Source organism: Promicromonospora kroppenstedtii (assembly GCF_044389675.1).
Classification (GTDB): Bacteria; Actinomycetota; Actinomycetes; order Actinomycetales; family Cellulomonadaceae; genus Promicromonospora; species Promicromonospora kroppenstedtii.
Genome location: NZ_JBIRYI010000002.1, coordinates 1 through 421,895, shown reverse-complemented (window position 1 = coordinate 421,895; position 421,895 = coordinate 1). Strand labels below are relative to the sequence as shown.

The 421,895-nt window shown below is 72.6% G+C and carries 395 protein-coding genes, 1 tRNA gene and 5 pseudogenes; 195 read left to right on the top strand and 206 right to left on the bottom strand.

Annotated features, from left to right (window positions below; translation table 11 throughout):
- Nucleotides 1-470 (bottom strand): annotated as a pseudogene (locus tag ACH47X_RS05735) (hypothetical protein); the annotation flags it as partial.
- Between the two features lie 406 nt (nt 471-876).
- On the bottom strand, nt 877-2,469 hold the full coding sequence (locus ACH47X_RS05730) for a zf-HC2 domain-containing protein (protein ID WP_397402246.1): 1,593 nt from the start codon (nt 2,467-2,469) through the stop codon (nt 877-879).
- Between the two features lie 155 nt (nt 2,470-2,624).
- Between ACH47X_RS05730 and ACH47X_RS05725 the strand changes: the two genes are divergently transcribed.
- Together ACH47X_RS05725 and ACH47X_RS05720 are read left to right on the top strand one after the other, a co-directional pair.
- Nucleotides 2,625-2,984, top strand: a complete 360-nt coding sequence (locus ACH47X_RS05725; RefSeq protein ID WP_397402244.1) for a nuclear transport factor 2 family protein — start codon at nt 2,625-2,627, stop codon at nt 2,982-2,984.
- A 5-nt stretch (nt 2,985-2,989) separates the two neighbouring features.
- On the top strand, nt 2,990-3,502 hold the full coding sequence (locus tag ACH47X_RS05720) for a MarR family winged helix-turn-helix transcriptional regulator (protein WP_397402242.1): 513 nt from the start codon (nt 2,990-2,992) through the stop codon (nt 3,500-3,502).
- A gap of 6 nt (nt 3,503-3,508) precedes the next feature.
- Here the strand turns inward: ACH47X_RS05720 and ACH47X_RS05715 are convergent, their stop codons facing one another.
- The 4 genes from ACH47X_RS05715 to ACH47X_RS05700 all read right to left on the bottom strand — a co-directional run bounded on the left by ACH47X_RS05715 (nt 3,509) and on the right by ACH47X_RS05700 (nt 7,371).
- On the bottom strand, nt 3,509-4,351 hold the full coding sequence (locus ACH47X_RS05715; protein WP_397402240.1) for a DUF4184 family protein: 843 nt from the start codon (nt 4,349-4,351) through the stop codon (nt 3,509-3,511).
- A 29-nt stretch (nt 4,352-4,380) separates the two neighbouring features.
- A complete protein-coding gene (locus ACH47X_RS05710; RefSeq protein ID WP_397402238.1) occupies nt 4,381-4,893 on the bottom strand; it encodes a mycothiol transferase in 513 nt (170 codons plus the stop codon).
- A gap of 67 nt (nt 4,894-4,960) precedes the next feature.
- Nucleotides 4,961-5,986, bottom strand: coding sequence for an L-idonate 5-dehydrogenase (locus ACH47X_RS05705; protein ID WP_397402236.1), 1,026 nt, complete (start codon nt 5,984-5,986; stop codon nt 4,961-4,963).
- The gene (locus ACH47X_RS05700; protein ID WP_397402234.1) at nt 5,983-7,371 is read right to left on the bottom strand and encodes an MFS transporter; all 1,389 of its coding nucleotides are present in this window, start codon (nt 7,369-7,371) and stop codon (nt 5,983-5,985) included. Before ACH47X_RS05700 ends, ACH47X_RS05705 begins: the two co-directional genes overlap by 4 nt.
- 152 nt (nt 7,372-7,523) lie before the next feature.
- Between ACH47X_RS05700 and ACH47X_RS05695 the strand changes: the two genes are divergently transcribed.
- From ACH47X_RS05695 to ACH47X_RS05670, 6 genes are all read left to right on the top strand, one after another.
- The gene (locus tag ACH47X_RS05695; protein WP_036969013.1) at nt 7,524-8,234 is read left to right on the top strand and encodes a GntR family transcriptional regulator; all 711 of its coding nucleotides are present in this window, start codon (nt 7,524-7,526) and stop codon (nt 8,232-8,234) included.
- Nucleotides 8,235-8,370: 136 nt separating this feature from the next.
- On the top strand, nt 8,371-9,063 hold the full coding sequence (locus tag ACH47X_RS05690; RefSeq protein ID WP_397402231.1) for an ABC transporter ATP-binding protein: 693 nt from the start codon (nt 8,371-8,373) through the stop codon (nt 9,061-9,063).
- Nucleotides 9,060-10,343 carry an ABC transporter permease gene (locus ACH47X_RS05685; RefSeq protein ID WP_397402229.1) on the top strand — a complete coding sequence of 428 codons (1,284 nt, stop codon included), beginning with the start codon at nt 9,060-9,062 and terminating at the stop codon, nt 10,341-10,343. The genes ACH47X_RS05690 and ACH47X_RS05685 overlap by 4 nt, the downstream gene beginning before the upstream one ends.
- A gap of 112 nt (nt 10,344-10,455) precedes the next feature.
- The gene (locus tag ACH47X_RS05680; RefSeq protein WP_397402227.1) at nt 10,456-11,955 is read left to right on the top strand and encodes an arylsulfatase; all 1,500 of its coding nucleotides are present in this window, start codon (nt 10,456-10,458) and stop codon (nt 11,953-11,955) included.
- Entirely contained in the window at nt 11,952-12,950 is a 999-nt protein-coding gene (locus ACH47X_RS05675) for a formylglycine-generating enzyme family protein (protein ID WP_397402225.1), read from the top strand. The genes ACH47X_RS05680 and ACH47X_RS05675 overlap by 4 nt, the downstream gene beginning before the upstream one ends.
- A complete protein-coding gene (locus tag ACH47X_RS05670; protein ID WP_397402223.1) occupies nt 12,947-13,852 on the top strand; it encodes a haloacid dehalogenase-like hydrolase in 906 nt (301 codons plus the stop codon). Before ACH47X_RS05675 ends, ACH47X_RS05670 begins: the two co-directional genes overlap by 4 nt.
- A 7-nt stretch (nt 13,853-13,859) precedes the next feature.
- On the opposite strand, the gene ACH47X_RS05665 is transcribed toward ACH47X_RS05670, so the two are convergent.
- The 5 genes from ACH47X_RS05665 to ACH47X_RS05645 all read right to left on the bottom strand — a co-directional run bounded on the left by ACH47X_RS05665 (nt 13,860) and on the right by ACH47X_RS05645 (nt 18,474).
- The gene (locus tag ACH47X_RS05665) at nt 13,860-16,562 is read right to left on the bottom strand and encodes a helix-turn-helix transcriptional regulator (RefSeq protein WP_397402220.1); all 2,703 of its coding nucleotides are present in this window, start codon (nt 16,560-16,562) and stop codon (nt 13,860-13,862) included.
- Between the two features lie 130 nt (nt 16,563-16,692).
- Nucleotides 16,693-16,824, bottom strand: a complete 132-nt coding sequence (locus ACH47X_RS05660) for a hypothetical protein (RefSeq protein WP_397402218.1) — start codon at nt 16,822-16,824, stop codon at nt 16,693-16,695.
- Nucleotides 16,825-16,840: 16 nt separating this feature from the next.
- Nucleotides 16,841-17,296: a DUF7144 family membrane protein gene (locus ACH47X_RS05655; RefSeq protein WP_084800670.1), complete on the bottom strand. Its 456-nt coding sequence runs from the start codon at nt 17,294-17,296 to the stop codon at nt 16,841-16,843.
- Nucleotides 17,293-17,814 carry a DUF1269 domain-containing protein gene (locus tag ACH47X_RS05650; RefSeq protein WP_397402216.1) on the bottom strand — a complete coding sequence of 174 codons (522 nt, stop codon included), beginning with the start codon at nt 17,812-17,814 and terminating at the stop codon, nt 17,293-17,295. Before ACH47X_RS05650 ends, ACH47X_RS05655 begins: the two co-directional genes overlap by 4 nt.
- Before the next feature lie 93 nt (nt 17,815-17,907).
- Nucleotides 17,908-18,474 carry a DUF4203 domain-containing protein gene (locus tag ACH47X_RS05645; RefSeq protein ID WP_397402214.1) on the bottom strand — a complete coding sequence of 189 codons (567 nt, stop codon included), beginning with the start codon at nt 18,472-18,474 and terminating at the stop codon, nt 17,908-17,910.
- A gap of 460 nt (nt 18,475-18,934) precedes the next feature.
- Between ACH47X_RS05645 and ACH47X_RS05640 the strand changes: the two genes are divergently transcribed.
- Nucleotides 18,935-20,377, top strand: coding sequence for a BadF/BadG/BcrA/BcrD ATPase family protein (locus ACH47X_RS05640; RefSeq protein ID WP_397402212.1), 1,443 nt, complete (start codon nt 18,935-18,937; stop codon nt 20,375-20,377).
- Nucleotides 20,378-20,442: 65 nt separating this feature from the next.
- Nucleotides 20,443-21,477, top strand: a complete 1,035-nt coding sequence (locus ACH47X_RS05635; protein WP_397402210.1) for a DUF4037 domain-containing protein — start codon at nt 20,443-20,445, stop codon at nt 21,475-21,477.
- 24 nt (nt 21,478-21,501) lie between these two features.
- Here the strand turns inward: ACH47X_RS05635 and ACH47X_RS05630 are convergent, their stop codons facing one another.
- A complete protein-coding gene (locus tag ACH47X_RS05630; protein WP_397402208.1) occupies nt 21,502-22,167 on the bottom strand; it encodes a M15 family metallopeptidase in 666 nt (221 codons plus the stop codon).
- An 89-nt stretch (nt 22,168-22,256) separates the two neighbouring features.
- Between ACH47X_RS05630 and ACH47X_RS05625 the strand changes: the two genes are divergently transcribed.
- Both ACH47X_RS05625 and ACH47X_RS05620 read left to right on the top strand, forming a co-directional pair.
- Nucleotides 22,257-22,919, top strand: coding sequence for a response regulator transcription factor (locus ACH47X_RS05625; protein WP_036964208.1), 663 nt, complete (start codon nt 22,257-22,259; stop codon nt 22,917-22,919).
- The gene (locus ACH47X_RS05620) at nt 22,916-24,043 is read left to right on the top strand and encodes a sensor histidine kinase (protein ID WP_397402206.1); all 1,128 of its coding nucleotides are present in this window, start codon (nt 22,916-22,918) and stop codon (nt 24,041-24,043) included. The genes ACH47X_RS05625 and ACH47X_RS05620 overlap by 4 nt, the downstream gene beginning before the upstream one ends.
- A gap of 22 nt (nt 24,044-24,065) precedes the next feature.
- On the opposite strand, the gene ACH47X_RS05615 is transcribed toward ACH47X_RS05620, so the two are convergent.
- Nucleotides 24,066-24,770, bottom strand: a complete 705-nt coding sequence (locus ACH47X_RS05615; RefSeq protein WP_397402204.1) for an SDR family oxidoreductase — start codon at nt 24,768-24,770, stop codon at nt 24,066-24,068.
- Nucleotides 24,770-26,017: an MFS transporter gene (locus tag ACH47X_RS05610; RefSeq protein ID WP_397402202.1), complete on the bottom strand. Its 1,248-nt coding sequence runs from the start codon at nt 26,015-26,017 to the stop codon at nt 24,770-24,772. Before ACH47X_RS05610 ends, ACH47X_RS05615 begins: the two co-directional genes overlap by 1 nt.
- 76 nt (nt 26,018-26,093) lie before the next feature.
- On the opposite strand from ACH47X_RS05610, the gene ACH47X_RS05605 reads away from it, so the two are divergent.
- The gene (locus ACH47X_RS05605; protein ID WP_397402200.1) at nt 26,094-26,567 is read left to right on the top strand and encodes a winged helix-turn-helix transcriptional regulator; all 474 of its coding nucleotides are present in this window, start codon (nt 26,094-26,096) and stop codon (nt 26,565-26,567) included.
- A 101-nt stretch (nt 26,568-26,668) separates the two neighbouring features.
- Here ACH47X_RS05605 and ACH47X_RS05600 read toward each other — a convergent pair whose 3' ends face one another.
- From ACH47X_RS05600 to ACH47X_RS05565, 8 genes are all read right to left on the bottom strand, one after another.
- Nucleotides 26,669-28,438, bottom strand: coding sequence for an ABC transporter ATP-binding protein (locus tag ACH47X_RS05600; RefSeq protein WP_397402198.1), 1,770 nt, complete (start codon nt 28,436-28,438; stop codon nt 26,669-26,671).
- 70 nt (nt 28,439-28,508) lie between these two features.
- Nucleotides 28,509-30,830: a PQQ-dependent sugar dehydrogenase gene (locus ACH47X_RS05595; protein WP_397402196.1), complete on the bottom strand. Its 2,322-nt coding sequence runs from the start codon at nt 30,828-30,830 to the stop codon at nt 28,509-28,511.
- A gap of 63 nt (nt 30,831-30,893) precedes the next feature.
- Nucleotides 30,894-31,874 carry a ThuA domain-containing protein gene (locus ACH47X_RS05590; RefSeq protein WP_397402194.1) on the bottom strand — a complete coding sequence of 327 codons (981 nt, stop codon included), beginning with the start codon at nt 31,872-31,874 and terminating at the stop codon, nt 30,894-30,896.
- Between the two features lie 111 nt (nt 31,875-31,985).
- The gene (locus ACH47X_RS05585; protein ID WP_397402192.1) at nt 31,986-32,732 is read right to left on the bottom strand and encodes an ABC transporter ATP-binding protein; all 747 of its coding nucleotides are present in this window, start codon (nt 32,730-32,732) and stop codon (nt 31,986-31,988) included.
- A complete protein-coding gene (locus ACH47X_RS05580) occupies nt 32,722-33,459 on the bottom strand; it encodes an ABC transporter ATP-binding protein (RefSeq protein WP_397402190.1) in 738 nt (245 codons plus the stop codon). The genes ACH47X_RS05585 and ACH47X_RS05580 overlap by 11 nt, the downstream gene beginning before the upstream one ends.
- Nucleotides 33,456-34,529 (bottom strand): branched-chain amino acid ABC transporter permease, encoded by a 1,074-nt coding sequence (locus ACH47X_RS05575; RefSeq protein WP_397402188.1) that lies wholly within the window; start codon nt 34,527-34,529, stop codon nt 33,456-33,458. Before ACH47X_RS05575 ends, ACH47X_RS05580 begins: the two co-directional genes overlap by 4 nt.
- Entirely contained in the window at nt 34,513-35,397 is an 885-nt protein-coding gene (locus tag ACH47X_RS05570) for a branched-chain amino acid ABC transporter permease (protein WP_397402186.1), read from the bottom strand. Before ACH47X_RS05570 ends, ACH47X_RS05575 begins: the two co-directional genes overlap by 17 nt.
- A gap of 4 nt (nt 35,398-35,401) precedes the next feature.
- A complete protein-coding gene (locus ACH47X_RS05565; RefSeq protein WP_397402184.1) occupies nt 35,402-36,634 on the bottom strand; it encodes an amino acid ABC transporter substrate-binding protein in 1,233 nt (410 codons plus the stop codon).
- A gap of 140 nt (nt 36,635-36,774) precedes the next feature.
- Between ACH47X_RS05565 and ACH47X_RS05560 the strand changes: the two genes are divergently transcribed.
- The 5 genes from ACH47X_RS05560 to ACH47X_RS05540 all read left to right on the top strand — a co-directional run bounded on the left by ACH47X_RS05560 (nt 36,775) and on the right by ACH47X_RS05540 (nt 41,803).
- The gene (locus tag ACH47X_RS05560; RefSeq protein ID WP_397402182.1) at nt 36,775-37,809 is read left to right on the top strand and encodes a LacI family DNA-binding transcriptional regulator; all 1,035 of its coding nucleotides are present in this window, start codon (nt 36,775-36,777) and stop codon (nt 37,807-37,809) included.
- Between the two features lie 68 nt (nt 37,810-37,877).
- Complete coding sequence (locus tag ACH47X_RS05555) at nt 37,878-38,240, top strand: ArsR/SmtB family transcription factor (protein ID WP_036968978.1); 363 nt, start codon at nt 37,878-37,880, stop codon at nt 38,238-38,240.
- Nucleotide 38,241: 1 nt separating this feature from the next.
- Nucleotides 38,242-38,742 (top strand): SRPBCC family protein, encoded by a 501-nt coding sequence (locus ACH47X_RS05550; RefSeq protein ID WP_377240552.1) that lies wholly within the window; start codon nt 38,242-38,244, stop codon nt 38,740-38,742.
- Nucleotides 38,743-38,947: 205 nt separating this feature from the next.
- A complete protein-coding gene (locus ACH47X_RS05545) occupies nt 38,948-40,357 on the top strand; it encodes an MFS transporter (protein ID WP_397402179.1) in 1,410 nt (469 codons plus the stop codon).
- 159 nt (nt 40,358-40,516) lie between these two features.
- Nucleotides 40,517-41,803, top strand: coding sequence for an ATP-grasp domain-containing protein (locus tag ACH47X_RS05540; protein WP_397402177.1), 1,287 nt, complete (start codon nt 40,517-40,519; stop codon nt 41,801-41,803).
- Nucleotides 41,804-41,866: 63 nt separating this feature from the next.
- On the opposite strand, the gene rpmF is transcribed toward ACH47X_RS05540, so the two are convergent.
- Genes rpmF through rpmB form a run of 6 tightly spaced genes read right to left on the bottom strand, consistent with a single transcriptional unit; the run spans nt 41,867 to nt 43,241 of the window.
- Nucleotides 41,867-42,034 carry a 50S ribosomal protein L32 gene (rpmF, locus tag ACH47X_RS05535; protein ID WP_020013144.1) on the bottom strand — a complete coding sequence of 56 codons (168 nt, stop codon included), beginning with the start codon at nt 42,032-42,034 and terminating at the stop codon, nt 41,867-41,869.
- A 3-nt stretch (nt 42,035-42,037) separates the two neighbouring features.
- Nucleotides 42,038-42,205 carry a 50S ribosomal protein L33 gene (rpmG, locus tag ACH47X_RS05530; RefSeq protein ID WP_020013143.1) on the bottom strand — a complete coding sequence of 56 codons (168 nt, stop codon included), beginning with the start codon at nt 42,203-42,205 and terminating at the stop codon, nt 42,038-42,040.
- Nucleotides 42,205-42,507: a type B 50S ribosomal protein L31 gene (locus tag ACH47X_RS05525; protein ID WP_036968982.1), complete on the bottom strand. Its 303-nt coding sequence runs from the start codon at nt 42,505-42,507 to the stop codon at nt 42,205-42,207. Before ACH47X_RS05525 ends, rpmG begins: the two co-directional genes overlap by 1 nt.
- A gap of 14 nt (nt 42,508-42,521) precedes the next feature.
- On the bottom strand, nt 42,522-42,644 hold the full coding sequence (ykgO, locus tag ACH47X_RS05520; RefSeq protein ID WP_020013141.1) for a type B 50S ribosomal protein L36: 123 nt from the start codon (nt 42,642-42,644) through the stop codon (nt 42,522-42,524).
- 55 nt (nt 42,645-42,699) lie between these two features.
- Nucleotides 42,700-43,005: a 30S ribosomal protein S14 gene (gene rpsN / locus ACH47X_RS05515; RefSeq protein WP_397402173.1), complete on the bottom strand. Its 306-nt coding sequence runs from the start codon at nt 43,003-43,005 to the stop codon at nt 42,700-42,702.
- A complete protein-coding gene (rpmB, locus tag ACH47X_RS05510; RefSeq protein ID WP_036968968.1) occupies nt 43,005-43,241 on the bottom strand; it encodes a 50S ribosomal protein L28 in 237 nt (78 codons plus the stop codon). The genes rpsN and rpmB overlap by 1 nt, the downstream gene beginning before the upstream one ends.
- A 125-nt stretch (nt 43,242-43,366) precedes the next feature.
- Here rpmB and ACH47X_RS05505 point away from each other — a divergent pair, with 125 nt between their 5' ends.
- The gene (locus ACH47X_RS05505; protein WP_397402171.1) at nt 43,367-44,551 is read left to right on the top strand and encodes a GTP-binding protein; all 1,185 of its coding nucleotides are present in this window, start codon (nt 43,367-43,369) and stop codon (nt 44,549-44,551) included.
- A gap of 4 nt (nt 44,552-44,555) precedes the next feature.
- Here ACH47X_RS05505 and ACH47X_RS05500 read toward each other — a convergent pair whose 3' ends face one another.
- The 3 genes from ACH47X_RS05500 to ACH47X_RS05490 all read right to left on the bottom strand — a co-directional run bounded on the left by ACH47X_RS05500 (nt 44,556) and on the right by ACH47X_RS05490 (nt 46,436).
- Complete coding sequence (locus ACH47X_RS05500; RefSeq protein WP_397402169.1) at nt 44,556-45,071, bottom strand: GNAT family N-acetyltransferase; 516 nt, start codon at nt 45,069-45,071, stop codon at nt 44,556-44,558.
- A gap of 63 nt (nt 45,072-45,134) precedes the next feature.
- Nucleotides 45,135-45,590 carry an NUDIX hydrolase gene (locus ACH47X_RS05495; RefSeq protein ID WP_397402167.1) on the bottom strand — a complete coding sequence of 152 codons (456 nt, stop codon included), beginning with the start codon at nt 45,588-45,590 and terminating at the stop codon, nt 45,135-45,137.
- Nucleotides 45,591-45,788: 198 nt separating this feature from the next.
- Entirely contained in the window at nt 45,789-46,436 is a 648-nt protein-coding gene (locus ACH47X_RS05490) for a hypothetical protein (RefSeq protein ID WP_397402165.1), read from the bottom strand.
- Between the two features lie 475 nt (nt 46,437-46,911).
- Between ACH47X_RS05490 and ACH47X_RS05485 the strand changes: the two genes are divergently transcribed.
- Entirely contained in the window at nt 46,912-47,655 is a 744-nt protein-coding gene (locus tag ACH47X_RS05485) for an ASCH domain-containing protein (RefSeq protein WP_397402163.1), read from the top strand.
- Nucleotides 47,656-47,679: 24 nt separating this feature from the next.
- Here the strand turns inward: ACH47X_RS05485 and ACH47X_RS05480 are convergent, their stop codons facing one another.
- The 3 genes from ACH47X_RS05480 to argS all read right to left on the bottom strand — a co-directional run bounded on the left by ACH47X_RS05480 (nt 47,680) and on the right by argS (nt 50,805).
- Nucleotides 47,680-48,279, bottom strand: coding sequence for a TetR family transcriptional regulator (locus ACH47X_RS05480; RefSeq protein WP_397402161.1), 600 nt, complete (start codon nt 48,277-48,279; stop codon nt 47,680-47,682).
- A gap of 130 nt (nt 48,280-48,409) precedes the next feature.
- On the bottom strand, nt 48,410-48,985 hold the full coding sequence (locus tag ACH47X_RS05475; RefSeq protein ID WP_397402159.1) for a dihydrofolate reductase family protein: 576 nt from the start codon (nt 48,983-48,985) through the stop codon (nt 48,410-48,412).
- 71 nt (nt 48,986-49,056) lie between these two features.
- Entirely contained in the window at nt 49,057-50,805 is a 1,749-nt protein-coding gene (argS, locus tag ACH47X_RS05470; protein ID WP_397402157.1) for an arginine--tRNA ligase, read from the bottom strand.
- 211 nt (nt 50,806-51,016) lie between these two features.
- Between argS and ACH47X_RS05465 the strand changes: the two genes are divergently transcribed.
- Nucleotides 51,017-52,135 carry a serine hydrolase domain-containing protein gene (locus ACH47X_RS05465; protein WP_397402155.1) on the top strand — a complete coding sequence of 373 codons (1,119 nt, stop codon included), beginning with the start codon at nt 51,017-51,019 and terminating at the stop codon, nt 52,133-52,135.
- 29 nt (nt 52,136-52,164) lie between these two features.
- On the opposite strand, the gene ACH47X_RS05460 is transcribed toward ACH47X_RS05465, so the two are convergent.
- Both ACH47X_RS05460 and ACH47X_RS05455 read right to left on the bottom strand, forming a co-directional pair.
- Complete coding sequence (locus tag ACH47X_RS05460; protein ID WP_397402153.1) at nt 52,165-52,803, bottom strand: response regulator transcription factor; 639 nt, start codon at nt 52,801-52,803, stop codon at nt 52,165-52,167.
- The gene (locus tag ACH47X_RS05455) at nt 52,794-53,969 is read right to left on the bottom strand and encodes a sensor histidine kinase (protein WP_397402151.1); all 1,176 of its coding nucleotides are present in this window, start codon (nt 53,967-53,969) and stop codon (nt 52,794-52,796) included. The genes ACH47X_RS05460 and ACH47X_RS05455 overlap by 10 nt, the downstream gene beginning before the upstream one ends.
- Before the next feature lie 130 nt (nt 53,970-54,099).
- Here ACH47X_RS05455 and ACH47X_RS05450 point away from each other — a divergent pair, with 130 nt between their 5' ends.
- Together ACH47X_RS05450 and ACH47X_RS05445 are read left to right on the top strand one after the other, a co-directional pair.
- Nucleotides 54,100-54,744 carry a DedA family protein gene (locus tag ACH47X_RS05450; RefSeq protein ID WP_397402149.1) on the top strand — a complete coding sequence of 215 codons (645 nt, stop codon included), beginning with the start codon at nt 54,100-54,102 and terminating at the stop codon, nt 54,742-54,744.
- A gap of 79 nt (nt 54,745-54,823) precedes the next feature.
- Nucleotides 54,824-56,242 (top strand): serine hydrolase domain-containing protein, encoded by a 1,419-nt coding sequence (locus ACH47X_RS05445; RefSeq protein ID WP_397402147.1) that lies wholly within the window; start codon nt 54,824-54,826, stop codon nt 56,240-56,242.
- A 147-nt stretch (nt 56,243-56,389) separates the two neighbouring features.
- Here the strand turns inward: ACH47X_RS05445 and ACH47X_RS05440 are convergent, their stop codons facing one another.
- Nucleotides 56,390-57,394, bottom strand: a complete 1,005-nt coding sequence (locus ACH47X_RS05440; protein WP_397402145.1) for an MBL fold metallo-hydrolase — start codon at nt 57,392-57,394, stop codon at nt 56,390-56,392.
- A gap of 107 nt (nt 57,395-57,501) precedes the next feature.
- Between ACH47X_RS05440 and ypfJ the strand changes: the two genes are divergently transcribed.
- Together ypfJ and thrS are read left to right on the top strand one after the other, a co-directional pair.
- Complete coding sequence (gene ypfJ, locus ACH47X_RS05435) at nt 57,502-58,389, top strand: KPN_02809 family neutral zinc metallopeptidase (RefSeq protein ID WP_397402143.1); 888 nt, start codon at nt 57,502-57,504, stop codon at nt 58,387-58,389.
- A gap of 172 nt (nt 58,390-58,561) precedes the next feature.
- On the top strand, nt 58,562-59,875 hold the full coding sequence (thrS, locus tag ACH47X_RS05430; RefSeq protein WP_397402141.1) for a threonine--tRNA ligase: 1,314 nt from the start codon (nt 58,562-58,564) through the stop codon (nt 59,873-59,875).
- A 2-nt stretch (nt 59,876-59,877) separates the two neighbouring features.
- Here the strand turns inward: thrS and ACH47X_RS05425 are convergent, their stop codons facing one another.
- Entirely contained in the window at nt 59,878-60,534 is a 657-nt protein-coding gene (locus ACH47X_RS05425) for a hypothetical protein (RefSeq protein WP_397402139.1), read from the bottom strand.
- Nucleotides 60,535-60,588: 54 nt separating this feature from the next.
- The gene (locus tag ACH47X_RS05420) at nt 60,589-61,833 is read right to left on the bottom strand and encodes an MFS transporter (protein ID WP_397402137.1); all 1,245 of its coding nucleotides are present in this window, start codon (nt 61,831-61,833) and stop codon (nt 60,589-60,591) included.
- A gap of 127 nt (nt 61,834-61,960) precedes the next feature.
- Between ACH47X_RS05420 and ACH47X_RS05415 the strand changes: the two genes are divergently transcribed.
- Nucleotides 61,961-63,559, top strand: coding sequence for an ABC-F family ATP-binding cassette domain-containing protein (locus tag ACH47X_RS05415; RefSeq protein ID WP_020013113.1), 1,599 nt, complete (start codon nt 61,961-61,963; stop codon nt 63,557-63,559).
- Between the two features lie 27 nt (nt 63,560-63,586).
- Here ACH47X_RS05415 and ACH47X_RS05410 read toward each other — a convergent pair whose 3' ends face one another.
- Genes ACH47X_RS05410 through ACH47X_RS05400 form a run of 3 tightly spaced genes read right to left on the bottom strand, consistent with a single transcriptional unit; the run spans nt 63,587 to nt 65,195 of the window.
- Entirely contained in the window at nt 63,587-64,534 is a 948-nt protein-coding gene (locus ACH47X_RS05410; RefSeq protein WP_397402135.1) for an SURF1 family cytochrome oxidase biogenesis protein, read from the bottom strand.
- Nucleotides 64,531-64,782, bottom strand: a complete 252-nt coding sequence (locus tag ACH47X_RS05405; protein WP_020013111.1) for a hypothetical protein — start codon at nt 64,780-64,782, stop codon at nt 64,531-64,533. The genes ACH47X_RS05410 and ACH47X_RS05405 overlap by 4 nt, the downstream gene beginning before the upstream one ends.
- Nucleotides 64,782-65,195: a DUF3099 domain-containing protein gene (locus ACH47X_RS05400; protein WP_397402133.1), complete on the bottom strand. Its 414-nt coding sequence runs from the start codon at nt 65,193-65,195 to the stop codon at nt 64,782-64,784. Before ACH47X_RS05400 ends, ACH47X_RS05405 begins: the two co-directional genes overlap by 1 nt.
- 262 nt (nt 65,196-65,457) lie before the next feature.
- On the opposite strand from ACH47X_RS05400, the gene fabG (ACH47X_RS05395) reads away from it, so the two are divergent.
- The 3 genes from fabG (ACH47X_RS05395) (at nt 65,458) to ACH47X_RS05385 (ending at nt 67,683) form a co-directional block, all read left to right on the top strand.
- Nucleotides 65,458-66,195: a 3-oxoacyl-ACP reductase FabG gene (gene fabG, locus ACH47X_RS05395; protein ID WP_036969150.1), complete on the top strand. Its 738-nt coding sequence runs from the start codon at nt 65,458-65,460 to the stop codon at nt 66,193-66,195.
- A gap of 160 nt (nt 66,196-66,355) precedes the next feature.
- On the top strand, nt 66,356-67,126 hold the full coding sequence (gene fabI / locus ACH47X_RS05390; protein WP_397402131.1) for an enoyl-ACP reductase FabI: 771 nt from the start codon (nt 66,356-66,358) through the stop codon (nt 67,124-67,126).
- 17 nt (nt 67,127-67,143) lie between these two features.
- Nucleotides 67,144-67,683, top strand: coding sequence for a SixA phosphatase family protein (locus ACH47X_RS05385; RefSeq protein ID WP_397402129.1), 540 nt, complete (start codon nt 67,144-67,146; stop codon nt 67,681-67,683).
- 99 nt (nt 67,684-67,782) lie between these two features.
- On the opposite strand, the gene serB is transcribed toward ACH47X_RS05385, so the two are convergent.
- Together serB and glgC are read right to left on the bottom strand one after the other, a co-directional pair.
- A complete protein-coding gene (gene serB, locus ACH47X_RS05380) occupies nt 67,783-68,403 on the bottom strand; it encodes a phosphoserine phosphatase SerB (protein ID WP_397402127.1) in 621 nt (206 codons plus the stop codon).
- Nucleotides 68,404-68,477: 74 nt separating this feature from the next.
- Nucleotides 68,478-69,719, bottom strand: a complete 1,242-nt coding sequence (gene glgC, locus ACH47X_RS05375) for a glucose-1-phosphate adenylyltransferase (RefSeq protein WP_121381810.1) — start codon at nt 69,717-69,719, stop codon at nt 68,478-68,480.
- A gap of 128 nt (nt 69,720-69,847) precedes the next feature.
- Here glgC and glgA point away from each other — a divergent pair, with 128 nt between their 5' ends.
- Nucleotides 69,848-71,095 carry a glycogen synthase gene (glgA, locus tag ACH47X_RS05370; RefSeq protein ID WP_397402260.1) on the top strand — a complete coding sequence of 416 codons (1,248 nt, stop codon included), beginning with the start codon at nt 69,848-69,850 and terminating at the stop codon, nt 71,093-71,095.
- A gap of 3 nt (nt 71,096-71,098) precedes the next feature.
- On the opposite strand, the gene ACH47X_RS05365 is transcribed toward glgA, so the two are convergent.
- On the bottom strand, nt 71,099-71,860 hold the full coding sequence (locus tag ACH47X_RS05365) for a hypothetical protein (RefSeq protein ID WP_397402125.1): 762 nt from the start codon (nt 71,858-71,860) through the stop codon (nt 71,099-71,101).
- A gap of 43 nt (nt 71,861-71,903) precedes the next feature.
- Here ACH47X_RS05365 and ACH47X_RS05360 point away from each other — a divergent pair, with 43 nt between their 5' ends.
- The 7 genes from ACH47X_RS05360 to ACH47X_RS05330 all read left to right on the top strand — a co-directional run bounded on the left by ACH47X_RS05360 (nt 71,904) and on the right by ACH47X_RS05330 (nt 80,807).
- Nucleotides 71,904-72,689, top strand: coding sequence for an ABC transporter ATP-binding protein (locus ACH47X_RS05360; RefSeq protein WP_036968929.1), 786 nt, complete (start codon nt 71,904-71,906; stop codon nt 72,687-72,689).
- Between the two features lie 212 nt (nt 72,690-72,901).
- Nucleotides 72,902-73,330, top strand: coding sequence for an NfeD family protein (locus ACH47X_RS05355; protein WP_036968928.1), 429 nt, complete (start codon nt 72,902-72,904; stop codon nt 73,328-73,330).
- A 120-nt stretch (nt 73,331-73,450) separates the two neighbouring features.
- Nucleotides 73,451-74,599 (top strand): SPFH domain-containing protein, encoded by a 1,149-nt coding sequence (locus tag ACH47X_RS05350; protein WP_121381814.1) that lies wholly within the window; start codon nt 73,451-73,453, stop codon nt 74,597-74,599.
- A gap of 139 nt (nt 74,600-74,738) precedes the next feature.
- Complete coding sequence (locus ACH47X_RS05345; protein ID WP_397402122.1) at nt 74,739-75,572, top strand: TetR/AcrR family transcriptional regulator; 834 nt, start codon at nt 74,739-74,741, stop codon at nt 75,570-75,572.
- On the top strand, nt 75,572-77,350 hold the full coding sequence (locus ACH47X_RS05340) for an ABC transporter ATP-binding protein (RefSeq protein WP_397402120.1): 1,779 nt from the start codon (nt 75,572-75,574) through the stop codon (nt 77,348-77,350). Before ACH47X_RS05345 ends, ACH47X_RS05340 begins: the two co-directional genes overlap by 1 nt.
- 86 nt (nt 77,351-77,436) lie before the next feature.
- On the top strand, nt 77,437-79,365 hold the full coding sequence (locus ACH47X_RS05335; protein WP_397402258.1) for an ABC transporter ATP-binding protein: 1,929 nt from the start codon (nt 77,437-77,439) through the stop codon (nt 79,363-79,365).
- Between the two features lie 164 nt (nt 79,366-79,529).
- Nucleotides 79,530-80,807, top strand: a complete 1,278-nt coding sequence (locus ACH47X_RS05330) for an endo-1,4-beta-xylanase (protein ID WP_397402118.1) — start codon at nt 79,530-79,532, stop codon at nt 80,805-80,807.
- Between the two features lie 21 nt (nt 80,808-80,828).
- On the opposite strand, the gene ACH47X_RS05325 is transcribed toward ACH47X_RS05330, so the two are convergent.
- Nucleotides 80,829-81,599 (bottom strand): SDR family oxidoreductase, encoded by a 771-nt coding sequence (locus ACH47X_RS05325; protein WP_397402116.1) that lies wholly within the window; start codon nt 81,597-81,599, stop codon nt 80,829-80,831.
- A 101-nt stretch (nt 81,600-81,700) separates the two neighbouring features.
- On the opposite strand from ACH47X_RS05325, the gene ACH47X_RS05320 reads away from it, so the two are divergent.
- Nucleotides 81,701-82,534: a helix-turn-helix transcriptional regulator gene (locus ACH47X_RS05320; RefSeq protein ID WP_397402114.1), complete on the top strand. Its 834-nt coding sequence runs from the start codon at nt 81,701-81,703 to the stop codon at nt 82,532-82,534.
- Nucleotides 82,535-82,550: 16 nt separating this feature from the next.
- Nucleotides 82,551-82,952, top strand: coding sequence for a YchJ family protein (locus ACH47X_RS05315; protein WP_397402112.1), 402 nt, complete (start codon nt 82,551-82,553; stop codon nt 82,950-82,952).
- A gap of 29 nt (nt 82,953-82,981) precedes the next feature.
- On the opposite strand, the gene ACH47X_RS05310 is transcribed toward ACH47X_RS05315, so the two are convergent.
- The 3 genes from ACH47X_RS05310 to ACH47X_RS05300 all read right to left on the bottom strand — a co-directional run bounded on the left by ACH47X_RS05310 (nt 82,982) and on the right by ACH47X_RS05300 (nt 87,168).
- Nucleotides 82,982-84,769 (bottom strand): HNH endonuclease, encoded by a 1,788-nt coding sequence (locus ACH47X_RS05310; RefSeq protein ID WP_397402256.1) that lies wholly within the window; start codon nt 84,767-84,769, stop codon nt 82,982-82,984.
- 588 nt (nt 84,770-85,357) lie between these two features.
- Nucleotides 85,358-85,969, bottom strand: a complete 612-nt coding sequence (locus ACH47X_RS05305; RefSeq protein ID WP_142034378.1) for a response regulator transcription factor — start codon at nt 85,967-85,969, stop codon at nt 85,358-85,360.
- The gene (locus tag ACH47X_RS05300; protein WP_397402109.1) at nt 85,966-87,168 is read right to left on the bottom strand and encodes a sensor histidine kinase; all 1,203 of its coding nucleotides are present in this window, start codon (nt 87,166-87,168) and stop codon (nt 85,966-85,968) included. The genes ACH47X_RS05305 and ACH47X_RS05300 overlap by 4 nt, the downstream gene beginning before the upstream one ends.
- A 183-nt stretch (nt 87,169-87,351) precedes the next feature.
- Between ACH47X_RS05300 and ACH47X_RS05295 the strand changes: the two genes are divergently transcribed.
- Both ACH47X_RS05295 and ACH47X_RS05290 read left to right on the top strand, forming a co-directional pair.
- Complete coding sequence (locus ACH47X_RS05295; RefSeq protein ID WP_397402107.1) at nt 87,352-88,275, top strand: hypothetical protein; 924 nt, start codon at nt 87,352-87,354, stop codon at nt 88,273-88,275.
- A gap of 111 nt (nt 88,276-88,386) precedes the next feature.
- Nucleotides 88,387-91,290: a hypothetical protein gene (locus ACH47X_RS05290; protein WP_397402105.1), complete on the top strand. Its 2,904-nt coding sequence runs from the start codon at nt 88,387-88,389 to the stop codon at nt 91,288-91,290.
- On the opposite strand, the gene ACH47X_RS05285 is transcribed toward ACH47X_RS05290, so the two are convergent.
- Nucleotides 91,265-91,984: a sigma-70 family RNA polymerase sigma factor gene (locus ACH47X_RS05285; protein WP_084800666.1), complete on the bottom strand. Its 720-nt coding sequence runs from the start codon at nt 91,982-91,984 to the stop codon at nt 91,265-91,267. The two genes, ACH47X_RS05290 and ACH47X_RS05285, sit on opposite strands and share 26 nt — an antisense overlap.
- Before the next feature lie 191 nt (nt 91,985-92,175).
- Here ACH47X_RS05285 and ACH47X_RS05280 point away from each other — a divergent pair, with 191 nt between their 5' ends.
- Nucleotides 92,176-93,255: a DNA polymerase IV gene (locus tag ACH47X_RS05280; RefSeq protein WP_397402103.1), complete on the top strand. Its 1,080-nt coding sequence runs from the start codon at nt 92,176-92,178 to the stop codon at nt 93,253-93,255.
- 25 nt (nt 93,256-93,280) lie between these two features.
- On the top strand, nt 93,281-94,108 hold the full coding sequence (locus ACH47X_RS05275) for a TrmH family RNA methyltransferase (protein ID WP_397402101.1): 828 nt from the start codon (nt 93,281-93,283) through the stop codon (nt 94,106-94,108).
- Nucleotides 94,109-94,142: 34 nt separating this feature from the next.
- Here ACH47X_RS05275 and ACH47X_RS05270 read toward each other — a convergent pair whose 3' ends face one another.
- Complete coding sequence (locus tag ACH47X_RS05270; RefSeq protein ID WP_397402099.1) at nt 94,143-94,958, bottom strand: MHYT domain-containing protein; 816 nt, start codon at nt 94,956-94,958, stop codon at nt 94,143-94,145.
- A gap of 294 nt (nt 94,959-95,252) precedes the next feature.
- On the opposite strand from ACH47X_RS05270, the gene ACH47X_RS05265 reads away from it, so the two are divergent.
- Complete coding sequence (locus ACH47X_RS05265; protein ID WP_397402097.1) at nt 95,253-96,230, top strand: siderophore-interacting protein; 978 nt, start codon at nt 95,253-95,255, stop codon at nt 96,228-96,230.
- Nucleotides 96,231-96,291: 61 nt separating this feature from the next.
- Here ACH47X_RS05265 and ACH47X_RS05260 read toward each other — a convergent pair whose 3' ends face one another.
- From ACH47X_RS05260 to ACH47X_RS05250, 3 genes are read right to left on the bottom strand one after another with little or no spacing between them, the layout of a single operon-like run.
- Entirely contained in the window at nt 96,292-96,870 is a 579-nt protein-coding gene (locus ACH47X_RS05260; RefSeq protein WP_397402095.1) for a YbaK/EbsC family protein, read from the bottom strand.
- On the bottom strand, nt 96,867-97,403 hold the full coding sequence (locus tag ACH47X_RS05255) for a YbhB/YbcL family Raf kinase inhibitor-like protein (protein WP_142034392.1): 537 nt from the start codon (nt 97,401-97,403) through the stop codon (nt 96,867-96,869). The genes ACH47X_RS05260 and ACH47X_RS05255 overlap by 4 nt, the downstream gene beginning before the upstream one ends.
- 13 nt (nt 97,404-97,416) lie before the next feature.
- Nucleotides 97,417-98,046, bottom strand: a complete 630-nt coding sequence (locus tag ACH47X_RS05250) for a QsdR family transcriptional regulator (RefSeq protein WP_397402092.1) — start codon at nt 98,044-98,046, stop codon at nt 97,417-97,419.
- Between the two features lie 160 nt (nt 98,047-98,206).
- On the opposite strand from ACH47X_RS05250, the gene ACH47X_RS05245 reads away from it, so the two are divergent.
- The 12 genes and pseudogenes from ACH47X_RS05245 to ACH47X_RS05190 all read left to right on the top strand — a co-directional run bounded on the left by ACH47X_RS05245 (nt 98,207) and on the right by ACH47X_RS05190 (nt 110,304).
- Nucleotides 98,207-98,986: an SDR family oxidoreductase gene (locus ACH47X_RS05245; RefSeq protein ID WP_397402090.1), complete on the top strand. Its 780-nt coding sequence runs from the start codon at nt 98,207-98,209 to the stop codon at nt 98,984-98,986.
- 41 nt (nt 98,987-99,027) lie between these two features.
- Nucleotides 99,028-99,654, top strand: coding sequence for a TetR/AcrR family transcriptional regulator (locus tag ACH47X_RS05240; protein ID WP_397402088.1), 627 nt, complete (start codon nt 99,028-99,030; stop codon nt 99,652-99,654).
- Nucleotides 99,651-100,691: an NADPH:quinone oxidoreductase family protein gene (locus ACH47X_RS05235; protein WP_397402086.1), complete on the top strand. Its 1,041-nt coding sequence runs from the start codon at nt 99,651-99,653 to the stop codon at nt 100,689-100,691. Before ACH47X_RS05240 ends, ACH47X_RS05235 begins: the two co-directional genes overlap by 4 nt.
- Entirely contained in the window at nt 100,688-101,446 is a 759-nt protein-coding gene (locus tag ACH47X_RS05230; RefSeq protein ID WP_397402084.1) for a glucose 1-dehydrogenase, read from the top strand. The genes ACH47X_RS05235 and ACH47X_RS05230 overlap by 4 nt, the downstream gene beginning before the upstream one ends.
- 96 nt (nt 101,447-101,542) lie before the next feature.
- Entirely contained in the window at nt 101,543-102,289 is a 747-nt protein-coding gene (locus tag ACH47X_RS05225; protein WP_397402082.1) for an ABC transporter ATP-binding protein, read from the top strand.
- Nucleotides 102,286-102,795: pseudogene (locus tag ACH47X_RS05220) on the top strand (ABC transporter ATP-binding protein); the annotation flags it as partial. The gene ACH47X_RS05225 and the pseudogene ACH47X_RS05220, both read left to right, overlap by 4 nt.
- Before the next feature lie 234 nt (nt 102,796-103,029).
- On the top strand, nt 103,030-103,908 hold the full coding sequence (locus ACH47X_RS05215) for a branched-chain amino acid ABC transporter permease (protein ID WP_397402078.1): 879 nt from the start codon (nt 103,030-103,032) through the stop codon (nt 103,906-103,908).
- Entirely contained in the window at nt 103,905-104,939 is a 1,035-nt protein-coding gene (locus tag ACH47X_RS05210; protein WP_397402076.1) for a branched-chain amino acid ABC transporter permease, read from the top strand. The genes ACH47X_RS05215 and ACH47X_RS05210 overlap by 4 nt, the downstream gene beginning before the upstream one ends.
- An 11-nt stretch (nt 104,940-104,950) precedes the next feature.
- Complete coding sequence (locus ACH47X_RS05205) at nt 104,951-106,228, top strand: ABC transporter substrate-binding protein (RefSeq protein WP_397402073.1); 1,278 nt, start codon at nt 104,951-104,953, stop codon at nt 106,226-106,228.
- A gap of 37 nt (nt 106,229-106,265) precedes the next feature.
- Nucleotides 106,266-107,357 carry a phosphotransferase family protein gene (locus ACH47X_RS05200; protein ID WP_397402071.1) on the top strand — a complete coding sequence of 364 codons (1,092 nt, stop codon included), beginning with the start codon at nt 106,266-106,268 and terminating at the stop codon, nt 107,355-107,357.
- The gene (locus ACH47X_RS05195; RefSeq protein ID WP_397402069.1) at nt 107,357-108,649 is read left to right on the top strand and encodes an acyl-CoA dehydrogenase family protein; all 1,293 of its coding nucleotides are present in this window, start codon (nt 107,357-107,359) and stop codon (nt 108,647-108,649) included. The genes ACH47X_RS05200 and ACH47X_RS05195 overlap by 1 nt, the downstream gene beginning before the upstream one ends.
- Nucleotides 108,646-110,304 carry an AMP-binding protein gene (locus tag ACH47X_RS05190; RefSeq protein ID WP_397402067.1) on the top strand — a complete coding sequence of 553 codons (1,659 nt, stop codon included), beginning with the start codon at nt 108,646-108,648 and terminating at the stop codon, nt 110,302-110,304. The genes ACH47X_RS05195 and ACH47X_RS05190 overlap by 4 nt, the downstream gene beginning before the upstream one ends.
- Here the strand turns inward: ACH47X_RS05190 and ACH47X_RS05185 are convergent.
- Nucleotides 110,273-110,710, bottom strand: coding sequence for an acyl-CoA thioesterase (locus ACH47X_RS05185; RefSeq protein ID WP_397402065.1), 438 nt, complete (start codon nt 110,708-110,710; stop codon nt 110,273-110,275). The genes ACH47X_RS05190 and ACH47X_RS05185 overlap by 32 nt on opposite strands.
- Nucleotides 110,711-110,805: 95 nt before the next feature.
- Here ACH47X_RS05185 and ACH47X_RS05180 point away from each other — a divergent pair, with 95 nt between their 5' ends.
- From ACH47X_RS05180 to ACH47X_RS05145, 8 genes are all read left to right on the top strand, one after another.
- Nucleotides 110,806-112,017 (top strand): acyl-CoA dehydrogenase family protein, encoded by a 1,212-nt coding sequence (locus ACH47X_RS05180; protein WP_397402063.1) that lies wholly within the window; start codon nt 110,806-110,808, stop codon nt 112,015-112,017.
- Nucleotides 112,018-112,058: 41 nt separating this feature from the next.
- A complete protein-coding gene (locus tag ACH47X_RS05175) occupies nt 112,059-113,282 on the top strand; it encodes an acetyl-CoA C-acetyltransferase (protein ID WP_397402061.1) in 1,224 nt (407 codons plus the stop codon).
- Nucleotides 113,282-114,379: an alcohol dehydrogenase catalytic domain-containing protein gene (locus tag ACH47X_RS05170; RefSeq protein ID WP_397402059.1), complete on the top strand. Its 1,098-nt coding sequence runs from the start codon at nt 113,282-113,284 to the stop codon at nt 114,377-114,379. Before ACH47X_RS05175 ends, ACH47X_RS05170 begins: the two co-directional genes overlap by 1 nt.
- Before the next feature lie 69 nt (nt 114,380-114,448).
- Complete coding sequence (gene fabG, locus ACH47X_RS05165) at nt 114,449-115,198, top strand: 3-oxoacyl-ACP reductase FabG (RefSeq protein WP_397402057.1); 750 nt, start codon at nt 114,449-114,451, stop codon at nt 115,196-115,198.
- A complete protein-coding gene (locus ACH47X_RS05160) occupies nt 115,195-115,671 on the top strand; it encodes a MaoC family dehydratase (protein ID WP_397402055.1) in 477 nt (158 codons plus the stop codon). Before fabG (ACH47X_RS05165) ends, ACH47X_RS05160 begins: the two co-directional genes overlap by 4 nt.
- A 241-nt stretch (nt 115,672-115,912) precedes the next feature.
- Nucleotides 115,913-116,779 (top strand): hypothetical protein, encoded by an 867-nt coding sequence (locus ACH47X_RS05155; RefSeq protein ID WP_397402053.1) that lies wholly within the window; start codon nt 115,913-115,915, stop codon nt 116,777-116,779.
- Nucleotides 116,776-118,434 carry a Y-family DNA polymerase gene (locus tag ACH47X_RS05150; RefSeq protein WP_397402051.1) on the top strand — a complete coding sequence of 553 codons (1,659 nt, stop codon included), beginning with the start codon at nt 116,776-116,778 and terminating at the stop codon, nt 118,432-118,434. Before ACH47X_RS05155 ends, ACH47X_RS05150 begins: the two co-directional genes overlap by 4 nt.
- Nucleotides 118,435-118,560: 126 nt before the next feature.
- Nucleotides 118,561-122,121, top strand: a complete 3,561-nt coding sequence (locus tag ACH47X_RS05145) for an error-prone DNA polymerase (RefSeq protein WP_397402049.1) — start codon at nt 118,561-118,563, stop codon at nt 122,119-122,121.
- Here ACH47X_RS05145 and ACH47X_RS05140 read toward each other — a convergent pair.
- On the bottom strand, nt 122,104-122,739 hold the full coding sequence (locus tag ACH47X_RS05140) for a TetR/AcrR family transcriptional regulator (RefSeq protein ID WP_397402047.1): 636 nt from the start codon (nt 122,737-122,739) through the stop codon (nt 122,104-122,106). The two genes, ACH47X_RS05145 and ACH47X_RS05140, sit on opposite strands and share 18 nt — an antisense overlap.
- Before the next feature lie 119 nt (nt 122,740-122,858).
- Here ACH47X_RS05140 and ACH47X_RS05135 point away from each other — a divergent pair, with 119 nt between their 5' ends.
- From ACH47X_RS05135 to ACH47X_RS05120, 4 genes are read left to right on the top strand one after another with little or no spacing between them, the layout of a single operon-like run.
- Nucleotides 122,859-123,959 carry an LLM class flavin-dependent oxidoreductase gene (locus ACH47X_RS05135; protein ID WP_397402045.1) on the top strand — a complete coding sequence of 367 codons (1,101 nt, stop codon included), beginning with the start codon at nt 122,859-122,861 and terminating at the stop codon, nt 123,957-123,959.
- Nucleotides 123,960-123,976: 17 nt separating this feature from the next.
- Entirely contained in the window at nt 123,977-125,848 is a 1,872-nt protein-coding gene (locus tag ACH47X_RS05130) for an FAD-binding protein (RefSeq protein WP_397402043.1), read from the top strand.
- A complete protein-coding gene (locus ACH47X_RS05125; protein ID WP_397402041.1) occupies nt 125,845-126,759 on the top strand; it encodes an LLM class flavin-dependent oxidoreductase in 915 nt (304 codons plus the stop codon). The genes ACH47X_RS05130 and ACH47X_RS05125 overlap by 4 nt, the downstream gene beginning before the upstream one ends.
- On the top strand, nt 126,759-127,430 hold the full coding sequence (locus ACH47X_RS05120) for an NADPH-dependent F420 reductase (protein WP_397402039.1): 672 nt from the start codon (nt 126,759-126,761) through the stop codon (nt 127,428-127,430). Before ACH47X_RS05125 ends, ACH47X_RS05120 begins: the two co-directional genes overlap by 1 nt.
- Here ACH47X_RS05120 and ACH47X_RS05115 read toward each other — a convergent pair.
- Nucleotides 127,402-128,001: a TetR/AcrR family transcriptional regulator gene (locus ACH47X_RS05115; protein ID WP_397402037.1), complete on the bottom strand. Its 600-nt coding sequence runs from the start codon at nt 127,999-128,001 to the stop codon at nt 127,402-127,404. The genes ACH47X_RS05120 and ACH47X_RS05115 overlap by 29 nt on opposite strands.
- 69 nt (nt 128,002-128,070) lie before the next feature.
- Between ACH47X_RS05115 and ACH47X_RS05110 the strand changes: the two genes are divergently transcribed.
- Together ACH47X_RS05110 and ACH47X_RS05105 are read left to right on the top strand one after the other, a co-directional pair.
- Nucleotides 128,071-129,195, top strand: a complete 1,125-nt coding sequence (locus ACH47X_RS05110; protein WP_397402035.1) for an FAD-dependent monooxygenase — start codon at nt 128,071-128,073, stop codon at nt 129,193-129,195.
- A 97-nt stretch (nt 129,196-129,292) separates the two neighbouring features.
- Entirely contained in the window at nt 129,293-130,690 is a 1,398-nt protein-coding gene (locus ACH47X_RS05105; protein WP_397402033.1) for a threonine/serine exporter ThrE family protein, read from the top strand.
- 17 nt (nt 130,691-130,707) lie between these two features.
- Here the strand turns inward: ACH47X_RS05105 and ACH47X_RS05100 are convergent, their stop codons facing one another.
- Together ACH47X_RS05100 and ACH47X_RS05095 are read right to left on the bottom strand one after the other, a co-directional pair.
- Entirely contained in the window at nt 130,708-133,224 is a 2,517-nt protein-coding gene (locus tag ACH47X_RS05100) for a serine/threonine-protein kinase (RefSeq protein WP_397402031.1), read from the bottom strand.
- Nucleotides 133,225-133,358: 134 nt separating this feature from the next.
- Entirely contained in the window at nt 133,359-133,718 is a 360-nt protein-coding gene (locus ACH47X_RS05095; RefSeq protein WP_036968760.1) for a MerR family transcriptional regulator, read from the bottom strand.
- Nucleotides 133,719-133,770: 52 nt separating this feature from the next.
- On the opposite strand from ACH47X_RS05095, the gene ACH47X_RS05090 reads away from it, so the two are divergent.
- Entirely contained in the window at nt 133,771-134,739 is a 969-nt protein-coding gene (locus ACH47X_RS05090; protein WP_397402028.1) for an aldo/keto reductase, read from the top strand.
- 19 nt (nt 134,740-134,758) lie between these two features.
- Here the strand turns inward: ACH47X_RS05090 and ACH47X_RS05085 are convergent, their stop codons facing one another.
- Nucleotides 134,759-135,223 (bottom strand): HtaA domain-containing protein, encoded by a 465-nt coding sequence (locus ACH47X_RS05085; RefSeq protein WP_397402026.1) that lies wholly within the window; start codon nt 135,221-135,223, stop codon nt 134,759-134,761.
- A 29-nt stretch (nt 135,224-135,252) separates the two neighbouring features.
- Complete coding sequence (locus tag ACH47X_RS05080) at nt 135,253-136,056, bottom strand: alpha/beta fold hydrolase (protein WP_397402024.1); 804 nt, start codon at nt 136,054-136,056, stop codon at nt 135,253-135,255.
- Nucleotides 136,057-136,175: 119 nt separating this feature from the next.
- Between ACH47X_RS05080 and ACH47X_RS05075 the strand changes: the two genes are divergently transcribed.
- Nucleotides 136,176-137,312 carry a glycerophosphodiester phosphodiesterase family protein gene (locus tag ACH47X_RS05075; RefSeq protein ID WP_397402022.1) on the top strand — a complete coding sequence of 379 codons (1,137 nt, stop codon included), beginning with the start codon at nt 136,176-136,178 and terminating at the stop codon, nt 137,310-137,312.
- Between the two features lie 113 nt (nt 137,313-137,425).
- On the opposite strand, the gene ACH47X_RS05070 is transcribed toward ACH47X_RS05075, so the two are convergent.
- Together ACH47X_RS05070 and ACH47X_RS05065 are read right to left on the bottom strand one after the other, a co-directional pair.
- Nucleotides 137,426-137,941, bottom strand: a complete 516-nt coding sequence (locus tag ACH47X_RS05070) for an ArsR/SmtB family transcription factor (RefSeq protein WP_397402020.1) — start codon at nt 137,939-137,941, stop codon at nt 137,426-137,428.
- Nucleotides 137,942-138,592: an SRPBCC family protein gene (locus ACH47X_RS05065; protein ID WP_397402018.1), complete on the bottom strand. Its 651-nt coding sequence runs from the start codon at nt 138,590-138,592 to the stop codon at nt 137,942-137,944.
- Between the two features lie 154 nt (nt 138,593-138,746).
- On the opposite strand from ACH47X_RS05065, the gene ACH47X_RS05060 reads away from it, so the two are divergent.
- Nucleotides 138,747-139,355: a GNAT family N-acetyltransferase gene (locus tag ACH47X_RS05060; protein WP_397402016.1), complete on the top strand. Its 609-nt coding sequence runs from the start codon at nt 138,747-138,749 to the stop codon at nt 139,353-139,355.
- Between the two features lie 13 nt (nt 139,356-139,368).
- Here the strand turns inward: ACH47X_RS05060 and ACH47X_RS05055 are convergent, their stop codons facing one another.
- Together ACH47X_RS05055 and ACH47X_RS05050 are read right to left on the bottom strand one after the other, a co-directional pair.
- A complete protein-coding gene (locus ACH47X_RS05055; RefSeq protein WP_397402014.1) occupies nt 139,369-139,764 on the bottom strand; it encodes a hypothetical protein in 396 nt (131 codons plus the stop codon).
- Nucleotides 139,765-139,827: 63 nt separating this feature from the next.
- Nucleotides 139,828-140,955 (bottom strand): trans-sulfuration enzyme family protein, encoded by a 1,128-nt coding sequence (locus ACH47X_RS05050; protein ID WP_397402012.1) that lies wholly within the window; start codon nt 140,953-140,955, stop codon nt 139,828-139,830.
- A 59-nt stretch (nt 140,956-141,014) separates the two neighbouring features.
- Between ACH47X_RS05050 and ACH47X_RS05045 the strand changes: the two genes are divergently transcribed.
- Nucleotides 141,015-141,482 carry an Lrp/AsnC family transcriptional regulator gene (locus tag ACH47X_RS05045; protein ID WP_397402010.1) on the top strand — a complete coding sequence of 156 codons (468 nt, stop codon included), beginning with the start codon at nt 141,015-141,017 and terminating at the stop codon, nt 141,480-141,482.
- 52 nt (nt 141,483-141,534) lie between these two features.
- Here ACH47X_RS05045 and ACH47X_RS05040 read toward each other — a convergent pair whose 3' ends face one another.
- The 4 genes from ACH47X_RS05040 to ACH47X_RS05025 all read right to left on the bottom strand — a co-directional run bounded on the left by ACH47X_RS05040 (nt 141,535) and on the right by ACH47X_RS05025 (nt 148,534).
- Nucleotides 141,535-142,548: a serine protein kinase RIO gene (locus ACH47X_RS05040; RefSeq protein WP_397402008.1), complete on the bottom strand. Its 1,014-nt coding sequence runs from the start codon at nt 142,546-142,548 to the stop codon at nt 141,535-141,537.
- Between the two features lie 533 nt (nt 142,549-143,081).
- Nucleotides 143,082-144,062 carry a hypothetical protein gene (locus tag ACH47X_RS05035; protein ID WP_397402006.1) on the bottom strand — a complete coding sequence of 327 codons (981 nt, stop codon included), beginning with the start codon at nt 144,060-144,062 and terminating at the stop codon, nt 143,082-143,084.
- Nucleotides 144,063-144,663: 601 nt separating this feature from the next.
- Nucleotides 144,664-147,042 (bottom strand): serine/threonine-protein kinase, encoded by a 2,379-nt coding sequence (locus ACH47X_RS05030; protein ID WP_397402004.1) that lies wholly within the window; start codon nt 147,040-147,042, stop codon nt 144,664-144,666.
- 163 nt (nt 147,043-147,205) lie between these two features.
- Nucleotides 147,206-148,534, bottom strand: coding sequence for a hypothetical protein (locus tag ACH47X_RS05025; RefSeq protein ID WP_397402002.1), 1,329 nt, complete (start codon nt 148,532-148,534; stop codon nt 147,206-147,208).
- 166 nt (nt 148,535-148,700) lie between these two features.
- On the opposite strand from ACH47X_RS05025, the gene ACH47X_RS05020 reads away from it, so the two are divergent.
- The gene (locus ACH47X_RS05020) at nt 148,701-150,443 is read left to right on the top strand and encodes an ATPase (protein WP_397402000.1); all 1,743 of its coding nucleotides are present in this window, start codon (nt 148,701-148,703) and stop codon (nt 150,441-150,443) included.
- A gap of 73 nt (nt 150,444-150,516) precedes the next feature.
- On the opposite strand, the gene ACH47X_RS05015 is transcribed toward ACH47X_RS05020, so the two are convergent.
- Both ACH47X_RS05015 and ACH47X_RS05010 read right to left on the bottom strand, forming a co-directional pair.
- The gene (locus ACH47X_RS05015) at nt 150,517-151,338 is read right to left on the bottom strand and encodes a metal-dependent hydrolase (protein WP_397401998.1); all 822 of its coding nucleotides are present in this window, start codon (nt 151,336-151,338) and stop codon (nt 150,517-150,519) included.
- Between the two features lie 146 nt (nt 151,339-151,484).
- Nucleotides 151,485-151,964 carry a GNAT family N-acetyltransferase gene (locus ACH47X_RS05010; RefSeq protein WP_397401996.1) on the bottom strand — a complete coding sequence of 160 codons (480 nt, stop codon included), beginning with the start codon at nt 151,962-151,964 and terminating at the stop codon, nt 151,485-151,487.
- 126 nt (nt 151,965-152,090) lie between these two features.
- Here ACH47X_RS05010 and ACH47X_RS05005 point away from each other — a divergent pair, with 126 nt between their 5' ends.
- The 4 genes from ACH47X_RS05005 to ACH47X_RS04990 all read left to right on the top strand — a co-directional run bounded on the left by ACH47X_RS05005 (nt 152,091) and on the right by ACH47X_RS04990 (nt 155,801).
- Nucleotides 152,091-153,152, top strand: a complete 1,062-nt coding sequence (locus tag ACH47X_RS05005) for an LLM class flavin-dependent oxidoreductase (RefSeq protein ID WP_397401994.1) — start codon at nt 152,091-152,093, stop codon at nt 153,150-153,152.
- Between the two features lie 168 nt (nt 153,153-153,320).
- Complete coding sequence (locus ACH47X_RS05000; RefSeq protein WP_397401992.1) at nt 153,321-154,229, top strand: oxidoreductase; 909 nt, start codon at nt 153,321-153,323, stop codon at nt 154,227-154,229.
- Nucleotides 154,226-155,194 (top strand): SDR family oxidoreductase, encoded by a 969-nt coding sequence (locus ACH47X_RS04995; protein ID WP_397401990.1) that lies wholly within the window; start codon nt 154,226-154,228, stop codon nt 155,192-155,194. The genes ACH47X_RS05000 and ACH47X_RS04995 overlap by 4 nt, the downstream gene beginning before the upstream one ends.
- A gap of 10 nt (nt 155,195-155,204) precedes the next feature.
- Complete coding sequence (locus tag ACH47X_RS04990) at nt 155,205-155,801, top strand: TetR family transcriptional regulator (protein ID WP_397401988.1); 597 nt, start codon at nt 155,205-155,207, stop codon at nt 155,799-155,801.
- Between the two features lie 29 nt (nt 155,802-155,830).
- Here ACH47X_RS04990 and ACH47X_RS04985 read toward each other — a convergent pair whose 3' ends face one another.
- From ACH47X_RS04985 to ACH47X_RS04945, 9 genes are all read right to left on the bottom strand, one after another.
- Nucleotides 155,831-157,423, bottom strand: a complete 1,593-nt coding sequence (locus ACH47X_RS04985) for an ATPase (protein ID WP_397401986.1) — start codon at nt 157,421-157,423, stop codon at nt 155,831-155,833.
- 186 nt (nt 157,424-157,609) lie between these two features.
- The gene (locus tag ACH47X_RS04980; RefSeq protein ID WP_397401984.1) at nt 157,610-159,100 is read right to left on the bottom strand and encodes an FAD-dependent monooxygenase; all 1,491 of its coding nucleotides are present in this window, start codon (nt 159,098-159,100) and stop codon (nt 157,610-157,612) included.
- Between the two features lie 256 nt (nt 159,101-159,356).
- Nucleotides 159,357-159,827, bottom strand: coding sequence for an HNH endonuclease (locus ACH47X_RS04975; RefSeq protein WP_020018328.1), 471 nt, complete (start codon nt 159,825-159,827; stop codon nt 159,357-159,359).
- A 567-nt stretch (nt 159,828-160,394) separates the two neighbouring features.
- Entirely contained in the window at nt 160,395-161,234 is an 840-nt protein-coding gene (locus ACH47X_RS04970; RefSeq protein WP_397401982.1) for an ion transporter, read from the bottom strand.
- A gap of 76 nt (nt 161,235-161,310) precedes the next feature.
- Nucleotides 161,311-162,588 (bottom strand): arginine deiminase, encoded by a 1,278-nt coding sequence (locus tag ACH47X_RS04965; RefSeq protein WP_397401980.1) that lies wholly within the window; start codon nt 162,586-162,588, stop codon nt 161,311-161,313.
- Nucleotides 162,589-162,604: 16 nt separating this feature from the next.
- Nucleotides 162,605-163,363 (bottom strand): VIT family protein, encoded by a 759-nt coding sequence (locus tag ACH47X_RS04960; protein ID WP_397401978.1) that lies wholly within the window; start codon nt 163,361-163,363, stop codon nt 162,605-162,607.
- Nucleotides 163,364-163,558: 195 nt separating this feature from the next.
- On the bottom strand, nt 163,559-164,278 hold the full coding sequence (locus tag ACH47X_RS04955; RefSeq protein ID WP_397401976.1) for a DUF1684 domain-containing protein: 720 nt from the start codon (nt 164,276-164,278) through the stop codon (nt 163,559-163,561).
- Nucleotides 164,279-164,398: 120 nt separating this feature from the next.
- Nucleotides 164,399-164,854, bottom strand: a complete 456-nt coding sequence (locus tag ACH47X_RS04950; RefSeq protein ID WP_397401974.1) for a nitroreductase/quinone reductase family protein — start codon at nt 164,852-164,854, stop codon at nt 164,399-164,401.
- A 53-nt stretch (nt 164,855-164,907) separates the two neighbouring features.
- Nucleotides 164,908-165,363 carry a nitroreductase/quinone reductase family protein gene (locus tag ACH47X_RS04945; RefSeq protein ID WP_397401972.1) on the bottom strand — a complete coding sequence of 152 codons (456 nt, stop codon included), beginning with the start codon at nt 165,361-165,363 and terminating at the stop codon, nt 164,908-164,910.
- Nucleotides 165,364-165,455: 92 nt separating this feature from the next.
- Between ACH47X_RS04945 and ACH47X_RS04940 the strand changes: the two genes are divergently transcribed.
- Nucleotides 165,456-165,923 (top strand): MarR family winged helix-turn-helix transcriptional regulator, encoded by a 468-nt coding sequence (locus tag ACH47X_RS04940; RefSeq protein WP_397401970.1) that lies wholly within the window; start codon nt 165,456-165,458, stop codon nt 165,921-165,923.
- Nucleotides 165,924-165,932: 9 nt separating this feature from the next.
- On the top strand, nt 165,933-166,316 hold the full coding sequence (locus tag ACH47X_RS04935) for a VOC family protein (RefSeq protein WP_397401968.1): 384 nt from the start codon (nt 165,933-165,935) through the stop codon (nt 166,314-166,316).
- 61 nt (nt 166,317-166,377) lie between these two features.
- On the opposite strand, the gene ACH47X_RS04930 is transcribed toward ACH47X_RS04935, so the two are convergent.
- Both ACH47X_RS04930 and ACH47X_RS04925 read right to left on the bottom strand, forming a co-directional pair.
- The gene (locus tag ACH47X_RS04930) at nt 166,378-167,301 is read right to left on the bottom strand and encodes a M23 family metallopeptidase (protein ID WP_397401966.1); all 924 of its coding nucleotides are present in this window, start codon (nt 167,299-167,301) and stop codon (nt 166,378-166,380) included.
- A gap of 127 nt (nt 167,302-167,428) precedes the next feature.
- A complete protein-coding gene (locus ACH47X_RS04925) occupies nt 167,429-167,761 on the bottom strand; it encodes a PEP-utilizing enzyme (RefSeq protein ID WP_036965515.1) in 333 nt (110 codons plus the stop codon).
- Between the two features lie 63 nt (nt 167,762-167,824).
- Here ACH47X_RS04925 and ACH47X_RS04920 point away from each other — a divergent pair, with 63 nt between their 5' ends.
- Together ACH47X_RS04920 and ACH47X_RS04915 are read left to right on the top strand one after the other, a co-directional pair.
- Complete coding sequence (locus ACH47X_RS04920) at nt 167,825-168,484, top strand: transcriptional regulator (protein WP_397401964.1); 660 nt, start codon at nt 167,825-167,827, stop codon at nt 168,482-168,484.
- A 44-nt stretch (nt 168,485-168,528) separates the two neighbouring features.
- Complete coding sequence (locus tag ACH47X_RS04915; protein WP_397401962.1) at nt 168,529-169,122, top strand: histidine phosphatase family protein; 594 nt, start codon at nt 168,529-168,531, stop codon at nt 169,120-169,122.
- 43 nt (nt 169,123-169,165) lie between these two features.
- Here ACH47X_RS04915 and ACH47X_RS04910 read toward each other — a convergent pair whose 3' ends face one another.
- The 3 genes from ACH47X_RS04910 to ACH47X_RS04900 form a co-directional block, all read right to left on the bottom strand.
- Nucleotides 169,166-169,591, bottom strand: coding sequence for an NUDIX hydrolase (locus ACH47X_RS04910; protein ID WP_397402254.1), 426 nt, complete (start codon nt 169,589-169,591; stop codon nt 169,166-169,168).
- Between the two features lie 106 nt (nt 169,592-169,697).
- Entirely contained in the window at nt 169,698-170,561 is an 864-nt protein-coding gene (locus ACH47X_RS04905; protein WP_397401960.1) for a patatin-like phospholipase family protein, read from the bottom strand.
- A gap of 38 nt (nt 170,562-170,599) precedes the next feature.
- Nucleotides 170,600-171,301, bottom strand: a complete 702-nt coding sequence (locus ACH47X_RS04900) for a TetR/AcrR family transcriptional regulator (protein ID WP_397401958.1) — start codon at nt 171,299-171,301, stop codon at nt 170,600-170,602.
- Nucleotides 171,302-171,414: 113 nt separating this feature from the next.
- Between ACH47X_RS04900 and ACH47X_RS04895 the strand changes: the two genes are divergently transcribed.
- On the top strand, nt 171,415-172,629 hold the full coding sequence (locus ACH47X_RS04895; protein ID WP_397401956.1) for an FAD-dependent monooxygenase: 1,215 nt from the start codon (nt 171,415-171,417) through the stop codon (nt 172,627-172,629).
- A 174-nt stretch (nt 172,630-172,803) separates the two neighbouring features.
- On the opposite strand, the gene ACH47X_RS04890 is transcribed toward ACH47X_RS04895, so the two are convergent.
- Both ACH47X_RS04890 and ACH47X_RS04885 read right to left on the bottom strand, forming a co-directional pair.
- Nucleotides 172,804-173,622, bottom strand: coding sequence for an ABC transporter permease (locus ACH47X_RS04890; RefSeq protein ID WP_397401954.1), 819 nt, complete (start codon nt 173,620-173,622; stop codon nt 172,804-172,806).
- On the bottom strand, nt 173,619-174,668 hold the full coding sequence (locus ACH47X_RS04885; protein ID WP_397401952.1) for an ATP-binding cassette domain-containing protein: 1,050 nt from the start codon (nt 174,666-174,668) through the stop codon (nt 173,619-173,621). Before ACH47X_RS04885 ends, ACH47X_RS04890 begins: the two co-directional genes overlap by 4 nt.
- A gap of 102 nt (nt 174,669-174,770) precedes the next feature.
- On the opposite strand from ACH47X_RS04885, the gene ACH47X_RS04880 reads away from it, so the two are divergent.
- Nucleotides 174,771-175,784: a helix-turn-helix transcriptional regulator gene (locus ACH47X_RS04880; RefSeq protein ID WP_397401950.1), complete on the top strand. Its 1,014-nt coding sequence runs from the start codon at nt 174,771-174,773 to the stop codon at nt 175,782-175,784.
- A gap of 98 nt (nt 175,785-175,882) precedes the next feature.
- Entirely contained in the window at nt 175,883-176,443 is a 561-nt protein-coding gene (locus tag ACH47X_RS04875) for a hypothetical protein (protein WP_397401948.1), read from the top strand.
- A gap of 129 nt (nt 176,444-176,572) precedes the next feature.
- On the opposite strand, the gene ACH47X_RS04870 is transcribed toward ACH47X_RS04875, so the two are convergent.
- Together ACH47X_RS04870 and ACH47X_RS04865 are read right to left on the bottom strand one after the other, a co-directional pair.
- Nucleotides 176,573-177,274, bottom strand: coding sequence for a response regulator (locus ACH47X_RS04870; RefSeq protein WP_397401946.1), 702 nt, complete (start codon nt 177,272-177,274; stop codon nt 176,573-176,575).
- Complete coding sequence (locus ACH47X_RS04865) at nt 177,271-178,974, bottom strand: sensor histidine kinase (RefSeq protein WP_397401944.1); 1,704 nt, start codon at nt 178,972-178,974, stop codon at nt 177,271-177,273. Before ACH47X_RS04865 ends, ACH47X_RS04870 begins: the two co-directional genes overlap by 4 nt.
- A gap of 131 nt (nt 178,975-179,105) precedes the next feature.
- Here ACH47X_RS04865 and ACH47X_RS04860 point away from each other — a divergent pair, with 131 nt between their 5' ends.
- From ACH47X_RS04860 to ACH47X_RS04845, 4 genes are all read left to right on the top strand, one after another.
- Nucleotides 179,106-180,500: a cation:dicarboxylate symporter family transporter gene (locus tag ACH47X_RS04860; protein WP_397401942.1), complete on the top strand. Its 1,395-nt coding sequence runs from the start codon at nt 179,106-179,108 to the stop codon at nt 180,498-180,500.
- Nucleotides 180,501-180,656: 156 nt separating this feature from the next.
- Entirely contained in the window at nt 180,657-181,403 is a 747-nt protein-coding gene (locus ACH47X_RS04855; protein WP_397401940.1) for an SDR family oxidoreductase, read from the top strand.
- Nucleotides 181,400-182,338, top strand: coding sequence for an SDR family oxidoreductase (locus ACH47X_RS04850; protein WP_397401938.1), 939 nt, complete (start codon nt 181,400-181,402; stop codon nt 182,336-182,338). Before ACH47X_RS04855 ends, ACH47X_RS04850 begins: the two co-directional genes overlap by 4 nt.
- A gap of 109 nt (nt 182,339-182,447) precedes the next feature.
- Entirely contained in the window at nt 182,448-183,074 is a 627-nt protein-coding gene (locus tag ACH47X_RS04845) for a TetR/AcrR family transcriptional regulator (RefSeq protein WP_397401936.1), read from the top strand.
- A gap of 8 nt (nt 183,075-183,082) precedes the next feature.
- Here ACH47X_RS04845 and ACH47X_RS04840 read toward each other — a convergent pair whose 3' ends face one another.
- The 5 genes from ACH47X_RS04840 to ACH47X_RS04820 all read right to left on the bottom strand — a co-directional run bounded on the left by ACH47X_RS04840 (nt 183,083) and on the right by ACH47X_RS04820 (nt 189,058).
- Nucleotides 183,083-184,063 carry an AEC family transporter gene (locus ACH47X_RS04840; RefSeq protein WP_397401934.1) on the bottom strand — a complete coding sequence of 327 codons (981 nt, stop codon included), beginning with the start codon at nt 184,061-184,063 and terminating at the stop codon, nt 183,083-183,085.
- A gap of 22 nt (nt 184,064-184,085) precedes the next feature.
- Complete coding sequence (locus tag ACH47X_RS04835) at nt 184,086-185,414, bottom strand: enolase C-terminal domain-like protein (protein WP_397401932.1); 1,329 nt, start codon at nt 185,412-185,414, stop codon at nt 184,086-184,088.
- The gene (locus ACH47X_RS04830) at nt 185,411-187,021 is read right to left on the bottom strand and encodes an aldehyde dehydrogenase (NADP(+)) (protein WP_397401930.1); all 1,611 of its coding nucleotides are present in this window, start codon (nt 187,019-187,021) and stop codon (nt 185,411-185,413) included. The genes ACH47X_RS04835 and ACH47X_RS04830 overlap by 4 nt, the downstream gene beginning before the upstream one ends.
- 42 nt (nt 187,022-187,063) lie before the next feature.
- A complete protein-coding gene (gene kdgD, locus ACH47X_RS04825) occupies nt 187,064-188,041 on the bottom strand; it encodes a 5-dehydro-4-deoxyglucarate dehydratase (RefSeq protein ID WP_397401928.1) in 978 nt (325 codons plus the stop codon).
- 138 nt (nt 188,042-188,179) lie between these two features.
- On the bottom strand, nt 188,180-189,058 hold the full coding sequence (locus ACH47X_RS04820; protein WP_397401926.1) for a LysR family transcriptional regulator: 879 nt from the start codon (nt 189,056-189,058) through the stop codon (nt 188,180-188,182).
- A gap of 137 nt (nt 189,059-189,195) precedes the next feature.
- Here ACH47X_RS04820 and ACH47X_RS04815 point away from each other — a divergent pair, with 137 nt between their 5' ends.
- Genes ACH47X_RS04815 through ACH47X_RS04800 form a run of 4 tightly spaced genes read left to right on the top strand, consistent with a single transcriptional unit; the run spans nt 189,196 to nt 192,793 of the window.
- On the top strand, nt 189,196-190,215 hold the full coding sequence (locus tag ACH47X_RS04815) for a tripartite tricarboxylate transporter substrate binding protein (RefSeq protein WP_397401924.1): 1,020 nt from the start codon (nt 189,196-189,198) through the stop codon (nt 190,213-190,215).
- Between the two features lie 33 nt (nt 190,216-190,248).
- Entirely contained in the window at nt 190,249-190,800 is a 552-nt protein-coding gene (locus ACH47X_RS04810; protein ID WP_397401922.1) for a tripartite tricarboxylate transporter TctB family protein, read from the top strand.
- A 35-nt stretch (nt 190,801-190,835) separates the two neighbouring features.
- The gene (locus ACH47X_RS04805) at nt 190,836-192,401 is read left to right on the top strand and encodes a tripartite tricarboxylate transporter permease (protein ID WP_397401920.1); all 1,566 of its coding nucleotides are present in this window, start codon (nt 190,836-190,838) and stop codon (nt 192,399-192,401) included.
- Nucleotides 192,398-192,793 carry a universal stress protein gene (locus tag ACH47X_RS04800; RefSeq protein ID WP_142034532.1) on the top strand — a complete coding sequence of 132 codons (396 nt, stop codon included), beginning with the start codon at nt 192,398-192,400 and terminating at the stop codon, nt 192,791-192,793. The genes ACH47X_RS04805 and ACH47X_RS04800 overlap by 4 nt, the downstream gene beginning before the upstream one ends.
- 15 nt (nt 192,794-192,808) lie before the next feature.
- Here ACH47X_RS04800 and ACH47X_RS04795 read toward each other — a convergent pair whose 3' ends face one another.
- Together ACH47X_RS04795 and ACH47X_RS04790 are read right to left on the bottom strand one after the other, a co-directional pair.
- Entirely contained in the window at nt 192,809-193,525 is a 717-nt protein-coding gene (locus tag ACH47X_RS04795; RefSeq protein ID WP_397401917.1) for a FadR/GntR family transcriptional regulator, read from the bottom strand.
- 63 nt (nt 193,526-193,588) lie between these two features.
- On the bottom strand, nt 193,589-194,722 hold the full coding sequence (locus ACH47X_RS04790; protein ID WP_397401915.1) for an L-talarate/galactarate dehydratase: 1,134 nt from the start codon (nt 194,720-194,722) through the stop codon (nt 193,589-193,591).
- Between the two features lie 94 nt (nt 194,723-194,816).
- Here ACH47X_RS04790 and ACH47X_RS04785 point away from each other — a divergent pair, with 94 nt between their 5' ends.
- The 3 genes from ACH47X_RS04785 (at nt 194,817) to ACH47X_RS04775 (ending at nt 197,306) form a co-directional block, all read left to right on the top strand.
- Nucleotides 194,817-195,758 (top strand): NAD-dependent epimerase/dehydratase family protein, encoded by a 942-nt coding sequence (locus ACH47X_RS04785; protein ID WP_397401913.1) that lies wholly within the window; start codon nt 194,817-194,819, stop codon nt 195,756-195,758.
- 166 nt (nt 195,759-195,924) lie between these two features.
- Complete coding sequence (locus tag ACH47X_RS04780; protein WP_397401911.1) at nt 195,925-196,371, top strand: ArsR/SmtB family transcription factor; 447 nt, start codon at nt 195,925-195,927, stop codon at nt 196,369-196,371.
- Nucleotides 196,368-197,306, top strand: a complete 939-nt coding sequence (locus ACH47X_RS04775; RefSeq protein ID WP_397401909.1) for a cation diffusion facilitator family transporter — start codon at nt 196,368-196,370, stop codon at nt 197,304-197,306. The genes ACH47X_RS04780 and ACH47X_RS04775 overlap by 4 nt, the downstream gene beginning before the upstream one ends.
- 54 nt (nt 197,307-197,360) lie before the next feature.
- Here the strand turns inward: ACH47X_RS04775 and ACH47X_RS04770 are convergent, their stop codons facing one another.
- A complete protein-coding gene (locus tag ACH47X_RS04770; protein ID WP_036963368.1) occupies nt 197,361-197,972 on the bottom strand; it encodes a TetR/AcrR family transcriptional regulator in 612 nt (203 codons plus the stop codon).
- Between the two features lie 84 nt (nt 197,973-198,056).
- Between ACH47X_RS04770 and ACH47X_RS04765 the strand changes: the two genes are divergently transcribed.
- Nucleotides 198,057-198,488, top strand: coding sequence for a nitroreductase/quinone reductase family protein (locus ACH47X_RS04765; RefSeq protein ID WP_397401906.1), 432 nt, complete (start codon nt 198,057-198,059; stop codon nt 198,486-198,488).
- Between the two features lie 5 nt (nt 198,489-198,493).
- On the opposite strand, the gene ACH47X_RS04760 is transcribed toward ACH47X_RS04765, so the two are convergent.
- The 10 genes from ACH47X_RS04760 to ACH47X_RS04715 all read right to left on the bottom strand — a co-directional run bounded on the left by ACH47X_RS04760 (nt 198,494) and on the right by ACH47X_RS04715 (nt 211,869).
- On the bottom strand, nt 198,494-199,612 hold the full coding sequence (locus tag ACH47X_RS04760; protein WP_397401904.1) for an epoxide hydrolase family protein: 1,119 nt from the start codon (nt 199,610-199,612) through the stop codon (nt 198,494-198,496).
- Nucleotides 199,613-199,710: 98 nt separating this feature from the next.
- A complete protein-coding gene (locus tag ACH47X_RS04755) occupies nt 199,711-200,922 on the bottom strand; it encodes a M6 family metalloprotease domain-containing protein (RefSeq protein ID WP_397401902.1) in 1,212 nt (403 codons plus the stop codon).
- A 91-nt stretch (nt 200,923-201,013) separates the two neighbouring features.
- Nucleotides 201,014-203,737 (bottom strand): glycoside hydrolase family 127 protein, encoded by a 2,724-nt coding sequence (locus tag ACH47X_RS04750; RefSeq protein ID WP_397401900.1) that lies wholly within the window; start codon nt 203,735-203,737, stop codon nt 201,014-201,016.
- Nucleotides 203,730-205,172, bottom strand: a complete 1,443-nt coding sequence (locus ACH47X_RS04745; protein WP_397401898.1) for an aminopeptidase P family protein — start codon at nt 205,170-205,172, stop codon at nt 203,730-203,732. The genes ACH47X_RS04750 and ACH47X_RS04745 overlap by 8 nt, the downstream gene beginning before the upstream one ends.
- A complete protein-coding gene (locus ACH47X_RS04740) occupies nt 205,169-206,461 on the bottom strand; it encodes an alpha/beta fold hydrolase (RefSeq protein WP_397401896.1) in 1,293 nt (430 codons plus the stop codon). Before ACH47X_RS04740 ends, ACH47X_RS04745 begins: the two co-directional genes overlap by 4 nt.
- On the bottom strand, nt 206,458-207,309 hold the full coding sequence (locus ACH47X_RS04735) for an ATP-binding cassette domain-containing protein (protein WP_397401894.1): 852 nt from the start codon (nt 207,307-207,309) through the stop codon (nt 206,458-206,460). Before ACH47X_RS04735 ends, ACH47X_RS04740 begins: the two co-directional genes overlap by 4 nt.
- Complete coding sequence (locus ACH47X_RS04730) at nt 207,306-208,175, bottom strand: ABC transporter ATP-binding protein (RefSeq protein ID WP_397401892.1); 870 nt, start codon at nt 208,173-208,175, stop codon at nt 207,306-207,308. Before ACH47X_RS04730 ends, ACH47X_RS04735 begins: the two co-directional genes overlap by 4 nt.
- The gene (locus ACH47X_RS04725) at nt 208,172-209,164 is read right to left on the bottom strand and encodes an ABC transporter permease (protein WP_397401890.1); all 993 of its coding nucleotides are present in this window, start codon (nt 209,162-209,164) and stop codon (nt 208,172-208,174) included. The genes ACH47X_RS04730 and ACH47X_RS04725 overlap by 4 nt, the downstream gene beginning before the upstream one ends.
- Nucleotides 209,164-210,153 carry an ABC transporter permease gene (locus ACH47X_RS04720; RefSeq protein ID WP_397401888.1) on the bottom strand — a complete coding sequence of 330 codons (990 nt, stop codon included), beginning with the start codon at nt 210,151-210,153 and terminating at the stop codon, nt 209,164-209,166. Before ACH47X_RS04720 ends, ACH47X_RS04725 begins: the two co-directional genes overlap by 1 nt.
- A gap of 3 nt (nt 210,154-210,156) precedes the next feature.
- The gene (locus ACH47X_RS04715; protein WP_397401886.1) at nt 210,157-211,869 is read right to left on the bottom strand and encodes an ABC transporter substrate-binding protein; all 1,713 of its coding nucleotides are present in this window, start codon (nt 211,867-211,869) and stop codon (nt 210,157-210,159) included.
- A gap of 300 nt (nt 211,870-212,169) precedes the next feature.
- On the opposite strand from ACH47X_RS04715, the gene ACH47X_RS04710 reads away from it, so the two are divergent.
- The 7 genes from ACH47X_RS04710 to ACH47X_RS04680 all read left to right on the top strand — a co-directional run bounded on the left by ACH47X_RS04710 (nt 212,170) and on the right by ACH47X_RS04680 (nt 219,488).
- Nucleotides 212,170-212,850, top strand: a complete 681-nt coding sequence (locus tag ACH47X_RS04710; protein WP_026366195.1) for a GntR family transcriptional regulator — start codon at nt 212,170-212,172, stop codon at nt 212,848-212,850.
- A gap of 73 nt (nt 212,851-212,923) precedes the next feature.
- Entirely contained in the window at nt 212,924-214,183 is a 1,260-nt protein-coding gene (locus ACH47X_RS04705; protein ID WP_397401884.1) for an NAD(P)/FAD-dependent oxidoreductase, read from the top strand.
- Entirely contained in the window at nt 214,180-214,539 is a 360-nt protein-coding gene (locus ACH47X_RS04700; protein WP_397401882.1) for a (2Fe-2S)-binding protein, read from the top strand. The genes ACH47X_RS04705 and ACH47X_RS04700 overlap by 4 nt, the downstream gene beginning before the upstream one ends.
- Nucleotides 214,536-215,996 (top strand): NAD(P)/FAD-dependent oxidoreductase, encoded by a 1,461-nt coding sequence (locus ACH47X_RS04695; protein WP_397401880.1) that lies wholly within the window; start codon nt 214,536-214,538, stop codon nt 215,994-215,996. The genes ACH47X_RS04700 and ACH47X_RS04695 overlap by 4 nt, the downstream gene beginning before the upstream one ends.
- A 1-nt stretch (nt 215,997) precedes the next feature.
- The gene (locus ACH47X_RS04690) at nt 215,998-216,915 is read left to right on the top strand and encodes a dihydrodipicolinate synthase family protein (RefSeq protein ID WP_397401878.1); all 918 of its coding nucleotides are present in this window, start codon (nt 215,998-216,000) and stop codon (nt 216,913-216,915) included.
- A 36-nt stretch (nt 216,916-216,951) separates the two neighbouring features.
- Nucleotides 216,952-217,953, top strand: a complete 1,002-nt coding sequence (locus ACH47X_RS04685) for a proline racemase family protein (protein WP_036963387.1) — start codon at nt 216,952-216,954, stop codon at nt 217,951-217,953.
- A 41-nt stretch (nt 217,954-217,994) separates the two neighbouring features.
- On the top strand, nt 217,995-219,488 hold the full coding sequence (locus tag ACH47X_RS04680; RefSeq protein ID WP_397401875.1) for an aldehyde dehydrogenase family protein: 1,494 nt from the start codon (nt 217,995-217,997) through the stop codon (nt 219,486-219,488).
- 108 nt (nt 219,489-219,596) lie between these two features.
- Here the strand turns inward: ACH47X_RS04680 and ACH47X_RS04675 are convergent, their stop codons facing one another.
- Nucleotides 219,597-220,046 (bottom strand): MarR family winged helix-turn-helix transcriptional regulator, encoded by a 450-nt coding sequence (locus ACH47X_RS04675; protein WP_036965530.1) that lies wholly within the window; start codon nt 220,044-220,046, stop codon nt 219,597-219,599.
- A gap of 159 nt (nt 220,047-220,205) precedes the next feature.
- Here ACH47X_RS04675 and ACH47X_RS04670 point away from each other — a divergent pair, with 159 nt between their 5' ends.
- Complete coding sequence (locus ACH47X_RS04670) at nt 220,206-223,451, top strand: efflux RND transporter permease subunit (RefSeq protein ID WP_397401873.1); 3,246 nt, start codon at nt 220,206-220,208, stop codon at nt 223,449-223,451.
- A 72-nt stretch (nt 223,452-223,523) separates the two neighbouring features.
- Here the strand turns inward: ACH47X_RS04670 and ACH47X_RS04665 are convergent, their stop codons facing one another.
- The 4 genes from ACH47X_RS04665 to ACH47X_RS04650 all read right to left on the bottom strand — a co-directional run bounded on the left by ACH47X_RS04665 (nt 223,524) and on the right by ACH47X_RS04650 (nt 231,470).
- Complete coding sequence (locus tag ACH47X_RS04665; protein WP_397401871.1) at nt 223,524-223,970, bottom strand: hypothetical protein; 447 nt, start codon at nt 223,968-223,970, stop codon at nt 223,524-223,526.
- A gap of 213 nt (nt 223,971-224,183) precedes the next feature.
- Nucleotides 224,184-230,189: an Ig-like domain-containing protein gene (locus tag ACH47X_RS04660; RefSeq protein WP_397401869.1), complete on the bottom strand. Its 6,006-nt coding sequence runs from the start codon at nt 230,187-230,189 to the stop codon at nt 224,184-224,186.
- Between the two features lie 213 nt (nt 230,190-230,402).
- On the bottom strand, nt 230,403-230,714 hold the full coding sequence (locus ACH47X_RS04655; protein ID WP_397401867.1) for a hypothetical protein: 312 nt from the start codon (nt 230,712-230,714) through the stop codon (nt 230,403-230,405).
- Nucleotides 230,715-230,723: 9 nt separating this feature from the next.
- Nucleotides 230,724-231,470, bottom strand: coding sequence for a class I SAM-dependent methyltransferase (locus ACH47X_RS04650; protein ID WP_397401865.1), 747 nt, complete (start codon nt 231,468-231,470; stop codon nt 230,724-230,726).
- Between the two features lie 205 nt (nt 231,471-231,675).
- Here ACH47X_RS04650 and ACH47X_RS04645 point away from each other — a divergent pair, with 205 nt between their 5' ends.
- Genes ACH47X_RS04645 through ACH47X_RS04635 form a run of 3 tightly spaced genes read left to right on the top strand, consistent with a single transcriptional unit; the run spans nt 231,676 to nt 235,042 of the window.
- The gene (locus ACH47X_RS04645) at nt 231,676-231,888 is read left to right on the top strand and encodes a heavy-metal-associated domain-containing protein (RefSeq protein WP_036965534.1); all 213 of its coding nucleotides are present in this window, start codon (nt 231,676-231,678) and stop codon (nt 231,886-231,888) included.
- Nucleotides 231,885-232,790, top strand: coding sequence for a heavy-metal-associated domain-containing protein (locus ACH47X_RS04640; protein ID WP_397401862.1), 906 nt, complete (start codon nt 231,885-231,887; stop codon nt 232,788-232,790). The genes ACH47X_RS04645 and ACH47X_RS04640 overlap by 4 nt, the downstream gene beginning before the upstream one ends.
- Nucleotides 232,790-235,042: a heavy metal translocating P-type ATPase gene (locus ACH47X_RS04635; RefSeq protein ID WP_397401860.1), complete on the top strand. Its 2,253-nt coding sequence runs from the start codon at nt 232,790-232,792 to the stop codon at nt 235,040-235,042. The genes ACH47X_RS04640 and ACH47X_RS04635 overlap by 1 nt, the downstream gene beginning before the upstream one ends.
- 87 nt (nt 235,043-235,129) lie before the next feature.
- Here ACH47X_RS04635 and ACH47X_RS04630 read toward each other — a convergent pair whose 3' ends face one another.
- Nucleotides 235,130-235,687, bottom strand: a complete 558-nt coding sequence (locus ACH47X_RS04630) for an NADPH-dependent FMN reductase (protein WP_397401858.1) — start codon at nt 235,685-235,687, stop codon at nt 235,130-235,132.
- A 170-nt stretch (nt 235,688-235,857) separates the two neighbouring features.
- Here ACH47X_RS04630 and ACH47X_RS04625 point away from each other — a divergent pair, with 170 nt between their 5' ends.
- Nucleotides 235,858-236,286 carry a winged helix-turn-helix transcriptional regulator gene (locus tag ACH47X_RS04625; RefSeq protein WP_397401856.1) on the top strand — a complete coding sequence of 143 codons (429 nt, stop codon included), beginning with the start codon at nt 235,858-235,860 and terminating at the stop codon, nt 236,284-236,286.
- A gap of 24 nt (nt 236,287-236,310) precedes the next feature.
- Here the strand turns inward: ACH47X_RS04625 and ACH47X_RS04620 are convergent, their stop codons facing one another.
- Entirely contained in the window at nt 236,311-236,871 is a 561-nt protein-coding gene (locus tag ACH47X_RS04620) for a TetR/AcrR family transcriptional regulator (protein WP_397401854.1), read from the bottom strand.
- 100 nt (nt 236,872-236,971) lie between these two features.
- On the opposite strand from ACH47X_RS04620, the gene ACH47X_RS04615 reads away from it, so the two are divergent.
- From ACH47X_RS04615 to ACH47X_RS04595, 5 genes are all read left to right on the top strand, one after another.
- Nucleotides 236,972-238,486, top strand: a complete 1,515-nt coding sequence (locus tag ACH47X_RS04615; RefSeq protein ID WP_397401852.1) for an MFS transporter — start codon at nt 236,972-236,974, stop codon at nt 238,484-238,486.
- Nucleotides 238,487-238,929: 443 nt separating this feature from the next.
- Nucleotides 238,930-241,125, top strand: a complete 2,196-nt coding sequence (locus ACH47X_RS04610) for a heavy metal translocating P-type ATPase (protein ID WP_397401850.1) — start codon at nt 238,930-238,932, stop codon at nt 241,123-241,125.
- A gap of 81 nt (nt 241,126-241,206) precedes the next feature.
- Complete coding sequence (locus ACH47X_RS04605; protein WP_397401848.1) at nt 241,207-243,921, top strand: glycoside hydrolase family 97 catalytic domain-containing protein; 2,715 nt, start codon at nt 241,207-241,209, stop codon at nt 243,919-243,921.
- 110 nt (nt 243,922-244,031) lie between these two features.
- Entirely contained in the window at nt 244,032-245,501 is a 1,470-nt protein-coding gene (locus tag ACH47X_RS04600; RefSeq protein WP_397401846.1) for a glycerophosphodiester phosphodiesterase family protein, read from the top strand.
- Between the two features lie 96 nt (nt 245,502-245,597).
- On the top strand, nt 245,598-246,545 hold the full coding sequence (locus tag ACH47X_RS04595; RefSeq protein WP_397401844.1) for a DUF808 domain-containing protein: 948 nt from the start codon (nt 245,598-245,600) through the stop codon (nt 246,543-246,545).
- A gap of 72 nt (nt 246,546-246,617) precedes the next feature.
- Here the strand turns inward: ACH47X_RS04595 and ACH47X_RS04590 are convergent, their stop codons facing one another.
- Together ACH47X_RS04590 and ACH47X_RS04585 are read right to left on the bottom strand one after the other, a co-directional pair.
- Complete coding sequence (locus ACH47X_RS04590; RefSeq protein ID WP_397401842.1) at nt 246,618-247,358, bottom strand: GNAT family N-acetyltransferase; 741 nt, start codon at nt 247,356-247,358, stop codon at nt 246,618-246,620.
- A 185-nt stretch (nt 247,359-247,543) separates the two neighbouring features.
- Nucleotides 247,544-248,590 (bottom strand): LacI family DNA-binding transcriptional regulator, encoded by a 1,047-nt coding sequence (locus ACH47X_RS04585; protein WP_397401840.1) that lies wholly within the window; start codon nt 248,588-248,590, stop codon nt 247,544-247,546.
- 142 nt (nt 248,591-248,732) lie between these two features.
- On the opposite strand from ACH47X_RS04585, the gene ACH47X_RS04580 reads away from it, so the two are divergent.
- From ACH47X_RS04580 to ACH47X_RS04565, 4 genes are read left to right on the top strand one after another with little or no spacing between them, the layout of a single operon-like run.
- Entirely contained in the window at nt 248,733-250,046 is a 1,314-nt protein-coding gene (locus tag ACH47X_RS04580) for an extracellular solute-binding protein (RefSeq protein ID WP_397401838.1), read from the top strand.
- Between the two features lie 19 nt (nt 250,047-250,065).
- Nucleotides 250,066-250,977 (top strand): carbohydrate ABC transporter permease, encoded by a 912-nt coding sequence (locus tag ACH47X_RS04575; protein WP_397402252.1) that lies wholly within the window; start codon nt 250,066-250,068, stop codon nt 250,975-250,977.
- Nucleotides 250,974-251,801, top strand: coding sequence for a carbohydrate ABC transporter permease (locus ACH47X_RS04570; RefSeq protein WP_397401836.1), 828 nt, complete (start codon nt 250,974-250,976; stop codon nt 251,799-251,801). Before ACH47X_RS04575 ends, ACH47X_RS04570 begins: the two co-directional genes overlap by 4 nt.
- A 13-nt stretch (nt 251,802-251,814) precedes the next feature.
- Complete coding sequence (locus tag ACH47X_RS04565) at nt 251,815-254,643, top strand: alpha-L-rhamnosidase (protein ID WP_397401834.1); 2,829 nt, start codon at nt 251,815-251,817, stop codon at nt 254,641-254,643.
- Between the two features lie 133 nt (nt 254,644-254,776).
- Here ACH47X_RS04565 and ACH47X_RS04560 read toward each other — a convergent pair whose 3' ends face one another.
- The 3 genes from ACH47X_RS04560 to ACH47X_RS04550 all read right to left on the bottom strand — a co-directional run bounded on the left by ACH47X_RS04560 (nt 254,777) and on the right by ACH47X_RS04550 (nt 257,563).
- Nucleotides 254,777-255,214 (bottom strand): VOC family protein, encoded by a 438-nt coding sequence (locus ACH47X_RS04560; protein WP_397401832.1) that lies wholly within the window; start codon nt 255,212-255,214, stop codon nt 254,777-254,779.
- 32 nt (nt 255,215-255,246) lie between these two features.
- The gene (locus ACH47X_RS04555) at nt 255,247-256,008 is read right to left on the bottom strand and encodes an SDR family NAD(P)-dependent oxidoreductase (protein WP_397401830.1); all 762 of its coding nucleotides are present in this window, start codon (nt 256,006-256,008) and stop codon (nt 255,247-255,249) included.
- Nucleotides 256,009-256,087: 79 nt separating this feature from the next.
- Nucleotides 256,088-257,563 carry an aldehyde dehydrogenase family protein gene (locus tag ACH47X_RS04550; protein WP_397401828.1) on the bottom strand — a complete coding sequence of 492 codons (1,476 nt, stop codon included), beginning with the start codon at nt 257,561-257,563 and terminating at the stop codon, nt 256,088-256,090.
- 206 nt (nt 257,564-257,769) lie between these two features.
- Here ACH47X_RS04550 and ACH47X_RS04545 point away from each other — a divergent pair, with 206 nt between their 5' ends.
- From ACH47X_RS04545 to ACH47X_RS04520, 6 genes are all read left to right on the top strand, one after another.
- Nucleotides 257,770-259,125, top strand: coding sequence for a glycoside hydrolase family 125 protein (locus ACH47X_RS04545; protein ID WP_397401826.1), 1,356 nt, complete (start codon nt 257,770-257,772; stop codon nt 259,123-259,125).
- Nucleotides 259,122-260,009, top strand: coding sequence for a carbohydrate ABC transporter permease (locus tag ACH47X_RS04540; RefSeq protein WP_142034618.1), 888 nt, complete (start codon nt 259,122-259,124; stop codon nt 260,007-260,009). Before ACH47X_RS04545 ends, ACH47X_RS04540 begins: the two co-directional genes overlap by 4 nt.
- Nucleotides 260,006-260,953 carry a carbohydrate ABC transporter permease gene (locus ACH47X_RS04535; RefSeq protein ID WP_397401824.1) on the top strand — a complete coding sequence of 316 codons (948 nt, stop codon included), beginning with the start codon at nt 260,006-260,008 and terminating at the stop codon, nt 260,951-260,953. The genes ACH47X_RS04540 and ACH47X_RS04535 overlap by 4 nt, the downstream gene beginning before the upstream one ends.
- A gap of 23 nt (nt 260,954-260,976) precedes the next feature.
- The gene (locus tag ACH47X_RS04530) at nt 260,977-262,230 is read left to right on the top strand and encodes an ABC transporter substrate-binding protein (protein WP_397401822.1); all 1,254 of its coding nucleotides are present in this window, start codon (nt 260,977-260,979) and stop codon (nt 262,228-262,230) included.
- 85 nt (nt 262,231-262,315) lie between these two features.
- Nucleotides 262,316-263,362, top strand: coding sequence for a glycoside hydrolase family 76 protein (locus tag ACH47X_RS04525; protein WP_397401820.1), 1,047 nt, complete (start codon nt 262,316-262,318; stop codon nt 263,360-263,362).
- Nucleotides 263,363-263,412: 50 nt separating this feature from the next.
- Nucleotides 263,413-264,507 carry a GntR family transcriptional regulator gene (locus ACH47X_RS04520; protein ID WP_397401818.1) on the top strand — a complete coding sequence of 365 codons (1,095 nt, stop codon included), beginning with the start codon at nt 263,413-263,415 and terminating at the stop codon, nt 264,505-264,507.
- Between the two features lie 55 nt (nt 264,508-264,562).
- On the opposite strand, the gene ACH47X_RS04515 is transcribed toward ACH47X_RS04520, so the two are convergent.
- Together ACH47X_RS04515 and ACH47X_RS04510 are read right to left on the bottom strand one after the other, a co-directional pair.
- Nucleotides 264,563-265,501: a VOC family protein gene (locus ACH47X_RS04515; RefSeq protein ID WP_397401816.1), complete on the bottom strand. Its 939-nt coding sequence runs from the start codon at nt 265,499-265,501 to the stop codon at nt 264,563-264,565.
- 74 nt (nt 265,502-265,575) lie between these two features.
- Nucleotides 265,576-266,154: an NADPH-dependent F420 reductase gene (locus ACH47X_RS04510; RefSeq protein ID WP_142034628.1), complete on the bottom strand. Its 579-nt coding sequence runs from the start codon at nt 266,152-266,154 to the stop codon at nt 265,576-265,578.
- Between the two features lie 111 nt (nt 266,155-266,265).
- On the opposite strand from ACH47X_RS04510, the gene ACH47X_RS04505 reads away from it, so the two are divergent.
- From ACH47X_RS04505 to ACH47X_RS04495, 3 genes are all read left to right on the top strand, one after another.
- Nucleotides 266,266-266,952, top strand: coding sequence for a MarR family winged helix-turn-helix transcriptional regulator (locus ACH47X_RS04505; RefSeq protein WP_397401813.1), 687 nt, complete (start codon nt 266,266-266,268; stop codon nt 266,950-266,952).
- 291 nt (nt 266,953-267,243) lie between these two features.
- On the top strand, nt 267,244-269,169 hold the full coding sequence (locus ACH47X_RS04500; protein ID WP_397401811.1) for a glycoside hydrolase family 76 protein: 1,926 nt from the start codon (nt 267,244-267,246) through the stop codon (nt 269,167-269,169).
- Between the two features lie 259 nt (nt 269,170-269,428).
- Complete coding sequence (locus ACH47X_RS04495; protein ID WP_397401809.1) at nt 269,429-269,917, top strand: heme-degrading domain-containing protein; 489 nt, start codon at nt 269,429-269,431, stop codon at nt 269,915-269,917.
- A gap of 294 nt (nt 269,918-270,211) precedes the next feature.
- Here ACH47X_RS04495 and ACH47X_RS04490 read toward each other — a convergent pair whose 3' ends face one another.
- Nucleotides 270,212-270,856 (bottom strand): RICIN domain-containing protein, encoded by a 645-nt coding sequence (locus ACH47X_RS04490; protein ID WP_397401807.1) that lies wholly within the window; start codon nt 270,854-270,856, stop codon nt 270,212-270,214.
- 168 nt (nt 270,857-271,024) lie between these two features.
- Here ACH47X_RS04490 and ACH47X_RS04485 point away from each other — a divergent pair, with 168 nt between their 5' ends.
- A complete protein-coding gene (locus ACH47X_RS04485) occupies nt 271,025-271,831 on the top strand; it encodes an SDR family NAD(P)-dependent oxidoreductase (protein ID WP_397401805.1) in 807 nt (268 codons plus the stop codon).
- A gap of 18 nt (nt 271,832-271,849) precedes the next feature.
- On the opposite strand, the gene ACH47X_RS04480 is transcribed toward ACH47X_RS04485, so the two are convergent.
- Both ACH47X_RS04480 and ACH47X_RS04475 read right to left on the bottom strand, forming a co-directional pair.
- Nucleotides 271,850-275,470, bottom strand: a complete 3,621-nt coding sequence (locus ACH47X_RS04480; protein ID WP_397401803.1) for a glycoside hydrolase family 97 catalytic domain-containing protein — start codon at nt 275,468-275,470, stop codon at nt 271,850-271,852.
- A 185-nt stretch (nt 275,471-275,655) separates the two neighbouring features.
- Complete coding sequence (locus tag ACH47X_RS04475; RefSeq protein WP_397401801.1) at nt 275,656-276,297, bottom strand: hypothetical protein; 642 nt, start codon at nt 276,295-276,297, stop codon at nt 275,656-275,658.
- Nucleotides 276,298-276,448: 151 nt separating this feature from the next.
- Between ACH47X_RS04475 and ACH47X_RS04470 the strand changes: the two genes are divergently transcribed.
- Nucleotides 276,449-277,144, top strand: a complete 696-nt coding sequence (locus tag ACH47X_RS04470) for a hypothetical protein (RefSeq protein WP_397401799.1) — start codon at nt 276,449-276,451, stop codon at nt 277,142-277,144.
- 21 nt (nt 277,145-277,165) lie between these two features.
- On the opposite strand, the gene ACH47X_RS04465 is transcribed toward ACH47X_RS04470, so the two are convergent.
- The 7 genes from ACH47X_RS04465 to ACH47X_RS04435 form a co-directional block, all read right to left on the bottom strand.
- Nucleotides 277,166-277,468, bottom strand: coding sequence for a hypothetical protein (locus ACH47X_RS04465; protein ID WP_142034643.1), 303 nt, complete (start codon nt 277,466-277,468; stop codon nt 277,166-277,168).
- Between the two features lie 125 nt (nt 277,469-277,593).
- Nucleotides 277,594-279,030: a hypothetical protein gene (locus tag ACH47X_RS04460; protein ID WP_397401797.1), complete on the bottom strand. Its 1,437-nt coding sequence runs from the start codon at nt 279,028-279,030 to the stop codon at nt 277,594-277,596.
- A 524-nt stretch (nt 279,031-279,554) separates the two neighbouring features.
- On the bottom strand, nt 279,555-281,075 hold the full coding sequence (locus tag ACH47X_RS04455) for an aldehyde dehydrogenase family protein (RefSeq protein ID WP_397401795.1): 1,521 nt from the start codon (nt 281,073-281,075) through the stop codon (nt 279,555-279,557).
- Complete coding sequence (locus tag ACH47X_RS04450; protein ID WP_397401793.1) at nt 281,066-282,214, bottom strand: mandelate racemase/muconate lactonizing enzyme family protein; 1,149 nt, start codon at nt 282,212-282,214, stop codon at nt 281,066-281,068. The genes ACH47X_RS04455 and ACH47X_RS04450 overlap by 10 nt, the downstream gene beginning before the upstream one ends.
- The gene (locus ACH47X_RS04445) at nt 282,211-283,119 is read right to left on the bottom strand and encodes a dihydrodipicolinate synthase family protein (RefSeq protein WP_397401791.1); all 909 of its coding nucleotides are present in this window, start codon (nt 283,117-283,119) and stop codon (nt 282,211-282,213) included. The genes ACH47X_RS04450 and ACH47X_RS04445 overlap by 4 nt, the downstream gene beginning before the upstream one ends.
- Nucleotides 283,116-284,507 (bottom strand): MFS transporter, encoded by a 1,392-nt coding sequence (locus ACH47X_RS04440; protein WP_397401789.1) that lies wholly within the window; start codon nt 284,505-284,507, stop codon nt 283,116-283,118. The genes ACH47X_RS04445 and ACH47X_RS04440 overlap by 4 nt, the downstream gene beginning before the upstream one ends.
- Before the next feature lie 145 nt (nt 284,508-284,652).
- Nucleotides 284,653-285,315 (bottom strand): GntR family transcriptional regulator, encoded by a 663-nt coding sequence (locus tag ACH47X_RS04435; protein ID WP_397402250.1) that lies wholly within the window; start codon nt 285,313-285,315, stop codon nt 284,653-284,655.
- Nucleotides 285,316-285,420: 105 nt separating this feature from the next.
- Between ACH47X_RS04435 and ACH47X_RS04430 the strand changes: the two genes are divergently transcribed.
- Together ACH47X_RS04430 and dinB are read left to right on the top strand one after the other, a co-directional pair.
- Nucleotides 285,421-287,958, top strand: a complete 2,538-nt coding sequence (locus ACH47X_RS04430) for a DUF1963 domain-containing protein (RefSeq protein ID WP_397401787.1) — start codon at nt 285,421-285,423, stop codon at nt 287,956-287,958.
- Between the two features lie 41 nt (nt 287,959-287,999).
- Nucleotides 288,000-289,250 carry a DNA polymerase IV gene (dinB, locus tag ACH47X_RS04425; protein ID WP_397401785.1) on the top strand — a complete coding sequence of 417 codons (1,251 nt, stop codon included), beginning with the start codon at nt 288,000-288,002 and terminating at the stop codon, nt 289,248-289,250.
- Nucleotides 289,251-289,272: 22 nt separating this feature from the next.
- Here the strand turns inward: dinB and recQ are convergent, their stop codons facing one another.
- From recQ to ACH47X_RS04405, 4 genes are all read right to left on the bottom strand, one after another.
- Nucleotides 289,273-291,156 (bottom strand): DNA helicase RecQ, encoded by a 1,884-nt coding sequence (gene recQ, locus ACH47X_RS04420; RefSeq protein WP_397401783.1) that lies wholly within the window; start codon nt 291,154-291,156, stop codon nt 289,273-289,275.
- 64 nt (nt 291,157-291,220) lie between these two features.
- On the bottom strand, nt 291,221-292,384 hold the full coding sequence (locus ACH47X_RS04415; RefSeq protein ID WP_397401781.1) for an aminotransferase class I/II-fold pyridoxal phosphate-dependent enzyme: 1,164 nt from the start codon (nt 292,382-292,384) through the stop codon (nt 291,221-291,223).
- A gap of 89 nt (nt 292,385-292,473) precedes the next feature.
- The gene (locus tag ACH47X_RS04410) at nt 292,474-292,920 is read right to left on the bottom strand and encodes a hypothetical protein (RefSeq protein ID WP_397401779.1); all 447 of its coding nucleotides are present in this window, start codon (nt 292,918-292,920) and stop codon (nt 292,474-292,476) included.
- A 40-nt stretch (nt 292,921-292,960) separates the two neighbouring features.
- Complete coding sequence (locus ACH47X_RS04405; RefSeq protein WP_397401777.1) at nt 292,961-293,425, bottom strand: hypothetical protein; 465 nt, start codon at nt 293,423-293,425, stop codon at nt 292,961-292,963.
- 101 nt (nt 293,426-293,526) lie between these two features.
- On the opposite strand from ACH47X_RS04405, the gene ACH47X_RS04400 reads away from it, so the two are divergent.
- Nucleotides 293,527-294,339, top strand: coding sequence for a DUF427 domain-containing protein (locus tag ACH47X_RS04400; protein ID WP_397401775.1), 813 nt, complete (start codon nt 293,527-293,529; stop codon nt 294,337-294,339).
- Here ACH47X_RS04400 and ACH47X_RS04395 read toward each other — a convergent pair.
- Nucleotides 294,297-295,190 carry a helix-turn-helix transcriptional regulator gene (locus ACH47X_RS04395; protein ID WP_397401773.1) on the bottom strand — a complete coding sequence of 298 codons (894 nt, stop codon included), beginning with the start codon at nt 295,188-295,190 and terminating at the stop codon, nt 294,297-294,299. The two genes, ACH47X_RS04400 and ACH47X_RS04395, sit on opposite strands and share 43 nt — an antisense overlap.
- Nucleotides 295,191-295,293: 103 nt before the next feature.
- Here ACH47X_RS04395 and ACH47X_RS04390 point away from each other — a divergent pair, with 103 nt between their 5' ends.
- A complete protein-coding gene (locus ACH47X_RS04390; protein ID WP_397401771.1) occupies nt 295,294-296,220 on the top strand; it encodes an SDR family NAD(P)-dependent oxidoreductase in 927 nt (308 codons plus the stop codon).
- Nucleotides 296,221-296,408: 188 nt separating this feature from the next.
- A tRNA-Leu gene (locus tag ACH47X_RS04385) sits at nt 296,409-296,493 on the top strand.
- On the opposite strand, the gene ACH47X_RS04380 is transcribed toward ACH47X_RS04385, so the two are convergent.
- Nucleotides 296,475-296,981 carry a hypothetical protein gene (locus ACH47X_RS04380; protein ID WP_397401769.1) on the bottom strand — a complete coding sequence of 169 codons (507 nt, stop codon included), beginning with the start codon at nt 296,979-296,981 and terminating at the stop codon, nt 296,475-296,477. The two genes, ACH47X_RS04385 and ACH47X_RS04380, sit on opposite strands and share 19 nt — an antisense overlap.
- 204 nt (nt 296,982-297,185) lie before the next feature.
- Nucleotides 297,186-297,860 (bottom strand): hypothetical protein, encoded by a 675-nt coding sequence (locus ACH47X_RS04375; RefSeq protein WP_397401767.1) that lies wholly within the window; start codon nt 297,858-297,860, stop codon nt 297,186-297,188.
- 162 nt (nt 297,861-298,022) lie between these two features.
- Between ACH47X_RS04375 and ACH47X_RS04370 the strand changes: the two are divergent.
- The 3 genes and pseudogenes from ACH47X_RS04370 (at nt 298,023) to ACH47X_RS04360 (ending at nt 302,266) form a co-directional block, all read left to right on the top strand.
- Nucleotides 298,023-298,817: pseudogene (locus tag ACH47X_RS04370) on the top strand (AfsR/SARP family transcriptional regulator).
- Nucleotides 298,818-299,048: 231 nt separating this feature from the next.
- The gene (locus ACH47X_RS04365; RefSeq protein ID WP_397401765.1) at nt 299,049-300,035 is read left to right on the top strand and encodes a hypothetical protein; all 987 of its coding nucleotides are present in this window, start codon (nt 299,049-299,051) and stop codon (nt 300,033-300,035) included.
- Between the two features lie 1,229 nt (nt 300,036-301,264).
- Nucleotides 301,265-302,266, top strand: a complete 1,002-nt coding sequence (locus ACH47X_RS04360; protein ID WP_397401763.1) for a hypothetical protein — start codon at nt 301,265-301,267, stop codon at nt 302,264-302,266.
- A gap of 242 nt (nt 302,267-302,508) precedes the next feature.
- On the opposite strand, the gene ACH47X_RS04355 is transcribed toward ACH47X_RS04360, so the two are convergent.
- Nucleotides 302,509-303,669 (bottom strand): hypothetical protein, encoded by a 1,161-nt coding sequence (locus ACH47X_RS04355; RefSeq protein WP_397401761.1) that lies wholly within the window; start codon nt 303,667-303,669, stop codon nt 302,509-302,511.
- Nucleotides 303,670-303,870: 201 nt separating this feature from the next.
- On the opposite strand from ACH47X_RS04355, the gene ACH47X_RS04350 reads away from it, so the two are divergent.
- Both ACH47X_RS04350 and ACH47X_RS04345 read left to right on the top strand, forming a co-directional pair.
- Nucleotides 303,871-308,553, top strand: a complete 4,683-nt coding sequence (locus tag ACH47X_RS04350) for a VWD domain-containing protein (protein WP_397401759.1) — start codon at nt 303,871-303,873, stop codon at nt 308,551-308,553.
- 108 nt (nt 308,554-308,661) lie between these two features.
- A complete protein-coding gene (locus ACH47X_RS04345) occupies nt 308,662-308,943 on the top strand; it encodes a recombinase family protein (protein ID WP_397401757.1) in 282 nt (93 codons plus the stop codon).
- A gap of 376 nt (nt 308,944-309,319) precedes the next feature.
- On the opposite strand, the gene ACH47X_RS04340 is transcribed toward ACH47X_RS04345, so the two are convergent.
- A complete protein-coding gene (locus ACH47X_RS04340) occupies nt 309,320-309,595 on the bottom strand; it encodes an AAA family ATPase (RefSeq protein ID WP_397401755.1) in 276 nt (91 codons plus the stop codon).
- Between the two features lie 744 nt (nt 309,596-310,339).
- Between ACH47X_RS04340 and ACH47X_RS04335 the strand changes: the two genes are divergently transcribed.
- Together ACH47X_RS04335 and ACH47X_RS04330 are read left to right on the top strand one after the other, a co-directional pair.
- Complete coding sequence (locus ACH47X_RS04335) at nt 310,340-310,786, top strand: MarR family transcriptional regulator (protein WP_397401753.1); 447 nt, start codon at nt 310,340-310,342, stop codon at nt 310,784-310,786.
- Nucleotides 310,783-311,997 carry a glycosyltransferase gene (locus ACH47X_RS04330; RefSeq protein ID WP_397401750.1) on the top strand — a complete coding sequence of 405 codons (1,215 nt, stop codon included), beginning with the start codon at nt 310,783-310,785 and terminating at the stop codon, nt 311,995-311,997. The genes ACH47X_RS04335 and ACH47X_RS04330 overlap by 4 nt, the downstream gene beginning before the upstream one ends.
- 70 nt (nt 311,998-312,067) lie before the next feature.
- Here the strand turns inward: ACH47X_RS04330 and ACH47X_RS04325 are convergent, their stop codons facing one another.
- Nucleotides 312,068-313,360, bottom strand: coding sequence for a glycosyltransferase (locus ACH47X_RS04325; RefSeq protein WP_397401748.1), 1,293 nt, complete (start codon nt 313,358-313,360; stop codon nt 312,068-312,070).
- Nucleotides 313,361-313,501: 141 nt separating this feature from the next.
- Between ACH47X_RS04325 and ACH47X_RS04320 the strand changes: the two genes are divergently transcribed.
- Together ACH47X_RS04320 and ACH47X_RS04315 are read left to right on the top strand one after the other, a co-directional pair.
- Nucleotides 313,502-314,137 (top strand): TetR/AcrR family transcriptional regulator, encoded by a 636-nt coding sequence (locus ACH47X_RS04320; RefSeq protein ID WP_397401746.1) that lies wholly within the window; start codon nt 313,502-313,504, stop codon nt 314,135-314,137.
- Nucleotides 314,134-315,315, top strand: a complete 1,182-nt coding sequence (locus tag ACH47X_RS04315) for an FAD-dependent oxidoreductase (protein WP_397401744.1) — start codon at nt 314,134-314,136, stop codon at nt 315,313-315,315. The genes ACH47X_RS04320 and ACH47X_RS04315 overlap by 4 nt, the downstream gene beginning before the upstream one ends.
- Here the strand turns inward: ACH47X_RS04315 and ACH47X_RS04310 are convergent.
- Both ACH47X_RS04310 and ACH47X_RS04305 read right to left on the bottom strand, forming a co-directional pair.
- Nucleotides 315,305-316,456 (bottom strand): FAD-dependent monooxygenase, encoded by a 1,152-nt coding sequence (locus ACH47X_RS04310; RefSeq protein ID WP_397401742.1) that lies wholly within the window; start codon nt 316,454-316,456, stop codon nt 315,305-315,307. The two genes, ACH47X_RS04315 and ACH47X_RS04310, sit on opposite strands and share 11 nt — an antisense overlap.
- A complete protein-coding gene (locus tag ACH47X_RS04305; protein WP_397401740.1) occupies nt 316,453-316,941 on the bottom strand; it encodes a GbsR/MarR family transcriptional regulator in 489 nt (162 codons plus the stop codon). The genes ACH47X_RS04310 and ACH47X_RS04305 overlap by 4 nt, the downstream gene beginning before the upstream one ends.
- 201 nt (nt 316,942-317,142) lie before the next feature.
- Here ACH47X_RS04305 and ACH47X_RS04300 point away from each other — a divergent pair, with 201 nt between their 5' ends.
- The 3 genes from ACH47X_RS04300 to ACH47X_RS04290 all read left to right on the top strand — a co-directional run bounded on the left by ACH47X_RS04300 (nt 317,143) and on the right by ACH47X_RS04290 (nt 320,185).
- Nucleotides 317,143-318,510 carry a TrkH family potassium uptake protein gene (locus tag ACH47X_RS04300; protein ID WP_397401738.1) on the top strand — a complete coding sequence of 456 codons (1,368 nt, stop codon included), beginning with the start codon at nt 317,143-317,145 and terminating at the stop codon, nt 318,508-318,510.
- Nucleotides 318,511-318,714: 204 nt separating this feature from the next.
- Nucleotides 318,715-319,401 (top strand): PAS and ANTAR domain-containing protein, encoded by a 687-nt coding sequence (locus ACH47X_RS04295; protein ID WP_397401736.1) that lies wholly within the window; start codon nt 318,715-318,717, stop codon nt 319,399-319,401.
- 121 nt (nt 319,402-319,522) lie between these two features.
- Nucleotides 319,523-320,185: a hypothetical protein gene (locus ACH47X_RS04290; protein ID WP_397401734.1), complete on the top strand. Its 663-nt coding sequence runs from the start codon at nt 319,523-319,525 to the stop codon at nt 320,183-320,185.
- A 39-nt stretch (nt 320,186-320,224) separates the two neighbouring features.
- Here ACH47X_RS04290 and ACH47X_RS04285 read toward each other — a convergent pair whose 3' ends face one another.
- The 5 genes from ACH47X_RS04285 to ACH47X_RS04265 form a co-directional block, all read right to left on the bottom strand.
- Complete coding sequence (locus ACH47X_RS04285) at nt 320,225-320,410, bottom strand: hypothetical protein (RefSeq protein WP_397401732.1); 186 nt, start codon at nt 320,408-320,410, stop codon at nt 320,225-320,227.
- A gap of 163 nt (nt 320,411-320,573) precedes the next feature.
- On the bottom strand, nt 320,574-321,173 hold the full coding sequence (locus ACH47X_RS04280; protein WP_397401730.1) for a dihydrofolate reductase family protein: 600 nt from the start codon (nt 321,171-321,173) through the stop codon (nt 320,574-320,576).
- A 145-nt stretch (nt 321,174-321,318) separates the two neighbouring features.
- The gene (locus ACH47X_RS04275) at nt 321,319-321,966 is read right to left on the bottom strand and encodes a TetR/AcrR family transcriptional regulator (protein WP_397401728.1); all 648 of its coding nucleotides are present in this window, start codon (nt 321,964-321,966) and stop codon (nt 321,319-321,321) included.
- Nucleotides 321,963-323,471 (bottom strand): FAD-dependent monooxygenase, encoded by a 1,509-nt coding sequence (locus ACH47X_RS04270; protein WP_397401726.1) that lies wholly within the window; start codon nt 323,469-323,471, stop codon nt 321,963-321,965. Before ACH47X_RS04270 ends, ACH47X_RS04275 begins: the two co-directional genes overlap by 4 nt.
- 195 nt (nt 323,472-323,666) lie before the next feature.
- Nucleotides 323,667-326,369, bottom strand: coding sequence for an Ig-like domain-containing protein (locus ACH47X_RS04265; RefSeq protein WP_397401724.1), 2,703 nt, complete (start codon nt 326,367-326,369; stop codon nt 323,667-323,669).
- A gap of 107 nt (nt 326,370-326,476) precedes the next feature.
- On the opposite strand from ACH47X_RS04265, the gene ACH47X_RS04260 reads away from it, so the two are divergent.
- Nucleotides 326,477-327,043, top strand: coding sequence for a hypothetical protein (locus ACH47X_RS04260; RefSeq protein WP_397401722.1), 567 nt, complete (start codon nt 326,477-326,479; stop codon nt 327,041-327,043).
- A gap of 45 nt (nt 327,044-327,088) precedes the next feature.
- Nucleotides 327,089-327,211, top strand: a complete 123-nt coding sequence (locus ACH47X_RS04255; RefSeq protein WP_397401720.1) for a hypothetical protein — start codon at nt 327,089-327,091, stop codon at nt 327,209-327,211.
- 88 nt (nt 327,212-327,299) lie between these two features.
- On the opposite strand, the gene ACH47X_RS04250 is transcribed toward ACH47X_RS04255, so the two are convergent.
- From ACH47X_RS04250 to ACH47X_RS04230, 5 genes are all read right to left on the bottom strand, one after another.
- A complete protein-coding gene (locus ACH47X_RS04250) occupies nt 327,300-327,806 on the bottom strand; it encodes a hypothetical protein (RefSeq protein WP_397401718.1) in 507 nt (168 codons plus the stop codon).
- Nucleotides 327,803-328,324, bottom strand: a complete 522-nt coding sequence (locus tag ACH47X_RS04245; protein ID WP_397401716.1) for a hypothetical protein — start codon at nt 328,322-328,324, stop codon at nt 327,803-327,805. Before ACH47X_RS04245 ends, ACH47X_RS04250 begins: the two co-directional genes overlap by 4 nt.
- Nucleotides 328,325-328,352: 28 nt before the next feature.
- Nucleotides 328,353-328,811 carry a hypothetical protein gene (locus ACH47X_RS04240; RefSeq protein ID WP_397401714.1) on the bottom strand — a complete coding sequence of 153 codons (459 nt, stop codon included), beginning with the start codon at nt 328,809-328,811 and terminating at the stop codon, nt 328,353-328,355.
- 215 nt (nt 328,812-329,026) lie between these two features.
- Nucleotides 329,027-330,361, bottom strand: a complete 1,335-nt coding sequence (locus ACH47X_RS04235; RefSeq protein ID WP_397401712.1) for an FAD-binding oxidoreductase — start codon at nt 330,359-330,361, stop codon at nt 329,027-329,029.
- The gene (locus ACH47X_RS04230) at nt 330,358-331,302 is read right to left on the bottom strand and encodes an LLM class flavin-dependent oxidoreductase (RefSeq protein ID WP_397401710.1); all 945 of its coding nucleotides are present in this window, start codon (nt 331,300-331,302) and stop codon (nt 330,358-330,360) included. Before ACH47X_RS04230 ends, ACH47X_RS04235 begins: the two co-directional genes overlap by 4 nt.
- Before the next feature lie 67 nt (nt 331,303-331,369).
- On the opposite strand from ACH47X_RS04230, the gene ACH47X_RS04225 reads away from it, so the two are divergent.
- Entirely contained in the window at nt 331,370-331,750 is a 381-nt protein-coding gene (locus ACH47X_RS04225; RefSeq protein WP_397401708.1) for a winged helix-turn-helix transcriptional regulator, read from the top strand.
- Here the strand turns inward: ACH47X_RS04225 and ACH47X_RS04220 are convergent.
- The 3 genes from ACH47X_RS04220 to ACH47X_RS04210 form a co-directional block, all read right to left on the bottom strand.
- The gene (locus tag ACH47X_RS04220; protein WP_397401706.1) at nt 331,739-331,861 is read right to left on the bottom strand and encodes a hypothetical protein; all 123 of its coding nucleotides are present in this window, start codon (nt 331,859-331,861) and stop codon (nt 331,739-331,741) included. The two genes, ACH47X_RS04225 and ACH47X_RS04220, sit on opposite strands and share 12 nt — an antisense overlap.
- A 94-nt stretch (nt 331,862-331,955) precedes the next feature.
- Complete coding sequence (locus tag ACH47X_RS04215) at nt 331,956-333,839, bottom strand: glycoside hydrolase family 15 protein (protein ID WP_397401704.1); 1,884 nt, start codon at nt 333,837-333,839, stop codon at nt 331,956-331,958.
- On the bottom strand, nt 333,836-334,636 hold the full coding sequence (locus ACH47X_RS04210) for an S-methyl-5'-thioadenosine phosphorylase (RefSeq protein WP_397401702.1): 801 nt from the start codon (nt 334,634-334,636) through the stop codon (nt 333,836-333,838). Before ACH47X_RS04210 ends, ACH47X_RS04215 begins: the two co-directional genes overlap by 4 nt.
- A gap of 142 nt (nt 334,637-334,778) precedes the next feature.
- On the opposite strand from ACH47X_RS04210, the gene ACH47X_RS04205 reads away from it, so the two are divergent.
- Nucleotides 334,779-335,789: an NAD-dependent epimerase/dehydratase family protein gene (locus ACH47X_RS04205; protein WP_397401700.1), complete on the top strand. Its 1,011-nt coding sequence runs from the start codon at nt 334,779-334,781 to the stop codon at nt 335,787-335,789.
- Nucleotides 335,790-335,811: 22 nt separating this feature from the next.
- Here the strand turns inward: ACH47X_RS04205 and ACH47X_RS04200 are convergent, their stop codons facing one another.
- Together ACH47X_RS04200 and ACH47X_RS04195 are read right to left on the bottom strand one after the other, a co-directional pair.
- On the bottom strand, nt 335,812-336,936 hold the full coding sequence (locus ACH47X_RS04200) for a sensor histidine kinase (protein ID WP_397401697.1): 1,125 nt from the start codon (nt 336,934-336,936) through the stop codon (nt 335,812-335,814).
- The gene (locus tag ACH47X_RS04195; RefSeq protein ID WP_397401695.1) at nt 336,933-337,658 is read right to left on the bottom strand and encodes a response regulator transcription factor; all 726 of its coding nucleotides are present in this window, start codon (nt 337,656-337,658) and stop codon (nt 336,933-336,935) included. The genes ACH47X_RS04200 and ACH47X_RS04195 overlap by 4 nt, the downstream gene beginning before the upstream one ends.
- 134 nt (nt 337,659-337,792) lie before the next feature.
- On the opposite strand from ACH47X_RS04195, the gene ACH47X_RS04190 reads away from it, so the two are divergent.
- The 3 genes from ACH47X_RS04190 (at nt 337,793) to ACH47X_RS04180 (ending at nt 339,785) form a co-directional block, all read left to right on the top strand.
- Nucleotides 337,793-338,446, top strand: a complete 654-nt coding sequence (locus ACH47X_RS04190) for a glycosyltransferase family 2 protein (protein ID WP_397401693.1) — start codon at nt 337,793-337,795, stop codon at nt 338,444-338,446.
- Entirely contained in the window at nt 338,443-339,120 is a 678-nt protein-coding gene (locus ACH47X_RS04185) for a TIGR04282 family arsenosugar biosynthesis glycosyltransferase (protein ID WP_397401691.1), read from the top strand. Before ACH47X_RS04190 ends, ACH47X_RS04185 begins: the two co-directional genes overlap by 4 nt.
- A 68-nt stretch (nt 339,121-339,188) precedes the next feature.
- Nucleotides 339,189-339,785: a class I SAM-dependent methyltransferase gene (locus tag ACH47X_RS04180; protein ID WP_397401689.1), complete on the top strand. Its 597-nt coding sequence runs from the start codon at nt 339,189-339,191 to the stop codon at nt 339,783-339,785.
- Nucleotides 339,786-339,832: 47 nt separating this feature from the next.
- Here ACH47X_RS04180 and ACH47X_RS04175 read toward each other — a convergent pair whose 3' ends face one another.
- The 4 genes from ACH47X_RS04175 to ACH47X_RS04160 all read right to left on the bottom strand — a co-directional run bounded on the left by ACH47X_RS04175 (nt 339,833) and on the right by ACH47X_RS04160 (nt 343,615).
- Nucleotides 339,833-340,186 carry a hypothetical protein gene (locus ACH47X_RS04175; RefSeq protein WP_397401687.1) on the bottom strand — a complete coding sequence of 118 codons (354 nt, stop codon included), beginning with the start codon at nt 340,184-340,186 and terminating at the stop codon, nt 339,833-339,835.
- Nucleotides 340,183-341,409: a molybdopterin-dependent oxidoreductase gene (locus tag ACH47X_RS04170; protein WP_397401685.1), complete on the bottom strand. Its 1,227-nt coding sequence runs from the start codon at nt 341,407-341,409 to the stop codon at nt 340,183-340,185. The genes ACH47X_RS04175 and ACH47X_RS04170 overlap by 4 nt, the downstream gene beginning before the upstream one ends.
- Entirely contained in the window at nt 341,403-342,872 is a 1,470-nt protein-coding gene (locus ACH47X_RS04165) for a hypothetical protein (protein WP_397401683.1), read from the bottom strand. The genes ACH47X_RS04170 and ACH47X_RS04165 overlap by 7 nt, the downstream gene beginning before the upstream one ends.
- Nucleotides 342,873-342,976: 104 nt before the next feature.
- On the bottom strand, nt 342,977-343,615 hold the full coding sequence (locus ACH47X_RS04160) for a TetR/AcrR family transcriptional regulator (RefSeq protein ID WP_397401681.1): 639 nt from the start codon (nt 343,613-343,615) through the stop codon (nt 342,977-342,979).
- 52 nt (nt 343,616-343,667) lie between these two features.
- Between ACH47X_RS04160 and ACH47X_RS04155 the strand changes: the two genes are divergently transcribed.
- Complete coding sequence (locus tag ACH47X_RS04155) at nt 343,668-344,588, top strand: zinc-binding dehydrogenase (protein ID WP_397401679.1); 921 nt, start codon at nt 343,668-343,670, stop codon at nt 344,586-344,588.
- Between the two features lie 126 nt (nt 344,589-344,714).
- Here ACH47X_RS04155 and ACH47X_RS04150 read toward each other — a convergent pair whose 3' ends face one another.
- Nucleotides 344,715-345,113, bottom strand: coding sequence for a winged helix-turn-helix transcriptional regulator (locus ACH47X_RS04150; RefSeq protein ID WP_397401677.1), 399 nt, complete (start codon nt 345,111-345,113; stop codon nt 344,715-344,717).
- Between the two features lie 136 nt (nt 345,114-345,249).
- Here ACH47X_RS04150 and ACH47X_RS04145 point away from each other — a divergent pair, with 136 nt between their 5' ends.
- Entirely contained in the window at nt 345,250-346,092 is an 843-nt protein-coding gene (locus tag ACH47X_RS04145; protein WP_397401675.1) for a Rid family hydrolase, read from the top strand.
- A 25-nt stretch (nt 346,093-346,117) separates the two neighbouring features.
- On the opposite strand, the gene ACH47X_RS04140 is transcribed toward ACH47X_RS04145, so the two are convergent.
- Both ACH47X_RS04140 and ACH47X_RS04135 read right to left on the bottom strand, forming a co-directional pair.
- Nucleotides 346,118-346,810: an ABC transporter ATP-binding protein gene (locus ACH47X_RS04140; RefSeq protein WP_397401673.1), complete on the bottom strand. Its 693-nt coding sequence runs from the start codon at nt 346,808-346,810 to the stop codon at nt 346,118-346,120.
- Entirely contained in the window at nt 346,807-347,877 is a 1,071-nt protein-coding gene (locus ACH47X_RS04135) for an ABC transporter permease (protein WP_397401671.1), read from the bottom strand. Before ACH47X_RS04135 ends, ACH47X_RS04140 begins: the two co-directional genes overlap by 4 nt.
- Before the next feature lie 162 nt (nt 347,878-348,039).
- Here ACH47X_RS04135 and ACH47X_RS04130 point away from each other — a divergent pair, with 162 nt between their 5' ends.
- A complete protein-coding gene (locus tag ACH47X_RS04130; RefSeq protein ID WP_397401669.1) occupies nt 348,040-349,227 on the top strand; it encodes a sensor histidine kinase in 1,188 nt (395 codons plus the stop codon).
- Nucleotides 349,224-349,853 (top strand): response regulator transcription factor, encoded by a 630-nt coding sequence (locus tag ACH47X_RS04125; protein WP_397401667.1) that lies wholly within the window; start codon nt 349,224-349,226, stop codon nt 349,851-349,853. The genes ACH47X_RS04130 and ACH47X_RS04125 overlap by 4 nt, the downstream gene beginning before the upstream one ends.
- Nucleotides 349,854-349,884: 31 nt before the next feature.
- On the opposite strand, the gene ACH47X_RS04120 is transcribed toward ACH47X_RS04125, so the two are convergent.
- From ACH47X_RS04120 to ACH47X_RS04105, 4 genes are all read right to left on the bottom strand, one after another.
- Nucleotides 349,885-351,051: an AI-2E family transporter gene (locus tag ACH47X_RS04120; RefSeq protein ID WP_397401665.1), complete on the bottom strand. Its 1,167-nt coding sequence runs from the start codon at nt 351,049-351,051 to the stop codon at nt 349,885-349,887.
- A complete protein-coding gene (locus ACH47X_RS04115; RefSeq protein WP_397401663.1) occupies nt 351,048-352,736 on the bottom strand; it encodes a SulP family inorganic anion transporter in 1,689 nt (562 codons plus the stop codon). The genes ACH47X_RS04120 and ACH47X_RS04115 overlap by 4 nt, the downstream gene beginning before the upstream one ends.
- Nucleotides 352,737-352,821: 85 nt before the next feature.
- Nucleotides 352,822-355,143 carry an arylsulfatase gene (locus ACH47X_RS04110; protein WP_397401661.1) on the bottom strand — a complete coding sequence of 774 codons (2,322 nt, stop codon included), beginning with the start codon at nt 355,141-355,143 and terminating at the stop codon, nt 352,822-352,824.
- A gap of 237 nt (nt 355,144-355,380) precedes the next feature.
- Nucleotides 355,381-357,615, bottom strand: a complete 2,235-nt coding sequence (locus ACH47X_RS04105) for an alpha/beta hydrolase (RefSeq protein WP_397401659.1) — start codon at nt 357,613-357,615, stop codon at nt 355,381-355,383.
- Between the two features lie 520 nt (nt 357,616-358,135).
- Here ACH47X_RS04105 and ACH47X_RS04100 point away from each other — a divergent pair.
- Nucleotides 358,136-359,602, top strand: a complete 1,467-nt coding sequence (locus tag ACH47X_RS04100; protein ID WP_397401657.1) for a non-reducing end alpha-L-arabinofuranosidase family hydrolase — start codon at nt 358,136-358,138, stop codon at nt 359,600-359,602.
- Nucleotides 359,603-359,695: 93 nt separating this feature from the next.
- Here the strand turns inward: ACH47X_RS04100 and arfA are convergent, their stop codons facing one another.
- The 4 genes from arfA to ACH47X_RS04080 all read right to left on the bottom strand — a co-directional run bounded on the left by arfA (nt 359,696) and on the right by ACH47X_RS04080 (nt 364,485).
- Nucleotides 359,696-361,207, bottom strand: coding sequence for an arabinosylfuranosidase ArfA (gene arfA, locus ACH47X_RS04095; RefSeq protein WP_397401655.1), 1,512 nt, complete (start codon nt 361,205-361,207; stop codon nt 359,696-359,698).
- 113 nt (nt 361,208-361,320) lie between these two features.
- Nucleotides 361,321-362,649 (bottom strand): ABC transporter substrate-binding protein, encoded by a 1,329-nt coding sequence (locus ACH47X_RS04090; protein WP_397401653.1) that lies wholly within the window; start codon nt 362,647-362,649, stop codon nt 361,321-361,323.
- A gap of 46 nt (nt 362,650-362,695) precedes the next feature.
- Nucleotides 362,696-363,589 (bottom strand): carbohydrate ABC transporter permease, encoded by an 894-nt coding sequence (locus ACH47X_RS04085; protein ID WP_036963529.1) that lies wholly within the window; start codon nt 363,587-363,589, stop codon nt 362,696-362,698.
- Complete coding sequence (locus ACH47X_RS04080; protein WP_397401650.1) at nt 363,589-364,485, bottom strand: carbohydrate ABC transporter permease; 897 nt, start codon at nt 364,483-364,485, stop codon at nt 363,589-363,591. Before ACH47X_RS04080 ends, ACH47X_RS04085 begins: the two co-directional genes overlap by 1 nt.
- Nucleotides 364,486-364,563: 78 nt before the next feature.
- Here ACH47X_RS04080 and ACH47X_RS04075 point away from each other — a divergent pair, with 78 nt between their 5' ends.
- On the top strand, nt 364,564-365,610 hold the full coding sequence (locus tag ACH47X_RS04075) for a LacI family DNA-binding transcriptional regulator (RefSeq protein WP_397401648.1): 1,047 nt from the start codon (nt 364,564-364,566) through the stop codon (nt 365,608-365,610).
- Nucleotides 365,611-365,750: 140 nt separating this feature from the next.
- Here ACH47X_RS04075 and ACH47X_RS04070 read toward each other — a convergent pair whose 3' ends face one another.
- Nucleotides 365,751-366,794 carry a LacI family DNA-binding transcriptional regulator gene (locus ACH47X_RS04070; protein WP_397401646.1) on the bottom strand — a complete coding sequence of 348 codons (1,044 nt, stop codon included), beginning with the start codon at nt 366,792-366,794 and terminating at the stop codon, nt 365,751-365,753.
- A 176-nt stretch (nt 366,795-366,970) separates the two neighbouring features.
- Between ACH47X_RS04070 and ACH47X_RS04065 the strand changes: the two genes are divergently transcribed.
- The 9 genes from ACH47X_RS04065 (at nt 366,971) to ACH47X_RS04025 (ending at nt 377,489) form a co-directional block, all read left to right on the top strand.
- Nucleotides 366,971-368,290 carry an ABC transporter substrate-binding protein gene (locus ACH47X_RS04065; RefSeq protein WP_397401644.1) on the top strand — a complete coding sequence of 440 codons (1,320 nt, stop codon included), beginning with the start codon at nt 366,971-366,973 and terminating at the stop codon, nt 368,288-368,290.
- An 81-nt stretch (nt 368,291-368,371) separates the two neighbouring features.
- The gene (locus tag ACH47X_RS04060) at nt 368,372-369,319 is read left to right on the top strand and encodes a carbohydrate ABC transporter permease (RefSeq protein WP_397401642.1); all 948 of its coding nucleotides are present in this window, start codon (nt 368,372-368,374) and stop codon (nt 369,317-369,319) included.
- Nucleotides 369,320-369,335: 16 nt separating this feature from the next.
- Complete coding sequence (locus tag ACH47X_RS04055) at nt 369,336-370,232, top strand: carbohydrate ABC transporter permease (protein ID WP_397401640.1); 897 nt, start codon at nt 369,336-369,338, stop codon at nt 370,230-370,232.
- 54 nt (nt 370,233-370,286) lie between these two features.
- A complete protein-coding gene (locus ACH47X_RS04050) occupies nt 370,287-371,921 on the top strand; it encodes a GH39 family glycosyl hydrolase (RefSeq protein ID WP_397401638.1) in 1,635 nt (544 codons plus the stop codon).
- Nucleotides 371,922-372,106: 185 nt separating this feature from the next.
- Complete coding sequence (locus ACH47X_RS04045) at nt 372,107-373,162, top strand: LacI family DNA-binding transcriptional regulator (RefSeq protein WP_397401636.1); 1,056 nt, start codon at nt 372,107-372,109, stop codon at nt 373,160-373,162.
- 103 nt (nt 373,163-373,265) lie between these two features.
- Nucleotides 373,266-374,195 carry a sugar phosphate isomerase/epimerase family protein gene (locus ACH47X_RS04040; protein WP_397401634.1) on the top strand — a complete coding sequence of 310 codons (930 nt, stop codon included), beginning with the start codon at nt 373,266-373,268 and terminating at the stop codon, nt 374,193-374,195.
- 44 nt (nt 374,196-374,239) lie between these two features.
- Nucleotides 374,240-375,982 carry a dihydroxyacetone kinase family protein gene (locus ACH47X_RS04035; protein ID WP_397401632.1) on the top strand — a complete coding sequence of 581 codons (1,743 nt, stop codon included), beginning with the start codon at nt 374,240-374,242 and terminating at the stop codon, nt 375,980-375,982.
- Nucleotides 375,982-376,485, top strand: a complete 504-nt coding sequence (locus ACH47X_RS04030; RefSeq protein ID WP_397401630.1) for a ribose-5-phosphate isomerase — start codon at nt 375,982-375,984, stop codon at nt 376,483-376,485. The genes ACH47X_RS04035 and ACH47X_RS04030 overlap by 1 nt, the downstream gene beginning before the upstream one ends.
- Nucleotides 376,486-376,529: 44 nt before the next feature.
- Nucleotides 376,530-377,489 carry a 3-hydroxyacyl-CoA dehydrogenase family protein gene (locus tag ACH47X_RS04025; RefSeq protein ID WP_397401628.1) on the top strand — a complete coding sequence of 320 codons (960 nt, stop codon included), beginning with the start codon at nt 376,530-376,532 and terminating at the stop codon, nt 377,487-377,489.
- A gap of 101 nt (nt 377,490-377,590) precedes the next feature.
- Here the strand turns inward: ACH47X_RS04025 and ACH47X_RS04020 are convergent, their stop codons facing one another.
- The 6 genes from ACH47X_RS04020 to ACH47X_RS03995 form a co-directional block, all read right to left on the bottom strand.
- Entirely contained in the window at nt 377,591-378,214 is a 624-nt protein-coding gene (locus ACH47X_RS04020) for a PAS and ANTAR domain-containing protein (RefSeq protein WP_397401626.1), read from the bottom strand.
- Nucleotides 378,215-378,469: 255 nt separating this feature from the next.
- Complete coding sequence (locus ACH47X_RS04015) at nt 378,470-379,552, bottom strand: aromatic acid exporter family protein (protein ID WP_397401624.1); 1,083 nt, start codon at nt 379,550-379,552, stop codon at nt 378,470-378,472.
- 76 nt (nt 379,553-379,628) lie between these two features.
- Nucleotides 379,629-381,038, bottom strand: coding sequence for an FAD-dependent oxidoreductase (locus tag ACH47X_RS04010; protein WP_397401622.1), 1,410 nt, complete (start codon nt 381,036-381,038; stop codon nt 379,629-379,631).
- Between the two features lie 82 nt (nt 381,039-381,120).
- Complete coding sequence (locus ACH47X_RS04005; RefSeq protein ID WP_397401620.1) at nt 381,121-382,002, bottom strand: alpha/beta fold hydrolase; 882 nt, start codon at nt 382,000-382,002, stop codon at nt 381,121-381,123.
- 115 nt (nt 382,003-382,117) lie between these two features.
- The gene (locus ACH47X_RS04000) at nt 382,118-382,594 is read right to left on the bottom strand and encodes a hypothetical protein (protein ID WP_397401618.1); all 477 of its coding nucleotides are present in this window, start codon (nt 382,592-382,594) and stop codon (nt 382,118-382,120) included.
- A complete protein-coding gene (locus tag ACH47X_RS03995; RefSeq protein WP_397401616.1) occupies nt 382,591-385,047 on the bottom strand; it encodes a molybdopterin oxidoreductase family protein in 2,457 nt (818 codons plus the stop codon). The genes ACH47X_RS04000 and ACH47X_RS03995 overlap by 4 nt, the downstream gene beginning before the upstream one ends.
- Nucleotides 385,048-385,192: 145 nt before the next feature.
- On the opposite strand from ACH47X_RS03995, the gene ACH47X_RS03990 reads away from it, so the two are divergent.
- Nucleotides 385,193-386,134 (top strand): TIGR03557 family F420-dependent LLM class oxidoreductase, encoded by a 942-nt coding sequence (locus ACH47X_RS03990; RefSeq protein ID WP_449582149.1) that lies wholly within the window; start codon nt 385,193-385,195, stop codon nt 386,132-386,134.
- A gap of 27 nt (nt 386,135-386,161) precedes the next feature.
- Here ACH47X_RS03990 and ACH47X_RS03985 read toward each other — a convergent pair whose 3' ends face one another.
- Entirely contained in the window at nt 386,162-386,467 is a 306-nt protein-coding gene (locus tag ACH47X_RS03985) for a hypothetical protein (protein ID WP_397401612.1), read from the bottom strand.
- Nucleotides 386,468-386,661: 194 nt separating this feature from the next.
- Here ACH47X_RS03985 and ACH47X_RS03980 point away from each other — a divergent pair, with 194 nt between their 5' ends.
- From ACH47X_RS03980 to ACH47X_RS03955, 6 genes are all read left to right on the top strand, one after another.
- Nucleotides 386,662-387,081, top strand: coding sequence for a CBS domain-containing protein (locus tag ACH47X_RS03980; RefSeq protein ID WP_397401610.1), 420 nt, complete (start codon nt 386,662-386,664; stop codon nt 387,079-387,081).
- A 90-nt stretch (nt 387,082-387,171) separates the two neighbouring features.
- Nucleotides 387,172-387,672 (top strand): hypothetical protein, encoded by a 501-nt coding sequence (locus ACH47X_RS03975; protein WP_397401608.1) that lies wholly within the window; start codon nt 387,172-387,174, stop codon nt 387,670-387,672.
- Nucleotides 387,669-388,898, top strand: coding sequence for an NRAMP family divalent metal transporter (locus tag ACH47X_RS03970; RefSeq protein ID WP_397401606.1), 1,230 nt, complete (start codon nt 387,669-387,671; stop codon nt 388,896-388,898). Before ACH47X_RS03975 ends, ACH47X_RS03970 begins: the two co-directional genes overlap by 4 nt.
- Entirely contained in the window at nt 388,895-389,272 is a 378-nt protein-coding gene (locus tag ACH47X_RS03965; RefSeq protein ID WP_397401604.1) for a hypothetical protein, read from the top strand. Before ACH47X_RS03970 ends, ACH47X_RS03965 begins: the two co-directional genes overlap by 4 nt.
- Complete coding sequence (locus ACH47X_RS03960) at nt 389,269-389,679, top strand: PRC-barrel domain containing protein (protein WP_397401602.1); 411 nt, start codon at nt 389,269-389,271, stop codon at nt 389,677-389,679. Before ACH47X_RS03965 ends, ACH47X_RS03960 begins: the two co-directional genes overlap by 4 nt.
- Before the next feature lie 33 nt (nt 389,680-389,712).
- Complete coding sequence (locus tag ACH47X_RS03955) at nt 389,713-390,528, top strand: hydrolase (RefSeq protein ID WP_397401600.1); 816 nt, start codon at nt 389,713-389,715, stop codon at nt 390,526-390,528.
- Between the two features lie 21 nt (nt 390,529-390,549).
- Here ACH47X_RS03955 and ACH47X_RS03950 read toward each other — a convergent pair whose 3' ends face one another.
- Nucleotides 390,550-391,155, bottom strand: coding sequence for a flavodoxin family protein (locus tag ACH47X_RS03950; protein WP_397401598.1), 606 nt, complete (start codon nt 391,153-391,155; stop codon nt 390,550-390,552).
- 205 nt (nt 391,156-391,360) lie between these two features.
- Between ACH47X_RS03950 and ACH47X_RS03945 the strand changes: the two genes are divergently transcribed.
- From ACH47X_RS03945 to ACH47X_RS03925, 5 genes are all read left to right on the top strand, one after another.
- Nucleotides 391,361-391,981: a superoxide dismutase gene (locus ACH47X_RS03945; protein ID WP_397401596.1), complete on the top strand. Its 621-nt coding sequence runs from the start codon at nt 391,361-391,363 to the stop codon at nt 391,979-391,981.
- Between the two features lie 68 nt (nt 391,982-392,049).
- The gene (locus ACH47X_RS03940) at nt 392,050-392,442 is read left to right on the top strand and encodes a CBS domain-containing protein (RefSeq protein WP_397401594.1); all 393 of its coding nucleotides are present in this window, start codon (nt 392,050-392,052) and stop codon (nt 392,440-392,442) included.
- A 60-nt stretch (nt 392,443-392,502) separates the two neighbouring features.
- Nucleotides 392,503-393,693, top strand: a complete 1,191-nt coding sequence (locus ACH47X_RS03935) for a zinc-dependent alcohol dehydrogenase (protein WP_397401592.1) — start codon at nt 392,503-392,505, stop codon at nt 393,691-393,693.
- A 7-nt stretch (nt 393,694-393,700) separates the two neighbouring features.
- On the top strand, nt 393,701-395,053 hold the full coding sequence (locus ACH47X_RS03930; protein WP_397401590.1) for a cytochrome P450: 1,353 nt from the start codon (nt 393,701-393,703) through the stop codon (nt 395,051-395,053).
- Entirely contained in the window at nt 395,050-395,499 is a 450-nt protein-coding gene (locus ACH47X_RS03925) for an SRPBCC family protein (protein WP_397401587.1), read from the top strand. The genes ACH47X_RS03930 and ACH47X_RS03925 overlap by 4 nt, the downstream gene beginning before the upstream one ends.
- A 23-nt stretch (nt 395,500-395,522) precedes the next feature.
- On the opposite strand, the gene ACH47X_RS03920 is transcribed toward ACH47X_RS03925, so the two are convergent.
- The 10 genes from ACH47X_RS03920 to ACH47X_RS03875 all read right to left on the bottom strand — a co-directional run bounded on the left by ACH47X_RS03920 (nt 395,523) and on the right by ACH47X_RS03875 (nt 401,262).
- The gene (locus ACH47X_RS03920; protein WP_397401585.1) at nt 395,523-396,311 is read right to left on the bottom strand and encodes a GvpL/GvpF family gas vesicle protein; all 789 of its coding nucleotides are present in this window, start codon (nt 396,309-396,311) and stop codon (nt 395,523-395,525) included.
- Entirely contained in the window at nt 396,308-396,625 is a 318-nt protein-coding gene (locus tag ACH47X_RS03915) for a gas vesicle protein K (protein ID WP_036961669.1), read from the bottom strand. Before ACH47X_RS03915 ends, ACH47X_RS03920 begins: the two co-directional genes overlap by 4 nt.
- On the bottom strand, nt 396,612-397,268 hold the full coding sequence (locus ACH47X_RS03910) for a gas vesicle protein (protein WP_397401583.1): 657 nt from the start codon (nt 397,266-397,268) through the stop codon (nt 396,612-396,614). Before ACH47X_RS03910 ends, ACH47X_RS03915 begins: the two co-directional genes overlap by 14 nt.
- Nucleotides 397,265-397,633, bottom strand: a complete 369-nt coding sequence (locus tag ACH47X_RS03905; protein WP_397401581.1) for a gas vesicle protein — start codon at nt 397,631-397,633, stop codon at nt 397,265-397,267. The genes ACH47X_RS03910 and ACH47X_RS03905 overlap by 4 nt, the downstream gene beginning before the upstream one ends.
- 127 nt (nt 397,634-397,760) lie before the next feature.
- Nucleotides 397,761-398,063, bottom strand: coding sequence for a gas vesicle protein GvpO (gene gvpO, locus ACH47X_RS03900; RefSeq protein ID WP_397401579.1), 303 nt, complete (start codon nt 398,061-398,063; stop codon nt 397,761-397,763).
- Nucleotides 398,056-398,307: a gas vesicle protein GvpG gene (locus ACH47X_RS03895; protein ID WP_397401577.1), complete on the bottom strand. Its 252-nt coding sequence runs from the start codon at nt 398,305-398,307 to the stop codon at nt 398,056-398,058. The genes gvpO and ACH47X_RS03895 overlap by 8 nt, the downstream gene beginning before the upstream one ends.
- Before the next feature lie 3 nt (nt 398,308-398,310).
- Nucleotides 398,311-399,045, bottom strand: a complete 735-nt coding sequence (locus ACH47X_RS03890; RefSeq protein ID WP_397401575.1) for a GvpL/GvpF family gas vesicle protein — start codon at nt 399,043-399,045, stop codon at nt 398,311-398,313.
- A gap of 26 nt (nt 399,046-399,071) precedes the next feature.
- Complete coding sequence (gene gvpJ / locus ACH47X_RS03885; RefSeq protein ID WP_397401573.1) at nt 399,072-399,551, bottom strand: gas vesicle protein GvpJ; 480 nt, start codon at nt 399,549-399,551, stop codon at nt 399,072-399,074.
- 7 nt (nt 399,552-399,558) lie between these two features.
- On the bottom strand, nt 399,559-400,512 hold the full coding sequence (locus ACH47X_RS03880) for an SRPBCC family protein (RefSeq protein ID WP_397401571.1): 954 nt from the start codon (nt 400,510-400,512) through the stop codon (nt 399,559-399,561).
- A gap of 54 nt (nt 400,513-400,566) precedes the next feature.
- Nucleotides 400,567-401,262 (bottom strand): hypothetical protein, encoded by a 696-nt coding sequence (locus ACH47X_RS03875; protein ID WP_397401569.1) that lies wholly within the window; start codon nt 401,260-401,262, stop codon nt 400,567-400,569.
- Nucleotides 401,263-401,484: 222 nt separating this feature from the next.
- On the opposite strand from ACH47X_RS03875, the gene ACH47X_RS03870 reads away from it, so the two are divergent.
- Together ACH47X_RS03870 and ACH47X_RS03865 are read left to right on the top strand one after the other, a co-directional pair.
- A complete protein-coding gene (locus tag ACH47X_RS03870; RefSeq protein ID WP_036961686.1) occupies nt 401,485-401,904 on the top strand; it encodes a CBS domain-containing protein in 420 nt (139 codons plus the stop codon).
- A gap of 102 nt (nt 401,905-402,006) precedes the next feature.
- Nucleotides 402,007-402,189, top strand: coding sequence for a hypothetical protein (locus tag ACH47X_RS03865; protein ID WP_397401567.1), 183 nt, complete (start codon nt 402,007-402,009; stop codon nt 402,187-402,189).
- A gap of 22 nt (nt 402,190-402,211) precedes the next feature.
- On the opposite strand, the gene ACH47X_RS03860 is transcribed toward ACH47X_RS03865, so the two are convergent.
- Nucleotides 402,212-403,354, bottom strand: a complete 1,143-nt coding sequence (locus ACH47X_RS03860) for an iron-containing redox enzyme family protein (RefSeq protein WP_397401565.1) — start codon at nt 403,352-403,354, stop codon at nt 402,212-402,214.
- A 170-nt stretch (nt 403,355-403,524) separates the two neighbouring features.
- On the opposite strand from ACH47X_RS03860, the gene ACH47X_RS03855 reads away from it, so the two are divergent.
- Nucleotides 403,525-403,746 carry a CDGSH iron-sulfur domain-containing protein gene (locus tag ACH47X_RS03855; RefSeq protein WP_397401563.1) on the top strand — a complete coding sequence of 74 codons (222 nt, stop codon included), beginning with the start codon at nt 403,525-403,527 and terminating at the stop codon, nt 403,744-403,746.
- 49 nt (nt 403,747-403,795) lie between these two features.
- Nucleotides 403,796-404,194 carry a CBS domain-containing protein gene (locus ACH47X_RS03850; RefSeq protein WP_397401561.1) on the top strand — a complete coding sequence of 133 codons (399 nt, stop codon included), beginning with the start codon at nt 403,796-403,798 and terminating at the stop codon, nt 404,192-404,194.
- Between the two features lie 65 nt (nt 404,195-404,259).
- Here ACH47X_RS03850 and ACH47X_RS03845 read toward each other — a convergent pair whose 3' ends face one another.
- The 8 genes from ACH47X_RS03845 to ACH47X_RS03810 form a co-directional block, all read right to left on the bottom strand.
- Entirely contained in the window at nt 404,260-404,832 is a 573-nt protein-coding gene (locus ACH47X_RS03845; RefSeq protein WP_397401559.1) for a hypothetical protein, read from the bottom strand.
- Nucleotides 404,833-404,921: 89 nt separating this feature from the next.
- Nucleotides 404,922-405,263, bottom strand: a complete 342-nt coding sequence (locus ACH47X_RS03840) for a rhodanese-like domain-containing protein (protein WP_397401557.1) — start codon at nt 405,261-405,263, stop codon at nt 404,922-404,924.
- Complete coding sequence (locus ACH47X_RS03835) at nt 405,260-405,523, bottom strand: hypothetical protein (RefSeq protein WP_397401555.1); 264 nt, start codon at nt 405,521-405,523, stop codon at nt 405,260-405,262. Before ACH47X_RS03835 ends, ACH47X_RS03840 begins: the two co-directional genes overlap by 4 nt.
- Nucleotides 405,520-405,993, bottom strand: a complete 474-nt coding sequence (locus ACH47X_RS03830; RefSeq protein WP_397401553.1) for a hypothetical protein — start codon at nt 405,991-405,993, stop codon at nt 405,520-405,522. The genes ACH47X_RS03835 and ACH47X_RS03830 overlap by 4 nt, the downstream gene beginning before the upstream one ends.
- 109 nt (nt 405,994-406,102) lie before the next feature.
- A complete protein-coding gene (locus ACH47X_RS03825; RefSeq protein WP_397401551.1) occupies nt 406,103-406,522 on the bottom strand; it encodes a MarR family winged helix-turn-helix transcriptional regulator in 420 nt (139 codons plus the stop codon).
- A 103-nt stretch (nt 406,523-406,625) separates the two neighbouring features.
- Complete coding sequence (locus tag ACH47X_RS03820) at nt 406,626-408,014, bottom strand: FAD-binding oxidoreductase (RefSeq protein ID WP_397401549.1); 1,389 nt, start codon at nt 408,012-408,014, stop codon at nt 406,626-406,628.
- Between the two features lie 69 nt (nt 408,015-408,083).
- Nucleotides 408,084-408,947: an alpha/beta fold hydrolase gene (locus ACH47X_RS03815; RefSeq protein WP_397401547.1), complete on the bottom strand. Its 864-nt coding sequence runs from the start codon at nt 408,945-408,947 to the stop codon at nt 408,084-408,086.
- 65 nt (nt 408,948-409,012) lie between these two features.
- Nucleotides 409,013-409,528, bottom strand: a complete 516-nt coding sequence (locus tag ACH47X_RS03810; protein ID WP_397401545.1) for a DUF1992 domain-containing protein — start codon at nt 409,526-409,528, stop codon at nt 409,013-409,015.
- A 72-nt stretch (nt 409,529-409,600) separates the two neighbouring features.
- Here ACH47X_RS03810 and ACH47X_RS03805 point away from each other — a divergent pair, with 72 nt between their 5' ends.
- On the top strand, nt 409,601-410,209 hold the full coding sequence (locus tag ACH47X_RS03805) for a TetR/AcrR family transcriptional regulator (protein WP_397401543.1): 609 nt from the start codon (nt 409,601-409,603) through the stop codon (nt 410,207-410,209).
- Nucleotides 410,210-410,242: 33 nt separating this feature from the next.
- Here ACH47X_RS03805 and ACH47X_RS03800 read toward each other — a convergent pair whose 3' ends face one another.
- Entirely contained in the window at nt 410,243-410,701 is a 459-nt protein-coding gene (locus ACH47X_RS03800; RefSeq protein ID WP_142034818.1) for a methylglyoxal synthase, read from the bottom strand.
- 392 nt (nt 410,702-411,093) lie between these two features.
- Between ACH47X_RS03800 and ACH47X_RS03795 the strand changes: the two genes are divergently transcribed.
- From ACH47X_RS03795 to ACH47X_RS03770, 6 genes are all read left to right on the top strand, one after another.
- On the top strand, nt 411,094-411,600 hold the full coding sequence (locus tag ACH47X_RS03795) for a GNAT family N-acetyltransferase (RefSeq protein WP_397401540.1): 507 nt from the start codon (nt 411,094-411,096) through the stop codon (nt 411,598-411,600).
- Nucleotides 411,601-411,648: 48 nt separating this feature from the next.
- Nucleotides 411,649-411,852, top strand: a complete 204-nt coding sequence (locus ACH47X_RS03790; protein WP_397401538.1) for an Imm21 family immunity protein — start codon at nt 411,649-411,651, stop codon at nt 411,850-411,852.
- A complete protein-coding gene (locus ACH47X_RS03785) occupies nt 411,849-412,031 on the top strand; it encodes a hypothetical protein (protein ID WP_397401536.1) in 183 nt (60 codons plus the stop codon). Before ACH47X_RS03790 ends, ACH47X_RS03785 begins: the two co-directional genes overlap by 4 nt.
- A gap of 297 nt (nt 412,032-412,328) precedes the next feature.
- Nucleotides 412,329-413,510, top strand: coding sequence for a glycoside hydrolase family 76 protein (locus tag ACH47X_RS03780; RefSeq protein WP_397401534.1), 1,182 nt, complete (start codon nt 412,329-412,331; stop codon nt 413,508-413,510).
- 170 nt (nt 413,511-413,680) lie between these two features.
- Nucleotides 413,681-415,207, top strand: a complete 1,527-nt coding sequence (locus ACH47X_RS03775; protein ID WP_397401532.1) for an alpha-N-arabinofuranosidase — start codon at nt 413,681-413,683, stop codon at nt 415,205-415,207.
- 114 nt (nt 415,208-415,321) lie between these two features.
- The gene (locus tag ACH47X_RS03770) at nt 415,322-417,619 is read left to right on the top strand and encodes a rhamnogalacturonan lyase (RefSeq protein WP_397402248.1); all 2,298 of its coding nucleotides are present in this window, start codon (nt 415,322-415,324) and stop codon (nt 417,617-417,619) included.
- Here the strand turns inward: ACH47X_RS03770 and ACH47X_RS03765 are convergent.
- From ACH47X_RS03765 to ACH47X_RS03750, 4 genes are all read right to left on the bottom strand, one after another.
- A complete protein-coding gene (locus tag ACH47X_RS03765) occupies nt 417,584-417,811 on the bottom strand; it encodes a hypothetical protein (protein ID WP_397401530.1) in 228 nt (75 codons plus the stop codon). The two genes, ACH47X_RS03770 and ACH47X_RS03765, sit on opposite strands and share 36 nt — an antisense overlap.
- A 101-nt stretch (nt 417,812-417,912) precedes the next feature.
- A complete protein-coding gene (locus ACH47X_RS03760) occupies nt 417,913-418,101 on the bottom strand; it encodes a hypothetical protein (RefSeq protein WP_397401528.1) in 189 nt (62 codons plus the stop codon).
- Nucleotides 418,102-418,144: 43 nt separating this feature from the next.
- The gene (locus ACH47X_RS03755) at nt 418,145-418,495 is read right to left on the bottom strand and encodes a TraR/DksA family transcriptional regulator (protein WP_397401526.1); all 351 of its coding nucleotides are present in this window, start codon (nt 418,493-418,495) and stop codon (nt 418,145-418,147) included.
- 14 nt (nt 418,496-418,509) lie between these two features.
- The gene (locus ACH47X_RS03750; protein WP_397401524.1) at nt 418,510-419,019 is read right to left on the bottom strand and encodes a MarR family winged helix-turn-helix transcriptional regulator; all 510 of its coding nucleotides are present in this window, start codon (nt 419,017-419,019) and stop codon (nt 418,510-418,512) included.
- A 196-nt stretch (nt 419,020-419,215) separates the two neighbouring features.
- On the opposite strand from ACH47X_RS03750, the pseudogene ACH47X_RS03745 reads away from it, so the two are divergent.
- The 3 genes and pseudogenes from ACH47X_RS03745 to ACH47X_RS03735 all read left to right on the top strand — a co-directional run.
- A pseudogene (locus ACH47X_RS03745) lies at nt 419,216-420,012 on the top strand (aldo/keto reductase); the annotation flags it as partial.
- 193 nt (nt 420,013-420,205) lie between these two features.
- Nucleotides 420,206-421,297, top strand: coding sequence for a Gfo/Idh/MocA family protein (locus ACH47X_RS03740; protein ID WP_397401522.1), 1,092 nt, complete (start codon nt 420,206-420,208; stop codon nt 421,295-421,297).
- 356 nt (nt 421,298-421,653) lie between these two features.
- Nucleotides 421,654-421,895 (top strand): annotated as a pseudogene (locus ACH47X_RS03735) (HNH endonuclease); the annotation flags it as partial.

Sequence of the window (421,895 nt, the reverse complement as noted above, 5' to 3'; positions counted from 1 at the left end):
ATCCGGGCGATCAGTCGTCGGGTGCTCATCGTCGCGAGTTCGGTCAGGTGGGTGGGGCCGCAGATCTCCTCGTCGATCAGGGCCCGGTGCTCCAGGGACAGGTGGGACGTCTCCCGCACCAACAGCGTGGCCCGCCACTGGGACAGCACCCCAGACTGCAACGCGGTGAACGTGTGCGGCATCTGGGTGACCCAGACGCGGGACGTGCTGACGAACCCGGCCCCGGCGTGCGGGCTGACCCGTAGCGCCGCACCGACCTGGTTCGGCACACCGCGCCCTTGCCGCTCGGCCCGGATGCTCTGCCGCGCCTCGTCGGCACGGGTGGCCTCGTCCAACGCGAGCGTCAGCCGCGCCTGGGCCGCGGTGACCGCGTTCTTCACGGCCTCCAGCTCACCGAGCAGGTCCACCCACTCGGCCTGCACCACTCCGGGCACGCCGGTGGGAGTGTCAGTGGCACCAGGCAGGATCATCTCTGCCAGGGCCCGCCGCACCGCCCGCACACCTGCGACATCGACGACACCACCGGTCTCGGACGCACCGGTGGCTCCCGGTGACACGGCAGCACTGGTCAGCACCGCCCCGCCAAGTGGCCTCGGCTCGTTCCCGGGCAGCACCGACAGAGCAGGCTCCCCGCCTGCTCGATCTGGCACCTCACCCGTTCGCGTCATGCCACCAACATATCGCACACCTGTACGTACCGCTCGTCGAATTGGCCCGCTCTGCCGATAGCAGAACCCGGCCGCTCGTCCTGTGGACAACGTGCCGGGAGTACGGCGCGTCTGAGCTACGGGGCGTTCAGGCATTGCCGCACAAGCGCCTCGTCCGGCGCGGCAGCCTCACTCCCTCAAACTCTGACGCCTTGCAGTCATCCGTCGTTCAGTCGTCAGCGCGGGACCAGCGGTCCCAGAGCCAGAGCAGGAACACCAGCAGCAGGAACGCGGGGATGCCCGCGACGCCGAGCCGCGTGAACCAGTCCGTCAGTTCCGCGCCGACGCCGGGGTTGATACCGTCCGCGCCGGCGGGACCGTCGGAGTCAGGGTCGCGGTCCGTGCTGCCGTCGGCGTCGCTGCTGTTGTCGCTCCCGCCGTTGCTGCTATTGCCGCTGTCCCCGGTGCTGCCCGTGGCGCCGTCGTCTCCGGTCCCGGCATCGGCGCGGGAGTTGTCCGACGTGCCGCCGCCTGCCTCGGTGTCGGAGCCGTCGCCGGACAAGTCGCCCGGCGTGCCGAGACTGTCGAGCCACGTCGACACGCTGTCGGCGATGTCGCGGGCCGAGTCCTCGACCGCGTTCGAGCCGTCGTCGCCCGAGCTCGCCCCGCGCGTGCCGTCGGTTCCGGCCCGTGCGCCATCGCTGCCGGCGCTGTCACCACTGCCGGCACCGTCACCGCCGTCGGCACCATCACCGCTGCCGGCACCGTCAGCACCACCGCCTGCGGCGCCGGTGTCTGTCGACCCGTTCGCGTCGCCGGACCCGCTCCCGGCGCCACCGCCCGCGCCACCACCGCCCGCGCCGGCACCACCCGCGTCCCCACCCCCGGCGCCAGGATCGACGACCGACTCCGCGGCCGGCGGGTCGGCCGGCTGGTTGGCCACGAGCGCCGCCGCCCCGCCGCCGATCGCGAGCGCGGCCAGCACCCCCGCCACGATCGCCGCCTCCTTCTTGCCGAACGACGGCTTCGGCGCACCGGCGGCACCAGCAGCTCCAGCACCAGCCGCTCCAGCACCAGCCCCGGCGCCCGCCACGGCCGCGCCCAGGGCACCGGTCGCCACGGCGCCCGCCACGAGGTGCTGGCCCAGGTCGCGGAGCATCCAGGAGACCTCGCGCACGTCGACGAACGCGCGGGTGCATTCGCCGCAGCCGTCCATGTGCGCCTCGACGCGGCCGCGGCGGCGGGGGAGGAGCCGGTCCTTGAGGTAGTCGTGCATGGCGGCGCGCGTCGCGCGGCACTCCGGCTCGTTGACCTCCTGGGCGTGGGCGGCGGCGAACGCTCCGGCCAGGCGTTCCTCGGCGCGGCGTAGTCGCATGGTCACGGCGTGGGGGCGCACACCGAGGTGCCCCGCGATGTCCGCGACGGCCATGTCCCGGACGTGCCGGTCCAGCAGGATCTCGCGGTCGTCGTCGGCCAGGTCGGACAGTGCGGCGCGGAGCATGGACACGTCGGCCTGTCGTTCGGCGTCCAGCTCGGCCCCCGCCACCGGAGGCGTCAGGGCGGCGAGCGTGTCGTCCTCGACGGGGCGGCTGCGACCGGTCTCGCGGGTCATGGAGATGGCTTCGTTGACCGCGGCGCGTCGCCAGTAGGGGGCGGGGTCGTCGATGGTGCCGCCGGTGGAGACGATGCGGACCATCTTCTCCAGGGCGCGGCTGGTGGCTTCCTCGGCGTCGATGCCGGGCACGCGTGCCGCGACGGAACGCACGACGTTCGGGCGGTGCACCACCCAGTCGTCGATCTCCAGCGCGCGTGCGGCGGTCATACCGGCTCATCCCCTCCCGTTCGGGGACCATTCCACCGACGCCGGGCACAACCCGCGCGACGAACCGCGGAATGTGCGTCAACGCACGACCGGCTTGACGGGCGGAGTGCGGGCACCTACTTTAAGTGAAACTTCACGTAAATCTGGAGGCTGTCATGTCGGACCCGGGGCTCGAGAAGCTGATGCGCGCCAACCTGCTGGAGGTCTTCGGCGAGCGCGACCCCGGCCGCCGGGCCGAGGCGATCCGCCGTACGTACACGGCGGACGTCGTCTTCGCCGACGCGGAGGGCCAGGTGGAGGGCCACGAGGCGCTCGACGCCAAGGTGCGCGAGATCCTGGACGGCGCACCGGAGTTCGTGTTCCGGCCGGACGGGGACTTCTACCGGGTGCAGGACATGGGCTACCTTGCGTGGGCGCTCGGACCCGACGGCGAGCCGCCGGTGGTCCGTGGCGTGGACATGGGCTTCGTCCGCGAGGGGCTCCTCGCGAAGGTCTACACCGTCCTGTTCCGCTGACCGGCATGGGCCGGTACGAGGTCCCTCCCGAGTCGCCCTTCGCGTTCCTCGACGACGACCAGGTGCGTGCCTGGTACGCATACATGAAGGTGCACCTGCGCCTGCGGTACGAGATGAACCACCAGCTCCAGGCCGGCGCCGGCGTCTCCCTGGCGGACTACGACGTCCTGGTGGCGCTGACCAGCGCGGACGACGGGAGGATGACGGTCTCCGACCTCGCCACGCGCATCGGCGCCGAACGCAGCCGGGTGTCCCACCAGGTGCTCCGGATGGCCCGGCGGGATCTCGTCGAGGTCACCCCGAGCGCACGCGACCGGAGGGCCAAGGACGTCACCCTCACCGCCCAGGGGCGCGCCCTGCTGGCCGAGGCCTCGCCCGGCCACGTCGCGTTCGTGCGCTCGGTGTTCCTCGATGCGCTCTCCGAGGCGCAGACCCGACAGCTGGCGAGCGCGTTCGAGAACGTCTACGACCGTCTGATCGAGCACGGGACGCTGCCACGCCCCGCGGATCATCCCTGAGCCGGGTCAGTCCGAGCGGGGTGCGTCCCGTGTGACACCCCGCGCGGCCCACCAGCCCGCGACGTAGAGCACCAGCGCGACGATCAGGGCCGCCCCGGCCCCGGTGGCGACGTCGGACAGCACGCCCTCGACCACGTCCCGGGCGGTCAGCCCCATCCCGTCGGACGACGTGCCGGCCGACCACCAGCGGAGCGTGCCCAGCACGGCACCGGCCGCCGCGACCCCGCCGATCGCCCACAGTCCCCGGCGGGTGGTCCGCCGGGTGGCGGTGTCGAGCCCGCTCCACCCGGGCAGCCGGTCGCGGCGGCGCCACAGGTAGACCCCGAGGACGACGAGTCCCACGACCGTGCTCACGTGCTGCAGCAGCCGGGCCCACGTGAGGTCGCCGACCGCCGTGGCGCTCAGCAGCGGCACGTGCGTCACCACGAACCCGTCGCCGTGCGTGAAGGAGTCCCACACCAGGTGCGTCGCGATGCCGAGCACCAGCGACACCAGCACCCACCCGGCCCGCACGAGCGTCCCGCCGGCTCCCCGAGCCCTGGGGCCAACAGCGCCACCCGCCCCGACGGCACCAGGCAGCAACCCTGCGACCGGCTGCCGCGCCGCCCGGAGGAACCCGTACAGCGCCAGCGCGTACGGCAGGCTCACGGTCAGCGCCCCGGCCAGGGTGTGCGACGTCGTCGCGTTCATGAACGGCTCGTACCAGGACTGCGCGCTCACGGGCACGGGCGTGCTGCGCGCGAAGTACGGCAGGTCGGGCGCGACGGCCCCGGCCACGAGCGCGGCGGCGCTGAACGGACGCCGGACGAAGGGCAGCACCGCGGCAGGGTGCGAGAGCGTGAACGGCATCCGGGTCCTTCAGGTGCGGGGCGACGGGTTCAGCGCCGACGCAGCACCAGGCCGCGCACGTACGACGCCTGACCCGCGTGCTGCAGGTCGTCGCTGACGATACTGACCAGCCGCACGCCGAGCGTCACCGGCGGGTCCCACCGCGTGTCGACCACGCGGTCCAGGTCGTCGGCGGACAACCGGTCCAGGTAGCGCACCGTCCGGTCGTGCACGGCGTCGTGATACCCCGTGAGCAGGTCGCCGGACGAGACGCGGACGGCGGCCACCTGGTCGGCGTCGTGCCGGTAGCCGGTCTCCTCGGCCGGGAACGGCAGGCCGAACCGGCGGTCCCAGCCGTCGTCGGACCAGATCTGGCTGGTGCCCGCGGCGTCGGCGACGTGGTCGTCCTGGACCCGGGTCAGGTGCCAGACGAGCCAGGCGACCGAGTTGGACCCGTCGTCGGGCCGGTAGGCGAGCTCGTCGGGATCCAGGCCGCGGACCGCGCCGCGCACCGTCTCCCGGATCCGGCCGAACGCGTCGACCAGCAGATCGGTACCCCGCATCGTTCCCCCTCGAACCTCGATGTCGCGTGCGGTGCCACGATGCCACAGCACCGCACGCGACGACCGGTCAGGCCGTGGCGAGGCGGATCAGCACCTTGCTGCTCTCCGGCCCGGCGGCGGCCGCCAGCGCGGAGCCGGCGTCCTCGATGCCGAACCGGTGCGTGACCACGCCGGACACGTCCAGCCCGTCGCGCAGCGCGGCGAGCGCGTCGCTGATCTCCTCGACGAACCGGTAGGCCCCGACCCAGGTGATCTCGCGGGTCACGAGGTCGCCGAGCGCAAACGGTGCGGCTGCCCCGGGCAGGTTGCCCACCTGGACGAGCGTGCCCCCGCGGGCCGTGGCCCGCAGCACGCCGCCGAGCGCGGAGGGTGCCCCGGAGGCCTCGAAGACGAGCTCGCTGTCCTGCGGCAGGGCGTCGCCGCCGGCCACGTTCAGCACGTGGTCCGCGCCGAGCTCCTTGGCCACGGCCAGGGACGTGTCGGAGACGTCGGCCGCCGTGACGGACGCCGCCCCGGCGTGCTTGGCGGCGGCCACCACCAGGCACCCGATGGGCCCGGCCCCGTTGACCAGGATGTCCCGGCCGCGGACGGCGCCCGCCCGCCGCACCGCGTGCATCGCGACGGCCAGCGGCTCGGCCAGCGCGCCCTGCTCGGTGCTCACACCCTCGGGCAGCGCGCGCAGCTGCTCGGCCCGCACGGCCCGCAGCTCGCTGAACCCGCCGTCGGTGTGCGGATGGAAGGCCGCCGAGCCGAAGTAGCGCACCTCCGAGTGGAGGTTGGTGCGGCCGGCCAGCCGCTCGGGCAGCACGGACCCGGCAGTGGCCTGCGCCGGGTGCACCGTGACCGCCGTGCCCGGCGCCCAGCCGGTGACGCCCGGCCCGCTGCCGATCACGCGGCCGGCCACCTCGTGGCCCAGCACCAGCGGGTCGCGCAGCACGGCGGTCCCGGAGGACCCGTTGCGCCAGTAGGCGACGTCGGACCCGCAGACGCCGCCCCACTCCATGGCGACCACCACCTCGCCGGGCCCGGCCACGGGGTCGGGGCGCTCCTCGACCCGCAGGTCACCGGCGCCGTGGACGACGACGGCCCTCATGCGGCGTCCTCGAGCTGGACCAGGTCGCGGCCGCGGGTCTCGGGGGCCATGCGCGCGGCCACCAGGGTGATGGTCGAGTACACGATGAGCATCGCGGCGATGGGCCACCAGCTCCCCGTCGCCGCGGTGAGCGACGCCGCGATGACCGGGCCGATCGCGGTCGCCAGGATGCCGCCGATCTCCTTGGACAGGGCGAGCTGCGTGAACCGGGTGCGGGCGCCGAACAGCTCGGCCATCGTCACGCTCTCCAGGGCGAACAGGCCCAGCACGCCGAGGTTCAGGCCGGCGATCATCCCGAGCAGCAGGGCGGCGGTGCTGCCGCTGGTGATCAGCAGCATCATCGGGAACGCGAACGCGATGGTCGCCAGGGAGAGCACCGTGTACATGGCGCGGCGGCCGAACCGGTCGCCCAGCATGCCCACCAGCGGCACGGTCGCGAAGCCCGCGATGGAGCCCCACATGATGGCCTCGGTGGGCAGCGCCCGGTCCATGGCCAGGCTCGTGGCGATGTAGCCGACCAGGAAGGTCTGCACCAGGCCGGAGTTGCCCGCCTGCCCGAACCGCAGGGCGAGCGCGAGGAAGAACGCCTTGCCCTTGCGCTGGGCCAGGGCGGCCTCCAGCACGGGCGCGGCCTCGGCCTCCTTGACCTCGGCGCGCGTCATGGCCACGCCGTCGACGACGTCGGGGCGGGCCTCGAAGACCGGGCTCTCCTTGACGTTGCGGCGGATCCAGACGGCGAAGATCATCAGCACGAAGCTGAGCAGGAACGGCACCCGCCAGCCCCAGGCCAGGAGCTGCTCCTCGCTGAGCACGACCAGCAGCAGCGCCCACAGGGCGGACGCCGCCAGCGTGCCGGAGTTGGTGCCGAGCGAGACCAGCGAGGCGACCAGGCCGCGGCGCTTGACGGGTGCGTACTCGGCGAGCATCACGGTGGCACCCGCGATCTCGGCGCCGGCGCCGAAGCCCTGGACCAGGCGCAGCACCACCAGCAGGATCGGCGCGGTGATCCCGATCATCTGGTAGGTGGGCAGCACGCCGATCAGCGTCGTGGAGACGCCCATGAGCGCGATGGTCAGGAACAGCACCTTGCGGCGTCCGATCCGGTCGCCCATCCGCCCGAAGTAGACGGCGCCCGCGAGCCGGGCCACGTAGCCGACGCCGTAGGTGGCCATGGCCGCGATCAGCGCGATGGCCGGGCTGACGCCGGGGAAGAAGATCTGGTTGAAGACGATCGCGGCCGCCAGCGAGTAGAGCTGGAAGTCCATGAACTCCATGGCCGTACCGAGCCAGCCGGACACGGCCGCCCGGGTGAGGTCCTTGGTCGACCGGGTCACTGCGTTGCCCGGGGAAGTGTTACCCGGTGAGGTCATAGCGGTGTCCGCCATGGGAGGTGCTCCTTGACTTCTTTGACTGACGTCGTTGTCCGAACGGCGCGCGTGGCCGATGTGTGGCAGGTCTTGTATGTAAGCAGCGTCCACAAGTCGGTGTCAACTGTCGCCGGCATGGAACCGGGCTCCGTCTCGTCTAGACTCCGGGCATGGGGCAAGCCTCGACACGGTCCAACCGCAGCGTCGTCTACGAGACGCTGCGCCGTAAGGTGCTCACCCTCGAGCTGCCTCCCGGCGCCTCGCTGTCGGAGAACGAGCTGGCCGCGGCCCTCGGCGTCAGCCGCACGCCGGTGCGCGAGTCCCTGATCCTCCTGGGTGAGGAGGGCCTGGTCCGTGTGTTCCCCAAGGTGGGCTCGTTCGTCTCCCGGGTCGACGCCGAGCGTGTGGCCGACGCCCAGTTCCTCCGCGAGGCGGTGGAGCTCGCCGCCTTCGACGACATCCCCGAGACTCTCGACCCCGACGTGATCGCCGAGCTCCGTGCCAACCTGGAGCAGCAGCGCGAGCCAGGGCTCGACATCGAGCGGTTCTTCGCGCTCGACGAGGCGTTCCATCACGGCCTGCTGCGGCTCAGCGGGCACGGCAGGGCATGGTCGACGGTCGTCGCGGCCAAGGGCCACCTGGACCGGGCGCGACGGCTCGGCCTGCACGAGACCAACGGCGTGGGCCGTTTCGTGGACGAGCACCATGCCATCCTCGACGCCGTGGTGTCCGGCGACATCTCCAGCGCGCGCGACAGCCTCCGCTCGCACCTGCGCGCCGTCTTCGACGACATCGAGAAGACCCGCCGTCGCTCGCCCGAGCTCTTCGCCGCCGACGACGGCACCGTGCCGGTGCGCCGCAGCATCGCCGTCTGGGAGTAGCCCGGGAGGCGTTCCCGGGGGCGCCACGTACTACCAGCGGGGTACCCAGGAGTCATCCCTGGGCCGATTCGCTCGCGCCCATGCTGGACCAGAGTCGCTCTCGTCAGCTCCGGCACCAACGAGAGAGGCGGCCGACGTGGCGCCCCCATTGATCTCCGTCCACGACCTGCACAAGACCTACGGCTCCGGGCCCGGCGCCTTCGAGGCGCTCAAGGGCCTCGACCTGGACATCGCCCAGGGCGAGTCCCTGGCGATCGTCGGCAGGAGCGGGTCGGGCAAGTCGACCCTGATGCACCTGCTCGCCCTGCTCGACCGGCCCACCTCGGGCACCATCGCCCTGGACGGGACCGACACGTCACGCCTGTCCGCGAAGCAGCTCAACCGCGCCCGCAACGGCGCGTTCGGGTTCGTGTTCCAGCAGTTCTTTCTCAACGCCCAGGCCAGCGTGCTGGACAACGTGACGCTGCCCCTGAAGATCGCCGGGGTGCCACGGCGTGAGCGCACCGCCCGAGGCCTGGCCGCGCTGGCCCAGCTCGAGCTCGACGACAAGGCGGGCAACCGGGCCAACGACCTGTCCGGCGGGCAGAAGCAGCGCGTGGTCATCGCCCGCGCCCTGATCAACCGGCCGCGCGTGATCTTCGCCGACGAGCCGACCGGCAACCTGGACACCGCCACGGGCGCCGTGGTGGAGGACATCCTGTTCGACCTGAACGAGCGCCAGGGCATCAACCTGGTCGTCGTCACGCACGACGAGGAGCTCGCGTCCCGCTGCGACCGCAGCCTGTACATCCGCGACGGCCGCATCGCGCGCGCGGAGGTGGCCGCATGAGGGCCGCCGACGTCGTCACCAGCGCCTTCCGGAACGCGTTCCGCTCGCGGCTGCGCACCAGCCTGACGGTCCTGGCGATCTTCATCGGCGCGTTCACGCTCTCGCTGACCAACGGCTTGGGCACCGGCATCAACCGGTACATCGACGACACCGTGGCCTCCGTCGGCGTCGACGACGTGATGACGGTCACCACGGCGGACGAGGACGCCCCGGCCGACGGCGGACCCGCCGAGTACGACCCCGACCAGATCGCGGTCGAGGGACCGCCCGGGGCCACGGCGACCGCCCTGACCGACGACGACATCGACACGATCGCCGGCATCGACGGCGTGCTGTCCGTCGAGCCGGTCAAGAACGTCACCACCGACTACGTCCAGCACGACGGCGGCGACAAGCTCCAGCTGTCGATCTCCCAGTTCGTGCCGGGGATGAAGGTCGAGCTCGCGTCCGGCACCCAGGTCGACCTCGACGCCGCCGACCCCCAGGTGGTGCTCCCCGAGAGCTACCTCGACCCGCTGGGCCTGGGCAGCGCGGCCGACGCCGTCGGGCAGACCGTCGTGCTGGCCGTCACCGACGGCACGGGCAGCCAGGTGACCACCGAGGCGGACGTCGTCGGCATCGCCGAGCCCGGTGTGATCAGCATGGCGGGGGCGATCCCCAACGACACCCTCGCGGAGACGCTCCACGACCTGCAGACCACGGGGGCGCCGGCGGCGGAGACCACGCGGTACGCCCAGGCGTCCGTCTGGTTCGAGCCCGCGGCGGGTGACGAGGCCACGCAGGCGCTCCAGGACCGGCTGGCCGACGCCGGCTACACTGCCAGCACCCTGGAGGACCAGCTCGGCACCATCACCTCCGTGATCGATGCCATCGTGCTCGTGCTCAACGGCTTCGCGGTGATCGCGTTGGTCGCGGCCGCCATCGGCATCGTCAACACGCTCTTCATGGCGGTCCAGGAGCGCACCCGCGAGGTGGGGCTGATGAAGGCGATGGGCCTGTCCAGCCCGCGCGTCTTCGCCCTGTTCAGCATCGAGGCGGTGGTCATCGGCCTGGTCGGCAGCGCGCTCGGCGTGCTCGCCGCGATCGGCGTCGGGCAGCTCGTGGGCGGCGTCGCGGGGGACCTCCTGGCCAGCCTCCCTGGGCTCACGCTCATCGCGTTCGACCCGGTCACGGTAGCGGCCGTCGTGCTGGGCGTCATGGCCATCGCGTTCCTGGCCGGCACGCTGCCCGCGCTGCGGGCCGCCCGGCAGGACCCGATCTCCTCGCTGCGCTACGAGTGAGCGGCTGAGCGGCCGGGCGGTGCAACTCACCCGTTCTGGGGGAAGTACCGCCCTGCCGCCCTGCCGACCATGAGGGTCAGCAGCAGTGCGCCGCCGAACCAGAGGAGACACCGTGGCCGAGAAGCCGAACATCCTGGTCATCTGGGGTGACGACATCGGGATCACCAACATCAGCGCCTACTCCGACGGCGTGATGGGCTACCGGACCCCGAACATCGACCGGATCGCCGCCGAAGGCGCACGCTTCACCGACTACTACGGCGAGCAGAGCTGCACCGCCGGCCGCGCCGCGTTCATCACCGGCCAGAACCCCTACCGGACCGGGCTGACGAAGGTCGGCATGCCCGGCGCGAAGCTGGGCCTGCAGCCAGAGGACCCCACGATCGCCACCGCGCTCAAGGACCAGGGGTACGCCACCGGCCAGTTCGGCAAGAACCACCTCGGGGACCGCGACGAGCACCTGCCGACGATGCACGGGTTCGACGAGTTCTTCGGCAACCTCTACCACCTCAACGCCGAGGAGGAGCCGGAGCTGGACGACTACCCCACGCCGGAGGAGTTCCCCGACTTCCGCAGCAGGTACGGCCCACGTGGGGTGCTCCACTCCTGGGCGAACGGGGACGGCACCCAGCGGGTGGAGGACACCGGGCCGCTGACCCGTGAGCGCATGCGGACGGTTGACGAGGAGTTCCGGGACGCGGCGGTCGGCTTCATGCGTGACCAGGCGGGCGACGACAAGCCGTTCTTCCTCTGGTTCAACTCGACGCACATGCACTTCCGCACGCACGGCAAGCCCGAGAGCAAAGGCCGGGCGGGCCGGTGGCAGTCCGAGTACCACGACACGATGCTCGATCACGACGACGTCGTCGGCAGCCTGCTGGACGAGCTGGACCAGCTCGGCATCGCCGACAACACGATCGTCATCTACTCCACGGACAACGGCCCCCACATGAACAGCTGGCCCGATGCCGGGATGACCCCGTTCCGGAACGAGAAGAACTCCAACTGGGAAGGCGCCTACCGGGTCCCCGCCATGGTGCGCTGGCCGGGACACATCCCGGAGGGCACCGTGCTCAACGGGATCTTCAGCCACAACGACTGGTTCGTGACGCTGCTGGCGGCGGCAGGTGAGCCCGCCATCTCGGACAAGCTCCGGCAGGGCACCGACCTGGCCGGCACCCGGTACAAGGTGCATCTGGACGGCCACGACCAGCTCGCATACCTCACCGGCGAGTCCGGTGAGTCGCCACGCAAGCACTTCTTCTACGTGTCGGACGACGGTGACCTGACGGGTATGCGCTTCGACAACTGGAAGATCGTGTTCCTGGAGCAACGAGCCGCCGGGACGCTCGACATCTGGCTCGAGCCGTACGTGGAGCTGCGTGCCCCGAAGGTCTTCAACCTGCGGACCGACCCCTTCGAGCGCGCGGACATCACGTCCAACACCTACTACGACTGGGTCCTGGACCACGTCTGGCTGTTCGTCCCCGCACAGGCGTACGTGGGCACCATGCTGGCCACGCTGGCCGAGTTCCCCGCCCGCCAGGAGCCGGCGTCGTTCAACATCGACCAGGTCCTGGCGAAGCTCAAGTCCGGCGTGCCGAGCGCATGACGGCGCACACGGACGACGCGACCCGAACCGCCGGCCTCGTCCGGCTGGACGGCGGGCTGTTCACGATGGGCTCGGACGAGCACTACCCGGAGGAGGCGCCCGCGCACCCCGTGCGGGTCGACGGGTTCCGGATCGACCCCTACGCCGTCACCAACGAGCGGTTCGACGCGTTCGTCGCCGCCACGGGGTACGTGACGGTGGCGGAGCGGCCCCTGGACCCGGCGCTCTACCCGGGCGCCCCGCCCGAGAACCTCGTGCCCGGGTCCATGGTGTTCACGCCGACCACCGGTCCCGTGGACCTGCGCCACCTCAGCCAGTGGTGGGCCTGGGTCCCGGGGGCCTCCTGGCGCCACCCGGAGGGACCCGGCTCCGGGATCGAGGACCGCGGCGAGCACCCCGTGGTCCAGGTGGCCCACGAGGACGCCGCCGCCTACGCCGAGTGGGCCGGAGCGAGCCTGCCCACCGAGGCCCAGTGGGAGTACGCCGCCCGCGGCGGCCTCGACGGCGCCGAGTACACCTGGGGCGACCAGGCCCGGCCCGGCGGCCGCCTGCTCGCGAACACCTGGGACGGCCCCGACTTCCCGTGGCGGTCCACCGGCGAGTCGGGCTGGACCCGCACCGCGCCGGTGGGTTCGTTCCCGCCCAACCGGTACGGCCTGTTCGACATGGCCGGCAACGTCTGGCAGTGGACCGACGACTGGTGGACCGACCGCCACCCCGCGGCGGCCGACGCATGCTGCGCGCCCACCAACCCGCGCGGCGGCGCGGCCGAGGCCAGCCACGACCCCCGACAGCCCCAGTTCGCCGTGCCGCGGAAGGTCATCAAGGGCGGGTCGTTCCTGTGCGCCGACACCTACTGCCGCCGCTACCGGCCCGCCGCCCGCCGGCCCCAGGCCGTCGACACCGGCATGAGCCACGTCGGCTTCCGCTGCGTGCGCGCCGACGCCGCGGCCGGCCCGCCGTCCGGCGCCACCCTCCTGGAGGTGCTGCCATGACCGACCAGCTCCCCTCCTGGCGGCCCGGGCCCACCCGCGACACCCTGCTCGGCTTTCTCGCCGAGGCCCCCGGCATCCCGCCCGAGGACCGTGTGGCCTACTTCGACAACGACGGCACGCTGTGGTGCGAACGCCCCACCTACGTGCAGTACGAGTTCTACGTCGACGCGCTGCGGCGCCGCGTGCGCGACGACCCGGCGCTCGCGGGCGAGGCCGAGTTCCGCGCCGTGCTCGCCGGGGACACCGCCGCGGTGGGGGAGATCGGGCTCGAACGCATCGCGCTCGCGCTGGCCGGCCTCTTCCAAGGGCTCGAACCGCGGGCGTTCACGAGGGAGGTGCGCGAGTTCCTCGGCTCCGGTGCTCACCCCACGCTGGGCCACCCCCTCAGCAAGGTCCGCTACCAGCCGATGCTCGAGCTGCTGGAAGTGCTGCGAGGGCTGGACTTCACGGTCGGCGTGGTGACGGGCGGCGGCACCGAGTTCGTCCGCGCCGTCAGCCAGGAGCTGTACGGCGTCCCGCCCGAGCGGGTGGTCGGCACCATGATCGCCTACGACCTCGGCCAGGACTCCCACGGGCGGCCCGTCCTGCGCCGCACCGGCCGGGTGCTGGGCGACGTCAACGAGGGCGCGGCCAAGGTGACGAACATCCAGACACAGCTCGGCCGGCCCCCGGTGCTCGCGGCCGGCAACTCGGCCGGCGACCACGAGCTCCTGGAGTGGGCGGCCGCGAGCGACGGGCCGCACCTCTCGCTGCTGGTGGACCACGACGACGCCGAGCGGGAGTTCGCCTACGCGAGCCAGGCCCAGACCCTCGCGGCCCCGGAGCCCGTGACGGCGACCGCCGACCGGCTCGGCTGGACGACGGTGAGCATGAAGGACGACTGGTCGGTCGTGTTCGGCTGAGCCGGCCTCACAGCAGCCGGAAGCTCCGCGCGATCTTCAGCGCCTCGCTGCGCCGTGACGCCGCGAGCTTGGTGTACAGGCTGGAGACGTGCGTCTTGACCGTGTTCTCCGAGACGAACAGGGCTGCCGCGATGTCCGCGTAGGTGGCACCGCGGGCCAGCTCGTTGAGCACCTCGCGCTCGCGCGGGCTCAGCGCCGGCGGCACCAGGGTCATGCTCACCTCGCCGAGCTCGCGGGGCGTCGCCGTCATCGACGCGTACAGCACCGTCACGTCGGGCCGGTCGGCCGACGTCGCGGCGAGCTCGTGCACCCAGGTGCCGGCCGGGTGCTCGACGAGCCGGTGCAGCAGCGTCGCGATGGGCGTGCCCTGGCGGGCCCACCCGAAGAAGGGCGCGGCGTTGCGCCGGGCCTCGGTCACGGAGATGGCCTCCACCAGCCGGTCCTGCGACCTGGTGGTCTCGCCCAGCGCGTCCAGGATCTGTGCCTCGCACACGAGCGCCAGCGCCCGGGTGGGCGGCTGGGAGTACGCGGCGTCGGCGGCGGCGGCCTCGAACGCGACCGCCGCGCCCCGGCGGTCGCCCTCGCGGTCGGCGCGCAGACCCTGGACGAGCGCCGCCTCACCGACGGTGCCGAGCGCGTCGAGCGTGCCGTGCAGCGACTTGAGGGTGTCGCGGTCGCTGGCGAGCACGGCCACGAACGCCTGCTCCACCAGCAGCGCGACCCGCAGGTGCTCGGGGAGCTGGTCGTCGGTCAGGCCCGGGCTCTCCCGTGGGGTGGCAAGCATGCGCCGGGCGCCGATCACGTCACCAGCCAGGACGGCCTGGCGGGCGTCCCAGACGCGGAACCAGAACCGGGTGCACAGGTCCGCGCCGTGGCAGCGGGTGTCGATCACCCGCGCCTCGGCCGGCCCGGTCGGCGAGGGGACGTCGAGCAGGCGCGCGAGCAGCCGGGCGAGGCCGGCTCGCGCGGTGACGAACGGGAGCGTGCGGGCTCCCGGCGCGCCGGCGGCCACGAGCACCTCGTCGGCCAGTTCGGCGCACGCGTTCTCCCGGCCGCGCATGTACTGCGTGAAGGCGAGGTGGCTCAGGGCGTGCACGCCGAGCGGCGCGAGCCCCTTGCTGCGCGACAGGCTGACGGCCAGGGTCAGGCTGGTCTCCGCCTCGGTGAGCTCGCCGAGCCAGTTCTGGGTCACGCCCAGCTCGGCCGCCAGCACGGGCAGCACGTCGGCGTTGGCCTCGCGCACGGCCGGCCGGGTCTGCGAAGCGACCACCACGCGCTTGGCGTGCCCGACGGCCGCGTAGGCCGGCTCCAGACCGAGTGCCGCCCGCCACAGGCGCACGCAGGCGACCGCCGCGTCCAGCCCGTCCGGCCAGCCGGCCGGCCAGGTGGGGGACCGTTTCCGCCGGTCCGCCAGCAGCCGGTCGCCCCAGTGCCGCGCGCCCTCCAGGTCGTCCCGCACCCAGCGGTCCAGCGCGATGGCGAACCAGGTGTCGGGCCGGTGGTCGACGATCTCGGGCTGCGCCCGCACGAACTCGTCCACGTCGTCGTGCTCGCACTGGTTGAGCACCATCCGCACCCCGTCCCGCGCCAGGACGTCGGCGGCCTCGGTGGGTGCGCCCACGCGCACGAGGCGCGCGAACGCCTCGGAGAGATTGCCGCGCGCCATGTCGAGCCGGACGGCGCGGATCACCGTGGACCGGGCCCTCGCGGCGTCGACCCCGCCCGCGGCGAGCTGCCGCCGGACCACCTCCGCCAGCAGCGGGTGCACGCGGAAGCCCCCGGTCGCCTGCACCTCGTCCGACGGCGCCGGCGGGCACCCGTGCTCCTCGCGCATCACCAGCAGGCCGGTGTCCTCCAGCTCGGCGAGGATCTCGGCCGCGTGCTGGTCGTGGGTCAGGTGGGCCGCCGCCGCCACGCTCACCACGCCGTCGCCCGCGATGGCCAGCAGCAGGTGCCGCTGCCGCGGCGTCAGGGTGCTGAAGACCTCGCCCGCGACGAGCGTGGCGATCGGCGCGACGTCGTGGGACAGCAGGCGGGCCGCGGCCACCGGGTCCTGGGCGCCGCTGAGGTCCCGGGCGGCGAGCACGGCCGCCGCGCACCAGCCCTCCGCCTGTCGTGCCACGGCGTCCACCACCTGCCGGTCCCCGGTCCGGGCGTGCGCCGAGACCAGCGCCGCGTTCTCGGCGTCGCTCAGTCGCAGCAGGTCGCCGCGCAGCAGCGTGAAGTTGCCCAGCAGCTCCGGCACCAGGCGGGTCAGCGGGAGCACCCAGTGGCTCAGCAGCAGCACCCGGATGGCCTCGGGCGTGTTGTTCAGCCGTTCGTCGACCCGGCGCAGGGCGGACGGCGGCAGCAGGTGGGCGTCGTCCACCACGACCAGCGTCGGCGCGCCCCCGGGGCCGGCGGGCGCCTCCGCGCCGTCGAGCACCGCGTCGATCTGCTCGGGCGTCCAGGACTCGTCGGCGGTGATCCAGACGGGATGTTCCGCGTGTGCCGGGGCGGCGTGCCGCAGCCAGCCCGTCACGCCGAGCGTCTTGCCGGCCCCGGCTGGGGCGACCACGAGGGTCACGGCCGCCTCGGTCGCCTCGTCGAGCCGCTGCCACAGCCGCAGCCGCGGGACGTAGATGCGCGGCAGCCGCGGCAGGCGGTCGTCGTCGACCGCCCGCCGCGGCGTCGTGCGCGGGCCGGGCGCCGTCCTCGTCGCGTGGGACACGAGGCTTGTGCCGCGAGGGACGACAGGGCTCGGGTTAGCGCGCATTCCGCATTTTCCTCACTCGACGTGAAGTGCGGCGGCCGCCCCCTGACCACCGGTCGGCGACGTGGGTACGGCACCGGCCTGGAATTCACGCGATCCCGTCGGAGATGCCGGTCAGAAATGCCGCTTCGACGAACGCGGGCACCGAGAGCGGGATGTGCGCTTCTTCGTCATGATGCCGGTCATCGTGCGGAGCTGCCTGCGGGCCGCTGGGAATCACCCATTTCTCCGGCTGGTCACCTGCGATTCGCTATAAGTGTGGACAATGCCCAGATTACGGCGACATCAAAGGCAATGACGACGAGGCTCCAAATCGGGTAATAGGGTATGAACGCAAAGTTGGTGAGACACGAGATCGCGGCGAGGACGATGCCGAGGACATAGGCCCACGTCTGGGTCGCCAGGACGCCGATACCGGTGGCGAGCGCGAGCGCACCCACGACGATGTGGATCCAGCCCCACGTGGACACGTCGAGCTGGAAGACGTACTCGGCGCCCGTGACGTACACCGTGCCCGCGGCGGTCGCCGCGATCCCCTGGAGGATCTGGAACACGGAGACCATGATGAGCATGACGCCGGCGAACGCCGCGGTGGTCAGTGCCGCGGAGCTGGTCTCCCCGTACTCGACGGGGCCGCCCCTGCCGCCGGGGTAGGTGCCCTGGACCGGTTCGGACCCGGATGCGCTGGTCATGATGCCTCCTTGGCGGTCTGCTGCTCCTCGCCGAAGACCTCGCGCAGCGCGGCCTCCTGCTCGGTGCTGAGGTTGGTGAACACGAGCTCGGGCGTCTCCTGCCCCGCGAACGCGTCCCGGATCTTGTCCACGACGGCGTCGGAGGACAGGACGAACAGCGCCGAGGTTCCCGGCGTGACCTTGTCCCGGACGCGGTTGATGAAGCCGTCGTCGATGCCGACGTCCGCGAGCGCGCCGCTCAGGGCGCCGGTGGCGGCGCCGATCGCGGCGCCGAGCAGGGGGACGAAGAACAGCAGGCCGAAGAGCATTCCCCAGAAGGCACCCCCGAGGGCACCGGCGCCGGTCAGCGAGGACAGCTGCTGGGTCCTGGGCTTCTTGGCCCCGACGTCCCACCGGACGGTCGCGGCGTCGTGCACCGTGACGAGCTTCTGCTTGGCGAGCTGCTGGATCGTCGTCGCCGCCGTCTCCGCGCCGTCGGCGGTCTCGAACTTCCAGGCGGTGAGGGTGGACCGGGACATCGACGTCTCCTTCGGGCGCGCGTGCTGCCTGACCCAGCCACTCCACCGCGCCGCGGGGCGCCGCGCCTCACCCGTTACCGGTGAGAGCGGCGGCTACGTGTCGGCCTGGCCGGTGCGCGACCGCAGGCCGCGCCTCTGGACCATCGCGCCGATGACGGCGAGCACCACCCACAGCGCCAGGAACAGCGCCACGCCGCCGCCGGTCTGGGGCTGCCAAAGCTGCCCGGCGTCGGACCAGAGGCGGCCGACGCCGGACAGGACCAGGGTGGCGCCGCCGGCCGCCGTGCCCCAGATCAGGAACCGCCGCCCCAGCCGCCTGGCCAGGAACGCGCACAGCAGGGCCACGGCCGGGATCAGGATCACCGCGAGCAGCACGTCCGCGGTGCCGCCCTGCACCAGCACGAAGATCTTGGCACCGACCACGGCGCCGACGCACAGGCCGCAGACGAAGAACATCAGCCGGGCAGCGATGAGGACGATCAGGAACGCGAGGACCGCGCCGGCTACGCCGATGAGCAGGGCCGTGCCGGTGTCGGCGTCCAGGGCGACCGCGAGCGTCCACGACACCCCGAACCCGGCCAGCAGCACCGCCAGGCGCACCGACAGGGATCCCGCGAGCAGCAGGACCAGCCCTACCGCCAGCACGGCGAGGGCGGACATCAGGGGCCGCCGGGGGACGACGGGCCGGGACGGTTGCGCACGGACCCATCGTCCGCGGTGGGCGGGCACACGCGGTCACCCTCTTCGGGTGACGCCGTAGTCCCGCGGGCCGTTCCTGGGCAGCAGTGCTGCGGGCAGCTCCCGGGCAGCGTCGGCTGGTTCGTGATGCGCAGATCGCAGCGTGCCTACCGGTCCTGAAGTTCTGTTCAGACCACGAGCTCTTGCCTGCAGAAACGCACATGAAACGATGCAACGTCGTGGCGTGAACAGAACCCCGGGCGTCGGCGAGCGCTGACGGCGGGGTCCCGTCCCGGGGCGGTCGTCGGCTTCCGCCACCACGTGACCAGCGCGGCCGCCGGGGCCCGTATGACAGCTGACACGTGCGCGAGGTGGCAGACCGGGTGAATATGTGCCGGTGCCGATTGTGACTGGTCAGCAGGGCGGGGCAAAGGGCCCCGAGGTGGACGTTCGAGTGGTTGGCGTGGACATCGGCGGCACGGGTTCGCGCTTGCGGTTCGCCGGGTCCCGGGCCGGCAGGTCGTACGAGGTCACGGGGCCGCCCGCCACGATCGTCGGAGGCCGGTCGACGGTGCCGGAGGTGGTGCGCGAGCTGTGCCGCGGGTTCGCCGCCCAGTTCGGCGGGCGCCCGCACGTGTCGGCCGCCGCCGTGGGCCTGCGCGGATTCCGCTCCATGACGCACTCCGGGGCGCTGGACGCCAACCGCGTGCACGACATCCTGGCCGAGGAGCTGCGCACCCGCTCCACGGCCGTCTCCAGCGACGCCGTCACCGCGCACCTGGGCGCGCTCGGCACCGGGTCGGGTGCCACGCTCGCCGTCGGCACCGGGGCGGTGGCCGTGGCCTGCGACGACGTAGGGCGCTGGCACCTCGCCGACGGGATGGGCCCGCACGTGGGGGACAACGGGGGCGGCGCCTGGATCGGCCGGCGCGGCCTGGACGCCGCGGCCCGGGCGATGGACGGCCGCCGCATGGGCGCGTCGCCGGGCCTGGTCCGGGCCGCCGAGGCACATTTCGGCCGTCGGGAGCGATGGACGTCGGTCACCGACGTCTCGCAGTTCGCCGGGTTCGCGCCGCAGGTCATCACCGCCGCGGACTACGGCGACACCGCCTGCCGCGAGATCCTCGACGAGGCGGCGCGGTCGCTGGCCGACGGGCTGTGCGCGGTGCTGAGCCACCCCGGCGTCGTGCCGGTCGCCGTCACCACCGGGAAGCTGCTGCTGCACGCGCCCACGTTCCGGTCGCTGGTGCTCCGGCACCTCACGGAGAAGCGCGGCGACGTGCTGGTACGACCCAGCGCCGGGCTGCCGCTGGACGGCTCGCTGGCCCTGGCACGCATGCTGGCCGCGCACCCGAACGTGGTCCAGGAGCACGTGCCGCTCCTGGCGGTCCGCATCGGGTCCGCGCCCCGGCCGGACGACTCCATCACGCTGCCGCGCGTGACCCTGCCCGCCGTGCGGCCACTGCCGGCCGGGAGCGAGCCCACGGCCTGGGCCGTCGAGGTCAGCTCCGACCACGAGTGGTCGGCCGAGCAGTCGCCGGAGGACCGGCTCACCCCGACGTCGTCGTCCGACGCCGTGGTGCCGCTGACCGGCGACCGCGTCGTGGTGGGCCGGGCGTCACGCAGCCGGGGCGTGGTGCCCGACATCGTGTGCGAGGACACCGGCGTCTCGCGCCGGCACTGCGAGATCGCCTGGACCGACGCCGGCTGGAGCGTCGTCGACCTCGGCTCGGCCAACGGCACCTACGTCGCCGCGCGCGGCGACGCCCTGCCCACCGAGCCGCTGCGCCCGGGGGAGCGGCGCTGGCTGGCCGACGGCGACCGCATCTACGTGGGCGGCTGGACCTGCCTCACGGCCCGCGCGGTGACCGCGAGCGTGCGGTGAGCCCCGCGGGCCGGCACGCGTCGAATCACCTGGACCGGCCCGGCCCCGGCTCCTAGGTTGACCGCATGTCCGGAACCGAGCTCGCCCGCGCCTACTGGTCCGACGTCGTCCGGCCCATCCTGGAGCGGGAGCTGCCCGGACTGCCGCACGCGGCCGCCCGGCTCGGCTCCGGCTCGGACGTGCTGGGCCTTGACGACGACACCTCGCGCGACCACGACTGGGGCCTGCGGCTGACCCTGCTGGTCCCCGCCGACCGTGTCACCGGGACCGACCAGGTGCTCGCCGCGACCCTCCCGGCGTCCTACCGCGGCCTGCCGACGGCGTTCCCCGTCACCTGGGACCCGGCCGTCCGCCACCGGGTCGAGGTCGCGGACCCGGTCGGCTTCGTGCGGTCCCGCACCGGGCTCACCCTCGGCGGCCCCGGCGGACGGCTCGGGGCGACCGACTGGCTGTCCCTGACCGGGCAGGCCGTGCTGGAGGTGACGGCCGGGCCGGTGTTCGAGGACGGGCCCGGCGAGATCACCGTCCTGCGCGAGCAGCTCGCCTGGTACCCGCACGACGTCTGGCTGCACGTGCTGGCCGCCGAGTGGACGCGCGTCGGGCAGGAGCTGCCCTTCGTGGGGCGCACCGGCCAGCGCGGCGACGACCTGGGCTCCCGGCTGCTCGCCGCGCGTCTGGCCACCTCGCTGGTTCGCCTCGGCTTCCTCCTGGAGCGGCACTGGCCGCCCTACCCCAAGTGGGCCGGGACGCTGTTCGGGCGGCTGCCCGGGGCGCCGCCCGTCGCCGACGCGCTGGCGGGGGCGCTCGCGGCCGGCTCCTGGCCGGAGCGGGACGCGGCCCTGCGCGAGGCGTGCGAGGCGCTGCACGCGCGGCAGCGCGCCGTGGGGCTGCCGGCGCTCGACGGCCCCGTGTGCGAGGACTTCTACGACCGGCCGTTCACGGGGCTGCGCGACGTCGCGGGCGCGCTCCGCGCCGCCGTCACCGACCCGGAGGTGCGGGCCCTGCCGCACCGTGGCGGCGTCGAGCAGTGGGTGGACGACGTCGGCACGCTCACCGACGCGGGCGTGCGCGGCCGGCTGGCCCGGGCGTCGCTCGCGTGACCGGGCGGTCCCGGCCGGCGCCGCTCACCCACCCGCGTTCTCCAGCAGCGCCGGGCACGTGCCACCGGGCTGGGTGAGCAGCTCGAAGTGCCAGATCTCGTTCGAGTACACCTGGCACAGCCCGTACTCCGGCCCGTGCTGGATCAGCCAGTACGCGCCCTCGGTGGGCCCGATGTCGATGGCCTTGCCGTGCACGTGCTCGGACAGCTCGGGCGTGCTGACCCGCTCGCGAGCGGCGTCCAGGCTGCCGTACGTCCGGACGGCGTCGTCGAGCAGCCGCTGCTGGTAGGCGGGGCTGCGCCAGCCGCTGGTGACCCAGAAGTCGATGCCGTCGGCCGCGGCGTCGTCCGCGGCCGCGCGGACGGCGTCGGTGAGCGCGGCGTCGAGGCCGGTGATCGCCGGGAGGTCGTCGTCGAGCGTCGCCGCGCCGTCGGGGATGTCGCCGCCGGCCACGCCGGTCGCGGCGTCCGACGACCGGGCCGCGTCCAGCGCCCGGTCGACGGCCTGCACCACCGGCTGGTCGGTACGGTCGAGCAGGGGATAGACGCCGAACACGGCGACGAGCACCACCGCGGCGGCCACGAGGAGGAATGCGACCGGGCGGCCGGAGCGGCGTCGTGCGGGGCGGGGGACGTGCCGCGCGGGACCGTTGCCGTACGCCGGGGGATGAGCGAGCTCTTGTCTGGTCATGGGCACCAGCCCACCGGGCGGCACGTTGCCAGGGCGTCTCCGGTTCTCGATACGCCGCCGATATGTGCCCGCCGGTAGCGTGTGCTGACATGCGCGTCTTGGTGGTGGAGGACGAGCCCTATCTCGCGGAGGCGATCCGGGACGGGCTCCGGCTGGAGGCGATCGCCGCGGACATCGCGAACGACGGCGGCACGGCGCTCGACCTCGTCGCCGCGACGCCGTACGACGCCGTGGTGCTCGACCGCGACGTCCCCGTGGTGCACGGGGACGAGGTGGCCCGCCGGGTCGTCGCGGAGCACCCCGGGGTACGGGTCATCATGCTGACCGCCGCGGGGGAGCTCACCGACAAGGTGACCGGCTTCGAGCTCGGTGTCGACGACTACCTGACCAAGCCCTTCGCGATGCGCGAGCTCGTGCTGCGGCTGCGCGCCCTGGCCCGGCGGCCCGAGGCCGCCACCCCGCCCGTGCTGGAGCTCGGCCCAGTGCGTCTGGACCCGTACCGCCGCGAGGTCTACCGCGACGGCCGGTACATCTCGCTGACCCGCAAGCAGTTCGCGGTGGCCCAGGTGCTGATGGCCGCACGCGGCGGTGTGGTCAGCGCCGAGGAGCTGCTCGAACGCGCCTGGGACGAGAACGCCGACCCCTTCACCAACGCCGTCCGCATCACCATCTCGACCCTGCGCAAGCGCCTCGGCGACCCCTGGCTGATCCACACGGTGCCGGGCGTCGGGTACCGGTTCGGGGAGCAGTGACCGCGCCCGGCCTGCGGCGGCGGCGCGCCGGCCTGTCGGTGCGGCTGCGGCTCACGCTGAGCTACGCGGGGTTCCTGGTCCTGGCCGGGAGCGCCCTGTTCGCCGCCCTGCTGCTGGTGCTGCGGTACGTGCCCGACGAGAACCTCACCGTGCAGGACGGCGGCGGCTTCGCGCCCAGCCGGTCCGACCTGCTCGACGTCGCCCTCCCGCTGTCGGGCGCGGCGCTCGGCTTCCTCGCGCTCGTGGGCCTGGTAGGCGGCTGGATCCTGGCGGGGCGGATGCTGCGGCCCCTCGACCGGATCAGCGCGGCGGCGGCCCTCGCCGCGGACGGTTCGCTCGCGCACCGGATCGACCTGGAGGGGCCCGACGACGAGCTGCGCCGGCTGGCCGACACGTTCGACATGATGCTCGCCCGGCTGGAGCACGCGTTCGCGGAGCAGCGCCGGTTCGCCGCCAACGCCTCGCACGAGCTGCGCACCCCGAACACCGTGATCAAGGCGCTCCTGGAGGTGGCGCGGGCCGATCCGGAGGGGCGCGACGTCGACCGCCTGCTGAGCCGGCTGCAGGAGACCAACGACCGCTCGATCGTGATGGTCGAGTCCCTGCTCCAGCTCGCGCGGCTCGACCACGAGGGGCTGCGGTCCGAGCCCGTCGACCTGGCCGGCGTGGTGCGCGAGGCCGTCGCGACGTCGTCCGACCTGGAGGTGACCGGTGCCCCGGAGCTGGTGGTCGCCCTGGAGGAGGCGGAGGTCCAGGGCGACGCGGTGCTGCTCGGGCAGCTCGCGGGCAACCTGCTCGGCAACGCCGCGCGGCACAACCTCGCCTCGGGCGGCCGGGTCTGGGTGCGTACGGGGCTCGACGGGCGCCGTCGTCCGACGCTGGTCGTGGAGAACACCGGGGCGCCGCTCGACCCCGCGGTGGTCGGCACCCTGGCCGAGCCGTTCGTGCGCGCCGACGCGCGGACGCGGCGTCCGGACCGCGCCGCCGGGAGCGGGCTCGGGCTGTCGATCGTCGCGTCGATCGCCCGGGCGCACGACGCGGAGCTGCTGCTGACGCCGCGGCCGGACGGGGGCCTGGTCGCGACGGTCCACTTCCCGTGTCAGACGTCCGGGTCACCCGCGTGACCCGGACGTCTGACACGAGGGCTCAGGCGGTCTGGAGCTGCGGGTAGAGGTCGGTCAGCGGACCCGAGAGGGCGGCCTTGACGCGGCGGCTGGTGTCGTCGGCCAGCACCTCGGGCTCGCCGGCCTCCAGCCCGTCGAGGATCGCGGCGACGATGTCGCGCGGGTCCTCCTTCGGCACGTCGAGCCGCTCGGTCATGGGCGTGTCGGTGTAGCCGAGGTGGGCGCCGAGCAGGTGCGTGCCCTGGCCCAGCAGCTCCACGCGCAGCGCGTTGCTGAACGACCAGAAGGCCGCCTTCGTCGCCGAGTACGTGCCCATGGCGAACCAGCTCAGCGCCGAGTGCATGTTGATGATCGCGCCGCCGCCGTTGCCCGCCAGCACGGGCGCGAATGCCTGCGTGACGCCGAGCTGGGCGAACACGTTGGTCTCGAACACGGCGCGGACGTCGTCGAGCGGCGTGGTCAGCGTGGGCCGCCCGCCGTCGGAGATCCCGGCGTTGTTGACCAGGACGGTCGTGTCGGCGGCCGCCTCGGCCGCGGCGGCGACGGACGCGGGGTCGTTGATGTCGAGAGCCAGCGGCACCACACGGGGGTCGCTCCACTCGCGGGGGGTGCGGGCGCTGGCGTAGACCTTGGCGGCGCCCCGCAGGAGAGCCTCGGCCACGAACGCGCGGCCGAGGCCGCCGTTCGCGCCGGTGACCAGGACCACGGCGTTCTTCAGGGAAGTCATCACGAGCTCGCTTTCATGAGGGTGTGCGACGGGGTTTCGGTTCGGGTGGGCAGCGCCTCGGGGGCTGCTGCCTCGGGGATGACCGCCCGGGTACGGACGGTGAGCACGGCGGCGAGGGCCAGTGCGGCGACGACGGCACTGCCGACGACGAGCGCGACCTGCAGCCCGTACCCGGTGGCCAGGCGGCCCACCGCGAGGGCGACGGCGGCCTGGACGAGGTACGCGACGAGGTAGGCCGACGACGTGGTCGCGGCCCGGTGCTCGGGGCTCGCACTGCGGGTGACCAGCGTGACGCCGCCGGAGAACAGCAGGCTGTAGCCGGCGCCGCCCACGAGCGAGTACGCGACGAGCAGCGGCATCGAGTGGGTGGTGCCCGCGACGAGCATCAGGCCCTGGGCGGCGAGCGCGGCGGCGGCGCCGAGGCGCAGGGCGACGGGCTCCCGCAGCCGGCCGGCGACCAGTGCGGTCGCCCCGATGGCTGCCGCGGACAGGGCCAGCACCACGCCGTTGACGAACGCGTCGTCGGACCGCACGGTGTCGCGGGCGAACTGGGCCCCGATGCCGAGGAAGATCGCGCCGAGCGCGTAGGCCGCCGAGACACCGAGCGCGCCCGCGAGGAACGGCCGGCGGTGTCGCGGCGCCGCGAGGGGGCGCGGCCGCCAGCGACGCACCGCGGTACGCGGGCGGCGACGGAGAAACCAGGCCGCGACCACGGCGACGACGACGCCGGCGAGCAGCACCCCGTAGCCCGCGTGCAGCGGGTTGGTGCTGAACTGCACGGTCGCGCCGCCCACGAGCAGCGCGGTGATGAGGCCCACCGCGGACGCCCCGGCGGTGACGGCGCCGGTGCGGTCCCGGTCGTCGTCCGACCCGGCCGCCGCGATGACGCTGGTGGCCGGGCCCAGGCTGAGCCCCACCCCCACGCCCATCAGCGCGCGGCCCACGAGCAGCAGTGCGAGGTTCGGCGCGAGCAGGAACGTGAGGCCACCGAGCCCCAGGAAGCCGAGGCCGGCGAGGATCGCGGCGCGGTTGCCCACGGTCTCGGCGAGCCCGCCGAGCAGCAGGAGAGTCGCGATCAGGGCGACGGGGTAGGCGGCGAACACCGTGGTGGTGACCGCCGTCGTCAGGTGCCACTGCGCGGCGTAGACCGGGTAGACGAGCGTCGGCGCGGCGGACGCCCACAGGGCGAGGGCCACGGCGGCGGCCGCCGCCCAGCGGCTGCCGCGGGCCGCCCAGGTGAATGTCATCGGAGGATCTCCATCTGAGTTGGGATTCACAACCTAGCACCTGGATTGGAATCTACAACCTAGGTAGGATGTGGGCATGAGCACAACGCCCCGCGAACGCAACGCCCGCTGCTCCGTGGCCCGGAGCCTGGAGATCCTGGGGGAGAAGTGGACGCTCCTGGTGGTCCGCGAGGCCTTCTTCGGCGTCACGCGGTTCGCCGACTTCCGGGCGCGCCTGGGCATCGCCCCCGACGTGCTCACCGCGCGGCTCGAGACGCTGGTCGAGGGCGGCGTGCTGGAGCGCCGGCCGTACCGCGACGCGGGTCAGCGGCAGCGCGACGAGTACGTGCTCACCGAGGCCGGGGGCCAGCTCAAGACCGCGCTGGCGGCGTTCGTCGAGTGGGGCGACGAGTACCGGCCCTCAGGGTTCGGTCCGTCGGTGGTCTACGTCGAGGAGGCCACGGCTGAGCCGGTGCGCCTGGCGTTCTTGACGCAGGACGGCCGCGAGCTGGAGCCCGACGAGGTCGCGCTGGTGCGGGGCCCGGGCTCGCTGGGGGACGCGGCGGCCTGATCGGCAGTTCGCCTCAGCGGTCGGCACTTGGCATCGAGATCGGTCCAGCCCTGAGCCGATCTCGATGCCAACTGCCGAGTCTGTCGGGCAAACTGCCGCCGTCAGCCGGCCTGGGTCTCGTGCAAGGTTGCGTAGCGGCCGCCGTGGGCCACCAGGTGGTCGTGCGTGCCCTGTTCCACGATCCGGCCGTGCTCCAGGACGACGATGCGGTCCGCCTGCCGGATCGTCGAGAGCCGGTGCGCCACGACCAGTGTCGTCCGGCCGCGCATCAGGCGGCCCAGCGCCTCCTTGACCAGGGTCTCCGACTCGGTGTCGAGCGCGCTCGTGGCCTCGTCGAGCAGCAGGATGCGCGGGTCGCGCACCAGGGCGCGGGCGATCGCGATGCGCTGCCGCTGTCCGCCGGACAACCGCGCCCCGCGCTCGCCGACCACGGTGTCCCAGCCCTGCGGCTGCGCCTCCACGAACTCCAGTGCGTTGGCGTCCCGCAGCGCGGCGCGGACCACGTCGTCGGACGCGTCCGGGAGGCCGTAGGTGACGTTGTCCCGGATGGTGCCCTCGAAGAGCACCGACTCCTGCGGCACCACCGAGACGTGCCGGCGCACCGTGCGCAGGTCGAGCTCCTGCGCGTCGACGCCGTCCACCAGCACGCGGCCCGACGTCGGCCGGACGAACCCCAGCACCAGGTTGAGCAGCGTCGACTTGCCCGACCCCGACGAGCCCACGAACGCCACGGTCTGGCCGGCCGGGATCGTGAGGTTCACGTCGTCCAGGGCGTCGTCGTCGGCACCGGCGTAGCGGTGGTGCACGTGGTCCAGCATGAGCTCGCCGCTCACGGCGTCGACCGTGCGGCGGCCCTCGTTCTCCTCCAGGTCGGGCTCCTCCAGCACCTCGGCGACGGACCGGACCGACTCCATGCCGCGCGCCGTGACCGGGATGAGCATCAGGAGCTGCGTGAGCCCCTGGGTGAGCAGCGTGAAGTAGCTGGACAGCAGCACCACCTCGCCGGCCGTGACCGGCAGGAGCCCCGTCAGGGAGAAGACGGCGGCGAGCGCGAGGCACGTGACGCCCAGGATCTGCATGGTCACCCAGGACAGCGACGCGACACGCCCGTTGAGCATGTCCAGGTGCAGGCCGGCGCGGCGGACGCCGTCGGCCCCCGCGGCCAGGCGCGTGACCGCCGTCTGCTCCAGGCCGTGGGCGCGGGTGATCGGGATGAGCGAGGCCATCTCGCCCACGCGCGAGGCGAAGCCCTCGACCTCGCGGCGGAAGGTCTCGTTGCGGTCCCGTGAGCGCCGGGCCGTGACCCAGCGCAGCCCGAGCGCGAGCGGTACGGCCAGCAGGTAGACGGGCAGGAACTCGGGCACCCGCAGGGCGGTCATGGTGATCGCGCCGCCCAGCACCATGAGCGAGGACAGCAGCGGGTGGGTGACCTGCTGGAGCATCACCTCGATGTTCTCGACGTCGCGCACCACCTTGGACTGCACCACCGACGAGCTGGCGCGCGAGTGGTAGCCGATCGACAGGCTCTGCAGGCGGGCGGCCAGCGCGTTGCGCAGGCCGGCGCCGGTGTCACGCACGACGGTCATGAAGTTGCGGGTGTAGACGAGGTGGTTGGGGAAGTTCTGCAGCAGCAGGGCGGCGGCGACGGCGAACCAGATCAGGACGTCGCGCACCTCGCCGCCGGTGGCCACGATGTCGATGACGGCGGCGGTGACGACGGGCAGGAACCACATCGGGATCTCTTTGACGGTGAACGCGGCGATGGCGACCGCCATCCGTCCGGGACGCCGGGCGAGCAGGCGCAGGATCGACCGTGCGGGCTTGGTGCTGTCGATGCGGATCGGGGCGGTAAGCGCTTTCTCGGCAGCCATGGCGCCCATGCTATCCACCGCGTGTCAGACGCACAGATCACCGGAGCGAGCTGTACGTCTGACACGGGAGTCAGCGGGTCATGAGGCGGAACTGGGCCGCCACCTCCCGCGGCGTGACGGCGCGGTCCAGGAGCTGGATCGTGTCCATGCGGCAGTTGCAGGGGTTCCGCTCGGCAGTGTCCTGCGGAAAGCTGCCGCCGATCTTGATGCCCCGCGGCGTCGTGGCCGACGTGCCGGTGCCGTCCACCTGCCACGGGTCGCCGTCCGTCACGTAGAAGCCCGGCACCCGCTCGCCGTTGCGGTACAGGGCCATCTTCCCGGTCGTGTAGTCGAAGGTCGCGGCCAGGTGCACCCACTCGTCCTGGGGCAGCAGGGTGCGCCAGTCCTCGTGCGCGGCGAAGGTCTGCGACGCGCCGCCGTCGATGCGCCGGCCCAGCGCGACGAGCCGCAGCTCGCCGTCCACCTGGATGATCTCCAGCAGGGCCCGCACGCCGTGCCCGTCGGAGTCTCCGCTGAGCAGGCCCGCCAGGCCCACGGCGTTGTAGTAGTCGTCCGGGTTCGCGGTGGTGGTGTCGGGGCTCGGGTTCTGGCCGGTCATCTTGACCCAGCCCATGACCGTCACGCCGTCCACCCCGTTGAACGCGGACAGCGTGGGGACCCCGGCCGCGTTGAACACGCCCGCCTTCCAGTCGTCGTTGCCCGCCGTCAGGGGGTCGATCTGGCCGAGCTGGATCGAGTTGTTGCTGCCCGGATAGGCGCCGTCGGCCACCCGCATGTCCTCCCCGCCGTTGATCAGGTTGAGGTACGTGCGGGACAGGCCGCGGTCGATCTCCACGGCGCCGTTCTGCTGGAACGGGTGCTCGAAGTCGTAGAAGCTCACGGAGTTCCTCTCCAGCGAGCGCGGCACGTCCTGCGGCACCGGTGCGTGCACCGTGTCCACGATCTTCCAGATCTTGCCGTTGGCCTTGGCCACCAGGTACAGGTCGCCCGACGCGTCCCGGCCCATCCGCAGGTCGGCCCGCTCGTCGCCCGTGAAGTCGGGCATGCGCTTGCGGGTGCCGTCGGTGTCGTAGAGCGCGAGCTCGTACATCTGCGCCTCGGGCCGCCCACGCCGCATCTGCGACTCCTTGGCGTAGAACACCCGCCCCTCGACCAGGTCGGTGAACAGGTACTTGCCGTTCAGTGCCGGCAGGTCTCGGCCGCGGTAGACGAACCCGCCGCTGATCGCGTACCCGCTGTCCGCCGTGCACGACCAGCCGGGCGGCGGGTCGTGGTCGTACGCCACCACGGGATACGTGAACCCGTAGGAGCCGTCGTCCTCCGGCAGCGGGTACAGGTTGCACCGGTCGGCCGCGTCGAAGACGTATCGGCCCTCCCGGTCGCCCCAGCCGAAGTTGTCCCCGGCGCGCACGTCGTAGACGGCCTCGATGGCGTGCTCGCCGATGTGCCCCAGGAACATGCGGCCCGTCTTCGTGTCCCAGCTGAACCGGTGCGGGTCCCGCATGCCGATCGCGTAGATCTCGCCGAGCGTGCCCGGGGTGTCAACGAACGGGTTCGAGGCCGGGATGCCGTACGCGCCGCCGGGCCCGTTCGTGCCCGCCGGGTCGATGCGCAGGATCTTGCCGGCGGGCGTGCCCCGCTCCTGCGGCACGCCCGTGCCGACGCCGATCCCGCCGTCGCCCACCGCGAGGTACAGCAGGCCGTAGTCCTCGTCCCCGGGTTCGGCGGTGGGGTTGAAGTCGATCTGCTGGATCGCGTGCACCTGCCCCGCGAAGCCCAGGCGCATCACCTCCCGGCTCGTCCCCGAGAACACGTCGGCCGCCGGGTCGTCAGCCACCCACTCGGTGACCACCGCGTGCAGGAACGTCGGCGTCTGCGCCGGGTAGGTCGTGGGGTCGGACGGCGGCCCGGCGTTGCCGGGGCGCTCGCTGTGCACCGTGTAGAACGTGCCGTTGTGCTCGAAGTCCGGGTGGAACACCGCGAACCCGAACCCGCTGCCCATGCCCCGCCCCGAGAAGAACTCCGGGGCGAACCGCGCCGCCACGTCCAGGTAGACCCGCGGCTCGCCGTCCTCCACGAGGTACAGCGGCCCGTTCAGGTCCGGGACGTACATCCGGCCCGACCTGTCCGGCAGCTCCCCGATGCCGTTGATGCGCGCGTGCCGCATCAGCCGCCGGTCGACGGGCGCCGGGATCGGCTCCGTCTTCGGGAACTGCGCGTACTCCTCGAGGACGAGGCCGATCGTCGACTGCTTCTCCTCCGGGGCCGGGTCGGCGATCGGGTCGCCCACCGGGGCGGCCGCGGCCAGCGTCGCCGTGGTCAGTCCGGCCAGCGCGGTGGCGGTGACCGCCACCGCCGCTACCGCCGACCGCCATCTCTGTCTGGTGCGCATGGTGCCTCCTGAATGTCGTCGTCGTCATTGCGGAGTGCAGTTGCGGGTCGAGCCTGTGGAGACCTACCGGCAGAACGGCCGCTCGCCGGCCGCGCCGAGGATTCCGCCCACCACGTGGGTCTTGAACGAGTCGGCGCCCGGCAGCGTCGAGTCGGCGGTCCACGCGGCCGGGTCGTGGCCGAGCGAGGTGACCCACGCGCGGCCGCCGTCGTAGTACTGGCACCAGGACACCGGGTGCTCGCCCTCGTGCCCGGGGTGCCCGTTGAACCCGGTGCCGGAGCCGATCGTTCCCGTGTCCACCTCGGCGAGGAACCGCACGCCCGTGGGGAAGGGCTCGAGGTTGTACCACTCGTCGCGGAAGTCCCACCGGCGCGGCAGGTCCTTCGTGGAGGCGTCGCGGCGGTCCACGGTGAGCACCTGCCCGTCGCGGTGCGGTCCGTGGTCGTAGAAGTTCGCGCCGCCCAGCAGCCCCTGGAACCACGGCCAGTGGTACATCGCGCCGAGCGTGTTGTGCACCGCCACGAACCCGCCACCCGAGCGGACGTACTGCAACAGCGTGGTCTGCGCGGCGTCGTCGAGCATGGTGCGCGAGTTGCTGAGGAACACCACGGCGTCGTACGGCGCGAGCCTGGCGGGGGCGTCGAGCTGGCGCACGTCCTCGGTCCAGTCCACCTCGAACCCGTACTCCTGCCCCCAGCGCACGACGGCGTTCTGCGCCACGTGCGCCGAGGTGAGCGGCGGGTTCATCCCGGCGGGCAGCAGCGGCCCCAGGTGGGCGTGCCGCGAGACGCCGGTCGCGGTGAACACCAGCACCCGGACGCGCCCGTCGGTGGTGCGCGGCAGGTCCCAGTCGTTGTAGCAGGCCGGGTCCGTGCCGCGGCAGACTCCGTAGTCCGCGATCTTGTCGCGGTACGGGTCCTGCCGGCCCGCGGCCGACGACGCGGCCGTGCCCAGCCCCGCGAGCAGCGCGGCCAGGATCGCCAGGCCGAGCACCGCCTGTCCCGCGTTGCCGAGCGATGTACCCAGGGCGGATCGAAGCGACATGACAGTTCTCCTTTGAACGGCCAGCAGTCAGTTCTGTCTCGTTGAGTGCTGGGTATTTGTGCCCAGACGGGGCGCAGGCCAACAAATATCCAGCACTCAACGAGGGGTGGGTCAGGCGGCCTCCTTCGGGCGACCGCCCAGGTAGAGCTGGGCCAGCCGCGGGTCCGCGAGGAGGTCGGGGGCGGGGCCCGTGATGTGCACGCGGCCCAGGTCCAGTACGCAGCCGACGTCGGCCGACTCCAGCGCCCGCCGCGCGTTCTGCTCCACGAGCAGCACCGCGGTACCGGCGTCGCGCATGCGCTGCACCTGCTCGAACACGACCGCCGTCGCCTTGGGGTCCAGCCCCATCGACGGCTCGTCGAGCAGCACCACCTTGGGCCGTACCATGAGCGAGCGGGCGAACTCGACCTGCTTCTGCTGCCCGCCCGACAGCGCGCCCGCCAGGGCGGACCACCGCTCGCCGACCAGCGGGAACAGCTCCGTCACGAAGTCCGTGCGGGCCTCGATCTCCGTGCGGTCGCGCACCGTGTACGCGCCGAGCAGCACGTTCTCGGCCACCGTCATCTCGGGGAACACGCTGTGTCCCTGCGGCACGTGCGACAGCCCGGCGGTCAGGAGCTGCTGCGGCGTGCGGCCGGTGACGTCCACGCCGTCGACCACGACCTGCCCGGCGCGCGGCTTGAGCATGCCGCTGGCGACCTTGAGCACCGTGGACTTGCCGGCGCCGTTGGGTCCCACCAGGCAGACGACGTTGCCGGGCGCCACGGTCACGGACAGCCCGCGCAGCACGAGGGCGGCGCGGCCGTAGCCGGCCTGGACGTCGGTCAGGCGCAGCAGGGATTCCGGTTCAGACGCCAAGGTATGCCTCCAGGACCTGCGGGTCGTCCTGCACGACGGCGGGGGTGCCCTGGGCGATCGGCCGGCCCCGGTCGAACACCACCACGTGGTCGCTCAGGCCCATGACCAGCTCCATGTTGTGCTCCACGATGATGAAGGTGCGGCCCTCGGCGTTGAGCTCGCGCACCAGGTCGGCGATGCGGTCCACGAGCGCGGGGTTCACGCCGCCGGCCGGCTCGTCGAGCATGATCGTGTGCGGGTCGCCCATGAGCACCCCGGCCAGCTCCAGCAGCTTCTGCTGGCCGTAGGAGATGTCGCGCGCCTCGGCGTGCTCCAGGTGGTCGATGCCCACCCGGGCCAGCAGCTCGCGGGCCCGGGCGACGTCGTCCGGGTTGCGCATGCCGCGCAGCCGCTGGAGCAGGCCGTGCGGCTGGACCGCGACCAGCACGTTCTCCAGCACGGTGAGCCGCGGGAAGACCCGGCAGAGCTGGAAGCTGCGGCCGATCCCCGACCGGGCGATCCGGTGCGGGGCGAGCCCCGTGACGTCCCGGCCGGCGTAGGTGACGGTCCCGGCGTCGGGCCTGATCATGCCGGTCACGCAGTTGAAGAACGTGGTCTTGCCCGAGCCGTTGGGTCCGATCAGGGCGTTGATCTCGCCGTCGTGGAAGGCCACGGAGGCGCCGTCGACGGCGCGGACGCCGCCGAACGACTTGGTCAGCCCTTCCGTGGTCACGGATCCGGTCGTCATCTGGTCGCCTCCTCGCGCTGTTTGTCGTCGCGTTGCCGGGCCAGCTCCTCGGCGCTCACCTCGCGGATCGACGCCGCGCGGCGCCGCCGGTTCAGGAACGAGGTGACCGCAGGGATGACGCCGTCGGGCATGAACAGGACCACCAGGCCGAGCAGGATGCCCGTGGCGACCAGGTGGAACTGCGTGTCGCCGTACTGCGACTTGAACACCTCGACCGCGTAGCCGACGACGACGGCGCCGAGCAGCGGGCCGAACAGGCTGCGCACCCCGCCGAGCAGGGACATCAGCACCATGTAGGTGCCGACCAGGATCGAGAACTGGAAGATCGGGTCGAGGTAGCCGAACCACAGGGCGTACAGCCCGCCGCCCAGCGCCGTGAAGAACGCGCTGGTCACGAGCGCGGTCAGCTTGTAGGCGAAGGTCGGCACGCCGAGGGCCTGCGCCTTGTCCTCGTCCTCGCGGATGGCCTTGAGCCCGGCGCCGAGCCGGGAGCGCTCGATGAGCCACCAGGTCAGCAGCGCCAGTGCCAGGAGCACGGCGTGCAGGTAGAAGAACCGCTCGTGCTGCTCGGGCCGCAGCACGTCCGGGCCGAACGGCCGCGGCACGCGCAGCCCGCCCGAGCCGCCGGTGACCGTGTGCCAGCTCTGGAACGTGAGCTGCAGGATGAGCACCAGTGCGATGGACACGATCACGAACGAGGCGCCGCGCACCCGCAGGGACGCGATGCCGACCGGGATCGCGATCAGCGCCACGATCAGGGCACCGACCAGGAGCGCGAGCCACGGGTTGAGCCCGGACCGCAGGATCAGCAGGGCCGTCGCGTACCCACCGAGGCCCGAGTAGGCGGCGTGCCCCAGCGAGATGTAGCCGGTGAACCCACCCACCAGGTTCCAGGACGTCGCGAGCACGGCGTAGCTGAGGATCACCACGCCGACGGACAGGATGAAGGGGTCGGGGGCCAGGGACGGGAACAGCAGCACCACGGCCGCGAGGGCGAGCAGGCCGCCGATCCGGAGCACGCGGGCCGGCGTCGGCCCGGAGGGTCTGGTGGCGCTAGAAGCGTTGGGCAAGGCGACCTCCGAAGAATCCCTGCGGGCGGATCATGAGGGTCACGAACAGGGCCAGGTAGAACACGGTCTGCGCCCACGTGGTGCCGAGCGGCACCTGCAGCAGGCTCGCCGCCACGCCCAGCAGCAGGGCCGCGATCGCGGCCCCGGGGATGCTGCCCAGCCCGCCCACGACGATGATCGCCATGAGCGGCCCGATCCAGTGCCAGTGCAGGGACGGGTAGATCGTGTAGTCCAGCGCGAGCGCCGTCCCGCCGACGGCGGCCGTGGCCAGCCCCAGCCCGAAGCCGAGGCCGGCCACGCGGTCGGTGTCGATGCCGACCAGCCGCGCCGCCTCCGGGTGCTGGGTGGTGGCGCGCAGCGCCCGGCCGAACGACGTCCGCCGCAGGATCAGGTACAGCGCGCCCAGCGAGAGTGCCGCCAGGCCGAACGCGATGAGCTTCACGACGGCGATGCTGACGCCCGCCACCTCGATGCTCATGCCGGAGTAGCCGAGCTGGACGCGGCGCTGCGTGCCGGTCCACACGAACCCGAGCAGCCCCTCGATCGTGAGCGCGACGGCGAAGGTGAGCAGCACCGACATCGTCGTCAGGCTGATGGGCCGCAGCCGGGACACCAGGAACCGCTGCATCCCGTACCCGACCACGAAGAACAGCGGCACCGTGACGACCAGCGACAACAAGGGGTCGATCCCCGTGCGCTCGTGGAAGTACCAGGCGAGGTACGCGGCCAGGATCAGGAACGCCGAGTGGGCGATCATCACCACGCGCATCACGCCGAAGTACAGGGTCAGCCCGGCGGCGAGGAGGGCGTACAGCCCGCCCAGCAGGATGCCGAGCACCAGGCTCTGCGCGAACAGGGCACCGGTCATCGGGTCACCACGCGGGCTTCGGGTGCACGAGGTCGGCTTCCTTGACGTCGTCGGGCAGCACGATCTTGATCTCGCCGTCCACGTACTGCTGGATCAGGTGCGCGCTCTGCGGCCGCCCCTGCGCGTCCCAGCTCAGCGTGCCGACGACGGTCTCGACCTCGTTCTCCTTGAGCCACCCGACGAGCTGCTCCTGGCACTCCGGGCTCGGGTCGGCGCAGCCCACGGCCTCGACGGCGGCCGCGACGACCTGGCCCGTGGTCCAGGCGTTCGCCTCGTCCTCGGCCGGCGGGGCGTCGTGCTCGGCCGTGTAGGCCTCGACGAACTCCTGGTTGGACGGGTACGGCGCCGTCGGCGTGTACCCGGTGGGGGCCAGGATGCCCTCGGTCTTCTCGCCGATCGCCTCCGGGAACTCCGCATTGGTCGGCGCGCCGGAGATCGCCGCCATCTGCGGCTGGTAGCCCTGCTGCTGGAGCGCGACCACGAGGTTCACGCCGTCCTGGTACTGCGAGCCCACGATCAGCAGGTCCGCCTCCGAGTCCGCGATCTTCGCCGCGATGCCGCTGAAGTCCGTGGTGTTGGGCGGGTACACCTCGTCGACCACCACCTCGATCCCGGCGTCGGCGAGCTTGTCTCGCAGGCCGTAGGCGGTGCCCTGCGCGAACGGGTCGTCCATCGAGGCCACGGCGACCGTCTCCGGCCGCTCGTCCTCCGGCAGCGCCAGGACGTACTCGGCCAGGTGGTCGTAGTGGTCGTCGGCGATGGCCGGCGCCGCGTAGAACAGGTTGTCGAAGCCCTGCTCGAACACCTCGGCGGCGGCGCCCGCAGGCTCCACGAACAGGAACCCGTAGTCCTGGGCCACCTGCGCCGCCGGCACCACGAGCCGCGTCGAGAACGGTCCGAAGACCAGGTCCACGCCGTCCTGGTTGATCAGCCGCTCGTAGTCCGAGGCCACGCGGTCCGCGTTCGACTGGTCGTCGACGATGACCAGCTCCACCTGTCGGCCCAGGAGGCCGCCGGCCTCGTTCACGTGCTTGGCCCAGGCTTCATAACCTCGTTGCACTCCCTTGCCCGGCTCGGCGAAGTCGCCCGTCAGGGGCAGCGAGACGCCGATGACGATCGGGTCGTCCGGGCCGCCCGCCTCACCAACGCCCTGCTCCGGGCTCGCCAGGCAGGCGGACAGGGAAAGTGCTGAGGCCGCGGCGATGGCCGTTACCGTCAGGCGTCGGGTTGCTCTCATGGTCCACTCCCTTGTGGGTCCACATCATCGTGGGCAAGCGCTTCCGTAACCGCTTACGGCACTCTAGGAACTGGGGCGCCGTGTGACAAGGGTTCTGGCACCATTCATTACCTGGCGCTTTACCGTGGCGAGGAGATTCGATGCGCAAGCACACCGCCGGGCTCCGCCTGGTCGACGTCGCAGAGCACGCCGGCGTGTCCATCGCGACCGCCTCCAGAGCCCTGTCCGGCGCCACCGGGGTCTCCGAGGCGCTCGCGGAACGGGTCCGTGCCGTCGCCACCGAGCTCGGGTACGTCGCCAACGTGCACGCGCGCTCGCTCGCGAGCGGGGCGAGCCCCGCGGTCGGGCTCGTGGTGCACGAGATCGGCGACCCGTACTTCGCCGAGATCGCCAGCGGGGTGCTGGAGGTGGCGGGCGCGCACGGGCGCATGGTGCAGATCTGCCACACCGGCCGGGACCCGCACGCCGAGGTGGCGCAGCTGAGGGCGCTGGCGGGGGCCGGCGTCGGGATCATCGTCGTGGCCGGGTCCGGGCACCTCGACCGCGACGTGCAGGCGCAGATGAAAGCCCAGGTGCAGGCCTTCGAGGCGACCGGCGGGCGGGTCGCCGTGATCGGCCGGCACCCGCAGCTCGGCGTCGACGCCGTGGTCCCGGCCAACGTCGCGGGCGGCCGCTCCATCGCCGAGCACCTGCTCTCGCTCGGTCACCGGCGCATCGCCGTCGCGGCCGGGTCGCGGCGGCTGGCCACCATGGCCGACCGGCTGGCCGGCGTCGAGCAGGCTCTCGGCGACCACGGCCTGCGACTCGCGGACCTGCCCGTGGTCGAGGCGGCGTTCACGCTCGACGGCGGCAAGGACGCCGCCCGCCAGATCATGGATGCCCACCCCGACGTCACCGCCGTCCTCGCGCTCAACGACGACATGGCCGTGGGCGTGCTGTCGGTGCTGGGGGAGCGCGGCGTCTCGGTGCCGGGCGACGTGTCGGTCACCGGGTTCGACGACGTCACCGTGGCCGGGCACCTGTCGCCCGCTCTGACCACCGTGCGCCTGCCGATGAAGCAGATGGGGCGGCAGGCGCTGGAGCTCGCCCTGCTGCCGCGGGCCGCGCGCGCCCGCCGTCGGACGGCGGAGCAGCGGCTGATGGTCCGCGCGTCGACGGCGCCGGTGCGGGGCTGAGGCGGCACCGCGCGCACTCCGCCCGCGCCACCCGTTGACACATTCCCATATGGGTATATGTTTGAGGCATGGCACGAGCAGCGACCACCACCGACGCGTTCAACGCGGTGGCCGAGCCGCGCCGCCGCGAGATCCTTGACGCCCTGGCCGGCGGCGAGCTCGCGGTGGGCGACCTGGTCGAGCTGCTCGGGCTCGCCCAGCCGCAGGTGTCCAAGCACCTGCGGGTGCTGCGGGAGGTAGGGCTGGTGGACGTGCGCGACGACGGGCGCCATCGCCTCTACCGGGTCAACGGAGCGCCGTTGCGCGCCGTCCACGACTGGGTCTCGCAGTACGAGCGGCTCTGGAACGAGCGGTTCGACCTCATGGACGACGTGCTCGACGAGCTCGGGACGCGACCACCGACCGATGCAGGAACCGGACAAGGAGACTGACATGACCACCACGACCAAGGGCAGCGCCGTCCTGACGCTCCCGACCGACACCGAGATTCTGGTGACCCGCGAGTTCAACGCGCCGCGTGCGCAGGTGTGGCGGGTGCTCACCGAGCCCGAGCTGATCCGGCGCTGGTGGGCCGGGCAGCGCGGCACGGTCACCGAGGCGACCGTCGACCTGCGGGTCGGCGGATCGTGGCGGTACGTGATGACCGCGAACGACGGCTCGGAGGTGGGGTTCCACGGCGAGTACCGCGAGATCGCGGCGCCCGAGCGCATGACGCACACCGAGGTGTTCGAGGGCATGCCCGACGGCGACTCCGAGCCCACCCTGAACCACTACACGCTCACCGAGCACGACGGGCGCACCACGCTCACCGTCCGCACGGTCGTCCCCAGCAAGGAGGTCCGGGACATGATCGTCGGCTCGGGCATGGAGGGCGGCATGCAGGAGGGCTACGACCTGGTCGAGGAGCTGGCGGTCGAGCTCGCGGCTGCCTGACGCCGTCGTCGGCCCGTCCCGGCGGGCGGATCTCGGTTGGCGCGGGCAACTATGTAAGGTGCAGGTATCCCCCTCGTGCCCGGGCGGTGCTCGTGCTGCGAGCACGCCGAGCGTGCCGAGGCCCGCCCGCTCGTCGAAGGGTTGTCTGCCGCGCATGAGATTCCGCTTTCCCCCTGGTGGCCAGGACCGTTCTCGGCTCACGCGGATGCCCCGCCCGGGCCTGGTGATCGCCGTCCTCGCGTTCGCCGGCATGGGGGCGTCGTTCATGCAGACGATCCTGCTGCCGATCCAGGCGGAGCTGCCGACCCTGCTGGGCGTCTCGCGTGACGTGTCCGCGTGGGTCATCACGGTGACGCTGCTGGTGGCGGCGATCTGCACGCCCATCTCCGGGCGGCTCGGCGACATGTACGGCAAGAAGACCGTCGCGCTCGCGCTGCTCGGCCTGCTGGCCCTGGGCTCCGTGGTCGCGGCGCTGTCGCCGTCGGTGGTGCTCCTGATCGTCGGGCGCGGCCTGCAGGGCATGGGCATGGGCGTGGTCCCGCTCGGCATCTCGATCCTGCGCGACGTGCTGCACCGGGACCGGCTCGGCTCCGGTATCGCGCTGGTCAGCGCGACGCTCGGCGTCGGGGGAGCGCTCGGCCTGCCGATCAGCGCCTTCGTCACCGAGCGCTACGACTGGCACGTCGTGTTCTGGGTGGCGGCCGGGATCGGCCTGCTCGCGCTGGTGCTGGTCGCGTGGATCGTGCCCGTGAGCACGCTCCGCACGGGCGGGCGGCTCGACGTCGTCGGCGTGATCGGTCTCGCCATCGGCCTGACGGGGGTGCTGCTCGCGGTCTCGCGCGGCAACGACTGGGGCTGGGGGTCGCCGCGCACGCTCGGGCTGCTGCTCGGCGGGCTGTTCGTCCTGCTGGCGTGGGGCTGGTACGAGCTGCGCATCCCGGAGCCCCTCGTGGACCTCCGGGTGACGGCGCGCGGCACCGTGCTGTTCACCAACCTGGCCTCCATCGCGATGGGCTTCGCGCTGTTCGCCTCGAACGTCGTGTTCCCGCAGCTCCTGGAGCTGCCGACGGCGGCCGGCGGCCTGGGGCTCAGCCTCATGCACGCGAGCCTGATCCTCATGCCGTCCGGCCTGGTGATGCTCGCCATGTCGCCCGTCGCAGGCCGGCTCGAGCACCGTTTCGGCCCGAAGCCGCTGCTCGCGGCGGGGTCGGCCGTCATCGCGATCTCGTACGTGATCGCCGTCGTGGTCGACCTCGACGTGTGGCACGTGCTCGTCGTCAACCTCGTGGTGGGCGTCGGCATCGGTCTGGGGTTCGCGGCCATGCCCGCCTTGATCATGCGGGTGGTGCCGTCGCACGAGACGGGCGCCGCCAACGGGCTCAACACGCTCATGCGGTCGCTGGGCACGACGTCGGCCGCCGCCGTCGTGGGCGGCGTGCTCGCCGCGGGCGGCGCGGAGCTGAACGGTATGCCGGTGCCGTCGGACGACGCGTTCCGCACGGCGCTGCTGCTCGGTCTCCTCGCGTCGGTCGTCTGCACGGTGCTCGCGCTGCTCATCCCGCACCCGAAGCCGCCCGCCGATGAGCATCCCTCGCTCCCGGACGGGGTGCTGTAGGCAGCGCCCGGGGTTCGGGCGACGGCGCCGGGTTCCGCCCGGGCGACGTCTTCCACAGGCACCGGTCGCCCGGCGAGAACGGTCGCCGGATCCGTGGCAGGCTGTGCGCCATGTTGAGAACGACTCTCGTTCGCGTTCGAACGCACGGAGCGTGCTGACGTGGCGAACCTGCTGATGATCGAGAGCTGGCTCCAGTCGACCGGCCTCATGCTCCCGCCCCTGCTGCGTGACGCCGGCCACCGGTACGTCCTGATCACGCGCGACCCCGGCCTCTACGATCTGCCCGACGGCACGCCCCATCCGGTGCTGGCGCTCGCCGCCGAGGTGGTCGTCGCCGAGACCAACGACGACGACGCCCTCCTCGCGGAGGCGCGCGAGATCGCCGCCCGGGAGCGTGCCGCGGGCCGGCCCGTCGACGGCGTGTTGACGACCTGCGACTACTACCTGCCCGCCGTGGCGCTGGTCGCCGAGGTACTGGGCCTGCCCGGGGCGCCCGCGCACGTGTTGCGCACCGCGACGCGCAAGCACCTGGTCCGGCAGGCGCTGGCCGCCGGGGGAGTGCCCGACGTGCCGTTCGCCGTGGCGTCCACCTGGGCGCAGGCGCGCAAGGAGGCCGCGGGTCTCGGCTACCCGCTGGTGGTCAAGCCCGTCGACATGAACTCCGGCACGGGGGTGCGCAAGGTGGCCGACGAGGCCGGCCTCGCCGTCGCCTTTGCCGAGGCGACCGGCCCCGAGCGCAACACCCGGGACCAGCCGCTGGAGCGGCTCGCACTGCTCGAGCGGGTCCTCGAGGGACCTGAGTACAGCGTCGAGTCCGTGACCCGCGACGGTGTGACGCGGGTGCTGGGCATCACCGCCAAGTCGGTGGCGGAGCCCGGCGTCGAGGGCGGGTCCGGGTTCGTCGAGTCGGGCCACCTGTTCCCGGCGCCGCTCGCGGCGGAGGAGCGAGACGCGATCGAGCGCCACGTCGCCGCGGTGCTGGCCGCCGTCGGGCTCACGCACGGCATCAGCCACACCGAGGTGCGGCTCACGGCGTCGGGACCCCGGCTGATCGAGCTGAACCCGCGCCAGGGTGGCGGATACATCTTCGAGCTGGTCCGCCTCGTGACGGGGTACAACCCGCTGCGGGTGCTGGTCGACCTCGCCCTCGGCCGCGAGCCCGTGCCGGGTCCTGCGGTCGCCACGAGCGCGGCGGTCACGTTCCTGCTGGCCCCGGCGGACGGCGTCGTGCGCGAGGTGCGGGGCGCGGAACGCCTGGCGGACGACGCCCGCGTGGTCGGCCACGAGACGCCGTCGTCCGGCCGCGAGGTGCGGCCGGGGGACAACAACGAGCGGATCGGGCACGTGCTGGTCGCCGACCCGTCGGGGCATGCGGCCAAGGACTGGGCCGACGAGCTCGTGGCCGGCCTCGACGTCCGGATCGACACCCGCGTGCTCACGCGCTGAGCGCGCTTGCACGACGAGAGCCCCGGCGCAGCTGCGCCGGGGCTCTCGTCGATCGACCGGGTCTCAGTCGGGGACGACCAGGCCGCGCCGGACCGCGGGCACGAGCCGCGCGGGGATCCGCACCTGGCGCCCGTCCACGGTCACCGCGACCAGGTCAGGTACCTGGGCCGTCCACTGCGCGCGCCGCGACCGGGTGCGCGACCGGGACATCTTCCGCTTGGGGACCGCCATCGATCAGCGCTCCTCGCGGAAGTCGACGTGCTGCCGCACCACGGGGTCGAACTTGCGCAGCACGAGCCGGTCGGGGTCGTTGCGCCGGTTCTTGCGGGTCACGTAGGTGAACCCGGTGCCCGCCGTCGAGCGGAGCTTGATCACGGGTCGCAGGTCGGTGCGCGAGGCCATCAGTTACCACCCTTGCTGTCGGTGCTCGTGTTGTGCTTGGCGTAGCGCTGCCGGAACTTCTCGACGCGTCCGGCGGTGTCGACCACGCGGGCCGATCCGGTCCAGAACGGGTGGCTCGCGCTGCTGATCTCGACGTCGACCACGGGGTAGGTCTGTCCGTCGGACCACTCGATGGTCGCCGTCGGGCGGCCGGGGCCGGAGTCGGTGCTGCCGGCGAGCGTCGAGCGGGTCAGGAACGTGAATCCCGCGCTCGCGTCCCGGAAGACGACGGGGCCGTAGGTGGGGTGAAGGTTCTGCTTCATGGTTTCTCTCCTCTTCAGCCCTGGCGCGCCTTCCAGCGCGGGTTGAGCTTGTTGATCACGAACGTCTTGCCGTGCCGGCGCACGACCTTGGCGCCGGGCTTGTCCTTCAGGGACCGCAGTGATGCGCGAACCTTCATGTGTCACTCCTTGCGTGCGGGGGTCGGCGGCGAGGCCGCCGTAGGGGACCAGACGTCACCAGCTCGACTTGGTCACCCCGGGCAGCTCGCCGCGGTGGGCCATCTCGCGCAGGCGGATCCGGGAGAGCCCGAACTTCCGCGAGTACGCGCGGGGCCGTCCGTCGACGGCGTCGCGGTTGCGCACCCGGGTCGGGCTGGCGTCGCGCGGCTGCCGGGACAGCTCCGCGACGGCGGCCTGGCGCTCGTCGGCCGGCAGGTCGAGCCTGCGCAGGGTGCGGCGCAGTTCCGTGCGCCGCTCGGCGTACCGCGCAACCAGCTCGCGGCGCCGGGTGTCGGCGGCGATCTTCGACTTCTTGGCCATCAGATCTTCTCCCCTCTTGCCAGGATCTGGGCGACGACCACGTCGATCCCCTTGCGATCGATGGTCTTGATGCCCTTGGCGCTCACCCGCAGCGTGACGTTGCGGCCGAGCGACGGAACCCAGTAGCGCTTCTTCTGGATGTTGGGGTCGAACCGCCGCTTGGTTCGCACATGGGAGTGCGAAATCGAGTGGCCGAACCCCGGCACGGTGCCCAGCACCTGGCATCTGGCTGACACATGACCTCCTGTCGCGGCGAGCTGGCCGCCGCTGGTGAGAACCGTTCTCATATCGCGCTACAGTGAACCAGAACTGAGAACGGTTATCAATTATTCCGGGGCTCACCCCCGGGCGAGGAGGCAGCATGTACCGAACCGGAGACCGCCGCGGAATCATCCCGGTGAGCGTCCTGGCCACCATCGACCCCGTGCTGCGCGACTCCGCGCTCTTCGGCCTGCTGACCGACGCCCCCGGCGTCGTCGCGACGCGGCACGACATCTACGAGGACCACCTCCGGCGGGTCGTCCTCGACGCCACCGGCGTCATCGAGGACGTGCTCGTCCCGCTCGAGCACGCCTGCCTGTCCTGCGCCGTCCGCGAGGACGCCGTGCCCACCATCGCCCGCCTCGCCCGCGACGGCCGCTGGGACCACGTGCTGCTCGCCCTGCCCACCAGCGCCGAACCCCTGCCCGCGGCCCGCGCCCTCGCCGCCGAGACCGTACGCGGCGGCGACCTCGACCACACCCGCATCGCCACCTCCTTCACCGTGGTCGACATCGACACCCTCCAGCACGACCTGCTCGGCGACGACACGCTCCTCGAGCGCGGCCTCGGCCTCACCACCGGCGACGAACGCTCCGTGGGCGAGGCGCTCGCGGCCCAGATCGAGCAGGCGGACCTCGTGGTGACCCATACCTCGCACGCCGAGCCCACCGAGGCGCCGTCGGCCACACCGTCCGGCCTGCTGGACCGCCTGCGCGGCGCCGGGACGCGCCGGGTCGACGGGCTGCACTCCCTGACGGCCGCGGCGCTCGCCGCCGCCCGGCACTCGCCGGCGCGGGCCGAGCACCGGGCGCACCCGCTCGGGGCCGTGGCGATCAGCGGGCGGGGGAGCGACCCTGAGGACCGGAGCTGGACCCTGGAGCTGCGCTCACCGCTGCCGTTCCACCCGGAGCGGCTGCTGGAGCGCATCGAGTCGCTCGGCGCCGGCGGGCTGCGGGCGCGCGGGGTGTTCCACGTGGCAGACCGGCCGGGGCTCGCGTGCCTGTGGGACGGCGCGGGCGGTCAGCTCGCCGTCGGGGACCTGGGGCCGTGGTCGGAGGTCTGTGCGGGGACGCCGCCGCACACCCGGATCGTGGTGGTCGGTGTCGCCGACGCGGTGGACGCCGACGCCGTCGGGCCTGACGCGGCGGTCCTGCTCGACGAGCGGCAGCGGCTGCGCGAGGCGTTCCACGCGGCACTCTGCACTCCCGAGGAGGCAGCCGCCGGCGTCGAGTGGCTGTGGCGCGAGGACCACCTGGCCCCCTGGCTGGGCGCCCGCACCGTGTAGCAGGTCAGCGAGGGCAGAGGTAGCTCGCCACGGGAGGGTGGGCGCCGTCCGGCCCGGTCCAGCCTGCTGGACCCTCGGCCACGCGCGTCCACCCCAGCCGCTCGTACAGGCGGACGGCGGGGCCGCCGTCGTCCACGACATCGAGCACGAGCCGGCGTCCGCGCCGGACCGGCGAGTCCTCGATGCGCTCCAGCAGCGCGGTGGCTACTCGGATGCCCCGCGCCTTCGGCGTGACGAACAGGCGGCTCACGCCGGCGAGCCCGGCCACGGACGCACGGGCGGCGGCGGCCAGCTGGTCGACGTGCTCCACACCGTCCGCGGCGACGAGCATGACATGGCCGACGACGACGCCGTCGGCCAGGGCGACCCACGCCCCGATCGTGCCTGCCGGGCAGAGCCAGGCGACCGGGTCGTCGGGCCAGACCATCGGGTAGCGGTCGGCCTCGTGCACCTGGCGCAGGGCCTCGGCGACCCGGTCGAGGTGAGCCGTGTGGCGCTGGGCGATCACGAGGTCGGGCACGGGCTCAAGGTATCCGACGACGGTGTGGATCGGCGTCCGGGCGCGACGGCGTGCATCCCGGCCTCAGGGAAACAGCCCTCGCTCCACGGCCAGCCGGATCGCCGTCCGGTAGCCGTCCGGCAGGTTCAGGGCTTCGGCCTCGTCCGGTGTGACGAGGGCGAGCTCCTTGTGCTCGTCGCTGTAGACGGGTGCGGTGTCGCCGTCGTAGGTCGCGAGAAAGGTCAGCACGAACACGTGGCGGTCCGGGAAGACCCGGTACACCCAGCTGTGCACGGGGTCGCCGACCGCGGCGTCCCAGGCGAGCTCCTCCCGGATCTCGCGGGCGAGGCACGAGGCCGGGTCCTCGCCGAGGTCGAGCTTGCCGCCGGGCAGCTCCCACTCATCGCGCTCGTTGCGCAGGAGGGGGAGCCGGCCGCGCCAGCCGAGGACCGCCTTGACCGAGACGGGGAGCTGGTACTCGAAGTAGCCGGGATCGCGCTCGACCAGGTAAGGCTCCTCGGGGGAGCGGGTGTTCAGCATGGGACCGTCCTACAGCACCGGCCGGGCGCGCACCATCTCCGTTGGCTGAGGAAACGCCGCGGAGCTGATTCACGTTCGGTTGTTCGATCTTTCTGGACGATTGTTCAAGAAAGCGGCGAGGCCCTTTCCCGGAGCTCCGGGAAAGGGCCTCGCGTGTGTATCTAGCTGCTTCTCACGGTGTTCACGCCGATGTCATGCTCACCCGGCTGGCAGGGGCACGGGCAGGGGGACCGGCAGCCCGCCGCCGAGGGCGCCCAGCAGGGTGCTGAGCAGGCCGCCGACCGCGTCCAGCAGCGAGCTCAGAAGGCCGTCGGTCGGCAGCGGGACCGGGAGTTCCGGGACCGGCAGGTCGTCGACCGGCAGGTCCGGCACGGGGAGGTCGTCGACCGGAGCGTCGACAGGAAGGCTCGGGACCGGTGCGTCGACCGGGAGGTCGGGTACCGGTGCGTCGACCGGGAGGTCGGGCACGGGGGCGTCGACCGGGAGGTCGGGCACGGGGGCGTCGACGGGCAGGTCAGGAACCGGTGCGTCGACGGGGACGTCGGGTACCGGTGCGTCGACCGGCACGTCCGGAACGGGGGCGTCCACCGGCACGTCCGGAACCGGTGCGTCGACCGGGGCATCCGGGGCGGGCGCGTCGGCGGGAGCGTCGGGTGCGTCCACCGGTGCGTCCGCTGCCGGGGCATCGACGGGAGCGTCGGCTGCTGGGGCGTCGACCGGGTCGGTCGCGCCGATCAGGTGCGCCGCGGACAGGGCCCCTGGCATCACCATCGCGCTCGCACCTGTTGCCGCCGTGCAGACCAGGCCGGCCGAGATGGCCAGGACTGTTCCTGCACGACTTATCACACGGAATCCTCGGATCATTGTGTTTCCCCTCGAATCGCTCCGCCGAAAAGATGGTGATCCACGCACGCGCAGTTCACCGCGAAGAGCGTCCGGCCGAGATTTCACCCTGTCAATCGGAAAGTGATCCGAGGTGCGCCGATTGAAACAAGACATTCCAGGACCGAACCATCCGGCAGGCCGCCATTAATAACCGTAACTCCGACATCACAACCGTGATATCCGGTCGTTGCCTGGACGCTCTCTGAGTGGATCCGGAACGGAAAAATGCCGTGGTCCGCGGCCGGCCGGATGCGTACGGTCGTCGCTGATGAGCACTCCGCAGCGCCAGGCGCGCGCCGTCCACGCATGGCGGCCCTGAGCCACTTCGACCGTTCGCTGTACGACGACGCCGCGGATCGGGGCGGACGGCTCGGGCCTTCCAGGTGGACGGTAAAAACCTCGGCGCGCGGGCGTGGAACGTGCCACGATCCCGCCCATGACGACGGCGACCGACCCGGCCCTGACCGCAACCGAGCAGCGCCTGATCGACGCCGCCCAGGCGGTGGTCGCTCGCCTCCCGGAGGACGGGTCCTACCTGAACACCGTGGCATCGGCGGTGATGGACGTTCACGGAGACATCTACACCGGCGCCAACGTCGGTCACTTCACGGGCGGGCCGTGCGCCGAGCTCGTGGCGCTCGGCACGGCGGCCGCCGGCGGGGCCGGGCCCATCGCGCTGATCGTCGCGGTCGGCGACGAGGGCCGCGGCGTCATCGGTCCGTGCGGGCGCTGTCGCCAGGTGCTGCTCGACCAGCAGCCCGACTGCCGCGTGATCGTGTCCGACGGCGACGAGCCGTTCTCGGTCCCGGCCCGCGACCTGCTCCCGCACGCATACCAGCACCCGGACGCCGACCCGCCGCGCCTGCTGTGGTTCAGCCCGCAGCACTGGACGAGCGTGGTCGACGGCGGCAAGACCGCGACGACCCGGTTCAACGATCCCGTCGTACCGGGGCCGGCGACGCTGCTGTTCGAGTTCGAGGACCGGTTCGAGTCGCTGCCAGGGGTGGTCGACTCGGTCGAGCGGGTCCGGTTCGCCGGCATCACGGACGCCCAGGCGGCGCTCGAGGGCTGCACGGCCGACGAACTGCGCACGGCGCTCCGGACGTACTACTACCCCGAGGTCACGGACGACGACCTGGTCGACTTCGTGCGCTTCCGTGCGGTCGGCCCGCAGGCCTAGGCACGACGACCTGAGCCAGACGACCTAGACCTGCGGCCGCAGGGTCGCGAAGCTGCGTTGGAGCAGCTCGCTCGCGGTCGTCCCGTCGTCGGCGTTCGCCCAGGTGGTGAGCGCGACGTCCAAGCAGGCGAGGGCCGACTGGACGATGATCTCGGCGTGCAGGGCGGCGTCGTCGCCGGGGAGGCGCTCCGCGACGAGCGGTGTGAGCATGCGTGCCCACAGGAGGTGCTTCTCCAGGCTGCGGGCCCGGAGCGAGGCGGCGCTGACGAGGACGCGCATGCCGCGCTTGCCGCGCTCGTCGTCCCGAGGCGCCCGGGTGACGAGTGCCTCGAAGGACAGGCGCAGCGAGTCCCAGACGGGCTCGTCGGCGGGCCGGCCGGCGAAGACGGCGCGCACGAACTCGCCGCCGTGTGCCGGGTCGCCGATGACGACGTCCTCCTTGGCGGGGAAGTAGCGGTGGAAGGTGCGGGCGGACATGCCTGCCGCCGCCGCGATCTGCTCGACGGTCACCTGGTCGAACCCGCGCTCCGCGAACAGGTCGAGCGCGATCTCGTTGATGCGCGCGCGCACGGCGTCGCGGCTGATCTCGCGCAGGCTCTGGCCGCTGCTCGTCGTGCTCGACATGCCCTCAGGGTAGCGCTGGTGTCACTTGTGTCAGACTCTGACAAGTTGCTGACACGCGGGTTCGGGTCGAGCGGGGAGATCGCGCCCGGCGGCGGGGTGGGTAGCCGAGACCGGTGACCCCGGGAGATCGTCAGTGCAGCGTCGGCACGTAGACCAGCTCCTGGATGCTGCCGTCGAGGGTCCGGTGCTCGACGAGCTCCAGGTCGAGGTCCGCGGCGCACCGGAAGATCGGATCCAGCCCGGTCTGCCCGGTCACGACGGGGAAGAGCGTCACCTGGACGAGGTCGACGAGGCCCGCGGCGAGCAGCGCCCGGTTCATCGAGAGGCTGCCGTGGGACCGGAGCGGCACCGCGGACTCCTGCTTGAGCCGGGCGACGACGTCGACGGCGTCGCCCCTCTCGACCGTCGCGTCCGGCCAGTCGAGGGGGCCCTCCAGCGTGGCGGACACCACCGTCGTCGGCAGGTTCCTCATCTTCGTGACCCACGGGTCGCGCACCTCGGAGTCCTCGGTGCTCGAGGCCAGCATCTCCGCGAACGCGCGGTAGGTGTTGGCCCCGAGCACCAGGCGCTGGTCGGCGCCGTACTCCGTGAGGCGGCGGTCGAGGAGCTCGGGACCCTGCTTGCCCCAGTAACCGCGCCAGTCACCGCCCGCGGCGCCGAAGCCGTCCAGGCTGGAGAAGACGTCGAACGTGTAGGTGGCGGACATGGTGTTCTCCTCGCGGCGCGTCAGGGACGGTACGAGGAGGCAGACGGGTGACGGCCACAGAATTCATCGGGTCACATCCGGTCGGGCGCCACGATGCCCAGCAGGTCGAGCCCGGTCGCCAGCGTGCGGCCCGTGAGCTCGCACAGCGCCAGGCGGTTGGCGCGGACGCCGTCGTCGTCAGCCCGCAGGACGGGGCACTGCTCGTAGAACTCGGTGTACGCGCGGGCCAGGCCGAACAGGTAGCCGCACAGGCGGTGCGGTTCGAGCGTGCCGGCGACGTCGTCGAGCGTCGCCGCCAGCTCGTCCAGGGTCAGGGCCAGCGCTCGTTCCGCGGGGTGCAGGGGCAGGTCCGGGTCGACGGGGCGGTCCGCCGGGATGCCGACGTCCGCGGCCTTGCGCAGGATCGAGCGCACGCGGGCGTGCGCGTACTGGAGGTAGACGCCGGTGTTGCCGTTCAAGGCGACCATGCGGTCGACGTCGAACACGTAGTCCTTGGTGCGGGTGTTCGACAGGTCGGCGTACTTGACCGCGCCGATGCCCGCGGCCTGCGCGATGTGCTCGAACTCCTCGGGTGACAGGTCGTGGTCCTTCTTGGCCAGCTCGGCCCGGGCGCGGGCCACGGCCTGGTCCAGGAGGTCGGTCAGGCGCACCGTGCCACCGTCGCGGGTCTTGAACGGCTTACCGTCCGCGCCCAGGACGGTGCCGAAGGGCACGTGGGTCGCGTCCACGTTGTCGGGCAGCCAGCCGGCGCGGCGGGCGACGTCGAACACCATCCGGAAGTGCAGCGCCTGGCGGGCGTCGACGACGTAGAGGATGCGCGTGGCGCGGTACTCGTCGACACGCAGGCGCAGCGTGGCGAGGTCGGTGGCGGCATAGCCGAAACCGCCGTCCTTCTTGCGGACGATGAGCGGCACCGGGTCGCCGTCAGGCCCGACGACGCCGTCCGTGAAGGCGCACAGCGCCCCGCCGGAGTCGACGGCGATCCCGCGGGCGACCAGCTCGTCGACGACGCCCGGCAGGTCCGCGTTGTAGCGGGACTCGCCGTCGGCGTCGTCAAGGGTGAGCAGGATGCCGAGGCGGTCGTAGACGGCCTGGAAGGCCGCCTCGGACTCGGCGACGAGCTCGCGCCAGGTGGCCAGGGTGGCGGCGTCGCCCGACTGGAGCGCGACCACGCGGGCGCGGGAGCGGTCGGCGAAGTCCGGGTCCTTGTCGAACTCGGCCCGCGCCGCCCGGTAGAGGGCGTCCAGGGCGGACATCGAGGCCTCGCCCTGCCAGGTCTGCTCGGGGTGCTCGTCGATGAACTGGATGAGCATGCCGAACTGGGTGCCCCAGTCGCCGACGTGGTTCTGCCGGACGACGGTCGCGCCGAGATGCGTCAGGACGCGGGCGAGCGTGTCGCCGATGATCGTCGAGCGCAGGTGGCCGACGTGCATCTCCTTGGCCACGTTCGGTGCGGAGTAGTCGATGACGGTGCGCTCGCCGTGGCGGGTCGGGGTGATGCCGAGGTCTTTCGCGGCCAGGCGGGCGGCGACCTGGCGCCAGACCGTGGGGGCCGGGACGGTGATGTTGAGGAAGCCGGGGCCGGATCCGAGGGTCGGGAGGCCCGACTCGATCAGCTCTTTGGCGACGTCGATGGCAACTGACGCGGCCGGTAGCCCCAGATTCTTGGCGGCCGGCAGCACGCCGTTCGACTGGTAGTCGGCGCGGTCGGATCGTCGGACCACCGGGTCGGTGCCGGCCAGCTCGGCCGGGAGCACCTGGGACAGGGCGGCCTGGACGGCCGCCTCCACCTGGTCCTGGATCGCGACTACATGGGACACGCGGGGCCTCTCGGGTCGGGTCGTGGCGCTGTTGAGGGCGCGGAATCGGGTCAGTCTAGAAGCCGGTGGCGGGGGAGGGCGGGGCTTTTTCCGTGGGCGCCAGCGCGCAGGCCGCAGATCATTCGCCCGACTGAGACGCGACGGGTGTCCGCACGGTCTCATGTGGCTTTCCGCAGTCTTCTTCTGCCCCTGGCTTTCTAGGTTGAACGGCATGTCCACGACACCCAGGCATCGCCGCGGCCGACGCGGGATCGCGGTCCTTCTGATCGTTGCTACCACCACGACCGTTGCGGCAACCCTCGCCCTGACTCTCGCGCGCGGGCAGGTGCTCGCCGCGGTGACGGCGAGCACTGCGGCGTCCGCTTCGGCGTCCCTCCTCGCCGTCACCGGACCCGGGCCGGCGGGGACATGGACCGCCGGCTCCCCAGAGCGGCCGGGCGGCATCGCGGAGCCGTCGGGCCACGAACACTTCCGGATCGGGAGCATCACCAAGACCTTCGTCGCCACGGCGATCCTCCAGCTCGTCGACGAGGACAGGATCGACCTCGATGCCCCCGTCGACACCTACCTACCGGCCACCGTGCCCGACGGCGCCACCATCACCGTCCGTCAGATCCTCAACCACACCAGCGGCCTGTACGACTACATGAAGGGTGACGGCTGGTCCACCAACCGCTGGCGCGGCGACGAACGCCTCACCACGTACTCGCCCGACCAGCTGCTGGCCGAGGCGTTCCGACACGAGCCGTACTTCGCGCCGGGCACGGACTTCCGCTACTCGAACACCAACTACATCGTGGCGGGCAAGGTTGTCGAGGCCGTCACGGGCCGGCCGTACGGCGTCGTGATCGAGCACCGGATCCTGCGTCCGCTGAACCTGACCGGGACATCCTTCCCCGGCTCGGATCCACAGCTCCCGGAGCCCGCCGTCCACGCCGTCGCAACCCTCGACGACGGCTCGGTCGTCGACGTCACCGAGCAGAACGTCTCCCTCGACTGGGCCGCCGGCGAGATGATCTCCACGACCCGCGACCTCGAGGCGTTCTTCGACGCCCTGCTCGGCGGCGGGCTCATCAGCGACGACGCCCTGGCCCAGATGCGCACCACCGTCCCGATGGGTATGGGCTTCCACTACGGCCTCGGCCTGGAGCGCTTCGACCTGCCCTGCGGCGGCCAGCTCTGGGGACACGGCGGGCAGCTCCTCGGCTACGTCACCTACGCCTACCGCCGCGACGACGGCAGGAGCCTCACCATGCTGCTCGCGTCCGGCAGGAGCGACGGCTTCGTCTCCTTTGCCGCCGCCACCGGCGCGACGTACTGCCTGGCGTGACTCGTAACGAGGTCGGTCCTCCGGATCGGTCAGGACTCCAGGTACCGCACGATCGCCTGCACCCGCCGGTTGTATCCGTCCTCGGCCAGCAGCCCCAGCTTGTCGAAGATCGCGTTCGCGTGCTTCTCCACCGCCGAGACGGACACGAACAACGCGGAAGCGATCCCCGCGTTGGTCCGCCCCTCGGCCATCAGCCCCAGCACTTCCCGCTCTCGCTCGGTCAGCATCCGGAGCGGGTGCGACGTGTCCCGGAACAGCTGCCGCACCACGTCCGGGTCCAGCACCAGCCCGCCCGTGTGGACCCGGTCCAGCGCGTCGAGAAAGTCGTCCACGCCCATCACCCGGTCCTTGAGCAGGTAGCCGACGGCGCGCGCGTCGTCGCCCAGCAGCGCCTGCGTGAACTCGCGCTCCACGTACTGCGACAGCACGAGGATCCCCACCTGGGGCCAGCGCGCCCGGATCTCCACGGCGGCCCGCACCCCTTCGTCGGTGTGGGTGGGCGGCATCCGCACGTCCAGGACGACGACGTCGGGGCGCTCGGCCGCCAGCCGGGCCAGCAGGGGCTCGGCCCGGCCGTAGGCGGCGACGACGTCGTGCCCCTCGTCTGTCAGGAGGCTGCGGATGCCCTCGCGGAGCAGGGCGGAGTCCTCGGCCAGCATCACTCGCACGGGAGCGTCACCTCGACCCTGGTCGGGCCGCCCGAGGGGCTGTCGACGGTGAGGGTGCCGCCGGCGGCAGCCACCCGGCCGGTCAGCCCGGCGAGACCGTGGCCGGGGCGAGGGAGGGCGCCGCCCCTGCCGTTGTCGGTGATCTCCACGCGGATCTCGGGCCCGGCCCCGGAGTCCCGGCGAGCGCGACCGGCGCGGACGCGCACCTCCGCCTTCGCCGCCCCCGCGTGCTTGGCCACGTTGGTCAGGGACTCCGCCACCACGTAGTACAGCGTCGTCTCGACCGCGGGCGGCAGCCGAACCGGGTCCGGCCAGTCCAGCGCCGTCGGCGGCGTCGTGCGCGACACCAGCTCCGCGAGCACGGGCGCCAGCCCGTGCGTGTCCAGGGCCGTCGGCCGTACCCGCCACGCGACGTCCCGCAGGTCCGTCACCAGCAGCTCGGCCTCCCGCGCGGCCTGCTCCAGCAGCAGCACCGCAGAGGACGAGGCACCGACAGCCCGACGTGCCCGGTTCACCAGCAGCCCGACGGCCACGGCCCGCTGCTGCACGCCGTCGTGCAGGTCGCGCTCGATCCGGCCGCGCTCCGCGTCCAGGGCGGAGAGCAGCTCCGTCCGGCTCACGGTCAGCGACTCGATCTGGGCCGCCAGCCGCTCGCTGCGGCTCGGCGCGAGCCAGCGCGCGGCGGCCGACCGGTCCAGCAGCGCCACCCCGACCAGTCCCATCAGGTCCAGGTACAGCAGGATCGCGCCGATCGGGATCATCGCGAGCAGGCCAGACGTCGTCAGCCCGTCGCCCTGAAAGGCCTCGTCGACGGTGAGCCGCACGTCGAACAGCCACGATGCCAGGCCCGCGACCACCGCGAACAGCCCGTACGCCAGCAACCCGAGCACCAGCGTGCCCACCACACCCACAACGGTCCGCGCCGCGAGGTACCGGGCGGCGCGCGCAGGGGTGAGCGCGGCGCCGCCGTCGGACCAGCCGAGAAGACGCACGGTACGACGGCGGTGCCAGGCGACCAACGAACCCACCGGCCCGAACGGCGTCCGGCGCCGTACCAGCGAGACCACGGCGAAGACCAGGTCGAGCGGCCAGGTCACCGCCCCGAGGGCCGCGCCCCACAGCATGCGGGCAGGGGTGCTGCGCCAGACGGCGGGGGCGGGATCCACCTCGCCAGGATAGGGACGACGCGGGCCGCGCGGACTGCGGTAAACCACACCCCGTTCTGCGGCCCGCCCGTGTGACCAGCGGGAGGACCGCAGTCCGCCGGCCCTCTCGCCGTCAAATAGCGTAGGGGCCATGACGACACAAAGCTTCGCCACGACCGTCGCCGACTGGGCCGTCGGGCTCATGGAGACCCTCGGCGCCCCGGGCGCAGGCGTAGCGATCGCCCTCGAGAACCTGTTCCCGCCCCTTCCGAGCGAGGTGATCCTGCCGCTGGCAGGCTTCACAGCGGCGCAGGGCACCCTCGTGCTGTGGCACGTGCTGATCTGGACGACCGCCGGCTCCGTGGTCGGCGCCGTCCTCCTGTACGGACTCGGGGCGTGGCTCGGCAGGGAGCGGCTGCGCAACATCGTGGACCGCATGCCGCTGGTCAAGCTGGAGGACGTCGACAAGGCCGAGGACTGGTTCAACCGGCACGGCGACTGGGCCGTGCTCATCGGTCGCGTCATCCCGATCGTGCGCAGCCTCATCTCCATCCCGGCCGGGGTGGAGCGCATGCCCCTGACGCGCTTCCTGCTGTTCACGACGCTGGGATCCGGCGTCTGGAACACGCTGCTGGTCGGCGCCGGCTACCTGCTGGGCGACCAGTGGCACATCGTCGAGCAGAGCGTCGGCGTCTTCCAGAAGATCGTCATCGTCGTGGTCGTCCTGCTCATCGTGTGGTGGCTGGTCAAGACCCTGCGCAACCCCGACCGGCCCCGCCACGCCCGCCAGCGGTGACCGCGCCGAAATTGCCGCTCTGCCCGAAGCACCCATCAGGCATGATGCCCCCGAGACCGCCACGCCGAGAGGACCCCTGTTGACCGAGGACCGCACCGCACAGACCCTCCGCTCGATCGCCCCCTACCTCGCTGACTGGGCCTCCTTCCAGGCCGCGTACCACGGCGTCCCCGGCCTGCAGCTCGCCGTCGGCCGCCGCGGCGAGGTGTTCGTCGACCTGGCCTGGGGCAAGGCCGACGTCGAGACGGGGGAGGACCTCACCAGCGACCACCTGTTCCGCATCGCGTCGCACTCCAAGACGTTCACCGGCGTGATGGTGATGCAGCTCGTCGAGCGCGGCGAGCTGCGGCTGGACGACCGCGCGGGCGATCTCGTGCCGGAGCTCGACGGCTCGCGCGCCGCCGGCGTCACCGTCCGGGAGCTCCTGGGCCATCAGGCCGGGATCATCCGCGATTCCTCCGACGGCGACTTCTGGCAGCACCACCGGCCCTTCCTCGACCGCGCCGAGGTGCTGGAGTGCGTGCGCGCCGAAGGCGTCGTATTCGAGCCGAACGAGCACTTCAAGTACACCAACATCGGCTACAGCCTGCTCGGGATCATCATCGAGCAGGTCACCGGCAAGACGTACGACGAGGCGGCCCGCGTCGCCGTCGTCGAGCCCCTCGGGCTGACCCGCACCGGGACCGAGCTGGACCCCGCCCGCGCCGCCGAGTACGCGGCCGGCCACACCGGCCGGATCGCCCACGGCGACGCCCGCCGGGTCATCCCGCACGTCGACACCCGGGCCATGGCGGCCGCCACCGGCTGGTACTCGACCGCCCTGGAGATGGTGCGCTACGGCGCCGCCCACACGTTCGGCGACACCACCCTGATCAGCGACGCCAGCAAGCGGCTCATGCAGCGCGACGAGTCGCGCGTGGCGGTGCGCGGCAAGGAGCTCGGCCGGTACGGCGTCGGCATCGAGGTCGGCAAGGTCGGGGACCGTGAGGTCGTCGGGCACTCCGGCGGCTACCCCGGCCACATCACCCGGACCTGGATCGACCCCGTGGAGGGGATCGTGGTCTCCGCGCTGACCAACGCCGTCGACGGCCCCGCCGGGCAGATCGCCAACGGCGTCATCCAGCTGATCAACCTCGCGCTCGCGGCCGCCGACGAGGTCGCCGCGTCCGCCGTCACCGGCAAGGGTGGCGACCCGGTTCCGGGCGTCCCGGCGGACGCACCGATCGGACGCTTCGCCAACCTGTGGGGTGTGGCCGATGTCGTGGACCTGGGCGGGATCCTGCACACGATCAACGTGCGGGCCGCGGAACCGGCGGAGGTCGCGCAGCGGCTGGTCGTCTCCGACGGCCGGCTCGTGCAGGAGCCCGTGGCCGGTTTCGGCACCGTGGGGGAGCCGGTCCAGACGGAGCGGGACGCCGACGGCGCGATCGTCTCGGTCCGGATCGGGGCGATGACGTCGTGGCCGGTGGAGGAGTACCGGAGCCGCACGGCTCGGTAGGGCGCGCCACGAGGGCGCTTACGCGGGCTGGGTGTGTTGCTGACGGTAGACATCGTCTACACCGCGCAACACACCTGGCCCGTGTGCAGTTCGGGGCCGTCGCTCGGACATCAGAGGGCCGAGCGAAGCACTCCATGGCACTTCGGCTCACTCCTCGAGCTTGTCCCGCACCAGCAGCTCCAGGACCTGCATGAAGCGCTGTGCGCGGGCCTGCCCCAGGACGAACGGGTTCTGGTCGCCGGCGGTCCCCTCGCGCAGTGCCCGCATGCGGTCGAGGCCGGCGTCGGTCTGGCCGTGGTTGCTCAGCTCGACGTCCACGCGCAACCGCCGCATCACGGCGGCGTACTCGATCACCGACCGCAGGTAGTCCCGCTTGCCCGACGTCGGCTCCGGGAGACCGGTGCCGCCCCACAGCATCGCCGTGTGCCGCCGTCCCTTCCACCACACGGGGAAGATCGGCGACACCGTGCCGGGGGTGTGACCCGGCGTGTAGGGCAGCCGCATGGTCGTGCCGCCCAGGGACAGGCGCTGCCCGTCGGAGATCTCCAGGTCGCGCTCGGGAACGTCGGGCGAGGAGTCCTTGGCCGCGACGTCCCAGTCGGTAGGGCTCATCAGCACGCGGGCGCCGTACCGGTCGGCCAGGTACTGGGCACCGCCGAAGTGGTCGGCGTGCCCGTGCGCCACCACCACGTACTTGATCCGCGCGGGGTCGACACCCAGGGAGCGCAGCTCGGGGACCAGGATGCCGGCGGCCTGCTCCCGGGACTCGAGCGCGTCGACCAGGATCACGCCGTCCGAGGTCTCGACCGCCGTGGCCGACACGAAGTCGGTGCCGACCACCGTGACGTTGTCGAAGATCCGGGTGGGCTCCGGGTCCGGGGCCTCCGGCGGCAGCCAGCCCGGCGTGAAGGCCGCGACCAGCGCGAGCAGCACCGGGTCGTCGCCCGCGAGCTCGGCGGCCTGCTCGCCGTAGTCCTTCGGCCCCGTCTCCTCCGGCGTGCCGGACGGCGACGCGGCACCGGACGCCGACGTGCTCGACGTCGCGTCGCTCCCCGCCGGCGCCGCCGGTTCCCGAGCGCACCCCACGAGCGGGACGAACGCCGCGGCGAGCACGGCACGACGGGACAGCTCGGCATGTCGCAGCAGGTCCATGCGCCGATCGTACGGACAGCCCGGCCGGCTCGCCGGGCCTTCGTACGGCACCCCCGGCCCCGGGTGCCCTCCGGGTACCGACCCTCGGCTCGCGGTAGCGTTGTCAGGTGACTTTCAGCGAGGGCGGGCAGTTCGAGGGCGGCCGGGTCCGCAAGGGTGGCGGACGCCGGGGCGCCGTCGGCGCGGGCGTCGGCGGCGGTGCGGCGCTCGTCATCGCGCTGCTGTACATGGTGCTGACCGGCAACAGCCCGGCCGACATCCTCGGGACCACCACCGACTCCGGCGGCGGTGGCGAGCAGGGCTACATCGGCAGCTGCACCGCGGAGCAGGCCAACAACGACCCCGAGTGCCGGCTCAGCGCCGCCGTCGACTCGCTCGATGTCTACTGGGCCGAGACCCTTCCGCAGCAGGGCGGCGTGGAGTACGTGATGCCCGAGGTCGTCAGCTTCACCGACGCGGTCGACACCGGCTGCGGTTCGGCGACGTCGGCCACGGGGCCGTTCTACTGCCCGGCCGACACCACGGTGTACGAGGACCTCTCGTTCTACGACCAGCTCTCCAGCCAGTTCGGCGCCGAGGGCGGGCCGCTGGCGGAGATGTACGTGACGGCGCACGAGTTCGGGCACCACATCGAGAACCAGCTCGGGCTGTTCGAGCGGGCCGACCGGTCGGGTACCGGCCCGGAGTCCGACTCGGTGCGCATCGAGCTCATGGCCGACTGCCTCGCCGGGATGTGGGCGGGCAACGCGGCGACCACCGAGGACCCGGACACCGGCGTGCCGTTCCTCGAACCCATCTCGCGGGCCCAGCTCGAGCAGGCGCTGTCCGCCGCCGCGGCCGTCGGCGACGACAACATCCAGCGCCGCTCCGGCGGCGACGTGAACCCCGAGGCGTTCTCGCACGGCTCCAGCGAGCAGCGCGTGCGGTGGTTCTCGACCGGCTACCAGGGCGGCACCATCCAGGACTGCAACGCCCTGGACGCCCGCACCCTCTGACGTTACGGTGGGCGACATGCACCTCAGCGCACGCACGACGACGCCGGACCCCTCCGGCGCGCGCTGACCTGCACCCAGCAACCAGGCCCCGGAGCTCGCTCCGGGGCCTTTGTCGTGCGCGACGGCGGCACCGGGACAGCTCCTCCACCGAACCCGTCGAAGGAGCACCACCATGAACGTCCCCGCAGGCAACGAGGCACCCGCGGCGTCCGCCGTCGTCGACCACCGCGAGCTCGGCCGCGACATGCGGATCTTCGACACCAGCCCGCTGGTCGGTCCCGGCCTGCCCCTGTGGCTGCCGGCCGGCGCCGCCATCCGGTACGAGCTGGAGCAGTACGCGCGCGAGGTCGCGCTGCGCACCGGCTGCGAGCCCGTCTACTCGCCGGTGCTCGGCAAGCGCTCGCTGTACGAGCTCTCGGGCCACTGGGCCAAGTTCGCCGACGACATGTTCCCGCCCATGTACCTCGGCGGCCCCCAGGGCGGTTCGGACGGCACCTCCGCGCCCGATGGCGACACCGATCCCCTCGTGCTGCGTCCCGCGAACTGCCCGCACCACGCGCAGATCTACGCGTCCGAGCCCCGTTCCTACCGCGACCTGCCCGTGCGGTACTCGGAGCTCGCCTCGATGTTCCGCGCGGAGCGGTCCGGGGTGCTGTCCGGGCTGAGCCGCGTGCGGCAGATCAACCTCGACGACGCGCACGTGTTCTGCCGTCCCGACCAGGTCGGGGTGGAGGTGCGCACCGCCGTCGTCGCCGTGCTGGAGGTGCTGGAGACCCTGGACATCGAGGTGTCCTACTTTCGCCTGTCCGGCCGGGACGACTCCGGCCGCTGGCTCGGCGAGCCCGCGCAGTGGACCGAGGCGGAGGAGGCGCTGCGCGCGGTGCTCGACGACGTCGCGGCGCCGGCCGGGCTGCCCTGGCACGCGGAAGCCGGCGAGGCCGCGTTCTACGGACCCAAGATCGACGTCCAGGTGCTCGACGCCCGGGGCCACGAGGAGACCCTCGCGACCGTGCAGCTCGACTTCAACCAGCCCGAGCGATTCGACCTCACCTATGTCGCCGCCTCGGGGGAGCGGGAGCGGGTCGTGATGATCCATCGCGGCACCGTCGGGGCGATGGAGCGGATGGTCGCGTTCCTCCTGGAGCGGCACGGCGGCAGGCTCCCGTTCTGGCTCGCGCCCGTGCAGGTCTGCCTGCTCCCGCTGCCCGACGGCGGAGACGCGCTCGCCGACGACGTGGCCGCCGACCTGCGGGCCCGTGGCCTGCGCGTCCGCGTGGAACGGGACGGGTCGCTGGGCAACCGGATCCGGCTCGCCCGCGAGCGGCGGGACGCGCTGCTGGGCGTGCTCGGCGCGCGTGAGGCGGCGTCGGGCGTGCTGGCGGTGACCGACCCGGCGTCGGGCGCGAAAGCCTCCGTGCCGCTCGCTGAGCTGGGCGACCGCCTCGCGGACGCGGCGCGTCGGCGGGTGCCGCGCGTGGACCTCTGACCTCAGCGGGCCCAGGTGCGCCGGTCGCGGGCCGCGAGGTGGACGATCTCCAGCTCGCGGTCCGTCAGCACCGGACGCCGGCCCTCCAGCCACGGCACGAGCTCCCGCGTCGTGAGCACCTCGACGCCCTCGTGCGAGCCCGCCACGCGGGGCTCCTTGGTGCGGACGAAGACGATCACGGGTGTCACCGTGACCGGCACCCGCGTGGCCCGGCCGAGGATCTCCTGGGTGCGGCGCGCCTCGTTCCAGGCGGCCTCGGCCGTCACCTCGTGCGACGGGCGGAAGATGGTGTGCATCGTGAAGACGCCGCCGGGCCCGATCACGAGCTGGTCGAGCTCCAGGGCACCGCCGTCGGCCTGGACCGACTGGAGCACCCGCCAGGCGGGACGCCGGGCGACGAGCTCCCAGAGCTCGGCCGCGGCGGCGCACGCCCCGGTGATCCGGTGCCGCATCTCGCGGTGGTACTCGTCGGGCCGTCCGGTCAACCGCCCCCGCAGGACCGCCGTGGTGTGCTGCTTGAAGTACGTGCGGCGCCGGGCGATCAGGTGCTTCGCCGGCCGGTTGCCCGTGAGGTCGTCACCGCCTGTCAGGCGGCCGGCGCGGAGCAGCGGCAGTGCGTCGGTGACAGTGACTGGAACGCTGGTCGTCTCAGTGCCCATGGGGCGGACGTTACGTCCGCGTTGCCATGTGCGCGCGTTCTGACGGTGAAGTGATCACCCACCTGCGGCGTCGTCCGCGGGGCCCGGAGCGGCGTCGGCGGCCGCGGCCGGGCCGCCCGGGAACGCCCGCCGTGCCACCAGCACCACGACCAGCGCGGCCACCACGAGCACCGCGCCGGTGTACGGCAGCACGTCGATGCCCGCGCCGTCGAGCACGAGCGCCCCGAGGGCCGCGCCGCCGCCGATACCGATGTTCGCCGTCGCGTTGACCAGCGCCCCGACGACGTCGGGCGAGGCCCCGCGCGTCCGGATCGCCGCCGTCTGGAAGACGGCGGCCACGGCGCCGAAGCCGACGCTCCACACGGCTGCCGCGGCGAGCGTGCCCACCGTGCCGGGGAACGCGAGGCCGAGGGCGAGCACCCCGGCCGCGACCACGGAGAGGGTGATCACGGTGGTCTGCCGGAGGTGCACGTCGAGCCGCGCGGCCGCGAACGCGGCCCCGACGAGCCCCAGCGCGCCGATCAGCAGCAGGGCCGGGCCGAGCGCGGCGGTGGCCAGCCCGGCGGCCAGGAGCAGCACCGAGACGTAGGTGTAGACCGTGAAGTGACCCAGGTATGCCAGGGCGTTCGCCACGCTGACCTGGGCGAGCGCGGTCCGCCGGGCGCCCCGGGCGGCGTCGTCCGGGGGAGCGCCGCCGCCCGGGACGGACGGCAGCAGCCACGCCGTGAGCACGCCCGCGACGACGCACACGCCCGTCAGGACGAGGAACGCGTTGCGCCAGCCGACGGCCGCCCCCAGCGACGTCGACAGCGGGACGCCGAGGATGAACCCGGCCGACGCGCCCAGTGTGACGAGCGCCAGCGCCCGCCCGGCCAGGTGCGGGCGCACCAGCCGCGAGGCGTACCCGATGCTCACGGAGAAGAAGACGGCGTGGGCGGCCCCGCCCAGGGCCCGCGCCGCGGCGACGACGGCGAACGTGGGGGCCAGCGCGACGATCACGTTGCTCGCCGTGTAGACGGCCAGGGTGCCGAGCAGCAGCGTCTTGCGCGGCAGCCTCCGCGTCGCGGACGTGAGCGGCAGGGCGAGCGCTGCCACCATGAACGCGTACGCCGTGACCAGGAGGCCCGCGACGGACTCCGAGACGGCGAGGTCGTCGCTGATCAGCGGGAGCAGGCCCACCGGGACCAGCTCGGTCGTGACGGCGACGAAGGTGGCGAGGGCCAGGGCGAACAGCCCGCCGGCCGCCTCGCGGACGTCGCCGGGCTGCCAGCCGGCGGCGTCGGCGCGTGAAGATGGCATGGGCCCCATGGTGACATTCGTCGCGACCCGCCCGTTGCCGCACCCGCACCCCCTAGACTGGACCGGCCCCCGCCGCCGTGGGCCGATCTCTGTCGTACGACCACCCCTGACCGTGAGGAACACCTGCGTGATCACTGCCCATGGCGTCGAGCTGCGCGTCGGCGCGCGCGTGCTGCTGAGCGAGGCCACCTTCCGGGTCGCCTCGGGCGACCGGATCGGCCTGGTGGGCCGCAACGGCGCCGGCAAGACCACGCTGACCAAGACGCTGGCGGGGGAGACCCAGCCCACGGGCGGTCAGATCGTGCGCGGCACGGACATCGGCTACCTGCCGCAGGACCCGCGCACGGGCGACCTCGAGGTCGTCGCGATGGACCGCGTGCTCTCCGCGCGCAACCTCGACCGCGTGATCGCGCAGATGCGCGCGACCGAGGGCGAGATGGCCTCGGCCGACCCGGACACGCAGGCCGCGGCGCTGGAGCGCTACCCCAAGCTGGAGGCGCGGTTCCTCGCCGCCGGCGGGTACGCCGCCGAGTCCGAGGCGCAGATCATCACGGCGAACCTCGGCCTGGACGAGCGCGTGCTGGGCCAGCCGCTGAGCACCCTCTCGGGCGGTCAGCGCCGCCGGATCGAGCTCGCGCGCATCCTGTTCAGCGGCGTCGAGACGCTGCTGCTGGACGAGCCCACCAACCACCTCGACGCCGACTCGATCATCTGGCTGCGCGACTACCTCAAGGCGTACAACGGCGGGTTCATCGTGATCAGCCACGACGTCGACCTGCTGCGCGCCACGGTGAACAAGGTGTTCCACCTGGACGCGAACCGGGGCGAGCTCGACCAGTACAACATGGGCTGGGACACGTACCTGGAGCAGCGCGAGACGGACGAGCGACGTCGTCGGCGCGAGCGGGCGAACGCGGAGAAGAAGGCCGGCACCCTGCTCGCCCAGGCCGAGAAGATGCGCGCCAAGGCGACCAAGGCGACCGCCGCGCAGAACATGATCAAGCGCGCCGAGAAGATGCTCGGCGGCCTGGAGAACGAGCGCGCCGCCGACCGCGTGGCCAAGCTCCGCTTCCCGACGCCGGCGCCCTGCGGGCGCACGCCGCTGACCGCGAGCGGGCTGTCCAAGGCGTACGGGTCGCAGGAGGTCTTCGCCGGGGTCGACCTGGCGATCGACCGCGGGTCGCGCGTGGTGATCCTCGGCTTCAACGGTGCGGGCAAGACGACGCTGCTGCGCATCCTCGCGGGCGTCGAGGCCCCGGACACCGGCGAGGTCGAGCCCGGCCACGGCCTCAAGCTCGGCTACTACGCCCAGGAGCACGACACGCTCGACATGGACGCGACCGTCGTGGAGAACCTGCGGCACGCCGCGCCCGACCTCACCGACACCCAGGTGCGCTCGGTGCTCGGCTCGTTCCTCTTCAGCGGGGACGACGCCGAGAAGCCGGCGCACGTGCTGTCCGGCGGTGAGAAGACGCGGCTCGCGCTGGCGACGATCGTCGTCTCCGGCGCCAACGTGCTGCTGCTGGACGAGCCCACCAACAACCTCGACCCGGCATCCCGCGCCGAGATCCTCGGGGCGCTCAAGACGTACGAGGGCGCCGTCGTCATGGTGACCCACGACGACGGCGCCGTCGAGGCGCTGGAGCCGGAGCGCGTGCTCCTGCTGCCCGACGGCGACGAGGACCTCTGGAACGACAGCTACCAGGAGCTCGTCTCCCTGGCCTGAGCCCGACCAGCGGTTGGCCGGAGCGGCTCAGCGCAGCTGGGACTCGATCAGCGCGTCTTCCTCGTCCTCGGCGCTGCGCCGGCGCTCCTTGGGCGCCTTGCGGGCGCGGACCCCTTCGCCGTCGGACACCTCGCCGGAAGCCAGCAGCAGGTCGCCCGCCGACACGTTCTCCCCGCGCAACGCTCCCCGCTCACGGCGCCACAGCACGATGTACCCGCCCACGGCGCCGAGCGCGAAGATGGCCCACTGGAACGCGTAGGAGAGGTGCGAGCCCGGGTCGGTGTCGGGCTTGGGCAGGGTCGCCAGCGCGACGTCGGGAGCGGGCTGCTCCGACCGCAGCGCGCCGTACGCGCCGACGGTGCGCCCCTCGGCCCATCCTGCGCCGTCAGGCCCGGCGGCGAGCACCTGGGCCGTCGAGATCGCCTGCACCTGGCCGGGCTGCGCGCCGCGGTCGGACGGCGGCTCGTCGGCGCGCAGCGACACCACGACGGTCACGTCGCCCGAGGGCGCGTCCGGGACGGCGTCCGGGCCCCGCGCGTCGCGCCCGAGCGGCACCGTGCCACGGTTGACGACCAGCACGATCTCCTGGCCGTCCGGCAGGCGCGTCTCGAACGGCACCAGCACGTGGTACCCGTTGCGGCCCGCGACCGGCCGGTTGCGCAGCAGCACGGTCGCGTCCGTGACGTAGTGGCCCTCCAGCTCGACCGGGCGCCAGATATCGGAGTCCGGCACCACCGCACCGGGACCCGGCAGGATCTCGTCCACGGGCACCGCCGGCGCCGACCAGTTGTTCTCGATGAGGTCGATCTCGGCCTCGCGGGACTCGTACCGGTTCCACTGCCAGCGTCCGGCGACCAGGCACAGCGCGGCCAGCACCACGGCGGCCACCGCGAGGATCACCCATTGGCGGGTGGTGCGCGGGCCGCGCGCGTCGTCGGGCGCCGGGGGCCGCGCCGCCACGTGCGTCTGGTTCACGAGACCCTTTCCAGCTCCGCCACCGGGACGGTCTGCTTCCAGAAGGACCGCGCGCCCAGGAACTGCTCGAGGTGCTCGCGGTGCTCGTCGCAGGCGAGCCACACCTTGCGCCGCTGCGGGGTGTGCAGCTTCGGGTTGTTCCAGAGCAGGCCCCATGCGGCCTGCTCGCGGCAGCCCTTGGCGCTGCAGATCAGCTCGCCGTCGGGAACGGCGTCGGGCGTCCCGCCCGTCAGTCCCAGCACGTCCATCAGTCGTCCACGTGGTTGATCACGCGGCCGGGCCCAGGGCTCAGCCGTCCGGTCCCGTCGTGGGCGCCCGGGTCGTCCGGACGATGGTCCTGCGACCCGGCCTGCCTGCCCTCGTGCGCGACCGGGGGCGCCTCCTCGGGCAGCTCCTCGAGCATCGGGGCCGCCTGCGGCGTGACGGGGGAGGTGTCGTGCGTGGTGTGGTCGCGGCCGGCGTTGGCGACGAGCACTGCCGAGTACGGCAGCACCACGGCGGCCGCCACCAAGGCCCAGCGGACCCAGCCGTCGACCAGCACGGCGCCGATGATGCAGACCACGCGGATGGACATCTGGATGAGGTAGCTGCGCGTGCGGCGCGCCTGGTCCACCGCCAGCGGCTCGGGGGCCGAGGTGATGGAGGGAACCGGCTCGCTCATGCTGTCAGTCTACGTGCGCCCGACATCACCGGACACGACGTCGGCATACCTCACACGACGTGGTGCATGCTGGGCGTACAAGAGGTTGTTGTAGGAAACCGACAAGGTCCGGTGGATCCCTGTGGCCCGCCGCGCGCGGCGCGCGTCCGACGCGCGGGGTAGCGTCGCAGCGGACCCGGATCGACCCAGGTACCGGCCGCGGCCCCCAGCCTCGCGCGGCCCCTTGCGAAAGCCCAGCATCGAGGAGCCTCAGGTGACCACCATGCCCGCCACTCAGAGCATTGCCGCAGGTCCCACCGGCCGTGTGGTCGTCGTGACGGGTGCCGCTCGCGGCATCGGCCGCGCCATCGCCGAGCGTTTCGTCGCCGACGGCGACCGCGTCGCCACGATCTACCGCGGCGGGGACCTGCCCAAGGGCGTCGAGCCCTACGTGGCGGACGTCACGGACACCGAGGCCGTCGACGCCGCCTTCGCCGCGATCGAGGCCGACCTGGGCCCGGTCGAGGTGCTCGTGGCCAACGCGGGCGTGACCAAGGACCAGCTCCTCATGCGCATGAGCGACGAGGAGTTCGAGACCGTCATCGACGTGAACCTGAAGGGCACGTTCCGCTGCGTCCGCCGGGCCTCCAAGGGCATGATCCGGGCCCGCAAGGGCCGCATCGTGCTGCTCGGCTCGATCGTCGGCACGTCCGGCGGCCCCGGCCAGGTCAACTACGCCTCCTCGAAGGCGGCCCTGGTGGGCATGGCCCGCTCGATCACCCGCGAGCTGGGCTCGCGCGGCATCACCGCGAACGTCGTCGCGCCCGGCTACGTCGAGACCGACATGACGGCCGCGCTGTCCGACGACGTGCGCAACGGCTACCTGAAGTCGATCCCCGCGGGCCGCTTCGCCACGCCGGACGAGGTCGCCGCCGTCGTCTCGTTCGTCGCCTCCGACGCCGCCGGCTACGTCTCGGGTGCCCTCATCCCCGTCGACGGCGGTCTCGGGATGGGTCACTGACCCGTAGTCTGACGCCGCCACCAGCGGTTTCGTCGGTACATATCCAACATTCCCCGCGCGTGACACGGCGCGGAGTTTCGTTCCACGCTGCAATCCGCATTACGCTCGCACCCAGCACAGGGGTTGCTCCGGCACGCCTGCGCCTGATCGGAAGGACAACATGGGTCTCCTCGAAGGTAAGAAGCTGCTCGTCACGGGCGTGCTGACGGACTCGTCGATCGCATTCCACGCCGCCCGTCTCGCCCAGGAGGAGGGCGCGGAGGTCGTGCTCTCGTCCTTCGGACGGCAGATGAAGCTGACCCAGGCCTTCTCCAAGCGTCTCCCCGTCGAGGCGCCGGTCGTGGAGCTCGACGCCACCAGCCAGGAGAACCTCGACGCGCTCGCGGACGCCGTGCGTGCGGAGGGCTTCGAGCGGCTCGACGGCGTCGTGCACTCGATCGGGTTCGCGCCGCAGTCCGTCATGGGCGGCAACTTCCTCTCGGGTACCTGGGAGGACGTCGCCACCGCGCTGCACGTCTCGACGTTCTCGTACAAGTCGATCGCGGTGGCCGCCAAGCCGCTGATGACCCACGGCGGTGCCGTCGTCGGCCTCACGTTCGACGCGCAGTTCGCCTGGCCCGTCTACGACTGGATGGGCGTGGCCAAGGCCGGTCTCGAGTCCGCGAACCGCTACCTGGCGCGCGACCTCGGGCCCGAGGGCATCCGTTGCAACCTCGTCTCGGCAGGGCCGATCCGTACCACCGCCGCCAAGTCCATCCCGGGCTTCGCGACGATGGAGGACGCCTGGCCGACGCGAGCCCCGCTCGGCTGGGACCAGACCACCGCAGAGCCGGCCGCGCGCGCCGTCGCCGCCCTGCTGTCCGACTGGTTCCCGGCGACGACAGGCGAGATCGTGCACGTCGACGGCGGCGTGCACGCCATGGGCCAGTAGATGGGCAGGAGGCACTGATGGGCAGAGCGTCGGGCACGGAGCCCACCACGACGCCGTCACGGCGTCTGGTGTTGCTCCGGCACGCGAAGGCGGAGCCGGCGTCGGAACTTCCCGACGAGTCGCGGCCCCTCGCCTTGCGTGGCCGGGACCAGGCAGGGAAGGTCGGGGCGGCACTGGTCGCGTCCGGCCTCGTGCCCGACGCCGTCCTCGTCTCCGGGGCGTTGCGGACGCGGCAGACCTGGGACCTCGTGCGCAAGCACCTGGGGGAGCCGGCGGTGTCCTACACCGACGACCTGCTGGGTGCCATGCCGCGCGGCGTCCTGGCGCTGGTGCGTGAGCTGGAGCCCGCAGCCCGCACCGTCCTGGTGATCGGCCACGAGCCCGCGATGGCGGGCACGGCCGAGCTCCTGGCCGGGCCGGGCTCGGAGGACGGCGCCCTCGCGCAGGTGCGCGTCGGCGTCCCGACGGCGACCTACTCGGTGCTGGAGGCCGATCTCGCCTGGGCGGACTGGGACCGCAAGACGGCCCGCCTGACCGAGGTCACGCGCCCCGCCTGACGCCCCTCGGTGTCAGACACGAACGGACGTGTCAGACGCGCGGATCACCTTGGTGACCCGAGCGCCTGACACGTCCGTCCGTGTCTGACAGGACTCGGCTCAGAGGAGGGCCAGCAGGTTGTCCAGGCGGTCCTCGATCACGTGGGGGGCCTGCTCGCGCACGAGCGGCTTGGCGTTGAACGCCACGCCCACCCCGGCGGCGGCGATCATGTCGAGGTCGTTCGCGCCGTCGCCCACCGCGACCGTCTGCTCCAGCGGCACACCGGTCTGCGCGGCCCACTCGCGGAGCGTCGCGGCCTTCGCGGCCCGGTCGATGACGGGGCCGACGGTGCGGCCGGTCAGCACGCCGTCGGCGACCTCCAGCCGGTTGGCCCGCACGAGCTCGATTCCCAGCTCGCGCGCGATCGGCGCGGCGATCTCCTCGAACCCGCCCGACACCAGCCCGAACGCCCAGCCGCGGGCCTGGCACTCGGCCACGAGCTCCCGGGCGCCCGGCATGAGCTCCACCGCCGCGCGGACCTTGTCCAGCGCCTCGACGGGCACGCCGGCCAGCGTCGCCACGCGCTCGCGCAGCGACCCGGCGAAGTCGAGCTCGCCCCGCATCGCGCGCTCGGTCACGGCCGCTACCTGCTCGCGGGTGCCGGCGTGCTCGGCGATCAGCTCGATGACCTCCTGGCGGAAGAACGTGGAGTCGGCGTCGGACACGATGAGTCGCTTCACGGGACCCAGTGTGCCGGAGCAGCGCGCCGCCGCGCGGCCCTGTCCACGCCGCGCGCCCGGGCGCCGCGGCCGCGTCAGTCGACGATCGTGCCCTTCGGGACCACCACGAGCCCCGACTCCGTGACCGTGAAACCGCGCGCGCGGTCCTCGTCGTGGTCCACGCCGATGCGCGCCCGCTCGTTGATGATCACGTTCTTGTCCACGATCGCGCGGTGCACATGCGCGTAGCGGTGCACCTGGACGTCGTCCATCAGCACCGAGTTGGACACGTTCGACCAGGAGTGCAGGTGCACGCCGGGGGAGAGCACCGAACCGGCCGCCTGCGCACCCGAGATGAGCACGCCCGGCGACACGATCGACTCCGCCGCGTGCCCCATGCGGCCCGGACCCGCGTGCACGAACTTGGCCGGCGGCAGCCCCGTGTAGCCCGTGTACAGGGGCCACTCCATGTTGTAGAGGTTGAAGATCGGGTGCACCGCGATCAGGTCGGTGTGCGCGTCGTAGAACGAGTCGATCGTCCCGACGTCGCGCCAGTAGCCGCGGTCCCGGTCGGTGGAGCCGGGCACGTCGTTGCGGATGAAGTCGTAGACGCCCGCCTCGCCCTCGGCCACGAACGCCGGGATGATGTCGCCGCCCATGTCGTGCCGCGAGTCGGGGTTGGCCGCGTCCTTGGTGACCGCCTCGACCAGCGCGTCGGCGTCGAACACGTAGTTGCCCATCGAGGCGAGGATCTCGCCGGGGGAGTCCGGCAGGCCCGTGGGCTCGGTCGGCTTCTCCAGGAACTCGCGGATCTTCGACGGGTCGGCCGGGTCCACGTCGATGACGCCGAACTGGTCCGCCATCTCGATCGGCTGCCGGATCGCGGCGACCGTGGCACGCGCGCCGGACTCGATGTGCGCGTCCACCATCTGCGAGAAGTCCATGCGGTAGACGTGGTCGGCACCGACCACGACCACGATGTCGGGCCGCTCGTCGTCGATGATGTTCAGGCACTGGTAGATCGCGTCGGCGCTGCCGAGATACCAGTGCTTGCCCACGCGCTGCTGAGCCGGGACGGGTGCCACGAAGTTGCCCAGCAGCGGCGACATGCGCCACGTCTTGGAGATGTGGCGGTCCAGGGAGTGGGACTTGTACTGCGTCAGCACGACGACGTGCAGGTACCGCGAGTTGACGATGTTCGACAGCGCGAAGTCGACCAGGCGGTAGATCCCGCCGAAGGGCACTGCTGGCTTGGCGCGGGCGGCGGTCAGCGGCATCAGCCGCTTTCCCTCACCGCCGGCGAGGACGATCGCAAGGACGCGGGGAGCGGAGGCCATACGGTGACATTAAGGCCTTTCCGCCGGTTGCGTCAGGTGGCACGCTGAGACGTGGCGCACGCTAGGTTGGCACTGTGCCCGACCTTCCCGCCGCCACCACCCCCGCCACCGCCGGCCCCGCCCCCGAGCTGCGGCCCACCGGTACGCTCCGCGTGGACCTGCTCACCCGCGAGTTCCCGCCGAACGTGTACGGCGGCGCGGGCGTGCACGTCGCCGAGCTGGCCGCCGTCCTGCGACAGCACGCCGACGTCCGCGTGCGCTGCTTCGACGGCCCGCGCGACGCCGCGACCGAAGCCGCCGGCGTCACCGGCTACAGCACGCCGACGGCGCTCACGGGCGCCAACGCCGCCCTGGCCACCCTGGGCACCGACCTGGTGATGGCCGACGACGTCGCGGGCGCCGACCTGCTGCACTCCCACACCTGGTACGCCAACATGGCGGGCCACCTGGGCGGCCTGCTGCACGGTGTGCCGCACGTCGTGACGGCGCACTCGCTGGAGCCCCTGCGCCCCTGGAAGGCCGAGCAGCTCGGCGGCGGCTACGCGCTCTCCTCGTGGGCCGAGCGGACCGCCTACCTGGGCGCCGCCGGCGTCATCGCGGTCTCGGCGGGCATGCGGGCCGACATCCTGCGCGTCTATCCGGAGCTCGACCCCGAGCGCGTGCACGTGGTGCACAACGGCATCGACCTGTCGGGCTGGCGCCGTCCCGCCGCCGACGACGCCGAGGCCAACGCCGCCGCGGAGGCGACCGTGCGCCGCCACGGTATCGACCCGGACCGCCCCGCCGTCGTGTTCGTCGGCCGGATCACGCGGCAGAAGGGCCTGCCGTACCTGCTGCGCGCCGCCGCCGAGCTGCCGCCCGAGGTGCAGCTCGTGCTGTGCGCCGGCGCCCCCGACACGCCCGAGATCATGGCCGAGGTGGTGGGCCTCGTCGAACGCCTGCGCGAGACCCGCACCGGCGTCGTCTGGATCGAGGAGATGCTTCCGCGGCCCGACCTGATCGCCGTCCTGGGCGCGTGCACCGTCTTCGTCTGCCCGAGCGTCTACGAGCCGCTCGGCATCGTGAACCTGGAGGCCATGGCCGTGGGCCTGCCCGTGGTGGGCACGGCCACGGGCGGCATCCCCGAGGTGGTCGACGACGGCGTCACCGGCCTGCTCGTCCCGATCGAGCAGTCCGACGACGGCACGGGCACGCCGCTCGACCCCGACCGGTTCGTGGCCGACCTGGCCGCGGCGCTCACCCGCGTGGCCACGGACCCGGAGGGCGCGGCCGTGCTGGGAGCCGCGGGACGCCGACGCGCGGAGGACCACTTCGCCTGGTCCGCGATCGGGGACCGCACCATGGAGGTCTACCGGCGGGTGCTGGCGAGCGCCTAGCGGTCAGGCCACCCGCCCGTACGTCGCGGCGCTCATCGCGTGCCGGGCCGTGCGGTCCACCTCGCGCAGCGCCGTGGAGCGCTGGTCCACCTGGAAGACGTTGACCGCGCCGCCGTCGTCCACCGTGCCCAGGGCGACGATGGCGCGCAGCCGGTTGGCGAGGTCCAGCACGCGGGCGCGCCGCCCGTCCAGGTGCGGCACCGGCCACGACGACGTGCTGGCGGACCGGATCCGCTCGATCGCGTCGGCGGCGTCGTCGCGCCACCGGGCCACGTCGAGCTGGTCCAGGGCCTCCGTGGCCCTCATGAGGCTCGTGCGCAGCTCGCGCTCGGCGTCGGACACCGAGCCGATGGTGCCCTGCACCAGCATGGTCCACTCCGGGATCGCCACCACGTGCCACGTGACCAGGTGCCCGGGCTCGATGTGGCTGCCGAACGCCTGGACCCTGGGTACGGCGGCCCAGCTCCCGGCGGGCGTCGTGATCGCCACGCACTCACCGGCCTCGGTGGCTTCGTGGTTCGCGGCCGCGGGGACGCCCGAGGCGTCACCGGGCGCCGGGAGCAGCGCGCACACCTCACGTGGCCCCTCGGTCCAAGCCGTGAAGAGGGTGTCGAGATCCGTTCCGTCGGCGAAGCCGGGCAGCCCTTCCACGGTGTGCGGCTCGTCGTCGCCCACCACGGACTTCACGGCGTCCGAGGTGTCGCCTATGCCCTGCAGCCAGAGGGCGAGCAGCACGCTCCGGGGGAGGTCCTGTTCGATGTCCACCGCAGCACTGTAGATGACACCTTCTCAGGTAGGGTCGGTGCCCATGAGCTCGGTTCTCCACCTTGCGGGCGTCACCGTCCGTCGCGGCACCTCGACCATCCTCGATTCCGTGGACTGGCAGGTGAACGAGGGAGAGCGCTGGATCGTTCTCGGGCCCAACGGCGCGGGCAAGACGACCCTGCTCCAGATCGTCGCGGCGCGCCTGCACCCGACGTCGGGCACCGCGAACATCCTGGACGCGACCCTCGGCCGCGTCGACGTGTTCGAGCTGCGCCCGCGCATCGGCATCGCCAGCGCGGCCCTCGCCGAGCGGCTGCCGACGGCGGAGACCGTGCGCGACGTCGTGCTGACCGCTGCCTACGGCGTGACCGGCCGCTGGCGCGAGAGCTACGACGAGCTCGACGAGCAGCGGGCCAAGGACCTGCTGGCCTCGTTCGACGTCGACCACCTCGCGGACCGCACCTACGGGACCCTGTCCGAGGGCGAGCGCAAGCGCGTGCAGATCGCCCGGGCGCTCATGACCGACCCCGAGCTGCTGCTGCTCGACGAGCCCGGCGCGGGCCTCGACCTGGGCGGCCGCGAGGAGCTGGTGGCCACGCTGTCCGCGCTCGCGGACGACCCGGCCTCCCCGGTGCTGATCCACGTGACGCACCACGTCGAGGAGATCCCGCCGGGCTTCACGCACCTGCTGCTCATGAAGAAGGCGGGCATCCAGGCGGCCGGACCGATCGAGGAGGTCCTCACCGCGGACAACCTCTCGGCGGCCTTCGGACTGCCGCTGGTCGTGGCCCACGGCGGCGGTCGCTGGCTCGCTCGCGCCGCCCGCTGACGGCGTCCCTCCGTCACCTTCGACCTGGAATCTCGAGAGGCTCCGGGAAAACCTTCTGAAACGGCGATTTCACTATCGCTGTGTCAGTGGTCCTTGGTAAAGTCCGGGCAAAGGTCCGAGGTAGCGGTAATTTCACCGCGAGGGCCCGCCATCGGAGAGGTTCCGACGGCGACCGGTCGCCAACCGGAGTGGACGCTCGGAGGGAGCAACCCATGGCGTGGTTGTGGTGGGTAGGAGCGGCGCTGATCTTCGCGCTGATCGAGCTCTTGTCGTTGGACTTCGTCTTCATCATGTTCGCGGGCGGCGCGCTGGCCGCGGCCGTCGCGAACGGCGCGGGTGCCCCGCTCTGGATGCAGGCCATCGTGTTCGTCGTGGCGTCGGTGGTGCTGCTCGTGACGCTTCGGCCCACGCTGATCCGGCACCTGCGCAACAACACGCCGAAGGCGCCCACCAACGCCGAGGCGAACGTGGGTCGCACGGCGTCGGTGGTCCAGGAGGTCAGCACCGCGTCGGGGCTGATCAAGCTCAGCGGAGAGGTCTGGAGCGCGCGCTCCGTGCCCGGGTCGCCCCTGCTGCCCGCCGGCGCTAGCGTTCGTGTGGTCCAGATCGACGGCGCCACCGCCGTCGTCGAGCCGGCGTAGCCGCCTGGCGCCTGGGCGCCCCTTTTTGTGTTGTCCCAGACAGTTCAGTCAGAAGCGTTTCGTGCGCAGCAGAAGCGTCAAAACCGCCTGCGGGCCAAGGTGCCCGCGTAAGGAGAACTCGTGGAGTCATTCGGGCAAGTCCTGCTCTATCTGATCATTGCCCTGGTCGTGATCGTCGGTATCGTCGCGGTGATCCGCGCCGTGCGGATCGTTCCTCAGTCGGTGGCGCTCGTGGTCGAGCGCCTGGGTCGGTACTCCAAGACGCTCGACCCGGGCCTGCACGTGCTGGTGCCGTTCGTGGACCGCGTCCGCGCCGGTGTGGACCTGCGCGAGCAGGTCGTCTCGTTCCCGCCCCAGCCCGTGATCACCAGCGACAACCTGGTGGTCGAGATCGACACCGTCATCTACTTCCAGGTGACGGACGCCAAGTCCGCGGTCTACGAGATCGCGAACTACATCACCGCCATCGAGCAGCTCACCGTCACCACGCTGCGTAACGTGATCGGCTCGATGGACCTCGAGCAGACGCTGACCAGCCGTGACCAGATCAACGGCCAGCTGCGTGGCGTGCTCGACGAGGCGACCGGTCGCTGGGGTATCCGAGTCAACCGCGTCGAGCTCAAGTCGATCGACCCGCCGCCGTCGGTGCAGGGCTCCATGGAGCAGCAGATGCGCGCCGAGCGTGACCGGCGTGCCGCGATCCTCACCGCGGAGGGTGTCAAGCAGTCCGCCATCCTCACGGCCGAGGGTCAGAAGCAGTCCGAGATCCTGAAGGCCGAGGGTGACGCCCAGGCGCAGATCCTGCGCGCCGAGGGTGAGTCCCGCGCCATCCTCCAGGTCTTCGAGGCCATCCACCGCGGTGACGCCGACCCGAAGCTGCTGGCCTACCAGTACCTGCAGACGCTGCCGCAGATCGCGAACGGCACCTCGAACACCACCTGGGTCATCCCCACGGAGTTCACCGCCGCGCTGGGCAACATCGCCTCCGGATTCGGCGGCGGCGCCGGCCCGGCCGTCCCCCCGCCCCCGCCGGGCGAGGGCCCGACCGGCCCGCGTGGCCCGATCGACTCCGTGCTCGACGAGCCCCTGCTGCCCGACCCCGCCGAGGCCCTCGCCGAGGCGCAGCGGCAGGCCGAGGCAGCCACGGCCGACGCGACGAGCGCCGGCACGCGGTCGGGCGACCCGTTCGACACCGAGTCCGAGCGCGGCCAGCGCCCGGGCGGTGCGACGCCGCCCCCGCCGGTGCCGCCGGCACCGCCGGCCGGCTGAGGTAGAACCGAGGACCAGGGGGCGCCAGCACCCTGGCACGAGTGGGGCCGAGACACCGCATGGTGTCTCGGCCCCACTGCTGTCTGCTGCCGGCATAAGAAGTTGCGGAGTGAGTGCTCACTCATTTACTGTTCCCGGCATGGACAACGTACGGCCGCGCGCCTCCCGCATGACCCCGGAGGACCGCAAGGCGGCGATCGTCGACGCGGTGCTCCCGCTGGTCGCGGAGCGCGGCCACGACGTCACCTCCCGCGAGCTGGCGCAGACCGCCGGCGTCGCGGAGGGCACGCTCTTCCGGGCGTTCGGCGACAAGACGGCGCTCGTGGGCGCTGTCGCCGTCGAGGGCCTGGCGCGAGCGGGCCGGCCCGAGGAGACCCTCGCGGAGCTCACCGCCATCGACTCCGCGCTGCCGCTCGAGCGGCGCCTGGAGCTCGTGATCGAGCTGGGCCGCCACCGGGTGGCCGAGGTCATGCGCTGGATGACGGTCCTGCGCCGCATGGCGCCCCCGCCCGGCGCGCCGGGGCTGCCCATCGTCCCGCCCGCGCCGCCGGGCCCGCCAGGTCCCCGCGCCGTACCGCCGGAGCCGCCGGGCCGGCCCGGCGTCGTGCCCGGTACGCCCGCCGACCACCACGAGCGCATGCTCGCCTACCGCAAGACGCTGCTGGACCAGCGTGCCCAGCAGCATGCGGCTACGGTCGAGGGGATCACCGCCGTCCTCGCGCCGGACGCGCACCGGCTGCGGGTCCCCGTCGAGGTGGCGATCTCACTGGTCGAGTCGGCGATCGCCGGCGCGCACGTGCGGATCGACCACCTGCAGCCCGCGGTGTCGGCCGACGTCCTGGCCGACGCCCTCGTCAACGGTCTCGCCGGTCCCGCGAAAAAGCCTGGCTCCGACGCCGCCGAAGGTGCAGCCTCCACCGCGGGACCCGGCGCGCCAGGTTCTCCAACCCCCAGCCCTGAAGGGAACTCCTGATGCTTGTCGCTCTTGCCCGGAAATATCTGGGCCCGTACCGCTGGGCGGTGGTCGCGGTGCTGGTCCTCCAGCTGGTGCAGACGCTCGCGGCCCTGTATCTGCCCAGCCTGAACGCCGACATCATCGACAACGGCGTGGTGCCCGGTGACATCGGGTACATCTGGAGCACCGGCGGGTGGATGCTCGTCGTCTCGCTGGGCCAGGTCGTCGCGTCGGTCATCGCCGTCTACTTCGGCGCGCAGGTCGCCACGGCCTTCGGCCGTGACCTGCGGCGGGACGTCTTCCACTCGGTCCAGACCTACTCCGCGCGCGAGATGGCGCGGTTCGGGGCGCCGACGCTGATCACGCGCAGCACGAACGACGTCCAGCAGGTGCAGATGACCGTGCTGATGACGTTCACCATCATGGTGATGGCACCGATCATGCTGATCGGCGGCGTCATCCTGGCGCTGTCGGAGGACGTGTCGATGTCGGGCCTGCTGCTCGTCATCGTGCCGGTGCTGGCCGCCACCGCGGGCGTCATCGTGTGGCGCATGGTGCCGCACTTCCGCCGCATGCAGAAGCGCATCGACGCCATCAACTCCGTGCTGCGCGAGCAGATCACGGGCCTGCGCGTGGTCCGGGCGTTCGTGCGCGAGCGTCGCGAGACCGAGCGCTTCGGCGTGGTCAACGAGGAGCTGTTCGACACCTCGCTGCGCGCCGGCCGCCTGATGGCGCTCACGTTCCCGGTGGTCATGCTGATCATGAACCTGTCGTCCGTGGCCGTGCTGTGGTTCGGCGCCCACGAGATCGAGGCCGGCGAGATGGAGATCGGCTCCCTGACCGCGTTCCTGAGCTACATCATGTACATCCTCATGGCCGTGATGATGTCCACGATGATCTTCATGATGATCCCGCGCGCCGCCGTCGCGGCGGAGCGCATCGGGGAGGTCCTGGACACCGAGTCGTCCGTCGTCGACCCCGAGTCGCCGGTCGCCCTGCCGGGCTCGCTCGCCGACCAGGACGGCTCGCCCGACGGCGCCCTGGCGGGCCCGAGCGGTCGCGTCACGTTCGAGGACGTCGAGTTCCGCTACCCCGGCGCCGAGGAGCCGGTGCTGCACGAGCTGTCGTTCGAGGCCGTGCCGGGCCAGATCACCGCGATCATCGGCTCGACCGGTTCGGGCAAGTCGACGCTGCTGAACCTGGTGCCGCGCCTGTTCGACGCCACCGGCGGCACCGTCCGGGTGGACGGTGTCGACGTCCGGGACCTGCTGCAGCGCGACCTCGGCTCCCTCATGGGGCTGGTGCCGCAGAAGGCGTTCCTGTTCTCCGGGACCGTCGCGGACAACCTGCGGTACGGCAAGTCCGACGCCACCGAGGAGGACATGTGGGCGGCGCTGGAGGTGGCGCAGGCGCGCGACTTCATCGAGGCGCTGCCGGACGGCCTGGAGTCGGAGGTGGCGCAGGGCGGCTCGACGTTCTCGGGCGGCCAGCGTCAGCGGCTCGCCATCGCGCGCGCCGTGATCCGCAAGCCCCGCATCTACCTGTTCGACGACAGCTTCTCCGCCCTGGACTACGCGACCGACGCGCGCCTGCGGGCGGCCCTGCGGCCGCAGACCCGCGACGCGACGGTGATCGTCGTCGCGCAGCGCGTGGCGACCATCCGTGACGCCGAGCAGATCCTGGTGCTCGACCACGGCCGCATCGTCGGCCGCGGCACGCACGCGCAGCTGCTGGCGGACAACCCGACGTACCAGGAGATCGTGACGTCCCAGATGAGCTTGGAGGAGGCGGCGTGAGCAACGAGGAGAAGCCTCAGGGCGAGAGCACGACGACGGCAGCGCCGCAGCGCGGTCCCGGGCGCGGTCCCGGCGGCGGCGGACCGATGGGCATGGGCATGGGCATGCCCGTGCAGAAGCCGATGGACTTCAAGGGTTCGCTGCGCCGGTTCGCCGGCATGCTGCGCCCCGAGCGCCTGAACGTCGTGGTGCTCATGGTGCTGGGCATCGCCTCGGTGGCGCTCACCGTGCTCGGGCCCAAGCTGCTCGGCAACGCGACGAACGTGATCTTCGCGGGCGTCGTAGGGGCGCAGCTGCCCTCGGGCGTGACCACGGAGCAGGCGGAGGCCGGGCTGCGTGCGGCGGGCCAGGACCAGATGGCGGACCTGCTGTCCGGCGTCGTGGGCGTCGTGCCGGGCCAGGGCATCGACTTCACGATGCTCATGCAGACCCTCGGCTGGGTGGTCGCGGCGTACGTCGGGGCTTTCCTGTTCGGGTGGCTGCAGGCGCGGATCACCGCCGGCGTCGTGCAGCGCACCATGCGGGACCTGCGCGACCAGGTGGAGGCGAAGCTGCACCGCATCCCGCTCTCCTACGTGGACGCCAAGCAGCGCGGCGAGATCCTGTCGCGCGTCACCAACGACATCGACAACGTGGCCCAGACCACCACGCAGACCCTCGCGCAGCTCGTGACCGCCGTCCTGACGGTGATCGGCGTGCTCGGCATGATGTTCTGGATCTCGCCGGTCCTCGCCCTGGTCGCGCTGGTGACCGTGCCGCTGTCAGTGATCCTGACGGCGCAGATCGCCAAGCGCAGCCAGCCGCAGTTCGTGGAGCAGTGGGCGGCCACGGGGCGCCTGAACGCGCACATCGAGGAGTCGTTCACCGGGCATGCGCTGGTGAAGGTGTACGGGCACCAGGAGTCCACGGCCAAGGCGTTCGCCGACGAGAACGGCGCGCTGTACTCGTCCAGCTTCAAGGCGCAGTTCATCTCCGGCACGATCCAGCCGGCGATGGGCTTCCTCGCGAACCTGAACTACGTGATCGTCGCCGTGATCGGCGGCCTGCGCGTCGCCTCGGGCACCCTGTCGCTGGGTGACGTGCAGGCGTTCATCCAGTACTCGCGCCAGTTCACGCAGCCGCTGACGCAGGTGGCCTCGATGATGAACCTGCTGCAGTCCGGCGTGGCCTCCGCGGAGCGGGTGTTCGACCTGCTGGACGCCCCGGAGCAGTCGCCGGACCCGGAGCGGTCGCAGAAGGTGGAGCCGGTGCGCGGCCGGGTCGCGTTCGAGGACGTCACGTTCTCCTACACGCCCGAGCGTCCGCTCATCACCGGGCTGAACCTGGTCGCGGAGCCGGGCCAGACCATCGCCATCGTGGGTCCCACGGGCGCCGGCAAGACCACGCTCGTCAACCTCCTCATGCGGTTCTACGAGGTGGACGGCGGCCGCATCACCCTGGACGGCGTGGACACCCGCGACATGTCGCGCGACGACCTGCGGTCCTCGGTCGGCATGGTGCTCCAGGACACCTGGCTGTTCAAGGGCACCATCGAGGAGAACCTCCGCTACGGCGTGCCCGACGGCGCCACCGTGAGCGAGGACGAGTTCCTCGCCGCGACGCGGGCCACCCACGTGGACCCGTTCGTGCGGACCCTGCCCGACGGCTACGACACCGTCGTGGACGAGGAGGGCTCGTCGGTCTCGGCGGGGGAGAAGCAGCTCCTCACGCTCGCCCGGGCGTTCCTGGCCGATCCGGCGATCCTCGTGCTCGACGAAGCGACGTCGTCCGTGGACACCCGCACCGAGGTGCTGGTCCAGGAGGCCATGAACCGGCTGCGCAAGGACCGGACGTCGTTCGTCATCGCGCACCGGCTGTCCACGATCCGCGACGCCGACGTGATCCTCGTGATGGAGCACGGCGACATCGTGGAGCAGGGCTCCCACGACGACCTGCTCGCCGCGAACGGTGCCTACGCCCGGCTGTACGCGAGCCAGTTCGCGGCCCCGGTGGTGGAGGAGCCGGCGGCGACGTGACCGGACGCCCGGCGTTTGCGTGGCGCGCCGGGGCGAACGTCAGTCGGCGGGGTGTGTTGCTCTGTGTGGACATGATCTACACAGAGCAACACACCCCGCCGTCGTAGGTTCTCCCTGCCGCGGGAGCGAGGCCCGGGCAGCCGGCACGCCGTTAGGGTCGGCGCGTGACCTCTCTCTTCGGGGCGCCCGGCGAAGGACGCACTCCCGACCCGAGCCTGGCGCACCGCCGCGCCGACGTCACGGCGACCCTCCGCGGACCGGACGGCGCGCCGCTCGCCGGCCACGACGTCGTCGTGCGGCAGACGCGGCACGCGTTCCTGTTCGGCTGCATCGGCTTCGACCTCATCGACCTCGCCAACGGCACGTCGCAGGACCCGGAGTACGACGGCCGCCTCGCCGACGCGTGGTTCGACGTCTTCAACCAGACCACGCTCCCGTTCTACTGGGGCACGTTCGAGCCCGAGCGCGGGGTGCCGCGGACGGAGCCGCTGCTCGGCGCGGCGCGCTGGTTCCGCGAACGGGGCGCCGTGGTCAAGGGGCACCCGCTCGTGTGGCACACGGTGCAGCCGGGCTGGCTCCTCGGGCTGCCCGAGGACGAGGTGGAGCGCCTGCAGCGGGAGCGCATCCGGCGCGACGTCGCGGCGTTCCGCGGCGTGATCGACACCTGGGACGCGATCAACGAGGTGGTGATCATGCCCGTGTTCACCGCGCAGGAGAACGCCATCACGCCCTTGGCACGGGTCAAGGGCCGCGTCGAGATGATCCGGATGGCGTTCGAGGAGGCCCGGGCCGAGAACCCGGGCGCGACGCTGCTGCTCAACGACTTCGACATGTCCACGGCGTACGAGTGCCTCATCGAGGCGGTGCTGGAGGCCGGGATCCGGGTCGACCGGCTCGGCCTGCAGAGCCACATGCACCAGGGCTACTGGGGCGAGGAGAAGACCCTCGCGATCCTGGACCGGTTCTCCCGGTACAACATCCCGATCCACTTCACGGAGACCACGCTGCTGTCGGGCGACGTGATGCCGAGCGACATCGAGGACCTCAACGAGTGGCAGGTCGAGTCGTGGCCGTCGACGCCGGAGGGCGAGGCGCGCCAGGCCGACGAGGTGGAGCGCCACTACCGGACGCTGCTGTCGCACCCGGGCGTCGAGGCGATGACGTACTGGGGGCTGTCCGACCGGGGCATGTGGCTGAATGCCCCGGGCGGACTGCTCCGGGCGGACGGTTCGCGCAAGCCCGCCTTCGACCGGCTGCGGGAGCTCGTCAAGGGCGAGTGGTGGCTGTCGCCCACGGCCCTGCGCACCGACGCCGAGGGCCGGGTGCGGTTCGGCGGCCTCCTCGGCGACTACCGCATCGAGGCGGCCGACGGCGGCGCCGCCGAGGTGACCCTGGACGTGCCGGGGACCGTGGACATGAGCGTGGTGCTCTCGGGGCGGTAGACCGCGGTGGTCGAGGCGTGCTCAGCTCGCGGGGGCCGCCGCGATCGGTTCCGCCGCGTTCAGGGCGTCGACCACCTGGTCGTAGTCGCCCCGGACCTCGCCGTAGCGCAGGAACTTGACCCGCTCGACCTGGATCTCGTGCGCGTCGGGCTGGGCCTGGAGGAGGCTCATGGTCTCGTCGGCGTACTCGTCCAGCGGCATGGCGTGCGGGTCCTCGTCGTGGCCCGGCATGAGCGCGGTCTGCACGGACGGCGGGACAAGCTCCGTCACGGACACGCTGGTGCCCGCGAACTGCAGCCGGATCGACTCCGAGAGCATGTGGATCGCGGCCTTGCTCGCGTTGTAGGTCGGAGTGACCCGCAGCGGGGCGTGGGCCAGGCCGGAGGACACGGTGAGGATCGTCGCGTCCGGCCGGGACTGCAGGTGCTCGGTGAACGCGGCGATCAGCCGGATCGGGCCGAGCACGTTGGTGGTCACGACCGCCTCGGCGTCCGCCAGGAAGCCCGGGGCGCGCCAGTTCTCAGCCCGCATGATCCCGGCCATCGGCACCAGCACGTTCACGTCGGGGAACCGCTCGATCACCTCGGCGGAGGCGGACCGGATCGAGCCGGCATCGTCCGTGTCGATGCGGACGGTGGCGAAGCCGTGCTCCGCGGCGATCTTCTTGAGGGCGTCGGTGCTGCGCCCGCCGACGATCACGGTGTTGCCCCTGGCCTGGAGCCGCAGCGCGAGAGCGAGGCCGATGCCACGGGTCCCACCGGGAATGAAGATGGTGTTGCCTGCTGTGTTCATGCCTCCACCGTGCGCCGCCCGGGCCGGCGGCGGGAGAGACCTGGTGAACCAGGGACCGCCGGTCCCTGGCTCACCCGGCGCGCGCGGCGCACGATGGGGGCATGAACCGCGCAGCCCTGGCCGACTTCCTCCGCCGACGCCGCGAGGCGCTGCGCCCGTCCGACGTCGGCCTCGTGCCCGGCCCTCGCCGTCGCGCGCCGGGGCTGCGCCGGGAGGAGGTCGCCGCCCTGACCGGGATGTCCGTGGACTACTACGCGCGCCTCGAGCAGCAGCGCGGGCCGCAGCCCTCGGAGCAGATGCTCGCCGCCCTGGCGCGGTCGCTGCGCCTGACCGTCGAGGAGCGCGACTACCTGTTCCGCCTCGCCGGACACGGCGTGCCGCGGCGCGCGCCCGTCGACTCCCACGTCGCGCCCGCGCTGCTGCGCGTGCTGGACCGGCTCGAGGACACCCCGGCGCTGATCCTCTCGGGCCTGGGCGAGACACTCGTGCAGAACCGCCTCGCGGAGGCGATCTTCGGCCCGGCACCCACCACGGGGCTGGCCCGCAGCTCCGCCTACCGGTGGTTCACCGACCCGGCCTCTCGGGCCGTGTACCCGCCCGAGGACCACGAGCGGCAGGCCCGCAGCCAGGTCGCGTCGCTGCGCGCGGCCCATGCGGCGGCATGCCCGGGATCGCCCGCCGACGAGGTGCTGCGCGCCCTGCTGCGGCAGAGCCCCGAGTTCGTACGGCTCTGGGAGCTGCACGAGGTGTCCCGCCGGTTCGAGGACCACAAGACGTTGGTGCACCCCGAGCTGGGCCGCATCGACGTGGACTGCCAGGCGCTGTTCACCGAGGACCAGTCCCAGGCCCTCCTCGTGCTGACCCCGGCCCCGAACAGCGAGGCCGAGGAGAAGATTCGCCTGCTCGCCGTGCTGGGGCACGAGACGTTCGCGTAGGTGCGAAGATCGCCTGGTGCACGACGACGACCGCTGCCCCTGCCTCTCCGGCGACACCTACGGCGCCTGCTGCGGGCGCTACCACTCCGGCGCCGCGACGGCCCCGACGGCCGAGGCCCTGATGCGCTCGCGCTACTCGGCGTTCGCCGTGGGCGACGACGCCTACCTGCTCGCGACCTGGGCTCCGCAGACCCGCCCGGACAGCGCCGGGGTCGGCGACGAGCAGTGGCGCCGCCTCGACATCCACCGCACGGAGCGCGGAGGGCCGTTCGACACCAGCGGCATCGTGGAGTTCACCGCCTTCTACCGGTACCCGGACACGGGGGTGCGGGGCAGCCTGCACGAGACCAGCCGCTTCGTTCGAACCGGAGGTCGCTGGTTCTACGTCGACGGCGACCGCGAGGCGAGCGACAGCTAGAGAGGGTTTCAAGGAGTCGTAGTGCGTGATCAGGCATCCAGGCGAGGTCGGGTCGGCGGGTTCGGCCGGATCCCCCGGTTGGCTGGGCGGCGCTGTGGTTGCTGGGCCGGGCGTGGTTGGCGGGGTGGTGGGCTCGGTCGGTAGGGGATCGCGCTGTGGGCGGGTGTGGTGTGGCAGCCGATGGAGTAGCGGCTGCGTGGGGTGCGGCCGGGTGCGGGGCCGGTTAGGCCGACCGCGGGGGTCCAGGTTGGGGTCGCGGCCCGGTCGCGGGTTGGCGTGGCGTTCGGAACGTGGTCGGGCCCGCCCGTCGCTGGCGCGAGAGCTGCCGTTGCGGGGTTCTCGGCCTGGTCGGGGTCGAGGGCCGGTCCCGATACTGGGGTTGCGGGCGCGTCACCGGGCGTCTCGGCATCTGCGACGGGTGCCGGACGGTCTGCCGACGCGTTGCCGAGCCCGTCAGTGCCCGTGATCGGTGCTACCTCACGCGCTGAGGCAGTGGCACGCACCGAGGGCGCGCCAGGAGCGGAGGACGCGTCACGCGCGGGTGCCGTGTCCCGGGTCCTGGCCGGTGTAGGTGGTGCGGGCACGACCGAGACATAGGTATGCCCTGTGGGGGTGATGGTCTCGACGGCGTGGAGTCCGTTGTGCTGGGTGACCTTCTGGCGCCAGCCCGGTGCTTGCTTCGCGTGGTTGCACCTCGCGCACAGGCCTTGCCCGTTGTCGAGGCTGGTTGGGCCGCCTTCCGCGTGCGGGGTGATGTGGTCGGTGTGCCGGATCGGCGCGTCACACCAGGTGGTGGCGCAGATGCCCTGTTCCCTGGCCCGCAACAGGCTCGCGAGACCGTGCGGGTGGAACCGGGACGTGGAGGTCGTGGCCAGGAGTCGTCCGTGGGGGTTGACGTAGATCGAGCGCAACCAGGCGGTGTCGGTGTCGATCGCGTGGGCTGCGAGATTGCGGGCGACCGGTGCCGGGACCACGCCCACACCCGCCGGGGTGCCCTCGACCACCACGGCGGGCTGATTGCTACCGGCCAGGAGGGTGTCGTCGGAGACCAGCAGGTTGATCGTGACCGGCACATCGTTCGCGTGACCCGGTTCGCGTCCGGTGGCGCGTTCGATGAGGGTGTCGGCCATGATCTGACCCACCCCACGCCCGTCACCCGTGGCCTTCGCCGTCTCGGCGTGGGTCTTGAGCTGGGCGTAGGCGTGCACTCCCTGGGCCATCGGCACCAGGGCTGTGAGGTAGACCATCAGATCCGGTGCCGGACGGATCGACACCCGCCGCTCTGAGACGGCCTTGGCGTTGCGGTTCACGCACGCGTGTACGTCGAGCTGGGCGGCGAGTTCCTTGATCCGGGCGACCAGCCGTCGGGTGCTCATCCGGGACAGCTCGGCTACGTGGGTGGGGCCGCAGATCTCCTCGTCGATCAGAGCCCGGTGCTCCAGGGACAGGTGGGAGGTCTCCCGCACCAGAAGGGTGGCCCGCCACTGGGACAGCACCCCGGTCTGCAACGCGGTGAACGTGTGGGGCATCTGGGTGACCCACACCCGAGACGTGCTGACGAACCCGGCCCCGGCGTGCGGGCTGACCCGCAGTGCCGCACCGATCTGGTTCGGCACGCCACGGCCACGCTGCTCGGCCCGGATGCTCTGCCGGGCCTCGTCGGCGCGGGTTGCCTCGTCCAGGGCGACTGTCAGCCGCGCCTGGGTCGCTGTGACCGCGTTCTTCACCGCCTCGAGTTCACCGAGCAGGTCCACCCACTGGGCCTGCACCACTCCGGGCACGCCGGCGGGAGTGTCAGTGGCACCCGGCAAGATCATCTCCGCCAGGACCCGCCGCACGGCCCGCACCGCTGCGACATCGACGGCCCCGCCAGTCGCGGCCGCACCGGACGTCGCGGCACGACTGGGCAGCACCGACCCATCAGGCAGTCCCGGCTCGTTCCCGGGCAGCACCGATCGAGCAGGCTCCCTGCCGGCTCGATCTGGTACCTCACCCGTTCGCGTCATACCATCAAGATATCGCACACCTGTACGCACCGCTCGCCGAATCGACCCGCTCTGCCCATAGCAAAATCCGCCTGCTCACCGTGTGGAAAACCTGGGAATCCGACGGTCAGCGACCAGAATCTGCTCGCCCATCTCGTCGATCACGCCAAACGCCCCTCCCGGGGACGGAAGCCTCAGGAACACCCGGAGAAGACCAGGCGACACGGCAGCGCGGGACGGGGCACCCGCAAGGTCGACCAGCGCAGAGCGGCGCATGACCGATCCGGACAGCCCGGTCCGCTCCGCCGCGCCACCCCCACCGTCCCGAGACTCCGAGCGATCGGGATCCCCGGACGACCGGTATGTCGGGAGGCCGAACCACAAGAGCCGCAGGACGTTCAACATGCGTCAGCTCCGGCCTTAGATCCAGCCCTCCTCCCACGCGCGGTGGGCGGCCGCGTGCCGGGTCGCGACACCGAGCTTCGCCATCGCGGAGGACAGGTAGTTGCGCACGGTGCCGGGCGCGAGATGCACCGCGGCCGCGATGTCGGAGACCTGCGCGCCGGACCGGGCCGCCCGCAGCACCTCCAGCTCGCGGTCGGTGAGCGGGCACTCGTTCTCCGTGAGCGCGGACGCCGCGATCTCGGGGTCCACGTACCGGTGCCCGACGGCGACGTCGCGCACGATCTGCGCGAGCCGCGCCGCGGGTGTCGACTTGGGCACGAACCCGCTCACCCCGGCCGCCAGCGCCCGGCGCAGGACGGCGGGGCGCGCGTGCCGCGTGACGATGATGACGCGCGGCGGCGTGCCGTCGGCGCCGGCCAGGATCTGCCCGGCCGCGTGCAGCCCGTCGGTGGGCGGCATCTCCAGGTCGAGCACGGCGACGTCGGGCCGGTGCCGCTCCGCGAGCCGCACTGCGTCGGTGGTGGTGGCGGCCTGCGCCACGACCGTCAGGTCGTCCTCGAGGTCGAGCAGGGCGGACAGCGCCCCGCGCAGCAGCTCCTCGTCGTCGGCCAGCAGCAGGCGGATCATCCGGTCACCGTAGCGGTCACGACGAACCGGTCGTCGTCGCTCACCCAGGACAACCGCCCGCCGACGGCGTCGAGCCGCTCGGCGAGCGACACCAGGCCCGTGCCGTCGGACGACGTCCTGCTCCCGTCCCCGTTCGTGGACCCCGACCTCGACCCGCCTGGCCGCGCACCGTCGTTGTCGATCACGAGGCGCGCCCCGCCGTCGTCGGGCAGCAGGACGATCGCCGCGCGCGTGGCCCGGCTGTGCCGCAGCACGTTGGTCGTGGCCTCGCGCACCACGAGGCCCAGCAGGCTCCGCGGCGCCTGCGGCAGGGACGCCGCGAGGTCGGCGTCGACGTCGGCCCGGACCGCCACGCCCGCCGCCGCCAGGACCCGGGACGCGTTGGCGATCTCCGCGTCGAGCGTGGTGCGCCGGTAGCCCTGCACCAGCGCCCGGGTCTCACGCAGGGCGTCCCCGGCGAGCTGCTGCACCTCGCGCATCTGCTCCGCGGCCCGGGCCGGCTCGACCTCCGCGAGCCGCGCGGCGAGCTCGCTCTTCAGGGCGATCACCTGGAGGTGGTGGCCCTGGATGTCGTGCAGGTCGGCGGCGAACCGCAGGCGCTCGTCCGCCACGGCGAGCTGCCCGGCCAGCCGCCGCGCGTCGTCCAGCCGGGCCGTCACCTGCCAGGCGCGGACCATGCCCAGCATGGCCGGGCCGAACGCGACGACCATCAGGGCCGGCATCCACACCGCGTGGGCCACGTTGGGCTCGCCCGTCGCCAGGGCCGTCACGAGGCCGACCAGGGGCAGCGCGACCAGGGCGGCGCCGAGGGACTGCCACGCCCGCCGGACGGGCAGGAACATGACCAGCACCGACACGGTCGCGGCCGGCGCGATGGACCAGATGCCGAAGTTCCCGGCCGCCAGCGGCACCACGCCCGCGACCACGGCCGCGCCGCCCGCCGTCACGAGCCAGCCGGCGGACGGCGCCTGGTCCCGCATGCGCCGCCCGAGCAGCGCGCCGCACGCCACGATCGTGGCGGCGGTGGCCACGCCGGTCAGGGCGCGCAGCCCGGCGGGTACGTCGGGGTCGAGCACCCAGTCGCCGACGGCGAAACCGAGCACGCACGCCACCGTGCCCGCCAGTCCCCACCAGACGTTGCGGCGGAAGCTCGCGAGTCCGCTGCCGCCGTCGTCCGCGACGGCCGGGCCGGTGCTCATGTCGCCATCCTGCCAGCGGCGCCGTCGGTCCGGGGCGTACCGCAGGAGCCCGATGACATCTGTCACACGACCTTGTGACAGGTGCCCGCGCAGGGGTGCGGTCTCGCACTACAGGCCGTCGTCGCCGTCGGACAGCGTGGAGAACAGCGCGGCGAGGAGCGCCGCACGGAAGGAGACGGAGCGATGACGCAGACGACGGCGCACACGGGCACGACGGCGGCGGGGCACGGTCACGGCCACGGGGACGGCACGGGGGACACCGCAGTGCGGACGGCGACCCACCACCATGCCACCCCGGTGACCAGGGCGCGGACGGTCGGCAGGTTCCTGGCGCACCTGGCCGAGATGGTGGTGGTGATGGTGCTCGGGATGCTGCTGCTGGGCCCGGCCTGGGACTGGGCGGGTGCCGCGCTCGGGGTCGAGGCGGCGCTGGGCCGGCCCGACGTCGGCGCCGTGGTGATGCTCCTGGACATGGTCGCCGCGATGACGGTGTGGATGCGCCTGCGGCGGCACTCGTGGCGGGCGATCTGGGAGATGAACGCGGCGATGGCCGTGCCCTTCGTGGTGCTGCTGACGCTGTTCCGGGCCGGGGCCGCCACCGCGGGTGACGTGATGCTCTGGGGCCACGTGCTGATGGTCCCGGCCATGGCGGCGGCGATGCTGCTGCGGCCGGCCGAGTACACGCAGCACGTCCACGGGTTCGACCTGGCGTGGCTGCGCCGCCGCTGGCCCGTGCTGCTCGGGCTGACGCTGCTGGCGGGCACGATCGCGGGCGGCGTGGGCGCCCTGCCGCCGTGGCTGATCCTGGCGGTCGCGCTGGTCTACCCGGTGGTGGGTCTCGTGCGCCGCAGCATCCGCGGCCGGCAGATGGTGCTGCTGCAGGCCGCGGGGCTCGCGGTCTTCGCGGGGGTCGCCGTGCTCGCCACGGCGCTGGCGGGGCAGGACACCGGGGCGTACGTGGTCGCGGTGGGCCTGGTGGGCCACGCCGTCTGGGACGCGTTCCACCACCGGGCCGGCGCCGTGGTGTGGCGCTGGTACGCCGAGACCTGCGTGGTCTTCGACGTGCTGCTGGCCGCGGCGGTGGTGGCGGTGGCGCTCGCCGCCTGAAGCCCGACGCCGCCCCGGCCCGGCCGGATCCCGCGCGACTTCCGCGGGATCCGGCCGCTCTCGCGCGTGGCGGCATGCGCGCCGCCGCAGGTCCGCCCTAGTTTTGGCGGTATGGACAGCGAGCCCGCAAGCCCGCCCCGTACGCCGCGGCCTGCAGCGGAGCAGGAGCCGGGACCCAGCATCCTCGAGCTCCGGATCCACGGCATCGCGAACACCCCTCCGCACGGCACGCTCGGCCTGCGCCGCGACGAGGTGACCCAGTCAGGCGGCGACGGCCTGGGCAGCTTCTGGGTGCCGACGCCGGCCGCCGAGGCACGCGGCCGGTCGCTCCCGCCGGGCGACGTGCACGCGATCCGCGCCGGCGTGCGCCGCGAGGCCTACTCCTGGGGCGCGATGGCGCGGCTCGGCGGCCTCCCGTTCGGCGGCGTGCTGGGCTTCGTGGGCACGGTCGCGGTGCGCCTGCTGTGGGCGGCCATGGTCCCGTTCGGCCTGGTGAACGCCGCGTACTGGGCCCGCCGCATCCCAGCCCCCGACCCGGCCGCGCACCGCCGGACGCCGCCCGCCGGCCAGACGGGCCCCGGCCCCGGCCTGCGCCCGGAGGCGACCGCCGCCCTGACCCGGGTGTTCTCCCTGGGCCTGACGCTGCTGTTCGTCTCGGCCGTGGCGACGGTCGCGCTGTCGGTGATCGGCACGCGCTGCATCGGGCTGGCCACCCCGGGCCCCGACTCGGTGGTCCCGGTCTGCGCCCGCATCCCGAGTGCGCTGTACGGCCTGGCGCGGCTCGACGTCGGCGACCGCCTGGCGCTGCTGTCCCTGGCCCCGGTGCTGCTGGTCGCGATCCTGGTGGCGGTGGCGCACAGCGGCCAGGTGCGGTTCGAGTCCAAGTTCTCCGTGATGCGGGCGGGCCGCACCGTGCCGCCGTCGGGCCCGGTTCTGCACCGCGCGGGCTTCTGGTCGCAGCGCTCCGGCTCGGGTTTGCTGTGGGCACATCTGGGCGCGGCGCTCGCCCTGACGGGCCAGTACCTCACCTGGACCCGCTACGCCGACGCCGGCCTGCCGGCCCCCGCGCTCCCGGTCGCCGCCCTCGTCGTCCTGCTGTGCGCCGGCCTGTTCGTCGCCCTGCGCACCGACGACGACGGCGTCCAGGCCGTCACCCCGCGCTGGAAGGCCCGGGCCGGTCTGGCCGTGTTCGCAGCGGGGCTGCTGGTCTGGCTGCTGGCGTGCGCCGCCTGTCTCGCCGGGCCGCAGCCGGAGACGATGCCCGCCCTGATCGGCCTCGACCTGGTGCCCGCGCTGCTCGGCGTCGGCCTGGGCGGTATCGCCGCGACGGGGCTCGCGTGGCGCACCACGCGCGGCACCTGGGGCGTGGCCGCGTGGTCGGCGGTGCCGGTGGTCGCCACGGCGTGCGTGGGCGTGGTCCTGGTCACCGAGCCGGGTCCCGGCCTGCGCCACCTGCTCGTCGCGGTGGCGCTGCTCGCCGTGCTGAGCCCGGTCGTGGTGGTGCTGGCGGCGATGGTGCTGCGCCGTCGGGCCACCGAGGGCTGGAACGGGGCCGGACCGGGCGTGTTCCTGCTGGTCTCCGTCGCGGCGGCGACCGTCTACTCCAGCCTGCTCGTGCTGGGCGTGCAGTGGGTGCTGCGCTACGGCGAGCGCGCCACGACGCCGCAGCCGCTCGGGGACGGCCTGGTCGGCGTCGACCGCACCGTGCCGGACCCCGACCTCGTGCGGGTGCCGCCCGTCTACACCGAGTTCGGCACCACGTCGGTGGTCATCGCGCTGGTGTTCCTGGTGCTCCTGGTCGTGGCGGCCGCCGGGCCGTACGTCATCGACACCCTCCGGTCCCGCACGCTGTGGATCCCGGGCGCGCCCCGCACGCTCGGGCCGCCGTACGGCCCGGCCGCGCCGGCCTGGCGCGCCGTCGCCGAGGCCCCGGACCCCGACGGCGGCGCCAACCCGGTGCTGGAACGCGTGCTGCGCGGCCGGCAGGTCGCGGCCATGTCGCACCGGGTCGAGCTCGCCGCCGGCGCCCTGGCCGCCGCGTGCTACGTCGCGGCCCTGTTCTCCCACATCCCCCTGCTCGCCCAGCACGACGGCACCGGCGTCGTCCGGGTGCCGTCCTGGCTGTCGTCGCTCGCGGTGCCGGCCCTCGGCGTGCTCGCGGCGACGCTGGTGGTCGGCGCCCTGGCGGGCGCCTCGGGCGGGGTGCCCGGACGCCCGTGGGGCCTGCTGTGGGACCTGATGTGCTTCCTGCCGCGCAGCGCCCACCCGTTCGGCCCGCCCAGCTACGCCGAGCGCGTGGTGCCCGAGGTGCGCTCACGGGTCGACGCCTGGCTGACCGCCGCCGACATCGCCGACGACGCCGAGCGGGCCCGCGTGGCGCCCACGCGCCGGGTGGTGCTGTCCGCGCACTCGATGGGTGGCGTGCTGGCGGCCGCGGTGATCCTGATCCGGGCGGGCAACCCCGTGACCGACACCGCACCAGACGCCGCGGACGGCTGCCTCGGCCTCCTGACCTACGGCGTGCAGCTGCGCCCGTTCTTCGGCCGGTTCTTCCCGGACCTCCTGGGCCCGACGGCGACCGGCGGGCCGCCCTGCACCGGACCGGCCTGGTCGGCCGACCCGTGGGGCGGGCAGGTCAGGGCCGCTGCCGCGGAGGGTTCCGGACCCGGGGCGGCTCCGGCGGCGCCGTTGACGCCGGAGGGCCCCGAGCCCGGTTCGGGGGAACAGGTCACGCTGATGTCACTGCTGACCTGCGGTGCGAAGCCCGCGTGGGTGAACCTGTGGCGGCGCACCGACTTCCTGGGCTTCCCGGTACTTGGCTACGGGGTGAACGAGGTCGATCGCGGGGCGGAGGAGATGGACCGGTCGGCCTATCTCTTCGCCGTGGCGACGCACTCGGGCTATCCGGCCTCCTGGGCGTACCACGAGGCGCTCGAGGAGGTCCTTGCGCGGCTGACGCCGGCCGGGCAGTCGGGTGCCCAGCCGGCGGTCACGCAGCGAGGGGAGCCGGGCTGACGACGTCGCGCAGCCGGGCCAGCGCGGACTCGAGGATCTGCGCCACGCGCTCCTTGGTCACACCGAGGCGGCGGCTGATCTCGTCGATGGTCCGCGTGGTGCCGTCCACGAGGCCGAAGTGCATCTCCAGGACGCGCGCCTCGACGGCGTCCAGGCGGGCCACGGCCTGCCGGACCCGGCGGCGCAGCATGCTCTGCTCGGGGGTGGGCCGGCTCGTGCTCGGGCTCTCGGCCTGCTCCGCGGCGGCTACCGCGCGGACGATCGAGCGGCGGACCCAGCGGTGGGCGTACGCGGCGAACGTGCCGTGCGCGGGGTCGTACGAGTCGGCGGCGCGGACCAGGCCGACGTTCCCCTCCTGCACGAGATCCATGAACGGCAGACGGCCCGCGTAGGAGCCGGCGATGGCCGGGACGAGGCGGAGGTGGGCGAGGACGAGACGCTCCTTTGCGTATTGCCCGTCCTTGACCCTGGCCTCGAGCTGTGCGCGCAGGCTGGGGGAGACCGCGGTGGCGTCGAGGGTGCGCGCGGCGTCCGCTCCGGCGATGGCTCGCTCGAGGAGGGACTCCAGCTGCGCGTCGTCCAGCGACGGCGTGCGCTCGATCATTGCCGCGTAGGACTGCGGCAACGCCGGGTGCGGGGCCGGTTCCTTGCCGCGGCGCGAGCGGGGGGACCGGGAGTTCCTGGTAGTTCTCATCGCAGCTCTCCTCTTGAGTGAGACGAACTTTCCTTGCCCCGGAGCATATGGAGTCTTGGGGCCCTGAGGGAAGCGGGGAGAGTTTCGCTGTGAGAGATAACGGGACGGTAACGGTGTGCCAGCCGGGCGGTGCGCGGCAACGAGCGTTCCAAGCGCAGGACAGCCCGGGCCTGCTCCGCGAGACTCGTGCCATGGGCCCGCGCGCCTTCCGCTGGGTGTTGCACGTCGACCTCGACCAGTTCCTGGTCGCGGTCGAGGTCCTGCGGCGCCCTGAGCTCGCCGGGCGACAGGTCGTCGTGGGCGGTCGCGGCGACCCGACGGAACGGGCGGTGGTCTCGACCGCGTCGTACGAGGCGCGGGAGCTCGGCGTCTCCTCGGGCATGCCGCTGCGCGTCGCCGCCCGCAAGGCGCCGGACGCGATCATCCTGCCCGTCGACCACGAGACCTACCTCGAGGCCTCCGGGCGCGTGATGGACACCCTCCGCGGGCTCGGCGCGGTGGTCGAGGTGCTCGGCTGGGACGAGGCGTTCCTCGGCTGCGACGCGGACGACCCGGAGGCGGTGGCCCGCCGGGTGCAGCAGGCGGTCCTCGACGCCACCGGCCTGCACTGCTCGGTCGGCATCGGTGACAACAAGATCCGCGCGAAGATCGCCACCGGGTTCGGCAAGCCCGCGGGCGTCTTCCGCCTCACCGGGCAGACCTGGTCCGCGGTGATGGGTGGGCGGCCCACCATCGACCTGTGGGGAGTCGGCCCCAAGGTGTCCAGGCGCCTCGCGGCCCACGGCATCCGTACGGTCGCGGACCTGGCCGCGGCCGACGCCGGGCTGCTGGCCGCCGAGTTCGGGCCACGCATGGGCGCCTGGTACGGCGAGCTGGGCCGGGGACACGGCTCCGCCGTCGTCGACGACACGCCCTGGGTCGCCCGCGGGCACAGCCGCGAGACCACCTACCAGCGCAACCTCACCACGCCCGAGCAGGTGGAGGCCGCGCTGCGGGACCTGGTCGCGCAGGTGCACGCCGACACCGAGGCGGAGGGCCGACCGGTCTTCCGGGTCGGCCTCAAGGTGCGCTACGCGCCCTTCCTCACCAGGGACCGCTCGAAGAAGCTCCCGGCCCCGACACGGTCGCTGGCGGAGCTGACCGCCGCCGTCCTCGCCCTCGCCGAGGGCATGGAACCCGGCCGCGAGGTGCGCCTGCTCGGCGTCCGCGCCGAGATGGTGATGCCCGACGGCGACGCGAAGGAGCACACCCCCGTCCGCGGGCGGATCTGACCGGGGTATCAGCGAGAATGGTTCGGTGACCACCCTCGACGTCGTCCGCATCGACGACCCCGCCGACGAGCGCCTGGCCGACTACAACAGCCTCACGGACGTGGTCCTGCGCTCCAAGCACGAGCCGGCCAAGGGCCTGTACATCGCCGAGAGCTCCACGGTGATCCGGCGGGCGCTCGCGGCAGGGCACCGGCCGCGCTCGTTCCTCATGGCGCCCAAGTGGCTCGACACGATGAGCGACCTGATCACGGCCAGCGGCGCCCCGGTCTACGTCGCCGAGGAGCCGCTGCTCAAGGAGATCACCGGCTTCCACCTGCACCGGGGCGCGCTGGCCGCGATGCACCGGCCGCCGCTGCCGAGCGTGCACGAGCTGCTCGCGAACGCCCGCGGCGGGGCCGGCGCCCGCCGCGTGGCGGTGCTGGAGGACGTCGTCGACCACACCAACGTGGGTGCCGCCTTCCGGAGCGCCGCGGCCCTCGGCGTGGATGCGGTGCTCGTCTCCCCGCGTTGCTCCGACCCGCTCTACCGGCGGTCGGTGCGCGTGTCGATGGGCACCGTGTTCCAGGTGCCGTGGACCCGGGTCGAGGAGTGGCCCGCGGGGCTGCACGGGCTGCAGGAGGACGGGTTCACGGTCGCGGCGCTCGCGCTGACCGACGACTCGATCACGCTCGACGAGCTCGTGGCGAACCCGCCGGAGAAGCTCGCCCTGGTGCTCGGCACCGAGGGGGACGGCCTCACGAAGGGCGCGGTCGAGGCCGCCGACCTGGTGGTGCGCATCCCGATGGCGGGCGACGTCGACTCGCTCAACGTCGCCGCGGCGTCGGCCGTCGCGTTCTGGGCCACGCGGGTCTGACGCCGGGCGCGCCGCGCCGGCGTCAGACGCCGCGTCACAGCAGCTGGGACCGCCGGGCCGCCGCGTTCTCGCGCTGGAGCTCGTCCTGCCGGCCCTGCCAGCCCTTGAACTTCTCCTGGGCCTCCATCTCCTGGGGGCTGGGTGCGAGCCCCACCACCAGGAGCATCATGATCGTGCTGATCGTGACGCCGATGATGAGCGGGCCGAGCAGCGCGCCCACCCCGATGCCCGAGGTGACCTGGACGATCGCCTCCGTCTCCTCCGCGCGCATCGCCGCCATGCCGGTGTAGTGCATGCCGGAGACCGCGATGCCCATGACGACCGTGGCGATGGCGCCCGCGGCGACGGTGTGCACCTTGGCGGAGAGCCACAGCGCCGCGGTCGCCGCGACGACGGCGATGATCACGGAGAGCACGACGGTGAGCGTGTCGTAGGTGATCTCGACGCCCACGTGCAGGGCGCGCATGCCGAGGTAGTGCATGGCGGCGATGCCGAGCCCGGTGACCAGGCCACCGGCCAGCAGCGCGATCGGCCCGACGCCGGCGGCGCGCACGATGAACAGGCCGAGGCCCACGACGACGATGGCGAGCAGGCCGCTGGCGAACGTCAGGGGCACGTCGAACCGGGTCTCGGTGCCGCGCACGTAGAACCCGAGCATGGCCACGAAGTGCATGGTCCAGATGCCGGTGCCGCCGATGGAGATCGCGCCGAGCCCGAGCCACATCTTGCTGGCGAAGCCGTGGGCGACGCGCGCGCGGGCGGTGCAGGTCAGGCCGACGGCGCAGCCGGCGCACGAGAGCAGGAACGAGAGGATGGGTGTGACCCAGCCGAGCGCGAAATGGTCGATCATGATGTCGTTCTCCAGCGAATGCAGGGGTGTCTGGGGTGATGATCCATTCGCTGACCGGGGGGACGTCGAAGCGGTTCGGATCGTCGCCAAGTTAGCCCGTCTATGCGTTGACATGCACCGTTTGTGCAGGGCGAATTTTCTGGGGGAGGGGGTGATCTTCTCGCGCCCGGACACGCCGCCTTCCGTCCTGTCCTCCTGGCTGCCCAGCCCCGTGCCGGCGGTGTGACGCACGCCCCGTCCCGCGTTCCGGAAGGGGTGGCACAGGCCGGGCAAAGTTAGGTTAGGCTCACCGTCGTGACCACCAAGACCGAGGGGCTCGACGTCAAGCCCTCGCGAATGTTCGATGTCCAGGTCGCGCGCGTGACGCGCCTGTGCCCGTCCTTCGTTCGCTTCACCTTCACGGGGCCGGACCTGGACAAGTTCGCGGACAACGGCCGCGACCAGCGCATCAAGCTGCTGCTCCCGTCGCCCCAGGGCGGCTGGGACGCGCTGCGCCGCGACGACCCCGACTGGTACGCCGCCTGGCGCATGCTCCCCGACGAGCACCGCAACCCGATGCGCACCTACACGGTCCGCACGGTGCGCCAGAACCTACGCGAGGTCGACGTCGACGTCGTCATGCACGGTGACACCGGGCCGGCGTCGCGCTGGGCGCTCAACGCGGCCGCCGGCGACCCGCTGGTCATCATGGGCCCCAACGCCGAGTACGACGGCATCCATGGGGGCGTGGAGTTCGCGCCGCCGACGTCGAGCCACGCGCTGCTGCTGGCCGGCGACGAGACCGCGGTGCCCGCCATCGCCGCGATCTGCGAGTCCCTGCCCGCGGACGCCGTGGGCGAGGTCTTCCTGGAGGTGCCGCACCCCGAGGACGGCTGGCAGCTCGGCGCGCCCGAGGGCGTGCGCGTGCACTGGCTGGCCCGCGACGGCCGCGAGCACGGCGACGTGCTGGTCCCGGCCGTCCAGGCCGCCGCCGACCGGCTGCTCGCCATGGGCGTGCGCCCGTCGTCGGACACCGCGCCGGCGCTGACCGCCGCCGGGGTCGACCTGTCGGGCGAGGTGGACGACGTCGACATCGACACCGGCATCCTGTGGGAGGTGCCGATCGACGAGTCGGGCCGCCCCCTGGCGCAGGACACCGTGCTGTACGCCTGGCTCGCCGGCGAGGCCGGCGTCATCAAGACGCTGCGCCGCTACCTGGTGAACGAGTGCCAGGTGGACCGCAAGTCCGTCGCGTTCATGGGTTACTGGCGCAAGGGCCGCGCGGAGAACTGACCGCGGTGCCCACCGCCTCGCGAAGCGCGTCGACCCCGCCGGGGCCGACGCGCTTCGTCGTTCAGCGGCTGACGCCCAGCTCCTCGATCACCTCGGCGCCCGGTAGGGCGCAGAGCAGCGGGCCCGGCATGAGCAGCTTGGAGCGCCGCACGCCCGACCCCATCAGCGCCATGGTGCCGTCCTGCGTGAACCGGGAGTCCACCAGCACGCGGTAGTCCTCGGGCAGGCCGACCGGTGTGATGCCGCCGTACTCCATGCCGGAGTCGGCCACCGCGCGCTCGGTCGGCAGGAACGACGCCTTGCGGACGTCGAGCAGCTTGCGCACGCGCTTGTTGACGTCGGCGAACGTGCTGGCGGGCACCACGCACGCCGCGATGCGCTCCTCCTCGGCCCGCTTGCCGGCCACCAGCACGCAGTTGGCCGAGGCCTCCGGCGGCAGGCCGTGCAGCTCGTTGAGCGTGGCGGTGTCGGCGTGCTCGGGGTCGATCTCGGTGACGGCGACCTGCCCGACGACCCGCGGGTCCGCCCCGGCCCAGGCGGTCAGCGCCGCGAGCACGGGCTCGGCGAGCAGCTCCGGGTGCTCCAGCGCGGGGACCCAGGCCAGGTCGCCCAGGGTCGGCAGGGTGGTGTTGCCGCTCATCGGCTGTACGTCGCCGTGAGCGTGGCGCGGCCGAGCAGGTGGAAGTAGATGTTGAACGCCACCTGCGCGTTGGTGTTGTCCGGGCCCAGGCCGAGCTCGCCCGGGGCCACGTCGAGCGCGTGCACGGCGAAGATGTAGCGGTGCGGGTGGTCGCCGGGCGGCGGGCCGGCGCCCTCGAACCCCGGGGTGTGGCCGTCGCTGTGGGTCTGGAACGCCCCGGCGGGCAGGCCCGAGCCGTCGGGGGCGCCCGCTCCGGTCTCCAGCGACGTGACGTCGGCCGGCAGGTCGGCGACGGTCCAGTGGTGGTAGCCCATCGGCGTCGGCGCGTCGGGGTCGTAGCAGGTCACGACGAACGACCGGGTTCCCGCGGGAAAGCCGCTCCACTCCAGCGCGGGCGAGATGTTCCGGTCGTGCGCGGCGTGGGCGTCCGGCATGCGCTCGCCGTCGGTCAGGTCGCTGCTCTTGACCGAGAACACCGCGGGCGCGGGCAGGAGCGAGTAGGGGTCGGGCGGGTAGGGACGTGTGAAATCCATGGGGTTCACTCTGTCAGGTCACCCTGAGCAGATGGCGGAACGCCGTGCGGGCGCGCGCCGGGCTGGGCTCGTCGCCGGTGATGAGGTCGGCGTACGTGAGCGACTCCGAGACCCGCACCAGCAGGTACGCGAGCTCCTCGGGGGTGATGGTGCCGTCGAAGGGCTCGGTGCCCAGGTCGCGGACCACCAGCCACTCGACGGTGGCGACGAACCGGCGCTGGATGGGGCTGTCCGCGGTGGTGAGCAGACGCAGCGAGCGGGCCGGCTCGCGGCTCAGGAAAGCGCGGAAGTAGTCGGCCACGATCAGGTCGCGGGCGAACGTCGTCAGCAGCCCGGCGAGCCGCTCGGCGCCGGTCAGGTGCTCGTTGGCGTGCTCGGCCTGCACCAGCGTGGGCACGGCGAGCGACCACAGCACCTCGGACAGCAGGGCGTCGCGGTTGCCGACCCAGCGGAACACCGACGTCCGGTCGACGCCGAGCTGCGTGGCCAGGGGGCCCATGTCGATGCGGTAGCCCTCGATGAAGGTGTCCCGCGCCAGGTCGAGCACGCGCTGCGCCTCGGGGTGCGTGGCCAGCCGGGCGGACAGGCGGCTCGGCGCCGCGTCGAGCCCCACCGTCGCGATGCTCGACGTCGTGGTCGTCATCAGGTCATCCAACCGCTACCCGGGGCCGCTGTGCAACACAATGCAGAATGATGCATACGGGACATCCGTCTCCGCTCAGCACTCTATCGCCGGGCCGTGCGGGCGTGCTACGGTCCCCATGCAAACCGACCAGACGGTATGTCGAGGTGTGGAGGTACGCGTGGCAGACGACGACGTCGCCCCCGGGCGCAGGTTCGACGGCCGGGTCGCGCTCGTGACGGGCGCGAGCCGGGGGATCGGCCTCGCGATCGCCCGCCGTGTCGTGGCGGAGGGCGGCCGGGTGGTCATCACCGGCCGCGACCCCGGGACCCTGGACGAGGCCGTGGCCGGGCTCGGCCCGGACCGTGCGCTGGGCGTCGCGGGCAAGGCGGACGACGCCGCGCACCGTGCCGCCGCGATCGCCCGCGCCGTGGAGCGGTTCGGGCGGCTGGACCACCTGGTGAACAACGCCGGGATCAACCCCGCCTACGGGCCGCTGGCGCACGTGGAGACGGGCGTGGCCCGCAAGATCCTCGAGGTGAACGTGATCGCCGCGCTGGAGTGGACCCGCGAGGCGGTCGCTGCCGCGGGCTCCACGCCCGCCGGGCTGCGCTCGGTCGTGAACATGGCGTCGCTGGCGGGCACGACGTCGGCGTCGAACATCGGGTTCTACGGCGTCTCCAAGGCCGCCCTGATCAACCTGACGGTCCAGCTCGCCGACGAGCTCGCCCCGGCCACGCGCGTCAACGCGCTCGCGCCCGCCGTCGTGCGCACGAGGCTGGCGCGCGCCCTGTACGAGGGCCGCGAGGAGGAGGCCGCCCGCGCGTACCCGCTGCGGCGGCTCGGGGAGCCGGACGACGTGGCGGGCCCCGCCGCCTTCCTCCTGTCCGACGACGCCGCCTGGGTCACCGGGCAGACCCTCCTGGTCGACGGCGGGGCGAGCGTGCGGGCGGCCTGGTGAGCCGCGCGGCCGTGGCGGCGGCGACGGTGAAGGATGTGGCCATGCGCACCACGAACGTCCACGACCAGGTCCTGCGGGCCGCCCTCGACCTGTTCGCCACCCAGGGCTACGCCACCACGAGCGTCCAGGAGATCGTCGCGGCTGCGGGCGTCACCAAGGGGGCGATGTACCACTACTTCGCGTCCAAGGACGACCTGCTGTTCGCCATCTACGAGCGGATGCTGTCGCTCCAGAAGGCCCGTCTCGACCGGCTCGTGGCGGAGGGCGCCGCGCGGGGCGACGGCGTCGAGGACGTGCTGCGCGCCGTCTGCGAGGACGTGGTGACCACCTCGATCGAGCTGCTGGCCGAGGGCACCGTGTACACGCGCAGCCAGCACATGCTCGCGCCGGAGCGGCAGGCGGAGGTCAAGCGCCGCCGCCGGGCCTATCACGACGACTTCCAGGCCCTGCTGGAGCGCGGCATCACGGAGGGGGTGTTCCGCGACGACGTGCCCCCGGCGGTGCTCATCGCGCACTTCTTCTCGGACGTGCACTACCTGCCCCAGTGGTACTCGCCCGCCGGGCCCGAGACCACCGCCGAGCTGGCCGAGCAGCTCACCGAGCTGTTCCTGCGCGGCATCCGCGCGGAGCGACCAGCGACGAACCCATCTGGAGGACGAGCGAAGTGAACCTACCCACGGCGACGAAGGCGTGGCACGTGGTCTCCCACGGGGAGCCCGAGCGGGTGCTGGAGCTGCACGACGTCCCGGTGCCGGAGCCCGGCCCGGGCGAGGTGCTGGTGCGGGTCCGCGCCGTCGCGGTGAACTTCCCCGACGTGCTGCTGGCCCGCGGCGAGTACCAGGAACGGCCCGAGCTGCCGTTCGTCCCCGGCATCGAGCTGTGCGGTGACGTCGTCGCGCTCGGCCCCGGCGTGACCGAGGGGGAGCGCGTGCGGGTGGGCGACCGCGTCGTCGGCTCGAAGATCGGGGTGCTGGCGCGGTACGCGACGGTGCCGGTGCAGGCGGTGCACCCGGCGCCGTCGGCCCTGGACGACGCCCAGGCCGCCGCGCTGACGATCGCGTACCAGACGGCGTGGTTCGGGCTGCACCGGCGGGCCGGGCTGCGCGCGGGCGAGACGCTGCTGGTCCACGCCGCCGCGGGCGGCGTGGGCACGGCCGCGTGCCAGCTCGGCAAGGCCGCCGGAGCCCGCGTGGTCGGGGTCGTGGGCAGCGCCGCGAAGGTGGCGGCGGCCCGCGCCGCGGGCGCGGAGGAGGTGTTCCTGCGCGGCGACGACTGGGTCGGCGCCCTGCGCCGCCCGGGCGTGGACGTGGTGTTCGACCCGGTGGGCGGCGACTCGTTCGAGCGCTCCACGCGCTGCCTGGCGTTCGAGGGCCGGCTCGTGGTGGTCGGGTTCGCCGGCGGGCGGACGCCGACGGTGCGGGCCGACCTCGCGCTCGTGAAGAACTACTCGGTGCTCGGCCTGCACTGGGCCCTCTACCAGCAGCGCCGTCCCGACCTGGTGGACGCCGCGCACGTCGAGCTGGAGCGGCTCGCCGCGGACGGCGTGCTGCGGCCGGTGCTGGACGACGTGGTCGGGTTCGACCAGGCGCCCGCCGCGGTGGCGCGGCTGGCCGCCGGGGCGACGACGGGCCGCCTCGTGGTCCGGGTGGCCGACGACGCCGTGGTCGGCGCGGGCAGCGGCCCGGACCGGGAGGCGGGTGCATGACCGGCGAGGAGGCGGCGCGCCTGCACGACCTGACCGGCCGCGTGGCCCTGGTGACCGGAGCGGCCCGTGGCATCGGCGCGGCGTACGTGCGGATCCTGCACGACGCCGGGGCGCACGTCGTGATCACCGACGTGCTGGAGGCCGAGGGCCGGGCGCTGGCCGGCGAGCTGGGGGAGCGGGCCCGGTTCGCGCACCTGGACGTGACCGACGAGGACGCCTGGGAACGCGTCGTGGGTGGGGTGACGGGCGAGCTCGGGGGCGTGGACGTGCTGGTCAACAACGCGGGTATCGCGAACGCCGCCCCGATCGAGCACTTCACGCTCGCCAAGTGGAACGCCGTCATGGCGGTCAACGCCACGGGCGTGTTCCTGGGCTGCCGCGCGGTGGTGCCCGTGATGAAGGCCGCCGGGCGGGGCTCGATCATCAACGTCTCCTCGGTCGAGGGGCTGCGCGGCAGCCGCAGCCTGCACGGGTACACCGCCTCCAAGTTCGCGGTGCGGGGCCTGACCAAGTCGCTCGCCGTCGAGCTCGGCCCCGCCGGGATCCGGGTCAACTCGGTGCACCCCGGCCTGGTGCTGACCGAGATGAGCACGCGCATCGACCCGGAGGCGCTGATCATCCCGCTCGGCCGCCCGGGCGTGCCCGCCGACCTGGCCGGGACCGTTCTCTTCCTCGCGAGCGAGGCGTCGGCCTGGATCACCGGCCAGGAGATCGTGGTCGACGGCGGCATGACGAGCGGGATCCCGCACCGGTAGACCCGCGGCCGGCCGGTCGCGGGCGCACCCCGTCCCCAACAAACCGGCCGGTCGGTTTCTCTTGCCCACCCACCCATCCGACACGACGAGGTGCCGATGACGACGACGAGCAGCACAGCAGACCCGCCCCGGCTGGAGGTGTCGGGGCTCACGGTGACGTTCGGGGGCCTGACCGCCCTGAGCGACGTGTCCTTCTCCGTGGCCGACGGCGAGACCGTCGCGCTGATCGGCCCCAACGGCGCGGGCAAGACCACGGTCTTCAACGCCGTGTGCGGCCTGGTGCGCGCCCGGCGCGGCCGGGTCCGGGTGGACGGGCGGCCCGCGCCGTCGTCCGCCACCGCGCTGGTGGGAGCCGGGATCTCCCGGACCCTGCAGGGGCTGGGGCTCTTCGACCGCCTCACCGTGCTGGAGAACGTGCTCGTGCCGCTGACGGGTGTGCGGCCGTCTCCCGGGCCCGACGCGGCCCACGCGACGCTCGACGCGCTCGGCCTGGGGGCGCTGGCCGGTGTCCCCGCCGGGACCCTGCCCTACCCCGAGCGCAAGCGCGTGGCGCTGGCCCGGGCGCTGGTCACCCGGCCCCGGCTGCTGCTCCTGGACGAACCCGCAGGCGGGCTCGGGGCCGCCGACATCGACCGCCTCGCGGGGACCGTGCGCGACGTGGCCGGGACGGGGTGCTCCGTGCTGCTCGTCGAGCACCACGTCGACTTCGTGGCGGACGTCGCCGACCGCGTGGTGGTGCTCGACTTCGGGCACGTGATCGCGTGCGGCACCCCCGAGCAGGTGCGCCGGGACCCGGCCGTCGAGGAGGCCTACCTCGGGGTGCCGGCGGGGGAGAGCGCATGAGCACCCTGACGATCGAGCGGCTCACCGTCGGCTACGGCGACGGCGCCCCCGTGCTCGACGGACTCGACCTGACCGTGCCCGACGGCGACGTCGTCGCGCTGCTCGGCGCCAACGGCGCGGGCAAGACCACGCTGCTCCGGGCCCTGCTGGGCCTGACCTCCGCCCGTGGCGGGCGGGTGCTGCTCGACGGCGCCGACCTGACCGGCCTGCCCACCGAGGACCGCGTGCGCCGCGGGCTCGCGCTCGTGCCCGAGGGGCGTGGCGTCGTGGCGGAGCTGACCGTCGCGGAGAACCTGCGCCTCGGGGCGCTGTGGAGATACGCGGGACGGAAGCACGCCCGCGTCGAGCGCGACGCCGCCGTCGGGCAGATGTACGAGCTGTTCGAGCCCCTGGCGCGACGCCGCGACGCCCCTGGCCACACCCTGTCCGGCGGCGAGCGGCAGATGCTCGCGCTCGCCCGGGCCCTGGTCGCCCGGCCCGGCGTCCTGCTGCTCGACGAACCCTCCCTCGGGCTCGCCCCGCTCGTGGTCGCCCAGCTGCTCGGCGTGCTCCGCGACCAGGCCCGCTCCACCGGGCTCACCGTGCTCCTGGCCGAGCAGAACGTCACCGGCGCGCTGTCGGTGGCCGACCGCGGCGTCGTCCTGTCCCTCGGCGAGGTCGTCGCCGACCGCCCGGCCGCCGACCTGGCCGCCGACCCCGCGCTGCGCCACGCCTACCTGGGTTTCTGAGAGGAGTTCCGCATGGAGAGACTTGTGTTCCTCCTGTCGACCGGGCTGGCGCGCGGCGCCGTGCTCGCGCTGTTCGCGCTGTCGCTCGTGATCGTCTACCGCGCCGCGCGCGTGGTGAACTTCGCGCAGGCCGCCCTGGCGATCGTGCCCGTGTACGTCGCCGTCGCGGTCACGTCCGCCACCGGCTCGTACTGGCTCGGGCTCGCGTGCGCCCTGACCACCGGCGCGCTGCTCGGCGCCGTCGTCGAGCGCGGGCTCATGCGCCGCGTGCCCCAGGACAACCCGCTGGCCGGCATCATCGTGGCGATCGGCCTGGTCATGGTGCTGCAAGCCGGGCTCGCGATCGCCTTCGGCCCCGACCACCGCCCCGTGCACGCACCGTTCTCGCAACGGCCGCTCGGCGTGGGCGGCGTCCCCCTGATGAGCCCCTACGACCTGTTCGTGCTCCTGGTCGCCGCCGTCGTCATGGGCGCGCTCGCGTGGCTGTTCGGCCGCACGTCGCTCGGCCTGCGGATGCGCGCCGCCGCCTTCGCGCCCGAGACCTCCCGGCTGCTCGGCGTGCGCGTTCCCCGCATGGTCACCCTCGGCTGGACCCTGTCCGTCGCGACGGCGGCGCTCGCCGCCCTGCTGCTCGTGCCCACCGGGCTCGGCCTGGACCCGCACGCCGCCGACGTGCTGTTCGTCAACGCCTTCGCCGCCGCCGTCATCGGCGGGCTGGACTCGCCCGTCGGGGCGCTCGCGGCCGGGCTGTCGGTCGGTGTCCTGGCGAGCCTGGTGACCGGGTACGCCTCGGCGGCCGCGGCGCCGCCCGCGGTGCTCGCCCTGCTCACGGTCGTGCTGCTCGTGCGCCCGCACGGGCTGTTCGCCGCCCGGGAGGCCCGGACCGCATGAGACTCCTGACCCGCGCCGCCCTGCTCACGCTGCTCGCCCTGGGCGCGACCTTCCTGCTCGACCCCTATCGCAACTACCAGCTCGCCACCGCGACCGGCACGTTCGTGGCCGTCGCCGGGCTCACCCTGCTGGTCGGGCTCACCGGCCAGCTCTCCCTGGGGCACGCCGTGCTCATGGCCGCCGGCGGCTACGGGTACGCACTGACCGCGACCTGGGTCGCCACCGCCGTCGAGGGCACCACCCTGGCCGACGGCGCGGGCGGCTGGCTGTTGCCGCTGCTCGCCGGGGTGGCCGGCGCCGTCGTCGTGGCCGGGCTGCTCGGCCTGCTGCTCGGGCTGGCCGCGGCGCGGCTGCGCGGCCCGTACCTGGCTGGCCTGACGCTCGCCCTGGTGATCGCGCTGCCCGCCGCTGCGAGCACCGTTCCCGGCCTGAACGGCGAGCAGGGCGTGCGCGCCCCGTTCGTCCCCGTGCCCGACCCGCTGGCCCTGCTCATCGCGACCGAGCAGTGGCACGCCTGGCTCGCGATCCTTGTCGCGGCCTGCGCCGTCACGCCCCTGGTCGCCCTGCGCTCGGGCCGGTCCGGCCTGCGCATGCGGGCGGTGCACGACGACGAGACGGCCGCCCGCCTGGCCGGCGTCGACCCCGGGCGGGTCAAGGCCGGGGCGTTCGTGCTCAGCTCGCTGGCCGCGGGCCTGGGCGGCGTGGCGCTCGCGATCGTCACCCAGCAGGTCAGCCCCGGCGCGTACGGGCTCGGGTTCTCGCTGCTGCTCGTGGTCGCCGCCGTCGTGGGCGGGCTCGGCTCGCTGGGCGGCGCCGCGATCGGCGCGGTCCTCGTGACCCTGCTGCCGTGGGTGGTCGACCAGGCGACGGCCGGGCTGCCCGCCGACCTCGGCCACCGGCTGCAGGGCAACCTCGAGATCGCGCTGTTCGGCGTCGTCGTCATCGTCGTGACCGTGCTCTGGCCGGGCGGGCTCGCCCGGCTGCTCCCTGATCGCAAGCCCCGTCCCAGCACGTCCTTTCCAACACAGTGAGGTGAACGGAAATGCGCACTGCTTCCCTGCTCAGCCCCCGCTCCGTGGGCACGGCCGCCGTCCTCGGGCTGACCGCCGCGGCGGCGCTGTCCGGCTGCTCGACGCCCGCGGCCGCCGAGGTACCCGGCGTCACCGAGGACACGGTGGTCATCGGCACCCACCAGCCCCTGACGGGCCCGGCCGCGGCCGGGTTCGCGTCGATCTCGGCGGCCACCGCGGCCTACTTCGAGTACGTCAACGCGAACGGCGGCATCCACGGCCGCCAGATCGAGTACGTCGTCAAGGACGACGGCTACAACCCGGCCAACACGCAGACCGTGGTGCGCGAGCTGGTCCAGGAGGACCGGGTCTTCGCCGTCGTGGGTGGCCTGGGCACGCCCACGCACTCCAGCGTGCTCGACTACCTGGACCAGAACGGGGTGCCCGACCTGTTCGTCGCCTCCGGATCCTTGACGTGGGACCAGCCTCAGGAGTACCCGTACACCTTCGGGTTCAACGCGGACTACGTGACCGAGGGCGCGGCGCTGGCGCAGTACGCGCTGGACACCGAGCCGGACGCCGTCGTCTGCGTGCTGGGGCAGGACGACGACTTCGGCGAGGGCATCCTCGCGGGTGTCGAGCTGGCCGTGGGGGAGGGCGAGGTGGCCACCCACCAGGTCTACTCGACGGCCGACCAGGACGTGACCGCGCAGATCGGGGCCATGAAGGAGGCGGGCTGCACGCACAACGTCCTGGGCACCATCAACGGCTTCACCGCCCTGGCGGTGGGCACCGCCGCGCAGATGGACTGGTTCCCGAGGTGGCACGTGTCCTCCTCGGGCGCCGACCACCCCACGCTCGTGGAGTACCTCGGCGACGACGTCGCCCCGGTGCTGGAGGGCCTCGTCTCGGTGAACTACCTGCCCAACAGCCCGTCGTCCGAGTGGTACGAGCTGTTCTCGCGGATCAACGACGAGTACAACGACGGCGCGCCCTACACCGGCAACACCACCTACGGCATGAGCGTGGGCTACCAGTTCGCCGAGGTGCTGGCCGCCGCCGGGCCCGAGCCGACACGGGAGTCGCTCGTGGCGGCCGTCGAGTCCGGCGACCTGGTGGGCAACGGCATCGCGCCGCTCACCTACTCCGCCGACGACCACTTCGCGCACCGCACCGTCCGCATCGCGGTGGTGACCGACGGCGTGCAGGACTTCACCGACGACGCCTACGAGGTGACCGAGACCGGCGCGGTGCCGGCCGAGCCCACGCAGGTGCCGCTGGAGAACGAGGGCATCCCGCTCACCGAGTGACCGGGAGCCGTCAGAACCACCGCACGAGAGGGGAACCATGACGCACGAACTTCCCGGCCTGGACGTGGCCGGCCTGGCCGCCTGGCTGGCCCGGGAGCACCCTGAGCTCGCCGGGCCGGGCTCCGGCCTGACCGCGACCCTGATCACCGGCGGGCGCAGCAACCTCACCTACCGGGTGGACGGCGCCGCCCGGCCGCTGGTGCTGCGCCGCCCGCCGCTGGGGCACGTGCTGTCCACCGCGCACGACATGCGGCGCGAGCACCGGGTCATCACCGCGCTGGCGGGGACGATCCCGGTGCCGCCCACCGTGACGGTGGTGGACGACACCGGGCCGGGAGAGGTCACGGGCACCGTGTTCTTCGTCATGGAGCACGTCGACGGCGCCGTCCTGGCCCGGCCCGAGCACAACGCCGCCTGGACCCCCGCGGGCCTGGGCGCGCTGTCCGTCGAGCTGGCCGAGGTGCTGGCCGACCTGCACGCCACCGACCCCGCGGCCGTCGGCCTGGCCGACTTCGGCCGGCCCGCCGGGTACCTGGCCCGCCAGCTCACGACCTGGCGGCGGCAGTACGACGCGTCGCGCTCGCGCCCCCAGCCGCTCCTGGACGGCCTCCAGGAGCGGCTGGGCGCCACGGTGCCCGACGACGGGGCGCGCACCGGCATCGTGCACGGCGACTACCGGCTCGACAACGTGCTGGTGGCCGGACCGCCCGCGGCGCCGCACGTCGCGGCGGTGCTGGACTGGGAGATGGCCACGCTCGGCGACCCGCTCGTGGACCTCGGGATGCTCGGCATGTACTGGGACATCCACGACCTGACGCAGGAGGCCGGCGTCGTCGGTGTCGCCGGGGCGATCGTGCCCGGCGCCGGCTACCCGGACTTCGCCGAGGTGATCGACTCCTACGCCGCCCGTGCCGGCACCGCCGTGCCGGACCTCGCCTGGTACCGGGCGTTCGCCTGCTACAAGCTCGCGGTCATCCTCGAGGGCATCCACTACCGGTACACCGGCGGCCAGACCGTCGGTGCCGGGTTCGACACGATCGGCGCCCTCGTGGAGCCGCTGGCCCGCGAGGGGCTGGCCCGGCTCGGCGCCTCACCCGGCGCCGGCGCGAGCGCGACAGGAGGAGCCTGATGGACTTCGCACCCGACGCGACCACGCGCGACATCACCGCCCGGGTCCGGGACTTCCTCGTGGACGAGGTGCTGCCCGCCGAGCCCGTGCTCGCCGCGCAGGTCGCGGCCACGCCCGAGGACTGGTCGTTCCGGCCCGTCGTCCGGCACCTGCAGGCCACCGCGAAGGAGCGGGGGCTGTGGAACCTGTTCCTGCCGCCGGGCGGCGCCGGCTCAGGCGGCCCGGCAACCGGACGCGGCGGCGGCCTGACCAACCTGCAGTACGCCCCCGTGGCCGAGCTGACGGGGTACAGCCCGAGGCTCGCGCCCGTCGCCCTGAACTGCGCCGCGCCGGACACCGGCAACATGGAGCTGCTCGCGCACTTCGCCACGCCCGAGCAGCGCGAACGCTGGCTCGACCCGCTGCTGGAGGGAACGCAGCGGTCGGCGTTCTGCATGACCGAGCCCGCCGTCGCGTCGTCGGACGCCATGAACATCGCCACGCGCATCGTGCGCGACGGCGACGAGTACGTGGTCACGGGCCGCAAGTGGTTCGCCACCGGCGCCATGAACCCGGACTGCGGGCTGCTGGTCGTGATGGGCAAGACCGACCCGGGCGCGCCCCGGCACCGGCAGCAGTCCATGGTGCTCGTGCCCCGCGACACCCCCGGCGTCACCCTGCTGCGCGGCCTGACCGTGCTGGGCTACGACGACCGCGACCACGGCGGCCACGCCGAGATCGTGTTCGACGACGTCCGCGTGCCCGCGTCCGCCCTGCTGGGCGGGGAGGGCGAGGGGTTCGCCATGGCCCAGGCGCGGCTCGGACCCGGCCGCATCCACCACTGCATGCGCGCGCTCGGCACGGCCGAGCGCGCCCTGGACCTGGTGCGCGAGCGCGCCGCCGAGCGGGTCGCGTTCGGCGGGCCGCTGGCCGACCAGGGCGTGGTCCGCGAGTGGGTCGCCACATCGCGCATCGAGATCGAGGCGCTGCGCCTGCTCGTGCTCAAGACCGCCTGGCTCATGGACACCGTCGGCAACAAGGCCGCCATGACCGAGATCCAGGCCATCAAGATCGCGGTACCCCGCGCCGTCGGGCAGATCCTGGACCGAGCCGTCCAGGTGTTCGGCGCCGCCGGTGTGTCCGGCGACCACCCCCTGGCCGAGCTGCTCGCCGGTGTGCGCACCCTGCGCCTGGCGGACGGGCCCGACGAGGTGCACCTCGCCTCGCTCGGCCGGGCCGAGCTCCGCCGACGCGCGCCCTACCTGGCGCGCGTCGTCCACCAACCGTCGACCGTCGAAGGAGACCCGACATGACCCACGCGCCCGCCGCCCCCGACCCGGCCGCGCCCGACCCCGCCGTCGACGGGCCCGGGTACGGCACCCTGTCCATCGCGAGCATGCTCGCCGAGACCGCCCGCCGGTACCCGGAGCGACCCGCGCTGTACTTCATGGGCCAGGCCACCACCTACGGCGACCTCTGGGCACAGACCCGCGCGTATGCGGGGGCGCTCGCGGCCCGGGGCATCGGGCCGGGCTCGCGCGTGGCGATGATCGTGCCGAACGTGCCCGACTTCGCGCGCGTCTACTACGCCACGCTCGCGCTCGGCTCCGTCGTGGTGCCGGTGCACCTGCTGTTCCGCACCGACGAGATCGAGTTCGTGCTGCGCGACGCCGGGGCCGACGTCGTCGTGGTCGCCGCCCCCATGCTGGCGGAGGCCGCGCCCGCGGCCGCGCGGGCCGAGGTGCCGCTGCTGACCGTGCTGCTGCCGGCGGACGCCGCCGCCGGCCTCGCCGAGCGGGGCACTCCGGTGGCGCGGCTCGAGGACGAGGCCGCCGTCGCGACGCCGATCGAGCGGCACACGGGCGTCAACCCCCTGGCCGCTGCCACGATCCTGTACACGAGCGGCACCACGGGCACCCCCAAGGGCGCCGTCGGGTCGCACCTGGCGATGGTCGAGCAGGTGCACTGCTCCCTGATCGACTCGTTCGACCTGCGGCCCGACGACGTCGTGTACGGCGGCCTGCCGTTCTTCCACTCGTTCGGGCAGATGGCGGTGCTGAACATGGCGTTCCGGCGCGGGGCGTCGATCGTGCTGCTGCCCCGGTTCGACCCGGACGAGGCCCTGGAGCTGCTGGTGGCGCACGGCGCGACCGTGTTCACGGCGGTGCCGACCAACTTCGCGGGCATGGTCGAGGCGGCCCGGCGCACCGCGGCGCGGCCCCCGCTGCGGTTCGCGGTCTCGGGCGGGGCGGCCCTGCCGGTCGCCCTGCTGGAGGCGTTCGAGGAGGCGTTCGGCGCGCAGGTGCACGAGGGCTACGGGCTGACCGAGACGTCGCCGTCGTGCACCTTCAACGTGACGTCCGAGCCCATCCGGCCCGGCACCGTCGGGCGGCCCATGTGGGGCGTCGACGTGGCCGTGGCCGTGGCCGAGGTGGAGGACCGGGTCGAGCTGCTGCCCGCCCCGGCACCGGGCTCGGCGGCCGGGGAGCAGAGCGACCTGGGCGAGATCGTGGTGCGCGGGCACAACCTGATGAAGGGGTACCTGGGGCGGCCCGACGCGTCGGCGGCGGCCGTCGTGGACGGCTGGTTCCGCACGGGCGACCTCGGCACCGTGGACGCCGACGGCATCGTGACGATCGTGGACCGCAAGAAGGACATGATCATCCGCAGCGGCTACAACGTGTATCCCACGGAGGTCGAGGCGGTGCTGGCCCGCTACCCGGGCGTCGCGCTGGCCGCGGTGTTCGGGGTGCCCGACGCCGCGCGCGGGCAGGAGGTGCACGCCGCCGTCGTGCCGTCGGACGGGGCGGAGGTGGACCCGGAGGCCGTGGTCGCGTACATGAAGGAGCACGTGGCGGCGTACAAGTACCCGCGGGTGGTGCACGTGTCGGCCGACCTGCCGCTGGGGCCGAGCGGCAAGGTGCTCAAGCGCGAGCTCACGGCCCGGCACTCGGCCCCGGCGGGGTGAAGCCCAGGTGCTCCTCGACTGCTGTGCGCACCCGATCCGGCACCGGGACGGGCCGGCGGGCAGCCTGGTCCACGAACACGTGCGTGAAGCTGCCCGTCGCGTACGCCTCGGCCCGGTCGGGCGCGCCCGCGCGCAGGATCGCCAGGTCCCAGGTCAGCGAGGTGTGCCCCAGCCGGCCGACGGCGACGTCGACCTCCAGCTCCTCGGGGAACGAGGCCGGGGCGAGGAACTCGCACGAGGAGGCACGGGCTAGCCCGATCACGGCGCCCGCGGGGTCCAGGTCGGTGTGCCTGATGAGCCAGGTGTTCACCGCCGTGTCCATGGCCTCGTAGTAGACGGTGTTGTTCATGTGGCCGTACTGGTCGTTGTCGTTCCAGCGCAGCGGGAAGGGGTGGCGATAGCCCATCGAGCCAGCGTAGACCGACCCCAGGGGGTCGGTGCAACAAATCCACGAATGATGCATACTGGACATGCATCAGATCGACGACGATCGGAGGACCGATGACGCTCGTACCCGAGCCACCCGCCGCTGACCCGAGCACGGACCTGCTGGAGGCGGACTTCTACGCGTTCCAGGACCTGCTCACCCCGGCCGAGCAGAAGAAGGCCCTGGCCGTCCGGGAGTTCATGGAGCGCGAGGTGCGTCCCATCGCGGACGACTACTGGGAGCGCGCCGAGTGCCCCGTGCACCTGTTCAAGCCCTACGCGCAGCTCGGCACCATCGGTTCGGGCTGGGCCGAGACGCAGGGGGAGGAGACCTCGGCCGTGTTCCGCGGCTGGGTCGGCATGGAGACGGCGCGCGTCGACTCGTCGTTCTGCACCTTCATCGGTGTCTCCGGCGGCCTGGCGATGACGTCGATCGGCGTCGGCGGCAGTGCCGAGCAGCGCGCGAAGTGGCTCCCGCCCATGGCGGCCGGCGACCTGATCGGCGCGTTCGGGCTCACCGAGCCCCTGGCCGGCTCCGACACCGCCAAGGGCCTGCGCACCACGGCCACCCGCACGGGCGACACCTGGGTGATCAACGGCGCCAAGCGCTGGATCGGCAACGCCACGTTCGCCGACGTCGTCGTCATCTGGGCCAAGGACACCGCCGACGACCAGGTCAAGGGCTTCCTGGTGCGCAAGGGCACACCCGGCTTCACCGCCACCAAGATCGAGCGCAAGCAGTCCCTGCGCATCGTGCAGAACGCCGACATCGTGCTCGACGACGTGCGGGTCGACGAGGCCGACCGGTTGCAGGGTATCGACAGCTTCCGCGACGTCGCCAAGGTGCTCCGTATCACGCGCGACGGCGTGTCCTGGCAGGCGCTCGGCACCATGATCGGCGCCTACGAGGCCGCCGTGGCCTACACCAGGCACCGCGAGCAGTTCGGCAACCCGATCGCCAGCTACCAGCTGATCCAGGACAAGCTCGCGACGGCGTACGCGAACGTCACCGCGAGCTTCGCCATGTGCGTGCGCGTGGCCCAGCTCCAGGACCTCGGCACCCAGAAGGACGCCCACGCCGCGATGGCCAAGGCGTTCGTCACCACCCGGATGCGCGAGACCGTCGCGCTGTGCCGGGAGGCGTGCGGCGGCAACGGGATCACACTGGACCACGGCGTGGCCCGGTTCTTCGCCGACGCCGAGGCCGTCTACACGTTCGAGGGCACCAAGGACATGAACCAGCTCATCGTGGGCCGGGCGATCACCGGACACGCGGCGTTCGTCTGAGGGCAGCCCACCGACCTGGCTCACCGGCTCAAGGAGGAGTTATGACCGAGGCGTACATCGTCGCCACCGCGCGCTCGCCCATCGGGCGCGCCCACAAGGGGTCGCTCAAGGACGTCCGTCCCGATGACCTCGCGGCGCAGATGGTGCGGGCCGCCGTCGACCAGGTGCCCGGCCTGGACCCGGCGCGCATCGACGACCTGCTGCTGGGCTGCGGCCTGCCCGGTGGCAAGCAGGGCATGAACCTGGCCCGCATCGTCGCCGTGCTGTGCGGCTGGGACATGGTGCCCGGCGCGACCGTCACGCGGTACTGCAGCTCCAGCCTGCAGACCACCCGCATGGCCTTCCATGCCATCAAGGCGGGGGAGGGCGACGTGTTCGTCTCGGCGGGCGTCGAGTCGGTCAGCTCGTTCGCCACCGGGTCGAGCGACCACATCCCCGGCGTGGACCTGCACAACCCGGTCTTCGCCGACGCCCTGGCCCGCACCGAGAAGCGCGCCGGGGCCGGCACCGGGCTGTGGACCGACCCGCGGCTGGAGGGCGCGCTGCCCGACGCGTACATCGCCATGGGCCAGACGGCGGAGAACGTCGCGGCCCTGCGCGACGTGACCCGCGCCGAGCAGGACGAGTTCGCCGCCCGCAGCCAGCAGCGCGCCCAGGCCGCCATCGCGTCCGGCTTCTGGGCCCGGGACATCACGCCGGTCACCCTGCCCGACGGCACGGTCCTCGCCGCCGACGACGGCCCGCGCCCCGGCACCACCGTGGAGACCCTGGCGGCGCTGGAGCCGGTGTTCCGCCCCGACGGCACCGTCACCGCGGGCAACGCCTGCCCCCTGAACGACGGTGCGGCCGCGGTCGTGATCGTCTCCGGCCGCGTGGTCGAGGAGCTGGGGCTGACCCCGCTGGCCCGCATCGTGTCGACCGGCGTGAGCGGGCTGTCCCCGGAGATCATGGGCCTCGGCCCCGTCGAGGCCAGCCGGCAGGCCCTGCGCCGGGCCGGGCTCACGGTCGACGACATGGACCGCGTGGAGATCAACGAGGCGTTCGCCGCGCAGGTCATCCCGTCGGCGCGGGAGCTCGGCGTCGAGCCGGAGCGGCTGAACGTCAACGGCGGCGCCATCGCCGTGGGGCACCCGTTCGGCATGACCGGCGCGCGCATCACCTCCACCCTGATCAACGCGCTCGCGGACGCCGGGGGCCAGTACGGCCTGGAGACGATGTGCGTGGGCGGCGGCCAGGGCATGGCGATGGTGCTGGAGAAGCTCTGATGCGGATCACCGGCGCGGTGCTGGAGCGCTGCGGAGCGCCCGCGCCCTACGCGGAGTCCCGGCCGGTCACGGTCGGCCCGCTGGAGCTCGACCCGCCCGGCGAGGGCGAGGTGCTGGTGCGGATCGAGGCCGCGGGGCTGTGCCACTCCGACCTGTCGGTCGTGGACGGCAACCGGGCCCGGCCCGTGCCGATGCTGCTCGGCCACGAAGCCGCCGGGATCGTGGAGGCGACCGGCCCGGGTGCGCGCCTCGCCGCCGGGCAGCGGGTGGTCATGACGTTCCTGCCGCGGTGCGGCCAGTGCGCGCCGTGCGGTACCGACGGGCGGCTGCCGTGCGTCGTGGGGTCGGCGGCCAACGCGGCCGGGACGCTCGTGGGTGGTGGGCGGCGGCTGACTCGCGCTGGCCAGGAGGTGCACCACCACCTCGGGGTGAGCGCGTTCGCGACCCACGCCGTGGTCTCCGAGACCTCCGTGGTGCCGGTGGACCACGACGTCCCGCCCGACGTCGCCGCACTGCTGGGGTGTGCGGTGCTGACCGGCGGCGGTGCCGTCGTGAACGCCGGGCGGCCCGCGCTTGGCGACCGGGTCGCCGTCGTCGGGCTGGGCGGCGTCGGCATGGCGGCGCTCCTGGTGGCGGTCGCGCTGGGGCACGAGGTCGTGGGCGTCGACGCCGTGCCCACCAAGCTCGACCTGGCGCGGGAGCTCGGCGCGGCCCTCGCGGTCGGGCCGCAGGAGGCCGCCGACCAGGGGCTGCGCGCCCCCGTGGTGATCGAGGCCGCCGGCTCGGCCCGTGCCTTCGAGACCGCCTACGCCCTGACGGCCCCGGGCGGCACCACCGTCACGGTCGGCCTGCCGCACCCCGACGCCCGGGCGAGCCTCTCGCCGCTCAGCCTGACCGCCGAGGCCCGCACCGTGGTGGGCTCGTACCTCGGCTCGGCCGTGCCGGGCCGCGACATCCCGCGGTACGTGGAGCTGTGGCGGGCCGGCCGGCTGCCGCTGGACCGCCTGGTCTCCGACCGCATCACCCTTCCCGACCTGCCCGTCGCGCTCGACCGCCTCGCCTCCGGCGCGGCGCTGCGGCAGCTCGTGATGTTCTGAGATGTTCTGACCCTGGGCGTCCCACGACGACGTCCACACCGAAGTTCACGCAACGAGAGGAAACCCCTGATGACTCGTACAGCCATCGTCACCGGAGCGGCCCGCGGCATCGGTGCCGCCACGGCCCGCCGGCTCGCGCAGGACGGCTTCGCCGTCGCCGTCCTGGACCTCCTTCAGGACCAGGCCAAGGACACCGCGGAGGCCATCGTGGCCGACGGCGGGCGTGCGCTCGCCGTGGGCGTCGACGTCGCCGACGAGGAGTCCGTCGCTGCCGCCGTGGCCAGCGTCACCGCCGAGCTGGGCGCGCCCACCGTGCTGGTGAACAACGCCGGCATCCTGCGCGACAACCTGCTGTTCAAGATGTCCGTGGGTGACTGGGACGCCGTGCTGGGCGTGCACCTGCGGGGCGCGTTCCTGATGACCCGGGCCGTGCAGGCGCACATGGTGGAGGCGAAGTACGGCCGCATCGTGAACCTGTCCTCGACCTCCGCCCTCGGCAACCGCGGCCAGGCCAACTACTCGGCCGCCAAGGCGGGCATGCAGGGCTTCACCAAGACCCTGGCGATCGAGCTCGGCAAGTTCGGCGTCACCGCCAACGCCGTGGCGCCCGGCGTGATCGAGACCGACATGATCCGCGAGACCGCCGAGCGCATCGGGGTGTCGCTGTCCGACTACCTGAGCGTGGCCGCCAAGGACGTGCCCGTGGGGCGCGTGGGCCAGCCCGAGGACATCGCGAACGCCGTGTCGTTCTTCTGCGCGGAGCAGTCCGGTTTCGTCTCGGGCCAGGTGCTGTACGTGGCGGGTGGTCCCAAGGCATGAGCGCGGACCTGGACGGCGTCATCGCCGTCGCCTCGCCGGCGGACCTCGCCGGTGCCGTGGGCCGGACCGCCACGGGCGAATGGTTCGAGGTCACGCAGGAGCGCATCGCCGCGTTCGCCGACGCGACCGAGGACCACCAGTGGATCCACCTCGACGCCGAGCGGGCGGCCGCCGGGCCGTTCGGCTCCACGATCGCGCACGGGTACCTCACGCTGTCGCTGCTGCCGCACCTGGCGTCCTCGCTCGTGCAGGTGGGTGGCGTCGCCATGGTGATGAACTACGGCATGGACCGGCTGCGGTTCCTCAGCCCGGTGCCCTCGGGGGCCCGGGTGCGGGCGGTCACCGAGATCCTCTCGGCCGAGCCGACGGCGGCCGGTGTGCGGCTCGCCTCCAAGGTCACCGTCGAGATCGAGGGGGCCGAGAAGCCCGCCCTCGTGGCGCACACGCTGTCGCTCTACGTGCTGGAGAGCTGAGGGCGCGCCCGCCTCGGACAAGAGCCTCGCGCGCGGGGTGTGTTGCTGTCGGTAGACATTGTCGACGCAGAGCAACACACCCCGCGCGCGAGGCTTTCCCCGCGGGGCGCACCGTCGCAGTGTTGCGAACGGATGGTTTGACAGCGCGCGCCAGGGGCGGTGTACTGGTGTTCTATCGAACGTGTGTTCGTAAAGTGCTCCACCACCGGTCTCCGCCGGCAGGCACCATCGCTGGAGGGACATGACCGCCGTAACCATCTCCTCGAAGGCCGACACCGCCGCCGACGCCGGTACCGCCGACGCGGGCAGCAAGCACGCGCAGGCGCTCGCGGCACTGCGGTCGGCCGAGACGCGCACCGGGGTACGCAAGCAGGCCACGCCGTCCCGGGTGCAGGTCCGGGCGCTGCGGGGCGGGCTGCTGACCGAGCCGGTGCACCCGGGCGAGGACACGCGCGTGCTGCCCGTGCACCCGCACCTCGCGGCGCTCCTGCCCGACGGCGGCCTGCGGGCCGGCACCACCGTGGTGGTCCGGGGCTCGACGTCGCTGCTGCTCACCCTGCTCGCCGAGGCGTCCCGCGACGGGGCCTGGACCGTCCTGGTCGGGTACCCGGCCGCGGGGCTGGCCGCCGCGGCCGACGCCGGGTGCGACCTGGCGCGCACCCTCGTGGTGCCGCTGCCGGCCGGGTCGGGGGTGGACGCCCCCGCGGTGCTCGCCGCGCTGATCGACGGCATGGACGTGGTCGTGGTCGGGCCGGAGGTGGCGCTCCTGGACCAGGACCGTCGTCGGCTGACAGCGCGCGCCCGCGACCGGGGCACCGTGCTGCTCCCGGCCGCCTCGTCGGGCGCAGCGGGCGGCTGGGCCGGGGCGCACGTGGTGCTGGAGGCCACCGCGGGGGGCTGGGCCGGCGTCGACCACGGGGTGGGCTGGCTGCGCCGCCGGACCCTGCGCGTGCGACGCACCGGGCGGGGGAGCGCGGCGCGCCCCCTGCACCTGGACGTCGAGCTCCCGGTGTGCCGGGCGGCCGGGCCCTGGGCGCGCACCGCCGGCGCCGCGGCGCCGGACGAGGTCGCCGAGGGCGGCCGGACACCGCTGGAGCTGGTGGGATGACGTCCGCGACCCGTACCGCCTGCCTCTGGGTGCCGGACTGGCCGGTCGTCGCGGCGCTGGTCGTCGCGGGCCTGGGTCCCGAGGTGCCCGCCGCCGTCACGGGCGGCCCCGGCGGCCGCGTCGTGGCCGTGTCCGCCCCCGCGCGCAGCGCCGGGGTGCGCCGGGGTATGCGCCGCCGCGAGGCCCAGGGCCGCTGCCCCGACCTGCAGCTCTGGACCGCCGACGACGCCCGCGACGCCCGCGAGTTCGAGCCCGTCGCCGTGGCCGCCGAGACCGTGGTCTCCGGGCTGGAGATCGCCCGCCCCGGCCTGCTCCTGCTGCCGTCCGGCGGCGCGGCCCGCTACCACGGCTCGGAGCACGACCTGGCGCGCGAGCTGACCGAACAGGTCGCCGTGCGCACCGGTCACGAGTGCCAGGTCGGGGTCGCCGACGGCTTCCTGGCCGCCGTCCTGGCCGCCCGGGACGACGCCGTCGTGCCGCCGGGGGACTCGCGGGACTACCTCGCGCCCCGGCCCGCCGCGACGCTCGTGCACGCCAGGCCCGCCGACCGTGCCCTGACCGAGCTCGTCGACCTGTGGCGCCGGCTCGGCGTGCGCACGCTCGCCGACCTCGCGGCACTGCCGGACGCCGCCGTCGCGGCCCGGTTCGGCGACCTCGGCGTCTGGGCGCAGCGCCTCGCCCGCGGGCAGGACGTGCGGCCCCCGGCCCGGCGCCGGCTCGTCGAGGACCTCACGGTCGCCGAGGAGCTGGACCCGCCGGCGCACCGGGTCGACGTCGCCACGTTCGCCGCCCGCCGCCTGGCCGAACGCCTGCACGACGACCTGCACCGCCGGGGCCTGGCGTGCGGCCGGCTGCGGATCACGGCGCGCGCCGTCGACCCGGTCACGGGCGAGGCTCGCACCCTGGAGCGGCTGTGGCGCACCGACGACACGCTCGGCGGCCTGTCTGCCGCCCGGATCACCGACCGGGTGCGCTGGCAGCTCGAGGGCTGGCTCACGGCGTCGTCCCTGGGGCGGGGCGAGCAGCCCGCCCCGATCGCGGGCCTGACCCTGGCCGCCGAGGAGGTGGCGCCCGCCGGCGCCCTGCAGCCACGCCTGTGGGGGCCCGGCGCGGGCGAGGACCTGCGCGCCCGCCGCGCCGTCGAGCGCGTGCAGGCCCTGCTCGGCGGCGACGCCGTGCTCACCGTGCGGCTCCAGGGCGGGCGCGACCCCCGCGACCGCGTCCAGCTCGTGCCCTACGGCGAGCAGGTCCCGCCCGAGCGCGAGCCCGACCGGCCCTGGCCCGGCGCGCTGCCGCCGCCCGCGCCGTCGGTCGTGCTGCCCGAACCCGTCCCCGCGCGGGTGCTCGACGCGCAGGGGCGCCCCGTCGTCGTCGACGTGCGGCTGGCGGTCAGCGGCGACCCGGCCCGCGTGATGGTGCCCGAGGCGGACGGCGCTCCCGGCGGGGGAGGCGCAGTGTCCGGCGGCGGGTCCTGGGCCGGGCTGGATGCCGACGTCGTCGACTGGGCCGGGCCGTGGCCGGTCGCGGAACGCTGGTGGACGCCGCGCGGCAGGCGCCGCGTGTTCCTCCAGGTCGTGGTCGACGGCGAGCCCGCGCTCGGCCTGCTGCTCTCGGCGGCAGCGGGTACCTGGTCCCTGGAGGCCCTCTATGACTAGGCAGTCGGCAGTTTGTGCCACAAACTCGGTCTCTTGCATCGAGATCGGTCCAGCGCTGGACCGATCTCGATGCAGACTGCCGACCCCCGAGGAGGGTGCCGATCTCGCACGCCGTAGGGGCACGTCGTGACCAAGGGGGCGCCGAGCGGCCGGCGCGACCCGGACGTTCCCTACGCCGAGCTGCACGCGCACTCCGCGTTCAGCTTTCTCGACGGCGCGTCCCACCCCGAGGAACTCGCCGCCGAGGGCGCACGGCTGGGGCTCAAGGCGCTCGCGGTCACCGACCACGACGGGCTGTACGGCGTGGTGCGGTTCTCGGAGGCGGCCAAGGCCGTGGGGCTGCCCGCCGCGTTCGGGGCGGAGCTGCACCTGCCGATGGTCTCGACGGGCTCGACCGGTACCCGGGGCGTGCCCGTGCTCGACCCGCCCACCGGGGTCCCCGACCCGCGCGCGACGCACCTGCTCGTGCTCGCGCGCGGGCCGCAGGGGTACCGCAACCTGTCGAGCGCGATCGGCACCGCGCACCTGAAGGCCGGGGTCAAGGGCGCCGCGCACTACACGCTGGAAGGCCTGGGCGAGGCGGCGTCCGGCGAGTGGCTGGCCCTGACGGGCTGCCGCAAGGGCGCCGTCCGCCAGGCCCTGCTTCCCGCGTCGGGCGCCGGGAACCGCACCGACCGGCTCGCCCGCGCCCGGCGGGAGCTGGACCTGCTGACCGACGCCTTCGGACGGGACAACGTCGCCGTCGAGATCACCGCCACCGGCGACCCGCGCGACGCCGACCTGCACGACGCGCTCGCCCTCCTGGCCGACGACGCGCGCCTGCCGCTCGTCGCGACCACCGCCGCGCACTACGCCCGCCCCCGGGACGCCGACCTGGCCGGGGCGCTGGCCGCCGTCCGCGCCCGGTCGAGCCTGGACGACCTGGACGGCTGGCTGCCCGGCGCTCCCACCGCCCACCTGCGCAGCGGCGCCGAGATGGCGCGCCTGCACCGGCTGCACCCGCAGGCCGTGGCGACGGCGGCCGCGCTCGGGGCGGAGTGCGCGTTCGACCTGGAGCTCATCAAGCCGGAGCTGCCGCCCTACGACGTACCACCCGGGCACGACGAGGCGTCCTGGCTGCGCGAGCTCGCCTACCGGGGCGCGGAGCGGCGGTACGGCCCCCGGACGGGCAACACGAAGGCCTGGGAACAGATCGAGTACGAGCTGGAGATCATCATCCGCCTCGGCTTTCCCGGGTACTTCCTGGTGGTCTACGACATCGTGGAGTTCTGCCGCACCCACGGGATCCTCGCGCAGGGCCGGGGGAGCGCCGCGAACTCGGCGGTCTGCTACGCCCTGGGGATCACCGCGGTGGACGCGGTGAAGTACGGCCTGTTGTTCGAGCGGTTCCTCGCCGAGGCCCGCAACGGGCCGCCGGACATCGACGTCGACATCGAGTCGGTGCGGCGTGAGGAGGTGATCCAGCACGTCTACGACAAGTTCGGGCGCAGGCATGCGGCGCAGGTCGCGAACGTCATCTCCTACCGCCCGCGCTCGGCGGTGCGCGACGCCGCCCGTGCGCTCGGCTACGACATCGGGCAGCAGGACGCGTGGTCCAAGTCGATCGAGCGCTGGGGGACGCTGAAGCCGCGGGCGATCCCGGCGCAGCCTGCCCCGCAGAACCGGACAGCGGCCAAGGACGCCCGGATGACGGCGCTGTGGGGGCCGGGCGACGCGGCGACCTTCGTGGACGTGCTGGCGCAGGAGGCGCGCGCCGCGGGCGAGCCCCGGGAGCGCGCCGACGACACCCACGACGTCGTCCCGTTCCGCACGCCGCCGACGGCGGCCGAGGAGGGCGAGATCCCCGACGACGTGCTCGACCTGGCCGACCGGATGCTGCGCCTGCCCCGGCACCTGGGCATCCACTCGGGCGGCATGGTCATGTGCGACCGCCCGGTGATCGAGGTGGTCCCCGTGGAGTGGGCGCGCATGGAGGGCCGCACGGTGCTCCAGTGGGACAAGGAGGACTGTGCGGACGCGGGGCTCGTGAAGTTCGACCTGCTCGGCCTGGGCATGCTGACCGCGATCCGGTACGCGTTCGAGTTCGTCGAGGAGCACACAGGTGAAGCGCTCACGCTGCACGAGCTGCCGCAGGACGACGAGCTCGTCTACGACCTGCTGTGCGCCGCCGACACCGTGGGCGTCTTCCAGGTGGAGTCCCGCGCCCAGATGGCGACGCTGCCGCGCCTGAGACCGCGGAAGTTCTACGACATCGTCGTGGAGGTCGCGCTCATCCGGCCCGGGCCCATCCAGGGCGGGTCGGTGCACCCGTACATCGAACGGGCCCGGAAGCGGGAGAAGGTGACCTATCCGCACCCGCTGCTCGAGCCCGTGCTGAAGCGCACCCTCGGCGTGCCGCTGTTCCAGGAGCAGCTCATGCAGATGGCCATCAAGATCGCCGGGTTCACGCCCACGGAGTCCGATCAGCTCCGGCGAGCCATGGGATCCAAGCGGTCGCAAGAGCGCATGGAGGAGCTCCGCGACCGGTTCTACGCCGGGATGGCGGCCAACGACGTCGAGCCCGACGAGCAGGACGAGATCTTCGAGAAGCTCAAGGCCTTCGCCGACTTCGGCTTCCCCGAGTCGCACGCCTACTCCTTCGCGCACCTCGTGTACGTGAGCTCGTGGCTCAAGGTGCACCACCCGGCCGCGTTCTACGCGGGACTGCTCGCGGCCCAGCCCATGGGGTTCTACTCGCCGCAGTCCCTGGTCGCCGACGCACGCCGGCACGGGGTGCGCGTGCTGCGGCCCTCGGTGACGGCGTCCCGGGTGCTGGCGAGCGTGGAGCAGGTGCCGGGCACCGCCCCGCCCGGCGGCGACGGCGGACCGGAGGCCGGGCTCGTCCCCTCCGTCGCGCGGCTCGTCCAGGCCGACCCGGCGCTCGCGGTCCGCATGGGCCTGGAGTCCGTACGCGGCATCGGCAAGGACAAGGCGGAGGAGATCGTCGCGGCGCGGGACGCCGCCGTCGGCGCGCCGGGTGGTGCGGACGGCGACCCGGACGGCGCGGGCTTCGCGTCGCTGCGGGACCTCGTGCGCCGGGTCGAGCTGTCCACGGCACAGCTCGAGGCGCTCGCCACGGCCGGGGCGCTGGAGCCGCTCGACGTCGACCGCCGGGAGGGGCTGTGGGCTGCGGGCGCGCTGGGCCAGGAAGGGCCGACGACGCTGCCCGGCGTCAGTGTCGGCGTCGACGCCCCGACACTGCCCGGGATGAGCGAGGCCGAGCTGGCGCAGGCCGACGCGTGGGCCACCGGTGTCACGCCCGACTCCTACCCGACGCAGCACGTGCGCCCGGGGCTGGAGGCGGCGGGCGTGCTCACCGTGGCACAGGCGCTGGCGACCGAGGCGGGGCGCCGGGTCGCCGTCGGCGGGGTGGTGACGCACCGGCAGCGGCCGGGCACGGCCGGGGGAGTGACCTTCCTGTCCCTGGAGGACGAGACGGGGCTGCTCAACGTGATCTGCACCGTCGGGCTGTGGCAGCGGTTCCGGAAGGTGGCGCGGTCGGCGCAGGCCATGGTGATCAGGGGCCGGATCGAGGCCCAGGACACCGACGACGACGCGTCGGGCGGAGTCCGCGCCGTCAACCTCCTGGCGGAGCACCTCGCGCCGCTGACGCTGACGGTTCCGGCGCGGTCACGGGACTTCCGGTAGGTGCGGAGCCGGCCTGATCGCCCGTTCCGCCAGCTCCACCCATCCCGCCGCGATGCGTTCGATGGACATCCCGCGCCGGGTGCTGAGGTGGTTCAGCAGGGGCATGTCGAGGTAGGCGAGCAGGCTCTCGGTGAGCACCTCGAGGTCGCCCGTGGCGCCCGCCGCGGCGAGGAGCGTCGCGATGTGCCGCCCGAGCAGGTCGCGTGGCGGGTCGTTCGCGTAGCGCTGGGCGGCCGGCTCCTCGGCGGCGAGGTACATGTCGCGGTACCGGAGGCGGTGCTCGATGGTCGCGGCACCGAAGGCGCGCAGACGGTCGGCCGGGGAGGCGCCGGGCCCCAGGGGCGCGGGGCCGGTGAGGAATGCCTGCTGGAACACCCTCTCGGCGTGGTCGAGCAGGGCGCGCATGAGACCCGTGCGGTCCCCGAAGCGACGGAAGACCGTGCCCTTGCCCACACCGGCCGCTGTCGCGATCTGGTCCATCGTGACGTTCTGTGCGCCGTGCTCGGCCACCAGCCGCGCGGCGACGTCGAGCAGGCGGGTGCGGTTGCGCGCGGCGTCGGATCGCTCCTTGTGCGGCTGGCCCACCAGCGTGATCTCCGGTGGTCTCGGTGCGCTCATCCCACGAGAGTAGCCACCGCTCGTCGCCCGGGAACATATCCGGACCACGGTCCGTTACATTCCACGGCAAGATTCGGACCGTGGTCCGTTTCTCGGACGAGTGGCGGAGGAGCAAGGACATGGAGCTGGGAGTAGCGGTGTTCGGGGACGCGAGCGCGCACCCCGGGACCGGCGAGCGGGTCTCGGAGGCGCAGGCGATCCGCGACATCGAGGAAGCGGCGGTTCTGACGGAGCAGGTGGGGCTCGACTGGTTCGGCATCGGCGAGCACCACACGCCGGAGTTCCCGGCGTCGGCGGCGGCGCCCATCCTCGCGGCCGTCGCCGCGCAGACGTCGCGGATCAAGCTCTCCAGCGCGGTCACGGTGCTCGGCACGGACGACCCGGTACGGGTCTACGAGCAGTTCGCGACCGTCGACGCGCTGTCGAACGGCAGGGCGGAGATCATCGCCGGACGAGGGTCCTCGATCGAGTCGTTCCCCCTGTTCGGCTACGCGCTGGAGGACTACGACACGCTGTTCGCCGAGAAGCTCGAGCTGCTGCTGGCGGTCAACCGTTCGGCCCGGGTGACGTGGCGCGGCACGACCCGGGCCGCCCTGAACGGCGAGTACGTGCCACCGCGCGCGGAGCACGGGCAGCTCCCGGTCTGGCTCGGGGTGGGTGGCACACCGTCGTCCGCGGTCCGCGCCGCCGAGCTCGGCCTCCCGCTGGCGACCGGCCTGCTGGCCGGCAACGCGTTCCGCTCGGCCGCGCTCGCCGACCTCTACCGCGCCGCGGCGGGTCAGCTCGGCAACACCCCCGAGCAGACGCGCGTGATGATCGGTACGCCCGGCTTCGTCGCGGACGACGGCGACGCGGCGCGGGAGCTGTGGTGGCCGCACTACCACCAGTTCATGCGGGTCGTGGGTGAGCAGCGCGGGTTCCGCGCACCGGGCCGCGAGGCGTACGACGCCGGGACCGCGCCCGACGGCGCGCTGCTGGTGGGTTCCCCGGAGGAGATCGCCGAGCGGATCGTCCGGCTGCACGAGCGGTGGGGCCACGTGCGCCAGTTCGTCCACATGGACTGGGGCGGCTTGTCGCAGTCGGAGCACCTGCACGCGATCGAGCTGCTCGGTACCAAGGTCAAGCCGCTCGTCGACGCGGAGATCGGCGAGCCGGACCCGAGCGGGACCGCGACGAGGGAGGCCGCCGTCGAGGCGGCCGGGACACCGGACGACGAATGAGAAGGAAGCGAAGCACGATGGAACTCGCGCTGGGAATCATGCCGGAGCTCTCGGCAGACGCTGAGACCTTGACGGCCGACCTCGCACGCCAGGCCGAGGCCGGGGGCCTCGACCTCGTCGTCGTGCGGGGTGCGGACGCCGACGCCGACACGGCCGGGATCGACCCGTGGACCGCCGCCGTCTGGGTGGCCGGTGCCACCGAGAGCATCGGGATCGGGGTGGTCCCTGCCGGGGCGAGCGAGCCGTTCGCGGGGACCGACCCGGAGGCGCCGGTGCCCGCCGTGGTCGACAAGGCGTGGGAGAGCGCCGCCCTGCTCGCGGGACCGCGGCTCGTCGCCGGCTCCCGCTGGGTGGTCGCACCCGCCGGCGCCGGCCGTGCGGAGCTCGCGGCGCTCGCCGAGAGCGGTCTGCCGGTGGTGGTCCCGGTGCGCGACGGCGCCGACGTCGCCCGCCTGGTGGACATCGTCGCCGCGGACGGCCCCGTCGGCGGGCGGCGCAGGACCGGGGTCGCCCGGGCACTGCGGCGCGCCGGCATCGACTACGACGCCGTTCCCGCCTCCCTGGCGGCGACGGCGGTGGAACCGGGCGACCGTGAGTACCTGGCCGTGAGCTCGAACTACCTGCGCGGCGGGGCGCCAGGCCTGGTGCTGCGGCCGGAGACCCCCGAGCAGGTCGCGGACGCGCTGGCGTTCGCGCGTGCGCACACCCACGTGCCGTTGGGTGTGCGCAGCGGCGGGCACGGTGTGAGCGGCCGCTCGACGAACGACGGCGGCGTGGTCGTCGACGTCGGCCGGATGAACCGCGTGGAGGTGCTCGACGAGGCCCGGCGGCTGGTGCGGATCGGCCCGGGGGCTACCTGGAAGCAGGTCGCGGCCGCGTTGGACCCGTACGGGTGGGCGCTCGGCTCGGGCGACTACGGCGGCGTGGGCGTGGGTGGGCTGGCCACGGCCGGCGGCATCGGGCTGCTGGGCCGCGCGCACGGGCTGACGATCGACCACCTGCGGGCGGTCGAGCTGGTCCTGGCCGACGGCACCGCGGTGCGGGCCACCCGCGACGACCACCCCGACCTCTTCTGGGCCGTGCGCGGGGCCGGGGCGAACTTCGGCGTCGCCACCGCGTTCGAGTTCGAGGTCGACGACGTGGGGGAGGTGGGCTGGGCCAAGCTCTCGCTGGTCACCACCGACATCGAGAAGTCGCTGCTCCGGTTCGGCGAGGTCGCCACCGCCGCGCCGCGCGACACGACCGTCTTCCTGGTGACCGGGCGGCCGCGGCAGGGGCAGTCGATGATCCAGCTGTACGCGATCGTCGACTCGCCCGACCCGCAGGTCGTCGTCGAGCGGCTCACACCGTTCCTGGACCTCGGCGCCCTGGTGCAGCAGGAGGCCTACCTGACGCGGTACAAGGACATCATGGGACAGGCGGCGGACGTAGGGCCCGACGGGCACCACGGGCAGGGCGAGCCCGTCTCGCGCTCGGCGTTCCTGCCCGCGATCACGCCCGAGGCCGCGCACGACACCGCGGAGCTGCTGCGCAGCGGGCGCGTCTTCTTCTACGAGCTGCGCCCCATGGGCGGCGCGATCGCGGACGTCCCCGCCCACGAGACGGCGTTCGCCCATCGCACGCCGGCGTTCCAGGTCACCGCCATGGGCGCCGACCAGGACGACCTGGACGCGCGGTGGGACCGGCTCGCCCGACACTTCGACGGCCTGTACCTGAGCTTCGACACCGACCTGCGGCCCGAGCGCCTGCACGACGCCTTCCCGCCGCCCGTCCTCACCCGGCTGCGCGACCTGAAGCGCCGCTACGACCCCGAGAACCTGTTCCGCGACAACTTCAACATCGACCCGCGCGACGGCTCCGACGCCGTCCGCGCGAGCGAGGAGGCATGACACAGATGACCGACTACGGCCACGACCTGCTGTTCGGCACGTTCGTGACACCCAGCGCCCAGGGGGCCGGGCACGTGCTCGACCTCGCCGTGACGGCTGACCGGTCCGGGCTGGACCTGGTGACCTTCCAGGACCACCCCTACCAGCCGACGTTCCTGGACACGTGGACCCTGCTCAGCTACGTCGCGGCCCGCACCGAGCGGGTGCACCTGAGCGGCAACGTGCTGAGCCTGCCGCTGCGCCCGCCGGCCGTGCTGGCCCGCGCCGCGGCGTCGCTGGACCGGCTCAGCGGAGGCCGGGTGGAGCTCGGCCTCGGCGCGGGCGCCTTCTGGGACGGCATCGCCGCGATGGGCGGACGCCGGCTGACGCCCGGCCAGGGTGTCGACGCGCTCCGCGAGGCCGTCACGATCATCCGCGAGATCTGGGACACCGAGACCCGTGGCGGGGTGCGGCTCGACGGGACCTACTACCAGGCCGCCGGGGCCAAGCGCGGTCCCGCCCCCGCGCACGACATCCCGGTCTGGATCGGCGCGTACAAGAAGCGGATGCTGGCCCTGACCGGCGAGATCGGCGACGGCTGGCTGCCCACCATCGAGTACCTGCCCGACGGCGTGGACTCGCTGCCCGGGATCAACGCGCGCATCGACGAGGCGGCGGTCTCGGCCGGGCGCTCACCGGGCGACGTCCGGAGGCTCATGAACTTCATGAACGTGCGCTTCTCCCCGGCCGGCCGCGGGCTCCTGGACGGACCGGTGGACCAGTGGGTCGAGCAGCTCGCCGGGCTCGCGCTGGAGCACGGCGTCACCGCCTACCTGATCGGCGGCGACGACGTGGCGACCACCGAGCGGTTCGCGGCCGAGGTGGCGCCGGCCGTGCGCGACGTCGTCGCCCGGGAACGTGGCGAGGCCTGATGGCTGTCACCACCCTCGGCATCCTCGGGGCGGGCAAGGTCGGCACCGCCCTGGCCCGCCTCGCCCTGGACGCCGGCTTCCGCGTGCTGATCGCGGGCTCCGGCGATCCGTCGCGCATCGCGCTGACGGTGCGGACCGTCGTACCCGGCGCGTCGGCGGTACGGGCTCCTGACGCGGCGCGGGAGGCCGACGTCGTCGTCCTCGCCCTTCCCCTGGGCAGGTACCGGACCCTTCCCGCGGCCGACCTGCGCGGCAAGCTCGTCGTCGACGCCATGAACTACTGGCGGGAGACCGACGGTGACGGGGCGGAGCTGTCCGACCCTCGCGCGTCGACCAGCGAGCTCGTCCAGGCTTCGCTGCCCGGCGCGCGTGTCGTCAAGGCGTTCAACCACATGGGCTACCACGACCTCGAGGACGGGTCCCGCCCTGCGGGCGATCCCGCACGAAAGGGCATCGCCGTCGCGGGGGACGACGCGGACGACGTCGCCGCCGTGGCCCGGCTGGTCGACCGGCTCGGCTTCGACCCGGTACGAGCGGGCACCCTGTCCGACGGCGTCCGCCTCCAGCCGGGCACGGAGGCGTTCGGCGCGAGCGTGTCGGCGGACGCGCTGCGTGCGATGCTCGACCGTCACGGCGCGGGCGTCACGGCGTTCCGGAGCGCCAGGCATTGACCAGCGGCAGAAAGACGTCGTCGACGATCTGCAGGATCACCGATTCGGGTACCGGGTCGTAGGTGAGGATGAACTCCAGCCTGAACAGGTCCACCGGCACGCGCAGCACGCGGTCCGGGATCGTGCCGGGTTCGAGCTCGCCCCGTGCGGCCGCGCGTTCGGCGATGGTCCGCATGACGGGGTTCGTGCCACCGGTGGCCGAGTCGATGAGGTCGCCCAGCGAGACGCCGGTCGCACGGTAGTAGTTGCCCAGGCGGGTCAGCAGCTGCACGCCGAGGACGACCTTGGTGCTGTTGGCCTGCCGGAGGGCGGCGATCACGTCGCCGCGCAGGCTGCCCGTGTCCGGCAGGTCGCTGGGCCGGTCGAGCACGTGCAGCACCGCGGCATGCACGAGCTCGGCCTTGGCAGGCCAGCGCCGGTACAGCACGGCTCGCCCGGTGTGGGCGCGTTGTGCGACGGCCTCGTAGGTCAGGTCGTCGTAGCCGCGCTCGCCCAGCTCGGCCCAGGCCGCGTCCAGCAGAGCGGTCTCCAGCTCGGCGCCGCGCCGCCGCCGTTCCCCATTAAGAGTCACTATGTCTCCTCCCTGTGCTACGGTACCAGGACGATTAAGAGACAAAGTGTCTCTTGGGAGGAGGTCACCATGCGGATCCTGATCACCGGTGCCGGACTGGCGGGCCTGTCCGCGGGCATCACGCTCGGCGGTTCGGGGCACGAGGTCACGATCGTCGAGCGGGCGGACCGGCTGCGTACCGGCGGGTCGCCGATCGACCTGCGCGGCGACGCCCTTGGTGCCGCGGAGCAGATGGGTGTCCTGGACGCGGTGCGGGGCGCCCGGCTGCGGATGACCGAGACCGTTCACTTCGTCGGACCCGACGGCGCCGTGCTCGCCACGGCGCCACAGGACCTGGTCGGTGACTCGCCCGACGACATCGAGATCGCGCGGGAGGACCTGACCCGGATCCTCCATGACGCCCTGCCCGACGCCGCGCGTCTGGTCTTCCACGAGCACGTCACCGCCCTGGACGACGACGGCGCCGGCGTGGACGTCACCTTCGCCTCCGGTGCGACCGACCGCTTCGACCTGGTCGTCGGTGCCGACGGCATCCACTCCGCGACCCGGCGCCTGGTGTTCGGCCCCGAGAGCGAGTACCTGCGCCCGCTCGGGTGCTACGTCGCGTTCGGGCTGATGCCCGGCCGGGGCGACGCGGCGAGCCGGGAGAACTCCTTCTACAACTATCCCGGCCGCATGATCGGCGTGGCCCGCTACCACGACAAGGTGCTCGCAGTGGCGACCTTCCGCTCGGAGCCGCTCGACCACGACTACCGCGACCCGGACTCCGGCCGGCGCCTCCTCGCCGGCGCGTTCGCCGGGCACACCGAATGGCGTGTTCCCGAGATCGTGGACGCCCTGACGGCGGATCCCGACCTCTACTTCGACACCGTGGCCCAGATCCACATGGACGCCTGGCACCGGGGCCGGGTGGTCCTGCTCGGCGACGCCGCCTCCTGCTCTTCCGGCCTGTCCGGGCGCGGCACCTCGATCGCGCTGACGGGAGCCTCTATCCTCGCCGAGGCTCTTGCCGCGCACCCGCACGACCTCGACGCCGCGTTCGCCGAGCACGAGAAGCGGCAGCGCCCGTACGTGACACACGCGCAGGCCACGGCCGCGCCGGGCGGTGAGCTCGTCGTCCCGCCCACGGCCGAGGCGATCCAGGAGCGCAACCAGCGGCTCAACGCGTACGCGGCGACGGCCTCCTCCCGCTGAGCGCGAGCGCGCGGGACCGGGTCCCGGACGACGGCCCGCGCGCACGGGACCCCCAGGCCGGATGCCGGTGACGGAGCCTCTCAGCACAATGGGACGCATGCCCCAGCCAGCCCGTCGAAGCCTGTACGCGTCGGTGCGCCGGGCCCTGCACACCGATCCCTCCGAGGCCCCGGACACCGAGGTCCATCCCGCCGTCGACGACACGATGGTGATCCGGGCGCTCGACCTGGCGATGCGGATCGGCGAGTCGATGTTCGCCGTCGGGGCGTCCGCGCACGAGGTGACCCTTGCGATCACGCGCGTTGCCGGCGCGTACGGGCTCAAGGGCGTGCACGTGGACGTCACCTACACGTCGATCGCCCTCTCGTACCAGCCCAGCGGCGACCGCTGGCCGCACACGCTGCTCCGGGTCGTGCGCGTGGCGGCGCCCGACCACACCAAGCTGCAGCGCATGCAGGCGCTGCTGGTCGCCGTCGACGACGGGATGGACCTGGACGAGGCGCGGACGGCGTTCCGGGCCATCCGGCGGGTACCGTTCCGCTACCGGCAGCCGGTCGTCGTGGTCGCCCGGGCGCTGCTCGCCGTGGGTGCGAGCATCCTGTCCGGCGGATCAGCGGTGCTGGTGGGGCTCACGTTCGTCGCGGCGCTCGGGGCCGCGGCGACCCAGTCAGGGCTCGCCCGGCTGCGCGTGCCGTCCTTCTTCAGCCAGATCGCGGGAGCCTTCGTCACCACGGTGGTCGCGGTGATCGTGTCCGCGCTCGCCGCGGCCGACGTCGAACCCTTCGCCGGGGTGCAGCCCGCCATCATCGTGGCGTCCGGCATCGTGCTGATGCTGTCCGGGCTCACCGTGGTGGGTGCGGCCCAGGACGCGATCGACGGGTTCGCGCTCACCGCGGCGGGCCGCATCCTCGATCTCACGCTGCAGACGCTCGGTCTGGTGGTGGGCATCCTGGCCGGGCTGGAGCTCGGCAGCATGCTCGGGTTCCGGATGACCCTGCCGGACGGTCCGTCGCCGCTGGGCCCGCTGCCGAACCAGGTCGGCGGGGCGGTCATCATCGCGGTCGCGGTGGCGCTGTTCAACGGCGCCGGTTCGCGCATCGTGGCCGTGAGCGCCGTGCTGGGCACGGTCACGGCGCTCAGCCACGCGATGGTGCTGACGTCCGACCTGCACGAGGCGGCCGCGAGCGGCCTCGCGGCGCTGCTCGCCAGCTTCGTCGGCGTTCTGATCGCCCACAACCTGCACGTCCCGTCCGTCGCGGTGACGACGGCGGCCATCGTGCCGCTGGTCCCCGGCGGTGCGGTCTTCTACGGGCTGCTCGGCATGGTGCACGCCGACCCGGCTTCGCCGGCCGGCGGCGGGGCTGCGTCCCTCGTGCTCGCAGCCTCCGTCGGCGTAGGGCTGGCAGCGGGCGCGTCCCTGGGCATCTACCTCGGGACACCCGTGCGCGCCACGCTGGCCGGTGTCGCGCGGTCCCGCGCGCGCGTCCGGCGCTGACCGGGGCCGGGAGCGCGTCAGAACATTCGCAGCAGCCCGGTGTTCGTGGCCCACATGAGCGCCGAGCCCGCGGCGATGAGCACCGAGCACAGCACGTAGACCCAGATCCACATCCGGTGTCCGGCGACGCGCAGCAGCACGGCCAGCCCGAACGCGGCGGTCCCGAGGGCCGGCGCGGCGAGGAACGGGTCGCCGCCCTGCGCGTCCTCGGTGATCAGCACGTATCCGGCGGCCAGGAGCAGCAGCCGGGGCACCCAGCGCAGCAGGGCGCCCAGCACGCGCAGCACCCGCGGCCGCTTGCGCGGCGCTGGAGCGTTCACCGGGGGGCGTGCCTGCGTGCCCGGCTGGGCCGACGGCGGCCGGCCCGGTTGCACGCTCTGCGGCCGCGCAGCGGCGGACCGCTGCCCGGCGGGCCGGGGCTGCGCCTGAGGCTGTGCGCCGGCCCGGCGCTGCACCTGCGTGCCTTGCTTGCGGGCCTGGGTGCCGGACTTGCGCGCCGGCTGCGTGCCGGGCTGTCGCCCCTGCTGCGCGGCGGGCTGGTTGCCGGGCTGCCGGGACGGCTGTGCGGCGGGCGGTCGCGCGGGCTGCGCGGCGGGCAGTGCCGGCAGCGGCCGGGTGGTGCGCACCGACGCCGCGGGACCGGCCTGCTTCGGGGTGGGTCCGAGGTGCTTGACCGAGCTCTTGCGCGGTTGGTACGACTGCGGCGGCGGAACCTGGCTGCGCACCACCTGGGTCGTCGCCGCCGACGCGGGTGCTGCGCCGGACCCCGCCGCGGGCGACCCGACCGGGGCCACGGACCGCGGCCGGCTGGTGACGGGTGCCCGCTTGCTCGCCGGAGCCGGCTCGGGGCTGCGGAACGTGCGCCAGCCGCGGAGCGTGTCGGCGTGCCCGTCGGGCGGCGTGGTGACCCGCCAGCGCATCGCCTGCCAGATCCAGTCCTTGATCTCGGCCGGGGTCCGGCCGCCGGCCACCTCCGCGCCGATCTCCGCGATGTGGTCGGCCACGACCTGCTCCGCGGCGCCGTCGAACCCGTCCGCGTGCACCTCGGTCAGCACGCTCATCAGCGCCCGGTCGTACACCAGGGCGTGCCAGGGCTCCGGGACGCGGGTGGGCGTGATCTCGTCCGACCGGTCGACGTCCCGCTGGAACAGCTTGGTGTGACCCCGGCCGGGCAGGATGTCCGTCGCGGGGAGCGCCGCGACCTCGGCCGCAGTCACGCCGTCGCTGATGAGCTGCGAGGTGAGCAGCAGCGTCGGGTCCGGCGTCGCGCTCGCGATCCGGGCGCGCACCACGCTCGCGATGTTCTCCAGCGGCGGCCGGTGGTTCGGCTGGTACCGGGTCATGGCCAGCACCAGCGACTGCAGGTGCCGGTCGATGACCGGGCGCTCGGGCAGGGGATCGTCGTGCGGGACGACGCCGGCCGGCTCCTCCTCCACGAGGTCGGCGGGCGTCAGGTCCCGGCCCAGGAAGTTCAGGTCCAGCGGCAGCGCGCCCGTGCTCGCGTACACGAGCAGCAGGCCCAGGCTGTACACGTCGGACCGCGGGTGCACCCGGCGCCCGAACAGCTCGGGCGCCATGTAGGCCATGGTCCCGGCCGGCTGCGTGGACGTCGCGGCGTCGAACACCTTGGCGATGCCCAGGTCGATGAGCACCGCGCGATCGCCGTCCACCATGATGTTCGCCGGCTTGAGGTCGCGGTGCAGGCAGCGCTCCTCCTGCAGCACGAGCAGCGCGTCGACGATCTGCCGGGCGAGGCGCAGCGCCTCGGGGCCGGACAGCGGCCCCTCCTCGCGCACCCGGTCGCGCAGCGTGGTGCCGGGCACGAGCTCCATCGCGAACCACGGCTGCGTCGCGTCCAGGCCGGCCTCGACGAACCGCGGGAAGCCTCGGCCGTCCAGGCGTTCCAGCAGGTGCGCCTCCTGCGCGAAGCGCTCCCGGGCGTCGTCGTGCAGCCCGGTGAGGACCTTCAGGGCGACCTCGGTGCCGTCGTCGGCCCGCGCCTGGTAGACGTGCGCGAACCCGCCGTGGCCCAGTGCCTCGGCCAGCGTGAACCGGCCCAGGCGCTCGCCGCTGGCGGGGATCCGCCGCACGGGCCGCATCGGCAGGGCCGCCGCGCGAGGGGCGGGGGCGGGCTCCGGTGCGGGCTCGGGCTCGGGCTCGGGCTCGACTGCCTCGACAACCTCCGCGACCTCGTCGACCGGCGGCGCCGGGACGGGTTCGACGGCGGGCGGCGCCGGGACGGGCTCGACGACCGCTCCGGCCTCCGCGACCGGCTCGGCCTCGGTCTCGGCCGCGCCCGGCTCGTCGTCGGCCGGCTCGGGCTCGACCGCGTCGGTCGGCTCGGCCTCGGCCGTCGGCGGCGCGGGAACCGGCGGGAGCACTGCGGTCGGTTCCGGGGCCGGCGGCGCGGGGACCGGCGGGAGCTCCGGGGTCGGCGTGGGGGCTGCTGCGGGCCCGGGATCGGTTGACGGGACCGGACCGGGGCCGACGGCCGCTGGCGCGACCTCGCCGACGCCGGGTGCTGGTGACGTCATGCCGGAAAACCTACCAGCGGACCCCGCCGGATCAGAGAAAAGTCCACCCCCGACTTACCCGGCTCCAAGACCCGTTGACCACAGCGGTTGCTGCCACCGCAGCGCCTGAACTGGCAGCAACTGCTGTGGTCGGCTCACACGCCCTGATCCCGGTACCAGCGGATCTTCTCCCGGAGGCGCTCCTGCTGGCCGCGGAGGGTGTCGATCGACTCCTGCACCCGCCGGTCGTGCTCCTCCAGCAGCGCGACGCGCGCGGCCAGCGTCGCCTCGTCGAGCGACAGCTCGGCGTACCGCCTGAGGTCCGCGATCGGCATGCCGGTGTCGCGCAGGCAGTGCACCAGGTCGAGCCACCCCAGGTCGTCCTCGGTGTACGTGCGGTGCCCGCCCGACGTCCGCGCGATGGGACGCAGGATGCCCTCGCGCTCGTAGTACCGCAGCGTGTCGATGCTGAAGCCGGAGACCTCGGCGGCCTGTGCGGGCGAATACGTGATCATCCTCAGATCCTCCCCTTGACCTGGAGTGCGCTCCAGGGATTTCGCTGGTCCCATGACCACCACACAGCACACCCCCGCCGAGCGCCTCGTGCTCGGCGCCATGATGTTCGGCACCACCGTCGACGAGACCACGGCGTTCGACCTCCTGGACCGGTTCGTCGACGCCGGCGGCCGCTGGATCGACACCGCCGACTGCTACGCGTTCTGGGCGAGCGAGTCCGGCTACGGTGGCCAGAGCGAGGAGGTGCTCGGCCGCTGGTTCGCGGCCCGCCCCGGTGTGCGCGACCGGGTGCTGCTCTCCACCAAGTTCGGTGCCGAGCCCCGCGACGCCGCGCACTGGCCCGCCTCCCGCACGGGCCTCGCGCCCGCCGCGATCCGCGAGCAGATCACGGGCAGCCTGCGCCGCCTCGGCACCGACCACGTCGACCTGGCCTGGGCCCACATGGAGGACCGCTCCGTCCCCGTCGAGGAGACTGCCGACGCCTGCGCCGACCTCGTGTCCGACGGCGTCGCGGCGCGGATCGGCACCTCGAACCACCCGGCGTGGCGCGTCGAGCGCGCGCGCCGGCACGCCGTCGGGCAGGGCAGGGAGCCGTTCAGCGTGGTCCAGCACGCCTACAGCTACCTCCAGCCGCGCCCCGGCACGCTCACGGGCAACCACCGGTTCGGCTGGCTCGACGACGAGCTCGTCGACCTGGCCGCCGTCGAGCACCTGGACGTCTGGGCGTACACGCCGCTGCTGTCGGGCGCGTACGACAACCCGGCCAAGCCGATCCCCGAGGTCTTCGACCACCCGGGCACCACGCGGCGGCTCGGCGTGCTCGACGACGTCGCGGCCGAGCTGGGCGCGACCCGCGGCCAGGTGGTGCTCGCCTGGCTGGCGTCCCGTGGCATCCACCCGATGCTGGGCGGCAGCAAGCCCGCCCAGCTGGACGCGGCGATCGCCGCCCTGTCCCTGCCCCTGACGGAGGCCCAGGCGACCCGGCTCACGTCCGTCGACGTCACCCCGCCCGCCGCCTGACGAGCCGGGGCGGGTGAGGTCAGGAGAGGTCGATCGAGACCGGCTCGAAGGGGGTCGCCTCGGGGTAGCTGCCGCCCCAGAGCTTCGCGCCGTCCTCCGTGAGCTCGACCTGCTGCCAGGTCAGGCGGGCGCCGTCGGCCGACCGCTCCGGAGAGCCGGCCAGGCGGAAGGCGACCGTGCGCACGTCCGACTCCCGGTCCCGGATCGACATGGTCCAGTCGGCGCCGCCGTCGGCGGGCGCGACGACCTCGATGTCGGCGACCTCGCCCACGAACGAGCCGAAGTGCCCGATGAAGATCACGGAGCCCGTGAACGCGAACGACGAGGAGTCCGCCGACACCTCGGGCGTGCGGTCCGGGTCGAGCGGGAAGTGGAACGAGGCGCCCGTGCCGCCCACGGCGTCGTCCTGCACGATGCGGCCGCCCGGCGCCCCCATCACGTACATCAGCAGGCTTGCCTTGATCTCCCAGTCCAGATGAGCCACGCGAGAACGGTACTCCCACCTGGGGATTTCTACCGCTTTGCGCCGGGCGGATGGGTGCGGCAGAAGCCACGGACGGCGTCGTTCACGGGCTCGGGACGCTCCAGGTTGCTCATGTGGCCGGTGCCCTCGACCACGACGAGCGTCGCGTCCGGGATCGCCGCCTCGAACCTGCGCGCGACCCCGAGAGGGGAGCGCGCGTCCAGGCGTCCCCAGATCAGCAGTGTGGGGACGTCGATCCGCGGCAGCAGGTCGGCAAGATCGGCCTCGGCCATGATCTCCAGCTGCTGGGCGAGGGTGGCCGGGCGCACGTCGGCGGCGATGTCCGCGAGCAGCGGCACGAGCTCCGCCGGCGGGTCGCCGGCGAACAGCCCCGGAAAGGCGAGGCCGAGCTCCACGGGAGGCGCGGCGAGCATCCTGCGTGCTCCGGCGACCCGCGCTCGCACCTCGGCGGCGGGCAGCGATCCCTTCCATCCGGCGTAGGTGTCGACCAGGACGAGGGTCGCGACCAGCTCGGGCCGACGGCGGTAGAGCTCGAGCGCCACGGTGCCGCCCCAGGACCGGCCGGCTACGTGCGCGGGTCCGAGCCCCAGCGCCTCGATCAGCGCGGCGAGCCCGTCCGCGAAGCCGGCCAGCCCGAAGCCCACGGGCAGGTCGGACGATCGCCCGGCACCCGGCTCGTCCCACGCCACGACCGTCAGCTCCTCGGCCAGGCCGGCGAGCTGGGGCCGCCAGACGCGGCAGTCCTCGGCGGCGCCGTGCACGAGGACCAGGGGCGGCCCCTGGCCGGCCCGCTCGTAAGCGATCCGAAGCCCGCCCACCCGGATGAACCCCACCCCTGGACCGTACGTGCGTCAGGGCGGGCGCGCAGCGTCGCCGGGCGTTCATGCCGTCGTCGCCCTTCTGACGGCGTGTCGCCACGACCCGGCCACGGGGCGTGTCCAGGCTCAGCCGCATGAGGACCACCCCACACGGCGTCGTCGCCGCCCGCACCGCCGCAGCCCTCGCCGTGACCCTCGCGGGCGCGCTGGCCCTGGGCGCCGCACCGTCGTCCGCGCTGAGCACCACGGACGACGGCGCCAGGACTGCCGCGGCTGCCGCCGCCCGCCCGGCCGGCCACCACCGCACCTTCGACCTCCAGGCCCACCGCGGCGGCATCGCGCTCACCGTGGAGAACACGCTCCCGGCCTTTGACAACGCGCTCGCGCTGGGCGTCAGCACGCTCGAGCTCGACGTGCAGATCACGCGCGACGGGTACGCCGTCGTCACGCACGACCGCGACCCGAGCCCGGCCAAGTGCATCGACACCGAGCCCGCGTTCCCGGGCGACCCGCAGTTCCCGTACGTGCCCAACAAGACGTACATCAAGGACCTCACCCTCGCGCAGGTGCGCACCATCGACTGCGGGTCGCTGCGCCAGCCGCAGTTCCCCGGGCAGGAACTGCACCCGGGCGAGCGCATGCCGCTGCTGTCAGAGGTGCTGGCCCTGGTCAACCGCCACCGCGCGCACCAGGTCATGCTCAACATCGAGACCAAGGTCGAGGCCGGCGCCCCCGAGCAGACGGCGCCGCGCGAGCAGTTCGTGCAGGTCGTCGCCCGCGAGGTGCGCAAGGCCCGGCTGGTCGACCAGGTGACGATCCAGAGCTTCGACTGGGGCTCGCTCATGCGGATGAGCGAGGTCGAGCCGCGCTTCGGCCTCGTGGCGCTGACCAACGGCCAGCAGTTCCTCCAGGTCGGCGTCGACGGCGCGTCTCCGTGGCTCGGCGGCCTCGACATCGACGACTTCCCGGGCACCACCCAGCAGAAGTTCGTCGCCGCGGCAGCCTCGTTCGGCGCCGACGCCGTCTCGCCCGTGCACGGCGACCCGCAGGGCGGCGGCGTGCACGACCCCGGCTACGTCCCGTTCACCACGCCCGAACTCGTCCGCGCCGCGCACCGCGCCGGCATGGACGTCGTCCCGTGGACCGTCGACGATCGCGCCACCATGGAGGCGCTGCTGGACATCGGCGTCGACGGCCTCATCACCGACCGCCCGGACCTGCTCCGCACGATCATGGCCGAGCGGCACCTGAAGCTCCCGAAGCGCTACTGAGGCGCGCCGGCGGCGCGGTGCGCGGCGCGCCGCCGGATGGTCGGCAGAAGGTCAGGTGGTCGGCAACCCGGGTTGCCGACCACCTGACCTTCTACCGACCACCCGACTCGGGCTCAGCCCGCCGCCGCATCGGACGCCGCCTCCCGCCCAGGCGCTGCCCGACGGCGCTCGCGGCGGCCGCGGGCCAGCTCCGTCGCCAGGGCGTCGAGCGGCTGGGCGAACGTGTCCTCGAACCGGGCGAGCCAGGCCTGCGCGGCGGCCGTCCCGGTGTCGTCGACGGTGTACAGGCGGCGGGTGCCCTCGGCCCGCACCCGCACCAGGCCGGCCTCGCGCAGCACCTTCAGGTGCTGCGAGACGGCCGGCTGCGTGATGCGCACGCGCGCCTGCAGGGCGGCGACCAGGGCGCCCGCGGGCTGCTCGCCGGCGGCGAGCAGCTCCAGCAGCCGACGGCGGACGGGGTCGCCGAGCGCCTCGAACACCCCGGCCCGCGCCGTGTCCAGGGCCGCGTCCCGCGCCCGCTCGCCGGGGGAGTCGCCGTCGGCAGCCGTGTCGCCGCCGAGCGCACCGCCGCCGTCGGCGGGCCCGTCCCCGAAGCCGGCGCCGCCGCGCCGCGGGGCGGCGGCGGGCACTCAGGCCTCCGGCTGCGTGGTGTAGAAGGCCAGGGTGCGCTCGGCGGCGGCGCGGGCCTGGTCGGCGTCCTCCCCGGAGGCGATGGCGGCGTCGGCCCAGTCCGTGCTCGCCAGCCTGACGAACTCGACGCCGACGGGGGAGAGGGTCCACGACTCGAACTCGGTGGCGTCGTTGGCGGAGCCCGTGGCGAGGTGCAGGCCGAGCCCGACCAGGCCGAGGTCCCAGCCCACGCCGACGGCACCAGGCCCGTACCGGGTCCAGAAGTCGGGGTCGACGACGGCCTCGTGCACGAGCTCCAGCGTGGTGCCGTCGTCGGCCGGGCTGAGGGAGACCCGCACCCAGGAGACCTGGCCGCCGAACTCCCAGGTGACGGCGAAGCTCTCCGGGGCGTCACAGCGTTCGACGAGGCCGCCCGCCTGGCCCTCGAACTGGTAGCGGCCGCCCACGGTGAGGTCGCCGCTGACGGGCAGGAACCAGCGGGGGAGGCGCTCGGCGGAGGTCAGCGCGTTCCACAGGTCGTCCTGGTCGGCGGCGTACGTGCGGCGCGCGACCGCGATCTTGGTCGGCATGCCGTCCCGGCTGCCGTCGCGGACCTCGCGGGTCATGAGGCCGGCGGTCGCGACCGGGTCGATGGTGCTCGTGCTGGTCATGATCTGTCTCCTTGTATAAGCAGTCACTTATTTATGACACACGAGCGCCGCCAGCGCAAGGGAGGCCGCGCACGGGCATGGTCGGCAGGCCGCGGAAAAAGTGTGCCAAGCGCGTCGCGCCACGAGTGTCGGTGACGTGGAGTAGGTTCCGGACATGGCCCAGAGACCGGAGGCTCAGGTCGTGGTGGTGCCGGCCACCGCCGACCGGTTCGACGACATCGCGCGCGTCCTCAACCCGTCCGGACGCGAGCAGGCGTGCTGGTGCATGCACTGGCGCGCGCCGGCCAAGGAGGACGTCACGACGCGCGGGGACCGCCTGCGCGCGCTGACGCGGGAGGACCCGACGCCGGGGATGCTCGCGTATCTCGACGACGGTGAGGTCGCCGGCTGGCTCGGCTTCTCCCGCCGCTCGGCCGCTCGCTCGCTGCAGCGCTCCCGCGTGCTGCCGGTGGGGGAGCCCGACGCCTGGTCCACCACCTGGGTGTTCATGTGCGTGACGGTGCGCGCGGGCTTCCGCCGGCGGGGCGTCGCCCAGGCCCTGCTCGATGCCGGCGTCGACTACGCGGAGGCCCACGGCGCGACGGCGCTCGACGCCTTCCCCGTGGAGCCGGAACCCGGCCGCCGCGTCCCGGTGAGCGCCGCGTTCGTCGGCACGGTCGGCATGTTCGAGCGCGCCGGCTTCGACCGGCTGGGACCGACGGACGCGACGAGCGGCCGGCTGACCCGCTGGCACATGCGGCGGGAGGTCGCCCCGACCCGATGACGGGCCGGGGCGCCTACTCCTCGACCGGCACGACCACGCACAGCTCGAACGTGTCCCGGCCGCGGCGCAGCAGGTAGCGCATCCGGTCCGCCGTCGCCTCCGAGGCGTTCTCGTCCTTGAAGCTCCACCGCACGTCGACCCACAGCAGCGCGTCGCCCACCTGCTCGACGGCCTTGATCTCCGGCACGGCGGCGACCAGCCCCCGCTCCCGGTAGCCCGCGAGCATGCCGCCGAGCTCCGCCCGCGCGGCCTCGGCGTCGGGCAGCATGACGGAGCGCTCCGCCGCCACGACCACCGACGGGTAGGCGAGCCCGTCCGCGAGGGCGTCCAGGTCGCCCGACCCGAGCGCGACGCCGTAGCCGACGAGGAACGCGAGGAGGTCTTCGTAGTCGTACGGGGTGCTCGTCATGCCCTCACGGTAGGCGGACGCCGACCGCTCCACCACCTCGTGGAGCGGCTCCGGGGCGGGGGCTCAGCGGGCGGCGTGGGCCAGGGCCTGGTCCAGGTCGCCCCAGAGGTCCTCGACGTCCTCCAGGCCCACCGACAGGCGCACCAGGTCGGGTGAGATGCCCGCCTCCTTGCGGGACACCTCGTCCATGATCCGGTGGGTCAGCGAGGCGGGGTGCTGGATCAGGCTGTCCACGCTGCCCAGGCTCACCGCCGGGGTGATCAGCCGCACGGCGGACACCAGGGTCACCGGGTCGGCCGACGTCTCGAACGACACCATGGCCCCGCCGATGCTCGGGTAGTGCACCCGCGTGACCCCCGGGTGGTCGGCGAGCCGGCGCGCCAGCTCCGCCGCCGTGGCCGAGGCCCCGTGCACCCGCACCGCGAGTGTCGACAGGCCGCGCAGCAGCTCGTACCCCGCCATGGGGTGCAGCATCGCGCCCGTGACGAACCGGATCTGCCGTAGCGACCGGGCCATGTCCTCGCCACAGGCGACCACGCCGCCCATCACGTCGCCGTGCCCGCCCAGGTACTTCGTGGCGCTGTGCAGCACCATCGCGGCCCCCTGCTCCAGCGGGTGCTGCAGCACCGGCGTGGCGAACGTGCTGTCCACCAGCACCGGAACGGGGGCGCACGCGTCGGTCAGCGCGCGCAGGTCGACCTCGTCCAGCGTGGGGTTGGCCGGGGTCTCGACCACCACGAGCCCGGTCCTGCCCGTGATGGCCGACGCCGCGTCCTCGGGTGAGGCCCACGTCACCGACGTGCCGAGCAGCCCCGAGTCGAGCAGGTGGTCCGTGGTGCCGTACAGCGGCCGGACGCCGACGACGTGCGAGCGGCCCGCCGCGACCTGGGCCAGCAGACAAGCGGACAGCGCGGCCATGCCGGTCGAGAACGCGACGGCTGCCTCGGCCCCTTCGAGCTCGGCCAGGGCGTTCTCGAACCGGCGCACCGTCGGGTTGGCGACGCGCCCGTACACCGGCGGGCCGCCGTCGTCGTGCCCCTCGGCGAACTCGTCCAGGCGCGTGGCCTCGCCGACGACGTCGTGCGACGGGTAGGTGGTGGACAGGTCGATCGGCGGGGCGTGGAGCCCGAGGGCGGCGAGGTCGTCCTTGCCGGCGTGGACGGCGCGCGTGGTCCAGGAATGCAAGCTCATGGGTGACTATCGGCATTCGTCCTGTCGGACGGCGGCGCGACGTGCTAGATATTCGGCCCATGACCCAGAACGTGCTCCTGGATTCGGTGGACCGGGCGTTGCTGCTCGAACTCCAGAACGACGGACGCCTCCCCAACAAGACGCTCGCGCAGCGGGTCGGAGTCGCGCCGTCGACCTGCCTGGCGCGCGTCCAGCGGCTGCAGAACGCCGGCGTGATCCGCGGGTACCACGCGGCGATCGACCCGGCCGCCGTCGGGCGAGGGCTGCAGGCCATGCTGATGGTGCGGCTGACCACCCACTCGCGTCCCCTGCTGGGGCCGTTCGTCGAGTGGGTGCGCAGGCTGCCGCAGACCCGGGCGGTGCACCACGTGTCGGGGCCGGACGACTTCCTGATCAACGTGGCCTGCGCCGACACCGACGAGCTGCAGCGGCTCGTGCTCGACCTCACCGCCCGCGGCGAGGTGGGGCGGGTGCAGACCGACCTGGTGTTCTCGTCCTGGACCTGCGGCCCGGTCACCCCGGCCTGACCCCCCGTGTCAGACGTCCAGGACGCCTGGACGCCTGACACAGGCGTGGGGTTCAGAAGGCCTGCGCGAGCAGGTCGGCGAACAGGGCGTCCGCGTCGACGTCGAGCCCGCGGGCGGTGAACCAGTCGCACACGGTGCGGCAGTCGCGCAGCAGCACGTCGCTGGAGAACGGGTTGGCGGCCAGGTCCACGACCTGCGGCAGGTCGATGATGACCAGCCGCTCGCCGTCGGCCAGGATGTTGTACGGCGACAGGTCGCCGTGCGCGAAGCCCAGCCGGGCCAGCACCGACATGCCGTACGTCAGCTGCTCCCAGTAGGACTCCAGCAGGTCGTCCGACGGCCGCACCCTGGTCAGGCGCGGCGCGGCGATCGGCTGGGTGCGGCCCAGGTCGTCGGTCTCCTCGGTGCCCACGAACTCCATGAGCACCTCGGTACCGTCGATCTGGACGGGGTAGGGCACGGGCGCGCCCGCCTCCCAAGCCGTGCGCAGGGCGATGAACTCGGCGTCCGCCCACTGGGTGGCCGACACCGCGCGACCCCAGGCGGACTTGCGGTCCTCCATGGCGCGCTGGTCGCGGGTGCGCCGCACGGTGCGGCCCTCGGTGTACTCCGAGCCGCGGTGGAACTGGCCGTGCTCCAGGCTGCGGTACCGCTTGGCCACGAGCAGGCAGCGCGTGGCCGCCTGGTCGAGGGTCAGGTCGGGCGTGGAGTCCGTGCCGGCCGGGACGGCGCGCTCGATGAGGAACGCGTCGGCCTCCTTCCCGGTCTTGAGGATGCCGAGCTCGGTGTCGATCGCGGCATCCCGGGTCACCACCCAGTCCGGCAGCGGCTCGGGTCCGCGCTGTCCCTTGGCGACTGAGCGCCAGGTGGACCAGCGCTGCCCGGGGCCGGGCTGGGTGGGGTCGGGCTGGGTGGGGTCGGTCAGGTCGTGCTGGACGACGTCGGCGCCGTCGGGCCGGCCGGCGTCGTCAGAAGTGGGGTAGTAGCCCTCCAGGTCCTCGCGGCTGACGCGCACGCGCTGGGCGGACCGGCGTTCTGCGGCGGCCGACCGGTCGCCTGACGACATGCTGCCCTTGCCTGCTGCGTGGATGAGGACGGCGGAAGGTGATTCGGGAAAACGGGGCAAGTGGGTGCTCCTTGATGCTGGAGCATCGCCGGATCAGTCCCGGGTGCTCCTGGTGACAGTGGCGTCTGCTGCCGCGGAGGCAGCTGCGCGAACGACGTCGTCCATCACTGCCTCCTTCCTGTCCGCACCGTGCTCGAACGCACGTGCCGGAGCTGATCTGTCCTGCTGGCTTGGCCGGTCAGCGAGCGCCTCGAGGGGTGGCCCGATGACCGTGCGAGGAGCATTGCACGCGGCCGGTGCGGGTCGCACGTGTTTTTTCGAGACCGGTTGTCGCGGGGGCGGACGGGGCCGGTTGTCGCCAGGGACAGGGCTGGTTGCCGCCGGGCCGGACTGGGCTGGTTGCCGCCGGACTCGGCACTCCGCCCGAGTCTTCGGCAGTTGGCATCGAGATCGGCTCAGGCCTGGACCGATCTCGATGCAAACTGCCGAGCCCGCGGGGCAAACTGCCGAGTCTGCGGGGCAAACTGCCGTGGTCAGGACGGCGGTAGCAGGGGGTTGACGCGTGACTGCCCCACCACGTCGGGTGGTAGGTGTGCGGTGAGGCGGGCGAGCATCGCCGGGACGTCGCCGCGGTCGGACGCCGCGACGCGCTCCACGGTGATCCCCGCCCTGCGGATCGCCTCGGCTCGGCTCTTCTCGTTCATGAACTCGCGCGCGGGGTCGTGACCGGTGCCGACGCCGTCCGGCCGGTACTTGATCAGGCCGTCGTACTCGACACCCAGGTTCCACTGCGGGTAGCCGAGGTCGGTGTGGAACACGCCGCGGTCGGTCGACACGGGCATCTGGGTGACCGGCCTGGGCAGGCCGGTCCGCAGCATCTCGTAGCGCACCCAGGTTTCCCAGGGTGAGTCCGAGCCGCCGTCCGCCAGCTCGACGACCAGCCGGGCGCGCCGGACGCCGCGCCGCTCGGCCCAGCCGTCGAGTTCCGCCAGGAGCTCGGCGCGGTGGACGTCCCGGCCCAGTGCGAAGTCGGCGATGACGAGGGCCTCCAGCGGGTGCAGCGTCAGGGCGCAGTCGACGACGGTACGCGCGAGCGCCGTCACCGGAAGGCCCTGCGCGGTGACGACGGCGTCTGCCGGAACGGTGCCCACGTGTCGGACGATGTCCTTCGCCGCGCGGCTCGACGGGCGGTAGCGCTGGTAGACGTGTGTGCGGTCGGGCACGGTCCAGACGGGACAGCCCAGTAGGAGTGCCGCCGTCGTGTGGCTGAACACCGCCTTCGAGCGCAGCTGCCGGTGCAGCGCCCGGGCGCGGGCGAGCTCCCGGCTCCGCTTCTCGCGCGAGGCCGAGGCGGGGCCGTCCGCCCGGAGGGCATCGGGGTCGCAGTAGGCACCCCGGCGGATCCGGGTCAACGAGCCCTGGCGGCTCGCGAGCGCCAGCTGGTTCTTGTCCTGCTCACGTGCCAGGAGTACTTCGGGGACGGCGACGCCGTCCTGGGTTGAGGTCACCTTCATGGACACGAGCGTGCCGGGCGTGCAGCGCTCAGGGGCTCGCGTACCGGGTCCTCTGTGCACAAGGCGGCGCCGACGTTGCCTGTGGTCGTGCTCGAACCGTTCTGGCGCCGTGTCGAGGGGCTCCAGCGCGGTGGATCGCATTCATGACTAGGTTCGCGTGACAGGTGGCGCATGGGACGTGACGTGTGGGGCGCGACGTGCGGGACCTGACGTGTGGGACCTGACGGGCGCGAAGCGACGCGTGGGACCTGACGGGCGCGAAGCGACGCGTGGGACCTGGCGCGCGCGAAGTGACGTGTGGGACCTGACACATGGAGGTGGCGCGACGCGTGAGGTGCTGGCATGTGGAGGCACGTGGCGCATGAGCCAGTCAGGATCGGCACCTTGCTGCGCGACCGGCGCCCACACCTTCGGCACTTTCATGAGCGCTCGGCACTTGGCATCGAGATCGGTCCAGGCCTGAGCCGATCTCGATGCCAACTGCCGAGTCTGCGGGGCAAACTGCCGAGTCTGCCGGGCAAACTGCCGAGTCTGCCGGGCAAACTGCCGAGTTTGCGGGGCAAACTGCCGAGTCCGCGGGGCAGGACACGCCCCCCCCGCGTCAGTTCTCTTGCGAGTTCCAGGGGAGGGCGTCCTCGAACGACTGCCAGAGCGAGTCCCGGACGTCCTCGGTGGTGTCCTGGACGCCCTGCTCCAGGTCGTCCTGGATCTGCTCGCGCTGCTGCTCGAACGAGTCGCGCGCGTCCTGGGTGACCTGCTGGGCGTAGCCGACCACGCCCTGCACCGCGATGACGATGACCCACACCACGACGACCACCCAGAGCGGCCAGGTGCGCCCGCCGCGGCGGGAGCGCACCGCGCGCACCAGGTTGACCAGCGCGGATGCCACGATGCCGAGCAGCGGGATGGAGAGCTCCGCCATGCGCGGCGCCCACTCCGGGTCCAGGCCCATGGTGGCCACCGCGATGTCGCCCAGCGCGGCGAACAGCGGTAGCTCGGCGGCGCTGGGCATCGCGTCGAAGCCCGGGATCAGGCGCACCAGCTGGTACAGCGCGATGGCGAGCAGCACGCGCGGGATCCAGCCGACGACGGTCGCCAGCGCCCGCGCGCCGCCGCCGCCGTCCGAGTCCCGCTTCCGGGAGTCCCGCGCGTCCCGCGGATCGGCGTCGTCCCGCCGCGGCGGCGCGGCGGCCGGCACCGGCGGCTGAGTCGGCCCGGCCGGCTGAGGCCCCGTCGGCTGAAGCGCCGTCGGCTGGAAGGGCGGCCGCTGGTTCGGCTGCGTACCGGTCGTCCCCGGCTGGTGCGCGGGCGCCGGCGCGGTCCGGGCGGAGGCCGCGGCGGCGGCCGCCCCCGGCCGGAACGACGGCGCGACCTGCGTGGGCTGCTGCTGCGCGGCGGATGGCGCCACCCGCTGCGCGGACGTCGCTCGCTGCGTGGACGTCACCCGCTGGGCGGTGCCGGTCGTCTGGCGGCGGGGTACCGACGTCGTCGGGCTGCCGGGCAGCGGCAGGCCGTGACGCTGCCGGTAGGCGGCCCAGCCGTCGAACGTGTCGGAGTACCCCTCGGGCGTGAACGCCGGGGCCCACCGCATCGCGGCCCACAGGTAGTCCTTGATCGCGGCGGGCGCGCGCCCGCCGGCCCGCTGCGGCCCGACGGCGGCCAGGTACGTCGAGATGACCTCCTCGGCCGCGCCGTCGAACCCGTCGCCGTGCACCTGGTGCAGGCGGCCCATGAGCTGCTGGTCGTAGACCAGGTTGGTCATGGGCTCGCCCGGCTGCACGGGGTTGCTCGCGAGCACGCTGGTGGGCGCCACGGTGGCCGACGCCGCACTGCCCGTGAGCACCTCGGTGACCAGGCCGCGCTCGATCGTGGTGGCGCCCGCCGCGGCGAGCAGCGCGGGGTCGAGCCGGGCGCTGTCCGTGGCGAGCTGGGCAACGGTGCGCGACAGGTTGTGCAGCGGCGGACGGTCCTCGGGCCGGTGCCGGGTCATGGCCAGGATCAGGGGCAGCAGCCGCTGGTCCACGGGTCCGACGTCGGCGGCCGTGAGGTCGCGGCCGGCGAAGTTGAGGTCGTTCGGCAGCTCGCCCGTGGCGAGGAAGATCAGCAGCAGGCCCAGGCTGTACACGTCGGAGCGGGCGTGCGGCTTGCGCACGAACAGCTCGGGCGCCATGTACGAGATGGTGCCCGCCGCGTGCGTCGACGTCGTCGTGCCGTGGCCCTTGGCGATACCCAGGTCGATGAGCACGTACCGGTCGGGCGCGGCGATGATGTTGGCCGGCTTCACGTCCCGGTGCAGGAAGTGCTCCTCCTGAAGCACCGCGAGCGCGTCGAGCACGTCGTCGGCCACGCGGAGCACCTCGTGCACCGGCAGCGGGCCGTTGGCGGCCAGGCGCTGGGACAGTGTGGGGCCCGGCACCAGCTCCATCGCGAACCACGGGGTCGGGTCGCTCAGTCCGGCCGCCACGAGCTGCGGGAAGCCCCGCCCGGCAAGGCGCTCCAGCAGTGCGGCCTCACCGATGAACCGGTCCAGCGAGCCGGCCTCGGTGTTGGTGAGGACCTTCAGCGCGACCTCGCCGCCCTGGCCCGTGGCGCGGTACACGTGGGCGAACCCGCCGTGGCCCAGCGAGTCGCCGAGCTGGAACGGGCCGAGCATCTCGCCGGTCGCGGGGATCCGCGGCGCCGTGGGCGCGGCGGGCACCCCCTGGTGTCCACCACCCGGGTACCCGTTCCCGGTCGCGGCGCCCGCCCCGGGCCCGACGGCGCCCCCGTGCCCCGCGACGTGCGCGGGTGTCACCACGTTCGTCGCCTCCGACGGCCCGGCGGGCACGACCACCCTCGTGGGCGCGGTGGGCGGCGGCACGGCCCCCGTCGGCGGCAGCGGCCGCGTGGACGGCGTCGGTACGACGGCGGTCCGGTCGCCACCCCCGACCGGCTGTCCGGCAGGGCGTGCGGCCGTCATGGGGGTGGTCTCGTCGGACAAGCAGGGTCTCCTCAGCAGTGCACCGGGACTACCGGTTGGACGTGAGAAACGCTATCAGCGTCCCGCGCCGCACCGGGGGCCCAGTGCCCAGGTCGTGACCTTGCGCGGCGCGCTCTTCACCGTCCATGACCTACCCGTGCCCTGCCCGAGTCCTGGTCGCGCCCTACCCGTTCCCGCCGGGCAGCGCGTCCTCGAGCTGCCCGGTGATGCTCTCGGTCGCGTTCTGCTTGGCGTCCTCGACGCCCTTGTCGATCTCCTCCTGTACGGCGTCCTTGGCGTCCTGCTCGGCGTCCTCGATGCTCTGGTCCACCTGGTTCTGAACGTCCTGCTTCACGTTCTCGGTCGCGTCCTGGGCATACCCCACGATGCCGCCGACGGCGAAGACCACGACCCACGCGACGATCACGAGGGCGTGCGGCCAGACCGCCAGCGACGTGTTCAGCGAGCGGATCATGTTGAAGAGGGCGGCCAGGGCGATGCCGAGCACCGGGATCGTCAGGTTGGCGGCCTGGTCCGACCACTCGGGGTTGAGGTTGAGCATGCCCAGCACGCCGTCGCCGATCCCACGGAACAGCGGGAACTGCGCGACGTCGGGCATGACGTCGAAACCGGGGATCAGCCGCACGAGCTGGTAGACGCCCAGCGCGAGCAGGATCCGCGGGATCCATGCCAGGACGGCGCCGGCCATCGAGCCGCCCCCGCCTGAGTCGTCCTCGCGGGTACGCCGCGGCGGCGTCGGCTGGCCCGACTGCGGGCCGAAACCCTGCTCGAACGGGTTGGGCGGGGTCTGCTGGCCCTGCTGCGGGTATCCGGCCTGCTGGCCGTAGCCCTGCTGCCCGTAGCCCTGCTGACCGGGCTGGCCCTGCTGACCCGGGTAACCGGCCTGCTGGCCCTGGCCGTAACCCGGCTGGCCCGGATAACCGGGCTGCTGCCCGTAACCCTGCTGCCCGTAACCCTGCTGCCCATACCCGGCCTCCCCGGGGAAGGCCGCCGGCGACTGCACCTGCGTCGGCTGCTCGGTCTCGTAAGGACGGTACGGCCGTGCGGGCGGCGGCGTCGCGGACCGGTAGTCGCGTTGCTGCGCCCCCGCCGGCGGAAGGAGCTGCGTCGACTCGTCGACGGCGGAGGAGCCGCGTGGCGGCGGCATGACCTGCGTGGACTCGTCGATCGGCGAACCGCCGCGGGTCGGAGGGAGGAACTGGGTGGACTCGTCGACCGTCGAGCCACCGCGCGTCGGCAGCATCACCTGGGTCGACTCGTCCACCACGGAGCCCTGCCGCGGGGGCGGCATGATCTGCGTGTGCTCGTCGACGGGGGAGCCGCCCTGTGCTCCCGCGCGCTGTCCGGCAGCATCACCCGGTGCGAAGGAGCTCATCCGCTGCGTCGCGTCATACGATGACGGGGCGCCGGGCTGCCCCGGGCGCGCGGGCGGTCGCTGGATCTGCGTCGGGTCGGCCGCCGCGGGAATACGGCGGGTCTGGTCGTCGGACACGCAAGGGCTCCTCGGTCGTTGTCCTGGTTGCGACAGGTTGCGCGAGAACCTACCAGGTGGGGTGAATGCCCCGTTGGGGTGGCCAGCCGGCCGATCATGTCCGACCCTTGCTTCGGGGGCGAACCCGCCGCGCTGTCCGCCTGCCCAGGAACTTCGGAGGAAACGCATGAGCTCTGACACCGTGCCCCGCTGGCCCCGGATCGACGCGATCGTCCGCGAGGACGGCTCCGGTGAGGTGACGATCGACGGGACGTTCCACCCGATCGCGACCGGCAGCCTGGAGGAGGCGCGGGTGGAGGTCTTGCGGCGCGTGACGGAGAACGCCGCCCAGATCGGCCGGCCGGTGCGGGCTTCCGCGACCGGCCCCGAAGGGCTCTGGAACCTGATCGTGCACCCGGACGGCACCGTGGTTCCGGAGGAGGACGAGCTCGCGCCGCCGTCGTCGCCGACGCCGCAGGCGCCATCAGTGGCGGCGCCTCCCACGGCGGCACCGCCGGTGGCCGCGCCGCAGGAGCCCCCCACGGGGCCGGGGACCATCCCTGCCCCCGCGTTCGAAGGCGTCCCGGTTGCGGACCTGTCCCCGGGCGGCGACGCCGAGCCCGCCGACCCGATCGACACGGACACGGTGCGTCGCGCCCCGCGGGCCCCTGAGCTGCCCGACGCCGCGCAGGCGCCGTCGGACCTCGCCCTGGGCGGCCCCGCGCAGGGCGACCCGGCCACCATTCCCGTCCCGTCCGGTGCGGACGCGGACGGCGACGCGGGCGTGGCCGACTGGGTCCGCGAGAACGCGGCGCAGGACGGCCCGGGCAACGGGTCGAACGGGGCCCACGGCGGTATCGCGGCCGCGACCCCCGGCAGCGTGGCGAGCCCCGTCTCGGCTCCCGTGAACGCCGTACCGACCGCGGGTTACGGCGAGCCGGAAATGGGCCTGTCCGACCTGGAGTCGGCCCCCGTGCCGGCGGGCGAGCCGAGCGCACCGCGCTCCCGCCGCGAGGCGCGCCAGTCGTTCCTCACGCACCAGCAGGACGAGGACCCGGCCACGCAGGGCTTCCGCGGGATGCTGACCCGCATGGGCATCCGCGTGGGGCCGAGCGAGTCGGAACGGCTCGAGCGCGCCGACGAGCGCGCGGTGAGCCAGCACTGGCCCGGCCCGCGCACCATCTCGATGGTGAACGGCAAGGGCGGCGCGGGCAAGACGCCGTCGACGGTGCTGCTCGCGGCGGTCTTCGCGCAGTTCGGCGGCGCGGGCGTGGTCACGTGGGACAACAACCAGACCCGTGGGACGCTGGGCTGGCGCACCGAGCAGGGCCCGCACGAGTCCACGCTGCTGGACCTGCTGCCGCAGACGGACCGCCTGCTGGGGCCGTCGGCGCAGGCGGCCGACCTGGCGCGGTACGTGCACCACCAGACGCGCGACCGGTTCGACGTGCTCCGGTCCAAGCCGATCGCCATGGCCAACGAGCAGCGCATCGAGCCGCAGGACGTGGACGCGATCCACTCCGTGCTCTCCAAGTACTACCGGATGATCCTCATCGACTCCGGCAACGACGAGTCCGACCCGATGTGGCAGCGGATGATCGACCTGACCGACCAGCTCGTGGTGGCCACCACCACGCGCGACGACCACGCCGAGGCCGGTGCCCTGCTGCTCGAGGCGCTCGGCACCCGCGACGGCCGGTCGGCCTACCTGGCCCAGCAGGCCGTCGTCGTCGTCAGCCAGGCCGACCAGAAGGAGTCCTCGGGCGAGCTGGAGAAGGTGGCCGACGGCTACCGGTCCCTGGCCCGCGAGGTCGTGACCATCCCGTTCGACCCCGCCATGGTCGACGGTCACCTGCGGTACGGCGCGCTGCGCCCCGAGACGCGGCGCGCCTGGCTCGCCGCCGGCGCCGCCGTGGCCGGAGGCCTCTGAACGAGGGCCGAGCGACGTCCGGCCCCCGCCCGGCAGCGGGCGAGGGCCGGACGGCGTCGTCGTGCCGGGCGGCTCAGGCCGGGAAGAGCGCGAGCACCTGGTTCCACACGGCCATGGTGTCGTAGCCCATCTCGTTGAGCAGGGCCCACACGATGCCGACGATCGCGTAGAGCGACACGGGGATGAGGAAGATCCACTCCCGGACCGACCCCGCGTCGCCCAGGATCGGCACCGAGAGGTTGCCGCCGGAACGCCAGATCATGTCGAGCTCCAGGCCGCGGCCGTCACGCATCCAGCGGGGACTGCGGAACTTCAGCGGCCACAGCAGCGGCACACCGTTGGTGGTGATCATGTCGCCGAGGATGTGCACGGTGCAGCCCAGCGCCACGCTGAACGGCATCCAGAACCACTCCTCGGGCGCGAAGATCGCGATCAGCACCGCCAGCGTGACCGACGTGGTCCACGGCAGCAGCTTCGTGTCCCGCGTGATCTTGAGCGCCTTCAGGGCGAACGCGACGAGCAGCACGCACATGATGCCCGGGCCGATCAGGATCGAGCCGATCTGCTCGTTGCCCGTGTCGATGCTCAGGAAGCTGAGCCCCCAGGCGATGGCCGTGAACACGGCGACACCGAGAATGGAGTGGGTGCCCTTGCGGTGCCCGCCCGAGACGGCCTCGATGACCTTGACCACGCCGTTCGACACCGGCTTGAGCGAGTTCGCGATGGTGCCCGAGTGATGGTCGGCGTCCGGCAGGAGCGCGGCTCCGGCACAGACGAGCGCTCCCGCGATCACGCCGGTGTCGGTCACCGGATACCAGCCGAAGGCGATCGGCGTCGACGCGGTGACCGCTACCCAGGCCGCGGCTCCCGTCGCGGCGTGGTTGCCTCCCATCATGGTGGTGTGCGCTCCAGTTCCCGGGGTCTCCCCGAATCGGCAGTTAGGCCTTCTGACCAGGTCTGTTCCTGGCCGGGGCACACCCTAGCGCGGGCTACCGACACCAAGCCGGAGGAGCGCGCCGCGCGTCCTGCGCCTCGTGCGGGTCAGGCGCCCGTCACGTACGCGTAGTGGTGGAAGTTCTGGTCGCGCACGAAGCCCTCGGACTCGTACAGGCCCTGAGCGGCGAGGTTGTCCCACGCGGTGGCCAGCGAGACCCGGATGGCCCCGGCCTCCTTGGCCAGGCGGCAGGTCTCCTGCACCAGGGCGCGCGCCCCGCCCGTCCCGCGCGCGGCGGGCGAGACGAACAGGTCGTTCAGCACCCACGACCGGCTCAGGCTCACCGACGACCACGTGGGGTAGCTCTGCGCGAACCCGACGATCCTGGCGTCCTCCGCCGGGTCGGAGCCCTCCACGGCCACCTCCGCGACGAGCAGCACGCTGTCACCCGCGTCGCGGCGGGCGGTCAGGTAGGCCCGCGCCTCGGCGTCGGGCACCTCCTGCCCGTAGAACCACAGGTATTGCCGGAACAGGTCGACCACGGCGTCGACGTCCTCGTCGGTCGCGGGGCGCACATCAACAGACACCACGTGATCATGTCAGGCCGAACCGGGTGGACGCCATGATGTTCCGAGATACCGAAAACGGTACAGAACTGGTAAAGGACGACTCGGGCCGGAACACGCCGCACCCCGCGACGGTTGACGCAGGCGATGAACACCACGCCGCGCCTCTCCGTCCTCGACCTCGTGCCCGTCCGCTCGGGCCAGACCAGCGCCCAGGCCCTGTCGGCCTCGCTCGACCTGGCGGCGCTCGCCGACCGCCTCGGCTACGAGCGCTACTGGTTCGCGGAGCACCACAACATGGCGGCGGTGGCGGCCTCGTCGCCCCCGGTCATGATCGCCGCGGCCGCCGCGCGGACCTCGCGCATCCGCGTGGGCTCGGGCGGCGTGATGCTGCCCAACCACGCCCCGCTCGTGGTCGCCGAGCAGTTCGCGGCGCTCGAGGCCGTGGCCCCCGGCCGCATCGACCTCGGCATCGGCCGCGCTCCGGGCAGCGACCCCGTAGTCACTTCGCTGCTGCGCGCCACGGGGCCGACGGCGGACGTGGACCGGTTCCCGCAGCACGTCACCGACATCCTGAGCCTCATGGGCCCCGACGGCGCCCGCCTGCGCCTGGTCTCCGGCGACATCTACGACGTGCGGGCGACGCCGGCCGCCGCGAGCGTGCCCACGGTGTGGCTGCTGGGCTCCAGCGACTACTCGGCGCGGCTCGCGGCCGAGCTCGGGCTGCCGTACGTGTTCGCCAACCACTTCTCCGGGCAGGGCATGGACCAGATCCTCGCGCTGTACCGGGAGGGCTACCGGCCGTCGGAGGAACACCCGGAGCCGCGCACGTTCGTGACGGTCAACGCGGTGGCCGCGCCGACGTCGGACGAGGCGCACGACCGCGCCCTGCCGCAGCTGCGCCAGATGGCCCGCCTGCGGTCCGGGCAGAAGCTCGGCGCGCTGGAGACGGTCGAGGAGGCGCTGCGCGCCCAGGCGGACGAGCCGGCCGACGGCATGCTCGCCCAGTCCATCGAGGCGATGCGGGCCCGCTGGCTGATCGGCGACGCCGAGCACGTGGCGGCCGAGGTGCGCGGCCTGGCGGAGCGGCACGGCGTCGAGGAGGTCATGCTCGTCCCGGTCGCCGGGTCGCGCGACGACGAGCCGCTGGACGCCACGTTCGGCCGGGCACAGACGCTGGAGCTGGTGGCGGGCGCACTGAGCGCCTGACGATGCGCCGGTCGCGGCCTGCGCCGCGACCGACCAGGGGGTGCCGGATCGTCGGATCCGGCACCCCTTGTCGTTCCCAGGGCTTGTCTCGCCGGGGGAGCAGGTGCATAGTGGGACCCGTCAACCAACTGGTTGGTTGGCCCAGTCGGAACCGCCCCGAGGAGCCCCATGTACACCGTGCCCGACCAGACCGGCCGCACCGTCGTCGTCACCGGCGCCAACAGTGGCACCGGCCGTGAGGCCGCCAAGCGCCTGGCTGCCGCCGGCGCCCGCGTGATCCTCGCTGTCCGCAACCCCGGCAAGGGGGCCGACGCGCTCGCCGAGGTGCTCGCCGCCCGCCCCGACGCGCAGGCGGAGGTGCGGATCCTGGACCTCGCCGACCTGGCGTCCGTCCGGGCGTTCGCGGACGGGCTCGGGCGCGACCTCGGTCGGCTCGACACCCTGGTGAACAACGCCGGCGTGATGGCGACGCCGCAGCGCTACCAGACCGCCGACGGCCACGAGCTGCAGTGGGGCACCAACTTCCTGGGCCCGTTCGCGTTGACCAACCTGCTCCTGCCGCTGCTCCTCGCCGCTCCCGCCCCGCGCGTGGCCACCATGAGCTCCGGCGTGGCCAACGCGGGCCGCATCGACTTCACGGACCTCGACCGGGAGCGCCGTCCCTACCGCACCTGGGCCGTCTACGGGCAGTCCAAGCTCGCCGACCTGTATCTCGCCCGGCACCTCGCGCACCTCGCCGGACGCCGGGGCTGGACGCTGGTGAGCACGGCCGCGCACCCCGGCTTCACGCGGACCAACCTCCAGGTCACGGGCCCGAGCATGGGCAAGGAGCAGCCGGTGCGCTGGTCGCCGGGGAGCATCCTGCCGTCGATGGAGGCGCCCGAGGGCGCCGGCTCCATCCTGCTGGCGGCCGCCGACCCGGCCGCCACCTCCGGTGCCTACTACGGCCCCCGGTTCGGGCTGACCGGGGATCCCCGCCCGGCGCGCCTCAACCGGCGCATGCGGGACGACGCGACGGCAGCCCGGCTGTGGGCCGTCGCCGAGGAGATCACCTCGACCGCCGTCCCGGTCGGATGAGCGGCCCGACGAACGGCTCGACCGGCGCCGCGCGGACGGCGGACCTGCCTGCCCGCCCGCACGTGCCGGACCAGACAGGGCGCACTGTCGTGGTCACGGGGGCCAACAGTGGTACCGGCCGCGAGGCCGCCAAGCGGCTGGCCGCCGCCGGTGCCCGCGTGGTCCTTGCCGTCCGCAACCCTGACAAGGGGGCCGACGCGCTCGCCGAGGTGCTCGGCACCCGCTCCGACGCGGAGGCTGAGGTGCGGATCCTGGACCTCGCCGACCTCGCGTCGGTCCGTGCGTTCGCCGACGGGCTGTTCCGCGACCTCGACCGCCTCGACACGCTCGTCAACAACGCCGGCGTCTCGGTCCCGCCCCGGCGGTACCTGACGGCGGACGGTCACGAGCTGCAGTGGGGCACGAACTTCCTTGGCCCCTTCGCGCTGACCAACCTGCTGCTGCCGCTGCTCCTGGCGGCCCCGTCCCCGCGCGTGGCCACGATGTGCTCGTACGCCGCCAACCAGGGCCGCATCGTCTTCGACGACCTGGACTGGGAGCGCCGCGAGTACCGGGCGCTGCCCGCCTACGCGCAGTCGAAGCTTGCCGACCTGCATCTCGCGCGGCACCTGGCCCACACCGCCGCAGGCCGCGGCTGGGCCCTGGTCAGCACGGCGGCCCACCCCGGCCTGACCCGCACGAATCTCCAGGTCACCGGGCCGAGCATGGGGCGAGATCGCCCGGTGCGCTGGGGGAGCGGACTGCTGCCGATGGCGGTCCCCGAGCACGGCGTCGGCTCGCTGCTCGTGGCGGCCACCCGGCGCGACGCCGCCCAGGGGGCGTACTACGGGCCGATGTCCGGCCTGGCCGGACCGCCACGGCGTGCCCTGCTCAACCGGCGCATGCGCGACGGCGCGACGGCCGCCCGCCTGTGGGCCGTCGCCGAGGAGGTCACGTCCACCGCTCTGCCGGCGGACCGGAGCTAGGCTGAGCGACATGCCCACCCCCGCTGCCGACGTCGGACGCGCCGCGACGCCGACCCGCATCCTGGAGGCCGCCGCCGACGAGTTCGCGCGGTACGGGCTGGCCGGTGCCCGCGTGGACCGGATCGCCGAGCACGCGGCGGCGAACAAGCAGCGCATTTACGCGTACTTCGGCGGCAAGGAGGCGCTGTTCGACCAGGTGGTCAGTGCCCGGATCCTCGACCTGCTCGATGCCGTGCCGTTCGACGCCGACGACCTGCCCGGCTACGCCGTGCGCCTGTTCGACTTCACCGTGGGCCACCCCGAGCTGATCCGGCTGCTGCTCTGGCACACCCTGGAGCGGCCGGGGATGCTCGGCACGCTCGAGCGGTCGGCGACCTCCAGCGCGGCCAAGGTCGAGGCGCTGCGCGAGGCCCAGGCCCGGCACCCCGAGCGCATCGACGCCACGGTGCCCGCCGAGCGGCTGCTGGGGCAGGTGCTCGCCGCGGTGCACGGTTCCGTGCTGACCGCCGGCGGCATGCTCGCCGTCCCGGAGGACACGGCGGCCGCCGCCGACGGCCGGGCCGACGTGCACCGCGTGGTCACGCGGATCGTCGCCCCGGCCGCCTAGCGGCGTCGTCGGCTCCTCGGTCTCCCGGGTCAGAACCCGCGCGAGACCGCCGCGCCCGCGGCCAGCCAGGCCCGGCGGGTCTGGGGGCGCAGGGCCCGGTAGTCGAGCTGGCCGTCCACCATCGCCGGGTCGAACGGGACGGTGACGACCTCGCGCGCCAGCGCACGGTAGCCCTGGGCGACCCGGCGCATATCCGCGGGCGTCGCCTTCGGGTCGGACTGGCTCACCACGACGACGGCCTTCCGGGCCAGCTCCGCCATGTGCTCCCCGCGGTTGGCCAGCGCCTCCAGGAGCAGCGCGCCGGCCTCGGCGTGGTCGTCGCGGGTGCTGGTGGCCACCACGAGCTGGTCGGTGTGGTCGATCATACGCAGCCACATCGGGTCGGACTCGTCGTTGCCGGAGTCGATGAAGATCAGCCGGTAGAACTTGGCGAGCACCGCGTGGATGGCGTCGACGTCCTCGGACGAGATGCGCTGCTCGTGCGCCAGCGCCATCGGCTTGGACCGCAGCACGTCGAACCTCATCCGCGACTGGTGGTGCACGAACCCGGCCAGGTCGCCGAGCTGCGCCGTCGGGCCCAGGAAGTGCTCGGTGCGGGGGATCAGGTCGAGCAGGGTCGCCTCGTGCTGGTCCTGCTCGGTGCGCCAGCCCAGCGTCCCGCGGGTCTGGTTGTTGTCCCACGTGACGACGCCGGAGCCGCCGAACTGCGCGAAGACCGCCGCGAGCAGCACCGTCGACGGCGTCTTGCCGGCGCCGCCCTTGCCGTTCACGATCGAGATGGTGCGGGGTCCCTGCCAGTGCTGGCTCACCGCCTGCTCGTCGGCGCGCTCCGCGCGCTCCGACTCGCTGGGCGGCACGCGAAGACCCACCCGGGCCAGCACGCCGCGCACGCCCTGCGTGGCCGGCTCGTCGAGGCGGTCCTGGACCAGGAACGACGACCGGCGGCTGTCCCGTCGTCCGACGTCGGAGCCGCCGGGTGCGCCCGGTCCGCCGGGGCCGAGGGGCGGCTCGCCGGAGGGCGCGCTCGGTGCGGGGACGGACGGTGCGGACGGCGGGGTGATCGTGCCGCCGGGCGCCCTGCCCTCGGGGTCCAGGTCGCCCTGCGGGCCGAGCAGCGTGATGGGCGGCGCCTGGGTGTCCTGTGCCGGAGCGGTCGGGGCAGGGGCAGACTGGGCGTCCGTCTGCACGTCCGGCTCGGCGGGAGCCGGCGCGGCAGGGGCCGGTGCGGGTGCGGCCGCCGCCTGCACGGATGCCGCCGCCTGCACGGGAGCGGCCGGTTCGGGAGCCGGCGGGGTGGGCACGGCCGGGGTGGGCGCGGGCTGCGCGAGCGCGGCCTGCGCGGCGATCTGGGCCGCCTGCGCCGCCTGCGCCTGCGCCTGCGCCGCCTGAGCCGCCTGGATGGCGCCCACGCCGTCGTCGTGCACCACCCGGCCGTCGGGGTGGACGGTCAGCGCGCTGGGTCCCTCGGGCCCGAGCGCCTGGACCTCGACGGCCAGGCCGATGCTCGCCGAGTACTCCATGACCAGGCGCATGACCTCGCTGCGGGTCTCGCCCAGGCTGCTGCGGTAGACGGGCACGGTCTGGCCGTTGATGGCCACCTGCCCCGTTCCGTCGTCGCGCACGACCACTACGGCGCGCGGCCACCCAGCGGTTTCGACGCTCACTCGGGCGTCCCCCTTCTCCGGTCGCCGGACTGTGTCGTGGCGAGGGTCATGAACGCGGACAGGGTACCGGGGCTCTTCACCCGGTGTGTTTCGGCCTCACCAGGCGGTTCCCCGGGCGACCTGCTAAGGCGGCGTCCGGACGGCTCACACAGGCCCGGAGCCGGCGCCGAACCACCGGTGCAGCGGGCCGAGCAGGTCGGCCTGGTCCGCGCCCACCCAGACCACGTGCCCGTCCGGCCGCAGCAGCACCGAGGGCGGCGCGGACGCACCGTCGCCGTCGGGCGGGACGACGTCGACGACGCGGTCCACCCGGTCCGCCCATCCGTCGGTCGAGAGCCGGCCGGTGCGGTCCAGGAGCAGCCCACGGCCGTCATGCATCCGTTCGTAGAGGCGGCCGTCCCGCAGCGCGACGTCGGGCATCCGCCGCCCGAGCAGGTCGTGCCCGGCGGTGACGCCGTCGGCTGTGCCGGGGCCTCCGACGTCGGGACCGTCCCCGACGTCGTACCGGATCCCCGTCGCCGTGACCTTCTCGACCAGGAGCCGGCGCGCGTCGTCGAGGTCCATCAGCTCCGCCAGCAGGCGGCGCACCGCCTGCGGCCCCGGCTCGGGGGAGAGCAGCACGGTCTGCGCGCGCGTGTTGTCCAGCACGTCGGCGGCGACCGGGCGGCGCTCGGTGGCGTAGCTGTCCAGCAGTCCCGCGGGTGCCCAGCCGTGCACCTCGGCGGCCAGCTTCCAGCCGAGGTTGAAGGCGTCCTGCACCCCGAGGTTGAGCCCCTGGCCGCCGTACGGCGGGTGGACGTGCGCGGCGTCGCCGGCCAGCAGCACCCGGCCGTCCCGGTACCGCTCGGCCAGCCGGGTGGCGTCGCCGAACCGGGACAGCCAGCGCGGCGAGTGCATGCCGAGGTCGGTCCCGGCCACCGCGCGCACCTGCTCACGCAGCTCGTCCAGGGTCGGTGGGACCGTGCGGTCCTCGGCCACGCCGTCGGCCGGGGCGCCGACCCGGTACAGGTCGTCCCCGAGCGGGATGGCACCGAAGTTCTTGTGGGTCTTGCGCACCTCGGCCACGACGGCCTCGATCGTCGCGGGCGGCGCCGTCAGCTTCACCTCGCCCAGGAGCGTCTCCTGCCGGCTGGGCTCGCCGGGGAACCCGATGCCGAGCAGGCGGCGCACGGTGCTGCGACCGCCGTCGCACCCCACGAGGTAGCGGGCGGCGAGGCGCGAGCCGTCGGCCAGCTCGACGCGGACGCCGTCGTCGTCCTGGCTCAGCCCGGCCACCTCGTGGCCGTACCGCACCTCGACGCCGAGCTCGGCGGCCCGCTCGCGCAGCAGATGCTCGGTGACCGGCTGCGGCACGCCCAGGACGTACGGGTGCGTGGTGTCCAGCCCGGCGGGCGCCGGCTTGGTGATACCCGCGAAGGAGCCGAGGGGGTAGCGCTTGCCCAGCGGCAGGAACCGGTCCAGCAGGCCGCGCTGGTCCAGGATCTCCAGAGTGCGCGCGTGGAGGCCGAGCCCCCGCACCACCCGGGTGGGTTCGGCGTCCTGCTCCAGCACGACCACGGACACACCCTGCAGCCGCAGCTCGCAGGCCAGCAGCACGCCGGTCGGCCCGCCCCCGGCCACGATCACGTCACTCATGTCGGACCCCCTGTTCCGTCAGGCGCGAAAAGCCGTGACGGTCGACGATTCTGCGACAGCACCAGGGTCTTGCCGCAAGGCCCCCTGGTCGCTATATGTTGAAAGTGGCAGGAGGTGCGCCCCCGCACCGAGCTCACCGCGGCACTCATGGAGCCGGTGCGGGAGGTCACCAGCAAGTGATCGGCAAAAGGTCAGGTGATCGGCAACTCGAGTTGCCGATCACCTGACCTTTTACCGATCACTCGCGCGCCCCGGCCTAAGCCGCGCGCGCCGCTCTGTGCCGGATGGCGCGGGCGTAGTCCGCGCGGGGGACGTGCGGCGTCACGTGGAGCACCATGCCGGCCTCGGCCGGGGTGCGGTCCGCCTTGTGCGAGTTGCACTCGTAGCAGGCGGCCACGAGGTTCATCCACGTCGAGGGCCCGCCACGGGACCGCGGCAGGATGTGGTCCACGGTCTCGGCGGGGCCGCCGCAGTAGGCGCACAGGCCGTCGCGACGCTTCACGCCGAGCTTGGTGCACGCGGGCGCCCCGCCCGACTTGTAGAGCCACCGCATCGTCACGTACCGGACCAGCCGCAGCACGCGCGGTAAGGGGAACGGACCGAAGGAGCGGCCGTCGACCGCCTCCTCCACGACCGCGACCTCGCGCACGAGCATGTGGATGGCGTGCCGGACCGATACCCGGTGCAGCGGCTCGTAGCCGGCATTGAGGACTAGGACGTCGGCCACGGGCCTGCTCCTTCCGGTGAGCTTGTCGTCTCGGTTCTTCTTGTCCTTCGGATGGTTCTCGGGGTGCCGCACTCCTGGGCCCGGGACGACAAGAGCCGCCCGGGAACAGGGGTCCCGAGGCGGCTCACGTTCACTGGTCCGGCAGAACCGGATCAGGAGCGTATGGCGCCCCGGATGGCCTCGCGGCCGTCCCAGAGGTGCTGCGCTGTGGTCGGGAGGGACGAGGCGGTGGCGGCACTGGCCTTGCTCAGGCCTGCGGCCCGGTGCGTGATGCTCGTGCGAACCATCGTGGATCTCGTCCTTTCCCGTTTCTTGAAGTGGCTGGTGAAGTTGCTGTTCGAGGTGTTGCCGGCGGTACCCGAGACGCGGGGCAGGCGGTCGCTGACACACAACCTGCCGCCACGGCGCGGAGTCCGTGTGTGAAGAAAGGTACAACGAGGACTTGACAGCGTCTATGGCTTTTCCGGAACTGCAACCCAAGGATGCATCAAGGAACCGGCGTGGCGCGTCTCCACGGCGTGTCGCGCCGCCGGCGCCTGGTGCGGGCGTGCCGCAGCCCCTGTCTGGTCAGGGCGCGGGCACCGTCTCGGGTTCCGGCTCCGGGCTCGCGGCGCGGGACGCGGCGAGCTCGGCCTGCACGGCGGCGAGCTGGGCCCGGATCGCGCGCAGCTCGGTCATCACCTCGGCGTCGTTCTTCTCCTCGTGCTCGGCGAGGTCGTCGATGCTCTCCATGCCGCTGACGACCACGGCGATGAACAGGTTCAGCACCGCGAACGAGACCACCAGGATGAACACGACGAAGAAGATCCACGCCATGGGCTCGTGCACCATGACGTCGTCAGCGATGTCCGGCCACGCCTCGCCGGTCATGACCTGGAACAGCGTGAACGCCGTGGTGCCCAGGTCGCCGAAGTGCTCGGGTGCGATCGCGCCGTAGAGGTTGGTCGCGATCACCACGGACACGTACATGACGAGGACCAGCAGCGCGCCCACCGAGCCCATGCCCGGCACGGCCGCGACGAGGCCGTTGACCACGCGCTTCATGGAGGGCACGGAGTCGGCCAGGCGCAGCACGCGCAGGATCCGCAGGGCGCGCAGCAGCGACAGCGGGCCGGTCGCCGGGATCAGGGCGATGCCGACCACGAGCAGGTCGAAGACGCTCCACGGGTCGCGGAAGAAGCGCGGGCCGTGGGCCACCAGGCGCAGCGAGATCTCGGCGACGAAGAAGCACAGCATCACGTCGTCGACCACCTGGAGCACCTCGTCCGCCGGGCCGTCGAGGATCGACGTCTCCAGGCCGAGGATCGCGGCGTTGGCGATGATGACGCCGAGCACCGTCCGCTGGAACCACTGGTGCTCGACCAGCCTGCGCAGGCGCTCGCGAACTGGCGCACCACCGACCGACATCCGGACTCCTTTCAAGGGTTTTGTCCGGAATGCAGAGTAACTGTCGGTCGGTGGTGGGTGTGGCGCGGTCCGGCGCCTACCAGCTCACGGGCTCCCGGATGATCGGGCAGGTCATGCAGTGCCCGCCGCCCCGCCCGCGGCCGAGCTCGCCGCCCGCGATCTCGATCACCTCGATACCGGCCTTGCGCAGCAGGTCGTTCGTGGTCGTGTTGCGGTCGTAGGTGAACACCACGCCAGGCTCGACGGCCACGGAGTTGTTGCCGCTGTCCCACTGCTGGCGCTCGGACTCGTAGACGTCGCCGCCGGTCTCGATGACCCGCAGCCGGCCCAGCCCCGAGACCTCGCCGACGACGTCGAGGAACGACGAGGCGCCGGCGTCCGTCACCGACACGCCGATCGGGCCGGAGTCCGGGCGCAGCACGAACGGGTGCACACGGTCGACGATGCGCGGGTACACGGTGACGGTGTCGACGTCGACGAATGTCATGATCGTGTCCAGGTGCATGGCCGCGCGCAGCCGGGGCATGCCCGCCACGACGATCTGCTCGGCCGCGCCCGCCTCGAACAGCGAGGCGGCGACCTGGGTGATGGCCTGGCGCGAGGTGCGCTCGCTCATGCCCATCAGCACGGTCCCGTTACCGATCGGCATGATGTCGCCGCCCTCGAAGGTGGCCTCGCCGTGGGTGGCCTCCGGGTCGCCCCACCACACGCGGCTCCCCACGAAGTCGGGGTGGAACGTGTAGATCGCTTTCATCAGCAGCGTCTCGTCCCGGCGGGCCTGCCAGTACAGCGGGTTCAGCGTGAGACCGCCGTAGATCCAGCACGTCGTGTCGCGCGTGAACAGCGTGTTCGGCAGTGGCGGCATGAGGTACTCGCGCGCGTCCGGGCTCAGGTCGGCCAGCGCGCGGAAGCCCGGCGGCAGCTCGGGCACGTCGGCCACGGCCAGGCCGCCGATCAGGTACCGGGCCAGCTCGTGCTCCGGGAGCGACTCCAGGTACTCGCGCGTGGCCTCGACCAGGCCGTTGCCCACGATCTCGGGCACGATCTTGCGGTCGAGCAGCCAGTCGCGGGCGCCGGGCACGCGCAGCGTCTGGGCGAGCAGGGCGTGCAGCTCGACGACGTCGACGTCGCGTTCGCGCAGCTCGGTCACGAAGTCGGCGTGGTCCTGCTGGGCGCGCTCGACCCACAGCACGTCGTCGAACAGCAGGTCGGCGGAGTTGGACGGGGTGAGGCGCTGGTGGGCCAGGCCCGGCGCGCAGACCAGCACCTTGCGCAGGCGGCCCACCTCGGAGTGGACGCCGTACGCCGACGAGGGTGTGCCGGCCGGGGGCGGTGTGATGTCGATGGTGTTCATCGGGCGCTAACGGTACTCACCCGGCCGCCGTCGTGCCGAGCAGGGAGCCCAGCGCGAAGGTGGCGCCGAGCGCCAGCGCCCCGCCGACGACGACGCGCGCCGTGGCCCGTACCCGGGGCGCGTCGCCGATCCAGGCCGCGATCCAGCCGGTGCCCGCCAGCGCCACCAGCACCACGGCGAACGTGACGCCGACGCGCCAGGGCTCGGGGATCAGGAGCACCGCGGCGAGCGGGAGCACCGCGCCGATCGTGAACGCGACGGCCGAGGCGAGCGCGGCGTGCCACGGGCTGACCACGCCGTCCTCGTCGATGTTGAGCTCGGCCTCCAGGTGCGCGGTGAGGGCGTCGTGCTCGGTGAGCTCGACGGCGACCTGGCGGGCGGTGGCCGGGGTCAGGCCCTTGGCCTCGTAGATCGCGGCCAGCTCGGCGAGCTCCTCGTCGGGCATGGTGGCGAGCTCGGCCTTCTCCTTGGCGATGAGGGCCTTCTGGGTGTCGGACTGGCTGGAGACCGAGACGTACTCGCCGAGTGCCATCGAGATGGCGCCACCCACGAGGGCGGCGAGACCGGCGGTCAGGATGGGGCCGGTCTGCGACGTCGCCGCCGCCACGCCCACGGCGACTGCGGCGACGGACACGATGCCGTCGTTCGCACCGAGCACGCCGGCCCGGAGCCAGTTCAGCCGCTCCGCGAGGCCTTCGGTGTGCGGTTCGTCGGCATGCCCGACGGCGGGGCGGGTCGTGCCCGGGCGCTCGGCGCCGGACGGTTCTGTGGTCATGGCCCCAGGCAACCAGGAGACGGGTCGCGGGGCCAACACCGGGGGCCGGATTGGCGAGGCTCACCTTTGCTGCGGCCAGTCCCCTTCGAGGCCTAAGTTTCTTCGCTTTCCGCTGGCTCGGAGCGAAGAAACTTAGGCTTCGAAGGGGAGGGGCTGGTCGAACGAGCTCGCCGCGGCCCCCAGGGCTGAAGTGACCTACTTGGCCGGGGTCCGCTCGCCGACCGGGACCTCGACGGACAGCGTGTTGCCGTCCTGGGCGAGCGGGCAGGTCCACGCCGGGTCGTAGGCGCAGGACGGGTTGTAGGCGAAGTTGAGGTCGAGCACCAGGTCGCCGACGCCGAAGTCGTCGGGGCCGCCGCCCTCCCCGCCGTCGGACCCGCCGGTGTGCCCGAGCCAGGAGCCCTTGATCGTGTCGATGAGGTAGCGGCCGCCGCCGTAGGTGCCGCCGGGCGGGCCCGCCAGCGCGTCCTTGATCGGCACGAACAGGCCGCCGCCGTAGGACGCGAGGCGCCAGACGTCGAGCGTGCCGAGGTCGCCCAGGGCGTCGGAGCCCAGCGCGACCGTGCCGAGCAGCTCGAACGGCACCACGCCGTCGGTCCCGGTGGGGACGTCGAGGCGGCGCGGCGCGCCGTCCGGTCCGGGCTCGGCCGGGACGATCGGGGCGCTCAGACGCCAGGCCGGGTCGTACGGGGTGACGGTCAGCCCGGTGAAGCCGGGCCGCTCCTCCGGCAGGATCGGCGAGACGGGGTGCGTCGCGAAGAGCTCGTCGCGCGCGGCGACCCACCCGGCGTGCGCCGCCGCCGGGTTCACGACGGCGCGGGTGCGGGCCTCGGCGTACAGCGCGAAGACGCGCCGTCGCCAGTCCGCGGTCTGGAGCGCTGTGACGGCGGGGGAGGTGGTGGCGGCGTGCGTCATGCGTCCGACACTACAGACCGCCGCTGACACCCCGCCGGGTGTTACGGGGCCAGCGCCCCTCGAAACGGAAGAGCTCGGACGGCAGACCCACAACCTGTGATGTCCCGGGCGCGAGTCAGATCAGCCCTTCGGCGTCAGTTGGATGACGGGCATCTCCCGGTCCGTCGTCTGGTCGTACCGGCGGAAGTTCGCCGCTTCGGCCGTGATCCGCTGCCACGCCTCGGCGCGTTCCGCGCCGTGCAGCTCGCGGGCGGTCACGGCGACCTTGCGACCACCCAGCTCGACCGTCAGCCGGTCGGGGTGGGCGGCCACGTTGAGGTACCAGGCCGGGTTGGTCGCCGCGCCCCAGGCGGAGGCGACGACGAGCCAGGAGCCGTCCGGGCCGGGGAACCACGCGAGCGGGGTCGGCCGGGCCTGTCCGCTCCTGCGTCCGACGGTGGTCAGGACCAGGAGGTTCTTGCCCATGGTCGTGGCCGTGGTGCGCCGGGCGTGCCCTGCCATCAGGCGGTTCAGCCAGCGGAACACGGGCCCGGGCACTCGTGCGCCGCGGGTGCCGGTCGGGTGGGAGAAGCTCATGGGGCGATCCTCGTCGGGTGGTCGGGTCCGGCCGCCGGGAATCATGCCAGAGGTCAGGGCTTCGGCGTCAGGTGGATCACGGGGATCTCCCGGTCGGTGGTCTGCTCGTACTTGTGGAACCCCGGGGACTCGTCGGTGATCTGCTGCCAGGCCTGCGTGCGCTCCGTGCCGTGCAGCTCGCGCGCGGTCACCGCCACCTTGCGGCCGGCCAGCTCCACGGTCACCTGGTCCGGGTGGGCCGCGAGGTTGAGGTACCAGGCGGGATTGGCCTGCGCCCCGGCCGCCGACGCTGCGATGTACCAGCCGCCGTCGGGCGCCGCGAAGTAGGCGACCGGGTTCTCGCGGGGCTGGCCGCTCTTGCGGCCGACGGTGGTCAGCACCAGCAGCGACATGCCCATCGTCCTGCCGTCCGTGCGCCGGGCGCGGCGGGCGATCAGCCTGTTGAAGAAGCGGGTGGACCGGCCCGGCTGCTTCGCACCGCGCGTGCCGGTCGGATGGGTGAAGCTCATGGTGGCGCCTTCCGGTCGGACGTCCGAGAAAAGGTTCGTGTCATTGACTATACATGGCGTGAACCATGTGGGCTGTGTACCTTTGACGGGTGATGCCCGCCGAGACCCCTGACGCCTTGCCGGGCTGCGTCGCGCACGGCATCGGGGGCATGCCCGAGCTGGTGGAGCTCGCCGTGGTGCTCACCGCCACGGTGGCGCGCGTCGCCGAGCAGCACGAGCTCACACCCATGCAGGGCCGGCTGCTCTGCGGCCTCGGCGACCAGCCCCAGCGCATGGTCGACCTGGCACAGCTCCTCGGGATCGAGAAGGCGGCGCTCACCGGCCTCGTCGACCGGGCGGAGCGGCGCGGGCTGTTGGAGCGCGGCCCGGCTCCCGGCGACCGCCGAGCGGTCCAGGTGTCGCTGACCGACGCCGGCACCCAGGCGGTCGCCGCGTTCGAGGCCGGTGTCACGAGCGCGCTCGACGGCCTGTTGGCCACGCTGCCCGCCGGGGACCGGCCGGAGTTCCGCCGGCTCGCGTCGGCTGTGGTCCTGGCGGCCCGGGGTGCGCGCGCGGCCTAGGATCACGGGGTGCTGCGACTCTCCGATGTCACCTACCTCGTCCGCGACCACGACGAGGCGATCTCCTTCTTCGTCGACGCCCTCGGCTTCGCCCTGCGGGAGGACGAGACCAACGACGCCGGCCGCCGCCGCGTCGTCGTCGGCCCCACGGACGGCGGGACCGGCCTCGTGCTCGCGCTGCCGGGCGCCGACGACGTCGTCGGGCGCCAGGCGGGTGGGAAGGTCGCGTTCTTCCTCGAGACCGACGACTTCGCCGCGCAGCACGCCCGGATGGTCGCGGCAGGCGTGCGGTTCCGGGAGGAGCCGCGGTACGAGGAGTACGGGACGGTCGCCGTCTTCGAGGACCTGTACGGCATGCCGTGGGACCTGATCGAGCCGCCGAAGGGCGGCTGAGCCGTCCCGACCGAAGGCCCCCGGGGTGCACCCGGGGGCCTTCGGTGTCGCAGAGCCGGCGTCAGCCGCAGTGCTCGAACGGGCTGGTGTAACTGGTGGAGCCCACCGAGCCGCCCCACTTGACGCAGGTGCCGGGCGCCGACCGCTTGACCGGGCCCGCGTAGTAGGCGAAGTTCCCCGAGTCGGTGGTGCGCGAGGCGCCCTGCGGTTCCAGGAAGGCCGAGACCGCGCTGGGGGTACCGAGGTTGGTCGACTTCAGGGTGACCACGCAGTTGCTGCCGGTGCCCGAGTTGTACAGCAGGTAGGTGCGGCCCACGGAGCCGAGCGCCGCCTGGTCGATCACCGCGAAGCCGCTGCCGCAGACCTCCACGGGCGTGTACGGGTTGCTGGAACCGCAGCCGTTGGTGCTGGTCACGGCCTTCTTCTGGCCGACGGAGACGGTCACGCCGTCGACCGTGGGCGAGGTGTCGACCACACCGGAGGAGTTGCGCTGCTCGTAGTGCAGGTGCGGTGCGCTGGACCCGCCGGTGGAGCCGACGGTGCCGATCACGGTGCCCTGGCTGACCGACATGGTCTGGCCCGGGTTGCGCACCATGGTGGCGAGGTGGGCGTACCGGGTGCGGGTGCCGTCGCCGTGCACGATCTGCACCCACTTGCCGTAGCTCGTGCCGCCCTCGTCGTCGAAGGTGGCGGTGCCACCTGCCGTGGCGCGGACCGTCTCGCCGTTGATGGCGTCGCTGCCGTAGGTCTGCCAGTCGATGGAGCCGTTGGGGCTGTGGCCGCCGCTCCAGTTGTTGGCGTAGAACGTCTTGCCGCAGCTGAACGGTGACTTGTGGGCGGTCGCCAGCACACCGGCGCCGTCCGAGGGGGACAGGGACGCCGCCGTGGCCGCGGACGCCGGTGCGGCGACCAGGGCGAGCGCAGCCAGCGCGGCGAGCGCCCACTGCTTGGCGGATCTTCTGGGGAACGGGGAGTTGGCTGTCATCGGTGCTCTCCATCCTGGGTCTGACTCTTGGTCTGACGCCGGAAGGCTGACACGCCGCACGCCGCGGTGCCCATGGGTAGGGCTGCCCCTGGACGGCTCCCCGGACCGGTGCTCAGGTCGGGTCAGGTCAGGCCGCGACCCGCCCGGCCCCGCCGTCGACGGTGATCGTCTGGCCGTCGCGGAGCGTGCTCATGGCGCCGGGCACGGCCAGGACGGCGGGGATGCCGTGCTCGCGGGCCACGATCGCCGCGTGCGACAGGACGCCGCCGGTCTCGGTGACCACGCCGGCCACGACGCCGAACAGGGCGGTCCACGCCGGTTCCGTGAACCGGCACACGAGGACGTCGCCGGGGCGCACGCGGGTGAAATCGTCGGGGCCGTGCACGACGCGCGCGGGACCGGACGCGAGGCCCGGACTGCCGGGCGTACCAGCCAGTTCGGTGGCGGGGTGGTCGGTCATGGCTTCCTCCCTGGGCGTATTCGCCCGCGTTGACACCGGCTGCCCCACGATGCACGGTGCACTATGGCTCACATCCCGGTGCTCGGCAGATCCTCTCAGCCAGAGCTCCTCGTGCTCCACTCCGTGCGGATCCAGGGCATGGCCGACGACGACGCCGTCGCCGTGCGGTTCGGCCTCGACCGGGCGGACACCCACGAGCTGCTGCTCGACGACGAGGCGTACGGCTGGGTGCGTCGTGCCGCGTTCGGCGCGACGGCGGGCTGGTCGCTGACGGACCGCGGCCGCGCCGAGGACGACAGGCGTCTGGCCGAGGAGCTGGCGGAGACGGGTGAGCGGGCCGCCGTCGAGCGGGCGCACAAGGTCTTCGGGCCCTTGAACGCCCGGTTGCTGCGGGCGTGCACGGACTGGCAGCTCCTGCCGGAGCAGGACGACCGGCTCACCCCGAACCACCACACCGACCCCGAGTGGGACGCGCGCGTGCTGGACGAGCTCGGGACGCTGCGCGACGAGCTGAGGCCGCTGGTCGCCTCGCTCTCCTCGGTGCTGGCGCGGTTCGAGGGGTACGACACACGGTTCACCGCAGCGCTCGACCGGGCGCGCGCCGGCCAGGGGGAGTGGGTGGCCGGCACCGGCCTGAGCTCGTGCCACACCGTGTGGATGGAGCTGCACGAGGACCTTCTCTCGACCCTCGGCATCCCGCGCACCGAGCAGCGCGCCGGGTAGCGCGCTGGTCCCGGCGGCGCGAACCCGACCGGTAGGTTCGTCGCATGGCGACCCGACATCTCTACCTGGCCAGGCACGGTGCGGCGGACGCGTTCGGCGAGCTGACCGACGTCGGCCGCACGCAGGCCGACCTGCTCGGCGAACGGCTCGCGGCGCTCCCGGTCGACGCCGTCTGGCACTCGCCCCTGCCGCGCGCCGCCGCGAGCGCACGCGTGATCGGCACGCACCTGCCGGCCGTCCCGGTCGCCGAGGCGGCCGAGCTCGTCGACCACGTGCCCTTCGTCCCGTCCGGCCCTGACCTCCCACCGGCCTGGGCCGGCTTCTTCGACGGGTTCGACGACGCCGAGCGTGCCCCCGGCGAGCGGCTCGCCGCGGCGCTGGTGGAGCGGTTCGCGCGGACCGCCGACGTCGAGACGCACGAGGTGCTGGTCACCCACGCGTTCCAAGTCGCGTGGCTGGTGCGGCACGCGCTCGACGCGCCGCCGGCCCGCTGGCTGGGCCTGAACAGCGGCAACGCGGCGCTGACCGTGATCGAGTACCGCGACGGCCTGCCGCCCACGGTGGTGCTGTTCAACGACATGGGGCACCTGTCCGGTGACCTGCGCTGGACGGGCTTCCCGCCGTCGGTGCGCCCCTGATGCGACGCGCGGTTCACCAGAGTGATCTGAGGGCCTGCACGTCCTAAGGGATCAGGCCTGCCCAGCGGCGGGAGGTGTCGACCAGGGCGACCCGGTCGAGCGCGTCGATCTCCTCCTGGGTGTGCCAGGCGACGCCGTCGGTGGAGCCGTCCTCCTCGACGCGCAGCTCACCGCCCGTGATGCGCGCCCGGTAGACGATGCGCAGAGCCTGCCCCGGACGGTCCGCCGCGTGCACGCGCTCGGCCGCTGGGAACACGATGCTGTCGACGCCCAGCAGCCCGTCCAGCTCCACGTGGTAACCAGTCTCCTCGTAGACCTCCCGGACGGCGGCGTCGGCCGGGTGCTCGCCCGGGTCGATGCCGCCGCCGGGCATCGTCCAGCCGTGGTGTGTGCCCTCGGACCAGTGCGGCAGGAGCATGCGGCCTGCCGCGTCGGTGATGACCGCGTACGCGGAGACTCGCAGGTCCATGGTCCCGTCGGTACTGGTGAACATGGTGCCCAGCATGGCGCACCCGAGTACACCGGGGCGCCAACGTTCGCGTTCTTCGAGGAACACCCGGGCGGACCGAGCCCGCTCAGGCGAACAGCGCCGCCAGCTCCGCCGCCTGTGCCCGGCCGACCGCACGCCCCGCGGCGGCCGACGGCGCCCGGGTCTCGGGGGAGAGCGGGTTGATGCCGAACGCCTCCATCGAGGCGTCGTCGGCGCAGATCATGAGCACCTTCGCCGGAGCCAGGGCCTCGACCTGCTCGGTCGCCGAGGGGCCGAACGGCGACGGCGACCCCGGACGCTGCGGCGTGACGACCAGCACGTGGTCGGCGCCCGCGGCCAGGTCGACGTTCGCGACCGACCGGATGCCGCCGTCCACGTAGCGCCGGCCGTCGATGGTCACGGGCGGCCACACGCCCGGCACCGCGCAGCTCGCTGCGATGGCGTCGAGGAGCCGCACGCCCGAGTCGCGCCGGAAGACCCTCAGCTCGCCGGACTCGGCATCGACGGCGGGGATCGCGAGATCGGTGTCCGGCCACCGCGTGCTCAGCAGGTGCGCCTCGTGCTCCTTGAGCCGGGTCGCCTCGTCCGTGGTGTGCGCGGTCAGCGCCATCGCGCCGATCCGGCGCCGGATCTCCAGCGGGTCCGGGGGCGTGCCGTCGGGGGCTGGCTCGAAGGCGGCGGCCCAGCCCGCGAACATCGCGGGACCGTCGAACTCGACCACGAAGTCGAGGTCGTCGTCGGCGAGCTGCGCCTCGTAGAGCGCCCCCAGCGGCGTGCCGCTCGTGATCTGCGCGGCCACGGCGGACCCGGCCGAGGTGCCGACGACCCGGTCGGCGCCCAGCAGCCGGGCCGCGAGGTCCCGGTCCTTGTCGGCGATGCCCTGCAGCACGCCCAGCTCCCAGGCGACGCCTGCCACGCCGCCACCTCCGAGTACGAGTGCGTCCGTCATGTCTCGCACACTACGACCGGGTTCCGGGCCCGGCGAGGTCACGCGGGGGTGATCGCGGGGCGCTCCCGGGGTCGCAGGACGGCCGTCGTCGGACGGTCCGGGGCTGCCTGGTCGACGAGCCGGTCGACCGCGTCCTCCAGCGCGTCCAGCACCTTCGGCAGGGCTGCGGCGATGTCGGCGGGGTCGGCGTCCGGCCGGTCGTAGGTGGACCTGACGAGCCGTTCGGCGGCGTCCAAGATCACCCCCTGACGCTCCGGATCGGCGAGGCCGATCAGGACGGAACCAGACATCACGGCCTGGAAAGCCGTGACGATCTCGGCGGTCGGGGTGTCGCGCACCAGATGGTGTGCCTGCATGATCGACACGATGCGGTGCAGCGCGGGGCCGGGGAAGTCGTCCGAGCCCGCCGGGCCGTCGGGCTCGCCCAGCCGCTGCGCCGCGAGGCCCGGGATGTCGAGCACGGCTGCGATCTCCCGGCGCACGACGTGCGCGATGCTCAGGCGGGTCGCCCCGGCGCGCAGCTCGTCCGCGAGCGAGGTCAGGAGCGCGGCGGCCTCGAGCTGCAGCACGGCGTCGTGCAGCCGGGCCTTGGTGGGCCAGTAGAGGAAGACCGTGCCCTTGCCGACACCGGCGCGGGCGGCGACGGCGTCGACCGTCGTGCGCTCCGAGCCGTCCAGGAGGAACTGTTCCCTGGCGGCCGTCAGGATCGCTTCCGCACGGTCCTGCACCGGACGTGCCATCGTCACCCCTCCTCTCGCGACGTGGTCATCCTAGTCGCGAGTTCTTGACTCGCGATGTCATGCCAGTCAATAATCGGGTCACGTCATCCGGAGGTCCGAGGAGAGGGATCGGCATGAGCAAGCCACGCGCACTGGTGGTCGGCACGGGTATCGGAGGACTGGCCACGGCCCTGCGCCTGCACGACGTCGGCTGGGAGTCGGTGCTGGTCGAACGGGCGTCCGCCCGTCGCGGCGCCGGGTACTTCGTCGGGATGTTCGGCACCGGGCAGTCGGCGGCGGCCCGGCTGGGGGTGCTGGACGCCATCGGCAACCGGACCGACCCTGCCACGATCACGTACGACGTCGAGCGCGACGGCCGCCGTCGGCCCGGCATGGGCTACGGCGACCTGCCGGGCATGCCGCAGCTCGTGCTGCGCGGCGACATCGAGGGCGCGCTGTACGACGTCGTCGAACAGCTCGCACCCGTCCGGTACGGCACCGGTCCGGTCGCGATCGAGGAGCGGCCCGACGGCGTCGACGTCACCCTGCGCACCACGCAGGACGGCGGTGCCGGCGGTACCGAGACCACCGAGCGGTTCGACCTCGTGGTCGGCGCCGACGGCCTGCGCTCCACGGTGCGCCGCCTCGCGTTCGGCCCGGACGCCGACTACCTGCGGCCGTTCCACCACATCATCGGGGTCTCGGTGCTGAAGGAGCCCGTGCCCGGGTTCCGGGCCACCGACGGCATCGTCCTGGCCGAGCCGGGCCGGTCGGTGTGGGTGTTCCCGTTCACCGACCACCAGCCGACCGTCCTGTTCAGCTACCGCACGGACGACGAGGACGCGCAGTTCCGGCAGCCGCCCGCGCAGGCGCTGCGGCAGGCGTTCGGCCCGGAGCCCGCCGGGCCCGTGCTGGGCAACCTGCTGGACCAGTTCGAGGCCGCCGACGATCCGCTGTTCGACTCCGTGCACCAGGTGGTCATGCCTCGCTGGCACACCGGCCGCGTGGTGCTGCTCGGCGACTCCGCGTGGTGCGTGACCCTGTTCTCGGGCATGGGCGCCTCCAGCGCCATGGCGGGCGCGGACCTGCTCGGCACCGTGCTGCAGCGCAACCCCGGCAACCCCGCCCGCGCCCTGCGCGAGTGGGAGCTGCGGATGCGGCCCTTCATCGCCACCCACCAGAAGAACGGCCGGCGCGACCTGGTGATGTTCGTACCGCAGTCCCGCCGGGACAAGCGGGCGAGGACCCTGACCCAGAGCCTCCTGGGGAACGCGACGGGCAAGCGCCTGATGCAGCGTGTCTTCGCCCCGCGCTTCGCGGAGAAGTCCCTGGACGTGGCGGCGGCCTGACCTCGCCGTGCCCGGGAGGGCGGGGTCAGCCGATCGGGACGCCCGCCACGGCCTCGTGACATTCTGCCGGGCGGGCCGGCCGACCCTGGCGCCGCTCCTTCGAAGCCTAGGTTTCTTCGCTTTGACGGACGTCAAAGCGAAGAAACTTAGGCCTCAAAAGGAATTGCGTCGCGGTCAGTCCGCCGAGCGGACCATCGCCCGTACCCCGACCGTCAGCCCGACGGCGGCCGTGGCCACCGCCGCCACCCAGCCCCACGCGACGGCGGAGGACGCCAGGTCGCCCGCGAACGCCGCTCGCCCGGAGTCGACGACGTACCGCAGCGGGTTGACCGTCGAGACGGCGCGCATCCACGCGGGCCCGGTCTCCAGCGGCAGCAGCATGCCGGACAGCAGCATCACGGGGAACAGCACCGTCTGCTGCACCACCCAGAACATCCACTCCTGCTTGCGCACCGCGAGCGCCAGCGAGTACGACAGGGCGCCGACGCCGATACCGAGCACGGCGAGCTGCAGCAGGGTGAGCACCGCGCCGAGCGGGTCGGGGCGCAGGCCGAACGGCAGCATGACGAGCAGCACCACCGCGGACTGGGCCAGGACCGGCACCATCTCCTTCAGGGCCCGGCCCACGAGCTGCGCGGACCGGGACAGCGGGGTCACCAGCATCCGCTCGTGCACGCCGGAGGAGATGTCGAGCTGGAGGTTGGAGCCGGTGACCGAGCTGCCGAACAGTGTGGTCATCGCGAGCACGGCGGGCACGAACCACAGCCAGACGTCGGAGCCCAGGGTCGCGCCGGCCGAGCCGACCAGCAGTGGACCGAACAGCCCGAGGAACACGAGCGGCTGGATGAGGCCGAACAGCAGCGAGAACGGGTCGCGTGCCACGGGGCGCAGCTCGCGGAGCAGCACGATGCGGGTGTCCCGCACGAAGCTGCGGCGAGCCGGAGGGCGTCCGGCGGACGTCGGTGCGGCGGGGGTCAGGGTCGCGGCGCTCATGCCGGGACCTCCTTCTTGATCGGTGCGGCGGTGGCGGTCCGGGTGTCGGCGGGGTCGTCCGGCCCGGCGGCGTCGACGCCGGTCTCGCGGAGGCTGCGGCCGGTCAGGCCGAGGAACACGTCGTCGAGCGTGGGCCGGGCCACGTCCACGCGGCTCACCTCGAGGCCGGCGGCGTCGGCCGCGCGCAGGAGCGCGGGTGTGGCGCCCGGGCCGTCCGCGGTGCGGATCTCGACGGTGCGGACGCCGAAGGCGTCCGCCACGTGCACCGACCGGGTCCCCGGCGCGCGCTCGGCGATCGCCGCGAGGCCCGCGGCGTGCTCGGCCCGCACCCGCAGGGTCACCAGGTCGCCGGCCAGCTCGGCCTTCAGGGCGTCGGCGGTGTCGTCGGCGATGACCTGCCCGTGGTCGACCACGATGACCCGTTCGGCGAACGTGTCCGCCTCGTCGAGGTAGTGGGTGGTCAGCACGATGGTCCGCGGCTCGGCGGCCGCGGTGCGCATGCGCAGGATGTGCTCCCACAGGTTCGCGCGGTTGTGCGGGTCCAGGCCGGTCGACGGCTCGTCGAGGAACAGCAGGGACGGCTCGTGGACCAGCCCGACGGCCACGTCGAGGCGACGCTTCTGCCCGCCGGACAGGCTCTCCACCTTGCGGTCGGCCTGCTCGGTCAGGTCCAGCGCCTCCAGCAGCTCGGCGGCCCGGGCGCGCGCGGTGCGCCGGTCCAGCCCGTAGATCTCGCCCTGCGTGACGAGCTCGTCGCGGACGTGCTGGGCGGCGCCTCCCGCGCCGCCCTGGCCCACGTAGCCGATGGCGGCGCGGACCCGGTCGGGGCGCTCGACGACGTCGTACCCGGCCACCTCGGCGGTGCCGGACGTCGGCTGGATGAGCGTGGTCAGCATGCGCAGCGTCGTGGTCTTGCCTGCGCCGTTGGGGCCGAGCACGGCCACCAGCTCGCCGGGCCCGACGTCGAGCGAGATGCCACGCACGGCGTGGACGGTGCGGGTGCGGCTCACCACGAAATCCTTGGTGAGCGCTCGGGTGCGGATCACGATGTCTCCTTCTTGCGGTCCGTGCTGCTTCGTGCGGTACCCCCACAGCCTGTCGCGGGTAGCGGTCAGTTCCTGTCCTCTTCCTCGTGCGATCCTGAATCCGTGCTCGAGACCTCCGGACGCCTCCTCGCCCTCCTGTCGCTGCTCCAGGCCCGGCGGGACTGGCCCGGCGCGCTCCTCGCCGAGCGGCTGGACGTCAGCCCCCGCACCGTGCGGCGCGACGTCGACCGGCTGCGCGAGCTCGGCTACCCCGTCGCCGCCACCAAGGGGCCCGACGGCGGCTACCGCCTCGATGCCGGTGCCGAGCTGCCCCCGCTGCTGTTCGACGACGAGCAGGCGGTCGCCGTCGCCGTCGCGCTGCGCACCGGCGCCATTCCCGGAGCCGAGGAGGGCGCGCTGCGGGCACTGGCGACCATCCGGCAGGTCATGCCGGCCCGGCTGCGGGCGCGCCTGGACGCACTCGAGGTGACCACGGTGCGGCGTCGGACCGGGCCCGCGGAACCGGAGGTGGACCCCGACCTGCTGCTGTCGCTCGGCTCCGCGTGCCAGGCGCGCGAGGTCGTCCGGTTCGACTACGAGGGCGGCACCATGGCCACCGTCGGGGAGGGCGACGCCGCGTTCCGGCCGCCGCGCCGGGTCGAGCCGCACCACCTGGTCACCTCCGAGGGGCGCTGGTACCTGGTCGCGTTCGACCTGGACCGCGACGACTGGCGGCTGTTCCGGGTGGACCGCCTCACGCTGCGCTCGGGCACCGGCCCGCGGTTCGTCCGGCGGGAGGTGCCCGGAGGCGACGTCGCCGCCTTCGTGGGCTCCCGGATCAGCGGCTCGCGCTCACCGGTGCGGGGCGAGGCGGTGCTGCACGCGCGCGCCGCCGACCTCGCTCCCTGGGTCGGCACCTACGGGCTGTGCGAGCCGCTGCCGGACGTCGACGGCGAGCCCCGGTGCCGCGTGGTGCTCGGCTCGTGGTCCTGGGCCGGGCTGGCCGGCCGGTTCGGCGTCTTCGGCGTGCCCTTCGAGGTGGTGGGGCCGCCCGAGCTGGTCGCGGCCACGCGGGAGATGGGTGCGCGCTACGCCGCGGCCGTGCCGGACCGACCCGGTGCCCGACCTGTCGCCTGACCTGTCGCCTGACCTGCGAGAAGGGGGCGCACGGCAGGGGAACCGCACAGTATGTTGATGCGTTGCCCGAGGACTCGACACCAACAGAGAGCGTGCGCATGACGAACCTGTCCGACTTCACCGATGACGAGCTCGACCAGATCCTGGACGCACCGGGTGCCGTGCTGAAGGGCGCGACCCTCGCCGACGGGCAGCCCGGGGCGATCCAGTTCTTCAAGGAGATGGCCTCGGGAGCCAAGGTGTTCCGGGAGGCGCAGGAGCACGAGAACGACTTCGTCCGCGCGGTCGCGGTCGCGATGCGCGCCCGGCTGGGCGAGCAGGACGCGGCCGGGGCAGAGGCCGTCCGCAACCCCGCGTCACAGGTCGGCGCCGCCCCCGCTGCCGCCGCCACCGACCGTGCGGCCACCGAGGGCGCGCGGCCGGACCCCGAGGGCGAGACGGCCCGCGCGGTCGAGCTGACCAGCGCCTCGGTCAAGGTGCTCCGCGAGCGCGCGGACGCCGCCGACGTCGAGGCCTACGCCGACTGGATCCTGCGGATCGCCGAGGAGGTCGCCGAGGCCGCCGGCACCAAGGAGGGCGGCTTCTTCAGCAAGCGCGTGCTGGTCTCCGCGGGTGAGCGCGACTTCATCGACCGGCTGACGGCCGCCGTCGGGCGCTGACTTCTCCGTCCCTTTGAGGCCTAAGTTTCTTCGCTTTGAGCTGGCTCAAAGCGAAGAAACTTAGGCCTCAAAGGGATCGGCCGCCCAGGAGCCGGCCTCAAAGGGGATCGGGCTCACGGCGGGTCGGGCTCACAGCGAGTCGGCGCGCTGCCGGGCGTACTCCAGCTCCGGCCGGCCGCGCGTGCCGTACCGGGGCGCGCGGGTCGCGACGCCGCGGTCGGCCAGGAACTCCAGGTACCGGCGGGCCGTGATCCGCGCCAGGTGCAGCTCGTCGGCCACCTCGCTCGCCGACAGCGGCCCGGCCGCCCGGGCCAGCAGGTCGGACACGGTGTCGAGCGTCTCCTGCGACAGGCCCTTGGGCAGCCCCGCGGCGTTGGAGGTGCGCAGCGCGGCGAAAGCGGTGTCCACCTCGCGCTGGCTCATCGTCGAGACGGGCGAGCGCATCTGGTCGAAGTACTTGCGGTACGCGCCGAGCTTCTCGGCGAACAGCCCGAACGCGAACGGCTTGATCAGGTACTGCACGACGCCGACGGCGACCGCCTCGCGCACCACCTCCAGCTCGCGGGCCGCGGTCACGGCGATCACGTCCACCACCAGGCCCGCCGCGCGCAGCTGCCGGCACAGCACGAGGCCGTGCCGGTCGGGCAGGTTCATGTCCAGCAGGAGCAGGTGCACCTCGTCGCCGGCCGCCTGGGCGTCGCGCAGCGCGCGCACGGTCTCGCTCGCGGTGTGCACCACCCCGGCCAGCTCGAACCCATCCACCCGGCGCACGTACTCGCCGTGCGCCTCGGCCGTGTGCGGGTCGTCCTCCACGACCAGCACCCGGATCACGCGGGCACCTCGGCGGGCGGGGCCGCCTGCCCGACGGCGTCGGGCCGGGGCAGCGTGACCGTGAAGACGGCCCCGGTGCCCGCGCCGCGGGAGACCTCGATGTCGCCGCCGAAGCTCTCCACCACCTGCCGCACGAGCGCCAGGCCGTAGCCGCGCCCGCCCGCCACGGCGTCCTTGGTGCTCCAGCCCTGGTCGAAGATGCGGTCCAGGTCGGCGTCCGCGATGCCCGCGCCGCTGTCGGACACCTGGAACACCAGCGAGCCGTCGTCGCCGTTGGCGAGGTAGATCTCCACCCACGCCTCCGGGGCCTGCCCGGCGCCGTCCGGGCCGGTGTCCTGCCGGGCGAGGTCCAGCGCGTGCGCGGCCGCGGCGTCGATCCCGTTGTCGATCAGGTTGCCCAGGATCGTGACCACGTCCACTGGCTCCAGCCAGTGCGTGCCCGGCGTCAGGTGCGTCTCGAAGTGCATCTCGACGGCGCGCTCGCGGGCCTGGGCGGCCTTGCCCAGCACGAGCGCGGCGATCACCGGCTCCTCGATCGCCTGGACCACGCGGTCGGTGAGCCGCTGGCCCAGGTCGCGCTCGCCGGCCACGAACCGCAGCGCCTCGTCGCTGCGGCCCAGCTCGATGAGCGTGGCGATGGTGTGCAGGCGGTTGCTGAAGTCGTGGGTCTGGGCGCGCAGCGCCTCGGAGATGGTGCGCACCGACGACAGCTCGCCCGTCACGCGCTGCAGTTCGGTCCGGTCGCGCAGCGAGACCACCTCGCCGACGTTGCGCCCGGCCGCCGCCGCGGTGTCGCGGCCCACGAGCAGCACGCGGTCGCCCACGCGGACCGGCCCCTCCGGCGCGGCGCCGCCCAGCAGGTCGCGGACGGCGGGGGACAGGCGCGGGTCGGCCACCGCGAACGGGGCCGTGAGGTCCGGGACGTCCAGCAGGCGCAGCGCCTCGTCGTTGGCCAGCACCACCGTGCCGTCCTCGACCAGGAGCATGCCCTCCTCGACGGAGTGCAGCACCGCCTCGTGCGCGGTGAACAGGTGGGCCAGCTCGTCGGGGCCCTTGCTCTCCGTGATCCGGTCCAGCCGCCGGGCCAGCAGCGTCGCGGCGACGGCGCCCGTGCCGAACGCCAGGAGGGTGCCGACGCCCACGATCACCAGGCGCGGCACGATGCTGTCCCACAGCCGGTCGAGCGTGACCCCGGCCGAGACCATGCCGACCACCTCGCCGTCGTCGGTCACCACGGGCACCACGGCGCGCACCGACGGGCCGAGCGTGCCGTCGTAGACCTCCGTGAACGTCTCGCCCCGCAGCGCCGGCGCGGTGGTGCCCACGAACTCGCGGCCGATCTGCCACGTGTTGCGGTGGGTGTACCGGGTGCGGTCGGTGTCCATCACGGTCAGGTAGTCGATCTCCGTGGTCGCCATGACGCGCTCGGCGTACGGCTGCAGCAGGGCGGAGACCTCGGCGACGGTGCCCTCCCGGTCCGTGCCGGCGGCGGCGTGCGCCTTCGCGACCGTGTCGATCACCAGCGACTCCGCCGCGACCGTGGCCGCCAGGTCTGTGCTCTCCTTCGCGGCGTGCGACTCCGCCGACGACCGGGCGTCGAGCGCCAGCAGCCCGAACACGATGACCGCGCCGGCGAACAGGAGTGCCGTGTGCACGGCGAGGAACCACCTCGCGATACTCGCACCCCGCCGCTGCGCCACGGGACCCATTGTGACCCGCCCGCGTCCCGCCCGGGACCACGTCGAGAACACTATGTACGCAATGGTGGGGTTCGCCGCCGCCACCAGCACTCTTGTCGCTGACCACACAGCGTTGTGAGAGGAACACACCCATGGCGGAAACACAGTCCGCCGGTGCCGGGACCACCCCGCGCCGCCGGCTCGACAAGAGTCACTACCTGTACATCGCGGTGATCGTCGCCGTCGTCGCCGGCGTCATCGTGGGCCTGGCCTCCCCGGAGACCGGAGTGGCGCTGAAGCCGCTCGGCACCGGGTTCGTGGCCCTGATCAAGATGATGATCTCGCCGGTCATCTTCTGCACCATCGTGCTGGGCATCGGCTCGATCGCGAAGGCCGCCACCGTGGGCCGGGTCGGCGGGCTGGCGCTGCTCTACTTCCTCGTGATGTCCACGTTCGCGCTGTTCATCGGCCTGGTCGTCGGCAACGTGCTGCACCCGGGCGAGGGCCTGAACATCGCTGGGGCCAGCTACGAGGCGGAGGGCGAGGCCGAGGGCCTGGTCGACTTCGTGCTCGGCATCATCCCCACCACGCTCGTCTCGCCGCTCACCGGCGAGTCGGTGCTGCAGACCCTGTTCGTGGCCCTGCTCGTCGGGTTTGCCATCCAGCAGCTCGGCGCGCGCGGCAAGCCCGCGCTCGACGCCATCCGCATGATCCAGGCGATCGTTTTCCGCGTCCTGACGATGATCCTCTGGGTCGCCCCCGTGGGTGCGTTCGGCGCCATCGCGGGCGTCGTCGGCGAGACCGGCTGGGGCGCCGTCGTCGCGCTCGGCACGCTGATGATCGGGTTCTACCTCACCTGCATCGTGTTCATCGCAGTGGTGCTGGGCGCCGTGCTGTGGTTCGTGGCCCGCGTGAACATCTTCTCGCTCATGAAGTACCTGGCGCGCGAGTACCTGCTGATCGTCAGCACCTCGTCGTCCGAGGCGGCCCTGCCGCGCCTGATCGCCAAGATGGAGCACCTGGGCGTGTCCAAGCCGGTGGTGGGTATCACGGTGCCGACCGGCTACTCGTTCAACCTGGACGGCACCGCGATCTACCTGACCATGGCGTCGCTGTTCATCGCCTCCGCGATGGGCACGCCGCTGTCGGTGCCGGAGCAGATCGGCATGCTCGCGTTCATGATCATCGCGTCCAAGGGCGCCGCCGGCGTCACCGGCGCCGGCCTGGCCACCCTCGCGGGCGGCCTGCAGACCTACCGCCCCGACCTGGTCGACGGCGTGGGCATCGTGGTCGGCATCGACCGGTTCATGTCCGAGGCCCGCGCGCTGACCAACTTCACGGGCAACGCCGTGGCCACGGTGATCATCGGCACCTGGACCAAGGAGATCGACCGGGCCCGCGTCGACGAGGTGCTCTCGGGCCACCTCCCGTTCGACGAGGCCGCCGCGGACGACCTCCACGGCCCGGGGGACGACGCCGCCGACACCACCGGCGACGACACCGAGCGCGCCGACAGCCGCCGGGCGAAGGTGGCGGAACCCGTCTGACCGATTCCCACTGACTGACGACGGCCGGGCTGCTCTGGGGGCGCCCGGCCGTCGTCCTTTTTCGTGTGCCAGGCGACGGTCGCGGGAATATATGGACGCGGCGTGCACTTGTGTGTTTATATGAACGCACAGTCCACATCGACCAGGGAGTATCCCGTGAGCACCACCAGCACCAGCACCCCACGCGTCGCGCTCGTCACCGGCGGGTCCGGCGGCATCGGCCGCGCCGTCGTCGCACGCCTCGCCGCCGACGGCTACGCCGTCGCCGTCCACTACGCGGGCAACCAGGCCCGGGCCGACGAGGTCGTGGCCGAGGTCCAGGCCGCCGGCGGCCGTGCGATCACCGTCGGCGGGGACGTCGCGGACGAGGCCGCGATGGCGGCCGCCTTCGACGCGACGGAGGCGGCGTTCGGAGGCGTCGACGTCGTCGTCAACACGGCCGGGATCATGATCCTGGGCCCGGTCGCGACCTTCGACCTCGACGACCTCGACCGCATGCACCGCACCAACATCCGCGGCACGTTCGTCGTCGCCCAGCTCGCCGCGAACCGCCTGCGCGCCGGCGGCGCGCTGATCAACTTCTCGACGTCGGTGGCCCGGACCCAGTTCCCGAACTACGCGCCGTACGTGGCCAGCAAGGCCGCCGTCGAGGGAATGACCCTGATCCTGGCCCGCGAGCTGCGCGGCAAGGACATCACCGTGAACGTGGTGGCTCCCGGCCCCACGGCCACCCCGCTGTTCCTGAACGGCAAGGACGAGCAGACCATCTCGAACCTGGCGAACGCCGTGCCGCTCGAGCGCCTCGGCCAGCCCGAGGACATCGCCGAGTCGGTCGCCTTCCTGGCCGGGCCCGCGCGCTGGGTCAACGGCCAGGTCATCTACACCAACGGGGGTCTGGCATGAGCGCCGTCGTCGTCATCACCGGGGCGTCGAGCGGGTTCGGGGCGCTGACGGCGCGCGCCCTGGCCGCCGCGGGCCACACCGTGTACGCGGGGATGCGGCAGACCGAGGGGCGCAACGCGCCACAGGTCGACGCCACCGCGGCCTGGGCGAGCGAGCACGACGCCGACCTGCGGGCGATCGAGCTCGACGTGAGCTCGCAGGAGTCGGTCGACCGGGCCGTCACGCAGATCGAGGCCGAGCACGGCCGGATCGACGTGCTGGTCCACAACGCCGGGCACATGGTGGTCGGGCCGGCCGAGGCGTTCACGCCGGATCAGCTCGCGCAGCTCTACGACGTCAACGTGCTGTCCACCCAGCGTGTGAACCGGGCGGTCCTGCCCGGCATGCGTCGGCGCGGCGCGGGGCTCGTGATCTGGGTGTCCAGCTCCAGCGTCAAGGGCGGCACCCCGCCGTACCTCGCGCCCTACTTCGCGGCCAAGGCGGGCATGGACTCCCTCGCGGTCTCCTACGCCGCGGAGCTGGCCCGCTGGGGCGTCGAGACGTCGATCGTGGTGCCGGGCTCGTTCACGAGCGGCACCAACCACTTCGCGCACGCCGGGCACCCGGCCGACGCCGCGGTGGAGGCCGACTACGAGACCCGGTACGCCGGACTGATGGGCCAGGTCGCGGAGAAGCTGGCAGCCCTGGCCCCCGACGCCGACGTGTCGCTCGTCTCGGACGAGATCGCGCGCATCGTGGCCCTGCCCGCCGGGCAGCGGCCCTACCGGGTACACATCGACCCGGCCGACGACGGCTCCGAGGCGGTCTCGGACCTCGCGGACCACACCCGAGCCGAGTTCCTGACCCGGGTAGGCCTGGCCGACCTGCTGACGGTCGCGGCGGCGAGCGCGGGCGCGGGCGCTGCGCCTCCGGATGGTCGGCAGGATGTCAGATGATCGGCAACCCGGGCGACCGATCACCTGACGTCCTACCGACCGAGCGGAGGGGCGCCCGCCCGCATCTACACTGGCGCGCAGCCCTGGCAGGGGAACTGGAGGAGGGCACATGAGCGAGCAGGCGACGGCGGCCGGCACCGAGCAGGCACCCGCCCGCGGCCGGGGCCGCGGGCGGCGGCCCGCCGACGAGGTGCGTGCCGACGTGCTGCGCACCGCCGGCGAGCTGCTGCTGGCCGAGGGCATCGCCGACCTGACGTTCGAGCGGGTCGCGCGCCTGTCCGGCGTCAGCAAGACGACGCTGTACAAGTGGTGGCCCTCCAAGGGCGCGCTGGCCCTGGACGGCTACTTCCACGCGGTGCAGCACACGCTCGCCTTCCCCGACACGGGCGACATCCGCGCCGATCTGCGCGACCAGCTCCGCGCGTTCGTGCACCTCATGACCACGACGCCCGCGGGCCGCATCCTCGCGGAGCTGATCGGCCAGTCGCAGACGGACCCGGACCTCGCCGTCGCCTACCGCACGCTGTACTCCTCCGAGCGGCGGCGGCTCGCGGCCGAGCGGCTGCGGGCGGCGCAGGAGGCGGGGCAGGTGCGGGACGACGTAGACGTGCAGGTGGTGGTCGACCAGCTCTGGGGCGCGGTCTACCACCGGCTGCTGGTCCCGGACGAGCCGGTCACGGAGGCGTTCGCGGATGCCCTGGTGCAGAACGTGCTGACGGGCATCACCCGCCCCTGACGCCGCACCTAGCCCAGGAGGAGCGTGATCAGCAGGGAGGCCGGGAGGGCCAGGAGCATGCTCAGGAGGGTGACGTCGCGGACCGACGTCGTCGCCAGGCGGAAGTGGCCCGCGAACAGGAACACGTTCTGCGCCGTGGGCAGCGCCGCCATGAGCACCACACCGAGCAGGTCCAGGCCGTCCAGCCCGAACAGGAACCGGCCCACCACCCAGGCCAGCGCCGGCATGACCAGCGACTTGAGCACGGTGCCGAGCACCACCTCGGCACGGGCCTCGCGGCCCAGGGGGCGCTGGCCGCGCAGAGACATGCCGAACAGCAGCAGGAGCAGCGGCACCGACGCCGCACCCAGCATCTCGACCGGCTGCGCCAGCACCACCGGAAGATCCAGGGAGACCGCCGCGGCCAGCAGACCCAGCCCCGTCGCGACCGTCACCGGGTTGGCCAGCGAGCGGCCCAGGGTCGCGCCCAGCGAGCGGGAGGTGCTCCCGGGAACGACGGCGTCCCCGGCGGCCTCCGCGAACCGCGCCGCCCGCGCGGCCCGGTACCGGCACCAGGCGAACACCGACAGGTACACCGGCGCGACCACCAGCAGCTGCGCGATCAGCACGGAGACCACCGGGGCCGCCGTTCCCACCGCGTACAGCGCGATCGGCACGCCGATGTTGCCCGCGTTCACGTACGAGCTGGCCATCGCCCCGGCCGCGACCGGGCCGGCGGGCCGCCGCAGCAGCCCGCCGGCGACCAGCGCGTACAGCAGCCCCGTGGCGGCCGCCGTGATCAGCGCGATCGGGGTGTAGGTGCGCAGCACGGCGCTCAGGTCGGCGTCGGACATGAGCTGGAACATCAGCGCCGGGTTGGTGATGTAGTACACCAGCGGCGCGATGCCGCGCTGCATGGCGTGGGCCTCGCCGGGCAGCAGCCATGCCGCGACGAACCCCACGCCCACCAGCACGAGCACGATCGCGAACCCGAGCAACACCCCCGTCACGGGCAGGCCACCGGAGGGCGCCTCATCGCACGAGGCACGGGCGCTTCGGGTCGAACTCCCACTCCGGGACCAGGTACTGCATCGCGACCGCGTCGTCGCGGGCGCCGAGCCCGTGCTCCAGGTACAGCGCGTGCGCGGCGGCCAGGCGCTCGCGGTCGAGCTCGACGCCCAGGCCCGGCGTCGTCGGCACCTGGATCTCGCCGCCCCGGATCTGCGGCGGGGCGGTGGTCAGGCCCTGCCCGTCCTGCCAGATCCAGTGCGTGTCCAACGCCGTGATCTCGCCGGGCGCCGCGGCCCCGACGTGCGTGAACATGGCCAGGGAGATGTCGAAGTGGTTGTTGGAGTGCGACCCCCAGGTGAGCCCGAACTCGTGGCAGAGCTGGGCCACGCGGACCGAGCCCGCCATGGTCCAGAAGTGCGGGTCTGCCAGCGGGATGTCGACGGCGCCCGCGCGCACGGCGTGCGCCATCTCCCGCCAGTCGGTGGCGATCATGTTGGTCGCCGTGGGCAGCCCGGTCGCCCGCTTGAACTCGGCCATGACCTCCCGGCCGGAGAACCGGCCCTCCGCCCCGCAGGGGTCCTCCGCGTAGGCGACGACACCCCGCATGCGCCGGCCGAGCCGGATCGCGTCCTCGAGCAGCCAGCCGCCGTTGGGGTCGAGGGTGATCCGGGCGTCGGGGAACCGCCTCTTGAGGGCTGTCACCGTGTCGACCTCGAGGTCGCCGGCCTGGACGCCGCCCTTGAGCTTGAAGTCGGTGAACCCGTACCGCGCCGCGGCGGCCTCGGCCAGCCGCACCACGGCCTCGGGCGTCATGGCCTCCTCGCGGCGCAGCCGCCCCCACGCGTCGGACCCGTCGTCCCCGCGCAGGTACGGCAGGTCGGTCGCGCCCGGGTCGCCCACGTAGAACAGGTAGCCGAGCATCGGCACGGCGGTGCGCTGGACGCCGTCGCCGAGCAGCTCGGCCACGGGCACGCCCAGGTCCTGGCCGTGCAGGTCGAGCAGCGCCGACTCCAGGGCCGTGACCGCGTGCACCGTGGTGCGCAGGTCGAAGGTCTGCAGCCCGCGCCCGCCGGCGTCGCGGTCGGCGAAGGTGCGGGCGACGCCGCGCAGCAGGGAGCGGTACCGCGCCACCGGCTGCCCGACGACGACCCGCCCGGCCTCCTCGATCGTGGACCGGATCTTCTCCCCGCCGGGCACCTCGCCCAGCCCGGTGCGGCCGTCGGAGTCGGTGACGATCGCGACGTTCCGCGTGAAGAACGGGGCGTGGGCGCCGGACAGGTTCAGCAGCATCGAGTCGTGGCCCGCCACGGGCACGACCTCGACGGCGGCGATCGTAGGGTGCGCGCTCACCGGGCGGCCTCCGCCGCCTCGGTCCCGGTGACGTCGAGCACGCCGTCGACCCGCCGCGTCAGGTGCCACGGGTTGTCCGACCGCAGTGGCTCCGGCAGCAGGAACTCCGGGAGATTCTGGTAGGCCACCGGGCGCAGGAACCGCTCGATCGCCAGCGTGCCCACCGAGGTGGTGCGCCCGTCCGACGTCGCCGGGAACGGGCCGCCGTGGACCATCGCGTGCCCCACCTCGACGCCGGTGGGCCAGCCGTTGGCCAGGATGCGGCCTGCCTTGCGCTCCAGCACGGGCAGCAGCGCCGTGGCGGTGTGCTGGTCGTCCTCGGTCAGGTGCAGTGTCACGGTGAGCTGGCCCTCGAGCCGCTCGACGGCGGCCAGCAGTTCGGCGGCGTCGGCGTACCGGACCACCAGGGAGGCCGCGCCGAAGATCTCTGCCTGCAGCACGGGGTTGCTCAGCAGCGTCGGCACCGCGCTGGCGAAGACGGCGGGCGCGGGGGCGTTGCGCGTCGCGCCCGGGGACCCGGCCCCGAGCAGCGTGACGCCGTCCTGCGCGGCGAGCGTGTCGACGCCGTCCTGCCAGGCGCGGGCGATGCCGTCGGTGAGCATGGTCTGCCCGGCCGCGGCGGCCGCGGCACGCCCGGCGGCGGCCACGAACGCGTCGCCGCGCTCGCCGTCCGGAACGAACACGAGGCCCGGGGCGGTGCAGAGCTGGCCCGACGAGCCGGTCACCGACGCGAGGTACGCGGTGGCGAGCGCGTCGACGTCGCCGGCCAGGGCGCCGTCGAGCAGGATCGTGGGGTTGATCGAGCTCATCTCGGCGTAGACGGGGATCGGCACGGGCCGCGCGGCGGCCGCCTCGACGAGCGCGAGCCCGCCGCCGCGGGAGCCGGTGAAGCCGACGGCCTGGATCACGGGGTCGGTGACCAGGGCCTGGCCCACGACCTTGCCCGGCCCGTAGACCAGCGAGAAGACGCCGGGGTGCAGGCCGCAGGACGCGACGGCGTCGGCCACGGCGCGGCCCACGAGCTCGGCCGTGCCCGGGTGCGCGTTGTGCGCCTTGACGACGACGGGGCAGCCCGCGGCGAGCGCGGAGGCGGTGTCGCCGCCCGCGGTGGAGAAGGCGAGCGGGAAGTTGCTGGCGCCGAACACCGCGACGGGGCCGACGGGCACCTTGCGCTGCCGGATGTCCGCGCGGGGCAGGGGAGTGCGGTCGGGCAGGGCGGGGTCGATCCGCACGCCGCGGTGGTCGCCCTGGCGCACGACCTGCGCGAACAGGCGGAGCTGGTTCGTGGTGCGGGCCACCTCGCCCGTGAGGCGGGCCGCCGGGAGGCCGGTCTCCTGCATGGCGCGCGCGACGACGTCGGGCGCGATCGCCTCGATGTTGTCGGCCACCTGCTCCAGGAACCGGGCGTGGGGCTCGGGGGCAAGCGCGGAGAAGGAGGCGAAGGCCTCGTTCGCGGCGGCCGTGGCCTGGGCGACCTGCGCCTCGTCGAGCAGCGAGTAGGCGGGTTCGAGCGCCTGGGCGGTGGCCGGGTCCTGCCCGGCGAAGGTGCCGGCGGTGCCCCGCAGGGGCGCGCCGGCGACGATCGAGTGGCCGGTGAGCTGGGTCATGGAGTGTCTCCTGGGACGTTCGGGTCAGCCGAGGGCGTTCGGTCAGCCGGCCAGCGTGCCGGCGGCGGCGGTGGTGTCGGCGGCGGCGATGTCGACGGCGGGGCGCACCCCGGCGGCGTCGATCAGGGCGCCGAGGTCCGCGAGGTCCTGGTCGGTGAGGTCCTGCAGGGGCGCGCGCACGCTGCCCATGTCGCGGCCGATCGCCTTCATGCCGCCCTTGACGATCGAGACGCCGTACCCCTTGGTGCGGTCGCGGATGTCGAGGTAGGGCAGCACGAACCGCCGCAGCTTCTCGGTGACGGCCGCGTGGTCCTGCGCCCGTACGTCGCGGTAGAACTCCAGGGCGAACTCGGGCACGAAGTTGTACATGGCCGAGGAGTACGTGCTCATGCCGAGCTGCAGCAGCGGCAGGGCGTAGGTCTCGGCGGTGGGCAGGCCGCCCAGGTAGAACAGGCGGTCGCCGTTGGTGGCGTAGACGCGCGTGAGGTGCTCGATGTCGCCGATCGCGTCCTTGAACCCGATGAAGTTGGGGTGGCGCTCGGCGAGCCGCGCGACGGTCTGTGCCGAGTAGATCGCGTTGCCGCGGTTGTAGACGATGACGCCGAGGTCGGTCGCGGCGCAGACGGCGGAGGCGTGCTCCAGCAGCCCGTCCTGGTCGGCCTCGGTGAGGTACGGCGGCAGGAGCAGCAGCCCCTCGGCGCCGGCGTCCTGCGCGGCGCGCGCGTTCTGGATCGCCTGGGCGGTGTTGCCGCCCGCGCTGCCGAGCACCGGGGTGCGGCCGGCGGCGGTGTCGACGGCGAGCCGCACCACCTCGGCGGACTCCTGCGGCGTCAGGCTGAAGCCCTCGCCCGTGCCGCCGGCGGCGAACAGGCCGCCGATCCGGAAGCTCGACTGCCAGTCGATGTGGTCGCGGTACCGCTGCTCGTCGATCGCGCCGTCCGCGGTGAACGGCGTGACGGGGAACGACAACAGCCCGTCCTTGAGGGCGACGGCGAGCTCCCGGGGTGCATACGTGGCCAAGGGTGGCCCCCTCCTGTGACAGACGTCGGCGATGACATGCTGATCGGCTAGGTTCTCGGGGCCACGGTAAGAACCGTCCACGATGCCTGTCCAAGCCCAAAACGGCATCAACTCATGCCGCAACTGCATCGCCGGTTCTCAGGACGAGGGGTGCAGGTAGCGCAGGAACTCGTGCAGGGCCGGGTTCTTCGAGCTCCGGTCCCAGATGGCGTGGAGCTCGACGACGCCGTGCGGCACGTCGAGCTCCACGAAGGTCACGCCCGGCAGCCCCAGCAGGCGCGCCGACTCGGGCACGAACGCGACGCCGCGCCCTGCGGCGACCAGCGAGCACATCGTCAGGATCTGGCTGACGACGTGCACCACGTTGCCGTGCTCGACGGCGATGTACCGCACCACCATGTCGTAGAAGTACCGCGCCTTGGTGGGGTGGTGGCCGACGACGGGCTGGTCGCGCAGGTCGGCGGCGGTCACGGGACGGTCCAGACGGGTCAGCGCGTGGCCGGGCGGCACGGCCAGCACGAGGTCCTCGGACAGCAGGAGCCGGGAGTCGAAGCTCTCCTGGTCGAACGGCGGCCGGCCGAGCGCCAGGTCGAGCTCGCCGCGGCGGATCGCCTCGATCTGCTCGATCGTCACCAGCTCCTGGAGGTCGAGGTCGACGTCGGGCATGTAGTCGGTGATCTCCTGCACCAGCGTGCCCAGCAGGCTGAACCCCGAGGCGGCGGTGAACCCGAGGCGCAGCACGCCGGCGCGGCCCGCGGCGATCTTGCGGGCCAGGGCCGGGGCGGCGTCGGCGGCGGTCAGGAGGCGCCGGGCCTCCTCGAGGAACACGGTGCCGGCCGTCGTCAGCTCGACGTGCCGGTTGTCGCGCTCCAGCAGGGGGACGCCGACCGCGCGTTCCAGCTTCTGGACCTGACGGCTCAGGGGCGGCTGGGTCATGTTGAGTCGTTCCGCCGCGCGGCCGAAGTGGAGCTCTTCCGCGACGGCGAGGAAGCAGCGGACCTGATCGAGGGTGTACACGATGGCCTTTCCGGGAATTGATGCATTCCGAGTATCAGGCAATGCAGTAAGAGGCTTAGACAGGCATCGTATGGGCTTCCTATGCTCAACGCCCGACCGGCAGATGCCCGTCGAAGATCTCAACGAGGAGAGCTGTGATGACAACTCCTGACCGCCGTAGCCCCCGCCTCCGCCGTGCCGCCCTGGGTGCCACCGCCGCGGCCGCGGCCCTGACGCTCGCCGCGTGCGGCGGCAACGTGGGCGCCGCCGGGGGCGGCGAGGGCGAGGACTTCCCGTCCGGCCCGGTGACCATCACCGTGGGGCAGGACGCCGGCGGCTCGACCGACCTCATCGCCCGCGCCGTGGCCGAGGGCATGGCCGAAGACCTCGGCGTGGCGGTCCCCGTCGTCAACCGGGCCGGGGCCAACGGCGCCCTGGCGACCGAGGAGGTCGCGGGCAAGCCGGCCGACGGGTACGAGCTGGTGCTGCTGAACGCCTCCCTCATCACCATCACGCCGCTGGCGGTGTCCGAGGACGAGGCCGTGGACCTGGCTGACCTCGACGTGATCAAGGGCCTCTCGCAGGACGACTACGTGCTGCTGGCCAGCGTGGACTCCGGCTTCGAGACCCTGGACGACCTCAAGGGCGCGTCCGGCGAGATCAAGTACGGCACCACGGGCGTGGGTACCGGTTCGCAGCTCGCCCAGGCCGCGCTGTTCGCGCAGGCGGAGATCGACGGCACGGCCGTCCCGTTCGACTCGGGCTCGCCCGCGCTGACCGCCGTCGTCGGCGACCAGGTGCAGGTGGCCACGGTGCAGCTCGGCGAGGCCAAGCCGCAGATCGACGCCGGCAAGGTGGTGCCGCTGCTGGCCTTCTCGGCCGAGCGCAACCAGTTCCTGCCCGACGTGCCGACGGCCGTCGAGGAGGGCTACGACGTGCCCGTCTCGCAGTACCGCGCGCTGGCCGCGCCCAAGGGTCTGCCCGAGGACGTCAAGGCCCGGCTCGTGGAGTCGATCGACGCCGCCATCGCCTCGGACACCTACACCTCGTTCAACGAGAACAACCTGCTGACGCCGCACGAGATCTCGGGCGAAGAGGTCACCACCGAGTGGACCGAGCTCGCCGAGAAGTACAAGGCGCTCACCGAGGAGTACGACATCAGCCTCGCAGAGGGCTGATCCCTCGTGGCAACGGCAACCAAGGAGGCACGCGTGGACGGCAGCTCGAACGGCAGGCCGGACGGCGGGGCGGACGGCGCCGCTGCCGTCGCGCCCGCCGACCCGGCCCGGGCGCTGGCCGAGGAGTGGGCCGAGGACGCCCCGCCGCCCGCCGGCCCGGTCGCGAACCTCGCGGCCGGCCTGGTCACGGCCGGCGTCGGCGTCCTGGGGGCGGTGACGGCGCTCGGCCTGGGCCTCGGCACCCTGGAGCAGCCGGGCGCGGGGCTGTGGCCGCTGGCGATCAGCGTCGCGGTGATCGTCCTGTCGCTGGCCCAGGTGTTCATCGGACGCCGGGGCGGCGACGGCGAGAAGTTCTCCCGGTACTCGTGGTTCTCCCTCGTGGGTCTCGCGACCCTGCTGGGACTCGTGGCGTTGCTGCCCGTGATCGGCTTCGAGATCCCCGCCCTGGTGCTGAGCCTCGTCTGGATGAAGTTCCTCGGCGGCGAGTCCTGGCGCTCCGCCGTCCTGTACTCGGTGCTCGTGGTCGGGGTGCTGTACGGGGTCTTCGTCGGGGCGCTCGGCACCAACGTCCCGCACCTCTTCTGACCGCACCGCAGGTCTGATCCGCAAGGGAAACGCACGTGGAATCACTGCAGAACGTAGCCGCCGGGTTCGCCGTCGTGCTCGAACCGACGAACCTGCTGTACTGCCTCGTCGGGGTGGTCATCGGCATGCTCATCGGGGTGCTGCCGGGTCTCGGCCCGGCGGCCACCATCGCCATCCTGCTCCCGCTCACCTACGGCGTGGAGCCGGTCACCGCCATCATCATGCTCGCCGGGATCTTCTACGGCGCCCAGTACGGCGGCACCATCACGTCCGTGCTGCTACGCCTGCCGGGCGAGGCCAGCTCGGTGGTCACGGTCCTGGACGGGCACGCGCTCGCCAGGAAGGGCAAGGCGGGTACGGCGCTGGGCGTCGCCGCCGTCGGGTCGTTCATCGGTGGCACCGTCGCCATCGTCGGACTGACTTTCCTGGCGCCCGTCGTGGCGGGCTTCGCCCTCGACTTCGGCCCGCCCGAGTACGCCGCCCTGGCCCTGCTGGGCATCCTCCTGGTCTCGACCATCGCGTCCGGCGCCAAGGTCAAGGCGCTCATCGCCGCGGCGATCGGCCTGCTGCTGGCCACCGTCGGGCGCGACGCCTTCACGGGCGCCGAACGCTTCACGTTCGACAGCCTGAGCCTGGCCGACGGCATCGACTTCGTGCCCGTCGCGATGGGCCTGTTCGGCCTCGGCGAGATCCTCTACAACCTGGAGGAGCGGCACCGCGCCGTGCACGCGCCCGGCAAGGTCGCCAACGTCTGGCCGTCGCGCAAGGACCTCAAGGAGTCGTCGGGCGCCGTCGCCCGTGGGTCGGTGCTCGGGTTCTTCCTCGGCATCCTGCCCGGCGGTGGCGCGACCATCGCCTCCATGGCCGCCTACGCGGCCGAGAAGAAGCGCGCCAAGGACCCGAGCCGGTTCGGCAAGGGCGCCATCGAGGGCGTGGCCGGGCCGGAGACGGCGAACAACGCCGCCGCCACCAGCTCGTTCATCCCGCTGCTCACGCTCGGCATCCCCGCCAACGCGACCATGGCGCTCATGTTCGGTGCGCTGCTCATCCAGGGCATCACCCCTGGCCCGCAGCTCGTGTCCGAGCACCCCGAGCTGTTCTGGGGCGTCGTCAACTCGATGTACATCGGCAACGTGCTGCTGCTGATCATGTCGATCCCGCTGGTCGGCGTGTTCGTCCGCATCCTGCGGGTGCGCGCGGCGATCCTGGCGCCGGTCACGGCCCTGATCACCATGATCGGCGCCTACACGATCAACAACTCGGTGTTCGACGTCCTGCTGGTCGTCGTCTTCGGGGCCGTCGGGTACCTGATGAAGAAGTTCGGCTTCGAGCCGGGCCCGCTCGTCCTGGCGTTCGTGCTGGGCTCGCTCCTGGAGTCCAGCCTGCGGCGCTCGCTGCTGATGTTCGACGGGTCGGCCGCGGGCTTCTTCACCCGGCCCATCTCCGCGACGCTGCTGGTCGTGTTCGTGGTGGTGGCCGTGCTGCCCCTGATCCGTGCCGTCCGCGAGCGGCGGGCGGCCGCGGAGCCGGCCGGCGTCGCAGCCGCTGGTGGGTCGTCCGACGGTGCGTCGGCGAAGAACCGAGAGGAAGAGTCAGTATGAGCATCGTCGTCGGCTACGTGCCCACGCCTGCGGGGGAGGCCGCCGTCAGGGCGGCGACCGCCGAGGCCGCGCTGAGGGGCGAGGACCTCCTGGTGGTCAACTCGGCCCGCGAAGGTGCGGTGGTCGAGACCACCGTCGCCGCCGAGGAGGACCTGGACCGGGTGGTCGAGCAGGCCGCCGCGGCGGGCGTGGCGGCCAAGGTGGTGCGCGGCACGCACCGGGACGACTTCACCGACGAGATCCTGGACCTCGCCGACCAGCACGATGCGTCGCTGATCGTGATCGGCCTGCGCCGCCGCAGCACGGTCGGCAAGTTCATCATGGGCTCGGTGGCGCAGCGCATCCTGCTCCAGGCCGACCGCCCGGTCCTGGCGGTCAAGCCCCCGCGCTGACCCGCCTCCACGTGGTCAACGACTCCCCGACTCCGTCTCCAGGCGGCGGCGGGACGACGTCAGGTGGACCCGCATGGCCGCAGCCGCGGCCTGCGGGTCCTTCGCGTCCAGGGCGTCCCGGATGGCCTGGTGCTCCTGGACGACGGCGGTGAAGCGGCCGGCATCGTGGTGCCCGTCGGTCGGCAGTGCCTCGTCCCCGCTGTGGCGGTCGAGCCGCCCGCGCGGCATCGCGATCATCTGCGGGCCCAGCCGGTCCAGCGCCTCCAGGAGGAACCTGTTGCCCGCGGCCTCCGCGACGAGGCGGTGGAACGCGAAGTCGTGCTGCATCGCCGTGGCGGGATGCCCGTCCGATGAAGCGAGCGCGTCGAGCCGGTCGCCCAGTGCCGCGAGCTGCGCGGGTGTGCGCCGGACGGCGGCCAGTGCGGCGGCCTCGGTCTCCAGCGCGATGCGGTACTCCACGAGCGCGAGCCGGTCGGCCAGGGACCGGGCGACGGGCGCGCCGTCGTCGTCCTCGGTGGGCGGGGTCAGGGCGTAGCTGCCGCTGCCGCGCCGGGTGTGGACCAGGCCCTCCAGGTTGAGGCGCGCGATGGCCTCCCGGACCACGGTGCGGCTGACCTGGTGCTCGACGGCGAGGCGCGGCTCGCTCGGCAGCTTCTCGCCGGGGGCGATGTCGCCGTTGACGATGCGCGTGCGCAGCGTCTCCACGAGGGTGCCGCTCAGGGTCTGGGCCATGGCCTCATGCTTCCATCTCGGACGGGACCGCCCCCACCGGACGGGCCGGTGGGGGCAGGTGGGTCAGGCCGGGCCGAAGGTGGCGCTGTCCGTGGTCCACGCGCGGGCCTGCTCGCTGAACGTGACGCCCAGGCCGGGGCGGTCCGGGACGAGCATGCGGCCGTCCTTCGTCTCCAGCCGCTCGTCGAACAGCGGGTCGAGCCAGTCGAAGTGCTCCACCCACGGCTCGCGCGGGTACGTGGCCGCCAGGTGCAGGTGGATCTCCATCGCGAAGTGCGGCGCGAGGTCCAGGCCGGCCTGGTCGGCGAGCGTGAGGAGGCGCAGGAACTGCGTGATGCCGCCGACGCGCGGGGCGTCCGGCTGGATGATGTCGCACGCGCGGGTCGCGATGAGCCGCTCGTGCTCGGCGACCGAGGCCAGCATCTCGCCGGTGGCGATCGGGGTGTCCAGGGCGGCGGCGAGCGCGGCGTGGCCCTCGGCGTCGTAGGCGTCCAGCGGCTCCTCGATCCACACGAGGTCGAACTCCTCCAGCCGCCGGCCCATGCGCAGGGCGGTGGTGCGGTCCCACTGCTGGTTGGCGTCGACCATGAGCGGCACGTCGGCGCCGATGTGCTCGCGGACGGCGGCGACGCGCTCCAGGTCGCGCCGGTTGTCCGGCAGGCCGACCTTGATCTTGATGCCGCCGATACCCTCGGCGATCGACCGGCTCGCGCGCTCCTTGACCTCCTCGATGCTCGCGTTGAGGAACCCGCCCGAGGTGTTGTAGGTGCGCACGGAGTCGCGGTGCGCGCCCAGCAGCTTGGCCAGCGGCAGGCCCGCGCGCTTGGCCTTGAGGTCGTACAGGGCGATGTCGATCGCGGCCAGCGCCTGGGTCGCGACGCCGGAGCGGCCGACCGACGCGCCCGCCCACAGCAGCTTGGTGTACAGCTTGGCGATGTCGTTGGGGTCCTCGCCGATCGCGGCCTGGGCCACCTCCTTGGCGTGCGCGTACTGCGCGGGGCCGCCGGCGCGCTTGGAGTAGGAGAAGCCGAGGCCCTCGAACCCCTGCTCGGTGGTGATCTCCGCGAACAGGAAGACGACCTCGGTCATCGGCTTCTGCCGGCCGGTGAAGACCTTGGCGTCGGAGATCGCGGTGGCCAGCGGCAGCGTGACAGTCGAGAGCTGCACGGTCCGGATGGCGTCGGGCTGGTACGTCATGGCGCTCCTTTGCGGCGGGATGTTCGCAAGCGATCATACAAGTGGGAAATCTGTATGACTACATCCCGCCGGGTGCGGATGGCACGCTGAGCGCATGGCAACCCACCTCGTCGTCGGCGCCGGGCCTGTCGGCACCGCGCTCGCCCTCCGCCTCGCCCGGGCCGGACGCACCGTGGCCGTGGTGACCCGATCGGGCCGCGGCCCCGAGCGCCCCCGCGTCGAGCGAGTCGCCCTCGACGCCACCGACGCGCAGGCGCTCGCGGCGGCCGCGCGCGGCGCGGGCGTGCTCTACAACTGCGCGAACCCCGGCTCCTACCAGGCGTGGGAGCGCGGCTGGCCCCCGCTGGCCGCGGCGGCACTGCACGCCGCCGAGACCTCCGGGGCGGTGCTCGTGACGCTGGGCAACCTCTACGGGTACGGACCGGTCGACGGCGTCATGACCCGGGGCCTGCCGCTGGCGGCGTCCGACCACAAGGGTCGGCTCCGGGCGAGGTTGTGGCAGGAGGCGCTCGCCGCGCACCGCGCCGGGCGGGCGCGGGTCACCGAGGCGCGCGCGTCCGACTACATCGGGCCGACCGTGCCGGCGTCGCACGGCCTGCTGCCCATGTACGCGGCCTCGACGCTCGCCGGGAAGACCGCCTCCGTCATGGCCGACCCGGACCAGCCGCACACCTGGACCGCCGTCGACGACGTCGCCGCGACCCTCGTGGCGCTCGGCGCCGACGACCGGGCCTGGGGGTCGCCGTGGATCGTGCCGGCCAACCCGCCGGTGACCGTCCGCGAGGTGCTGCGGCAGCTCGGCGCGCGGGCCGGGACGGGGGAGCCGCGGCTGCGCCGGGTGCCGCGCGGCATGCTGCGGGCCGGGGGCCTCGTGGTGCCGCTGCTCCGCGAGGCCCTGGGCGTGCTGTACCAGTTCGACCGGCCGTTCGTCGCGGACGGCTCGGCGGCGACCAGGGAGTTCGGCGTCCGCCCGACGCCGTGGGCCGAGGTGCTCGACGCGACGGCGCAGGCCTGGAGGGCGCGGGCAGCGGGCTGAGGCGGGCTGCCGCCGTCGGGCGGGCCAGGGCCGCGCGGCCGTCGGGGCGCGTGGCTGCCGCCGTCGGCTGATCCCCTTTGAGGCCTAAGTTTCTTGTCTTTGGGCCGACCCAAAGACAAGAAACTTAGGCTTCGAAGGCGAGCGGGGGCGCTGATAGCATCGCCTTATGGCGATGACAAAGGTGCCGGACGATGTGAAGCCCGCCGAGTCCGAGGCGATGGCCGTGGCCTCGTACCTGTTCCACGGGTTCTCCGACCCGTCGCGGCTGGCGATCCTGCAGCACCTGGCCCTCGGCGAGCACCGCGTCGTGGACCTGACCGGGCACCTCGGCCTGGCGCAGTCCACGGTGTCCAAGCATCTGGCGTGCCTGCGCGACTGCGGGCTCGTCGAGTCCCGCCCGGAGGGCCGGGCGTCCGTGTTCTCGCTGACCCACCCCGAGGCGACGCTCAAGGTGCTCGCCGCCGCGGAGCAGCTCCTGGCGCTGACCGGCGACGCCGTCGCGCTGTGCCCGGTCTACGGCGCCGACGGTTCGGCGGCGCATGCGCCGGACGCGGTCGCACACCCGGCCGAGGCGCCTGCGCGCGTGGGCCGGACGACGGGGGCGTCGTCATGAGCCACGGTCACGGTCCCGGCGGCCACACGCACGGCGACGCGGGAGCGGCCGCGGGCGGACGACGGCGCCTCGCCGTCGCGTTCGGCATCACGGCGTCCGTCTTCGTGGCCCAGGCGGTCGGCGCCCTGCTCACGGGCAGCCTCGCGCTGCTGGTCGACACCGCGCACATGCTGACCGACGTCGCGGGCCTCGCCATCGCGCTCGGCGCGGCGTCGCTCGCGCTGCGGCCGCCGTCGCCGCGTCGCACCTGGGGGTTCCGTCGCGCCGAGATCCTGGCCGCGCTGGCCCAGGCCGCGGTGCTGCTCGCCGTCGGCGTCTACGCGCTGATCGAGGGCGTCAGCCGCCTGTTCGGGCCGGCGGAGGCGCCCGGTCCGGGCCTGCTGGTGTTCGGCGTCGTCGGCCTGGTGGGCAACGTCGTGGCGCTGCTCGTGCTCGCGGGCGGGCGCTCGAAGTCGTTCAACCTGCGCGCCGCGTTCCTGGAGGTGGTCAACGACGCGCTGGGCTCGGTCGCGGTGATCGCGGCCGCCGTCGTGATCGCGACGACCGGCTGGCAGCGCGCCGACGCCGTCGCCGGCCTGGTCATCGCCGTGCTGATCCTGCCCCGGGCCGCCCGGCTGCTGGCCGACTCCGCGAGCGTGCTGCTGGAGTCGACCCCGCCCGGCATGGACCTGGACGAGGTCCGGGCCCGGCTGCTGGAGGTGGAGCACGTCGAGGAGGTCCACGACCTGCACGCGTCGCTCGTCGCGACGGGGCTGCCGACCATCAGCGCCCACGTCGTGGTGCGCGACGTGTGCTTCCGCGACGGGCAGGCGCCGCCCGTGCTCGACGCCCTGCAGCGGTGCGTGGCCACCCAGTTCGACGTGCGGGTGGAGCACTCGACGTTCCAGCTCGAGCCCGCCGAGCACGCCCGGCACGAGGCGCCGACGCACGCCTGATGCGCGGTCGGCTTGCCGCGACCGGGGTCTCGACGGGCTCGACCGGCGGCGTGGTTACACCCCGGAGACCCCGCACACCCGCTCGACCAGGTCGCGCCAGCCCGCCTCGAACCGGGCCGTGGGCTCCGGCCCCGCCAGCTCCGGGCCCGCGAAGAGCCGGAGCAGCAGCGGGCCGTCCAGCGCGTACGCGAGCTGGCCCGCGAGCACCTCGATGTCGGCGCCCGGCAGGTCGACCTCGCGCAGCAGCACGCGCAGGTGGATCTCGGACAGCGGCCGACGCCGCCCGGCCGCGTGGCGCCCGTCGAGCGTGGCGCGGGCGACGGCGTGGTGCTCGGCGAGGAACCGGACCCGGGCCGTGCCGTACGCGACGATCCGGTCGACCGGCGGCGCCCCGGGGCCGAGCGGCGGCGGACCGCTGAGCACCTGCTGCTGCAGGTCGCGCTCGGCGTCGTCGAGCAGCGCCTGGAAGATGCCCGCCCGCGACCCGAACCGCCGGAAGACCGTGCCCTTGCCGAGCCCGGAGCGCTCGGCGAGGAGGTCCATCGTGAGGCACTCGGGCCCCACCTCGGCCAGGAGCTCCCGCGCGCTGGCGAGCAGCAGCTGCCGGTTGCGCGCGGCGTCGGCCCGCTCCGGCCGCGGTGTGCCCCACGTCATCGGCGTGCTCATGTCCGGATGCTATCCGGCGGCGCGTAAGCGGGGTAAAGTCCGGTTGGTCGGCCAGGGGGCCGGCACGGGTCTCTGGAGGACGACATGACAGACATGAACACCGGGGTCATCGAGGCGTTCCGCGCGAACGCGGGCGTGCTCGGCGAGGAGGTCGCCGGCGGGCACTTCCTGGGCAAGCGGCTGGTGCTGCTGCACCACGTGGGCCGCGTCAGCGGCAAGGAGTACGTGACACCGCTGGTGGCCGCCACCGACGGCGACGCCTACCTGGTCGTGGGCTCGATGGGCGGCGCGCCCAAGGACCCGACGTGGGTGGCCAACGTGGAGGACGGCGCCGGCGAGACCACCATCGAGGTGGGCGACCAGACCCTCCGGGCCACCACCACGGTCGTGCGCCCGACGTCGCCCGAGTGGGAGCGGCTCTACGGGATCTGGGCCGCGTACTGGCCCGACGCCAAGGTGTACGAGACCCACACCGACCGCAAGTTCCCGGTGATCCGGCTCGAGCCCAAGGCCTGACCCGGTCAGCTCGGGCCGACCGACCGGACGAACTCCCGCACGCGCGCCGCCATCTCCTCGGGCACCTCGCCCACCGTGAAGTGACCGCCCTCTTCCAGTCGGTCGAACACGCGCAGGTCGAGGTAGTGGCGGCGTGCGAGCGACTCGGGGTAGCCGGCCTCGTGCCGCTGGACGAACACCGCTGCCGGCACGGTCGTCGGCGCGATCGGGTCGGGCTGGTCGGCGCCCTCGTAGTAGGGCCGGAACGATGACCCGATGGTCTGGGTGGCCCAGTAGATCGTCGCCTCGGTGAGGATCCGGTCGCGCGAGATGCGCTGCTCCACCGCGCGCGGGTCGCCGGGCGGGGTGTCGCTCCACTCGACGAGCTTCTCGGTGAGCCATGCCAGCAGCCCGGCGGGGGAGTCGTTGAGGGCCGTGGCGAGCGTGTCGGGCCGCGTGGCCTGGACGTGGCCGTAGGCGCCGTCGGTCTGGTGCCGCGCGGCGATGCCGTCGAAGAACTCCCGGGCCGCGGGGTCCTCGAGCGCCGCCCGCTCCGACGTGGTCGGGAAGTGCGCGTGCGTGGCGACGATGCCCGCGACGTGCTCCGGGTACCGGGCCGCGATGAGGTCGCTGACGTTCGCCGTGACGTCCTCGCCGTAGGTGAGGTACCGGTCGTGGCCGAGCACGTCGGTCATCAGCGCGTGCATCGTGCCCGCCAGCCGCTTCTCGGACATCGGGCCGTCCGCGTACGGCGCCGAGAACGCGAAGCCGGGCAGGCTCGCCACCACGACATGGAAGTCGGGCAGCAGGTCCGCGAAGTCGAGCTGCAGGGCGAACGTGTGCGGCCACCCGTGCATCACGAGCAGCGCCGGCGCGTCCGGCTCCGCCGAGCGCAGGTGCACGAAGTGCACGTCCGCGTCGTCGATCGTGGCGACGAACTGCGGGTGCGCGTTCAGCCAGGCCTCCCGCGCGCGCCAGTCCCAGCTGATCCAGTGGTCCACGAGCTCGTGCAGGTAGGACGCCGTCATGCCGGACGGCGGACGCCGGGGCGACTCGGCGGGGATCCGGCTGCGTGCCAGGCGGTCGCGCAGGTCGGTGAGGACCTGGTCGGGGACGTGGACGGTGAAGGGCCGGGGGTCGCTCATGGCCCGACGGTAGACGCGGTCACTGACATCGACCGGCCGCCCGCCCGTGTCAGACGTACAGGTCACCCGGGTGACCTGTACGTCTGACACGGAGGTGGTCAGGGCTGGACCGTGACCTTCAGCGTGTTCCCGGGGCCGGCGCGGAACGTGAGCTCGGCGCCCGTGGTCGGCTCGGTCCAGGACGAGCCCGCCGCGAACGGGGCGTCGTCCAGGCCGTCCGGCGAACCCGGCGTCGCGTCGACCACCCGGACCGGGCCCTCGCCCGAGGGCACGGACGTGTCCACCGTGTACACCAGGGCGCCGCGCGCCTCGATGGCCTCGTCGTAACCCACCGGCTGCCGGTTCTCGACGACGACGGCGCGCGTCGCCGAGAGCGGGTGCACCACCATGGCGGCCTGCCCGGGGCCGGCGTCGGCGGACAGCGCCACCGGTGCCAGCCGCGCCGACGTCGTCCGGTCGCCGCGCGCGCACACCACCTGGGCGTCGTCGAGCCAGCCGAGCTGCCAGCGGTGCCAGGCGAGGTACTCCGGCCCCGCTCCCGAGATCAGGCCCATCAGGTCCCAGCCGCCGACCGCCGCGTGGTAGTTGCCCGGGTCCTCCGGCGGCGCCTCGAACAGGTAGAGGTCGGGCAGGCCGAGCGTGTGCCCGGACTCGTGGGCCAGCACGAGCCCGCCCCAGCGCCACTGGTCGTAGCCGAACGTGACGGCGTGCGTGAGGTGGTTGCCGTCGGCCGTGACGTCCAGGAAGTTCGTCGTGGGCGAGTACGTGATGTTCGGCGCCTCCTTGGTGGCGGTCACCCAGACGACGTCCACGTCGGAGAAGTCGAACGTGTCGTCGGCGGCCGCGATCGCGTCGCCGATGTACCGCACGTGGTCCTCGTAGCTCAGGCCCCGCTCGAACGGGTACGACGTCGACGGTTCCGGCATCCGCACCCAGCCGTCCGACGTCGTCGTGGTCACCTCCAGCCGGCCGCCCGAGACCCGCTCCAGGTACTCCACGCCCGGCGCGAGGTTGGCCTCCGCCTCGGCGGCGGAGGCCGGGGACGCCGGGTGGTCCTCGAAGTCCACGAGCAGCAGCGCCGCCTTGAGGGTGCCGACGGCGGGGAGCGCCTGCTCGTCGACCGGGAACCCCGAGCCCAGCCCGCCGACCGCTGCGGGCAGCCGGCAGGCGTCGGACGACGGCGGGGCGGCGACCGCCGAGGGCGGCGGGGCGGCCGCCGCCCCCGCCGGCACGGCTCCGAGTGCGAGGGCGCTCGCGGCGATCGCCGCGAGCGATAGCGCCAGGGACTTCCGGACGGCTCGCTGGTTCATGCGTGCTCTCCTGTTCGCTGGTCTGACTGTTCGCTGGTCGGACATCGGTGGAACCTTGCCTGCCCCGCCGGGCGGGCGCCCGGCGGAGCTGTCAGTCGGCGTCCGCGGGCGGGAGCACCAGGGTGCGCACCGGCTCCTGGTTGCCCGCCCGGTCGGTCGCGGCGAACTCGATCACCTGGGGCACGTCGGACAGCGCCCGGCTGAACGGCTCGGCGAACGTGGCCCAGAACGTGTCGGGCCCCTTCCACCGGATGCTGTCCACGCCCGAGACGTCGTCGACGGCGGCGAGGTTGATCTCGACGCCCCGCGGGCCCAGGCGTTTGGTGGTGACGGTGGTGCGCGGCGGCCGGGTGTCGACGCTGACCTCGCGGACGACGCGGCGCTCCCGCCCCGCCTCGTCGACGGCGCGCGCGGTGACCGTGTGCACGCCGTCGGTCAGGACCAGCGGTTCCTGGCCGGCGGGCGTCCAGGGTTCGTCGCCGACGCGGACCTCGACGACCGGCTCGCCGACGTCGGCCCGCGCGCTGACCGTGAGCTCCGGCGGCCGGAGGTACCAGCCGCTGACGCCGGGCGCGGTGGCCGCGACGATCTCGACGCGCGGCGCGGAGCCCGCGTGCGTGGTGGTCGGCGCCCGCGACAGGAGCGCGGACTCCTCGGTGGCCCGGCCCTCGGATCCGGGCCCGGCGTCGGCCTCGGGCGATCGCCCGACGTCGCAGCGCGCCGCCGCCAGCAGCACCCGCCGTCCCTCCGCGGCGCTGAGCAGCCCGAGGTCCACGAACTCGTGCGTCGTGCGCAGCACGGCCTCGACGAACCCCGCCCGGTCGGCGAAACCGCCGTCCGACCACAGCACGTCGAGGAACGTCCGCCCGTCCGTACGCGCGGCGTTCGGCACGCCCGAGTCCGCCGCGGGGTCGGCCCCCGCGAACGCGATCCGCGCGTCGGACCGGCGCAGGTACATGTGGTACCTGGCGTCGGACCCGGACCAGGTCGGCTCCAGGACGAGGTCGCCGAGGCGCCATGTGCCGTCGTCGGCGGAGGTCAGCGGGGCCTCCAGCGTGCCGTCCAGCCGCCGCCAGGTCGCGGCCTCCAGCGGCAGCCAGGTCGTGGCTGCGCTGCGGGCCAGCAGCACCGTCGGCCCGAGCTCCAGGGTGACCACCGACGTGTCGTCGGGGGCCGGGACCTCGCGCAGGGTCAGCGGCAGGTCGACCTCGACGACGGTGCCGGGCCGCCAGTCGCGCCGCAGGGCGACGTACCCGCCGTCGGCCCGGACGGACTGCGGCTCGCCGTCCACCGTCACGGTGAAGGCGCCGCTCGCGACCCAGCCCGGCACCCGCAGGCGCAGCTCCAGGTCGCCGGTCGCGTCGACCTCGATCCGGCTGCCGCCCTCCAGCGGGTAGTCCGTGCGCTGCACCAGCCGGACGCCCGCCTCCGGCCAGCTCGCCGTCGAGGCCACATAGAGGTTGACCCAGACGACCCGCGCGGCACCGGCGAACGACCGGAAGTACACCGAGTCCTGGTACTTGACATGGTTCTCCAGCCCCGTGCCGCCGCAGCAGGTGCCCACGTTGTCCCACTCGCGCAGCGCCCCCGGGTGTACGGGGAACATGTACGTCACCTCGGGGGAGTCGTCCGAGTCGACGTCGCGTCGCGAGCCCAGGATCTGGTTGGTCACGGCCCGCTCGTAGTAGTCGGCGAACCGCGCCTCGCCCGTGCGCTCGAACAGGGCGCGCGCGATCTTGAGCATGTTGTAGGTCACGCACGTCTCGGCGTTGCGGTTGCCGATGTCGCCCGCGACCGCGCCCGCCGGCCCCCACAGCTCGTTCTCGCCGGAGCCGCCGTGCGCGTAGGTGCGGCCGGGCACGAGCATGTCCCACAGGTTGACGACGGCGTCCGTGTAGCGCGCCTCGCCGGTCAGGTCGCCCAGGGCGAGGTAGCCGAGCAGCGTCGCGGCGTGCTGGTTGGCGTGCATGCCGTCCAGCTCGTCGCGTCCCGCTGCCGCGAACTCCAGCAGCGTGTCCAGGTCGAACAGCCGCGCCGTCTCGACGAACGTGCGGTCCCCGGTGAGCACGGCGAGGTCGCACAGCACCTCGTTCATGCCGCCTGCCTCGCCGGCGATGTACAGGGCCCACATGGCCGCGCGCTGCTCCGCGGGCAGCACGGACAGCCGCCCGTGCACCCACCGCCCCATCTCGGCGGCGACCTCCAGCGCCACGGCCGAGCCGGTGTGCCGGTGGGCGTCCAGCAGACCGGCCATGATCTTGTGGCACGTGTAGTACGGCGCCCAGATCTCGCCGTAGGGCGCCAGCGATTCCAGGCGCGAGAACTGCCACTCGCCGTAGGCGGCCAGGAACCCGGGGTGGCTGTACCGGCCCGTGGCCGCCAGCGTCTCCTGGACCTCCCGCAGACCAGCGACCAGCTCGTCGACCTTGGCCTTCAGCTCGGCCCGGTCGTCGGCGTCGCCCGGGCCGCCGGCCGCGAGCGCCAGCATGGACAGGAAGTGGCCCGCGTAGTGGCCGCGCAGCAGGTTGGCCGTGGGAGCGGCCTCCCGGCCGGGGTAGTCGTGCGGGCCCCAGGCGTCCTCGTCGGGGTGGCCGAAGTCCTCCCAGCCGCCCGGCGGCAGCGCGCCGCGGGTGTCCAGCCCGGCGTTGGCGCGGAACACGGCGAGCAGCCGGTCCACGGGGTAGACGCGCGCCAGGTGCAGCATCTGGTCGCGGGCGCGGGTGAAGACGCCGCCCGTGACCTCGACGTCGGCGAGCGGGAACGGCTCGGCCACCCGGGTCCCCACGCCCGGCAAGGAGAGCACGGCCTCAGGCATCGCCGATCCGTTCCGCGGTCCAGCGCTCGATGCCGGCGGCGTCGATGGGCAGGGCGTCCGAGAGCACCTCGGCGCCGTCGGCCGTGACCAGCAGGTCGTCCTCCAGGCGCACGCCGATGCCGCGCAGCTCGGGCGGCACGGTCTCGTCGTGGGCGTGGAAGTACAGGCCGGGCTCGACCGTCATCACGACGCCGGGGGTCAGGGGAGCGGCCTGGTAGGCCTGGTAGTCGGAGTGGGCGCAGTCGTGCACGTCGAGCCCCAGGTGGTGCCCGATGCCGCAGACCAGCCAGCGCCGGTGCTGCTGCCCGCCGGGGGAGAGCGCCTCGTCGACCGACACGTCGAGCAGCCCCCAGTCGTGCAGCCCCTGCGCGATGACCTCCATGGACGCGTAGTGGAAGTCCAGGTACTCCACGCCGGGCCGGATCTGCGCCATGCCGGCGCGGTGCGACTTCTCCACCAGGTCGTGCACCTGGCGCTGCACGGCGCTGAAGGTGCCCGACGGCGGGATCGTGCGGGTCACGTCAGCCGTGTACAGGGAGTTCGCCTCGACCCCCATGTCGAGCAGCAGCGGCATGTCGGGCAGGATCGGGCCGTCGCACCGCACCCAGTGCAGGGTCGGGGCGTGCGGTCCGGAGCCGACGATCGTCGAGTAGCCCGGCCCGTTGCCGAACGTGCGCGCGTGCCGGTCGAACGTGCCCTGCAGCCAGCGCTCGCCGAGCCCGCCGACGGCGCGCGGCACCTCGCGGGCCACGGCGTCGAACCCGGTCACGGTGTGGTCGATCGCCTCGCGGAGCTGGCCGATCTCCCAGTCGTCCTTGATCATCCGCAGGTCGGACAGGGCGCGGGCGAGGTCCTCGGACGGCTTGAGGCCGAACCGTCGCACCAGGTCGTCGTCGACCGACGGCGAGGCGAGCGCGCCGTCCAGCTTCTCCAGCACGCCGTCGAGCGCGGCCCGCGGCTCGACCGCGATGCCGTACGCCTCGGCCCACGCGGCCAGGTCCGGGGAGGGCCCCACCCAGAGCTCGCCGTACGCCGCGTTGCCGAAGAACGCGCTCTCGCCCGGCTTGGCGGGCGGCGGCAGGTACAGCGTCGCGTCGTGCCCGCCCTCGTGCGCCCGCAGCACCAGGACGCCGTCCTCGGCCTGGGTGCCCGTGAGCCACACGAAGTCGCTGTCGGCGCGGAACCCGTACATCGCGTCGCCGTTGCGCAGCGGCGCGCGCCCGGCGCTGACCACGGCGTCGCGCGCGCCGATGCGCTCCGACAGGCGGCGGCGGTGGTCGGCGGCGGCCTCCGGCGCGCCGGGGATCATCGGGACGACGACGTCCGGCGCGCCCCAGCCGCGGGCCATGTGGGCGTTGAACGCGTCGCTCTCGGCCAGCCGGGGCGCTCGCGTGCCCGCGTACGGCGGCCGGCCAGGGGTGTGGTGCGTGCTCATCGAATCTCTCCTCCTCGGTCGCGGACCAGCTCCCGCAGGCGCTCCAGCACGCGTGCGTCACCGATCCCGTCGTGCTCGTACTCGTTGGTGACCCAGGCCTGCGCCGACCCGACCCGCGAGAGCGTGTCGAGCTGCAGGCCGGAGTCCACGAACATGTCGTCGTGGTAGACGACGGCCGCCAGGGGCACCTCGTTGGCGGCCAGGCGGTCCAGGTCGTACAGCGGCGACCACTCCTGGCGCGCCGCCAGCTCGTGCACCGCGCCCCGATAAGGCCGCAGCAGCCGGATCTCGTCGAACATCCACGGGAACGCCATCTCACCCGTGAACAGCAGCGGACGCCGGTCCGCGTCGAACTCCGGCCGCCGGTCGCGCTCGGCCTGCGCCGCCCAGCCCGTGGGGCCGTTCGCGCCGTGCCCGTAGATCGACTCCTGCAGCGTCCAGAACAGCGGCCCGTCCGCCTGCGACGTGCGGACCATCGCCTCCTGCAGGAACCCCGCCGACAGCCGGCCCGGTGCCGCGAACGCCTTCTCGACGAACCAGTGCAGGCGCTCCGGCCCCGGCTTCATGCCCAGGTCGATGCCCATGGACTGGAACCGGCGCACCGTCAGCACGTCGCCGTCCGGCAGGAGCACGTCGCCCTGCGCGAGCCGGTCCGCGATCGCCGCCACGGCGTCGACGTCGGCCGGGTAGCGCCGGTAGAACTCCGCCGTCCTGCCCGCAACGCGGCCGAACGTGCGGCGGTAGACCTCCGCGGCGTCCGGCGGTGTGCCCGGGATGCCACCCGCGACGTAGCAGGCGCGCAGCGCCTCCGGTGCCACCGACAGGTACGTCAGGGTGATCCAGCCGCCGAAGCTCTGCGCGAGCGTCGTCCACGGCCGCCCGCCGTACACCTTCCGGCGCACGTCCTCCAGGTCGGCCACGATCGAGTCGGCCCGGTAGCAGGCCAGCAGGTCGGCCCCCTGGGCGGCGTCCAGCCCGGCCAGGGCCTCGCCGTCCAGCGGCGAGCTGCCGCCCGTGCCCCGCTGGTCCACGAACACCACGCGGTAGTCGCGCAGCGCCACGTCCAGCCAGCCGTCCCGGCGCAGCGGGCGCGGGTTCGCGCCGCCCGGCCCGCCCTGCAGGTACACCAGCAGCGGCAGGTCCTCGTCGGCGCGCGTCGGGTCCACCAGCTCACGGACGAGCAGCGTCACCTCGCCCGCCAGCCGGCCCGAGCGGTCCAGCGGCACCGCGAGGCGGCGCTCGCGGACGCCGATGCCGGGCAGCAGGTAGGTGGTCCAGCCCGCGCTCATGCCGTGGCTCCCGCGGCGAGCGCCGCGTTGCGCCGTCGTTCCCGTTCCCACTCGGGGCGGATGCGGGGCACGGCGTCGAGCAGCTTGCGCGTGTACTCGTGCTGCGGCGCGTCGAAGACGACGTCCCGCTCGCCCTCCTCGATGATCCGGCCCTGGGTCATCACCGCGACCCGCGTGGCGATCTGCCGCACCACGGCGAGGTCGTGCGCGATGAAGAGGTAGGTGAGGCCCTCCTCGCGCTGCAGCTCGCGCAGCAGGTTGATCACCTGGGCCTGGACGGAGACGTCCAGGGCCGAGACCGCCTCGTCGCACACGACGACGCGCGGGCCGACGGCCAGCGCGCGGGCGATGCCGATGCGCTGCGCCTGCCCGCCGGAGAACTGCGCGGGGTACTTCTGGGAGTGGTCCGGGTCCAGCCCGACCCGCTCCATGAGCGCGCGGGTGAACGCGCGCGCCCCGCCCGGGATGCCGCGCTGCTGGTAGAGCAGGGGAGCGGTGACGATGCGCTCCACGGTGTGCCGCGGGTTGAGCGAGGAGTAGGGGTCCTGGAAGACCACCTGCACCTCGCTGCGGAACCGGCGCAGGTCGGCGCGGCCCAGCCGGGTGACGTCCTCGCCGTCGAGCTCGACGGTCCCGGAGGTGACGTCGAGCAGGCGGGCGGCCAGGCGCGCCGTCGTCGACTTGCCCGACCCGGACTCGCCCACGAGGGCGAGCGTGTCGCCCGCGTTGATCTCGAAGCTCACGTCGTCCACGGCCCGGAAGGTCGCCGGGCGGCGCAGCAGCCCGCCGGTGCCCAGCACCGGGAACTCCTTGACGAGGTTCGTGGCTCTCAGGAGCGGCGTGCTCATGCGGCGCCTCCGTTCTGCTCGTTCCGCTGCCCGACGTCGCCGGCTGCGCCGGGTGTCACCGCGCGCAGCTCGCCGATCTCGTCGTCGATGCGCGGCACGGCGTCGAGCAGCGCCTGGGTGTACGTGTGCCGCGGGTCGGTGAAGATCTGCTCGACGGGTCCGCGCTCGACGCACACGCCGTCCTTCATGACGACGATGTGGTCGGTGACCTCGCTGACCACGGCGAGGTCGTGCGTGATCAGCACCAGGCCGGTGCCGGTCTCACGCCGGATCTCCTGCAGCAGGTCGAGGATCTGCGCCTGCACGGTGACGTCCAGCGCGGTCGTGGGCTCGTCGGCGATGAGCAGCTCGGGCTCGGTGCTCAGGGCCATGGCGATCATGACGCGCTGGCGCATGCCGCCGGAGAACTGGTGCGGGTAGTGGTCCACGCGCCGGGCGGCGTCGCGGATGTGCACCCGTTCCAGCGCCTCGACCGCGACCCGCCGGGCCACGCGGCGCGTGGTGCCGGGCCGGTGGGCGCGGTACGCCTCCTCGATCTGGAGCCCGACCGTGTAGTACGGGTTCAGGGAGGACAGCGGGTCCTGGAAGACCATCGCGATGCGGTCGCCGCGCACGCGGCGCAGCTCGGCCTCGGACAGCCCGACCAGCTCCTGGTCGCGCAGGCGCACGCTGCCGGTGCGCTGCGCGGCCCGCGGCTGCAGGCCCATGATCGCCAGGCTGGTCATGGACTTGCCGGAGCCGGACTCGCCCACGATGCCCAGCGCGCCGCCGGGCTCCAGGTCGAGGTCGAGCGAGCGGACGGCGTCCAGGGGGCCGCGCGGGGTGGGGAAGGTGACGGTGAGGTCGCGTACCTGGAGGAGCGTCATGCGTTCACCCGCACTCTCGGGTCGATGGCGGTGTAGACGACGTCGACCACGATGTTGCCGACGACGACGAGGAACCCTGCCAGCAGGGTGACGCCCATGATCACCGGCTGGTCGTTCCGGGCGATGGAGTCGGCGGCCATCTTGCCGACGCCGTTGATGCCGAAGACGGTCTCGGTGATGAGCGCGCCGCCGAGCAGGCCGGCGAAGTCCATCCCGAAGATCGTCACGATCGGCGTCAGGGCGGGGCGCAAGGCGTGCCGGCGCCAGACCAGCGGCTGGGCCAGGCCCTTCGCGTAGGCCGTGCGCACGTAGTTCTCGCGCAGCACGTCGAGCACGTTGGCCCGCGTGAGCCGGGTGTAGGCGGCCGCGTAGCCGACGGCGAGCACGATCCACGGCATGACGAAGTTCGCGAACCACTGCCCGGGATCGTCGGCGAAGGCGACGGCCTGCGGGAACGGCAGCCACTGCAGCTTGACCACCAGCACGTACTGCAGCACGAGCGCGAGCACGTAGTTGGGGATGGACATGCTGGTCAGCGTCAGGCCGGTGGTGAACCGGTCGAGGAAGGTGCCCTCCTTGACGGCGCTGAGGAGGCCGCCGGCCAGCCCGGCGAGCAGCCACAGCACGGCGGCGCCCACGGCGATCGTCGCGGAGACCGGCAGGCGCTGGATGATCATGTCCCAGACGGCCTGGCTGGACTGGAACGAGTAGCCGAGGCAGGGCGCGGCGCAGTCGACGGCGCCAGCCCCTTCGCCGTAGGTGCGGCCCGCGAAGATGCCGACGACGAAGTGGAAGAACTGCGTCCAGAACGGCTGGTCCAGCCCGAGGTTGCCGCGGATCTGGTCGATGACCTCCGGCGTGCAGTTCTTGCCGCAGATCTGCACGGCCGGGTCCGGCGACAGCGCGAAGAAGATCAGGTACGTGAACAGGCAGACCAGCAACAGCACGCCGAGGCCGGAGGCGACTCGGGTGATCAGGAACCGGGGCATCAGCGGCCCTCCTGGGCGTCGACGACGGCGCGCAGTCGGTCGCCGAGCACGGTGAACGAGAGCACGAGCAGGAACAGGCAGACGCCGGGGAAGACGAAGTACGCGGGATCGACGGCGTACCACTTCACGGACGCGGCGATCATCTGGCCCCAGCTCGGCTCGGGCGGTACGACGCCGACGCCGAGGAAGGACAGCCCGGCCTCGGTGCCGACGTAGCCCGGCACGGCGAGGGTGGCCATCACGATGATCGTGGAGCGCAGGTTGGGCAGGATCTCGCGGAACACGATGCGCGTGCCGCTCGCCCCGGCGGCGCGGGCGGCCTCGACGAACTCCCGCTGCGCGAGCGACATGGTCTGCCCGCGCACGATCCGGGCCAGGTAGGGCCAGCCGAACACGGAGATCACGACCACCAGGAGCGTGGACCGGTTACCCGCCGGCAGCGCGGAGAGCACCGCGATCATGAAGATGAGCGCGGGGAACGCCATGAGGAAGTCCATGACGCGCGAGATCACCAGGTCGACGCGGCCGCCGAAGTAGCCCGCCACGAGCCCGAGCGAGACGCCGAGCACGGTGGTCAGCGCGGTGGCGGACAGCGCGATGCTCATGGACACCCGCGCGCCGTAGACGATGCGGGCGAAGATGTCGCGGCCACTGCCCGGTTCGACGCCGAACCAGTGCTCGGCGCTCACGCCACCCCAGGGGCCGATCGGCATGCCGCCGAGGTTGGGGTCGATCGCGGTCTGGTCGAACTCGTACGGGGTCCAGCCGCTGATCGCGGTCAGGACGGGCGCGAGGATCGCGACGAGCGTGACGAGCGCGATGTAGCCGAGGCCGAGCATCGCGCCGACGTCGCGGCGCAGGGCCTGCCAGGTACCGCCGGCACCCGCCCGGAGGGCGCCGGCGGCTGGTGCCGCCGGCGCCTCGGGGGTGTCGCCGGACCCGGCTGCCACGGCCTGGGCGGCCGTGAGGTCAGTCGGGGTGGACGTCATGGATCAGCCCTTCTCGGGGTCCTTGAGGCCGACACCGACGAAGTCGATGCCGCCGCTCGCGGCGTTCGCCGAGGAGTGCAGCCCGGTGACGTTCTCACCCGGCAGCAGCACCGTCTTGGCGACCATCAGCGGGACGATCGGCGCCAGCTCGAGGATCTGCTCGTCGAGGTCGCCCCACTGCTCGTTCGCCGCGGCGATGTCGGTCATGGCGCCGATCTCGTCGATCCGGGCGTTGACGTCCTCGTCGTCGAGCTGGGCGAGGTTGTTGTTGCCCTTCTCGTAGATGTTGCGGCCGTCGAACAGCGGCGGGATGAACGTCGCCGCCGACGAGGCCCAGTCCGGGCACCAGCCGGTGATGGCGGCGTCGTGCTGCTGCGACGGGGTACCGATGGTCTCGTAGTAGGTGGACGTGTCGATCAGGTTGAGCTCGACGGTGATGCCGATGCGCTCGAGCGACTGCTGGATCGACTCGGCCTGGGCCTGCATCGACTCCTGCGAGCGGATGTCGAGGGTCAGGGTGAACCCGTCGGACAGCCCGGCCTCGTCGAGCAGCTTCTTCGCGGCCTCGACGTCGCCCGTGCCGTCGGCAGACGGGTACAGGTCGAAGTCCTTGTGACCGGCGACCGCCGGCGGGATGATCGTCGTGGACGGGGCGCCGAGCTGCGTGCCGCCGCTCGCGTTGACGATGGCGTTGCGGTCGACGGCGTAGCTGATCGCCTGGCGCACCCGGACGTCGTCGAGCGGCGCCTTGGTGGTGTTCAGGCCCATGTAGGTGGTGCAGATGCCGTCGAACTGCAGCACCCGCTCCTGCAGCTGCGGGGTCTGCAGACGGGGCAGCGTGGCGGGCTGGATGATTCCGGCGATCGCGTTGACGTCCGTGCCCTGCCCGGCGATGAGGCGCTCGTCGATGGTGGCGGGGTCGAGGCCGATGGTGAACTCCCAGCCGTCCGGCTTGGCGGCCCGCACGTCGTCGGTCGCGGCGTCCCAGCTCTCGTTGCGCGTCAGCTTGATGGTGCTGCCCGGCACGTACTCGGCCAGCTTGTACGGCCCGGAGGCGACGATCTCGTGGATGAACTCGTCGCCGGCGCCGCTGCCCTCGGGGAACGGGGTCGCGTTGACCTGGGAGACCACGGCGTCGAACTCGGGGAACGGCTTCTTCAGGTGGAAGACGATCGTCTGCTCGTCCGGGGTCTCGATGGTCGGCAGGTCACCGGTCTTGTAGGGACCCTCGTAGTCCTCGGGGGCGTCGATCACCTGCTTGAGGTACGGGGAGCCGATGCCGATCTCCGGGTCCCAGGCTCGCGAGACGCCGAACTTGACCTCGGCGGAGGTGATCGGGTCGCCGTTCTCGAACTTGAGCCCGTCCTTGAGCGTGTAGGTCCAGGTCAGACCGTCGTCGGACACCTCACCGAGGGACTCGGCCAGGTCCGGCACGATCGCGGTCGGGTCGTCCGCCGAGCCCGGCGCCGACGTCGTGAGCTGGCGGTAGACGAGCCGGTAGAAGTTGTTCACCCCGCCGTCCCAGCCGCGGGCCGGGTCGAGGTAGGAGAAGTCGGCGTTCTGCAGCACGTGGACGGTGCCGCCCTCGGCGGGCTCTGCGTCGAACCCGCCCGCCCCCGAGGAGGTGGAGGGGTTCTGGCCGCCGCCGCCGCACGCGGCGAGCGCGAATGTGGTGGCGACGGCGATGACTGCCGTCGTTATCCGGTGGTGCTTCACGGTGTGGCCTCTCGGTCGGTGACTTGCGTCTTTGGTCGTACGGGTAGGGCCCCGGCGCGGCCGTGGTCGTCGTCGACGCGGCCCGCCTTCGATATGTGATGCGTGATATGTTACTGAGACGGTACCGCAGTGTCGATGGGATGAATGTAAACGTCGCGTTTCGGCGGGATGAAGCCAGTTCTGGCGGGCCAAAGTCCGGCGAACCAGGCCACGCTCAGGTACCCTCTGGCGGCATTGACGACGGGTTTCCTGTCGTGTGTAATATTCTACTGTCAGAGCCTGACCCCACTGGAGAGCACCATGAGCTCAGCATCATCGACCCCGTCGGTCCGTCGCCTGGCGCCGGTCGCGAGCCTGCGCGAGCAGGTTCACCGTGCCCTCGTGGCCGCGATCGTCGCCGGCGAGCTGGAACCCGGTGAGCTGGTCTCGGTGCCGACGCTGGCCGCGCGCTTCGACGTGTCCGCGACCCCCGTACGCGAGGCCGTGCTGGACCTGGAGCGGCGCGGGTTCCTGGAGGCGGTACGCAACAAGGGGTTCCGCGTCACCCGCGTGAGCGACCAGACGCTGCGGCACGTCGCCGCCGTCCGCATGGTCATCGAGCCCGTGTGGATGGAACGGCTCGCCAAGTCGTTCCCCGTGGGGCAGCTCGGTGAGTTCCGGGCGCTCGCCGACGAGATCGTCGAGGGCGCGCGCACCGGTGACCTCATCGCCTACCTGCAGGCGGACCAGGCGTTCCACCTGCGGCTGATGGGCCTGCTGGGCAACCCGGTGGCCGGTGAGATCGTGGCCGACCTGCGCGACCGCGCGCGGCTGCTCGGCCTGTCCACGATGGTCGCGGGCGGCACCCTGGCCAGCTCGGCCCAGGAGCACCACGAGCTGCTCGACCTGCTCGCGGCCGGCGACGGACCCGGCGCCAAGGCGCTCATGGAGCGGCACATCGGGCACTCGCTGGGCACGTGGGCGGGCAAGCCCGAGGACTGAGCGGTACGGCCGGGGCGCGTGCCGCGTACCCCGGGGAGACACAGAGACAAGCGGAGCGATGGAGGGGGTGGAAGTGGCTGCGGACGTCGTCATCGTCGGCGCCGGGATCGTGGGCGCCGCGTGCGCGCGCTCCCTGGCGCTCGCGGGTGCCTCGGTGGTGGTGCTCGACCGCGGGGCCGCGGCCGCCGGCACCAGTGCCCACGGCGAGGGAAACCTGCTGGTCTCGGACAAGGGTCCGGGGCCTGAGCTCGTGCTCGCCCAGGAGTCGCTGCGCCGGTGGGCCGAGCTCGCCGACGAGCTGGCGGACGAGCTCGGCCCCCGGTTCCCGTCGATCGAGCACGACGCGAAGGGCGGCCTCGTCGTGGTGACCTCGGCCGCGGGCCTGACCGGCCTGCGCGACTTCGCCGCCGCGCAGCGCGCCGTCGGCGTCGACGCGGTGGAGGTGACCGGCGACCGGGCCCGGGAGCTGGAGCCCGATCTGGCGCCCGGAGTCCTGGGCGGCGTGCACTACCCGCAGGACGCCCAGGTGCAGCCGGTCGCTGCCGCCGAGGCGCTGCTCGCCTCCGCGCGCCGCGCGGGCGCCGTCGTCCGTACCGGGATGGAGGTGACCGGGCCGCTGCTCGGCGCCGACGGCCGGCTGACGGGCGTGGCCACCACGCGCGGCGACGTCGCGGCCGGGGCCGTGGTCGTGGCGGCCGGGCCCTGGTCCGGGGAGGTCGCCGAGCGGCTCGGCGCGTGGCTGCCGGTGCGGCCGCGGCGCGGCACGGTGCTCGTGACCACCCCGATGCGCGAGCGCATCCACCACAAGGTGTACGACGGCGACTACTTCGCCGCGACCCAGTCCGCGGGCGCCGAGCTGCAGACCTCCGCCGTGATCGAGTCGACGCGCGGCGGGACCGTGCTGATCGGGTCGAGCCGGGAGCAGGTCGGGTTCGACGAGCGCTTCCGCGCCGAGGTGCTCCGGCAGATGGCGCGCCGGGCCGTGGCCGTGTTCCCGTTCCTCGCGCAGACCAATGTGATGCGCTCCTACCTGGGCTTCCGGCCGTACATGCCGGACCACCTGCCGGTGGTCGGCGCCGACCCGGCCCTGGCCGGGCTGTGGTTCGCTACCGGGCACGAGGGCGCGGGCGTCGGCCTGGCCCCCGCGACCGGCGACCTGCTGGCCGCCGGGCTGCTCGGGCTCGACCCGGCGGTCGACCCGGCGCCCTACGCCGTCGCCCGGCCCACCCTCGCGGCCCTGCGACCCACCCCTGACGTGCCAGACGCTCAGGTCACCCGAGGGAACCGTACGTCTGACACGCCCGAGAACGCTCACGAGGGGGCACGACCATGACTTCGCACCGTATGCCCGCCGGCTCGGACCCGGCGCGGCCGGGCCCCGACCACCCGCTGACCATCTGGGTCGACGGCGAGCCCGTGCCCGGCACGGCCGGACAGACCATCGCGGGCGTGCTGCTCGGCGCCGGGCGGCGCCAGTGGCGCACCACCAGCCAGGACGGCGCCCCGCGCGGCGTGTTCTGCGGCATCGGCGTCTGCTTCGACTGCGTCGTGGAGGTCAACGGTCTGCGCGACGTGCGGGCCTGCCTGCGGCGCGCCCAGGACGGCGACGTGGTGGCCCGGCAGGGCGAGCCCGTCGCGGAGTGGTCCGTCGCGGGGCAGTCCGTCACCGGGCCGGAGGCGACCCCGTGAGCGGCGCGCCGGCCCGGCACGTCGTCGTCGTGGGCGCGGGTCCCGCGGGGCTCGCCGCCGCGCACGCCGCCGCCCGCGCCGGGGCGCGGGTCACGGTGCTCGACTCCGCCGACGTGCTCGGCGGCCAGTACTGGCGGCACCTGCCCGCCTCGCGGCCGGCGGCGAACGAGCGCGTGCTGCACCACAAGTGGGGCACCTACCGTGAGCTGGCCCGCGCCCTGCACGCGCACCCCGCCGTCACGGTCGTCCCCTCCGCGCAGGTGTGGTCCCTCGAACGGCTCGACGACGGTGTGCGCCTCAACGTGCTCGTGGGGGAGCCCGACGCCGCAGGCCGCGAAGCCCGCGCCGTCGAACCTGACGCCGTCGTGCTCGCGCCCGGCGCCCACGACCGGACCCTCCCGTTCCCCGGCTGGCAGCTCCCCGGCGTCTACTCCGCCGGGGCGGCGCAGGCGCTGGCCAAGGGGGAGCGGGTCGCCGTCGGACGCCGCGTCGTCGTCGCCGGCGCCGGGCCGTTCCTGCTGCCGGTCGCGTCCTCGCTGCTGCGCACCGGTGCCGCCGTCGTCGGCGTGCACGAGGCGAGCGGGCTCGCCCCGCTCGCGCGCGGCTGGCTGGACCGGCCCTGGGAGCTGCTCGGCGCGGCCGGCAAGGCCGGCGAGCTGGCGGGCTACGTCCGCGAGCTGGTGCGCCACCGCGTGCCGTGGCGGCCCGGCGAGGCCGTGGTCGCCGCGCACGGCGACGGCCAGGTCGAGGCGGTCACCATCGCGCGCCTCGACGCCCGCTGGGCACCCGTGCCCGGCACAGAACGCCAGGTCGAGGCCGACGCCGTGGCCGTGAGCCACGGGTTCACGCCGCGCCTGGAGCTGGCGATCGCCGCCGGCTGCGCGCTGACGCCGGCCCGGTTCGTGGTGGTCGACGACTCCCAGGCCACCTCCGTGCCGGGCGTGTGGTCCGCGGGCGAGCTCACCGGCATCGGCGGCGCCGACGCCGCGCTCGCCGAGGGCGCCGTCGCCGGCACCGCCGCGGCCGGAGGCGACCTCGGGACTGCCCGGGCCGCCCGGACGGCCCGCGCCCGCAACCGGTCCCGCGGGTTCGCGGCCCGGATCGAGGCCGCCCACGGCATCCGCGGCGGGTGGGTGCGCTGGCTGCAGGACGACACCGTCGTCTGCCGGTGCGAGGAGACCACCTACGGGCGGCTGCGCGAGGTGGTCGACCTGACCGGCTCGCGCGAGACCCGCTCCGTGAAGCTCACCAGCCGCGCCGGGCTCGGCCCGTGCCAGGCCCGCATGTGCGGCCGCACGCTCCAGGAGCTGCTGGACGACGGCGGGTCGGGCGTCGACCGCCGTCCGATCGTCGTGCCCGTCCGCCTCGGCGACCTGGCAGCGCTGCCCGCCCCCTCACTCGATCCTTCCCTGCCCACGACTTCTCTTTCCGCAGCATCGCAACCACAGGAGACCTGACATGAACCAGCGATTCGACCTCGGCGGCGTCATCGTCGCCACCACGCTCGCCTTCACGCCCGACGAGTCCGCGCCGGCCGGCCTGGCCGTCGACTACGACAAGTTCGCCGCGCACTGCGAGTTCCTCATCGACAACGGCTGCCGCGGCGTCGGCCCGAACGGGTCGCTCGGCGAGTACTCCTCGCTCACCGACGACGAGCGCCGCAAGGTGATCCAGACCGCCGTCAAGGCGGTGGACGGCCGCGGGCTGGTCGTCGCCGGCGTGCACGGCGTGGGCTCGCACCAGGCCAAGCACTGGGCCGAGCTCGCCGCGGAGGACGGCGCCGACGGCGTGCTGCTGCTGCCGCCCACGATCTACCGCGCCAACCGCTCCGAGGTGATCGCTCACTACGCCGCGGTCAACGAGGTCGGCCTGCCGATCATGATCTACAACAACCCGATCGATACCAAGGTCGACCTCACGCCCAGCATCCTGGCCGAGCTCGCCCAGCTCGAGAACGTCGTGGCCGTCAAGGAGTTCTCCGGCGACGTGCGCCGCGTGCTGGAGATCAAGGAGCTCGCCCCCGACCTCGACGTCATCGCCGGGGCCGACGACCTGCTGTTCGAGTCGCTCGTCGCGGGCGCCGTCGGCTGGTTCGCCGGCTACCCGAACGCGTTCCCGCGCGAGGCCGTCGAGATCTACACCCTGGTCACCGAGGGCAGGATCGACGAGGCCCGCGAGCTGTACCGCCACCTCGTGGCCGTGTTCCGCTGGGACTCGCGCACCGAGTTCGTCCAGGCCATCAAGCTCTCGATCGACATGGCCGGGCAGAGCTACGGTGGGCCCACCCGCCCGCCGCGCGGCCCGCTGTCCGCGGAGCACGAGGCACAGGTGCGCAAGGACACCGAGGCCGCGCTCAGCTACATCGCCTCGCGCTGACCCACCCGGCCCCCACGGAACGAGCACAGGAGCGACATGCGCAGCAGCAGGACCATCACCGCCGTCGACTCGCACACCGAGGGCATGCCCACCCGCGTCGTCACCGGCGGGGTGGGCCCCATCCCGGGCGAGACCATGAACGACCGGCGGCTGTACTTCATGGAGCACATGGACGAGCTGCGGCACTTCCTGATGAACGAGCCGCGGGGGCACGCCGCGATGAGCGGCGCCATCCTGCAGCCGCCCACCCGGCCCGACTGCGACTGGGGCGTCGTCTACATCGAGGTGTCCGGCTGCCTGCCCATGTGCGGCCACGGCACCATCGGTGTGGCCACCGTGCTCGTCGAGACGGGCATGGTCGACGTCGTCGAGCCGGTCACCGAGATCCGGCTCGACACGCCCGCCGGGCTGGTGGTGGCCAAGGTCGCCGTCAGCGACGGCCACGCCGACTCCGTGACCATCGAGAACGTGCCCAGCTTCGTCACGGCCCTCGACCAGACGGTCGAGGTGCCGGGCTACGGCACGGTGCCGTACTCCATGGCGTTCGGCGGCAACTTCTACGCGCTGGTCGACCTCGACGACCTGAAGCTCCCGTTCGACCGCGAGCGGCAGCAGGACCTGCTGTCCGCCGGGCTCGCGATCATGGACGCGATCAACGAGACGGCCATGCCCAAGCACCCGGAGCTCGACGGCGTCGAGGGCTGCCACCACGTCGAGCTGATCGCGCCCGGCTCGGACGCCACGCTGTCCCGGCACGCCATGGCCATCTACCCGGGCTGGTTCGACCGGTCGCCGTGCGGCACCGGCACGTCCGCCCGCATGGCCGAGCTCTGGGCGCGCGGCGAACTGGCGCTGGAGACCGACTTCGTCAACGAGTCGTTCATCGGCAGCCGGTTCGTCGGGCGCCTGGTGGGGGAGACCACGGTCGCGGGCCTGCCCGCCGTGCTGCCCACGATCACCGGCCGCGCCTGGGTGACCGGCACCGCCAACTACCTGCTCGACCCCAGCGACCCGTTCCCCACGGGTTTCGTCTTCTGACCCTGTCTTCTGATCCCGGCCTTTCCATGAGGAGCCCAGACATGACCGCCACCGCGGCGTCCGCACCCGACCGCACCGTCGACGACGTGGCCCGCACGGCCGCCGCGGCCTTCGCCGGGCTGGCCCAGGTCGCCCCCGCGACCCGGGCCGACGCCCTGCGCCGCGCCGCAGCGGCCCTCGGGGAGCACGCCGACGAGCTCGTGGCCACCGCCCAGGTCGAGACCGGCCTCGCCGAGGCCCGCCTGCGCGGCGAGCTCAAGCGCACCCAGGTGCAGCTGCGCCTGTTCGCGCACGTCGTGGCCGACGGCGCCTACCTCGACGTCCGCCTCGACGAGGCCGACCCCGACTTTGTGCTCGGCCCCCGCCCCGACCTGCGCCGGGCCCTGTGGCCCGTCGGCCCCGTGCTCAACTTCGCGGCCAGCAACTTCCCGTTCGCGTTCTCCGTGGCCGGCGGCGACACCGCCGCGGCACTCGCGGCGGGCTGCCCCGTGATCGTCAAGGGGCACCCGGGCCACCCGTGGCTGTCCGAGCGGACGGCGCAGATCGTGGCCGGTGCGCTCGTCGAGGCGGGCCTGCCCGAGGGCACGCTCCAGCTCGTCACGGACCAGGACGCCGGCGTGGCCCTGCTGGAGCACCCGTCCGTGCGGGCGGCCGCGTTCACCGGGTCGCAGCGGGTTGGCCAGCTCCTGGCGGCCCGGGCGGCCGCGCGGCCCGACCCGGTCCCGTTCTTCGGCGAGCTCGGCAGTGTCAACCCGGTGCTGGTCACGGCGGCGGCCCTGGAGGAGCGCGGGGACGCGCTGCTCGCGGGGTACGTCGCGAGCGTGTCCGGCTCCGCCGGGCAGCTCTGCACCAAGCCGGGCTTCCTGCTCGTCCCCGACGGCACGGCGTACGACGACGCCGTGGTCGCCGCCGCGGCCGACGTGCCCGAGCACCGGCTGCTCAACCCGTCGATCGCCGACGGCTACGAGCGGCGCGTCTCGGCGGTCCTGGGGGCCGACGGCGTCCGCGTGGTGCGCCCCGGCGGGTTCCGCCGGGACGCCGACGGCCAGGCCTGGGTGACGCCGACGTTCGTCTCGGTGTCGCTGGACGCGCTCCGGGGTGCCGGGGAGGCGGTGCTCGACGAGGTGTTCGGACCGTTCTCCGTGATCGTGGAGTACCCGCGCGGCACCGACCTGGCCGCCGTCGTCGGGGAGCTGTTCCCCGGCAACCTGACCCTCACGCTGCACCTCGGGGCGGGGGAGACGAGTGCGGACCAGGGCGCGCTCGTGTCGGCGCTGGGTGAGCACGCCGGGCGCGTGCTGCTGAGCGGCTGGCCCACGGGGGTCGCGGTGACCCCCGCGATGCAGCACGGCGGACCGTCGCCCGCGACGACGACGGACGGCACGTCGGTGGGCACGGCCGCGATCGGCCGGTTCCTGCGCGGCGTGACGTTCCAGGACGCCCCGCAGGAGCTGCTGCCGGCGCCGCTGCGCGACGACAACCCGTGGGACGTGCCGCGCACGGTCTCGCCGCGGGGCGCGTCCGCAGAGTGGTGAGCTGAGCGCGGCAGGCCGTTCGGCACTCGGCATCGAGATCGGCTCAGGCCTGAGCCGATCTCGATGCCAACTGCCGAGTCTGCGGGGCAAACTGCCGTACGGGTGCCGTTAGGGCGCCAGCCTGCGGGCCGCCTCCAGGAGGGCGCGCGTGCCCTGGGTCAGGGCGCGCAGGTCGTCCAGGGCGAGCTCGTCCAGCAGGTCGGGTGGCAGGTCGTCCTCGTGCGCGACGATGCGGCGGATCGCCTCGCTGCCCTTCTCGGTGCTGGTCACGCGGCGCACCCGGCCGTCGTCCGGGTCGGGGGTGCGGACCGTCATCCCGGCGGCGGTGAGCCGGTCGAGGATCCCGGACACGGTGGCGGCGGAGACGCCGAGCGCCTCGGCGAGCCGGTGCGGCGTCGAGTCGCGGTCCACCTGGACGAGCGCCAGGGCCCGGAGCTGCTGCACGGTCAGGTCGGTCTCCAGCAGCGGCCTGAGCCGGGAGGCGAAGAACTCCTCGCCGAGCCGGTGGTGCAGGGCGGCGAGCTCGGCGACGAGCTGCTCGCGGGTCTGGTCGGTCACGGGGTGACTTTAGTGCCCCGGTGCATCCGGGAGAACCGGAGTTGCGTGCCGGGAACCGCAGCAGGATCCTTTGCGTTAGGCAAAATACTGCGCCGACGGAGTCGTGGACCCCGGCGCGTATACCCCAGACCTGGAGGAAGTGTGTTTCGTCTTGCCCGGATGTCGCTCGCGAATCGTGCTCTCGTAGCACTCGCGACGATCGCCGTCTTCGTCGTCGGCATCTTCAGCATGGGGCAGCTCCGTCAGGAACTCATACCCTCCCTCAACGTGCCCGTCGTGGCGGTCACCGCGGTCTACCCGGGCACCTCGCCCGAGATCGTGTCCGACCGCGTCACCGACCCGGTCGAGACCGCGGTCCAGGGAATCGACGGCGTCACGGGCGTCACGTCGACCGTCGGCACGGGCATCTCGATGACCACGGTCGAGCTGGAGTACGGCACCGACATCGACGACGCCAGCCAGGAGATGACGTCGGCGATCGGTAACATCCAGGACCTGCCCGAGGACGTCGAGCCCGAGGTCATGGCCGGGTCGTTCGACGACCTGCCGGTGATCCAGCTCGCGGTCTCCGGTGACGGCACCGAGCAGGAGCTCACCGACACCATCGACTCCGTGCTCGTGCCCGAGCTGTCGGGCATCGCGCAGGTGCGCGACGTCACGGTGACCGGCACCACCGAGCGCCAGGTCGTGATCGACCCCGACGAGAAGAAGCTCGCCGCCGCCGGCCTCACGCCCGCCCAGCTCTCCTCCCTGCTGCAGGACAACGGCACGGTCATGCCGGTCGGCTCCGTCACCGAGGACGGCCGCACCAGCAGCGTCCAGGTGGGCACCACCGTCAGCACCGTCGAGGAGCTCGAGGACCTCCCGATCGTCCCGTCCGCGGGCGCGCCGGCCGGTGCGAGCGCCGGTGCCGGAGCCGACGCCGCCGCAGCAGCGGGCGCGGCAGGCGCTCCGGGTGCCACCGGCCAGACGCCGGAGGCCGAGGCCGGCCCGCCCGAGGTCGTCCACCTGGGCGACGTCGCGAAGGTGAGCGTCAAGGACGTCGACCCCACGTCGTTCTCGCGCCTGGACGGCGAGCCGTCCCTGGCCATCGCCATGACCAAGACGCCCGACGGCAACACCGTGGACGTCTCGCACGCCGTGCAGGACGTGCTGGCCGACGTCGAGGACGAGCTCGACGACGCCGGCGTGAGCACCGCCGTCACGTTCGACCAGGCGCCGTTCATCGAGGAGTCGATCGAGGGCCTGACCACCGAGGGCGGGCTGGGCCTGCTGTTCGCCGTGCTCGTGATCCTGGTGTTCCTGGCCTCGCTGCGGGCCACGCTGGTCTCGGCGATCTCGATCCCGCTGTCGCTGGCCGTCACGTTCGCGGCGATGAACCTGACCGGCTACACGCTGAACATCCTCACGCTCGCGGCCATGACCATCTCCATCGGGCGCATCGTGGACGACTCGATCGTCGTGATCGAGAACATCAAGCGGCACCTTTCCTACGGCGAGGACCGCGTGGACGCGATCGTCACCGCCGTCCGCGAGGTCGGCGCGGCCATCACCGCCTCGACGATCTGCACCATCGCGGTGTTCGCCCCGATCGCCCTGGTGGGCGGCATGGCGGGGGAGCTGTTCCAGCCGTTCGCCGTCACCGTGGCGATCGCCATGGGTGCCTCGCTGGTCGTCGCGCTGGTCGTGGTGCCGGTGCTCGCGTACTGGTTCATCAAGGTGCCGGTCTCGGCCGACGGCGGCGCCGCGATGCGCGAGGCCGCCGAGCTCAAGGAGCGCCGCGGCGTCTGGCAGCGCGCATACGTGCCGTCGCTGGCCGCCGCGCTGCGGCACCCGGCGGTCACGCTGACCGTCGCGATCGCGCTGCTGGGCGGCACGCTCGCGCTGGTGCCGCGCATGGAGACCAACTTCATCGGGGCGGCCGGGCAGGACACGCTGTCGGTCACCCAGGAGTTCGAGCCGGGCACGTCGCTGGAGAACCAGGACGCGGCCGCGAAGGAGGTCGAGGAGGTCCTCGCCGGCGTCGACGGCATCGAGACCGTGCAGACCACCGTCGGGTCGGGCGACGGCATGGCCGCCGCCTTCGGCATGGGCGGGGCGGGCGCCAGCGCGTCCTTCGCGATGACCCTGGCCGAGGACGCCGACGGCGAGGCGGTGCAGGACGACGTCCGCGACGCGATCGCCGCGGCCGACCTGGACGGCGAGGTCACCGTGGCCGCCGGCGACGCCGGGTTCTCCAGCACCACCGTGGACCTGGTGGTCACCGCGCCCGACGCCGACGACCTGGCCGACGCCGCGGGCACCGTCGAGGACGCCGTCACGGACCTCGACGGCGTCGAGAGCGTCACCAACAACCTCGCCGCCGAGCAGTCGACCGTGCAGGTGACGGTGGACCGGGATGCCGCGGCGGAGGCCGGGCTGACCGAGTCCGCGGTCTCGGGCCTGCTGGCCGGCGCGATGAACGAGTCGAGCATCGGCACCGTCGACCTGGACGGCACGAATCTCGACGTCGTGGTGGCGGGCGACGTGCCCGCCACGGCGGCCGAGATCAAGAAGGTCGACGTCCCGACCGCGGCGGGCATGGTGCCGCTGAGCGACCTGGTCACCGTCGAGGAGGTCTCGGCCCCGGCGTCGGTCACCCGCGTGGACGGGGAGCGCAGCGCCACGGTCGCGGTCACCCCGGCCGGGCAGGACCTGGGCACCCTGACGGTGGCCCTCACCGAGGAGATCGACGGCCTGGACCTGCCGGGTGGTGCGGACGTGACCATCGGCGGCGTGGCGTCCGACCAGGCCGACGCCTTCGCGGACCTGGGGCTGGCGCTGCTGGCGGCCATCCTCATCGTGTACCTGGTCATGGTCGCGACGTTCCGGAGCATCGGCCAGCCGCTGATCCTCCTGGTCTCCGTGCCCTTCGCGGCCACGGGTGCGCTGCTGGCGCTGCTGCTGACCGGCACGCCGCTCGACGTCGCCGCGCTGATCGGCGTGCTGATGCTGGTGGGCATCGTGGTCTCCAACGCGATCGTGCTGATCGACCTGATCAACCAGTACCGCGCCGAGGGGCGGCCGCTGGACGAGGCGGTTCGGGAGGGCTCACGCCAGCGCCTGCGGCCGATCGTGATGACGGCGGCGGCGACGATCCTGGCGCTGACCCCGATGGCGTTCGGCCTGACCGGCGGCGGCGCCTTCATCTCGCAGCCGCTGGCGCTCGTGGTGATCGGCGGGCTGGTGTCCTCCACGCTGCTGACCCTGTACGTGGTGCCCGTGATCTACACGCTGTTCGAGCGGCGCTCGGAGGGCAGCACGCCCAAGCGGGCCGCCCGGGCCGCGCGCAAGGCCGAGAAGGCGCAGGTCAAGGCCGCCGAGGCGGCGCAGGTCGCGCAGCGCCTGGCGGCAGACACGCGGTAGCCGGTCAGCCGAGGCGCCGTCCGGCCCGGTACGAACCTGCTTCGTACCGGGCCGGAGGTCTGCCCGAGCGCCCTACGCGGCCGTCGAGGCGGCGAACTGCGAGAAGAACTCGTCGATCTCGGCCTCGTCGTAGACCTGCCGCCCGAGTACCAGGGCCAGCTCGTCGCAGCAGTGCTCGGTGCAGTAGGAGCGCACCTCGGCGGCCTCGAACAGGTCCCATGAGGGCGCCAGGTTGGACAGCAGCCCGGCCCGGACGAACCCGGCCGCCGGCGCGAGGCTGTCGAAGAAGGCCCACCGGTCGCCGATGTCGACTGCCGCCCCGCGGAACACGCTCGTCTCGCCCTCCTCACGGGCCGGCGGGAGCGGCGTGTGGTCGACGACGGCGCAGTACTCGCCGTGCTCGGTGGTGGCCCGGACTCCGGGGTGGCTGCCGTAGTGCCGGCAGAGAGATGTCTCGTGGTCGCTGCCGACGGTCAGCTTGCCGTCCATCAGGCGTGCGGTGAATGCCTGCGCGAGCATTGCGGTCCTTACTTTCGAGATCCAGGTCGTGGTCACGACACAGTGCAGAGCGGACCAACTGGTCGAACCCGGCTTCGGCGGCAGCGTAACGACAAGTAGGGCAATTCGCCTGGGCAAGCGTTCAACTCACGGCGTCGCCGCGCGGTCGCGAAGCGCACACGACCGCGGGGCGCACGGTTGCCCGTGCGCCCCGCGGTTACCGCGGCGCCGTCGTCAGCTGTTCCAGGTGGAGACCTGGTACCGCTTGCCGTCGACCATGAAGGCGACCTCCGCCCCGTTGTACTTGCCGCTCATGAAGCACGAGAGCGTCCGGGTGCCGCTGGACCCGTTCATCGGGTACTTGGTGCTCCCCGCCCAGGTGTTCGAGTGCGGCGGGTGGATGTCGTGCCAGTACGTCGGGCTGTCCTGGTCGTACTTCTGCGTGTTGCCCGCCCAGCAGGCGGCCTGGTGGTTGCCCGAGTCGAAGCCCGACCAGTTCAGCACCCAGTTGCGGCAGTTCGCGCAGTCGCCGCTGTTGCCGCCGACGGTCACCCAGGCCTTCGGCGTCAGGCCTGCCGCCGAGTCGCACGCGCTGGCCTTGCTGCCCGTGGAGTCGGTCACCGTGACGCACGCCTTCTTGGACACCCCGGGGCCGGCCGTGGCCGACTTGGTGCCGCTCTTCGAGGTGCTGGAGATCGCGCCCGTCACGCTCACGGTGGTGGGCCGGCCGTTCTCGGCGCGCGCGTCCCAGGTGAACGTCACCTTGCCGCCCTCACCGGTGGCGGTGATCTTCGGCGTGGGCGGCGGGCCGTACGGCGTCACCGCGTTCGAGGCGGCCGACCAGTCCGAGCAGGAGTTGGCGTTGGCGTTGCACGCCCGCACCCGGAACGTGTACTCCGTGCCGTTGTTCAGCCCCTTGTACGTGTACGTGTTGTTGTTGCCCGCGCTCGGGTTGCCCTGGCCGTTGGCCGATACCTCGTAGCGTGCACCGGTGCCGCGGAACTCCGAGACCCGGCTCCAGCTCACGTCGGCCTGGCCGCTCGTCGTGGACCCGAGCTTGGCGGTCGGCTTGCCCGGGACGTCGGGGATGCCGAAGGGCACCACCTCGTTCGAGAACGGGCTCGCGTCGCCATGGCCGGCCTTGTTGATCGCCCGGACCCGGAACGTGTAGGTCGAGTCGGTCGACAGCTCCTGGACGGTCTGCGTCGTCCGGGTCGTGTCGATCGCCTTGACCAGCTCACCGCCCGTGTAGACCCCGAGCCAGTACTTGGAGATCGCGTCGCCGTTGTTGGCCGGCGCCGTCCACTTGACCGTGATCTGGCCGCCCACGGCGGTGTCCACCCGGCTGGCGTTGGGCGCCGCCGGTGCGGACGGGGGTGCGGCCGGGGTCTCCGGTGCGGACTGCTCGGACCACTCCGACGGCTCCGGCGCCTTGTTCTTGGCCTGGACCCGCACGGTGTAGGCCGTGCCGTTCTCCAGCCCGCTCCACGTGACGCTGCTCCCGGCCTGGCAGGTCTTCTGGGTCACGTTGTCCGCCGGAGCGGGACTGATCTCCAGGTTGACGCACTCGATCGGGGACCGGTCCGTGTACGCCTTGTTCTTCCAGGACACGGTCAGCTTCCTGTCGCCGAACTTGAGCGTCGGCGGCGCGGGCTGGTCCGGCTTCGCGTCCGGCCGGACCTCACGGGAGGCCGGGGACGGCGCCGAATCGCCCACCCCGTTGGTGGCGGTGACGGTGAACGTGTACTTCACGTTGTTCTTGAGCCCGTCGAACGTGCAGGTGGTCGTGGTGCAGGCGTGCTCCTGACCGTTCTGCGTCCGCAGGGTGTAGCCGGTGATGTCGGAGCCGTTGTTGTTGGGCTGGTCCCAGCTCAGCACCACGGTCTCGGAACGCACCTCCTCGACCCGCGGCGCGCGGGGCGCCTCGGGCTTGCCGAGCACGGTGAGCTTGGCGATGCCGTCGACCTCGCGGTCGGGGTCGCCGGTCGCGTCCTGCACGCGGTAGCGCACCGTCATGACGCCGGTGAAGTCGTCCGCGGGCGTGACGATCACCTCGGAGTCGTTGAATTTCACGTCGCCCTGGCCCGTCTCCTTGTCCGCGCCGACCACCTTGAGCGGCTTGTCGGGGAACGGGTTGGTGTCGTTGGCCAGCACCGGGATCGTGGTGGCCTTGCCCTGGTGGGCGTCCAGCACCACGTCCTGCGCCGTCTTGGCGAGCTGCCTGGTCGACGGCACCACCTGGACGGTCAGCACCGTCTCGACCGCCGGGTTCTTGCCGTCCGAGACCGTCATCGGCAGCTCGCGGAAGGTCCCCTTGGGCACCGAGGCATCGACCTCGCCGGTCACGACCGCGCCCGACACCGTGGTGGTGACGCCGTCGGCGCCCTTGACGTCGAAGGTCAGGGGGTCCTTGTCGGGGTCCGTGACGTACCGCGACAGGTCGACGTCGGCCTCCTCGGCCGCAGCGACCTTCAGCACGGGCCGCCCGGTGATCTTGGGCGGCATGTTCTTGGACGGCGTCACGTCGATCGGCAGCGTGAGCACCGCCGTCAGGCCGTCGGTGTCGTCCGGGCCGTCGCCGTCGGTCACCTCGAAGCTGACCGACGCCGCGCCGGCGTAGTCCCGCGCCGAGGTGTACACGATCGTGTCGTGGTCCTCCACGTCGGCCTTGCCCTCCAGCGCCTTGACCGTCCTCTCCTCGGTGATCCGCGGCTCGCGACCGTCGCGCACCACCACGTAGTCCGCCAGGTCGATGGTCAGCGGCTCGCCGGAGAATGCCTTGAGCGGCTCCAGGCCCGGCTTCACGTGCGGCCGTGCGAGGTCGCCCGGCACACGCACGAACGCCTTGGCCTCCAGGCCGTCCATGTCCTTGACCGTGTACGTGATGACCTGCGGGTCCTGCGTCAGCTCGACCTTGATGCCGTTCTCCTCGGTAAGGGTCACGCCCTCCAGACCCGGGTCCACGGACACCTCGAGGTCGGCGGCCACGCCGTCCGGGTCGACGTCGTTGGCGAGCACGTCGACCGTCACGCTGGTCGAGCCCTCCACGTCGTCGACCGTCACGACGTCGTCGTGGGCGATCGGCCGCAGCAGAGGCGCGTTCTGGTCCACGTTCAGCGTGATCGCGCCGCTGGCCTTGGCCTTGAAGGCGTCCTGGATGCCGTAGTAGAAGGAGTAGGCGCCCTCGTCGTCGGGGGCGGTGACCACGACGTCGTCCTCCACCGCCTCGGGCTCCAGGTCGCCGGTGCCCTCGAAGCCGTCGCCCACCAGCGAGATCTGGTCACCGTCCGGGTCCGAGTCGTTCTCCAGGGCCGGGACGGCGACCGTGCGGCCGGGCCGCACCGTCGTCACGTCGTCGATCGCCTGCGGTTCCTGGTTCGACGCCGGCGGCACCGCGATGCCCACCCGCACGACGCCCTCGGCGGGCGCGCCGCGGGTGTCGACGACCTGGTAGGTGAACGTGTCCAGACCTGTCGAGTCCTTGCCCGCCTGGTAGTCGATGAACCCGTCCACGATCGTGGCGGTGCCCTGCGTGGGCGCGGCCGAGATGCTGCTCAACGTCACGTGGTCGCCGTCGGGGTCGGTCCCGTCCAGCGGCAGCGGGATGCGCACGACGCCCTGGCCGAGCACGCGTGCCTCGATGTCGGGCAGCTGCGGGGCGGAGTTCTCCGGCGCGTCGAGCACGTTGATGGTGATCTGGGCGGAGTCCTTCTGCCCGTTGGCGTCCGTCACCTCGTAGACCGCGTGGTACGTCCCCGCCTCCTGGGCGGCGCGGAACCGCACCGTGTCCTCGGAGACGAAGGCCTCGCCGGCCTCGGCCGGCGGCGACTCCTGCAGCTTGTCCGTCAGCGTCAGCTCCAGGCCGTCCGGGTGCGTGTCGTTCTTCAGCACCGGGATGGTCACCACGTCGCCCACGTGCACGGTGGCCTCGTCCGGGCCTGCCTCCGGCGGGCGCAGCTGGGCCGGCGTCGGGATCGGGACCACGCGGACCTGGCCCGTGGCCGTGCTGGTGCCGTTGGCCACCGTGTAGGTGAGGGTCACCGGCCCCTCCAGGCGCTTGACCTCGGAGATCTTGAGGATCTGGTGGTTCAGTACCGACACGCTCACGGGAGCGTTCCCGGGCACGTCGACGCCCTGGACCACGAGCACGCCGCCCGCGGGGTCGGTGTCGTTCGCCAGCACGTCCACCAGCGCGGTACCGCCGGCCGGGAGCAGCAGCTGGTCCGAGACGGCGATCGGCGCACCGGCCTCCTCGGGCGGTTCGACGACGTCGACGCGCACCAGGCCCATGGTCGGCTCGGGGCCGTCGGTGATCTGGTAGGTCACGTCGTACGAGCCGGGGGTCTCCGACTCGAACTTGAACGTCTCGGCCGTCGAGTTGGTCGTGATCGTCGCGCCCCGCTTGTCGTCGACCCGGGTCAGCCGGATGTCGTCGCCGTTGGGGTCGAAGTCGTTGGCCAGCGGGTCCACCGTGACCGGCGCGCCCGCCAGGACCGTCACGTGGTCCTGCACGGCGACCGGCGGCACGTTGGAGGCGACCACCTTGATGATCAGGCTGCCCTGGTATGCCTGGCCCATCGCGTCGGAGACCTGCACCTCGACGACCTTGCTGCCCGTCACGGTGCCACCGTCGCGGAACTCGATGGTGCCGTCCGGCCGGAACCGCACCTCGTCCAGCGGGTCGGCCGTGCTCGCGTTCGACAGGAACATGTCGTCGCCGTCGGGGTCCGTGAAGTAGGGCAGCACCTTGATGGTGCCCATGCTGCCCTGGCCCACGACGAGCACCGGCTTGCCCGGTTGCTCGGGCGGGTTGTTCTCCTCCAGCGGCACCACGTCGACCTTGACGGAACCCTCGTCGACACCGCCGCGGCCGTCGTCCACCCGGTAGGTGAACGTGGTGGTGCCGGTCGCGTCGTCGGGCACGTCGGCCTGCAGGGCCGCGCCGTCGAGCACGCGGTTCACCGTGACGTCGCCCTCGACCTCGCCCACCACCTCCGCCGTCATGACGTCGCCGTCCAGGTCGGAGTCGTTGCCCAGCACGTTCAGCACGGTGGTGCGGCCCGGCCGCACGCCGAACGTGTCGTCCTCGGCGACCGGCGCGCGGTTGGGCTTGTTCCGGTCGGCCACGGCCTGGTCGACCTGCTCCGGGGTCGCCTGCTCCGACTCGGTCTTCTCGCCCTTGGCGTTGTCGGGCATCGTCTGGTCCCAGTCGTCGACCTTCTCGAACTCCTCTGCGGCCATCCACAGGGAGCCCTTCGCGACGTCGTTCAGGACGATGATGTTGCGGTTGACGCGGTAGACCAGGCTCGCGGTGGGGTCGACGCCCTCGAGGACCTCGTTCACGTTGTCGTCGGCGTCCCCGCACTCGCGGATGACCTGGCCGCCGGACCAGGCGCCGTAGAGGCACCCGCCGAGCTGCACCGGGGCGGACGGCTGGCCGCCGGTCCCGCCCGCGAAGTTGTGCTTGACCGGGTCGCCTCCACCGAGCGGCACGGTGACCAGGTTCCCGGGGGTCGCCACCGCCACCTCGTCGGCCTCGCCGGAGGGCTGCTGCAGCATGCCCTGCGAACCGCTCTCGATCCGCACGGAGTCGCCGCCGGGCAGCACCAGGTTCCCGGTCGACTGGTCCAGCACCACCGGCTCGTCGCCCACGGCCGAGACCTGCAGCTTCGCATCGGGGCCCAGGGCGATCGACGTCTCGTCGGCGTCCTGGGCGACGCCCTGCGTGCTGGTCGGGACGGTGTAGAGCTTGCCGTCGGCGGGCACGGCCAGGAACACGGTGCCCTCGCGGCCCACCGCGAGGGTGCCGCCCTTGCCCACCTTCAGCGTCGGCCTGGTCTCCTTCTCGTCGAAGACGGCCGAGTCGAACGGCAGGACCCACGCCCGGCCCGTCTCGCCGTCGTAGACAGCGGTGGTGGCGGCGCCCGACGCGACCTGCGCACCCGCGGGGAACTTCATCGTCCCGTCCAGGACCAGCTGCGCCGGGTTGACCGGGCTCGCGGAGAAGTCGCTCACGCTGTCCAGGAGCACGCGCTGTGCGTCCTGCTGCACGTCGAAGCTCGCCGAGTTCGCGACCAGGACGCCGTCCAGCGCCTTCGCCTCGTAGTTGAACCGGCCGAGCTGGCCCTCGGCGGTCTGGGTCACCCAGACCCCGCTGTCGTTCAGGTCCAGCTCCGCCGTCGTCTCGCCGTCGTACCAGAGCGCGAGCCCCAGCAGACCCGCACCGAAGAGCGACACCACACCCGCCGAAACTACCGACCTGCGATTCTCAAATACGCGTGAGGCAAAGCTCATGCGTCCTCCCGATCATCACTCCACAAAGAAAAGCCCGCCCGGACATCCAACACAGGCGCGGCGTCAGCAACCCTATCGACGGAGGAGGTGAATTGTCGCCGAAATGGGCGCTTTACGCAGTGCGTATGCCCACGTCAGCGGGCTTTCCTGGGGGGAGCGTCAGTAGGACGCCGCGCGCCGGTCGACCCATTCCTTCGCCTCGAGGAGCCCGAGGCCGGTCTCCTCGCGGTACAGCTTGATCGCCTCGATGCGGCGGTCCGACCAGATGCACCGGTCGATCTCGGCCAGCGCCTCGGGCGAGATCCCCTCGGCGGCGGGGCCCTCGATGCCGAGGTGCTTGATCACCAGGTCGAGCTTTCGCTCGACGCGCTCCACGGTCTTGCCGTTCGCGCGCAGGTTGCCGCTCACGGTGATGTACAGGAGGAGCAGGACGACAAAGATCGCGACGGGAATGATCTCCAGGGGCAACATTGCTGCACCCTAGCGCTCGGGGCGCGCGAGCAGGCTGAACGTGTTCGGCACACGCCCGTCCCATGCCGCGGCGGTCACGCCGCCCGGGTACCAGAAGGGTTCGGGGTGCTCGTCGAGGTGCTCGATCTCGAGGCCCGCGCGGCGACAGGCCATGACGATGCCCGACAGGGTGTGCTGCCGCTCCACGGCGCCGTTGCCGGGGTAGGTGTCGTTGACGTGCGTGGGGGAGAAGTACCCGCGGTCGGCGCGGACCCGGATCTGCTCGGGGTCCCAGTCCCACAGCGGCACCAGCGGGTGTGCCTCGTAGACGTAGAGCCGGCCGTCCGGACGCAGCAGGCGGCGGCACTCCGCGAGGAAGGCGTCCAGGTCGGTCACCCAGATCAGCGCGCCCTTGCCGGTGTAGACCAGGTCGGCGCACGCCGCCTCCAGGCCGCTCGCGGGCAGTGCGGCCCGGGTGTAGCGGCAAGGCAGGCCGAGCTCGTCCGCGCGCCGGCGCGCGCTGGACACGGCCGCCTCGCTGTAGTCGATCCCGTGCACCGAGCGCGCCCCCAGTCGCGCGAGGGCGATGTCGTCGAGCCCGTGGCCGCTCATCGGGTGCACCACGTCCGCCCCCGGGACGAGCCCGCCGATGACGCCGAGCTCGGCGGGCAGCAGCTCGGCGGTCCGCGCCAGCTCGAGGTGCTCGGCGTACTCGTCCTCGTACTTGCGGGAGGCGATCGCCCAGGCGGCCCGCGTCCTGTCCTCGGTGGTGTCCATCGAGGCAGCCTGACAGCGACGCGCCGGCCCGGGACAGCTCTTTTCCGTCAGCTCGCGCCGAGCGGCGGGACGGCCGCCGCCGTCGGACGGAATCCGCACGGATGGGTGATCCGTGTTGCGCGCCATACCCCTGAGGGGTATATGGTGAGCGACATACGGTTACCCCCTAGGGGTAACAGCGTACCAACCACCGAGAGGCGAGACGATGGCGACGAGCGAGTACCAGGTGACCGGAATGACCTGCGGGCACTGCGAGATGTCGGTGCGCGGTGAGGTGAGCCGCCTGCCCGGCGTGGAGCAGGTCGACGTGAGTGCGGCGACCGGCCGGCTCGTGGTCAGCAGCGCCGAGGCGCTGGACGAGGCGACGGTCCTGGCCGCGGTCGACGAGGCCGGGTACCAGGCGGCGCGCGTCTCATGAACGTGCCCCAGCGGCTCGGCCTGTACGGCGGAGGTCTCGCGGCGGTCTTCGCCGCGGCCTTCGCCGTGGCGGGCGCGGTCGTTCCCGACAGCACCGTCGCGGCCTGGTCGGCGACGACGGGGGACGGCGCTCACGGGCAGGACGCCGGCGCCCACGCAGCGGGTGCGGACGGCGCCCCGGCGCAGGTCCGCGGGCTGTCGCTCGAACAGGACGGCCTGCTCCTGAGCCCGGTGAGCGTCCCGGACGAGACCGGCGAGCGAGGCACGCTCTCCTTCTCGGTCCTGGACGCCGACGGCGCGGCGGTGACCGGCTTCGAGACCGAGCACGACAAGGAGCTGCACCTGATCGTGGTGCGGTCCGACGGTGAGGAGTTCCGGCACGTGCACCCCACCATGTCGGCCGACGGCGTCTGGTCGATCCCGTGGATGTGGGCCGAGGCGGGCAGCTACCGCGTGTTCGCCGACTTCGTCCCCGAGGCGACCGGTGAGAACGTCACGCTCAGCCGTGCGGTCGACGTCGCCGGCCGGGTCACCCCGCAGCCGGCGGCGGTGTCGGCGTCCGACACGACGGGTGGCTACACGGCCACCCTCGCGGGGGAGCTGAGCGCGACCGGGGAGTCGACGCTGACGGCGACCGTCACGAAGGACGGCGAGCCCGTCACGGACCTGGAGCCGTACCTCGGCGCGTACGGGCACCTGGTCGCGCTGCGCGCGGGTGACCTGGCCTACCTGCACGTGCACCCGGAGGGCGACGAGCCCGGGCCGGGCTCCGTCTCCGGACCGGACGTCGCTTTCATGACCCAGGCGCCGACCCCGGGCCGCTACCTGCTGTACCTGGACTTCAAGGTCGACGGGGACGTGCACACCGCGCGCTTCGTCCTGGACACCCACGGGAGCCACTGATGGGCACCACGTCCCGCACGGAGGTGGCGGGCACCACCGTCGACCTCGAGATCGGCGGCATGACCTGCGCGTCGTGCGCCATGCGGATCGAGAAGAAGCTGAACCGGCTCGACGGCGTCACCGCCAGCGTCAACTACGCCACCGAGAAGGCGACGGTCACCACGCCTGCCGGGTACGACCTGGCCGCGGTGGTCGCGGAGGTGGAGAAGACCGGCTACACCGCCGCTCTGCCCGCCCCGAAGGAGGCCACGGCGGACGGCGACGCCGCCGACCCGCGCGACGCGGAGCTGACCGCGCTCCGCAACCGGCTGATCACGTCGGTAGTGCTTGCCGTCCCGGTGATCGCGCTCGCGATGGTCCCGGCCTGGCAGTTCACGTACTGGCAGTGGGCGTCGCTCGCCCTGGCGGCCCCCGTGGCGCTGTGGGCGGCGTGGCCGTTCCACAGGGCGGCGTGGACCAACCTGCGGCACGGCGCGGCCACCATGGACACTCTGGTCTCGCTCGGTGTGCTGGCCGGCTTCGGCTGGTCGGTGTACGCGCTGTTCCTCGGCACCGCGGGCGTGCCGGGCATGACGCACGGGTTCGAGCTGACCGTCGCGCCGTCGGACGGCGCGGCGAACATCTACCTGGAGGTCGCCACCGGCGTCACGATGTTCGTGCTGGCCGGGCGGTACTTCGAGAAGCGGTCCAAGCGCCGCGCCGGGGCCGCGCTCCGCGCGCTGCTGGAGCTCGGCGCCAAGGACGTCGCGGTGCTGCGCGACGGCGCCGAGACGCGGGTGCCGGTCGACAGCCTGGCCGTGGGCGACGAGTTCGTGGTGCGGCCGGGGGAGAAGGTCGCGACCGACGGCGTGGTCGTGGCCGGCTCCTCCGCGATCGACGCGTCGCTGCTCACGGGGGAGTCGGTGCCGGTCGAGGTCGCCGTGGGCGACGCCGTGGCGGGCGCCACGGTGAACTCGGGCGGCCGGCTCGTCGTCCGGGCCACCCAGGTGGGGGCGGGCACGCAGCTCGCGCGGATCGCCCGGCTGGTCGAGGACGCGCAGTCCGGCAAGGCCGAGATCCAGCGGCTGGCCGACCGCGTGTCCGGGATATTCGTGCCGGTGGTCATCGCGATCGCGGTGGCGACCCTCGGCGCCTGGCTGGGCGCCGGGTTCCCCGCCACGGCCGGTCTGACGGCGGCCGTCGCCGTGCTGATCATCGCGTGCCCCTGCGCGCTCGGGCTGGCCACGCCCACCGCGCTGCTGGTGGGCACGGGGCGCGGTGCTCAGCTCGGCATCCTGATCAAGGGGCCCGAGGTGCTGGAGTCCACGCGCAAGGTCGACACCGTGGTGCTCGACAAGACCGGCACCGTCACCACCGGGAAGATGGCGCTGCTGGAGGCCGTCCCGGCCGACGGCACCACGCGCACCGAGCTGCTCCGGCTCGCGGGCGCGCTGGAGGACGCGTCCGAGCACCCCGTGGCGCAGGCCGTGGCCACGGGTGCGACCCAGGAGGTCGGCAGCCTGCCGGCGGTGGAGTCGTTCGAGAGCGTCCAGGGGCTGGGTGTGCAGGGCGTCGTCGACGGGCACGCCGTCGTGGTGGGCCGCGAGAGCCTGCTGGCCGACTGGTCGCAGTACCTGCCCGCGGACCTCGTCGAGGCGAAGGCGCACGCGGAGGGCGCCGGCCGGACCGTGGTGGCGGTCGGCTGGGACGGGGAGGCCCGCGGCATCCTCGTGGTGGCCGACCAGGTCAAGCCCACCAGCGCGGACGCCGTCGCCCGGCTCGTGGGCCTCGGGCTCACGCCGGTGCTGCTCACCGGCGACAACCGGGCCGTGGCCGAGCAGGTCGGTGCCCAGGTGGGCATCAGCCGGGTGATCGCCGAGGTGCTGCCGCAGGACAAGGCCGACGTCGTGGCCAAGCTCCAGGCCGAGGGCAGGGTCGTCGCCATGGTGGGCGACGGCGTCAACGACGCCCCGGCGCTCGCGCAGGCCGACCTGGGCCTGGCGATGGGCACCGGCACGGACGTGGCGATCGAGGCGGCGGACATCACGCTGGTCCGGGGTGACCTGACCTCGGCGGCCGACGCGATCCGGCTGTCCCGGCGGACGCTGGGCACCATCCGGACCAACCTGTTCTGGGCCTTCGGCTACAACGTCGCAGCGATCCCGCTGGCGGCGCTCGGGCTGCTGAACCCCATGCTGGCCGGCGCCGCGATGGCGTTCTCCAGCGTGTTCGTGGTGGGCAACAGCCTGCGGCTGCGCACCTTCCGCAGCTGAGCCACCGTTGAGTGCGGGATATTTGTGCTTCTGGCCCGGCCAGAAGCACAAATATCCCGCACTCAACGGGCTGGGCGGTGCGACCGGTCAGGCGTGCAGCGGCTCCAGCGCCCTGGACCACGCGACCGTCTGGTCGAGCAGCGTCTCCAGGGCGGGGATCAGGTGCTCGCCGGGCTTGAACACCGAGTAGTTCTCGAACTCGGTCATCAGCGACAGCGCGACCTGCTGGCGTACCGTCGCGACCTGCAGCTCCGCGAGGATCAGCCGCAGGTGCTCGGCGGCGCGGGCCCCGCCCACCCCGCCGTAGGACACGATGCCCGCGGCCTTGTTGTTCCACTCGCCGTAGACGAAGTCGAGCGCGTTCTTCAGCACGCCCGACGTGGAGTGGTTGTACTCCGGCGTCACGAACACGTAGCCGTCGAACTCGGCGACCTTGGCGGCCCACTCCTTGGTGTGGTCGTGCGCGTACTGGCCCATCGCCGGCGACATGGGCTCGTCGAGGTGGGGCAGGGGGTAGTCGGCCAGGTCGACGAGCTCGAACTCGGCGTCCGTGCGCTGCGACGCGATCTCGTGGACCCACTTGGCCACGGCCTCGCCGTTCCGCCCGGGGCGGGTGCTGCCGAGGATGATTCCGATCTTGAGCATTGCTGGTCCTTCGCTTCCGGGGGGCTGTTGACGGACCCGCCCGGGTGCGGGAACGAACGCGGGCCCGGGCTGGTTGGTCCACGTGACACAACAGTGCGGAAACGCGGGTAATCCGGTTTTCAATTACGCACTTCGGAGTTCGTCGGTAACCGGAGAGGAACGATTGCGGCATGACGCCGATCTCGCGCGACGCGCGGCTCGAGTCCCTGGCGGCGCGGATGCCCGGCGGGCCGGAGTCGCCGTGCGACAGCGACACGCACGAGCTGACCCGCGACCTCATGGGCCAGGTGGCCGACCGCTGGACGCTTCTGGTCGTGGCGGCCCTGTCCGACGGCCCGCAGCGGTTCTCCGCCATCCAGGCCGTCGTGGCCGGCGTCTCGCACCGGATGCTCAGCAAGACCCTCCGCGGCCTGGTGCGCGACGGGATGGTCACGCGCACCGCCTACGCCGAGGTGCCGCCCCGCGTCGAGTACGAGCTGACCCCGCTCGGCTGGAAGCTCATGGACCTGGCCCACGGGTTCGTCGACTGGGCGCAGGACCACGGGCAGGTCGTCCGCGACAGCCGCGCCCAGTTCGACCGGGGGAGCGCGGCGGGCTGACGGCGGGGCGGCGGCCCGACGCCGTCAGTCGCCGAGGATCGTCAGCGCCAGCAGCTGCTCACGCAGACGGGTCAGCTCGTCCGGCGTCGGCTCGCCGCCCCACGCGGGCTGGGCGCTGGCGCCGTCGGCGGCCGCGACGACGAGCGCGAGCACGTCCTCGGGCAGCCCGTCGGCCCGCAGGTCCTCGTTCCACCGGCGCGCGTCCGCCCGGGCGAGGTCGACGACGGCGTCCACGCTCGACAGGTGTGCGATGACCACCAGGGCGTCGCGCGACGCCGTGGCGTCCAGGGCGCCGTCGACCGAGACGCGCACGTAGCCGCGCGTGAGGCGGCCGGGGGCGTCGTCGTCCGGCGGGATCGCCGCGAGCACCGCCGTCCGGAAGCTCTCGAGCCAGTCGGCCGCCAGCGCCAGGTGCAGGTCGTGCTTGTTCGCGAAGTGGTAGAGCAGCCCGCCCTTGGACACGCCCGCGCGGCGGGCGACGTCGTCCAGGCTGGCGGAGACCCCGCGCTCGCGGACCAGCCGGCCCGCCGCGTCCAGGATCGCGGCGCGCGTCTGCTCCGGGCTCCGGCCTGCTGTCCGGCCCACTGCCACCACCTCGCATCCGATGCACTGCCCGGCACGAACTATAGGCCGCGTCACAGCCCGCACCCTTCAAACTGTACCGGCCAGACGGTACAGTTACGGCGTGACCGCTCCTGCTCCCCTTCTCTCCGTGCGTCGCCGGTGGGCCGCGCTCGCCGTCCTCGTGCTCGCGGTCGGCCTGCTGGCGATCGACGGCACCGTCCTCTACCTGGCCGTGCCGTCGCTCACCCGCGACCTCGCACCCACCGCCACCCAGGTGCTCTGGATCGGCGACATCTACTCGCTGGCCATCGCCGGGCTGCTCGTCACCATGGGCACCCTCGCCGACCGGATCGGCCGCAAGAAGCTGCTGCTGATCGGCGCGACGGCGTTCGGCGTCGCCTCGGCGCTCGCCGCGTTCGCCCCCACCGCCGAGGTGTTGATCCTGGCCCGCCTGCTGCTCGGCGTCGCGGGGGCCACGATCATGCCCTCGACGCTGTCCCTGATCCGCACCCTGTTCCCCGACTCCGCCGAGCGCAGCCGCGCCATCGCCGTCTGGTCGGCCGCGGCCGGTGGTGGCGCCGCCGTCGGGCCGCTGGTGGGCGGCCTCCTGCTGGAGCACTTCTGGTGGGGCTCCGTCTTCCTCGTCAACGTGCCCGTCGTGCTCGTCCTCGTGATCGCGGGCACCGTGCTGCTCCCCGAGGCCAAGGACCCCCACCCCGGTCGCCTCGACCTGCTGTCGGTGCTGCTGTCCTTCGCCGCCGTCATGCCGCTGGTCTGGGCCATCAAGCACGCCGCCGCCGAGGGCGTCGACCTGCTCGCCGTCGGCGTGCTGGCGCTCGCGGTGGGCTCGGGCGTGTGGTTCGTCAGGCGCCAGAACCGGCTCGCGGCCGACGGGCGCGGCCCGCTGCTCGACGTCGGTCTGTTCAAGGTGCCGGCGTTCAGCGGCGCCGTGGCGGCCAACCTGATCGCGATCTTCGCGCTGACCGGCATGCTGTTCTTCTTCTCGCAGTACCTGCAGCTCGTGCGCGGCTTCTCGCCGCTGGTCGCGGGCGTCGCCGAGCTGCCGGCCACCATCGCGTCCATCGCCGTGGTCGTGGTGGTGGGCTGGTCGCTGCGCACGTTCGGGCGGGGGCGCGCCATCGCCATCGGCCTGGCCGTCACCGCCCTCGGCATGGTCGGCATCGCGGTCGCAGAGGGCGCCGAGCACTACGTGTGGCTCGCACTCGCCCTGGTCCCCGCGGGCCTCGGCGTCGGGCTCGCGATGACCCTGACGACCGACGCCGTCGTCTCCGCAGTGCCGCCGGCCAAGGCGGGCGGCGCCTCGGCGATCTCGGAGACCGCCTACGAGCTCGGCGTCGCACTGGGCGTGGCCGTGCTCGGGTCGCTCGTCACCCTCGGCTACCAGTCCCGCGTCGCGCTCCCGGACGGCCTGTCGCCCGACGACGCCTCGCGGGCGGGCGACTCGCTCGCGTCGGCGGTCACGGTCGCGGGCGACCAGGGCGCGGCCGGGGCGGCCGTGCTGGAGGCGGCCCGGGAGGCGTTCGTCGCCTCGCTGCAGACCACGTGCGTGGTGGCGGCGGTGCTGGTCGCGGTCGCGGCGGTGGTGGCCTGGCGGCTGATCCCGAACGAGCGGTGACGGGCCTGATCAACGGCGTGATGCCGCGGTGGATGCTCGACCCCGCACCGCGGCGGTTGCGTCAGGCCGGCGACGGTGAACGTAGGGATCGTCGGCTCATGAGCGTCCTTGCGCCGACCGCGCCTACGTTCGCTCCCGCCGCCGGACCGAAGCCTCAACCTTGACCTGAGGCCGAGTCCCGGCAGACCTTCAACCTCAACTTGAGGCTGAGTCGGGGCGATGCGGTCGAGCATTGCCCGGGGTGACTGTGTGAGATCGAGGTGTGTTGCCCTGAGTGGACAGTGTCCACGCAGAGCAACACACCTCGATCTCGTATGCGCCGGCCCTCGGGGGGCTGGTGGTGCGCGACGGGTGCTGCCCGCTTGACGGTGATACCCCCTAGGGGTATATATGGAGGTAACGCAGCCCGTACGGGCCTGCACTGCTCAACCCAGGAGCGATCCATGAACGAGCCACACCAGCACCCCGCACCACCCGTCGCCGCCGGCCCGGCCCCGAGCCACGAGCACGCGCACCACGAGCACGACCACTCCGGTCACGACCACTCCGGTCACGACCACGCATCCCACGAGAGCACCCTCGTCGACGAGCATGCCGCCCACGCGGAGCACGACGCCCACGCGGAGCACGACGCTCACGCGGGCCATGGTGCCCACGGAGGCCACGCCGGCCACGGCGACCACGTCGGCCAGTTCCGGCGCCTGTTCTGGATCATGCTCGTGCTCGCCGTCCCGGTCGTCGCGTTCTCCGGCATGTTCGCGATGATCCTCGGCTACGAGCTGCCCGACGCCACCTGGGTCACCGTGATCCCGCCCGTGCTCGGCACCGTCATGTACGTCTGGGGCGGTTCGCCGTTCCTCACGGGCGCCGTGAGCGAGCTGCGCTCCCGCAAGCCCGGGATGATGCTGCTCATCGGGCTCGCGATCACGGTCGCGTTCGTCGCGTCGCTGGGCGCCAGCCTCGGCCTGCTCGACCACCAGCTCGACTTCTGGTGGGAGCTCGCCCTCCTGATCGTCATCATGCTGCTGGGCCACTGGATCGAGATGCGCTCGCTCGCCCAGACGACGTCGGCCCTGGACTCGCTCGCGGCGCTGCTGCCCGACGAGGCCGAGCGCGTGGAGGGCGACCAGGTCGTCAAGGTCGCCCCGGCCGACCTGGCCGTCGGCGACGTCGTCGTCGTGCGGCCGGGCGGGAGCGTCCCGGCCGACGGTCGGGTCGTCGACGGCCGGGCCGAGATGGACGAGTCCATGGTCACGGGAGAGTCGCGCACCGTCCCGCGCGGCCCGGGGGAGACCGTCACCGCCGGCACCGTCGCCACCGACTCCGGCCTGCGCGTCGAGGTCACCGCCACCGGCGACGACACCGCCCTGGCCGGCATCCAGCGGCTCGTCGCCGAGGCGCAGGCGTCGTCCTCCCGCGCGCAGCGCCTGGCGGACATCGCCGCGGGCTGGCTCTTCTGGTTCGCGCTCGGCGCGGCCGCGGTCACCGCCGTGGTCTGGACGCTCGTCGGCCTGCCCGACGACGCCGTCATCCGGACCGTGACCGTGCTCGTGATCGCCTGCCCCCACGCGCTGGGCCTCGCGATCCCGCTCGTGGTGTCGATCGCGACCGAGCGGGCCGCCCGCGGCGGTGTGCTCGTCAAGGACCGCCTCGCGCTGGAGAGCATGCGCACGGTCGACACCGTGCTGTTCGACAAGACCGGCACCCTCACCAAGGGCGAGCCCACGGTCGCCGACGTCGCGCCCTCCGCCGACGTGGACGCCGACACACTCCTGGCGCTCGCGGCCGCGGCCGAGCAGGACAGCGAGCACCCGCTGGCCCGGGCGATCGTCCGCGCGGCTCAGGACCGAGGGCTCGTCGTCCCGCGCGCCACGGGCTTCGCGTCGTCGCCCGCCGTGGGCGTCACGGCGACGGTCGACGGCCGTGAGATCCGGGTCGGTGGGCCGCGCCTGCTGGACGAGAACCGCCAGGAGGAGGTCCCCGCGGCGGGCGCCTGGCGCGAGGACGGCGCGATCATCCTGCACGTCCTGCGCGACGGAGCGGTGATCGGCGGCATCAAGCTCGCCGACGAGGTGCGTGCCGAGTCCGCCGAGGCGGTCCGGGCCCTGCACGACCGCGGCGTCCAGGTCGTCATGATCACCGGCGACGCCGAGGCAGTGGCCCGCTCCGTCGCCGAGGAGCTCGGCGTGGACCGGTACTTCGCCGGGGTCCGCCCGGAGGACAAGTCGGCCAAGGTGGCCCAGCTCCAGGCCGAGGGGCGCAAGGTGGCGATGGTGGGCGACGGAGTCAACGACGCCCCGGCACTCGCGCAGGCCGACGTCGGCATCGCGATCGGCGCCGGGACCGACGTCGCCATCGCGTCCGCCGGCGTGATCCTCGCCAGCGACGACCCCCGGTCCGTGCTGTCGGTGATCGAGCTGTCGAGGGCGAGCTACCGCAAGATGAAGCAGAACCTGTGGTGGGCCGCCGGGTACAACCTGATCTCGGTGCCGCTGGCCGCCGGGGTGCTGGCGCCGATCGGTTTCGTGATGCCGATGTCCGCGGGTGCCCTGCTCATGTCGCTCTCGACCGTGGTGGTGGCGCTCAACGCCCAGCTGCTGCGCCGGCTCGACCTGCGACCTGGACGACAGACCCGCTGAACAGGCTGTTGACCTGGTCCGGTGCGCCGCCTAGCCTGCTGGGCGGCGCACCGGCCGCATTCCGGAGTCAAGGGAGACCTCGTGAAGCTCGTACCCGCGTTCCGTCCTGCCTTCCACCTGGTGACAGCGGTGTCAGCGCTCGCGCTCGCCGCGAGCGGCCTGGTCGTCGCGGGCACCGCCAGCGCCGCCCCGAGCGCCGTCCCGAGCACCGCCGCGGAGAGCTGGCGCGTGGACGGTCCGCGCGGCTCGCGCCTCGACGGGCTGCTGAGCCTGGACGGCGCCGGCCAGGTCACGCTCGACGTGCTCGACGAGGGGGACGCCGTGGTCTCGGCCACGCGCCTGGGCCTGCGGGGCAGCGACGGCGACCTCACCACGGGCCTCACGTTCGCGGGCCGGGCCGACCGCACGGTCTCTGACAGCTACGCCATGTCCACGGGCAAGAGCCGGCAGCGCACCTACACGCACCGCGAGTCGGTCTTCACCTTCACGGCCGCGGACGGCGGCCGGTTCAGGATCGCGGTCCGCGTGTCCGACGACGGCGTCGCCTACCGCTACCTCCTGGACGGCCCGGGCGAGCACCGGGTCGACGACGAGTCGGGCGCATGGGAGCCGGCCGCCGACGGCCCCGCGTGGATGCAGCGCTCCTACGCCGTCAACTACGAGGCCGAGTGGAGCACCACGACCGCCGCGGCGGGCAACGGCTCCGGCAGCGTCGGGTACCCGGTGCTGTTCGGGCAGGGCGACCGGTACGTGCTGGTCACCGAGGCCGACCTGCACGGCGACTACTCCGGCTCGCACCTGACCCACGAGGCCGGCGCGCTGCGCTACGACGTCGACCTCTTCGAGGGCCGCCCCGTCACCACCACCGGCGACCTGTCGACGCCGTGGCGGGTCGCGATCGTCGGTGACCTGCCGGGCGTCGTCGGCTCCACGCTGGTGGACGACCTCGCGACGCCCGCCGCCCTGGACCCGGCCGCCGACTGGATCAGGCCTGGCCGGTCGAGCTGGAGCTGGCTGACCGACGGGAGCAGCCCGCGCGACGAGGCGCGGCAGCGCGACTTCGTCGACCTGTCCGCCCGCAACGGCTGGGAGTACGTGCTGCTCGACGAGGGCTGGGACGCGAGCTGGGTGCCGCGCACGGTCCGCTACGCGCACACCCGTGGCGTCGACGTCATCGTCTGGTTCCACAGCCGCGACCTGCGCACCCAGGAGCAGCGCGACGAGTGGCTGCCGCGCCTGAAGTCGTGGGGCGTGAGCGGCATCAAGGTCGACTTCATGGACTCCGACTCGCAGGAGATCCACCAGTGGTACGACGACGTGGCCCGGGACACCGCCCGGTACGAGCTGATGATCAACTTCCACGGCGCCGCCCTGCCCACCGGCCTGCAGCGCACGTGGCCGCACATCATGAGCTACGAGGCGGTGCGCGGCATGGAGAACGGCATCAGCCCCGAGCGCAGCCTCATCGTGCCGTTCACCCGCAACGTGCTGGGGTCCATGGACTTCACGCCCGTCGTCTTCTCCCGCGACAACGACAGGACGTCCAAGGCGCAGCAGGCGGCGATGGCGGTCGCGTACGAGTCGGGCTGGCAGCACATCTCCGACAAGCCCGAGGGGTACGACGACGAGCCCAACGCGCTGCCGTTCCTGCGGAACATCCCGGCGACCTGGGATGAAGTGCGGCTGCTGAGCGGCACGCCGGGGAAGGACGCCGTGCTCGCGCGCCGGTCCGGCGACCGCTGGTTCGTGGGCGGCATGCGCGCCGGCTCCGGGGACCCGCTGCTGCTCCCGCTGGCGGGACTGACGCGCGGCGGCAAGGTGCAGGTCGACCTCCTGACCGACGACGGCGCCGACGGGTCCGCCACGGTGCACTCCACGGTGCGCACCACCGCCGGTGACACCCTGCGCGTGCCGACGGCGACCAACGGCGGGTTCGTCGCGGTCGTGTGCGCGGCGACCGGCGGTCGGGAGTCCTGCCTGGACCCGGTCGAGGCCCGGCCGGACGCCACGATCGCCGTCGAGCCGGCCGAGGCCGACGTCGAGCCCGGCAGCACCGTCGAGGTGCGGGCCGCGTTCACGGTCGCCGACCGCGCCGTCACGCGCGTGCGGCTGACGCCGGACCTGCCCGAGGGCTGGACCGCCGACCGCGGCACCCGGACCGTCGCGCGGCTGGGCGCGGGCGAGACCGCGGAGGTCTCCTGGCAGGTCCAGGTGCCCGCCGACGGCGCCACGGGCACCTTCGAGGTGCCGGTCGACGTCGCCTACCGGGCCTCCGGCCACGAGTACGTCGCCGCGAGCCAGGCGACCCTGTGGGTCACGCCGCCCGCTCCGTCCGGCAGCCCGTACGTCTCCGACCTCGACTGGACGGAGCAGTCCAACGGCTACGGCCCGGTCGAGCGCGACCGGTCCAACGGCGAGGCCGCGGGCGGCGACGGCAACCCGCTCCGGATCGCCGGCGTCACCTACGCCAAGGGCGTCGGCATGCACGCGACCGGCTCGGTGACCGCCTGGCTCGGCGGCACCTGCACCGCGTTCACCGCGCAGGTGGGCATCGACGACGAGGTGCTCGACAAGCCCGGCGACACCGGCGTCGGCTCGGTGCGGTTCGCCGTCTACGGCGACGGCGAACCGCTCGCCGAGACGCCGGTGCTGTCCAACGACGACGGCGCCGTGGCGCTCGACGTCGACGTCACCGGGGTCCGGCGGCTGCGGCTGGTCGCGGACGAGGGGTCGGACGGCAAGAACTTCGACCACGCGGACTGGGCCGACGCGCGCGTCGAGTGCGGTCAGGGCTGATCGCACTCGTCGGGCTCGCCATGCCCGCTGGGTGAGCGTTCAGCCAGTGTTCAGCCGGCCGCCGTGTGCGCTTCGCCCCGGCGGCCGGCGGCGGCGCCAGGCTCGCCTCCATGAACTCACGCATGCGTACCCGCGCCGGCGCGGTCGTCACCACGGCCGCGCTGGTGCTCTCCGGGGCCGTGGCCTCCATCGTCGCCGAGGCCGGGACGGAAGCCGGCCTGCCGGCCGGGACCGCGGCGTCGTCGGCCGCCCCGGCCGCCTTCGGCGGCGCCGGCCACGGCGGCGGCACGCCCGCCGAGCGCGCCTACCGCGACCTGCTGGACCACGGCCCGGACGCCAAGATCCTCACCGCCGCGCACCGCGCGCAGTGGCGCTCCGCTCCCGAGAACAGCGCGCCCGCCATCCTGGCCGCGTTCAAGGACGGCGCGGAGATCGTCGAGCTGGACGTGCAGCTCACCGCCGACGGCGTCCCCGTGCTCATGCACGACACGACCGTGGACCGCACCACGAACGGGACCGGCCGCGTCGACAGCCTCACGCTGGAGCAGATCGAGGGGCTCCGCCTGCGCGAGGGCCTGGGCGGCGCGCAGGCCGCGCTCACCGACGAGCGCGTGCCCACGCTGGAGCAGGCGATGCGCCTGGCCAAGGACCGCGGCCTCGTCAACCTCGACAAGGGCTGGCCGTTCCGCGAGGAGATCTGGGCCGTGCTGACCGAGACCGGGACCGTCCGCAACGGCCTGTTCAAGTCGGACGCGCCCGTGGACCAGGTCCAGGAGTTCCGTGCCACGCACCGCGGCGCCGTCTACATGCACATGGTCACCGACGCGAACGTCGCCGACGTCGAGAAGTTCGGTGCCGACCAGCCCGTGGCGTACGAGGTCAACTTCGACAGCACCGCCGACGTCGTCGCCCGGCGTCCGTTCCTGGACCGCGTGGCGAGCGGCAGCCGGGTGTGGAGCAACACGATGTGGAACGGCCTGTCCGAGCGGATGACGGACGAGGCGTCGCTCGTCGACCCGCTGCGCGGCTGGCAGGCACTGGTCGAGGGTTACGACACCACGATCTTCCAGACCGACGACGTCGAGAAGATCGAGCGCTGGCTCCGCACCGGCGAGGGCGACCCGCTGCCGCGCGGCGCCGTCCGCGTCCAGGCCGAGGACTTCCTGCCCGGCGAGGGTGTGGGTTACCACGACCTGGAGCCCGCCAACCGCAGCAACCTGCAGATGCGCCCGGGGGAGGGCGTCGACATCCAGGACCTCGACGGCGCCGTCGGTCTCGGCTGGATGCGTGGCGGCGAGTGGCTGACGTACGAGGTGGAGGTGCCGCGAACCGGCACGTACGAGGTCGCGGTGCGTGCCTCGTCGCCGTACTCGCCCGCCGGCGCGTACACCGTCTCGTTCGACGACGGCGCGCCCAGCGACCGGGTCGACGTCCGCAACACGACCAGCCACGCCAAGCAGGTGCTGCAGCCGAGCGGCGTCACACAGCGGTTGACCAAGGGCACGCACACGCTCCGGATCGGCCTGCCCGAGGACGCTTACCAGAACTGGAACCTGGACTACGTCCAGCTGACCCCCTGACACGTGGGGCGCGATGTCCGGGCGGGCGGCCGGATTGCATAGGCTTCGGGGCATGACGACACATCGACCGGAGCGGGGTGCGCCGTGGGTGGCCTGATGGGACTGCTGGACGACATCGCCGCGCTGGCCAAGCTCGCGGCCGCGTCCATCGACGACGTCGGCGCCGCGACGGGCCGGGCGACCGCCAAGGCGGCAGGTGTCGTCGTGGACGACACCGCCGTGACGCCCCAGTACCTGCGCAGCGTCGCCGCGCAGCGTGAGCTGCCCATCGTGAAGAAGATCGCGATCGGGTCGATCCGCAACAAGCTGGTCTTCATCCTCCCGGCCGCGCTGCTGCTCAGCCAGTTCCTGCCGTGGCTGCTGCCGATCGTCCTGATGATCGGCGGCACCTACCTCGCCTACGAGGGCGCCGAGAAGATCTGGCACAAGATCTCCGGCCACAGCGAGCAGACGCTGGTCGCCGCGGAGGTCAGCCCCGAGGCCGAGAAGAAGCTGGTCGCGGGTGCCATCCGCACCGACCTGATCCTGTCCGCCGAGATCATGGTGATCGCGCTCGACGAGGTCGCCGACGAGACGTTCTGGTCGCGGCTCGCGATCCTCGTCGTCGTCGCGTTCGTCATCACGATCATCGTCTACGGCATCGTCGCCGCCATCGTGAAGATGGACGACGTCGGGCTGCGGCTCGCCGAACGGGACTCCGGCTTCTCCAAGACCCTGGGCCGCGGCCTGGTCAAGGCGATGCCGCGGGTGCTCGCCGTCATCTCCGTGGTGGGCACCGTCGCGATGCTCTGGGTGGGCGGGCACATCCTGCTCGTCAACCTCGGCGCCGACGGCACGGGCTGGATCCCCTGGCCCTACGAGTGGGTGCACCACCTCGAGGTGGTCATCCACGACGGCGCCGGCGCGCTCGGCGGCACCCTCGGCTGGCTGTTCAACACGCTGTGCTCCGCCGTCGTCGGCCTGGTGGTCGGCGCGATCGTGGTGGCCGTGCTGCACCTGCTGCCGTCCCGGAAGAAGAAGTCCGCGGAGGCGGCCGCGCACTGATCTGGTGGGCGATCCGCAGAGGCGGCCCCCGGCGCGCAGGGCGCCGGGGGCCGCCTGCGTTGGTGCCCGCGGTCAGGCGCTGACCGGGGTGTGCACCATCCCGAACTCGTTGCGGCGACGGACCTCGAACCCGAGGCGCTCGTAGAGCCGGATAGCGTTCGTGTTGCTCGCCGCGGCGTGCATCATGGCCCGGGCGCCCCGCTCGCGGACGTGGTGTACGACGTCGAGCACGAGGCGCGTGGCCAGGCCCTGCCCGCGGAAGCGCTCGTCGGTCGCGACGGCGCTGATCTCCGTCCAGCCTTCCGGGCGCAGCCGCTCGCCCGCCATTGCCGCGAGCACGCCGTCGCGCCGGATGCCCACGTACCGGCCCATCTCGTAGGTCCGGGGCAGGAACGGGCCGGGCTTGGCGCGGGCCACGAGGTCCATCATCTCGGGGACGTCGGACGCGCCCAGCACCACCGCCTCCTCGTCGGGCCGGCCGACCAGCCGCTCGGTCTCGACGAGCTGCACGCCGCCGAACACCTCACCGCGGGTCCAGCCGGCCGGCAACGTCACGGACTCGGGCGGGGCGGGGAAGTCGGCGTCGTACCCGACCAGGTCGATGATCGCGGCCCAGACACCGGGGTCGTCCCACGTGCGGACGGCGGCGAAGGGCGAGACGTCCACGGGATACCGGCGCACCAGGTCGCCGCCCTCGGCGAAGTGGGCGTGCTCCCCGCTGAGCGACGACCAGGCGGCGTCGTCGAGCACGGAGAAGTCGGGGGCTGTGGTGCGTGCCGCGTCGTCGGGCGCCGCGTCGGTCAGGAGGCTCACGTCATGACCAACTTTCCGGGGACGACGGGCATTCCGCGGACCCCGTGTTCGCGTGGGTGACGCCCTTGGAAGTCAGTCGGCAGTTTGCCCCACAGACTCGGCAGTTGGCATTGAGATCGGCACAGGCCTGGACCGATCTCGATGCCAACTGCCGAAAGCCCGGGCAACGTGGCCGCCCCCAGCCCTCACCCCTCCCGCAGCACCCCGCTCGAGCCGCGCACCCGGAGCACCGCCTCCGCCTCGTACCGCACCGCCTCCGTGCGCCCCTCCAGGCGTTCCAGCAGCAGTCGCACCGCCTCGCGGCCCAGCTCGATGCCGCTCTGGTCCACGCTGGTCAGGCCGATCAGCGGGTGCCGGGCGATCGGCACGTCGTCGTACCCGACCACGGACACGTCGCGCGCGTCGAGCCCGGCCTCGGCGACGGCGCTGAGCACGCCGATCGCCAGCGTGTCGTTGCCCGCGAAGACCGCCGTCGGGCGCTCGGGTGCGGCCAGGAGGGTGCGCGTCGCGGCGTGCGCCTCGGAGCCGTCGAACAGCGTGTGCACCACCTGTGGCTCCAGCCCGGCCACGGCCATGCGCTCGCGGTAGACGGCGGTACGCACCACGTGCGCTTCGGCGCCCGCCTGTCCCGCCCACGGCGGCTCCGGCCGGGACGGGTGGATCGTCAGGTGAACGATCCGGCGGTGGCCCAGGCCCAGCAGGTGTGACATGACCTGCTCCGCGCCGGACCGGTCGTCGCCCGTGATCGTGTCGTAGCGCTCGGACCGGTCGTGCCGCCCGATCATCACGAGCGGCGTGCGCTCGGCGACCCGTTCGAGCCAGGCCGGGTCCACGCGCGGCGAGATGGCCACGATGCCGTCGACCTGGCGGTCGGCGAGGCTGTTGATCGCCACGTCGCCCTTCTGGTCCCGGCCGAGCGGCGCGATGATCATCTGGTACGGGGTGTCCGCGAGCGCCTCCGTGGCGCCGTCGACGATCATCGTCAGGAAGTCGTTGCCCACCTGCGGGATCTCGAACCCGAGCGTGAAGCTCGCCCCGCGCATGGCCCGCGCGGCCACGCGCGGCCGGTACTCCAGGCGCTCGATCGCGGCGGTGACCTGGGCCCGCATGTGGTCGCTCACGCCGTAGGCGTTGCGGATCACCTTGGACACCGCGGCCCGGGAGACGCCGGCCTCGCGAGCCACGTCCTGGATGGTCGAGGGCCGCGGGCGGCGCGTCGGTTCGGTGCTCATCGTGAGGCCATCCTGCCCGTGTAGATCGGTTGACACCAGAAATGGCGTCCCGCTAGCGTGCTCCCACTGAAAGGATTCATCGGTGCGAGTGTAGATCGCTCTACACGCATCGTCCCATCCGTCTCTACAAGGAGGTAGAGAGATGTCCCGTGCACTTCCCACCAGCCGCAAGGTTCTCGCGACAGCGGCCGCCCTCGCCGTGACCGGCGGAGCCCTGACCGGCTGCGCCGCGTCCGGCGGCGACGGCACCACCGAGATCACCTTCCTCACCTCGAACGACGCCCCCAACCCGGAGACGGCGGAGGCCCTGGCCGCCGCCTTCGAGGAGGAGCACCCCGACATCACGGTCACGGTCGAGATCCGCCCCGGCGGCACCGAGGGCGACAACCTGGTCAAGACCCGCCTGTCCACCGGAGAGATGGCCGACGTCTTCTACTACAACTCGGGCTCGCTGCTCCAGGCCCTCAACCCGGACTCCACCCTGGTGGACCTGAGCGACCAGGAGTGGGTGGGTTCGCTCACCGAGGAGTTCACCCCCGTCGTCAGTACCGACCACGGGCTGTACGGCGCGCCGCTGGGCGCCTCGTTCGCGGGCGGCATCGTCTACAACAAGCCGCTCTACGAGGAGCTCGGCCTGACCGTCCCGGAGACCTGGGACGAGTTCATGGCGAACAACGCGACGATCGCCGCCGAGGCCGACGGCGTCGCCCCGGTCATCCAGACCTACGGCGAGACCTGGACCAGCCAGCTCTTCGTGCTGGGCGACTTCGCCAACGTGCTCGCCGTCGACCCCGAGTGGGCCGACCAGTACACGGCGCACCAGCGCTCCTACGCCGAGGAGCCCGCCCTGCTGGGCTTCCAGCATCAGCAGGAGGTCGCCGAGGCCGGCTACTTCAACGAGGACTTCCCGTCCGCGGCCTTCCAGGACGGCGCCCGCATGGTCGCCGAGGGCGAGGGCGCGCACTACCCGATGCTCTCCAGCGTCATCCAGACGATCCTGCAGAACACCCCGGACGCCGTGGACGACATCGGCTTCTTCGCGCTGCCCGCCGAGGACGCCGCGAACACCCGGGCCACCATCTGGCAGCCCAACGCGCTCTACGTGCCGAGGTCGACCGAGGGCGCGGAGCTGGAGGCCGCCAAGGAGCTCGTCGCGTTCGCGAACAGCGAGGCCGGCTGCGAGATCCAGAACGAGCTCCTGCCGCCCGCCGGACCCTACGCGGGCACGTGCGAGGCGCTGGACACCGCCCCGGCGCTCCTGGGCGACATCCAGGCCTACTTCGACGCCGGCGCCACCGCCAACGCCCTGGAGTTCAGCTCGCCCGTCAAGGGCCCGAACCTGGAGAAGGTCACGGTCGAGGTGGGCTCCGGCATCAAGACCGCCGAGGAGGCCGCCGAGTTCTACGACCAGGACGTCGAGAACCAGGCCCGCCAGCTCGGCCTCGAGGGCTGGTAGGCCACCCGTGGTGGCGACCATGACCGAGGTGCGGCCCGCCCGCCGCCGTCGGACGGCGGGCTCCACCTCGGCCACCCAGCGCAGCGTCTACCCCTCGTGGTTCTACCTGCCGGCCGGCGTGCTCTACCTGGTCTTCTTCGCGGTGCCCACGTTCGCGTCGTTCTGGTTCAGCCTCACGCGCTGGACCCTGTTCGACACCGAGTTCATCGGCCTGGACAACTTCGTCCAGTTCTTCGCCGAGCCCCAGCTCTCGCAGGGATTCGTGAACACGCTGATCTACGGGTTCGTGACCTCGGCCGCCAAGGTGGTGCTCGGGCTGGCGCTCGCGGTGCTGCTCACCTCGCAGCTCGTGGGCCGCGGGTACCTGCGGTCGGTCGTGTTCTTCCCGGTGCTCGTCTCGACGATCGGCGTCGGCATCACCTTCAAGGCGCTGCTCGACCCGTTCGACGGCGTCGTCAACACCATGCTCGCCACGTTCGGCATCGAGGGACCGGGCTGGTTCACCGACCCCGACCAGGCGCTGCTGACCATCGCGGCCGTCGACGTCTGGAAGGGCCTCGGCATCGCGACGCTCATCTACATCGCGGGCATCGTCGCGATCCCGCAGGAGTACTACGAGGCCGCCCGGGTCGACGGCGCGGGCCGGTGGCAGCAGTTCCGCTCCATCACGCTGCCGCTGGTCCAGCCCGCGACGGCCACCGTGATCATCCTGTCCCTGATCGGCGGCCTGCGGTCGTTCGACCTCATCTGGGCCACCACGGGCGGTGGCCCCGGGTTCACCAGCGACGTCATCGGGTCCGTCATCTACAAGCAGTACCAGGCCGGGTTCTACGGGCTGTCCACGGCGGGCAACGTGATCCTGTTCCTCGTGGTCACGGCGATCATGGTGCCGGTCTCCCTGCTGCTCAACCGCAAGGAGGTGGACCGATGAGGCGCGCCGGTTCGTGGGCCACGGGCATCGTGGCCATCGCCGTGTCGGTGGTGGTGTTCCTGGTGCCGTTCGGGTTCATCTTCGTGACGGCCTCCAAGGACGCGTCGGAGGCATCACGGCTGGAGTTCTCCTGGCCCACGCAGTGGGCCTTCGTCGAGAACCTGACCGAGGTGCTCACCACCCGCGACGGCATCGTGGTGCGGGCGTTCCTCAACAGCACGGTGCTGACCGTCGTGAGCGTCGCCGTCATGGTGGTGCTCGCGGCCATGGTCGGGTACCTGCTCCAGCGGCGGCGGTCCCGGCTCAACCCGGTGGTGAACTTCCTCGTGCTGGCGGGCTTGATCGTGCCGCCCGCCGTCGTGCCGACCATCTGGGTGCTGCAGCAGACCGGGCTGTTCAAGACCATGCCCGGCCTGATCCTCGTCGAGGCGACGTTCGGGCTGTCCTTCTGCGTGCTGCTGTTCCGCGCGTTCGTGGCGACCATCCCGCGCGAGCTGGACGAGGCCGCGATCATCGACGGTGCCGGGCCGCTGCGGCTCTTCTTCGCCGTCATCCTGCCGCTGCTGCGGCCGGTGATCATAACGATCGTGGTGGTGCAGGCCGTCAACGTGTTCAACGACTTCACCAACCCGCTGTACTTCCTGCCCGGCGACGAGAACGCGACCGTGCAGCTCACGCTCTACAACTTCCAGAGCCAGATGGTCAGCCAGTTCAACCTGCTGTTCATGGACATCCTGCTGATCACGGTGCCGCCGCTGGTCATGTACATCTTCTTCAACCGCCAGATCGTGGCCGGCATGACGTCCGGTGCGGTCAAGGGCTGAAAGGGGCCACCCGATGGAGACCAACCCCACCCGTGTCCGCGAGGTGCGCGTGGAGCGCCGCACCGACGGCGCCTTCGCCGACGTCCCCGACCCCCGGCTGAGCTGGACCGTGGAGTCGGACGTGCCCGGCTGGTGGCAGGCCGCCGCCGAGGTGCGGCTCGACGGCGGGCCCGCGCTCCGCCTGGACACCGACGAGTCGCGGTTCGTGCCCTGGCCGTTCGAACCGCTCGCGCCGCACGCCCGGCACACCCTGGAGGTGCGGGTCACGGGTACGGACGGCGCGGTGACGCCCTGGAGCGAGCCCGTCACGGTGCGCAGCACCTTCCTGGCCGACGGCGAGTGGGCCGCCGCCTACGTGGGCCTCGCCGATCCCGTGGAGCCCGCGACGCCGGGCCTGCTGCGCGCCGAGCTCGACCTGCCCGGCGACGTCGTCCGCGCCACGCTCTACGCGTCCGCGCACGGCGTCTACCAGGTCGAGATCAACGGCCACGACGTCGACGACGCCGTGCTCAAGCCCGGCTGGACGGCCTACCAGCACCGGCTCGTGCACGAGGCCACCGACGTGACCGCGCTGCTGCGGGCGGGCGCCAACGCCGTCGGTGTCCGGCTGGCCGGCGGGTGGTGGACCGAGAGGTACGGGTTCCACGGCGCCGCCCGGCCCTTCTACGGGGAGCAGCCGGCCGCGGCCGTGCAGCTCCACGTCGAGCTCGCCGACGGCAGTACCCGGGTGCTCACCACCGGGCCGGACTGGCGCGGCGCGGCCACCGGCGTCGTGGTCGCCAGCGGCATCTACGCGGGCGAGCGGGTCGACGCCGGCCGCGCCGTCCCCGGCTGGAGCCTGCCCGGCTTCGACGACTCGGCGTGGGCGCCCGTGCGGGTCGACGCCGCCGGTGTCGTCCCCGAGCCCGCGATCGCCGAACCCGTGCGCCGGGTGGACGAGGTCGCGGTACGGGAGGTGATCACCACGCCGTCGGGCCGCACGGTGCTCGACTTCGGGCAGAACCTCGTGGGCCGCCTCCGGGTGCGGGTGACCGGGGGGCGCGGGCAGGTGATCACGCTGCGGCACGCCGAGGTGCTGGAGCACGGGGAGCTGGGTGTGCGGCCGCTGCGGCACGCCGCCGCGACCGACCAGCTGGTGCTCTCCGGCGGTGAGGACGTGTTCGAGCCCGAGTTCACCTTCCACGGGTTCCGGTACGCCGAGGTGGACGGCTGGCCCGGCGGGCTCGATCTCGGGACGGCCCACGCGGCCGTGACCGCCGTCGTGATCAGCAGCGACATGCGGCGCACGGGCTGGTTCGAGAGCTCGGACGAGCTGGTGAACCGCCTGCACGAGAACGTCGTGCAGGGCATGCGCGGCAACTTCGTCTCCCTGCCGACCGACTGCCCGCAGCGCGACGAGCGCCTCGGCTGGACCGGCGACATCCAGGTCTTCGGCCCCACCGCGAGCTACCTCTTCGACAGCGACGCCTTCCTCGCGTCGTGGCTGCGCGACGTCGCCGCCGAGCAGGCCGACCGGGGCGGCGTCTGCCCCGTGGTGGTCCCGTTCGTGCTGCCTTTCGGGGCCAAGCCGGCCGCTGCCTGGGGCGACGCCGCGACCGTGGTTCCGACCACGCTCCTCGAACGGTTCGCGGACCGGCGGGCGCTGGTCGAGCAGTACCCGAGCATGCGCTCCTGGGCCGACGCCCTGCTGGACCTGGCCGGCGACCGGCTGCTGTGGGAGGGCATGTTCCAGTTCGGCGACTGGCTCGACCCCGACGCGCCGCCGGACGACCCCGCGGGTGCCAAGGCGGACCCCGACATCGTGGCCAGCGCCTACCTGGTGCGCTCCCTGCAGCTCGTCACGCGGGCAGCCAGGGAGCTGGGCGACGCCGCAGGCGTGGAGCGGTACGGCGACCTCGCCGAACGCGCCCGGCGGGCCTGGGTGGCGGAGTACACGACGCCGGCCGGCCGTATCGTCTCCGACGCGCAGACCGCGTACGCGCTGGCCATCGCGTTCGACCTCGTCGACGACGCCACGCGCGCGGTGATGGGCGACCGGCTGGCCTGGCTGGTGCGCCGCGCCGGGTACCGCATCGGCACCGGTTTCGTGGGTACGCCGATCATCCAGGACGCCCTGACCGGCACCGGCCACGCCGACGTCGCCGCGCGGCTGCTGCTCCAGACGGGCGTGCCGTCGTGGCTGTACGCCGTGACGATGGGCGCCACCACGGTCTGGGAGCGGTGGGACAGCATGCTGCCGGACGGCAGCATCAACCCCGGCGAGATGACGTCGTTCAACCACTATGCCTTCGGCGCGGTGGCCGACTGGCTGCACCGGACGGTGGCCGGGCTCGCCCCCGGCACCCACGGGTACCGGAGGCTGCGCATCGCGCCCGTGCCGATCGCCGGGCTGGACCACGCGGTGACGCGGTTCTTGACGCCGTACGGGCCGGCGGAGGCCGGGTGGGCGGCACGGGACGGGCAGATCGTGGTGCACGCGGTGGTGCCGCCCAACGCGACGGCGGTCGTGGTGCTGCCGGGCGGCGCCGGCGAGCTCGAGGTGGGCGCCGGGCGGCACGAGTGGACCGTCCCCGACCCGCGTGACCGGTCCGTCCCCCCGCCGGTCACGCTGGACAGCACGCTCGGCGCCGTCGCCGACGACCCGGAGGCGTTCGCGACCGTGCTGGCCGCCGTCGAGGCCGCGGACACCGGGCAGACCGGCGCCCTGCGCTCGCTCAAGGAGTGGACCGACCAGCGCACCCTGGCCGAGGAGCTGGTGCGGCACCCGACCGGCGCGCCGGACGAGGTACGCACGGCGCTGGAGGCCCTCAACGCCCGCCGCGGGGCAGTGGTGGCGGGGTAGCGGTCGGCAGTTTGCACCGCAGACTCGGTAGTTGGCATTGAGATCGGCCCAGCCCTGTGCCGAGTTCGATGCCAACTGCCGAGCATTCGGGCGGGGTGCCGAGAGCTGCGACGCCCAGGCGGAAGTGCCCCCCTCAGTCCAGGCAGAACTCGTTGCCCTCGACGTCCTGCATGTTCTGGCAGGACTCGTTCTCCCCGTCGGCCAGCAGCAGCGTCCCGCGCGTCGCGCCGATCGCCTCCAGGCGGACGGCGTGGGACTCCAGGACGGCCAGGCGCTCCTCACCCACGAGGCCCCTGCCCACCTTGACGTCGAGGTGCACGCGGTTCTTGACGACCTTGCCCTCGGGCACGCGCTGGAAGAACAGCCGCGGGCCCACCCCGTTCGGGTCGCTCGCGCCGAACCACGAGTCCCGCTTCTCCTCGGGCAGCGAGAGGGTGTACTCCTCCCAGGTGGCGAAGCCGTCCTCCGTCGGGTCCGGGGGAACGTAGCCCAGCGCCTCGCACCAGAACCGGCCCACGCGCTCGGGGCTGGCACAGTCGAAGGTGATCTGGATCGGCTGCACTGTCGTCATCGGCACACCATAGGACGACGGCGGCCCCGGGATCACACTGATTCCTTGGTGACGCTCCAGCCGCCGTCGACGTTGAGCTCCACACCCGTGATGAACGAGGCCCGGTCGGAGCACAGGTAGACGATCGCGTCGGCCACCTCGGACGCCTCGCCCAGCCGCCCCAGCGCCGTCGCCGCGGCCGCGCCGGCCCGCTCGGCCTCTCCGACGCCGTCCCAGTGCGGCGTGAGCACGGGCCCGGGCAGCACGCTGTTCACGCGCACCGCCGGGCCGTACTCGGCCGCGAGCTGGCGGGCCAGCCCCGTCATCCCCGCCTTCGCCGAGGCGTACGCCGCCCGGCCCGGCAGCCCGAAGTGGGCGTGCACCGAGGACACCATCACCACCGAACCGTTGCCCGACGCCGACAGGTCGGGCAGCACCGCGCGCGTCGCCAGGTAGGCGCCCGTGAGCGTCACCCGGATCTGGCGGTCCCAGCTCTCCGGCGGGGTGTCCTCCAGCGAGGCGACGCGGCCCGCGTACGCGTTGTTCACCAGGATCTGCGGCCGGCCCAGCTCCGCGCGGCACGCGGCGACGGCGTCGGCCCAGGCGACCTCGTCGGCGACGTCCATCACCGAGGCGGAGGCCTGGTGCCCGGCGGCGCGCAGCTCGTCCCGCAGGTCCAGCACCGTGGGGGAGACGTCCACCAGGAAGACGCCGGCGCCGTCCTCGGCGAGCCGCCGGGCCGTGGCCTCGCCGATGCCCTGGGCGGCACCGGTGACGACGGCGGTCCGGCCGTCCAGAGGGAGCTCACGCGACATGTCCGGTGCCTTTCGTCGGGGGACGTACCGCCGCAGGCTACCCGCCGGGGGGCGCCGACCCGTCCCGGGGCTGCCGCCGTCAGATCGGGTACGCCCGCGGCCCCGCCTGGACCGTGATCCAGCGCAGCTCCGTGAACTCCTCGACCGCCGCCCGCGAGCCGAACCGGCCCCACCCGCTGGCGCCCACGCCGCCGAACGGCATCTGCGGCTCGTCGTGCACCGTGGCACCGTTGACGTGGCAGATTCCGGACCGGATGCGGCGCGCGACATCGAGCGCGGCGGTGACGTCCCGCCCGAACACCGCGGCCGACAGCCCGTACTCGGTGTCGTTGGCGATCCGGACGGCGTCGTCGGCGCCGTCGGCCTCCGTGATCGACACGACCGGCCCGAACGACTCCTCGGAGTAGATCCGCATGCCCGGGTGCACGCCCCGCACGACCGTGGGCCGCAGGTAGAGCTCGTCGGCCGTGCCGCCGGCGATCACCTCGGCACCCTGCTGCTGGGCGTCGCCGACCAGGTCGAGCACGTGGTCGCGCGCCGCGGCGTGCACCATCGGCCCCACCTGGGACTCCGGGTCGTCGGGCGGGCCCACCGCCAGGGCCGCGGCCCGGGCCACCAGCCGCGCGGAGAGGTCGTCCGCCACGCTCCGGTCCACGATCACGCGCTCGGTCGACATGCAGATCTGCCCCTGGTTCATGAACGCGCCGAAGCTCGCGGCGGCAGCCGCCTCGGCCAGGTCGGCGTCGGGCAGCACCACGAACGGGGCCTTGCCACCCAGCTCCAGCAGCACCCGGGTCAGGTGCCGGCCGCCGAGCTCGCCGATCACCCGGCCCACCCGGGTCGAGCCGGTGAAGTTGACCCGCCGGACGGCGCGGTGCGCCACGAGCGCCTCCACCACGGCGGGCGCGTCCTGCGGCGCGTTGCTGATCAGGTTGACCACCCCGGCGGGCGCCCCCGCCTCGCGCAGGACGTCGACGATCGCGGCCTGCGTGCGCGGCGTCTGCTCGGAGGCCTTGAGCACCACGGTGTTGCCCAGCGCGAGCGGCATGGCCACGGCGCGCACGCCCAGGATCAGCGGGGCGTTCCACGGCGCGATGCCGACCACCACCCCGGCGGGCTGCCGCACGCCGTACGCGGTCAGGCCCGGGACGTCGGACGGGATGATCTCGCCGACGGCGGAGTAGGCCTGTGCCGCCGCCTCGGCCAGCATGCCCGTTGCCACGTGCACGTTGAACTCGCACCAGGGTCGCGTCGCGCCCATCTCCTGGCTCATCACGGCGGCCACCTGCGCCGAGCGCTGCCCGAGCAGGTCGGCGGCGCGCTGCAGCACCTCCCGCCGTGCGGCCGGGGGCAGGCCGGACCAGGCGGGCAGGGCGGCGGCCGCGGCGTCGGCGGCCCGGTTCGCGTCCGCGACCGACGCGGCGGCCACCCGGGCGACGGTCCGGCCGGTCAGGGCCTGCACGAAGTCGGTGTATCGCCCGCCCTCCGCGGGGACGTACCGCCCGTCGACGAACAGGTCGGCGGTGGGGACGGGGGAGGTCTCGCGTTCTGACATGACGGCTCCTCGTCGAGACGGCCGCCCTCGTCGTCGAGGGGGCACCAACGAGTATTCCGCGAGCGCCCCGCCAACGTCTTCTCCTATTACCCCTATTGCAAACGTTGACATAGAAGTTATTCGCTCCTACTGTTCACGCAGGCCGGGCCGGCGTGGACCCGGCCGGCAGCACCGACGAAGCAGCAGCGACGAACGATGGGGTTCGAATGAGCTACGTGACAGGCAGCGCGGCACCGGCCTCCGGTACGGCCGCGCTCTACGACCCGGACGTCCTGGCGGACCTGGTCGCGCGGGTGGGCGAACGGCTGGGCGGCGAGGTGGCGGACGCCGTCGAGCGATGCATGGCCGACACGCTCGCGCGGACGATCACGCCGCACCCGGACGGCACCGCCTTCGTGATCACCGGCGACATCCCGGCCATGTGGCTGCGGGACTCGACGACGCAGCTCGCGCCGTTCCTGCACCTGGCCGCGGCCGACGAGCGCCTGGCGGACACGATCGCGGCTGTCTCGCGGCGGCAGCAGGCGTCGATCCTGCGCGACCCGTACGCCAACGCCTTCAACGACGGGCCCACCGGTGCCGGGCACCGGGACCGCACGGGCGACCCGGTCACGGGCCAGTCGCCGTGGGTCTGGGAGCGCAAGTACGAGATCGACTCCCTGGCCTACCCGGTGCAGCTCGCCCACGACCTGTGGAAGGCCACGGGCCGCACCGACCACCTCGCCGACCTCGGCCCCGTGGGGCACACGGTCGTCGAGCTGTGGACCACGGAGCAGCGGCACGCGGAGGCGTCGTCGTACACGTTCGAGCGCGCCGACTGCCCGCCCACCGACACCCTGGTGCGCGACGGGCGCGGCCCGGAGACCGGGTTCACGGGCATGACCTGGGCGGGCTTCCGGCCCAGCGACGACGCCTGCACCTACGGCTACAACGTGCCGGGCAACGCGCTCGCGGCGACGGCGCTGCGGCAGCTGGCGGAGCTCGCCACAGAGGTGCTGCACGACGCCGACCTGGCCGCCCGGGCGAACGTCTTGCGCGACCACATCGAGCGCGGCATCCGCGAGCACGGCGTGGTGACCGGCCCGGCCGGCTCGTCCGTCTACGCGTACGAGGTGGACGGTCTGGGTGGTGTGCTCCTGGCCGACGACGCGAACACCCCGAGCCTGTTGTCCCTGCCACTGACCGGCTGGTGCAGCCCCGACGACCCGCTCTACACCGCGACCCGCGACCTGGTGCTCAGCGACGCCAACCCGTACTACTACCGCGGCACGGCGGCCTCCGGCATCGGCAGCCCGCACACGCCCGAGGGGCACGTGTGGCCGATCGCGCTGGCGATCCAGGGGCTGACCAGCACCGACCCGGCCGAGCAGCGCGCCCTGCTGGACCTCATCCTGGCCACGGACGACGGCACGGGTGCGGTGCACGAGTCGTTCCACGCGGACGACCCGGGCACCTGGACGCGCGAGTGGTTCTCGTGGGCCAACTCGATGTTCTGCGAGCTGGCCCTGGAGGTCGCGGGGCTGCGCACGCACCGCCGTCCGGCACCTGAGAGCAGACTGTGAGCGCCGCCGTCAGCGCCACCCGGCGGCAGCAGACCGTCAGCGCGTGGATCTTTCTGGCCGTGCCGGTCGCGCTGTTCGCGGTGTTCCTGCTGCTGCCGGTCGTCATGGCGGTCGGGCTGAGCCTGACGGACTACGCCGTCATCGGCGACTTCGAGTGGGTGGGCCTGGACAACTACGCGCGCATCGCGGGTGACCCGATCTTCTGGGTGGCCGTGCGCAACACCGCGCTTTACACGGTGCTGTACGTCCCGGCCGGCCTGGTGGTCGCGCTCGGCACCGCGCTGCTGCTCAACCGCAGCACGCGCACCGCCCGGGTGTTCCGCACCCTGTTCTACATCCCGGTGGTGTCCTCGACCGTGGCCACGGCCGCCATCTGGTTCTGGCTGCTCAACCCCCAGTACGGGCTGCTCAACGCGGCGCTCGGCTGGGTGGGCATCGACGGTCCGGCCTGGCTGTACGAGTCGCGGTGGGCCATGGTCGCCATCGTCATGATGAGCGTCTGGGCCGGGTTCGGCGCCAACATGATCATCTACCTCGGAGCGCTCCAGGGCGTGCCGGGCGAGCTGGTCGACGCCGCCCGTGTCGACGGCGCCGGGGCCTTCCGGGTGTTCTGGCACGTGACGCTCCCGGCGATCTCACGCGCCACGTTCCTCATCCTGACGCTGCTGCTGATCGCCGCGTTCCAGGTGTTCGACCAGGCGTACGTGCTGACCAAGGGCGGCCCGGGCAACTCGACGCTCACCCTCGTCTACTACATCTACGACCGGGGCTTCGGACGGCTGGAGATGGGTTACGCCTCGGCGCTGTCCTTCGTGCTGTTCCTGGTCATCCTCGTCTTCTCCGTGGCCAACGCCCGGATCACCGGACGGGAGAACGACCGATGAGCGCCGTGGCGGCCGGCCCCGTCCAGACCGGACCCGCCCTCGCGACCGGGCGCGCGCCGGCGTCGGACACACGACCCCCGACCGCGCGGAGCGTCGTCGGCAAGGTCGCGTGGACCGTCGCCGTCGTGCTGATCAGCGTGACCACCGTGCTGCCGCTGGTCTGGACCCTGTCCACGTCGCTCAAGCCCGAGGGCGAGATCCTCTCGTCCTACCTCCAGGTGGTGCCCGACAACCCCACCCTGGCCAACTACGTGGCGCTGTTCACGGACGGCCCGTTCGGCCGGTACCTGGCCAACTCGGCGGTCATCGCGCTCGGCGGTGTGGCCACCAACCTGTTCTTCGGCGGCCTGGCCGGGTACGCCCTGGCCAAGCTGCGCTTCCGCGGCCGCGGCGTCGTCTTCTCGCTGTTCCTGGGCTCCATGATGGTGCCGGGCATCATCACGATGGTCCCCACGTTCCTGGTGCTGCGCCGCTTCCCCCTGGTGGGCGGGAACGACCTGTTCGGCGAGGGTGGGGCGGGCTTCATCAACAGCTACGGCGCCGTGCTCATCCCGTTCGCCGCCGGACCGTTCGCCGTGTTCTTCATGCGGCAGTTCTTCCAGGCGCTGCCCGACGAGCTCGGCGACGCCGCCCGCATCGACGGCGCGAGCGAGTTCCGCATCTTCTGGAACATCTACCTGCCGCTGGCCCGCGCGGGCCTCGCGGTGCTGGGCGTGCTGACCTTCCAGGCGGGCTGGAACAGCTTCCTGTGGCCGCTCATCGCCCTCAACGACCCCGAGATGCTCACCGTCCAGGTGGGCCTGGCGGGATACGTCAACGAGTACCAGACGCAGTACGGGCCGCTGCTGGCCGGCACGATCCTGGCGAGCCTGCCGGTCCTGCTGGTCTTCGTCGTGGCCCAGCGCTACATCATCGAGAACTTCGCCCACTCGGGTACGAAGTGAGCACCCTGCAAAGGAGCAGAGTCATGAGGTCAGCAACACGGATCGCCGGGGCCCTCGTCGCGGCGGCAGTCATGGCCGGGGCGCTGAGCGCCTGCGGCAGCGCGTCCGACGGCGGCTCGGGCGGCGGGCCCGAGGAGGTCACCTTCTGGGGCTCCTGGTCGGGCGACCAGGCCAAGCAGCTCCAGGCGCAGGCCGACGCCTTCAACGCCGCGCAGGACGAGTACGAGGTCAAGTACGTGGCGCAGGAGCTCGTCGAGGAGAAGCTGCTCACGGCGCTCGCGTCGGGCAGTGTGCCCGACGTCGTCCTCTGGGACCGCTACAACACCCCGCTGTACGTGCCGAAGAACGCGCTCTCGCCGCTCGACGAGTACATCGAGGCCGACGGCGTCGACACCACCCAGTTCTACGACCAGGCCATGGGCGAGCTCGTCGTCGAGGGGGAGACCTACGGGCTGCCGCTGCTCGTGGACAACCGGTCGCTGTTCTACAACACCGAGCTCCTCGCCGACGCCGGCGTCGAGCCGCCCACCGACTGGGACTCGCTGAAGAACGCCGCCGAGGCCGTGACCGAGCGTGACGGCGGCAAGCTGAGCGTGGCCGGCTTCGCCCTGGACGACCCGGGCCTGTTCAACATCTGGCTGCGGCAGGCCGGCGGGCAGATGTTCAGCGACGACGGCGCCACCACGGCGTTCAACAGCCCCGAAGGGCTGGAGGTCCTGGAGTTCTGGCAGGGGCTGCTCGACGCGGGCGTCTACGAGCCCGGCTTCGGCGAGGGCGTCGACTCCTTCGCGGAGGGCTCCACCGCCATCAAGTACGACGGGCCGTGGGCCCTGACCGCGCTCGACGAGGCCGAGGTGGACTACGGGATCGTGCAGCCGCCCGTAGGCCCCGACGGCGACCAGGGCGCCGGCATGGGCGGGTTCGGCCTGGTCATCCCCTCCGGGGCGCAGCAGCCCGACGGCGCCTGGGAGTTCATCAAGTGGTGGACCACGCAGCCCGAGAACGGCGTGGACTTCGCGAAGATCTCCGGCTGGATCCCCGCGAACGTCGAGGCCGCCAACGACCCGTACTTCACGCAGGACGACCGGTACCAGGCCTTCATCGAGACGATGGAGTACGCCCAGGTGCGGTCCAACATCCCCGGCGCGTCCGACGTCGAGGGCAAGGCCCTGATCCCCGCCCTCGAGAAGTTCCTGGGCGGCGAGACCGACGCCGCCACGGCGCTGAAGGAGGCCCAGGAGCTCGGCGACCGGATCCTGGCCGACAACGCGCAGTGACCCAGCTGTGTGCCGCGCGTCCCCACGGGACGCGCGGCACACGCCCATCCCGCGCCACCACCGCGCACCAGCACAGAGGAGCCCCGTGACCGACCCCAACCCCTGGCCCGCCCGCGCCGACCTGGCCCAGCGCGGCCTCGACCACTTCTTCGGCGCACCGGAGCCGCAGCTGTTCGACAACACCTACCCGGTCGGGGACAACTCGACGTTCAACTACTGGTGGCTGGCGCACGTCATCGACGCCCGGCTGGACGCCTACGAGCGCACGGGGGAGCAGGAGTGGCTCGCGGCGGCCGAGGCGACCAGCGCCAACCTCCGCTCGCGGAACGGCGGCTCGCTGTTCAACGACTACTTCGACGACATGCTCTGGTACGCGCTCGCGCTGGAACGGCTGGCGCGGGCCACCGGCCGGCAGGAGCCCCTGGACGACGCCCGCGCCATCTGGGCGCACGTCGTCGAGCACGGGTGGAACGAGACCCACGGGGCCGGGGTCGCGTGGCGCAAGCAGCAGCTCTACTACAAGAACACGCCGGCCAACGGGCCGTTCGCCATCCTGTCCGCGCGGCTGCACGGGCACGACCCGGACCCGCGGTACCTGGACCACGGCACCGTCGCGTTCGACTGGATCACGGCCACGCTGGTGGGGCCCGACGGGTTCGTCGAGGACGGCATCAACCGCGAGGGCGACGGCCGCATCGACACGCAGTGGCGCTTCACCTACAACCAGGGCCTGTACGTGGGGGCCGCGGTGGCGCTCGACGCCGTGCAGCACCGGCCGGAGCTCGTGGCGGCGGCCGTGCGGACGGCGACGACGGCGATCCGTGAGCTCGCGCCGGACGGCGTCGTCGGCAGCGAGGGGTCCGGCGGCGACGAGGGCCTCTTCAAGGGGGTGCTCTATCGCTACCTCGGGACGCTGCTGGGGAGGATCGGCCTCGCCTCGCCCGATGCCGCGCCGCTGGTGGGCTTCGTCCGCACGAGCACCGACGCGCTGTGGGCCACGGGGCAGCGGGACGGGTCGCTGCTCGCCGGGGACGACTGGCGGCTGCCCGCACAGCCGCCCGTGCACTACTCGACGCAGGTCAGCGCGATCATGGCCCTGGAGCAGCGCGCCGCGATCGAGGCGGCGCGGTGACCTGGCCAGGGTAGATTCCGCTGTCATATCCATTCGGTGAAAGGGCATCCGTGAGCCAGCCGCTCTACCTCGAGGTGTACGAGAAGCTCCGTGACGCGATCCACGCGGGCACGTACCGCGTCGGTGACCGGATGCCCGCCGAGGCCGAGCTCACCAAGCAGCTCGGGGTCAGCGCCATCACCCTCAAGCGCGCCATGGACCTGCTGCGCGACGACGGCTACATCACGCGCCGCCCGCGGCTCGGCACCGTCGTGGTGAGCGAGACCGCCACGAACGACGCCGGTCCGGGCGGCGGGCCCAGCCCGCTGATCGGGTGCGTGCTCACCGACTTCGACGACACGTTCGGCACACGGGTGCTGGCGGGGCTGCTCGACGCGTCGGGCACCACCGCCAACCTCGTGGTCAAGCGCAGCCTGGGTGACGGCCAGGCCGAGGACGACCTGGTGCGCTCGCTGGTCGCGGACGGCGTCCAGGGGCTCGTCCTGGAGCCCAGCTCGTCGCAGTACGTGCCCCCGGCGGTCCTGGAGCTGATCACCCAGCAGTTCCCGGTGACCATCCTGGACCGCGTGTTCGACGGCGTCCCGGTGTCGTCGGTCTGCTCCGACAACGTCTCGGCGGGCCGCCAGGCGGCCGAGACGCTGTTCGCCGCCGGGTACGACCACGTGGGCCTGGTCTCGGCGGCGAGCACGGTCTCGACCGTGCAGGACCGGCTCGACGGCGTCGTCGCCGCGCACGCGACCCGGCACGTGCCGTTCGAGCCGGCGCACCAGTTCCGGCGGGTGCGCTCCACGGTGCCGGGCAGCGGCGTGGCGCCCGAGGAGGACATCGCCGAGCTGGAGAAGTTCCTCGCCGCGAACCCGGGCCTGACCGGGGTGGTCGCCACGGAGTACAACATCGCGGTGCTGCTGCGGGAGGCCGCGCAGCGGGCCGGCCGCGACGTCCCGGGCGATCTCGGCATCGTGTGCTTCGACCATCCGGACGCCTTCTACGACCAGGCCCGCTACCGCTTCACGCACGTCCGCCAGGACGAGGCGCGCATGGGCGCCGACGCCGTGCGGCTCGTCCTGGCCCAGCTCCGCGACGCCGGGCAGGTCACCAAGGTGACGCTGCCCACCGAGCTGGTGCCGGGCAGCTCGACGCGCTGATCTCCGGGGCCGGGGCCGGGGCCGGGGCCGGATTCGCGGCCGCGGCCGGCGTCCGTCAGGACGTGGGGCGGGCGAGCAGGTCCTCGACGGATGTGCCCGGCACCGACACCGTGACCTGGGTGTCCCAGGGATCGGCGACGGTGACCGAGCGGCCGTCGTCGGCGAAGGGGAGGGACGCCGCCCGCAGGCGGGCGGCGAGGGCGTCGAGGTCCTCGCGGCCGGGCACCGTGATCGCGACGTCGCCCAGACCCAGGCTGGCGGCGCGCGGCCCGGCGCCCGCGCTGTTCCAGGTGTTCATGGCGATGTGGTGGTGGTACCCGCCCGCCGAGGCGAACAGCGCGCCGGGGAAGTCCGCGAGCGTGGCCTCCAGGCCGAGCGCGTCGACGTAGAACGCCCGCGCGGCCGGGATGTCACCCACCTGCAGGTGCACGTGGCCCACCTGGCCGGACCGGCTGGGCGCCGCCGCCAGCCCGGCCTCGGTCAGGTGCGAGCGCAGGTACGCGTTCGGGTCCAGCCACGCGCTGCCCATCTTGATCTGGCCGCGCTCGCGGACCCACTGGTCGCGCGGACGGTCGACGTACAGCTCGACGCCGTTGCCCTCGGGGTCGGTGAAATAGAACGCCTCGCTGACCAGGTGGTCGCTGGACCCGGTGAACGTGCCCCGGGGGTCCTGCACCGCGCGGTAGACGGTGGCGGCCAGGGCCGCGGCGTCGTCGAACAGGAGGGCCGTGTGGAACAGCCCGGCCTGTCGCTGGTCGCCCGCGGGCAGGTCGGGGGTGTGCACCAGGCGCAGCATCGGCGTGCTGCCCCGCCCCAGCACACGGTGTACCTCGCGGCCGTGGCTGCGCTCCTGCAGCGGCTCGAGCGCGAACGCCGAGCCGTAGTAGCCGGACATCACGTCCAGGTCGCCGACCCGCAGGGTGACGGCGTCCATGGCCATGGCCGGGGTGATGACCCGCTCGTGCACGGCGGGCGGTTCGGTCGGGCGGTCCATCGGGTGCTCCAGTCCGGGTCGGTGGGGGTCGGTGGCTCGGCTTGTGAGGCCTGGTTCGGCTCAGTGGGCGAGGCTCAGCGGGCGACGGCGAGGCCGCCGGTCCAGGGGAGCTGCTCGCCGACGGCGAGGGTGAGCTGCAGGAACCCGATGGCCTCCAGCTCGTGCGCACGCTCCAGCGAGCCGGCGTCGATCGCGGCGAGGCCGGAGGACGTGACGGCCGAGATCAGCGCCTGCTTGGCGGCGGCGTCGTCCCCGGCGACCAGCACCGTGGTGGGCAGGTCACCCACGCGCTTGGCGCCGAGCGTGGCGGCGAACGTGGTGTTGAACGCCTTGAGCACGTGGCTGGCGGGCAGCTTGGCCTGGAGCTCGGCGGCGGCCGAGGAGCCCGCGGGCACGACCAGCGAGTCGAAGGTCTCGAAGTTCAGCGGGTTGGTGATGTCCACGACGACCTTGCCGGCGAGCTGCTCGGCGTAGGCGGACGCGATGCCGTCCAGTGCGGGGTAGGGGACAGCGAGGACCACGATGTCGCCGGTGACGGGCGCGGTGCCGACCTCGCCCTTGGCGATGTGGGCGACGTCGTGCCCGCCCCCGGCGAGGACGCCGCCGATCGCGTTCGCCATCGCGCCGGTGCCGATGATCGTGATGCTGGCCATGTGCTGCTCCTTCGGACACGGTCCGGGCTGCCCGAACCAGATTGTTGTACCTACAAGCACTGACCATAGACCCATTTAGTTGTAGGTGCAACCACCTGGTAGGGTGAGGGCATGAGCGAACGGCAGCTGCGGTACCCCGAACGGGTGGCCGTCGCGCGCCTGCACGCACTGCTGGAGCTGCTGCCCACGGCGCTGGACAAGCGCATGCAGCCCGCCGGGCTCACGTCGTTCGAGTTCACGCTGCTGGAGGCGCTCGCGGAGGCCGACGGCGGCAAGCTGCGGCTCAGCGCCCTCGCCTCGCGCACCAACGCCACGCTCGCCCGGCTGTCGCGCGTGGTCACGGGCCTGGAGCGCAAGGGCCTCGTGCGGCGCGCGCCCTGCCCCGAGGACGCGCGGGCGACCAACGCGGTGCTCACCGACCAGGGTCGTCAGGTCTACCGGGACGGCACCGGGCTGTACGCCGACGCGGTGTCCAGCATGATCCTCGACGGGCTGTCCGAGGGCGACGTCGACGACCTGGCGCGGCTCGCGTTCGCGATCCTCACGAGGCTCGACCCGGACCGCCGGCTGGCTGTTACGGCCGCGACGGCTGCGGCGGCGTCGGCGGGGGCGGCGGGGGTGTTGGCGGCGACGGGGGTGTCCGGGGTGTCGGCGGCGGGCGACGACTGCCCGGCCGACCCGGTGCGCCCCGCGGCGGAGGAGTGCCCAGCCGACCCGGCGGACCCGACCGCGGTCGTCGACCCGGAGCAGCTCGCGGCCGAGGCCTGCCCGGCCGACCCGCCCCGCCCGCGCCGGTAACGAAAGTGCGCTTCTGCCCAGTCGTTGGGCCCGAAAATCACGCCGACCCCGGGCCGGATGACTGGGTAGAAGCGCACTTCGCGTATCGGTCCCGCCGCCGGCCGCACGCGGAACCCCGGGACGGGTCGCACCTGCCTGGCGTGAGCGCGCAGCGGCACCCCGCCCGCGCGGCCCCCGCCGCGCCGGTTGGTCTGCACCGAATAGGTGTATTGCTGTCATTTCTCCGGTAGGTTTTGGGTGAAATCACGAGCGCCTGGGGGCAACGCCGCGCCCAGGGGGAGGAGCCCATCGATGTCGATGTTCCGTCGTACCCGACGTGTCCTGCTGGCCGTTGCCGTGATCGCCGGCCTGCAACCGGCCGCCCTGGCGCACGCCGGGCCACCACCCACCGAATCCGTGCCGGTGTCCGCCGCACCACAGGCGGACGACGTCGACGCCGCCACCGCCGTGGCCGACGCCCGGGTCTCCGCCGACGTGCTGATGGACTCCTACGACCCGGAGAAGGCGTGGTTCGCGTCGAGCTGGTGGAACTCCGCCGTCGCGCTGCAGACCATCGGCGACTACATGAAGCGCACGGGCGACCAGAGCTACCTGGACGAGCTGGACCACAGCTTCGAGACCAACAAGGGCCCATTCCCGGCGGGTGAGCGGTCCACCGACGAGATCTACGGCAACTTCACCAGCCGCGCCATCGACGACTCGGGCTGGTGGGGGCTCAACTGGGTCACCGCGTACGACCTGACCGGCGACGAGAAGTACCTCGACATGGCCGTCACCATCGGCGAGTTCATGAACGAGTTCTGGGACACCAGCACCTGCGGCGGCGGGATCTGGTGGAACGAGGAGCGCACCTACAAGAACGCCGTCACCAACGGCCAGTGGATTCGGCTGACGGCCGAGCTGCACAACCGCCTGCCCGGGGACACCCTCTGGCTGGACCGCTCCCAGGAGGCGTGGGACTGGTACGTGGCCAGCGGCATGATCAACTCCGACGGGCTGGTCCATGACGGGCTGCGCGACGACTGCTCCAGCAACAACGACACCGTGTGGACCTACAACCAGGGCCTCGGCATCGGCGCGGCGCTGGAGCTGTGGCGGGCCACGGGCGACCCGGAGCTCCTCGAGCAGGCCCGCTACCTGGCCGACTCCGCGCTGGAGTCCGACGTGCTCGTCAAGGACGGCGTGCTGACCGAGTGGTGCGAGGCCGCCGGTCGCAGCTGCGACGACAACCAGAAGCAGTTCAAGGGCATCTTCGCGCGCTACCTGATGGAGCTGGCGGACACCACGGGTGAGCCCGCCTACGAGCAGTTCGTCGCCGACCAGGCGGACTCGATCTGGGCGAACGACCGCGACGTCGTGGGCCGGCTCGGCCTGCGCTGGGCCGGGGCGACGGCAGAGCAGCCCAACGTGTTCGACTGGCGCACCCAGGCCAGCGCCCTGAGCGCGCTGATCGCCGACGTGCCGCAGGAGCAGCCGCGCCGCACCCTCTCCGCCGCGGCCTCGCCCGCGGTGGTGGCGGTGCTGCCCGCCTCCGGCACGGCCACGCGGGTGGGCCTCGACGTCACGGTGGAGGCGACGTCGGCCCGGCCGGAGGCGCTGCCGCTGACCGTGCGGACCTCCGGACCGCGCGGCTGGAAGGTGACGGCCGACCGGACACTGCGGCTGAGCCCGACCGGGCACGCCGACCCGGCGCGGGCGACCGTGCCCGTGGACGTGCGGGTTCCCGTCGGCACCGCCGACGGCAGCTACCCGGTGAGCGTCACCGTCACCGCCCGCTCGGGCCTGACCTACACCGCGCGCGCGGAGGTGCTGGTCGCGGGCGTCGTCGACTTCGCGGCCGGATCGCCCGAGGAGATCCCCTGGCTCTGGGACGCCGGCGGGTCCGGTTTCAGCGGCGGCGGCAGCCGCTACGCCGACGGCGAGAGCGCGTTCGTCTACCGGTTCCCGTTCCCCGAGGGCACGACGTCGGCCCAGGTGACCCTGGAGATCGACAACCAGTACGTCGTCGAGGTGGGGCCGGACGGCGAGTCCTGGACCACGGTGCTCACCGAGGACGAGCAGATCCGCGACGGCTCCAACCGCGCCGAGCACACGCTCGACCTGACCGAGCACCTCGGTGACGACAATGCCGCCTACGTCCGGGTGTCCGACGCCTTCCCGGCCGACGGCTGGGGCGGCGGCGTCTACCACGTGACGGCGACGTACGAGACGTCCTGACCGCTCCGCTCGACCTCTCGGTCTGACCGTTCCGCCCGACTGGTCCGCCCGTCCGATCGCTGCGATCTCCTTCGAGGCCTAAGTTTCTTGTCTTTGGACCGGTCCAAAGACAAGAAACTTAGGCCTCAAAGGTGAGGGGCCCAGTGGGGGTCGACGGCGGGGTCGACGGCCGGGGCCGGCGGCTGGGTTGCCAGCAGGGCACGGCGCAGCGGGGCAGGACGGGGTCGGCACGGCAAGGCCGGCAGGGCAGGATGGCCCCATGAGCGAATCCGATGTCTCCGCGATCATCAGCGAGGTCGAGGCCCAGGAGGCCGAGCTCGTGCTGCCCTCCTTCACGCACGACCAGGCCTGGCGCCTCGGCAGCCTGCTCGTCGAGCTCGCCGTCGAGCGCGACCTGCCCGTGACGATCGACATCCGCAAGGGCACCCAGCAGGTGTTCCACGCGGCCCGGCCGGGCACCACGCCCGACAACGACTCGTGGGTCCAGCGCAAGGTGGCGGTGGTCTATCGGTTCGGCGCGTCGTCCTACCTCGTGGGGCTGCGGGCCAAGGCCAAAGGCACCGACTTCAACGCCACGCACGGCCTGCCGTTCCAGGAGTACTCGGCGCACGGCGGCGCGTTCCCGGTCCGCGTGACGGACGTGGGGATCGTCGGCGTGGTGACCGTGTCCGGGCTGGCGCAGCAGGACGACCACGCCCTCGTGGTCGAGGCGCTGCGCGAGCTGGTCGAGGCTCAGCCGCTGGTCTGAGGAGCACCGTGTCGCCGCGGGGCGACCGTATGTACCCGGGGTGTGTTGCTCTGCGTGCGCATTGTCCACGCGGAGCAACCCACCCCGCAGGCCTAGGTTCGCCTCGCTGCGACACGCCGCGCGACACGCATGCTGGAGAGGTCCGCCCGGAGATGCGTCGCCCGTGCGGGCCGCCGACCTGCCTCGGCCCCGCCACCGGGACCCGGCGGCCAGGCGCTCGGCGGCTCGGCGCCAGGGTCCCGGTCTCGCTCGGCTCCGAGCGGTCCAGGTCGCCTCAGACGGGCCGAGGCACGCTCACGAGACCGTCCACCGCTGGTTGTCCCCGGCGTGGCAGCCGTACACGATCGCGGGCGTGCGGTTGTCGACCGCCCCGCCGGACACGTCCAGGCACAGGCCCGTCGCGACGTTGCGCACCGTGCCGTCGCCCTGCGGCGTCCACTGCTGGTTCGCCCCGCCGGAACAGGTCCGGATCTGGGCCGGGGTGCCCTGCGCCCCGCCGCTCGGGTCGTCCAGGCACATGGTGTCCAGCACGCGCAGCTCGCCGGCGGCGGACGTCGTCCAGAGCTGCGCCGCCGAGCCGTTGCAGTCGTAGATCTGCAGTGCCGCACCGTCCGTGGCCACGCCGCCGGGCACGTCCAGGCACCGGCCGGAGGCCACGCTCTGCAGCGTCAAGGGCGCCGGCGCCGGCGGGGGAGTCGGGGTGGGCGACGGCGACGGGCTCGCCGGGTCACTGACCGGCTCGGCGTCGGTCGGCTCGCTCGGGCTCGGCACCGCGGCGCTCGGCGACGCCGAGGCCTGCCCGGCCGCGTCCGTGGCGGACACGTCCCGCGTCATCACCCACACCGTGCCCCCGATCGCGCCGAGCGCCAGCACGACGGCGAGCACCCACGCGAGCAGCCCGAACGGAGTGCGGCGCGGCGCTGTGACCTGGTCGTACACCCTCGTGCTCCCTCCGTTGCCCGACGGCGCCGGCGCGCCGCCCGTTGCTCTTCCCGTCCTCGACCGGGCACCGTGCCGCCGTGCGGACCGCGCCGTGCCCGGATTGTCCCCGTGCTCCGCGCCGCACCCTACTCGGTCCCGGACGTCCGCCGGGTGCAGGATCGGAGGATGGCCGCGTACCCGAAGCACACCAGCCGGCACCCGATCAGCCCGAGCAGGCCCCGACCAGCCGACCCCGCCGCCCCGCGCTCGTACGTCGTGACCGGCGGCGCCCAGGGCGTGGGCCGGACCATCGCCGAGCGCCTGGCCGCCATCGGCCCCGTCGTCGTCCTCGACGTCGCCACGGCACTGGACCGAGAACACCCGGGCGTGACGCTGGTCAGCGGAGACGCGGCCGACCCCGACGTCGCGCGCCGGGCCGCCGACGCCGCGGAGGCGCTGGCCCCGCTGGGCGGCTGGGTCAACAATGCCGCGATCTTCCGGGACGCGCCGATCACCGCGCCGCCCTCCGACGTGCTGGGCCTGATCACCGCGAACCTCGCGCTCGCTGTGACCGGCTGCCACGCCGCCGTCGGGCACCTGCTGGCGTACGGGCGGCCGGGGGCGATCGTGAACGTCTCGTCCCACCAGGCGCAGCGGCCCGTGCGCGGCGCCCTGCCCTACGCCACGGCCAAGGGCGCGGTCGAGGCGCTGACCCGGGCTCTCGCCGTCGACCACGGGCGGCACGGCATCCGGACCAACGCGGTGGCGCTCGGGTCGATCGCGACCGACCGCTACGAGGCCTACCGGAGCGAGCACCCCGGCGTGGACGCGCAGATGGCCGCCCTGCACCCGCTGGGCCGGGTCGGCACGGGCGCGGAGGTCGCGGAGGCGGTCGCCTTCCTGCTCTCGGGCGCCGCCGCCTTCGTCAACGGCGCCGTGCTGCCCGTCGACGGCGGACGCGCGGCGCAGGGGGCCGATCCGGAGGCCACCTGACGCCGCGCGCGTGGAAGGTCAGTCGACCGCCCGCCACGGCCCGTGCTTGTCGCCCGGCGCCTGGTTGCGGGTCCACCACCTGGCCTCGTAGACCGTGCCGTCGTGCACCACGAAGTCGCCCGTGTCGAAGATCCGTGACGCCGTCCAGAGGGCGGTGCCGTCCCAGTCCTCGGCGATCTGCTGCCACGGCCCGTACGCCGACGCGCCGGGCTTCTGGTTCTGGGTCCACCACGAGGCCTGCCACAGCGAGCCGTCGTACGCGACCTGGTCACCGGCCGTGTAGATGGTCTTCGCGCCCCACTCGTCGGCCGCGGGCTCGGTGAGCACGCCGGGCTGCGCGGTGACGCGCAGGTGGTCCAGGTTGATGTTGCCCGTGTCGGTGGCGGTGTGATGCAGCAGGATCTCGTGCCGCCCGGCCGCCAGCGTGAAGCGGACGCCGGCGGAGTAGTCCCAGATGCGCCATCGGTCGGCGCCCTGGCCCAGGTTCGGGAACGAGACCGGCTGCGCCTTGCCGCCGTCGACGGCGACGGAGAGCTGCCGGTCGAGCGGCGCGACGACCATGCCGTTCGCGTACCGGAACGACACCTCGACGGTGGTGGGCGCCGCGGCCTCGTAGGTGAACCGCACGCCCGCGCCGGCCTTGGACAGGTCGCGGACGAACCCGGTTCCCGTGTACCCAGGGTGCTCGGCGTTGCTGCGTGCCCCGCCCAGCAGCGTGGCCGTCTCGGCCTCGGCCACCTGCTCGGCGTGCTGCGCCTCGACCGCGGCCAGGAGTCGCGCGAGAGTCACGCCGTCGCCGTCGGCCGCCTCGATCCGCTCCGTCAGGTCCGCCAGGGCCTCGTTCATGGCCGCGGGGTCGCCGGCCCGGGCGTGCGCCACCGCCTCGGCGGCCGGCTCGCGCAGGTCCGCGGCGGTCGGCCCGTCGACGGCGTCGGCGTCCTCGGCGTCGCGGATCAGCGCGAGGATGCCGAACAGCCCCGCCGCGCTGCCGAGGTACGGCGTCACCAGCGCGTCGATCCGCTCCGCCACGTCCGGCCCGACCGCCTCCGTGCCGGAGGTCAGCACCGCGTGCCGCACTCCCTGCATGGCCCGGCGCACGGCGTCGAAGTCGTTCGCGGCGGCCGCGTCCAGCGCCGCCTGGGCCCGCTGGTGCAGCAGTGCGGCGCGCGCCGGTGCCAGGTTCGGAGCCTCCTCGTCCAGCAGGTCCGTCAACGTGCCGTCCGGCCGCGGCAGGAGCGCCACGGACACCGGCTTGCCGGCGGTCCCGTCCGGCCCGATGACGCTCAGCGCGTTCGCCGTGCGGTAGGCGACGTCGTCGGCCGCGACGTCGAAGGTGAACGTCCGGGACGCGCCGCCGCCGACCCGGCCCGCCGCCCCGGCGACGGTCTCGCCGTCGACGGCGATCCGGGCCTGCGCCGCCGTGGTGCCGTCGTTGCGGACGGTCGCGGTGACCGTCACGGTCCCGGCCGTCGCGTCGTAGGCGACCACCGGCGCCGCCTCCAGCGTGAACACCGGCGGCGCGTAGTCGGACAGCTCCGCGAGGTCCTCGGGCGTGGCCGGCCGCAGCTTCACGGCGTGTCCGCCACCGCCCACCATGGAGGCCGAGATCGTGTCGGTCGAGTCCACCAGCGAGTGCGTCACCTCGACGGCGGTCGGGTTGCCCTTCCAGGAGGCGTCCCCGGCGTCGGCGTAGACGTCGGCCACGTAGGTGGTGCCCTCGTCGAGGAACTCCAGCGGCACCTGGACGGTGCGGTCCTTCTCGTCGGCGACCGACCCGAGGTACCAGGTGGTGCCGCTGCGGCGCGCCGTCACGGTGTGGTCGCCCAGGACGGCGTCGAGCACGTGGGACTCGTCCCAGACGGTCGGCATGTCCTTGAGGTAGGCGAAGGCCGCGGCGTGCTCGGCGTAGTTCTCCGGCGTGTCGGCCAGCATCTGCAGTGGGCTGGAGAACGTCGGGTAGAGCGCGAGCTGAGCCGTCGTCGTGGTCTGCACGCGGGTCTTGAGGTTCGCCGGGTCCCACGTCACGGCCAGCACACCCGGCGTGTAGTCGGCGGGCCCGCCCATCCACCGGGTGAACGGCAGGATCGTGGCCTGCTCGGGCGGGTTGCCGCTCGCGCCCATGTAGTTGTGCTGCTCCATGCCCGCCACGCCCTCGCCCGTCATCATGTTGGGGTAGGTGCGCGACAGCCCGGTCGGCTTGATGGCCTCGTGGGCGTTGATCGAGATCTCGTGCCGGGCCGCGGACTCGATGACCCGCTGGTAGTGCTTGACCGCCTCCTGGTCGTAGTGGCTGCGGTTCACGCCGCCCAGCTCGAACCGCGTGGCGTACCCGGTCTTCAGGGCGTGGATGCCCCACTCCTCGTACTGGTCGAAGATCTCGTCCATGTGCGCGTCGTAGTAGTCGACGTAGCCGCGTGTCTCGTTGTGCGCCATGAACCCGACGCCGTTCTCCTTGGCGTACGCCAGCACCTCGTCGATGTCGACGTCGGCCTGGGGCGTGACGAAGTCCTGCCCCTTCCACTCGCCGCCCGCGTTCTGGTTCCAGCCCTCGGCCAGCACGTACTTGGCGCCGGACTCCACGGCCAGGTCGACGTACTCCTTGATGCGCTCCGTGGTGGCGCCGTGCTTGGGCCCGGCGTTCCAGGTGGTGTCGCGCCGCTGCAGCTCCCACCACACCCCGACGTACGTGCCGGGGTCGATCCAGTCGGTGGTGTCCGCGGCGCCGTCGTCGTCGGAGTCGACGTCGCAGATGGCGCACGGGGCGTTCAGGTTCTCGATGAGGTGCGACGCCGCGAGGTCGCCCGCGCTCCGGCCCACGGTGAGCGTGCGCCAGGGCGTGCCGAAACCGTCCGCGTCCACGTCGATCACGGCCTTGTCGCCGTTCGGCAGCGCGATGAGGTCCGAGACGAGGGTGCCCGGCGTCGTGCCGCGGACCACGGTCATGCTCGGGAAGTCGATCAGGGCCGCCTCGTGCAGGGCCAGGAAGAGGCCGTCATCCCGGGACATCGTGATCGGCGTCTGCGCGGAGGCGACGTCGGGCAGCGGCTGCGTGCGGTAGTGCTGCTCGTCCGCGCTCCAGCGCGTGCCCGCCGGGATGGAGTACGCCGTGAGGTCGGCGGGCAGCGCGAACTGCGTGGTCTCGCCGGACACGACGACGCCGTCGCCGAGCGCGTCCTGCTCGGGGAAGACGTACCGGAAGCCGACGCCGTCGTCGAACACCCGGAAGACCACGTCCAGCTCGACGCCCGAGGCCTCGTGCACGGCGTGCACCGTGAGCTCGTTGGCGTGGTTCTGCACCCGGGCATCGTTGCCCCAGGCCGGTGTCCAGGTCTCGTCGACGACGTCGCGCTCGGTGGAGGTGACGGCCAGGCCCTCGGTCAGGTCCACCGCGGGCTCGCGCAGCGTGAGCCCCAGGCCCGACGGCGCGACGACGGTGGTGGTCCCGTCCCGCACGACCTCGTACGTCAGGGTGCCGTCGACGACGTCGACGGCCGCCTCGATCGAGCGGTCCGGCGAGGACACGGTCCAGCCGTCGAGCGCTTCGGCCTCCTGCGCCGTGCCCTGCGCCGTGTCCTGCGCGGCCGCCGGGGCTGCGGTCGCGACGGCCGCGGGCAGCAGGATGGCCAGGGCGGCGGCCACCGCGGCCGGCGCCTGGCGGCGTCTGCGCGGGTCTCGCGGTCTGCCGCTGGTTCGGTTGCCTGAGGGCAGGTGCACGTTCTCTCCCGGACGTCGGTGTCGGCAGCGCCGGATTGCCTCGATGCAGACCAGCGGCAGAAGTGAGTTTTCCCAGGGGCGCTGTGCACTGTCAAGGCGCGGCGGAGCTTTCACCCCGAGCCGGCAGTGACCTCCCGCACCCACGTGTCGCCCTCCGGGCGGAAGCCCACGCCGCGCAGGTACGCCTGCTCGCCCTGCGCGGCGTGCGGCACCACGACCCGGTCGAACCCCTTGGTCGCGAAGATCCCGCTGCGCCGGTACACGAACTCGCCCGGAGTCAGGTCGCGGAACCGCTTGGACACCCAGTCGAGCTCGACGACACCCGCGCCGTTCCCGGCGTCGCGCACCTCCACCACGCCCACGGTCTCGTCGCCGCGCTGCACCAGGAACGCCGACCGCTGCTCGTCGGGCTCCGGCAGCGCCACGAACCCCGGCGCGAAGCCCGCGATGTCCGCCGCGTGCGTGCGCAGCACGTGCAGCAGGTACGCGTCGTCCGGCGCCACCTCCACCACCTCGTAGACGGCGGCGTCGTGGCGCTCGCGGGTCAGGCGGCGCAGCCAGTAGATGTTGATGAGGCTGATCGCGGCGTTCATCGCGAAGAACGGCCAGATCCCGAGGATCGCGTTGTACGTTGTCGCGATCAGGGAGCCGGTCAGGTTGAGCCAGCGGAAGCGGAACACCCGCGCCTGCGTCAGCGAGAGCACGACGAGCGCGGAGCCGACCCAGCCGGCGATCTCTAGCCAGGGGAACATGCCCTGACCTTAGTGCTCCCTCGTTCTCGCTGGCCGACTGACGAGGTTGTGTTCAAGCCACGAGGTTGCAACGTTTCAGGCTCGATTCTGCGGGCAGGAGCTCGTGGCCTGAACAGAACCTCAGGAGCGACGGTGGACTACGCTCTGGCCCGTGCAGCATGTCTGGCTGGCGCCGAACCCCGGCCGGTTCCTCGGCCTCCTGTGGCTCCTCGCGAGCGGGTCGCTCTTCTCGATCTCGGGGCACGAGGATCGCGTCCAGGCGTCGGAACAGCACGTCCTGGTGATCGACCCCGGTACCGAAGCCGCAGAGGTCGCGCGGATCAGGGCCCGGTTCGACGAGCTGGGGCGGGTGGCACGGGCCCGGTTCCGGTGGTCCCGCCTCGCCAACGCCCTGTGGTGCGCGTTCCCCGTCGTGCTGATCCTGGTCGCGGTCTGGGCGAGCACCGTGGTGGTTCCGCCGACGGATCCGCTGACGGACGTCGCGACGCCGGTGGCGCTCGGCTACGGCGCCGTCACCAGCCTGATCGCCATCGTGTGCGACCGGTACACCCGTCGGTCGGTCCGGCAGATCGCGGAGCTCGAGGAGCCGTCGGTGGTGCGGACGTCGATGCCGGGGCGGGACAGGTTCATCGTGCGGCTGGTCGAGGAAGCGGAGCGGCGGACCGCGGCCGAGCAGGCGCAGCTCTCCGAGCTGCTGTGGCAGTTCGCCGTCGCCGATCAGGCTCGTCGCGACTACCTGCACCAGACGGCGGCGTTCGACGACGACGAGTTCTCGGTGCTCCGGGTCCGGTCCGAGGACGCTCGGCGCGGCCTGCGAGCGTGGGCCGGTGAGGCCGCCCCGGCCTGATCGTCCGCCTGCGCCGCGGCCTCACCACGACCAGCCGCGGGAGCTGAGCTCCAGCTCCTCCCGCAGCCGTTCGTCGGCCGCGGAGCGTTCGTCCGCGCGCAGGGGGTCAGCGTCCGTGGGCAGCTCGGCGAGGCGGCACGCCTCGCGCAGCAGCGCGTCGTACGCGCCCTGCACCGCGAACCAGTGGTGGGCGCGGGCGTACAGGCCGGGGTCCTCCTCGACGTGGCGCAGCTCGGCCGCGAGCTGCCCGAGGCGAGCCTGCAGCCGCAGGGTCACCAGCGGGTCGGGCGCCGGCTTCGGGCGCGTCAGGAACGACCAGACCATGGGTGGCACCGCCACGTCGTCGTCGCGGAAAGGTACCCCTCCAGCGTAGGTCCGTGGGACGGCCACGGCTATACCGGTGGGCAGGGTCGCCCGCCGTCGTGGCGCGACGGCGGGCGACCCCGGCGTCAGTCGGAGTAGCAGAGGTCGCCCTCGCACCCCGCCCGCACGTCCGAGCCGTGCACGCCCATCACGACGGCGCCCCCGGTGTCGCTGTCGCCGATCTGGGTGTTGACCGGGCCGGAACCCCCGATCACGACGTTCGAGTCGTCGTAGGTGACGACGTTGCGCTGGCCGCGGCTGCGGATCGACACGTCGTCGAACCCGTCGGCCCCGACCACGATCGCACCAGGGCCCGTGGCCGAGGAGGCTCCCTCGTCGGTCACCGTGGCGTAGCCGGACGTCGCGGCCCCGGCGGGCGGGCCGGTGGCGGGCACAGGGGGACCGGCCGCCTCGTCCTCGTCGGCGCCGGCGGGGCCGTCCTCCGCCGCCTCCTCCTCGTCTTCTTCGTCCTCTTCCTCGTCCGAGCCCTCCTCGTCCTCTTCCTCGTCCGAGCCCTCCTCGTCCTCTTCCTCGTCCGAGCCCTCCTCGTCCTCGGCGTCGCCCGAGTTGCCCGACCGGACCACCGATCCCGTGACGTCGACGGCGTTGAGGCCGCTGGAGTCGGTGTCGCCCGTGTTCGCGTTGATCTGACCGTCCCGGCCCAGGAACACGTTGGAGTCGTCGTACGTGACCACCTGGTCGTCGCCGACGACGCTGACCGAGTGGTCCTCGAAGCCGCTGATGGCCATGGACCGCCCGGAGCCCGGCCCGGACCCGAGGAACATGCCTCCGAACGTGTCGTTCCGGTGCGTGCCCGACGCCGACAGGGGTGTCGCCGGCGCAGGCCCGGACACCGACCGGCCGGACCGCAGGTCGGAGCCCGTCGACCCGAGCGCGAGCACGCCGCTCGACGAGACCGCGCCGGTGTTCGCCACCAGCTGCCCGTCGGCGCCGACGTAGACGATCGAGCCGTCCGCGGCGAGCACCTGATAGCTGACCCGGCGCCCCTGCACGATCACCGGCACGGCGGCCGTGCCTGGTCCCGTCACCTGGGACGTCGACGACGGGGTCCCCGCCGTCAGCGCCGGCGCGGACCCGCCGGCAGCGCCGCTGGTACCGCCCGCGCTGCCGGTGCCGCCTACGGGCGAGGGCCGCACCGACGAGGGCCGCACCGACGACGGCCGCACCGGCACCGGCCCGCTCGACGCCGTGCCGCCCGGCCCCGCGGCGCTCGGCGCCGCGCCTGCGTCGGGCGCCGCACCGGACACGACCCCCGCGGACACCGTCCCGTCCGGCGCGACCATGAGCACGACCGGCGGCGCGGCCGCCTGCGGCGCCGTCACGTACACGTCGCCCGCCTGCCCGGGGGTGGCCGGCGCCGCTGCGGGCGTCGGCGTCGGGGTGCCCGCCAGGAAGTCGTGCGCGACCCAGGCGCACATCCCGCCGACAGCGATGATCACCGCACAGGCCTGATAGCTCAGGCCGCTGCTCCTGCTCTTCCTGCTCCCGCGGTTCGAGGTCATCCCGATCTCCTTCCAGCCGCGCGAGAAGGCGCCGCCGGTGGGACCGTGCCGGGTACCTGCCTGCCGTACCGGGCACCGGTGGCTCGTGGACCGCGGGCGATCCGGCGGTCACGTGGCGGGTCGGAGGACCGAGCGCCGCTCGCTTCGTCCTGCGTTACGCCCGGGCCCGAGGCACGCGGGCGGTCCACGGAGCCCACCGCACGGCCGGCGGACGAGCGCCGGTCGCGGAGCCTCCCGCGGGAACGGACCGGGCGGGCACGCCCCGGACCGTCCGCGGCGAGCCGCCGGACGGGCCCGCCGTGCTGCCCGATGCTGTGGCACCTGCGACGATACGCGGCCGTATCGGGAGCCGCGCCGTGAACGCGCCAGTTCACCCACTCCGCGAGGACGGGGGGATCGGCTAGACTCTCCGCAGACTTCCGGCGCGAGAGCGCCGGCGGGATCCGAATGAGACAGCGGATCGAGCGGCCCCGCGGCCTCCACAGCCGCGGGGCCGCTTGTTGTCGCCCCGACGGCGCTCGGGGTCAGCCCGCCTCGGGAAGCACCAGCTCCCCGTCGACCCGAACCGGTACCAGCCCGGCACCGTCCCGCAGCTCCGGCGGCAGGGCGTGCTCCGGCGCCTGCTGCCACGCGAGCGGTCGCAGGAACCGGCGGATCGCCGTCGCGCCGACCGACGTGTGCAGGGTGTTGGTGGACGGCCACGGCCCGCCGTGATGCTGCGCCCAGGCGACGGCGACCCCGGTCGGGTACCCGTCGTACAGCACGCGCCCGGCCCGCGCCGCGAGCGCCGCCCGGGCGGCGGGCAGGTCGGCGTCGTCGGCGCCGCCGGTCAGGATGCTCGCGGTGAGCGACCCTTCCACGTGCCCGACGACGGCAACGGCCTCGGCCTCGTCCGTGTACCGCACGACGACGGCGAGCGGTCCGAAGCACTCCTCGACGAGCCGGGCGGTGAGCGCGGCGGCGTCGACCTCCAGGAGCGCGGGCCGTGTGGCTCCGGGACCGGCGGCCTCGCCCTGGGCGCGCAGGACGGCGTCGTCGGCCCGGGCCGTCAGGCCCTGCTCGTACGCGGACGCCATGCCCGCCGTGAGCGCGGGCAGCGCCGGCGCCGCGCCGATGGCGCGGCCGAACGCGTCGACCACCCGGTCGCCGTCGGCTCCCGTGGGGACCAGCACGAGCCCCGGCTTGGTGCAGAACTGCCCGCCGCCCTGGAGCACCGATCCGGCCAGGCCGGCGCCGTACTCGTCGGCCTTGGCACGGGCGGCGGACGGCGTGACCAGCACGGGGTTGATGCTGCTGAGCTCCCCGTAGAACGGGATGGGCGCGGGCCGCGCGGCTGCGGCGTCGGCCAGGGCACGACCGCCGGCGAGCGAACCGGTGAACCCGGCCGCCCGGATCGCGGGGTGCGACACCAGGGCGACGCCCGCGTCGAACCCGTGCACCAGGGCGAACGTGCCCGCGGGCGCGCCCACCGCGGCGGCCACGTGCTCGGCGAGCCGCGCCACGCGCTCCGACGTCGCGGGGTGCCCGGGGTGGGCCTTGACGACGACGGGGTTGCCCGCCGCCAGCGCCGAGGCGGTGTCGCCGCCCAGCACGGAGAACGCGAACGGGAAGTTGCTCGCCGCGTAGACGGCCACGGGCCCGAGTGGCACCAGCATGCGGCGCAGGTCGGGGCGCGGGCCCATGGGCGTGTCGCCCGCGTGGTCGATCGTCGCCTCGAGGTAGCCGCCGTCGAGCACCATGCGCGCGAACGTGCGCAGCTGGTACGCCGTGCGGGTGAGCTCGCCGCCGAGCCGGGCGGGGCCCAGGGCCGTCTCCCGGTCGGCCTCGGCGACCAGGGCGTCCCGTTCGGCGTCCAGGGCGTCGGCGAGCGCGTCCAGGAGCTCGGCACGCCGGGCGCGGGGCCACGCGGCCAGCTCGCCGGCTGCCGCGGCGGCGCGTCGGGCGACGTCGTCCAGGGCGGCCGGTGCGGTCTCGCGCACCGGCAGCTCCCGGACCTCGCCGGTCCGCGCGTCCCGCGAGGTCACGGGGCTCGTCGTCACATCCATGCCGTCGACCCGTCCCGGCGCACGGGCACCGTGCGCTCCCAGTGCACCCAGTCGTCGGTGGCCAGCGCGGACTCGTCGATCTCGATGCCCCAGCCGGGCCGGTCCGGCCGCAGCTCCAGGTGGCCGTCGACCGGCACGTACGGGTCGTGGCACCAGGAGACGTCGTCCGGCTTGTACTCGAGGATCGAGAAGTTCCACGTGGCCGCCGCGAAGTGCACGTTGGCCGCCGTCGCGAGCGGCCCCAGCGGGTTGTGGGGTGCCACGGGCACGTCGTGCGCCTCGGCGAGCGTCGCGATCTTGCGCATCTGGGTCAGTCCGCCCACCACGGCGATGTCGGGCTGGACGATGTCGGCGCCCTGCACGGTCAGCAGGCCGAGGAACTCGTTCGGCGAGTACAGCGACTCGCCCGTGGCGAGCGGGACCGTCATCTCGCTGCGGATCCGGCCCCACGCGGGCAGGTACTCGGGGCGGATGGGCTCCTCGAGGAACAGCGGCTCGTTCGGCGCGAGCGCCGCCGCGAGGTCCACGGCCTGGCGCGGCTCCCAGAGGCAGCCGTGGGCGTCGAACGCGAACTCCCACTCCTCGGGGTGGCTCTCGCGGATCTGCCCGAACCAGTCGCCGAGCTCGCGGGCGACCAGCCCGAACCGCGACCGGTGCAGGTCGCGGCGGTAGGGGCTGAGCTTGAACGCGTCCACGCCGTGGTTCTCGTGCAGCGCGGCCGTGCGCTCGACCAGCTGCGGTACGTCGGGCGCGTCGTACAGGCCCGCGTACACCCGCACCCGGTCGCGGACGGCGCCGCCGAGCAGCTGGTACACGGGCACGCCGGCGGCCTTCGCCGCGATGTCCCACAGCGCGTGGTCCACCGCGGCGATGGCGGCCAGGCCCAGCGCCCCCTGCGGGAACCGGGCCGACTGGTGCAGCAGCTGGTTCACGTACGCGACGCGGGTGGCGTCGATGCCCGCGATCTGGTCGCCGAGGTACTCGACGATCGCGGGGTAGGCCAGGTCGGGGCCGTGGTTGTAGATCTCGGCCCAGCCGTCGAGGCCCCCGTCGGTGGTGATCCGCAGCAGCACGCGCGGGCGGTTGCCCACCCGCTGGAGGTAGGTGGTCAGCCGGGCGATCTTCGTTCCGGTGGTCATGCCGAGGCCTTCCAGTCGTCGAGGATGCGCGTGATCGCGGCGCGGTCGGCCTCGCCCAGGACGGTGCTGGGCGGCCGCACGGAGCGGTCGCACAGGCCCATCTGGTGCATGGCCTCCTTGACCACCGACACGTTGTCGGCCGACCGGTCGCGGGCCCGGAGCTGCTCGAACTCCCGGATGCGGCGCCACACCGCCGACGCGCGGGCGCCGTCGTCCTGCTTCAGGGCGTCCAGGAGATCGAACGAGACGTCGGGCGCCACGTTGACCAGGCCCGACGTGAACGCGCGGGCTCCCGCCTGCCACGCCGACGGCGCGTAGGACTCGGCCAGCCCGGCGATCCACAGCAGGTCGGCGTCGGTGTCCTGCACCGTCTCGGCGAACGCGACCGGGTCCGGCACGGAGTACTTGATGCCCACCACGTTGTCCGCGGCCTGCGCGAGCGCCGCGATGTCCGTGCCCCGGATCACGGGGGAGCTCACGTACGGCAGCACGGCGAGGCCACCCGCGGCGTGCGCGACGGCGGCCGTGTACTCGACCCAGCCCTGCCGCGACATGTACGGCAGCACCGGCTGGTGCACCATGACGGCGTGCGCGCCCAGGTCGGCGGCCGCCCGGGCCTCGGCCTGCGCCGTCGCCGGGTCCAGCCCCACCCCGACGACGACGACCGCGCGGTCGCCCGCGGCGTCGGTGACCGCGCGGGCGACGTCGGCCCGCTCCCGCGGGGTCAGGGCGTAGAACTCGCCGGTGTTGCCGTTGGGGGTGATCGCGCCCAGCCCGGCGTCGACCAGACGGCCGGCGAGCCGCCCGGTCAGGGCGAGGTCGACGGCGCCGTCGGGCGCGTAGGGGACGACGGGGATGCCGACGACCGTCCGCAGGCGTTCGACGATGTCGTGGTACCCGGTCATGATTCTCCGTTCTGAGGGGTGCCGGTCCGCGGGGATCCGGCGGGGTCCTGCGGGTCGGCGGGCGTGTCGGTGCCCGTCCGGCCGTCCTGCTGCTCGACGGGCTTGATGCGCACCCAGAAGCCGTAGACGGCGGCGCTGACCAGGCAGCTGATCGCGGCGAACACGAGAGGCCACAGGTAGGAGCCGTTCGACGCCGTCAGGGCCAGGCCGATGGCGATCGGGCTGATCAGGTTGCCGAGCTGCGAGCCGAAGTTCTGGAAGCCGGCCAGCGAGCCGACGCGGTCGGGGCTGGGGGAGACCTCGGCGGGGAGGCTGAGGATGGCCGCACCCGCGAAGGAGTGGGCGGCGCTGGAGACCGTGAGGACCACCATGAGCACCACGTTGCTCTCCACGAACGGGCTGAACCCGATGCACGCGCTGAGGACGAGGCCCGAGATGATCGGCACCTTGCGGGCCACGTTCGGGGACAGGCCGCTCGCGAGCATGCGGTCGGAGACGATGCCGCCCAGCACCGTGGACCCGATGCCGATCACGGCGGGCAGCGCGCCGACCATGCCGAACTCGGCCTCGGTGAACCCGCGCTCGTTGAGCAGGTAGCTGGGGTACCAGGTCAGGAAGAACGCACCGGCGAGCGAGCGGAAGACGTAGCCGAGCAGGAGCGCCCAGGTCTGGTTGTCGCGCAGCAGCGTGCTCCAGCGCACCTCCTCGCCGCTGTGCCGCACCATCTCGGCCTGGTCGGAGCGGATGTGGTCGAGCTCGGCGGCGTTGACGCGCTTGTGGTTCTGCGGGGCGCGGTAGATCGCGAGCCAGCCCAGGATCCAGAGCAGGCCGACGGCGCCGATCACCACGAACGTCCAGCGCCAGCCCGCGAAGACCGCGATGGACGTGACGATCGGGATGGAGAGGGCGGAGCCGATCTGCTGGCCCATGTCGAACAGGCTGGAGGCGAACGCTCGCTCACGGCGCGGGAACCAGGTGGAGACCACCTTGATGTTCGCCGGCTGCACCGGCGCCTCGCCGATACCGAGGCCGAGCCGGAAGACGATCAGGCTCGTGACGCCCGTCGCGAAGGCGGTCAGTGCCGTCCAGACCGACCACCAGCCCACGGCGATGGGGTAGATCACGCGTGGCCCGAACTTGTCCAGGAGCCAGCCCGACGGCACCTGGAACAGGGCGTAGGTCCAGAAGAACGACGACAGCAGCACGCCCTGGACGGCCGGGCTGATGTGGAAGTCCTCCGAGATGAACGGCAGCGCGACGCTGAGGGCGGCGCGGTCGAGGTAGGCGATGGTCAGGCCGAGCGCCGAGAACGCGACGATCGTCCAGCGCATCTGGCTGCGCCGCGCGCGGGCCGCGACAGCCACGGGCTGCTTTGTACTATTGAGCATCGTTGCTCCTTCATCGAGTGACGTGCGTGCTCCGTCATGGAGCACTCGTTGCAGAGGTGCGGCCCGGGAACTTGGCGGTGAACGGGCTGCACCTCGTCTGCAGCGGTCCTGGCTTGCTCAGGCCCGCTTGCTCAGGTGCTGCGGGTCAGGCGGTCGCACCTCCCTGGCGGAGCCGGTCGAGGAAGCCGGCGATGTGCCGGCGGGTCAGGTCCGCGGCGAGGTCGGCGTCGCCGGCCTCGGCAGCGGCAAGGATCTGTTCGTGCTCGCGCGCCTCGTCCCGCCAGCTCGGCTCCTTGGCCCACGTGGTGACGGCGGCGAGCGCCGTCTGGTCCCGCAGGCCCTCCAGCATGCCGGTCAGGATCGTGTTGCCGGCCGCGCCCCAGAGCGCCGCGTGGAAGGCCCGGTTGGCGAGGCTGCGCTGCGCCGGCTCCGTGACCTCGGCCGCGCGCTCCAGCGCCGCCCGCGCCGCGGCGGTGTCCATGCCGCGCAGGACGCTGCGCCGGGTCGCCTCGGGCTCCAGCAGCAGCCGCGTCTCGTAGATGGCGACGGCGTCCGCCTGCGTCAGCTCGCGCACCCGCACGCCGACGTAGGGCCGCACGACGACGAGCCCGCTCATCTCCAGGGTCTTGAGCGCCTCGCGGACCGGCGTCTTGGACATCGCCAGCTCCTGCGCGAGCTCCGCCTCGACGAGCGCCTGCCCGGCGGCGAGCCGGCCGCTGAGGATGCCCTCCTTGATGGTCGCGAGGGCGTGCTCCGTCCGGGAGGGCAGAGCGGTCGGGGCGGGAGGCGTCGTCGGCACGTCGTACATCATATATGACGCTCGGGTGTGGTCGGGAGGTCCCGGGGATCCGACCGGTTCCTGCTCGCGGCGGGCGCGGCCGGGCATGTCAGACCCCGCCCATAAGATCCCGATATGTACTTATTCGATGAGGAAGCGGCAGGCCGGGAGGCCGCCGACGACGTGGTGTCGGGCCTGGCGGACGCGGTGCGGGACTGCCTCGCGCCGCTGAAGGTGGCCCAGGTCTTCGACCTGGCGGTCGACCACGTGCTGCGGGGCAACGGGTCCGAGGCTCTGGAGCGGCTGCGCGAGCGCCCGCGCGGTGCGAACGTGGTCGCCGAGCCGGACGGCTACCACCCGAGAGAGCTGACGACCGCCGTCGCCGACCTGCACCCCGGGTGGACCCGGCGGGACGCCGACGTCGCACGCCTCGCGATCTACCGGACGGCGCCGGTCGACCTGCTCGCCCGGTTCGGGCAGGTGCTGCACGCGGCCTCCGCCCGGGCCGCGGAGCACGCTGAGCGCACCTGGCTGCTGGTGCTGGCTCACGACGTGGCGCGGGTCAGCAACGGGACGGACGCGGCAGACGGGGCCCACGTGCGGCAGCGATGGACCCCGGAGCTCCTCGTGGAGGTCGCCCTCGCCGGCGGTGCCGGTGGCGCCGGTGCGGGATCGGCGGTGCGCGCGACCCTGTCGGCGCTGCTGTACGCGGACCACCCCTTCCCGGCGCGCGACCGGCGCCGGATGCTGGAGAGCGACGCGGGGGTCGCGTTCCTCGCCCGGCACACCGCCGTGCTCGCCGAGGTCGTCTCCGGGCTGGCGTTCCACGTCCGGAGCGACGTCGCGGCCCGGTGTGCGCGCAGCCCGGGGGCGCACGCGGGCCTGGTCGCCGCGCTGGCGTTCGACCCCGACGGCGGAGTCCGCGCGCAGGCGCTCGCCACACTTTCCCTGCTCGACGCGTCCCGGCAGGTCGAGGTGCTGCGGCCGCACCTGCGGACCGCGTCACCGGACCGCTTGCCGGACGCCCTCGCCCGCCTTGGCGACCTCGACGGCGGCGTCGAGATGATCGAGGAGATCCTGACCGGCGGGGTGGCCGACGGCGAGGCCGGACAGCTCGACCCGGATCGGGAGCGGTCGCTGCGGCGGGTCGTCTTCCGTGCGCGGGTGCTGCGTGCGGCGCAGGCTGCCGTCCCCGTACCTCTGGTGGCACCGCCCCAGGACGCGGAGGTCGCGGAAGAGCTGCGGGCCCTGCGCGGCCTCCGCCCGGGGGGCGGGCAGGACGAGCGCCCCTGGCACGCCGTCGGGAACCGGCTGTCGCTGCTGCCTGACGTGCGGGCCCTGCGGGACGCGCGCCGGGCCGCCGGCGCGGCCGACGCGGACCGGTGGACCGCCGAGCTGCTGGTCACCCGCACGACCGGCTGGGACCGGAAGATCGGCGCCGCGCTGACCCCCGCGGACGCCGAGCGCTGGTGGCCGTTGTTCGCCGAGCGCCTCGACCTCGCGGACGAGTACCTCGACGGCGGCGACGGCAGGCGGCACCCGGACCAGCAGGCCGTCGACACGAGAACGATGATCCTGACGATCCTCGAGCGGTTCCCCGTGGTGCCCGAGCCCCTCGTGCCGCGCCTGACCTCGTTCGCGCTGGGCGCCGACCGCCATCGTCTGGCCGCCCGCCGGGTGCTCGGCGACCACCCGGGCGCCCGGGACGCCGCACGGGTGGCGCTGTCCGACGGCGACGTGAGCACGCGCGTGTCTGCTGCGGAGTGGCTGGCCGAGCTGGGCGAACCGGGAGTGGTCGGACCGGAGCCGGGCTGGGAGTTCGGCGCAGGGGTCCTGCCCGCGTCCGTCCGGAACCTGCCCGCCGCCACGCTGTGGTGGCTGGACCGGTTCCGGGAGCAGGCGCTCGACCGGGGCGTCCCCGCGGACGACGTCGACCGGTGGCTCGGGCTCGCGCGCCCGGTGCTGCGGACGGCGCCCGACGGCGGCGGTCCGGTCGTCGGCCGGTTCGGCACCCCCTTGCTCCTCCCGCCGGACGTGCCCACCCCTGCCACGGCGTACGGGCCCGACCGCTCCGACGAGTACCAGCTCATCGTGACGCTCGACCTGGCGGCGATCGCACGGGACGCCACCGACCTGCCGCTGCCGCCCGACGGGCAGCTGCTCCTGTTCGCGAACGTCCAGCTGGAGGACGAGCTCCTCCCCGGCGGTGCCGTGTACGTCCCTGCGGGCACGCCGGTCGAGGAGCGGGAGGTCTCGCCCGACTACGAGCCGTACGAGTACGACTCGCCCGAGGCGCTGGACGAAGCCCTGCGGCGGACCCCCGACCTCCGCCTGGTCCCCGGCGTCTCGCTGCCCTCCTGCCCGCTCGACGCCGAGAGCAGTGCCGCGCACCCCCACGCCGAGACGCTGCAGGAGGTCTGGTCGGAGCAGTCCGACGAGGGCGGCGAATGGGCGCTCGGCGGCCATGCCTACGACTTCGACGGCTACGGCGACCCCGCCTGGGGTTCGGCGTTCCAGTGGCCCGGCGAGCCGTGGTCCCGCCCGGAGGACTGGGTGGTGCTCGCGCAGTGGGTCGGGGTGCCGATGGGGATCCTGTACTGGACCATCAACCGCCAGGACCTCGCGGCGCGCCGCTTCGACCGGGTCGTCGTGCAGATGTACGCGAACCCCTGACCAGCCCAAGGATCGAACGCGTGTTCGAGTAGACTGGTGGCATGCCCGGCGCCACGATCCTGCACGCCGACCTCGACGCGTTCTACGCGTCGGTCGAGCAGCTGTTGGACCCTGCCCTGCGCGGCCGGCCGATCGCCGTCGGCGGCGGGCCGCGCGGGGGAGTGGTCCTCGCTGCCTCGTACGAGGCCAAGGCCCACGGCGTGCAGGGCGGCATGCCCGGCTGGCGCGCGGCACGGCTCTGCCCCGACCTGGTGTTCGTCCGGGGTCACTTTGGCGAGTACCAGCGGCTGGCCGACGCCGTGATGGCCGTGCTCGGCGACGTCACGCCGACCGTCGAACGGATCTCGATCGACGAGGCGTTCCTCGACGTGTCCGGCGCGACCCACCTGTTCGGCCCGCCCGCCGCGATCGGGGCGCGGATCCGCGAGCGCGTCCGTGCGGAGGTGGGGCTGCCGATCTCGGTCGGCGCCGCGCGCACCAAGCACCTGGCGAAGATCGCGTCCCAGGTGGCCAAACCGGACGGCCTGGTCGTCGTCGACCCCGGCGCCGAGCGGACCTTTCTCGACCCGCTGCCCGTCAGCCTGATCTGGGGCGTGGGGCCCGTCAACGAGCAGCGCCTGGCCGACCTCGGTATCCGCACCATCGGCGAGCTGGCGCGCACCCCGTCGTCCGCGGTCGAGCACATCCTCGGGCACGCCGTCGGCCACAAGCTCAGTGCCATGGCGCAGGACGAGGACCCGCGCAAGGTCGTCACCAGCCGCCGCGCCCGCTCCGTGGGGGCGCAGTCGGCCCTGAGCCGGCGCCGGCCCGAGCCCGACGACGTCCGGGCGGTCCTGGCGCACCTGTCCGACCGGGTCTCGCGGCGGCTGCGGGCCAAGGGCCGCGCGGGCCGCACCGTCACGGTCGCGGTGCGGTTCGGGGGCATGCAACGGGCCACGCGGTCCCTCACCCTGCCGGTGCCGATGTCCGCCACGCTCACCCTCACCGAGGTCGCCGTGCGGCTGGCCTGGTCCGCGATCGACGACGCCGCACCGTGCGAGATCACGCTGCTCGGCGTCTCCGTGTCGAACATCGCGGACCAGTCGGCGGTCCAGCTCGAGCTCGACCTCCAGCCGCCGGACCCGTGGCGCCCCGGCTCCGCGCCGGGCGCCGCGCGCAGCGCCGTCGACGAGTCGATGGACACGATCCGTACCCGGTTCGGCGGCGACGCCGTCGGCTACCTCCCCGTGGTGCTGCGCCGCGGCGGCGTCGTGCCCGACGAGTTCCGCGAGCTCGCCGAGCACGACCTGTGAGCGTGGCGCGCCCCGGAGCGGGTCACCCGGGGGAGTGCAGCGCCCCCAGGATGCCCTCGCCGTAGCGCTCCAGCTTGGCCTGCCCGACCCCGCTGATCCCGCTCAGTGCCTCCAGGTCGCCCGGCCGTTCGGTCGCCACGGTGCGCAGCGTCGCGTCGTGGAACACCACGTAGGCGGGCACACCCTGCTCCTTCGCGGCCGCCGCGCGCCAGGCGCGCAGCCGCTCGAAGACCTCCTGGTCGGCGTCGGACAGCGCCACGGCGTCCGTCTTGGCGCCCCCGGACCGGGCCGGGCGCCGGGCGCCCGCCGCCGGGGCCGGGTCGCGCCGCATCCGCACCTCGCGGCGCCGGCCCAGCACGTCGCCGCTGTCCTCGGTCAGGAGCAGCGTGCCGTGGTTGGAGTCCACCTCCAGCAGCCCCTGCGCCAGGAGCTGACGCGCCACGGACCGCCACTCGCTGTCCGACAGGTCCTCGCCCACGCCGAACACGGTGAGCTGGTCGTGGCCCCACTGCGTGATCTTGGGCGTGGCCTTGCCCCGCAGGATGTCCACCACGTGCCCGACACCGAACCGCTGGTTGCGCTCCCGGTCGAGCCGGAACACCGCGGACAGGAGCTTCTGGGCGGCGACGGTGCCGTCCCACGCCTCGGGCGGGTTCTGGCAGGTGTCGCACGCGCCGCAGGCGCCCGGATGCTCCTGGCCGAAGTACCGCAGCAGCTGCGCGCGGCGGCACTCGACCGTCTCGCAGAGGGCCAGCATCGCGTCGAGGTGGGACGACAGCCGGCGCCGGTGCGCCAGGTCGCCCTCGGACTCGGCGATCATCTTGCGCTGCTGCACGACGTCGGCCAGGCCGTAGGCGAGCCACGCCGTCGACGGCAGGCCGTCACGCCCGGCACGGCCCGTCTCCTGGTAATAGCCCTCGACGGACTTGGGCAGGTCGAGGTGCGCCACGAACCGCACGTCGGGCTTGTCGATACCCATGCCGAAGGCGATGGTCGCGACCATGACCACGCCGTCCTCCCGCAGGAAGGTGGCCTGGTTGGCCGCGCGCACCTGGGCGGGCAGGCCCGCGTGGTACGGCAGGGCGCGGACGCCCTGCTCGGTGAGCTGCTGCGCGGTCCTCTCGACAGACGCGCGCGACAGGCAGTACACGATCCCGGCGTCGCCCTCGTGCTCGGTGCGCAGCAGGTTCAGCAGCTGCTTGAACGGGCTGTCCTTGGGAGCCACCCGGTAGGTGATGTTGGGCCGGTCGAAGCTCGCCACGAAGTGCCGCGCCTGGACCAGGCCCAGGCGCTCCGCGATCTCCTCGCGGGTGTGCTGGGTGGCCGTCGCGGTCAGCGCGATGCGCGGCACCCCGGGCCAGCGCTCGGCCAGCGCGCCGAGGCGCAGGTAGTCGGGCCGGAAGTCGTGCCCCCACTGGGACACGCAGTGCGCCTCGTCGATGGCGAACAGCGCGATCGTGCCCTGGTCGAGCAGCCGCACCGTCGACTCGACGCCGAGCCGCTCCGGGGCCAGGTACAGCAGGTCCAGCTCGCCCGAGCGGTAGGCCTGCTCCACGTGGCGGCGCTGGTCGGCGTCCTGCGTGGAGTTGAGGAACCCGGCGCGCACCCCGAGAGCCTCCAGGGCATCGACCTGGTCCTGCATGAGGGCGATCAGCGGGGAGATGACCACGCCCGTGCCCCGGCGCACCAGCGCGGGGATCTGGTAGCACAGCGACTTGCCGCCGCCCGTCGGCATCAGCACCAGGGCGTCGCTGCCGCCCGCCACCGTCTCGATGATGTCCTGCTGGTCGCCGCGGAACGAGTCGTAGCCGAACACGTCGCGCAGCACGTCGAGCGGCGTCGGCGCCAGGTCGAGCGCGGACGCGCTCCCGTCGAGCTCGGGTGCGGCGGTGTCCGGGTGAGTCATGGCGGCCAGTGTGCCAGCCGACACCGACACCCGCGACGCCCGCGCCTCCCGGGCGGCCGGGTCGCTAGCCGGCGAGCTCCCGCAGCGCCGGCAGTGCCCCCTCCAGCATGTCCGCGGTGGCGGTCAGGCTGATCCGGAAGTGCCCCGGGCGGTCGAACACCGTGCCCGGCAGCACGTACACGCCACGCTCGGCGAGCGCGCCCGCGAAGGCGACGGCGTCGCCGCCGGGCGCGACGCCCCACAGGTAGAACGTGCCCTCGGGCACGGTCAGGTCGTACCCGGCCGCGCCCAGGGCGCCCACCATCAGGTCCCGTCGCCGCGTGAGCTCGGGCACGTCGATCGACACCTTCTCCAGGGCCGGCACCGAGTACTGCATCACCGCGTCGGGGAAGCCCCAGCCCAGGCCCATCTGCAGCGGCACCAGGGCCGAGCGCAGCTCGGCGCGCTCGGCCGCGGGGATCCGCGGCGACAGCGCGAGGTAGCCGAGCCGCTGGCCCGGCGCGAGCAGGACCTTGCCGTAGCTGTAGTCCACCAGGGTCCACGGGTAGCACTCGGCGGGGCTCGTGAAGCCGATCCCGTCGAACCTGATCCGGCGGTACGGCTCGTCCGACAGCAGCCAGATACGGCGGCCCGTGCGCGCCGACGCCGCCTCCAGCGCCGTGGCGAGCTCGTCCAGCCGGTCCCGGCCGTACACCCGGCCGGTCGGGTTGGCGGGCGAGTTCACGACGACGACGCGCGTGCGTGGCGTGATCGCCCGTTCGACCGCCTCGACGTCCAGGTCGAAGCTGCCCGCCGCCAGCGGCGCCCGGACCGGGACCAGGTCGGCGGCCCGGAGCATCGGGGCGTAGAACCAGCCGGGCTCCGGGATCACCACCTCGTCGCCGGCGTCGGCCACCAGCCGGAACGCGACCGCGATGGCCCCGAACGCGCCCTGCGTCATCGCGATGTCCTCCGGCGCGAACGGAACACCCTGCTCCGCGTCCAGGCCCGCCGCGATCGTCTCCCGTGCCGGCGCGAGGCTCGTCTTGTACGCGAACCAGTCCGCGGACCGCGGCTCCACGTTGGTCCGCAGGGCGTCGACCAGCCCGGGCAGCGGCATCTCGTGCGGGTCGCCGAACGTCAGGTCGACGACGCCGGGCCGGCCGTCCAGGGCCCGTAGCGACAGGAAGAACGACGTGACGGGCTCGATCGCCTCCTGCGCCGCGCGAGCCCTCTGGGACAGGGACATGCCGCGCTCCTCCCGCGAGAATCCGGCTGCCCCCTGTGCTCCTCATGATGCCCCCGAACCGCGGAGCGCGACATCGCGCGGCGGGGTGGTCAGCGCCCCAGCTCGGCCGGCAGCAGCTCGAACGTGCGCACGTGGGCCGCGCGGGCGTGCCTGGTCATGTACCCGGCCACGGGCCAGGGCGCGGTGACCTCGGTGTTCTCGGTGAGCACGGCGCCGCCGGGGGCCGACGTCGCCCGGGTCACCGTGCGCAGCGTGCAGCCCGGTGCGGCGCGCACCGACGACATCATGACGTCGTCCGCCGAACGCTCCACGCGAGCCGGGAAGCGCAGGGTGTACCGCAGCGGGCCGAGCCGGGGCCGCTCGACGACCTGCCAGTCCTGCCAGGGCCCGTCGGGCCCTGTGCCGCTCGCGACGATCTCGGCGGACACCAGGTAGGGGTGCAGGCCGCGGTGCCGCGCGAGGTCGGTCAGGAAGTCGATCGCCGCGTGCGGGCCGACCGGGACGGAGGTGCTGAGCTCGAAGCTGCGGGTCGTCACGCGAGAAGTGTGGCGCACGCGGTTCCCGTGGGAGCCCCGGTCAGGCCCGCCGCAGGTCGTCGTACGTGGCCAGGGGAACCAGCCCGGCCGCCGCCTCCGCGATGTGGTGGTCCCCGGCGACCAGGACGTCGGCCTGCAGGGTGGCCACCGCGAGGTACTCGGCCTGGGCGGTGTCCGCCCAGCCGAGCTGCCGCGCGACCTTCCACGCGGTCGCGCGCGAGACCCGGTCGCCGAGCAGGCGGATCTTGAGCGTGGCGAGCCGGTCGAGCAGCCGCCGCGCCGTCCGGTCGTCGAGGAGGCCGGCGGCCGCGTCGTGGTAGAGCATCGACATGGCGTGGCTCCGCAGTACCACGGGCGCGACCAGTGGCACGTGTGCCCCGGCGCCCGGGTCCTCACGCACCAGCCGCAGCGCGGTGACCGCGTCGATCGCGAACCGGGTCGGCGTCGTCCGCGTCTTTCTCACCGTGCCCGGGCCGCCCGTTGGTCCGTCCGTTGGTCCGTCCATGGGTCAAGGGAACACCCGATCGCCGACACCCGCCGTCACGGATCGCCGTACCCGCCGGTCAGAGGGACGAGAGGGACGGACGACGAGAGGGAACGAACGAGATGAGCGACATCGCCGAGCAGGAGACCGCGGGCGCCCCCGTGCTGCCGGAGGCGGCCGGGCACCGGGCAGTCACGGTTCCGGGGACGGTCGAGGCCGGGTCCGCCCGGATCCGGGCCTACAGCGCGGGCGTGCTCGTGGCCGACGCCGACCCGCCCCTGCTGGTCTGGGAGCACAGCTACTACCCCCAGTACTTCTTCGCGCCGGACGCCCTGTGGGCGGGCCTGCGCCCGGCGGGTCCGGGGCCGAGGTCGCGGAGCCTCGGCGTCTGCGAGCTGTTCGACGTCGTCGTGGGTGACACGGTGCTGACGGGCGCCGCCCGGCGCTACCCGGAGGCACCGGCCGAGGTCGTGCGCGATGCGGTGACGCTCGACTGGGCGGCCCTGGACACGTGGCTCGCCGAGGAGGAGGTGATCCACACGCACGCGCGCGACCCGTACGTGCGGGTCGACGCGATGCCGTCCGGCCGGCACGTGCGCGTCGTGGTGGGTGGCGAGGTCGTCGCGGAGTCGCGCCGGCCCGTCGTCCTGGTCCAGACCGGGCAGCCGCCCAGGTACTACCTGCCCCGGGCCGACGTGCGGATGGACCTGCTGCGGCCCACCGGGACCGTGAGCTTCTGCGCCTACAAGGGCACGGCCGCGTACTGGAGCGTCGCCGCCGGCGGCACGGTGCTGCGCGACGTCGCCTGGGGCTACGACACGCCGCTGCGCGAAGGGCTGCGGATCGCCGGGATGGTCTGCTTCTGGCCGGAGAAGAACGCCGACCTGGAGGTCTACGTCGACGGCGACCCGGCGGAACCGGTCCGGCGCGGGTAGCCGGCGGCGCCGACCTCGGCGTCCATCGCCTGGTCGCCCAGCACGATCGCCAGCGCCAGCCGCTCGGCGTCCGGAGACCCGGGCTCGCAGGTGTAGACCATGATCCGCAGGTCGTCGCCGGCCACCACGAGGGTGTCGCAGTCGGTGCGGATGCGCCCCACCTCGGGGTGGTCCACCACCTTCAGCCGCCCCGGTGACTCCTGCGGGGGCAGGTCGATCGCCTCCCACAGCCGCGTGAATTCCGCACTCCGCGCGCGCAGCTCCGACACGAGCCGACGGAGGCGCGGGTCCGCCGGGTAGCGGCCGGCCGTCAGCCGCAGGTCGGCGACCAGGCCCGCCACCAGCTCGGCCTCCTCCTCGTCGGTGTGCACCACCCGGGAGGCGGGCCCGAGCAGGTGCCGCCACACCGCGTTGCGCTCCAGGCCCTGCCACGCCGTGGTCCGGCCCATCAGGGCGTCGTAAGCGGCGTTGGCCGTCACCAGGTTCCACATGGCGTCGTGGACGACCACGGGGTGCCCGTCGAACCGGTCGAGCAGCCGCTGCACGCTGACCGGGATGCGCACGGAGACCATGCCGGGCCCCGGCGCCGTCAGCCCGGCGAGCCGGAACAGCAGCTCCCGCTCGGGATCGCTCAGCCGGAGCCCCCGCGCGAGCGCCTCCACCACCTGGTCCGACGGCGCCGTGGCCCGCCCCTGCTCCAAGCGCGTGAGGTAGTCGACCGAGATGCCGGCGAGCTGGGCCAGCTCCTCGCGGCGTAGCCCCGTCGCGCGCCGTCGGGCACCGACCGGCACCCCCACCGAGGCGGGGGAGACCCGGTCGCGCCAGTGTCGTACAGCCGGTCCGAGCTCCATGACCCCCAGTCTGCGCTCCGCTCCTGCTCCTTGTGGTGGCCCTGCCAGTCCTACGACAGGGCGACGACTGCCTCCGGCCGCGCCGGCGACCCACGATGACCGTATGACGACCTCACGCACCGGAACCGTGCTCATCACCGGACCGACCGGCGGCCTCGGCCGCTCCACCGTCCTGGCCATGGCCCGACGCAGCCCCGAACACCGGCCCGACCTGCTCCTGGTCGGACGCCCCGGACCCCGCCTGGACGCGATGACCGGCCAGGCCAGGGCGGCGGGAGCCACCGCCCACGCCGTCGGCGCAGACCTGGGAAGCCTTGCCGACGTCCGCGCGGCCGCCAAGGAGGCCAGGCGCCTCCTGGACGACGGAGCCGTCCGGCCGCTGCACGCGATCATCGGCAACGCCGGGGTGTCCATGGCCGACACCCACGCGGCCTCCGCCGACGGGCACGAGCTCACCTTCGCGATCAACCACCTGGCGCACGCCCAGCTCGTGCGCGACCTGGCCGGGGCGCTCGCGGCACCGGCCCGGATCGTGCTGCTCGGCTCCAACACCTACTACCTGAACACTCCGCGCCGCCTGCTCGGTGTGCCTCCGGCCGCCTGGCGCGACCCGCTGGACCTCGCCCGGCCGACACCGGCCGCGTCGCCGTCGGGCACCCGGGACGCCGGGACCGCCTACTCGAACTCGAAGCTCGCGATCCTGTACTACGCGCACGAGCTCCAGCGCCGGCTGCCCGACGGCGTCGCCGTGTCGGTCTTCGAGCCGGGCTTCATGCCGGGCAGCGGCCTGTCCCGCGACCACGGTCCCGCGATGCAGCGCATCGGGCGTGCGGTCGGCCGCATCCCCGGCGTCTCGACGCCGGAGCGGTCGGGACCGTTGCTCGCGGCCATGGCGCTCGACGACCGCTGGGCGCACCTGCGCGACGGCGCGTTCGTGGTGAAGACCGCGGAGCGTGAGGTGGAACCGTTCGCACACGACCGGGACCGTGAGGCGCGGCTCTGGGCGGTCACGGAGCAGCTCCTGGGCTGAGACGAAGCCCCTGGTCGGCCGGTCGCCGGGCCCGGCCGGGGCCGCCGGCGCCGGGGTCCGGGCATCGTCCGGGCGCCCGGTTCCGAGAGCGGCCCAGGTCACACGCTTTTCGATTCGGACCCGACCCGGTCTGCGTGCTATGTTTTTCCACGCACCGGGAAGGCGGAAACGCCGAGAACGGGTCACCTGTCCGGGTGGCGGAATGGCAGACGCGCTAGCTTGAGGTGCTAGTGCCCTTTATCGGGCGTGGGGGTTCAAGTCCCCCTCCGGACACTTTTATCGTAACGCCCTGTTGTGATCAGCGGGTTTACGGAGAAGACGACTTCTGACGCAACGGCGTCGAAGTCGACACGAACGCCGAGTGCCTCGTAGAGGTCTCGGCGTTCTTCGTCTGTAGCGCGAGCCAGGACGTTGAGCGACCCGCCCACGGTCCGTAGGTCTTCGGCCAGTTGCTGGCTGGCTTCCGCGCACGCGCACGCCACTTCGGCCGCCGTGCCGGGGCGGGTGTCCTGACCGGCTGCCAGCCGGTCGAGGAGCTCTCGGTAGTGCGAACGGCTCACGAACTCCGTAGCCATCAGGTCGTGCGTCGGTACGAGCAGTCCGAACCCGTGATGAAGGAGATCGCCTTGGGCGGGGTGTCGAGCGATAGCGGCGGCGATCTCGCTCTCGGCCCATTCGATCTGTTCCAGCGTGGTGCCGATGAGGTCGGTGGACTCCTGCAGTATCGCGGACAGGGGATCGTTGTGACGCGCGTTGACCATGACGGACGACCTCTCGGGGCGGCGCCAGGACGGTGGCTGTGGGGGCCTGGTCCTCGGCGCAGTCGGGCTGTGTCATCCCAGAGGTGTTCGCCGTGCCCCATCGAGCTGATCCATGCTCGGCAGCGCACGGGGCGGTCGAGCTGACATGCCACCGAGCCGTGCAGGGGCCGCACGGGAGGGTGATTGCAAGTGAGCTGGCAGTGCTTAGCGCCCGCGCCAGCGCTCCTCGCGAGCTTTTTGGTACGCCTCGCCACGGGCCGCGGCTTCCGGATCGGCGAGGATGATCTTGTGCGGCTTGTCGGATAGCCACTCGCGGTGCAGTTCCAGCTCGATCAGGGACAGGGTCCGCGACTTGTTGCGCAGGTGTTGCCAGGTCGGGCGCGCTGAGTTGATCTCGTCGTCGCGGGCCATGCGGACCTGTACGGGTTGGATCGCCAGGTCCACGTCGCCGAGGCGCTCAGCATTGGTGAGGTACGAGCCGAAGACGACGACCTCGGGTACCTGGTAGAACGCGTCCTGATCGGCGTTCAGCGCCCGGACGCGGTCGAGGAACTCGTGCAGGACCCGGTCGGCGGTCTTGCGAGTCACCGTGGTGAGCGAGGCTTGGCTGAAGGCGATCCCTTGCTCTGTCAGCTTCACCACGTCTTCTTCTTCGTCTCGTTTGACCAGTCCGCGACTGACGAGGGCATCCACAAAATCCTCGGCCTGATCTCCTGGGTAGTTCACAGCACGGGCGAGCCAGTAGGGCGTGACCCAACGGCTGTTGGGCCGGCGTAGTGCATCCCGTACACGGCGAGCGGGCACACCCGCGAAGGTCTCGGTCAGATCGAGGCGCATGACCCACAGTGTGCCCAAGTGATCGCTGAGCTGCTCGTGCATGCTCAGAGCAGCGAGGTCCGGGCACGGCTCGATGTTGTCTTGAGAGTCTGACCTGCGGATTTGTCTGGTGTGTGAGCGCAGGTGGTGCTGTCAGATCCGACAGGGCTCCTCGAACGCCAGTCCGGCGGCTACGTGCTCCGAGCGGACGAGTCCGCGGTGGACATGCATCGCTTCCGTGCGCTCGTCACGCAGGCCAGGCGGGCCGACGGCGACCACGCCGGCGCTCTCTGGCAGGAAGCGATGGGCCTGTGGCGGGGCCGGCCGGTCGCCGACCTGGACAGTGGCTGACTGCGGTCGACGACAGTCAGGCTCGAGGCAGAGCGCCTGGCGGCCGTCCTCGATCACAACGACCTGCTGCTGCGTTCCGGCGAGCACGCGTGCCTTCTGCCCGACGTGACCGCCGCAGCGGAGACTCACCCGCTCGACGAACGCCTCGCCGGGCAGGTGATGCTCGCCCTGTACCGGTGCGGACGTCAGTCCGACGCGCTGGCCCACTACCGGCTGCTCCAGGAACACCTGGTCGACGAGCTCGGCAGTTACCCCGGCCCTGAGCGGCGCGAGCTGCACCAGCGCATCCTCCGGCACGACGCGGAGTTTCCAGTCCGGGATGGCACATCGGATGCGGACCGGAGCGTTCCGGCATCCGCCTCGCAGGCACGCCCGGCCCTTGATTTCTTCAAGGGGGTCGCAGGTTCAAATCCTGTCAGCCCGACAGATCGCCCCTCACCTGTTCACGCAGGTGAGGGGGGTTTCGTTGCCTCGGAACCCTCGCTGCGACGGGTCGCCGGAACGAGACTTGTCCCCGATCCGTCTGGCCACCCACCAGGCGCCGAATGTCGGGCCGGCGTCGGTCAGCGTCCGGTGGTCCGGGTAGGGGTAGCGGGCGGTCATGGCCGGGACTGGTGGCCGGCCACCCGCTGGAGCACGTGGAGCAGCACCCCGCTGTTGACCAGTTGAGGGGTTGGCAGCGCAGGTTGCGGACCGCTCTCCACCGGTTTGCGGCAGGGGGTGCTGGGATCGAGGCTTCGACGTTCTCAGAGGCGCGTGAAGCCAGGCCCCGGAAGCACCATGCCCCCAGGGGAGCTCGTATAAGTTCTCGCGGGTATGGCCGATTCTCGCCCTGGTGTGACGGGCGAGGCCTGGTAGAGCTTCAACGGGCGTCTCCAGCCCAGAGGGAGGTAAAGGACTGTGGCGAGCACGCCGTTCGTCTTGGAATCAATGATCTGGTGGATCGTTCAGCGCGAACCGTCGGAGATTCGCTTCCCGGCCGTGCGAGACGTCATGAGTCGAGCGCTCCGCCGCATGGAGGCGCTGGATCGCGACAGTGCTGGACTGTACGCGCACTTGCTCGCGCGCGCCGAGTCCGAATTCGAGCACGAGTACCTTGATTCCGTTTTTCCGGAGGCGGCCGGTTTGACCCCGGCTCCGGAGGTTTTCCTACGCGATGTGCCTGGCACTCCGATGCAGATCGACCACCCGGAGCATCGATGGCGAGCTGACAATGTCGACTTTGCGATACGCGACCTGGACGCCGTCGTCGAATTATGGTGGTTCGGCAGGCGTAACAGAGAAGTGCTGGTCGATCTCATCTTTGACGGCGTCGAAATTGCTGTCTGGAACGTGTTGGGACGCTCCAAGCGTCAGGCCAGGGCGTTGTTCGATGGGCTCTGGGATGCGGCGCGCGACGCTCACGAGAGGTCCTCGTTGATCACCGCACTCGCCGAAGAGTTCTCTCGACGAGATATCTTTCATGAATTTCCGATCTTGTATCGGTGGACCGACGTCGATGGTCCGGTTCGCGCCGAGATGCTGAATCAGGGCTATCTGGCCGGCCGTGCGGACGGTCCATCGGATTTACCTCCCGAGCGGCCTGGCTGGGTGGCTATCGCGAGGAGCTTTTGGACAGACGTGCGTGAGCTGGACGAGGAGGGCCGCCGGGATGCTGCGATAGACATGGAGGTGCTGTTGCGCGGGCCGGTGTTTCAGTCCGTTTCCATCTTCCGCGAACTGTGGTTAAGTGCATACAATGACGACGAGCTGATCTGGCTGTTGGACTATTTTCGTTTTCCGTTCTGCGAACTAGGTTTGGCGACGAAAATCCCAGAACTCAAGGATGCTGCCCGCCGAAGTGCGGAAATTCGACATGTGATGGAGAGGCTCTCGTCGAACCAATGAGGGTGTGTCAGGGCTGCTCCAACCGGAGCTGGTGGGTAGGCGCGAGAGATCGCACCCACACGCTCGCCAGTGATTTCCTCCCCGCGCCGTCGATCTCCACGTGCTGGATCCGGCCTGGCTGTCGACCTGGCTCGGCTGGGCCTGGCCGTAGTCTTGGGTCGTGGAGAATCGGCCTGCGGCGGAGCTCGAGGAATTGCCCGACGGGTCGCTACGCGGGCCGAGCGAGGTCGTCTACCGTCGTACACCGCAGCGCGTCGGTCGCAGGCTCGGGGGAGACCTGGTTGCCGCAGGAGCCATCGCGGTCACCGACGTCTTTCCGGGGGGCTCATGCTCCATGTGGGTGACTCGGCCGCGGACGCGTGGTCGCGGATTGCTCCAGATCTCGTCACCGGCCGTCGACCCACCGTGCAGGACCTGCAGTGGATCGACCAGATCTGGGTCTCGGAGGACGGAGACGTCCTCATACGCTTCCAGGGCGAACACTAGGCCGGGTGGGGGCGGGCCACAGGGCGGTCCCGTCGCTCATGCCGGGGTCCCCGAACCCACCCAGCGCGAAACAAAGCGCATCCTGGTGGTGAATAGACTCGACCCGCCGCCAGGTCCGCGATGAACGGCACTGCAGCCGCGGTCACGGGATAGACCGTCCCCTGGTGCCAGATCGAGGAGAAAGAGTCATCGAGCGCCTCGCCCGGGAGCTCCTCGTCGGACGAGGCAAGACCTCGCAAGATCTCGCCTGTGTCGCCTGCAGGGCCATAGGCTCCGTCCAAGCTGCCCCAGTTGATCGTGGCCAGGTCCTCGAGCACTGCGCGAGCCTATTCGCTGCCCGGCCGGAGGCCGACCTCCGTGCAACAGCGCCGCGACCAGACCAGAGGCCCGGTACTGAGCAAACCCGGACATGGTTTCCGACCGAGACGTGCGGACTATGCTCTCGGCCACGATGAGTGAGTTCCAGCGCGACCGGGCCGTTGACAGCTCCTTGTTCGCGAAGTTCGCGAAGAACAACCGTGATCGCACGACGCGGAGCCTGGTGGTCGTGATGCTGATGGTCTGCGCGATCGCGACGCCTACGACGTGGTTGTCGGTGGAGCACTTCCGTACGTTCGCGATCCTCGATGAGCGTGGAGTGACGACCTCGGCCAAGGTCGTTGCGCTGATGGGCGGTGGCGAGTCCCCTGTTCTTGGTTGCCTTGCGGGCGCTTGCGTGCGTCTGCCGGAAGGGTGTCTTTGCGATGACCATCTATTCTCAGCATCCCCGTCGTGGCAAGGTCCAGGTCCTGGCCACGTATCGCGGTCCGGACGGCGTGGTGTCAGCGACCGTGACCAGCATTGAGTCGGCCGAGCTGGCGGGACCGGTTGTTGACGCGCTCAACCGGGTCTCGGCGGCGGCGACGGTGCCGGTGAGCGTCTACGACGAACGTGGTGAGACCAACGAGATGTACCCGAGTGCGCATTTGGCCGCATTGACTGATGTGGCTGCTCGCGCCGACCTGCTCACCACGACGCACAGCACCTGGTATGCGATGGCGACCTGGTTGCTGCACGAGGCCCTGACCGATCTCGACGATGCCCTGTTGGCTGTGCCGGTGCCGGTGCGTACCTCGGTGCAGGTCGAGTTGGAGACGGAGGCCAGGTGGCTGTGTCTCGCGCTGGCCGAGTACACCGAGGGCGATGAGCTTCCGCAGGACGATGACCGTCGCGTGTGGGACTTCGGCGAGCACCTTGTAGCGCTGGTCGAGGGTGGTTTGGCCGACCGTGATCGGGAGATGCTGGACCGGCATGAAGTATCCGCCGCGGCCCGAGAGGTGGTGGAGGCCACGCACGACCTGCGGGTGCTGCTCGAGGCGCATGCACGGTCGACCGAGCCTGATGTGGAGCTGGATCTGTTCGGGCCGGTCGTCAGTGTCGATCCCACGTTCGCGGTCGATGTGCCGGACGGCGAAGAGCGATACGAGATCTCGGTGCACGTGCCGGTGCTCGATCCCAGGTGGCGGCGTAGATGGGAGATCTCGCTGCATCGGTGGGTCGACGACCAGTTCGACCAGGACGGATACGCCGCCGCGTCCCACACCGAGGAGGTGCTGTGCTGTGCCCTCCCGGAACGCCCAGAAGTCGCCGATGTCCTCCAGGTACTCGACCAGGCCCGAGACCGGCTCACCGAATGGGCGGACACCCCGACCGGCGAGGTGCTCGAGGGAACTCGGTTCGTCGTGACACAGGGCGCGGAGAACTAGCCGCCAGCGTCGCACATCCCGCAGTCTCGCAACGTCGGGAAACCCCAGGCCGATATTCGTCAGGCCTGGGGTTTTCGCTTTTGGGCCCGCCCAGCAGTGACCGCGTCCGCATTTGCGACGGCGTGGCTGGCGATGACCTGGAACGAAGCGTTGGTTCCGGGGGCTGCCGACATGGGCATACGAGTAGGGGCCGGTTCGATGCCCGGGTGGTCTTCGCATGAGTTCGTCCAGCACTCGTGCGGTTAGCGCCGTTGTCGGCGGGCGATCTCCTCGGCCATGAACGCGCGGTAGATCTCTTCGGTGATGATGAGGTCGCCGAAGTCGTGGCGTGCTGCTTCTAGGACCGTGGGGTCTGGCGTGTCGTGCGCGTACCAAGCACCCGGGTTGGGGTGCTGGACCAGGTGTCGGTCGTTGCCCAGATCCGTGATCGTCCAGTTCGACAGATCGTGGGCGCGCTGGAGGTGGCGCCCGGTCAATACCTGAGTGCCGTACGCGTCCAGGGTGTACTCGCGCGCCAGGCGGATGTCGTTGACGGACGCGATCCTTCCCGGAGGCGCCGGCGGGGTCGAGTTCAAGGTCGACCATGTGCTCGCGTAGGGCTGGGTGAGCCGGATGACGCCGACCTCGAGCCGCGGCCCCAGCTGTTGCAATACTTCGGTCGCCTTCTCCAGCCGGGACTGCCAGGGCTCGCTTGTGGAGGCGATCGCGAACGTCGCTTCTGCGCCTGCCATCAGCGCGGCTGAAGCCGTCGTGCGGGCGGTGCGGTCGACCCAGGTGGCGAACGCTTGTTGGTTGCGCAGCGCCGCCCGGACCCATGCGGCGCCGAGCCCGGTGACTGGCGCTGGCCCGTCAACGTCACCACGGGCCAGATAGACGCGGTCGGTTCGCTGAGCGTTCCACTGGTCCACCAGACGTGCCAGGGCGGAGAGGTCGTCTTCACTCAGGTCGACACCTGGGATGTTCGGGTCCGGCTGAGGCACGGCCCATGGGGTGAAGCGCGCGAACGCACCGATGGCGTAGCCGATCTCGACCCGATCGGCACTCCAGGCGGGTGGTCCTGTCACGCGGGCGGCACGGATCGCACCGGCCCAGCCGAGCGCTGAGAGCCGCTCTGCCAGGAGCGTGAACCAGGTCGTGACCTCGTCGCCGTCGCCGCCCGGGTTCATCAGAGCTACCACGCCGTGGTCGCTGTCGGAGGCCCCTTCGACGAAGGGGGCGTCGTCCAACCCATACCTCTCGACTGCTGCCTCGTTGACTTCCCCGACCGCGCCTTCCACGCTGCGCAGGACATCGGCGTCGCCGGCCCCAGCTTGCGGCGAGGGTCGGAACTCGAAGAAGAACTCCTCGCCACGCGCCTTGCGCCACGCCTTCGCGATCGAGTCGCGATCCACCTGCACAGTCATGCGCCTATGGAACACCACATTGCGCCGGCCGGTCATCCACCCAACCGGCCGGGTGAAGTCCAGCGCTCGTGAGGGTGAACTCCACGGCAAGCGCTGTCATTCGGGCGATGTGCATGTAAGGCTCCTTGCCGGTTAATTGCCGACCTGTGGGGGTTTGTGGCGATGTGGATTGGTGGAACGTGGCGTGGCTTGGTCACGGTCGTGACCGCAGTCGCGGTCAGTGTTGTCTCAGCACAGATCAGTCCCGCCCAGGAGGACCCAGGTGGCCATCGGCTGAATGCCGCGGAACGCACAGCCGTGGCCCAGATCCTCGATCGCGCAGCTGAGCAGGCCACGGCCGTGGCCGCCTGCCCTCCGAATGACACCGACACCGCGACCGCATCGGGTCGCCGGTGTATCGCCGAAGAGGTCCGCGGCAGCCGGTCCGGCCTCCTGGACGCCTGCTTCAACGCGGCGAAGGCGGCCCTGGCAAACGCCATCTACACACGGCACGAGTGCCACAAGGGCTATGGCGTCCAGGCCGAGGCGATCGCACAGGGCCGAGCAATCCAGAAACTCAACAGCGCTGGCGTGTATGGAAAGGCAGCTGTCGCCGGTGGCATCACCCCCGACATCCAGTGGGAAGTCACCTACCCCGGGACCACGGGCAAGAAGAGCGGCCGGATCGACATCCTGCTGTACGACAAGGACGACCCCATCGCACCGATCGAGCTGGTGGAAGTCAAGAAGAAGCCGAACGCGCGCGACGCCGCGGCACAGCTTGCTCGTTATCAGCGGGACTTCCCCAAGGGTGCCAACAACAGGACCGTCCAGGCGCGGGACCTGGCCGGGTACTCCGACACCTTCCGCGTCCTGGTGCGGGACTGCGCCGAGCGTGGCGTGAAGAAGGAAGTGATCGAGAAGTTCACGGTGTACCAATCAGCGCCAGGGATCCTGCTCTTCGCCAAGAACGGCAAGGACGTCCGGGACTGCGGTGAGCAAGAAGAGCAGCCCGGTGGCGGTGAGGTCGAGGTGCCGGAGGCAGTTCCTGAGGAGGTGCCCCAGTTCTGCGCCGACGGATGTTGGGCGCCAGCGCCTGGACGCGATGCTGACAACGACGGGAAGGACGACTTCTGGGAGTACTTCCTCGACGGCCACCCCGAGTTGAACGACCTGCCCGCTTGGCCAAAGCTCCCGGTCGTTCCCATTCCCGACGACGAAGAGGTCTGGGTCACTGTTGCCGCCGCCGCGGCACTAGCGGTCGTGGTGCTGGGGATCATCGCATTCTGCACCGGTACCGCAGGCGGGTGTCTTGCCTTCCTGGGCGTTGCGGCCACAGCTGAGGCCGGGGGTATGTCCGTTGGCCTGGCCGCCGGCATTGCAGCAGCGCTGGCCGCGATGGGCGTGGGCTGGCTGGTCTACGGCGACCCCCACATGGTCACCCTCGACGGCCGTGCCTACGACCTGATGTCCGTCGGCGAGTTCACCTATCTGCAGATACCCGAGCTCGACGTCACGGTCCAAGCCCGCTTCGAAGCCTTCAACGACAACCTGTCGATCCTCGGGCCGATCGCCACCGAGGTGAACGACCAGCACGTCGAGATCGGCACGGACTACGTCCAGGTCGACGGCCAGGAAATCGTCCTGGATGCGGACGGTGGGTCGCTGCTGCTCGGTGACGGGTCGGCCATCGTGCGCGATGGCACCGCATACACGCTGCTGTGGGCCGGAGAGAACGAAGGCGCCGTCCTGCAGCGGCAAGGCCGCAACGTCCGCGCCTTCGTGCCAGAAGGCCTCGAGACCGCGGGGCTGGCCGGCAACAACAACGGCGACCCCACCGATGACTTCGACTACCGCGACGGTACACCGGCAGGCGCCGAACCTTCGCCGGAGCTGATCCATGGCGCGTACGCGGATTCCTGGCGGATCACCGCCGAGGAGACGATGTTCACCTACGGGCCCGGCGAGTCGACCGACACGTTCACCGACCCGGACTTTCCAGAGAGCATCGCTGATGTGTCAGACCTGTCCGACAGCGTGGTGACAGCTGCGACGACGGTCTGCGCCGACGCCGGCGTCACGCCGGGTCCCCAGTTCGACGCCTGCATCCTGGACGTGGCTCTGACCGAGGACGACTCGTTCGCCGCGGACTCGGCGCTCGTGGAGGGTGTGCCGCATGACCCGTCACAGAGCGCCTTCGGCAGCGGCTCACTCACCGAGGACTTCGAAGGGCAGGTCAGCTCGAGCTTCGAGTCCAGGACCTACGAGACCGTCGGGTCGACGACCTTGGCTGGGCCACTGTTCGACACCCCCGGATACCGGATGCACGTCACGAACGCGCCCCGGCACGACCAGATTGACCTCGGATTCGACCTGTACCTGTTCGGGCCGGTCTCCGGGACGAGCACCCAGCAGCGCCTCGAGGTCGCGGTCGACGGTCAGGAGATCTCCGAGTTCAACCTGGACGGCGCCGCACCTGTCGCGTCGGGCGGTCCGGACTGGTCCTTCAACGCCTTGGGGCAGGGCCAAACAGCCGACGGGACGGCTTACACGAGCTTCCGGGCGACCACCACGATTCCGCATGCCCAGCCGGGTCTCTCGATCGACCTGCGTCCCTCCAACTTCCGCGGACTGCTGGACACCGCACTCGGCATCGACAACGTCGAGCTCGATCTCGCCGTACCAGCACCGGCCAGTACTACGGGCACACTGCCATTGACGGTCAGCCCAGGTGCTGCGGGCGGGCGCTTCGAAGCGACCAGCGAGGCGGACACCTACGTCGTCAATGTCACCGCCGGCGATCGGTTGACGTTCTCGCCGACGACGTGCACCGCGTCGGCCAAGTTCAGCCTGGTCGACACGGCCACGGACGAGGAAGTATTCGGCCAGGACCACTGCCTGAGCTCCATCACGACTGGGGCCCTGGCCGGTGGGCAGTACGAGCTGCGTGTGACGCCTTGGGGTCCGGCGGCGTACCCGGGTGACTATGGCTTCGACCTGTTCACCGTTCCTGACGCCCAGACGTTCGCCTACTCCCTGGGCGAAGTTGTGGCCGACGGCGAGCCGGGGACCGGCGCGGGCAACTTGGAGACGGCGTCATCGGTGGACCGGTACACGTTCTCTCTGCCGACCGGTACGGCTATGCGCTATGAGCGTCTGGGCTCTTACTTCAACTACCGCATCATCGACACTGCCACGGGCGATGCCGTCGGCAACGGGTACACCGACGCCGACTTCAACCTTCCCGCAGGCAGCTATGTGCTCGAGGTCGGCCACAGTGGCGACAAGGGCACCTACTCGTTCCGACTCTTCGAAACCCCCGCACCGCAGACTTTCGGTTACACACTGGGGTCGACCGTCTCCGACGGTGTGCCCGGAGCTGGGGCGGGCAGGCTGGAGACGACTGCGTCTGTTGACCGGTACACGTTCAATCTTTCTGCCGCCTCGACACTCCAGTATCAGCAAGTCCTCCAGAAGTTCTTCAACTACCGCATCGTCGATACCTCCAGCGGTGACGTTGTCGGTACCGGGCACACCGACAAACAGTTCAACCTGCCAGCCGGGTCTTACGCCCTCGAGGTCGGCCGCGGAAACGACAAGGGCATCTATTCCTTCAAGCTGTTCAGCGTCCCCACGCCGCAGAGCTTCGCGTACACGCTGGGCGCCACGGTGGCCAACGGGGTCCCGGGGGCAGGTGCCGGCACCCTGGAGACGATCGCGTCGGTCGACCGGTTCACGTTTACCACCACGGCCGTGACGGCGTTGCAGTACGACATGCTGAGCGTCAACTTCCCGAACTTCCGCCTGGTCTCGCTCAGCAGCGGACAAGTCGTGGCATCCGGGTTCCGGGACCAGCAGTTCACAGTCCCGCCTGACCAGTACGCGTTCGAAGTCACTGGCATCCAGGGCAACTACTCGTTCAAGCTCTTCGAGGCGCCGGACCCGCAGACGTTCGCATACGCCCTCGGCTCAACGATCTCCAACGGTGTCCCCGCAGCAGGGGCGGGCAACCTTGAGACCGTGGCCTCGGTCGACCGGTACACCTTCAGCGTCCCCGCTTCTGGCGAGTACCAGGTCCAGATCACGGCACTGACCGCGTACAAGGTCATTGACGCCCTGACGAACGCGGTCGTACTGTCCGACACCACCTCCCGGCGAGTCAGCCTCCCGGCAGGGGAGTACGTCACCGAGGTGGGACCGGGCACGAGCGGGACCTACACCCTGCGGATCTACGAAGTTCCCGCACCGCAGGTGTTCGCCTACACGCTGGGCTCCACCGTCTCCAACGGCGTGCCCGCAGCGGGAGCCGGCAACCTGGAGACAACCTCGTCGGTCGACCGGTACACCTTCACGTTGGCGCAAGAGACCAAGCTGCAGTACGAGTACTTCAGCCCGTCTTTCCCGTTCAGCTTCTCGGTCATCAACCAGACCAGCGGGCAGGTCGTCGGGACCGGGAACAGCAACAAGCAGTTCACCCTTCCCGCAGGCCAGTACGCCTTGGAGTTCGGAGGTGGCCAGAGCGGCACCTATTCCTTCCAGTTCTTCCAGGTGCCTGTCGCGCAAGAGTTCCAATACACGCTCGGGACCGTTGTCTCCAGCGGCGTACCGGCGGCTGGCGCAGGCAACCTTGAAACCGTCGCGTCGGTGGACCGCTACGCGTTCACACTCAGCCAGAACGCGACCGTCCAGTATGAGTACCTCAAGATCACCGCGCCCTACGCGTACAAGATCATCAACGTCGCGACTGGGCAGACCGTTGGGACGGGAACCGTCAACAAGCAGTTCACGCTGCCCGCAGGTGACTACGTCATCGAGTTCGGCCCCGGCAACAAGGGCACTTATTCCTTCAGGATCAGCACCATCGCGGGATCCATCGCTGGACCCGGGGCGTGGGTGATGGTGTAGGCGAGGTCACCCCGGTGGCCTCCCAAGTGGTGTGCCTTTCAAGGTATCGGCGGTTGCATGTTCGTGTCGTCCGCATAGCCTGAGCCGCACCTAGGAGGAGGGGCGCAGATGGTGACGGCGGCGGTTTATGTGCGGATATCGCAGGACCGCTCAGGTCTTCAGGCAGGGGTCCTGCGGCAGCAGGAGGACTGCCTGGACCTGGCGGTGCGGCTGGGTCTTGAGGACCCCGTCGTGCTGGTCGACAACGACGTCTCGGCTTATGACGGTGGCCGGCGCCCGGGGTATGACTTGTTGGTGGACCAGATCCGTGCCGGGGTGACGACTGTGGTCGTGTGGCATGTGGATCGGCTGTATCGGCAGCCGCGGGAGCGGACTGCGCCGCGATCATGATCGCGGTCTGCATCGGGGGACGACCTCCGCGTACGCGGAGCGGACAGCGTCGACGACGCCGGCAACGTGCTGCAGGTCGGGCTACCTCCGCATCCGCGGAGCGAACGAGTGGCTCGGTCCGGTGAACGCCTCGCCGTCGGGGCTACCTCCGCGTACGCGGAGCGGACACCAGTCCGGTCGGGTTCGCAGACAGGGCCGCCGGGCTACCTCCGCGTACGCGGAGTGGACGCTTGGGACAGGTCGGAGACCGACCCGACGGCCGGGCTACCTCCGCGTACGCGGAGCGGACTCTTCCTGACCTGCGTTGATGCGATGGTCCTGTCAGTTTCTCATTCACTTGGTCCTGTCGGTGTGTCTGACTGTCAGAGGTTCCTACTCACTCGACGCGCCTGTCCTGACGGCAGACTGCAGGGACTGCGTCGAGCCAGCGCCCACGGTGCCCGATTTCTTGACGTCTGATCAGAGCGAGACGGGCGGCGATGGCTTCGAGCAGGGTGGACTTGCCTGACCCGTTCGCTCCCACCAGGATCATGATGTCGCTGGTGAACTCCACACCGTGCGCAAGCAACTGCCCGATGGCGGGGACCGTCCGGGGCCACACGGCACGGTCCTGAACGCCCCGGGGACGCACGTGCACGTTCTCGATCAGCACCACCGCAGGCTCACGACACCAGCACGGAGAGACAGATGACTTATGACGAGCACCGCACCATGCTCGCCGGCTACCTCGCCCAGGCCGCGAACAAGCTCGATGTCACCCTGGACGGGATCCCGGTTCACGGGCTGTACGACCGCACCATGGCGGTCAAGACCACCCACCGGCCCCGCCTGGCTCCGCCTGGCCGCCGAGCGGCCTACCTGGGCCACCGCGGACACGCTGTGGGACGGTATCGCCACCGCCGCCGGGGCACCGTTCGACCAGATCCCGATGCCTCGCCACCTGACGTCTCTGGTATAGACCGAGGACGACTACGTTGTCCGTGCGTGAGTCGTGGCTCGCCAACAGTCCTGGGCAGGCCATTGGCAAGCTCGCGACTTTGCAGCTCACGCCGCCCTCGCGAGCAGGTAGGGGTGTGACGATACCTGCCAGGTCCCCCTCCGGACACACAAATAGGACGGTACAGCCGTCTACTGGAGCGGGCTCACCTGGATGGTGAGCCCGCTTTTTTGTCGTGTCGTAGCGAGCATGAGCTGAGGGCGGGCTCCGCCACAGACGGCCCCGACACAATGGCGGTCGTCCGCGACTAAACGAGTCGGGCATCGCTCGCCGCGATCGTGCCGAGGGCGCAGCGCCGGCGCGGCGAGATCGAGGTCATCGAGGTGACGTTCGACCGTTCACACGAAGGCGCGGTTCCGCCTGTTCGGAACGTACCGAACAATACGATAGGCTGCCCGCATGAGCGCCATCGAGGACTTCACCGAGGAGGCCGGGCTGTTCTACGAGCGGCTGGGGCTGAGCCGCACCGCCGGCCGCGTCGTCGGGCACCTGCTCGCGTCGGACGACGACAGCGCGGATGCCCCTGACCTGTGCGAACACCTCTCGGTCGCCAAGAGCAGCATGAGTGTGGCCCTGCGCCAGCTCGAACAGGCGGGGATGGTCGAGCGGTTCCGGCGACGTGGCGAACGCCGCGATCGGTACCGCCTCGCCGAGGACGTGTTCGGCCGGGCGTTCCGGGCGAAGATGGCCGAGTTCGACGCGTTCCAGGAGCTCGCCGCCCACGGGCTGGCCGCGGTGGGCGACGACCCGCAGCGGCGCAAGCGGCTGGAGAACATGCGCGACATGTACGCCTTCATGGCGGACCGGTTCCCCGCCCTCCTGGACGAGTGGGAGGCCTCCCGGTGAGGGTCCTCCTGGTCACGACAGGCAGCCGGGGAGACGTCGAGCCGTTCGCCGCGCTCGCCGCAGGGCTCGCTCGCGCGGGCCACGACCCGCTGCTGGCCGCCCCGCGCCGGCTGACCGAGCACGCCGCGGGCCGGGGCGTCCCGGTGGCGCCGCTCGACGACGGCATCTTCGCCCTCCAGCAGGAGGTCGCGGGAAAGGGGACGCGCGCCTCCGTGACGGCGGCCCGCTCCGCGCTCCCGCTGCTGCGCCGCTGGCTGGACGACGTGGCCACGCTGCAGGACAGCGGCGCCGACATCGTCGTCTACGCCCCCAAGTCCCTGGGTGCGCACCACCTGGCGGACCGCCTGGGTGTGCCGTCGATCGCCGCCCTACCGGTCCCGCTGTTCAGCCCGACGGCGCGGTTCGCCTCCCCGCTCAGCGCGGTCCGGCCGCCGCGGTTCCTCAACCGGGCGAGCTGGCGGTTGGCCGGTGCCGTCGAGGCCCCGTACCGGCGCATGGTCAGGGGGTGGCGCTCCGAGGTCCTCGGCCTCACCGGACCGACGCCGAACCTCACCGACCGGGTCGCCCACGACGGCGTGCTGCACGCATGGAGCCCGCACCTGCTGCCCGCACCGGACGACTGGCCTGCCGCGCTGGCGCCGATCGGGTTCTGGAGCGCACCGTCGGACGACTGGACGCCACCCGACAACCTGACCCGGTTCCTCGACGCCGGTGAGCCGCCGGTCTACGTCGGCTTCGGCAGCATGCTGGCCAAGGACCCGGACGCCTTCACCCTGGCGGTGCTCGACGGGCTGGCCCGGTCCGGCCGGCGTGCCGTGCTCGCGACGGGCTGGGGAGCGCTCCGGCCTTCTCACGTCCCCGAGTCGGTGTACGTGCTCGACCAGGCGCCGCACGACTGGCTCCTGCAGCGCACCTCCGTCGCTGTGCATCACGGGGGAGTGGGTACGGTCGCGGCCGCCCTGCGGGCCGGGGTGCCGCAGGTCATCCGGCCGTTCCTGGGGGACCAGCCGTTCTGGGCGCGGCGCGTGCACGAGATCGGGATCGCCGCCGCGCCGCTGACCGGGCGGTTCACCGCGGACCGGCTGGCCGCGGCGCTCGACGATGCGACGCCCATGGCGGGCGCGGCCCGCGAGATGGCCGCCCGGGTGCGGGAGGAGGACGGCGTGACCGCCGCCGTCGCACGGATCGAGCGGACGGTCGCGAGAGCCTGATCGGGCATGAGCTACCCGCTCGGCTTCGGCGGAGTCTTCTCGCGACGCCTGGTGATGCTGGGCCTTGTCGTCATTGGTCGGCCTCGACGGCGCGCTCGATGAGGGCGACCGCCCGCTCCAGCCCTTGCTCCCGAGCGACGCGGTCGGCAAGCTCGGACGCCGCGGCCAGCACGGCGGGCGCACACGCTTCGGTGACCCGCTCAGCCAGGGCAGGTCCGGTGAGCCGGCGCTGGGACAGAGGCATCGGTGCGACGCCGCGCGCGTGGGCCACGCGCCCCCAGAAGGGCTGGTCGGCCACGAACGGGCACACGACCTGGGGGCGTCCAGCCGTGAACGCGGTGCCGGTGGTGCCCGCTCCGCCGTGGTGCACGACGGCGGCCATCCGTGGGAACAGCCGCTGATAGTCGACGTCGCCCACCACGAGCAGGTCCACGCCGTGCTCCGTGGCCGCGGTGCGTGCCGTCTCGGCGTCGAGCCCGCCCCAGGCGGTGGCCATCACCAGCCGGTTACCGGTCAGGTGCGCGGCCTCGACGACTGCCCGGGTGCTCGCCTGCGGGGCCAGGCCTGACATCGAGCCGAACCCGGCGAACAGGGGAGCGGCACCGTCCGCCAGGAACTCCTCGACGGCGTCCGGGAGCCGGGGCTCCGGCGGTAGGGGCCAGTACCCGGTGACCTCGGCCCCCGCCGGCCAGTCCTCGGGCTGGGGCAGTACGGCAGGGCTGTAGGCGTGCAGGACCAGGGCCGGGCCGCCGTCGGGACGCAGCGTCGGATCGTGCCGGCCGCGCCGGGATGACAGCCCCAGGGTGTCCCGGCGCCATCGGTCGATCACGCGGCCGAACATCGCCGCGGGCAGCCGCATCCCGCCGAACGTGGCTCGGTTCAGCCGGCCAGGGAGCCCGAAGGGTAGTGACTGTCCCGGCCACGGGTACTCGCGTGTCGGGACGTACATCGGCAGCGGCAGGCCCAGGACCGCCGGGATCCCGAGGGCCTCGGCGACGTGCTGCCCGGCCAGGATCTGCCCGTTGTGGATCACGACGTCCGCCCCTGATCCGGCGCCGTGGGCGGCGACCTGCCAGGAGTCGGCCAGCACCTGGTCGAACATCGACGGCATCTCGCGGATCTGCCGCAGCCGTGTGCGGAGGCCACCTGCGAACGCCTCACCGGCCTCCGCGGGCGAGTCCAGCTGCCGCATCGGGCCGTCATCGACCCCGGCGAACGACACGCCGTTCCTCGTGACGAACTCGCCGAAGCGGTGTGGCGCGCACAGGACCGTCTCGTGGCCGGCGGCGTCCAGCGCCTGCGCGAGTGCGACGAACGGCTGCACGTCGCCGCGGGTGCCGAGGGTCATGATCAGTGCCTTCATCGGGAGTCTCCTTCGGGATCGACGAAATGACCGCCGACCAGGCTTCCCGGCACACCAGTAACGACAGTAGGCCCCGGCATGGTGGCGCGTCAAAACAAATATCCGATATGTTTTCAGGGTCACAGAGAGGGGAGGCTGACAGTGCCACGAGGATTCACCGCGCAGGAGCGCGACCGGATCAGCCGGACGCTGCTGGCGTCGGGGCACGATCTGTTCACGAGGCAAGGGCTGCGGAAGACGGCACTGGAGGAGCTGGTCGCTCCGGCCGGGATCGCGAAGGGGACCTTCTATCAGTTCTTCGACTCCAAGGAGGCGCTCTACCTGCGGCTCATGCTGGACGAGGCAGGGCAGGTCAAGGCCCAGGTGATCGATCGGGCGCTGCTGTCCACCGAGGACGTGCGCGAAGGGCTGCGCCGGTTCCTGCACGCCACGCTCGAGGTGTTCGAGACCAATCCGCTGTGGCGGCGCCTGGTCACGCATCCCCAGGAGATGGTGGCTGTTGCCGCTCGGCTGGACCCGGAACGGATGGCGGCGATGGGGGAGAACAACCCGGCCACGGCGCTGATGGAGTTCGTCCGTGACCGGCAGCGGTCGGGCGACCTGGTGGGCGACGACCCGGCCGTCGTCGTCGGAGCGCTGCAGTCGGTGCTGCTCATGCCCTTCAACGCCGAGCACGTCGCGGGCGGCGACGCTGCCACCTATCGCAAGACCGTGAACCTGCTCGTCGACGTCGTCACGACAGGGCTGACCACCACCGACCGAGGAGACCTCACATGACCGCACGCCGTCCTCGCGCCGTCGTCGTCGGAGCCGGCATCGCCGGGCTCGCCACCGCGCTGCGGCTGCACCGGGCGGGCTGGGAAGCCCTCGTGATCGAGCGGACACCGTCGCGCCGGTCCGGCGGCTACGCCGTGACGTTCGCCGGCCCGGGATACGACGCGGCCGAGCGGATGGGAATCCTGCCCGAGCTCGCCGAGCGACACATCACGCCCGACCGGATGGACTACGTGCGGCCCGACGGCCGCACCCGGTTCTCCGTGCCCGGCCCCACCGTCCGGGCGATGGTCGGCGATCGGTCACTCAACATCCTGCGGGGTGACATCGAGGACGTGCTCTACCGTGCGGTGACCACCCGGGCGGCCGACACGGTGCGGATCCGGTTCGGCACCACCATCGCCGGAGTCCGGCAGGACCCGGACGGCGTGGACGTCACCCTCCAGGACGGCACCGTCGAGCGCGCCGATCTCCTCGTCGGCGCGGACGGACTGCACTCGACCACCCGACGCCTCGTCGTCGGACCAGAGGACGACCTGCGCCTGGACCTGAACCACATGGCGGGCGTGTTCACGCTCGACCGGCTGCCGGACGGCGTCGAGCCGGGCGTGACCGCCTCGCTCACCGACACCGGCCGCACCCTGGCGGTGGTCAGCCTGGGAGCGGATCGCGCGGTGGCGTTCTTCGGCTATCGCACCGACCGGCCCATGGCCGAGCTCGCCGACGGCCCGCAGGTCGCGCTGCCGCGTGCGTACGGCGACCTGGGCTGGGTCGCACCCCAGGTGCTCGACCAGCTCACCCGCGCGGAGTCGGTCTACTTCGACACCGTCAGCCAGATGGTCCTCGACCGGTGGAGCCGGGGCCGGGTGGTCCTGCTCGGCGACGCCGCCTGGTGCGTCACCCTGTTCGCCGGGTACGGCTCCTCGCTGGCCGTGGCCGGGGCCGACGCCCTGGGTGCCGCGCTGGAGCGGCACCCGGCCGACCTGGCCACCGCGTTGCGCGAGTGGGAGGCCGAGATCCGACCCGAGGCCGAGCGCAAGCAGAAGCTCGGACGTCAGGTCAAAGGCCTGTACGCGCCTGCCGACCGGTTCGGGCTCTGGGTGCGTGACCTGCCGTTGCGCCTGGCGTCCTTCCGCCCGGTCTCGGCCCTGCTGCAGCGCAGGCTCCAGCTCACTTCGTGAGCGGTGGCGGTGCCCACCGCCAGGTGGGATTGCCGTCCGGTGCGAGGCCCTTGCGCCACAGCGCGGCGGGCATGAGCTGGACCATCGTCATCAGGACGCGCTGTCCGGTCCGGGAGGCGGTCCGGGCGCCGTCGGCCCGGGCGCCTCGGGCGGTGGCCTGGTCACGCGGGCGACGCTCCGCGTCGTACCGCGCCAGCGCCACCTCGACCGTGGGCTCGGTCGCGAGCGCGTGGGCGAGCACCACGGCGTCCTCGAGGCTGTGTCCGGCGCCCTGGCCGCGGTCGGGGCTCATGGCGTGGGCGGCGTCGCCGAGCAGCACCGCCCGCCCCCGCACGTAGGTGTCCAGCGGAGGTAGCTCCCGGATGTCGGTGTGGATCACCGCCTCGTCGGGGGTCGCGCGGACCAGGTCGGGCACCGGGTGGTGCCAGTCCGCGACGTGGTCCAGCGCGGTCGCCTTTTCGTCGTCGTACCGGACGCCGGCGGCGGGTTCGGATGTGAGCAGCGCCCAGTACGCGCGGCCGCGTGACACGGGGTGGATCAGGAACAGGTCCCCGTTCCCCATGGTGACGCTGCCGGACAGGTCGCCGGACAGGCCCGCGACATCGGCGACGCCGAGCCAGGCCGTGCGTCCCAGATGGCGCGGCGGCTCGGCGTCCGGCCAGACCGCGCTCCGGACGGCGCTGTGGATGCCGTCCGCGCCGACCACCAGGTCCGCCCGGTACTCCGTGCCGCCGGCGACCACGGTCATGCCGTCGCCGTCCTGCCGCACGTCCGTGACCTCCGCGTTCGTGCGCAGCCAGTCGCCGGGCGCGGCGTCGAGCAGCACCCGGTGCAGGTCTGCGCGGTGGAACGCGAGCAGCGGGGTCGGGTCGACGGGTCGGGCACGCTGCAGGTAGCGGCCGTCGGCCCGGCGCAGGTTGTTCGCCGAGTACGTCGGCACGCCGACGGCGCGCGCCTCGGCCTCGACACCCAGCTCGGCCAGTGCGCGCAGTGCGTTGGGCGCCTGCGACATACCCGCGCCGACCTCGCCCAGCTCCGACGCACGCTCCAGCACGGTGGCGTCCCAGCCGACCCGGTGCAGCGCCAGGGCGGTGGCGAGCCCGCCGATGCCGCCACCGACCACGATCGCGTGTCCGGTCATCGCCTCTTCTCCTCGTGGTCGTCGTCGTGCGTGGGTTCGTCCGGACCGGTCGTGAGCGGCGGCGCGGCGGCGAAGGCCGCGGCCATCCACTCGAACGTTCGGTGTGCCTGGCGGACCCGGTCGTCGTTGCCCGGGCCGGCCAGGGCGATGCCGTCGCGGCTGAGGTCGAGGAACGATGCCATGCCCGCGATCTGGCGTCGGACCACGATGGACCAGGCGTCGTCGGCCATGCGGTAGTAGGTGGTTCGGTTGCCCGGCCTGGTCCGCGAGCTCAGGAAGCCCATGGTGGTCAGCAGGCGCAGGTTCGACGTCAGGGACGCCCTGCTGGCGCCGATCGAGTCGCTGATCTGCCCGGCCGACTGCTCCGGCGGGTCGCACACCATGAGCCAGCCCAGCACCCGCCCGGCGATCGGTGGAACACCATCGCGGGCCAGGTACATCGAGACGCGCTCGACCCATTCGAGCACGGGGTCCTGTGGGTCCATGCCGCCTCCAATGTCAGTTGTTTCACTATCAACTGAAATTGGCGCGGGGTCAAGCTGCCACCCCGCGCCGCACCGTTGGCCCGGACTATGGGTCACCGGGCGGTGGGTCTCACGGGCTACCGTGACCCTGGGCATCACGGGACAGGCCTGGACCGGTCTGCGCGTGTGCCGTGACGGACGAACAACGGTGACGGGAGCGAGATGCGGTTCAGCAGTCCGGTCGGGCGGGAACGGGGACGGGCCGTTGCTCTGCAGCGGCGGCCGGGCCAGCTCGTGGTCGTCGGCTTCGTCGGCGCCATAGTGGTCGGCACGCTGCTCCTGCTGCTCCCCGTCTCGGCGTCGGGTGAGCCGGCCTCGTTCATGCAGGCGGTGTTCACCGCGACGTCGGCCGTCTGTGTCACGGGCCTGATCGTCACGGACACGCCCGTGTTCTGGTCCGGGTTCGGGCAGGCGGTGATCCTGGTGCTCATCCAGATCGGCGGCCTGGGCGTGATGACCGTCGCGTCGCTGCTGGGCGTCCTGGTCACCCGGCGTCTGGACCTGAGCTCCCGGCTGGTGGCCGCGGCGTCCACCCGCACCGTGAGCCTTGGCGACGTGCGCCGCACCCTGGTCCGCGTGGTGGTGATAGCGCTGATCGTCGAGGCGGCCGTCGCCCTGGTGCTCACGGTGCGTTTCGTCGTCGCCTACGGCGAGTCACCGGGCCGGGCGCTGTGGGACGGCGTCTTCCACGCCGTGTCCGCCTACAACAACGCGGGCTTCGCCTTGTTCTCGACGTCGCTGATCGACTTCGTGGCCGACCCCTGGATCTGCGTGCCCATCGCCGTCGCCACGATCGTGGGCGGCCTGGGCCTGCCGGTGCTCCTGGAAGTCCTGCGCAATCGCCGTCGTCCGGGGCGGTGGAGCGTGCACACCAAGATCACCCTGCTCATGACGGGCCTGCTGCTGGTCGGTGGCACGGCGTTCTTCCTGGTCACCGAGTGGGACAACGCGGCGACCACGGGCACGCTGAGCACCGCGGACCGGGTCCTTGCCTCCTTCACCCAGGCCGCCAACGCCCGCACGGCCGGGTTCAACTCCGTGGACACCGGCGCGATGCACACCGAGACCTGGCTCGGCACGATCATCTTGATGTTCATCGGCGCGGGCACCGGTGGCACCGGCGGCGGCATCAAGGTGACGACGTTCGCCGTGCTCGCGGTGGTGATCTGGTCGGAGCTGCGCGGCGACCCGGACGCGGACGCCTTCGACCGGCGCATCTCGGCGGCCACCCAGCGACAGGCGCTCTCCGTGGCCCTGCTCGCGGTGGCGATCGTTGTCCTGCCCTCGCTGTGGATGACGGCACTCTCGCCGTTCCAGGTGGACGAGATCCTGTTCGAGGTGACCTCGGCGTTCACGACGACGGGCCTGTCGACGGGGATCACGGCACAGCTCGCGTGGTATCACCAGGTGGTGCTGTGCGTACTGATGTTCATCGGGCGGCTCGGGCCGATCACCCTCGGCACCGCGCTGGTACTCCGCGCCCGCCGGCGCCTGTACCGGCGCCCGGAGAGTGCACCGCTCATCGGCTGACCGTCGCTGATCGACGACCGGGCCTCGACGCTCTGCTCGTCGGTCCTGCGCGCCGGGTCGGCCCGGCGCTCACGCGCGGTGTCGACGTACTCGCCCAGCCGGTCGGACGCGTCGCGGCGCAGGTCGCGCGCTATGGTGACGCCCACAGGCTGCACTTCCTAGTAGGGCGCAGGCCGCACAACTCTGCCCTGAAAGAGGACCCAAGTGAATCCCACACCTGAGCCCACCCCGATGCCGCTGCACGCTGATCTCGAGGAGGTGCTTGCCGGCGGTGCGAGACCGCCGGTTGGGCGATACCGCCTCGACCTGGCGACGGGGGACTGGGTCTGGTCGGACGAGGTGTTCGCCATGCATGGGTTCGAGCCGGGCGGCATCGTGCCGACCACGCCGTTGATGCTGTCGCACAAGCACCCGGACGACCGAAGCAGGGTCGACGGGATCCTGCGCCGGGCGGCGGAGACCGGCCTCCCGTTCAGCTCGGTGCACCGGATCATCGATGCCACCGGCAAGACGCGCACGCTCGCCGTGACCGGCCAAGGGCGACGCGACCAGGCCACCGGTCAGCTGGTCGAGCTGTTCGGCTACTTCATCGACGTCACCGATGTGCAACGCGACGCGGCAGCGCGCGAGGCGTCGGCGTCGATCCGGGCATCGGCGGAGAACCGATCCGTCATCGAGCAGGCCAAGGGCGTCGTGATGGTCATCCAGGGCGTCGACGAGGACGAGGCGTTCGCGCTGCTGCGCCAGACCTCCAACCGGGCGAACATCGCCGTCCGTGACATCGCCGCCACCCTGGTCCACATGTTCTCGGGACCGAACGTCACAGAGGTCCCCACACGGGAGGCCATCAATACGTTCCTGGCCGACCCGACTGCACCAGGCGACCACTGACGGTCCGTGGGCCGGGCTCGCATCCGGCGGTGATGGACGCAGGCTGGAGCACGGTGACACGGCCGGTAGTGCGACTGAAGAGTCGTGATGCGACGGTGGCAGGGGGAGGTGAACGGACCAGATGGACCCGCCGGAAGTCCTCAGCCTGCTTGCGCGTTCCTTCGCCGACACCGACTCCGACCGACCGTTGCCGGTGCGTCTGTGTGAGACGTGCGTCGACACGTTTCAGGCGCAGGGCGGGGCGCTGACGGTATCGGCCGGCCCGGGAGACCGGATCGCGGTGAGCACACGCGGCGCGTTCGAAAGACTCGAACCCCTCCAGGAGGTCCTGGGGGAGGGCCCGGTGCCACGGGCACTGGCCGTGGACCGGCTGGTGGTCATGCGCGTCGAGGCCATGGTGGACGAGTATCCCGTCTTCTCCCACCTTGCCGGAGCCATCGGCGACGGTGTGACGCTCTACGCGGTGCCGATGCGGGTAGGCCCGCACGTGATCGGGGTCCTCAGCCTGTACGTGACCGACACGCCGTCGGGCTGGGACCTGGACGACCTGCAGTTCGCGGCCGACGTCGTCGGGGCCGACCTGCTGAGCAACTTCGAGCTTCTTGACTGGTCCGCCAACGCGCCGTTCCATCAGGCTACCGGGATGGTGGCCATGCAGCTGCGCATCCGGCCCGATGACGCATCCGCGCTGATCCGGGCGCGTGCGTTCGCCCGGTCGGCGCGCCTGCTCTCCGTCGCTCAGGACGTCCTCCAGCGGCGAGGACTCGTCAGCGACGATGACTGACCGCCGCTTCGTGACGCTCCCGGCGGTCCGGGCATCTCCCTAGGTCGGGTCGGCCGGGCCGGCGTCGATCGCTCCGGCGACATAGGCGCGCCGGATCCAGCTGGCTATGACGGGTACGGCCAGCGGATAGCGCTCGACGAGCAGCTCTGCCACCGTCAGGTCTTCCGCAGTGTCCGTGAGGATGCCGCTCGCCGCCAGGGCGGCGATGAGCTCGTTCTGTGTCATCTGTCAGCTGCCACTCCGGTTCGCGGTGTCGACGCCGACGACACTACGGCCTTAACCGCGGTTCTGCCCGCGCCTGCACGGTGGGTGTCGCAGGCGCGGGCTTGTCTCGGCGACGTCTCACGCCGCGCGGCCGGCACCCCCCCCGCCGCCTGGGGAGGCTGGATCAGCGAACGCGGTCGTAGACCAGGGCGAGCTCTCCCGACGTGCCGGTCTCCTGGTGGGTCAGTGCCCAGGTGGAGGCCGGGAGCCCGTCCTCGAACAGACGCTGTCCACCACCGGCGATCTCCGGCAGGACCATGAGGTAGAGCCGGTCGACCAGGTCGGCGGCGAGCAGCGGCTTGACGATGCTCGGGCTGGTGTTGACCAGGATGTCGCCCTCGCCCTCGTTCTTGAGCTCGCGCACGACGTCGGCGGCGGGTGCGTTCACGATCCGGGTGCGCTCCCACGGTGCGTCGGTCAGGGTGGTGGACAGGACGACCTTCTGCGTCCGGACCAGCCACCGGGCATACTCCCGGTCACGGGGGTCGGCGTCCGGGTCCTCTGCGACGGACGGCCAGAACCCCATGAATCCTTCGGCGTTGCCGCGGGCGAGCACTGCCGTCGTCGCGTCGGCCCACATGCGGCTCATGTGATCACGGGCGGTGTCGCTGGTGACGTAGGGCATGAAGGTGGCGAAGTCCGCCGGCCCGCCCGCGCCGTGGTAACGGCCGTCGAGGGTGAGGCTGAGGTTGGCGGTCACGGTGCGGCCGGTCGAGCGTGTCATGTCGTCCTCCTGGAGCTGTCGCGCCGCCTCTCGGCGCTTCCGACCCTAGGACGGAGCCACGCCACGCTTCTCGACATCGGCCCTGCGGCGCGATGCGTGCGACGGTGATCCGAACGGCACACCGGCCACGCTGCCGCCCGTGCGCTCAGGCCGGCGGCAGCAGCCCGGCCTGCCGGTAGACCCGACGCAGGTAGTCGAGCAGGACGTCGCGGTCGAGGTCGCCGGGCTGCAGCAGCCGGTAGATCAGTGCCCCGACGGTCATGTCCAGGAGTACCTCGACGTCGGTCTCGCGCGGCAGATGCCCCTCGGCCACGGCGCGCTCGAGGACGACAAGGGCGGTGCGGCGGCGAGGCACGATGTGGTTGTCCCAGAAGACGTCCATGAGGTCGGGGTGCGTGAACCGTGCCCCGAACACGGCCGCCAGGAGCGCCCGGTACTGCGGGTCGGCCAGCAGGCCGGCGGCGGTGGGCAGGGCGTTGTCGATCAGGTGGGTCATCCGGTCATAGGTCAGGTCGTCGTACGACGACGGCGGGTCGGGCTGGTCTCCCAGCGTCCGTGCCGGCAGGCCCGTGCCGGCCGACTCGAACGCCGCGGCCAGCAGCTTCTCCTTGGTGCTCCACCGCCGGTAGACGGTGACCTTGCTGACGCCGGCGCGCCGTGCGACCTGTTCCATGCCGGCACCCGCCACGCCGTCGGAAGCCAGCAGCTCGCGCGCGGCGCGCAGGATGGCGACGTCCGCCTCGTTGCTGCGTGGTCGTCCCCGGGGCCGCGTGGCCGGGCCCGGGTCCGTCACGGGCGGTGACCGGACGTGAGGGCGGAGCGCAGCCACCGGTCCAGGTCGTCGGCCCCGGTACCACGCCAGGCGAGGTGGCCGTCGGGGCGCACGAGCCAGGTGTCCCCGGCTGCGTCCGTTGGCTCGGTGCGGTGCAGCACCTTGACGTGGGCGCCCAGGGCGGTCGGCGGTGCCACGGGGATCGGCCCGGCCGGCGCGACCACCACCCACGATCCGCCGAGCTCGGCGTGCAGCCGGGTCGTGGCACCGTCCGGTGCGCGCAGGGTGAGGTCGCCCACCCGGTCGCCGGGCCGTGGCCGGCGAACCCAAGGTGCTGCGCCCAGCGGGCCCCTACGGTAGGAGACCCAGAGCTGAGAGGTGGTCCACGTGGCCCATCGCTGGATCCACGGGGCGCGGAAGGCGCGCACCAGCAGCTGGTCCCGCAGGAACCGGCCGGCGGCGGAGCGTGTGACGTCGATCCTCGTCAGGGCGGACGTGCCGCGCAGCACGTCGGAGGCGAGCGGCCGGCGCTCGGCCTCGTAGGTGTCCAGCAGGTGCGGGGCGGCGGCTCCTCGGATCACGAGCGCCAGCTTCCACGCGAGGTTCTCCGCGTCGCCGAGGCCGGTGAGCATGCCCTGGCCGCCGAACGGGGCGTGGGCGTGGGCGGCGTCGCCGGCGAGGAACATCCGGCCGGCGCGGTAGCTGTCCGCGAGCCGCCGGTGGACGGTGAACTCGGACAGCCACTCCGCGGACCGGACCGTCGCGGGCCGGCCGGTGCGGGCAGGCACCAGGTCGGTGATGCGGGTCAGGATCTCGTCCTGCGTCAGAGCGTGGTGCGCCCGGCCATCCGGGTCGTACGCCAGCACCCGCCAGAGGTCGCCGTCGGGGTGCGGCATGGGCATGAGCCCCACCAGGCCCGCCGGACCGGCCCATCCGGACGTGCCCGACCGGTCCAGGTCGATCTCGAGGTGCACATCGGCCAGCAGGAACCGCTCGCTCAGCCGCACGCCGGGAGCGGTGATCCCCGCGGCCTTGCGGACGGCGCTTCCCGTGCCGTCGCAGCCCACCACCCATGCGGCACGCAGCGTGCTGCCGTCGGTGAACCCGGCCGTCACGCCGTCGTCGTCCTGGGTGGCCGTCTGCAGGCCGCGTCCCCACCCGGGTGAGACGCCGAGATCCGTGAGGCGGCGCCGGAGCGACTCCTCGACGCGGGCCTGGGAGACGACCATCGGCGGCCCCGCGGTGCGCAGGCCCGGGTCGCCGAAGCGGAGCCGCATCATCGGCCGGTCGCCGAGGTAGGTGGTGACCTGCATGGCGCGGCCGGCCTCGGCGGGTAGGTCGCCCAGCGCGCCCAGCCGGTCCAGCACCTCCGAACCGCGCGCGTGCAGGAAGTTGGCGCGCGAGGTGGTCGCGGGCCCGTCCGCCCGGTCGACCACCCGGACGTCGACCCCGTGCAGGCGCAGCCCGCAGGCCAGCGCCAGACCGGTCGGCCCGGCGCCGACGACGAGGACCTCGGTGTCCGGCATCGTGCACTCCCCACTATTTTATGAACGGCTGCGTTCACAAAATAGCGCGGGCCGAACCCTGCCGTCCAGGGCGGATGCCTTCCCTGTTCGTCATGGGGGTGGAGCGAGTCTCGTCGATGCGGAGGGGCGCAGCCCGGGCGACTGGATCAGGGCCGCTCGGCGACGGTCCCCGAGGGCGAACACCGTCGAGGCTGATCAGAAGTCGCGGTCGTTGTCGGTCTCGGTGTACGTGGTGGTCGACATGTCGTTCCCGGCAGGGTCGGTCACGCCGGTGCTTGGCGTCCAGGTGGCGTTCGCGGCCGCGGCCGCCGTGCCCACGTTGCCGCTGGCGGTGCCGAGGGTGATCGTGACGCTGTTGCCCGACATGGCGATCGTGGACGCGGTGCCGGTGACGCCGAAGGTCCTCGCCGCCGTGACGTAGTCGTTCCTGTTCAGGCTGATGGTGCCGAGCGGGAGCTGCGTCGTGTTCGCGGCGTTGTAGACGGCGAGCCTGTCCCTGGAGTTCCCGCTCCCGGTGGCCCGGACCACGACGTTCTGCGAGGTCGCCCCGTTCCACCCGGCGATGATCGTGCTCGGCACCATCGGCTCCGAGAAGGTCAGCGTGAAGGTGTCCCCGGCCTCGAGACGGCTCGCCGTGCCCGCGTTGGTGGTCGTGAAGCCGACCGCGGTGGGTCTGGTGCGGTCGATGCGGTACGTGGTCGTGGTGGTGCGGGTGTTTCCGGAGACGTCCGTGACGCGCACCGACAGCACGTAGGTGCCGTCGGCGGGGAAGGTGGCGGCGGCCAGCGGGTACGACCACGCGGTGGTGCCGTTCGCGGTGATCCAGTTCTCGCTCGCCGAGCTGAACGTGGTTCCCGCCAGGTAGAGCCCGGTCTCGGCCCGCTCGAGGCTGAGCTCGACCTTGGCGACGCCGCTGCCCGCGTCGGTGGCGGTGCCGCAGAGGTCGCCGGTGCCGGCCACGCATCCGGCGTCGAACGTCGTGCTGTTGTAGGCGCCGCCGGTCGCGGGGAACGTGACGACCGCGGCGGGGGCGGTCGCGTCGGTCGTCCAGCTCCGGCTCGTCGCCGCGCCGGTGTTGCCGGCCGGGTCCACGGCACGGACGTCGAACGTGTGCGCGCCGTCGGCGAGGCCGGTCACCGGGCTGGGACTCGTGCAGGCCCGCCAGGTCCCGGCGTCCAGGCGGCACTCGAAGCTGGCCCCGCTCTCGCCCGTGAAGGTGAACGTGTCGGCGCCCCGGGTGATCCCGCTGGGGCCCGAGACGATCGTCGGTGCCGCGGGCGCCGTGCGGTCGACCGCGAAGGAGACCGCGTCGGTGGCGGTCAGGCCGGCCGGCGTGGTGACGCGTGCACGCACGGTGTACTGCCCCTCGGCCGGGAACCCCGATGCCGCCATCGGGTAGGACCACGAGCCGGTGCCGGTCATGGGCAGGAACACCTCCGTGGTGCTGGTGAACCCGGTGCCGTCCCAGTAACGCGCGGTGCTGTGACGCAGGATGCTCACCGCGCCGGTCAGGCCGCCCTGTGCGTAGGACGCGGTGCCGCACAGGTCACCCACCGGCGAACCGCAGCCGGCCTCGAGACTCGCGTCGTCGTAGGCGCGGCCCGCGCTCGGGAACGCGATGTGGACGTCGGGCAGGCTCGTGTCGACGGTCCACGTGTAGGAGCTGACGGCACTGGTGTTGCCCGCCGGATCGGTCGCCCGGACGGCGAACGTGTGGGTGCCCGACGTCAGCTCGCCGTAGCTGACGGGGGCGGTGCAGGTCGTCCAGCTCCCACCGTCCAGCCGGCATTGCGTACCGGCCGACTGTTCGGCGACGGTGAAGTCGACCTTGACGGCGGGGCCGCTGGGGTCGGGCGGGCTCTGGACGATCTTCGGGGCCTGGGGCGGCGTGCTGTCGAAGGTCAGGTCGACGCCGCCGGTGCTGACGTTGCCGGCGGCGTCCACGGCGCGCCAGCGCACGGTGTAGCCGCCGTCGGCGGGAAAGCTGGTGCCGGTGAACGGATAGGACCAGGCGGTGGTCCCCGTCGCGGTGTGCCAGGCCTCCGTGGGAGCCGCGAAGGCCGTACCGTCCCAGTAGGCGCTCGTGGCGGCCCGCCGGATGCTGACCGAGACCGAGGTGAGGCCGCTGCCGACGTCGGAGGCGGTGCCGCAGATGTCGCCGGTCGCGGGTGTGCCGCAACCGGCGCTCCAGCCGGCCTCGTTGAGGCTGGTGGCCGTCGGGAAGGCCATCGTGACGGCGGGCGCGGTGGCGTCGACGGTCCACGTGGTCGACGTCGCTGTCCCCACGTTGCCCGCCGCGTCGACGGCGCGGACCGACGCGGTATGGCTGCCGCTGGTCAGGCCCGTGTACCGCACGGGGCTCGAGCACGGTTCCCAGGTGCCGTTGTCCAGGCGGCACTGGAACACCGCGGCCGGGTCGGTGCTGGTGAACCCGACGGTCGCGGAGGAGCCGCCGGGGTCGGGTGGCACTCCGGTCAGAGCCGGGGCAGGTGGTGCGGTGCGGTCGATGGTGAAGGTGCGTGAGTCGTAGCCGAGGCTGGTGCCGTCGCTCGCTCGGGCGCTGACCGTGTAGTCGCCCTCGGGCAGCGCCGCCGCCGCGATGCCGTAGCCCCAGTCGCTGGTGCCGGTGGCCAGGAGCCAGGTCTCCGTGGAAGCGGAGAAACCGGTGCCGTTCCAGTACAGGCCGGTACTGAGCCTGCGCAGGCTGACGCTGACCGCGGCGACCAGCACGTCGTCCTCCGCGAAGCCGCACACATCGCCCGTCGTGGCGGTACCGCACCCGGCGGTGAAGCCGGCGTCGTTGTACGAGGTGCTCATCCTCGGGAAACCGAGCTGGACGGTCGGCACCGCCGTGCTGACCGTCCAGGTGTACGACGTCGTGGTGCTGACGTTGCCCACGGTGTCGACCGCGCGCCTGGAAGGTGTGCGAGCCGGCCACCAGGCCGGAGTACTCCACCGGGCTGTCGCACGGGGCGAACGACGCCGTATCGAGGCGGCACTCGACCGTGGCGGATGCCTCTGCCTCCGTGAACGCGAAGCTCACGCTGTCGCCGCTGGTGGCGGTCGGGGTCAGACTCAGCACGGGCGCCGGCGGCGGACTGCTGTCGACCACGATCGCGGCGGACGTCACGTCGCCGCTGGGCGAGGCCACGGCGTACACGGTGTGGTTGCCGTCGCTCGTGCCCGTGGGCACGGTCACGGTGACCGTCCCGCCACCGCCTGCCGGGACCTGCGCCGGTGCGGGCGACCCGGCGAGTGTGCCGGGCAGCTCCTGGCCGGTCGGGCTGTCGAGCCGGAAGCGCAGTGTCTCGCCGGGCAGGAACCCGGTCGCGGTGCCGGTGACCTGGGTGCCGGGCCTGAGCCGCGAGGCGGTGAGGGCGAGACCGGGCGCGGCGACGGTGGCGGGGGCGCTCCGCACGCTCGGCTCGCCTCGCCACACCGTGCCGACCAATGGTGTGACCGAGTACACCCAGCGTCCTGCGGGGACCCTGGTCTCCGTGCACGTGGTGGTCGTGAGCGGCTCCTGGCAACCGGTGCCGACCGGTTGCGGGACGAGGGTGCCGGCGTCGTAGCGCTGGAGGGCGTAGCCCGCTACCGGGTCGCCGTTGGAGAGGGTCGTGGCCGCCCAGCTGACCGTGACGGATCTGCCCGAGACGCTGACCGAGGGTGTCGCCCCCTGGCGGACCACGGCCGCGCCCGAGGCACCGCTGCTGCCCGGCGCGGCCGTCGTCGTCCAGTAGGCCCAGGCCACGGCGCCGAGCAGGCAGAACACGAGCACGGCAGCCGCGCCGCACACGATCCCGCGGGCGCCGCGAGCCGCGAGCCGGTTCATGGGCCCGCCGCCAGGAACACGGTGAAGACCGCGCCCTGGCAGGCGTCGGCTGCGTCCGGGCGCATGGCGAGGGCGTCCCGCAACGTGATGGACAGCTGCCCGTCACCGGAGCTGTTCCGGCCGGGGACCGTCCACCCGATGCCGTCGTTGGTCTGTGTCTCGTAGCTCAGCGCCGCCGTCGGGCAGCCGGCGTGGCCGGGGTCCACCGCCAGGCCGCCGTCACCCCTTGTCGTGTCCAGCCGCAGGGCGGTGATGGCGGCAGCCGCCGCGTTGGGGTTCGCGACCGTCAGCACCACGTCGGCCCTCTGGCCGGGGTAGAGGTCGGCCGTGGGTGTCGCGGGGGTGAGCACGACCGGGCGGACCGTGCTGCTCACCCCGGTGCCCGTGCCCCCGCCGGACACCGTCCAGAACGCGAACGCGATGCCGGCCACCGCGGCCAGCGGGGCGGCGAGCAGGAGGACCGACAGGGCACGACCCCACGCCGCCCGTCGCACCCGGCTCACGGCAGCGACCTGCCCGAGCCGACGTAGCTCAGGGTGACCGACGCGCCCTTGCACCCGTCCTGGTTGACGGGGTGGTCGATCATGCGCACGCGCGGCCAGTCCCTTCGTGGCACGCCCAGTGCGCTCAGGCTACGGGTGGCCCGCGCGGGAACGATCACCGAGACGTCGGACGTCATCTGGCTCACCGCGAAGTCGGCCTCTGAGCAGGGGCGCCGCTCGTCCGCGTGCGGGGCCGTCACGTCGCGCACCCGCACCCGGAGCCCGGTGACCCGCAGGTCGCCGTGCGCTCGGTTGACGAGCTCGACGTCGATCGGCGCCGACCTGCCCGGGGAGAGCGGATCGCCGGCATCACCCCTGATCACGAACGACTTCCCGGCCGAGGACACGTCGTGCTCGCCCTTCCCCTCCATGTCGGCGGCGCGGTCGGCGCCCACCAGCAGAGCGATGACCGTGGCCGCCAGGACGGCGACACAGGCCACCGCCGCGAGCGTGAACCGGCCGCGGGGTGTGAGCGTCATGTGCTCGGCCGAGGGCCGGTCGGACCACTCAGTTGGCGGTGTACTGGATCGAGACGACGGCGTTCTTGCAGGCGTCCTGGTTGGCCGCCGGCTTGTTGTTGAACTGGATCGTCAGACCGGACCACGAGCCCACGCCGTCACCCGGCGGGATCTCCGCGTTGACCGGGGCGCTGCCCGCGATCGTGTAGTCGGTCGCGTCACAACCGTCCTGGTCGGTGCCGGTGACCTCCGCGGTCACCGAGGCCGTGTACACCGGGCTGTCGTTGGGGTTGTCGAACGTGCCGCTCAACGTCTGGGGCGGCTGTCCCGGGGCGAGGCCGGTGATCGTGCTGGTCTGGTTGATCACGAGGCTGTCGTTCGAACCCGTGGTCGCCTCACCCGTACCCGAGCCCGAGTTGGTCCAGTACGCGAACGCGACACCACCCATGACCAGTACCAGGACCACCGAGAGAACGACGACGGCCCTCTTCTTCTTCGGACGCTGCATGACGTAACCCCTATCGGTCGGGCATGGCTCGCCGGGACGCCCTGGGCCTCCATCCGCGCCCCGGATCCCAACCGTTGACCGAGCCAAGCGTTATCGACCGTACAAAATCACCCTGCAGTCGGCCACCGGGGTGGTCGCGGCCCGCTGCGACCGGTACGGCGATCGCCCGGCCGCCGGTATGTGGACGGACGCCGGCTGGAGCGTGGCCACGGTCGTCATCCGAGAGCTCTCGAGGCGGTCCGGTCACGGTCCACGTCGTCCAGCCGGCGCAGGACGCCGTCCGGGTCGTACTTGGTGCGCATCTCGCGGACGCGCTCACCGGTCGTGCCCGGGTAGGTCTCGTCGAAGGTTCGCTCGTCGGGCCGGCTCTCGAAGTTGCGGTAGGCGCCCCGGGAGAAGGGTCGTAGGCGCGACACGGCGTCGTCGAGGTCCGAACCGGGCCGGGGTGGGAACACCGTGAAGGTGGTCATCAGCTCGACGTCGCGGTGGGCGAACGAGGTCTCGTCCGGGCGGAGGTCGTGCATCGCGCCGCCGAGCGACCGGAGCTGGACGAACGGCCCCGCCCGGTGCGTGGCTCCCGCCACGAGGGCGCGGGCACTCTCGCCGGTCAGTGTGGGCAGCAGCAGGTTCGTCGTGACCGCCGGCTGCTGTCCGTAGTTGCCGTGCAGGTGGTCGGACGAGACCAGCGCGGTGTACGGGCCGAGCTGGGCCTGCATGCCGAGCGTGCGGGTGCCGAGGTCTCCGAGCGGTTCGACGAGCTCACGGACGCGGTCCGGGTTCTCGTCCGCGACGACCGCTGTCATCTGCAGCACGAGGCGGTCCCGGCCGCCGCCGAGCATCCCGTTGACCGTCAGGTCGCGTGGTGCGGCGGCCATGTGCTCCGACCAGCGTTGCAGGGTGGCGGCGTCGGCCTCGACGGTGACCTGCGCGATGCCGATGGTCTCCAGCGGCATCGCGTCGATCTCCAGGTCGGTGACGATCCCGACGCTGTCGGCGGCTCCACGGACCGCCCAGAGCAGGTCGGGTTCGTGCTCGGCGTCGGTCCGCACGACGCGGCCGTCGGGCAGGACCACGGTCGCGGCGCGCACGTGGTCGACGGTCAGGCCGTACGTGCGGGTGAGCCAGCCCATGCCACCCGCGGTGGCCAGGCCGCCGACGCCCACGTTGCCGTGGTCGCCGGAGCTGATGGCCAGCCCGTCGTGGGCGAGCCGCTCGGCGACCTGCCCCCAACGGGCACCGGCCTGCAGGCGCACCAGGCCGGTCTCCCGGTCGAGGAGGTCGACGGCGTCGAGCTGCGACAGGTCGATCACCACGCCGCCGTCGTTCGAGGAACGGCCGTGCAGCCCGTGGCCGCCGCTGCGGACCGAGACGGGCAGATCGGTGCCGCCCGCCCAGGTCAGGGCCTCGGCCACCTCGTCGGCCGTGCGGGGCAGCAGCACGACGGCGGGGGAGTGCACCGTCGTGTAGGTGGACCGCAGCGCCTCCCACCGCCGGCCACCGGGCCATACGGCCTGGTCGGCGAGAGAGCGCGGAAGGTTCAGGGCGGTCATGCGTGGTTCCTCTCAGACATCGTGCTGTCGACCGGGCCGGCGACCTGCTCGGCGCGGTGTGCGGCGACCCGCTCGCGGACGGCGGGCACCACCTCGTCGGTGAAGACGCGCAGCTGGTTCTCCGCGTCGGTGATCGGCCAGAAGACGAACGTGTCGAAGCCCAGGTCGACGGCCCAGGACGTGAGCGTCTCCACCCACTCCTGCACGGGCCCGACGAGCCCTTGCCCGCCGCGGAACGGGCCGATCGCGCCGATGACGTTGTAGATGCGGCGCACGTCGCGCGGGTCGCGCCCGGCCTTGCGGGCCGCGTCGTCGATGATCTGTTGCTTCTCGGGAACCTCGTGCGGCGCGACGTAGATGTTCAGGGGAGAGATCCAGCCGTCCGCGGCACGCCCGGCGACGCGGAGCATGCGTGGCCGCTGGCCGCCGAGCCAGATGCCCACGTGCCCGGACGGGACGGGACCGGCCTGGTAGCCGGCGACCTGGTGCTCCGCGGTGTCCGCCTGGACGGCGTCGCCGTCCAGGGCGCGGCGCATGATCCGGATCGCCTCTTCGGTGAACTGGATGGTCTCGCCGCCGGTGCGAGGGCGGCCGCCCATCGCGGCGACGCCCTGCGCGCTCGCCCCGCCGCCCACGCCCAGGTGGACGCGGCCGCCGTTCATGGTGGCGAGCGAGGCGGCGGCCTTCGCGGTGAGCGTCGGCGGGCGCAGCTGGAGGTCCAGGACGTCGCCCATCACGGAGATCTGCTCCGTGCGGGCGGCGAGCTGGCCGATCAGGGTCCACGCGTCGAGGTGCGTGGGCTGGTAGGGGTGGTCCTGCACGGCGAGCAGGTCGAGGCCCGCGGCGTCGGCCTGCTGGGCGAGCCGAAGAGCCTGGGGGTAGTCGGTGGCGGTCGGGTCGATGCTGACGCCGAACCGGAGGGTCTGTCCGTAGTCGGTCATGTCACTCATGGTCCGCGGGACCGTCCCCGTTGCCAAGGGACCCATTAGGTCCTTACTATTCGTAAGTATGACCAGTCAACGACACACCGGAGGCGGGCCGGATCCGGCTCAGATCCTCGACGACGAGGCGTGCCGGGCGTTCCAGGGTGCGATGGACATCGTGGGCAAGCGGTGGACCGGTGCCATCATGCTCGCGATCTCCCGGGGAGCGCGCCGGTTCGGCCAGATCCTGCGCCTGGTCGACGGGCTGTCGGACCGGCTGCTCTCCCAGCGGCTCAAGGAGCTGGCCGCACACGGCCTGGTCACGCGCACCATCGTGCCCACGACCCCCGCCTACTCCGAGTACGAGCTCACCCCCCTGGGCGAGCAGCTGATCGAGGCGATGCAGCCGCTGGTCCTGTGGGGATACGTCAACCGGCTGCCGGCGACGGACGGGCTAGAACCTTAGGACCATGCGGCCTCGGACGCCGCCCGCCTCGAGCCGCCGGTGCGCGGTGACCGCGGCGGCGGCGGGCAGCTCCTCGGCGACGCGCAGCGTGAGAGCAGTGGTGACGCTCATGTCATGGCTCCTTGTCCTGAGCCGGAAGCCCCTGGTGGACAGCCGGCGGGTCGACTGTCCACCGTGCGGCCTGTCACTCGCATCCGTGGGTCGCCTAGTGGCGGACCCGGGGCCGGGGCGCGGTGGCCTCGTGGATCGCCCAGGCGGCGTTGATCAGGCCGATGTGGCTGAACGCCTGCGGGAAGTTGCCGATCAGTTCCCCGTCGGAGACCTCCTCGGCGAGCAACCCGAGGTCGTTGGCGTAGCGGCTGGCCCGCTCGAACGTCGCCGTGGCCTGCTCCAGCCGTCCCGCCTGGGCCTGGGCCTGGGCCAGCCAGAAGGTGCACAGCAGGAAGCTGCCCTCCTCGCCGGCGAGCCCGTCCACACCGGTCGAGGTCCGATAGCGGTAGACCAGGCCCTGGTCGTCCGTCAGCCGGGCGGCGACGGCGTCGATCGTGGACAGCACCCGAGGATCGTCCCCGGGCAGGAACCCGACGATGGGGATCATCAGGGCTGATGCGTCCAGGTCCGATGAACCGAACGACTGGGTGAACGCGCCGACGTCGGGGCTCCATCCGTTCTCGAGGATCGCGGACCTGATCTCGCCGGCGACCGTCCGCCAACGCTCGCTCCTGTCCTCGGCGCGCAGCTGTACGGCCAGGGCTGCCGCCCGGTCCAGGGCTACCCAGCACATGAGCTTGGAGAAGAGGAACTGGCGGGGCTCGCCGCGCACCTCCCAGATCCCGTTGTCGGGCTGGTCCCACAGGGCGGCAGTGGTGTCGGCGAGGCCGACCAGAAAGTTCCGCGTCGCCGCGGACGGGGTCTTGAGCTGGTGCCGCAGCCGATACGCGGAGGCGAGCAGCTCGCCGTAGACGTCGAGCTGCGGCTGTGTCCAGGCATCGTTGCCGACCCGGACCGGTCGGCTGTCTCGCCAGCCGGAGAGGTGGGGCAGCGTTCGTTCGGTGAGGTCGTGCTCGCCGCCGATGCCGTACATGATCTGCAGCGAGCCACCGGTGCCGTGCGCCGCGGCCGCGGCCATGAACTCGAAGAACTCGTCCGCCTCGTGCGGGCAGGCCGCGACCCACAGGGCGTCCATCGTGAAGCTCGCGTCGCGTACCCAGGAGTAGCGGTAGTCCCAGTTGCGCTCCCCGCCGATCTCCTCGGGGAGCGAGGTGGTCGCCGCGGCCACGATCGCCCCGGACGGCCGGTAGCTCAGCCCCTGCAGCACCCGGCCGGACTGCAGCACCAGGTCGCGCCACGGCCCGTCGTAGGTCTGGTGCTCGGCGGACCAGGCCTGCCAGACCTCTATCGTCGTCCGCAGGGACGCAGCGATCTGGTCGGGCGTGTACGGCCGGAGCGGCGGGTCGGAAAGGTGTGCGTGCTGCAGGGCGAACCCGACCGTCTGGCCGGCGGCCACGTGCACGGTCGCCCACGCCGCGCCGTCGCCGATGGTCCAGTCGGCGTCCGAGGAGAGCAGGAGCCGGCTCGCGCCGCCGGAGCAGCCCACCGCTCCGTCGACACGGGTCAGCAGCGGGACGATCAGCCCGTACTCGGGTCGGGGCCGAACCATCACCTCGAGCTCCACCGCTCCGCTGATCCCGCGGAGACGGCGGATCATCGTGTGCGGTGCGTGTTCGCCGAGCCGGTGCGGATCCTCCGCGGTGACGTCGGCGGCGTCCTGCCGGGGGTCGGTCACGGCCAGTGCGTCGGTCAGCTCGACCGATCCCGTGGGCGTGGTGAAGACCGTCCGGAGAACCAGCGTGCCGGACACGTAGCTTCGCTCGACCTCGACGCCATGGTCGGCCGTGCCATCCGTGGTGGAGGAGCCGACCGGCCGGATCCGCCACGTCCCGGCCTCGGCGTCGAGGAGCCGGCCGAAGACGGACGGGCTGTCGAAGCGTGGGAAGCCCAGCCAGTCGACCGAGCCGTCGCGGCTGACCAGGGCTGCGGAGTGGCGATCCGACAGCAGCCCGTAGTCCGCGATCTCGATCTGGCTCACGGCAGTGTGAGCGGCAGCTTCTGGCCGTCGAGGACCTGCTGGCAGGAGCACTCGTCCTCGGGGAGCGCTGCCACCGTGGCCTCCAGGATGCCCGAGAGCTTGGACACGTTGGCGGCGAACAGCTCCAGCACGGCCTCCTGGGTCACGTGCTCGCCACCTTCGACGCCCGCGTCGGCGTCCGTGACGAGAGCGAGGGTGGTACAGCACAGGGCCAGCTCGCGTGCCAGCGCCGTCTCTGGCATCGCGGTCATGTTGACGACGGTCCCGCCGTCGCGGGCGTTGCGTCGCGACTCCGCCCGGGACGAGAACCGGGGGCCCTGGATCACGACCATCGTGCCGCCGTCCACGGCAGGCAGGGGCCCGGCCTGTGCCGCGGCCACGGCGGCGGCGCGACCGCGCGGGCAGTACGGCTCCGCGAACGGGACGTGCACCACCGGGCCCTCGGCGTCGTAGTACGTGTGCGCGCGGTCCCACGTGCGGTCGATCACCTGGTCCGGCACCACGACGGTCCCCGCGGCCAGCTCCGGCACGAGCCCGCCCACCGCGCACGACGTCACGACCTGCCGGACTCCCAGCGCACGGAGGGCCCAGAGGTTCGCCCGGTACGGGATGCGGTGCGGCGCGAACCGGTGGTCGGCACCGTGCCGCGGGAGGAACACCACCTCACGTCCACCGAGCACACCACGAGCGGGCGCCTGCGACGGCGGGCCGTAAGGGGTGTCGACGACGACCGGTTCCGTCTCCGTCAGCAGCTCGTACATGCCAGATCCGCCGATGATCCCGATAGGTGCGCTCATGCACTCCAGGCTAGGGCGGACGGCGGCACTCGGCGGGTCCGCGGGCCGACCGTCAGCAGACGGTCAGGTTCGGGCGCTCGCGCCCGCCTGGTCGTGGCGGTTGACTCGACAGCGGAGGAGTCGTCGAGGGAACGGAGCGAAGATGCGTGTGCTGGTGACGGGAGGAGCCGGGTTCATCGGCCGGGAGGTGGTCGCGGAGCTGTCCGCGCGGGGGGACGACGTGGTGGTGCTCGATTCGCTGCGCGAGGACGTGCACGGTCCTGCGGCGGTCGCCGACGAGCGCACCGTCGTCGGCGACGTCCGTGACCCGGGAGCGGTGCAACGGGCTCTGACCGGGTGCGACGCCGTGGTGCACCTGGCAGCGAAGGTCGGTCTGGGGGTCTCCCTGGCCGACATCGACGACTACGTGTCCTCGAACGACCTCGGGACCGCGGTGCTGCTGCGTGCCGCCGAGGTGCCCCACATCGTGTACGCCAGCTCCATGGTCGTCTACGGCGAGGGCCGGTACGACTGCCGGGAGCACGGACAGGTCGCGCCGTCGCCGCGTCGCGCGGAAGACCTGGAGGCCGGGCTGTTCGAGCCGCGGTGCCCGGTCTGTTCGGCACCGCTGCGGCCCGGCCTGGTCACCGAGGACGCCCGCCTGGACCCGCGGAACGTCTACGCCGCGACCAAGGCCCACGGCGAGATGCTCCTGGCCGCATGGGCGCGGCAGACCGGCGCCGGTGCCACCGCTCTGCGGTTCCACAACGTCTACGGTCCCGGGATGCCGCGTGACACGCCGTACGCCGGTGTCGCCGCGCTGTTCCGGTCCGCCGTGGAACGCGGCGAGGCGCCGACCGTCCTGGAGGACGGTCAGCAGCGCCGCGACTTCGTCCACGTGACCGACGTCGCACGTGCTGTGGCGGCGGCGGTCGCCCAGCCTCGTACGGCGGGCAGAGTGGTCCCGCTCAACGTCGGGTCCGGGGTGGTGACCACCGTCGGCGAGATGGCGCAGGTCACGTCCAAGCTGCTCGCCGGCCCCGAGCCCGTGGTGACGGGCGGCTACCGGCTCGGTGACGTGCGACACGTCACCGCGTCGAGCGAGGCGGCGGCGCAGGCACTCGGCTGGCGCGCCCGCACAGGACTGGAGGAGGGACTGGCCACCCTGGCCTGAGGCCGTGCGCGCCCTGCCCCCGTCACTCCGCGGCGGGCAGGCGCACCTCCACGTCGCAGCCGGCCCCGGTGCTCCGCACCGACACCTTCCCGCCGTGCTCGTCGACCACCCGGTCGACGAAGGCGAGCCCCAGCCCCGAGCCGCCCGCCTTGCCACCCTGGAAGCCCGCACGGAACATGTGCGGCACCTCGTCGTCAGGAATCCCGCCGCACGTGTCGCGCACGGACAGGCGGGCGAAGCCGTCCTGGCTCACCACCCCGACCAGCACGCGGCCGCCGGGCCCGCTCGACCGGACCGCGTTCGACACCAGGTTGTCCAGGACGCGGCTCAGCTCGTCCTGGTCACCCCGAACGTGTACCTCGCCCGCGACGGACTCGTCGAGCTCCACCCCGTTCTCCGCGGCGGCCGGGCGAGCATGGGCGAGGACGCCCTGAAGCACTGCGGCCATGTCGACCAGGCCCGGCTCGGCCCGGCGGGGCAGGTCGTCCGACCGGGACAGCTCGCCCAGGTCGCCGACCATCCGGGACATCCGGCCCACCGCCGCCTCGATCCCGTCCAGCGCCGTCGTCGGGTCGGGAAAGATGCCGTCGCGCAGCCCGTCGGTCGCCGCGCGGATGCCCGACAACGGAGAGACCAGGTCGTGGCTCACGAAGCCGAGGATCTGCCGCCGCGCGTCCCGGGCTGCACGTTCGGCGGCGCGGGACGCCGAGAGCCGCTCCCGCGTGGCCTCCAGCTCGGCCATCACCGCCGCCAGCTCCGCGGTCTCGGGGGCCGCCACGCCGGAGCGGGACGTACCGGCGCCGGGCACGTCGAGCGCGGGGACCTGCCCGAGCTCCCGGGCACCGTCGACGACGAGCTGGACCTCCCGCGCGACGATCCGGCCCAGCGCCAGGGCCAGCAGGATCTCGAGCACGGACGCCGTGCCGAGCACGAGCCACACCACCGAGGCGTCGTGCGGCGAGATGAACATGGCCGACACGTTGACGGCCAGGGCAGCGACCACCGCCGCGACCGGGAACAGCGCCGCGAGCAGCAGGGCGAGCATCAGCGACCTGCGGCGGGCCGCGCGGATCGCGACCAGCCCCACGACCGCGGCCACGACCGAGCACGCGACGGTGACCAGCACCATGAACTGGACGTCGGTCATCGCACGGTCTCCCGAGGTCCCGGAGCGACTTCCGCGTCGGCGTCCGTCACCAGCGCGTACCCGCTTCCGCGCAGGTTCACGATCAGCTCCGGGCGAGCCGGGTCGTCCTCGAGCTTCTTGCGCAGCCGCCGGATGTGGACCATGACGGTCGAGTCGTCGCCGAACGTCCAGCCCCAGACGCGGCGCAGCAGCTCCCGGCGGCCGAACGGATGGCCCGGGCGCTGGGCCAGGAAGCTCAGCAGCGCGAACTCGCGAGGCGTGAGCTCCACGACCCTGTCCCGGTACCTGGCGGTGCGAGCGGCCCCGTCGAGTTCGAGGCCTCCCGCCTCGAGCCGGACCGGTGCGTGCTGCACGTCGAACGGTCCCCGACGCAGCAGCGCCTCGACGCGCAGCACCAGCTCACGGGCGTCGAACGGCTTGGTCACGTAGTCGTCGGCACCGTGCTCCAGGCCGATCACCCGATCATCGGCGCTGGCCAGACCGGACAGCATGAGCACCGGTGTGGCATCCCCGTCGTGCCGGCGCCGGGTCAGCATCTCCAGGCCCGAGCTGCCGGGCAGGAGGACGTCCAGCACCACGGCGTCCGGCTGCCACACGCGCCACGTGTGCTCGCCCTCGACGGCGTCGGTGGCGGTACGCGGGTCGTGGCCGGCCTTGGCCAGGTACGCGGCGACGCTGGAGGCGACCAGGGCGTCGTCGTCGACCACGAGAACCTTTGTCATACGGAAACCATATCGAGGGCAGGTCGGCCGGGGCGCCCGCTCGTCCGTGTCGGGGCCTCGGCCCGTCGGACGTCAGGTATCGGTCAGGTGCCTCGCCGTGCCCACGCGGCGGCCCGGCGCCTAACGTCAGGATCATGTTGCCGACAGTGGACGTCGTCCTGCCCTGCCTCGACGAGGCCGAGGGCCTCGCATGGTTGCTGCCGCGGCTCCCCGACGGGATGCGAGCGGTGGTCGTGGACAACGGGTCCACCGACGGTTCCGCCGACATCGCGCGCGACCACGGCGCCCTGGTCGTCCATGCCCCGCAGCGCGGCTACGGCGCGGCCTGCTCCGCCGGGCTCGACGCGGCGAGCGCCGACGTCGTCGCGTTCTGCGACGCGGATGCCAGCCTCGACCCGAAGGACCTGACCCGGGTCACCGGACCGGTGCTCTCCGGACACACCGACCTCGTCCTGGGACGACGGCGCCCGGAGCCGGGCGCGTGGCCGTGGCACCTCCGCCTCGCGAACGCCGAGCTGGCGCGCCGGGTGCGCCGCCGTACCGGCGTGCGCGTCCATGACATCGGGCCGATGCGCGCCGCCCGCCGGGAGCCGCTGCGGGCCCTGGGCCTGCGTGACCGACGCAGCGGCTATCCCCTGGAAACGCTGGTGGCGGCCGCCGAGGCCGGCTGGCGGGTCGCAGAGGTCGACGTGCCGTATCGCAGACGGCGCGGCAGGTCGAAGGTGACCGGCACGCCGCTCGGCGCATGGCACGCCGTCCAGGACATGTCGAAGGTGCTGGCATCATGACCGGCACGATGGCCCCCCGCACCGTCATGGTGCTGGCCAAGGAGCCGCGGCCCGGCAGGGTCAAGACCCGGCTGATCGGAGATCTGACGGCCGCGGAGGCCGCGGCGCTGGCGCAGGCGGCGCTCGCGGACACGCTGGAGGCGGTCGACGACCTGCCCGGCGTGCGCCGGCTGCTGGTGCTGGACGGCCGGGCGGGCCCCTGGGTCCCGCCGGGCTTCGCCGTGGTACCGCAGGTCGGCGGTGGTCTGGACCGTCGGATCGCCGCAGCCTTCGACCATGCTCTCGGTCCGGAGGGGTATCCGGGACCCGCCCTGCTGGTCGGCATGGATACGCCGCAGCTCGGTCCTGTCCTGCCGGCGGTGGACTTCGCCGGGCACGACGCGGTGCTCGGGCTCGCGGACGACGGTGGGTACTGGGCGGTCGGCCTGCGACGAGCGGACCCCGCGCTGTTCCACGGCGTGCCGATGTCCGAACCGGTGACCGGGGAGGCGCAGCTCGAGCGGCTGCGGGGAGCGGGGCTCACGGTCCGGCTCCTGCCTCCGCTGCGCGACGTCGACACGGTGCGCGACGCAGTCGCCGTGGCCCGGGCGGCGCCCGGGACGCGGTTCGCCCGCACGTGGTCCGGGGTGGCGCACCGGGTGTCGGCCGGAGACGTCCCGGAGGGCCGCGCGTGACTGCGACCGCCTCGCCCGATCCGGTGAGCCCGTTGATCCTCTTCGAGGCGGCACTCAGGGGGTTGCTGGTGACCGCGACACACGTCTCCGACCCCGTGCCGGTGGACGTCGAGGCCTGGACCGCGGAACGGGACGCCGTGGACGAAGCGATCGTCGCGCTGTGCGAGGGGCCGGTGCTGGACGTGGGGTGTGGACCGGGGCGGTTCGCCGCGGCGCTGGCGGCCCGCGGCGTACCCGCGCTCGGTATCGACGTCTCGCATGCGGCGGTGCGCCGGGCGAGGGCCCGCGGTGCCGTGGCGCTGCGGCGCGCCGTCGAGGGGCCGCTCCCGGGGGAGGGGCGTTGGGGGACCGTGCTGCTGGCGGACGGCAACATCGGCATCGGCGGTGATCCGCGCGCCCTGCTGGAACGGTGCCGCGACCTGGCCCGGCCGGGCGGCCTGCTGCTCGTGGAGGCCGATCCCGACCCCGACACGGACATCTCCGGGCCGTTGGTCCTGCACGCCGAGGACGGACGACGTTCCCGTCCGATGCCGTGGGCGCGTGCGGGCAGCCGGGTGCTGCGGACGCTCGGCGGTGAGCTCGGGATGGTCGTCTCGGAGGAGTGGGAGCTGGCCGGCCGGGTGGTGGTCTCGGTGCGCACGCCAGGCGCCGTCGAACAGGGCTGAGGGCACGTCCGGACGTCCGCCGCGACGGTCCGGACGTGCTCCTTCCCTCAGCGGTTCGCGCTCCAGAGCGTCACGAGCCACACCAGCAGCAGCGTGCCGAGCACCATGACGGCTCCCCGCAGGGCGACGCCGGCCCAGACGTACGCCGGGCCGCTCGCGCGGACCTGTCCCTCGGACCGCGTGCGCACGAGCGCCGGCAGGCGGACCAGCACGAGCCAGCCGAGCACGATCACCAGCGGGGCGATGACGGCGTCGTTCAGCGCCACGGACCCGGCCAGCCAGATGCCCCAGGGCAGCCACCACTGCGCCGGGATCGAGGTGAGCGCCAACCAGGCCCACCAGCCCATGCAGGCCACGCCGGCCATGACCAGCACCCGGCGCGTCCACGTCGCCGCGCTCACGTCGGGTTCCCGACGACGAGGCGCGAGACCCACTTGGTCTGCAGCACTCCCGGACGGTTGGGCGCGATGATCCGCGCGGGGAAGCCGTGGTCCAGGTCGAGGTCCTCCCCGGCCAGGGTGAGGGCCAGGAGGGTGTCGTCATGGGCGACGTAGGCACCCGGCAGGTCGGAGGTCGAGTAGAAGGTGCCCGCGGGTTGCAGGCTCACCACGTGGACGGGGTCGTCGGGCTGCCCGCCGGACAGGGTCGCGAGGTCCCGTATCCGGACGCCGGTCCACCGCGCCGTGGCGCTCCAGCCCTCCACGCAGGCGATCGGCAGCACCGCCTCGTGCTGGCTCATGGCCAGCAGGTCCGCGCGCGTCAGGTGCGTGGTCCCGCCGGGCCCGACCAGCTCCAGCGCCCAGTCCGGGTCGGTCGCCAGCTCCTCGACCCGCGCGGCCCTCGCCGTCTTGTTGACGGCCAGGCCCTGCGGACCGTCGAGCGGGTCGCGTGGTGCCAGCAGGGCGATGGCGCGCAGCGGGGTGACGGTCTGTCCCACCGTCAGTGCCGTGACGAACAGGGCGGCGACGGCCACGGACCCGAGGAACCCGCGTCGGGTCGTGCCGTCCCCGGTCGTGCCGTCGGCCGTGTCCCCGTTCGGCGGGCTGTCAGGGCCGGGGCGGGCGGCGTCGAGGTTGCGGGCACCGGCGGCGAGGGACCGGACCACCACCGGGAGCTTGATTCCCACGTGCACCAGGGCCGCTCCGAACGCGAGCCAGGCCGTGGCGTAGTGGACGGTCGTGAAGCTGAAACCGAAGACGTAGAGCTTGAAGACGTTCAGGATGCCGGTCACGACCTGGAAGACGGTCGACGCCACGAGCACGCCCACCGAGGCGCGTTCGAGCGCGTGCTTCCATCCGGTCACCGGGGGCCGTACGAAGAACTGCGGGTAGACCGTGTAGAGCTTGGCGAGGACCAGGGGCAGGCTGGCGAAGCCCACCGCGACGTGCAGGCCCTGGTTGAGCCGGTAGGCCCAGGCCGGTTCCGGTCCGAAGGGCAGCCACGACACGGGGTGCTGGTGCAGGTGCGAGACCAAGCCGGTGACGAACAGGATCAGGATCGCCCCACCGAGGTACATGCCCAGGCGGGCGACCACCCGTTGGTCGTGCACCGGCGACCGGAAGTCACTCGGTTCGGGTAGTCGTAGCCACGCCGGACGGATGTCGGACAGCGGACGTCTCACCATGGTGACTCCAGGATCGTGTTGAGCAGGATGGCCAGGCCGCCCTGGGCCCACAGCCAGGACGCGGGCAGTGCGGTCGGCCGGTCACGGACGACGTCCGGCAGGGCCGTCGCGGGGCCCCCTCCGGCCACTCGGAGGCCGATCGCCGCCGGAACCACCCAGTAGGCGACGGGGAGCCAGATGCGCTCCACCTCGCCGCGTTCGAAGCCGAGCAGCGCGCCTGACAGCGCGGCGGCGAGCGCGAGGCCCACCAGCACGCGGGTGGCGCGATCGACACGGCGCAACCTGGTCAGGCCGCCGACGGCCGCTGGACCGACGAGGGCGCCGAGAACGGCGAGGTCCACGAGCAGGAAGTAGAGGTAGGGCCGGGCATTGCCCACCGGGGCCCAGACCTCGTGCGTGGCGGCCACGCCGTCCCACACCCAGAACCCGCCCGCACCGAAGGCGACGACCACGCCGACCGCGACGGCCCCCGCCAGGGCCGTGGCGGCCACCCGTCGCGACACGATCAGCGGCGCGAGGGCGATCAGGCCCATGTGGAGCAGCCCGTACGACAGGATCGGGCAGGCACCCAGGAGGAGACCCGCGGCCACCGCGTACGTCCACCGCGCGGCGCCGCGCCGTTCCCGGTCGGTGGCGAGCGCGAGGAACGCGACGCCCCAGGCGAGTATCCCGGCGAAGAACGCGTCGGCCGAGGTCGCCACCCAAAGCGCGGCGGGGGCCAGGACGAGTGCGGGGACGACGGCGCGGGCGACGCGCTCGGCAGCGGCTCCGCCGGGCGGCCCGGCCGCCTGGACGAGACCGAGCATCCGCAGCGTGATCAGTACCGCGGGGACGGCCGCCGCGCCGCCGAGGACGAACAGGGTGGCTGCCCAGCCCGGGCCTCCCAGGCCTACCCGGTCCAGGAGGGCGAGCAGCAGCACGAGGCCCGGCGGATGGCCCCTGACGTGAATGGGATAGCTGGGCAGGTCGTCGACGAAGCCCGCGAGAAAGGCCGCGGGGTCGGCCGCGGCGATCGGCACGGCCGGTAGATATTCGTGCTCGCCGCGGACCGGCTCCGTGAGGTCGTTCCACGAGGTGAGGGTCGCCAGCGCGGCCGCCCACGCGGCGGTGGCGGCCCAGGACACGAGCAGGAGCGCCCGCCAGGGCAGGAGCGCCACCAGCGCGGGCCCGAACCGGACGACGGCGATCAGCAGTGTGAGCGCCGCGAGGAGACCCGGCCCCGTGCGCAGCACCCAGTGCCCGACGAAGGGCTCTGCGCCGGTCAGCAGCGGCACGTCGCTCGCGGACCGCAGCGCGGCGCCGACGAGCCAGAGCGCAGGGATCGACGCCGCCCAGACGGACAGCGCCGCCACCGGTCCGTGCCGCTGCCACCAGGTCCCGCCGGCAGGAGGCGCCGGGTCGGCGGCAGGGCGAAGCCCGGTCGGTCGGGTCGCTGCGGGCTCGTGCCTCGGTGATTCCGCCACGGTTCCATCGTCGCGGCCTGCCGCCGCGAACGTGATGCCGGCGGACCTGACGAACGGCTGACGTTCGACCCGGTCGCCGGTCCTCACCCGGGGTCCGTGGCTCGTCAGTCGAGCGTGAGCTCCAGGGCGGCCGGCGCGGCGGTGAGCGACGTGCGGATCAGCGCGCACAGCTCGGCGCGGCTCGCGCTCGTCGTGGCGTCGGGCGGTGAGCACCAGGCGTCCACGGCGGCCCGGTGGGCGGTGACCACGACCGCGCACACGACCCGCGCCGAGAGGTCCGCGGCGGGCGCGCCGTCCAGCCGTTCCGCGATCGCGTCGACGACCTGCCGGGTGAAGCGTTCGCACACCAGCATGCCCGCGGCGTCGACGACCCGGTGGGTGCCGCTCAGGCGCGCGCTCAGCACCGCGGGACGCTCCCAGCCGGGCGGCATCCGCTCGACGACCTCCACGAGGGCGTCGCCGACGACCTCCAGCAGCGGACCGCGCCGGGCGAGCACCTCGTCGAGCTCGGCGATCAGGGTCCGCCAGACGTCGTTCAGCGGGGTCAGAGCGAGGTCTTCCTTGCCCGCGAAGTAGCGGAAGAAGCTGCGCTTGGACACCTCGGCCTGGTCGCACAGCCAGTCGACGGTCACCGCGTCGTACCCGCGCTCGGCGAAGGCCGGCAGCGCGACCTCCACCAGACGCTGCCGGCTGCGGGCGATCCGCCTGGTGCGGAGCGTGCCGGCGCCGGTCGATGTCGTCATGCGGCCATCATAGCGAAATGGCACTCAGTGGCAGTTGGCATACAGTAGCGCCATGCTCGCTTGGACGGTCGATCACGCCTCACCCAGCCACCTCAGCCTGCGCGAGGTGCCCGATCCGGAGCCCGGGCCGCATGACGCGGTCATCGAGGTGCGCGCCTTCGCGCCGAACCACGGCGACCTCGAGTCCCTCCCCGGTACGCCCGGCGGCGCGGTCCCGGGCTGGGATGCCTCCGGCGTCGTCGTGGCCGAGGCGCTCGACGGCACGGGGCCACGGCTGGGTCAGGCGGTGGTGTCGCTCGGGGCCGACGGCGCCTGGGCGCAGCGCCGGCTGGTGACCGCGGAGTCCGTGGGGATCGTCCCGGCCGGCGCGGACCTGGACGTCGCGAGTGTCGTGCCGGTCGCCGCGACCAGCGCACTGCGCGGGCTGCGGCGCCTCGGCCCGGTCCTCGGCCGCCGCGTGCTGGTGCTGGGCGGTACGAGCGCCGTCGGCCTGTTCGCGGTGCAGCTCGCCGCGCGCAGCGGGGCGGAGGTCGTCGCCACCACCAGGAACCCTGCCGCGCGGGAGCGGCTGATCGAGCTCGGCGCGCACGAGGTGGTCACCTCGCCGTCCGACCTGGGCGGCGACGTGTCCGGTGTGCTCGACCTGCTGGGCGGCTCCCATCTGGTGCGGGCGTTCGCCCGGCTCGCACCGGGCGGCACTCTCGTCGCGCTGGGGCACGCCGCGGGCGAGGGGGAGCGCTTCGCGTACGGCGACCTGTTCGGCGACGCCGCCCGGCACGACCGCTCCCTGACGACCTTCTTCCTCGGGGCCGAGGTGGACCTCGGCCCCGACATGACCTGGCTCGCCCGCGAGATCCACGAGGGGCGCCTCGACCCCGTGGTCTCAGCCGTGCGCCCGTGGCGCGAGCTGCCGGACGCCTTCGCGGCCGGCGTGGGGCGGACGTACGGGAAGACCGTCCTGACCGTCGGGTAGGGCCGTCTTCTACAGGTGCTCGGTGTAGAAACCGGCCAGCCGGTCGACGGCGGCTTCGACGTACCCGGGCACGTCGTACGTCTCACGCCCCGGAGGAGGCGCGATGAGCGGCGACACGTCACGCACTCAGCCCCGGCGCGGTGACGTTTCGTCGAACTCGTCGCGCGCGGCCTCGATGTGGTCCATGTTCTGCCGCGTCCACTCGCACATCAGGTCGACCGTCGCCCGCAGCCCATGGCCGGGACCGGTGAGCCGGTACTCGACCCGAGGGGGCACCACGGGGTGCACCGTCCGCTCGACGAGGCCGTTGCGCTCCATCATGCGCAGGTTCTGCGTGAGCATCTTGTGGCTGATGCCCTCGAGCGCGTCGCGCAGCTCGCTGAACCGCCGGGTCTCGTCACCCAGCGTCTCGATGATCAGCAGTGCCCACTTGTTGGCGACGTCCGAGAAGATCTCTCGCGCCAGCGTCCCGGCGCGCATGATGTCGTCCTGGGCGGCCGGGCTGCCGGCCTGAGCGGTCACCATCTGGTGCCTCCGTCACTGAGAAGTGCGTTCTTCCGCACCGAGGTTAACTCTCTTATGGTTCCTGAGTCACTAGAAGTGACCCAGGCCGCCCAGGGAGGCGGCCTGAACTCACCACGATGCGCGAGGGATCCCCACCATGGCTGTCACACTCACCAACCCGCAGGACCTGCCCCGGGTCGACGTCTACCACCAGGTCGCCGTGGCCACGGGCACCCGGCAGGTCTTCGTCGCCGGCCAGGTCTCGTGGGACGCCGACGGTGTGACCGTCGGCGTCGGCGACCTGGCTGCCCAGGTCGAGCAGAGCTACGCGAACGTCGCCACGGCGCTTCGGCATGCCGGAGCGGGTGTCGACGACCTGGCCCGGCTCACGTTCTATGTCGTGGACTGGACGCCGGACAAGATGCCCGCGCTCCTGGACGGACTGTCCCGTGCCGCGAACCGCCTCGGTTCCACCGCGACGCCGCCCGCCACGCTGATCGGCGTCGCGGCCCTGGACGTCCCAGAGCACCTGGTCGAGATCGAGGCGACCGCTGTCGTCGGCGACCGGCCTGCCGAGCCGGCCGATGCCGGGCCGCGGTTCTTCGCGACGCCGGGATACGGCGACCGGCAGCTGGCGCGGATGGGATACAGCCAGGCCGTCCGCATCGGGGACCGCGTCGAGACCTCCGGCCAGGGCGGCTGGGACGACGACTTCGACTTCCCGGCCGACCTGGAGGACGAGATCGTCCGGGCGTTCGACAACGTCGAACGGACCCTCCTGACCGCGGGTGCCACGTGGCGTGACGTCGTGCACGTCAACTCCTACCACGTGCCCGAGACGCCCGGCTTCATCGGCGAGACCCACAACCGGGTCATGGTCGAGCAGCTCCGGGCTCGCACGGGTGACCGCGCGCCGATCTGGACCGAGACCGGTGTGCCGGCCCTCGGAGCGCCGGGGATGCGCGTCGAGATCCGGGTCACCGCGATCATCGGGTCCTGACCGAACGGGACGGGACCGTACGGGATCAAGCCGTCGGAGCCCTCTCGACGAGCCGGCCGTCGAGCACGCGGACCACGTCGTGCATCCGGGGCAGGTGCGCGACGTCGTGGGTGACCAGCAGGGTCGACGTCGCCAGCTCGTCGGTGAGCCGCAGGATCAGCTCGATGATGCTCGCGCCGCGCTCCTGGTCCAGTGCGCTGGTGGGCTCGTCGACCAGCAGCGCACTCGGCTCGTTCATCAGGGCGCGGGCGATGTTCACCCGCTGCCGCTGACCACCCGAGAGCTGGTGGGGGCGCTTGTCCCGGTCACCGGAGAGACCGACGGCGTCCAGCAGCGCGTCGGCCCGTTCTCCCGCTGCGTGGCGCCGGCGGCCGGCGTGCCGGCCACCGAGCTCGTTCATCACGCACAGCTGTTCCCGGGCCGTGAGGGAGGGGATGAGGTTGGGCTGCTGGAAGACGATGCCGATCTTGTCGCGGCGCAGCGCGGTGGCCTCGTCGGGACGCAGCGCGGTCGCGTCGACGTCGTCCACGAGCACCCGGCCCGAGTCGGGGCGGACGAGGGTCGCCGCCACGGCGAGGAGGCTGGACTTGCCCGAGCCGCTCGGGCCGGTGATGCCCACGACGGTGCCCGGGCGGGCGGTGAGGCTCACGTGGTCCACCGCGGTGATGCGATCCAGGCCGTCAGGAAAGGTCAGGGTGATGCTTTCGAGCCGGATCATCGGTTGCTCCCGAGGGCGGTGAGGGGGTCGGCGGAGGTGACCGAGCGCAGGGCGAACGCCGCCCCGGCGAGGCCGAGCGTCGTCATGAGCGCGCCCGGCAGGAGAGTGGTGACCGGGCTCAGCAGGAACGGCAGCGAGGTGCCGGCCAGCGCGCCGAGGGAGGTCACGACGGCGAGGCCCGAACCGATCCCCACCAGCAGCACGACCAGGGCCTGCCCCAGTGCGTCCCGGACGAGCGACCGGGTGCTGGCACCGAGCGCCTTGAGCACCGCGACGTCGCCCTTGCGCTGCATCGTCCAGACGGTGAAGAACGCGCCGACCACCAGCCCGGAGATGCCGAACAGCAGGACGACCATGAGCAGGAGCGACCCGATCTCGGACCGGAAGGCGGAAAGCGCGGTCAGCGAACCGAGCGGGGTCGTCGACACGGTCGAGCCGGCGGCCGGGTCGGCGCCCTGGTCCGCGGCACCGGTGACGGACAGGACCGTGGCCCAGGCGTCGGGCGCCCCGGTGGCCGCGGAGTAGACCTGCCAGTCGCGCAGTGTCATCTCCACGACCGGCGTGTGGCTGTACCAGCCGTCACCACCGACCTTCTCGACCGTGTAGGCGGTGCCGGCGATCGTGACCTCGTCGCCGGTGGCTACACCGAGCTCCCGCGCGGCGGGCGTGGACAGACCGAGCAGGCCGTCGCCGGACGGGGCCCCGGCGTCGAAGCCCGGGCGCACCCCGAACACGGCGACCGCGGCGCGGGTGCCGGCCGACTCGGCGCGGGTCTGGCTGATGCCGACCGGTTCGACCGCCGTGACGCCGTCCGCGCCGGCCCAGGCGGCGGCGTCCTGCTCGGTGACGGCCGAGTCGGCGAAGCTGATTCCGGAGCTGCCGGGCTCGGGTGCGGAGAACACGACCCGGTCGCCCGGGAGCGAGAGGACGGCGGAGACATTCTGGACGGCCAGCCCACCGGTGAGACCGCTGAGGAAACCGACGAGAACGGTGATGAGCGCGACGACGGAGCCGATCAGGACGAACCGGCCGCGAGCGAAGCGCAGGTCGCGCAGCGCGACGAACATGTGACTTCCTTTCCTGTCACCTCGGCGGTGACCCGTCCACTGTCCTGTGCGACGGCCGGCGGGTCATCGGCTGCCCGGACGGCGTCGCGCGCCCGAACGATGGTCGTGCGAGTCGTCCTTTCGGACGATGCAGTCCGCGCGCCCGTGCGTAAGGTGAACGGCATGGCCCACATCGCGCTCACGCCCGTCTTCGTGGGCCTGCGCACCGGCCTCCATGTCCTGTTCGTCGCGCTCACCCTCGTGGTGATCGCTCGTGCGGTGCTCGCGCCGACGACCGCGCCCGCCGTGGTCGTCGTGACGTCGGTCGTGCTCCTGGCGACCTACGCGGTCGGCGGCGTGGTCGCCGAACGGGGACGCCGGCACGGCCGTGCGCCCGGGCTGCTGTGGCTGGGCGCGCTGAGCCTCGAGTGGCTGGTACTCCTGTGGCTCGTCCCCGAGGCCGCCTACCTCGTGTTCCCCCTGTTCTTCCTCTACCTCCACCTGCTGGGCCGACGGTGGGGGTCGACGGCGATCGTGGTGGCGACCGGCGTGGCGATCTGCGCGCTCGGCCTCCACGGTGGCTGGAGCGTGGGAGGTGTCGTGGGGCCCCTGGTCGGCGCCGGGGTCGCGCTGCTCATCGGCCTCGGCTACCAGGCGCTGGCTCGGGAGGCGACGCAGCGTGAGGCACTGATGCGCGAGCTCGTCGCGGCGCGTGACCAGCTCGCCGCCACCGAGCACGAGTCCGGGGTCCTGGCCGAACGCGCGCGGCTGGCGCGCGAGATCCACGACACGCTCGCCCAGGGCCTCTCCAGCATCCAGCTGCTGCTGTACGCGGCCGAACGGGCCGACCCCGGACGACCCGGCGTCGAGCACATCCGGCTCGCCCGTGAGACCGCCGCCACGAACCTCGCGGATGCCCGCCAGTTCGTCCGCGAGCTCACCCCGCCCGACCTCGACGACCACGGCCTGGGCGGCGTGCTGCGCCGGCTCGCGGACTCCCAGTGGGCCACCCGTGGACTGCGGGTGGACGTCCGCGTCGCGGACACCGTCGACCTGCCCATGCCCCTGCAGGCCGCCCTGCTGCGCATCGCGCAGGGCGCCGTCGCCAACGTGATCCAGCACGCGCACGCCACCACGGCGACCATCGCCCTGACCGTCGACGAGGACCTGCTGCGGTTCGTGGTCTCGGACGACGGCCAGGGCTTCGACCCCCGAGAGCCGCCGCCCCGGATACGCGCCGAGTCGGACTCGTTCGGCCTGCGGGCGACCCGGGAGCGCGTGCAGCAGCTCGGTGGGGTCCTGACCATCGACTCCGCACCCGGCGCGGGGACGACGCTGGTCGTCGAGCTCTCCCGGAAGGACACCACATGATCAGGCTCGTCGTCGCGGACGACCACCCCGTCGTCCGGGCGGGGCTGCTCGCCCTGTTCGGCTCCGAGCCGGACATCGAGGTGGTCGCCGACGTCGCCGGCCCCGACGAAGCCGTGGCCGCCGCGGAACGGAGGAACCCGGACGTGGTCCTGATGGACCTCCAGTTCCGCGCCCACGCCACCACGGGCGCCGACGCCACCCGCCGCATCCGGGCGCTCGATGCGGCGCCCTACGTCCTGGTGCTGACCAACTACGACTCCGACGCCGACATCCTCGCCGCCGTCGAGGCGGGCGCCAGCGGGTACCTGCTCAAGGACGCGCCGCCCCACGAGCTGACCGCCGCCGTCCGCGCGGCCGCAGCCGGAGAGAGCGCACTGGCCCCCGTCATCGCGACGCGTCTGCTCGACCGCATGCGCGCTCCGCAGGTGAGCCTCAGCTCGCGCGAGATCCAGGTGCTGGAGCTGGTGGCCGCCGGCCGGTCCAACACGGAGGTCGCCTCCGACCTCTTTGTGAGCGAGACCACGGTGAAGTCCCACCTGGCCCACATCTACTCGAAGCTTGACGTCAGCTCGCGGACGGCCGCGGTCTCGGCGGCCCGCCGGCGGGGCATCCTGCGCCAGGGGTGAGAGCAGCCGCGGCACGCTGCCTCCCGGTCGTCTAGGGCTCCGTCCTCGCCCCACGACGACGCCCGCCGGTGCCGCCGTCGACCTCGCGCCACCTGCCGGGGTCCCGCAGCATGTGCGACTCGATCAGGTCGTGGCGGCGCAGGTAGGTGTTGGCCGTCGCCTGGATCGTGGCGGCGATCGGCAGCGCGAGGAACGCGCCGAGCGCGCCGAAGACGGCGCCGAACCCGAGCACCGCGAGGAAGCTCACGGCGGGGTTCATCTCCAGCGCCCGCGCGGAGACCTTGGGCGAGAAGTACAGGTTCTCCAGCTGCTGGTAGCCGATGATGAAGGCGAGCACGGCGAGCGCCTGGGGCAGCCCCTGCGACGTCAGCGCGACCGCGACCGGCAGGGCACCGCCCAGATAGGTGCCGATCGTCGGGACGAACTGCGACACCACGCCCACGAAGACGGCGAGCGGCAGGGCGTACGGGGTGCGCATGATCAGCAGGAACACGAGCGTGAAGGAGCTCGACAGCGCCGCGAGCACGATGCGCGAGCTGATGTAGTCCGAGACCTTGACCTGGGTGACCTCCCAGAGCGTCAGCACCTCCTGTTGCCGGGCCGGAGTGAGCCAACGGCACACGGCGGCCCGGAGGCGCGGTCCGGCCGCCAGCAGGTAGTAGGTCACCAGGAGGACGGTCAGGGCGGCGAAGACGCCGCCGAGCACCGTGGTGCCGACCAGGAGCGCGCCGGACGCCACGTCGTCGCCGAACTCGGTCAGGACCTCGCGCAGCAGGTCGTCGGAGTCGGGGAGGGCGACGCCGAGGCGTTGCGTGACGAGGTCCTGGAAGCTCGCGTAGATGTCCGGCACGGTGCTCAGGAGCTGGACGAGCTGCTGGACGAAGAGGTTGCCGAACAGCGCCAGGACCACCCCGACCGCCAGGATGGAGCCCAGCAGCGCCGCGGCGGCGGCCAGGCCACGACGCCAGCCGTGCCGGACGCACCAGACCACGGGCGGTTCGAGGGCCAGCGCGAGGAAGAACGCGATCAGTACGTTCACCGCCAGGCCCCGCAGCGACCCCATGGCGTACCAGCCGAAGATCCCGGCGTAGACGGCCACGACCGTCATCAGCAGCGCTCGGGGGAGCCACCGGGGCGGGCGGGGAGAGGCCGGGGTGCCTCGTCGTGCGGCGTCGGGTGCGGGCACCGGGGCTGTCATGGCACGGACGCTCCCTCGGTGTTCCCCGCGGCGGCCACCGCAGCGTCGACGGTGCGGAAGACCCGGCCCTCGCGGTCGGCACCGGCCCACCAGGGGGCCGCGAGGGCGTGCTGGTTCACCTCCGCCGGGAAGGCGGCGAGCAGGAGCGTGACCCCCTCGCGGGCGAGGTCGGCGTCGAGGCTCTCGAGGGCGTCGAGGAGCGGGATCGTCACGCGCCGGACCGCCGCGCCCTCCAGGACCACCGCCCGCGGGGCGGGTTCGGCGGCGAGGACGGCGGCGAGCACGGCGTCCTGCGTGGGCTGGGCGTTGCCGGTGTAGATGGTGATGTCGAGGTGCAGCAGCACCAGCCCGGCCGGTGGTGGCGGCGCGCCGTCCTGCCGCGCGTTGGTGGTCCAGCCGCCATGTGGTCCGGGGTACAGGGGGCGGGCGGCGCTGCCGCTGACGGCCCGCAGCACCAGGAACAGCGTGAGCACCACACCGGCGCCGACGGCCGGCAGGAGCCCGGCGGTGAGCCCGATCGCCGTCGTGACGACCGCCACCCAGAACTCGGTCCGGTCGACGCGGAACAGCCTCGCGTACTCGGGTGGGGAGACCAGCGAGACCACCGCGACGAGGACCAGGGCCCCGAGCGCGGCGGCCGGCAGCTCGCTGAGCACTGGTGCCAGGAAGAGCGCGACGAGCACGGCCAGCACCGCCGTGGTGAGGCCGGCCATCTGGGTGCGGGCGCCCGCGCCGAGGTTGACGGCGCTCTGGGAGAAGCCTCCCGCTGGCGGGAGGCACTGGGTGAGGCCGCCGCCCAGTGCCGCGAAGCCCACCGCGAGCAGCTCCTGGTCGCTGTCGACGGCAGGCTCGGACCGCTGCCGCTGGGCGCGCGCGACCAGGACCGTCTCGAGGAAGGCCATGACGGCGATCGCGAGCGCGGCGGGGACCAGGCCCGGGATCTCGTTCCACAGGGGCGGGCTGATGGCGGGCAGGCCGGCCGGTACGGGCTCGATGAGCGTGAGTCCTCGTTCCTCGACGTCGGTCAGGGTGACCAGCAGGATCGATGCCGCCACCACGACCAGCGCGGCCGGCACCCGGGGTGCCGTGCGGCGCAGCACCAGCAGCGTGCCCACCGCCACCGCCGAGAAGACCGCCGTGAGCGCGTGCGTCGTGGGCAGTGCGCCGACGACGTCGGAGAGCTTGCCGAAGAACCCGGTGTCCCGGTCCGGCACGGTGTGGCCGAGGAGGGTCGGCAGCTGGGTGACCGCCACCGTGAGCCCGACGCCGGTCTTCACGCCGGTCAGCGTCGCCGGGCTGATCTGCTCCACGAGCGAGCCGAGGCGCAGGAGCCGCATCACGATCAGGCAGACGCCGACCAGGGCCGTGAGCGTGAAGGTGGCTCCGAGCAGGTCGTCGGACGCCCGGCCCGCGAGCGCCGACGCGGTCAGGACGGCGATGGTCGACGTCGTGGACACGCTCAGGGTGCGTGAGCCGCCCAGGAGCGCGTAGAGCAGCACGGGGACGACGCAGGTGTAGAGGCCGACGGAGACGGGCAGGCCAGCGATGGTCGCGTAGGCCATGGCCTGGGGGACCACGACGACCCCGGCGGCGAGCCCGGCCAGCACGTCGGCCCGCAACCATGCCCTCCGGTACCCGCGCAGCGATGGGGCAAGCCAGGTGCGTCGTGCCGAGGTCGCGTCCACAGCCGTCAGCCAAGTCGTGAGGGCGGGCGGGGCGCTCACCTGCTTCGGGTGAGAGCCGCCACCGCGCCCGGATCAGGTGACCCCGTCATTCGCGGGCCAGGGCCGCGGCAGCCTCCCGCTCGAGGTCGAGGTACTGCTCCTCGCTGACGTCGACCCCGACGCCGAGGATCGTGCCCCCGGTGAACCGGAACGGCCCCTGGTACAGGCGGCTGACCGGGTCCGCGCTGTCGTAGCCGACGCAGAGCCCGTCGCCGCACAGCGTGAACTTGCCGACCTGCGCACGCATCGGTCCCTCGGCGACGACGTCCTCGCCCACGAAGAGCCGGGCCCGGCCCACCGACTCGCCGTGCTCACCCGGTGACTCGCGGAGGAACTCCACGCCCAGCACGGCCTTTCCTGGCTCGAGCACGGGCGAGGTGAAGACCTGCTCGGGCCGGATGCCGAGGAAGTTGTAGACGTAGTGCAGGCGGTGGTCCTTGACGAAGAGCGCGTGGCCGCCGAACCGCGATCCGTGCGCGAAGAGGATTCCCTCGGCGTCCGGTGTGAGGTCGACGTCGGCCACGATCTTGTACGAGCGCCCGCGGATGTTGACCGCCACCCCCTCGGGGACCGGGGCCGCTTCCGGGTAGTAGACGTACCGGCTGCGGGGCGGCTCGGCCTGCGGGCGGTCGACCGTGAGCTGCTCGACGGCGGACCGGTCGTCCAGCGGCAGCACGTTGTTGCGCTCGGCCTCCTCGAACCACGCGGCGATCAGCTCGCGTAGCTTCTCGGGATGCTCGGCGGCCAGGTCGTGCGCCTCGGCACGGTCCTCGTCCACGTGGTAGAGCTCCCAGGCGTCCTGGTCGAACCGTCCGTGCCCGCTGATCGGGGCGTGGACGGCCGCGGCCTTCCAGCCGTCCTTCCAGATGGCGCGGGTGCCGAGCATCGCGTAGTACTGGGTGTCCTTGGTGGTCGGCGCGTCGCCGTCGTCGAAGCTGTAGCGCATCGACACCCCGTTCAGCGGGTGCTGGGGCACGCCGCGGTAGGTGTCGGGCATCTCGACGCCGGTCACGTCCAGGATGGTCGCCACGATGTCGGTCGCGTGGTGGTACTGGTGGCGCACCGCCCCCTGGGCCTTGATCCCGGCCGGCCAGTGGACGACCATCGGGTCGCACGTGCCGCCCGAGTACTGGGCGTACCGCTTGAACATCTGGAACGGCGTGGAGAACGCGGCCGCCCAGCCGGTGGGGTAGTGGTTGTAGGTCTCGGGGCTGCCCAGGGTGTCCAGGTACCCGAGGTTCTCCGCGAGGTCGTCGGGGTAGCCGTTGAAGAACTTGTTCTCGTTGACCGAGCCGTTGGGGCTGCCCTCGCCGGACGCCCCGTTGTCGGCGCAGTAGAAGATGAGCGTGTTCTCGAGCTGCCCGGTCTGCTCCAGGTAGTCGACGACGCGGCCGATCTGCACGTCCGTGTACTCGGAGAAGCCGGCGAACACCTCGGCCATCCTGCTGAACAGGCGCTTCTCGTCGTCGCTCAGCTCGGCCCAGGGCCGGACGTGGTCCGCGGGGTTGGCGGCGTCCTCCGGCAGGGGGTCCAACGGCGTGAGGTCGGTGCCCTCGGGCACGATGCCACGCTCGATCATCCGGGCCAGCACCCACTCGCGGTAGGCCTCGTAGCCGTCGTCGAACATCCCCTGGTACTTGTCGATGTACTCCTGGGGAGCGTGGTGCGGCGCGTGGTTGGCACCGGGGCAGTACCACATGAACCACGGCTTGGACGGGTTGGACGAGTTCTGGTCGCGGAGCATGCGGATCGCCTGGTCGGCCAGGTCCTTGGAGAGGTGGTAGCCCTCCTCGGGGGTGTAGGGCGGCTCGATGAACCGGTTGTCCTCCACCAGGTCGGGGTACCACTGGTTGGTCTCGCCGCCCAGGAACCCGTAGAACCGGTCGAAGCCCTTCTGCAGCGGCCACTCCGAGCGGCTGCCGCCGCTCGCGATGTCCTCCTCGGGCACGTTGTGGTCCTTGCCCAGCCAGAAGGTGGACCAGCCGTTGTCCTGGAGCACCTGGCCCACTGTCGCGCACTCGGCGGGCAGCCTGCCTGCCGCGCCGGGGAACCCGTTGGTGGCCTCCATGATGGCGGCGCACCGGTTGACGTGGTGGTTGCGGCCGGTGAGGAAGACCGAACGGGTGGGGGAGCACAGGGCCGTCGTGTGCCACTGCGAGTAGGTCAGCCCGCCCGCTGCCAGGCGGTCCAGGGTGGGCATCGAGACGCGGCCCCCGTAGGTGGACCACGCGGCCATGCCGGTGTCGTCGTAGAGGATCACCAGGACGTTCGGCGATCCTTCCGGCGCCTTCTTCAGCTCGTAGGGGGCCCAGTCCGGGACGGAGTCCCGGACGTCCAGCTCGATACGGCCGTTGAACTGTTCCACCATGTTCTCCACCCCATCTGTCGGTGACCACGACGGCCGGGGACGAGCTCGACCGCCGAGCTGAGCCGGCCGAGGTCGTGGCCGGCCACGGCTGATCCTTCGCAGCGGGTTGCTGCCGTGGGTCACCTAGATCGGGTGAAGCGTCCGAAGGGGCGTTCGTCGTGGCCGGGTCCACGGCACTCCGACGACGCGGTGCGGCCGGCGGGGTGGAGCCGCCGACCGCACCGTCGCCCGTCGGCGTCAGGCGCCCGTGTCCTCCGTGAACAACCGGGGGAGGAAGTCGATCAGCGACTTCTGCCAGACGTCCCAGCTGTGCGGGCCCGGGACGATGGGCGCGAACTCGTGGTTCACCCCGCGGCTCTCCATGGCGGCGATCAGCTGCAGCGTCGCGCCGTAGGTGAAGTCCTGCTGGTCACCGGAGTAGACGCGCAGCAGCTTCGTGCCCTCGTTGATGGCCTCGACGTCCGCGGTGGCCGGCGGCGCACCGAACGCCGACATGGCGCCGATGTAGCCGAACTCGCCCGGGTGCGCCCACAGGGTGCTGAGCGTGTGGCCCGAGCCCATCGAGAGCCCCGCCAGAGCGCGGTGGTCACCCTCGGTGCTGATGTTGAACTGCTCCTCGGCGGCCGGCACGATGCGCGTCGTGATCTCCGTGGGGAAGTCCACGCCGTTCCCGTTGGCCATCACGACCACCATCGGCTCCATGGTGCCCCGCAGGTAGTGGTTGTCGAGGATGCGCTGGACGTGTCCCACCTCGACCCAGTCGGTCCACGTCTGCCCGCCACCGTGCTGCAGGTAGAAGACCGGGTACTCCTCGGCGCGGTCCGCGTCGTAGTCCGGGGGAGTCCACACGTACGCCGAGCGCTGGGTACCGCCGCCCGCGGTGCTGGGGTAGCTCATGACGCTGACCTCCCCGCGCGCCTCGGGCGGCACCTCGGCGGTGTACTGAGCGCGCACCGTGTCGCCGTCGGCGGTGAAGGTGCTCCACGTCGGCTCCGAGAGCACCTTCGTGGGGTTGCCGGCGTCCTTGTGGTCGACGCCGTCGACCACGAACTTGTAGTAGTACGAGCCGCCCTCGACGGCCAGCGAGAGCCGCCACGAACCGTCGGCCTGCTGGACCATGTGGGTGCGCGGCCAGCTTCCGGCCGGGCCGAAGTTGCCCCAGACGGTGATGTTGTTCGCGTCGGCGAACTCGGTGCCGAGCTCGAAGGTGACGACGCCGTTCTCGTCGATCCATGGTGTCGGGGTCGTGCCCGCGGGCGGGAGCTCGTGCTTGACGAACGGCAGGTGGCCCTCGCTCGGGCCCTCGTCGTCGACGTCCTGGAAGATGCGCCCGGCGAAGTCGTGCAGGTTCTTCTGCCACGTGTCCCACGTGCCGCCGGTCTCGGGGTTCGAGCCGTCGGACTGGAACTGCACGCCCGCCTTCGTCAGCCTGTCGGCCAGGGCGACCGTGTCGTCGTACGCGGGGTCGGTGACGTTGCCCGCGTAAACGCGGACGACGTCGGTCGAGTCGTTGATCTGCTTGGCCTTGCCGCGCGAGATCGGCTTGTCGTAACCGGCCGAGAACGAGCCGACGCCCGCGAACTCTCGCGGCTTGTCCACCACGGCGCCCAGGGCCGCCTCTCCACCACGGCCGATCCCGGCGATCGCGCGGTCCGACCCCTTGTCGGAGACGTTGAACGCGCGCTCGACGGCGGGCAGCAGCTCCTTCGTCACGCCGGCGGGGCCTGGCGTGCCGGCGTCGCCCATCACGACCACCATCGGCTCGGCGTCGCCGTCGAGCGTGAGGTTGTCCATGATCTGGCCCAGCCGGCCCAGCTCCACCCACTCGCGGTAGCTCTGCCCCTCGTCCTGCAGCAGGTACAGCACCGGGTACTCCTCCGCACGGTCCGCGTCGTAGCCCGGGGGCGTCCACACGAGAGCTTCCTTCGTGTGCTTCGGTCCCTTGCCGTACTCGATCGTCTTGAGCTCGCCGCCGTCGGCCACGTCGTCGAGCCACTCGGCGCCCGGGCCGGGGACGAACATGGTGCTGTAGGTGGGCTTCGACGTCACCTCCTGGGGTACGGCGGGGTTGCGGAAGGCGACCGCGTCCTGGTCCGCCGCGGGGCGGGCGGCGTACTGGTAGTAGTACAGGCCCGGCTCGAGGGGGCCGAGCGTGGCGGTCAGGTCCGATCCGCTGGTTCCCATGTTGAGGTCGGTCCACGCCTTGCCCGGGCCGAAGTTCCCCTGCACCGCGACAGGGCCGCTCCCGATGCCGGTCGCCTCGGTCACCGCGGCCCGGGGCACCGTGAAGCGGTAGACGTCGGAGATCGGGTTGTCCGCCACCTCGCTCACCCACGGGTCGGCGCTCACCGCCTGCGCGGCGGCGTGCGGCGCGGCGAGCACCGCCGCCGTCACCACCGCGGTCGCGGCCGCGGTCGCGACCGCTCGTCGTCCTCGTCGGATCGGGTGGGCGGACCTTGCCTGAGATTCCATCGCCATCGACTTTCCTCTCGTTCGGACTTGTTGACCTTCGACACGAGGACCGGCACCTCGCCGTGCCTCGCGCATGACCGATGTACCTCTGTCACGTTGGTGGCGAGTGCGGGGCGGTGTGCTGCCTCGTACCAGGGCCGGACTGCCGGCGCAGGTGCTGCAGCCAACCCGGATCGCCCGACTCGTGAGCCATCCACGTGCTCCCTTGCACGAGTGCGGTCCGGTCATTCCGAACTTTAACGATAAATACGAGGCGCGACAAGGCCTTGTTCCCGCCAGGTCACTGAGGGGCATTTGCCGTATATGTCTTGTGTGTGATGGGAGTGGCGCGCTACTGTATCGATAAATTTGCCGCCACTCATGGGCCTGCGTGCAACAACGGTGTTAGCGCTCACATGTTCTGGCCCGTGCAGCAGGCTCCGCCGGATCCACGGTGCTGACCGCACCATCGGTGGTGGTGGCGCGCAAAGCCCAGGCGCGGCCGACGGCGGCCGCGTCCCGACAGGCAAAGGAGCGAAGGATGAGGAAGTCCATCGCACGTCTCGTGCTCGGGCTGGTCGCGGCCCTGGCGCTGGTCCCGGGAGTCGCGGGCCCCGCCGAGGTCCCACCAGCGGCCGCGGCGAGCAGCAACCTGCTCACGAACGGGGATCTGGAGAACGGCACGACCGGCTGGTCGGCCTTCGGCGCCGGGACTGTGGCGTCCAGCACGAGCCCGGTCCACGGCGGAACCCGGTCGCTGCTGCAGACCGGTCGCACCGCGGCATGGAACGGCCCGGCCCAGACCGTGACGTCCGTGCTCACCAACAACACCAGCTACACGGCGAGCGTGTGGGTGCGCTCCCAGAGCGGCACGCCGACCGGCCGGGTCACGCTGGCCGTGACCGCGGGCGGAACGACGAGCTACATCAACCTCGCCCAGGGCGCGGTGAGCTCCTCGGGCTGGACGCAGCTGACCGGCACCGCGACGGTGTCCTGGTCCGGGACGCTCTCGTCCGCCACCTTCTACGTGGAGACGGCGGCGGGCACGGACGGTCTCTACGTCGACGACGCCTCGTTCGTGAGCAACACGGCCTCGGCCTGCGACCTGCCGTCGACCTACCGCTGGACCTCGACCGGGGTCCTGGCCACGCCCAGGTCCGGCTGGGTCTCGCTCAAGGACTTCACCGTGGCTCCCTACAACGGCCAGCAGCTCGTCTATGCGACGACGCACGACACCGGCACGTCGTGGGGCTCGATGAACTTCAGCCTCTTCTCCAGCTACTCGCAGATGGGGAGCGCCTCGCAGAACGCGATGTCGTCGGCCACGGTGGCCCCGTCGCTGTTCTACTTCGCCCCGCGGAACATCTGGGTGCTCACCTACCAGTGGGGTCCGTCCCCGTTCATGTACCGGACCTCCAGCGACCCGACGAACCCGAACGGCTGGTCGGCCGCGAGCCCGCTCTTCACCGGATCGATCTCCGGCTCCAACACCGGCCCCATCGACCAGACGATCATCGGCGACGGTACGAACATGTACCTGTTCTTCGCCGGGGACAACGGGAAGATCTACCGGGCCAGCATGCCGATCGGTAACTTCCCGGGCAGCTTCGGCAGCTCCTACCAGACCATCATGAGCGACACCACGAACAACCTGTTCGAGGCTCCGCAGGTCTACAAGCTCAAGGACCAGAACAAGTACCTGATGATCGTCGAGGCGATCGGCGCCAACGGACGGTACTTCCGCTCGTTCACGGCGAGCAGCCTCTCCGGGTCGTGGACGCCGCAGGCCGCGACGGAGAGCAACCCGTTCGCCGGCAAGGCGAACAGCGGTGCCACCTGGACCAACGACATCAGCCACGGTGAGCTGCTGCGGACCTCCGCCGACCAGACCATGACGGTCGACCCCTGCAACCTGCAGCTCCTGTACCAGGGTCGTTCCCCCAGCTCGGACGGGGTGGACTACGGCCTGCTCCCGTACCGGCCGGGGCTGTTGACGCTCCAGCGCTAGGCCCTTCCCGGGGCGGACGGCGCGTCCTCTCGCCCGCGTGAGCGCGGGCGGGAGGACGCGCCGTCGGCGCGCTCCTGATCAGGCCTGATCGCGTCAGACCCGTTCGAGCCGGATCATCGACCACGAGACCGGCGGCAGGTCGACGTGCGCGCGCTCGTCGGCGACCTTGGCCGTCGTGTTCGTCCGCGGCAGCACCGAGGTGGCGTCGTCGGCCGTGGCCGACCAGGTGTGGTCGGGGTTGGCCAGCGTGAGCGCCTCGGCCACCCGGAGTCCCGGGAAGCCGCGCAGGTCGACGTCGAGCGCCACGTCGTCGGTGAGCGACCGGTTGACCGCCAGCACGACCACGGCGCCGGTCTCCGGGTCGTGGGTGGCCACCGCGTCGAGCACGGGGACGGGACCGAACTTCGCCGTCTCCTGGACCGGCGCGTCCACCGCGAGGCGCAGCACCTCGCCGGCCGCGTGCCGCGCGGTGAGGGCGAAGGGGTGGAACGTCGTCTGCCGCCAGGAGCGGCCGCCCGGCTCGGTCATGATCGGCGCGATGACGTTGACGAGCTGGGCCAGCGACGCGGCGTGGACGCGGTCGGTGTGCCGCAGCAGCGAGATGAGCAGGTTGCCGACCACGACGGCGTCGGCCACGTTGTAACGGTCCTCCAGCAGCACCGGGGCCACGGGCCAGTCGTCGCCCGACGGCGGGCGCGACTCCGCGCGCTTCTGGTACCAGACGTTCCACTCGTCGAACGAGACGTGGATGTGCTTGGTGTGCTTGCCCGCGGCGCGGACGGCGTCGGCGGTCGCCGCGACGGAGTCCACGAAGTGGTCCATGTTCACCGCGGAGGCCAGGAACGAGGCGAGGTCGCCGTCCTCCTCCCAGTAGTAGGCGTGCGCCGAGATGTGGTCGACGTGCTCGTAGGCCTCGGTGAGCACCGTGTGCTCCCAGTCGCCGAAGGTGGGCATCTGCGATCCCGACGAGCCGCAGGCGACGAGCTCGAGGTCGGGGTCGACCATCCGCATCGCCCGCGCCGTCTCGGCCGCGAGACGCCCGTACTCCTGCGCGGTCTTGTGGCCGATCTGCCACGGGCCGTCCATCTCGTTGCCCAGGCACCACATCTTGATCCGGTACGGGTCCTCGGCGCCGTTGGCCCGGCGCAGGTCGCTCCAGGTGGTGCCACCCGGCACGTTGCAGTACTCCAGCAGGTCGAGGGCCTCCTGGACGCCGCGCGTCCCGAGGTTGACGGCCATCATCGGCTCGACGCCGGTCCGGTCGCACCACCGCATGAACTCGTCGACGCCCACGAGATTGGGGTCGGTCGAGTGCCAGGCCAGGTCCAGGCGGCGCGGACGCTGCGCGACCGGTCCGATCCCGTCCTCCCAGCGGTAGCCCGAGACGAAGTTGCCGCCGGGGTAGCGCACCGTCGTCACGCCCAGCTCCCGCGTGAGCTCGACGACGTCGCCCCGGAACCCGTCGGCGTCCGCCGTCGGGTGGCCGGGCTCGTGCAGCCCCGTGTAGACGCTGCGACCCAGGTGCTCGACGAACGAGCCGAACGTACGGGGGCGTACCGGTCCGACGACGAACGCCGGGTCGATGGTGACGGATGCGGACAGCATGGGTGGTACTCCTCGGTGGTCGGTGCTTGAGGGCATGCTTCGCGCAGGCGGGGCGGCTGCCGTGGCGACGGCCACGGTGGCCGCCCCGCCTGCGCGATCGGACGTGCGGGGACCTACTGCCCCAGCTGGTTCTGCAGGTCGGCCTGCGTCTGGTCCAGGGCCTCCTGGACCGGCGTGCCGTTCTCGTAGATCTCGTTCAGCGTGACCGTGCGGAACGTGTCGTCGACGGTGGGCCAGTTGGGGTCGCTGAACGACTCGAAGTGCCCGATGCCGTCCTTGACCTCGTTCAGCACGTCGAACAGGTTGGTCTGGAAGTACTTGTTGAACTTGTTGTCCGGGTTCTTGGTGACTTCCTCGTCCTCCCAGACGGCCATGTTCACCGGGTCGAAGCCCAGCACCTCCCACACGGCCACGTTCGCCTCGGGGGACAGCTTCGCGAACGCCAGCCACTCGGCGGCGAGGTCCTTGTTCGGCGAGACGGCGGGGACCGCCGCTCCGGTGCCGCCACCACCGATGGTCTGCACGACGGCGTCGTCCGTGACCGGCGCCGGGGCGATGGCCACTTTGCCGGCGAGGTCGGGCATGTAGTCGACGAACCGGGAGGTGTACCACGCCGGGTAGACGATCGCGGCGTAGTCGCCGTCGTTGATCGCGCCGTACGCCTCCTCGGAGTCGGGGCTGCCGCCGGGGATCGTGGAGATGGCCCCGGCGTCCTGCATGTCCTTCATCATCGACAGGGCCTCGACGACCTCGGGGCTGTTCACCTGCACGTTGCCGTCGGCGTCGAGGTACTGCCCGCCGAGCTGCGCCGTGATGAGGGGCTCGAGGAACATGACGCTGGTGCTCGCGACTCCGAACGCCTTGCCGGTCTCCTCGTGGTACTTGACCCCGGCCTCCTGGAAGTCGTCCCAGGTCTTGATGGTCGAGTAGTCGATGCCGGCGCCCTCGAGCGCCTCGGTGTTGTAGAACGTGGTGAACGCGCCGACGTGCGTCGGGAAGCCGTAGATCTTGCCGTCCTTGCTGTACAGGTCGAGGCGGGCCTGGACCACGTCGTCCTTGTACGGGGCCGCGGCCTCCGTCAGGTCGAGCAGGGGCGGGTTCTCGCCCTTGACGAAGTTGGCGAACTTGTTCACCTCGATGTCGACGACGTCCGGCAGGCCCTCACCGGAGTTCACCGCGAGCTGCAGCTTGTTGTGCATGTCGTCGTAGGGGTAGACGGTCACCTCGAGCTGGATCTCCTGGTCGGGGTTGGCCTCGTTCCACCGCTCGGCCATCTCCTCGTAGTAGGTCGCGTGCACGTCGGCGAACGTCCACATGTTCAGCGTCGTGGAGCCGTCCGCGTTCTTGACGGGTGCCTCGGGCTGGCTCCCGCCGCATGCGGCGAGCGCGGTCACCGCCAGTGCGGCGGTCAGCATGGACACCGTCGTCCGTAGCCTGGTCATGTTTTCTCCGTTCGATCTGAGGTTCGATCTGAGTTCTGAGGCGCGGTCAGCCTTTGACCGCGCCCGCGGTGATTCCTTCGATGAAGAAGCGCTGGAAGGCGAGAAAGAGGATGAGGACGGGGATCAGCGAGAAGAAGGCCCCGATGATCAGCAGCTCGTAGTTGTTGCCGTAGGGCGTCAGGAGCGTGTTCAGGCCGATCGGCAGCGTGAACTTCTCCGGGCTGCGCAGCACCAGCAGCGGCCAGAGGAAGTTGTTCCAGCAGAGCATCCCGTTGAGGATCGCCATGGCGGCCATGGCCGGCTTGGTGATCGGCAGGACCAGCCGGAAGAAGATGCCGAACTCGCTCACGCCGTCCATGCGTCCGGCCTCGAGGATCTCCTTCGGTATGCCCAGGAAGTACTGGCGGAAGAAGAAGATCGTCACCGCCGAGGCGAGGAAGGGGAGCGCGATCACGACGTATGTGTCGGCCAGCCCCATGTCGTTGACCTGGACGTACAGGGGGAGCATGAGCATCTCGAACGGGACGGTCATGACCAGGAGCACCATGATGAACCACAGCGTCTTGGTCCGGAACTCGTACATCGCGAAGCCGTAGGCGACGAACGCGCTCACCAGCAGGGTCCCGGCGACCTGCCCGACCGTCAGCAGGAGGGTGTTGGCGAACCAGCGGAAGTACGGCCCGGAGTCCGTGAACAGCAGCACGTAGTTGTCCAGGCTCAGCGTTCCGAGGTCGACGTCGAAGGTCATGCCGCGCCGGATGACCTCGTTCCCGTCCTGGAACGTGCCCACGAGGATGGCCAGCAGCGGCACGAGCGAGATCAGCGCCATCACGACGAGGAACACCGACTGGATCCACGCGGCGGCGGAGGGCCCGCGGCGGCGTCGGGCGGCGGTGGCAGGAACGGTCGTCACCCGGTCCTGTTCCTGGAGAGCGGCCATCACGCGGCCTCCTTCCTGAAGGTGCCGCTGGCGACGAGATAGGAGATGTTGATCGTCATCACGATGACGAGCAGCACCACGCCGACGGCAGAGGCGAAGCCCAGGTCGTTCTCCTCGATGCCCTTGCGGTAGAGGTATCCGACGACCGTGAGGCCCTGGTTGTTGGGCGAGTTGTTGCCGGCGTAGAGCATGAAGCTCTCGAGGAACATCGCCAGTCCGCCGTAGACGCTGATCGTGACGACGTAGACGATGGTCGGCCGCAGGTTCGGGACGGTGATGTGCAGGAACTGACGGAACCTGCTCGCCCCGTCGATGGAGGCCGCCTCGTAGTACTCGGTCGGGATCGCCTGCATGCCGGCCAGGAAATACATCATGTTCACGCCGGTCCACCGCCACAGGGCGATGGCCAGCAGGGCCACCAGACCGGTGATGTCGCCGCGCAACCAGCGCACCGGGCCGAAGCCGAAGAACTCGGCGACCTGGTTCATGATCGCGGTGTCGGACTCGGCGAAGATGAGCCGGAACACGATGCCGGCCACCACCACGGAGGTCAGCGCGGGGACGAACATCGAGGCCTTGAAGAACCCCTTGATCCGCGCGCTACCGATGTTCGAGTTGATCAGCGCCGCGAGCGCCAGCGGGATCGGGATGAGCAGCACGAGGGTGAGGACCATGTAGCGCAGGCTGTTGAACAGGGCCTGCCAGAAGATGCGGTCCTGCCAGAGCCGTTCGTAGTTGTCGAGCCCGATGAACGTCGCCTGGCCGTAGAGCACCTCCTGGGTGCTCATCACGAACGAGCGGCTCAGGGGCACGACCCAGAACACGGCGAGGGTCACGAGGAACGGAAGGATGAAGAAGTAGGGCGCAAGCCTCTTCGAGTACAGGAGCTGCTTCACGGCGGTCCGGATCCTCCTTGATCAGAGCCACGGGGTGACGCCGGCGCGGTCGGACGAGGTCGTCGATCGCGGGGTGTCATGATGGTCGGCGTGGTGAAGATGAGCGATGTGGCACACGAAGCAGGCGTCTCGACGATGACCGTCTCGAATGTCGTCAACGGGCGGCCGGGGGCCAGCGAGGACACCCGTGCTCGTGTGCTCGACGCGGTGGCCCGGCTCGGCTACCGGATGAACGCCACCGCTCGGCAGCTGCGCGTGGGCCGCAGCGGTGCCATCGGCCTCCTGGTGCCGCACCTGGACGGGCCGTACTACGCCCACCTCGCGGCGCGGCTGGACACGCTGGCGCACTCGCGGGGCTACCACGTCATCATCGAGCGGACCGGCGCCAGCAGGGAGGGGGAGCTCGACGCCATCTCGCCCGAGCGGGTGCGGCCCTACGAGGGCGTGGTGTTCAGCCCGGTGCAGATCGACACCGCGGACGTGCGGGCGGCCGGTATCGAGGTCCCGGTGGTCCTGCTCGGCGAGCGGCGGCTGGCCGGCTCGTTCGACCACGTGATGATGGACAACGTCGGCGGCGCCGAGCTCGCGGTCTCGCACCTGCTGGAGCACGGCGCGCGGCGCATCGCCCTGATCGGCGGCCGTCCGGACACCGGTGTCGACAGCATGCCGACCCTGCGCAGCCGCGGTTACCGCAGCGCGCACGCCAAGGCCGGCGTACCGGTCGACGAGCGCCTCGTGGTGGACGCCGCCTCGTTCACCACGAAGGACGGCTACGAGGCGGTCATGCGCCTGCACCGCGAGGGCATCACGTTCGACGGCGCCTTCGCCCTGACCGACGCGGCGGCCATGGGGGCGCTGCGGGCGCTGGCGGACGTCGGGCTGCGCGTCCCGCAGGACGTCCAGGTGGTCGGCTTCGACAACGACGCGGAGGGGGAGTACCTCATCCCACGCCTGACCACCATGGACCCCGACAACGACTCGATGGCCGAGCGCATCATGGAGCTGCTCCTGGCGCGCGTGGAGGCGGGGGAGACGGGCGGGGCGGCGGCCGGCGACGTGGTCGAGGCCGTCATGTCGGCCCGGATCGTCGTGCGCGAGTCGACGCTCGCGCACACGTCTGGTTAGTCGATCGGTCACTGGTTCTCTTCCTCGAGCAGCCGGCCACCCCGGTGATATTTATCGATAAAGTAGGGGGCATGGCGCCACGTGTCAACGGCGCCCTCGAGGTTTCGCCCGCCGGTCGCGTCCGGCTGCGTCGGCCGGCCCTACCGGCGGCGGGCCGGCGGTGCGGTCGTGTCGCGGACGGTGAGGCTGGTGGCGAGCTGGACGTGACGTGACGCGGGCTGGACGCCGTCCGCCATGGCCAGCAGCGTCTCGACGGCCATCCGCCCCATGCCGGCCAGCGGCTGGTGCACCGAGGTGAGCGGCGGCGACGTCCAGCCCGCCTGGGGCGTGTCGTCGAAACCCACGACGCTGAGCCGCCCCGGCACCGGGACGTCCAGCTCCCGGGCCGCGGCGAGCACGCCGACGGCGATCTCGTCGTCGCCCGTCACGATCGCGGTCGGCGGTTCGGGCAGCGCGAGCAGCGCGCGGCCGTGCACCAGGCCCGTGTCGATCGAGAACGAGTCGCTGCGCACCAGCTCCTGCTCCAGCTCGATGCCCGCGGAGTCCAGCGCCGCCCGGTAGCCGTGGAGGCGTTCCCGGGCGGCGGCCGACGCGGCGGGGCCGCCGATCCATCCGACGCGGCGGTGCCCGAGGTCGAGCAGGTGCTCCGTCGCGGTGCGCCCGCCCGCCCAGTTGGCCGACCCGACGCTGACCGTCCCGGGCGCCTCCACGTCGACGGGGTCGATCATCACGAACGGCATGCCGACCTCCTTCGCGGCCTGGAGCACCGCGTTGGGTCGGGCGAGGGTGATGCCGACGATGCCGATCACGCCCGACTCCCTCTGCTCGGCCACCCACGCCCGGGCGGCAGCCTTGGTGGCGCGCACCGCGCGGTCGGGTGCGGAACGCACCAGGAGGTTGGTCTCGGCGCTCGTGGCCGCGGCCAGGACGCCGTCCAGGACGTTCGCGACGTAGGGCGAGGCCAGCGCGTCGAACACCGCGGCGATGGTGCGGGTGGGCGGCGGCTCCCACTGGGTGGTCGGTCGGTAGCCGAGGGCGGCGACGGCCTCCAGCACGCGCTCACGGGTGCTCCGCGCGATGTCGTGGCGCCCGTTGAGGGCCTTGGACGCGGTGCTCGTGGAGACGCCCGCGTGCCGCGCGACGTCGGCGAGCGTCGCCCGCTCCTTCGATGGCCGACCAGCCATGGGATTCCCTTCGTCGAAACTATTTCGGAGACTACTGATCGCCCGGGGCGACGTCAATCGCGGTAATTGGTCGCTCGGGACCCGTTGACGCTCTGGACAGGGCGCGGCTACAGTCCCGCTTGATCGATAAAGTTGCGAAACTATTTCGCAACCTCTCAACGAGGAGGGACAGGGTGATGAGGCTTCTTACCAAGGCATGGGCGGTCGGCGTCGCGCTCGTGACGGCCGGCGCGCTCACCGCGTGCTCGGGTACGGGCGGGACCGCGGCGAGCGCCGGCGGCGGCAGCGCCGACCAGCCGGTGAAGCTGACGGTGTGGAGCTGGGACGGCACGGTCGAGCTCGCGGTCCCGGGCTTCGAGAAGGCCAACCCCGGCATCGAGGTCGAGGTCGTGAACGCCGGCTCGTCCACCGACGAGTACCAGGCGCTCGACAATGCGATCCAGGCCGGTTCCGGTGTCCCGGACCTGGTGATGTTCGAGTACTTCGCGGTCCCGTACTTCGCGGTCCCCGGCAAGCTCGCCGACCTCGGACCGCTGGGTGCGGCGGAGCTGGCCGACGACTACGTCCCGTCGGCCTGGAACAACGTCACGATCGGCGACGGCGTCTACGCCCTGCCGTCGGACTTCGGGCCGGCCGTCATGTTCTGGAACGAGGCGACCTTCGCCAAGGCGGGGATCGACGAGGCGCCGGCGACCTGGGACGAGTACTACGAGGACGCCAAGAAGATCCGGGCCCTGGGCGACGACTACTACATCACCCAGGACACCAACGACCTCTTCTTCCTGCTCTCGCTGATCTGGCAGGCCGGCGGGCGGCCGTTCGAGGTCGACGGGACCACCGTGCACATCGACTTCTCCGCCCCGGAGACCCAGAAGGCAGTCGCGTTCTGGCAGAAGATGATCGACGAGGACCTCGTCAATACGAAGATCAGCGCCTGGTCGGACGACTGGAACCGCGCCCTGAACGACGGCACGCTCGCCTCGCAGAACATGGGCGGCTGGCTCACCTCGACCCTGCCCGAGCGGGCGCCGGACGCCGCCGGCGACTTCCGGGTGGCACTGATGCCGCAGTGGGACGAGGGCGAGAAGGTCGGCGCCGAGAACGGCGGTTCCTCGTTCGGGATCCCGGAGGCCGCGGCCAACAAGGAAGCGGCCTACAAGTTCCTCGAGTACTTCACGCACGGCGAGGGCCTGCAGCCCCGCGTCGACGCGGGCGCGTTCGTGCCGAACAAGTCGGTGCTGGACAGCCCGGAGTTCCAGGACGTGGAGAACCCCTACTTCGGCGACCAGAAGACCGGTCAGGTGCTGGCGGAGGCGTCGAACATCGCCGCCGTCGGCTGGCAGTACCCGCCGTTCTTCGAGTGGGCGCGCAGCACCTACGGCGACATCGCCACGCCCTTCTACACCTCGGGCAAGGGCTCGCTCGCCGAGGTCCTGCAGACGTGGGAGCAGCGCTCGGTCGAGTACGGCAACGAGCAGGGGTTCCAGGTCGACTGACCGCTTCCCGGCGGCGTCTCGTGACAGTCCGAGCGCGAGACGCCGCCGGCGACCTGACCGACAGACGAGAAAGGACCAGTCATGAGCGCGACGGAGCGCATGACCCGCCCCGCGGTGGCCGTGCCCGTGCCCCGCGGGACGCCGCAGCACTACCGGCGGCGACGCACGCGACAGATCGGCTGGGCGTTCGTGGCGCCCTTCGGCATCCTGTTCGCCCTGGTGTTCATCGTGCCGATCACCTACGCCGCCTACCTCAGCCTCTTCCAGGACCGGATGGTGGGCGGGCCCTCGTTCGTGGGCCTGGCCAACTACACCAAGCTGTTCGGTGACGCGCAGTTCTGGGACGGCGTCACCCGGGTCGTCTCGTTCACGCTGATCCAGGTACCCGTCATGCTGGTGCTGGCCCTGGTGCTGGCGCTCGCGATGGACTCCATGCGGCTGCGCGGCATGCGATTCATGCGGGTGGCCATCTTCCTGCCCTACGCCGTGCCCGCCATCGTCTCCACGCTGATGTGGGGCTTCATGCTCGGCGTCCGGTACGGGCTCTTCGGGAGCATCAACGGCTGGCTCGGCACCGACATCGACCCGTTCCGGCCGAGCACCACGCTGATCTCCATCGGGATCATGGTCACCTGGGCCTTCACCGGCTACAACATGCTGATCTTCGACAGCGTGCTCAAGGCCGTGCCGCAGGAGCTGTACGAGGCGGCGGCCATCGACGGCGCGGGGGAGTTCCGGGTGATCCGGGCGATCAAGCTGCCCGCGCTGCGCGGCTCGCTCGTGATCACCGTCATCTTCTCGATCATCGGCACGTTCCAGATCTTCAACGAGCCGCAGATCCTCCCGTCGATGGTGGCCAACAGCGGGATCACCACCTACTACACGCCCAACCTGTACGCGTTCAACCTCGCGTTCACGGGCTCGCAGCAGGGCTACGCGGCCGCTCTCGCGCTCGTCATGGCCGCGTTCACCATCGCCATCGCGTACGCGGTCCAGATCCGGGGCATGCGCGATGCCCTCGACCAGTAGCAGCCGGAGACCTCTCATGACGACCACTGCCGTTGTCCGGCGCCGCACGCGCCTGCACACCCTCGCCAACCCCCGCAAGAGCGGCACGCTGACCTTCCTGACGGGGCTGTTCACCCTCTACTGCCTGGTGCCGCTGATCTGGCTCACGATCAACTCCACCAAGTCCCAGGCCGACTTCGTCTCGAGCTTCGGCTTCTCCTTCGGCCAGCGGTTCGCGCTGTTCGACAACATCGTCGAGGTCTTCACCTACGACGGCGGCATCTTCACGCGCTGGCTGCTCAACACGGTGCTGTACGTGGTCGTCGGGGCGGTCGTCTCGACGTTCCTCGCCGCGCTGGGCGGTTACGCGCTCGCCAAGCTGGAGTTCACCGGCAAGCGGGTCTTCCTGTTCGTGGTGCTCGGTGCCATCTCGGTCCCGGGGATCGCCCTGGCCATCCCGCAGTTCCTGCTGTTCGCCCAGTTGGGTCTGACGAACACGCCGTGGGCGGTGCTGATCCCGTCGTTCCTCAACCCGTTCGGGCTGTACCTCATGTGGGTGTTCGCCGCGGAGGCCGTCCCCACCGGGCTGCTGGAGGCGGCGAAGATCGACGGCGCGGGGGAGTTCCGCACCTTCTGGCAGATCGCGCTCCCCATGCTCGTCCCGGCCACCGTGACCGTGCTGCTGTTCTCGTTCGTGTCGATCTGGAACAACTACTTCCTGCCGCTGATCATGCTCAAGGACCCCGACTGGTACCCGCTGACCGTCGGCATCAACCAGTGGAACAAGCTGGCCTCCACGGCCGGCAACGGCGAGCTGCTCCAGAACCTCGTCGTGACGTCGTCGCTGCTCACGATCATCCCGCTGATCATCGCGTTCATCTCGCTGCAGCGGTTCTGGCAGTCCGGCCTGAGCCTCGGCGCCGTCAAGGGCTGACGCCGTCCGCGGCGCGCCCCGCACCCCACGTAGAGAAGAAGACAGAGGAGAACCTTGGACACCCACACGACCCCCGGCCTGACGATCGACGGCGAGGCGACCACCGCCGTCCCGCTGCGGCACATCTGGAACGAGTGCGTCGGCGCGGGCCGCGCCAACGAGGCGCTGCGCGCCGACTGGCAGGCCCACTTCCGCGAGGCGGTCACGCGGCTGGGGGCACGGTTCGTGCGCTTCCACGGGCTGTTCCACGACGACATGTTCGTCTACCGCGCCAACGACGGCGGCGGCTTCGGGCCGCCCGTGCCGCTCGACACCCCCGTCCACACGTTCAGCTACGTCGACAAGGTGTTCGACTTCATTCTCGAGACGGGCGCTCGCCCGTTCGTCGAGCTCGGCTTCATGCCGCGCGAGCTGGCCACCGAGACCGAGACGCTCTTCTGGTGGAAGGCCCACTGCAGCCCGCCCACGGACATGGCCCGGTGGGTCGAGCTGGTCACCGCGACCGTCACCCACTGGATCGACCGGTACGGCCTCGACGAGGTGCGGCAGTGGCGCTTCGAGGTGTGGAACGAGCCCAACCTCGTGCCCCACTTCTGGACCGGGACGCGCACCCAGTACTTCGAGCTCTACGAGGCCACGGCCCTGGCGATCAAGGAGATCGACCGGGAGCTCAAGGTGGGCGGTCCGTCCACGAGCGTGTTCGTGCCCGACGACCGCTACCAGGGCGAGTGGGAGGACCGGTCCGTCGAGCACGCGACCGCCGAAGCGGAGGACGTTGACGCCCTCGACTGGCGGCCCGTCTGGATCCAGGAGCTCGTCGACTGGTGCGCCGCGCGCGACGTCCCCATCGACTTCCTCTCCACCCACCTCTACCCGACGGACGTCGCGTTCGGGGCCAACGGGCAGATGCGGCACATCCGCCGCCACGTGGACGCGACCCACGACGACCTGGTCGCCCTCCGCAAGCTCATCGCCGGCAGCCCGTTCCCCGACGCCGAGCTGCACATCACCGAGTGGTCGAGCTCGCCGTCCAGCCGCGACTCGATCCACGACACCCTGTTCGCCGCGACCTACATCACGCGCGCCTACCTGCGGAGCGCGGCGCTCGCGGACTCGATCTCGTACTGGACGTTCACCGACGTGTTCGAGGAGGGCGGCGCGGGCATCGGGCCCTTCCACGGCGGGTTCGGCATGGTCAACGAGCAAGGCCTGCACAAGCCGACGTTCCACGCGTTCGAGATGCTGTCCCGGCTCGGCGACACGATCCTCGCGGCCCTGCCCTACGGGGCGATCACGCAGCACTCGGCGACGCACGAGGTCTCCGCCGTGTTCTTCAACTATCCGGACGACATGGGCCGCCAGGGAGTCGGGTCCGAGCTCACCTACGCGGCCACCCGTGGTCTGGCGCAGAGGGGTCCCGCCCGGCGGGTCCGGCACACCGTCGCGGGGCTCACGCCCGGCGCCGTGTTCGCGGTGGAGCAGATCGACTGGGACCACGGGAACGTGGCCGAGGCCTGGCATCGGATGGGGGAGCCGCTCAACCTCACCCCGGCCCAGGCAGCCGAGCTGCGGGAGAGCGCCGACGGCCTGCGCCGCACGTCGCTCACGGTGTCCGGGGACGGCGTGCTCGACGTCGACCTCGAGCTGCCGGCGTGGGCGGTGCTGTCGATCACCCCGGCGCGCGGATAGGGCGGCGCGGGGCGGGGTGGCGGATCGAAAAGTTTCGGACCGTCGGCTTCGCCTCGCGGCGATCCAGGCCCGGAGTTCCGCCGAAAAGAGGGCGTGGATCGCGATCGTCGAGGGTTGGTGCGCGAGCAGGGCGCCTTGTACTTTTCGGGACCAGGCGATACAACGGTCGCAACGAGGAGGCAGCCTTGACGAAGAAGACCGGGCCGGCACGTCCCAACCTCTCGGCCGTGGCCGCGCACGCGGGGGTGTCCACCGCCACGGCGTCCAAGGTCGTGAACGGGCGGCCGGACGTCGCCGAGGACACCCGGGAGCGGGTCGAGACGGCGATCACCGCGCTCGGGTACCGGGGCCCGTCCCGGACCACCACGGCGCACACGGTCGAGCTCATGGTCGACACCCTGGACACCACCTACGCGTCGCAGATCCTGCGCGGCGTGGTGCTCGCGGCCGAGGAGCTGGGCCTGGAGGTCGTCGTCGGGCGGGTGCGCCGCAGGTCCGCGAACGGGGTGCCGGAGTCGAGCGCCGCCTGGGCCCAGCGGCTCGCCGCCGCCGAGCGGGTGGGTGCGATCGTGCTGACCTCCGGGCTCGGCCCGGACGTGTACGCGAGCCTCGCCCGCGCGCGCGTCCCGCTCGTGGTGATCGACCCGCTCGACGTCACCGAGGAGGGTGTGGTCTCCGTGGGGTCCACGAACTGGCTCGGCGGCCGGAGTGCGGCGGAGCACCTGGTCCGCCTCGGGCACCGGCACCTCGCGGTGGTGGCCGGGCCGGCGGAGTCTCTCAGCGCCGTCGCGCGCCTGGACGGCTTTCTCACGTACTGCCGGCAGCAGGACGTGGAGATCGAGCCCGAGCTGGTCCGTCCGATCCGCTTCGACCACGACCAGGCCGTCCAGGTCGCGGAGCGGTGGTTCCAGCGGTCCGACCCGCCCACCGCGATCTTCGCGGGCAGCGACGCGCAGGCGATGGGGGTGCTGGAGGCTGCGCGGCGCGCCGGCCTGCGGGTCCCGGAGGACGTCAGCCTCGTGGCCTACGACGACACGCCGCTCGCGTCGTGGGCCAACCCTCCGCTGACCGCCGTCCGGCAGCCGCTGGAGGAGATCGGCCGGCGGGCCCTGCTCACCGTGCAGCAGCTGCACGAGGGCAGGCCGGTCGACTCCCACCACATCGAGATCGCCACCACGTTCGTCGTCCGGGACTCGACCGCCCCGCCACGGGCCGAGCCGCTCCGGGACACGCGGGGCTGAACCGCCGCCGGTCCTGACCGGCGGACCGAGCACCACCCGCCGGGCGATCCGTCCGGCGGCCGAACCACGATGCCGCGCGGCATCCCAGATCGATGGAGATCACATGCGCACAGCCGAGAACTGGCCCGTCGCGGCCAACATGCTGTCCTTCGGGTCGACGACGCCGGACGGGATCCCCAACGTCGACGCGCCGGCCGAGTCCTGGCGGGCCCAGCTGCAGCAGGTCGCAGACCTGGGGTTCACGCACGTCGACCCCACCGACGCCTGGCTGTCGATCGGCGAGCTGAGCGACGCGCGGTTCGCCGAGCTGCTCGCCGTGCTGAAGGAGACGGGGCTGTCGGTCCCGTCCGTGTCCACCACCCGCCGCAGCGTCATCGACGCCGCGCGGGGCGAGGACTACCTGCGCTTCGGCCACACGATCATCGACCGTGCCCCGGAGCTCGGGGCGGAGGTCGTCAACTTCGGCTTCATGCAGGCCCTGACGCCCGCCCAGGAGCGCGCCCTGTGGTTCTGGCTCGCCGAGGGGCACCACGACGACCTCGACGACAAGGACGCCTACGACCTCGCCGTGCGCCGTATCCGCGAGCTCGCCGACCACGCGCGCGACCTCGGGGTGCAGGTCAGCCTCGAGATGTACGAGGACACCTACATCGGCACGCCGGACCTGGCGGTGCGGTTCGTGCAGGACGTCGACCGCGACAACGTCGGCATCAACCCCGACCTCGGGAACCTGGTGCGGCTGCACCGGCCGATCGAGGACATCCCGACGATGTTCGAGAAGGTCCTGCCCCTGACCAACTTCTGGCACATCAAGAACTACACGCGGGACGAGGACCCGGCGACGGGCGCCTACGCCACGCATCCGACGCCGCTGGTCCAGGGAGTCGTGAACTATCGCGCGGTGATCCGCCGGGCCCTGGAGCTGGGGTTCGAGGGCGTCTTCGTGTGCGAGCACTACGGCTCCGACAGCCTGGGCGTCGCCGCCATCAACCGGGAGTACATCCGCGAGGTGCTCCGCGGCGCCGGACGCTAGCCCTGTCAGCAGCAACCACGTCCCCGAGCAAAGGTGCAGGTGAGATGACCTACGTCCACAACAGACCGCAAGACTTCGTCCCCGAGGCCCTGCGCGGCCTCGTCAAGGCCCACCCCGGCCGGCTCCGCCAGGTCCCCGGCGGGATCGCCCGCGCGGACGGCACCCGCCCCGGCAAGGTGGCCGTCGTCGTCGGCGGGGGATCGGGCCACTACCCGGCGTTCGCCGGGCTGGTCGGCGACGGCCTCGCCGACGCCGCCGTGTGCGGCGACATCTTCACGTCCCCGTCCACCCGCCAGGTGCTGGACGTGTGCCGGGCCGCCGACGGCGGGGCCGGGGTGCTCCTCACCTTCGGCAACTACGCGGGCGACGTGCTCAACTTCGGTGCCGCGGCCAGCCGCCTGCGCGCGCAGGGCACGGACGTCTCGATCCTGCTGGTGACGGACGACGTCGCCTCCGCCCCCGCCGAGCGCGCCCACGAGCGCCGGGGCGTGGCCGGCGACCTGGTGGTCTTCAAGCTCGCGGGAGCCGCCGCCGAGGAGGGGGCCGACCTGGCCGAGGTGAACCGCCTCGCCGCGCGGGGCAACGAGCGCACGCAGTCGTTCGGAGTGGCTTTCGACGGGTGCACGCTGCCGGGCCAGGACCATGCCCTGTTCAGCCTCGAGCCGGGCACCGCCGGGTGGGGACTCGGTATCCACGGCGAGCCCGGCGTCGGGGAGGAGGCCAGGTCGACGGCGGCCGCGCTCGCCGTCGAGCTCGTCGACCGCGTGCTCGCCGAACGCCCCGCCGACGCGGACGGCCGGGCCGCGGTACTCCTCAATGGCCTCGGCGAGGTCAAGTACGAGGAGCTGTTCGTCCTGTGGGACAGCGTGCACGACCTGCTGGTGGAGCGCGGCGTCACGATCGTCGCACCGCTCGTGGGCGAGTACGTGACCAGCCTGGACATGGCCGGCTGCTCGCTGACGGTCACGTGGCTCGACGACGAGCTCGAGCGCCTGTGGCTCGCCCCCGCCAGCACGCCCGGTTTCCACCACGGGGCATGGCGCCCCGCGCCCGCGTCCGTTCCCGCGCCGCTGCCCACCGAGCCGGAGACCGAGCTGGTGCGTGCCACCACCCCGGAGGGCATCGCGGCGGCCGGCGCCGTCACGGGCATGCTGCGCCGAGCGCAGGGCGCCCTGCACGACGCCGAGCAGATGCTCGGCGACCTTGACGCGGTGGCGGCGGACGGCGACCACGGCCGGGGCATGTGCCGCGGCATCGACGCAGCGGTCGACGCGGCCGACGCCGCCCGCGCGGCCGGGGCGGACGCGCCGTCCGTGCTGCGCCGAGCGGCCGACGCCTGGGCGGACAAGGCCGGTGGGACGTCGGGGGCGTTGTGGGGAGTGGGTCTGCTCGCGCTGGCTGACGCGCTCCCGCCGGACGCGCCCGTCACGGTCGACCACCTCCTGGCCGGGTTCACCGCGGCCCGGGACCAGGTGCAGGCGGTCGGCGGCGCGCGCGTCGGCGACAAGACGATGGTGGACGCGCTGCACCCGGCCGTCGAGGCGTTCGCCGCGGCGGTGGACGCGGGCACCGCCCCGGCCGGCGCTTGGAGTGCCGCGGTCGTGGCCGCCCGGGCGGGCGCGGCGTCGACCGAGAACCTCACGGCCCGCCGAGGCCGTGCGCGGGTGCTCGGGGACAAGAGCCTGGGCGTCCCGGACCCGGGGGCGACCTCCCTCGCCCTCCTGCTGGGCGAGGCGGGCGCCGAGGCCGGCGTCCCCGTGCCCACGACCTCGAAGGTGGAATCCTGATGGTGGACGGCCTGCGACTGGTGATCGGCTGCGACGACGCCGGGTACGAGTACAAGGAGATCCTGAAGCGGGACCTGGAGGCGGACGAGCGCGTCGCCTCGGTGGTCGACGTCGGGGTGCGCAGCGACGAGCACACCCCATACCCCTACGTGGGTGCCGCCGCCGCCCGACTGGTCGGGGCCGGGGAGGCGGACCGTGCACTGCTCGTGTGCGGCACCGGGCTCGGGGTGGCGATCGCCGCCAACAAGGTGCCGGGCGTGCGCGCGGTGACGGCGCACGACTCGTTCTCGGTCGAGCGTGCGGTGCTGTCCAACGACGCCCAGGTGCTCTGCTTCGGCCAGCGCGTCGTCGGCATCGAGCTGGCCCGCCGGCTGACCCGCGAGTGGCTCGGCTACCGGTTCGACCCGGCTTCGCCGTCGGCGCCCAAGGTCATGGCGATCGGGGAGATCGAGGACCAGGCCGCGGGGAGCGACCCGGCGCCGAACCCGGCGTCCTGCGGCTGACGCCTGTTCGTAAACGTTTCAGTAGGGCTGTCGGAGAGGACATCATGATCAGCAGCATCAGTTCGGTCGCCGTCGTCGGGGCCGGGTACATGGGTGGGGGCATCGCGCAGTCCTTCGCGCTCGCGGGCCTGCCCGTCGTCATCGCGGACGTCTCGGCCGAGGCGACCGAGGCCGCGTACGCGAGGCTCCTCGTGGAGGCCCGGGAGTTCGAGGAGCAGGGCCTGTACGACCCCGGAGCGGCCGAGACGATCCGCGCCAACCTGAGCACGGCACCGTCGATCGAGGAGGCGGTCGCGCACGCCGACTTCATCGAGGAGGCGGTGTTCGAGTCGGTCGAGGTCAAGCACGACGTGCTGGGCCGGATCTCGGCCGCGGCCCGTCCGGACGCGATCATCGGCAGCAACACCTCGACGATCCCGGCCCGGGTGCTGGTCGAGGCGGTGGCGAACCCGGAGCGGTTCCTCACCGTGCACTTCTCCAACCCGGCGCCCTTCATCCCGGGGGTCGAGCTCGTGCTGAGCGACCGCACGGACCCGGGTGCGGTGCCGGTGGTGCGTGAGCTGCTGGCCCGTGCGGACCGGCAGGGCGCGCTGGTGGCCGACGTGCCGGGGTTCGTGCTGAACCGCCTGCAGTACGTGCTGCTGAAGGAGGCGATGTCGATCGCGGAGGAGGGCATCGCGTCCCCGGAGGACATCGACACGGTGGTGCGTACGACGTTCGGCTTCCGCCTGGGGTTCTTCGGCCCGTTCGCGATCGCGGACCAGGCAGGGCTTGACGTCTACGCGGGCGGGTTCCGCACGTTCGAGGAGAACTTCGGCGAGCGCCTCGCGACGCCCGCCCTCATCGAGGACGCCGTGGCGGGGGACCGCAAGGGTGTCAAGAACGGCCGGGGGCTGCTGCGGGACTACACGCCGGAGCAGGTCAAGGCGCTGGTCGCGTACCGGAACAAGGCGTACGGGGAGATGGGGCGGCTGCTGCGCTCCCTCGGACCGGCTCCGGCCTGACCCGGCCGCTCTCGCACGGCCGGATGCTCGCTACGCCCGGGCGTCCAGCAGTGCGAGGGCGATGTTCCGGTCCGCGGGAGCGGCCGGTCGAGCGCCAAGGGTCAGGCCAGTGCGTCGGCGATGTCTGCCGGGGTGGTGCCGGAGGCAGAGGCGAGCGCGACGATGCTCCGAGCGAGCTCCCGCACGGCGACGTTGGTGTGGTTGGAGGTGGAGCGCAGGCGCTCGAACGCCTCCTCCGGGTCGATGTGCAGCGCGAGGGAGATGATGCCCTTGGCCTGTTCGATGGGGGCGCGGGTGGCCGCGGCGGAGCGGATCGATGCCGAGGCGGCCTCGTTCGCCTGGATCTCGATACCGGCCGTGATGTCGACGAAGAAGCCGGTCAGCTCGCTCACCTGCGTCGTGTCGGGGTCGATGCGGCCCTGCCCGACGACGGTCAGCGTCTTCTGGTCGCCGTGGGCGTCCATGATGCGGTGGACGCTGCTGAACGGCTCGCCGGTCCGTGCCGCGGTCTGCAGGACCTGCGAGACGCGAGCGCGGTCCTGCGGGTGCTTGTGCGCCAGCACGAGTGCGGTGGTCGGAACCACGTCGCCGGGCTCGAAGCCGTGGATGCGGTAGGTCTCGTCCGACCACCACCACACCTGCTCGGCCAGGTCGTAGCTGTACCGCCCCACCACGTGGTTGGCCCCCAGGGCCAGCGCCCGCTCGATCTCCATCGGTTCGGTCATGTGTACCGCCTTTGACGCGCTTCATCCACGGACGAGCCGCGTCATGACCCACACCGACCGTAGCGGAGAACCGTTGTCAGGGGAACCGGACCCTGTGGCGACCGCTTGCGCGGCGTACCGCCTGGTCCGCTCGTCCCGGCGTATGTCGCGACGGCAAGGAGCGCGACATCCACCGGGGCGAGCGGCAAGGCCATGGTGACCACCGTGCGTCGGCGCTCGCACGTCGAGCGGCAGCCGGCAGCGCTCCCATCGGTGTCACCGGTGGCCGGCCGCTGTAGCCGGACCGTCGGCAGCCAACGCGTCGACGCCACGGTGCAGGGCGACGACGAGCGCACCGGCGACGAACAGGTCATCTCCCGAGGACCGCTGGGTGGCGCGCACCGCGGCGGCCAGCCGGGAGACGGCCTCGGCGGCCCTGACCGCGGAGTCGTCCTCCCGGTCCGACCGCAGCGCGGCGGCGTACGAGCGCAGCGTCGTGGCCAGGACCGGGCGGATCTCGGGGCCGAGTGCCACGTCCGCGCGGTCCGTGTGCTCCCACTCGGCCAGGAGCCGCACCACCTCGTCGAGCACGTCGGCGGCGGCCCACAGTGCCTCCGCGCGCCCCGCCTGCGCACCGGCCCACCTGCTGTAGCGGTGCCCGCGGCGGTTGACCCGCATCGCCTCGCGGGTCTGGGCGACGGCTCCATGAGCCCTGTCGTTCGGCGGCACCACTGCTCGTCGTCGTCGCTGCCACTCGTCGGCGACGAGGGGCCCCGACCGTTCGAGGCGGTCGGCCAGCACCTCGGCCTGGTCGACGAGCACACTGCGCAGCCGGTCCAGCGCGTCCTCCGAAGGCGTGAGGGGCAGCGGTGGGAACAGGAGGTTGACGGCGGTGCCGATCACCGCGCCGACGACGATCAGGCCCGAGTAGACGGTGATGAACTCGAGCGGTTCCGACCCGCCCAGGATCAGCACGAAGAGAGCTGACGTCGCCACCCAGCCACCCATCTCGCCGAAGAGCCGCCATCCGGAGCACAGCAGGGCCAGCCCCACCGCGAGGGCCACGGACAGCGTGCTGGAACCGAGCGTCAGGTCCACGCCGTGGGCGAGCACGGCGCCGACGAGCACCGCTCCCGTCGCCTGCGCGGACTGCCGCACCGAACGGACCGCCGTGCTCGACATCGCGATGATCGCCCCGAGCGGCGCGTAGTACGGCTGCTCGGAGAACGGCGCCGGTGCGAGCACCGCGACGACCCACGCCAGCGACGCCGCGAGCGAGCCCTTGACCGCCAGCGCCCAGCGCGGGTGGCGTGACCAGCGGTGGTGCAGGGCGACGAGGAGGCGCGGCGGGGTGGGCATGACCGCAAGGCTCACCCGGTGCCGGGTCACCCGCATCCGCACGGTGCCCGGGGCGTGTCAGGTGTGGTCCGTGTCGTCAGCGCCGGGCGAGGTTCTCCGTCGCCGGGCCCTCCAGGAGCGTCCCGTCCGCGGCGAAGCGCGAGCCGTGCACGGGACAGTCCCAGGACTGCTCCTGGTCGTTCCACCGCACGACGCCGCCGAGGTGCGGACACACCCGTGACACCTCGCTCCCGGCCGGCGCTTCCCCCGTGGGCCGGGTCGCCGCACAGGCCCAGCCCTTGGACTGCTCGCCGAAGGTGGCCGCCGACCGGGACGTGGGCTCCGGTGGCCTGGCCCACGGTTCCAGGGCCGAGCCCCACTCGACCGGTTCGCCGAGCAGGCGGCCCGCCAGGGCCAGGCCGGCGCCGGCGCCGGTCGTCAGGCCCCACTTGCCGTAGCCCGTCGCCACGAGCACCCGCTCGTCGCCCGGGACGGCCGGTCCGACGAACGGCAGGCCGGTGTCGCTGACGTAGTCCTGCGCGGCCCACGCGTGGTGCGCGGTCCCGACGGGCAGGTGCGTGCGGGTCCAGTCGTCGAGCGTCGCCAGCCGCGCGGCCGGGTTCGGCTCCCGTCCGGTGAGGTAGCCTTCGCCGCCCACCATGAGCAGTCCGCCGGCCATGCGCAGCGAGCGGGTGGGGGAGCCGGCCGTGATCGACATCGTCCCGGCGAAGCCCGCTGGGAGCGCGGCGGGGTCGGGTACGTCCCAGGTGGTCAGCAGACTGCGGCCGGCCTCGAGCCGCAGGAACAGGCCGCCGAGCCGCCCCGGTGGGGTGCCGGTGGCCAGGACCACGTGCTCGGCGAGCACCGTGCCCCGCGTGGTACGCAGCGCGACGCCCGACCGCAGCCGGCGCACCTGCCGCACCCGGACGCCGTCGTGCACCGGGACCCCGCGGGCGCGCAGCCGGGAGCGCAGCGCCGACAGCATCCGTAGCGGGTCGACCTGGCCCTGTCCCGGCAGGCGGACGGCGCCGAAGGCGGGGACGGGGTAGGGCGGTTCGTCCTCCCACGTGGCCGCGAGCCCGTGCCGGGAGCAGGTCGAGAGCACGGCCTCGACGTCGGGCGCCTGGGCTGCAGTGGTGGCGACGGTGAGGTCGTCACGGTTCTCGACGGGCACGCCGAGGTCCTCCAGCGTGCGGCGCAGCCAGCCGAGCCCCGCGAACCCCGCCGCGAGGTAGCTGCCCACCGCCTCGTCGCCGTGGTGCGCGACGCGCGCGAGCTGCACGCCCTGGAGCACGGAGAGCTTGCCGGTGGACCGGGCGGTCGTGGTGGCGCCTGCCGCGGCCTTGTCCAGCACCACCACGTCGGCGCCGCCGTCGGCGAGGAGCAGGGCGGTCGCGACGCCGGTGATCCCGGCGCCCACCACGACGACGTCCGCGCGCAGGGGCCCGGGCGCCAGGACACCCGGACCCTCCTGCCCGCCTGCGGCTTCGGGGGTCTCCTGGCTCACGGTGCGCCTCCTGTGCCGGTGGTCGGGTGTCGCGCTGCCGGCCTCCTCAGGCTGGCACGCGGTACCCGCACTCGCACGACGCCTACGGGCCGGTCGTGGCGGGCCGGAAGTGGGAGACCAGGGCGTGCACGAGGGCTTCCGGGTTCTCCTCGGCCACGTGGTGCCCGGAGTCGATGCCGTACCCGTCGAGGTCGTCCGCCCAGGCACGCCAGATCGCCAGCGGGTCCCCGTACAGCTCCTCGAGGTCGTCGCGGAGCGACCACAGCACGCGCAGCGGGGCGGTGACGCGCCGGCCCGCCGCGCGGTCCGCCTCCTCGTGCATGCGATCGACCGTCAGGCCGGCGCGGTAGTCCTCCAGCATCGAGCGCACCACGTCGGGGTCCGCGACGGCGGCCATGAGCTCCGCGTGGTTCTCGGCACCCATGGTCCGGGGATCGGCCTTGGGCCCGTACCAGGCGGCGGGGTCCGCGTTGATCACCCGCTCGGGGATGTCCGGCTGGGCGAAGAAGAACCAGTGCCACCAGCTCGTGGCGAAGACCGCGTCGGCGCGGCGCAGGTGCTCGCTCACGGGCAGGCAGTCGATCAGCACGAGGCGGTCGACCGCCCCGGGGTGGTCGAGCGCGAGCCGGAGGGCCACGTAGCTCCCGCGGTCGTGTCCCACCAGGTGGAAGCGTTCGTGGCCGAGCTCCCGCATGACGGCCACCATGTCGCCGGCGACCGCTCGTTTGGAGTGGGCCTCGTGGCCGGCAGTCGGCGCGGGCCCCCGGGACCGGCCGTAGCCGCGCAGGTCCGGGCACACCACGCGGAACCCGGCGTCGACCAGACGGGGCGCCACACGGTGCCACGTCGCCGAGGTACGAGGGTGCCCGTGCAGGAGCAGGACGGGCGGGCCGGACCCGCCGTGGCGGACGAAGACCGACGCGTCCTGCGTCTCGACCCGTGCGGTCGCGAATTCTTCGAACACGCGGCCAGGGTAGCGACGTCGGCACGGCTCGCGGACGACGGCGCGCCTGGGCGGACGTCCCCGGCCCGCCACGCCGCGCGACCGCGACGCCGCTGTCGGGGAACCCGAGGCGGGCTCAGCTGACCAGGGCCTGTGTGGCCGACTCCTTGAGCTTGCCGCTCGCCCAGCGCGCCTGGCGCTGCGTCTCGGCGCCGCACCGCTCGGCCAGGTCGAGCAGCCGGGTGTGGCGCAGGCCCTGGGCCGCCTGGGCGAGCATCTGCCAGTCGGCCGCCACCCCGGCGGCCGCGAGGTAGACGCCCCGTAGGTCGCGCAGCAGCACCAGACCCGGATCGTCGCTGTCGGCGAGGGGGCCGGCTCCGGTCCCGGGCGCGGCCGGGCCGGACGGCGCTCCCGGGCGGCCGTCGACCTCGGCGCCGTAGTCGGGGGCGATCGCCGCGATGTCGTGGGCATGCCGTCGGGACCACACGGCCAGGTCCTGGGCCACGTGGAAGACGTCGTGGTCCGCCCGGTGCTGGTCGGCGAGCCGCAGCAGGTCGTCGGCGAGGTCCGTCTCCGACCAGTACACGTCCCGCAGCACGATGCCGATCTTCACGACGCGCTCCCCGCCCTGGCGCCGGGCAGGCGCTCCTCGGCCAGCGCCGCCGGCCCGCCTGCCGTGGGCGGCACACCGGGCACGACCGAGGCCGAGGCCGTCGACGGCGCTGGCGCCGGGGCGCCGTCGGCGTCCGCCAGCTTGCGCACCCGCGCCGCCGCGGTCTTGAACAGTGGCTGCTTGGAGCACGGGTCCCAGGCCGTCATGGTGAGCTCGTTGGCCGCCCGGTGACGGCCGCCGTCGTCGTCCTCGACATCCCAGTAGCCGTAGTGGAAGGGCACGAACAGCACGCCGGGCCGCACCCCGCTGACGCGGACCCGGGCCCGGACGGCGCCGCGGGGCGTGGTCACCTCGGCGAGGTCGCCCTCCGCGAGCCCGAGCGCGTCGGCGTCGTGCGCGGAGACCTCGACCCACACGTCCGGTGCCGCTGCCTGGAGCTGCGGGGCCCGCGCCGTCTTGGTGCGCGTGTGGAAGTGGTAGAGCGTGCGCCCGGTGACGAGCTGCAGCGGGTACCGGGAGCCGGGCACCTCGTGCGGCTCGACGTAGTCGGCGGGCTTGAGCATGGCGCGGCCGTCCGGGTTCAGCGCGGCGTACTCGGTCGCGTCGAGCGGCGCTCCCGTGGCGAGGTCCCGGCCGTAGGTCTCGCACTCGTCGCCGCGGCTCCAGAAGCGGCCGTCGGCGTACAGCCGCTCGGTGCCCTCGGGATGCTCCTCGGTGCAGGGCCACTGCACGCCACTGCCGCGCAGCCGGTCGTAGGTCAGGCCGGTGTAGTCGCACGGCCGCCCTCGGCTGCACTCCTTCCAGGCCTCGAACGCGGACTCCGGGTCGTGCCAGCGCACCAGCGGACCGCCGTCCTTGTCCCGCAGGTCCATCCGCCGCGCGAAGTCGAGGAAGATCTCGAGGTCCGGCCGGGCCTCGCCCGGGGGTTCGATGGCCTTCTCCGACAGGTGGACCGTCCGGTCCGCGTTGGTGAAGGTGCCGGTCTTCTCGCCCCACGTCGCCGCGGGCAGGACGACGTCGGCGAGCTGCGCCGTCTCGGACAGGAAGATGTCCTGGACCACCAGGAACAGCCGGTCCTGTGCCAGGATCGCGCGGATCCGCTCGAGCTCCGGCAGGGAGACGGCGGGGTTGGTCGCCTGGACCCAGAGCATCCGGACCGAGCCCTGCTCGGCGTAGCGCATGATCTGCATGGCGTGGGTGGGCGCGGTGTAGTGGGGGATGCTCATCGGGTCCACGTTCCACACCCGGGCCAGCTCGTCGACATGCTGCTTGTTGGACCAGTTCCGGAACCCGGCCAGATCGCCGTCCGCCCCGCACTCGCGGGTGTTCTCCGCCGTGGGCTGGCCGTTCATCTGCAGCAGGCCGCACCCCGGTCGGCCGAGCATGCCGCGCAGCAGGTGCAGGTTGTTCACCTGGACCGAGGCCGCGGTGGCCTGGTGGGCCTGGTAGAACCCCTGCAGCACCGTGGACAGGAGCCGTTCGGCGGTGCCCAGCAGCCGCGCCGCCGCGCGCAGGTCGGCCACCGGCACGTCGCAGATCCGCGCCACGCGTTCGGGCGGGTACTCCTGCACCGTCCGCAGCAGGTCGGCGTATCCGATGGTGTGCCGGTCGACGTACTCCTGGTCCACCCATCCATGGGCGACGATCTCGTGCAGCAGGCCGTTCATCAGGGCGAGGTTGGTGCCGGGGCGTGGTGCCAGGTGCACGGTGGCGGCCCGGGCCACGGGGGTCGCCCGGGGGTCCACGCAGAGCACCGCGGGCGGGTGGGGACCCGCCAGCCGGTCGAGCACGCGGGTCCACAGCACGCTCTGGGTCTCGGCCATGTTGTGCCCGAACAGGGCGATGACGTCGGCGTGGTCCACGTCCGTGTAGGAGCCGGGCTGGCCGTCCGAGCCGAACGACTCCTTCAGGGCCTCGGCCGCGGTCGCGGTGCACAGGCGCGTGTTGCCGTCCACGTGGTTGGTGCCGATGCCCGCGTGCGCCACGACCCCGAGCGTGTAGTACTCCTCCAGGAAGAGCTGGCCAGAGGTGTAGAAGCCGATCGCGCTCCCGCCCTGCTCCGCCAGGAGGCGCCGGGTGTTGGCCACCACCCGGTCCATCGCGTCGTCCCAGGTGGTCTCCACCAGGGTTCCGCCCCTGCGGACCAACGGCCTGGTGAGCCGGTCGGACGACGCGTTGGCCTGCCACCCGTAAAGGTCCTTGGGACCGAGCCGGCCGTGGTTCACCCGATCCTCGGCTCGTCCCCGGACCCCCACGATGCGGCCGTCCTTGACGGCGATGTCGAGCGCGTCGCCGTTCGAGTGCAGGAGCGTCGCGGACTGCACCCAGCGGTCGACCTGTCCTTCCTCGACGCCGTCGGCGAGGAAGGAGTCGGTGCGCACCGGCCAGTCCTCGCCCGGCCCGTACGGCGTGCGCGTACCCCAGGGCTCCGCGATGCGGTCGGTGGACGTCATCCGTCCAGCGGACCCCTCACGCGCGTCGCTCGCAACCGCTGGTCACCCGGGACGCGAGCCGACCAGGGCCTGCCTATGGTCGGGAGACGACGGCCGTGCGGCAGCACGGGAAGGGGACGACGACATGCGCTTCGGATACACCCTGATGACCGAGCAGAGCGGGCCGCGCGAGCTGGTCCGGTACGCAGCGGCGGCCGAGGAGGCCGGGTTCGACTTCGAGGTCTCCAGCGACCACTTCTCGCCCTGGCTCGCGGAGCAGGGGCACGCGCCCAACGCGTGGGTGCTCCTGGGGGCGGTCGCGCAGGCCACGAGCCGGGTCGAGCTGATGAGCTTCGTGACGTGCCCGACCATGCGCTACCACCCGGCGGTCGTGGCGCAGCAGGCGGCGACGCTCCAGCTCCTGGCCGACGGCCGGTTCACCCTGGGCCTCGGCGCCGGCGAGAATCTCAACGAGCACGTCATCGGCGAGGGCTGGCCCGGCGTCGCCGTGCGACACGACCTCCTGGAGGAGGCGATCCACATCATCCGCGAGCTGCTGACGGGCGACCTCGTCACCTGGGAGGGGCAGCACTTCCGCATCGAGTCCGGGCACCTGTGGGACGTCCCGGACGCCGGTGTCCAGATCGGGGTCGCCGTGTCGGGGGAGCACGGCGTGGAGCGGTTCGCCCCGCTCGCCGACCACCTCGTCCAGACCACGCCCGACGCCGACGTCGTGCGCGGCTGGAGGGCGCGTCACCCGGGGTCGACGCGGGTCTTCGGTCAGGTCCCGGTGTGCTGGGACCCCGACGAGGACGCCGCGGTCGCCCGGGCACACGCCGAGTTCCGGTGGTTCGGCGGCGGGTGGGCGGTGAACGCGGACCTGCCGACGCCGGCCGGGTTCACGGCCGCCGCCCAGTTCGTGCGGCCCGAGGACGTCGCGTCGTCGATCGCGTGCGGGCCCGACCTGGACAAGCTCGCCGAGAGCGCCCGCCCGTTCCTCGAGGCCGGCTTCACGGACCTCGCCTTCGTACAGGTCGGCGACCACCACCAGAACCGGTTCCTGGCGGAGGCGGCGGGCCCGCTGCTGGAGCGGGCCCGGGCGCTCTAGGCCCCCGGTAGGGTGCGGCGTGCCTGCTCAGGCCGGCTGCGGGCGCACGACGTCCGGTGGCTCGTCGGCCGGTTCCGTCGCCTGCACCGGCCGGACGGCGGTGAGTCCCCGTTCCAGCATGTCGGCGGCCGACTCGTCGGAGTCGATGCCGGCCCCGAGCGCCGCCATGATCCGCACCGCCGCCACGCTCTCGGGGACCTGGGCCTCCGTGGCCGCGTCCTGCAGGACCTGCTGTGCCTCGTCGTCCTGGACGTCCCGCGCCACGGCGATCACGCACTTCGCCCGTTCGATGGCCACCTGTCCGATGACGCTGTCCCGGCTCATGGATGACATGCGCAACCTCCGGATCCGGCAAGGATCGAGAGCCGCTTCATGACCCTGAGCTGTCCACTCTAGGCCATCGGGCCTGGTCAACACCAGGCCCGGCCCTCCTGCTGGGCCCTCGTGCGAGTGCCGGGGCCCCGGGGGACAGTGAGGGCTGCCGGTGCAGCACACCGCCGCCGGCCCCCAGCCAAGGAGGCACGACCATGGCCAAGCAGACCGCCGCAGATGTCATGACCCCGGCACCCACCACCATCGACCAGACCGAGACGCTCGAGGCAGCCGGCCGCCTGATGGCCGAGCAGGACGTGGGGGTGCTGGTCGTCCGGGCCGGGCCCACCGCCGTCGGTGTCGTCACCGACCGGGACCTCGTCGTACGCGGCCTCGCTGCCGGCCTGGACGCCGACGCGACCGTGCAGCAGGTCACGACCGACAAGGTGATCACCGTCGGCGTCAGCGACCCCGTGGAGACCGTGGTCGAGGTGATGCGCGCGGGCGCCGTCCGCCGCGCACCCGTGCTGGACGGGAACGTGCTCGCCGGGATCGTCTCGATCGGCGACCTCGCCGTCGAGCGGGACCCGGACTCCGCGCTCGCGGACATCTCCAGGGCGCGGCCCAACCGGTGAGCGCACGGGCCGGGCCTGGCCCCGGGCCACGGTGAGGCTCTGACCACGCACGACGTGCGAGTACCGCCGCCGACGAGGAACATCGAGGCCATGAGGGTGATGCGGTGGCGGTGGGTGGCGCGAGGCGCCGTCGCTGCGACCGTGCTCGCCGGGACGGCCTCGTGCACGGTCGCCAGTCACCAGGAGCCGGGGCAGGCGAGCGCGGCCATCGCCGATGCCCTGTCCGAGGCGGGCTCGGCGGCCGAGACCACCCGGATCGTCGTCGAGCAGCTGTCCCGGGGACGGCTGACCGGGCCGATGGCCGACACCGCTCTGCTGGACCAGCTCCGCGTGCTGGACGACGCCGAGACGGCGCTGACCACCCTGGTCCCGCCCGACACCACCTCGTCCGAGCAGCGGGCCGCCGGGCTCGCGGCCGTCGGTGGGGTCACGGACGTCGTCGTCAGCGCACGGGAGTGGGACGCGGCCCGGGCCGGTGGCGACCTGGGCGGCGCGGCCGCCGTGCCGCCGTCGGCCGACGCGCTGCTCGCGGACCTGGAGAAGGCCACCGGCGCGGTGGAGCAGGCCCTGGCCGAGGCGGGCGGCCCATGAAGAAGGTACTGGGGGTCGCCCTCGGCGTCCTGACGGCGATCGGGGGCTTCGTCGACATCGGTGACCTCGTCACCAACGCGGTGGTCGGGTCCCGGTTCGGGCTGTCGCTCGTCTGGGTCGTGGCGCTCGGCGTGGTCGGGATCTGCCTGTTCGCGAGCATGGCGGGCCGCGTCGCGGCCGTGAGCGGCCGCGCCACGTTCGAGATCATCCGCGAGCGGCTCGGCCCGAAGGCGGCCGGCGCCAACCTCGTGGCGTCGTTCGCGATCAACCTGCTCACGCTGACGGCGGAGATCGGCGGCATCGCGCTCGCGCTCCACCTCGTCAGCAGCGTCGAGCCGCGGCTGTGGATCCCGGTGGCGGCGCTGGCCGTGTGGCTGGTGCTGTGGCGCGTGAAGTTCCAGGTGATGGAGAACGTCGCGGGCCTGATGGGGCTGCTGCTGGTGGGCTTCGGCGTCGCCCTGTTCCTGCTCGGTCCGGACTGGGGCGAGCTGATGCGGCAGGCCGTGCCGCCCTCCCCGCCGTCCACCGAGCACCCGGCGGCGTACTGGTACTACGCCGTCGCGCTGTTCGGTGCCGCGATGACGCCGTACGAGGTGTTCTTCTTCTCCTCGGGCGCGGTCGAGGAACGCTGGACGGCCAAGGACCTGACGATGAACCGGGCGAACGTGCTGATCGGCTTCCCGCTCGGCGGGCTCCTCTCGGTCGCGATCGCGGCGTGCGCGGCCGTCGTGCTGCTCCCCGCCGGGATCGAGGTCTCGTCGCTCTCCCAGATCGTACTCCCGGTCGCGCAGGCCGGGGGAGTGCTGCTGCTGGCCCTGGTCATCGTCGGCATCGTCGCCGCGACGTTCGGCGCCGCCCTGGAGACGGCGCTGTCCAGCGGGTACTCCCTGGCCCAGTACCTCGGCTGGTCGTGGGGCAAGTTCCGCAGGCCGGCCCGTGCGGCGCGGTTCCACGTCACGATGGTCGTGGCGATCCTGCTCGGCGTCGGCATCCTGATGACCAGCGTCGACCCGATCGCGGTGACGGAGATGTCGGTGGTCTTCTCGGCCGTCGCCCTGCCCCTGACCTATGTCCCGATCCTCGTGGTGGCGAACGACCCGCAGTACATGGGCCGCCACGTCAACGGGCGGGTGGTCAACGCCCTGGGCACGGTGTACCTGGTGATCGTGGTCGTGGCGGCCGTCGCCGCGATACCCCTGATGATCGCGACAGGAGCGGGGTCATGACTCGCGAGCGGATGGTCGACGCCCGGCTGCACCTGCTCAGCCGGCAGGTGCTCGACGTCGACGGCGAGCCGGTCCGCGCCGTCGACGACCTGGAGCTGATCGGCCCCGACGGGCAGGCGGCGCGGGCAGGCGCCGAGGTCCGCGTCGGCGCGATCCTGGTCGGCCCGGTCCTGTTCGTCCGGCTCTTCGGCGGGGCGGTCCCCGTCTCCCGGCAGCCCCGGATCGCGTGGGAGGACGTCGGGCATGTCGGCACGGCGATCGAGCTCACCGTGCCGTCCGACCGCCTCGACGCGGACTGGGTGGAGCACTGGCTGCGCGACCACGTCGTCGGCCGCATCCCCGGGGGCCGTCACGACCCGGAGGGGGACGGATGAACGTGGGCGACCTGCTCGACGCACGGGTGCTGGGGCCCGACGGCGCCACGCTCGGCGTCGTCGTGGACGTGCGGTTCGCACTGGAGGTCGTCGACGAGCCGGACGACGACGCGCGGGAGCGGGACCGGGAGGACCCTGAGACTCCGTTGAGCGCGCATCTCGACCGGGACGCCGTCGCTGGCGCCCGGCTGGTCGGACTGCTGGTGAGCCCGCACAGCGGGGGATCGTTCCTGGGGTACGAGCGCACCGAGATGCGTTCGCCCTGGCCGATCGCGCAGCTCGTCCGCCGTCGACATCGCGGCACGTTCCTCGCGGGCTGGTCCGACGTCGCCGAGGTGCGCACGGACAGCTCGCCGGTGATCGTGCGGCTGGTGGCCGGGTTCGAGAGGGGCTCGCCCGCGCTGTAGTCACCACAGGACGCACGGAGGAGAGGCGGTTGGATGACGTTCTGGATCTGCCGGAGATGCGGTGTCGAGCACGAGCCGCGGCCCGCGGTCTGCGCGGTCTGCGCCGACGAGCGGGAGCTGGTGCCCGCCGACGGGCAGCGGTGGACCACCTTGGAGGAGCTTGCCGCCGAGGGGGCGAGCTTCGTCGTGGAGGAGCTGGAGCCGGACCTGTCCGGCCTGACGGCGCAGCCGGACGTCGGTATCGGACCGACCGCGAAGATCGTCCGGACGGCGGCGGGGAACCTGATGTTCGACGTCCCCGGTTACCTCGACGACGCGGCCGTCGCCGCCGTCCAGGATCTGGGCGGGCTGGCGTACATCGTGGCGAGCCATCCGCACATGTACGGGGTGCAGGTCGAGTGGAGCCGGCGCCTGGGCGGTGTCCCGATCCTGGTCAGCGAGGCCGACGCCGGCTGGCTCGCGCGGACCGACGAGGCCGTCGAGCTGTGGAAGGGGGACCGCGAGATCCTGCCGGGTGTGACGCTGACCCAGCCGGGCGGGCACTTCCCGGGGTCCGTGGTGGCGCACTGGGCGGCCGGTGCGGAGGGCAGGGGTGTGCTGCTCAGTGGTGACACGATCTTCGCGAACCCGGACCGGACGTCGGTGTCGTTCATGCGCAGCTACCCGAACCGGATCCCGTTGTCGGGGGCGGTGGTGCAGCGGGTGGCGCGGCACGTGGCGCGGTTCGAGTTCGACCGGCTCTACAACAATTTCCGGGGCGTGATCCCGGTCGATGCCCGGGCGGTCGTGCTGCGTTCGGCGGACCGGCACGCGGCCTGGACCAGCGGCGCCAACGACCACCTCACGTAGCCGGACCTCGTCGGGCCCGGTTCAGTCCTCGTGCGGCGGCACGGGGTGCGCGGCGAGCGCGGACGCCACCGCGTGCAGGTTGTGCGCCATCAGCCGGCCCGTGCTGTGCGACCACTCGTGGCCGTGCTCGGTGTCCGGGTACTCGGGCCCAGGCCCTGGGCCCTGGTTCCAGTAGGTCCAGGCCTGTCCGGGCACCGTGTAGCCGATGTCGCCCAGCGCCCCGCTGATCTCGGAGATCACGTGGTGCGCGCCGTCCTCGTTGCCGGTCACCACGACGCCCGCGACCCGGTTGTAGGCGACCGGCGTGCCGTCGGACGACGTCTCGGAGAGCATCGCATCCATGCGCTCCAGCATCCGCTGGGCGACCGACGACGGCCGGCCGAGCCAGGTCGGGGTGACCACGACGAGGATCTCGGCGTCCAGGAGGCGTTCGTGGACCGCGGGCCAGTCGTCGCCGTCGCCGAGGTCGGTCTCGACGCCCGGCGGCACGGACAGGTCCGTGAGGCGCAGCCGGTCGACCGCCACGCCCCGTTCCTGCAGGGCGGACGCGACCACGTCGGCGAGCGCCTCGGTGTTCGACGGGGCGGGGGAGGGCTTCAGGGTGCAGCTCAGGAACAGCGCCTTCATGGGACTCCTGTCGGGTCGGTCAGCCGGGTCGGTGGGAACGAGGCGCCCGGGTGGGCGTGCCGGATCCACCATGGATCACCTACCGACGACCCGCACGCCGCGTCTCCGGGAGCGTCCGGCTGCGAGTGCCGTGGGTCCGTCCTAGCGTCGGGAGGGCCGGCCTGGGCGAACCAGGCCCGGGAACGCTCGGCGAGAGGAGCACGAGATGACGGTCTACACGCTGCCCGACCTGCCCTACGACTACTCCGCGCTGGAGCCGCACATCAGCGGCCGGATCATGGAGCTGCACCACGACAAGCACCACGCCACCTACGTGGACGGCGCGAACAAGGCGCTGGAGACGCTGGAGGAGGCCCGCGAGAGCGGGGATCTCGCCACGGTGAACCTGGCGGAGAAGAACCTCGCGTTCAACCTGGGCGGCCACATCAACCACACCGTGTTCTGGAACAACCTCTCGCCCGACGGCGGCGGCGAGCCGGACGGTGAGCTCGCCGCCGGGATCACCGAGTTCTTCGGTTCGTTCGCGGCGTTCCAGGCCCACTTCACGGCGGTGGCGACAGGAATCCAGGGCTCGGGCTGGGCGGTGCTCGGCTGGGACGGCATCGGGCAGCGCCCCCTCGTGTTCCAGCTCTTCGACCAGCAGGCCAACGTGCCCCTGGGGATCACCCCGCTGCTCATGCTGGACATGTGGGAGCACGCGTTCTACCTGGACTACCTGAACGTCAAGGCGGACTACGTCAAGGCGTTCTGGAACCTGACGAACTGGCCCGACGTCGCCGGCCGGCTCGACCAGGCCCGCGCCGCGACGTCGACCCACGCCGTCTGACGGGCCGATCGGCCCGTCGTTCCGCAGGAGAAGAGGACCGTATGGCCTCCCACACCGTTTCCACGTACATGACCGGTCCGCCCGTCGTCCTGGAGGCGACCGAGTCCCTCCGGGCCGTGGCCACGGCGATGTCCGAGCAGGACATCGGGGCGGTGCTGGTGCAGGACGGCACCCGGCTGGCGGGCCTGGTCACCGACCGGGACCTCGTGGTCCGGGGGCTGGCTGCGGGCCTGGGGCCTGACGCCCCGGTGCTCCAGGTCACGAGCAAGATCCTGGTGGCCGTCGGTCCCGACGACTCCGTGGCCACAGCGGTCCAGGTGATGCACGAGGCCGCGGTACGCCGGGTGCCGGTCGTCCACGACGGCGCCGCGGTGGGAATCGTCTCGATCGGAGATCTCGCGGTCTCCCTCGACCCGGACTCGGCACTCGCGGACATCTCGTCGGCGTCGCCGAACGACTGATCGACCCGGCGTGAGCTGGTGCCGGGACCGGAAGGACACGACGCAGATCGGACGGCGGACATGAGAGCACTGACGTGGCAGGGCCAGGAGCAGGTCGGGGTCGAGGACGTACCCGATCCCGTGATCCAGGAGCCGACCGACGCGATCGTGCGCGTCACGTCGACCGCGATCTGCGGGTCCGACCTGCACCTGTACAGCGTGCTGGGCGCGTTCATCGACAAGGGCGACGTGCTGGGCCACGAGGCGATGGGCGTGGTCGAGGAGGTCGGCCCCGAGGCGGGCGGCCTGACGCCCGGAGACCGTGTGGTCGTCCCGTTCGGGATCGCGTGCGGCCGGTGCTGGATGTGCGAGCGCGGGCTGCAGTCGCAGTGCGAGACCACGCAGGTCACCGACCAGGGCAGCGGAGCGGCACTGTTCGGGTACACCAAGCTGTACGGGCAGGTTCCCGGTGGGCAGGCGCAGTACCTGCGGGTCCCGCAGGCCCAGTACGGCCCGGTCGTGGTGCCCGACGACGGCGAGCCCGACGAGCGCTACCTGTACCTGTCGGACGTGCTGCCGACGGCGTGGCAGGCGGTCGAGTACGCACAGGTCCCGGAGGGCGGGTCGGTCGTCGTGCTCGGCCTGGGCCCGATCGGCCAGATGGCGGCCCGGATCGCCGCGCACCGGGGCGCCGGGCTGGTGGTCGGCGTGGACCTGGTGCCCGAGCGGCTGGCCTTGGCGGCACGGCACGGGGCAACGGTGATCGACCAGAACCGGACCGACGTCGTCGGCGCCGTCCGCGACCTGACCGACGGGCGCGGCCCGGACGCGGTGATCGACGCGGTCGGCATGGAGGCGCACGGGTCACCCGTCGCGGAGGCGATGCAGAAGGCGGCCGGCGTGCTGCCGGACGTGCTGGCCAAGCCGATGGTCGAGCATGCGGGGACGGACCGGCTGGCTGCCCTGCTCACTGGCATCGACCTCGTGCGCCGCGGCGGCGTCCTCTCTCTGGCGGGCGTCTACGGCGGTGCGAAGGACCCGCTGCCGATGCTCACGCTCTTCGACAAGCAGGTGACGATCAGACAGGGGCAGGCCAACGTGCGCCGCTGGACGGACGACCTGCTGCCGCTGGTGAGCGACCCGGCCGACCCCTTGAGCGTTCTGGACCTGCGGACCCACCGCTGGCCGCTGGAGCAGGCGCCCGCGGCGTACGACATGTTCCAGCGCAAGGAGGACGGCTGTATCAAGGTCGTGCTGGACCCGTCGGCCTGATGGCTCCATGACGTCCACACCCGTCGACCTGAACCCGGCCGATGCGGCCCGGGTGGCCACCGCCGTCCTCGCGCCGCTCGTCGCCCAGGGCGCGATCATCCGCCGTCCGCGCGCCACCGCCTGGGCGGAACGGCACCAGACCGACCGCACGGCGCGCAAGGTTCTGGCCGGCCTGCGCGCACGGCACGACGGCGCCCCGCTCGTGCTGCGGATCGGGCCCCGTCGCCTGGTGGTGGTCACCGAGCCGGGCGACGTCCAGCGCCTGCTCGAGGGCTCGCCCGAGCCGTTCACCCCCGCGAACAGGGAGAAGATCGGCGCCCTCAGGCACTTCCAGCCGGACGGCGTCCTGATCTCGACTACCACCGACCGGCGGTATCGCCGCCCCTTCAACGAGACCGTGCTGCGGCCCGAGATGCCCGTGCACGACGACGGAGCCGCCTTCACCGACGCCGTACGGCGCGGCGCGGCGGCCATGGCCCGGCGGCTGCACGACTCCGGTGGACTCGACGCGTCGACGTTCACCGACACCTGGTGGGAGATCGTCCTCCAGGTCGTGCTCGGGCCGGCGGCACGCGCCGACCGCGAGCTCGTGGACGTGCTCGACGCGCTGCGCCGCGACGCGAACTGGTCGTGGTTCCACCCGCGCGACGACCGGCTCCGCGCCGAGCTCGGCCGCCGGATCGAGTCCTATGTCGCCGTGCCGGAGCCCGGCACGCTGGCCGCGGCCGCCCATGCCGCGGGACCCGTCACGGCCCCGGGCCAGGTGCCGCACTGGCTCTTCGCCTTCGACGCCGCCGGGGCAGCGACCCTCCGGGCGCTGGCGGTCGTCGCCGCCCGGCCCGAGGTACGCGCGCGGGTCCTTGCCGAGGTGGCGCCCGGCGTCGAGCCCGCGCTGCTGCCGTACGCGCGCGCCTGCGTGCTGGAGTCGCTGCGTCTGTGGCCGACGACGCTCGTGGTGCTGCGCGACTCGACCGGCCCGACCACCTGGGGCGAGCGCACCCTGCCCGGCGGGACCGGGTTCGCCGTCGTGAGCGAGTTCTTCCACCGCGACCCGGATCGGCTCGACCATGCCGACGGCTTCGCCCCCGAGGCCTGGCTGGACGGCCGCAACAACGCCGACTGGGGGCTGGTGCCGTTCAGCGGCGGCCCGGTCTCGTGCCCGGGCCGGAACGTCGTCCTGCTGGTCACGTCGCACCTGCTCGCGCACCTGGCCGCGCACGATCTGCGGGTCGAGCGCGGGCGCTACCTCGCGAGCGACCCGCTCCCGGCCACGATGAACCACTTCGGCCTGCGGTTCGGGCTGCGAGTCGGCGGATCCGCCCCGACGGTGGAAGGACCCGAGAGAAGGAGCAGCGCATGACGAGCATCATGAAGTCCGTCGACGTCGACGTCCCGGTGCGGACGGCGTACAACCAGTGGACGCAGTTCGAGGAGTTCCCCCGGTTCATGGGAGGCGTCGAGGAGATCCGTCAGATCGACCCGACGCTGACCCGCTGGAAGACGAAGGTGGGCGGCGTCGAGCGCGAGTTCGACGCGCAGATCACCGAGCAGCACCCGGACGAGCGCGTCGCGTGGAAGAGCGTGTCCGGACCGGAGCAGGCCGGTGTCGTCACGTTCCACCGGCTGAACGACGAGCAGTCGCGGGTCACGGTGCAGCTCGACTGGACCCCGGACGACGCGGTGGAGAAGATCGGCAGCGCGCTGCACATGGACGACCGCCAGGTCCAGGGTGACCTCGATCGGTTCAAGGAGTTCATCGAGGGCCGCGGCACCGAGGACGGGGCCTGGCGCGGCGAGGTACGCTGACCGGTCGCGCTCGACAAGAGGTCTCAGCCGGGCTCGTCCGGCGGAGCTGTCCTGAGGATGTCGGCGAAGGAGTAGGGAGGCCAGGGCCCGAGGTAGCGGATGCGCGCCCCGGGTTCTGCCTCCTGGATCGACGTCAGCGCCGCCCCGACGTCCTGCACCGCGTCCGCCCGGACGAGCAGCGAGGCGGACAGCACAAGAGCGGTGTCGGGGCCGGGGCGTGCCCGGCGGTTCTCGTCGAGCTCGTCGCTGACCCCCTTCAGGATCTGGTGGTAGCCGTCGATCCGCTCACGGGCCACCGCCTCGGTGACGTCGCGCTCCAGGTGGTCCAGTCGCTTGCGGAGCAGGCGCTGGACACCCGGTGGGCGACCGTCCAGCTCGGTCCGCGCCGCGACCACGTCCGGATGCCGCCCGGCCGTCAGATGGTGGTCCAGCCCGATCTCCACCCGCAGCTCGACCCGCCCGGACAGTGCGTCCAGGCGGTCGCGCAGGCTGTCGGCGTGCGCTGCGAGCCAGTCCTGCAGCCGGTGATGCGCGGTCATCGCCCCCTCCGGCGCGACGATCACGTTGAACGTGGCCGGGAGGATCGTCCCGGTGAGCCGCCACACCCGCTCGACCGCGGTGCTGTGCTCCACCACCCACCGCTCGACGTCGGCATCCGCCCCCTGGTACGGCTCGCCCTCATGGCCGTGCACGACCGCCGCCACGCCCGGCGGCCCGGGCACCGCGTGCAGCGGCAGCGCGTCGATACCGGTCCCGAGGTCGGCGGGCGCGGTGCCCACGATGCCGTAGAGGTACAGGTGGTCGGCGGTCATCGAGGCGCCCCGTCGGGTTCCTGGACCCACCGCGCCGGGTTGGCGAGGCGGTCGACGAGGTCACCGACCACGTCGTCCAGACCCCGCCTGAGGTCCGCGACCGACGCGGTCAGCCCGTGGTCGTCCTTGATCTGCGTGATGGCCTCGTCGAGGTCGAGCAGCGCCTGCCCGAGGCGCTCCTGCTCGTCGTCGGTGAGCTCGCCGCCCTCGATCCGTCGGATCGCCTGGCTCTCCAGTGCTTCCTCGATGACCTCGACCAGCGTGACGACCAGGGTGAGCAACCCGTTCTTGAGGCTCGTCTCATCCACCTGCATCGTGGCCGTCCCTTCGGGGGTTCGGGCCGGGTGTCCCGACTCCTTCGGTGGGCTGGGCAAGAGCTCCCGCACGGAGCGTGTCGTAGAGCCTCCGGGGTGCCGCCGCGGTCAGCAGCGCGGGTCCCTGAGGGGTGTCCACGCACACCCGCAACCGGTCCGCTCCGCCCACGCTCGCCTCGGGACGCAGCTCCACCGCGGTCACGTCGCGCAGAGCCACCTGCCACAGCAGCTCTCGCGGGTCCGGCCGCCAGACGAGCAGCCGCTGCGAGGTGACGTAGACGATCCCTGGTCGCCAGGTCCGGTACGGCGTCTCCTGAAGGTGCCCGCCGGACAGGCGCAGCACGACCTCCTCGCCGTCGAGCAGGGGTACCTCTCGGTCGGCGCCACTGCGGCCCGACCGGCGGATCTGCTCGTCCCAGCCCTGCATGAGGCCGTGCTCGAGCATCGTCTCGACGCCCGCGACGGCAGCCCGCAGACTGACGCCGATCAGCGGTACGTCGGCGACCGTGATGACGAGGTCGAGGTCGAGGTAGACGCCCTTGTCGAGCACGACGTCAAGGAGGTCGGACAGGCCGGCGCGGAGGTCGTGGGTCGGCTCCATCCCGCTCTCCGGGGCGACGGGCGACCGGATCTCGGCGATCACGATGGTTCCTCCTGACCGGTGATCTCACCGGCAGCGCGTTCGGCCAGTGCGCTGCGCCAGCCGCACCAGGGGCAGAGGTCTTCGAGCAGCTGCTTCCTGGGGGAGGACTTGCCGCACCTCGGGCACGTCTCCTTCTGCTCGACGGCGCGCCGCCACGCGACCGTCTCGGTGTTGGTGCCGGCAGGAAACTCCAGCCCGTAGCGTGCCGCGGTCTCGAAGGACGCGAGGGCCGCCCGGATCCGGATGCCCAGGAGCTCCACGCCTGCCAGCGACACCATGATGTCCGCGTTCACGACCAGCCCCTTGTCCAGGAGCGTCTCGATCACGTGGTCGAGGGAGCCGTTCGCGTCGTGCTGCGGAGCCATCACGCGTGACCTGTCGGGCACTCGTAGCGGCTCCATCGAGCTATCCCGGTCGCCGGCCGTGCTCATCCGTGATCACCTCCTCCGAGTGGGCACGCGGTCCGGAAGGTCGCCCGCCGCCGGACGCCGGTCACCCCTCCTCCGTGCGACCGCGCACGTACCGCGACCGGCGCCGGTAGCCGGTCAGCTCGCCCTCCGCGTCGAGCTGCACCTCGTACTCCGCCATGACGTCGGCACTGCTCGGTACGTGCGGGTCCTCGACCACCTCGATGACGACGGTGAACGTGCCGTCCTCGGACCTGATCCCCACGATGCTCTCGAGCTCGCGGGTGATGAGCTGCGAGAGCTGCTCCGCCGCCCTGCCGGCCGCCTCGGTGGCGGTGAGGGAGCGGCCGCGGGTCCGGTCATCGACCTGCTCGTCGGCGTCACCCATGGCTCTCCCTGCTTCGCCGGTTCGCCTCGATCAGCCGCGTGATCAGCTGTTCCTCCAGCGCATCAGCCTCCGCGTCGTCGAGATCGCCGCTGTCCCGGGCCAGAGCCACCTCTTCGAGCTGGCGTCGCAGGGCCCCGGCGTCGTAGTACTGGCGCTCGGCCTCATCGAGCACCTGCTCGGCGATCCAGACCGTCCCACGGACGGGAGCCAGCGGAAGCGACAGGAGACCGGAGAGAATGCCCATCACTCACCCCTCGCCCACGAGGTCGACGAAGTCGTAGGGCGCCTGCGGCCCGACGAGCCGGAACGTGGCCCGCCCCCAGGCGCTCGCGGCCAGCTTCTCGAGCGCTGCCTCGAAGGTGGTCAGCGCGGTCCGTCGGACGAGCACGGCCACCTCCACGACGTCCTCGACGAGTTCGGTCTCGTGCTCCTGGAGCTCGATCGCGAACGGTGCGAGCTCGTCGCGCAGAAGGGCCACGTCGTGCTCCCGCTTGCGGGCGAATCCCTGGACGATCAGCTCGCCGAGGCGGATCCGGGCCTGGTAGGCCGTGTCCGTCGGCAGCACCTGGAGGAAGGAGCGCAGCTCGGCGATCTCGGTGTCCTCCGTGATCAGCTCGGTGAGCACCGTGTCGGTGACATAGCGGACCTGGAGTGTGAACTGGGCGAGTCCGTCCAGCCGGCGCAGCGCCGCGGCGAGCGACGCGCGCCGTTCGGCTGGAAAGGCGTCGTCCACCGCTCCCTCGTCGAGCACGGCGGTGCCGAACTTCAACGGGAGGACCGGGTGCTCGGCGGCCACACCGTCGAGGACCGCGGTGTAGGCGCGTACCTCGGCGGGCATCCCGATGACCTCCGCCTCGGGGATCTCGGAGGTCAGCGCGGCGATCTGGCCCAGTCCGACCAGGCGCACCCCGCCGACACCGAGACCGTCGACGTCGTCGGGCACGTCGGTGGTGGGAAGGACCAGACCGTAGAGGTAGAGCATGGTCGGCTCACCGGTGGACGGAGGGCTCAGCGGGAGCGTTCACCGGAGACGCGCCGGCGGGGCCTGCGCTGCTCGCGGCGTCGTGGGGCGGGCTCGGTATCGGCATCGTCGTCGCCCTCGTCCTCGTCGGATGGCGTGTCCCGGGACTCGTTCTTGTCCTCGTGGCTGCCCACGAGGGCTTCCTTGGCGCTCGCCAGCACCCCCTTGGTCTTGCCCTTTGCCCCGCTCCGGGAGACGTCCTCCACGAGCTCGGGCAGGTCCCGACCCCCGGTCTTCGCCAGGTCGAGGCGGTTGGTGGCCTCGGCGAACCGCAGGTAGGTGTCCACGCTCGCGATGACGATGCGTGCGTCGATGGTGATCACCTCGATCCCGACGAGCGACACCCGTACGAAGGCGTCGATCACCAGGCCCTTGTCGAGGATGATGTTGATGACGTCCGCCAACGACGAGGACGACGGGCGTTGGAGGTACCCCGAGCCGCGGGGTCGGGTACTCAGTTCGGTCATGGCGCGCCTACCTGTTCTCGGACCCTGTGTCCTCGGTCTCCTCGGTCTCCTCGGTCTCTTCCTCTTCCTCTTCGTCGCCCTCTTCGTCGTCCCGGGCAGCCTGCTCGTCCTCGACGACGTCCTGGTGGCTCCGGATCATCTCCTCGTCCCGGATCTCGGCGCGAAAGCCCTCGTCCTCCTCCGGCCGCAGGACCGACTCGGTCATGACATGCCGGACGAAGTACTTCAGCTCCAGGCGCACCCGTCTGTTCACCGCCCGCCAGATGTTCCCGGTCTTCTCCATGAAGCCCTGGGGGTAGTACGACACGACGAGGACGAGACGTGTCAGGTCGTCGGCCAGCTCGTGGAACGTCACGACCCCGCTGAGATGTCCTTTGGCCCCGCTGGACTTCCAGACGATCCGCTGGTCGGGCACCTGATCCGTGATGACGGTGTCCCACTGCCGATGGGACCAGAGCACCTGCCCCTTGAGCTGGACCTCCCCGGACTCCTCGTCGAGCTCGGTGTGCTCGACCTTCTTCATGAACTCCGGCCACTTCTCGTACGACGTCCACGCGTTGAAGACGACCTCGACCGGCGCGCCGACGTCGATGGACTCGACGATGTTGTTGAAGGCGAACTTCTTGCTGCCTCCGCCGCCTCCGCCGCTCCCGCCGCCGAACGTCTCCTTGAACTTGTCCTTGACGCCCGCCACGGCCGCGGACAGCCCTGCCTTGACGGGCGACGCGCCCTGCGCAAGCTCCTCGGCGCCCTTCGCGGCCGCGGTCGCCTTGGCCCCTCCGCCCTCGCCGGACCCGTTCGCGTAGTCGGTGAGCCGCTCGCTCAGCCCGCTCACCCGGTCGGTGAGGCTGTCGACCGCGTGGCTCGCCAGCGCCTTGACGTATCCGCCGGCCGACTCCTTGAGGGCAGTGAGCGGCTGCGAACCTGCGCGGTCCGTCGTACCGGTGGACTCGTTGCTCATGGAATGCTCCTTTCCGGCGCCGACCTCGTCCGTCGGCATCGTGTCCGGGCCCGACTAGCGGGAGCCGGACCTCCTTGCGGAGCTGGTGCCCGACGACTTCCTGGCCCGGGTGCCCGAGCTGCTCTGCTTCGAGGTGCCCTGCTTCGAGGTGCCCTGCTTGGAGCTGCTCTGCTTCGAGCTGCTCTGCCTCGAGCCGCTCTGCGCCGAGGAGCGCGAGGAGCGGGCCCCGCCGGACGTCGAGCTTCCCCGGCTGCTCCGCTTGGCGGCCGGCGCCTCCTCGTCCTCCTGGGCCGGCTCGTCCTCCTGTGCCGTCTCTTCCTCGTCCGACGGCTCCTCGGTCTCCTCGTCGGCCGACTCCTCGTCGGCCGACTCCTCGTCGGCCGACTCCTCGGTCGGCTCGGGTGACTCCTCGGGAGCGTCCGCGGGCTCGTCCTCGTCCGGACCGTGCTCGGCCTGCCGCGCGCTCGCGCGTTTCTCCAGGTTCGAGACGAGCCCGTCGACCCGTTTGGCCGCCGCCGCCACAGCGGCTGTCTTGCCTGCTTCGACGAGCCGGCCGGAGAGCTCGTCGGTGAGCTTCTTGACCGAGGGGGAGGAGAGCACGGAGCTGCCGGCCTTAAGGAGATCCGGGTTGGACCGGAGCTCTCTGACGGCGAGTGCGCCGGCAACGGCCAGCGCCAGCTTCATCCTCTTGGTCCGTCCCAAGACGTACCCACCGAGCAGGACCGCTGCGAACTTGAGCTTGTCGTCCATGGTGATTCCCTAGGGACCCTGAGGAGCAGACGACGCGCCATCGCGCCGTGGGGGGTCCGCATTTTCAGGCTAGCACCGAGGTTTTGGAGTCGCGTCCCGGCGCCAGGAGCTCGTCTCCGGCGGCCAGGGCCCGCACCTGACATTGCGAGTGCCGCGCCGCGGGCACAGGGTGAGTACGCCGGTGAAGCAGCCCGCCGTCGTCCACCACGTGAGGAGCGCGCGATGACCCAGCAGACCGTCGCTGACGTCATGACCCCGTCGCCGACCACCGTCGACATCACCGACACACTCCGGACCGTCGCACAGACGATGGCCGAACAGGACATCGGAGCACTCGTGGTCCGCGCCGGTACCGCCGCGGTGGGCATCGTCACCGACCGCGACCTCGTCGTACGCGGGCTGGCGGCCGGACTCGCCACCGACACCCCCGTGCAACAGCTCGTGACGGGCCAGGTCGTCACCGTCGGACACACCGATCCCGTCGAGACCGCGGTAGAGGTGATGCGCAAGGCCGCGGTTCGTAGAGTCCCCGTCCTGGACGGCGACACCCTTGTCGGGATCGTCTCCATCGGTGACCTCGCCCTCGAGCGCGACCCGACGTCGGCGCTCGCGGACATCTCCCGGTCGGAGCCCAACCGGTGAACCGAGACCTGCTGATCGGTCCGGTCCGACCCGTAGGGACCTGATGCGGCCGCATCCCGGCCGGGGCCGGTACCGGCCCGACCACGCAACGGAGGAGTGAGCATGGAAGACGACGACCGCCGCCCGACGCCGACCGACGACACCGGGTCCACGTCCGGCGGACATGTGCCGTCCAAGGAAGAGGCCGACCGGCTGAAGCCGCACCCGGACCGCCCCGGGATCCCTGGTGAGGATCCGGAGGACAACCCGGACGAGGAGGGCGAGGACCGCTTCGACGCGGGATAGGTGACGCGGGACAGGTCCGCGCTCAGCTGCCTGACGTCGAGACGTCGTCCAGCGGGACCAGCAGGGACGAGTCACCCTTCTTCCAACGGTCGAGTGCGAAGGCGGCCACGTCCCCCTCGATCGCCAGGCAGGCAGCGGCGCCCAGGAGGATGTCGTCCCGCAGGCCCGGCTCCTGCTCGGCAAGGCGGCCGGCCAGGTCTCGGCCGGCGATCTGCTCGTGCACCGCGTCGGCCTCGACGTGCTCGTCGAAGTAGCGGGTGGTGTCCGCGTCGTGGCCGAGCCGGCGAAAGCCGTTGCCGTACAGCCGGCTGGGGACAGACGACGTCATCTCGTACGCGGCCAGGTGTCCTACGATCGCGCCCCGGAGCCGTCGGTGCAGACCGAACAGCGACATCATGTTGAGCGCGACGAGCACCGGGACGGGCACTGCGTCGACGTACCGGCCGTACGCGTCGTCGAGCCCGGCGCCGCGCATGGCCCGGGCAAAGAGCTCCGCATGCATGTGACCTGCCTGGCCACCGCCGTACTCGTCCGTCTGGATCTCGACCAGCGCGGCCTTGGGCGCGCCGGCGAGCCGGGGGATGGCCCACGTGTGCGGGTCGGCCTCCTTCAGCTGGTAGAGCGACTTGAGCACGAGGTACTCGCGGGCCTGCCCGGAGTCGGCGTCCTTGGCGACGTAGCGCGCCAGGCTCGGTGCGTCGTCGGCCGCGACGAGCTGGAACAGGCGCCGGGCTACGCCCGCGGCGTCCGTCTCGACGCAGCTCGGCTGGCCGGCGCGGGACCACACGGCGGCCTCGAACGGGCGCTCCAGCGACTGGCGGACGGCGAGCAGCCCGGGCTCCCACTCCCACGCGTCGTCGACCTCGTCGACACCGCGGTGGTGCAGCTCGTACAGCACGGTGAGCGTGAGCTGAACGTCGTCGTCCTGGAGGACGTCGCGGCCTCCCCGGACGAGGTCAGCGGCGGCCTCGCGCAACGTCGCGACACCCGCCTGCGAGTCCTGCGTGGGCGGACCGGCGGTGAGCGTCGCGAGGAGAGCGGCGCTCAGCGGGCCGCGGGCTCGTGGGAGCGGGAGCCGCCGGGTCCGGCGTGCCTCCTGCTCCGCCACGCCGTGCGTAGCGCGGTCCTGCGTCCGCGAGGACGTCCTGGCGGTCACGGCAGTCATGGAAGCTCCCTGCGTGGTGCGGTGCGCGGCGGCACGTCGGGGTTGTCGCGTCATCGTGTGCACGGAGCTGCCTGCTCGCAAGGGGGACGAGCGGGACGCGCGAGGTTGCGAGTGGCGGCGATCGTCCTACGTTGAGGAGGAAGTCATGAGGGACGGACCTTGGGGGCGGCATGGCGGAATCAGCAGAGGGCGCGCCCTCCGGCGGGGCCACCGTCTTCGCGTGTCCCGACGGTCCGCTGCTGGTGCGCGGCTCCTTCACGGTCGTGGACCAGAACGGCGAGCCCGTGCCGCGCAACCGCGCGACCGTGGCCCTGTGCCGCTGCGGTGGCACCGCCATCGCGCCCTGGTGCGACGGCACGCACAAGGTGAACGGGTACCGGTCCGACGGCTGATCCGCGCACCGGCGGAACGGTCTCGACCGACGACAGGAAAGGGCGCGCCATGGACCATCCGCTCGTAGCCGACTTCATGACGCCGGTACCGGCCACGGTGGAGGCGACCGAGACGCTCCGCCAGGCCGCCCAGGAGATGGCCGAGCACGACATCGGGGCGCTGGTCGTGCGGGCAGGGCGCAGGGTGGTCGGCGTCGTCACCGACCGAGACCTGGTGGTGCGCGGTCTCGCCGCCGGGCTCGGGGCGGACGCCACCGTGCAGCAGGTCACGAGCGGCCAGGTCGTCACCGTCCGCCACGCCGACCTCGTCGAGAGCGCGTTCGACGTGATGCACGCGGCCGGGGTCCGCCGCGTCCCGGTGCTGGACGGAGACATGCTCGTCGGAATCCTCACCTTCGGCGACCTCGCGATCAGACGTGACCCGACGATCGCCCTCGTCCCCTGGTGAGGCTGGTGGCCCCGACACCACCGCGGCGGGGCACGGGCACCACCACGGAGACGGTCGGGTTGGGGTCAGCGGGCATCGTCGGAGTCCTGAGCGGGTCGCCAAACGGCGATGACGACGCCGGCGGCCAGCGCGCCGAGCAGGCCGAACGCGAGGTCGCCGATCGTGTCCGCGTACCCGACGCGGATCTCGTCGTCGACATAGGTGTACCCGGCCCATTCCCCGAGCTCCCAGAGCACCGCGCCCAGTGCGCCCACTGCCGTGGTCGTCACGATCAGGCCGGCGCGCCTCCAGCCGGACGCCCAGGGCGCCACCACCCGCGAGCGGACCAGGGCGAGGACACCGACGGCGGCGACGAGGCCCGTGCAGACGGCGTGCACCAGGAGGTCGAGCCACGAGACGGCTTCGTACCACCGGAGCAGCGCCGCCCAGGCCGCCAGCAGGAGGCAGCTGCCGAAGCAGACGTCGAGCACGGTGCGCAGGCCCAGGAGGCGGGGGACGAGTGCCCCGCCGAGCACGAGGAGGAACAGTGCCGCGGCCGGACCGCCGAAGGTCGCGCCACCGACCACGACACTGACCGCCACAGCGGCCCGCACCACGTCGCCCGGCAGGAGCAGGTGCTCGACGGTCGTGCCGCGCATGGCCCTCCGCGGGGTCGGGGTAGGTGGCACCCAGTTTCGCACCGAGCCCGGTCATCCGCACCAAGCGCTGACGCCGGAGGTGCCCGGTGTCAGCCCACCCGCTCGCCTTCCAGTGCTCCGCCCGCGGCGCGCCACGCCATCAGGCCGCGGGCGAGGCTCACCGCGTCGAACCCGAGTTCGGTCAGGAGGTTGGCCGCGCCCCGGGACAGCAGGCCTCCGGTGCAGAACGCGATCAGCACGCGGTCCTCGGGCAGCTCCTCGGCGCGGTCGGTCAGCTCGTCCAGCGGCAGGTGCACCGACCCGGGCACGTGGTGGTTGCGCCACTCCCGCTCGCGGCGCACATCCACCACCAGCGCGCCGTCCTCGATGAGCCGGAGCGCCTCGGCCACACCCACCTCGGGCGGACGGTGGACATAGTGACGCAGGCTCACCGGCGTGTTTCCCGTCGCACGTTCACCAGGGTGAAGACGCCGCCGAACACCGGGACGAGCGCCAGGAGGCGCGTGCGGAGCAGGAGCCCCTGGCCGAGCAGGGCCGTGACCGCCACCGCCAGGTAGAGGGCGCCGTGCGCGGGCCCGAGCGCCGACGCGACGCCGTCGACGTGCACCGTGGCCAGGTTGGCGAGCAGGGCGGCCACGCTCACCAGCTCCAGCACCGAGAGCACCTCGAGGGTGCGCAGCAGCGGCCTCATACCGACCCCGGACGCACGACCATGAGCACCACGACCGCGGCCCACAGCAGGTTGAAGACGCCGGTCAGCATGCTCAGCCCACGCAGCCGGGCGGCGTCGCCGGGGACCTCCAGCACGGCCCGCTGGGCCGGGGCGATGCGTAGCGCGAGCAGCCCGCCCGCGACGGCCGTGAGGACCATAGCCACGATGACCCAGACCTCGCCGAGACGGCCCTGGACGGCCGCCAGCACGAGACCGAGCACGGGTACCACGAGGGCCAGGACACCGTAGACGCGGGTGACGCCGTGCAGCATCCGGGCCACCGAGGCGCTGCGCTCGTTCCGGACGGGGGAGCCGGGCGTGGCCGAAACGTCGGTCGAAGTGCCGGCGGACACGGGCGCGAAGCGTGGGAACAGACTTGTGGTCACCGCCACGGGACCGACGAACAGGATGCCCGCGAGCACGTGCGCGGACAGCAGCAGATTCTCCATACCTTCAGCCTAACTGAAGGATGGTCATGCTTCAGACCGCCTGAAGGTTGCCCCGCTCCCGGAACGGACGGCCCGTTCCGGTCCGCGGGCCGGAACCCAACGCCTCGCGTCATCCGTTCCGCGACATGCGCTCCTCGATCTGTCGCCGCAGTCCCTCGGTGAGTACGGGGTACTCCTCGGCGAACCGGGCGTCGAGCGCGGCGACCCGCTCCGCCGCCTGCTCCAGGAGTCGCTCGCCGGCAGTGGTGACCCGCAGCCGAGAGGCCGCGCCGGCGCGGGCGGTGGTGTCCTCGACCAGGCCGTCGGCGGCGAAGGCGGCGACGGCGGTGTGGGCGCTCTGCACGGTGATCCGCGAACGGCGGGCCAGCTCGCTGAAGGAGACGTCCGGCGTCGCGCGGATGTGGCCGAGCAGACCGTACTTGCGGGTCGTCAGGCCGAGCGGCTTGAGCGCGTCGGCGAAGGCGGCGTCCCACACCCGGCTGACCGTGAGCAGGGCGACGGTCGGGCTGAACGGCGGTTTCTCGGGCATGGCAGCAGGCTAGTTGCCAGGGTCGGATCAAGGCCCTTCATCGACGCCCAGGCGCGCCACGCGGCCGGCCCGAGGGCCAACCCAGTGGCACGTCCGGTGTGGATCAGCCGGCCGAGGGCTCGACCGGGTGGTTCCCCCGGACGAGGTCCGTGGGGTCGTAGCGGTGCTTGACCCGTCGCAGGCGCGCGAGCGTGTCGGCGTCGGCGAAGGGGGCCCCGCCGGGACGCTCCGTGAAGTTCAGGTACGACGTCGGCGCCACCCAGTCGTCGAGGGCGGCGCGCAGCGCGTCGAGGTGGCCGTGGGCCGCCTTGGCGGCGGCCTCGTCGGGAGTGAGCGCGGCCGAGAAGACGGCGTACCCCGCGTCGAGGGCGCTGACGGCGCCGCCCCGCGCGCCCTCTGCCGACGGAGCCGGAGCGAGTGCTCCGCCCAGGTGCCGGATCTCCGTGCCCAGCACGGGGAAGTCCTGGTCCGGTCCGGTGACTGACAGGAAGGCGTCGAGGGCGGCCGCGGGCAGGTCCCTGAGCAGGAACCCGTCACCGGTGGCGGGCACCGGAGCCGGCGGGTCCATGTGGATGGCGGCCAGCTCCGCGGGGCCGCACGCGCTGGCCGTGTCCAGGTCCGGGACGAGCGCGCGGAGCGGCGCGAGCGCGGCGTCGGTGGCCTCCTGCCCGAGCAGGGAGACCAGCTCGACGACGGCGAACGACCGGCCGCGCACCGCCTCCGGCAGCTCGGGCAGCGGAGGGAACCGCAGCAGGCGGCCGAGCGAGGTGATCTCGTCCGGTGCGGTGCCGGTCCACTCCCGCCAGGCGTGCAGCACCTCGGAGGCGCGCTCCAGCGGGAAGAAGAGGGTCCCGCCGTGCAGGTCGGGCACCCGCACCAGGCTGATCTCCAGTGCCGTCACGACGGCGAAGCTGCCGCCGCCGCCACGGATCGCCCAGAAGAGCTCGGGGTCGCTCACGGCATCGACGTGGCGCAGCACGCCGTCGGCGGTCACCACGTCGGCCGAGATGACGTGGTTGGAGGCCAGGCCGTGCGCGCGCCCCAGCCAGGACAGGCCACCACCGAGGGTGTAGCCCACGACGCCGACGTCGGCCGCGGTGCCGGGCAGGCCGGAGAGCCCGTGCGGTGCGACGGCGGCGGTCAGGGCGCCCCATGTCACGCCTGCCTCCACGCGCACGGTGCCCGCGGCGACGTCTGTCGTGGTGCTGGCAAGGCCGGAGGTGCGCAGCAGGATCGTGCCGGCCAGCGGTCCCAGCGGGCCCGCGTTGTGACCGGTCGACTGCGCCGCGACCCGGAGGCCGGCCTCCCGGGCGGCGTTCACGGTGGCGATCGCGTCGCTCTCGGTGGCGGCGAGGACGACGGCATCGGGATGCTGGTCTGCCGTCAGCTGCCACGCCCGGCGTGCGTCGTCCCAGTCCGGTTCGCCGGGCAGGACGAGGCGGCCGTGGAGGTCGGCTCGCAGCCGATCGGCGTCCAGGGTCTGCGGGGGCATCGTGCTCCTCGTTCGTTGGGTTGCGGTGCGCCCGACCGTAGGTCCCCGCGGTGCCTTCAGGCCGACTTATTACGGTTCCGAAAGGTTCTCCGACCTGGGGTTTCGTGCATCCGCTCCGACAGGGCCCGGGACTCCCGTCACCGCCCGCAGGAACGGGACGACGTGGCTGAGGACGCCTTCCCGGTCGCTGAGCGTCGTCGCGTGGTCGTGCCCTTCGAGCTCCAGGACCCGGGCGTTGCGCATGACGCGTGCCGCCTCGCGCGAGGCGTCCAGGCGTGCCCGGTCCCTGTCGCCCGCCAGCAGCAGGGTCGGTGTGGTGACGTGTGCGAGCCGGGCTGCAGGCACGCCTGGCTCGTGCTCGATCGCGGCGAGGATCGCGCGCATCGCCGCCGGGTCGTTCGCCCGGAACGCCAGTGAGGTCTGGGGGTCCAGCGGCGCTCCGCGATGGCGTCCCCAGCCCTCCACGAACCCGGCCATGCCGCCGCGGCGCAGTGCCTCGTCGAAGTCCGGGAAGAACACCTCTGCCGGACCACCGGCCGTGCTGCGATGGGTGCCGCCGAGCGAGACGAACGACGTGAGCCGGTCGGGCCCGACGCCGAGGAGCGTGAAGCCGATCCGTGCTCCGAGTGAGTAGCCGAGGTAGTGCGCCCGGGGGATCGCGAGCGCGTCCAGGACGGCCACGACGTCGGAGGCGAACCGCGCCGCGGTGTAGTCCGACGGCGACGACGGGCGGCCGCTGCGTCCGTGTCCGCGAAGGTCCAGCGTGATGACCTGGTAATCGGAGAGGGCGTCGACGTACCCGAGGCCTCGCCACACGACCTGGGAGAGTCCGGTGCCGTGCACCAGCACGACCGGCTCGCCGTCGCCGTGGGTCCGGTAGGCGATCTCGGTTCCGTCGGGGGCCCGCACCACACCACGCCGCGTCTTGCTCACCAGCGGAGCGTAGCTGTCCGTGCGGGGCAGAGACCCTCGCCGTCGACGTCGACACCGGCTGCCGGCTACCGGCGCCGCCTGCGTCGTCGGCGACGGCGGCTCTCGTCAGGTGCCTCCGCGCGAGCTCTCGCTCGGGCCTCCGCGGCCCGCGCCCTGCGATCCGCCCAGGCGGCAACCGTCGCCTCGACGTCCCGCGGCATGGTGACCAGGGGCGGGCCGGCAGGCGGCTGGTAGCGCCCGCGGAGCACCCGCTTGTTGAACTCCTCGATCTCCTGACGCACCTCCGCCTCGCTCCACAGCTCGTCGAGTCGTCCGTCCAGCGCGGCATCCTCCTTGCGCAGCTGGATCGACGGCGGCAGCAGCACGATCCGCTCGCGCTTCATGAGGTTCTTCAACCACCAGTCGGGATCGTGCCGGTCGGGCAGGTCGAGCGGCTTGCCGCTGCCGGGAAGGTCGTCGAACTCGCCACGTTCGATCGCGTTGCGGATGTGCATGTCGGCCAGCAGCGCGATCGCCACCTCCTCGTCGATGGCGACGGCGTACGGGTTGAAGAACTGGGGTGGCGGGTGCGGGTCGGTCATAGGCGCTCCGTCTCATGGTTTTGCGGTACGCGTGTATTATGTCATCTGTATTGCAAACGGGAAGGGGTCAGGGTGCCGAAGCTGGTGGACCACCAGGAACGACGCGAGGCGATCGCCCGTGCGCTGTGGCGGGTCGTCGACCAGCACGGCTGGACCCGGGCGACACTGCGTGAGGTCGCCGGCGAGGCAGGAGTCTCGCTGGGGATGCTGCAGCACTACTTCGCGTCACGTACGGCCATGCTGATCTTCGCGATGGAGTTCGCGGCCGACCGGACCGCCGACCGGATCACCCGCGGGCTGGCCACGCTCGACCAGCCTCCGCACCCCAGGGACGTGCTGCGACTGGTGCTCACGGAGATGCTGCCCCTGCACGCCGATGCCCGCGCCTCGTCCCGGATGAGCGCCGCCTACGTCCTGGAGGCCCTGCACGATCCGGTACTGCGCAAGCAGGCGACCCTCGGGCTCCGGGACGGCCGCTCCATGGTCGAGCGCCTTGTCCGGGAGGCGATCGCGCAGGGTCAGATCGCCCCGGACCGGGACCCGGACGTCGAGACGGACCTGATCATCGCGCTGACCGGGTTCACCCCGCTGCTCGAGCTCGAGGTGATCGAACCCCGGGCTGCGCTGGCGGCCATCGACCAGCATCTGGACCGCCTCTTCGGCTCCCTCGTCGGGCCCTGAGGCAGAGGCGCCGGCCCCGGCGTGTCCGTCGGCTCAGGCAGGGTCCTCGGCGGTCTGGTCCCAGGATCGGGGCGTGAGGTCGGGTCGGCGGTTCTCGTAGTCGCTGGACAGGAGCGGTGACGAGATGATCATGTCCGCGGTGGCCACGTTGCAGGCCATGGGCACGTTCCACACCGCACCGATCCGCAGCAGGGCCTTGACGTCCGGGTCGTGGGGCTGGGCCTCGAGCGGGTCCCAGAAGAAGATCAGCATGTCAAGTCCGCCCTCGGCGATCCGTGCCCCGATCTGCTGGTCCCCGCCGACCGGTCCGGACAGGAACCGGTGCACGGGAAGGCCGAGCTCGTACTCGAGCATCGTGCCGGTGGTGCCGGTCGCGTAGAGCTGGTGCTCGGCGAGCGTGTCCCGGTTGTACTCGGCCCAGCGCAGGAGCTCGACCTTCATGTTGTCGTGCGCGACCAGGGCGATGTGACGTTGCTTGACGGCCGGGTTCATCGAGACCTCCGATCGGCGCCGGGGCAGGTCGTCGCGCTCACCCCGGCGCAGGCGTCGTACTCGAAGTATCTGGCCGCTGCCCGACGTTGTCACCCGGGTCGTGCTGCGCCGTCCCGACCGTCGCGGCGGCTCCCCGAGCCCAAGGAGCGGGACCCCCGTCCCCCAGGCCGGGTGTCCCGCTCCTGCCCGAGCGCGGGCCCAGACCCCGCGCTCGGGTCCCGACCCGGGTCAGCCCCGGGCCTCTGCCCTGCCTGGAGCCTATGTGGGTCGCGGGTCCTGGGTTCGCTCCGGGACGGGTGAAATAACCGATTGGGGGATGACGCCCGCCCGAGCCGCCCGGGCTAATGGTTCGCCGTCGCGACGGCCCGGCCGCTACGGTCGCCCGGGTGGACGTGGAACTTCGACCGCTGACGCTGCACGATGCCCCGCCGATGGCCGCGGCGTTTCGAGCGCTCGGCTGGCCCGGCAAGACCGAGGAGGACTACGCCGCGTACTTCGCTCGCCAGCAGTCCGGTGAGCTCGTCGTCCTGGTCGCTTGGTCAGGCGGGCAGTTCGCCGGCTACGGCTGCGTGTCCTGGCGAAGTGATTACCCTCCTTTCCGGGACGGGTCCATCCCGGAGATCCAGGACCTCAACGTGTTACCGGACCACCGCCGGCAGGGCGTCGGAACGGCGCTGCTCGATGCCCTGGAGGCCCTGATCGCCGCCCGGAGCCCGGTGGCCGGACTGGGTGTCGGCGTCTACGCGGACTACGGATCCGCGATGCGGCTGTACGTCGCGCGTGGCTACCAGTTCGACGGGCGCGGACTGATGTCGGCGGGCCGGCCGGCCGAGCCCGGGAGCACGGTGCGCATCGACGACGACGTCACCCTCATGCTCACCAAGAATCTCCGGCCTTGACCGGCCGCCTTTTCGAACAAGGGCGCGCCGTCCGCGCTGCTGCCTCCCATGAAGGAGATCTACCGGATGAAGTGGCTCGAATCAACCGGCGGCCCGATGGTCGTGATTCAGGCGGCCTCGGTACCCGAGTGGTCCGGCTATCGCGGCCCCGACTACGACCTCGCCTGCTCGGTCTACGACCTGGGGACGGTCGACGAGGGTTCCGCCGCGTGCCGATTGGTCAAGCTCGTCCCGATAGAGTCCACGCCGTGAGCAGTGGATGGAGCGACATCATCAGCTCGGTGCAGGAGGGCGAGAACGGCCCGTGGTCGTGCCCGGTGTGCGACGAGTTCACCGTCGAGCTGGGTCAACGGTTCGTGCGCCGCGGAGTCGTGGAGTCGACCCTGCTCTGCCTTGCCTGCGAGGCCGGGGCAGACGTGCCGGCCCCGTAGCGCGGCCACGCACGTCGTTGACCGGTCCGGTTCGGGCCCCATAACCTGTCCGCCGGGTGTTCCGGGCGCCACGGACCGGTCGGAGTCGAAGGAGACTTCGCGGGGCCGCGTCTGGCCACACCGTTCAGGGCCGAGCACGGGCAGCCGAGATCGCCCGGCGGTCTCGGCCGCAGGGGTGACGTAGGGATCGAGCCGAGGAGGAGACGCCGCACACGCGCTCGTCGGGATGACAGCGCTGACATCCACCGTGTCGCACCCCACCGAGTGACCTAGCACCACCGAACGAAGGAGCGAACGATGAGGTTCACCAGAGTTGCCGGCACGATCGCCGCGCTGGCCTGCGCACTGGGGGCGGCGGCCCCTGCCGGTGCGCAGGTCGGGGACGCCTCCACGGTGTCGCCGCGCACGCAGGTGCAGCGGGCGGTCGCCTCGTACGACGCGATGCAGGAGTACATGGCCGCGGACGACGGCTCCGGCCTCTTCCGCGAGCGGTACCCGAGCGGGGCCGATGACCGCACCTACTCGTTCGAGTGGCCGCACTCCCAGGCGCACGTGGCGACGCTCGACCTCACCGGGCTGCCCGGGGCCGCAGGGCGGTCGTTCGCGGACGACCTCGCCGACGTCGCCCGTGGGCAGGAGCACTTCTGGAATGCCGACGGCGGCACCACCGGGCTGCCCGGCTACGACTCGTACCCGCGCGCCCCGTACGGCGGTGGCGGCGACATGTTCTACGACGACAACGAGTGGGTCGCGCTCGCCAAGGTGCAGCAGTACCTGGCGACCGGTGACGAGGCGGCGCTGGGGCGCGCCGAGGAGATCTTCGAGCTCGTGGTCTCCGGGTGGGACACCGACCCGTCGCACCCCGCGCCCGGCGGTGTCTTCTGGACCCAGGCCACGTGGAGCACCGACCGCAACACCGTCTCCACGATGCCGGGCGCGCAGCTCGCCACGCGCCTGTTCATGATCACCGGGGAGCGCGACTACCTCGACTGGGCCCTGCGCATGGTGGGGTGGACCGACGAGCACCTGCTCGCCCCGAACGGCCTCTACTGGGACAACATCAAGCTCGACGGGTCCATCGACCGCACGCAGTGGTCGTACAACCAGGGCGTCCCGCTGGGCACCTACACCCTGCTGTACGAGGCGACGGGCGACAAGAAGTACCTGGTCAAGGCGAAGGCGATCGCGGCGGCGTCCTACCGCTACTACGTCACCGAGGGGCGGCTCGACGGCCAGCCCATGTTCTTCAACTCGATCTGGTTCAAGAACCTCCTGCTGCTGGAATCCGTGACCGGCGGCACGAAGTACCGGGACGCCATGGCGGACTACGCGGACCACCAGTGGCGCACCGAGCGCGAACCCGCGACCGGGCTGTTCAACGCCGGGGACGAGCACACCGAGCTGCTGGAGCAGGCGGCGATGGTCCAGATCTACGCCACCCTGGCCTGGCCCCGCGGACAGGCGTCCATCCTGTACTGAGCCGGCTCCGGGTCGGCCGGCGCCGTCAGCCGACCCGGAGGACGCGGACGCCGCCCGCAGGCACGGTCAGCACGGCCATGAATCGATTCATGACAGTATGTCGCACAACGTGACAGAGCGCGGATCCCGACGTTCCGCCCGCCCGCAACGACGCGACGAGAGAGAGCTCCATGGGTACCGATCTGACGGCCGTCATCAATCTCGACCTGCCGGGCGCCACCATCTCGCGGCACATCTACGGCCACTTCGCCGAGCACCTCGGGAGATGTATCTACGGCGGCTTCTGGGTGGGGGAGGACTCCGACGTGCCGAACGTGGGCGGCATCCGCTCCGACGTCGTGGCGGCGCTGCGGGCCATCGCCATCCCGAACCTGCGCTGGCCCGGTGGGTGCTTCGCCGACGACTACCACTGGCGTGACGGCGTCGGTCCGCGGGACGAGCGGCCCAGGATGGTCAACTCCCACTGGGGCGACGTCGTGGAGGACAACTCCTTCGGCACGCAGGAGTTCATGGCGCTGTGCGAGCTGCTGGGCGCCGACCCGTACGTGTCCGGGAACGTCGGTTCCGGCTCCGTGCGCGAGATGAGCGAGTGGATCGAGTACCTCACCCGCGGCGACGACTCGCCGATGGCGACGCTGCGCCGTCAGCACGGACGGGACGCCCCGTGGCGGGTGCCGTTCTGGGGTATCGGCAACGAGGCCTGGGGCTGCGGCGGCAACCTGCGCGCCGAGCAGTTCGCCTCGCTCGCGCGGCAGTACGCGACCTACGTGCGTGAGCACGCCGGCAACGACGTGTACCGGATCGCCGCCGGCGCCAACGTGGACGACTACCACTGGACCGAGACCCTGATGCGGTCCTTCGACCCGCTGGAGGACGGCGAGGGGCGTTCCGCCCCGTTCCAGGGCATCTCCCTGCACTACTACACGATGACCGGCCCCTGGTCGGACAAGGGCTCGGCCACCGAGTTCGGCACCGAGGAGTGGTACCGGGCGCTGGCCCGCGCGGCGCACATGGAGCACCTGCTCGACCGGCACGGCGCGGTGATGGACCGGTACGACCCGAAGAAGCGGGTCGGCCTGGTCGTCGACGAGTGGGGCACGTGGTGGAACGTCGAGCCGGGCACCGATCCGGGGTTCCTGTACCAGCAGAACACCCTGCGGGACGCCGTCGTGGCCAGCCGGCACTTCGACGCCTTCCACCGGCACGCCGGCCGGGTGGTCATGGCCAACATCGCCCAGACGGTCAACGTCCTGCAGGCGATGATCCTGACCGACCCGGAGACCGACGCGCTGGTGCTGACGCCGACCTACCACGTGTTCGCGATGAACACGGGGCACCACGACGCCGACGCCCTGGACGTCCACTGGCGCGGCGAGGTGCCGACGTCCGCGGTGGACGACGTCGAGCTGGAGACGCTCTCGGCGTCGGCGTCCACCCGTGGTGACACCGCGCTGGTGTCGCTGACGAACCTGGACGTCGAGCAGGACCGGACGATCGTCCTGGACCTGCGCGGCCGCGACCTGCTGAAGCACACCGCTCAGGTACTGACCGGCCCGACACTGAGCGCGCACAACACCGCGGCGCAGCCGGACGCCGTCGCGTCGGCCCGGCATGACGGCGTCCGACCGCACCCGCGCGGCCTCGAGGTCGACCTGCCCGCGCACTCGTACGTCACGGTCTCGCTGGGCCTGGCCTGACCGCTCTCGCTCGACCCGAACCAGTCCTTCTCCGAGCTGCTCGGAGTGCGATGACGCAGGGAGGAATGAGCTGTGCGAACGACCAGAACCACCGTAGGAGCAGTGGCCGTGCTGATGGTGGGCGCGCTCGCCGTCGGGGGCGGCCCGGCAGGGGCGCAGCCCGGCCCAGGGGGCGACGCCGGCAGCGCCGGGAACGTACAGCTCGAACATCTCGACCGCGGGCTCGTCGCCGCGAGCGCCGGCGAGGGGATCTTCCTCTCCTGGCGCCTGCTCGGTGAGGAGGTCACGGGACACACCGAGACCGGGATGGCCGGGCCGGACTTCGTCGTCTACCGCGACGGCAGGCGGGTCGCCACGGTCACGGACTCCACCAGCTACGTCGACGCCGACGGCGGTGCCGCGTCCCGGTATGCCGTCGCGCCGGTGACGCGGGGCGAGGCCGGCGCCGAGCGGATCGGGCAGCGCAGCGCGCCGGTGACCGCCTGGTCCGACGGCCACCTCGACGTCCCGCTGAACAAGCCCGCCGACGGCGTGACGCCCGCGGGGGAGAGCTACACCTACTCGGCCAACGACGCGTCGGCGGCCGACCTCGACGGCGACGGCGCGCTGGAGATCGTGCTCAAGTGGGACCCGTCCAACTCGAAGGACGTGTCGCAGAAGGGGTACACGGGCAACGCGTACCTGGACGCCTACGAGCTCGACGGCACCCAGCTGTGGCGCATCGACCTGGGGGTCAACGTCCGGGCGGGCGCGCACTACACGCAGTTCCCCGTCTACGACTTCGACGGCGACGGGCGGGCCGAGGTCATGGTGAAGACCGCGCCCGGCACGAAGGTCACGACCTACCGCGGCGGCCGGCCCGCCGGGGAGCGGTACGTGCCGATCTCGCGGGAGGACCGCAGGGCAGGCGTCACGAACGAGTCCGACTTCCGCTGGAGCGCGGCGGACTACGCCGACCATCTCGTGGAGCTGTTCCAGGGATGGACCGACGAGCCCGAGGTCCGCGGCGGGCAGTGGCCGGCGACGCTCGAGGAGGCGTTCGGCATCACGCCGCGGTACGCCTACCCCTTGTCGCAGGGCGACGCGCGTGACCTGGTGGACTACTACATCGACGAGTGGGCACCGGCCCGGTCGGACCGCAACGACCTGCGCACCTTCGCCGGCTTCGTGCAGACGGGACCGGAGTACCTCACCGTCTTCGACGGCCGCTCCGGCAGGCCGTTGGAGACCGTCGACTACGAGCCCGGGCGCACCGACGACGGCCTGCGCTGGGGCGACTACGAGTGGACGCGGATCGAGCCCGGCAACCGGGTCGACCGGTTCCTCTCAGGCGTCGCCTACCTCGACGGTGAGCACCCGTCGGCGATCTTCGCCCGCGGGTACTACACGCGGGCCGCGATCGTCGCCTACGACTGGGACGGACGGAGCCTGACCACGCGCTGGGTCGCGGACTCCGGGTTCAGGCCGATGAAGAACCCGTTCCTGGACAGCGAGAACAAGGGCGTCCGACCCGATCCGGACGACGAGCTCACGCAGCTGTGGGGCCAGGGGTTCCACTCGTTGTCCGCGGCGGACGTCGACGGCGACGGCAGGCACGAGATCGTCTACGGCGCGGCCACGCTCGACGACGACGGCACCCTGCTGTACTCGTCGTCGGACGTGCTGCCCGAAGGGTCGTCGGACCCCGGGGCGGTGAAGAACCTGGGACACGGCGACGCCATGCACGTGACCGACGTCGACCCGTCCCGCCCGGGCCTGGAGATCTGGACCTGCCACGAGGGCGGCGCGGGCGTGCCGTACGGCTCGGTGCTGCGCGACGCCGCCACGGGGGAGGCGCTGTTCGGCGTGTACTCCGGCGTCGACACCGGGCGCGCGCTCCTGGGCGACGTCCGACCGGACGTGCCCGGCCTGGAGGTCTGGCGCAGCGCGCGGGCGGGCGACGACCGGCCGCAGGCGGCCGGCCTGCTCAGCGCGACCGGCGAGCGGATCGAGGAGACGGGGCCGGGCCTCAACCAGAGCATCCGGTGGGCCGGTGACGGCACGACACAGGTCGTGAGCGGCGACCGCGAGCAGACGCCGACCATCGAGGACTGGACCCGGGGCACGGTGCTGACCGCCGAGGGCACGCGCACCAACAACTACTGGAAGGGCAACCCGTCGCTCGTCGCCGACATCCTCGGCGACTGGCGTGAGGAGCTGGTGACGCCCACCGCGGACTCGTCGGCCCTGCGCGTCTACACGTCCACCGAGGTGAGCGGGATCAAGATGTACACGCTGCTGCACGACCCGCAGTACCGTGCCGAGGTGGCGCGGCAGCAGACCACCTACAACCAGCCGTCGCACCCGGGGTTCTACCTCGCGTCCGACACCGACTGGTCACGGGTGCCCGTTCCGGCTGGTTCCCGTGGGTGAGTCGCTCGACGCGGTCCCGTCGGGCTCCAGCAGCCGGCGGATGCGCTCGTACTCGGCGGCCATCTCCGGTGCGGCGAGGAAGTCGTCGAGATCGGCGGACACCTGGTGGTCGACGTCCTCGATGGAGCGGATGGCGAGCTCGTAGAGCTCGCCGCGCCGGTTCTGCTCCAGGTAGCTGTGCCAGTGCGCCAACGCGCTGATGGCGGTCAGGACCTCGGCATCGAGATCGTCGTCGACCAGGATGCCGTCGTAGATCGTCGCGAGCGCATCGTGCAGTTCGCCTGCGCTGATCGTCAGGACGTCGCGCAGGCGGTGGCGAGCGCACCCTGGGCCTCTCGGGTGAGCTCGTCCTCCGCCGCGCCGTGCAGCAGCACCGGCTGCACGAGGCGGGTGACCGTCTGCTCGCCGAAGGTGCGGACACTGCTGTCGGTGGCCCCGACGATGAGCCTGAGGACCTCTGCCTCGAGTTGGTCGTATCTCACGCCCGCAGCCTAGGGTCCTCGGGTGCGACGGCGGTCCACGGCACTAGCGCGCCGCGGCGCAGGCGATGCAGGTCCTGGCCGTGGGCCGGGCCAGCAGGCGCTCGCGGGCGATGGCCTGTCCGCAGTGCTCGCAGCGGCCGTAGGTGCCCGCGTCGAGCCGCGCCAGGGCGGCGTCGACGTCGGACAGGTGCTCCGTCGCCGTGGCGAGCAGGGTGCTGGCCTGCGAGCGTTCGAAGGCGATCGTCGACCCCTCCGGATCGTGCTCGTCGTCGGAGGCGGACAGCTGCGTCGCCTCCACCATCGAGGCGATGCTCGCGGTGAGGGACGAGACCACCTCCGTGGTGCGCTCGCGGTCGGCGAGCAGCAGCTCGTGAAACTCCGTGGCCGAGACCATCGATCCTCCGTCCCTCACTCCTCGGCGGCGGCCCGGGGGACTGGTCCACCGTTGATCGCGGCCTCTACCGCCGAGCCGATGCGCTGCAGGGCTTGCAGGTCCCGGGGCTCCAGCGGGTCGATGAGGTACTCGCGGACCGCCGCGACATGTCCGGGCGCTGCCGCGACGACGACGTCGTAGCCGGCCTCGGTCAGCGTGGTGTTCGTGCGGCGTCCTGGGCCGGGGATCCGGGACCGGGTGAGCAGCCCACGCGTCTCCAGCCGCCCGACGACGTGGGACAGCCGCGACAGCGAGGCCGACGTCCGGACGGCCAGGGCGCTCATCTGCATGGTCCGGTCCTCCTGCTCGGAGAGTACGGAGAGAACCATGTACTCGAAGAAGGTCAGCTGGGACTCGCGCTGCATCCGGGCGTCGAGGGCGGCGGGCAGGCTGATCATGATCGCGGAGTTGGCCAGCCACGCCGCCAGCTCCTCCTGGTTCAGCCAGCGTGGCTCGGCTCTTCGGGCGCCCGCGGTCGAGGTCATGCGATGCAGCCTACGGCCGCGTTGTTGACGCATCAAGTTCCACCGGGGTAGAAATTGACGCGTCAAGTTCATCTTGAAGCGTCAAGTTCACTCGGTCGCGCGGGCGTTGCCCGCGGCGACCGATCCGGGAAAGGACCATCCGTTGCGCACCACATCACTCGGCGGGCTCGAGGTCTCAAGCCTCGGCCTGGGGGTCATGGGCATGTCTGCCTTCTACACCGGGAAGGGGGAGTCCGAGGAGGATGCCGTCCGCGCCGTCCGGCACGCCCTCGACCGTGGGGTCACGCACCTGGACACCGCGGAGGTCTACGGGCCCTACACCAACGAGGTGCTGCTCGGCAGGGCGATCAAGGACCGCCGCGACGAGGTGGTGGTCGCCACCAAGTTCGGCCTGGTGTCCCATACGGGCCGACCGGGTCCGGGCAGCAGCCCGGCGAACATCCGGCTCGCCGTGGAGGGGTCGCTACGGCGCCTGGGCACCGACCGCATCGACCTCTACTACCAGCACCGGGTCGACCCGGGCATCCCGATCGAGGAGGTCGTCGGCGCGCTGGCCGACCTGGTCGCCGAGGGCAAGGTCCGTCACATCGGCCTGTCCGAGGCCGGCCCCGCCACGATCCGCCGGGCGCACGCGGTCCACCCGGTGGCCGCGGTCCAGAGTGAGTACTCGCTCTGGACGCGGGATCCCGAGGCGAGGTGCTCCCGGTGCTGCGCGAGCTGGGGATCGGTCTCGTGGCCTACTCGCCGCTGGGGCACGGCTTCCTGACCGGGAGCATCCGCTCCCTGGACGGCCTCGACCCGGACGACTGGCGGCGCACCAACCCGCGCTTCACCGGCGGCAACCTCGAACGCAACCTGCGCATCGTGGACGAGGTCCGGGCCGTGGCGGCGGAGGCCGGAGCCACCCCGGCCCAGGTCGCCCTGGCCTGGCTCCTGGTACAGGGCGACGACATCGGTCCCATCCCCGGCACCCGGCGCATCGCACGGCTCGAGGAGAACCTCGGCGCCGACGAGATCCGGCTCACCCCGGACCAGGTCGGCCGGCTGAACGGCCTGCCCTCTGCGTCCGGCGACCGGCACCACCCCGACGACATGGCCGCCGTCGGCCGGTGAGGGACGACCCCGCAGGGGTCGATACAAGAAGTGACATGCGGTGACCACAGCAGACCGAACGGAGCAACACACCATGGCAAGCAACCCGATCCGTGTCGGGATCATCGGCGCGGACACGAAGGCGAGCTGGGCCGGCGCCTCCCACATCCCCGCACTGGCGGCCCAGCCGCAGCTCGTGCTCACGGCGGTGGCGACCCGGCGGGAGCAGAGTGCGCGGGAGGCCGCCGAGCTGTTCGGGGCCGACCGCTGGTACGCGGACCCGTACGAGCTGATCGGCGACCCGTCGATCGACCTCGTCACGGTCGCCGTGAAGGTCCCGGCGCACCGTGAGCTGGTGCTCGCCGCCCTCGCGGCGGGCAAGGCCGTGTACTCGGAGTCCCCGCTGGGCGCGAGCGTCACGGAAGCCGAGGAGATGGCCGCGGCCGCCGGATCGCTGCATACGGCGATCGGGCTGCAGGGCAGCCTCAACCCGTCGGTGCGCCGGGCGGTCGAGATCATCGCCCAGGGCCGGCTCGGGCGGCTGCTGTCGGCCCGGGTCGCCGCGACGACGTTCGGGAACGGCCCGGAGTCGGTGAGCGCCTACGAGTACTTCGACAAGGCCGCAGCCGGAGCGGGCTTCATGACGATCGCCGTGGGCCACGTCCTCGACGTCGTCGAGATGATCCTCGGTGACATCACGGAGATCGACGCGCGCACGGAGCTCCTCTGGCCCGAGGTGAAGCTGGTCGACACGGGCACCACCACCGCCCGTGAGGTACCGGATCATCTCGAAGCGATCGTCAAGACGGCTTCTGGTGCCCCGGTGGGAGTGCAGGTCCTGGCCGGGGTGGCGGCACCCGACGCCCGGTTCAGCCTCGAGGTCCGTGGTGTCGACGGGTGGCTCAGGCTGACCGGCGATCACCCTGCCGGCGTCCAGGTCGGCGACCTCACGCTGAGTTCGAGCGCGGACTTCGAGGATCCCGATCTCCCGGCTGCCACGGGAGTGGGCCCCGCCGCGGCCGAGATCTGGACCGGCGCCTCCATCAACGTGGGCGAGGTGTACGCGAGCCTCGCACGCGACATCGCCGACGGCACCCACCACACCCCGGGATTTGCCCGCGCCGTCCACAACAGTCGCCTGGTCGCCCGGGTCGAGCGGGCGGCGCGTACAGGCGTGCGGCAGTAGCCATGTCTCGGCCGGGCCGACGCGCCTCCCGCGACGTCGGGCGCTGTGCGGTGGTCGCGTCGGCCGGCGTCGGGGCGGCCTCCTGGTAGTCCTCCGTTCTCCTTGTGTCGGGCCTCGTGTCTCGACGTCGTCCTGATGTCGCTGCCACGGCGGGCCTCTGGTGCGCGTCGGTGGGGGCTGGTTACGCGGCGGGCAGAAGAACGAGCGGGTGTCAGTGGGTCCGTCTAGGATCGAACAAACGTCCGCTGCAATGGTGTGGCTGGAGTATTGATAAAGGCGGGGGAGGTGGTGGCATGGGCAGGCAGTGGTCGGACGGCGGCGGGGGCTCGGTACCCGTTGTGCGTGAGGATCCGTTCGTGGACGGCACCATGCCCGATGACGCGTGGCTTGCGGCGTTCTTCGCTGAGTGTGAGGCGCTGTTCGGTGACGATGACGGGCGGCATGGGCTGGATGTGCCGCCGGAGCCGGGGTGGTGTGACGCCGTGTCCGGCGGAGTGTCGGGCTCTGCTGCGGAGTTCGGGCCGGTGGGGTTGTGGCCGGTCGAGGTGTTGCAGGAGGCGCTGGCCGGGGCGCCGGGGGCTGAGCTGGCGCGGGTGGT

Excerpts from the sequence above, each read along its gene's own strand:
- ACH47X_RS04475 (WP_397401801.1), bottom strand. The coding sequence starts at position 276,297 with ATGTTCCCCTGGCTAGAGATCGCCGGCTGGGTCGGCTCCGCGCTCGTC.
- dinB (WP_397401785.1), top strand. The coding sequence starts at position 288,000 with ATGCCCGGCGCCACGATCCTGCACGCCGACCTCGACGCGTTCTACGCG.
- ACH47X_RS04770 (WP_036963368.1), bottom strand. The coding sequence starts at position 197,972 with ATGAGCACGCCGATGACGTGGGGCACACCGCGGCCGGAGCGGGCCGAC.
- ACH47X_RS04680 (WP_397401875.1), top strand. The coding sequence starts at position 217,995 with ATGACCGCCACCGCGGCGTCCGCACCCGACCGCACCGTCGACGACGTG.
- ACH47X_RS04725 (WP_397401890.1), bottom strand. The coding sequence starts at position 209,164 with ATGCCCCGGTTCCTGATCACCCGAGTCGCCTCCGGCCTCGGCGTGCTG.
- ACH47X_RS05195 (WP_397402069.1), top strand. The coding sequence starts at position 107,357 with ATGGACTTCGCACCCGACGCGACCACGCGCGACATCACCGCCCGGGTC.
- ACH47X_RS03905 (WP_397401581.1), bottom strand. The coding sequence starts at position 397,633 with ATGGCTCCGCAGCACGACGCGAACGGCTCCCTCGACCACGTGATCGAG.
- ACH47X_RS04905 (WP_397401960.1), bottom strand. The coding sequence starts at position 170,561 with ATGACGGACGCACTCGTACTCGGAGGTGGCGGCGTGGCAGGCGTCGCC.
- ACH47X_RS05345 (WP_397402122.1), top strand. The coding sequence starts at position 74,739 with ATGGACAACGTACGGCCGCGCGCCTCCCGCATGACCCCGGAGGACCGC.
- ACH47X_RS03790 (WP_397401538.1), top strand. The coding sequence starts at position 411,649 with ATGAAGGAGATCTACCGGATGAAGTGGCTCGAATCAACCGGCGGCCCG.
- ACH47X_RS05650 (WP_397402216.1), bottom strand. The coding sequence starts at position 17,814 with ATGTCCCGGTCCACCCTCACCGCCTGGAAGTTCGAGACCGCCGACGGC.
- ACH47X_RS05405 (WP_020013111.1), bottom strand. The coding sequence starts at position 64,782 with ATGGACGTGCTGGGACTGACGGGCGGGACGCCCGACGCCGTTCCCGAC.
- ACH47X_RS04090 (WP_397401653.1), bottom strand. The coding sequence starts at position 362,649 with ATGACCAGGCTACGGACGACGGTGTCCATGCTGACCGCCGCACTGGCG.
- ACH47X_RS05465 (WP_397402155.1), top strand. The coding sequence starts at position 51,017 with ATGTCCACGACACCCAGGCATCGCCGCGGCCGACGCGGGATCGCGGTC.
- ACH47X_RS04700 (WP_397401882.1), top strand. The coding sequence starts at position 214,180 with ATGACTTCGCACCGTATGCCCGCCGGCTCGGACCCGGCGCGGCCGGGC.
- ACH47X_RS04240 (WP_397401714.1), bottom strand. The coding sequence starts at position 328,811 with ATGCAGCGTCCGAAGAAGAAGAGGGCCGTCGTCGTTCTCTCGGTGGTC.
- ACH47X_RS04390 (WP_397401771.1), top strand. The coding sequence starts at position 295,294 with ATGACGACCTCACGCACCGGAACCGTGCTCATCACCGGACCGACCGGC.
- ACH47X_RS03965 (WP_397401604.1), top strand. The coding sequence starts at position 388,895 with ATGACTCGCGAGCGGATGGTCGACGCCCGGCTGCACCTGCTCAGCCGG.
- ACH47X_RS05040 (WP_397402008.1), bottom strand. The coding sequence starts at position 142,548 with ATGTCGTCAGGCGACCGGTCGGCCGCCGCAGAACGCCGGTCCGCCCAG.
- ACH47X_RS03820 (WP_397401549.1), bottom strand. The coding sequence starts at position 408,014 with ATGCCCCCGCAGACCCTGGACGCCGATCGGCTGCGAGCCGACCTCCAC.
- ACH47X_RS04550 (WP_397401828.1), bottom strand. The coding sequence starts at position 257,563 with ATGTCAGAACGCGAGACCTCCCCCGTCCCCACCGCCGACCTGTTCGTC.
- ACH47X_RS04395 (WP_397401773.1), bottom strand. The coding sequence starts at position 295,190 with ATGGAGCTCGGACCGGCTGTACGACACTGGCGCGACCGGGTCTCCCCC.
- ACH47X_RS04465 (WP_142034643.1), bottom strand. The coding sequence starts at position 277,468 with ATGGTCTGGTCGTTCCTGACGCGCCCGAAGCCGGCGCCCGACCCGCTG.
- ACH47X_RS04065 (WP_397401644.1), top strand. The coding sequence starts at position 366,971 with ATGAGGCTTCTTACCAAGGCATGGGCGGTCGGCGTCGCGCTCGTGACG.
- ACH47X_RS05130 (WP_397402043.1), top strand. The coding sequence starts at position 123,977 with ATGGAACTCGCGCTGGGAATCATGCCGGAGCTCTCGGCAGACGCTGAG.
- ACH47X_RS05615 (WP_397402204.1), bottom strand. The coding sequence starts at position 24,770 with ATGACTTCCCTGAAGAACGCCGTGGTCCTGGTCACCGGCGCGAACGGC.
- ACH47X_RS04925 (WP_036965515.1), bottom strand. The coding sequence starts at position 167,761 with ATGACCGACCACCCCGCCACCGAACTGGCTGGTACGCCCGGCAGTCCG.
- ACH47X_RS04235 (WP_397401712.1), bottom strand. The coding sequence starts at position 330,361 with ATGACCGCCCTGAACCTTCCGCGCTCTCTCGCCGACCAGGCCGTATGG.
- ACH47X_RS04755 (WP_397401902.1), bottom strand. The coding sequence starts at position 200,922 with ATGAACCAGCGAGCCGTCCGGAAGTCCCTGGCGCTATCGCTCGCGGCG.
- glgC (WP_121381810.1), bottom strand. The coding sequence starts at position 69,719 with ATGGCCTCCGCTCCCCGCGTCCTTGCGATCGTCCTCGCCGGCGGTGAG.
- ACH47X_RS04225 (WP_397401708.1), top strand. The coding sequence starts at position 331,370 with ATGACCAGTCAACGACACACCGGAGGCGGGCCGGATCCGGCTCAGATC.
- ACH47X_RS05135 (WP_397402045.1), top strand. The coding sequence starts at position 122,859 with ATGGAGCTGGGAGTAGCGGTGTTCGGGGACGCGAGCGCGCACCCCGGG.
- ACH47X_RS04355 (WP_397401761.1), bottom strand. The coding sequence starts at position 303,669 with ATGACTGTGCAGGTGGATCGCGACTCGATCGCGAAGGCGTGGCGCAAG.
- ACH47X_RS03740 (WP_397401522.1), top strand. The coding sequence starts at position 420,206 with ATGGCAAGCAACCCGATCCGTGTCGGGATCATCGGCGCGGACACGAAG.
- ACH47X_RS05200 (WP_397402071.1), top strand. The coding sequence starts at position 106,266 with ATGACGCACGAACTTCCCGGCCTGGACGTGGCCGGCCTGGCCGCCTGG.
- ACH47X_RS05720 (WP_397402242.1), top strand. The coding sequence starts at position 2,990 with ATGGGCCGGTACGAGGTCCCTCCCGAGTCGCCCTTCGCGTTCCTCGAC.
- ACH47X_RS04575 (WP_397402252.1), top strand. The coding sequence starts at position 250,066 with ATGACCGAGGTGCGGCCCGCCCGCCGCCGTCGGACGGCGGGCTCCACC.
- ACH47X_RS05090 (WP_397402028.1), top strand. The coding sequence starts at position 133,771 with ATGACCACCACACAGCACACCCCCGCCGAGCGCCTCGTGCTCGGCGCC.
- ACH47X_RS05285 (WP_084800666.1), bottom strand. The coding sequence starts at position 91,984 with ATGAGAACTACCAGGAACTCCCGGTCCCCCCGCTCGCGCCGCGGCAAG.
- ACH47X_RS04510 (WP_142034628.1), bottom strand. The coding sequence starts at position 266,154 with ATGGCCAGCATCACGATCATCGGCACCGGCGCGATGGCGAACGCGATC.
- ACH47X_RS03960 (WP_397401602.1), top strand. The coding sequence starts at position 389,269 with ATGAACGTGGGCGACCTGCTCGACGCACGGGTGCTGGGGCCCGACGGC.
- ACH47X_RS04585 (WP_397401840.1), bottom strand. The coding sequence starts at position 248,590 with ATGAGCACCGAACCGACGCGCCGCCCGCGGCCCTCGACCATCCAGGAC.
- ACH47X_RS03875 (WP_397401569.1), bottom strand. The coding sequence starts at position 401,262 with ATGGACGACAAGCTCAAGTTCGCAGCGGTCCTGCTCGGTGGGTACGTC.
- ACH47X_RS04405 (WP_397401777.1), bottom strand. The coding sequence starts at position 293,425 with ATGGACGGACCAACGGACGGACCAACGGGCGGCCCGGGCACGGTGAGA.
- fabI (WP_397402131.1), top strand. The coding sequence starts at position 66,356 with ATGGGTCTCCTCGAAGGTAAGAAGCTGCTCGTCACGGGCGTGCTGACG.
- ACH47X_RS04135 (WP_397401671.1), bottom strand. The coding sequence starts at position 347,877 with ATGTTCGTCGCGCTGCGCGACCTGCGCTTCGCTCGCGGCCGGTTCGTC.
- ACH47X_RS04415 (WP_397401781.1), bottom strand. The coding sequence starts at position 292,384 with ATGTCCCTGTCCCAGAGGGCTCGCGCGGCGCAGGAGGCGATCGAGCCC.
- ACH47X_RS05140 (WP_397402047.1), bottom strand. The coding sequence starts at position 122,739 with ATGAGCGCACCGAGACCACCGGAGATCACGCTGGTGGGCCAGCCGCAC.
- ACH47X_RS04100 (WP_397401657.1), top strand. The coding sequence starts at position 358,136 with ATGAGGAAGTCCATCGCACGTCTCGTGCTCGGGCTGGTCGCGGCCCTG.
- ACH47X_RS03825 (WP_397401551.1), bottom strand. The coding sequence starts at position 406,522 with ATGCCCGAGAAACCGCCGTTCAGCCCGACCGTCGCCCTGCTCACGGTC.
- ACH47X_RS05075 (WP_397402022.1), top strand. The coding sequence starts at position 136,176 with ATGAGGACCACCCCACACGGCGTCGTCGCCGCCCGCACCGCCGCAGCC.
- ACH47X_RS04780 (WP_397401911.1), top strand. The coding sequence starts at position 195,925 with ATGGCGATGACAAAGGTGCCGGACGATGTGAAGCCCGCCGAGTCCGAG.
- ACH47X_RS04375 (WP_397401767.1), bottom strand. The coding sequence starts at position 297,860 with ATGCACGAGCAGCTCAGCGATCACTTGGGCACACTGTGGGTCATGCGC.
- ACH47X_RS05000 (WP_397401992.1), top strand. The coding sequence starts at position 153,321 with ATGTACACCGTGCCCGACCAGACCGGCCGCACCGTCGTCGTCACCGGC.
- ACH47X_RS04230 (WP_397401710.1), bottom strand. The coding sequence starts at position 331,302 with ATGACCGACTACGGACAGACCCTCCGGTTCGGCGTCAGCATCGACCCG.
- ACH47X_RS04290 (WP_397401734.1), top strand. The coding sequence starts at position 319,523 with ATGGACCCGCCGGAAGTCCTCAGCCTGCTTGCGCGTTCCTTCGCCGAC.
- ykgO (WP_020013141.1), bottom strand. The coding sequence starts at position 42,644 with ATGAAGGTTCGCGCATCACTGCGGTCCCTGAAGGACAAGCCCGGCGCC.
- ACH47X_RS05695 (WP_036969013.1), top strand. The coding sequence starts at position 7,524 with ATGGGGCAAGCCTCGACACGGTCCAACCGCAGCGTCGTCTACGAGACG.
- ACH47X_RS04765 (WP_397401906.1), top strand. The coding sequence starts at position 198,057 with ATGACAGACATGAACACCGGGGTCATCGAGGCGTTCCGCGCGAACGCG.
- ACH47X_RS05180 (WP_397402063.1), top strand. The coding sequence starts at position 110,806 with ATGACGCTCGTACCCGAGCCACCCGCCGCTGACCCGAGCACGGACCTG.
- ACH47X_RS04955 (WP_397401976.1), bottom strand. The coding sequence starts at position 164,278 with ATGACGCACGCCGCCACCACCTCCCCCGCCGTCACAGCGCTCCAGACC.
- ACH47X_RS05120 (WP_397402039.1), top strand. The coding sequence starts at position 126,759 with ATGGCTGTCACCACCCTCGGCATCCTCGGGGCGGGCAAGGTCGGCACC.
- ACH47X_RS03940 (WP_397401594.1), top strand. The coding sequence starts at position 392,050 with ATGACCGGTCCGCCCGTCGTCCTGGAGGCGACCGAGTCCCTCCGGGCC.
- ACH47X_RS04310 (WP_397401742.1), bottom strand. The coding sequence starts at position 316,456 with ATGACCGGACACGCGATCGTGGTCGGTGGCGGCATCGGCGGGCTCGCC.
- ACH47X_RS04735 (WP_397401894.1), bottom strand. The coding sequence starts at position 207,309 with ATGAGCACGCCGCTCCTGAGAGCCACGAACCTCGTCAAGGAGTTCCCG.
- ACH47X_RS04670 (WP_397401873.1), top strand. The coding sequence starts at position 220,206 with ATGTCGCTCGCGAATCGTGCTCTCGTAGCACTCGCGACGATCGCCGTC.
- ACH47X_RS04960 (WP_397401978.1), bottom strand. The coding sequence starts at position 163,363 with ATGACCACAGAACCGTCCGGCGCCGAGCGCCCGGGCACGACCCGCCCC.
- ACH47X_RS05170 (WP_397402059.1), top strand. The coding sequence starts at position 113,282 with ATGCGGATCACCGGCGCGGTGCTGGAGCGCTGCGGAGCGCCCGCGCCC.
- ACH47X_RS05675 (WP_397402225.1), top strand. The coding sequence starts at position 11,952 with ATGACGGCGCACACGGACGACGCGACCCGAACCGCCGGCCTCGTCCGG.
- ACH47X_RS03865 (WP_397401567.1), top strand. The coding sequence starts at position 402,007 with ATGGAAGACGACGACCGCCGCCCGACGCCGACCGACGACACCGGGTCC.
- ACH47X_RS05525 (WP_036968982.1), bottom strand. The coding sequence starts at position 42,507 with ATGAAGCAGAACCTTCACCCCACCTACGGCCCCGTCGTCTTCCGGGAC.
- ACH47X_RS05175 (WP_397402061.1), top strand. The coding sequence starts at position 112,059 with ATGACCGAGGCGTACATCGTCGCCACCGCGCGCTCGCCCATCGGGCGC.
- ACH47X_RS03955 (WP_397401600.1), top strand. The coding sequence starts at position 389,713 with ATGACGTTCTGGATCTGCCGGAGATGCGGTGTCGAGCACGAGCCGCGG.
- ACH47X_RS05480 (WP_397402161.1), bottom strand. The coding sequence starts at position 48,279 with ATGTCGAGCACGACGAGCAGCGGCCAGAGCCTGCGCGAGATCAGCCGC.
- ACH47X_RS05335 (WP_397402258.1), top strand. The coding sequence starts at position 77,437 with ATGGGCATGGGCATGGGCATGCCCGTGCAGAAGCCGATGGACTTCAAG.
- ACH47X_RS04875 (WP_397401948.1), top strand. The coding sequence starts at position 175,883 with ATGACGAACCTGTCCGACTTCACCGATGACGAGCTCGACCAGATCCTG.
- ACH47X_RS03800 (WP_142034818.1), bottom strand. The coding sequence starts at position 410,701 with ATGAACCCGGCCGTCAAGCAACGTCACATCGCCCTGGTCGCGCACGAC.
- ACH47X_RS04830 (WP_397401930.1), bottom strand. The coding sequence starts at position 187,021 with ATGACCCAGCTCACCGGCCACTCGATCGTCGCCGGCGCGCCCCTGCGG.
- thrS (WP_397402141.1), top strand. The coding sequence starts at position 58,562 with ATGAACGTCCCCGCAGGCAACGAGGCACCCGCGGCGTCCGCCGTCGTC.
- ACH47X_RS05645 (WP_397402214.1), bottom strand. The coding sequence starts at position 18,474 with ATGTCCGCCCTCGCCGTGCTGGCGGTAGGGCTGGTCCTGCTGCTCGCG.
- ACH47X_RS03970 (WP_397401606.1), top strand. The coding sequence starts at position 387,669 with ATGAAGAAGGTACTGGGGGTCGCCCTCGGCGTCCTGACGGCGATCGGG.
- ACH47X_RS04400 (WP_397401775.1), top strand. The coding sequence starts at position 293,527 with ATGAGCGACATCGCCGAGCAGGAGACCGCGGGCGCCCCCGTGCTGCCG.
- ACH47X_RS04940 (WP_397401970.1), top strand. The coding sequence starts at position 165,456 with ATGCCCGCCGAGACCCCTGACGCCTTGCCGGGCTGCGTCGCGCACGGC.
- ACH47X_RS04530 (WP_397401822.1), top strand. The coding sequence starts at position 260,977 with ATGAGGTCAGCAACACGGATCGCCGGGGCCCTCGTCGCGGCGGCAGTC.
- ACH47X_RS04070 (WP_397401646.1), bottom strand. The coding sequence starts at position 366,794 with ATGGCTGGTCGGCCATCGAAGGAGCGGGCGACGCTCGCCGACGTCGCG.
- ACH47X_RS03855 (WP_397401563.1), top strand. The coding sequence starts at position 403,525 with ATGGCGGAATCAGCAGAGGGCGCGCCCTCCGGCGGGGCCACCGTCTTC.
- ACH47X_RS03925 (WP_397401587.1), top strand. The coding sequence starts at position 395,050 with ATGACGAGCATCATGAAGTCCGTCGACGTCGACGTCCCGGTGCGGACG.
- ACH47X_RS03950 (WP_397401598.1), bottom strand. The coding sequence starts at position 391,155 with ATGAAGGCGCTGTTCCTGAGCTGCACCCTGAAGCCCTCCCCCGCCCCG.
- ACH47X_RS05270 (WP_397402099.1), bottom strand. The coding sequence starts at position 94,958 with ATGATCGACCATTTCGCGCTCGGCTGGGTCACACCCATCCTCTCGTTC.
- ACH47X_RS04570 (WP_397401836.1), top strand. The coding sequence starts at position 250,974 with ATGAGGCGCGCCGGTTCGTGGGCCACGGGCATCGTGGCCATCGCCGTG.
- gvpO (WP_397401579.1), bottom strand. The coding sequence starts at position 398,063 with ATGGGTGACGCCGACGAGCAGGTCGATGACCGGACCCGCGGCCGCTCC.
- ACH47X_RS04185 (WP_397401691.1), top strand. The coding sequence starts at position 338,443 with ATGACCGGCACGATGGCCCCCCGCACCGTCATGGTGCTGGCCAAGGAG.
- ACH47X_RS05250 (WP_397402092.1), bottom strand. The coding sequence starts at position 98,046 with ATGACGACCACGACGTCGAGCATCGCGACGGTGGGGCTCGACGCGGCG.
- ACH47X_RS04025 (WP_397401628.1), top strand. The coding sequence starts at position 376,530 with ATGATCAGCAGCATCAGTTCGGTCGCCGTCGTCGGGGCCGGGTACATG.
- ACH47X_RS04650 (WP_397401865.1), bottom strand. The coding sequence starts at position 231,470 with ATGGACACCACCGAGGACAGGACGCGGGCCGCCTGGGCGATCGCCTCC.
- ACH47X_RS05600 (WP_397402198.1), bottom strand. The coding sequence starts at position 28,438 with ATGGCTGCCGAGAAAGCGCTTACCGCCCCGATCCGCATCGACAGCACC.
- ACH47X_RS04850 (WP_397401938.1), top strand. The coding sequence starts at position 181,400 with ATGAGCGCCGTCGTCGTCATCACCGGGGCGTCGAGCGGGTTCGGGGCG.
- ACH47X_RS05210 (WP_397402076.1), top strand. The coding sequence starts at position 103,905 with ATGAGACTCCTGACCCGCGCCGCCCTGCTCACGCTGCTCGCCCTGGGC.
- ACH47X_RS04775 (WP_397401909.1), top strand. The coding sequence starts at position 196,368 with ATGAGCCACGGTCACGGTCCCGGCGGCCACACGCACGGCGACGCGGGA.
- ACH47X_RS03990 (WP_449582149.1), top strand. The coding sequence starts at position 385,193 with ATGACCGAGCAGAGCGGGCCGCGCGAGCTGGTCCGGTACGCAGCGGCG.
- ACH47X_RS04580 (WP_397401838.1), top strand. The coding sequence starts at position 248,733 with ATGTCCCGTGCACTTCCCACCAGCCGCAAGGTTCTCGCGACAGCGGCC.
- ACH47X_RS04890 (WP_397401954.1), bottom strand. The coding sequence starts at position 173,622 with ATGAGCGCCGCGACCCTGACCCCCGCCGCACCGACGTCCGCCGGACGC.
- ACH47X_RS05240 (WP_397402088.1), top strand. The coding sequence starts at position 99,028 with ATGCGCACCACGAACGTCCACGACCAGGTCCTGCGGGCCGCCCTCGAC.
- ACH47X_RS04815 (WP_397401924.1), top strand. The coding sequence starts at position 189,196 with ATGACAACTCCTGACCGCCGTAGCCCCCGCCTCCGCCGTGCCGCCCTG.
- ACH47X_RS04970 (WP_397401982.1), bottom strand. The coding sequence starts at position 161,234 with ATGTCGGTCGGTGGTGCGCCAGTTCGCGAGCGCCTGCGCAGGCTGGTC.
- ACH47X_RS05630 (WP_397402208.1), bottom strand. The coding sequence starts at position 22,167 with ATGACCAGACAAGAGCTCGCTCATCCCCCGGCGTACGGCAACGGTCCC.
- ACH47X_RS04920 (WP_397401964.1), top strand. The coding sequence starts at position 167,825 with ATGGCTCACATCCCGGTGCTCGGCAGATCCTCTCAGCCAGAGCTCCTC.
- ACH47X_RS05325 (WP_397402116.1), bottom strand. The coding sequence starts at position 81,599 with ATGAACACAGCAGGCAACACCATCTTCATTCCCGGTGGGACCCGTGGC.
- arfA (WP_397401655.1), bottom strand. The coding sequence starts at position 361,207 with ATGCTGTCCGCATCCGTCACCATCGACCCGGCGTTCGTCGTCGGACCG.
- ACH47X_RS04625 (WP_397401856.1), top strand. The coding sequence starts at position 235,858 with ATGACGCCGATCTCGCGCGACGCGCGGCTCGAGTCCCTGGCGGCGCGG.
- ACH47X_RS04895 (WP_397401956.1), top strand. The coding sequence starts at position 171,415 with ATGAGCAAGCCACGCGCACTGGTGGTCGGCACGGGTATCGGAGGACTG.
- ACH47X_RS05125 (WP_397402041.1), top strand. The coding sequence starts at position 125,845 with ATGACACAGATGACCGACTACGGCCACGACCTGCTGTTCGGCACGTTC.
- ACH47X_RS05570 (WP_397402186.1), bottom strand. The coding sequence starts at position 35,397 with ATGACCGGTGCCCTGTTCGCGCAGAGCCTGGTGCTCGGCATCCTGCTG.
- ACH47X_RS05060 (WP_397402016.1), top strand. The coding sequence starts at position 138,747 with ATGGCCCAGAGACCGGAGGCTCAGGTCGTGGTGGTGCCGGCCACCGCC.
- ACH47X_RS04130 (WP_397401669.1), top strand. The coding sequence starts at position 348,040 with ATGGCCCACATCGCGCTCACGCCCGTCTTCGTGGGCCTGCGCACCGGC.
- ACH47X_RS03750 (WP_397401524.1), bottom strand. The coding sequence starts at position 419,019 with ATGACCTCGACCGCGGGCGCCCGAAGAGCCGAGCCACGCTGGCTGAAC.
- fabG (WP_036969150.1), top strand. The coding sequence starts at position 65,458 with ATGCCCGCCACTCAGAGCATTGCCGCAGGTCCCACCGGCCGTGTGGTC.
- ACH47X_RS03935 (WP_397401592.1), top strand. The coding sequence starts at position 392,503 with ATGAGAGCACTGACGTGGCAGGGCCAGGAGCAGGTCGGGGTCGAGGAC.
- ACH47X_RS04505 (WP_397401813.1), top strand. The coding sequence starts at position 266,266 with ATGAGCGAACGGCAGCTGCGGTACCCCGAACGGGTGGCCGTCGCGCGC.
- ACH47X_RS05715 (WP_397402240.1), bottom strand. The coding sequence starts at position 4,351 with ATGCCGTTCACGCTCTCGCACCCTGCCGCGGTGCTGCCCTTCGTCCGG.
- ACH47X_RS05300 (WP_397402109.1), bottom strand. The coding sequence starts at position 87,168 with ATGAGCACCGGCCCGGCCGTCGCGGACGACGGCGGCAGCGGACTCGCG.
- ACH47X_RS03995 (WP_397401616.1), bottom strand. The coding sequence starts at position 385,047 with ATGACGTCCACCGACCGCATCGCGGAGCCCTGGGGTACGCGCACGCCG.
- ACH47X_RS04710 (WP_026366195.1), top strand. The coding sequence starts at position 212,170 with ATGAGCTCAGCATCATCGACCCCGTCGGTCCGTCGCCTGGCGCCGGTC.
- ACH47X_RS03945 (WP_397401596.1), top strand. The coding sequence starts at position 391,361 with ATGACGGTCTACACGCTGCCCGACCTGCCCTACGACTACTCCGCGCTG.
- ACH47X_RS05100 (WP_397402031.1), bottom strand. The coding sequence starts at position 133,224 with ATGACGTCACCAGCACCCGGCGTCGGCGAGGTCGCGCCAGCGGCCGTC.
- ACH47X_RS05225 (WP_397402082.1), top strand. The coding sequence starts at position 101,543 with ATGACGACGACGAGCAGCACAGCAGACCCGCCCCGGCTGGAGGTGTCG.
- ACH47X_RS04980 (WP_397401984.1), bottom strand. The coding sequence starts at position 159,100 with ATGAGTGACGTGATCGTGGCCGGGGGCGGGCCGACCGGCGTGCTGCTG.
- ACH47X_RS05185 (WP_397402065.1), bottom strand. The coding sequence starts at position 110,710 with ATGGGCTATCGCCACCCCTTCCCGCTGCGCTGGAACGACAACGACCAG.
- ACH47X_RS05095 (WP_036968760.1), bottom strand. The coding sequence starts at position 133,718 with ATGATCACGTATTCGCCCGCACAGGCCGCCGAGGTCTCCGGCTTCAGC.
- ACH47X_RS05440 (WP_397402145.1), bottom strand. The coding sequence starts at position 57,394 with ATGGACCTGCTGCGACATGCCGAGCTGTCCCGTCGTGCCGTGCTCGCC.
- ACH47X_RS03780 (WP_397401534.1), top strand. The coding sequence starts at position 412,329 with ATGAGGTTCACCAGAGTTGCCGGCACGATCGCCGCGCTGGCCTGCGCA.
- ACH47X_RS05725 (WP_397402244.1), top strand. The coding sequence starts at position 2,625 with ATGTCGGACCCGGGGCTCGAGAAGCTGATGCGCGCCAACCTGCTGGAG.
- ACH47X_RS03975 (WP_397401608.1), top strand. The coding sequence starts at position 387,172 with ATGAGGGTGATGCGGTGGCGGTGGGTGGCGCGAGGCGCCGTCGCTGCG.
- ACH47X_RS04285 (WP_397401732.1), bottom strand. The coding sequence starts at position 320,410 with ATGACACAGAACGAGCTCATCGCCGCCCTGGCGGCGAGCGGCATCCTC.
- ACH47X_RS04845 (WP_397401936.1), top strand. The coding sequence starts at position 182,448 with ATGAGCGAGCAGGCGACGGCGGCCGGCACCGAGCAGGCACCCGCCCGC.
- ACH47X_RS04560 (WP_397401832.1), bottom strand. The coding sequence starts at position 255,214 with ATGACGACAGTGCAGCCGATCCAGATCACCTTCGACTGTGCCAGCCCC.
- ACH47X_RS04110 (WP_397401661.1), bottom strand. The coding sequence starts at position 355,143 with ATGGTGGAACAGTTCAACGGCCGTATCGAGCTGGACGTCCGGGACTCC.
- ACH47X_RS03850 (WP_397401561.1), top strand. The coding sequence starts at position 403,796 with ATGGACCATCCGCTCGTAGCCGACTTCATGACGCCGGTACCGGCCACG.
- ACH47X_RS04795 (WP_397401917.1), bottom strand. The coding sequence starts at position 193,525 with ATGGCCCAGACCCTGAGCGGCACCCTCGTGGAGACGCTGCGCACGCGC.
- ACH47X_RS03845 (WP_397401559.1), bottom strand. The coding sequence starts at position 404,832 with ATGCGCGGCACGACCGTCGAGCACCTGCTCCTGCCGGGCGACGTGGTG.
- ACH47X_RS04500 (WP_397401811.1), top strand. The coding sequence starts at position 267,244 with ATGTCGATGTTCCGTCGTACCCGACGTGTCCTGCTGGCCGTTGCCGTG.
- ACH47X_RS05280 (WP_397402103.1), top strand. The coding sequence starts at position 92,176 with ATGGGCCCGCGCGCCTTCCGCTGGGTGTTGCACGTCGACCTCGACCAG.
- ACH47X_RS05310 (WP_397402256.1), bottom strand. The coding sequence starts at position 84,769 with ATGATCTTGCCGGGTGCCACTGACACTCCCGCCGGCGTGCCCGGAGTG.
- ACH47X_RS04900 (WP_397401958.1), bottom strand. The coding sequence starts at position 171,301 with ATGGCACGTCCGGTGCAGGACCGTGCGGAAGCGATCCTGACGGCCGCC.
- ACH47X_RS03930 (WP_397401590.1), top strand. The coding sequence starts at position 393,701 with ATGACGTCCACACCCGTCGACCTGAACCCGGCCGATGCGGCCCGGGTG.
- ACH47X_RS04195 (WP_397401695.1), bottom strand. The coding sequence starts at position 337,658 with ATGACAAAGGTTCTCGTGGTCGACGACGACGCCCTGGTCGCCTCCAGC.
- ACH47X_RS04915 (WP_397401962.1), top strand. The coding sequence starts at position 168,529 with ATGGCGACCCGACATCTCTACCTGGCCAGGCACGGTGCGGCGGACGCG.
- ACH47X_RS05595 (WP_397402196.1), bottom strand. The coding sequence starts at position 30,830 with ATGCGCACCAGACAGAGATGGCGGTCGGCGGTAGCGGCGGTGGCGGTC.
- ACH47X_RS04335 (WP_397401753.1), top strand. The coding sequence starts at position 310,340 with ATGAGCGCCATCGAGGACTTCACCGAGGAGGCCGGGCTGTTCTACGAG.
- ACH47X_RS05215 (WP_397402078.1), top strand. The coding sequence starts at position 103,030 with ATGGAGAGACTTGTGTTCCTCCTGTCGACCGGGCTGGCGCGCGGCGCC.
- ACH47X_RS05260 (WP_397402095.1), bottom strand. The coding sequence starts at position 96,870 with ATGAGCGGCAACACCACCCTGCCGACCCTGGGCGACCTGGCCTGGGTC.
- ACH47X_RS05290 (WP_397402105.1), top strand. The coding sequence starts at position 88,387 with ATGGACAGCGAGCCCGCAAGCCCGCCCCGTACGCCGCGGCCTGCAGCG.
- ACH47X_RS04595 (WP_397401844.1), top strand. The coding sequence starts at position 245,598 with ATGGGACTGCTGGACGACATCGCCGCGCTGGCCAAGCTCGCGGCCGCG.
- gvpJ (WP_397401573.1), bottom strand. The coding sequence starts at position 399,551 with ATGACCGAACTGAGTACCCGACCCCGCGGCTCGGGGTACCTCCAACGC.
- ACH47X_RS05730 (WP_397402246.1), bottom strand. The coding sequence starts at position 2,469 with ATGACCGCCGCACGCGCGCTGGAGATCGACGACTGGGTGGTGCACCGC.
- ACH47X_RS05700 (WP_397402234.1), bottom strand. The coding sequence starts at position 7,371 with ATGGCGGACACCGCTATGACCTCACCGGGTAACACTTCCCCGGGCAAC.
- ACH47X_RS05360 (WP_036968929.1), top strand. The coding sequence starts at position 71,904 with ATGAGCTCGGTTCTCCACCTTGCGGGCGTCACCGTCCGTCGCGGCACC.
- ACH47X_RS05485 (WP_397402163.1), top strand. The coding sequence starts at position 46,912 with ATGACGACGGCGACCGACCCGGCCCTGACCGCAACCGAGCAGCGCCTG.
- ACH47X_RS05190 (WP_397402067.1), top strand. The coding sequence starts at position 108,646 with ATGACCCACGCGCCCGCCGCCCCCGACCCGGCCGCGCCCGACCCCGCC.
- ACH47X_RS04730 (WP_397401892.1), bottom strand. The coding sequence starts at position 208,175 with ATGACGCTCCTCCAGGTACGCGACCTCACCGTCACCTTCCCCACCCCG.
- ACH47X_RS03880 (WP_397401571.1), bottom strand. The coding sequence starts at position 400,512 with ATGAGCAACGAGTCCACCGGTACGACGGACCGCGCAGGTTCGCAGCCG.
- ACH47X_RS04150 (WP_397401677.1), bottom strand. The coding sequence starts at position 345,113 with ATGGTGACCGCTCAGGCCGGCAGCCCGGCCGCCCAGGACGACATCATG.
- rpsN (WP_397402173.1), bottom strand. The coding sequence starts at position 43,005 with ATGGCCAAGAAGTCGAAGATCGCCGCCGACACCCGGCGCCGCGAGCTG.
- ACH47X_RS04720 (WP_397401888.1), bottom strand. The coding sequence starts at position 210,153 with ATGACGTCCACCCCGACTGACCTCACGGCCGCCCAGGCCGTGGCAGCC.
- ACH47X_RS04790 (WP_397401915.1), bottom strand. The coding sequence starts at position 194,722 with ATGACGTACCAGCCCGACGCCATCCGGACCGTGCAGCTCTCGACTGTC.
- ACH47X_RS04160 (WP_397401681.1), bottom strand. The coding sequence starts at position 343,615 with ATGACGACATCGACCGGCGCCGGCACGCTCCGCACCAGGCGGATCGCC.
- rpmF (WP_020013144.1), bottom strand. The coding sequence starts at position 42,034 with ATGGCGGTCCCCAAGCGGAAGATGTCCCGGTCGCGCACCCGGTCGCGG.
- ACH47X_RS04125 (WP_397401667.1), top strand. The coding sequence starts at position 349,224 with ATGATCAGGCTCGTCGTCGCGGACGACCACCCCGTCGTCCGGGCGGGG.
- ACH47X_RS04200 (WP_397401697.1), bottom strand. The coding sequence starts at position 336,936 with ATGACCGACGTCCAGTTCATGGTGCTGGTCACCGTCGCGTGCTCGGTC.
- ACH47X_RS04140 (WP_397401673.1), bottom strand. The coding sequence starts at position 346,810 with ATGATCCGGCTCGAAAGCATCACCCTGACCTTTCCTGACGGCCTGGAT.
- ACH47X_RS03775 (WP_397401532.1), top strand. The coding sequence starts at position 413,681 with ATGGGTACCGATCTGACGGCCGTCATCAATCTCGACCTGCCGGGCGCC.
- ACH47X_RS04380 (WP_397401769.1), bottom strand. The coding sequence starts at position 296,981 with ATGGTCAACGCGCGTCACAACGATCCCCTGTCCGCGATACTGCAGGAG.
- ACH47X_RS04760 (WP_397401904.1), bottom strand. The coding sequence starts at position 199,612 with ATGAGCGACCCCCGGCCCTTCACCGTCCACGTCCCCGACCAGGTCCTC.
- ACH47X_RS04155 (WP_397401679.1), top strand. The coding sequence starts at position 343,668 with ATGCTCGCTTGGACGGTCGATCACGCCTCACCCAGCCACCTCAGCCTG.
- ACH47X_RS04750 (WP_397401900.1), bottom strand. The coding sequence starts at position 203,737 with ATGCCTGAGGCCGTGCTCTCCTTGCCGGGCGTGGGGACCCGGGTGGCC.
- ACH47X_RS04445 (WP_397401791.1), bottom strand. The coding sequence starts at position 283,119 with ATGACCGGGTACCACGACATCGTCGAACGCCTGCGGACGGTCGTCGGC.
- ACH47X_RS04930 (WP_397401966.1), bottom strand. The coding sequence starts at position 167,301 with ATGACAGCCAACTCCCCGTTCCCCAGAAGATCCGCCAAGCAGTGGGCG.
- ACH47X_RS04190 (WP_397401693.1), top strand. The coding sequence starts at position 337,793 with ATGTTGCCGACAGTGGACGTCGTCCTGCCCTGCCTCGACGAGGCCGAG.
- ACH47X_RS04785 (WP_397401913.1), top strand. The coding sequence starts at position 194,817 with ATGGCAACCCACCTCGTCGTCGGCGCCGGGCCTGTCGGCACCGCGCTC.
- ACH47X_RS04035 (WP_397401632.1), top strand. The coding sequence starts at position 374,240 with ATGACCTACGTCCACAACAGACCGCAAGACTTCGTCCCCGAGGCCCTG.
- ACH47X_RS04910 (WP_397402254.1), bottom strand. The coding sequence starts at position 169,591 with ATGGACCTGCGAGTCTCCGCGTACGCGGTCATCACCGACGCGGCAGGC.
- ACH47X_RS05255 (WP_142034392.1), bottom strand. The coding sequence starts at position 97,403 with ATGGATTTCACACGTCCCTACCCGCCCGACCCCTACTCGCTCCTGCCC.
- ACH47X_RS05550 (WP_377240552.1), top strand. The coding sequence starts at position 38,242 with ATGACCACCACGACCAAGGGCAGCGCCGTCCTGACGCTCCCGACCGAC.
- ACH47X_RS03860 (WP_397401565.1), bottom strand. The coding sequence starts at position 403,354 with ATGACTGCCGTGACCGCCAGGACGTCCTCGCGGACGCAGGACCGCGCT.
- ACH47X_RS04640 (WP_397401862.1), top strand. The coding sequence starts at position 231,885 with ATGAACGTGCCCCAGCGGCTCGGCCTGTACGGCGGAGGTCTCGCGGCG.
- ACH47X_RS05625 (WP_036964208.1), top strand. The coding sequence starts at position 22,257 with ATGCGCGTCTTGGTGGTGGAGGACGAGCCCTATCTCGCGGAGGCGATC.
- ACH47X_RS05655 (WP_084800670.1), bottom strand. The coding sequence starts at position 17,296 with ATGACCAGCGCATCCGGGTCCGAACCGGTCCAGGGCACCTACCCCGGC.
- ACH47X_RS04545 (WP_397401826.1), top strand. The coding sequence starts at position 257,770 with ATGAGCTACGTGACAGGCAGCGCGGCACCGGCCTCCGGTACGGCCGCG.
- ACH47X_RS04030 (WP_397401630.1), top strand. The coding sequence starts at position 375,982 with ATGGTGGACGGCCTGCGACTGGTGATCGGCTGCGACGACGCCGGGTAC.
- ACH47X_RS03980 (WP_397401610.1), top strand. The coding sequence starts at position 386,662 with ATGGCCAAGCAGACCGCCGCAGATGTCATGACCCCGGCACCCACCACC.
- ACH47X_RS05355 (WP_036968928.1), top strand. The coding sequence starts at position 72,902 with ATGGCGTGGTTGTGGTGGGTAGGAGCGGCGCTGATCTTCGCGCTGATC.
- ACH47X_RS04220 (WP_397401706.1), bottom strand. The coding sequence starts at position 331,861 with ATGAGCGTCACCACTGCTCTCACGCTGCGCGTCGCCGAGGAGCTGCCC.
- ACH47X_RS05035 (WP_397402006.1), bottom strand. The coding sequence starts at position 144,062 with ATGAAGGTGACCTCAACCCAGGACGGCGTCGCCGTCCCCGAAGTACTC.
- ACH47X_RS05320 (WP_397402114.1), top strand. The coding sequence starts at position 81,701 with ATGAACCGCGCAGCCCTGGCCGACTTCCTCCGCCGACGCCGCGAGGCG.
- ACH47X_RS04965 (WP_397401980.1), bottom strand. The coding sequence starts at position 162,588 with ATGAACACCATCGACATCACACCGCCCCCGGCCGGCACACCCTCGTCG.
- ACH47X_RS05385 (WP_397402129.1), top strand. The coding sequence starts at position 67,144 with ATGGGCAGAGCGTCGGGCACGGAGCCCACCACGACGCCGTCACGGCGT.
- ACH47X_RS03810 (WP_397401545.1), bottom strand. The coding sequence starts at position 409,528 with ATGACCGACCCGCACCCGCCACCCCAGTTCTTCAACCCGTACGCCGTC.
- ACH47X_RS05005 (WP_397401994.1), top strand. The coding sequence starts at position 152,091 with ATGAACACCACGCCGCGCCTCTCCGTCCTCGACCTCGTGCCCGTCCGC.
- ACH47X_RS04145 (WP_397401675.1), top strand. The coding sequence starts at position 345,250 with ATGGCTGTCACACTCACCAACCCGCAGGACCTGCCCCGGGTCGACGTC.
- ACH47X_RS05295 (WP_397402107.1), top strand. The coding sequence starts at position 87,352 with ATGACGCAGACGACGGCGCACACGGGCACGACGGCGGCGGGGCACGGT.
- ACH47X_RS04120 (WP_397401665.1), bottom strand. The coding sequence starts at position 351,051 with ATGACAGCCCCGGTGCCCGCACCCGACGCCGCACGACGAGGCACCCCG.
- ACH47X_RS04450 (WP_397401793.1), bottom strand. The coding sequence starts at position 282,214 with ATGACCACCGGAACGAAGATCGCCCGGCTGACCACCTACCTCCAGCGG.
- ACH47X_RS04300 (WP_397401738.1), top strand. The coding sequence starts at position 317,143 with ATGCGGTTCAGCAGTCCGGTCGGGCGGGAACGGGGACGGGCCGTTGCT.
- ACH47X_RS04020 (WP_397401626.1), bottom strand. The coding sequence starts at position 378,214 with ATGACCGAACCGATGGAGATCGAGCGGGCGCTGGCCCTGGGGGCCAAC.
- ACH47X_RS04950 (WP_397401974.1), bottom strand. The coding sequence starts at position 164,854 with ATGAGCTTCTCCCACCCGACCGGCACCCGCGGCGCACGAGTGCCCGGG.
- ACH47X_RS04205 (WP_397401700.1), top strand. The coding sequence starts at position 334,779 with ATGCGTGTGCTGGTGACGGGAGGAGCCGGGTTCATCGGCCGGGAGGTG.
- ACH47X_RS04015 (WP_397401624.1), bottom strand. The coding sequence starts at position 379,552 with ATGCCCACCCCGCCGCGCCTCCTCGTCGCCCTGCACCACCGCTGGTCA.
- ACH47X_RS04515 (WP_397401816.1), bottom strand. The coding sequence starts at position 265,501 with ATGGACCGCCCGACCGAACCGCCCGCCGTGCACGAGCGGGTCATCACC.
- ACH47X_RS04305 (WP_397401740.1), bottom strand. The coding sequence starts at position 316,941 with ATGGACCCACAGGACCCCGTGCTCGAATGGGTCGAGCGCGTCTCGATG.
- ACH47X_RS04945 (WP_397401972.1), bottom strand. The coding sequence starts at position 165,363 with ATGAGCTTCACCCATCCGACCGGCACGCGCGGTGCGAAGCAGCCGGGC.
- ACH47X_RS03915 (WP_036961669.1), bottom strand. The coding sequence starts at position 396,625 with ATGCAGGTGGATGAGACGAGCCTCAAGAACGGGTTGCTCACCCTGGTC.
- ACH47X_RS04635 (WP_397401860.1), top strand. The coding sequence starts at position 232,790 with ATGGGCACCACGTCCCGCACGGAGGTGGCGGGCACCACCGTCGACCTC.
- ACH47X_RS05580 (WP_397402190.1), bottom strand. The coding sequence starts at position 33,459 with ATGACGACCGGATCCGTGACCACGGAAGGGCTGACCAAGTCGTTCGGC.
- ACH47X_RS05450 (WP_397402149.1), top strand. The coding sequence starts at position 54,100 with ATGACGACACAAAGCTTCGCCACGACCGTCGCCGACTGGGCCGTCGGG.
- ACH47X_RS04245 (WP_397401716.1), bottom strand. The coding sequence starts at position 328,324 with ATGACGCTCACACCCCGCGGCCGGTTCACGCTCGCGGCGGTGGCCTGT.
- rpmG (WP_020013143.1), bottom strand. The coding sequence starts at position 42,205 with ATGGCCTCGCGCACCGACCTGCGACCCGTGATCAAGCTCCGCTCGACG.
- ACH47X_RS04690 (WP_397401878.1), top strand. The coding sequence starts at position 215,998 with ATGAACCAGCGATTCGACCTCGGCGGCGTCATCGTCGCCACCACGCTC.
- ACH47X_RS04990 (WP_397401988.1), top strand. The coding sequence starts at position 155,205 with ATGCCCACCCCCGCTGCCGACGTCGGACGCGCCGCGACGCCGACCCGC.
- ACH47X_RS04435 (WP_397402250.1), bottom strand. The coding sequence starts at position 285,315 with ATGTACGACGTGCCGACGACGCCTCCCGCCCCGACCGCTCTGCCCTCC.
- ACH47X_RS05605 (WP_397402200.1), top strand. The coding sequence starts at position 26,094 with ATGAGCACAACGCCCCGCGAACGCAACGCCCGCTGCTCCGTGGCCCGG.
- ACH47X_RS05560 (WP_397402182.1), top strand. The coding sequence starts at position 36,775 with ATGCGCAAGCACACCGCCGGGCTCCGCCTGGTCGACGTCGCAGAGCAC.
- ACH47X_RS04645 (WP_036965534.1), top strand. The coding sequence starts at position 231,676 with ATGGCGACGAGCGAGTACCAGGTGACCGGAATGACCTGCGGGCACTGC.
- ACH47X_RS05020 (WP_397402000.1), top strand. The coding sequence starts at position 148,701 with ATGAGCTCTGACACCGTGCCCCGCTGGCCCCGGATCGACGCGATCGTC.
- ACH47X_RS04085 (WP_036963529.1), bottom strand. The coding sequence starts at position 363,589 with ATGGCCGCTCTCCAGGAACAGGACCGGGTGACGACCGTTCCTGCCACC.
- ACH47X_RS05155 (WP_397402053.1), top strand. The coding sequence starts at position 115,913 with ATGACCGCCGTAACCATCTCCTCGAAGGCCGACACCGCCGCCGACGCC.
- ACH47X_RS04485 (WP_397401805.1), top strand. The coding sequence starts at position 271,025 with ATGGCCGCGTACCCGAAGCACACCAGCCGGCACCCGATCAGCCCGAGC.
- ACH47X_RS05045 (WP_397402010.1), top strand. The coding sequence starts at position 141,015 with ATGACCCAGAACGTGCTCCTGGATTCGGTGGACCGGGCGTTGCTGCTC.
- ACH47X_RS04455 (WP_397401795.1), bottom strand. The coding sequence starts at position 281,075 with ATGGATGTGACGACGAGCCCCGTGACCTCGCGGGACGCGCGGACCGGC.
- ACH47X_RS04555 (WP_397401830.1), bottom strand. The coding sequence starts at position 256,008 with ATGTCGCGTGAGCTCCCTCTGGACGGCCGGACCGCCGTCGTCACCGGT.
- ACH47X_RS03870 (WP_036961686.1), top strand. The coding sequence starts at position 401,485 with ATGACCCAGCAGACCGTCGCTGACGTCATGACCCCGTCGCCGACCACC.
- ACH47X_RS04360 (WP_397401763.1), top strand. The coding sequence starts at position 301,265 with ATGACCATCTATTCTCAGCATCCCCGTCGTGGCAAGGTCCAGGTCCTG.
- ACH47X_RS04460 (WP_397401797.1), bottom strand. The coding sequence starts at position 279,030 with ATGACCTCGAACCGCGGGAGCAGGAAGAGCAGGAGCAGCGGCCTGAGC.
- ACH47X_RS04610 (WP_397401850.1), top strand. The coding sequence starts at position 238,930 with ATGAACGAGCCACACCAGCACCCCGCACCACCCGTCGCCGCCGGCCCG.
- ACH47X_RS03895 (WP_397401577.1), bottom strand. The coding sequence starts at position 398,307 with ATGGGCATTCTCTCCGGTCTCCTGTCGCTTCCGCTGGCTCCCGTCCGT.
- ACH47X_RS04280 (WP_397401730.1), bottom strand. The coding sequence starts at position 321,173 with ATGACACGCTCGACCGGCCGCACCGTGACCGCCAACCTCAGCCTCACC.
- ACH47X_RS03830 (WP_397401553.1), bottom strand. The coding sequence starts at position 405,993 with ATGGAGAATCTGCTGCTGTCCGCGCACGTGCTCGCGGGCATCCTGTTC.
- fabG (WP_397402057.1), top strand. The coding sequence starts at position 114,449 with ATGACTCGTACAGCCATCGTCACCGGAGCGGCCCGCGGCATCGGTGCC.
- ACH47X_RS04665 (WP_397401871.1), bottom strand. The coding sequence starts at position 223,970 with ATGCTCGCGCAGGCATTCACCGCACGCCTGATGGACGGCAAGCTGACC.
- ACH47X_RS05545 (WP_397402179.1), top strand. The coding sequence starts at position 38,948 with ATGCCCCGCCCGGGCCTGGTGATCGCCGTCCTCGCGTTCGCCGGCATG.
- ACH47X_RS04685 (WP_036963387.1), top strand. The coding sequence starts at position 216,952 with ATGCGCAGCAGCAGGACCATCACCGCCGTCGACTCGCACACCGAGGGC.
- ACH47X_RS05015 (WP_397401998.1), bottom strand. The coding sequence starts at position 151,338 with ATGATGGGAGGCAACCACGCCGCGACGGGAGCCGCGGCCTGGGTAGCG.
- ACH47X_RS05670 (WP_397402223.1), top strand. The coding sequence starts at position 12,947 with ATGACCGACCAGCTCCCCTCCTGGCGGCCCGGGCCCACCCGCGACACC.
- ACH47X_RS04325 (WP_397401748.1), bottom strand. The coding sequence starts at position 313,360 with ATGAAGGCACTGATCATGACCCTCGGCACCCGCGGCGACGTGCAGCCG.
- ACH47X_RS03770 (WP_397402248.1), top strand. The coding sequence starts at position 415,322 with ATGGTGGGCGCGCTCGCCGTCGGGGGCGGCCCGGCAGGGGCGCAGCCC.
- ACH47X_RS03835 (WP_397401555.1), bottom strand. The coding sequence starts at position 405,523 with ATGAGGCCGCTGCTGCGCACCCTCGAGGTGCTCTCGGTGCTGGAGCTG.
- ACH47X_RS04345 (WP_397401757.1), top strand. The coding sequence starts at position 308,662 with ATGGTGACGGCGGCGGTTTATGTGCGGATATCGCAGGACCGCTCAGGT.
- ACH47X_RS05055 (WP_397402014.1), bottom strand. The coding sequence starts at position 139,764 with ATGACGAGCACCCCGTACGACTACGAAGACCTCCTCGCGTTCCTCGTC.
- ACH47X_RS05400 (WP_397402133.1), bottom strand. The coding sequence starts at position 65,195 with ATGAGCGAGCCGGTTCCCTCCATCACCTCGGCCCCCGAGCCGCTGGCG.
- ACH47X_RS05425 (WP_397402139.1), bottom strand. The coding sequence starts at position 60,534 with ATGGGCACTGAGACGACCAGCGTTCCAGTCACTGTCACCGACGCACTG.
- ACH47X_RS04060 (WP_397401642.1), top strand. The coding sequence starts at position 368,372 with ATGAGCGCGACGGAGCGCATGACCCGCCCCGCGGTGGCCGTGCCCGTG.
- ACH47X_RS04075 (WP_397401648.1), top strand. The coding sequence starts at position 364,564 with ATGATGGTCGGCGTGGTGAAGATGAGCGATGTGGCACACGAAGCAGGC.
- ACH47X_RS04210 (WP_397401702.1), bottom strand. The coding sequence starts at position 334,636 with ATGAGCGCACCTATCGGGATCATCGGCGGATCTGGCATGTACGAGCTG.
- ACH47X_RS05505 (WP_397402171.1), top strand. The coding sequence starts at position 43,367 with ATGTACCGAACCGGAGACCGCCGCGGAATCATCCCGGTGAGCGTCCTG.
- ACH47X_RS04565 (WP_397401834.1), top strand. The coding sequence starts at position 251,815 with ATGGAGACCAACCCCACCCGTGTCCGCGAGGTGCGCGTGGAGCGCCGC.
- ACH47X_RS04040 (WP_397401634.1), top strand. The coding sequence starts at position 373,266 with ATGCGCACAGCCGAGAACTGGCCCGTCGCGGCCAACATGCTGTCCTTC.
- ACH47X_RS05610 (WP_397402202.1), bottom strand. The coding sequence starts at position 26,017 with ATGACATTCACCTGGGCGGCCCGCGGCAGCCGCTGGGCGGCGGCCGCC.
- ACH47X_RS04315 (WP_397401744.1), top strand. The coding sequence starts at position 314,134 with ATGACCGCACGCCGTCCTCGCGCCGTCGTCGTCGGAGCCGGCATCGCC.
- ACH47X_RS05710 (WP_397402238.1), bottom strand. The coding sequence starts at position 4,893 with ATGCGGGGTACCGATCTGCTGGTCGACGCGTTCGGCCGGATCCGGGAG.
- ACH47X_RS05635 (WP_397402210.1), top strand. The coding sequence starts at position 20,443 with ATGTCCGGAACCGAGCTCGCCCGCGCCTACTGGTCCGACGTCGTCCGG.
- recQ (WP_397401783.1), bottom strand. The coding sequence starts at position 291,156 with ATGACTCACCCGGACACCGCCGCACCCGAGCTCGACGGGAGCGCGTCC.
- ACH47X_RS04535 (WP_397401824.1), top strand. The coding sequence starts at position 260,006 with ATGAGCGCCGTGGCGGCCGGCCCCGTCCAGACCGGACCCGCCCTCGCG.
- ACH47X_RS04745 (WP_397401898.1), bottom strand. The coding sequence starts at position 205,172 with ATGAGCACGCACCACACCCCTGGCCGGCCGCCGTACGCGGGCACGCGA.
- ACH47X_RS04600 (WP_397401846.1), top strand. The coding sequence starts at position 244,032 with ATGAACTCACGCATGCGTACCCGCGCCGGCGCGGTCGTCACCACGGCC.
- ACH47X_RS05230 (WP_397402084.1), top strand. The coding sequence starts at position 100,688 with ATGACCGGCGAGGAGGCGGCGCGCCTGCACGACCTGACCGGCCGCGTG.
- ACH47X_RS04995 (WP_397401990.1), top strand. The coding sequence starts at position 154,226 with ATGAGCGGCCCGACGAACGGCTCGACCGGCGCCGCGCGGACGGCGGAC.
- ACH47X_RS05065 (WP_397402018.1), bottom strand. The coding sequence starts at position 138,592 with ATGACCAGCACGAGCACCATCGACCCGGTCGCGACCGCCGGCCTCATG.
- ACH47X_RS05110 (WP_397402035.1), top strand. The coding sequence starts at position 128,071 with ATGCGGATCCTGATCACCGGTGCCGGACTGGCGGGCCTGTCCGCGGGC.
- ACH47X_RS05590 (WP_397402194.1), bottom strand. The coding sequence starts at position 31,874 with ATGTCGCTTCGATCCGCCCTGGGTACATCGCTCGGCAACGCGGGACAG.
- ACH47X_RS04270 (WP_397401726.1), bottom strand. The coding sequence starts at position 323,471 with ATGCCGGACACCGAGGTCCTCGTCGTCGGCGCCGGGCCGACCGGTCTG.
- ACH47X_RS05555 (WP_036968978.1), top strand. The coding sequence starts at position 37,878 with ATGGCACGAGCAGCGACCACCACCGACGCGTTCAACGCGGTGGCCGAG.
- ACH47X_RS05495 (WP_397402167.1), bottom strand. The coding sequence starts at position 45,590 with ATGCTGAACACCCGCTCCCCCGAGGAGCCTTACCTGGTCGAGCGCGAT.
- ACH47X_RS04170 (WP_397401685.1), bottom strand. The coding sequence starts at position 341,409 with ATGGTGAGACGTCCGCTGTCCGACATCCGTCCGGCGTGGCTACGACTA.
- ACH47X_RS05160 (WP_397402055.1), top strand. The coding sequence starts at position 115,195 with ATGAGCGCGGACCTGGACGGCGTCATCGCCGTCGCCTCGCCGGCGGAC.
- ACH47X_RS04440 (WP_397401789.1), bottom strand. The coding sequence starts at position 284,507 with ATGCTCAATAGTACAAAGCAGCCCGTGGCTGTCGCGGCCCGCGCGCGG.
- ACH47X_RS05205 (WP_397402073.1), top strand. The coding sequence starts at position 104,951 with ATGCGCACTGCTTCCCTGCTCAGCCCCCGCTCCGTGGGCACGGCCGCC.
- ACH47X_RS04105 (WP_397401659.1), bottom strand. The coding sequence starts at position 357,615 with ATGGAATCTCAGGCAAGGTCCGCCCACCCGATCCGACGAGGACGACGA.
- ACH47X_RS03985 (WP_397401612.1), bottom strand. The coding sequence starts at position 386,467 with ATGTCATCCATGAGCCGGGACAGCGTCATCGGACAGGTGGCCATCGAA.
- ACH47X_RS05050 (WP_397402012.1), bottom strand. The coding sequence starts at position 140,955 with ATGAGCTTGCATTCCTGGACCACGCGCGCCGTCCACGCCGGCAAGGAC.
- ACH47X_RS05705 (WP_397402236.1), bottom strand. The coding sequence starts at position 5,986 with ATGAGGGCCGTCGTCGTCCACGGCGCCGGTGACCTGCGGGTCGAGGAG.
- ACH47X_RS04655 (WP_397401867.1), bottom strand. The coding sequence starts at position 230,714 with ATGTTGCCCCTGGAGATCATTCCCGTCGCGATCTTTGTCGTCCTGCTC.
- ACH47X_RS05105 (WP_397402033.1), top strand. The coding sequence starts at position 129,293 with ATGCCCCAGCCAGCCCGTCGAAGCCTGTACGCGTCGGTGCGCCGGGCC.
- ACH47X_RS04860 (WP_397401942.1), top strand. The coding sequence starts at position 179,106 with ATGGCGGAAACACAGTCCGCCGGTGCCGGGACCACCCCGCGCCGCCGG.
- ACH47X_RS05340 (WP_397402120.1), top strand. The coding sequence starts at position 75,572 with ATGCTTGTCGCTCTTGCCCGGAAATATCTGGGCCCGTACCGCTGGGCG.
- ACH47X_RS05685 (WP_397402229.1), top strand. The coding sequence starts at position 9,060 with ATGAGGGCCGCCGACGTCGTCACCAGCGCCTTCCGGAACGCGTTCCGC.
- ACH47X_RS04800 (WP_142034532.1), top strand. The coding sequence starts at position 192,398 with ATGAGCATCGTCGTCGGCTACGTGCCCACGCCTGCGGGGGAGGCCGCC.
- ACH47X_RS04430 (WP_397401787.1), top strand. The coding sequence starts at position 285,421 with ATGTACTTATTCGATGAGGAAGCGGCAGGCCGGGAGGCCGCCGACGAC.
- ACH47X_RS03920 (WP_397401585.1), bottom strand. The coding sequence starts at position 396,311 with ATGACCGCCGACCACCTGTACCTCTACGGCATCGTGGGCACCGCGCCC.
- ACH47X_RS04740 (WP_397401896.1), bottom strand. The coding sequence starts at position 206,461 with ATGAGCGCGGGCTGGACCACCTACCTGCTGCCCGGCATCGGCGTCCGC.
- ACH47X_RS04055 (WP_397401640.1), top strand. The coding sequence starts at position 369,336 with ATGACGACCACTGCCGTTGTCCGGCGCCGCACGCGCCTGCACACCCTC.
- ACH47X_RS04630 (WP_397401858.1), bottom strand. The coding sequence starts at position 235,687 with ATGCTCAAGATCGGAATCATCCTCGGCAGCACCCGCCCCGGGCGGAAC.
- ACH47X_RS04495 (WP_397401809.1), top strand. The coding sequence starts at position 269,429 with ATGAGCGAATCCGATGTCTCCGCGATCATCAGCGAGGTCGAGGCCCAG.
- ACH47X_RS03755 (WP_397401526.1), bottom strand. The coding sequence starts at position 418,495 with ATGGTCTCGGCCACGGAGTTTCACGAGCTGCTGCTCGCCGACCGCGAG.
- ACH47X_RS05475 (WP_397402159.1), bottom strand. The coding sequence starts at position 48,985 with ATGTCCGCCACCTACACGTTCGACGTCTTCTCCAGCCTGGACGGCTTC.
- ACH47X_RS05420 (WP_397402137.1), bottom strand. The coding sequence starts at position 61,833 with ATGCCATCTTCACGCGCCGACGCCGCCGGCTGGCAGCCCGGCGACGTC.
- ACH47X_RS05565 (WP_397402184.1), bottom strand. The coding sequence starts at position 36,634 with ATGAGAGCAACCCGACGCCTGACGGTAACGGCCATCGCCGCGGCCTCA.
- ACH47X_RS05305 (WP_142034378.1), bottom strand. The coding sequence starts at position 85,969 with ATGATCCGCCTGCTGCTGGCCGACGACGAGGAGCTGCTGCGCGGGGCG.
- ACH47X_RS05150 (WP_397402051.1), top strand. The coding sequence starts at position 116,776 with ATGACGTCCGCGACCCGTACCGCCTGCCTCTGGGTGCCGGACTGGCCG.
- ACH47X_RS03890 (WP_397401575.1), bottom strand. The coding sequence starts at position 399,045 with ATGCTCTACCTCTACGGTCTGGTCCTTCCCACCACCGACGTGCCCGAC.